The organism is Tahibacter soli (assembly GCF_025717065.2).
Classification (GTDB): Bacteria; Pseudomonadota; Gammaproteobacteria; order Xanthomonadales; family Rhodanobacteraceae; genus Tahibacter; species Tahibacter soli.
Genome location: NZ_JAOVZO020000023.1, coordinates 57,054 through 518,426 on the forward strand (window position 1 = coordinate 57,054; position 461,373 = coordinate 518,426).

286 protein-coding genes and 3 pseudogenes (2 of these 289 running past the window's edge) are annotated in these 461,373 nt (G+C 69.3%); 158 read left to right on the forward strand and 131 right to left on the reverse strand.

The features are described from left to right. The 14 genes from OD750_RS25805 to OD750_RS25870 form a co-directional block, all read left to right on the forward strand. Nucleotides 1–2,116: the 3' portion of a spermidine synthase gene (locus OD750_RS25805; RefSeq protein WP_272842167.1), read on the forward strand. The gene continues 311 nt to the left of window position 1, outside the view; only the last 2,116 of its 2,427 coding nucleotides appear in the window; its start codon lies off the left edge, out of view; it ends in the stop codon at nt 2,114–2,116. 594 nt (nt 2,117–2,710) lie between these two features. Next, entirely contained in the window at nt 2,711–3,007 is a 297-nt protein-coding gene (locus OD750_RS25810; protein WP_263543586.1) for a pilus assembly protein, read from the forward strand. A 146-nt stretch (nt 3,008–3,153) separates the two neighbouring features. Continuing rightward, nucleotides 3,154–4,623 carry a Tad domain-containing protein gene (locus tag OD750_RS25815; protein ID WP_263543587.1) on the forward strand — a complete coding sequence of 490 codons (1,470 nt, stop codon included), beginning with the start codon at nt 3,154–3,156 and terminating at the stop codon, nt 4,621–4,623. Between the two features lie 10 nt (nt 4,624–4,633). Beyond that, nucleotides 4,634–5,527, forward strand: a complete 894-nt coding sequence (locus OD750_RS25820; protein ID WP_263543588.1) for a TadE family protein — start codon at nt 4,634–4,636, stop codon at nt 5,525–5,527. Beyond that, the gene (locus tag OD750_RS25825) at nt 5,524–6,222 is read left to right on the forward strand and encodes a hypothetical protein (protein ID WP_263543589.1); all 699 of its coding nucleotides are present in this window, start codon (nt 5,524–5,526) and stop codon (nt 6,220–6,222) included. The genes OD750_RS25820 and OD750_RS25825 overlap by 4 nt, the downstream gene beginning before the upstream one ends. Continuing rightward, nucleotides 6,219–6,413: a hypothetical protein gene (locus OD750_RS25830; protein ID WP_263543590.1), complete on the forward strand. Its 195-nt coding sequence runs from the start codon at nt 6,219–6,221 to the stop codon at nt 6,411–6,413. Before OD750_RS25825 ends, OD750_RS25830 begins: the two co-directional genes overlap by 4 nt. Before the next feature lie 133 nt (nt 6,414–6,546). Further along, nucleotides 6,547–7,548, forward strand: a complete 1,002-nt coding sequence (gene cpaB / locus OD750_RS25835; RefSeq protein WP_263543591.1) for a Flp pilus assembly protein CpaB — start codon at nt 6,547–6,549, stop codon at nt 7,546–7,548. A gap of 89 nt (nt 7,549–7,637) precedes the next feature. Then, nucleotides 7,638–9,056 (forward strand): type II and III secretion system protein family protein, encoded by a 1,419-nt coding sequence (locus tag OD750_RS25840; protein WP_263543592.1) that lies wholly within the window; start codon nt 7,638–7,640, stop codon nt 9,054–9,056. Between the two features lie 11 nt (nt 9,057–9,067). Next, entirely contained in the window at nt 9,068–10,855 is a 1,788-nt protein-coding gene (locus OD750_RS25845; protein WP_263543593.1) for a TadA family conjugal transfer-associated ATPase, read from the forward strand. Beyond that, nucleotides 10,852–11,706, forward strand: a complete 855-nt coding sequence (locus OD750_RS25850) for a type II secretion system F family protein (protein WP_272842170.1) — start codon at nt 10,852–10,854, stop codon at nt 11,704–11,706. Before OD750_RS25845 ends, OD750_RS25850 begins: the two co-directional genes overlap by 4 nt. Further along, on the forward strand, nt 11,699–12,589 hold the full coding sequence (locus tag OD750_RS25855; RefSeq protein ID WP_272842172.1) for a type II secretion system F family protein: 891 nt from the start codon (nt 11,699–11,701) through the stop codon (nt 12,587–12,589). Before OD750_RS25850 ends, OD750_RS25855 begins: the two co-directional genes overlap by 8 nt. Further along, complete coding sequence (locus tag OD750_RS25860; protein ID WP_263543083.1) at nt 12,579–12,935, forward strand: DUF192 domain-containing protein; 357 nt, start codon at nt 12,579–12,581, stop codon at nt 12,933–12,935. Before OD750_RS25855 ends, OD750_RS25860 begins: the two co-directional genes overlap by 11 nt. Then, entirely contained in the window at nt 12,932–13,396 is a 465-nt protein-coding gene (locus OD750_RS25865) for a tetratricopeptide repeat protein (RefSeq protein ID WP_263543084.1), read from the forward strand. Before OD750_RS25860 ends, OD750_RS25865 begins: the two co-directional genes overlap by 4 nt. Further along, complete coding sequence (locus OD750_RS25870) at nt 13,393–14,154, forward strand: TadE/TadG family type IV pilus assembly protein (RefSeq protein WP_263543085.1); 762 nt, start codon at nt 13,393–13,395, stop codon at nt 14,152–14,154. Before OD750_RS25865 ends, OD750_RS25870 begins: the two co-directional genes overlap by 4 nt. 662 nt (nt 14,155–14,816) lie before the next feature. Here OD750_RS25870 and OD750_RS25875 read toward each other — a convergent pair. After that, entirely contained in the window at nt 14,817–15,197 is a 381-nt protein-coding gene (locus OD750_RS25875) for a RidA family protein (RefSeq protein WP_263543086.1), read from the reverse strand. Nucleotides 15,198–15,303: 106 nt separating this feature from the next. On the opposite strand from OD750_RS25875, the gene OD750_RS25880 reads away from it, so the two are divergent. Further along, nucleotides 15,304–15,504, forward strand: a complete 201-nt coding sequence (locus OD750_RS25880; protein ID WP_263543087.1) for a LysR family transcriptional regulator — start codon at nt 15,304–15,306, stop codon at nt 15,502–15,504. On the opposite strand, the gene OD750_RS25885 is transcribed toward OD750_RS25880, so the two are convergent. From OD750_RS25885 to OD750_RS25895, 3 genes are all read right to left on the reverse strand, one after another. After that, nucleotides 15,501–15,839, reverse strand: coding sequence for a YciI family protein (locus OD750_RS25885; RefSeq protein ID WP_263543088.1), 339 nt, complete (start codon nt 15,837–15,839; stop codon nt 15,501–15,503). The genes OD750_RS25880 and OD750_RS25885 overlap by 4 nt on opposite strands. An 84-nt stretch (nt 15,840–15,923) precedes the next feature. After that, entirely contained in the window at nt 15,924–16,730 is an 807-nt protein-coding gene (locus OD750_RS25890; RefSeq protein ID WP_263543089.1) for an arginase family protein, read from the reverse strand. Beyond that, a complete protein-coding gene (locus tag OD750_RS25895) occupies nt 16,727–17,335 on the reverse strand; it encodes an urea carboxylase-associated family protein (protein WP_263543090.1) in 609 nt (202 codons plus the stop codon). Before OD750_RS25895 ends, OD750_RS25890 begins: the two co-directional genes overlap by 4 nt. A gap of 92 nt (nt 17,336–17,427) precedes the next feature. Here OD750_RS25895 and OD750_RS25900 point away from each other — a divergent pair, with 92 nt between their 5' ends. Continuing rightward, nucleotides 17,428–18,318 (forward strand): LysR family transcriptional regulator, encoded by an 891-nt coding sequence (locus tag OD750_RS25900; protein ID WP_263543091.1) that lies wholly within the window; start codon nt 17,428–17,430, stop codon nt 18,316–18,318. A gap of 4 nt (nt 18,319–18,322) precedes the next feature. Here the strand turns inward: OD750_RS25900 and OD750_RS25905 are convergent, their stop codons facing one another. From OD750_RS25905 to OD750_RS25920, 4 genes are all read right to left on the reverse strand, one after another. Then, the gene (locus tag OD750_RS25905; RefSeq protein ID WP_263543092.1) at nt 18,323–19,078 is read right to left on the reverse strand and encodes a helix-turn-helix domain-containing protein; all 756 of its coding nucleotides are present in this window, start codon (nt 19,076–19,078) and stop codon (nt 18,323–18,325) included. Nucleotides 19,079–19,107: 29 nt separating this feature from the next. Beyond that, nucleotides 19,108–23,394, reverse strand: coding sequence for a DEAD/DEAH box helicase (locus OD750_RS25910; RefSeq protein ID WP_272842175.1), 4,287 nt, complete (start codon nt 23,392–23,394; stop codon nt 19,108–19,110). 535 nt (nt 23,395–23,929) lie between these two features. Next, nucleotides 23,930–24,886 (reverse strand): transposase, encoded by a 957-nt coding sequence (locus OD750_RS25915; RefSeq protein ID WP_263542993.1) that lies wholly within the window; start codon nt 24,884–24,886, stop codon nt 23,930–23,932. A gap of 303 nt (nt 24,887–25,189) precedes the next feature. Further along, nucleotides 25,190–25,588, reverse strand: a complete 399-nt coding sequence (locus OD750_RS25920) for a rhodanese-like domain-containing protein (RefSeq protein ID WP_263542994.1) — start codon at nt 25,586–25,588, stop codon at nt 25,190–25,192. Nucleotides 25,589–25,679: 91 nt separating this feature from the next. Here OD750_RS25920 and ftrA point away from each other — a divergent pair, with 91 nt between their 5' ends. Then, on the forward strand, nt 25,680–26,633 hold the full coding sequence (gene ftrA, locus OD750_RS25925; protein WP_263542995.1) for a transcriptional regulator FtrA: 954 nt from the start codon (nt 25,680–25,682) through the stop codon (nt 26,631–26,633). A 15-nt stretch (nt 26,634–26,648) separates the two neighbouring features. Here ftrA and OD750_RS25930 read toward each other — a convergent pair whose 3' ends face one another. From OD750_RS25930 to OD750_RS25950, 5 genes are all read right to left on the reverse strand, one after another. Next, nucleotides 26,649–26,837, reverse strand: coding sequence for a hypothetical protein (locus tag OD750_RS25930; RefSeq protein WP_263543048.1), 189 nt, complete (start codon nt 26,835–26,837; stop codon nt 26,649–26,651). A 243-nt stretch (nt 26,838–27,080) separates the two neighbouring features. Further along, nucleotides 27,081–32,090, reverse strand: a complete 5,010-nt coding sequence (locus tag OD750_RS25935) for a S8 family serine peptidase (protein WP_263542996.1) — start codon at nt 32,088–32,090, stop codon at nt 27,081–27,083. 219 nt (nt 32,091–32,309) lie between these two features. Next, complete coding sequence (locus OD750_RS25940) at nt 32,310–37,337, reverse strand: S8 family serine peptidase (protein WP_263542997.1); 5,028 nt, start codon at nt 37,335–37,337, stop codon at nt 32,310–32,312. Nucleotides 37,338–37,719: 382 nt separating this feature from the next. Then, nucleotides 37,720–40,110 (reverse strand): winged helix-turn-helix domain-containing protein, encoded by a 2,391-nt coding sequence (locus OD750_RS25945; RefSeq protein WP_263542998.1) that lies wholly within the window; start codon nt 40,108–40,110, stop codon nt 37,720–37,722. 209 nt (nt 40,111–40,319) lie between these two features. Next, nucleotides 40,320–42,287: an Ig-like domain-containing protein gene (locus OD750_RS25950; RefSeq protein ID WP_263542999.1), complete on the reverse strand. Its 1,968-nt coding sequence runs from the start codon at nt 42,285–42,287 to the stop codon at nt 40,320–40,322. Between the two features lie 596 nt (nt 42,288–42,883). On the opposite strand from OD750_RS25950, the gene OD750_RS25955 reads away from it, so the two are divergent. The 4 genes from OD750_RS25955 (at nt 42,884) to OD750_RS25970 (ending at nt 47,134) form a co-directional block, all read left to right on the forward strand. Continuing rightward, nucleotides 42,884–43,381: an RNA polymerase sigma factor gene (locus OD750_RS25955; RefSeq protein ID WP_263543000.1), complete on the forward strand. Its 498-nt coding sequence runs from the start codon at nt 42,884–42,886 to the stop codon at nt 43,379–43,381. Between the two features lies 1 nt (nt 43,382). Then, nucleotides 43,383–43,943, forward strand: a complete 561-nt coding sequence (locus OD750_RS25960; protein WP_263543001.1) for a hypothetical protein — start codon at nt 43,383–43,385, stop codon at nt 43,941–43,943. A 69-nt stretch (nt 43,944–44,012) separates the two neighbouring features. Next, complete coding sequence (locus OD750_RS25965; protein ID WP_272842180.1) at nt 44,013–45,989, forward strand: transglutaminase family protein; 1,977 nt, start codon at nt 44,013–44,015, stop codon at nt 45,987–45,989. A gap of 248 nt (nt 45,990–46,237) precedes the next feature. Further along, entirely contained in the window at nt 46,238–47,134 is an 897-nt protein-coding gene (locus OD750_RS25970; RefSeq protein ID WP_263543003.1) for an NAD-dependent epimerase/dehydratase family protein, read from the forward strand. On the opposite strand, the gene soxR is transcribed toward OD750_RS25970, so the two are convergent. After that, nucleotides 47,135–47,572 (reverse strand): redox-sensitive transcriptional activator SoxR, encoded by a 438-nt coding sequence (soxR, locus tag OD750_RS25975; RefSeq protein ID WP_263543004.1) that lies wholly within the window; start codon nt 47,570–47,572, stop codon nt 47,135–47,137. A gap of 61 nt (nt 47,573–47,633) precedes the next feature. Between soxR and OD750_RS25980 the strand changes: the two genes are divergently transcribed. Together OD750_RS25980 and OD750_RS25985 are read left to right on the forward strand one after the other, a co-directional pair. Further along, on the forward strand, nt 47,634–48,605 hold the full coding sequence (locus tag OD750_RS25980) for an NADP-dependent oxidoreductase (RefSeq protein ID WP_263543005.1): 972 nt from the start codon (nt 47,634–47,636) through the stop codon (nt 48,603–48,605). 62 nt (nt 48,606–48,667) lie between these two features. Next, nucleotides 48,668–49,972, forward strand: a complete 1,305-nt coding sequence (locus OD750_RS25985) for an MFS transporter (RefSeq protein WP_425508269.1) — start codon at nt 48,668–48,670, stop codon at nt 49,970–49,972. On the opposite strand, the gene qhpG is transcribed toward OD750_RS25985, so the two are convergent. From qhpG to OD750_RS26010, 5 genes are read right to left on the reverse strand one after another with little or no spacing between them, the layout of a single operon-like run. After that, nucleotides 49,969–51,405, reverse strand: a complete 1,437-nt coding sequence (gene qhpG / locus OD750_RS25990; protein WP_263543007.1) for a flavin-dependent monooxygenase QhpG — start codon at nt 51,403–51,405, stop codon at nt 49,969–49,971. The two genes, OD750_RS25985 and qhpG, sit on opposite strands and share 4 nt — an antisense overlap. Further along, on the reverse strand, nt 51,402–52,760 hold the full coding sequence (locus OD750_RS25995) for a radical SAM/SPASM domain-containing protein (protein WP_263543008.1): 1,359 nt from the start codon (nt 52,758–52,760) through the stop codon (nt 51,402–51,404). The genes qhpG and OD750_RS25995 overlap by 4 nt, the downstream gene beginning before the upstream one ends. Continuing rightward, nucleotides 52,757–53,566: a hypothetical protein gene (locus tag OD750_RS26000; RefSeq protein ID WP_263543009.1), complete on the reverse strand. Its 810-nt coding sequence runs from the start codon at nt 53,564–53,566 to the stop codon at nt 52,757–52,759. Before OD750_RS26000 ends, OD750_RS25995 begins: the two co-directional genes overlap by 4 nt. Further along, the gene (locus tag OD750_RS26005) at nt 53,563–54,987 is read right to left on the reverse strand and encodes a hypothetical protein (protein ID WP_263543010.1); all 1,425 of its coding nucleotides are present in this window, start codon (nt 54,985–54,987) and stop codon (nt 53,563–53,565) included. Before OD750_RS26005 ends, OD750_RS26000 begins: the two co-directional genes overlap by 4 nt. A gap of 10 nt (nt 54,988–54,997) precedes the next feature. Then, nucleotides 54,998–56,437, reverse strand: a complete 1,440-nt coding sequence (locus tag OD750_RS26010) for a ferritin-like protein (protein ID WP_263543011.1) — start codon at nt 56,435–56,437, stop codon at nt 54,998–55,000. Nucleotides 56,438–56,692: 255 nt separating this feature from the next. On the opposite strand from OD750_RS26010, the gene OD750_RS26015 reads away from it, so the two are divergent. Both OD750_RS26015 and OD750_RS26020 read left to right on the forward strand, forming a co-directional pair. Further along, entirely contained in the window at nt 56,693–58,462 is a 1,770-nt protein-coding gene (locus tag OD750_RS26015; protein ID WP_263543012.1) for a di-heme oxidoredictase family protein, read from the forward strand. Between the two features lie 10 nt (nt 58,463–58,472). Beyond that, the gene (locus tag OD750_RS26020; RefSeq protein ID WP_263543013.1) at nt 58,473–60,194 is read left to right on the forward strand and encodes a flavin monoamine oxidase family protein; all 1,722 of its coding nucleotides are present in this window, start codon (nt 58,473–58,475) and stop codon (nt 60,192–60,194) included. 189 nt (nt 60,195–60,383) lie between these two features. Here OD750_RS26020 and OD750_RS26025 read toward each other — a convergent pair whose 3' ends face one another. Continuing rightward, nucleotides 60,384–61,118, reverse strand: a complete 735-nt coding sequence (locus tag OD750_RS26025; protein WP_263543014.1) for a LytR/AlgR family response regulator transcription factor — start codon at nt 61,116–61,118, stop codon at nt 60,384–60,386. After that, nucleotides 61,115–62,191 carry a sensor histidine kinase gene (locus OD750_RS26030; protein WP_263543015.1) on the reverse strand — a complete coding sequence of 359 codons (1,077 nt, stop codon included), beginning with the start codon at nt 62,189–62,191 and terminating at the stop codon, nt 61,115–61,117. The genes OD750_RS26025 and OD750_RS26030 overlap by 4 nt, the downstream gene beginning before the upstream one ends. 133 nt (nt 62,192–62,324) lie before the next feature. Here OD750_RS26030 and OD750_RS26035 point away from each other — a divergent pair, with 133 nt between their 5' ends. Further along, nucleotides 62,325–63,053, forward strand: coding sequence for a hypothetical protein (locus OD750_RS26035; RefSeq protein WP_263543016.1), 729 nt, complete (start codon nt 62,325–62,327; stop codon nt 63,051–63,053). Between the two features lie 281 nt (nt 63,054–63,334). On the opposite strand, the gene OD750_RS26040 is transcribed toward OD750_RS26035, so the two are convergent. Then, entirely contained in the window at nt 63,335–65,785 is a 2,451-nt protein-coding gene (locus OD750_RS26040; RefSeq protein ID WP_263543017.1) for a hypothetical protein, read from the reverse strand. Between the two features lie 215 nt (nt 65,786–66,000). On the opposite strand from OD750_RS26040, the gene OD750_RS26045 reads away from it, so the two are divergent. Beyond that, nucleotides 66,001–66,654 (forward strand): response regulator, encoded by a 654-nt coding sequence (locus OD750_RS26045; protein ID WP_263543018.1) that lies wholly within the window; start codon nt 66,001–66,003, stop codon nt 66,652–66,654. Between the two features lie 11 nt (nt 66,655–66,665). On the opposite strand, the gene lpxO is transcribed toward OD750_RS26045, so the two are convergent. Both lpxO and OD750_RS26055 read right to left on the reverse strand, forming a co-directional pair. Then, complete coding sequence (gene lpxO / locus OD750_RS26050) at nt 66,666–67,568, reverse strand: lipid A hydroxylase LpxO (RefSeq protein WP_263543019.1); 903 nt, start codon at nt 67,566–67,568, stop codon at nt 66,666–66,668. Between the two features lie 163 nt (nt 67,569–67,731). Continuing rightward, the gene (locus OD750_RS26055; protein WP_263543020.1) at nt 67,732–68,595 is read right to left on the reverse strand and encodes a hypothetical protein; all 864 of its coding nucleotides are present in this window, start codon (nt 68,593–68,595) and stop codon (nt 67,732–67,734) included. 222 nt (nt 68,596–68,817) lie between these two features. Here OD750_RS26055 and OD750_RS26060 point away from each other — a divergent pair, with 222 nt between their 5' ends. Continuing rightward, nucleotides 68,818–69,453 carry a hypothetical protein gene (locus OD750_RS26060; RefSeq protein WP_263543021.1) on the forward strand — a complete coding sequence of 212 codons (636 nt, stop codon included), beginning with the start codon at nt 68,818–68,820 and terminating at the stop codon, nt 69,451–69,453. 12 nt (nt 69,454–69,465) lie between these two features. Here OD750_RS26060 and OD750_RS26065 read toward each other — a convergent pair whose 3' ends face one another. Further along, the gene (locus tag OD750_RS26065) at nt 69,466–72,330 is read right to left on the reverse strand and encodes a TonB-dependent receptor plug domain-containing protein (RefSeq protein ID WP_263543022.1); all 2,865 of its coding nucleotides are present in this window, start codon (nt 72,328–72,330) and stop codon (nt 69,466–69,468) included. 618 nt (nt 72,331–72,948) lie between these two features. Continuing rightward, nucleotides 72,949–74,427, reverse strand: a complete 1,479-nt coding sequence (locus tag OD750_RS26070; protein ID WP_263543023.1) for a hypothetical protein — start codon at nt 74,425–74,427, stop codon at nt 72,949–72,951. Nucleotides 74,428–74,829: 402 nt separating this feature from the next. Between OD750_RS26070 and OD750_RS26075 the strand changes: the two genes are divergently transcribed. Next, nucleotides 74,830–75,453 (forward strand): hypothetical protein, encoded by a 624-nt coding sequence (locus OD750_RS26075; protein ID WP_263543024.1) that lies wholly within the window; start codon nt 74,830–74,832, stop codon nt 75,451–75,453. Between the two features lie 6 nt (nt 75,454–75,459). Here the strand turns inward: OD750_RS26075 and OD750_RS26080 are convergent, their stop codons facing one another. From OD750_RS26080 to OD750_RS26100, 4 genes and pseudogenes are all read right to left on the reverse strand, one after another. Further along, nucleotides 75,460–76,947: a CehA/McbA family metallohydrolase gene (locus OD750_RS26080; protein WP_263543025.1), complete on the reverse strand. Its 1,488-nt coding sequence runs from the start codon at nt 76,945–76,947 to the stop codon at nt 75,460–75,462. Then, nucleotides 76,944–77,695, reverse strand: a pseudogene (locus tag OD750_RS27560) (Ca2+-dependent phosphoinositide-specific phospholipase C). Before OD750_RS27560 ends, OD750_RS26080 begins: the two are co-directional and overlap by 4 nt. Continuing rightward, nucleotides 77,671–77,826, reverse strand: coding sequence for a phosphatidylinositol-specific phospholipase C1-like protein (locus OD750_RS26095; RefSeq protein ID WP_263543028.1), 156 nt, complete (start codon nt 77,824–77,826; stop codon nt 77,671–77,673). Before OD750_RS26095 ends, OD750_RS27560 begins: the two are co-directional and overlap by 25 nt. Beyond that, nucleotides 77,826–80,372: a TonB-dependent siderophore receptor gene (locus OD750_RS26100; protein ID WP_263543029.1), complete on the reverse strand. Its 2,547-nt coding sequence runs from the start codon at nt 80,370–80,372 to the stop codon at nt 77,826–77,828. Before OD750_RS26100 ends, OD750_RS26095 begins: the two co-directional genes overlap by 1 nt. Nucleotides 80,373–80,747: 375 nt before the next feature. Between OD750_RS26100 and OD750_RS26105 the strand changes: the two genes are divergently transcribed. Next, a complete protein-coding gene (locus tag OD750_RS26105; RefSeq protein WP_263543030.1) occupies nt 80,748–81,170 on the forward strand; it encodes a hypothetical protein in 423 nt (140 codons plus the stop codon). Between the two features lie 527 nt (nt 81,171–81,697). Further along, complete coding sequence (locus tag OD750_RS26110) at nt 81,698–82,240, forward strand: hypothetical protein (protein WP_263543031.1); 543 nt, start codon at nt 81,698–81,700, stop codon at nt 82,238–82,240. A gap of 74 nt (nt 82,241–82,314) precedes the next feature. Here OD750_RS26110 and OD750_RS26115 read toward each other — a convergent pair whose 3' ends face one another. Beyond that, nucleotides 82,315–82,920 carry an FMN-dependent NADH-azoreductase gene (locus OD750_RS26115; protein ID WP_263543032.1) on the reverse strand — a complete coding sequence of 202 codons (606 nt, stop codon included), beginning with the start codon at nt 82,918–82,920 and terminating at the stop codon, nt 82,315–82,317. A gap of 128 nt (nt 82,921–83,048) precedes the next feature. Between OD750_RS26115 and OD750_RS26120 the strand changes: the two genes are divergently transcribed. Continuing rightward, nucleotides 83,049–83,978 carry a LysR substrate-binding domain-containing protein gene (locus OD750_RS26120; protein WP_263543033.1) on the forward strand — a complete coding sequence of 310 codons (930 nt, stop codon included), beginning with the start codon at nt 83,049–83,051 and terminating at the stop codon, nt 83,976–83,978. On the opposite strand, the gene OD750_RS26125 is transcribed toward OD750_RS26120, so the two are convergent. Together OD750_RS26125 and OD750_RS26130 are read right to left on the reverse strand one after the other, a co-directional pair. Continuing rightward, nucleotides 83,969–84,451, reverse strand: coding sequence for a DUF2127 domain-containing protein (locus OD750_RS26125; RefSeq protein ID WP_263543034.1), 483 nt, complete (start codon nt 84,449–84,451; stop codon nt 83,969–83,971). The genes OD750_RS26120 and OD750_RS26125 overlap by 10 nt on opposite strands. Next, on the reverse strand, nt 84,448–85,359 hold the full coding sequence (locus tag OD750_RS26130) for a LysR family transcriptional regulator (RefSeq protein ID WP_263543035.1): 912 nt from the start codon (nt 85,357–85,359) through the stop codon (nt 84,448–84,450). The genes OD750_RS26125 and OD750_RS26130 overlap by 4 nt, the downstream gene beginning before the upstream one ends. A 105-nt stretch (nt 85,360–85,464) precedes the next feature. Here OD750_RS26130 and OD750_RS26135 point away from each other — a divergent pair, with 105 nt between their 5' ends. The 4 genes from OD750_RS26135 to OD750_RS26150 all read left to right on the forward strand — a co-directional run bounded on the left by OD750_RS26135 (nt 85,465) and on the right by OD750_RS26150 (nt 88,271). After that, nucleotides 85,465–86,103 carry an NAD(P)-dependent oxidoreductase gene (locus OD750_RS26135; RefSeq protein WP_263543036.1) on the forward strand — a complete coding sequence of 213 codons (639 nt, stop codon included), beginning with the start codon at nt 85,465–85,467 and terminating at the stop codon, nt 86,101–86,103. Nucleotides 86,104–86,300: 197 nt separating this feature from the next. After that, nucleotides 86,301–86,672, forward strand: coding sequence for an MmcQ/YjbR family DNA-binding protein (locus OD750_RS26140; RefSeq protein WP_263543037.1), 372 nt, complete (start codon nt 86,301–86,303; stop codon nt 86,670–86,672). A gap of 31 nt (nt 86,673–86,703) precedes the next feature. Continuing rightward, nucleotides 86,704–87,324 carry a TetR/AcrR family transcriptional regulator gene (locus tag OD750_RS26145; protein WP_263543038.1) on the forward strand — a complete coding sequence of 207 codons (621 nt, stop codon included), beginning with the start codon at nt 86,704–86,706 and terminating at the stop codon, nt 87,322–87,324. Between the two features lie 17 nt (nt 87,325–87,341). After that, nucleotides 87,342–88,271, forward strand: coding sequence for an alpha/beta hydrolase (locus OD750_RS26150; protein ID WP_263543039.1), 930 nt, complete (start codon nt 87,342–87,344; stop codon nt 88,269–88,271). Here OD750_RS26150 and OD750_RS26155 read toward each other — a convergent pair. Continuing rightward, nucleotides 88,256–88,747: an Lrp/AsnC family transcriptional regulator gene (locus tag OD750_RS26155; protein WP_263543040.1), complete on the reverse strand. Its 492-nt coding sequence runs from the start codon at nt 88,745–88,747 to the stop codon at nt 88,256–88,258. The genes OD750_RS26150 and OD750_RS26155 overlap by 16 nt on opposite strands. A gap of 104 nt (nt 88,748–88,851) precedes the next feature. Here OD750_RS26155 and OD750_RS26160 point away from each other — a divergent pair, with 104 nt between their 5' ends. Beyond that, nucleotides 88,852–89,754 carry an SMP-30/gluconolactonase/LRE family protein gene (locus tag OD750_RS26160; RefSeq protein ID WP_263543041.1) on the forward strand — a complete coding sequence of 301 codons (903 nt, stop codon included), beginning with the start codon at nt 88,852–88,854 and terminating at the stop codon, nt 89,752–89,754. Here the strand turns inward: OD750_RS26160 and OD750_RS26165 are convergent. The 4 genes from OD750_RS26165 to OD750_RS26180 form a co-directional block, all read right to left on the reverse strand. Then, nucleotides 89,751–89,975 carry a hypothetical protein gene (locus OD750_RS26165; protein WP_263543042.1) on the reverse strand — a complete coding sequence of 75 codons (225 nt, stop codon included), beginning with the start codon at nt 89,973–89,975 and terminating at the stop codon, nt 89,751–89,753. The genes OD750_RS26160 and OD750_RS26165 overlap by 4 nt on opposite strands. A 33-nt stretch (nt 89,976–90,008) precedes the next feature. Beyond that, nucleotides 90,009–92,375 (reverse strand): DUF7402 domain-containing protein, encoded by a 2,367-nt coding sequence (locus OD750_RS26170; RefSeq protein WP_263543043.1) that lies wholly within the window; start codon nt 92,373–92,375, stop codon nt 90,009–90,011. A gap of 44 nt (nt 92,376–92,419) precedes the next feature. Beyond that, the gene (locus OD750_RS26175) at nt 92,420–98,329 is read right to left on the reverse strand and encodes a GEVED domain-containing protein (RefSeq protein ID WP_263543044.1); all 5,910 of its coding nucleotides are present in this window, start codon (nt 98,327–98,329) and stop codon (nt 92,420–92,422) included. 267 nt (nt 98,330–98,596) lie between these two features. Next, nucleotides 98,597–100,600: a hypothetical protein gene (locus OD750_RS26180; protein ID WP_263543045.1), complete on the reverse strand. Its 2,004-nt coding sequence runs from the start codon at nt 100,598–100,600 to the stop codon at nt 98,597–98,599. A gap of 248 nt (nt 100,601–100,848) precedes the next feature. Here OD750_RS26180 and OD750_RS26185 point away from each other — a divergent pair, with 248 nt between their 5' ends. The 3 genes from OD750_RS26185 to OD750_RS26195 all read left to right on the forward strand — a co-directional run bounded on the left by OD750_RS26185 (nt 100,849) and on the right by OD750_RS26195 (nt 103,476). Next, the gene (locus OD750_RS26185; RefSeq protein ID WP_263543046.1) at nt 100,849–101,643 is read left to right on the forward strand and encodes an SRPBCC family protein; all 795 of its coding nucleotides are present in this window, start codon (nt 100,849–100,851) and stop codon (nt 101,641–101,643) included. A 48-nt stretch (nt 101,644–101,691) separates the two neighbouring features. Next, a complete protein-coding gene (locus tag OD750_RS26190; protein ID WP_272842189.1) occupies nt 101,692–102,273 on the forward strand; it encodes a TetR/AcrR family transcriptional regulator in 582 nt (193 codons plus the stop codon). A gap of 201 nt (nt 102,274–102,474) precedes the next feature. Further along, nucleotides 102,475–103,476, forward strand: a complete 1,002-nt coding sequence (locus OD750_RS26195; RefSeq protein WP_263542677.1) for an NADP-dependent oxidoreductase — start codon at nt 102,475–102,477, stop codon at nt 103,474–103,476. On the opposite strand, the gene OD750_RS26200 is transcribed toward OD750_RS26195, so the two are convergent. The 5 genes from OD750_RS26200 to OD750_RS26220 form a co-directional block, all read right to left on the reverse strand. Further along, entirely contained in the window at nt 103,463–104,950 is a 1,488-nt protein-coding gene (locus tag OD750_RS26200) for an ankyrin repeat domain-containing protein (RefSeq protein WP_263542676.1), read from the reverse strand. The two genes, OD750_RS26195 and OD750_RS26200, sit on opposite strands and share 14 nt — an antisense overlap. Before the next feature lie 401 nt (nt 104,951–105,351). Further along, nucleotides 105,352–107,904: a hypothetical protein gene (locus tag OD750_RS26205; RefSeq protein WP_263542675.1), complete on the reverse strand. Its 2,553-nt coding sequence runs from the start codon at nt 107,902–107,904 to the stop codon at nt 105,352–105,354. A 137-nt stretch (nt 107,905–108,041) separates the two neighbouring features. Then, on the reverse strand, nt 108,042–108,839 hold the full coding sequence (locus tag OD750_RS26210; RefSeq protein ID WP_263542682.1) for a hypothetical protein: 798 nt from the start codon (nt 108,837–108,839) through the stop codon (nt 108,042–108,044). Nucleotides 108,840–108,849: 10 nt separating this feature from the next. Further along, complete coding sequence (locus OD750_RS26215; protein WP_263542674.1) at nt 108,850–110,988, reverse strand: xanthine dehydrogenase family protein molybdopterin-binding subunit; 2,139 nt, start codon at nt 110,986–110,988, stop codon at nt 108,850–108,852. Then, entirely contained in the window at nt 110,985–111,452 is a 468-nt protein-coding gene (locus OD750_RS26220; protein WP_263542673.1) for a (2Fe-2S)-binding protein, read from the reverse strand. Before OD750_RS26220 ends, OD750_RS26215 begins: the two co-directional genes overlap by 4 nt. Nucleotides 111,453–111,563: 111 nt before the next feature. Between OD750_RS26220 and OD750_RS26225 the strand changes: the two genes are divergently transcribed. From OD750_RS26225 to OD750_RS26235, 3 genes are all read left to right on the forward strand, one after another. Beyond that, nucleotides 111,564–112,688: a winged helix DNA-binding domain-containing protein gene (locus OD750_RS26225; RefSeq protein WP_263542672.1), complete on the forward strand. Its 1,125-nt coding sequence runs from the start codon at nt 111,564–111,566 to the stop codon at nt 112,686–112,688. 77 nt (nt 112,689–112,765) lie between these two features. Then, nucleotides 112,766–112,990, forward strand: a complete 225-nt coding sequence (locus tag OD750_RS26230) for a hypothetical protein (RefSeq protein WP_263542671.1) — start codon at nt 112,766–112,768, stop codon at nt 112,988–112,990. A gap of 338 nt (nt 112,991–113,328) precedes the next feature. Then, the gene (locus tag OD750_RS26235; RefSeq protein WP_263542670.1) at nt 113,329–114,045 is read left to right on the forward strand and encodes an SDR family NAD(P)-dependent oxidoreductase; all 717 of its coding nucleotides are present in this window, start codon (nt 113,329–113,331) and stop codon (nt 114,043–114,045) included. Here the strand turns inward: OD750_RS26235 and OD750_RS26240 are convergent. Then, nucleotides 114,042–115,046, reverse strand: coding sequence for a LacI family DNA-binding transcriptional regulator (locus OD750_RS26240; RefSeq protein ID WP_336407588.1), 1,005 nt, complete (start codon nt 115,044–115,046; stop codon nt 114,042–114,044). The two genes, OD750_RS26235 and OD750_RS26240, sit on opposite strands and share 4 nt — an antisense overlap. 191 nt (nt 115,047–115,237) lie before the next feature. Here OD750_RS26240 and pgmB point away from each other — a divergent pair, with 191 nt between their 5' ends. The 4 genes from pgmB to OD750_RS26260 all read left to right on the forward strand — a co-directional run bounded on the left by pgmB (nt 115,238) and on the right by OD750_RS26260 (nt 123,226). Further along, nucleotides 115,238–118,213 (forward strand): beta-phosphoglucomutase, encoded by a 2,976-nt coding sequence (pgmB, locus tag OD750_RS26245; RefSeq protein WP_263542669.1) that lies wholly within the window; start codon nt 115,238–115,240, stop codon nt 118,211–118,213. 66 nt (nt 118,214–118,279) lie between these two features. Further along, nucleotides 118,280–120,724 carry a TonB-dependent receptor domain-containing protein gene (locus OD750_RS26250; RefSeq protein ID WP_263542668.1) on the forward strand — a complete coding sequence of 815 codons (2,445 nt, stop codon included), beginning with the start codon at nt 118,280–118,282 and terminating at the stop codon, nt 120,722–120,724. A gap of 179 nt (nt 120,725–120,903) precedes the next feature. After that, on the forward strand, nt 120,904–122,139 hold the full coding sequence (locus tag OD750_RS26255; protein WP_263542667.1) for an MFS transporter: 1,236 nt from the start codon (nt 120,904–120,906) through the stop codon (nt 122,137–122,139). Between the two features lie 64 nt (nt 122,140–122,203). Next, complete coding sequence (locus tag OD750_RS26260; RefSeq protein ID WP_263542666.1) at nt 122,204–123,226, forward strand: 2-dehydropantoate 2-reductase; 1,023 nt, start codon at nt 122,204–122,206, stop codon at nt 123,224–123,226. Nucleotides 123,227–123,228: 2 nt separating this feature from the next. On the opposite strand, the gene pstS is transcribed toward OD750_RS26260, so the two are convergent. Beyond that, nucleotides 123,229–124,254: a phosphate ABC transporter substrate-binding protein PstS gene (pstS, locus tag OD750_RS26265; RefSeq protein ID WP_263542665.1), complete on the reverse strand. Its 1,026-nt coding sequence runs from the start codon at nt 124,252–124,254 to the stop codon at nt 123,229–123,231. Between the two features lie 166 nt (nt 124,255–124,420). Between pstS and OD750_RS26270 the strand changes: the two genes are divergently transcribed. Both OD750_RS26270 and OD750_RS26275 read left to right on the forward strand, forming a co-directional pair. Further along, on the forward strand, nt 124,421–124,852 hold the full coding sequence (locus tag OD750_RS26270; RefSeq protein WP_263542664.1) for a helix-turn-helix transcriptional regulator: 432 nt from the start codon (nt 124,421–124,423) through the stop codon (nt 124,850–124,852). A 91-nt stretch (nt 124,853–124,943) separates the two neighbouring features. Beyond that, nucleotides 124,944–125,450 (forward strand): DUF4199 domain-containing protein, encoded by a 507-nt coding sequence (locus tag OD750_RS26275; RefSeq protein WP_263542663.1) that lies wholly within the window; start codon nt 124,944–124,946, stop codon nt 125,448–125,450. A 44-nt stretch (nt 125,451–125,494) separates the two neighbouring features. Here the strand turns inward: OD750_RS26275 and OD750_RS26280 are convergent, their stop codons facing one another. The 3 genes from OD750_RS26280 to OD750_RS26290 form a co-directional block, all read right to left on the reverse strand. After that, nucleotides 125,495–128,548 (reverse strand): TonB-dependent receptor, encoded by a 3,054-nt coding sequence (locus tag OD750_RS26280; protein ID WP_263542662.1) that lies wholly within the window; start codon nt 128,546–128,548, stop codon nt 125,495–125,497. Between the two features lie 115 nt (nt 128,549–128,663). Further along, the gene (locus OD750_RS26285) at nt 128,664–129,722 is read right to left on the reverse strand and encodes a FecR family protein (RefSeq protein WP_263542661.1); all 1,059 of its coding nucleotides are present in this window, start codon (nt 129,720–129,722) and stop codon (nt 128,664–128,666) included. Further along, a complete protein-coding gene (locus OD750_RS26290; RefSeq protein WP_263542660.1) occupies nt 129,700–130,293 on the reverse strand; it encodes an RNA polymerase sigma factor in 594 nt (197 codons plus the stop codon). Before OD750_RS26290 ends, OD750_RS26285 begins: the two co-directional genes overlap by 23 nt. Before the next feature lie 464 nt (nt 130,294–130,757). On the opposite strand from OD750_RS26290, the pseudogene OD750_RS26295 reads away from it, so the two are divergent. The 5 genes and pseudogenes from OD750_RS26295 to OD750_RS26315 form a co-directional block, all read left to right on the forward strand. Next, nucleotides 130,758–131,267, forward strand: a pseudogene (locus OD750_RS26295) (cyanophycinase); the annotation flags it as partial. 246 nt (nt 131,268–131,513) lie between these two features. Continuing rightward, nucleotides 131,514–132,485: an isoaspartyl peptidase/L-asparaginase family protein gene (locus OD750_RS26300; protein ID WP_263542680.1), complete on the forward strand. Its 972-nt coding sequence runs from the start codon at nt 131,514–131,516 to the stop codon at nt 132,483–132,485. Nucleotides 132,486–132,537: 52 nt separating this feature from the next. After that, on the forward strand, nt 132,538–133,440 hold the full coding sequence (locus tag OD750_RS26305) for a LysR substrate-binding domain-containing protein (RefSeq protein ID WP_263542659.1): 903 nt from the start codon (nt 132,538–132,540) through the stop codon (nt 133,438–133,440). Between the two features lie 99 nt (nt 133,441–133,539). Then, nucleotides 133,540–134,940, forward strand: a complete 1,401-nt coding sequence (locus tag OD750_RS26310; protein WP_263542658.1) for an aspartate ammonia-lyase — start codon at nt 133,540–133,542, stop codon at nt 134,938–134,940. 203 nt (nt 134,941–135,143) lie between these two features. Continuing rightward, complete coding sequence (locus OD750_RS26315) at nt 135,144–136,136, forward strand: asparaginase (RefSeq protein ID WP_263542657.1); 993 nt, start codon at nt 135,144–135,146, stop codon at nt 136,134–136,136. A gap of 15 nt (nt 136,137–136,151) precedes the next feature. Here OD750_RS26315 and OD750_RS26320 read toward each other — a convergent pair whose 3' ends face one another. Further along, on the reverse strand, nt 136,152–136,559 hold the full coding sequence (locus OD750_RS26320) for a hypothetical protein (RefSeq protein ID WP_263542656.1): 408 nt from the start codon (nt 136,557–136,559) through the stop codon (nt 136,152–136,154). Between the two features lie 47 nt (nt 136,560–136,606). Further along, nucleotides 136,607–138,805: a delta-60 repeat domain-containing protein gene (locus tag OD750_RS26325; RefSeq protein WP_263542655.1), complete on the reverse strand. Its 2,199-nt coding sequence runs from the start codon at nt 138,803–138,805 to the stop codon at nt 136,607–136,609. Nucleotides 138,806–138,941: 136 nt separating this feature from the next. On the opposite strand from OD750_RS26325, the gene OD750_RS26330 reads away from it, so the two are divergent. The 3 genes from OD750_RS26330 to OD750_RS26340 all read left to right on the forward strand — a co-directional run bounded on the left by OD750_RS26330 (nt 138,942) and on the right by OD750_RS26340 (nt 142,259). Continuing rightward, complete coding sequence (locus OD750_RS26330; protein ID WP_263542654.1) at nt 138,942–139,865, forward strand: 2OG-Fe(II) oxygenase; 924 nt, start codon at nt 138,942–138,944, stop codon at nt 139,863–139,865. 1,102 nt (nt 139,866–140,967) lie between these two features. Then, nucleotides 140,968–141,126 carry a hypothetical protein gene (locus OD750_RS26335; protein WP_263542653.1) on the forward strand — a complete coding sequence of 53 codons (159 nt, stop codon included), beginning with the start codon at nt 140,968–140,970 and terminating at the stop codon, nt 141,124–141,126. Between the two features lie 302 nt (nt 141,127–141,428). Next, a complete protein-coding gene (locus tag OD750_RS26340; RefSeq protein ID WP_272842190.1) occupies nt 141,429–142,259 on the forward strand; it encodes a heparin lyase I family protein in 831 nt (276 codons plus the stop codon). 6 nt (nt 142,260–142,265) lie between these two features. Here OD750_RS26340 and OD750_RS26345 read toward each other — a convergent pair whose 3' ends face one another. Together OD750_RS26345 and OD750_RS26350 are read right to left on the reverse strand one after the other, a co-directional pair. After that, nucleotides 142,266–143,975 carry a cation:proton antiporter domain-containing protein gene (locus OD750_RS26345; RefSeq protein WP_263542651.1) on the reverse strand — a complete coding sequence of 570 codons (1,710 nt, stop codon included), beginning with the start codon at nt 143,973–143,975 and terminating at the stop codon, nt 142,266–142,268. A 201-nt stretch (nt 143,976–144,176) separates the two neighbouring features. After that, nucleotides 144,177–147,458, reverse strand: a complete 3,282-nt coding sequence (locus tag OD750_RS26350) for a S8 family serine peptidase (protein ID WP_263542650.1) — start codon at nt 147,456–147,458, stop codon at nt 144,177–144,179. Nucleotides 147,459–147,853: 395 nt separating this feature from the next. Here OD750_RS26350 and OD750_RS26355 point away from each other — a divergent pair, with 395 nt between their 5' ends. From OD750_RS26355 to OD750_RS26485, 27 genes are all read left to right on the forward strand, one after another. Next, complete coding sequence (locus OD750_RS26355; protein WP_263542649.1) at nt 147,854–148,381, forward strand: hypothetical protein; 528 nt, start codon at nt 147,854–147,856, stop codon at nt 148,379–148,381. 231 nt (nt 148,382–148,612) lie between these two features. Then, nucleotides 148,613–149,593 (forward strand): sigma 54-interacting transcriptional regulator, encoded by a 981-nt coding sequence (locus OD750_RS26360; RefSeq protein WP_263542648.1) that lies wholly within the window; start codon nt 148,613–148,615, stop codon nt 149,591–149,593. A gap of 207 nt (nt 149,594–149,800) precedes the next feature. Continuing rightward, nucleotides 149,801–150,070 (forward strand): hypothetical protein, encoded by a 270-nt coding sequence (locus OD750_RS26365; protein ID WP_263542647.1) that lies wholly within the window; start codon nt 149,801–149,803, stop codon nt 150,068–150,070. 31 nt (nt 150,071–150,101) lie between these two features. Further along, the gene (locus OD750_RS26370; protein ID WP_263542646.1) at nt 150,102–151,601 is read left to right on the forward strand and encodes a phage tail sheath family protein; all 1,500 of its coding nucleotides are present in this window, start codon (nt 150,102–150,104) and stop codon (nt 151,599–151,601) included. Between the two features lie 12 nt (nt 151,602–151,613). Next, nucleotides 151,614–152,129, forward strand: coding sequence for a phage tail protein (locus tag OD750_RS26375; protein WP_263542645.1), 516 nt, complete (start codon nt 151,614–151,616; stop codon nt 152,127–152,129). Nucleotides 152,130–152,136: 7 nt separating this feature from the next. Beyond that, the gene (locus tag OD750_RS26380; RefSeq protein ID WP_263542644.1) at nt 152,137–152,850 is read left to right on the forward strand and encodes a hypothetical protein; all 714 of its coding nucleotides are present in this window, start codon (nt 152,137–152,139) and stop codon (nt 152,848–152,850) included. Beyond that, nucleotides 152,847–153,614, forward strand: coding sequence for a hypothetical protein (locus OD750_RS26385; protein ID WP_263542643.1), 768 nt, complete (start codon nt 152,847–152,849; stop codon nt 153,612–153,614). The genes OD750_RS26380 and OD750_RS26385 overlap by 4 nt, the downstream gene beginning before the upstream one ends. Continuing rightward, on the forward strand, nt 153,611–154,888 hold the full coding sequence (locus tag OD750_RS26390) for a Pvc16 family protein (protein WP_263542642.1): 1,278 nt from the start codon (nt 153,611–153,613) through the stop codon (nt 154,886–154,888). The genes OD750_RS26385 and OD750_RS26390 overlap by 4 nt, the downstream gene beginning before the upstream one ends. After that, complete coding sequence (locus OD750_RS26395) at nt 154,885–156,912, forward strand: ATP-binding protein (protein WP_263542641.1); 2,028 nt, start codon at nt 154,885–154,887, stop codon at nt 156,910–156,912. The genes OD750_RS26390 and OD750_RS26395 overlap by 4 nt, the downstream gene beginning before the upstream one ends. Next, nucleotides 156,909–157,175, forward strand: a complete 267-nt coding sequence (locus OD750_RS26400) for a hypothetical protein (protein WP_263542640.1) — start codon at nt 156,909–156,911, stop codon at nt 157,173–157,175. Before OD750_RS26395 ends, OD750_RS26400 begins: the two co-directional genes overlap by 4 nt. Continuing rightward, the gene (locus OD750_RS26405; protein WP_263542639.1) at nt 157,172–158,707 is read left to right on the forward strand and encodes an eCIS core domain-containing protein; all 1,536 of its coding nucleotides are present in this window, start codon (nt 157,172–157,174) and stop codon (nt 158,705–158,707) included. Before OD750_RS26400 ends, OD750_RS26405 begins: the two co-directional genes overlap by 4 nt. Before the next feature lie 45 nt (nt 158,708–158,752). After that, the gene (locus OD750_RS26410; RefSeq protein WP_263542638.1) at nt 158,753–160,618 is read left to right on the forward strand and encodes an eCIS core domain-containing protein; all 1,866 of its coding nucleotides are present in this window, start codon (nt 158,753–158,755) and stop codon (nt 160,616–160,618) included. 125 nt (nt 160,619–160,743) lie between these two features. After that, on the forward strand, nt 160,744–162,456 hold the full coding sequence (locus OD750_RS26415) for an eCIS core domain-containing protein (RefSeq protein ID WP_263542637.1): 1,713 nt from the start codon (nt 160,744–160,746) through the stop codon (nt 162,454–162,456). Nucleotides 162,457–162,565: 109 nt separating this feature from the next. Then, nucleotides 162,566–164,305 carry an eCIS core domain-containing protein gene (locus tag OD750_RS26420; protein WP_272842193.1) on the forward strand — a complete coding sequence of 580 codons (1,740 nt, stop codon included), beginning with the start codon at nt 162,566–162,568 and terminating at the stop codon, nt 164,303–164,305. Between the two features lie 16 nt (nt 164,306–164,321). Beyond that, nucleotides 164,322–164,987, forward strand: a complete 666-nt coding sequence (locus OD750_RS26425; protein WP_263542635.1) for a hypothetical protein — start codon at nt 164,322–164,324, stop codon at nt 164,985–164,987. A gap of 10 nt (nt 164,988–164,997) precedes the next feature. Continuing rightward, the gene (locus tag OD750_RS26430; protein ID WP_263542634.1) at nt 164,998–165,315 is read left to right on the forward strand and encodes a LysM peptidoglycan-binding domain-containing protein; all 318 of its coding nucleotides are present in this window, start codon (nt 164,998–165,000) and stop codon (nt 165,313–165,315) included. After that, entirely contained in the window at nt 165,308–166,444 is a 1,137-nt protein-coding gene (locus OD750_RS26435; RefSeq protein ID WP_263542633.1) for a hypothetical protein, read from the forward strand. The genes OD750_RS26430 and OD750_RS26435 overlap by 8 nt, the downstream gene beginning before the upstream one ends. Then, nucleotides 166,441–166,977: a phage baseplate assembly protein V gene (locus OD750_RS26440; protein ID WP_263542632.1), complete on the forward strand. Its 537-nt coding sequence runs from the start codon at nt 166,441–166,443 to the stop codon at nt 166,975–166,977. The genes OD750_RS26435 and OD750_RS26440 overlap by 4 nt, the downstream gene beginning before the upstream one ends. Before the next feature lie 10 nt (nt 166,978–166,987). Next, on the forward strand, nt 166,988–167,302 hold the full coding sequence (locus OD750_RS26445) for a hypothetical protein (RefSeq protein ID WP_263542631.1): 315 nt from the start codon (nt 166,988–166,990) through the stop codon (nt 167,300–167,302). Nucleotides 167,303–167,312: 10 nt separating this feature from the next. After that, nucleotides 167,313–167,675, forward strand: coding sequence for a GPW/gp25 family protein (locus tag OD750_RS26450; RefSeq protein ID WP_263542630.1), 363 nt, complete (start codon nt 167,313–167,315; stop codon nt 167,673–167,675). Further along, on the forward strand, nt 167,672–170,155 hold the full coding sequence (locus OD750_RS26455) for a putative baseplate assembly protein (protein ID WP_263542629.1): 2,484 nt from the start codon (nt 167,672–167,674) through the stop codon (nt 170,153–170,155). The genes OD750_RS26450 and OD750_RS26455 overlap by 4 nt, the downstream gene beginning before the upstream one ends. Further along, the gene (locus tag OD750_RS26460; RefSeq protein ID WP_263542628.1) at nt 170,152–173,109 is read left to right on the forward strand and encodes a putative baseplate assembly protein; all 2,958 of its coding nucleotides are present in this window, start codon (nt 170,152–170,154) and stop codon (nt 173,107–173,109) included. Before OD750_RS26455 ends, OD750_RS26460 begins: the two co-directional genes overlap by 4 nt. Then, the gene (locus OD750_RS26465) at nt 173,106–175,697 is read left to right on the forward strand and encodes a hypothetical protein (protein WP_263542627.1); all 2,592 of its coding nucleotides are present in this window, start codon (nt 173,106–173,108) and stop codon (nt 175,695–175,697) included. The genes OD750_RS26460 and OD750_RS26465 overlap by 4 nt, the downstream gene beginning before the upstream one ends. Nucleotides 175,698–175,736: 39 nt before the next feature. After that, nucleotides 175,737–177,266, forward strand: coding sequence for a DUF6519 domain-containing protein (locus tag OD750_RS26470; RefSeq protein ID WP_263542626.1), 1,530 nt, complete (start codon nt 175,737–175,739; stop codon nt 177,264–177,266). A gap of 2 nt (nt 177,267–177,268) precedes the next feature. Then, a complete protein-coding gene (locus tag OD750_RS26475; RefSeq protein WP_263542625.1) occupies nt 177,269–179,389 on the forward strand; it encodes an eCIS core domain-containing M35 family metalloendopeptidase in 2,121 nt (706 codons plus the stop codon). 194 nt (nt 179,390–179,583) lie between these two features. Then, nucleotides 179,584–180,459, forward strand: coding sequence for a HEAT repeat domain-containing protein (locus OD750_RS26480; RefSeq protein ID WP_263542624.1), 876 nt, complete (start codon nt 179,584–179,586; stop codon nt 180,457–180,459). A gap of 159 nt (nt 180,460–180,618) precedes the next feature. After that, nucleotides 180,619–181,653 (forward strand): Ca2+-dependent phosphoinositide-specific phospholipase C, encoded by a 1,035-nt coding sequence (locus tag OD750_RS26485; RefSeq protein ID WP_263542623.1) that lies wholly within the window; start codon nt 180,619–180,621, stop codon nt 181,651–181,653. Between the two features lie 42 nt (nt 181,654–181,695). Here the strand turns inward: OD750_RS26485 and OD750_RS26490 are convergent, their stop codons facing one another. Then, entirely contained in the window at nt 181,696–182,712 is a 1,017-nt protein-coding gene (locus tag OD750_RS26490) for a DNA topoisomerase IB (RefSeq protein ID WP_263542622.1), read from the reverse strand. Then, complete coding sequence (locus tag OD750_RS26495; RefSeq protein ID WP_263542621.1) at nt 182,709–191,372, reverse strand: GH36-type glycosyl hydrolase domain-containing protein; 8,664 nt, start codon at nt 191,370–191,372, stop codon at nt 182,709–182,711. Before OD750_RS26495 ends, OD750_RS26490 begins: the two co-directional genes overlap by 4 nt. A gap of 213 nt (nt 191,373–191,585) precedes the next feature. On the opposite strand from OD750_RS26495, the gene OD750_RS26500 reads away from it, so the two are divergent. Further along, nucleotides 191,586–191,777, forward strand: a complete 192-nt coding sequence (locus OD750_RS26500) for a hypothetical protein (RefSeq protein WP_263542620.1) — start codon at nt 191,586–191,588, stop codon at nt 191,775–191,777. A gap of 71 nt (nt 191,778–191,848) precedes the next feature. On the opposite strand, the gene OD750_RS26505 is transcribed toward OD750_RS26500, so the two are convergent. Next, nucleotides 191,849–192,535, reverse strand: coding sequence for a histidine kinase (locus tag OD750_RS26505; RefSeq protein ID WP_263542619.1), 687 nt, complete (start codon nt 192,533–192,535; stop codon nt 191,849–191,851). 112 nt (nt 192,536–192,647) lie between these two features. Between OD750_RS26505 and OD750_RS26510 the strand changes: the two genes are divergently transcribed. From OD750_RS26510 to OD750_RS26520, 3 genes are all read left to right on the forward strand, one after another. Beyond that, a complete protein-coding gene (locus OD750_RS26510; RefSeq protein ID WP_263542618.1) occupies nt 192,648–198,371 on the forward strand; it encodes a HAMP domain-containing protein in 5,724 nt (1,907 codons plus the stop codon). Next, nucleotides 198,372–200,090 carry a response regulator gene (locus OD750_RS26515; RefSeq protein ID WP_263542617.1) on the forward strand — a complete coding sequence of 573 codons (1,719 nt, stop codon included), beginning with the start codon at nt 198,372–198,374 and terminating at the stop codon, nt 200,088–200,090. Nucleotides 200,091–200,241: 151 nt separating this feature from the next. Beyond that, nucleotides 200,242–200,754: a DUF4142 domain-containing protein gene (locus OD750_RS26520; protein ID WP_263542616.1), complete on the forward strand. Its 513-nt coding sequence runs from the start codon at nt 200,242–200,244 to the stop codon at nt 200,752–200,754. A 58-nt stretch (nt 200,755–200,812) separates the two neighbouring features. On the opposite strand, the gene OD750_RS26525 is transcribed toward OD750_RS26520, so the two are convergent. After that, a complete protein-coding gene (locus OD750_RS26525; protein ID WP_263542615.1) occupies nt 200,813–201,358 on the reverse strand; it encodes a DUF305 domain-containing protein in 546 nt (181 codons plus the stop codon). An 80-nt stretch (nt 201,359–201,438) separates the two neighbouring features. Further along, the gene (locus OD750_RS26530; protein WP_263542614.1) at nt 201,439–201,852 is read right to left on the reverse strand and encodes a CBS domain-containing protein; all 414 of its coding nucleotides are present in this window, start codon (nt 201,850–201,852) and stop codon (nt 201,439–201,441) included. A 406-nt stretch (nt 201,853–202,258) separates the two neighbouring features. Between OD750_RS26530 and OD750_RS26535 the strand changes: the two genes are divergently transcribed. Both OD750_RS26535 and OD750_RS26540 read left to right on the forward strand, forming a co-directional pair. After that, nucleotides 202,259–202,627, forward strand: a complete 369-nt coding sequence (locus tag OD750_RS26535) for an EF-hand domain-containing protein (RefSeq protein ID WP_263542613.1) — start codon at nt 202,259–202,261, stop codon at nt 202,625–202,627. Between the two features lie 16 nt (nt 202,628–202,643). Continuing rightward, nucleotides 202,644–203,957 (forward strand): PQQ-dependent sugar dehydrogenase, encoded by a 1,314-nt coding sequence (locus OD750_RS26540; protein WP_263542612.1) that lies wholly within the window; start codon nt 202,644–202,646, stop codon nt 203,955–203,957. Between the two features lie 10 nt (nt 203,958–203,967). Here the strand turns inward: OD750_RS26540 and OD750_RS26545 are convergent, their stop codons facing one another. The 3 genes from OD750_RS26545 to OD750_RS26555 form a co-directional block, all read right to left on the reverse strand. Further along, on the reverse strand, nt 203,968–205,062 hold the full coding sequence (locus OD750_RS26545) for a linear amide C-N hydrolase (RefSeq protein WP_336407590.1): 1,095 nt from the start codon (nt 205,060–205,062) through the stop codon (nt 203,968–203,970). Between the two features lie 63 nt (nt 205,063–205,125). After that, nucleotides 205,126–205,716, reverse strand: coding sequence for a PA14 domain-containing protein (locus OD750_RS26550; protein WP_263542611.1), 591 nt, complete (start codon nt 205,714–205,716; stop codon nt 205,126–205,128). Beyond that, on the reverse strand, nt 205,716–207,233 hold the full coding sequence (locus tag OD750_RS26555) for a phospholipid carrier-dependent glycosyltransferase (protein WP_263542610.1): 1,518 nt from the start codon (nt 207,231–207,233) through the stop codon (nt 205,716–205,718). Before OD750_RS26555 ends, OD750_RS26550 begins: the two co-directional genes overlap by 1 nt. A gap of 534 nt (nt 207,234–207,767) precedes the next feature. On the opposite strand from OD750_RS26555, the gene OD750_RS26560 reads away from it, so the two are divergent. Then, nucleotides 207,768–213,959 carry a pectinesterase family protein gene (locus tag OD750_RS26560; RefSeq protein ID WP_263542609.1) on the forward strand — a complete coding sequence of 2,064 codons (6,192 nt, stop codon included), beginning with the start codon at nt 207,768–207,770 and terminating at the stop codon, nt 213,957–213,959. Nucleotides 213,960–213,990: 31 nt separating this feature from the next. Here the strand turns inward: OD750_RS26560 and OD750_RS26565 are convergent, their stop codons facing one another. The 5 genes from OD750_RS26565 to OD750_RS26585 all read right to left on the reverse strand — a co-directional run bounded on the left by OD750_RS26565 (nt 213,991) and on the right by OD750_RS26585 (nt 219,808). Continuing rightward, nucleotides 213,991–215,964: a PAS domain-containing hybrid sensor histidine kinase/response regulator gene (locus OD750_RS26565; protein WP_263542608.1), complete on the reverse strand. Its 1,974-nt coding sequence runs from the start codon at nt 215,962–215,964 to the stop codon at nt 213,991–213,993. A 164-nt stretch (nt 215,965–216,128) separates the two neighbouring features. Continuing rightward, nucleotides 216,129–217,052 carry an ATP-binding cassette domain-containing protein gene (locus tag OD750_RS27565; protein WP_425508270.1) on the reverse strand — a complete coding sequence of 308 codons (924 nt, stop codon included), beginning with the start codon at nt 217,050–217,052 and terminating at the stop codon, nt 216,129–216,131. A gap of 1,528 nt (nt 217,053–218,580) precedes the next feature. Further along, complete coding sequence (locus tag OD750_RS26575) at nt 218,581–218,799, reverse strand: hypothetical protein (protein ID WP_263542606.1); 219 nt, start codon at nt 218,797–218,799, stop codon at nt 218,581–218,583. A 111-nt stretch (nt 218,800–218,910) separates the two neighbouring features. After that, on the reverse strand, nt 218,911–219,321 hold the full coding sequence (locus OD750_RS26580) for a VOC family protein (protein WP_263542605.1): 411 nt from the start codon (nt 219,319–219,321) through the stop codon (nt 218,911–218,913). Nucleotides 219,322–219,358: 37 nt separating this feature from the next. After that, nucleotides 219,359–219,808 carry a helix-turn-helix transcriptional regulator gene (locus OD750_RS26585; protein ID WP_263542604.1) on the reverse strand — a complete coding sequence of 150 codons (450 nt, stop codon included), beginning with the start codon at nt 219,806–219,808 and terminating at the stop codon, nt 219,359–219,361. A gap of 528 nt (nt 219,809–220,336) precedes the next feature. Between OD750_RS26585 and OD750_RS26590 the strand changes: the two genes are divergently transcribed. Then, a complete protein-coding gene (locus OD750_RS26590; protein ID WP_263542603.1) occupies nt 220,337–221,581 on the forward strand; it encodes a hypothetical protein in 1,245 nt (414 codons plus the stop codon). A gap of 63 nt (nt 221,582–221,644) precedes the next feature. Here OD750_RS26590 and OD750_RS26595 read toward each other — a convergent pair whose 3' ends face one another. Then, on the reverse strand, nt 221,645–222,451 hold the full coding sequence (locus tag OD750_RS26595) for an SRPBCC family protein (RefSeq protein WP_263542602.1): 807 nt from the start codon (nt 222,449–222,451) through the stop codon (nt 221,645–221,647). A 473-nt stretch (nt 222,452–222,924) separates the two neighbouring features. Here OD750_RS26595 and OD750_RS26600 point away from each other — a divergent pair, with 473 nt between their 5' ends. Next, nucleotides 222,925–223,914, forward strand: a complete 990-nt coding sequence (locus OD750_RS26600) for a hypothetical protein (protein WP_263542601.1) — start codon at nt 222,925–222,927, stop codon at nt 223,912–223,914. A gap of 54 nt (nt 223,915–223,968) precedes the next feature. Here the strand turns inward: OD750_RS26600 and OD750_RS26605 are convergent, their stop codons facing one another. Further along, entirely contained in the window at nt 223,969–226,917 is a 2,949-nt protein-coding gene (locus OD750_RS26605; RefSeq protein ID WP_263542600.1) for a cadherin-like domain-containing protein, read from the reverse strand. A gap of 253 nt (nt 226,918–227,170) precedes the next feature. Between OD750_RS26605 and OD750_RS26610 the strand changes: the two genes are divergently transcribed. Continuing rightward, nucleotides 227,171–228,658, forward strand: coding sequence for an FG-GAP-like repeat-containing protein (locus OD750_RS26610; RefSeq protein WP_263542599.1), 1,488 nt, complete (start codon nt 227,171–227,173; stop codon nt 228,656–228,658). Nucleotides 228,659–228,678: 20 nt separating this feature from the next. Here the strand turns inward: OD750_RS26610 and OD750_RS26615 are convergent, their stop codons facing one another. From OD750_RS26615 to OD750_RS26625, 3 genes are all read right to left on the reverse strand, one after another. Then, the gene (locus tag OD750_RS26615) at nt 228,679–229,413 is read right to left on the reverse strand and encodes an anti-sigma factor (protein ID WP_263542598.1); all 735 of its coding nucleotides are present in this window, start codon (nt 229,411–229,413) and stop codon (nt 228,679–228,681) included. After that, on the reverse strand, nt 229,410–229,985 hold the full coding sequence (locus OD750_RS26620; protein ID WP_263542597.1) for a sigma-70 family RNA polymerase sigma factor: 576 nt from the start codon (nt 229,983–229,985) through the stop codon (nt 229,410–229,412). The genes OD750_RS26615 and OD750_RS26620 overlap by 4 nt, the downstream gene beginning before the upstream one ends. Before the next feature lie 168 nt (nt 229,986–230,153). Next, nucleotides 230,154–232,343 (reverse strand): hypothetical protein, encoded by a 2,190-nt coding sequence (locus OD750_RS26625; RefSeq protein WP_263542596.1) that lies wholly within the window; start codon nt 232,341–232,343, stop codon nt 230,154–230,156. 404 nt (nt 232,344–232,747) lie between these two features. Between OD750_RS26625 and OD750_RS26630 the strand changes: the two genes are divergently transcribed. Both OD750_RS26630 and OD750_RS26635 read left to right on the forward strand, forming a co-directional pair. Next, nucleotides 232,748–234,727, forward strand: a complete 1,980-nt coding sequence (locus OD750_RS26630; RefSeq protein WP_263542595.1) for an FAD-dependent oxidoreductase — start codon at nt 232,748–232,750, stop codon at nt 234,725–234,727. A 97-nt stretch (nt 234,728–234,824) separates the two neighbouring features. Next, the gene (locus OD750_RS26635; RefSeq protein WP_263542594.1) at nt 234,825–235,709 is read left to right on the forward strand and encodes a hypothetical protein; all 885 of its coding nucleotides are present in this window, start codon (nt 234,825–234,827) and stop codon (nt 235,707–235,709) included. Nucleotides 235,710–236,300: 591 nt separating this feature from the next. Here OD750_RS26635 and OD750_RS26640 read toward each other — a convergent pair. The 11 genes from OD750_RS26640 to OD750_RS26690 form a co-directional block, all read right to left on the reverse strand. After that, on the reverse strand, nt 236,301–237,197 hold the full coding sequence (locus tag OD750_RS26640) for a Rossmann-like domain-containing protein (protein ID WP_263542593.1): 897 nt from the start codon (nt 237,195–237,197) through the stop codon (nt 236,301–236,303). Further along, nucleotides 237,194–238,627 (reverse strand): class I SAM-dependent methyltransferase, encoded by a 1,434-nt coding sequence (locus OD750_RS26645; RefSeq protein ID WP_263542592.1) that lies wholly within the window; start codon nt 238,625–238,627, stop codon nt 237,194–237,196. Before OD750_RS26645 ends, OD750_RS26640 begins: the two co-directional genes overlap by 4 nt. Next, nucleotides 238,624–239,814: a radical SAM protein gene (locus OD750_RS26650; RefSeq protein ID WP_263542591.1), complete on the reverse strand. Its 1,191-nt coding sequence runs from the start codon at nt 239,812–239,814 to the stop codon at nt 238,624–238,626. Before OD750_RS26650 ends, OD750_RS26645 begins: the two co-directional genes overlap by 4 nt. Then, nucleotides 239,811–241,727, reverse strand: coding sequence for a RiPP maturation radical SAM C-methyltransferase (locus OD750_RS26655; RefSeq protein WP_263542590.1), 1,917 nt, complete (start codon nt 241,725–241,727; stop codon nt 239,811–239,813). Before OD750_RS26655 ends, OD750_RS26650 begins: the two co-directional genes overlap by 4 nt. Nucleotides 241,728–241,734: 7 nt before the next feature. Further along, nucleotides 241,735–242,796, reverse strand: a complete 1,062-nt coding sequence (locus OD750_RS26660) for a radical SAM protein (protein ID WP_263542589.1) — start codon at nt 242,794–242,796, stop codon at nt 241,735–241,737. Nucleotides 242,797–242,977: 181 nt separating this feature from the next. Beyond that, nucleotides 242,978–243,214: a hypothetical protein gene (locus OD750_RS26665; RefSeq protein ID WP_263542588.1), complete on the reverse strand. Its 237-nt coding sequence runs from the start codon at nt 243,212–243,214 to the stop codon at nt 242,978–242,980. 258 nt (nt 243,215–243,472) lie between these two features. Then, nucleotides 243,473–246,304 carry a type 2 lanthipeptide synthetase LanM family protein gene (locus tag OD750_RS26670; RefSeq protein ID WP_263542587.1) on the reverse strand — a complete coding sequence of 944 codons (2,832 nt, stop codon included), beginning with the start codon at nt 246,302–246,304 and terminating at the stop codon, nt 243,473–243,475. Nucleotides 246,305–246,375: 71 nt separating this feature from the next. After that, nucleotides 246,376–246,567, reverse strand: coding sequence for a DUF6229 family protein (locus OD750_RS26675; RefSeq protein WP_263542586.1), 192 nt, complete (start codon nt 246,565–246,567; stop codon nt 246,376–246,378). A gap of 245 nt (nt 246,568–246,812) precedes the next feature. Then, nucleotides 246,813–248,201, reverse strand: a complete 1,389-nt coding sequence (locus OD750_RS26680; RefSeq protein ID WP_263542585.1) for a sugar porter family MFS transporter — start codon at nt 248,199–248,201, stop codon at nt 246,813–246,815. A 23-nt stretch (nt 248,202–248,224) separates the two neighbouring features. Then, a complete protein-coding gene (locus tag OD750_RS26685) occupies nt 248,225–249,697 on the reverse strand; it encodes a GH1 family beta-glucosidase (RefSeq protein ID WP_263542584.1) in 1,473 nt (490 codons plus the stop codon). A 27-nt stretch (nt 249,698–249,724) separates the two neighbouring features. Beyond that, entirely contained in the window at nt 249,725–252,118 is a 2,394-nt protein-coding gene (locus OD750_RS26690) for a TonB-dependent receptor (protein WP_263542583.1), read from the reverse strand. 294 nt (nt 252,119–252,412) lie between these two features. On the opposite strand from OD750_RS26690, the gene OD750_RS26695 reads away from it, so the two are divergent. The 3 genes from OD750_RS26695 to OD750_RS26705 all read left to right on the forward strand — a co-directional run bounded on the left by OD750_RS26695 (nt 252,413) and on the right by OD750_RS26705 (nt 256,293). Continuing rightward, nucleotides 252,413–253,441 (forward strand): LacI family DNA-binding transcriptional regulator, encoded by a 1,029-nt coding sequence (locus tag OD750_RS26695; protein WP_263542582.1) that lies wholly within the window; start codon nt 252,413–252,415, stop codon nt 253,439–253,441. Nucleotides 253,442–253,493: 52 nt separating this feature from the next. Next, nucleotides 253,494–254,957 (forward strand): MFS transporter, encoded by a 1,464-nt coding sequence (locus tag OD750_RS26700; RefSeq protein ID WP_263542581.1) that lies wholly within the window; start codon nt 253,494–253,496, stop codon nt 254,955–254,957. Between the two features lie 154 nt (nt 254,958–255,111). After that, nucleotides 255,112–256,293 carry an esterase/lipase family protein gene (locus OD750_RS26705; RefSeq protein WP_263542580.1) on the forward strand — a complete coding sequence of 394 codons (1,182 nt, stop codon included), beginning with the start codon at nt 255,112–255,114 and terminating at the stop codon, nt 256,291–256,293. A gap of 62 nt (nt 256,294–256,355) precedes the next feature. Here the strand turns inward: OD750_RS26705 and OD750_RS26710 are convergent, their stop codons facing one another. Beyond that, nucleotides 256,356–256,610 (reverse strand): hypothetical protein, encoded by a 255-nt coding sequence (locus tag OD750_RS26710; RefSeq protein WP_263542579.1) that lies wholly within the window; start codon nt 256,608–256,610, stop codon nt 256,356–256,358. Nucleotides 256,611–256,669: 59 nt separating this feature from the next. On the opposite strand from OD750_RS26710, the gene OD750_RS26715 reads away from it, so the two are divergent. Together OD750_RS26715 and OD750_RS26720 are read left to right on the forward strand one after the other, a co-directional pair. Beyond that, nucleotides 256,670–258,496: a tetratricopeptide repeat protein gene (locus OD750_RS26715; RefSeq protein ID WP_263542578.1), complete on the forward strand. Its 1,827-nt coding sequence runs from the start codon at nt 256,670–256,672 to the stop codon at nt 258,494–258,496. A gap of 73 nt (nt 258,497–258,569) precedes the next feature. After that, nucleotides 258,570–259,118 carry a YaeQ family protein gene (locus OD750_RS26720; RefSeq protein ID WP_263542577.1) on the forward strand — a complete coding sequence of 183 codons (549 nt, stop codon included), beginning with the start codon at nt 258,570–258,572 and terminating at the stop codon, nt 259,116–259,118. A gap of 49 nt (nt 259,119–259,167) precedes the next feature. Here the strand turns inward: OD750_RS26720 and OD750_RS26725 are convergent, their stop codons facing one another. Then, nucleotides 259,168–260,247: a hypothetical protein gene (locus tag OD750_RS26725; protein WP_263542576.1), complete on the reverse strand. Its 1,080-nt coding sequence runs from the start codon at nt 260,245–260,247 to the stop codon at nt 259,168–259,170. A gap of 172 nt (nt 260,248–260,419) precedes the next feature. Here OD750_RS26725 and OD750_RS26730 point away from each other — a divergent pair, with 172 nt between their 5' ends. The 4 genes from OD750_RS26730 to OD750_RS26745 all read left to right on the forward strand — a co-directional run bounded on the left by OD750_RS26730 (nt 260,420) and on the right by OD750_RS26745 (nt 265,373). Next, a complete protein-coding gene (locus OD750_RS26730; protein ID WP_336407589.1) occupies nt 260,420–261,253 on the forward strand; it encodes an aminoglycoside phosphotransferase family protein in 834 nt (277 codons plus the stop codon). Beyond that, a complete protein-coding gene (locus tag OD750_RS26735) occupies nt 261,250–262,659 on the forward strand; it encodes a sigma-54-dependent transcriptional regulator (protein WP_263542574.1) in 1,410 nt (469 codons plus the stop codon). Before OD750_RS26730 ends, OD750_RS26735 begins: the two co-directional genes overlap by 4 nt. Beyond that, nucleotides 262,640–263,998 (forward strand): sensor histidine kinase, encoded by a 1,359-nt coding sequence (locus OD750_RS26740; RefSeq protein WP_263542573.1) that lies wholly within the window; start codon nt 262,640–262,642, stop codon nt 263,996–263,998. Before OD750_RS26735 ends, OD750_RS26740 begins: the two co-directional genes overlap by 20 nt. Before the next feature lie 118 nt (nt 263,999–264,116). Beyond that, a complete protein-coding gene (locus OD750_RS26745; protein WP_263542572.1) occupies nt 264,117–265,373 on the forward strand; it encodes an efflux RND transporter periplasmic adaptor subunit in 1,257 nt (418 codons plus the stop codon). A gap of 62 nt (nt 265,374–265,435) precedes the next feature. Here OD750_RS26745 and OD750_RS26750 read toward each other — a convergent pair whose 3' ends face one another. Next, nucleotides 265,436–267,841, reverse strand: a complete 2,406-nt coding sequence (locus OD750_RS26750; RefSeq protein ID WP_263542571.1) for an ADOP family duplicated permease — start codon at nt 267,839–267,841, stop codon at nt 265,436–265,438. Nucleotides 267,842–267,904: 63 nt separating this feature from the next. Continuing rightward, nucleotides 267,905–268,672: an ABC transporter ATP-binding protein gene (locus OD750_RS26755; RefSeq protein ID WP_263542570.1), complete on the reverse strand. Its 768-nt coding sequence runs from the start codon at nt 268,670–268,672 to the stop codon at nt 267,905–267,907. A gap of 27 nt (nt 268,673–268,699) precedes the next feature. On the opposite strand from OD750_RS26755, the gene OD750_RS26760 reads away from it, so the two are divergent. The 13 genes from OD750_RS26760 (at nt 268,700) to OD750_RS26820 (ending at nt 310,182) form a co-directional block, all read left to right on the forward strand. After that, the gene (locus tag OD750_RS26760) at nt 268,700–269,029 is read left to right on the forward strand and encodes a hypothetical protein (protein WP_263542569.1); all 330 of its coding nucleotides are present in this window, start codon (nt 268,700–268,702) and stop codon (nt 269,027–269,029) included. Nucleotides 269,030–269,464: 435 nt separating this feature from the next. Beyond that, entirely contained in the window at nt 269,465–277,975 is an 8,511-nt protein-coding gene (locus OD750_RS26765) for a type I polyketide synthase (protein WP_263542678.1), read from the forward strand. A 56-nt stretch (nt 277,976–278,031) separates the two neighbouring features. Continuing rightward, entirely contained in the window at nt 278,032–279,717 is a 1,686-nt protein-coding gene (locus OD750_RS26770) for a cyclic peptide export ABC transporter (RefSeq protein WP_263542568.1), read from the forward strand. Nucleotides 279,718–279,750: 33 nt separating this feature from the next. Further along, on the forward strand, nt 279,751–280,521 hold the full coding sequence (locus OD750_RS26775) for a thioesterase II family protein (RefSeq protein ID WP_263542567.1): 771 nt from the start codon (nt 279,751–279,753) through the stop codon (nt 280,519–280,521). Further along, nucleotides 280,518–286,949: a non-ribosomal peptide synthetase gene (locus tag OD750_RS26780; protein WP_263542566.1), complete on the forward strand. Its 6,432-nt coding sequence runs from the start codon at nt 280,518–280,520 to the stop codon at nt 286,947–286,949. The genes OD750_RS26775 and OD750_RS26780 overlap by 4 nt, the downstream gene beginning before the upstream one ends. Then, nucleotides 286,946–296,701, forward strand: coding sequence for a non-ribosomal peptide synthetase (locus OD750_RS26785; protein ID WP_263542565.1), 9,756 nt, complete (start codon nt 286,946–286,948; stop codon nt 296,699–296,701). The genes OD750_RS26780 and OD750_RS26785 overlap by 4 nt, the downstream gene beginning before the upstream one ends. 12 nt (nt 296,702–296,713) lie before the next feature. Then, a complete protein-coding gene (locus OD750_RS26790; RefSeq protein ID WP_263542564.1) occupies nt 296,714–304,099 on the forward strand; it encodes a non-ribosomal peptide synthetase in 7,386 nt (2,461 codons plus the stop codon). A gap of 49 nt (nt 304,100–304,148) precedes the next feature. After that, nucleotides 304,149–304,892, forward strand: a complete 744-nt coding sequence (locus tag OD750_RS26795) for an aspartyl/asparaginyl beta-hydroxylase domain-containing protein (protein WP_263542563.1) — start codon at nt 304,149–304,151, stop codon at nt 304,890–304,892. Then, nucleotides 304,889–305,734, forward strand: a complete 846-nt coding sequence (locus tag OD750_RS26800; protein WP_263542562.1) for an aspartyl/asparaginyl beta-hydroxylase domain-containing protein — start codon at nt 304,889–304,891, stop codon at nt 305,732–305,734. The genes OD750_RS26795 and OD750_RS26800 overlap by 4 nt, the downstream gene beginning before the upstream one ends. Nucleotides 305,735–305,774: 40 nt before the next feature. Continuing rightward, on the forward strand, nt 305,775–306,620 hold the full coding sequence (locus OD750_RS26805; protein ID WP_272842195.1) for an aminoglycoside phosphotransferase family protein: 846 nt from the start codon (nt 305,775–305,777) through the stop codon (nt 306,618–306,620). 29 nt (nt 306,621–306,649) lie between these two features. Continuing rightward, nucleotides 306,650–307,411 (forward strand): aspartyl/asparaginyl beta-hydroxylase domain-containing protein, encoded by a 762-nt coding sequence (locus OD750_RS26810; protein WP_263542560.1) that lies wholly within the window; start codon nt 306,650–306,652, stop codon nt 307,409–307,411. A 16-nt stretch (nt 307,412–307,427) separates the two neighbouring features. Next, nucleotides 307,428–308,696: a cytochrome P450 gene (locus OD750_RS26815; protein ID WP_263542559.1), complete on the forward strand. Its 1,269-nt coding sequence runs from the start codon at nt 307,428–307,430 to the stop codon at nt 308,694–308,696. A gap of 7 nt (nt 308,697–308,703) precedes the next feature. Continuing rightward, nucleotides 308,704–310,182 (forward strand): polysaccharide pyruvyl transferase family protein, encoded by a 1,479-nt coding sequence (locus OD750_RS26820; RefSeq protein WP_263542558.1) that lies wholly within the window; start codon nt 308,704–308,706, stop codon nt 310,180–310,182. A 5-nt stretch (nt 310,183–310,187) separates the two neighbouring features. Here OD750_RS26820 and OD750_RS26825 read toward each other — a convergent pair whose 3' ends face one another. From OD750_RS26825 to OD750_RS26835, 3 genes are all read right to left on the reverse strand, one after another. Beyond that, nucleotides 310,188–311,033: a hypothetical protein gene (locus tag OD750_RS26825; RefSeq protein WP_263542557.1), complete on the reverse strand. Its 846-nt coding sequence runs from the start codon at nt 311,031–311,033 to the stop codon at nt 310,188–310,190. Between the two features lie 500 nt (nt 311,034–311,533). Further along, nucleotides 311,534–311,824 carry a hypothetical protein gene (locus OD750_RS26830; protein WP_263542556.1) on the reverse strand — a complete coding sequence of 97 codons (291 nt, stop codon included), beginning with the start codon at nt 311,822–311,824 and terminating at the stop codon, nt 311,534–311,536. A gap of 103 nt (nt 311,825–311,927) precedes the next feature. After that, nucleotides 311,928–312,716 carry a crotonase/enoyl-CoA hydratase family protein gene (locus OD750_RS26835; protein ID WP_263542555.1) on the reverse strand — a complete coding sequence of 263 codons (789 nt, stop codon included), beginning with the start codon at nt 312,714–312,716 and terminating at the stop codon, nt 311,928–311,930. Nucleotides 312,717–312,837: 121 nt separating this feature from the next. On the opposite strand from OD750_RS26835, the gene OD750_RS26840 reads away from it, so the two are divergent. Both OD750_RS26840 and OD750_RS26845 read left to right on the forward strand, forming a co-directional pair. Beyond that, nucleotides 312,838–313,755, forward strand: a complete 918-nt coding sequence (locus OD750_RS26840; protein ID WP_263542554.1) for a DUF2268 domain-containing protein — start codon at nt 312,838–312,840, stop codon at nt 313,753–313,755. Between the two features lie 957 nt (nt 313,756–314,712). Then, on the forward strand, nt 314,713–315,033 hold the full coding sequence (locus tag OD750_RS26845; protein WP_263542553.1) for a hypothetical protein: 321 nt from the start codon (nt 314,713–314,715) through the stop codon (nt 315,031–315,033). Between the two features lie 87 nt (nt 315,034–315,120). Here OD750_RS26845 and OD750_RS26850 read toward each other — a convergent pair whose 3' ends face one another. Continuing rightward, a complete protein-coding gene (locus OD750_RS26850; RefSeq protein WP_425508271.1) occupies nt 315,121–315,984 on the reverse strand; it encodes a LysR substrate-binding domain-containing protein in 864 nt (287 codons plus the stop codon). Here OD750_RS26850 and OD750_RS26855 point away from each other — a divergent pair. After that, a complete protein-coding gene (locus OD750_RS26855; protein ID WP_263542551.1) occupies nt 315,884–316,090 on the forward strand; it encodes a hypothetical protein in 207 nt (68 codons plus the stop codon). The genes OD750_RS26850 and OD750_RS26855 overlap by 101 nt on opposite strands. Before the next feature lie 27 nt (nt 316,091–316,117). After that, nucleotides 316,118–316,993 carry a PhzF family phenazine biosynthesis protein gene (locus tag OD750_RS26860; protein WP_263542550.1) on the forward strand — a complete coding sequence of 292 codons (876 nt, stop codon included), beginning with the start codon at nt 316,118–316,120 and terminating at the stop codon, nt 316,991–316,993. A 16-nt stretch (nt 316,994–317,009) separates the two neighbouring features. On the opposite strand, the gene gcvA is transcribed toward OD750_RS26860, so the two are convergent. Next, nucleotides 317,010–317,918 carry a transcriptional regulator GcvA gene (gene gcvA, locus OD750_RS26865; RefSeq protein WP_263542549.1) on the reverse strand — a complete coding sequence of 303 codons (909 nt, stop codon included), beginning with the start codon at nt 317,916–317,918 and terminating at the stop codon, nt 317,010–317,012. Nucleotides 317,919–318,264: 346 nt separating this feature from the next. Here gcvA and OD750_RS26870 point away from each other — a divergent pair, with 346 nt between their 5' ends. Both OD750_RS26870 and OD750_RS26875 read left to right on the forward strand, forming a co-directional pair. Then, nucleotides 318,265–319,089 carry an MBL fold metallo-hydrolase gene (locus OD750_RS26870; protein ID WP_263542548.1) on the forward strand — a complete coding sequence of 275 codons (825 nt, stop codon included), beginning with the start codon at nt 318,265–318,267 and terminating at the stop codon, nt 319,087–319,089. Beyond that, entirely contained in the window at nt 319,086–319,925 is an 840-nt protein-coding gene (locus OD750_RS26875; protein WP_263542547.1) for an MBL fold metallo-hydrolase, read from the forward strand. Before OD750_RS26870 ends, OD750_RS26875 begins: the two co-directional genes overlap by 4 nt. A 63-nt stretch (nt 319,926–319,988) precedes the next feature. On the opposite strand, the gene OD750_RS26880 is transcribed toward OD750_RS26875, so the two are convergent. After that, a complete protein-coding gene (locus OD750_RS26880; RefSeq protein WP_263542546.1) occupies nt 319,989–322,136 on the reverse strand; it encodes a membrane dipeptidase in 2,148 nt (715 codons plus the stop codon). A 257-nt stretch (nt 322,137–322,393) separates the two neighbouring features. Here OD750_RS26880 and OD750_RS26885 point away from each other — a divergent pair, with 257 nt between their 5' ends. The 4 genes from OD750_RS26885 (at nt 322,394) to OD750_RS26900 (ending at nt 328,710) form a co-directional block, all read left to right on the forward strand. After that, on the forward strand, nt 322,394–322,975 hold the full coding sequence (locus OD750_RS26885; protein ID WP_263542545.1) for an ECF-type sigma factor: 582 nt from the start codon (nt 322,394–322,396) through the stop codon (nt 322,973–322,975). 1 nt (nt 322,976) lies between these two features. After that, a complete protein-coding gene (locus OD750_RS26890; RefSeq protein ID WP_263542544.1) occupies nt 322,977–325,442 on the forward strand; it encodes a serine/threonine-protein kinase in 2,466 nt (821 codons plus the stop codon). Between the two features lie 109 nt (nt 325,443–325,551). Further along, nucleotides 325,552–326,013, forward strand: coding sequence for a hypothetical protein (locus OD750_RS26895; RefSeq protein ID WP_263542543.1), 462 nt, complete (start codon nt 325,552–325,554; stop codon nt 326,011–326,013). Nucleotides 326,014–326,430: 417 nt separating this feature from the next. Further along, the gene (locus OD750_RS26900) at nt 326,431–328,710 is read left to right on the forward strand and encodes a hypothetical protein (protein WP_263542542.1); all 2,280 of its coding nucleotides are present in this window, start codon (nt 326,431–326,433) and stop codon (nt 328,708–328,710) included. A gap of 50 nt (nt 328,711–328,760) precedes the next feature. Here OD750_RS26900 and OD750_RS26905 read toward each other — a convergent pair whose 3' ends face one another. Beyond that, nucleotides 328,761–330,929: a TonB-dependent siderophore receptor gene (locus tag OD750_RS26905; protein ID WP_263542541.1), complete on the reverse strand. Its 2,169-nt coding sequence runs from the start codon at nt 330,927–330,929 to the stop codon at nt 328,761–328,763. A gap of 1,401 nt (nt 330,930–332,330) precedes the next feature. Between OD750_RS26905 and paoA the strand changes: the two genes are divergently transcribed. From paoA to OD750_RS26925, 4 genes are all read left to right on the forward strand, one after another. Beyond that, nucleotides 332,331–332,981, forward strand: a complete 651-nt coding sequence (gene paoA / locus OD750_RS26910) for an aldehyde dehydrogenase iron-sulfur subunit PaoA (protein ID WP_263542540.1) — start codon at nt 332,331–332,333, stop codon at nt 332,979–332,981. Next, nucleotides 332,978–333,934 (forward strand): FAD binding domain-containing protein, encoded by a 957-nt coding sequence (locus tag OD750_RS26915; RefSeq protein WP_263542539.1) that lies wholly within the window; start codon nt 332,978–332,980, stop codon nt 333,932–333,934. Before paoA ends, OD750_RS26915 begins: the two co-directional genes overlap by 4 nt. Continuing rightward, nucleotides 333,931–336,123, forward strand: a complete 2,193-nt coding sequence (paoC, locus tag OD750_RS26920; protein WP_263542538.1) for an aldehyde oxidoreductase molybdenum-binding subunit PaoC — start codon at nt 333,931–333,933, stop codon at nt 336,121–336,123. The genes OD750_RS26915 and paoC overlap by 4 nt, the downstream gene beginning before the upstream one ends. An 88-nt stretch (nt 336,124–336,211) precedes the next feature. Beyond that, complete coding sequence (locus OD750_RS26925; RefSeq protein ID WP_263542537.1) at nt 336,212–337,069, forward strand: NYN domain-containing protein; 858 nt, start codon at nt 336,212–336,214, stop codon at nt 337,067–337,069. Nucleotides 337,070–337,128: 59 nt separating this feature from the next. On the opposite strand, the gene OD750_RS26930 is transcribed toward OD750_RS26925, so the two are convergent. After that, nucleotides 337,129–338,238 carry a DUF3466 family protein gene (locus OD750_RS26930; RefSeq protein WP_263542536.1) on the reverse strand — a complete coding sequence of 370 codons (1,110 nt, stop codon included), beginning with the start codon at nt 338,236–338,238 and terminating at the stop codon, nt 337,129–337,131. 137 nt (nt 338,239–338,375) lie between these two features. After that, a complete protein-coding gene (locus OD750_RS26935) occupies nt 338,376–340,760 on the reverse strand; it encodes a winged helix-turn-helix domain-containing protein (protein WP_263542535.1) in 2,385 nt (794 codons plus the stop codon). 220 nt (nt 340,761–340,980) lie between these two features. Here OD750_RS26935 and OD750_RS26940 point away from each other — a divergent pair, with 220 nt between their 5' ends. Next, nucleotides 340,981–341,706, forward strand: coding sequence for an SDR family NAD(P)-dependent oxidoreductase (locus OD750_RS26940; protein WP_263542534.1), 726 nt, complete (start codon nt 340,981–340,983; stop codon nt 341,704–341,706). Between the two features lie 14 nt (nt 341,707–341,720). After that, a complete protein-coding gene (locus OD750_RS26945; RefSeq protein ID WP_263542533.1) occupies nt 341,721–341,957 on the forward strand; it encodes a tautomerase family protein in 237 nt (78 codons plus the stop codon). Nucleotides 341,958–341,972: 15 nt separating this feature from the next. On the opposite strand, the gene OD750_RS26950 is transcribed toward OD750_RS26945, so the two are convergent. The 9 genes from OD750_RS26950 to OD750_RS26990 all read right to left on the reverse strand — a co-directional run bounded on the left by OD750_RS26950 (nt 341,973) and on the right by OD750_RS26990 (nt 384,377). After that, nucleotides 341,973–342,905 (reverse strand): LysR family transcriptional regulator, encoded by a 933-nt coding sequence (locus OD750_RS26950; RefSeq protein ID WP_263542532.1) that lies wholly within the window; start codon nt 342,903–342,905, stop codon nt 341,973–341,975. Between the two features lie 28 nt (nt 342,906–342,933). Then, nucleotides 342,934–344,613, reverse strand: coding sequence for a diguanylate cyclase (locus tag OD750_RS26955; RefSeq protein WP_263542531.1), 1,680 nt, complete (start codon nt 344,611–344,613; stop codon nt 342,934–342,936). Between the two features lie 228 nt (nt 344,614–344,841). Beyond that, nucleotides 344,842–345,069 (reverse strand): hypothetical protein, encoded by a 228-nt coding sequence (locus OD750_RS26960; RefSeq protein WP_272842198.1) that lies wholly within the window; start codon nt 345,067–345,069, stop codon nt 344,842–344,844. 2 nt (nt 345,070–345,071) lie between these two features. Then, a complete protein-coding gene (locus OD750_RS26965; RefSeq protein ID WP_272842199.1) occupies nt 345,072–346,217 on the reverse strand; it encodes a chromate transporter in 1,146 nt (381 codons plus the stop codon). A gap of 170 nt (nt 346,218–346,387) precedes the next feature. Next, a complete protein-coding gene (locus OD750_RS26970; protein ID WP_263542529.1) occupies nt 346,388–357,049 on the reverse strand; it encodes a non-ribosomal peptide synthetase in 10,662 nt (3,553 codons plus the stop codon). Beyond that, nucleotides 357,042–373,484: a non-ribosomal peptide synthetase gene (locus OD750_RS26975; protein WP_263542528.1), complete on the reverse strand. Its 16,443-nt coding sequence runs from the start codon at nt 373,482–373,484 to the stop codon at nt 357,042–357,044. The genes OD750_RS26970 and OD750_RS26975 overlap by 8 nt, the downstream gene beginning before the upstream one ends. Further along, nucleotides 373,481–381,907 carry a non-ribosomal peptide synthetase gene (locus OD750_RS26980; RefSeq protein WP_263542527.1) on the reverse strand — a complete coding sequence of 2,809 codons (8,427 nt, stop codon included), beginning with the start codon at nt 381,905–381,907 and terminating at the stop codon, nt 373,481–373,483. The genes OD750_RS26975 and OD750_RS26980 overlap by 4 nt, the downstream gene beginning before the upstream one ends. Before the next feature lie 43 nt (nt 381,908–381,950). Continuing rightward, nucleotides 381,951–382,700: a thioesterase II family protein gene (locus tag OD750_RS26985; protein ID WP_263542526.1), complete on the reverse strand. Its 750-nt coding sequence runs from the start codon at nt 382,698–382,700 to the stop codon at nt 381,951–381,953. A 9-nt stretch (nt 382,701–382,709) separates the two neighbouring features. Further along, nucleotides 382,710–384,377, reverse strand: coding sequence for a cyclic peptide export ABC transporter (locus tag OD750_RS26990; protein WP_263542525.1), 1,668 nt, complete (start codon nt 384,375–384,377; stop codon nt 382,710–382,712). A gap of 881 nt (nt 384,378–385,258) precedes the next feature. Between OD750_RS26990 and OD750_RS26995 the strand changes: the two genes are divergently transcribed. From OD750_RS26995 to OD750_RS27015, 5 genes are all read left to right on the forward strand, one after another. After that, nucleotides 385,259–385,981, forward strand: a complete 723-nt coding sequence (locus OD750_RS26995) for an Lcl C-terminal domain-containing protein (RefSeq protein ID WP_263542524.1) — start codon at nt 385,259–385,261, stop codon at nt 385,979–385,981. Then, nucleotides 385,978–389,187 carry an Lcl domain-containing protein gene (locus tag OD750_RS27000; RefSeq protein ID WP_263542523.1) on the forward strand — a complete coding sequence of 1,070 codons (3,210 nt, stop codon included), beginning with the start codon at nt 385,978–385,980 and terminating at the stop codon, nt 389,185–389,187. Before OD750_RS26995 ends, OD750_RS27000 begins: the two co-directional genes overlap by 4 nt. A gap of 172 nt (nt 389,188–389,359) precedes the next feature. Continuing rightward, nucleotides 389,360–389,782, forward strand: coding sequence for an organic hydroperoxide resistance protein (locus OD750_RS27005; RefSeq protein WP_263542522.1), 423 nt, complete (start codon nt 389,360–389,362; stop codon nt 389,780–389,782). A 53-nt stretch (nt 389,783–389,835) separates the two neighbouring features. Then, nucleotides 389,836–390,864 carry an alpha/beta fold hydrolase gene (locus OD750_RS27010; RefSeq protein WP_263542521.1) on the forward strand — a complete coding sequence of 343 codons (1,029 nt, stop codon included), beginning with the start codon at nt 389,836–389,838 and terminating at the stop codon, nt 390,862–390,864. Nucleotides 390,865–390,951: 87 nt separating this feature from the next. After that, nucleotides 390,952–391,560: a class I SAM-dependent DNA methyltransferase gene (locus OD750_RS27015; RefSeq protein WP_263542520.1), complete on the forward strand. Its 609-nt coding sequence runs from the start codon at nt 390,952–390,954 to the stop codon at nt 391,558–391,560. Nucleotides 391,561–391,582: 22 nt separating this feature from the next. On the opposite strand, the gene OD750_RS27020 is transcribed toward OD750_RS27015, so the two are convergent. The 6 genes from OD750_RS27020 to OD750_RS27045 form a co-directional block, all read right to left on the reverse strand. Further along, a complete protein-coding gene (locus tag OD750_RS27020) occupies nt 391,583–392,293 on the reverse strand; it encodes a hypothetical protein (protein WP_263542519.1) in 711 nt (236 codons plus the stop codon). A gap of 56 nt (nt 392,294–392,349) precedes the next feature. Continuing rightward, nucleotides 392,350–394,851, reverse strand: coding sequence for a PKD domain-containing protein (locus tag OD750_RS27025; protein WP_272842202.1), 2,502 nt, complete (start codon nt 394,849–394,851; stop codon nt 392,350–392,352). Nucleotides 394,852–395,334: 483 nt separating this feature from the next. Further along, nucleotides 395,335–396,888: a hypothetical protein gene (locus OD750_RS27030; RefSeq protein ID WP_263542518.1), complete on the reverse strand. Its 1,554-nt coding sequence runs from the start codon at nt 396,886–396,888 to the stop codon at nt 395,335–395,337. Next, complete coding sequence (locus OD750_RS27035; protein WP_263542517.1) at nt 396,888–397,775, reverse strand: ABC transporter ATP-binding protein; 888 nt, start codon at nt 397,773–397,775, stop codon at nt 396,888–396,890. The genes OD750_RS27030 and OD750_RS27035 overlap by 1 nt, the downstream gene beginning before the upstream one ends. A 154-nt stretch (nt 397,776–397,929) precedes the next feature. Then, nucleotides 397,930–398,643, reverse strand: a complete 714-nt coding sequence (locus tag OD750_RS27040; protein WP_263542516.1) for a LytR/AlgR family response regulator transcription factor — start codon at nt 398,641–398,643, stop codon at nt 397,930–397,932. After that, entirely contained in the window at nt 398,644–399,708 is a 1,065-nt protein-coding gene (locus OD750_RS27045; protein ID WP_272842204.1) for a sensor histidine kinase, read from the reverse strand. Between the two features lie 173 nt (nt 399,709–399,881). Here OD750_RS27045 and OD750_RS27050 point away from each other — a divergent pair, with 173 nt between their 5' ends. Further along, nucleotides 399,882–400,337, forward strand: coding sequence for a nuclear transport factor 2 family protein (locus tag OD750_RS27050; protein WP_263542443.1), 456 nt, complete (start codon nt 399,882–399,884; stop codon nt 400,335–400,337). A gap of 21 nt (nt 400,338–400,358) precedes the next feature. Here the strand turns inward: OD750_RS27050 and OD750_RS27055 are convergent, their stop codons facing one another. From OD750_RS27055 to OD750_RS27080, 6 genes are all read right to left on the reverse strand, one after another. Next, on the reverse strand, nt 400,359–400,805 hold the full coding sequence (locus OD750_RS27055; RefSeq protein ID WP_263542442.1) for an HD domain-containing protein: 447 nt from the start codon (nt 400,803–400,805) through the stop codon (nt 400,359–400,361). Next, entirely contained in the window at nt 400,802–401,200 is a 399-nt protein-coding gene (locus tag OD750_RS27060) for a VOC family protein (RefSeq protein ID WP_263542441.1), read from the reverse strand. The genes OD750_RS27055 and OD750_RS27060 overlap by 4 nt, the downstream gene beginning before the upstream one ends. A gap of 73 nt (nt 401,201–401,273) precedes the next feature. Continuing rightward, entirely contained in the window at nt 401,274–401,561 is a 288-nt protein-coding gene (locus OD750_RS27065; RefSeq protein WP_263542440.1) for a hypothetical protein, read from the reverse strand. 33 nt (nt 401,562–401,594) lie between these two features. Next, nucleotides 401,595–402,314 (reverse strand): glycosyltransferase family 2 protein, encoded by a 720-nt coding sequence (locus OD750_RS27070; protein WP_263542513.1) that lies wholly within the window; start codon nt 402,312–402,314, stop codon nt 401,595–401,597. A 14-nt stretch (nt 402,315–402,328) separates the two neighbouring features. Next, nucleotides 402,329–403,207, reverse strand: coding sequence for a UbiA family prenyltransferase (locus OD750_RS27075; RefSeq protein WP_263542512.1), 879 nt, complete (start codon nt 403,205–403,207; stop codon nt 402,329–402,331). Beyond that, a complete protein-coding gene (locus OD750_RS27080; protein WP_263542511.1) occupies nt 403,204–405,933 on the reverse strand; it encodes a hypothetical protein in 2,730 nt (909 codons plus the stop codon). Before OD750_RS27080 ends, OD750_RS27075 begins: the two co-directional genes overlap by 4 nt. A gap of 105 nt (nt 405,934–406,038) precedes the next feature. Between OD750_RS27080 and OD750_RS27085 the strand changes: the two genes are divergently transcribed. The 7 genes from OD750_RS27085 (at nt 406,039) to OD750_RS27115 (ending at nt 416,085) form a co-directional block, all read left to right on the forward strand. Then, nucleotides 406,039–406,989 (forward strand): UDP-glucuronic acid decarboxylase family protein, encoded by a 951-nt coding sequence (locus tag OD750_RS27085; protein WP_263542510.1) that lies wholly within the window; start codon nt 406,039–406,041, stop codon nt 406,987–406,989. Then, entirely contained in the window at nt 406,986–409,535 is a 2,550-nt protein-coding gene (locus OD750_RS27090; protein WP_263542509.1) for a hypothetical protein, read from the forward strand. Before OD750_RS27085 ends, OD750_RS27090 begins: the two co-directional genes overlap by 4 nt. After that, nucleotides 409,472–411,049: a glycosyltransferase gene (locus tag OD750_RS27095; protein WP_263542508.1), complete on the forward strand. Its 1,578-nt coding sequence runs from the start codon at nt 409,472–409,474 to the stop codon at nt 411,047–411,049. Before OD750_RS27090 ends, OD750_RS27095 begins: the two co-directional genes overlap by 64 nt. A 330-nt stretch (nt 411,050–411,379) precedes the next feature. After that, nucleotides 411,380–413,245 carry a hypothetical protein gene (locus OD750_RS27100; protein ID WP_263542507.1) on the forward strand — a complete coding sequence of 622 codons (1,866 nt, stop codon included), beginning with the start codon at nt 411,380–411,382 and terminating at the stop codon, nt 413,243–413,245. 101 nt (nt 413,246–413,346) lie between these two features. Continuing rightward, a complete protein-coding gene (yidD, locus tag OD750_RS27105; RefSeq protein ID WP_263542506.1) occupies nt 413,347–413,703 on the forward strand; it encodes a membrane protein insertion efficiency factor YidD in 357 nt (118 codons plus the stop codon). Then, on the forward strand, nt 413,700–414,368 hold the full coding sequence (locus OD750_RS27110; RefSeq protein ID WP_263542505.1) for a class I SAM-dependent methyltransferase: 669 nt from the start codon (nt 413,700–413,702) through the stop codon (nt 414,366–414,368). The genes yidD and OD750_RS27110 overlap by 4 nt, the downstream gene beginning before the upstream one ends. Nucleotides 414,369–414,378: 10 nt before the next feature. Continuing rightward, entirely contained in the window at nt 414,379–416,085 is a 1,707-nt protein-coding gene (locus OD750_RS27115; protein ID WP_263542504.1) for a hypothetical protein, read from the forward strand. A gap of 123 nt (nt 416,086–416,208) precedes the next feature. Here OD750_RS27115 and OD750_RS27120 read toward each other — a convergent pair whose 3' ends face one another. From OD750_RS27120 to OD750_RS27155, 8 genes are all read right to left on the reverse strand, one after another. Further along, entirely contained in the window at nt 416,209–418,608 is a 2,400-nt protein-coding gene (locus tag OD750_RS27120) for a hypothetical protein (protein WP_263542503.1), read from the reverse strand. Between the two features lie 145 nt (nt 418,609–418,753). Next, a complete protein-coding gene (locus OD750_RS27125; protein ID WP_263542502.1) occupies nt 418,754–419,251 on the reverse strand; it encodes a DinB family protein in 498 nt (165 codons plus the stop codon). Continuing rightward, nucleotides 419,248–419,427 (reverse strand): thioredoxin domain-containing protein, encoded by a 180-nt coding sequence (locus tag OD750_RS27130; protein WP_263542501.1) that lies wholly within the window; start codon nt 419,425–419,427, stop codon nt 419,248–419,250. The genes OD750_RS27125 and OD750_RS27130 overlap by 4 nt, the downstream gene beginning before the upstream one ends. After that, nucleotides 419,427–420,212, reverse strand: a complete 786-nt coding sequence (locus OD750_RS27135) for a PhzF family phenazine biosynthesis protein (protein WP_263542500.1) — start codon at nt 420,210–420,212, stop codon at nt 419,427–419,429. Before OD750_RS27135 ends, OD750_RS27130 begins: the two co-directional genes overlap by 1 nt. After that, nucleotides 420,209–421,315, reverse strand: a complete 1,107-nt coding sequence (locus OD750_RS27140) for an alpha/beta fold hydrolase (protein WP_272842206.1) — start codon at nt 421,313–421,315, stop codon at nt 420,209–420,211. The genes OD750_RS27135 and OD750_RS27140 overlap by 4 nt, the downstream gene beginning before the upstream one ends. Before the next feature lie 24 nt (nt 421,316–421,339). Then, nucleotides 421,340–422,209, reverse strand: coding sequence for an NAD(P)-dependent oxidoreductase (locus OD750_RS27145; RefSeq protein ID WP_263542499.1), 870 nt, complete (start codon nt 422,207–422,209; stop codon nt 421,340–421,342). Next, nucleotides 422,206–423,054 (reverse strand): dienelactone hydrolase family protein, encoded by an 849-nt coding sequence (locus OD750_RS27150; RefSeq protein ID WP_263542498.1) that lies wholly within the window; start codon nt 423,052–423,054, stop codon nt 422,206–422,208. The genes OD750_RS27145 and OD750_RS27150 overlap by 4 nt, the downstream gene beginning before the upstream one ends. Nucleotides 423,055–423,073: 19 nt before the next feature. Further along, nucleotides 423,074–423,709: a LysE family translocator gene (locus tag OD750_RS27155; RefSeq protein ID WP_263542497.1), complete on the reverse strand. Its 636-nt coding sequence runs from the start codon at nt 423,707–423,709 to the stop codon at nt 423,074–423,076. Nucleotides 423,710–423,803: 94 nt separating this feature from the next. Here OD750_RS27155 and OD750_RS27160 point away from each other — a divergent pair, with 94 nt between their 5' ends. Beyond that, the gene (locus OD750_RS27160; RefSeq protein ID WP_263542496.1) at nt 423,804–424,784 is read left to right on the forward strand and encodes a GlxA family transcriptional regulator; all 981 of its coding nucleotides are present in this window, start codon (nt 423,804–423,806) and stop codon (nt 424,782–424,784) included. Between the two features lie 21 nt (nt 424,785–424,805). On the opposite strand, the gene OD750_RS27165 is transcribed toward OD750_RS27160, so the two are convergent. Both OD750_RS27165 and OD750_RS27170 read right to left on the reverse strand, forming a co-directional pair. Further along, entirely contained in the window at nt 424,806–427,586 is a 2,781-nt protein-coding gene (locus OD750_RS27165) for a serine/threonine-protein kinase (protein WP_263542495.1), read from the reverse strand. Further along, nucleotides 427,583–428,107, reverse strand: a complete 525-nt coding sequence (locus OD750_RS27170; protein WP_263542494.1) for an ECF-type sigma factor — start codon at nt 428,105–428,107, stop codon at nt 427,583–427,585. The genes OD750_RS27165 and OD750_RS27170 overlap by 4 nt, the downstream gene beginning before the upstream one ends. Before the next feature lie 114 nt (nt 428,108–428,221). Between OD750_RS27170 and OD750_RS27175 the strand changes: the two genes are divergently transcribed. Both OD750_RS27175 and OD750_RS27180 read left to right on the forward strand, forming a co-directional pair. Continuing rightward, entirely contained in the window at nt 428,222–428,740 is a 519-nt protein-coding gene (locus tag OD750_RS27175; protein WP_263542493.1) for a VOC family protein, read from the forward strand. Between the two features lie 95 nt (nt 428,741–428,835). Next, nucleotides 428,836–429,993: a hypothetical protein gene (locus tag OD750_RS27180; protein WP_263542492.1), complete on the forward strand. Its 1,158-nt coding sequence runs from the start codon at nt 428,836–428,838 to the stop codon at nt 429,991–429,993. 74 nt (nt 429,994–430,067) lie between these two features. On the opposite strand, the gene OD750_RS27185 is transcribed toward OD750_RS27180, so the two are convergent. After that, nucleotides 430,068–430,799 (reverse strand): DUF7919 family protein, encoded by a 732-nt coding sequence (locus OD750_RS27185; RefSeq protein WP_263542491.1) that lies wholly within the window; start codon nt 430,797–430,799, stop codon nt 430,068–430,070. Nucleotides 430,800–432,407: 1,608 nt separating this feature from the next. Between OD750_RS27185 and OD750_RS27190 the strand changes: the two genes are divergently transcribed. After that, nucleotides 432,408–432,626, forward strand: coding sequence for a type I toxin-antitoxin system SymE family toxin (locus OD750_RS27190; protein WP_263542490.1), 219 nt, complete (start codon nt 432,408–432,410; stop codon nt 432,624–432,626). A gap of 93 nt (nt 432,627–432,719) precedes the next feature. On the opposite strand, the pseudogene OD750_RS27195 reads toward OD750_RS27190, so the two are convergent. Further along, nucleotides 432,720–433,062: pseudogene (locus tag OD750_RS27195) on the reverse strand (DDE-type integrase/transposase/recombinase); the annotation flags it as partial. Nucleotides 433,063–434,116: 1,054 nt separating this feature from the next. Between OD750_RS27195 and OD750_RS27200 the strand changes: the two are divergent. Continuing rightward, nucleotides 434,117–436,636 carry a DEAD/DEAH box helicase family protein gene (locus OD750_RS27200; RefSeq protein WP_263542489.1) on the forward strand — a complete coding sequence of 840 codons (2,520 nt, stop codon included), beginning with the start codon at nt 434,117–434,119 and terminating at the stop codon, nt 436,634–436,636. Nucleotides 436,637–436,895: 259 nt separating this feature from the next. Here the strand turns inward: OD750_RS27200 and OD750_RS27205 are convergent, their stop codons facing one another. Continuing rightward, nucleotides 436,896–437,324, reverse strand: a complete 429-nt coding sequence (locus OD750_RS27205; RefSeq protein ID WP_263542488.1) for a hypothetical protein — start codon at nt 437,322–437,324, stop codon at nt 436,896–436,898. A 235-nt stretch (nt 437,325–437,559) separates the two neighbouring features. Here OD750_RS27205 and tnpA point away from each other — a divergent pair, with 235 nt between their 5' ends. The 3 genes from tnpA to tnpC are packed head-to-tail and all read left to right on the forward strand — an operon-like array spanning nt 437,560 to nt 439,751. Further along, nucleotides 437,560–437,862 carry an IS66 family insertion sequence element accessory protein TnpA gene (tnpA, locus tag OD750_RS27210; protein WP_263542487.1) on the forward strand — a complete coding sequence of 101 codons (303 nt, stop codon included), beginning with the start codon at nt 437,560–437,562 and terminating at the stop codon, nt 437,860–437,862. Beyond that, complete coding sequence (tnpB, locus tag OD750_RS27215; protein WP_272842208.1) at nt 437,856–438,194, forward strand: IS66 family insertion sequence element accessory protein TnpB; 339 nt, start codon at nt 437,856–437,858, stop codon at nt 438,192–438,194. Before tnpA ends, tnpB begins: the two co-directional genes overlap by 7 nt. Nucleotides 438,195–438,209: 15 nt before the next feature. Further along, complete coding sequence (tnpC, locus tag OD750_RS27220; RefSeq protein ID WP_272842209.1) at nt 438,210–439,751, forward strand: IS66 family transposase; 1,542 nt, start codon at nt 438,210–438,212, stop codon at nt 439,749–439,751. A gap of 146 nt (nt 439,752–439,897) precedes the next feature. On the opposite strand, the gene OD750_RS27225 is transcribed toward tnpC, so the two are convergent. Continuing rightward, nucleotides 439,898–447,466 carry a Calx-beta domain-containing protein gene (locus tag OD750_RS27225; protein WP_263542485.1) on the reverse strand — a complete coding sequence of 2,523 codons (7,569 nt, stop codon included), beginning with the start codon at nt 447,464–447,466 and terminating at the stop codon, nt 439,898–439,900. 475 nt (nt 447,467–447,941) lie between these two features. Beyond that, nucleotides 447,942–449,405, reverse strand: a complete 1,464-nt coding sequence (locus tag OD750_RS27230) for a hypothetical protein (protein WP_263542484.1) — start codon at nt 449,403–449,405, stop codon at nt 447,942–447,944. 185 nt (nt 449,406–449,590) lie between these two features. On the opposite strand from OD750_RS27230, the gene OD750_RS27235 reads away from it, so the two are divergent. Then, nucleotides 449,591–453,172, forward strand: coding sequence for an Ig-like domain repeat protein (locus OD750_RS27235; protein WP_263542483.1), 3,582 nt, complete (start codon nt 449,591–449,593; stop codon nt 453,170–453,172). A gap of 15 nt (nt 453,173–453,187) precedes the next feature. Here the strand turns inward: OD750_RS27235 and OD750_RS27240 are convergent, their stop codons facing one another. Then, nucleotides 453,188–455,449: a hypothetical protein gene (locus OD750_RS27240; RefSeq protein ID WP_263542482.1), complete on the reverse strand. Its 2,262-nt coding sequence runs from the start codon at nt 455,447–455,449 to the stop codon at nt 453,188–453,190. Nucleotides 455,450–455,698: 249 nt separating this feature from the next. Between OD750_RS27240 and OD750_RS27245 the strand changes: the two genes are divergently transcribed. Both OD750_RS27245 and OD750_RS27250 read left to right on the forward strand, forming a co-directional pair. Next, nucleotides 455,699–460,990, forward strand: a complete 5,292-nt coding sequence (locus OD750_RS27245; protein ID WP_263542481.1) for a Kelch repeat-containing protein — start codon at nt 455,699–455,701, stop codon at nt 460,988–460,990. 136 nt (nt 460,991–461,126) lie between these two features. Further along, on the forward strand, nt 461,127–461,373 hold the 5' portion of the coding sequence (locus tag OD750_RS27250; protein ID WP_263542480.1) for an RHS repeat domain-containing protein. Its footprint extends 6,971 nt past the window's final position; the window shows 247 of its 7,218 coding nt (coding positions 1–247); the start codon lies at nt 461,127–461,129; its stop codon lies off the right edge, out of view.

Sequence of the window (461,373 nt, forward strand, 5' to 3'; positions counted from 1 at the left end):
GGTGCAGGTGCTGATGGGATGCGCGGCGCTTGCGACCTTGCCGCTGTACGACTACGCGTTCGCGTGGGTCGGCGCGATCGTCGGGGCGCTCGCGCCGAGCGCGGCGGGCTATGCGCTCTACAACGTCGCGAGCGCGGCGATCTCGATCGCGATCATGCTGCCCGCGGCGTTCTTCGCCGGCACCACGCTGCCGGCGATGACCTACGTGCTGCTGCGCAACGGGGCCGGCGAGCGCGTGATGGGGCAGGTGTACAGCGCCAACACGCTCGGTGCGATCGGCGGCGTCATGCTGATGATGCACTGGGCGCTGCCCGCGCTCGGCCTGAAATTCTCGATGGTGCTCGCCGCGGCGATCGACATCGCGGTCGGCCTCGCGGTGTTCGCGATCGCGCGGCCTCGCGGTCGCTTCGTGCCGGCGATCGCGCTGTCGGCGGTCGCGATCGTCGGCGCGCTCGTGCTGGCCGATTTCGATCCGCGCCGCATGAACGCCGGCGTGTTCCGCAGCGGCGTCGTCGAGATCGACGCCGCGCGGCAGATCCTGTTCGCGGCCGACGGCAAGACCGCTTCGGTCGCGCTGTTCGGCGTACCCGGCAAGAACGCGACGCTGTCGACGAACGGCAAGCCCGACGCGTCGATGGCGCTCGCGCCCGGCGAGCCGATGTCGCGCGACGAGCCGACGATGATCCTGATCGGCCTCCTCGGCCTCGCCTACGGCGACGAGGCGCCGGACATCGCGAACATCGGCTTCGGCTCGGGCCTGACGACGCACACGTTCGCGTCGAGCAGCGCGCCGCGCTCGATCACGACGGTCGAGATCGAGCCGGTGATGGTCAAGGCCGCGCGCGGGTTCGGCGAGCGCGTCGCGCTCGCGTTCGACGATCCGCGCTCGCGCATCGTCATCGACGACGCGCGCGCATACTTCTCCGGCCGCCACGCGCAGTACGACATCATCGCGTCGGAACCGTCGAACCCGTGGGTCAGCGGCGTCGCGCGGCTGTTCTCGACCGAGTTCTACCGTTTCGCGCAGCGGCACCTCAAGCCCGGCGGCGTGTTCGTGCAATGGGTGCAGACCTACGAGATGAGCGACGCGACGCTGTTGTCGTTGTTGCGCGCACTCGATGCGTCGTTCGCCGACTATGCGGTATACCTTTCCCATTCGGGCGACATGGTCGTGGTCGCGTCGCCCGACCGGCCGCTGGCGGCGCCGTCGGTGCGTTTTCTCGACGAGCCGCGCACGCGCGCGCTCGCGGAGAAGGCCGGCATCCGCAGCGCGGTCGATCTCGAAGATCGCCGCATCGCCGATCGTCGCGTGCTGTCGGCGCTGCTCGCGCAGGACGGCGGTCCGGCGAATTCCGATTTTCGGCCGGTGCTCGCGCACTGGGCGCCGCGCGACCGCTTCATGAAGCAGCAGCCCGCGTTCGTCACCAGCGTCTACGACTCGCCGCTCGGCGTGCTGAGCTATGCGGGCCTGTACACGCGCAACCGGCCCGACGCGTGGCGCACGCCGACGATCGCGCAGCCGGTCGTCGACGAGCGCCGCTATGCCGAGGGCGTGGCCGCCGGCCTGCGCGGCAAGCCCGCGGTCGGCGGCGGCGATGTCGACATGGTCTGGCACGGCATCGGCCTGCGCCTGCGCGAACTCGGCGCGACGTGCTTCGCCGGCGTCGATACGCCGACCGCGACGCGCCTCGTCGTGCGCGCGTTTCAGCAGAGCGCGCCGTATCTTGCCGAGCGCGATCTCGTGGCGCTGTGGAGCGCGCGCGACTGGCTTGCGTGCGACGCGAACGCGCCGGCGCCGATCGCCGACCTCTTCGGCGTGTTCGACGCGCTCGTGCGCAAGGACGGACCCGCGCTCGCCGCGCGCGCGCAGGCGTACTTCGACCGGCATCTCGACGCGCTCGAAGCCGACCGCCGCATCGACATCGTTTATGCGGGATTGTTCGCGGCCTTTTTGAACCGCGACGCTTCGGCACGCGATCAATGGCTGGCAGCCGGCGTCGCGCGCCTGAAAATTTCCGAGCGCGAGACGTTCCGCCTGAGGTTCGTGTCGCGGGTGCTCGACGGCGTAGCCGCCTCGGCCGCCAGCACGAACGACCGTGACGTGGCTCACGATTAGATCGTGGCAATTGGTGAATAAAATGAGAAATATTCAACAAGAAACGAGCGGGCGCATCCGTTCGAGCGTGAAGTCGGCCGTGACGAAGCGGTGAAATCGTTTCAAACGCATGGCGTTTGAAACGCGGGCATGTCGCACGGTGTCAATGCGCACCGGAGCACGTTTCACAAAATAAACTCTCGCGCAGTGAGCCGGTCGCTTCTGCTTTTTCGTGTAGGTCGTCCCACGCTATGAGACGCACTGCGCGCACACTTTCGTCACACGGATGCAACGTCGCGTCCGTTGAAAATCGTCAAGCGCGTATTGTGATGGAGGCAACACTTTCTATTGCAAACTGTTTTGCAATTGCAACGAAATACACAGTACGATTGAAGCCGTGTTCAGGTTGCCGCACCGGGGTCCGGCAACCGCGAGTCTCGAAGTTCGACGATCGTGAAACAGGGGCGAGGCTCGTAGCACAGGTGGGTCGCAGTGAATGTATACATGTGCAAGCGCGGCGACGCGCCAGATCCCTTCTCAACCCAGGGGAACTCTTTGGTTCACCTCCCCCGTGGAATAGGCGCGGCGAGCGCCTTCGTTAAAGGAGAGATCGTCATGCAGCACAACGTCCGTCTGCCCAAGCGCATCCGTGGTCAGGGCATGACCGAGTACATCATCATCGTCGCGTTGATCGCCATTGCCGCGATCGCCGTCACCAGTCTGTTCGGCGGCACGATCCGCAGCCAGATGGCCGGTATGGCGCAGGAAATGTCCGGTACCTCCGCGAACGCCCAGATCGGCAACGCGAAGGCCGCGGCTCAGAAGGCTGCGCAGAACGCGAACGACACCAAGGACAGCACCAACCTTGGCAACTTCGACAAGGCCGGCAGCAAGGTCGTCGGCGGCCAGTAATCGGCTCGCAGAGTCCAGATCGGGTCGCCGGACACGTCGCATGGCGCGTCCGGTGCCCTTTGAATCTTCGATGCGAAGCTAGCCGCTGACAAACAACGCGCATCGGCGCGGCTAACCCGCATCCCAAGGATTGACGGGGTGCCATCGTGAAGTTTTATAAATTTCAGCGCGGCAACGCCACGCTGCTGACGTTGTTCGTCTTCGCGGTCGCGGGACTGGCCGTGTTCGGCTTGTTCAACGTCGGCCAGCAGACCACCGGCAAGGTGCGCCTGCAAACCGTATCCGACGCCGCGGCCTACAGCGTCGGCACCGTGGTCGCTCGCGACCTCAACTTCAAGGCCTACACCAACCGCGCGATGGTCGCGAACCAGATCGCGATCGCGCAGATCGTCGGGCTCGCGTCGTGGGCGCAGATGTTCAACCGCGCCGCGACGAATCTTTCCTACGTCGCCACGGCGCTGTCGTGGATTCCGGTCGCGGGCCAGATCATCCTGACGATCTCGCGCGCGCTCGAGCGGGGATCGGCGATCGTCAACAACGCGATCGACCGCGCCGCGCCCGCGCTGGTCATGGCCGAGGAAGTGCTGATCACCGCGCTCGCCGAGGCGCAGCGCGCGTTCCACGTCGTCACCGTCGCGATGGCGAAGGACACGCTCAGCACCGTCGTCGAGCAGTCCGACAGCGACATCGACACCGGCGCGCTGTGGTCGAACGCGATCTTCTGGGGTGCGTTCGTGCGCACGTGGGAAGGACGGCAGGAACGCTACGAGGCGCAGCGCGTCGGCGACAACTCGCGCACCGGCATCGACAACCGCGAGCGCACCGCCGAGTTCCGCGACGTGACCAAGGCGAGCGGCGACCGCTTCGTCAACGGCCGCACGTACTCGTGGCTGCCGGCGATCACGATTCCGTTCCTGCTCAAGATCCGCATGGAGAAGTACGGCGGTTCCGAAATGATGCCGGGCCGCACGCCGAGCAACCGCAACAACTATCAGTGGACCGCGATGGATTCGGTTGGCATCGAGATCGGCACGTGGCGCTGCGGCTTCTCCGGCTGCGGATTCAGAAGTTATGACGAAGTGCTGCCGATCGGCTGGGGCGCCGCGCATGCGCTGGTCACCAACAGCAGCTACTTCAACTATCAGCAGTATCGCCGCGACCGCAACCTGTGGGGCCAGGGCACCTGGCGCCTGCCGATCACGAGCTCGCTCGGCGCCGCCGAAGAGGGCAACAACAACCTGCGCAAGACCGACGGCCTGCGTCCGTTCTACGACCTGAAGGACAAGGGACGCGTAGCCGACGACTACCTCAATCTGCAGGTGCTGCTGTTCAAGCGCGGCGACAAGATGCGCACGATGGCGACCGTGGCGGCGAACAATCCGAACTACGTCGTCGCGCCGGGCCTCAACGTCGAGGAGAAGGGCGGCATGGCGGGCAATACGATGGGTGCGCTCGCCAAAGCCGGCGTGTACTTCTACCGGCCGAACGAAGGCGACTTCATCCGCCCGGACCGCAAACGCGAATACGGCAACCTGTACAACCCGTACTGGCAGGTGCGCCTGATGCCGACGTCGAACGCCGAGCGCACCGCGGCGCTGGCCGTGGCGCAGTTCTAGGAGACCGCCGATGAAAATTCAGCAGGGATTTTCACGACAGGACGGCGCTACGCTGACCGAGTTCGCGATGGTCGCAAGCTTCGTGTTCGTGCCGATGATCGTGCTCACGATGCTGATGGGCAAGCAGATCCAGGCCAAGCACCACTACGAGCAGGCGCTGCGCTACGCCGCGTTCGAGCGCACGGTGTGGTTCGCGCAGCAGCCCAAGCACCGTCCGCCGGGCGTGACCGTGCCGGTCAAGAGCGACGTGGAGATCGGCCGCGAGATCCAGGCGCGCATGCTGTCGGACCGCAATGCGCTGATCAAGTCGAACCATCGCACCGGGCAGGTCGCCGAGAAGATGGACCCGATCCTGTACTGGAAGGACTACCAGTCGCAGACCTACAAGCCGCGCCTGACGAAGCTTTCGCAGGCGAACAACGCCGAGTACGTCAAGAACACCGAGAACAACGAGAAGGTGCCCGGCGTCGCCGGCAACGGCGTCGACGCGACGATCGACGTGCTCAAGGGACTCACCGGCTTCAGCGTGCAGACCAACGGCCTGTACCGCTCCAAGGTGACGATGGACCTGACCGACATCGACTGGATCAAGGAATTCAAGGGCCAGAACAACCAGGCGCTCGATCTGCGCGTCGACCGCTCGGTACAGAACAACGTGTCGAACAAGGAACGCCAGCTGATGCTGCTGGCCGACGGCTGGAACATGGGCGGCCGCGAATCGACGAAGTCGCAGGTCAAGTCGCTCGTGCTGACCTCGCTGCTCGACAACGCCGCGATCCGCACGGCGCAGTCGATCGCCGGCTGGATTCCGTTCGCCAAGGAGCTCGGTCCGAGCTATCTCGAACTCGGCAAGGTCGATCCCGACGTCGTACCGAGCCATCGACTGGGGAATTTTCCGCGATGAATACGCGCACGATGGCAAGACTGCTCGGCGCCGCGCTGGCCCTGTTCGCGTCGGTCGCCGGCGCGAAGACCACGTTTCCCGCACCTGACGACGCGGTGCTGACGTCGGTCGGCGACAACATGGAACTCAACGGCGTCACGATGTCGGCGTGGGAACTGCGCAGCGAGAACCCGCCGAACGAAGTGCTGGAGTTCTACCGGCGCTACTGGGCCAAGGGCGGTCCCGACGGCGGCAAGGCCTATGTCGAGAACAAGCTCGGCAACTGGACCATCATTACCCATGTGGAAGGCGGCAACGTGTATACCGCGCAGGTGCAGGCCGACGAAGCCGGCAAGGGCGCGGTCGGGCTGCTCGGCATCAGCAACCTGCTCAAGCGCGCCGACGTCGCTGGCAAGAAACTCGGCGAAGACTTTCCCAAGCCCGCCGGCAGCACGGTGCAGAACGATCTCGTCGCGCAGGACCAGGGCGTGCAAAGCCGCACGATCCTGTTGCAGAACCCGACGTCGGTCAAACAGAACATCCAGTTCTACATCGACTACTTCGAACGCAACGGCTGGGTGATCGAGGAAGGCGCGCGCATCGTCGACGGCGACGTCGGCGTGGTGATCGCCTCGCGCGGCTCCGATCGCTGGCAGCTGACGTTTTCGCCGTCCGAGCGGTCGACGGCGATGGTCGCGGTGCTGGAGGAACGATGAACAGGCGCACGCAGAGAGGCGCGGTGATGTTCGAGTACTACGTGCTCGCCGCGTTCGTGGTCATTGCGGTGCTGACGCCGGTGTACGACAACAAGACCGCGCCGGTGCTGCTGATGGAAGCGATCAAGGAGGTCTACGCCAGCTTCAGCTACGCGGTGAGCCTGTCGCGCCTGCCGGTGAATTTCTGGTGATGCCGTCAACGCCGCGCCCGACGGGCGCGGCGCGGGCGAGGGGGTCGTACGCGATTCTTCGGAAGGCGTCGCGTCGATGTGAAGTGCAATGCGGTGCGCGCACGAGCGCGCGCCGGAACGTGTCGAGGTCGGTATGAGCGGTTTGGTCGATAAAGTCCGCGCGGGCGCGCGCAGTTGGGGTCTTCTGGCCGGCGCGCTCGTGCTCGGCCTCATGGCGTTCGCGATGAGCGCCTGGTATCTGCAGCGGCGGCAGGTCGCGATCGAGAACGAGCTGATGGGGCAGCAGGGCGAGCGCCGCCAGGTGGTCGTCGCGCTGACCGACCTCAAGCCCGGCGTCGTCATCAGCTCGCAGAACATGGCGGTCGGCGAAGTGCCGGTCAAGCACCTGTCGGCGGCCGCGGTGACGCCCGAAGAATTCAAGATGTTCGACGGCAAGGTGCTCACCTCGGCGATGAGCGAGGGCGAAATCCTGCTCAATCATTTCGTCTCCGGCATCGGCGCCGAGCGTTTCTCCGACCTTCTGACCGAAGGCGAGCGCGCGGTCACGATCCAGGTCGACGAGGTCAAGTCGAACGAGAACATGCTGATCTTCGGCGATCGCGTCGACCTGCTGCTGTTGACCGAGCAGGCCGACGAAAACGATTCGCTGAAGAAGAACAAGGTGCTCAACCCGCTCGTCGAGAACGTGCGCGTGCTCGCGGTGGGCCGCCATGCGCTGGCGACGCGCGACGCGGACCTCGCCAGTGCGCAGAGCCTCGATGGCCTGGCCTACAGCACGCTGACGGTCGGCGTAACGGTCGACGACGCATCGCGCCTCCTGCTCGGCCGCGACCTCGGCACGATCGTCGTGATGATGCGCAATCGCGCCGACACCAAGGCGCTCGACGGCCGTCTGCTCGATCGCGCGGGCCTCCTCGCCGGCGGATCGAGCGGGCGTCGCGGCGGCTTCGAATTCTTCAGCGGCTCGCAATTGGAAAGCGGAACCCTGCGCGCGCAGATCCGCCCGTACGTGCGTGCGCGTGCGCCCGCGCCGGAGTCCGGCACGGCGCCCGCGAACGGCGAGACGAGCGGGCCGCCGGTACCGGCGCCGACCGCGGCGGTAGCGCCGCCGGCGCCGCCGACCGGCGCGCCGTAAGACAAAAACAACAACAAGTGTAAATAACGCAGCAGGGGTTTCGGATGTTTCGATCGTTGGGTGGTTGGTTGGCAGGTGCGGTAATGACGATGCTGGCGATGATCGCGACGGTACAGGCGCAGTCGGTGGAGACGCTCGATCTCCACGCCGGCGCCGTGCGCGTGATCGACACCGGCCCGATCGAGCGCGTCGCGGTCGGTCGCGACACCGTGCTCGGCACGAGTGCGCTGGAGAAGGGACAATTGCTGCTGATCGGCCTCGCGCCCGGCGAAACCGATCTGCGCGTGTGGCTCAAAGACGGCACGTCGCGCGTTTGGCAGGTGACGGTGACCGACAAGAACATTCCGGCGACGGTCGCGACGCTCTCGTCGCTGCTCGCCGAGTTTCCGAAGCTGCAGGTGCGCGCGATCAACGGCATCGTCGTCGTCGAAGGCGACGTGCCGCCCGATCGCCTGCAGTCGGTCAACGCGCTGATCGGCAAGGTGCCCGGCGTGGTGTCGCTGCTGGTGGCCAAGTCGGTGACCATCGAGACGCTGGTGAAGAACTTTCCCGGCACGCGCTGGCACGACGAAGGCGGCACGCCGGTGATCGAAGGCGAAGTGTCGGCCGAGGATTTCGAACGCTACAAGAAGGCGCTCGAGGCGTTTCCGAACGTGCTGTCGCTCGTGCGGCAGACGAACGTGAAGCTCGCGCCGATGGTGCGCGTGTCGATGCGCCTGCTCGAAGTGAACCGCGAGGCGACGCAGCGCTACGGCATCAACTGGGACGACGCGTTCGCCGGCCCGTCGGTCGGCAGCACCGGCGCGTTCCGCACGAATCCGTTCTATCGCGTCGTGCCGCAGAACCTGACCAATCGCATCGCCGACACGATTCCCGTTACCGACTACCGCTGGCACGCGTACGCGGGCTGGACGACCGAGGTGTTCTCGATCGTCGAGCTGCTGGAGCAGGAAAACAAGGCGACCGTGCTCGCCGAGCCGAACCTGTCCACGCGCAGCGGTTCTCCGGCGAAATTCCTCGCCGGCGGCGAACTGCCGTATCCGGTGATCGGCCAGTTCGGCCAGCCGGGCGTCGCCTTCAAGGAATACGGCATCAAGTTCGAGATCGCGCCGAGCGTCGACTACGACAACAACATCCAGACGCAGATTCTCGTCGACGTCTCGACGATCGACCGCGCCAACGCGATCGACAACGTGCCGGGCCTGCTGATCCGCCGCACCGAGTCGGCGATCACCGTGCGGCCGGGCGAAACGATCATCCTGTCCGGCCTCGTCAGCGCCGAGGAACTGCGCAACATCCAGGGCGTGCCGGGCCTGTCGAAGATTCCGATCCTTGGGGAATTGTTCAAATCGCGCAATTTCCAGAATCGCAAGACCGAACTGATCGTGCTGGTGACGCCCGACCTCATCAGCGAGCCGCGCGCGATCGACAAGGAGACTGCGGACGAAATCGAACGCATGCGCCATTCGATCCACCAGAAGATTCTCGACGGCGCGATCGCGGAATAGCAGGAGTACCCATGTATCACGTACACGTAACGACGACCAAGGGCACCGTCATCGCGAGCGAGATGGTCAGCGAGCTCGTCTGCCGCATCGGCAAGACGAACGACAACAACATCGTGCTGCACGGCTGGCAGATCGGCCAGCGTCACGCGCAGTTGAAGCTCGAAGGCGCCGACGTGTTCGTCGAGGACCTCGGCGCCGGCAGCGGCACGCAGGTCAACGGCAAGCGCATCGACCGCTACGGTCCGCTCTCGGCCGACGACGTGATCGAGATCCAGGGCTATCGCGTGCGCATCAAGCCGCCGACGAACCGCGCGATCGCGGCGCAGCCGAGCGCGGCCGACGTCGCGGCGAACGCCGCGCTGGTGCCGCCGGCGAAACCCGCGCCGATCGCGCCGCCCGTCGCGCCCGTCGCCGCGGCGCCGCCGGCAGCCGCACCCGTAGCCGCCGCGCCCGCCGCTGCGCCGGCGCCTGCCGCCGCGAGCGCGCATGCGGCGGCCGCGCCCGAGGAACCGGTCAACGCCGAGCTGCTGGCGCTGACGCTCGAGTGGCGCAAGCGCCTGCACAAGGCGCTGATCATGCACATGGACCTGCGCCGCATCGCCGTCAACAAGATGAGCGACGAGCAGCTGCGCCAGACGACGAGCGAGGCGCTCGACCAGATCATCGCGAACGTCAACGACTTTCCGGCCGAGCTGTCGAAAGAGGCGATCAAGAAACAGCTGCTCGACGAAGCGGTGGGCCTGGGGCCGCTCGAAGAACTGATCGCCGACTCGGACGTCAGCGAAATCATGGTCAACGCGGCCGACATGATCTTCTTCGAACGCAAGGGCCGGCTGACCAAGTCGACCATCACGTTCACCGACGACCAGGCCGTGATCGCCGCGATCGAACGCATCGTCACGCCGATCGGCCGCCGCATCGACGAAAGCTCGCCGATGGTCGACGCGCGCCTGAAGGACGGTTCGCGCGTCAACGCCGTGATCCCGCCGCTCGCGTTGCGCGGGCCGTGCATCACGATTCGTAAGTTCATGAAGGAACGCCTGAACGCGAGCCACCTCGTCGGCTTCGGGTCGATGAGCCCGCAGATGGCGACGTTCCTGCAGATCGCCGTGACCTGCAAGCGCAACGTCGTGATCTCCGGCGGTACCGGTTCGGGCAAGACGACGCTGCTCAACGTGCTGTCGGGCTTCATTCCGTTCAACGAACGCGTCGTGACGGTGGAAGACGCCGCCGAACTGCAGCTGCCGCAGCCCAACCTCGTCGCGCTCGAAGCGCGCCCGCCGAACCAGGAAGGCCGCGGCGAAGTGAAGATCCGCGACCTCGTCAAGAACTGCCTGCGTATGCGACCCGACCGCATCGTCGTCGGCGAGTGCCGCGGCGGCGAAGCGCTCGACATGCTGCAGGCGATGAACACGGGCCACGACGGTTCGCTCACGACGGCGCACTCGAACTCGCCGCGCGACTGCGTGTCGCGCCTCGAAGTGATGGTGATGATGGCCGGCATGGACCTGCCGTCGATCGCGATTCGCGAACAGATCGCGTCGGCCGTCAACATCATCGTGCAGCAGACGCGCTTCTCGTGCGGCGCGCGCAAGGTGACGTCGATCTGCGAGGTGACCGGCATCGAAGGCGGTCGCGTGCAGCTCGCGGAAATCTTCAAGTTCGTGCAGACCGGCTACAACGAGGAAGGCCGCGTGCAGGGCAAGTTCGAGCCGACCGGCCTCGTGCCCGAGTTCTACGAAAAGCTGCGCGCGCGCGGCGAACGCGTCGACCTCACGATCTTCGGGCAGGCGGCATGAACGCGGCCATCCTTATCGTCAGCCTGCTGTTCGCCGTCTGCGTCGGCTTCCTCGCGGTCGTCGCGCAGCGCATGCTCTCGCGCGCGACGCAGGACTACCACAGCCGCTTCACGGCCGAGGCGAGCGCGTCGCTCGCGGACATGTTCCTGTTCGTCGACCTCGAACGCCTGTTCCGCATGAACATCGTCATCATGCTGCTGATGGCGCTGCTGACGTGGGTGTTCACCGAAAACCTGTTCGTCGTCGGACTCGTCGCGGTCGCGGTCATGCTGATGCCGCGCTTCGTCTACGCGTTCATGCGCAACCGGCGCCAGCAGCAGTTCACGCAGGGCCTGCCCGACGCGCTGCTGTCGATGTCCGGCGCGATGAAGGCGGGTTCGAGCCTCGTGCAGGCGATGGAAACCGTCGTCGCCGAAACGAAGGGACCGATCGGCCAGGAGTTCGGCCTGCTGCTGCGCGAGCTGCGCGTCGGCGTGCTGTACGACGACGCGCTGCAGAACCTCATCACGCGCATGCCGGGCGAGGAACTGCGCCTCGTCGTCGCCGGCATGCGCATTTCGCGAGAGATCGGCGGCAACCTCGCGGAAATTCTCGAACGCCTGTCCGAAACGCTGCGCAAGAAGATCGAGATGGAAGGCAAGATCAAGGCGCTGACGTCGCAGGGCCGCCTGCAGGGCATCGTCATGACCGCGCTGCCGGGGTTCCTCGCGCTCGTGCTGTTCCAGATGGAACCGAAGTACATGCGCATGCTGTTCACCGACTACATCGGCTGGGCCTTCGTCGCGGCGATCATCATCATGGAATCGATCGGATACTTCTTCATTCGTAAAATCGTGAACATCGATGTCTAGCCTCTCGACCCTCATTCCCACGCTGCTGATCTCGGGGCTCGTCGCGTTCGCCGTCGGCGCGCTGTTCGTGTCGCTCGGCAACATCAAGAGCGAGATCCGCGAAGACGACCGCACGTACATGGACCCGCTGCCCGGTCCGCTGCGCAAGATATGGCCGCTGGTCAACCTGCTCGTGCAGCACTTCGGCGACTTCCTGCCGGTGGAGCAGGTCGAATCGGTGCGTCTGCAGCTGCGCAAGGCGGGCGTCGAATACCTGATGACGCCGGTACAGTTCATCGCGACGCGCTTCGTCGCCGCGGTGATCTTCGGGCTCGTCGGCCTTCTCGTCATGCTGATGCTCAAGGAGAAGGGCACGATCCTGATTCCGCTCGGCGCCGCGCTGCTCGGTTCGGTGTTTCCGCTGATGAAGGTCAACGACCTGCGCCGCGGCCGCGAAAAGCAGATCGTGCGCTTCCTGCCGACCTATCTCGACTTCATCACGATGGCGGTCGAGGCGGGCATGAACCTCTCGGGCGCGATCGCGCAGGGCGTCGAGAAGGGCCCGGACGGCCCGCTGCGCATGGAACTGCAGCGCGTGATGCGCGACATCAAGGCCGGCATGGGCCGCATGGACGCGATCCGCGCGATGTCCGACCGTCTCAACGTGCGCGAGATCACCTCGCTGACGTCCGCGCTCGCGCAGGCCGAGAAGAGCGGCGCGCGCCTGGGTCCCACGCTCAAGATCCAGGCCGACCAGCGCCGTTCCGAACGCTTCCAGCGCGCCGAAAAACTCGCGCTCGAAGCGCCGGTGAAGCTGATCTTTCCGCTCGTCGCTTTCATCTTTCCGACCACGTTCCTCGTGCTCGGCTTTCCGATCCTGATGAAGTTCCTGCATGAAGTCTGATCACGGCCAGGTGGTGACGCACGACGGACGCACGATCGCGAGCGCGGTGGGGCGTCCGCGCGGCTTCTTCGGCCGCGCGCGCGGCCTGCTCGGCCGCCGCGGCCTCGCCGAACACGAAGGCCTGTGGATCGACCGTTGCGACAGTATCCACATGTTCGGCATGTTGTTTTCCATCGATGTCGTGTTCCTGCGCGACGGCGCGATCGAGCGGCTGTGTCCGCGCGTGCGCCCGTTCCAGGCGCGCTGGTGCCGCCGCGCGAACGCCGCGCTCGAACTCGCCGGCGGCAGCATCGAACGGCTGCGCCTCGAACCCTCGCTCAAACTCGAATTCCGGAGTGCCGCATGACCGTCGTTCTCGCCCGTGTCACGGCCGCCGCGCTCGCGTTCTGTCTCGGCGCCTGCCAGGCCGCGTCGCGCCGCGACGGCGGCGGCAGCGAGCTGCTGTCGATCAAGCAGAAGGCCGACACCGCCTACGACGAAGGCCGCCTGCTCGACGCCGAGCAGGGCTATCAGAAGATCATCGAACAGGCGCCGTCGACGCCGCAGGCGTGGCTGCGCCTGGGCAACATCAACCTGCGGCGCGATCGTCTCGAGGCCGCGGTGCACGCGTACCGGCAGTGCCTCACGTTCGACCGCAACGAAGTGCGCTGCTGGAACAACCTGTCGGTCACGTACATCCAGATGGCGGCCTCGACGCTCGAGCAGGGCGGCGAGGAAGTCAGCGATCCGGTGAAAAAGGAACAGCTCGAAGCGATGCGTCGCCGCGTCGTCGAGAGCCTCAACCGCGAGAAATCGGAGGCCCCATGAACCGTCCGAAGTTGCGTAGTGCAGGCCGCGAACGCGGCGCCGCGTTGTTCGAGTTCGTCGTGGTGATACCGCTGTTCGGCGTGCTCGTTTTCGGGCTGTTCGAGATGGCGCTGATGTACCGCACGAAGGCGACGCTGAGCGCCGCGACGTTCGAAGCGGCGCAGGCGGGCTCGCTGTACAACGCGCAGATCGATCCGATCCGCAAGGGATTCGCGCAGGGCATGATGCCGCTGTACGTCAAGAGCCGCACGCCGGGCGCGGTGGCGACGGCGTTCGCCGAAACCTACGCGAAGCTGCGGCTCGGCCTGATCGGTTCTGTCGACATCGTCAGCCCGTCGCGCAGCGTTTTCAACCAGTTCAAAAAGCGGCAGCCCACGACGCTCGGCGGCGAGTCGACCGAGCGCAACATCGAGGTGATCCCGAACGACAATCTGATGTGGCGCAGCGCCGACGTGCGCACCGTGCGCGTGGACAACCAGAACGTGCAGATGACGGTGCAGGACGCGAACGTGCTGAAGGTCAAGACGTTCTGGTGTCATCGCCTGCTCACGCCGGTGCTCGACAAGTGGCTGTACCAGGCGATCACGGGGCTGACGGCGGTCTCCGCGGTGCAGTATCGGCGCGACGTGCCCGAGCAGGTGAAATGCGACCTGCTGCCGGGCGACGGCCTCGCCGGCGACGCGTACTACATCGCGCTGACCGACAGCGCGGTAGCCCGGATGCAGTCGGCGACGGTCGCGAACAATCTGCCGAATTGACGGATTGACCCGCGGCTTCGCCGCGGCTTTGTCAATCCGTCATCCCGGCGCAGGCCGGATCCAAGACAGATACTGCGCGCGCAGGGCGGCATCTCGACAAACCGGCCCGCGCTTCGGCGTGGCTTTGCCGGTTCGTCATCCTGGCGCAAGCTCACTGCCGTCCTGAATAAATGTTCACAGTGACGATTAGTGTATTTTTCTGCAAGAACAACGAAGACCTCGGCGTCGCCCCCTCTCCCAACCCTCTCCCCCAAGCAAGCTTGGAGGAGAGGGCTCAAGCGGCGCAACGCATGAACCTTCGACTCCTTCTCCCCCAACCACGTTGGGGGAGAAGGCTGAGATGAGGGGGTAACGATCTGGCGCGACCGGGAAAATCACCGCGAAACAACTTACAAGGGGGCGATGCGCAGGATCTCGTCGAGTCTTGGTTTTCGTCGCTACTGCCGTGAGGCCCAGTGAGGGTCGCAGGACAAGTCGCGACCCGTCGTATAGGCCGATAAATCAAACGGGACACCGGTTTTCCGCTGTCCTTCAAAAATATTCCGGACTGCAGTGGGCGAAGCCCGAGATCCAAGACAGATACCGCGCGCGCAGCGCGGCATCTCGACGAACCGGCCCGCGTTCGGCGCGGCTTTGCCGGTTCGTCGTCCCGGCGAACCGCGTCAACGCGTCCTGGCGATCAACCCGATCTCCACATTTGCCCCAAGCGGCAGGCTTGCGACACCGATCGTGGTGCGCGCCGGATACGGCGCCGCGAAGCGCGTGGCGTAAGCCTCGTTCATCGCCGTGAAATCGCGCATGTCGACGAGATACACCTGCACGTTGATCACGTCGTCAGGTCCGAGCCCGGCCGCGTCGAGCACCGCGAACAGGTTGTCGAGACACTGCTGCGTCTGCGCCTGTATCGAACCCGTGACGAGCGCGCCGGTCGAGGGATCGATCGGCGTCTGCCCCGACAGATAGAGCAGGCCGCCGCCGGCGCAGGCGTGCGAATACGGCCCGACGGTGGCGGCGCCGGCGGCGTTGAAGACTTGGCGTGACATGGCGTTCCTCGGTATGCGGATGGAACGCGCATGATGCCGCAGCGGGCTTCCGGAAAGCCGACTCGGGCGGGCGCCTGCGAAAGCGCCGCCCTATTGCTGTTTCCCTATGTCAACGATCGCCAAGCCCGCGCCCGACCTCGCCGGCCTGATCGCGTTCGTGCGCGTCGCCGAACTCGGCAGCCTCGATCTGTCGAAAGCCGCCGTCAGCAAACAGATGTCGCTGCTCGAAAAGCGCCTCGGCGCGCAGCTCTTGCACCGGACCGTAATTTCTTCAACGTACTCACGAATCACCACACCAGGCGTCTAGACCGCCGCCGTCGTCGCCGCCGCCGCGACGCCCGGCGGCGACCAGGGCCGCACTTCGAGCGCGAAGCCGTAGCGCGTGCCCGGATGCGTCGCGGCGATACGTGCCGCTTCGTCGAGGTCGCGCGCCTTGAGCAGCAGCAGCGCGGTGACGGGCGTCGCGTCGGCAATGGGCTCGCCGCAACGCGCGCTCTGCGCCGCGAGGATATGCGGCACGAGTTCGTGACCGGCGGCGTTCAACGCTTGCGCCCATGGTGCGACTTCCGCGCCGACCTGCCTGCGCTCGGCGTCGGTCGGCGCTGGCCCGGTCTTGCGAAACAGGATGACGAACGTGTTCATGGCGCGGCCCGCGGGTTGTCGATGCGCCATGTTGCCGCGTCGCCGCCGCGCCGTATTGGAAAAATTCGGCGTCGTGCGGCGGCGCTACGTCCGATGCGTGCAGACCATCATGCCGGCGATTTCCTTGAGGAGTTTCGCGGCGACGATGGCGGTCTGGTTCGAAATGTCGCAGCGCGGGTTGTACTCGACGATGTCGGCGCCGACGATCGGCCGGTCGATCGACTGCACGAGATCGAGCACCTGCCGCACCGTCAGGCCGCCCGGCTCGCGGTGCGACACGCCCGGCGCGTGCGCCGGATCGAGCGCGTCGAGGTCGAGCGACACGTAGACCGGCGTGTCGAACGCGAACCGCAGGCCGTCGCGGCAATGGCGCGCCTCGACGACCTCGACGCCGAACCGCGCGAACTGCGCGCGATGATGGTCGTTGACGGTGCGCAGGCCGACCTGGATCAGCCGGTCGGCGAGTCGTTCTTCCATGATCCGCGCGAACGGCGACGCGTGCGAGCGCGGGTTGCCCTGGTACGCGTCGTAGATGTCGGCATGCGCATCGATGTGCAGTATCGTCAGCCGCGCGTGGCGTCGTCGGAAGGCGCGCAGGATAGGGTGCGTGATCGCGTGGTCGCCGCCGAGCGCGACCAGCGGCGCATCGAAGTCGAGCGCTCGCGCAACGCCGCGCTCGATCGCGTCCCACGCGTCGGTTGCATCGTCGAAGCGCACGTCGCCGTGGTCGACGATGCGGCCCGGCGCACCGAGGTCGATGCCGGTTTCGCTCCATGCGCTGTAGGCGTCGTTGCGAAACTCGCGGCGGATCAGGTCCGGCGCCTCGGCAGCGCCGCGCGTCGCCGACGAATTCTCGTCGTTCGGTATTCCCAGAAGGGAAACGGGGATCATGCGGCGTCCCCCGTCGCCGCGCCGAGGATTTCGATCGCGAGCGGCCGCGTCGGCGCGCCGCCGTTGCAGGTCGCCGCGGGACGCGCCGACACCGCGATCACGAGATCCATCTCCGCGCGCAGCACGAGCGCGTCGCCGGCGCGCGACTGCGGCGGCCGGAACACGAGCCGGCCGTCGGCCGCGACGTCAACGCACATGAACAGATTGAACGGCGTCGGCAGCGGCTCGGGCGCGATGCCGCACTCGCGCAGCGCGGCCGACAGGTTGTCGTGGCAGTTCGCGTGACCGGCCTCGATGCCGTACTGGATCCGATACATCTCCGGCGTGCAGGCGCCGTACAGAAAATCGTGCCGGCCGACGTCGTCGGCCTCGACGGTCAACATCGGCGTGCTACGGTCCGACCACAGCACGTCGCCGGTGGACAGGTATATTTTTCCGCAATAGTCGAACGTGCGCCCGTTCGACAGGCGCTCGCGGCCGTCGGCGGAAAACGCGACGAGATCGCCGCTCTGGCCGCCGGCGGGGTCGATCACGCGCAGGCGCTCGCCGCACCGGAGCCTGAGCCCCGTGCCGCCTCCTGCGGGAATGGTCCGTCGTTCGATCATCGTCGTCTCCGCGTGGTTCGAGGCGGCTTTGTACTGCGTCGCCTTGCGCAGGTCCACTTCATTAAAGTGAAGATCATTGTTAGATTTGCTTCATGATCGATCTTGCGCGTCTGCGCCTGCTGCAGGAACTGGCCCGTCGCGGCACGATGACGTCGGTCGCCGAGGCGCTCGGCCTGACGTCGTCCGCGGTGTCGCAGCAACTGGCGACGCTGGAACGCGAAACGGGCGCGATGCTGCTCGAACGCGTCGGCCGGCGCGTGCGCCTGACCGCCGAGGGCGCGCGCCTCGTGTCGCATGCCGAGGGCATTTTCGAGGCGGTGGAGGCGGCCGAACTCGATCTGCGCGCGGGGCGCGAGCGGCCGCAGGGCACGCTCGAAGTCGCGACGTTCGCGACGTATGCGAAGGCGCATCTGCTGCCGGCGATCGTGCGCGCGCGCGACCGTTTTCCCGACCTGCGCGTGATCGTGCACGAACTGGAACCGGCCGATTCGATCGCGGCGGTGCGCGACGGCCGCTGCCACCTCGCGGTGACCTTCGCGTACAACCTCGCGCCGCGGCCGGACGCGGGCGACCTCGCGGCGCATCCGCTGCTGGAAGAACCCGTGCTGCTCGCGCTGCCGCAGCGTTGGCGCCGGCAGCGCGCGCCGATCGACCTGGCGCGTTTCGCACAGGAGGACTGGATCGTCGGCTCCCGCCAGACGGACGACCGGCTGCTGGCCGAGCGCGCGTGCGCCGCCGCGGGGTTCGCGCCGCGGATCGCGCACACGGTCGACGATTACGACTTGCTGCTGCGCATGGTCGCGGCGGGACTCGGCGTGGGCTTCGTGCCGGAACTCGGCCTGCGCTTTCCGAGTGCCGACGGCGTCGCGCGGCGCGCGGTCGGCGGCATGTCGCTGAGCCGACGCATCGGCGCGCTGACGCGGCGCGCGCTGGCCGATTCGCCGCGCGTGCGCGCGCTGCTGTCGGTCTTGGGCGGCGCGTAGCGCGTCAGCCGGCGGCGCGGTAGTACGTCTCCGGCGCGCTGCCGGTCGCGCGGCGAAAATCGTTGATGTAGTGCGACTGGTCGTAGTAGCCGGCCGCGTGCGCGATCGTCGCGGCATCGGCGCCGCTCGCGTGCAGCGCCCGCGCGTGCCGCAGGCGCGCGATCGCCGCGAACGCTTTCGGCGCAACGCCGACGACGCGCTTGAAGCGGCGTTCGAGCGCGCTTTGGCTCAAGCCCGCATCGCGTGCGAGATCGGCGATGCGCAATGCGCCATGCGTGCGTTCGAGCGTGGCGGTTGCCGCGGCGATCAGGCGATCGGGCCGCGCGTCGCGCAGCCGCTCGACGAGAAAACGTTCGACGAGCGCGATGCGCTCGCGGCGATCGGCCGCGGCGCTCAGCGCGTCGTGCAGGCGGTCGAGTTCGCCGCGACGGTCGAGCACGTCTGCCAGATCGCTCGTCGCACCCGAGAACCCGGCGAGCGGCGCGCGCAGCAACGCCGCCGCGCCGATCGGCGTGAACGCGACGAGCACGACGCCGTGGCGGTCGCGATGTTCGTGTGCGCGCACGGTACCGCGCAGCGCGGTAAACGCGGACGCCGGCGCCCAGCGCTCGCCGTCGAGCCGCACGCGGCCGCGGAACGAGAACGCGGCGGTCGCGCTCGTGTCGGGCCAGTGCGCGTCGCGCAGATCGCTTGAAAATTCTACGACGATAAAACGACGTACGAACGCGCGCAGCGCGGCCGTGGGCGCGAGAGTCGTCACCTGCGGAGGCGTTTCCCCGGCGCTTGCGATCAACCGACGCCTCCGAGCGCGCCGGGAATCGTTCCCGTGCGCGGATCGCGCAGCAGCTGCTGGCGCAGCGGCCAGGTGTCGGGCGTGTCGCCGAGCATTTCCACCTTGCCGGCGACCAGCGTCGCCACCGGTACGCCGTCGCGGTAGGCGAGGCGCGTGCCGGTCACGGCGGGTACCTTCGCGCCCGCGACGACGCCGCCGACGAGGTTCAGCGGATCGGCGCCCGACACCGTCACGACGTCGCCGGTGTCCGGGCCCTTGGCGATCTTGCGCAGCAGGCCTACCGCTTCGGGCAGCGCGAACTGCTCGCCGGTGAGTCCCGCGACGAAGCGTCCGCCGCGAATTTCGCCGCGCGCTTCGAGCCGGTGCAGCACGCGCACGATGTCGCGCCACGGCGGCAGCCACGCCGCTTCGCGTTCGATCAGCCGCCAGCACACGACGCCGTAGCGCGCGAGCAGGGTGCGCGCGACGTGTTCGATCGACTCGGGCGCGGGCTTCGCATCGGCCGCGCCGCGCCGCACGAGCGCCCAGCGGCCCGCGTCGGCGACGCCCTGCACCGGCCGGCGGCGACCGCGGAATGCCGTGACGCGCTTGGACGACGGCACGAGCAGCGCGCGCAGGCCGGCGAAGCTGTCGGCGTTGGCGAGACCCGCGGCGACCAGTTCGCCGAGCGCGTCTTCGAGTTCGGCGGGCAGCAGCCGCGCCGACGATACCAGCTCGTCGAAGAACGTCGCGCCGTGCGCGGCGAGTTCGTCGGCGACGGCTTGCGCGCGCGACGACAGCGCGGGCGCTTCGCGTCCGGCCGCGAGCGGCGTCCACAAAGACAGATTTTTACGTTGCAGCAGCACGATGGGCGTCGAGCGTACGGGACCCGCGCCGCCGTTGCCGCGCAGACGCGTCCACACGACGCGGCCGGCGCGGCACGCGTCGTCGAGCCAGTCGCTGCGGTAGTCGGCGATGCGCGCCGGCAGGATTTCCGACTCCCAGGCGCTCGCCGGCGCTTCGAAGCCTTCGAGCTGTTCGAGCACCTGCGCCAGCGACTCGGGGCCGGACAACCGCGTCGCGGCCGATACGCGCTGCCAGTCGGCGAGGAAGCGCACGAAGTCGTGCGGCTGCACGGGCTCTATCTCGCGACGCAGGCGATGTACGGTGTAGCGGTGGATGCGCGCGAGCAGGTGCCGTTCGCACCACTCCTCCTCGCCGTCGGCCACGCTGAAACGGCCGCGCATGACGTAGCCTTCGCCTTCCAGGCGCAGCAGGGCGAGACCGATCGCGCCGACATCGGCGCCGAGCGGCGCGGCGAGATCGGTCGCGCGCGCGGGGCCGAGGCCGGTCAGCCGGCCGCGCACGATCTCGACCGCGGCGTCTTCGGCGCTCCAGACGACGTCGTAGTCGGCCGGTATTGAAATCCCTTGCGGTACTTGTTCAGTTTGCAGCAACGCGCGCAGCAGCGGCAGGCGTTCGGCCGCGGTCCACACGTCGCCGCCCGGCGTCGGCATGCGCACGGCGCGGCGCGCGACGACGAGGCGCTCGAGATGATCGTTCCAACCGGGCTCGGCGTCGACTTCGGCGGCGGAAAGAAACGTCAGGCCCATCAGCGCGTCGTGCAGCTCGTCGGCGTCGCGCGCCTCGGGCCATGCCTCGAGGCGCACCGCGGCGATCGCGTCGGGATCGAGCCGGCCGAGATCGTCGACCGCGGCGGCCTCGCCGCCGTAGCGGCGCGCCATGACGGCCTGTGTGCGTCGTTCTTCGAGCGGCGCGTCGTCGAGAAACGCGTACGGCCGCGCGCTCAGCACTTCGGCCGCGAGCGGGGAAGGGCCGGTGAGATCCTTCGCGACGATGCGCGCGTCGCCGCTTTCGAGCGCCTGCAGCAATGCGACCAGGCCGTCGATGTCCATCGCCTCGTGCAGGCAGTCGCGAATCGTCTGCGCGACGAGCGGATGGTCGGGAATCTCGCGTTCGCCGGCGAGGTTTTCGGCGCAGGCCACCTGATCCGGGAATACGCTCGCGAGCAGGTCTTCCGACTTCATGCGCTGCAGCTGCGGCGCCACGCGCACGCCGCCGACGGTGCGCGGCAGCGCGAGCGCGGTCGTCGCGTTCCAGCGCCAGCGCACGCCGAACAGCGGCGCGTCGAGCAGCGCCTGGATCAGCACGTCGCGCACGCTGGTCGAATGCAGATAGCGCGCGACGTCGTCGAGCGGAAAACTGTGGCTCGTCGACAGCGACAGCACGATCGCGTCCTCGGTCGCCGCGGCCTGCAGTTCGAAATTGAACTTGCGGCAGAAGCGCTTGCGCAGCGCGAGGCCCCAGGCGCGGTTCACGCGGCTGCCGAACGGCGAATGGATGACGAGCTGCGTGCCGCCCGATTCGTCGAAGAAGCGTTCCATCACGAGCTCGTGCCGCGTCGGCAAGGTGCCGAGCGCGGCCTGCGCGGCGCCGAGATAGTCGGCGATCTGGCGCGCGCCGGAAGCATCGAGGCCGACTTCGCGCTCGAGCCACGGCAGCGCTCCGCCGCCGCGGATCGCCGCCCCGACGTCGGCGCGCAGACGCGACACCGCGACGGAGAGCTCGTCGCTGCGCCCCGGCGCTTCGCCGAGCCAGAACGGGATGTTCGGCGGCTGGCCTTTCGCGTCTTCCACGCGCAGGCGGCCGCGTTCGACGCGCAGGATGCGATACGCGTGATTGCCGAGCTGGAACACGTCGCCCTGCAGGCTTTCGACCGCGAAGTCTTCGTGCACGCTGCCGATGCGCACGGCTTCGGGCTCGAGCATCACGTCGTAGTCGGCGGTGTCGGGGATCGCGCCGCCCGACGTGACGGCGGTCAGCCGCGCGCCGCGCCGGCCGCGCAGCACGCCGTTGACGGCGTCGCGGTGCAGGTAGGCCGAGCGCGGGCCGCGCCGCGTCGTGAAACCGTCGGCGAGCATGCGTACGACCGCGTTGAATTCGTCGCGCGCGAGCGTCGAGTACGGTTGTGCGCGTGTGAACAATGTGAATAGTTCATCTTCGTTCCATTCGCGGCTCGCGACCTCGGCCGTGATCTGCTGCGCCAGCACGTCGAGCGGGGCGGGCGGCACGGCGAGGCGGTCGAGTTCGCCGCGGCGCACCGCGTCGAGCAATGCGGCGCATTCGACGAGATCGTCGCGCGACTGCGGAAACAGCCGGCCCTTCGGCGTCGCGCCGACGGCGTGGCCGGAGCGGCCGACGCGCTGCAGGAACGCGGCGATCGCGCGCGGCGAGCCGAGCTGGCAGACGAGGTCGACGTCGCCGATGTCGATGCCGAGTTCGAGCGAGGCGGTCGCGACGAGTACGCGCAGCTCGCCGTTCTTGAGGCGCCGCTCGGCGTCGAGGCGGATTTCGCGCGACAGGCTGCCGTGATGCGCGGCGACGGCTTCGATGCCGAGACGCTGCCCGAGATGCCGCGCCGCGCGTTCGGCCATGCGGCGGGTATTGACGAAGACGAGCGTCGTGCGATGCGTTTCGACGAGTTCGGTGAGACGCACGTAGACCTGTTCCCACGCGTCGCCGGACATCACCGCTTCGAGCGGCGCTTGCGGCAGTTCGAGCGCGAGATCGCGCTCGCGCGTGTAGCCGACGTCGACGATCGCGCAGTCGCGCGGGGCGGTGCGATCGTGGGCGCCGACGAGAAACGCGGCGACGTCCTCGATGGGCTTCTGCGTCGCCGACAGACCGATGCGGATCGGCGGCCTCGAACACAGCGCGTCGAGCCGCTGCAGCGACAGCGCGAGATGGCTGCCGCGCTTGTTCGGCGCGAGCGCGTGGATTTCGTCGACGATCACGCTGCGCGTGGTCGAAAGCATGCGCCGGCCCGATTCGGAGCCGAGCAGGATGTAGAGCGACTCGGGCGTCGTGACGACGATATGCGGCGGTCGCCGGCGCATGCGGTCGCGCTCGGCGGTCGGTGTATCGCCGGTGCGCACGGCGGTGGTGATGTCGACGTCGGGCAGGCCGAGACGTTCGAGCTGCGCGCGAATGCCGGCGAGCGGATTTTCCAGATTGATACGAATATCGTTCGACAGTGCCTTGAGCGGCGAGACGTAGACGACGGCGGTTTCGTCCGGCAACGGCAGTTCGACGCCGCGCCGCACGAGTTCGTCGATGGCGGCAAGAAACGCGGCGAGCGTCTTGCCCGAACCGGTAGGGGCGGCGATCAGCGCGTCGCGGCCGGACTGGATCGCCTGCCACGCTTGCAGCTGCGGCGGCGTCGGTGCCGGAAACGTCGCGGAAAACCAGGCGGCGACGGCGGGATGGAAGGCTTGCAGGGACACGGCGAGGATGTGGGCCCGAAACGCGGCGAAGGCAAGGCATCGTACGACCGGGCGGCGGTCGCGTCACGTCTTTGCGGTCAGGTTCGGTCCTGGGTGTTTGGGTGCCGGGCGGAGTGCGATCGTGGGCGGTCCTTCCTGATCGTGGACACCCCAGCTTTCCGGTCAGGGACCCCTCTGATAGCGGACGCCCTGATAGTGGACTCCCTGAAGCTGCCCCGCCTCTCCGGAGCCCAAGAAGCGATCGCCCTGATCGTGGACACCCGAACTTCCCGGTGGACTTGATCCTGATAGTGGACACCCGAACTTTCTGGTCGCGCGTGGATATGGACAGCCAAACTTTCTGATCGTGGACACCCAAGCTATCCGGTCATGGATACGCGAAGATCTCGACAAGGCCCGGAGCGTGCCGAGCCGACTGCGGCGCGCAGCACGACCGAGGTCGATGCCGGCTGGCGTGGCATCAAGAGGCAGTGGTCGGTCGGAATGAGACAGCAGATGGCCCTGCTTGGGCGGTTGCGGACGTATCCAGAGCGCGTCAGATTGCGGGATCCGACGCAGCTCGGACTTGCCTTGCAAAGACGACTCCCTGCAGCCAGCGTTGTCGCAGCTCCGTCGCCTTGTCGATAAACGATTCGAGTTGCCCAATCACTCGACGATATCGCGACTGTGTGCCTTGCACTTGGCGCAGCCACGCGTTTTCAGAGAGGCCCAGTCGCCGCGCCAGGGCGGGCAATGAGCGATCAATGGATCCGGGCTTGTCGGCGCGAATCAAACGGCCCGTTTCGTCGACCAGCTTCAAGTATTCCCATTCGCTGACGTTGCGCGAAGGGCCGTCGCCTGCGATCGGCAACAACGCGTGATCGATCGCCTTTTCGGTGCTGATCCGGTCGATGCGACGACGGAACGAGACATGGTCCGACGACTCCGGGGCCACGACGAGGCGGGCTCTGACCGGATTCAAGTCGACGTAGGTCATCGCGCTCAATATCGCCGATTCGTCGAGCAACGCTTGGCAGTAGAAACGCCCCTCCCAGAATCGCCCTTTGCATCCGTCTTCGGCGTTTGCCGCGCGCGCGATGGATTCGTTCAACGACCGCATGAACCAGCTGAGGCTGCCCAGGCGAGATCGGTATTCGGCGACGAGCGCGTCGTTGCTTGCGCAAACCGCGACGCGCTGCCGGACGACTTCTTCCGTCTCGCCTCTCCTCGGCGACACGGCGAACCAGCGGTGCAATACGGTTTCCGGCGCCCAGTGACGTGGCGCGTCGGGGTCGACCTGCACAACGAGATGGACGTGGTTGTTCATGACGGCGTACGCGTATACCGCGACCGCGTACAGAGCGGCAAGCGCAAAGATGCGTGTCTCTATCCAATGCTTGCGATGGGAGAAATCGTTGCCGGTCAACGGGTCCCGGCCGCAGAGCCACGCGCGTCGAACGCACCGTGATACGACGTGATAAGTGCCGGCGGTATCGGCGGAAACGATGTGCATGCGAGCGATCGTCATACGTATAGCTTGGTGGCGATCGGACTGTTGTGGATCAGGCGAATACTTAAATTTTCATCGGAATTTTCAGAGGTTGAGCGGAGTTTGGATGTCCGCAGAAAAGAAGAAGAGATGTGGGCGCCCGGCACGGCCCGAACCCATGTTTCCGCAGACCGCGGAGTTTGGGTGTCCAGAAGCGTGCCGCGGAGTTTGGGTGTCCAGAAGTGTGCGGGGTGTCCGGAAGCGGAAGCGTGGACCGGAGAGTTTGGGTGTCCGAAAACGAGGAAATGCCCCTGTCGCGCCGCGCCGCTACGCCCCGCTCGCCAGCGCAAACCCCTCGTCGAGCCATCCGGTCACGCCGCCCGTCATGATCTTGACCGGCCGGCCCAGCCGCGAGAGGCGGATCGCCCCGCGCAGCGCGCCGTTGCAGTGCGGCCCGGCGCAGTAGGTGACGAATACCGTCTCCAGCGGGTAGGCCGCGAGTTTCGATTCGATGATCTTGCCGTGCGGCAGAAGCTTCGCACCCGGCACATGTCCCTGCGCATACAGCGCAGGGCTGCGCACGTCGAGCAGCACGAAATCGACATTGCCCGACGCGAACGCCTGGTGCACGTCGGCGCAATCGGTTTCGAACGCGAGCAGCGCTTCGTAGTGCGCCAGCGCGCGGAACGATTCGGCGGCGGCGACGGCGGTGACGGCGGATTTCATGGCGACTCCTGCAGTGAAGGTGCCGTCATTGTCGATCGCTCGCGATCGCGAAGGTAGTGGCGTGATCGTCAGGTTTCGGTAATATCGCGCCATGCCTGCCCATCTCGTCTGCGCGCTCGCCTACGATCGTCTGTGCACGTTCGAATTCGGCTGCACGGTGGAACTGTTTTCGCTCGATCGGCCCGAACTCGACGTGCCGTGGTACCGCTTCGCTGTGTGCGCGGTCGAACCGGGGCCGCTCGCCGCCGCCGGCGGCGTCGTCGTGACCGCGCCGTACACGCTCGCGATGCTCGATCGCGCCGATACGATCGTCGTGCCGGGCTGGCGCGGCGTCGACGCGCCGCCGCCGGAGCCGCTGCTGCGCAAGCTGCGCGCCGCACACGCGCGCGGTGCGCGGCTCGCTTCGATCTGCTCGGGCGTGTTCGTTCTCGCGGCGGCCGGCGTGCTCGACGGCCGCGCGGCGACCACGCACTGGCGCTACGCCGACGCGCTCGCACGCCGCCATCCGGCGATCGCGGTGCGGCCCGACGAACTCTACGTGGAGGACGGCAACGTCGTGACGTCGGCCGGTTCGGCCGCGGGTCTGGACATGCTGCTGCATCTCGTGCGCACCGACTACGGCGCGCGCATCGCGAACCGGGTCGCGCAGCGGCTCGTGCTGGCGCCGCATCGCGAAGGCGGGCAGGCCCAGTTCGTGCCGCGGCCGGTCGCGCCGGACGAGGCCGGGCGCGTGGCGAAGCTGATCGATCGCCTGCGCGCGGCGCCCGCGCGCGAACACACGCTCGCGTCGATGGCGGCGGACGCCGCGATGAGCGTGCGCACGCTGCAGCGGCGATTTCGCGAAACCACGGGTCTTGCGCCGTACGAATGGCTGATCCGCGAACGCGTCGCGCTCGCCAAGGATCTGCTCGAAACGCCCGCGACATCGATCGGCCGCGTGGCCGAGCTCGCCGGCTTCGGTTCGGAGGAATCGCTGCGCCGGCACTTTCGCCGCGTGGCCGCGACGAGTCCCGCCGCGTACCGCCGGCGCTTCGCCGCGCGTTGAAGAATCGCCGCGGAATTAACCGGGCTTCGGGGCGCCTTCGCTGCCCGGGTGATCGCCGCCGAGCTGTTCGGCCCAGGTTTTTTCGACGCCCTTGCGGTGTCCCTTCTGCACGATCTTGAAACCCGTGGCGTCGATGGTGAGCGTGTAGGCGACGTCGCCGATGGTGATTTCGCGGCGTACCGGACGATCGAGCTTCGTGGTCATCGCAATCTCCTGGAAGCGATTTGAACGGAGCGGGCGCGGCGTGGCGCCCGGTTCAACACCTGCCTGGCTGGGATCTCGCGGCCGATGGTACATCAACCCGCCGCGGAAGGGATCGCGGCGGCAGAGCCCGCCGCCCGACGGCACGGCTCGCAGGCCCTCTCCCGTTGCGGGAGAGGGCGTGGTGCAAAGTCAACGTTTAGTGAAGTATCAATCGCAGGGTTGCGACGCGGTCACAGCATCGTCTCACTCGAACCCGTCGCGGAAGATCGCGTCGGCCGCGCCGTCGTTGACTGAGACGGGCACGACGGTCGGCTTGCCGCCGTCGGCCGCGACGCACAGCGAGCCGCGCTGCGCAGTGCCGCCCGATGCCGTGAGCGACGCCGCGACCGGCGCCGCCGCGTCGCCCGCGAGCGACCCGGATGCCGGCGACATCGACAGCCACGACGCCGCCGTCGCGCGCGGATGGCACGGGTCGCTGCCGACGACGTCGAGTTCGAGCAGCAGGGCGAACCCGCGCAAGCCCGGGAAGATCGCGCTGAACGGCGTCGGTTCGTCGCTGCCGCAGGTCGCCGCCATGAGATAGCCGTCGGCCGACTGTCCGAGCGTGTTGAAGCCCGGGAAGAAGCTGTTGCCGTCGCGGATGCCGTCGGGGGAATAGACGGCCGCGACGAGCGTCGTCTCGCGCGCGACGATCAGCGGCTCGTCGAACGTCGCCTGCACGCGCGCGAGTTGACCGTCGGCGACCGTCACCGCCTTCTCGCGCAACAGCTCGAGGTTCGCCGCGACGAAATCGTTGCCGCGCAACTTGTACACACGGGCGTAGACCGTCTGCGTTCCCGATCCGGACGTGGCGCTGCCGATCGCGAACTCGAGGCCGGTGATCGTCGCGATCTGCGCCGGGTCGTCGCGTTCGGCGAGGTCGAACACGCGCAGGAACGTGTTGTCGGTCGTGATGCCGTCGTTGTAGACGCACGCGGTGTACATGTCCTGCTCGGGGTCCGGCGCGTTCGACTGCGACAGCGGCATCGGGAATTGCGCCGCGGGATCGCCGCCGGCGCGCGCGCTCCACAGCGTCGCGGCGGCGCCGCCGTTCATCAGCGAGAACGGCAGGTTCAGCGTCTGGCCCGGCGCGACGGTCGCCGCGAGCGTCGCGGGGTCGGCGAGGAGGCACGGCAGCTGCGCGCGCAGGTCGACGTCGGCGCGTGTCTCCACGCCGGCGGCGAGGTTCGCCGCGGCCGGCGTCGACGCGACGTGATCCGGCGCGCTCGCCTCGACGGTGAACGGCCCGCTCGCGGCCGGCAGCCAGTAGCGGTACGCGCCGTCGGCGTCGGTCGTCGTCTCGAACGCGGCGCCGCTGCCGTCGCGGATGCGCACGATCGCGCCCGGCAGCGCCGTCGGGTCGGCGTCGCAGGCGCCGAGGCCGCGCACCGTGCCCGCGAACCAGCCGTAGTTCGCCGGCGCGGTCACGTGCACGGTCGCGTTGACCGTGCCGTCGAACGGCCATTCGTACGGTGTGTTCTCGGCCACGCGGATCGATTCGACGTAGGTGCCGGGCTGCGCGTAGCGCGTGCCGTCGAACGTGGCGGAAAGTTCCGTCGACGCGCCGGCCGCGAGCGTGCCGTGCTCGGGCGCGAGGTCGACGACGGGCGACATCGAGAGGCCGTTGAACACGTGGATCTGGTCGACGACGATCCAGCCCCACGGCGGCGTCTGACGGTAGCGCAGCCGCACGCGCGTGTTCGCCGAGCCCACGTAGGGCGACAGGTCGATCTCGACGAGCGTGCCGGGACCGACGCCGCTCTCGTCGTGCGTGAGCGACCACGCGGTCGTCCACGTCGCGCCGCCGTCGGTCGAGACGTCGGCGTCCAGACGCGGAAACGCGCCGGCGCCGTCGAGCAGCGAAACGAAGAAGCCCATCGAGGCGCTGTGGCTCGTCGACAGGTCGATCGCGGGCGACACGATGCTCGAATCGATCGGCAGGTCGGATTCGAAGCACTGGAACGGATAGATCGCCGCGGCGTCGCCGTCGCCGCCGGCGTAGTTGCCGATCTGCGGCGGCAGCGCGCCCCATTCGCACGGGCTGCCGCTCGCGTTGACCTGCGTCCAGCCGTCGGGCGGGAACGCGCTTTCGAAATGTTCTTCGAGCGTCGTGCCTTCGAACGCGAACGTCAGCGGCGCGGTGCCGCTGTTGCTGACGACGAATGGCACCGTCGCGTTCTGGCCCATGACGAGATTCGCGGTCGGCCCGCCCGACGGATACAGCCGCAGGCGGCCGGCCGGCAGCGCGACGTCGGTCACGGTGACTTCGGCGTTCGCGACCGAGGCGGTCGCCGTGCCGTCGGCATAGCCGGCCGGCTGCGTGCCGCGCGTGGCGGCGATCGTCGCGGCGCCCGGCGCCGCGTAGGCGACGTAGAACCCGGCGCCGACGTTCGCGTCGCGGCTCGTCGCGGTCGCGACCGCCGCGCCGCCGTTGACGCTGACCTGCGCGCCGTCGAGCGCGATGCCGCTGTTCGCGTCGCGCACGCGGCCGACGACGAGGCCGCCCTGCGTCGGCGCGACGCAGCCGGCGCGCACGGCGACGTTGTCGACGGCGAACGCGGGGCCGGTCGTCGGGAACAGCGCCGAGCCGTCGTCGATGTGGAAGCGCACGCGCGCGCCGTTCTGCGCGATCGGCGTCAGGTCGACGATCGCGGACGTCCAGACCACCGCGTAGTCGGTGCCGGCGACCGGCGCGAGCGGCGTCCAGGTCGCGCCGCCGTCGGTGCTGCCTTCGACGCGCGCGCCGCCCATGCCGCCGCCGGGATAGACGTAGTCGTAGCGCAGCACCGGTTGAACGAGGCCTGCGAGATTCAACGGCGGCAACGTGAGGTAGTCGCGGCTGCCGTCGTTCTCCTCGCCGCCGTTCGGCGCGCGTTCCTCGTTGCTCGCGGCGAAGCGGCCGTGTTCGGGGATCGCATAGTTCAGGCTGCTCGTGTCGGCGCTCGTGCCGAAGATCCAGCCGAAGCCGTTGCTCGTCGCGGTCCAGCCGGCCGGCGCCGCGCTGCCGTTGGTTTCGAACGCCTGCGACAGCGGCTGGTTCGCGTAGCGGTAGCCCGGCGCCGAGCAGGCGATCGGGTCGGCGGCGAGTGCGAAGTTCTGTTCGATCGCCGACGCGTCCGGCACGTCGCGCGAGAGCGCGCGATAGCCGGGAATGTCGGTCGTGAGGTCGAACCGGAACGCGGTGCCCTCGGGCAGGCGGATCGCGTAGAAGCCGTTCTGCGGATCGGTCCAGATCGCATCGCCCGGATAGCCCGCGATCGCGATGCGCGCGTGCAGCGGCCAGCCGGTCGCGGCATCGGTCACGCGGCCGTTGATCTTGTGCATCGCCGCGGCGGCGAGGGTCACGTCGTGGCGCGTGGTCTGATCGTCGACGACGAGCAGGCCGCTCTCGGACGACGGCAGGTAGCCGTACGCCGACACGCGCACGGTGTAGCCGCCGCTGGTGAGCTGCGGCAGGCGGCGCACGTAGCTGCCGTCGACGTCGCTCGTCACCTGTGCGACTTCGCCCACCGACGTGGAAATGTCAACGATGGCGCCGGCGACCGGACGGCCGTCCTGCGCGAGCACGCGGCCGCGCACGAAGCCTTGCGGTCCGCACGCGTCGGCGGCGGCGTTCACCGCGGCGACGGTGTCGATCTCGCCCCAGCCGGTCGCGTAGTTCGGCACGTTGCCGGGACCGGGCGTGGGCGTGCCGCCGCTGTCGTACGGCACGCCGCGCGCGGTCTGCATGAGGAGGGTGCCGAGCCGCGCGTAGTCGCCGCGCAGGCATTGTCCGGCTTCGATCATCAGCGCGAACGCGCCGGCGACGTGCGGCGCCGACATCGACGTGCCGGTCATCGTGATGTACGGATCGATGCCGACACCGACGGAGCGGATCGCGACGCCCGGCGCGACGACCTGCGGCTTCAACTGCGGCCAGCCGCGCGGATCGGGCAGGGCCGGCAGGCCCGCGCTGATGGCGCTCGTCGGGCCCCACAGCGAATGCGGCGCGTACCGGCCGTCGTGGTTGCCGGTCGAGCCGACCGTGAACGACGCGGCGAGCGAGCCGGGCGCGGCGACGGTTGAAAGGCCCGGCGTCGGCGGCAGTCCGCAGTTCGACGTGTTGCCGGTCGCGAACACCGGCACGACGCCGGCCGCGGCCCAGGCTTCGACCGCGCCCTGGTGCGTCGGATCGGCCTCGCCGTTGCAGGTGTCGCCGGTCATCCACGAGTTGTTGACGATTTCGGGGCGGCGGTCGGGATCGGGCTCGCTGCCGTCGGTGCGCGTCGGCGCGAGCATGAACTGCATGCACTCGATCATGTACTCGGGGGCGCCGAGTTCGGTGCCGAGCGCGGCGCAGGCGATCCACTTCGCGCCGGGCGCGACGCCGACGCGTTCGCGCTTCGCCGGATCGGCGTTGCGGTTGTCGCCGAGCACGATGCCCGCGACGTGGCTGCCGTGTTCGCCGGTGATGTACGGGTCGGGCGCGTGGCCTTCCGGCGCGAGCCAGTTGTAGTCGTTGTCGCGCGCGCCGCCGCGCCAGCCGCGGTACTGCTGGCGCAGCGCCTCGTGATCGGGCAGCACGCCGGTGTCGATGATGCCGACCGTCACGCCGCTGCCGGTCGTGCCCTGCGCCCACACCTGGTCGACGCCGATCTGGCGCAGATTGTCCGTGACGCCGGCAGCCGGCGTCGGACCCGCGGGCGCGCGCTGCGCGGGTTCCACGGGCAGCGCGCGCGGCAGCACGCCGATGTGCCGCACTTCGCCGAAGCCGGCGGCGCGCATGAGGCTCGCAAGATCGCCGTTCTTCACGACGATGCCGTTGGCGATCCAGTACGGCTTGAACGCGACGCCCTGCGCGGTCAGCGCGCGGCGCAGCGCGGCCTGCGTGCGGTCGGCGTGGTCGGTCAGCGCGCGGTGGACGTAGCGGCCGCGCTCGATCCAGTTCATCGCGTAGGCCGCCGACAGATCGGCCTGCGAGTCGAGCGCGATGTAGTAGTCGCGGCGTTCGCCGCGGCCGAGCGTGGCGAGCAGCGACGCGTCGGTGATCGCCGCGGCGCGCGCGGCGTTCTGCGCCGGTACCGGGTGTGCGGACGACCCGGGCGCGAGCACCCGGGCCTGCGGCGCCGGCGCGGCGGAAGCGCCGGCGGCGAAGACCGCCGCCGCGACGAGCGCGGCGACGGTCGGAAAACGGCGGCTCGGCCGTGCGGCCGGCCGTTGGCGTGTGACACCCATGACGATTCCTCGCTTGCGATAGGGAAGCTGCCGGCCTCGTGATGCTTCCCTGCGAGTCGGCACGCCGAGGCTAGGTGCCGGGCAGGGCATCGCGCATTCGTAGCCGCTGACCGGCGCCTGTCATTGAACTGTCCCGGCGTTTTCGGCGGAACTACAGGCCGCGTTCAGCGCCGCGCCAGGAAAGAGGGCCCGCCGCCGGACGGCGGCGGGCTCCCGAGTTCACTCGAACCCGTTCCTGAAGATCGCGTCGTTGCCGACGTTCAGGCGCACCGGCACCGCGACCGGCGCCTCGCCGTTCGACGTCAGGCACAGCGTGCCGCCGTGCGCGCCGTTCGCGAGGCCCGCGCCCGACAACTGCGCGGTCGCTGGTGCCGAGGCGTCGGCGGCGAGCGTGCCGCCGGCCGGCGTGAACGCGGCCCACGGCACCGGCGTCGCGCGCGCGTGGCACGGCGCCGAATCGAGCATCGTCAGTTCGACGAGCATCGCGACGCCGCCGAGGCGCGGGTCGATCTCCGCGAGCGGCGTCGGCTCGTTCGTCTCGCACTGCGGCGACGCGAGATAGCCCGGCGCGGTTTCGCCGAACGTATTGAAGCCGAGCGCGAACAGATTGCCGTCGGCCGAGCCGTCCGGCGCGTGCACCGACACGACGACGGTTTCGTCGCGTGCGAGCGTCAGCGGCGCGTCGAACGTCGCACGCACGCGGCCGTTGGTCGTGTCGGCGATCGTCAGGGTCTTTTCGCGCAGCAGTTCGAGATTCGCGAAACGCATCGCGCCGTCGCCGCGCAGCGCGTACAGCCGCGCGTGCACCGTCTGCTGTCCCGCGGGCGCGAGCGCCGTGTCGATCGCGAACTCGATGCCGGTGACGTCGACGGTCAACGCGCCGGGCGCGATGTCGCGCAGCACGTAGCGGCGCATGTAGTGGTTCTCGAGCGTCACGTCGGGGCCGGCCGAGCAGCCGGTCCACATGTTCGGCGATACGTCGAGCCGCGTCGTCTGCGCGACGGGCACCGGCACGCGTTCGGCCGGATCGCCGCCGGTGCGCGCGCTCCACAGCGTCGTGGCGGCGCCGCGATTGACCAGCGAGAACGGCACCGCCGCCGAACCGCCGGGCGCGACGTTCGCCGCGAGCGTGCCCGGATCGGCCGCGAGGCACGCGAGCCGCGCGCGCAGATCGAAATCGGCGGCGGTCGCGGTGCCGGCGGTCAGCGTCACCGTGCGCGCGCCAGCGTCGGCGTGGTCGGCCGCGCTCGCGGTCACCGTGAACGGGCCGTCGGCCGGCGACGCCCAGTACTGCCAGCGGCCGTCGGCGTCGCTCGTCGTTTCGAACGTGTCGCCGCGCGCGTTGCGCACGCGCACCGTCGCGCCGGGCAGGGTCGCGGGCGAGGCGTCGCACGCGCCCAGGCCGCGCACGACGCCGCCGACCGAGCCGTAGCTCGCCGGCGCGGTGACGACGAGCGTCGCGTTGAGCGTGCCGTCGAACGGCCATTCGTACGGCGTGTTTTCGGCGACGCGGATCGGCACCTGGTAGGTGCCGGGCTGACCGATGCGCGTCGCGTCGAGCGTCGCGGTCAGCGTCTGCGTCGCGCCCGGCGCGAGCGTGCCGCGCGCGGGCGCAAGGTCGATCCACTCGTGCATCGACACGCCGTCGAACAGGTGCAGCTGGTCGACGATGACCCAGCTGTTCGGCGGAATCGACCGGTAGCGCAGGCGCATGCGCGTGTTCGCCGAACCGACGTGCGGCGTGAGGTCGATTTCGATCAGCGTGCCGGGACCCTGCGCGCTCGCGTTGCTCGTCTGCGACCAGACGGTCGTCCACGTCGCGCCGCCGTCGCGCGACACGTCGGCGTCGAGCTGCGGCGTGTCTTCGCCGCCGATCGCGAACGACAGGAAGAAGCCGATCGACGCGCTCTGGCTCGCCGACAGGTCGAACGCCGGCGAGACGAGGCTCGTGTCGGTCGGGTCGGGCGTGCCGGGACAGTCGTAGCCGTAGACGATCGCGGCCTTGCCGTCGCCGCCCGCGTAGTTCGAGAAGCGGTTCGTGTCGAGCGCGCGCCACGTGCACGACGAGGCGCCGTCGTGCGTGACGTTCCAGCCGGCCGGCGGAAACGCGCCTTCGAAATGCTGTTCGGTCGCGACGCGTTCGAACGCGTAGGCGAGCGGCAGCGTACCGCTGTTGCTCGCCGTGAACGCGACGTTCGCGGTCGTGCCGAGCGTGAGGTTCGCCGACGGACCGCCGCCGGGGTACAGCCGCAGGCGGCCGGCCGGCAGCGTGACGTCGGCGGCCACGACCTCGTGGGCGACGACGCTCGCGCTCGCCGTGCCGTCGCCGTAGCCGGCGGGCAGGCTGCCGCGCGTCGCGGTCACGGTCGTCGCGCCCGACGCGGCATACAGCACGTAATGGCCGGCGCCGACCGCCGGGTCGGGATTCGTCGCGCTCGTCGTCGTCGCACCGCCGATCGATACGACGGCGCCGTCGAGCGCCGCGCCGGTGTTCGCATCGCGCACGCGGCCGTAGACGAGGCCGCCCTGCGTCGGGGCGACGCAGTTGCCGTTCACCGCGACGTCGTCGAGCGCGAACGCGGCGCCGAGGATTTCGGGATTTTCCGCGTCGGTGCCGTCGTCGACGTGAAATCGCACGCGCGCGTTCGCGGCGCCGGCGAGCGGCGCGAGGCTGATCGTCGCGTCGGTCCACGCCGGCCAGAATTCGTGCGTCGCGAGCGCGCCGAGCGGCTGCCACGTCGCGCCGCCGTCGGTGCTGCCCTGCACCGACGCCGTCGACAGAAATCCCGCCGGAAACGCATACGCGAAACGCAGCGTCGGTTCGATCGCGCCGGCGAGCGGCAGCGGCGGCAGCGTCAGGTACTCGGCGCTGCCGTCGTTCGTCCAGCCCATGTTGTCGCCGTGTTCCTCGTTCGTCGCGGCGAAGCGCCCGTGCGCGGGAATGCGGAAGATCGAGCCGCTGATGTCCTGCGTCGTGCCGAAGCGCCAGCCGATGCCGTTGCTCGCCGCGGTCCAGCCTTGCGGCGGCTGGCCGTTCGACGTTTCGAAGCCTTCGTCGACGAAGTGCTGCAGGTAGCGATAGCCCGGCGCCGTGCACGTCGTGCGGTCGGCGTCGAGCGTGAAGTCCTGCGTCGCGACCGCGGCGTCGGGCACCTCGCGCGACGCGGGGCCGTAGCCGCCGATCGCGCTCGTCAGATCGAAGCGGTACGCCGTGCCTTCGGGCAGGCGCACGGCGTACATGCCGGTCGCGGGATCGGTCCACACCGCGTCGCCGGGGTAGCCCGCGATCGTCACGCGCACGTGCAGCGGCCAGCCGGTCGCGCCGTCGGTCACGCGGCCGGTGATCTTGTGCAGCGGCGCCACGGCGAGCGTCACGTCGTGCCGCGTCGTGCCGCCGTCCTTGACCATCAGGCCGCTTTCCGAATCGCCGAGAAAGCCGTAGGCCGACACGCGCACGGTATAGCCGCCCGAGAGCGCTTCGGGCACGCGGCGCACGTACGTGCCGTCGACGTCGGTCGTCACCGTGTGCACCGGCGTTCCGTCATTTTTCAATATTTCAACTTTTGCATTCGCGACGGCCTGGCCGTTCGCGCCCGCGACCTTGCCGCGCAGAAAACCCTGCGGGCCGCACGCGTCGGCCGCGGCCTGCACCGCGGCGAACGCGTCGATCTCGCCCCAGCCGGTGGCGTAGTTCGGCACGTTGCCGGGACCGGGCGGGGGCGTGCCGCCGCTGTCGTACGGCACCGGTTTTGCGGTCTGCATGAGGATCGTGCCGAGTCGCGCGTAGTCGCCGCGCAGGCATTCGCCGGCCTCGATCATCAGCGCGAACGCGCCGGCGACGTGCGGCGCGGACATTGAAGTACCGGTCATCGTCGCGTAGCCGCCGCTCGCCATCGACGAGCGGATCGACACGCCCGGCGCGACCACCTGGGGCTTCAGCTGCGGATAGCCGCGCGGATCGGGCAGCGCCGGGCCGCCCGGGCTGACCGCGACGGTCGGACCCCACAGCGAATGCGACGCGTACAGGCCGTCGTGGTTGCCGGTCGAGCCGACCGCGAAGGACGCGGCGAGCGACGCGGGCGCCGCGACGGTCGAGAGGCCCGGCGGCGAGGGCAGTTCGCAGTTCGACGTGTTGCCGGCCGCGAACACCGGCAGCACGCCGGCGGCGACCCAGGCGTCGACGGCGTCGGCATAGGCCGACTCGGCCTGGCCGTTGCAGCTGCCGAACGACATCCACGAGTTGTTGACGATGTCGGGACGCTTGTCCGGATCGGGCAGCGTGCCGTCGGTGCGCGTCGGCGCGAGCATGAATTCGAGGCAGTCGAGCATGATGTGCGGCGCGCCGCTCTCGGTACCGAGCGCGAGGCAGCCGACCCATTGCGCGCCGGGCGCGACGCCGATGCGTTCGCGCAGCGCGGGATCGGCGTTCGCGTCGTCGCCGAGCACGGTACCGGCGACGTGGCTGCCGTGTTCGTCGGTCGCGCGCGGATTGCTCGAATGCACTTCGGGGTCGAGCCAGTTGTAGTCGTTGTCGAGCGCGCCGGCGCGGGCGCCGCGGTACTGGCGGCGCAGCGCCGGATGATCGGCGGCGACGCCGGTGTCGACGATGCCGACCGTCACGCCGCTGCCCGACGTGCCCTGCGCCCAGACGCGGTCGGCGCCGATGCGCGCGATGTTCTCGGCGATGCCGCCGGCGCGCTTGTTCGCCGCGGCGTCGCGGCGCACGGGTTCGATCGGGCGGATGCCCGGCAGCGTCGCGATGCGCTTGACGCCGGCCGTCGCCGCGGCGCGTTCGAGCGTCGCCAGATCGCCGTCGCGCACGACGATGCCGTTGACGATCCAGTGCGGCTTGAAACTCGCGCCGCGCGCGGCGAGATCGGCGCGCAGTTTTTGCTGGCTGCGCTCGGCCGTGTCGCGCAGCGTTCTGAAGACGTAGCGGCCGCGGTCGCGCCAGTTCATCGCGTAGGCGGGCTTGAGGTCGGCGCGTTCGTCGAACTCGACGAAGAAATCGCGCCTGGCGCCGGTTTCCAGGCGCTGCAGCAGCGTCGATTCGGTGAGCGCCGCGGCGCGCGGCGATGCGGGCCGCGACGTGCCGGTGCCGACCGGCGCGCCGGGAATGCGCAGCGAGTCGGGCGTCGGCGGCGCGGCGCCGGCGATGCCGGCGCTCGCGACGACGGCGGCCGTCAGCAGCAACAGGGTGGGAAACCGGGCGTGCCGCCGAGGCGGCGGTGGAGTTGCGACAACCATGATCGTTTCCTTTGCGGTGCGTGGTGGCCGCCCGCACGCGGCGACGGCGCCGCGGGAGGACTGGCGATCCGATGCTGGAAGCGGAATGCGAGCGGTGCATTCGATGGGGCTGATCGCGTGCTGTGCGTCGCCTGATGCGGTGGTGAAAGACTTGCGAGGGCGCCCCGGGCGTTGCCGTTGTTGCTGTCGCGGCAACGAGGATTTCGGCGTCGCCCCCTCGCCCGACCCTCTCCCCCAAGCGAGCTTGAGGGAGAGGGCTCAGGCGGCGCGGCGTTTGAATCCTCTGCTCCTTCTCCTCCAACCGTGTTGGGGGAGAAGGATGGGAAGAGGGGGCTGCGCGAACGATCGCCTCGTGCTTACGGTCGTTGCCCGACCGGCAGGTTCACGGCCTCGCGGCCGTCGCCTCCGGCGCCGCGTCGGTCGGCACGAGCGCCGGCGGCAGTTCGCGTTCGCCGGCGAGGCGGCCGGCGCGTGCGAGCGCGTTCTGCCACGGCGTGCGCTGATCGAGCGCGGCGTACAGGCGTACCTGCAGCAGCGCCGCGTCGTAGCTCGTTTCGGCCCAGCCGGCCGTGCGCGCGGCGACCGTCGTCGCGCGCGCGAGATCGCCCTGCGCGATCAGCCAGTTCGTATACGCGACCGAGACGGTCAGCACGTCGTCGGGCACGCGCGCGGCCTCGGCCTGGGCCAGCGCATCTTCGAACGCTGCACGCGCGCTGTGGTTTTCCTGTGCGGCGGCTGAACTCTCGGCCGCGACGAGGCCCGCGTACAGGCGCGCCGCGGGCGAATCGTTGCCGCGCGCCCACGCGTCGGCCGCCTTCGCGGTGGCGGCGGCGGCCTTCGCGTCGCCCGTGCCGGCCTGCGCGCGTACGAGCGTCAGCCACAGGCTCGCGTACTCGCGCGGGCTTTCGGCGTTCCACGGCGAGGCGACCACCGCCGCCGCTTCGCGCGCCGCCTCGTCGTAGCGGCCGGCCGCGAGCGCGCGCCGCGCCGCGACGACGCGCATCGATGCGAGCAGCGATTCGTCCTTGCCCGCGCGCGCGTCGGCCACGGCCTCGTCGAGTACGCGCCGCGCGTCGGCGAGACGGCCGTTCGCCGCGAGCACTTCGCTGCGCGCGAGATTGGCGTAGCGCTTCCATTGCGGATTCGGTTCGCGCTCGACGAGTTCGGCGAGGCGCCGCTCGTCGGCGAGCGCGGCGGCCGGCTGCAGCAGCAGCAGGCGGCTGCCCGCCGCGGCGACGCGCACGAACACTTCGCTGGTCAGATCGTGGAAGCTCGCCAGACCCTCGGCGGCGCGGTCGAGCACCGGCAGCGCCTCGGCGTAGCGGTCGCGGCGCGCGTCGAGGATGCCGAGGTTCGCGTCGACGCGCGCGAGGCCCAGGCGGTCGCCGACGCTTTCGAGCACGGCGCGCGCACGGGCGAAGTCCGGCAGCGCCGCGTCGAACTGCGACGCCGCGCTGCGCGCGATCGCGCGGCCGGTGTACGCGCGGCCGAGTTCGAGGCTCGGCGCGCCGTCGCCGAGCGCGGCGATCGCGGCGTCCGAACGGCTGGCCGACAGCACGTAGTCGTCGCGTCGCAGCGCGATGTTGCCGAGCGCGTTGTAGAGGCGCGCGCGAAACTGCGGCTCTTCGGTGCTCGTCTCGGCGAGCAGCGCCTGATACGCCGTTTCGGACGCGTCGAGCTTGCCCGCGCGAAAGTCGAGCCGTGCGAGGCGATAGCGCACCTCGGGCAGCGCGCGCTGGTCGGGATCGAGGCTTTCGAGCAGCGCGCGCGAAGCCGCGAGCTGGTCGGCGAGCAACGCCGCCTCCGACTGCGCGAGCACGCCGGCGAGCGCGCGCTCGCGCGGCGCCAGCTGATCGTTGCGCGGCGGCGGCGTGCGGCCGAGCTGCACCGCGAACCGGTCGGCCGCGGCGCGCGCGGCGTCCATCAGGTCCTGCGATTCGGCTTCGGCGTGCGGCGCGGGATCGCGGCCGTGCACGCCGTGCAGCGACACGCGCCAGTAGCCGGCCGTCAGCTCGCCTTTGGCGGCGATCACGAGCCCCGCGCCGGCGGCGTCGGCGAGCGCGCGCAACTGCGCGGCGTCGGGCGCGCGGCCGTCGAGCTCGCGCGCGAGCGCCACGACGTTGTCGCTCGGCACGATCGCCTGGCCCGCGGCGCGCAGGCGTTCGGCGACGAGATCCATGACGCCCAGGCGCGCCCACGCGTAGCTTTCGTCGGCGGCGATCGACAGCGGCAGCACGAGGCCGATGCCGCTCGTCGCGGCGACGCCGGCCGCCGGTTTCGGCGCGGGCCAGAAGCGCCACGCGAGCGCGGCGAGCGCCGCTGCGGCGACGAGTACAGCGACGCGCCACGGCAGGCGCGCGGCACGGCGCGGCGGTGCGGCGGGCGATGCGGGTTCCGGATCGAGGGCAGCCGGCACCGGAGCGGTTGCCGGCGCGGCATCGTCGGGCGGTGCGTCGACCACCTGCGTCGGCGCCGCCCAGGCGTAGCCGAAGCGCGGCACGGTGCGCAGCATGCGCCGCGTTTCGTCGTTGTCGCCCAGCACGCGCCGCACGCGCGTGATCGCCTGGTCGAGCAGGTTGTCGTCGATCTCGGTGCGGCCCCACACCGCGGCGATCAGCTCGTCGCGGCCGACGGCGCGCGCGCGGTGCTCGACGAGATAGGCGAGGCAGTCGAACGCCTTCGGCGGCAGGCGCAGCGCCTCGCCGGCGCGCGAGATTTCGCGCCGCGCGGGGTCGAGCAGGAAGTCGCCGAAACGCAGTTTGTCTGGACTCATGCAAATAGGATGTCGGTCGCGCCGTGCGGACGATCGCCGACCATACGCGCGGGAAGGCGGCGTGACCAGGACTCCGCACGGGCGCGCATCGTCGCACCTGGAAATAAACCGGCGCGTTCAACCGGATCGTGCGGCTCGCGTACCGGTCGCGCAAAAAAAGCGGCGCACCCGAAGATGCGCCGCCTCTTACCCTGAACTGCCGAACGTCGTTACGGCACGCAGACCGGCACGTCGCCGAAACCGTCGCGGAAGATCGTCTCGATCGGATCGATATTGCGCAGGTTGAACGCGATCGGCGGATTGCCGCTGCCGACCATCGTCGCCGTCGCGGCGTAGTCGCCCGCGTTTTCGTTCGCCGTGGCGGCGACCTCGACATAGCCGTTCGCATCCGTGAACTCGATGAAGCTCGTCGGACCGCCGCTGCCCGTCGGACCGACCAGCACCGCGGAGGCACCGGTGGACGGCGAGGCGAACGAGATGGCGACGCCTTGCCTCGGCGCACCGCCGGCCTCGGTTGCCCGAACGCGCAGCACGCACAGGAACGGCTGGGTGAGATACGCGCTCTGGTTCGACGCGCCGCTCGCGCTGGCCGGGTTGAGCGACACCGTCGAATCGGCCGAGTTGGTCAGGGCGAAGCTCGTCGGCGTGCCGACGCCCGTTGCCGTCGCGGTGATCGCGTAGTTGCCCGGATAGCCGTTCGCCGTCGCGTTCGTCGTGGCCACGCCGTTCGCATCGGTCGTCACCGTCGTCGGCGAGATCGTCGCGCTCGGGCCCGAGCCCGGCGGCGGCGCGAACGTCACCGGCACGCCGGACACCGGATTGCCGTAGGCGTCGGCGACCGTCACCTGCAGCGGGCCGGAGAACGGCTGGTAGACGTTGGCCGTCTGACCCGAACCCGAGCTCGGCAGCACTTGCGCGGCGGGGCCCGCGGCGTTGGTCATGTTGTAGGTCGCCGTGTCGGCGGTGCCGTTGACGCTCGCGGTGATCGGATACGTGCCGGCGATCGTGTTCGCCGTCGCGTTCGTCGTGGCCACGCCGTTCGCGTCGGTCGTCACCGTGGTCGGCGACAGCGATGCGCTCGGGCCGCTCGACGGCGCGGTGAACGTGACCGTCACGCCCGGCACCGGATTGCCGCCGGCATCCCTGACGATGACCGACAGCGGCGACGAGAACGGCTGCGCCACCGTTGCGCTCTGCGGCGTGCCGCCGCCCGGATCGAGCGACGCCGGTACGCCGGCGATATTGCTGAGCGGGAAGCTCGCGACGCCGCCGACGCCGGAAACGGTCGCCTGCACGGTGTACGAGCCGACGGTGCTGTTCGATGTCGCGGTGACCTGCGCGATGCCGTTCGCATCGGTCGTCGCGGTGACGCTCGACAGCGTCGCGCCGGCGCCGGTGCCGCTGACGACGGTGAACGTCACGACGGCGCCGGGCACCGGGTCGCCGTCGGGATCGAGCACCTGCACCTGCAGCGGCGCCGGGAACTGCGTGTTGATCGGCACGCCCTGCGGCGAGCTGTTGAACGGCGTGATGCTCGCCGGCACCGGATTGAGCGCGGTCGCCGACAGCGCGACGTTGTCGAAGCGCACCGTATTGGCGAGATTGACGGTCAGGAGATTCGTCGGCTCGGCCAGGAGCTGCACCGTGATCGGACCGCTCGCGGTCGGGCCGGTCGTGTAGGTCAGCGTCACGCGGAACACGGTGCCGCTGACCGGCGAGATCGTGATGAGGCTCGCGGGCGCGGTAACGGTGGACGCCACGCGCGTCGCGCCGCTCGCCAGCGCGAGACCCGCGTTGCCGGTACCGAGCAGCGACAGGCCGATCGTGCCGCCGGTATCGACGTCGGCGCTGATCAGATAGCGTTTGTTCGGCAGGAAGTTCGTCGACAGCGTCTGGCTGTAGTACGCGCCGTTGTTGAGGAGGCCCAGCACGTTGACGCCGGCGAGACCGCTGACCGACCCGCTGCCCATGCCGATCGTCAGGGTCGGCGGCGCCAGCAGCGCCAGCACGCCCGTATACGAACCCTGCCACGGGCCGGACCCGACCGGGCCGGAACCCGAGCCGCCGATCAGCCCTCCGCCGATCGCGCCGTTGTTGGCCGCCGTCGCGAAATCGGCGTTCGGCACCGTGACGGGCGCGGCCGACGCCGCGCCGCAGAGCGCGAGCGCGCAGGCCATCGCAGAAGTTCGCAAAAGATATTCAAGATTCGTCCGTTTGACGGGACGTTGGTCGTGCAGGCGGTTCATGATGGCTCCCTAAAGGTGTCGATCGCGGGATGATCGGTGTGTTCCGTCCAAGGCCGCTTCGCATCGGAACGTCGGGAGCGTCCGTTCTCCGGCGCGCCGAGTCGGCAGGCGCGACCGAGAGTAGAGCGGCATTGTACAAAATCTCTACCTGTAAAAAGATATAGGTAAGTGTCTGCGATTCGTGAACGCGCGCGCGGGTTTTGCGTGCGACGTGAAAGCCGTGTGAGTGCCGATGCGCGCGCTCGTCTTTCGACACGTGCATGCGAACGTGCGCGAAACCGTGCCCGGCGTTGGCGCGGCGCGATGCGAGGCCCAGATGTGCCGCATCGCGCGTACGTTGTCGCAAGGGCGTCGCGCGATCGCCTGCGGCGCGTGCGTGTCTTCACCCGTCGTTGACGCCGGCGTGAAATTTTTTTTGCGCGTTCGCGTCGATGGGGGAGAAAGCCGGTGAAATCCCTGTAAGGTTTTCCTTTCGCCCGACGACTAAGCTTCCGAAAGGCGCGATTGCGCCGCCCGACGGGAACCCGATGCAGCACACGCCAGCGCCGACCCTCGAAGCCGTGCTCGCGCAGTACGGCGCGTCGCTCGCGCGCGTGGCGCGCACGTACGAGGCGACCGCGGCGGGCCGCGAGGACCTGCTGCAGGATGTCGCGCTCGCGCTGCTCAAGGCGCTGCCGCGCTATCGCGGCGACAGCGCGCTCGGCACGTTCGTCTATCGCGTCGCGACGAACGTCGCGATCGACCGGCTGGCGCGGCGACCGCCCGACGCGCTCGATCTGGCGGCGATCGAAGACCGGCCCGACCCCGGGCCGACGCCCGAATCGCTGCACGCCGACGAGCATCGGCGCGAACGCCTCGCGCGCGCGTTGCGGCGCCTGCCGCTGACCCAGCGGCAGGTCATGAGCCTCGTGCTCGAAGGGTTGTCGCACGGACAGATCGCCGCCGTGCTCGGACTGACCGAGAACAACGTCGCCGTGCGCGCGAACCGTGCGCGCACGCAACTGCGGCAATGGCTGGAGGAATGACATGAACGAACGCGACGACGAACTCGAGGCCTGGCAGCGCCAGTGGCGGGACGGCGCGCCGCCGCCGCGCGTCGAGGCGCGCGCGATCGCCGACGATCGCCGCTACCGGCGCTTCGCGATCGCCGAATACGCGCTGTCGGCGCTGCTGCTCACCGCCTCGCTGGCCTACGTGCTGTACTCGGACACGATCGTCGCGCGGCTGCTGTTCGCCGGCTTCTGGGGCATCGGCGTACCGACGCTCGCCTTCGCGATATGGAACCGGCGCGGCCTGTGGCGCGCGACCGACGAGAGCGGCCGCGCGTTCGTCGCACTCGCGCTGCGGCGCTGCCGGCGCGGGCTGCGCGCGGTGCACGCAAGCTACGTCGTGCTCGCCGCCGTGGTCGCGTTCAACGTCGCGACGTTCAGCGGCGCGTTCGCGGCGATGCCGTCGGACGGCCGCGACGGCATCGCCCTGACGATCGCGGTCGCCGCGGTCTATCTCATCGTGCTGATGGCCGCGCACCGGCGCGTGCGCCGGCGCCTCGCCGCGTACGAAGCGATCGCGCGCGAACTCGACGCGTAAGGTTTCGCGGTGGGCGCCGACTAATGCAGGCACACGCGTCCGATCGTCGGACGCTTCACGGAGCCTGCCATGACCGCAAGATCGCAAACTTCCCTTCGTCGCAAAGCGCTCGCGCTGTCGCTGCATGCCGTCGCCTGCGTCGCGCTCGGCGGCGCGCTGTTCGTGCCGCCGGCCTTGCACGCGCGCGAAGCGGCGATGCCCGCGGCGCGCGAGGACTGGCTCGAGCTGCGCCTGGCCGGCGTGCCGGCCGGCTACATCCTCGAACGCGCCGACGGCGCGAAGACCCACGTCGAATCGAAGATGGTGCTCAACCGCATGGGATCGAAGGTCGAGATCTCGAGCGCGACGACGTTCGACGAAGACGCCGACGGCCGCCTGCGCAGCCTCACGACGCAGGCCAGCACGTCGCGCGACAAGAGCACGCTGACGTTGACCGTCGGCAAGGACGAGCTGACGCTCGAGTCGCAGGCCGGCGGCAAATCGTATACGACGAAGCAGCCTTTGACGGCGCCGCTCTACGGGCCGCGCGGCGCACGCGCGCTGTCGCGCGCGCGGCTCGCCGCACCGGGCGACGTTCTGAAATATTCCACTTTCGTTCCGGAAGCCGGTTCGGTCGCGCAGGTGACGCGCACGATGCTCCGGCGCGAGACGATCAAGGTCGGCGCGCGCGACGTCGATGCGCGCGTCGTCACCGAAATATCGAGTGCGATGCCGGTGCCGTCGACGCTGTGGCTCGACGCCGACGCGCGCGTCGTCAGGCAGGAGCAGCGCAGTCCGTTCGGCCTCGTGGAACTTTCGCCCGGCACCGCCGCGCTGCGCGCGGTGGTCGAAGCGGGCGCCGAACTTCCGGACGACACCTACAGCAACGCCGTCGCGCGTTCGAACGTGCGGCTGCCGCGACCGCGCGACGTCGAACGCGTCGTGCTGCGGCTGGAGCTGAAGAACCCCGAAGCCGGCCTGCCGGACCTGTCGGGCCCGAACCAGCGGGTCATCGAGAAATCGGACAGGCACGTCGTGTTCGAAGTGACGCGTCCGAATACGCCGGACGACGCGCAGTCGCCGCGCGAGGACGCGCAGTACGTCAATCCCACCGCCGTGCTGCAATCGGATCATGCCGATGTAGCCCGGCTCGCGGCGCAGCTCAAGCGCCCCGGCGCGAGCCGCTGGCAGCAGGCGCGCGTGCTGCAGGACTGGGTCAGCGAGAACATGCAGTTCGACGCGGGCGTCGCGATGGTCTCGGCGTCGGAAGTCGTGCGCGATCGCCGCGGCACGTGCGTCGCGTACGCGGTGCTGCTGACGTCGCTCGCGCGCGCGCTCGAGATTCCGTCGCGCATGGTGTTCGGCTACGTCTATGCCGCGAACATGTGGGGCGGCCACGCGTGGACCGAGATCCGCATCGGCGACGACTGGGTGCCGATCGACGCGGCGATGTACGCGCCGGGCGTCGCCGACGCGGCGCGATTCGCCATCGTGCGCCTCGCCGAGAAGCAGGGCGCCGGCACCGACCAGGCCGCGCTCGCGCAGCTGTTCGGCAACGAACGCATCCGCGTGCTGAGCTACGCGATCGACGGCCGCACGATCGACGTCGCCGACGGCGCGAAGGCGTATGCGATCGACGGCGACGTCTATCGCAACGCGCCGCTCGGCCTCGTCGTGCGCAAGAGCGCGGACGCGAGCTTCGTCAAGCTCGACGCGATGTATCCCGACACGACGGTGGTCGGCGTGCGCGATGCGCAGGGCAGGGAAACGACGCTGCACCAGGGTGCGGCGTCGGTCGTCGAACTGCGCGAGGACGGTCTGGCCGCGTACCTGAAAGAAAAGGGCTACGCCGCGCCGATGCAAGCGCTGCGCGTCGCCGGTCGACCCGCGCTGCTGGCGACGAAGGTCGACGCCGGCAAGAAAACCGCGACGACCGCGATCGCGTTCCGCGACGGCGAAGACCTGTGGCTCGTGCGCACCGACGGCGACGACGGCGAACGGCGCGTGCGCGCGGCGGCGCAGGGCGTCGAACTCGCGGCGCCGGCGGCGGCGGTCGTCGCGCGCTGAGCCGCAGACGTCCCGCGACGCAGCACCCCTGGACGGCACGATGAAGCTTCGCAGGAAACTGGCCGATGCCGCGTCCGCCTCGTCGAACATAGAATTCGGCATCCGGCGCTGCGCACCGCTCACGCCGCCGACGGTGCGGCAGTAGTCGCACGCGCCCGAACGCCGTCGCGGCAACCGGCATTGCCCGTTGCCGCGACGTATCGTCGGGACGCTAGACTCCGCGAATCGTCCTGCCGCGGAGCGTGCGCATGAAGATCGTCGTCACCGGCGCGAGCGGCCGCATCGGCCGCGCGATCCACGTGCGCCTGTCGCGCGAGCACGACGTCGTCGGCTTCGATCGCGCGCCGTCGTCGACGGCCGACGTCGTCGGCGATCTGGACGACGCCGTGCTCTTGCGCCGCGTCTGCGACGGTGCCGACGCGATCGTGCATACCGCAGCGCTGCACGCGCCGCACGTCGGCCTCGTCGCCGACGCGCAGTTCGAACGCGTCAACGTCGACGGTACGCGCCGCGTGCTCGACGCGGCCGTCGCGGCGAACGTGCCGCGCTTCGTGTTCACGAGTTCCACCGCGGTGTTCGGCGACGCCGCGACGCCGCGCGAACGCGCCGGCTGGGTCGACGAGGCGCTCGCGCCGCAACCGGTCACGATCTATCACCGCACCAAGCTCGCCGCAGAAGCACTGTTGCGCGACGCGGCCGGCGCCGGCGGGCCGGTCGTGCGCATCTTGCGCATGTCGCGCTGCTTTCCGGAACCCGCGCCGCTCATGGCGGCGTATCGCCTGCATCGCGGCATCGACGCGCGCGACGTTGCCGACGCGCACGCGCTCGCCCTCGCCGACACGGCGGGCCCGCAGGCGACGTACGTCATTTCCGGCGCGACGCCGTTCCTGCCCGATGACGCCGACGCGCTGCTGCGCGACGCGCCGTCGGTGCTGCGCGCACGCTGCCCCGAGCTCGTCGAAGAATTCGAACTGCGCGACTGGCCGCTGCCGGCGTCGATCGACCGTGTCTACGATGCGGCCCTCGCGATGCGCGAGCTGCGCTGGCGACCGCACTACGGGTTCGACGAACCGCTCGCGATGTTCGACGCGGGCTGGTCGGAAGTGCTGCCGCCCCGGCGCGGCGCATGGACGGCGAACGAATAGTCATTCGTCGGGCAGCAGCTTGCGCGGCCCCGCGCCGAACCGCGCCAGCGCGTCGCCGGGATTGCTCAGGCGGCAGCGTTTGAGCGACAGGCAGCCGCAGCCGATGCAGCCGGTCAGTTCGTCGCGCAGGCGTGACAGCGCGGCGATGCGCGCGTCGAGTTCGGCGCGCCACGACGCCGACAGGCGCTGCCAGTCGGCGCGCGTCGGCGTGCGGCCGTCGGGCAGCGCCGCGAGCGCGGCGCCGATCGCCTCGAGCGGCAAGCCCACGCGCTGCGCGACGCGGATCACCGCGATGCGGCGCAACACGTCGCGCGCGTAGCGCCGCTGGTTGCCGGCGCTGCGGCGGCTCGCGATCAGGCCCTTGCTCTCGTAGAAATGCAGCGCCGAAACCGCCACGCCGCTGCGCGAGGCGACCTCGCCGATCGACAGCTCGCTCATCGCTTGACCTCAAGTTAAGTTGAGGTTCTATCCTCGACGGCCTCTTGCCAGGAGGTCAAGCATGAAGATCGTTCGTTGGAACAGCGATACCGCCGCGGGAACGCCGGAGGCGACGGCCTGCGCCGTCGCGTTCGACGCGTTCGGCCCGCCCGAGGTCCTGCGTGCGGTGCGCGTCGCCGTGCCGCTGCCCGGCGCCGGCGAAGTGCGCGTGCGCGTCAAGGCGGCCGGCGTGCGGCCGTTCGACGCGGCGCTGCGCGCGGGCCGCGTGCCCGCACTGCCGGTGACGTTTCCGCAGTGTCCCGGCAACGAGTTTGCGGGTATCGTCGATGCCGTCGGCGAAGGCGTCGCCGGCGTCGCGCCGGGCGACGAATTGATCGGATGGAACGTGATGGGCTGTTACGCGGAACGCGTCGCGGTGAGTGCGAACCAGATCGCCGGCAAGCCGCGCGCGATGCCGTGGGACGAGGCCGGCGGCCTTTCCGCGTCGGGCCAGACCGCGCACACCGCGCTGCGCGCGCTCGGCGTCGGACTCGGCGATACGCTGCTCGTGCACGGCGCCGCCGGCGGCGTCGGCAGCCTCGCCGTGCAGCTCGCGCGGACGTGGGGCGCGCGCGTGATCGGCACCGCGAGCCCCGGCAATCACGACTATTTGCGCGAACTCGGCGCCGAGCCGGTCGCCTACGGGCCGGGGCTCGTCGAACGCGTGCGCCGGTTGGCGGCACACGACGTCAGCGCGGTGCTCGACACGCGCGGCGGCGACGCGTTCGACGCGTCGCTCAAGCTCGTCGGCGACTGGCGCCGCATCGCGACGCTGGTGGAGTTCGACCGCGCGAAAAAACTCGGCGCGCTCGCCGTGCGCAGCGAGCGCTCGGCCGCGCGCCTGGCCGAACTCGTCGCGCTGTGGGAACGCGGCGCGCTGCGCGTGCCGATTCGCGCCCGCTACGCGCTGCACAACGCGGCGCAGGCGCATCGCGACATCGAATACGGCCACGGCCGCGGCAAGGTCGTGCTGATGGTGGAGGTCGCCGCTTGAGCGTCGCCGAACACGCGCTGCCCGCGGCCGAGCCCGGCATCCTGTCGCCGCAGCGGCGGGCGATGACGATCGGGCTCGTCTCGCTCGTCTCGCTCGTCGCGTTCGAGGCGCTGGCGGTGGCCACCGCGATGCCGACCGCCGCGCAGGCGCTCGACGGACTGTCGCTGTACGCGCTCGCGTTCGGCGGCGTGATCGCCGCGAGCGTCGTCGGCCTCGTGGCCGCCGGGCGCTGGTGCGACGTGCGCGGCGCGGCCGTGCCGCTGCAGGCCGGCGTCGTCGCGTTCGTCGTCGGCCTCGCGCTCGCGGGGCTCGCGCCGAACATGCCGTTGTTCGTCGCCGGCCGCATCGCGCAGGGGTTCGGGCAGGGCCTGCTGCTCGTCGCGACGTACGTCGTCGTCGCGAAGGTGTATCCGTCGCCGCTGCGGCCGCGGTTGTTCGCCGCGTTCTCGGCCGCGTGGGTCGTGCCGTCGCTCGTGGGGCCCACGATCAGCGGCCTCGTCGTCGAGCACGCCGGCTGGCGCTGGGTGTTCCTCGCGGTTCCTTTTTTGGCATTGCCCGCATTGTGGATGTTGCGGCCGGGCCTGCGCGCGCTGCCGCCGCCGGCACCGAGCGACGCGTCGGTGGGATTCGCGCACCGGCGCATGGCCTGGTCGCTCGTCGGTGCGGCCGGCGCGTGCGCGCTGCACTACGCCGGGCAGCGTCACGACGCGGCCGGCTTCGCGCTGATCGCCGCCGCGACGGTCGCCGTCGCCGTGTGCGCGTGGCGGTTGCTGCCGGCCGGCGTGCTCGTCGCGCGGCGCGGCCTGCCGGCCGTGATCGCGCTGCGCGGCATCGCCGCGGCAGCGTTCTTCAGCACCGAAGTATTCGTGCCGCTGATGCTGTCGCGCGAACGCGGGCTGTCGCCGGTCTGGGCGGGGCTGGCGCTGACGGTCGGCGCGCTCGGCTGGTCGGCGGGCTCGTGGTACCAGGGCACGATGAGCAGAAAGGGCCCGCGCCCGAGCGTGCTGCGGCTCGGCATGACGTTGATCGGCGGCGGTGTCGCGACCGTCGCGGCAACCGCGTGGGCGCACGTGCCCGCGGCGGTCGGCATCGCCGGCTGGACGATCGCGGGGCTCGGCATGGGCCTGGCGTACCCGATCCTCGCGGCGCTCGCGCTGGACCTGTCGGCGCCGGGCGAGGAGGGCGTCAACAGCTCGGCGTTGCAGCTGTCCGAAGCGCTGACGGTGGCGACGGTGCTCGCGCTCGGCGGCTCGCTGTTCGCGACGCTGCTGGAAACGTCGCCGACGCTGGCGTTCGTCGCGAGCTATGCGGTGAGCGTGGCGTTGGCGCTGCTCGGGATGGTGGTGGCGGGGCGGTGCAGGCGCTAGCCTGCGTGAACGATGCCTTTCTGCAGCAGCCACCCCGCAATCCGCGCCGCCTCGCGACGCGGCATGCGCTGCGACCAGCGCTCGATCAGCTGCGCGAGGTTCGCCGCGTCGGCGATGCCGGCCAGCAGCGGCGCGAGTTCGACGCCCGAGAGCCACGCCAGCGGACGCGCGAGCGCCGGGTGGTCGAGCGCGGCGCGCAGCTCCACCACATCGTCGACGACGCACGGCAGTTCGACGAGTCGCGATTCGCGCGCGAGCGTGATTTTCGCGCGCAGCGCCGCATCGACGTCGGTCGGCGCGAGCGCTGCGTCCGGCACCGGTTCGCGCTCGTCGGCGGGCGGCGCTTCCGCGTCGGGCCACGCGAACGGTGCGGCCTGCGCCTGCCAGAACGCGTGTTCGCGCGCCGGCCACGCCTGCGCGTAGTAGTCGCGCGCCCAGCGGCCGTGCCGGGCGATCGATTCGACGCGGCGCGCGTCGTAGAACGTCCGCGCGAGCGCCGCGCGTTCCGGATGCCGCATCGACGTATGAAATGCCGTTACGGCCTGCAATGAAAATCGCATCGCCTTTTCGACACCGCTCGCCGACAGCGGATCGAGCGCGAACGCCGCGTCGCCGAGGCGCACCCGGCCCGGCTGCCACGCGTCGCGCACGAGACACGCGCCGGCCGCGCACCCGTTCAGTGCGGTCACGGCCGGCGCCGTCGCGAGCGCCGTCATGAGCCCGCTCGCCGCGAACGTCGTGCGCAGCCACATCTCGCGCGACCGTGCCTGCGCGTGGCGCGGCGTGTCCGGGTCGCACAGCGCCATCGCGCGATAGCGGCCGTCCGGCAGCGGCGAACCCCACAGCCAGGCGTCGGTCAGCGCTTCGATGCGTGTTTCGGCGGGTGCGAGCGCGCCGTCGTAGTCGAGCCACAGGGCAACGAGCGGCGGCGCCGTCGCGACGACGCCGTCGCGGCCGGCCGGCGGCCGGCCGCCCGCGTCGAACACCGTGTGCGCGACGATGCGCTCGTGCGCGGCGCCGGTCTGCACGACCGCGCGCCAGTGTTCGCCGTCGCGTTCGAGCACCGCCACTTGCGCCGACGCGAAGCACCGCACGCCGCGTTCGCGCGCGAGATCGAACAGCGCGCCGTCGAACGCCGCGCGGTCGACGATGGCATTGCCGCCGGCGTGGAAGACGGCGTCGCGCGACGTCCACGCGACGCGCGCGGCGAGGCCCGCGCGCCGAGGTACGCGCGCGAGCGCGTCGTTCGCGTCGAGCAGGCCGACGATGTTGCCGATGCCCGGCGTCAGCGATTCGCCGACGTTGCCGCGCGGCGCCGCGTTGCGTTCGACCACCGCCGTGCGATAGCCGAACTGCGCCAGACGCAGCGCGGCGGTGAGGCCGGCCGGCCCCGCGCCGACGATCAGCGCGTCGACCGCGAGCGCCGCGTTCACGGCGCGTCGCCGAACCAGTGCGGCGCGAGCCGCGCGAGCCGGCCGTGCGCCTGGATCGTGTAGTGCAGCCAGCCGCGGATGTAGTCACACGCGCTGCGGCCGCGCGCGAGCACTTCGTGGTGACAGCCGCCGCCGCACAGATAGCGCGCCCAGCAGCCGCCGCACGGGCTTTGCGCGTGCACGTGGCGCGCGGCGAGCCACGCGCGCTGCCGCTCGACGTCGATGCCGGTCGACACATGCCCGAACTGCGCTTTCTCGTCGCCGACGAAACGATGGCACGCGGCGAGTTCGCCGTCGGCCGACACGCCGAAATAACCCGCGCCGGCGCCGCAGGGGTAGGGCCGGTGCGTGCCGCGATGCAGCTCGCGCAGCGCGTTGATCATGTTGAGGAACGGATAGCGCCGGCCGGCGACCACGTGTTCCTCGAACGCCAGGCCGCACGCGATCATGGCTTCGAGCATCGCGTCGAGATCGTACGTCGCCATTTCGTCGCGGCCGTTCGGCGCGCGCAGCAGCGGCGAGAAGCCGACGCTGTGAAAGCCCATGTCGACGAAGAGATCGAGCGTTTCGGGCAGGTTCGCGTTCGACGGCGTGACGGTGACGCGCGCCGACACCTGCATCTTGCGCTGGCGTTCGACGAGCGGCGCGATCTGCTTGACGATGAGGTCGAACGAGCCGCGGCCGTTCTTGAGCGGGCGCAGGCGATCGTGCTGTTCGGCCGGGCCGTCGAGGCTCACCGTCACCGCGAAGCCGTGCTCTTCGAAGAAATCGGCGTCGTGCGGTTTGACGAGCGTGCCGTTCGTCGTGATCGAAAACCCGATGCGCACGCCGCGCCCGGCCGCCGCGCGCACGGCGTACTCCGTCGCCTCGCGCAGCACGTGCCGGTTCTGCAGCGGTTCGCCGCCGAGAAACGCGAGATTGACCTTCGCCCCGGGTTCCGCGCCGCCGACCAGGAGATCGATCGACTGTTTCGCGACGTCGAACGACATCTGCCGTTGCGGTCCGCCGAACGCGCCCTGCTGCGCGTAGCAATAGGTGCAGCCGAGGTTGCACTTCTGCGCGATGGCGAGCGACAGCGCGTGCGCCGGCATCGGCGCGAGCGGCGCGTCGTCGATCGCGTGCCGCGCGTCGATGCCGCTCGACGCGACCAGCCGCGCGACGGCGTCGTCGCCGCGATCGAGCGCGGCGCGAAACGCGTCGGCGACGGCGTCGGGCAGGTCGTACAGGCGGCTGCCGTCGACGACGAACAACTGCGCGCCGTGCGGCGCATTCAACAAATGCACCTGTGCACTGCGCGGCACGGCGCCGGCGCGCACCTGCGCGGTCATCGGAGCGGCGATCGCCGCGGCGCTCATGAGCTTTCCGCGTCCTTGCCGCGCACGATGAAGCTGAGCAGGCCCTGCCAGTCCTTGAACAGGTCGTCGTACGAGTACAGGCGCGTGTCGGTGCGGTTGTCCGGCACGTAGCTGCCGGTGCGCTTCTTCGCGAGCCACATGTCGCCGTGCGAGAGGCCGTCCTTCGACGGTTCGACGTTGACGTAGTCGGGCCGGCTCGCGGCCCAGTAGTAGCACGCGCATTCGCGGTAGTCGTTCTGCCACGGCGCGCACAGGCCCTGCGTGAGTTCGCCGGGCTTGAGAAGATCGTTCGCGATCGCGGCGGTGTCGCCGTCGAAGAATCGGCGCACGCGCAGCGTCACCGGCAGCGTTTCGGCGCCGGCCGCGATCACTTCGGTCGTCGCGTTCTTGTGCGTCGTGAATTCGCACACGACGTCCTGGCCCTGCTTGGCCATGATGCGCGCGAGCGAGTTCGACCACTCCATGAACGACACGGCGTTCGGGTTGGCCGTGCTGCCGAGCGTGCCGCTGTCGCCGCCGGGAAACACCGGGCCCTGCGTCAGCACGTTCGTGTCGAAGCCGTCGACGCGCAGCAGGCGGCGCGTGACGAGATCGTCGTACTTCGGATCTTCGGCGGCGACGACGTAGTTGTTGTTTTCGACCAGCACGATGCCTTCGAACGTGCGCCGCCACAGGTTGCGGAAGTCGAATTCGAGGCCGGGAAAGCAGTTGGAAATCGCCGAGCGCGGCAGCACCGACGCGGGATTGCCGGTACCGCGATAGTGCAGCTGCGCGGCGAGATTGCCGGGTTTGAGTTTCTCGGTCATGGCTTGCGCTCCCCGTGCACGACGGCGGGTGCGGCGTACGCGCCGCCGCGGAACATCGCCTGCGTCGCGGCCTTGATCACCATGTCGATGTGGCGCCGCGTCAGGCACAGGCCGCGGCCGTCGGCGCCGCGCATCAGCGCCGGCATCTTGCGCCGCGCGGTATCCGACAGGTCGCCGATCTCCTCGGGCCGGCGCAGCACGTCGGAGAACCACGGCGCGGAACCGGCCGACAGCGCGCTGAACACGCGTTCGTGCAGCGCGCGCAGCGCGAGGTTGTCGACGATCGACGGCGCCGCGAGCGGTTCGTAGTAGCGTTCGAAGTCGTTCGTGTCCTGGCGCGCCATCGTGCTCGCGACGTTCCAGCGGCCGTTCAGCGCGTTGCCGTTCATCACGGCGGTGTTCATCAGGCGCACGGTTTCGAGCGCGCGGCGCACGAGTTCCTCCGCTTCGTCGATCGGCACCGGCGCGTCGTCGTCGTACGCCGGGCCATACAGGATTTGCTCGAGTTCGTCGGAGATCACGCGCACCGGCAGCGTATCGGGCGCGAACGCGGGCGGGCCCGCGCCGATATGCGCCTGCGCGGTCAGCGTCGAACCGTCGCCGAGCGCGAGCGTCACGCGCGCGTAGCCGTCGCATTCGTCGTCGAGATAGCCCCAGCTCACCTGGTACGCGCCGTCGGCGTAGCCGGCGTAGATCTGCGCGGGATTGGTCAGGGTCGGGCCGACGCTTTCTTTATAACCGCGCCATTTTCCTTTTTTATCGTCGTACAGGATCAGCGCGTCGTCGTCGATGATCGGGTCGGGTTCGACCTGCGTCGGGCTCGTATGGCGTTCGAGCGCCGAGCCGTAGACGTGGCCGCCGGCAGGTGTGAAGCGCAGGCGAATCTGCGGGAATGCGGCGGTCGGCTTGACGAACTGCACCCAGCCGAGCGGCAGCGTGCGGTTCTCGACGAAGTTCGGACAGGTGCCGACGAGCGCGCGGCGCTTGTGGTCGGTCAGCGGGTCGACGCACGCGTGAATCTGGTCGTTCTCGTCGTTCGTGCGGCGATAGAGCTTGATGTTGCCGACCTCGACGCGCCATTGCACGGCGTCGACGCCGAGGCCTTCACGCGCGAGCAGCGCAAGGTCGAGCGGCACGAGCTCGTCCGGCGCCTCGCTCGTGCGCGCGAACACTTCGAGAAACGGCGCGACCGGCCGTATGCGGCGGTTCGCGTCCTTGAAGCGGATCGTCTCGGGCACGTAGGCGTTCGTGATCTCGCCGGTGTTTTCGTCCACGACGAGCGTCGTCTGCGGCACGATGCGGCGGTAGTCGAGCGGCTGCTCGGGATCGACGACGAGGTCGAACGCCTCGAGCGGTTCGCTCGCGGCGCCCAGCCGCCCGACCGCGAGCGGCGGCAGGATACGCAACTCGATGATGGGCATGTCGACGGTCCTAAGTGAGTGAAAGGTTCACGTCGCCGGCGAGGATGCGCAGCGCGGTCTGGCGCATCGCGCGGTCGGCTTCGTGCAGCGACAGCAGGTACGTGTGCCGTTCGGGCGGCGAGGCGACGAGCAGCGCGTCGACCAGCCGGTCGGCGGCGTCGATCAGGTCGACGTGCAGGCGCCAGCGGTTCGGCTCGCCGAGCGGCGAATCGAGCGTGTAGGGCATCTGGAACGGCGGCCCGGCGCAGACGCCGGGGCGCGAGCCGAGCGGCAGCTGCATCAGGATTTCCGAGATCGCGCGCAAATTGTACATTTCTCCGAAAGTGGCGTTGATGATCGCGCCGCGCGGCGTATACGCGCCGGCCGCGGCGAGGCCGCCGGCGAGCGTGAAGCTGTGCGTGAGATACGTCAGCAGCATGCGGTAGCGCAGATTGTGCAGTGTCGCCCACAGCCGCGATTCCGGATGCGTGATCGCGCTCGTCGTCTCGTCTTCGGCGAGACCTTCGGCCGGGTCCATCCCCGGATCGAGCGACACGTAAGGGTTGATTGCGACCGGCCGCGACGCCGACCAGCCCTGGCCGGCGCAGGCCTTCATCTCGACGTACACCTTGAGAAATCGCGCGAAGTGCGACGGCGCGTCGGGATCGGCCGACACCGGCGCTTCGCCCTGCTGCGCGATCTGCGTCATCGCGTTGACCGCGTCGTCGCGGCTGGCGAGCGGAACGACGAGCACGTCGGGCGTCGGCTTCGGGTTCGCGCCGGTCGAATTGCCGCGCGCGCCGCCGGCGTAGCCGCGGCCCCATTCGTCCCAGCTCGCCTGGAACGGATAGGTGTCGGCCTGGAACGCGGCGTCGGGTACGTAGTCCGGGTCCTGCAGCAGCGAGATCAGCAGCGTAAACAGTTCGCCGACGCGGTGCGGGTCGTCGACTTCCTGATGCACCTTCTCGCGGATCTCGTCGGCGAGCGGGCCGGTCCAGTCGGCCGGCGATTCGGCGTAGACGTATTTGGCGAGCGAGTCGAGCGTCAGCGGCTCGAGCGTGAACGGGAACGGATAGAACGGCACGTCCCACGGATAGTCTTCGCGCCCGAGGTTCAGCGGCGATCCGATCAGGCGCAGCGCGTTCTGCACGCTGATGAGATGGCCCATTTCCTCCTTGGCGATGCCGAGGATCACTTCCTGCCAGCCGCGCACCGTCGCGCGGTGCGGCGCCGGCACCTGCGGGCCGCCGAGCGAGTACGCGGCGTACAGGTACTGCACCATCAGCGCGTGTTCGATTTCGGCGTCGACGTGGAGCAGGTAGCTCACGTAGTCGCGCGGCGAGAATTCCGATTCGTAGGGGCCGGTCGCCGGCGCGGCTGCGCCGCCGACGAACAGGCGTTTGCGCGCCGCGGCGGTTTTCCCGGGCGCGAGCCCGAGCACCCCGAGGTGGCGCCTGAGCGAAGAACGCATAGTTCCCCCGGGCGAGCTGCCTTGGTCGAATGTGTATTTGTGGGCATTGCGATTTGTACGGACCGAGTATTGCAGTTGCGCGGCGGTCTGCGCCCTGTCGGATCGCGCAGGGTAGGTCGCGGCGCGTACCTGTAAAATCTTACAGGCCCACGCGGACCCGGTCGCGGCGTACCATCCGGTCGCGTTGTACATGTGTACACGTATCAAACCCACGCTAATTGCCCGGCGCGCGGCCGGTTGTAGAGGGGATGGCGAATGAACGGCAATAACCGCTCGACGGCGCGTCGCGCGCCGATGTTCTGTGCGCTCGCGCTCACGATGTCCGCGGCGCTGGCGCAGGATCCGGCGATCACGCCGGCCGTGACCATCGATCAGAACAAGATCCATGACTATCCGCTCGCGAAGATCCTCGAGTCCGGCGGCGACTTCCACACCACGCCGTTCACGCCGGAGGACGGCCACGGCGAAGGCCAGGACGGACCGCGGTCGAAGCAGCGGCAGCTGTTCTACGCGCAGGCGTTTCCGAACTTTCCGTTCCTGCGTCTGAACGGCATCGACTCGCAGAGCTGCTACGAGTGCCACAACACGATCGGCAGCTACGTGCCGCCCGACTACACGCCGGGTTCGAAGGCGCTCCTGCGCAAGCCCAGCCCCGTCGGCGGTTCGGCCGGCGTCGCGAGCAACGCGTTCATCAATCCGAATTTTCCGACCAACCTGACGCAGCTCGTGCGCAATCCGCCGCACGTGTTCGGCACGGGCTACGGCCAGTCGCTCGCCGCCGAGATGTCGACGCTGCTCGGCCTGCAGGCGGCGATCGCCACGCAGGTCGCGCAGGCCAAGGCGCAGCAGAGCGGCAAGTCGTCCACGCAGTCCTGGGCGCTGTCGGCGAAGGGCCTGTCGTTCGGCACGTACGCGGTGACCTGCATACCGCAGGGCGATTGCACGCCCGACGCGAGCAAGGTCACCGGCGTGCAGTCCGACCTCATCGTGCGTCCGTTCCAGTGGAAGGGCATCGCCTCGTCGGTGCGCCACTTCGTGCGCGACGCGATGGACTTCCATTTCAGTATGCAGGCGGTTGAGAAGGTCGGGCACTTCGACTGCGACCGCGACGGCAAGGTCGACGAAATGACGGTCGGCAACGTCACGGCGCTGGCCTCGTTCGTCGCGATGACGCGTCCGCCGTACGTCGCGATCCCGACCGACCCCGCCGGCAAGAAGAGTTTCGAGCGCGGCAAGGCGATCTTCGAAGGCACCGCGGCCGACCTCAAGGGCACGCTGTCGGGCAGCATGTGCGCCACGTGCCACGTGCCGCAGATGACGCTCGCCGCGCCGCTGCTCGTCATCGAGAATCCGCCGGTACCGAACGTGACCGATCCGTCGGGCTGTCCGACCGAGACGACGCTGATCAACGCCGTGCCGCCCGAGCAGCATGCGACGACGAAGCAGGTCAAGGCGCGCGTCGCGGCGATCCTCGCCAAGCAGGCGAGCCTGAAGTCCGCCGTGTCGGCCGAGGCGGTCGAGTCGGTCGCGGCTTCGGCGCGGTCCGACGCGGTGCTCGCGTCCGCGCCGCCCTCGAAGCTCGATCCGCTCGACCTTCTCGTCGACCTCACCAAGCCTGGCGACGCGCCCGCCTATGTGTATCCGCGCCTTCAGGCGCAGGGTGACGGCCAGGTGGTGGTGCCGATCCTGTCCGACCTGCGCCTGCACAACATGGGCTCGGGCCTCGCCGACAGCGTGTCGCAGGGCGTCGACGTGTCGACCACGCCGCCGGTGCCGCCGCCGCTGTTCCTCACGCGTCCGCTGTGGGGCGTGGCCGACACCGGTCCGTGGCTGCACGACGGCCGCGCGCGCACGTTGAAGGAAGCGATCGGCTTTCACAACAGCACGGGCAGCGAGGCGACGCCGATCATCCAGGCGTTCGACAAGCTCTCCAAGGAAGACCAGCAGGCCGTCGTGAACTTCCTGCTCGCGCAGCGCCTGCCGATCGCGCAGGACATCACGCAGGGCGCGACGGCGTCGAAGTGAGGAGCCGCTCATGACCACCACGGCATCATCCAATACCTTGGCGCTGAACCGTCCGCCGGATACGGCGGACGTCCTCATCGTCGGCGCGGGCGTTTCCGGCCTGTACTGCGCCTGGCGGCTGTTGAACCGGGATCCGAACCTCAAGATCGCCATCGTGGAGAAGATCGGCCGCATCGGCGGCCGGCTCGACACCGATCGCGTGATCATCCTCGACGACGCCGGCAAGCCGGTCGAAGTCAAGGACGAGGAAGGCGGCATGCGCTTCAACTTCGGCATGCAGGAGCTCATCGAGACCGCGCACGACCTCGGCCTCGACAAGCGCATCGTGCCGTTCGGCATGGGCAACGACAACAACCGCTACTACGTGCGCGGCCGTGCCTTCACGGTCGGCGAGTCGAAGGCCGACGGCAACGCGATCTGGAGCGAGCTGTACAACCTCGACGTGCGCGAGCAGGGCCTGTCGCCCGGCGATCTCATCGACAGCGCGTATCGCGCGATTCTCGCCGAGAACCGCTGCGACGCGCCGTCCGATCCGACGCCGCAGTTCTGGCAGACGTTCCGCAACACGTTCACCTACGACGGCATCAAGCTCAACGAGTGGGGGCTTTGGAGCCTCCTCATGCGCTTCGGCTATTCGCAGGAATGCGTCACGATGCTGTCGGACGTCGTCGGCTTCGCCGGCCCGTTCCACTCGTCGTCGAACGCGGGCGACGCGCTGCAGATCCTGCTCGATTTTCCGAACGACCCGAAGTTCCACGCGTTCGACCAGGGCTTCTCGACGCTGATCGACGCGCTCGCCGCGAAGATCAAGGGCAAGGCGACGACGACGATCGGCACGACGGTGACGTCGCTCGAAGCCGGCGAGGGCGGCGCGATCCGCGCGTGCTGGGCGTCGACGCCGGGCGTGTTCCCGGGCGACGGCGAACGCGGCACGGTCACTGCGGCCAAGGTGATCCTCGCGCTGCCGAAGAACGCGATCGAAACGCTCGCGGCGGCGTCGCCGCTCTTGACGTCGGACACCGCGCAGTACGAACGCTTCACGCGCAACCTCGGCGGTTCGGTCGGCATGGTGCTGGCGAAGATGAACCTGTACTACCACAACGCGTGGTGGCGCGACGGCAGCACGAACCGCGCGCCGATCGCCGACGGCCCGTCGTTCACCGACCTGCCGGCCGATTCGTTCTACGTGTTCGATCCGATCACGGGCGAATCGGAAACCGGCCCGGCCGCGTTGACGCTGTATTGCGATTTCAACAACGCGGACTTCTGGGAAGAGCTGCAGGAGATCGGACCGAAGTTCACCTCGCCGCTGCAGGAGCACTACAACCGGCAGTCGCCGCAGGTGCTGTTCGCGGCGTCGCAGGCGGTGGTGGACGAGATGACGCGTCAGCTCACCGACGTGTTCGCGACGTTCGCGATCCCGAAGCCCGTGCTGACGAGCTACCGGCGCTGGGGCGACAGCGAATACTTCGGCTATGCCTACCACCAGTGGGGCCGCGGCGCGAACGACATCGAGATCATTCCGGCGCTGGCGAAGCCGTATGAAAAATTGGATCTGTACACCTGCGGCGAATCGTGTTCGGACCAGCAGGGCTGGGTCAACGGCGCGCTGCGCTCGGCGGAGATCGTGTTGACGCAATACTTCGGACTGGCGCCGCTGATTCCCGATGCGGCGAACTGGGTCAATCCGCTCGACACGTCAGGGCAGCCGGAGGTTCTGGCGGTCGCTTAGTCTTGCTCCCTCTCGCCCCACGCCGTGGGGGAGAGGGCCGGGGCGGCCGCTCCAGTTTCACCTGCACCCGCGGCATTAGTACATCCGTGTATGTCAAGGGGGCGACGCATCGTACTTCGTCGACGAAGATTCCGGCGTCGCCCCCTCACCCAAACCCTCTCCCCCAAGCAAGCTTGGGGGAGAGGGCTTTCAGCGCGCCAACACCTTCCGCAACCCCTCGCTATACGTCCGGCTCACCTTCAGCACCGTCCCGTCGTGCAACCGCGCGACGGCATCGCGGTTCGTCGCCGCGCGCAGGTCGGCCACGCGATCGATGCGCACGATCGTCGAGCGGTGCACGCGCATGAACACGCGCGGGTCGAGCCGGCCTTCGAGCGCGTGCAGCGGCTCGCGCAAGAGGTGCACCTTGCTCGCCGTGTGCAGGCCGCAGTAGTCGCCGATCGCTTCGATCCAGTCGATGTCGCTCACGTGCGCGACCACGACGCGGCGGCCGACGCGCACCGCGAAGCGCGCCGGATACTCAACGCCGCCCGATTCCTTCGCCTCGAGTTCGGCGCTGCGACGCGCGGCGCGCACGCGTTCGAGCGCGCGCGCGAAGCGGTCGTCGTCGATCGGCTTCAACAGATAGTCGACCGCCTCGGCGTCGAACGCGCGCAGCGCGAAGCGGTCGTATGCGGTGAGAAAAACGACGTGCGGCCGGCGCGCCGGCGCGAGGCGTTCGAGCAGGCCGAAGCCGTCGACGCCGGGCATGCGCACGTCGAGAAACACGACGTCGGGCGACAGTTCGGCGATCGCGCGCGCGGCGTCGTCGGCGTTCGCGCATTCGCCGACGACCATGAAGTCGGCGCGGCCGGCCAGGCGCGCGACGACGCCTTCGCGCGCGAGCGGTTCGTCGTCGACCACGAGGACGCGCAGGGCCGTCATGCGTCGCGCTCCGCCGCGATCGGACGGGCCGGCAGTTCGACGCGCGCCGCGCCGCCGCCGCCGGGCGGTCGCGACAGAACGAGCCGGAAGTCGTCGTCGTACAGATGCCGCAGCCGGCCCGCGACGTTGCTGAGGCCAACGCCGTAGCGCACGGGTTCGACGAGATCGACGCCGTCGTTCGCGACGGTCAGCACGAGCCGCTCGCCGTCGCGGCGTATCGCGATGTCGAGCCGGCACGCGCGCCGGCTCGGCGCGATGCCGTGACGGATCGCGTTCTCGACGAGCGGCTGCAGAAGCAGCGGCGGCATGCCGAGATCGAGCGATGCGGGATCGACGTCCGGGCGCACGTCGAGCCGGTCGCCCAGGCGTACGCGTTCGATGTCGAGATAGCCGAGCGTCAGTTCCAGTTCCTCGGCGACGCGCACCTCGCGCGTGACGTCGGCGTCGAGCGTCAGACGCAGGAAATCGCCGAAGCGCGCGATCATGCGCGTCGCGTGCGCGGTCTGCTGGGTATACACGAGCGTCGAGATCGCGTTCAGCGTGTTGAAGATGAAATGCGGCTGGATCTGGTAGCGCAGCGCGCGCAGTTCGGCTTCGCGCGCGAGCGCGGTCGCGGCGATCAGGCGCTCGCGCGCTTCCTGCGCCGCGGTGTAGTAGCGAAATCCGAAGTACAGGCCGACGATGCCGCCGAGCAGCGCCCAGGCGCCGATCGCGCCGGAAAGACTCTCGAACCAGAGCGATTTCGCGCCCATGCCGGGCGGGTCGAGCCAGCGGTCGAACGCCTCGGAGCCGGCGGCGCACAGGTACGCGAGCACGTAGGCGAACGTCAGCGCCGCGGCGAGCGCGCGGCCGATCGCGGCGTGCGCGTACAGCCAGCGGCAGACGATGAGCAGCGGCAGGCTGCACGCGAGGCACGCGATGGTCAGCACTACGCGATACAGCACGTACGTCGGGTACGCGAAATTCGGCAGCGTGCCGAGCGCGGAAACGAGCACGCACGCGCCCCAGCTGGCGACGAGCAGCGTGGCGAAACTGCGGTCGGGGTTCTCTCGCGGTGCGGTCGGCGTGTTCACGGCGGCAGGATAGCCCGTTGCGCCGCGCTCGCGTAACGCTTCGTCGCGGGCGCGGCACGGCTCGTTGCGCGGCGCTTGAGGCGCGCACGGCGCCCGGTCGAAGCTCGCGTCCCCGATCCGTCGAGAGAACGCCATGATGATTTTTCGACCGCTGCTGGCTGCCGCGTTCGCGTTGGCCATGTTCGCCGCGCACGCCGCGAAGCCTGAGGTCTATGTGCTCGGCACGCTGTACAAGAAGCACGAGACGGTCGGCAGCTACGATCTTGCGGCGCTGTCGCGCGTGATCGAGGCGATCGCGCCGGACGTCGTCGTGCTCGACGTCAACCCGACGGAGCTGGCCGAACGCAAGGTGTTTCCCGGCAAGGTCGAATACACGCAGGTGATCTTTCCGTACGTCGACAAGCGCGGCGTCAAGGCCTACGCGGGCGAGCCGCCGGAGCCGACGTTCGGCGAAATCGTCGCGGCCGTGATCAAGGCGCGCGAGGATCTCAAGGCGCGCAATCCGGCCGGCGCCGCGGCGATGGAGGCCTACCGCAAGGCGACATACGAAGCGTTGGCGGCATTGTGGAAAGATGCGGCCGACCCGAACGGCGCGGCGAGCGAGGCGGTGATCGAAGGACTCAAGCGCTACGAGGCGCGCATGATCGGGCCGGTGGAGGCCGACTCGAACCGGCGCTGGGACACGCATGCGGCGAGCGTGACGCTCACGGCGGTCAGGGAAAATCCCGGCAAGCGCGTGCTGCAGATCGCGGGCGTCGAAAACCTGCCGCTGATCCGCGCGACGCTGCGCGCAAGCGGCGAGGTGGAGCTCGTCGACATGGAGGCGTGGATACGCGCGAACGCGTCAGCGCCGGCGCGTTGAGTCGTCGCGACCGCCGATGTGTCGACGAAGATCGTGGCGTCGCCCCCTCACCTGACGTACATGGATGTACTAATGCCGCGGGCGCTGGATGCGCACGAGCGGCCAACCCTCTCCCCCAAGCGAGCCTGGAGGAGAGGGCTAAAGCGTCGCAGCGCGGAAATCCTCGGCTCCTTCTCCCTCAACCGTGTTGGGGGAGAAGGCTGGGATGAGGGGGCGACGCCCGATACGACCTCGGTCTTGAATTCGCCGACAGTTTTTCAGTTGCGATCCGTTCGCGCGGTTCACTGAAATCCGTTCGCGAAAATAACATCTCCGCCGACGCGAAACGTGCGCACTTCGCCCGGATACAGGTCGAAGCGCAGCCGCGTCGACGCGAGCGCCGCGCCCGAGAGCAGGTCGCGCACGGCGCCCGTGCCGCCGAGCGTCACGGTCACCGCGCTCCGCGTCGTCAGTGCCGTGTTGATCGCGGCGTAATAGTTGCCCTGCGCCGTCGCGATCTCGCGCACGACGACCGCGGCGTCGCTCGCCGCGCCCGCGCGCGTCGTCGCGGCGAGCGCCGGCAGCGTCAGCAGCGCGCGGTTGTAGCGGCGCACGTACGCCGGTTCTCCGCGCGAGAAGCTCGACGATTCGAGGTAGCCGATGTTGAGCGGATTGCCGTTCGCGAGCGCGCGCGCCTCGGCCATGGTCACGTAGGGGCCCGCGCGATCGACCGCGACCGCGATGTAGCCGACGCGCCCCTGGAACGGTTCGGTCGCGCTGACCGCGTAGTGCGTCGTGCACGCGTTGTCTTCGAACGACTGGCCGTTGTCTTCGTTGAGCGGGTAGTAGTGCGTCAGCGTCTGGCCGTCCGCGTTCGAGAACTCGGCGAACAGCTGCGCATCGTCGACCGTGTACAGACTCGTGCCGACCGGCAGCGTCATCGCGACGCCGTCGGTCGTCGCATAGCGCGCGGGGTCGGGCGGCGGCGTGCCGTGCGTCTCCTCGGCGCGTTCGGTGCCGGTCGTGGCGATCGGCCAGGTCTTGAACACGCCGTTGTAGTGCTGCCGCTGCGACAGCATCTGCGCCGGCGTGAAGCCGCCCCATTGCCAGCGATACCAGTTCGCGACGTCGGGATCGGGATTGCCGTTCAGCGTCGCGGCGTAGGTGTTCCACCACGTCACGTCGTCGGTCACGAGATTCGTCAGGTTGGCCTCGCCCGGCGTCGTGTACGCCGGCGGCACCGGTTCGCCGGGATATGCGGTGAAGTGGATTTGTGCATCGTTGTCGCCGAGGCCGGCGCGCACGTAGTCGCGCAGATTGACGAGCAGATCGCGACGCTCGCCGTACCACCAGTCGTAGTAGCTCGCGCGCGACGCCTCGTCGCTGCGCAGCTGCGCGATCGTGCGCGGCTGCGCCGGCCGGTCGGCGTTGTAGCGCGCGAGCGCCGCCGGCGAAAAGCTGACCGGCAGCTTCGTCTGGCGCGTGCGCAGCCACACGCCGACGAAATCGGCGACGTCGCGGTGCGCGATCACGGTCTTGTCGACGAGGTGCTGGAGATCGACCAGCGTGTCGGGGTCGGTCACGTCGGCGGAGACGTTTTCGGTCCACCACACGCACGTGTAGTAGCTCGTATTGCCGCAGGTCGTGTAGACGCCGTCCCACAGCTTTTTCGTGCGGCGCTGCGCGCCGAGCGAGCGGTAGCCGCAGCTTGCACCGGTGCAGGCGCCGACGCTGCCGCCGTATTCGAAGTAGGGCAGCACGGAGAGGCCCGCCGCGCCGGCGCGCGCGACGATCTGCGTCCAGATGTCCACGAGCGGCGGCTGCGCGTTCCAGATCCACTGCGCGTCGCCGCCGTCGAAACCCTGGTTGTGGCCCCATTCCATGAGGTCCTTGCCGAACGTATTGAAGCCGTAGAACTTCGCCAGCGTCATCTTCGCGGCGAACCAGTCGATCGGCTGCGCGAACGCGCGCTGCGCGGCGTTGTTCGACGACACCGCCTCGTCGGCCATTTCCTCGCGCCAGAACAGATGGCGGCGCGGCAGCGGCGCCGGCGGATATTCGACCGGCGCGGGCAGCGCGGCGGCGTTCGTCACCTCGTACAGACGGATCTTGCCGATAGCCGCGCCGCTGCCGGCCGGATCGTCCCACTGCTTGTTCTGGAAGATCACGACGTCGAAGCCGTTCGCCGGCACGAGATTGCGGTTCGCGCAGACGGCGTTGCGTTCGGCCTTGAGCGTCGAGAAGCGTTCGTGCAGGACGAACAGGCTGCGATACGACGTCCACGTTTGCGACTGCGGATAGTTCAGCGATTCGAGCGTCGAACGCGTGAACTGGCGCCGCGCGTCGCCGACCGACCTGCCGGTGGCGAAGCCGCGCACGAAGTCGGCGCCGCGGTTGGCGACGAAGATCGTGCGCGGCACGTCGTCGGGATATTCGACGTCGAGCACGTAGGCGCGGCCGGCGACGAGGCCGCGCCCGGCGCCGATGCGATAGCCGAACGCCTTGGAATCCGGCGACATCGCCATGACGCGCGCGTTGCGGCCCAGGCGCGACGCGACGCCCGATGCGCCGCTCGGGCTTTCGAAGGTCGGCGCGGCGACGGCGGTGTCGATTTCGTCGACGAGCGTCAGCGCGCCGAACGGCTGGGTTTCGAGCGGCAGCGGCGCGTCGACGACGGCCTGCGCCGGCGCGTCGGTCGCGGCGAGGAGCGCCAGCGCGCAGCCGGCGAGGCACTGCACGAGATTGCGTTTCACGGTCGTCTCCGGGAGGGCGGGGAGCCGGCGTCGACGCTATCACGCCTGCACAAAGGGAAAACTGGACCGGATTCGGATTTCCTGACGGCGCCCTGACGAATGCGCGGGCTGCGAACGCGCGGTTAAGCGGGTTTAACGAGCGCCGCCGCAACGGCGACGGTCGCTACGACTTTCGTCTCATGCAAGTTGACGCCGTCCGCACGACACTCGATCGCATGAGCACGACGATCCTGATTGCCGACGACCACGCCGTCGTTCGCGAAGGCATCCGCGGCCTGTTGCGCCTCGATCCGCGCTTCGTGATCGTCGGCGAGGCCGCCGACGGCGAAACCGCGACCGACATCGCGCGCGAGCATGCGCCCGACGTGGTGCTGCTCGATCTGATGATGCCCGGCATCGGCGGCGTCGCGGCGACGCGCGCGATCAAGGCCGCGAGCCCGCGCACGCACATCATGATCCTCACGTCGTCGAACGACGACGAACTCGCGTTCGCGGCGATCGAAGCCGGCGCGCAGTCGTTCCTGCTCAAGTCGATGCGCGGCGAAAACCTGCTGCAGGCGATCCACTACGCGAGCATCGGCGAATCGACGATGCATCCGTCGATCGCGCGGCGCATCCTGTCGGCGGTGCAGCAGCGCAACCAGCCGGCGGCCGATCCGTTCGGCGAACTGACCGAGCGCGAACTCGACGTGCTGCGCCGGCTCGCCGAAGGCGGCAGCAACGCGAAGATCGCGGCGCACCTCGGCATCACCGAGAAAACGGTGAAGGCGCACCTCGGTAACGTGATGTCGAAGCTGCAGCTCTCGGACCGCACGGCGGCGGTCGCCTTCGCGTGGCGCGAGGGATTGATGGCGCGCCGCGCGAGCTGAGGTTCAGCAGGCTACGGCCAGAAAATCCACGCGAGAATGCCGCCGAAGATCGCGAACTTGAGCACGTAGTAGAGCGGCTTGTTCCATTCGCGCAGCGCCTTGGCCTTGAGGCGGATCGCGTAGAACGACGCGAACACGCGATTGAGGCCGCCGGTCTTGTCGCCTTCCTGGTTCGGCGACGCGCCCGCCGCGACGAGATGGCGCGCGATGAAGCGGTTGAGCGCGCCGGCCCAGCGCCAGCGCATCGGGCGCTCGACGTCGCAGAACAGGATGATGCGGTCGCGGTCGGTGCCGTTCTCGGCGCGGTGGATGTAGGTTTCGTCGAACATCACGGCTTCGCCGTCGCGCCAGCTGTAACGCTCGCCGTCGACTTCGATGTAGCAGCGATCGTCGCCCGGCGTGACGAGGCCGAGGTGATAGCGGATCGATCCGGCGTACGGATCGCGGTGCTTGCGCAGTTCGCTGCCGGGCGGCAGCTCGGCGAACATCGCGGCCTTGACGCTCGGAATCGTGTTGAGAATTTCCGTGGTCTTCGGGCACAGCTCCCGCGCGGACGGATGCGCGTCGTCGTACCACTTGAGATAGAAGCGCTTCCAGCCGCGGCGGAAGAACGAATTGAAACCGACGTCGTTGTACGACGAGGCCGCCTTGATCTGCTGCGCGTCGCGCAGCGCGAGCGCCTCGGCGCGGATTTCCTGCCAGCTCGCGGTCAGCGGTTTGAGATCGTCGAAGAACTCGGTCGAGACGTAAGGCTTCGTCGGCACGCGCGAACAGGCGTACATGAACACGTTGACCGGCGCCATGAACATCGAGTGGTCGGTGAGCTGGCGGAAGAATTTCAGACGCACGCGCCCGCGAAAATGCACGTACAGCGTGCTGCCGACGAAGACGGCCAGGATCACCCACTTCAACATGTGCTGCAGACTCCACCGGAACGGCCGGCGCGTACGGGCGCGCATTATCCGCCATCGGCGCGCGGCTGGCACGGGACGTTGGTCGGTGTTTCGGCGCGTGGGGGCGCGAGGCGTCTTTTGCAAGGGCGCGGGGTCGTCGATTCGACGCCCCCGCGCCGCGCGGTCACCGGTTCTGGATGTAGCAGGCGCCGTCGACGCAGACGATGCCGCCGCCGCCCAGGCCCCCTCGCATGTCGATCACCGGCACGCCGAACGATTCCGCGAGCCAGCGGAACCAGTCGATGTCGGCGGCCGGGCCGGTATCGACGCCGAAATCGAAAAACGTATTGTTGTAGAGCTGTTCCTTCTGCTCGGGAATCGGATTGTCGCGCGCGTCGCGCGACGCGTCCTTGAGACGTCTCCACCGGTTGACGTTCAGGTCGAAGAAGTAGATCGAGGTCGAACCGTCGCGAAAGCGGAACGTCACCTGGACCGGAACGCCGTTTTCGTTGAAGTGCGTGAATCGATAGTTCTGGGCGGCGAAGAACGCGATGCGCGCTTCGATGTCCTGGGCGTGCATGCGCACCATTTCCGCGACGCGCGCTTCGAGGTTCGGGTCCATCACGTTTTCGTACGCGTTGACCGGCAGGCGTTCTCCCGATGTCGTCTGCGCCGACGATTTCGATACGAGGGCCTGCTGCGCGGCCGGGGCGTCGACGACGCGCGTATTGCCGTTCGTCAGCACCGAGAGGTCGTAGATGAGGGTCGCGATTTCCGGCTCGACCGGCACGGCGATGATGTTGGGTTCGTACGGCGGCGGCTCGGGATCGTACGGATCGGGAATGTTCGCGATATTCGCGTATTTCGCGACCGTGCCGTTGGCGAGGTTGACGATGTAGCCTGGCTGCACGCCGGGCGAGTAGAGCTCGCTCCACGCGACGTCGTACATCTGCTGCGGCGTGCAGCCGTCGCAGCCGAAGATCGAAGCGAAAGCGACGGTCGGCAGGGCCAGGGCGCCCGCGACCGCGACGGCGAAAATTTTCTTCATGCAAAACTCCGGAATGGGATGTACATGGTTTCGCCGCGACCGGCGAGACGGCGCGGCGAAACCACGCTAGCGGCGAGTGACGCTGCGCGCGTTCGGACTTCGTTAGCGAAGGGACGAACCGCACGGCCATGTGGACGAGTGCGCGGCGATAGGTCTGCGGTCCGCTTTGCGCAAGCACATGGACCGAACCCCTCGTAGACCGATCACCTCACGGAGACGCCGATGACGCTGCAACTGACGCTGGTCAACAACTCGGGCAAGCCGGGCAACCTGTTCGCGTTTCAACGCTACGGCGGTCTGCGGCAGTCGCTGGCGTGGCTGTCGAAGTACGCCTATCCCGGCACGCAGGTCGATTTCTTCTGGGATCCGTCGTCGCTGTGCTTCGTGTGGTCCGGCACCGGCAAGCTCGGACCGGGCGTGGTGATCGACGTCGCGCAGTTCGTACCGGCGGCGATTTCCGGCACGAACCAGATCACGCTCTCGTACGACGCCGAACACCGCACGTTCTATTTTCACGACCAGGGGCAGGGGCCGCAGAGCGGTCAGCTGTTCATCCGCCAGGACACCACGATTCCCGCGCATTCGGCGTCGGTCGGCGTGGGCCTCGCCAACAAGGCGACGCTCGTATTCGACGTGTCGCCGAACCTCATGACCGTGATCGACACGCGCGCGACGACGCTGTGGGTCGCGTTCGGCGACTACCAGCAGGGCCAGTACATCGAAGACGTCGAAGCGCTCGGCGCGGTCGAAGTGACGTTTCCGCCGAACGTCGTGGCGATGACGGCGACGATCGACGCCGACGGCCGGTGGACGGTCGTCGAGAACGTGCTGGGCAAACGGGCGGAGGAGGCGAGCTGAGTCGACGACGCCTCAGAACGCCTGCCGATAGCTCGCGTACCAGAAGCGCCCCGGCACCTCGTAGTCGGAGAAGAACGAGTTCGCGAACGCCGCGTACGACACCGGCGGATCGCGGTCGAACGCGTTGCGCATGCCGAACGCGAAGCGGCCTTTCCACGGCGCGACCCAGCCCGCTTCGAGGTCGATGTACGTCACGCTCGGCACGCGGTTCTGCGGCGCCGGCTGCAGCACGCCCGAGCCGTCGAGGTCGGCCATGCGCGTCGGGTTCGAGCACACGTCGAGATACGAATCGTCGCCGCTGAGCGCGGCGGCGGTCTCGCCGCCGGAGCACGCCTCGTCGGTCGCCGAGAAATACCGCGCGCCGATCGTCGCGTCCCACGCGTCGCGCTGCCAATGCAGGTTCAGCGTCGAGCGGATGCGCCAGACGATGCCGTAGAAGCCATTGGGATTGCTGTAGTCGCCGACGACGTTGCCCTGCGCCGGCGAGCCGTCGGGCAGGAGCGATCCGCGACGCGGCTGGTGCAGCTCGCCCGCGTAGCTGACGTACGTGTTGTCCCAGCTCGCCGAGAAGTCGCCGACGCGCGTGGCGAGGCGGTAGTTGAGGCCGAAGTCGAACCCTTCGGTTTCGAGGCCCCCGGGCACGTTCTGCTGCGTCGCGAGCACGTGCGCGATCGTGCCGTCGGGGTTGCGGCGCACGCGCGCGCACGCGCCGGTGTCGCCGCGCTGGTAGCAGTCGTCGACCACGGCCTGTTCCGACCGGCTGCTGATCGCGTCGCGGATCTGCACGCGGAACCAGTCGACGTTCGCGGTCAGGCCGTCGATCCACGACGGCGACCACACGAGGCCGAGCGATCGCGACAGCGCGCGTTCGGGCTGCAGCTCGCGATTGCCGCCGACGGTGCTGGCGATGCCTTCGGGCTGCGCCACGTCGACCGGCACGCCGAGCGCGGCGCAGCGCGCGAGCGTCGACGACGACGGATCGTTTTCGGCCGCGCACGGATCGTAGACGAAGGCGACCTGCGTGCTCGCGCCGGCGTAGAGATCGAGCACGCTCGGCGCGCGAAATCCCTGCGCGATGTTGCTGCGCACGAGCACGTCGTCGACGGGCTTCCAGCGCAGGCCCGCCTGCGAATTGGTCGTGCCGCCGAACGCCGAATAGTCGGAATAGCGCGACGCGAGCGACACTTCGAGCTGCCGCGCGAACGCTGCGTCCCCGAGCAGCGGCACGTTGAGCTCGAGCCAGGCCTCGTCGACGGAATAGCTGCCCGAGGTCGGCCGGTACGTCGAACCCGTGCCGTTCGCGTTGCCGCTCGCGATGAGTTCGTCGGGATGGTCGTAGCCGTCTTCCTTGCGGTGCTCGTAGCCGATCGCGACGCCGAGGCCGCCCGCCGGCAGATCGAAGGCGACGCCTTCGGCGTGCGCGGCGAAGTCCTTCGACTCGGAGCGCTTGCGGTTGGTCACCGAGGCGACGACGTAGTCGAGCATCTCGGGCGTGAGCGATCCCAGCGGGCCGAACAGGTTCAGCGGCACGCAGCCGGCGATCGGCGCGTCGGGCGTGCCGCAGCGCGCGACGCCCGACGCGTCGAAGAACGACGGGCCGAGCGCGAGCGCCATTTTGGAATTGTCCGCATACGGCGTGCCGGTCGCGCGCTGCGTCGTGCGCGTCGCGGTGTAGTCGACGCCCCAGGTGAACTCGCGCGAGCCGATCCGCGCGAGCCCGTCGACGCCGACGTGCGCGCGCGTGGTCGCGGATTTCTGCTCGAATCGCCGCGGGCCGGCTTCGGCGAAGCGGCGCGTGACGCCGATCACCGGCTCGTCGAACGGGTTGTAGACGTTGTCGGGCGAGATCGAAAGCTCGCCGTCGGGGCCTTCGGAGAACGGCGAGAAGCTGACGGTCGGCTCGGCGAGCTGCTGCGCCGAGCGGCGCTCGTTGCGGAACACCTTCGCCGACAGCGCAAGATCCGGCGTGATCTCGTAGCGGCCCTGCGCGAAGATCGAGCGGCGCTCCTGCGGCGTCTGCAGGTAGTTGCGCAGCGCGTAGTTGTAGCGGTCGAACGGCGCGCCGCGCAGGAAGTCGTCCGGCGACGTGCCGTCGCGGCCGCGCCGCAGGCGTTCGTTGTAGAACGTCGACTCGCGCATGACGTTCGGATTCGTCGTGATGCTCGAACCGGTGTATTCGACGGGCAACCGATAGAACGGCACGCGCGAGATGTCGCGGTCGCGCGCGAAGATCGGATCGTCGTCGCTGTAGCCCACGCCGGCCGCGACGCTCCAGCCGTCGCCGGTGTCGCCCCACGTCGCGTCGTACGCGCGCCGGCGGCCGTCGCCGTGCGAATTCTCGCCGTAGTAGAGGCTCGCTTCGCCGCCGCGATAGTCGCGCCGCGTCACGATGTTGACGACGCCGGCGATCGCGTCCGAACCGTAGATCGCCGACGCGCCGTCCTTGAGCACTTCGACGCGCTCGACGATCGCGAGCGGGATCGACGAAAGATCGACGCCGCCGTCGAGCGCCGACACGAAGCGGTGTCCGTCGACGAGGATCAGCGTGCGCGAATCGCCGAGGCTGCGCAGGTTCAGGCGCTGCTCGCCGGTGCCGCCGTTGTTGACGTTGCGGTTGAGCGACTGGCCGCCGGCGTTGATCGTCTGCAGGATGTCGGCGATGGCGGTGAGGCCCGTGCGCAGCATTTCCTCGCGCTCGATCACCAGCACCGGATGCTGCGTTTCCATGTCGACGCGGCGGATGTGCGAGCCGATGACGCTGATCTCGCGCAGCGCGGTGCCGCGCTCTTCGGGGTCCCCGGCGCCCTGTGCGAGCGCGTTGCCGGCGGCGAGCGCGAGTAAGGAAAAAGTATACGACGATCTGCGAAGCTTCGACACGATGCCTTCCTCCCCAAGACGGAATCGTTGCGGCGCCACCGGCGTGCCGGGGGCGCGAGGCGCCGACTCTAGCTGAAGGAACTTGCATTAGGAAAGCCTTCGTACGAAACATTTGGGAGTTCGGTCGCGAAAACCCAATCTCCAGCTGTGGAAAACCGGCCCGGCGCGGGCGGCGCCGGACCGGCATGACGCACCGCGTCAGAAGCGGTATTGCGCGCCGCGAGGTTCCGCACCGCAAACGTCAGCGTCGCGTTCGACAGGCCCTAACAGCCCGGCGTGAGATCGAGTCGCGTACACACGGCGCCGCGTCGAAGCGGCCGGAGGCGGGCGATCGGTGCGGCGGCGCGGAACGCGCGGGTTCGCCGAATCGGCGGATCGGACTCAGCGCTTACAGCGACACATCGCCGTGGCGGCGACGGCGGAAAGGGCGCGGGGCCTTGCGGTCGGAAGCGTCATTGCGGCGATCGCGTCGAGCGGTCTTGCAGGCTTGCCGGAGGGCCATGCTAGCGAGCCTGCGCCTCGACGCCGGCAACGATCGGGGACAACGATACGCCCTCCGGCGAACCGGAGGGCGTTGAAACGCGGTCGCGAAACGCAATGCGACGCGAACGGATGGTGTCAGTTCGGATCGAGCTGACAGCAGTAGCCTTCGTCCTTGGTCGGCGTCACGAGCACGTCGACCGACGATGCCGGCATTTCCTTGATCGTCTGGTCGAAGCGTTCCTGCGGCTGCTCGACCGGCGACCAGTCGACCTGCCAGTCGCGCACGCACTGCGTCTTGCCGTTCGGATCGGTCTGCACCATGTAGAAGTCGAGCGGATCGCCGACGCCGTCCCAGTCGGTCTGCGTCGCGCCGAGCATCACGAAACGATCCTTCTTGTTGTCGATCGCCTGCAGGTTTTCATGGCGCGCGCTCTGCGTCGAGTAGCGGAACTGCGCGTTGATCGGACCGAGCGCGCCCGGATCGGCGTCGAGCAGGAAGCCGTCGCCGGCCGTGACCGCGCCGCTGATCGTGCCGGTCGCGCGCACGCCGATGACCACCGGCAGCGTCGTGAGGATTTCTTCGACGACGTCGTAGGCGACCGAATTGTCCTGCGGATCGCGCCACACGGACTGGCGCTGGGCCAGACAGTTGCCGGTCGCGAAGCGCGCCATGTAGACCTGTTCGCCGATCGCGCCGGTGGCGTTGACGCTCGTGGAGCCGACGAGCACGTTGTTGCCGTTGAATTGCGGCTGACGCAGCGCGGTGATGCCGTAGAAGTCTTCGTTGACCGGATCGACGCGGCCGAGCGTGTTGTTGCACACGGGCGCGCCGGCGCCGGTCGTGCGGAAGATCAGGCCGCGGCGGTCGTTCGCCCAGTTCGCGCCGGCGGCGGCGGAACCGGCGATCACGAGATCGGTGTTCGCGCCGGCCAGGTTGAGATTTTCGGTCACGGCGCGGAAGCGCAGGCCCGGCAGCGTGCCGGCGCGGATATAGGCCCGGCTCCACAACAGGCCGCCGGCGGCGTTCAGGCGCGCAATGCGGCCGTGCGTCGTGCCGATCGCGTTGGGCAGCACTTCCTCGCCGACGACGACGAGTTCCGGCGCGATGGTCGGGGACGTCGGATTGCGCGATTCGATGATGTCCCAGCCCGTCGCGCGGTTCAGCGTCGACTGGTTGCGCAGCACGGTCGCCCACAGCGGACTGCCGTCGCAGCGGATGCGCAGCACGTAGATCGACTGCGCGCCGATGCCGACCGCGCCGGTGATCGCGAATCCGCCGGCGTTGAACACCTCGACGACCGCGTTGGCCGTCGTGAACGCGTTGCCGGCGACGCGGTACGCGTTCTGCCACAGCGCGACGCCGTTGTTGTCCACGCGCGTGACCTGCGCCTCGGTGACGTTGCCGTTGCGGCGCGTGCCGACGAGGATCGAGCCGCCGGTCGGGCAGAAATTCACCGACTTGATGTCCTGGCCGGCGTCGCTCGTGGGACGTTCGCCGTAATAGCTCTCGAAATTCTGCGCCTGCGCGAGCGGCGCGGCGAGGGCCGCCGCCGCCGAGACGGCGGCGAAGCCGAGAATGCGTTTCAACGATAGTGCATAACTCAGGGATTTCATTGCACTTCTCCATGAATACTTCCGTGATTTCACACGCCCGGCGGGCGTGCGACGACCCCCTGCGTCGTTCCTGGCGAAAGCGCGCGCCAACGCGCGTCGACGCTCTCGACGAAGTCAACGTGTCCCGGACGACAATGCGAACATCCGGGCGTAGTACCGGATTGGCTTATGCGACAAAGCGTAAATGTTAAAGTTTCGTGCGATCTGGCGAGCGGCGCGGAGCACCGTGACGATTTCGTCAAAATACCATATAAGATAGAGATATCTCTATCTCAATGTGGACAAAATAGGGAATAAAAGCGACGTACGGCATGGCCGTTCACGGTCGAGCCCGCCACGGGCGTCCATGTTGCAATCGCACATGCCGGGGAGGAATATCGACGGACACGAAAGGAACGATCCATGCACCACCATGATGCGAAAGACCTGAATCCGGACGGGGCGCAGCACGTCGTCACCGCGGAATCGCCGGACGACCGCAAGGCGCGCAAGCGGATCGCCGACGAGAACGTCGACGAGGCGCTCGCGGAAACGTTTCCGGCGAGCGATCCGATCTCGCCGTTCGTGCCGGCGAAGGTGCCGCGCGAATACGGCAGTTTCGAGGAATTCTTCCAGGCGTACGCCGAGGCGTACAACCGTTCGCTGCAAGGCGAGGTCGACGAAACCGGCATCCGCTCGGCGTACGCGGCGCACTTCGTCTCGGCGACGCCGATGGGTGTCGCCGCCGGCTGCAACGACGCGACGTTCGGCGAGCAGCTGCGCAAGGCGTACGCGTTCTACGACGGGGTCGGCGCCACCGTTCTGACGCTGCGCGGGGTGGACGCGCGCCGCATCGACGACCTGCACGACATCGCACGCGTCGGCTGGCGCGGCGAATACGTGCGGCCGCGCGACGGCAAGTCCGTCACGATCGATTTCGAGGTGACGTATCTGATGCAGTCGCTACGGCCGCATCAGCCGCAGATCTTCGCGTTCGTGGCGGGGGACGAGATGGCGGCGCTGCGGGAGCATGGGTTGGTGGCGTAGGGCCGGCTACGGCTCGACGTACACCGGATTGCCGATCAACAGCAGCCTGCCGCCCGCATCGCGCACGTTCGCGCGCCGCCAGTGCCGCCGGCCGTCGCCGGGCCAGTCGAACGCGAGCGCCTGATCGTTCGACGCGATCCCGCGTTCGCCGGCGATCGACGCCGCGCGGCCATCTTCGATCAGCTCCACGCGCGCGCCGGCCGCGCCGCGCACGCGCACTGTGAACGTCGCCGCCGCGTTCGCCGGCACTTTCAGCGTATCGCCCATCGTCGCGGTCGCATCGCCGCTCGCTGCCGAGAATTCGAGCCGGCGGTCGCGCGAGCCCGCCACGTCGACGAACGCATGGCCCGCGCGCAGGGCGGCGAGGATCGCGGTTTCCGACAGCTCTTTCGCGTAGACGACCGTCGTCGGCGTGCCGACCGCGCCGGAGCCCAGGCGCGTCGCCGCGCCGGCGTCGTGATTGTCGCTGCCGCCGACCGCGATCACGCGCAGGCCGCGATCGAGCAACCCTTCCCAGAACGGCACGCCCGACAGCGGCGTGTCGGCGTCGTTGCCGTTGACGACTTCGACCATCTGCACGCGAGCGAGGTCGGCGGCCGGCGTCGGCGTCCAGCCGCAGCCCATGCACAGTTCGTTGGAGGGCCGCACCGGATGGTTGATCGAGACGAGGCCGTGTTTCGCCGCCACGTCGCGCAGCAGCGCGTCCCAGTCGGGCACGGTCGCGCTGCCGACGCGAAAGTCGATCGGCGCCGTCGTGCCGAACACGTTCGCGTGGCCCTGAAACGTCGTGATCTCGCGCGCGGGCATCAGCAGCGTGCGGTCGAAGTAAGGCTGCAGTTCGCGCAGGGCCGCGAAGTGCGACGTCGTGTTGTGATCGCTCACGGCAATGAAATCCAGGCCGCGCTCGGCCGCCGCGCTCGCGGTGAGAAACGCGGGGCACGGCGCCTTCGCGCCGCCGCGGGTCGCGCAGCCGCCGTCGCTGTGCGCGGTGTGCATGTGCAGGTCGCCGCGATACCAGCCGGGCCGCGCGTTCGCGACGACGCGCAGCGCATCGGGTAGCGCGTCGGCGGCGCCGGTTTTATCGAAGCGGATTTTGGCGACGAACGACGCGTGCGACGTCTTGCGGATGTTCGGCACGCCGAGCAGGAGCGCCCAGCGTCCGGGCCGGAGGGGACCTGCGCGGAACGACGGCGTCGCGTCGCTCGCGGCGACCGTGAACGTCGACTTGTTGCCGCCGCTCCAGCCGCGGAAACGGCGAAATCCTTGCGCAGGCTCGGCGTCGAGCAGGCCCAGATCGATCGTCGTCTTCTCGTCGCGCCCGGTGTAGCTGAACTCGACGGTGATGCGTTCCACGTCGGAAGGCACGTCGAACGGCACTTCGCGATACGTCTGATGATCGCGGCCGTCGAGCGTGCCTTCGAGCACGAGATCGGGTTCGGCCGCCGACGCGGCGAACGCGGCGGCGAGGAGCAGGGCGAACGACAGCGTTTTCATGGTTCGATCGGCGTTCCGTGGCAATGCGCCGCGCGGCGCGGATTGCAGCGCGCGGCGGCGCCGTCGGGGAGGCGCACGCGATAGTCGCTCCGGCGCGCGTCGGGTTCGAAGTAGTCGGTGGAGACGTATTGCGCGCCGCTCGCGAACGCGGCGTCGCGCCGGGCGGTGTCGTTGCGGCGCGCCTCGCGCGTGTCGGCGTCGGCGCGCGTGCGTACGACGAAGCCGGCGTCGACCGCGCGCGCGATGCGTTCGGCGTCGGCCACCGGATCGTTCAACGTGAGATACGCCGCGGCCGGCGACGCTCGTCGGCGTTGATGAACATCGCGCGGTCTTCGAGCGAGCGCCGCTCGCCGCGATGGATCGCGACCTTCGCGGGCGATTCGTCCAGCGCGAAGAACACGTTGCCGCGCGCCGCGTCGAGCGTCGGCCACGCGTTCGCGCGAACCGCGTCGCGCAGCGTCGCGTGCGTGCCCTGCACGTCGTCGGGCTCAATCAGTTTCGACGGAGAAAATACCGATCGGATTTCAGCGTCGACACGGTCGAAGGACGTCGCATCGAACGGCAGCGGCTGCGGCGAGCCGGCGCCGAGCGCGCCGTCCTTCGCGTTGATCGTGACGAGGATCGGCGCGTGGCGCGGATGCGCATCGGACCAGCGCCGCACGATCGACCGGCACGCGACGAACGTGACGCAGCTGCTGCGAAAATCGATGTCGGCCAGATGCATCACCGTGAGGCCGGGCTTGCGCATCGCCTCGGCATCGGCAGCTTGTAGCTGTTGCGCGTGCCGAGCGTCTGGATGTCGTTGAGCCGGGCGGAGCCGCCGGCCGTCGCGCTGCCGACCGGCAGCAGCGCGACGAGGATCGATGCCGCGCGCGGCATCAGAAGCGGTACATCACGGCGAAGCGGTACGAGCGGCCGAGCAGCGGACGCGCGAGGAACGTGTTCGCGCCGGCGTCGCCGCTCGACAATTCGCCCGCGCGCGGATTGCCTTCGGTCAGGCCGAGCGAGTTGTTGACGTTGTCGGCGTACGCGAACAGCGTCCAGCTGTCGTCAAGCGCGTAGCGCGCCGACAGGTTCACCGTGCGGTACTTCGGCAGACGCACGGAGTTGGCGGTGTCGACGTAGCGCTCGCCCTCGTGTTCGTACGAGGCCTGCAGGCGCAACGTGTTGTCGAGCAGGTTCACGCCCGGCACGATGCGGAAGCTCGTCTTCGGCACGCGGATCAGCTGGTTGCCGACGAAGTCGCGCAGCACCGGCGCGCCGTTGACGATCTCGGTGTAGCGCAGGCCCTTGTACTGCGGATCCTGCAGCGTCGCCGTGGCGGAGACGTCGAACCATTCGGTTGGGTAGTACGCGGCTTCGAGTTCCAGGCCGATCGTCTTCGTGTCGGCGTAGCCCTGCTGCACGGTCGACGAGCCGTTGTTCGGGTCGAACACGTAGTTCGAGAAGCCGACGTTGTCGTACTTCGTGTAGAACGCGGTGGCGAACAAGTCCACTTCTCGCGTCGAATACTTGTAGCCGGCTTCGGCGAGGTCCATCGTCTGCACGATCGGCTTCGCCGCGGCGTTGGTGATGTACGAGCCGAGATTCGGCAGGCGGAACGTGGACGTGTAGCGCGCGAACACGCCGGTTTCCGGCGTGAACTGCCAGTTGCCGCCGACGGTCCAGCCGATCTTGTCGAAGTCGTTGTCGTAGAACGCGTACTGGCCGGCGCCGGTCCAGATCTGCGACGTGGCGAGCGAACCGAGATTCACCTGCTTGCGCTTTTCGACCCAGCCCTGCGCGTTGACTTTTTCCCAGCGCGCGCCGAGATCGAGGCGGAACGCGTCGGTGATCTGCCATTCGTCGGACACGTACGCGGCGTGCGTCGTCGACGTGCCGCTCGCGTTTTCCCACTCGTAGCCGTAGCGCCAGACGCCCTTGTCCGACAGCGAGGCGACGACGTTGCCGGCCGCGTCGACGGCGACGAGGTCGAGCAGGCGCGCGTTGTCGCGCACGTCGAGCAGCACGCTCGACGAATAGCGGTCGAAATCCTGGTCGACTTTCGCGTAGTACCACCCGAACGTCACGTCGTGCGTCTGGGCGCCGAGGTCGAACTTGTGCGAGACGTGCGCGTCGTTCATGAGTTCGGTGACGGGCACCGTCACGCCGCGCAGGCCGCCGACGACGAGCAGCCCGTTGCCGTTGCCGTTCGCCGCGTCGTACACGGCGCCGCCGTTGGCGTAGCGCAGCTGCAGCGCCGTCGCTCCCGCGTAGTTCGGCAGCTGCGAGGCGTTCTGGTTGATGAACGCCTGCGCCGATAGCAGCGTGTTCGGAAACATGCCGTTGCGCTGCGTTTCGGTATCGTTGTGGCGAAAGGTATTCGTGAATTTCCAGTCGCCGTCGAACGCGTACTCGAACTTCGCGGTCGCCTGCGTGCGATCGACGTGCGTGCCTTCGCCGTTGTCGAAGAAATAGCCGCGGCCGTCGCCGGTGATCATGTTCACGCGCTCGGTTTCCGGGCCGGCGAGCGTGCCGTAGTTGCCGTCGAAGCCCGGCACGGCGCGGATCTTGCCGTCGGGGTAGGTGCGCATCGGAATGCCGAGGTACAGCGCGACGGTGTCGTCGAGGCGCTTGACGTCGAACGAGAAGCTGCCGTTGTCGAACGCGCGCGACACGCGCATGTCGACCTGGCCGCCGTCGTCGGCCTTGAAGCCGGGATCGCGCACGCCGTCGGACTCGCGCCAGTAGCCGCCGACCGACAGCTTCCACGCGCCGTCGCCGAGCGGCGTGCCGTACCAGAAGTCGGCGCGGTTGAGGCCGTAGTCGCCGACCGTGTACTTGAAGAGACCTTCCGGCGCGTCGCCGGCGACGCGCGGAATGTAGTTGACCGCGCCGGCCGGTGCGTTCGAATAGAAGATCGACGACGGACCGCCGCGGACGACTTCGATGCGCTCGACCGATTCGTCGAGGCGGAACGCCTGGTCGCCGTTGAGATAGCCGAGGGCCGGGTCGTGCTGCACCGGCATGCCGTCGTCGAGCAGCGTGATCGAGCCGAAGCCGTCGACCGGAATGCCGCGCGCACGCACGTTGCCGCTCGCTTCGCCGCCCGACGCTTCGACCCAGAAGCCGGGCACCGACTTGAGCGATTCGGTGACGCTGGTCGGTGCCTGCAGGCGCAGGCGGTCCTCGTCGATCGTGGTGATCGAGTAACTCGTTTCCTGTTTGGTGCGCGTATCGACACCGGCACGCGCGGTGACGACGACGCCGGCGAGCACGGACGGATCGTCCGCGGTGCCGCGGCGCGCGGCGGGATCGGCGGCGTCGGCGGCCGTGGTCGCGTCGGCGGTGACGGCCGTCTCGGCGGCGAACGCCGACGTGCCGAAGGCGCAGGCGCCGGCGGTGAGCGCCAAACGGATGGCGAGTGTGATCGAACGGGCTTGCATGGGGTTCCGGGCTGGCGTGGGAAAGCCGCGGAGCTTGGATCGATTCAATGACAGCGGCGGGGCGTCGACGTGACAGCGGTGTCTCGCGCGTCACGAAACGATGCGTGCGGGATTGCAACGGCTCGCCACGCGACGAAAAGCGAACGGCGTCGGAAGATCAGACATCGGATTGCAATGCGATCGAACGCTCGGACGCCGCGCTGCCTCGCCGATTCGCACGCGACGTATCGCGGCCTGTGCGGAACGGTCGCCGCGAGGCGGTTCGCGCGCGCATACGATGCGCCGGCCGCCGCTGTCGTCGGCTCAACAGGTCTTCATTCGATGTCGCAGATCGCAACGTTCAGATGCGTACCCGATGCGGTCGTCGCGCACGTCGTGTCGCTGGCGAGCGTGCCGCACAGCCGTGAGGCCGCGAAAGCCGCGTTCTGGGCGATGGAGTATCGGTTCGGTCCCGACGTGCTGGACTTCGGGTGGTCGGGCTATGCGGTACTGGTTCTCGTCGAATATCTGCGCGACGAGTGCGGGTTCGACTTCGAACGCGTCGACGGGCATCCGCTCGCGCAATTGCTGACGGCCGACGGCTACTGCGCGGTGTTCGAGCCCGACGAGGCCGCCAGAATGGCCGCGAGGATTGTCCGGACGCCGCTGGACGAGATCGAACTGCGAGCCTACGCGAACGATTTTTCGGCGACCGACGATCGCGACGCCGGCAAGGCGCTGCTCGACGGCGCGCGGGCGCTTGCTGCCGCGCTGGGATGCGTTCGGACGGATTGCGTCGGGTTGCTTCGCGTGGGTTGAACGGGCCGTTCAGTCCGGGCGCGGATCGGCATCGTCAACGTAGTCCTTCACGCTGTGAAATGTGGACAGCCACGTGTGAAATGGGGACAGCCAAGGTTTGTGAAATGAGGACAGCCAGGATTTGGACCGTGAATGAGGACAGCCGAAATTGGCGGTCGGTAACGGCCAGAATTCAGGGTGTCCAGAATTCAGGGCAGGGTGTCCAGAATTCACAACTCAGGGTGTCCAGAACTCAAGGTGTCCGGAACTCAGGGTGTCCAGAATTCAGGGTGTCCGGAACTCAGGGTGTCCAGAATTCAGGGTGTCCGGAACTCAGGGTGTCCGGAACTCAGGGTGTCCGGAACTCAGGGTGTCCAGAAAGCGGACCGAACTCAGGGTGTCCAGAAAGCGGACCGCAAGCTGGTCGGTCCAGTGCCAGCGGCAGAGCGTTAAGCGAGGTGAGGACAGTCAACGTTTGCGGGCTGTGACGGTTGGCCGCCGCGCGACAATTCCGGGTGTCCGGAATTCCAACTGCAAGTGAGAACACGATGGGCATGTTCGACGAAGAAATGGATTGTCGCGAGCTGATCTGGCGACTTCGCGGCCGCCATCAGATGTGGGCGCAGGACAGTGTCAGGCTGCTGTACGGTGTGATCCTGGGATTTGCCATGGCGAGGAAAGGCATGGATGTTGCGTACATGCGCGATCTGGCCAAGTTCGCGATGACGTATTTTGCGATCGAAGGGCCGCAGCGCACGCTCTGCGAGATCATCGAACGAAATGCCGCATCGAAGGAGAGCGAGAACGCGCTGTTCTTTGCGTTGTTCGACGCGTTCGAGCGCGTCGTTCCGGCGACGTCGATTCGTTACAGGGTTCTCGGCAGAAACCCGGCCGCGCATCCGGGCGGGCGTTACGACGTGCCGAATATTTCCGCGTTCGTTCAAATTGACGAAGTGCCGGGGCGCGGCGCCTATCTCTTCCATCTCGACGCGGATGCGCGGCGGTGTTACGAGCTTCGCTTTCCCTCTCGAGAGGAGGCCGACAAGTTCGTCCATCGGGAACTGCGTATCGAGGAACTACCTCAGGAGTAGATTGCCCGCTCGCATCGGCAAACACCGGCGATCGCCCCGGTTTGCCCCGGGGCGGTCGCCGAACCCTGCCGAACTTACGCCGCCAGCGACAACGGCTGCGCCTTGAGCGTCGTATGCGCCGCGGCCAGCGACGCCGCGCGTTGTTCCGGACCCATGCCGATGCCTTCGGCGCGGACGAACTCGACGTCGGTCAGGCCGAGGAAGCCCAGCGCCTGGCGCAGATACGCTTCCTGGAAGTCGGCTGCCGCATTCGCCGTGCCGGCATAGAAACCGCCGCGCGCCGACGCGATCAGCACCTTCTTCTTGCCCGCCAGACCTTCGGGCCCGTTCGCCGTATAGCGGAACGTACGGCCCGACACGGCCACCCGGTCGATCCACGCCTTCAACGTGCTCGGGATACCGAAGTTGTACATCGGCGCACCGATCACCAGCACGTCGGCGGCGAGAAACTCCTGCATGATCGCCTCGTTAGCGTCTGCCTGCGCTCGCAATTCCGGCGAGAGCGCGGCCGGGTCGCCGCCGATCGGCGTCCAGTGCGGCAAGGGGTCGGCGGCGAGGTCGCGATACGCCACTTCGACGCCCGGCTCGCGCTCTACGTACTGCGCGACCGCCGCCGCGGTCAGTTCGCGGGTCACCGAGTACTGACCCAGGGCGCTCGAATCGATGTGCAGCAGTTTCATGGAAGTCTCCAGTCGGGCGGCAACAGCGCCGTCGTTGGAGATATGCTCTCTCACGCACCAATCGGCCGGTAGTCGGCAAAATTCGGACGAATTGTCCTATTCATAGAACGATGAAGGGCGGAATCACGATGCGCGACCTGAACGATCTGGCTTTCTTCGTCGCCGTGATCGACCACGGCGGATTCGCCGCTGCCGGCCGCGCGCTCGGCATTCCCAAGTCGCGCCTGAGCCGCCGTATCGCGCTGCTCGAAGATCAGCTCGGCGTACGCCTGCTGCAGCGTTCGACGCGGCGTTTCGCGGTGACCGAGATCGGCCAGCGCTTCGCGCAGCACTGCCGCGCGATGCTGACCGAGGCGCAGGCGGCCGAGGAGGTCGTCGCAAGCGAACGCGTCGAACCGCGCGGTCTCGTGCGCGTGAGCTGCGCGGTCGAACCGGCGCAGACGCTGCTCGCGCCGCTCCTGCCGCTGTTTCTCGCCGCGCACCCGCTCGTGCAGGTGCAGCTGCTGGCGCACAACCGCCGCGTAGACGTGATCGGCGAGGGCGTCGATATCGCCTTGCGCGTGCGTACGCGCATCGACACCGACGCCGAACTCGTCGTGCGGCCGCTCGGCCTGAGCCGTTCGTTCTTCGTCGCGAGCCCGGCGTATCTCGATGCGCACGGTCGGCCGCGGACACCGGCCGAACTCGCCGGGCACGCGACGCTGTCGATGTTCGAACAGGACGCGGTACAACACTGGATCGCGCTCGACGACGCCGGCGAGCAAGTGCGCATCGAACACGCGCCGCGCCTGCGCTGCGGCGAATTCGCGGTGCTGCTGCGCGCGGCGATCGACGGTCAGGGCGTCGCCGATCTGCCCGAAGGCTATTGCGCCGAAGCGATCGTGCGCGGCGAACTGGAGATCGTGCTGCCGCGCTGGCGCCGGCCGGAGGGCATTTTCCACATTGTGTATCCGTCGCGCCGCGGTCTGCTGCCGTCGGTGCGCGCACTCGTCGATTTCTTCGTCGAACGCGTTCCGCCGCTCGTGGCCGCGCGGCGCGTCGTCGTCGCTCAGGAATAGCGATGCCTGCGCAGCGCGACGGCGAGATACGCGAGGATCGCGAGGTTGACGGCTAGCGCGCCGGCGCTGACCGGCGTCGGATGCGACGCGAGCGCCCACGCCTCGAACGGCACGAAGAGGCTGGTCGCGACGAGCGTCATCCAGATCGCCCAGGGCCTGCGGCGCCACAGGCCCCAGCCCTCGATCGCGTAGATCGTCGCGTAGACGAGCGCCGCGCCGGCGGCAAGGTCGATGCGGTGCGGGCTCGCGCCGTCGAGCCATTCGGCCAGCCGCTGTAGCAGGTGCGCATGCGGCGACATCGCGTTGTGGCCGAGCCAGTAGACGAAATGCTGCTGCGCTTCGGCGTGCGTCAGCGTGTGCGCGGCGAACGCGAACGCGACGAGCACGGACGCCTTGACGAGCTTGAAGCCCGCGATCCACGCGAGCGGCGTGCCGCGACCGCGATACGGTGTCGGCGTCGGCGTCGGGTTCATTCGGCGCGGCGCTCGAGCACGGCGCGATAGAAGTCGACGAACGCGCGCACGACGGCGGGCCGATGGCTGCCCGGCGGGCTGACGGCGTAGACGCCGCCGACCGGCAGCGACCAGTTGGCGAGCACGCGCACGAGCCGGCCGGCGCGCAGCGGCTCGGCCGCGCTGAACTCGTCGAGCGCTGTAAATCCGGCGTCGTTTTCGACGAGCGCGCGCAAGGTCGACGCCGAGTCGGCGCGCAGCCGCGCCTGCATGCGTACGGTGCGCGTCGTGCCGCGCGCGTCGGCGAACGTCCACGTCAGCGGTTTCGGCAACAGGTTCAGCGCGACCCACGCGTGTCCGGCGAGATCCTCGGGCCGCGCGGGGCGGCCGGCGCGCGCGAGATACGCGGGCGACGCGACCACGTACTGGCGGAACGCCCCGAGCTTGATCGCGCGCTGGGACGAATCGCGCAGCCAGCCGATGCGGAACGCAAGGTCGATGCCGTCCTTGACGAGATCGACCACGCGATCGTTCGTCAAGAGTTCGATCTGCACGGCCGGATGCCGCTCGCCGAACTGCGCGACCGCGCCGGCGAGCGACTGCGCGGCCTGGTCGACCGTCGCGCTGATGCGCAGCTTGCCGGCGAGCGGCGCGGCGTCGTCGCCGAGCCGCGTCAGCGCCGATTCGATGCGCTGCACCAGCGGCACGCAGTCCGCGTACAGCGCGCGACCGGCGTCGGTCAGCGCGACACGTCGCGTCGTGCGGTTGAACAGACGCCGGCCGAGCCGCTCTTCGAGGCGGCCGATCTCGAGACTCACTTTCGTCTTGGCGACGCCGAGCCGTTCGGCCGCGAGCGTGAAGCTCGCGCAGTCGGCGACGGCGGCGAAGATCGGCAGTGCGTTGAGGTCGATTTTTCCGGCAACGTTCATCGCGGGCGATTGTCCGGTTTTCGATGACAGTGAATTCTGATTCGGCGCGTTTATCGAATCAATGGCCACGCGCATGATGCGTTGCGTCAACCTTTGGAGAAACCCATGAACATCGCATTGATCGGCGCCAGCGGCTTCGTCGGCTCGGCGCTCCTCGCCGAGGCGCTGCGGCGAGGCCACACGGTGCGCGCGCTCGTGTCGCAGCCGCAGAAACTCACGCCCGCGGCCGGTCTGGATGCACGCAAGACCGACGTACAGGACACCGCGGCGCTGTCGGCGCAGCTGACCGGCGTCGACGCCGTCGTCAGCGCGTTCAGCGGCCACGCGCAACCCGACGTGTACGACTACTACGTGCGCGGCATGCGCTCGATCGTCGCCGCGGCGCGGCAGGCGCGCGTGCCGCGGCTGCTCGTGGTCGGCGGCGCCGGCAGCCTCTACGTCGCGCCGGGCGTGCAGCTGGTCGACACGCCCGAATTTCCGCCGCAGTGGAAGGGCTCGGCCGAAGGCGCGCGGGCGGCGCTCGATCTCCTGCGCGCCGAGAACGCGCTCGACTGGGCACTGCTCAGTCCGTCGGCTTATCTCGTGCCGGGTGAGCGCACGGGCAAGTTCCGGCTCGGCAAGGACGATCTCATCGTCGACGCGAACGGCGACAGCCGCATCTCGGTCGAGGACTACGCGGTCGCGATGATCGACGAGCTGGAAAAGCCGGCGCATTCGCGCGAACGCTTCACGGTCGGATACTGACCGCGACGCGCCCGCCCGAAGCGCGGGGCGGGCGCATGCGAAGACCGATCGGCGACAATCGCAGCCGGCGCCGCGAACGGCGCCGGCTGCGGGAATCGATCGATGGCTTCGGCATTTTTACAACTTGCGTTTGAGCAAGAATCTTCATGTATACGCGTTCGGCAGCGCGAAAGCGCATGGCGCGCGACGGGTGCGCCATGAACGTCGCCGCCGTCAAACGCTGCTGCGCGGCCAAACCCGGCGCGACGTCGCAACGCTCCGGCGAGCCGTGGAACGTGCTCGTCTACAGCGTCGGCGACAAGCGGTTCGCCTATTTCAAGACGAGCGAGCCCGAGCGCTGGCGCTTCAGCGTCAAGGTGACGCCGGATCGCTTCCTTGAACTCACCGACATGCCCGGCGTGAAGCCCGCGCGCTTCATGGGCCGCTTTCGCTGGGTCACGATCGTCGACGTCGCAGCGATGGACGCTGCCTATCTGCGCGAGCTGATCGATTGGTCGTATCGGCATGCGCTGGCGTCGTTGACCAAGGCCAGGCGCGCCCGGGCGCTCGATGCGAACGGCATGACTTGACAAAAAAGAACGACCGTACTATTTATGCGCCATGCCACTCGCCCTAGCCAGCACTCGAGGCGCGCCCCAGACCAAGGGCGAAGCCACGCGCGACCTGATCGTCGGCGCCGCCTACGACATGGCGCGCCAGGACGGCCTCGAAGGCCTGTCGATCGGCACGGTCGCGCAGGCGGTCGGCATGTCCAAAAGCGGCGTGTTCGCGCATTTCGGGTCGCGCGAGGACCTGCAGTTCGCCGTGCTCGAATCGGCGTGCGAACGCTTCGTCGGGTTCGTGATGACGCCGGCGCTCAAGGCGCGGCGCGGCTTGCCGCGTTTGCGCGTGATCATGGCGAACTGGTGCGAGTGGGCGCGCTACACGCAAGGCCATTGCGTGCTGCTCGCCGCCGTCGGCGAATTCGACGGCCGCCCCGGTCCGCTGCGCGAGCGGGTGGTGCAGTATCAGGCGCGCTGGCGTTCGGAGCTGGCGCGCGCGATCCGCATCGCGGTCGAGATCGGCGAACTCGCCGCCGATACCGAGCCCGAGCAATTCGCGTTCGAGATCTACGGCGTCCTGATGGTGCTGCACCACGACGCCGGCCTCTTCGGCTACGACACGGCGCTGGCGCGTGCCGAACGCGCGTACGAACGCCTCGTTGCCTCGTATTCGCCTTGAACTCCGGGAGTTCGATCATGTCCGCGATCACTGCACCCAAAATTAGCACGACCGTTCTAAAAAGCCTCATGCTCGCCTGGCTGCGCGTCAGCTTCGCGATCGAAGGCGCGTTCGCGCCGGAGTCGGCCGCGCGCCGCGGCGCGCGCCTGTTCTGCACGCCGTTCTCGTCGTCGCGTTCGCGCGCGCTGGCCGCGCCGCTCGCCGGCGCGACGGTCGGCGAGATCACGGTCGACGACACGCGCATCGCGACGTATGCGTGGGGCGATCCGGCGACGCAGCCCTATGTGCTTTTCGCGCACGGCTGGTCGAGCTTCGGCACGCGCTTCGCGCCGTGGGTGGAGCCGCTGCGCCGCGCCGGCTATGCGGTGGTCGCGTTCGACCAGCCGGGCCACGGCCGCAGCAGCGGCGCGCGTGCGACCTTGCCCGATTTCACGCGGCACCTGATGGCCGTCGCGCAGCACTTCGGACCGGCCGCCGCGCTGATCGGCCATTCGCTCGGCGGCGCGGCGTCGGCGCTCGCGCTCGCGCGCGGGCTCGACGCGCGGCGCGTCGTGCTGATCGCACCGGCCGCCGACCCGATCGACGCGACGCGGCGCTTCGCACGCGTCGTCGGCATCGCCGAAGACCTGCGCAAGCGGTTCTGCCGCGTGCTCGAAGAAGAGACCGCGATTAGCATCGACAGCCAGCAGGTGCACTTGAACGCGCCGTTCATCGCGCGGCCGGCGCTGATCGTGCACGACCTCGACGACGCGGACGTGCCGTGGGCCGAAGGCGAGCGCTACGCGCGCTACTGGCCCGAGTCGCGGCTGATCACGACGACGGGCCTGGGTCACAACCGCATCGCGCACGACGCGTCGACGATCGACGCCGCGCTGCGCTTTTTGGACGGCGAGACGGTCGGCGATCGCGTGGTGTCGTCGCCGAACCTGCCTTACGGCTGCGCCTGAGCGAAGTCGCTCTCGTCGAGTGCGAGCGCGCCGCCGGTCTTGACGCGATCGATCACGACGAGCGTGCGCAGGTCGCGCACGTGCGCGTTCGCGTACAGGAATTCGCGCTGGAAGCGTTCGTAGTCGGCCATGTCCTTCACGGCGACGTTGAGCACGAAGTCGGCGTCGCCGGTGACGAACCAGCCGTTGAGCACTTCCGGCGCGGCGCGGATCGCGCGCTTGATCGCATCGACGATCTGCCCGTTCTCGCGGTCCATCGTCACGAGTACGAGCATCGTAAGGCCGCGGCCGACGCGCGCGGGGGCGACGACGGCAACGTCCGCCTCGATCACGCCGTCGGCGCGCAGACGCCTGACGCGACGCTGCACCGCGGTCGGCGACAGGTTCACGGCCTGCGCGAGCACCTCGGAGCTGGCGCGGTTGTCGTGCTGCAGAAGATTGAGCAGGCGGGCGTCGGTGCGGTCGAGCGGCTTCATCGGAGCGGTCCGTGCAGGATTGCGGCGTGCGGGCGTCGAAAATGTCGGCGAAAAGGCGCGGCGACTCGCGTAGTTTACGGCCACCGAAACTGTGCGAACGACCGATGGCCGATACCGATTTCGAGATCCTCGACGAACGCTTTCGCCGCTGCGTCAAGCTCAGCGCGCGTGTCGAACGTCTGTACGGCGAGTGCCGCTGGGCCGAAGGTCCGGCGTATTTTCCGGCGCACCGCTCGCTCGTGTGGAGCGACATCCCGAACGACCGCATGCTGCGCTGGGACGAGACGAGCGGCGCCGTCGGCGTATTCCGCGCGCCGTCGAACTATTCGAACGGCAACACGATCGACCGCGAATGGCGTCTCGTCACGGCCGAGCACGGCGGCCGGCGCATCACGCGCACCGAGCACGACGGGTCGATGACCGTCATCGCCGACCGTTGGCAGGGCAAGCGCCTGAACAGCCCGAACGATCTCGTCGTCGCGGCCGACGGCGCGATCTGGTTCACCGATCCGGCCTACGGCATCGATTCGAACTACGAAGGCATACAGGCCGACAGCGAGATCGGCGCGTGCCACGTCTATCGCATCGACCCGGATGGCCGCGTCGAGATCGTCGCCGACGATTTCGTGCGGCCGAACGGCCTCGCGTTTTCGCCGGACGGGCGGCGTCTTTTCGTCGTCGACAGCGGCGCGTCGCACGTGGAAAACGGCCCGCGCCACATTCGCGCGTTCGACGTCGACGGCGCGCGCCTGACCGGCGGCGACGTTTTTGCAACCTGTACGAGTGGATCTTTTGACGGATTCCGCTTCGACGAAGCGGGCCGGCTGTGGGCCGGTGCCGCGGACGGCGTGCACTGCTACGCGCCCGACGGCGCGCTCATCGGCAAGATTCGCGTGCCCGAACGCGTCGCGAACGTGTGCTTCGGCGGCCCGAAGCGCAACCGGCTGTTCATCTGCGCGACGACGTCGCTGTATGCGGTGCTGCTGCCGGTGAACGGCGCGCGCTAGCTGCGCGAGCGTCTTCGGTCGAACCGCCAGGCCACCGGCCGCTCGCGCCGGCCGAGCCGGAGGCCGCAGCTCGAACAAGAGCCGCGCGGCGCTGTCGCCGCGGAAGGTCCGCAGATCGCGTGCGCTTCGACGGCCGCGTCGCGTTCGCGCAGCGCAAGGCGTTCGGCGTCGTCGAGATCCGCCGCGTAGCGTTCGGGCGGTCGCGGTTCGAACAAATGCACGCCGCCGAAGCGCTCGATACGCAGGCCGCTGCGCTACGGGGCTTCGAACGCGTCGCGAAAGATCGCGTCGTCGGGTTCGTTGCGGATGCCGGCGCCTTTCGCGATCGCTTCGACCTCGGCCAGCCCGACCACGGCCTGTCCGTCGAACGTGCCGGTGCCGCCGAGGATCTCCACGCGCACGCGGCGCGCCGTCACGTCGAGAAAGCCGACGTCGGTGCCGAACATCGTGATGCCGCCGGTCGTGCGCGCGTCGAGTTCGACGCCCGCGTCGTCGCGCAGGCTCACGCGCGTCGCGGTGACCGTCAGCGACGCATTCGCCTCGTCGCCGGGGCGCGGCGCGTACAGCCGCACCTTGCGTACGACCACGGGCACCGGAAAGTACAGTTCTACCCATTGTCCGGTCGTCTGGCCTGCCGCGGACGTCCAGTAGCGCCGGATCGCGCCGAGAAACACCTTGCGGTCGACGAGGCCGTCGGTGCGCGCGCCGGCGCGCGTGGAACTCGCCGTCACGGTCGCGCCGGGCGCGAGATTGCTCCACGGTGCCTGCGTGTCGTCCGGCACCGGCATCAGCGTGTGGCCCGCGTGGCAGCCGGTGCATGCGGCGACGACGCCGGCGCGGTCGTAGTTCATGCCGCCGACGTGCGCCGCGCCGTTGCGGCCCGGCGCGCCGGTGCGCGGCACCGTGTAGCGCGCGCCGGGCGCGCCGCGCAGTTGTTCGAACAGCGGCAGGAACGCCGGCGCCTGCGCCGTGACGCGGCCTTCGGGCGACACCGGTGCCTCGCCGACGAGGAGCGGCCAGTCGAGCGTGGCGAAGCTGCCGGGCGACGTGCGCTGATGATCGGCGTAGAAGCGGATCGACGCCGCGCTGCCGACCGCCGGTGCGCTCGGAATGTCGATGTCGACCGCGGCATTCGCGTACACGTTGCGCGCGTCGAACGCGAACGTGCCGTCGCGCGTCAGCGGCGTCGCGCCGGCCGGCGGCAGAAACTGCGGGTAGGGCGCCTGCGCCGGTTGATCGCGGTAGATGTCGGGCGCGAGCGGCGGCGCCGTGCGCGCCGCGAGCACACGCGGCCTCAGCTCGGCCGTGCCCGGCGCGTCGTAGACGAGCTGCGGCGTCGCGCCGGTCGCGGCGATCCACAGGCCGTAGTCCTGCGACGTGTCGTCGGCGCGCGCGAACACCACGCGGCCGTCGGCCAGCGGTTCGGCGTCGGTCGTGTACGGCCCGTTGTATAAATCGGCATTTTGCGGCGTGCCGGCCACGCGCTGCGCGGGATCGGGCCGCGTAACGCCGCTGTGCGCGGTCCACGCCGTCGCGCCGCGGCGATACGCGCGGATGCCGCCGAAGCCGGCCGCGCGCGTCGCGTCGAGGCTCGGATAGTAGTTCGCGTAGTAGACGCCGTTCGCCGCGAACGCGCCGCCGTAGGCGAAGCCGTCCGAATCCGAATCGGGTTTGCCGCCGAACAGCGTCAGCTCGGCGCCGTCGGGATTCACGCCGGCGAGCTGCCACGTATTGCGCGCGCCGCGGCCGGGCGCGGCGACGTTGTCGGCCGGCAGTGTGGAAAGACCAAGGTGCCTGATCCAGCCGAGCGCCGGTTGCGCGGCGTCGGCCGGCAGGCTGTCCATCGCGTCGCTGGGCAGCCGCACGTTGCGCCACCAGCGCGCGAAGACCACGCGGCCGCTGACCGGATCGACCTGCGGCCGGTCGGCGCCGCCGCGTTCGCTGGTGATGCGATGCAGGCGTCCGCCGTTCGCGTCGACGACCCAAAGGTTCGACGCGCGCACGTCGGCGAACTGCGCGAACGCGGGCCAGCGCGTCGAGGCGAACACGATGCGGCCGTCGGGCAGGAATGCCGGGTCGTAGTCGTCGTACGGCCACGGCGCGCTGCCGGCGCCGAACTGCGAATAGTCGGCGGCGACGTCGGTGAAGGTGAGCTGGCGCAGGTTCGCGCCGTTCGCGTCGACGACGTACAGGCGCCAGCCGCCGACGGTCTGTCGCGGCGCGCCCGGCCAGTCGCCGGCGGCGAGGCCCGCGAACACGACGCGCGCGCCGTCCCAAGACACGCTCGGCGCGTTGACGTCGATCAGCCGGAACGGCGGCGTCGCCGCGTTGCCGTCGACGAGCACGCGGATCGTGCCGTTCGACTCGCGCACGAGCAGGCGGCCCGGCGCCGCGGGACGCACGCGCGAATGCGGGCCGGCGCCGGCGAGATCGCCGGCCGGCCATGCGTCGTTGCCGTCGGCGTTGATGCGCCGCTCGACGAACACGAGCGGCGGCACGCTCTGCGCCGCCGCGTCCGGCGGCAGGCACAGGGCGAGAATGAGGGTGATGAACGCAAAAAGGTGCGGCCGGACGGCCGCACCGAACGACGCAAGAATGATTTTTTGTGGACAGTGCATCATCGCGGAGCGGTTCCGCGGCGTCGCCGCCGCGGAACCGCCGTCGGTCAGAACGCGGCGCCGCGACGGCGACGCAGCGCGAGCAGCATGAGGCCGCCGAGCATCAGCGCGAGCGCCGTGCCCGAGAGCATCGGCACGGCCTGCGAGCCGAGCGTGATCACGGTCGGATCGCCGCTCGTGCTCGGGTCGCCGTTCGGGGCCGGGTCGGTGCCGTCGTGCGACGCGTCGCCGACCGGAACGCCGCCGACGAGACCGCTGCCGGTCACCTGGTTGCTGTAGCTCGTACCCGGCTGGAACTGCACCGACAGCACGATGCGGATCGTCGTCGACGCGCCGGCCGCGAGCGTGTCGGTGCCCGCGAGCAGCGTCGTCGCGGCGCGACCGTCGAACGCCGGGTTCAGCGTCAGCGTCGGCGCCGTCACGCTCGTGACGCTCCAGTTGGCGCCCGCGCCGAACGCGGCGACGAGGTTTTCGGTCACCTGCAGTGCCGTGACGTCCTGCGTCGAGTAGTTGCGCACGAGGATGACGTACGCGAGTTCCGCGCGGCCCGTCGCGGCGCCGCCGCCGTAGCCGCCCGGTTCGGAGACCGACAGCACCTGCGCCGCCTTCGCGACGCCGAGCACCGCCGCGCCGTTGCCGACCGTGATCACGGCCGGATCGGCGTCGTCTTCGTCGCCGGCCGGATCGCCGTCGCCCGGCGTGCCGCTGCCGTTGCCGCCGGTCGCGTCGTCGGACGGCGTGTTCGGACTGCCGCCCGCGTCGTTGCCCGGATCGTTGTCCGGCGTCGAGTCGACGTCGGTCGGCGGCGTGTTCGACGGATCGGTATCGTCGTCGGCCGAACCGATTTCCGCGCGGTTGACGAGCGGCGAGGCCGCGCCGGCCTCGAGGCGCAGCACGATCGTGACGGTCGTCGACGCGCCCGCGGCGAGCGGACCTGCGATCGTGCGCGTGGCCAGGGTCGGCGACACGCTCGTCCAGTTCGTCTCGGTCGGGCTCAGCGCGAAGCCGGCCGGGATGTAGTCGTTGACGACGATGTTCGACGCCGCGATGCCGCCCTGGTTGATCACGGCGATGTCGAACGACACGTCCTGGCCCGCGATGAACGGACCGGCCTGGCCGGCGCTCACGCGCTTGGTCAGGGCGAGGTCGAAGTTGCCGAGCAGGCCGAAGTCGACGGTCTGGTTGCCGTTCGTGCCGTCGCCGTCGTTCTGCGGTTCGCCGCCGACCGTGAGCGTGACCGGGCCCGAGCGGATCGTCGTGCCGTTGCCCGTGCCGTTGTCGTTGTTGTCGACGTCGTCGTCCGGATCGCCCGCGGGTTCACACGTACCGTTTGGCGCATACGGGAAACCGCTGCACGTGCTGCCGAGCCAGCCGAACGGCGGCGTGATCTCGACGATGTACGTGTCGGGATCGAGATTGACGAACGCGTAGTTGCCGTTCGGATCGGTGCTCGTCGTGGCCACCGGCGCGCCGTCCGGCGTACCGTTGTCGTCGCTGTCGCGATACAGCACGACGGCGACGGACGGAATGCCCGGCTCGCCCGGATCGACCGTGCCGTTGTTGTTGCGGTCGTTCCACACGAGGTTGCCGAGCGAGAGCACGCCGGCGCCGAGGTTGACCGGATAGTCTTCGACTTCGCCGTCCGGCTGCGCGCCGGTCGGCGAGCAGGTACCCGACGTCTGCACGCGGAATCGCGCGTAGCTCGACGACGCGGCGGTGTTCGGCACCGCGCCGAACGCGAGCGTCACGATCTGGTTCGCGGCACCGGCGGGCAGCGAGGCCTGTGCGCTTTCGCCGGCGTCGGCGAAGTCGCCGTCGCCGTTGTAGTCGATGAAGCCGCACACCGTGGCGCCGCCCGTGCCGCCGTTCGTCGCGTTCACGCGCACGTTCGGTGCGACGCCGCGCGACAGCGCGAGGTCGGCCGTGTTGACGCCGTCCTCGTCGTCGGGCGAGCCGTTCGCATCGTCCGCGCTCGCCGCGACGGACGGCTGCCCGTCGGCTTCCGCATCGACGCCGGCGCCCATGTACAGGGTCGGCACGATCGTGTGGCGCGCGCCGTCGTCGGCTTCGAGCGTCGCGTAGTTGCCCGTGCCGACGCCCGCGCCCGTGTCGGGCAGGTCGCCGAAGTCGAGCGCCTCGCCGGCGACCGTGTAGTCCTCGACTTCGCCGTTCGGCGCAAGGCCGGTGGGCGAGCACGCGCCGGTGTCGGTCGACAGACGGAAGCGCGCGTAGCCGCTGGCGGCGACGTTCGACGGCACCGCGCCGAACGCGAGCGTGAACGTCGCGTTGTTGCTGCCGGTCGGCACCGCGATGCTTGCGGTTTCGCCGGCATCGGCGAAGTCGCCGTCGCCGTTGTAGTCGACGAATCCGCACAGCTGCGCGGCGGAGCCGGTGGTGTTCGTCGCGGCCACGCGCACGTTCGCCGGACGGCCGGCGCGGAACGCGAGGTCGGCGATCGTCACGCCGTCTTCGTCGTCCGGTGCGCCGGTCGTGTCGTCGCCGTTCGCGCCGAGGTTCGGCTGGCCGTCGCCTTCGCCGTCGACCGCGGCGCCGATGCGCAGACCCGCGACGATCGGATGGCGCGGACCGTTGTCGGCCGCGAGCGTCGCGTAGTTCTGGCTGCCGGTGCCGGCGCCCGGGTCGGGCAGGTCGCCGAAGTCCATCTGGCCGATCGCAACCGGGTAATCTTCCACTTCGCCACTGGTGGACGCGCCGGTCGGGCTGCAGGCCGCGCCGTCGGTCGACAGGCGGAAGCGCGCGTAGGTGCTCGCCGCAGCGCCGGCCGGCACGGTACCGAAGTTCAGCATGAACGTGGCCGCGTTCGATCCGTTCGGCACGGCGATCGACGCGCTTTCGCCGGCATCGGCGAAGTCGCCGTCGCCGTTGAAGTCGACGAAGCCGCAGATCTGGCCGGCGGCGCCGGTCGTGTTCGTCGCGACGACCGGCACGTTGGCCGGCGTGCCGGAAATCAGCGCGAGCGCGGCGGTGTTGACGCCGTCCTCGTCGTCCGGCGTGCCGGCGTTGTCGTCGCCGTTCGCGCCGGCGTTCGGCTGGCCGTCGGCTTCCGGATCGACCACCGCGCCCATGAACAGGCCCGGGACGATCGTGTGGCGCGCGCCGTTGTCGCTTTCGAGCGTCGCGTAGTTGCCCGGGCCCGCGCCCGCGCCCGTGTCGGGCAGGTCGCCGAAGTCGAGCGCGGCGATGCCGACCGGATAGTCCTCGACTTCGCCGTCGGTCGACGGCCCGCTCGCGCTGCACGCGGCGGTGTCGGTTGACAGGCGGAAGCGCGCGTACGTGTTCGCGGCCGAACCGGCCGGCGGCGCGCCGAACGTCAGCGTGATCGTGCCCGCGTTCGTGCCGTTCGGCACCGGCGCGCTCGTCGCTTCGCCGGCATCGGCGAAGTCGCCGTCGCCGTTGAAGTCGACGAATCCGCACAGCTGCGCGGCCGTGCCGGTGGTGTTCGTCGCGGTGGCGCGTATCGTCGCCGCGCGGCCCACGCGCAGCGAGAGGTCGGCGACGGTGATGCCGTCTTCGTCGTCGGGCGCGCCGTTCGTGTCGTCGCCGGTCGCGCCGGCGTTCGGCTGGCCGTCGGCTTCCGCGTCGACCGTCGCGCCGAGGAAAAGACCCGGCACGATGCCGTGCACCGCGCCGTTGTCGGCCGCGAGCGTCGCGTAGTTGCCCGGGCCCGTGCCCGCACCCGTGTCGGGCAGATCGCCGTAGTCGACCGTGCCGAAGCCGAAGTCGATCGTGTGGTTGCTGACGCCGGGGCCGACGAGCGTGACGCTCGCACCGACGGTCACGCCGGCGACGGCCACGGCGACGCCGTCGGAGTCGCGCAGGTCGCCGTCGGTCGGGCCGCCGTTGTCGGCGACGGTCGCGCGCATGCCCGCGAGCGGGCCGCCGGCATTGAAGTTCGCCGCGACGATGCCGACGGTGTACGTGCCGGTGGTCGCGGTCGGGCCGGTCACGGCGTTGTCGTTCGGGTTCGCGTCGGCCGCGCCTTGTGCAAACGTGAAATAGTACTCGCCGGCCGCGTTCGTCGTCGCGGTCGCGATCGACGCGCCGCCGGCGTCGTACAGGTTCACGACGACGTTCGCGATCGGCGGTTCGCCCGGATCCATCACGCCGTTGAAGTTCGAATCGCGCCAGACGAAGTTGCCGACTTCGAGCGGCGCCTGCGCGCACAGCGCGTTCATGTCGCCGAGGCCGTTCGCCTTGGAGAAGCCGACCGCGCCGGTCTGGAACACTTCGAACGCGCGCGAGGCGGCCGGATTCGCCGGATCGAGATTGGTGTACCAGCGCAGGCCGCCGGAATTGAAGCGGAACGGGTCCATGATCGTCGAGGCGATCTGCGGAAAGCCCGGGATCTGGATCAGCGCGCCCTGCGCGTTCTCGTCGTGACGGCCGTTGTAGTCGGGCGGCGTGTCGTTGATGAAGAACGGCGGGGTGGTGTTGGAATAGTGATCGAGCGGATAGAACTCGCCGCCGCGCGTATTGCCGCCCGAGGCCGGGCCGCGCGCCTGGTTCGTCGCCGTGCCGGCCGCCCCGGTGACGCCGCCGCAGCTGCCGTTCGCTTCGAGATTCCAGCCGCCCGCGCCGTTGGAGCACGCGCGCAGGATTTCGCCGCCGGTGATGCCGCGGATCGTGCCGACGTTGCCGGTGCCGGTCTGGTCGCCGTGACGGTCGCGGAAGCCGAGCACCATGTCGGCGCCGTCGAACGCGAGGTCGGACAGCATCGGTTCGGGCCAGACGGACGCGGCGTTCTGCGCCGACGTCCACGGGCGCCACATATCGTCGCCGGTCGGATCGTTGATCGCGTCGTCGTTGCCCGCCGCGCGCGGATAGTTCAGCGCGAACTCGAGCGCCGGCGTCGCACCGAACGTGCCGGCCGTGACGTCGTACGCGTAGACGTAGGCGCGCAGGTTCGCAGCGACGTTGGTCGACTGCGCCGAGCACACGCCGCCGACGTAGAGCACGCCGTTGCGATACTCGAGGCCGAACGGCCGCGCGTCGCCCGCGTCCGCGCACGGATGCGGGATCGCGATGCGCGCGATCGTCGCCGAGGTGAGCGCGCCCGACGTGGGAATCGTATACAGCTGGCGATCGGCCATGTTGACGGCGTAGAGCTGCGTGCCGAGATCGTTCAGTTCGATGTCGCCGAGCGAGCTCTTGCCGACCTGGTCCCAGGTCTGGTCGCCGCCGGCGCCGCCTTCGTAGTTGCCGCGGACCGTGTCGGTGCCGGCGGTCGCCGGGCCGAACACGGTGTTGAGATCGACGTAGACGGCCGGCGTGCCCGGCGCGCCGCTCGACACGGCGTCGATGCGGTAGATCGCGCCGGTGCCGGCCGGGCCGAAGCCCGCGTGGCGCTTGTGGAACGCGCCGACGTACAGGCGATCGGTCGCGCGATTGAACGCGAGGCCGTAGACCGTGCCGACTTCCGGGAAGCCCGCGACGCCGACCATGCCGGCCGGCTGCGGCGTGCCGGTCGAACCGGTCAGCGACGCCGCGAGGCGCATCACGGCGTCGACCGACGCGTTCTGCGGCGCCTGCGGATCGCCGAACGCCTGCGCGGCGATGCCGATCGGCGGATCGTTCTGGCAGTACTGCGCGGCCGAGGTCAGCGCGACTTCGAGATTCGTCGTGCCGTCGGGCGCGAACTGCACCGTCGAGCCGGCCTGCGTCGCGACGGTGGCGCCGGACGACGCGCGCGCGTGGAAGCTCGGCTGCAGATCGGCCGGCCAGCCGGTGAACTCGATGCGCAGCGCGCCTGCGCCGCAGCCCGTCGTCGTGAGCGAGTAGGCGCCGGTCGCGCCGGTCGTCGCGGCGACGCCGCAGGCGCCGGCCGCGTTGTAGGCGCGGACGGAGACGCCCGCCACGCCGCGGTCGGCCGCCGCCGCGGGTCCGCCCGCGTCGCGCGTGCCGTTCGCGTTGTAGTCGTGGAAAACCGTACCCGTCACGGCCGCATTCGCTGCGGGAGCGAGGCCGAATCCGAGCAACAAGAGGGTGCACGCGGCTTGTCGGCCGCGCCTTATCGGTAGCTGCATTGTCGTATCCCCTATTTCATGAAGCCGGGTACGCGCATTCCCCCCGCCGGCAACGCGGCGACCCCGGGCCTGTTGGCGAGCCGTCCGTGAAACGATCCGACCGGACGCCCGCGAGCATAGGTCGAGCGAGCGTCGACCCGTGCCGTATTTTTGTTAACTATTTATACTTTCTTTTGTCTCCTAGTTAAAAAAAGTATCAGTGTAATGTTGTGTAACGATTCGCGGCTCGTAGCCGTCGCCGAATACGCGATCGGGGTCGCGCGGACCCGGCACGAGACTGGCGAACGCGAGCGACGGCGCATCGGCCGATGCGGCGAGCAAGGCTCGCGCCGTGCCGTCGACGGGCGCCGCGTCGGCCACGAACGAGTAGCGCGCGAGCGTGCCCCAGTCGAGCGTGCGAGAGCCCGAGAGCCAGCGCGCATCGGCCGCGTCGCGAGAAACGGTCCAGTCGTCGCCGATATCGAGATTGCCGTCGTCGAATTCGGGCGACGTCGCCGCGACGTCGGCCGCGAGCGGTATCGCGAAGCCGGCGATGCCGGCGTTCGACACGACGCGCAAGTTCGGTTCCGCGCCCGCGGTCTGCGACCGCGCGAACGTGAAGTTCATCAGCGCGTAGTCGTAGCGCCACCGGCCGCCGCCGAGCGCCCGCACGCGCGTCGCCAGGCGCAGGCGGCCGAGGGCGTCGTCGACGGTCGCGACGCGCGCGAGCGGGTCGACGGCCGGGTCGGCCCAGGCGGCGAGCGCGGCGCCGCGGCGGAACGCCGTGCCGGCCGCCGGCTGCGCGGTCCAGGCGCCGTTCCAGCCCGGCACCATTTCGATAAAACCCATCGAATTATCGATGTTCACATCGTCGCGAACGAGATACCACGCCTCGAACAGCCAGCGCGAACCGGGATGCGCCGCGGCGTCGATCTGCGATTCGCGCACCGCGAGGCGATGGCTCCAGCGCGTGTTGCCGGTGGCGTCCTTGACGCCGTCGCAGCCGCCGAGGTCGGGGTTCGGCGCGACCACTTCGTCGTCGTCGATCGCGCCGCAGCGGCCCCATTGCACCGTGGCCGGCACGACTTCGCTGCGCGGCCCGAACACGTTGTTGTTGTCGTTGTTGTTGGTCGAGTAGACGTCGGCGCAGCCGCGGCCGAGCACTTGCGAGTCGGCGCAGGCGCAGTCGATGTTCAGCGCGACGAACGCGTGCTTGACGCCCGAGCGGCCGATCTGCGCGATGCGGCCGTCGGCGTCGAGGCGGTACAGGTTCCACACGAGCAGCGGGTGCTGGTCGTTGCCGTAGGGCGGCCGGTCGGGCGAAAACTTCGCGTTCCACGGCAGGTCGGCCGAACACGGATCGGCGGCGGTGCAGGGCAGGCCGCCGTTGTCGTCGTCGGCGTTCGACAGTTCGGCGCCCGGCGCGAACACGACCGCCGAGTCGATGCCGCCGGGGCCGTCGCAGGTGCACGCGGCGCCTTCACAGCCGGGTTCGCCGCAGCGCATCGCCTGCACGGAGATGCCGTCGAGCGCGAGGTCGGCGACGTACGCGCCGCCGCCGCTGCCGGGCCAGTTCGGCACGGCGCACGACGACGCGCCCGGTACGGCAGGGGGCGTCGCCCGCAGCAGCGCCTGCGCGTCGGCGATCGCGGTTCCGTCGGGCAGGCGAACGTCCATCGCGTCGATGCGCAGGGTCGCGCCGCCGTCCGGCAGTGCGGCCATCACGGCATCGGCGGTCAGCGCGACGCGGCCGTCGGCGCCGACGAAGTCGATGAGGGTGGAACCGGCGCGCGGACGCAGGCGCAGCGAAGCGAGATCGATGCGCGGAGCGCCTTGCGCGTCGACGATCCGGAAGCCGCGAGCGGCGACGAACTCGCCGTCGTGCCACGCGGCGACGCTCGCGCCGCCGACGGTGTAGCGCACGCCGGTTCGTGCGACGAGATCGGAGGACAGCGTGTCGCCGTTCAACGCGCGGCCGTCGGCGGACTGCACGGCGAGGCCGAGCTGGGCGAGAAGGTCGACGTTGAAACGCAACTGCAACGTGCCGTCGCCGGCGGTCGCGAGCGTGGCGGCATTCCATAGCGGTGTCGCCGCTGTCGCGGTCGTGGCCAAGCCCGCGAGCGCTGTGCCGAGCGCCGCGGCGCGCAATGCACGGCGTAGCCGGCACGCGTTGCTGCGAGGCGGAAGGCGGTCGACGGCCGGCATGCGGTTGGGCTCCTCACTAAGGTGCATGCAGGTCCGACACCTGACATACGGCTGCGTATTTCAGCGGAGTATAGCGAGAGAAAATGTCCCGGAGCCACGCGCAACGATCGATGACGGAAGTTAACAAGTCGCCGCAAACCGGCCCGGAGCCACGGGAAAGTTGCGGAACGTGCGGGCGGGGCGGCGCTTGCTCCGGGCAGGCGATTTGTGTTTTTCTATACTTATTGCCAGCAGACCAGGAACCCGCCATGCCCGTGGAAACCGCCGCCGACGGACGCCGCAGCGTCCACGCGCAGATCGACGTCGACGCCGCCCCGGAGGTCGCATGGGCCGCCGTTGCAACCGGCCCCGGCATTTCGGCGTGGTTCGTGCCGACCGACCTCGACGGGCGCACGGGCGGCCAGGCCGTGTCGCACTTCGTGCCGGACGGCAGCATGGATTCGATCGCGACGATCGCCGTGTGGGAACCGCCGGTGCGTTTCGTCGCGGGAACGCACGAGGAAGCCGGCGCGATCGAGACCGAGTGGCGGGTCGATGCGCTCGACGCGGGCCGCAGCTGCGTGCGCGTGACGCATACGTGGCGCGCGCCGGACGATTGCCATGACGCGCAGTTCGAAGGCTATGCGCACGGTTGGCCGTTGTTCTTCCGGATCCTCGCGCTGTACCTCAGGCATTGGCCGGGGCGGCGCTGCGCGGCGTTCCAGGCGACGGGCGTCGCCGACGAACCGGCCGAGCACGCGTGGGCGGCGTTCGCGGGGCCGCTGTGCCTGTTCGGCGTCGAGGCGGGCGATGCGGTCGAGACGCCCGACGGCGAGGCGCCGCTGGCGGGGATCGTCGAAACGGCGGGCGAGAGCGAACTCCTGGTGAGGCTCGACAAGCCGGCGCCGGGGCTGGCGCATCTCACGGCATATGCCATGAGTGGAAAGGTGTATCTGACGGCGCGGTTCTATCTGTATGGCGATGGTGCAGCATCCGCGGCGGCGAGCGCGCAGGCGGCGTGGCAGGCGTGGATCGCGGAGCGGTTCGCGGCGACGGGCGGGTAGGCCGGCGGGGTTGCGTCTTCCCGAGGACAAGAATATGATGATCGTCATATGAAAAGATCGTCTCCCGGCGCCAAGGAAGCGACGCACGACCGAATCGTCGAGGCCGCCGCGCGCGCCATCCGGCGCAGCGGCTACAACGGCACGGGCGTTGCCGACATCATGAAGGCCGCCGGGCTGACCCACGGCGGCTTCTATGCCCACTTCGAGTCGCGCGAAGCGATGCTGGCCGAAGCCGCCGACCGCGCGGGCCGGGAAAGCGTAGAACTGATGGAGCGCATCGCCGCCGTGACGCCGCCGGACCAGGCGCTGCAGCGGATGGCGCAGGCGTATCTCTCGAAGGAACACCTGGAGAGCATTGAGACCGGCTGTGCGACGGCCGCCCTTGGCTCGGAGATGCCGCGGCAGGTGCCCGCGGTGCGACGCGCCGCCACGCGCCGCATCAAGGAAATGATCGATCTCGTTTCCCGGCAGATGCCCGACTGGGGGCAACCGAGTGCGCACGAACGTGCGCTTGCGACCGTGTCCGTGATGGTCGGCGCACTCATTCTCGCGCGCGCCGTCGACGATCCGCGGCTTTCCGACGCGTTGCGCGAAGCGGCGCTGAAGCAACTGTCCGTTCCCGCGAACTGAGGTTCATCTCTACGACTTTCCCCGTTTGCCGACTGAAAATATGATGATCGTCATATGCGCGGGCACGAATGCAACCGCGATCCCACCCGGTTCATCCCGCGTTGATGCATCGCCGCACCGCACGGCCGACGCGGCCGGCACCCGAAGCGGGCGCGGCAAACGTACACACTTATATCATTTCTTAAAATGGACAATGACGCCATGAAAGCCTTCATCCTCGATCGCTACGGAAAAACCGGCAGTACACGGATCGGCGAAATGCCGGAGCCGGAACCGGGGGACGACGATGTCCTCGTCCAGGTCCACGCCGCCGGCGTCAACGCGCTGGATTCCAAGATTCGCAACGGCGAGTTCAAGCTCCTGCTGCCCTATCGCCTCCCGGCCGTCCTCGGCAACGACGTGGCGGGCGTCGTGACTCGCGTCGGATCTCGGGTGCGGCGATTCAAGCCAGGCGACGAGGTCTATGCGCGACCGGAAACGGCGCGAATGGGCGCGTTCGCCGAGCGCATCGCGATGAACGAGTCCGCGGTGGCGATCAAGCCGGCGACGCTCGACATGGAGCAGGCGGCGTCGCTCCCGCTGGTCGCGCTGACGGCCTGGCAGGCGCTGGTGGACCGGGCGAACCTGAGCAAGGGACAGAAGGTACTCGTCCATGCCGGTTCCGGGGGCGTCGGCACCGTGGCCATTCAACTGGCCAAACATCTCGGCGCGTTCGTGGCCACGACGACGAGCACGGTCAACGTCGAGTGGGTGAGAAGCCTCGGTGCGGACGTGGTCGTCGACTATCGCAAGGAAGATTTCGCGGCGTCGCTGCGCGACTACGACGTGGTGCTGAACAGCCTCGGCACGGACGTGCTCGAAAAATCGCTGCGCGTGCTCAGGCCCGGCGGAAAACTGATTTCGATCTCCGGCCCGCCCGATCCGGATTTCGCGAAGGACATCGGTGCGTCATGGATTCTGCGCCAGGTCATGCGCGTGCTGAGCCGGCGCATCCGAAAGCAGGCCATGCGCCGAGGCGTGAGCTATTCGTTTCTCTTCATGAAGGAGAATGGAGAGCAGTTGCGGAAGATCGCCGCGCTGGTCGATGCCGGGATCGTCCGGCCCGTAGTGGACCGGGTCTTCGGCCTCGATGCGGCGGGCGAGGCCATGGCCTATGTCGATCAGGGGCGCGCGAAAGGCAAGGTCGTCGTCAAGGTTCGGTAGTGCGCGTGCGTGACCGGCGCGCACCGTGCGCCTCGAACACGGCGATCGCCTCGTCGGCCTGCTGCTCGTACAGATAGTCGAGCGCGGTGCGGCCCGTGTCGTCCGACAGATTCGGATCGGCGCCGAGTTTCATCAGGCCTTCGAGGAACTCGAGATCCGTCGTGCGAAAGTCGACGCAGCGCTGCAGCAGGAAGCTGCGGCCATTTTCCACGCGGTGATTGAGATCGCCGCCGCGCGCGACGAGCCAGGGCAGGTATTCCAGTGCCTTGTCGGGACGATCCAGATCGGCGACTTGCGTGAGCACGGTATGGCCGTCGCGCGTCGAGCGATCGGGATCCGCGCCGGCGTCGAGCAATACTTTCACGATGTCGTCGTGGAAATTGGCGGCAGCCGCAACCAGCACGGGCCGGCCGTCGCGCTCGGCGTTCGGACTCGCGCCGCGTTCGAGCAAGCCGCGCACGCGAACGGGGTCGGCCTCGACGCTCTGCGCCTGCGCATACAGCGCCGCGTCGCGTTCGGCCTGCGTCATCGGCAGCGCCGGATGATCGAAACGCATGGCCGGCGTGACCGGCGGGGTGCCGGCCGCGCAGACCACGCGCCCGCGCGCGCCGCGCGCGACGAGCCATTCGGTCGCGACGGCATCCTGGCGTTCGGCGGCGTCGCACAGCGCCTGGTCGAAATCCTGCGGCAGCCACGGCAGCGTGCGCAGCGTGTTGAACGCGGGCGACGAGAAGTCGTTCGCCTTCACCCAACCTTCGAGGCCGCGCGCGAACGCCATGACGCTGATCGCGCAGAAACCCGCGAGGACGACCGCGAGACTCGCCTGTTGCAAGAGGTCGACGACGAGGCCCGTGACGCCGGGACGCGGATCGTCGCCGCTGAAGCCGGAACCGCGCGCGGACCCGAGTCGAAGCAGCATGCGATACAGCAGCGTGACGACGCCGAACACGGTGATCGCGAAGAACAATGGCGACACCAACAGCAGCATGCCGCGCGGATAGACGAAGAACGATGCGAATACCGCGACCGCGATGCCGGTGCCGATGCGCAGCGCCAACGGGCTCACGCGCCGCTTGCCGTCGGATTCGACGCGCCGCTTGCGCTCGCGCGGTCGCGTTCCGGATACCGGCACGATCGCCGCGCAGCACAGCAGCACGGCCGAGCCGAAGAACGCCACCGCGAGCGGTATCAGCCAGAAGCCGTTGAACGAGAACTCCATGGCTTCGCGCGGCGCGGCGCGCGAGAGCTTGAGCTGCGTGTCCGAGCCGACGTCGCGGTTTCTCTGCGCCGAGCTGCCGACGAAAATCTCATGACGCCGCATCTGGCCGGCATCGACCGGCCAGTCGTCCGGAACGCGATAGGTCACGAAGGCCTGCCACTGCGGTCCGCGCCGTGCCGGCCGCGCGATGCGCTCGCGATCGTACTGGCCGACCACGGTCGTGCCGTGCAGAAACGACAGACGGGTCGAGATCATGCCGGCGAGAACCCAGCCGAGCAAGATCGCGGCGGCGATCGGCAGGAGGCTGCGCAGGGCGACGGCGGCGGGGTAACGGTTGATGGCGCGGCTCCGGGACGGGTTCCGGAGCTAAACGATGGACCGCGCAAAAGTGGAACATGGCGGATCGGTGCCGGCGAGAAACGACAGGGTGGGATCGAAACGCGTCGTTTCTCCAGCGGCATCGATCGTCGAAGCCGGGAACGGGCGTTGTGCGGTTGTCGCTTTTTGATCGTCATCCCGGCGCAAGGACGAACTTTCCGCAAGAAATGGAAAAGAAGAAACCTCCAGGGCGATCACTGGGGGGCACACGATTCGTCCGGCTACGGATACGGCGAACGGCGTTGCGGAGCGAGGCTCCGCAACGCCGGCATGCGTTCCTACGGCTCGAACCCGTCCGCGAAAATCGCCTCGCGCACGCGAATGCGCCACGGCTCGCGACCGTGCAGATAGTCGTCGGCGATTACATAGATCGCGTCGCTCGTGCGGCCGAGGAATTCGATCGAAGCGCCGCGCGCCGTCTGACCGAGCGCCGCGATCGGCGCGATGTCCGTGCCTTCCCGGTCCATCGCGCAGATCATCGAGCCGGTGCTCGTCGAGCACCCGAAAATCGTCGCCGCGTCGTCGACGCTGGCGAACAACCGCGTGTCGGTCGTCGTCAAACCCGGGTGCTGCGACGATACCGCGTGCGTTCCGGCCTGCGTGCCGTCGCTGACGTAGAATCCGGCCGGGGGATAGCAACAGGTTTTGAAGTGGATGCGGTCGCCGACGATGCTCAACGCGATGCGCTCGATGCGTTCGAGCTGAATTCGCTCGGTGCCGGCGATCGTTCCGTCGCTGCGCCAGACGCCGCCGAACCAGCCGCTTGAGGTACCGAAGACGAACGCGTCGCCGAAACGTTCGAATCGTGCGTCGAAGATACCGCTCGGGTCCAGCGGCACGACCGGCGCCGTGCCGGCGATCGTGCCGTCGGTGGCATACAGCGAACAGCCGTCGGGCGCCCTGCAGCCGGCAAAGTAGAGTTTTCCCTTGTGCACGATCGACGCCGCGTGCGTCGCCGAGGTGGCCACGGTGTCGCCGGACGACAGCCGGAACGTGCCGGGCGCGGTGCCGTCGCTGCGCCAGATTTCGTTCGCGTACGGCAGAAACAGGATCGCCGCGCCGCCGACATCGCCGATCGCGGCGACGTTGTCGTCGGGCTGCGACGGATTGGCGATCGACACGCCACCGATCTCGAACGGCGCGACGGCTTGCGGCGTCAGCGCGCACAGCGTCATCGTCGCGAGCGAGCCGCCGCAGTCGAACAACGTCACGTCGCCGTGCGTGACGAACTCGCTCGTCGAGCTGTACGTGGTGCCGGCGGACGTCGCGCCGGACAGCTGCGCGTCGGTGCGATACAGGTGCGTCAGGCCGGCCGCGTCGCGCGCCTTGACCACGATGCTGCCGCCGTTTGCGGCAATGGAGTAGGGAATCGCGCCGCCCAGCGCTGCCGACGGCAGCGGCCACGTGCCCTGCGCCGTTCCGTCGGTGCGCCACAGCGTGTTGCGCGCATCGTCGAATGCGGTGTTGTAGACGAGCACGTCGCCGACGGCGACCGACCTTGCCGATGCCGCGAGCGGGCCGAAGCCGTTCGCCGTGTCGGGCCACAGCGCATGCAACGGGTGCGTGCCGGCGTCGGTGCCGTCGCTGATCCACACTTCCTCATCGTCGGTGCCGGCGCCGATCGCGTTGTCGCCGAGCGTTGCCGTGAGGGTGCGTGTCAGCGCGCCGCCGGATTGAATCGTCGCGATCGCACCGGTCGTGGCGTCGATGCGCGTCGCCAGCGGCGACGTCATGACAATCACCGTATCGCCTTGCACATACGACGCGCCGCGGATGCCGGCGTCGCCGGGCGGTGCGGTATGAATGGCGGCGAGCGTCGCGCTGCCGTTGCCGAGGTAGACCGACGACGACTGGTCGCTGTGGTCGACGAGCGCGAGCACGGCGCTGCGCGTTGCCACGAGCGACCCCGCGGTGGCCGGCACATCGAGCACCACCGACGGATTGGCAAGGTCGGTCGGCGCGTAGCGGCGAATGCGAAAGTTCGCGCCGCGCGTAGCCACGTACAGATTTCCACTCATGGCGGCGATCGACACCGGCGCTTCGTCGGCGAACCGCACGATCTCGGCCGAACCCTGCGCGGTGCCGTCGCTGGCCCACAGCGCCGAGCCGCCGCCCGGCACTTCGGCCAGGAAATGGCAACGGCCGCCGGCGGCGGCGCTCCAGGTGGCGCCGGGCAGCGTCGCGATGATCGCGCTGCCGGCGAGGGTGCCGTCGTTGCGGACCAGCGCATACGACGGGCCGGCCGTGTAGAGAGTGCCGGCGGCCGTCGCGCAGTCGACGCCCATGCGCTCGGGCAGCGTGAAGCCGTGCGCGGCGTCCTGCCGATACGTGCCTTCGGGCGTGCCGTCCGTTACCCAGACCGCCTGGCTGAAGAAAGAATCCGATGCGATCAGCAGCCGCCCGCCGACCTGGGTCATGGCGCGCCTGGGCATCAGGCCGATGTTGAAACTGTCGGGCGGCGTCAGCGCGACGGCCGTTCCGCCGGTGTAGGCCCACAGCCGGTTTTGGGCGGTGACGATCAGTCGATCGCCGAGCCGGTCGATCGCGGTGGGCGGAGGATCGACGCTCGCCCGACCCGGCACCAGGTCGAGTTCGAGCCGCAGCCCGCCGGGCGTGCCGTCCGTCGAATACAGTTCGCGGCCGGTCTGGGGTGTCCACGCGTAGAAGTACACGCGGTCGCCGATGCGCCGGAATCCGCCCGGGTTGGAGCCGTATTCGTCGGGCGCGGTGTTCGTGTCCTTGACCATCGACACTTCAAGCGGCGGCAGCGCTTGTGCGTTCGCGGCGCTGGCGCCGGCGACAAGGGCGGTGCACAGGAGAAGAAGACGCATCGGCTTTCCGTAGAGACGCGGAGTTGGCATTGCGCGGTGCCGATGGTTCCGGTGTCGGGCAACGCGCGTGGGATGAGCAATGGGTGTGACGGGGGGCGAGGCGGGTTCCCCCAAACGCGTGCGGATGGCGCGGGCGGTCAGGCAGGTACGAGTGACGCTTTGCGCGTCGTACCGGCGCGAGGTTCAAACACGCGCAGGGTTTCGCGGTTCTCTCGACGAGCGTTCCAACCAACGGCCGAACCGGCAAGACCCGGGATCGGGTCGCCTTTCCGGTGGCCCGGCACGGCGCGATCTTCCGCCGTAGCCGGGCGCTCGCTGGGGAAGTTCGTCATTTCGCCGGAACGACGAGCATCGGTCACGCCGACGGACACGGCCCCCGCATCCGCCCACACTTTGAACTTTTCGACAAATTGCGCATGCGGCACCGGCACCGGCTTGCGCTCGCCGCCGGGATTCCAGCCCCACAGCACGAGCTTGTCCTCGCTCACGTGTTTGATCAGCGCGGCGAAATCGCGGCCGTTGTTTTCCTTCGTGTCCTTGATCATCGCGCACAGCGCCGGCGCCGACAGGCCCTGCGTCACCATGCGCATCGACGGCGGCGGCAGCGCCCAGTGCGGGGCGCCCGGCGGCGCGTGCGGACCGTAGCTCGCCGGCGGGTTCGACTCGCCGTGGCACGTACCGCACGGCAGTCCCGGCGCGCCGTGGCCGTCGGGCCCGCGCACCACCGCCTGCGCGTGCGCGACGCCCGCGTCGAACTGCAGCGGCGCGTCGCCCGGGATATGGCAGTTCTGGCAGCGCGGGTGCTGGAACACTTCCTTCACCGTCGCGAAAGCGTCGACGGCCGCGGCACGCTGTTCGGCGCTCGGGCCGGCCGGGCCGCACGCGGCGAGCGCGAGCGGGGCGAGCATCGCAAGACCACGTAGTTCATGGCGCATGATCGTCTCCTCAAGCCGTCGCGAAAGGCAGTTCGCGCCGGCGCTTGCCGGTCAGCGCGAACAACGCGTTGCCGATGGCCGCCGCGACCGGCGGCACGCCGACCTCGCCGACGCCGCCCGATTTGGCGGTGCTCGGCACGATGTGCACCTCGATCGCCGGCGCCTGGTTCATGCGCACCACCCGGTAGTCGTGATAGTTCGACTCCTGCACGCGGCCGTCCTTGAGCGTCAGCCGGCCGTACAGCGCCGCGGAAATGCCGAACACGATGCCCGATTCCATTTGCGCGGCGATGGACAGCGGATTCACCGCGATGCCGCAGTCGATCGCGCAGACCACGCGGTGCACGCGGATCGCGTCGTTCTCGATCGACACCTCGGCGACCTGCGCGGCGTAGCTGCCGAACGATTCGTGCACGGCGAGGCCGCGCGCGCGGCCTTGCGGCAGCGGCGTACCCCAGCCGGCTTTTTCGGCCGCGAGATTCAGCGTGCCGAGGTGCCGCGCGTGATCCTTCAGCAGCTCGCGCCGGTACGCGAGCGGGTCTTTGCCGGCCGCGTGCGCGAGTTCGTCGATCAGGCTTTCCATGACGAATCCGGTGTGCGTATGCCCGACCGAGCGAAGCCACAGCACCGGAATGCCCGTCGACGGCGAGTGCAGGTCGACGCGGTAGTCGGCGATCTCCTTCAGATACGGCGAATCGGCGACGCCTTCGACCGACGCGGCGTCGATGCCGTTCTTGATCATCGACTGGAACGGCGTGCCGGCGAGAATCGACTGGCCCACGAGCGTGTGCTTCCACGCGACCGGCTTGCCGTCGTCGGCGAGGCCGACCGCCACGTTGTGCACGAATGCCGGGCGATAGTAGCCGCCGCGCATGTCGTCTTCGCGCGTCCACACGGTTTTCACCGGCTTGCCGGCCGCTTTCGCCACGTGCACGGCCTCGACCACGAAGTCGCTCGTCGGCGTCGCGCGGCGGCCGAAACCGCCGCCGAGAAACACGGTGTGGATCTTCACCTGTTCGGGCTTGAGGCCCGTGATCTGCGCGGTCGCCGCCTGGTCGAGCGTCTGGAACTGCGTGCCGGTCCAGACCTCGCAGCTGTCCTTCTCGATCTTCACCGTGCAGTTGAGCGGCTCCATCGCCGCGTGCGCGAGATACGGCACGGCGTATTCGGCCTCGATCCTGCGCGCGGCCTTGCCGAGCGCGGCGTTCGCGTCGCCGGCTTGCGCTGCGACCGCGCCTTCGCTCGTCGCGGTCTTTGCAAAATCGTCGCGCAGCGAACCGCTGTCGAGGTTCGCGTTCGCGCCGAGGTCCCAGTCGACGCGCAGCGCGTCGCGGCCGAGCTTGGCGGCCCAGTAGTGGTCGGCGATCACGGCGACGCCGCTCGGCACCTGCACGACGTCGCGCACGCCCGGTATCGTCTTGGCGCGCGTCGCGTCGAACCCGCGCACCGTGCCGCCGAACACCGGCGAACGCGCGACGAGCGCGGTCAAGAGGCCTTCGAAGTGCACGTCCATGCCGAAGATCGCGCGGCCGGTGATCTTCTCGGGCGTGTCCAGGCGCTTCGTCGGATGGCCGATGACTTTCCAGTCCTTCGCGTCTTTGAGCGGCACGGTTTTCGGCGGCGTCAGCTTCGAGGCCGCGTCGACGAGTTCGCCGTAGCGCGCGCGCTTGTCGCCGGCGATCACCTCGCCGTTTTCGGTGCGGCAGTCGGCCGCCTTCACGCCGAAGCGCTTCGCCGCGGCCTGCACGAGCAGCGCGCGCGCGGTGGCGCCGGCCTGGCGGTAGCGGTCGAATTCGGTCCAGGTGCTCATCGAGCCGCCGGTGAACTGGATCGGCATCGCCGTGGAGAAATACGCCGGCGCGGCCGGCGCATGTTCCACTTTTATCTTGTTCCAGTCGGCGTCGAGCTCCTCGGCGATCAGCATCGGCAGCGCGGTCCAGATGCCTTGTCCCATTTCCGAATGCGCGAGCAGCACGGTCACGCCGTCGTCGGCGCCGATGCGCAGGAACGCGTTCGGCGCGAACGTCTGCGCCACCGGCGCGGCCGACGCGGTCTGCGCGGCGCGCGCGGCGGCCGGCACGAAGAACGCGACGACGAGGCCGCCGCCGGCGAGCGCGGCGGTCTTGAGAAAATCGCGGCGGGCGTTCATCGCGTCGTCTCCTTCGCGAGCGTCGCGGCGCGATGCACCGCGGCGCGGATGCGCGGGTAGGTGCCGCAGCGGCAGATGTTGCCCGAGAGCGCCGCGTCGATGTCGGCGTCGGTCGGTTCGGGCTTGGCCTTGATGAGCGCGACGGCCGACATGATCTGGCCCGACTGGCAATAGCCGCACTGCACGACGTCGAGTTCGGCCCACGCGCGCTGCACGGGGTGCGTGCCGTCCGGCGACAGGCCTTCGATCGTCGTGATGGCCTTGCCGGCGGCGGCCCCGACCGGCGTGACGCACGCGCGCAGCGGCGCGCCGTCGAGGTGCACGGTGCAGGCGCCGCATTGCGCCAGGCCGCAGCCGAATTTCGTTCCGGTGAGGTGGGCGACGTCGCGGATGACCCAGAGCAGGGGCATGTCGTCCGGTACGTCGAAGTCCTGCGTCTTGCCGTTGATCGTCAAGCTGACCATGAGCGTCTCCCGATGCTGCCGGCGGGTGGAATCGGAGTGAGGCGAGTTTGTACCAGTTGCGCCTCGGAAGCATGCAAACTCGACAGCGCGTTTTCAATCGGTCGACAAACAATGGCGAGGAATAGGCAAGACACCGCACGGACGCTCACGGCGCGAGAACTCAACCGCGCGACCCTCGCACGGCAATGGCTGATCGGCCGCGCGAACGCGACGCCGCTGGCCGCGATCGAGCACCTGGCTGGCCTGCAGGCGCAGGCGCCGAATCCGCCGTACTACCAGCTGTGGACGCGGCTTGCCGATTTTCGCCGCGACGATCTCACGGCGCTGATCGAAGAGCGCCGCGTCGTGCGCGCCGCGTGCCAGCGCAGCACCTTGCATCTCGTCGGCGCGCGCGACTTCCTCGGCCTGCGCGGACTCGTCGACGCGGTGCTCGAACGCGGCCTGCAGGGCGGTCACGGCCGTTTTCTCACCGGGCTCGATCTGGACGAGATCGCCAAGGCCGGCGATGCGCTGCTGCGCCGCGGCGCGCTGTCGAACGCGGAGCTCGGCGCGAAGCTCGCCGAGCGCTGGACCGGCCGCGACGAGACGTCGCTGGCCGCCGTGCTGCGCTGCCGGCGCGCACTCGTCCACGTGCCGCCGGCCGGCACCTGGAATCACAACAAGTCGGCGCTGCTCGCACCCGCCGAGCGCTGGCTCGACGCGCCGCTCGACGGAAGGGCGACGATCGACGCCTGGGTGCCGCGCTATCTCGCCGCGTTCGGCCCCGCGAGCGTGAAGGACATGCAGACGTGGTCGGGCCTGACCGGCCTTGCCGCCGCGTTCGAACGGCAGCGCGACGCGCTCGTGACGTTCCGCGACGAGAACGGCGTGGAACTGTTCGACCTGCCCGACGCGCCGCGGCCCGATGCCGGCACGCCGGTACCGACGCAGTTTCTCGCCGAGTTCGACAACCTGCTGCTGTCGCACGCGGACCGCACGCGCGTGGTCGCGACCGAACATCAGAAGAAGGTGATGACGATCAACGGGCTCGTGCGCGGCGCGATCCTCGTCGACGGTTTCGTGCAAGGCATCTGGCGCATCGAACGCGGCAAGCGCGCGGCGACGCTTTCGGTCGAACCGTTCGCGACGCTCGCGAAGAAGGATCGCGATGCGCTTGCGGACGAAGGCCGGCGGCTGCTCGCGTTCGCGGCCGACGAGGTCGATGCGCACACGGTGGCCTTCGCGAAGACGGCATGAGCGCGCGAACGAAAACCTAACCCGTCGGCGAACGCGGCCGTGTAGCCTGTTCGCAGCAACGAAGGGGCGAGGCTCGCATGAGTGTCGATGTTGCGTTCGATGTGTTCGCGTTGGTTTTACTGGCAGCGGTTGCGTTCGTGATCGCGGCTGTCGCGATGGCCGCGTGGCGCCGTCGGCGGCCCGCGAGACGGCGTTCGGACGGCGGCAGCGAGGAAGGCGGCGACTGGATCGGTTCGTCGTCGCGCGATCGCGATTACGACAACGACGGCGGCGACGGCGGTGGGGACGGCGGCGGCGACTGAGCGCCGATATCGCGCGACGGATTTCGAATGACCAACCCTCTCCCCCAAGCTTGCTTGGGGGAGAGGGCAGGGTGAGGGGGAGGCGCCTCCGACCTCGATGCGTGAGATTGTCGCGGGTGGCGGACTGCAATAAGCGAATCGCGCGGTAGCCCGACGCGTCGCCCCCTCACCCCGGCCCTCTCCCCCGACGACGTCGGGGGAGAGGGTGTCCACCATCGGGGCGAGAGAATTGTAGTGCCGCTTTGTGGAAAGTGCGGCGCGCGAGACGGCGTTGACCTGTTGCCGCGGTTCCGTAGCTCCGCGACACTCGCGCGACCTTTCCGTCGATCGTCATCCGCATGCAAACCGCCCTCATCGTCGGCGCCAGCTCCGGCATCGGCCGCGAACTCGCCGTTCGGCTCGCCGCGCGCGGCTGGCGCCTCGGCCTCGCCGCGCGCCGCGAAGCGCCGCTCGCGCAACTGCGCGACGCCTTGCCGAACGAGGCGCGCAGCGCCGTCGTCGACGTGTCGCAGCCCGATGCCGCGATGCCCGCGCTCGAAGCGCTGATCGCCGAACTCGGCGGCGTCGATCTCGTCGTGATCGCCGCCGGCGTCGGCGATCTCAACGACGACCTGAGCTGGGAACCCGAACGCGACGTCGTTGCGACGAACGTGCTCGGCTTCGCCGCCGCCGCGAACGTCGCGGCGAGGCATTTCGTCGCGCGCGGCTGCGGCCATCTCGTCGGGCTGTCGTCGATCGCCGCATTGCGTGGCGGTCGCGCGGCGCCCGCGTACAACGCGTCGAAGGCGTTCGCGTCGAACTATCTCGAAGGGCTCGCGCAGAAGTTCGCGAAGTCGAAACTCCCGATCGCGGTGACCGACATCCAGGCCGGCTTCGTCGACACCGCGATGGCGAAGGGCGAGGGCAGGTTCTGGGTCGCGCCGGTCGACAAGGCCGCGCGGCAGATTCTCGCGGCGATCGACGCGCGCCGTTCCCACGCCTACGTCACGCGGCGCTGGCGCCTCGTCGCCTGGCTGCTCAAGGCGTTGCCGCGCGGGGCGTACCGGAAACTTTAGGTGCCGCGCACGACGAGCGCGCTCGCGAGCGTCTCCGACGCCGCGTCCTCACCGCGCGTGAGCGCCAGCACCTTGCGCGCGAGCAGCGCGCCGCCTTCGCGCCAGTTCTGGTGCACCGACGACAGCGGCGGAATGAACGCCGCGGCGAGCGGCGTGTCGTCGTAGCCGATCACCGAAACGTCTTCGGGCACCCGCAGGCCGTGTTCGATCAGCGCGCGCACCGCACCCATCGCCAACAGGTCGTTGCACGCGAAAATGGCGTCGAAGTGGATTTTGTCGCGAATCAGCGCCTGCACGGTCTGCATGCCCGCTTCGAGCGTCCATTCGGTGCGTCGGGCCACGCGCGGTTCGATGCGCCGCGCGGCAAGCGCCGCACGGAATCCGGCCAGTCGCTCGGCGGGTTCCGGATGGTCGGGGTCGCCGAGAAATACCGGATGGCGCCGGGCGAGCGCGAGAAAGCGTTCGGCCGCGAGCGAGCCGCCCTGGCGGTTGTCGCTGCCGACGACGACGTGCGCGGCGTCGGTCGGCGCCGCGCCCCAGACGACCATCGGCAGCTGCAGGCGATCGAACAGATGCACGGCATCCTGGTGCGCGCCCTGGCCGAGCAGGATCACGCCGTCGGCGGCCTGCACGGCCGGCGCGCCCGCGCCCTGCCGCGTCGTCAGCAGCAGGCTGTAGCCGAGCGTCGTCAGCTCCTGCGTGATGCCGCCGAGCAGCTCCAGCGGATACGGATCGGACATCGGCCGGCCGGCGCTCGGCGTCATCTCGACGATCACCGCGATCGTGTGGCTCTGGCGCAGACGCAGGTTGCGCGCGCTGATGTTGAGCTTGTAGCCGTGCTCGGCCGCGAGCGCGCGCACGCGTTCGCGCGTCGCGGCGTTGACGTACGGGCTGTCGCCGAGCGCGCGCGAGACGGTGATCTTCGACACGCCGGCGAGGCCGGCGAGGTCGGACATCGTCAGCCGGCCGCCGGACGCCTGCTCCTTGTCTTTTCGTTTCAAGCAGTTGGCTCCGAAACGTCAGAAACCGCCGCAGTGTAACCGTGGCGATCGAAAGAACGAAGACCGATCTTGGTATCGGTATCTTGATATCGATACCAATCCGGTGCAGACTCGCCCCGCAATCGATGCCGACCGGTCGAACGCCCGCACACGACGGGCCGCCGAGCGGCATCGCGGGAGAGGGGATACGCATGGCGGACGCAGCCGTCGACGCGCAATCGCGCGCCGTCGATCCATGGCGACTGACGCAGCGCGCGCTCGACGCGGCACACGCCGCGCGCGACGAAAGCCTGTTCGCGCTCGCGAACGGCACGCTCGGCGTCCGCGGCGGATTCGAAGAATCGCCGAGCGCGACGCAGGGCAGTTTTCTCGCCGGCGCGTGGGAGCGCAGCCCGATCCACTATCACGAAAAGTTCGCCGGCTTCGCCCGCGCGACCGATACGCGCGTGCCGGTCGCGGACGGCACGTCGATCCGCGTACGGCTCGGCGACGAGGCGTTCGATACGGCAACCGGCATCGTGCTCGCGTTCGAACGCGCGCTCGATCTCGCGCGCGGCCGGCTGGAACGCGTCGTGCGCTGGCGTTCGCCGCGCGGCGCGACGGTCGAGCTGCGCGCGCTGCGCGTCGTGCCGATCGATGCCGATGCGCTGTTGTGCATTCGTCTCGAATTGCACTCGGTCGACTACGCGGGGCCGGTGACGTTCGACTCGGCGCTGTCGGGCGAACGCGAAGCGCCGCCGCAGGGCGACGATCCGCGCATCGGCGCGGGCGCCGACGCGGGTTTCGCGTTCGCGGTGCTGGCGAACGACGAAGCCCGCGCGCGGGTCGCGCAGCACGCGCACCGCAGCGGCATCGCGGTGGTCGCCGAACAGCGCCACGTGCCGGGCCACGGCGTCGCGTTCGAACGCGCCTACGCCGGCGCCGCGAGCGCGCATCAGGTCTACGCCGGCACGCTCGCCCCGGGCGCGAGCCTCGTCATCGAGAAGTTCGTCGCCTACGCATGCAGCGCGTTCGAACGGCCCGAACCGGTCGACGCGCTCGCGACGCGCGCGCTGGCGACGCTGGCCGCGGCCGGTTCGTTCGACGCGCAGGCGAGCGCGCAGGAAGCCGCGTTCGCGGCGTTCTGGCGCGACGCCGACATCGCGATCGACGGCGACGCCGCGAGCGAGCAGGCGCTGCGCTTCAATCTGTTTCACGTGTTCCAGTCGGCCGGCCGCCACGGCCGCGGCAGCATCGCGGCGAAGGGCCTCACCGGCGAGGGCTACGAAGGCCACGTGTTCTGGGACGCCGAAACGTTCGTGCTGCCGGCGCTCGCGTTCACCGCGCCGCATCTCGCGCGCAGCCTGCTCGAATTCCGCCACGCGACGCTCGCCGGCGCGCGGGCGCATGCGCGCGAGATGAACCATGCGCGCGGCGCGCTGTATCCGTGGCGCACGATCGGCGGCGACGAATGCTCGGCGCACTACCCGAGCGGGTCGGCGCAGTACCACATCAACGCCGCGATCGCGTACGCGATCCGGCTGTATCTCGACGCGACCGACGACACGGCGTTTCTCGCCGATGCCGGCGCCGAGATCTTGTTCGAAACCGCGCGCATCTGGCTCGACGTCGGCCATTTCAATCCGCGTCGCGGCGGTGCGTTCTGCATTCACGAAGTGACCGGGCCCGACGAGTACTCGGCGCTCGCCGACAACAACTGGTACACGAATCTCATGGCGCGCGAACACCTGCGCCACGCCGCGAGCGTCGCGTGCCTCCTGGCCGAGGAACGGCCCGACGTCTACGCCGGACTCGCCGCGCGCATCGCGCTCGATGCCGACGAACCGGCGCAATGGCGCCGCGCCGCCGAGGCGATGTACCTGCCGTACGACGAGCGTCTCGCGATTCACGCGCAGGACGACGGGTTTCTCGACAAGCCGCGCTGGCCGGCGTCGGCGACGCAGCGACCGCTGCTCCTGCACCACCATCCGATGACGATTTTCCGGCATCAGGTGTGCAAGCAGGCCGACGTGCTGCTCGGCCTCGTACTGGCCGGCGACGGCGTCGACCGCGCAACGAAGCGGCGCGACTTCGACTACTACGAGGGCGTCACCGTCCACGATTCCACCTTGTCGGCGTCGACGTTCGCGATCGTCGCGGCGCAAGTCGGCCATGCGGACAAGGCGTGGCGCTATTTCAACGATACGCTGCGCGTGGATCTGGACGACCTGCACGGCAACGCGAGCCACGGCGCGCACATGGCCGCGATGGCCGGCAGCTGGCTCGCGCTCGCGTGGGGTTACGCGGGCCTGCGTGTCGTCGGCGGAAGCCTTGCGTTCGAGCCGGCGCTGCCCGACGCCTGGCGCGGCTACCGCGTCGGCCTCGTCTGGAAAGGCCGGCGCATCGGCGTCGACGTCGCGCGCGACGCGGTGCGCTATCGCCTCGTCGACGGCGAACCGCTCGCGTTCTCGCACATGGGCGCGAGCCGCACGCTGCGCGTCGGCGCCGACGTCGAAGCGGGGCGCTTTCCGCAGCCGTTCAAGGCGCTGGTGTTCGATCTCGACGGCGTGATCGCCGACACCGCCGTGCTGCATCACGCGGCATGGAAGCGGCTGGCCGGCGAGATCGGCCTGTCGTTCGACGAGACGATCGGCGAACGCCTGAAGGGCGTCGATCGCATGGGCTCGCTCGAGATCGTGCTCGGCGACGCGAGCGCGCGCTACACGCACGACGAGAAGCACGCGCTCGCCGAACGCAAGAACGGCTACTACGTCGCGGCGATCGCGCAGCTCGGTCCCGAAAACCTGCTGCCGGGCGCGCGCGAAGCGCTGGTCGCGGCGCGCGCGGCGGGCCTGAAAATCGCGCTCGCGTCGGCGAGCCGCAGCGCCGGCGCGCTGGTCGAACGCTTCGGGCTGGCCGATTTCTTCGACCACGTCGTCGACGCCGCGTCCATCGCGCGGCCGAAGCCCGATCCGGAAATCTTTCTCGCGGCGGCACGCGCGCTCGGCGTCGCGCCGGGCGACTGCCTCGGCATCGAAGACGCCGTGGCCGGCGTCGACGCGATTCGCGCGGCCGGCATGCGCGCGCTCGGCGTCGGCGACGGCGCGGTGCTCGCGCACGCCGATGCCGTGATCGGCGGTCTGACCGAATTCGACGTCGCGCGGTTTGTCGCGATGTCTGGAAGCTGAGCGCCATGGATGCGCATCACCACGTTCAATAAAATTACACAAAGAGCGTTTCGGGAGGGTAGTTCCATGCAACTCGACGGCATCACCCGTCTGGCGTTGAGCGTCGCGATCGCCGCGGCTCTCGCGTCCGGCGCCGCGTTCGCGCAGGACAACACGGGCAAGAACACGCAGGACCCGGCCAACTCGCTGGAGGAGGTCGTCGTCACCGGCTCGGCGAGCGCCGGCGGCGTCAAGAAGATCGACGCGAGCTATTCGATCACGACCGCGTCGCAGCAGCAGATCCTCGACGCCGCGCCGTCGAGCACGGCGGATCTCCTGAAGATCGTGCCCGGCGTCTGGGCCGAGGCGTCGGGCGGCTCCACCGGCGCGAACATCTACGTGCGCGGCTTTCCGGGCACCGGCGACGCGCCGTACGTGACGATGGAACTCGACGGCTCGCCGCTGTATCCGTCGGCCACGTTGTCGTTTCTGGAAAATTCCACGCTGTTTCGCATCGACGACACGGTGCAGCGCGTGGAAGTGCTGCGCGGCGGCCCGAGCCCCATCTTCTCGAACGGCCAGCCCGGCATCACGGTGAACTTCATCCAGAAGACCGGCATGGAGACGCCCGAAGGCGAGGGCAGCGGCAGGCTCACGGCCGGCACCGACAGCTTCTATCGCGTCGACGGCCACTACGGCGGCCAGGTCGGCGAAAACTGGTATCTCTCCGTCGGCGGCTTCTATCGCCGCGGCGACGGCGTGCACGACACGCAGTATCCGGCGAACGACGGCGGGCAGGTGTCGTTGAACCTGACCCGCGCGTTCGACGGCGGCACGTTCAGCCTGTACGGCCGCCGGCTCGACGACCGCAACGCCTTCTTCACCGCGATGCCGCTGGTCGCCAAAGGCGGCGACGAGGTCGGACGCTTTCCGGGCTTCGACGCCGGCAGCGACACGCTGTACGGCAACGACCTGCGGCACCTGAACTTCCAGGTGTCGCCGGGCGCGACGCCGGGCACGATCAGCCGCGACGTCGCCGACGGCCGCGGCACCGACATCAGCCTGTTCGGCTCGACGCTCGACCTGCGCCGCGACGGCTGGAGTTTTTCCAATCGTGCACAATTCGTCAACGGCGACACGCCGACCGTCGCGCTGTTCACGGGCACGAACCCGACCAGCCTCGGCGCGTACATCAATAGCGCCGTGGCGAGCGCGAACGGCAACGCCGCGATCGTCGGCGCGGGCGGCCAGGCGACCGGCGGCACCGCGACGTACGCGAACGGCGGCCAGGCGATCACCGACCTCGACCGCCAGGTGATCGAAGCGGGCATGTGGGTCGTCGACAAGCACATCCGCTCGTTCACCGACGAGGCGCGCTTCGGCGTGGAACTGTTCCCCGGCAACACGCTGACGGTCGGCACGTACTTCGCGTCGTACTCCGCCGAAGATCACTGGTACCTCGGCAACAATATGCTGATGACGGTGGAGAACAACGCGCGGCTGATCGACGTGGCGCTCGACAACGGCGCGATCGTGTCGCAGCGCGGCTTCTCGGGCGCGCCGTTCTTCGCGCTCAACGCCGACTGGGACGGCCGCAACACCGCGGCGTTCGTGTCCGACGAATGGGAAACGGGCGCGTGGCGCTTCGACGCCGGCGTGCGCTTCGAGCGCAAGACCGTCGACGGCACGATCGAGAACGCGTCGAACCGCGATCTCGACAACAATCCGCTGACCGTGTTCAACAACAACGCGTCGGTCGCGAACGGCACGTATCGCTACGTCGACTACGAAGACGACGACGTGTCGTGGACCGCCGGCGCGAACTACACGATCAACGACCACGCGAGCATGTTCGCGCGCGTCAATTCCGGCGTGCTGTTTCCGTCGTTCGACGACCTGCGCGACGGCAATACGCAGACGCAGACGGTCGACCAGTACGAACTCGGCTTCAAGGCCGAGGACCGGCTCTACAGCCTGTACCTGACGGCGTTCGCGAACCGCTTCGACGGCGTGCCTTACCAGCAGTTCGACCAGAACGGCAACAACATCGTCTCGATCGGCGGCGCGAAGGCGCACGGCATCGAGTTCGAGGCGGCGCTGCGGCCGGTCGACAATCTCGAACTCGCCGTCACCGGCAACTGGACCGACGCCGAGTACAAGGACTACGGGCAGTACACCGGCAACCGCGTGCAGCGCCAGCCGAAGTTCCAGTATCGCTTCACGCCGCGCTATACGATTCCGACCGGCTGGGGCGACGTGAAGCTGTTCGGCACGTATACGCACGTCGGCGACCGCGTCGGCGACCTCGCCAACGCGCAGCCGCTGCCGTCGTACTACACGATCGACGTCGGCGCGGAGGCGAACGTCGGCGAACACTGGAACTTCCGGTTCACGGGCACGAACATCACGAACCAGATCGGGCTGACCGAGGGCAACGCGCGCATCCAGGGATCGAGCGTCACCGGCAACGTATTCCTCGGACGTGCGATTTTTGCGCGGTCGTATATGTTTTCGGCGGCGTATTATTTCTAGTCGCGGTTTGCTGGTCTTTGCCTTTGCTCGTCTTTCTCCGCTCGTCATACCCGCGTAAGCTGGTATCCAGCCGTTGATTTTGATGCTTTAAAAGCTGGATCCCAGCTTCCGCTGGGATGACGAGCGAAAGAGCGACGAGCAAGAAGCGAAAGCAGAAAGCAAAATCACCAAGGCACCCCATGCACCGCCTCTCGATCACGCTCGCCCTGATCCTGACCTACATGGTCTTCGCCGTGCTGCTCAACAGCGTCGGCACCGTGATCCTCCAGTCGATCGCGACGTTCGGCGTCACCAAGCAGGGCGCGAGCGTGCTCGAAGCCTGCAAGGATCTGCCGATCGCCGTCGTGTCGTTTCTCACCGCGGCGTACCTGCCGCGCTTCGGCTATCGCCGCGCGATGATGGTCGGCCTCGCGATCGTCGGCGTCGCGTGCCTGGCGATGCCGCTGCTCGACAGCTTCGCGATGACGCGCGTGCTGTTCATCGCGATCGGCGTGTCGTTCGCGCTCGTGAAGGTCGGCGTGTATTCGTCGATCGGCCTCGTCACCGCCGACCGCCGCGCGCACGCGAGCCTCACCAACACGATCGAAGGCCTGTTCATGGTCGGCGTGCTCGGCGGCTACTGGCTGTTCGGCGCGTTCATCGACCACGACAACCCGGCCGATGCCGCGTGGATCGACGTCTACTACGTGCTCGCCGCGATCTGCGCGGCGGCGCTCGCGCTGCTGGCCGCAAGTCCGCTCGACGAGTCTGCCGCGCGCGACGAGAGCGGCGCCGCGCCGTCGTTTCTGGACATGGTCGCGTTGTTGAAAAAGCCGCTCGCCTACGTATTCCTGCTGTCGGCGTTCATGTACGTGCTGATCGAGCAGAGCCTCGGCACGTGGCTGCCGACGTTCAACCGCGAAATCCTGCAGCTGCCCGCCGCGATGAGCGTGCAGATCGCGAGCATCTACGCCGGTTCGCTCGCGCTCGGCCGGCTCGGCGCCGGCGTCGTGCTGCGGCGGTTGTCGTGGTATCCGCTGCTGAACCTGTGCGTCGTCGGCATGGGCGTGCTGGTGATCCTGACCCTGCCGCTCGCGGCGAACGTCGCGCACGACCCGGACGTCACCTGGTTCAACGCGCCGCTCGCCGCGTACGTGCTGCCGATGATCGGCCTGCTGATGGCGCCGATCTATCCCGTGCTGAACTCGGTGATGCTGAGCGCGCTGCCGCCGTCGCGGCACGCGGCGATGACCGGCCTGATCGTGATCTTCTCGGCGCTCGGCGGCACGACCGGTTCGCTGCTCACCGGCTTCGTATTCGCGCATGTCGGCGGCCAGCGCGCGTTCTACGTGTCGCTGCTGCCGATGGTCGCTATCCTCGTCGCGCTCGCGCTGTTCCGGCGCGAGACGGAGCGTGCCGCGCCGCTGGCCGTCTGAACGCTTGACGGCGCCGCGCCGGTTGTCGCTACATGCGGCTTCGACCCCGACGCCGGAGACCCGCATGAGCGCACCCGCGATCGCCGTATTCGGCGCCGGCAGCATCGGCTGCTACGTCGGCGGCCGGCTGGCCGCCAGCGGTGCGTCGGTGCGCTTCGTCGGGCGCGAGCGCATCGTGCGCGAGATCGGCGAACACGGCCTGCGCACCAGCGACTATCTCGGCTACGACGCGACGCTGACGCATGCCGCGTTCGGCACCGACCCCGACGCGGTGCGGAGCGCCGACCTCGTGCTCGTCACGGTCAAGTCCGCCGCCACGGCCGAGGCGGCGCGCGAACTCGCCGCGCGGCTCACACCCGGTGCGCTCGTCGTGAGCTTCCAGAACGGCCTCGACAACGCCGCGACGCTCGCGGCGGCATTGCCGGCGCAGCGGGTGCTGACCGGCATGGTGCCGTTCAACGTGCTGCATCGCGCGCCGGGCTGGTTTCACCAGGGCACGCAAGGGCAGCTCGACGTGCAGCGCGACGCCGCGCTCGCGCCGTTCCGCGACGCGTTCGCGCACGCCGGGCTCGCGCTCGTCGAGCACGACGACATGCGCGCGGTGCAGTGGTCGAAGCTGCTCTTGAATCTCAACAATTCGATCAACGCGCTGTCGGGGATTCCGCTCAAGCGGCAGCTCGCGCAGCGCGGCTACCGGCGCTGCCTCGTCGCGGCGCAGCGCGAGGCGTTGGCGTTGCTCGACGCCGCCGGCATCGCGCCCGCGACGATCACGGCGCTGCCGCCGCGCGCGATCGCGCGCGTGCTCGCGCTGCCGGACCTTTTGTTCCGTCTCGTCGCGCGGCGCATGCTCGCGATCGACCCCGTCGCGCGCTCGTCGATGTGGGAAGACCTCGAAGCGGGCCGGCCTACCGAGGTCGACTGGCTCAACGGCGAAGTAGTCCGGCTCGCGCAGCGGCTGGGCCGGCAGGCGCCGGTCAACGCGCGGCTGCAGAAGCTCGTGCACGACGCGGAACAGGGCGGACCGCGCGCGTGGACGGCTCAGGGTTTGTGGAACACGATAAAAGGCAGCATCGCGCCGCAGCGATGACGCTACGGCGCCGAACCGGTCGCCGCGCCGTTCGTCTTCCATGACGCCTCGATCATGCCGACGAGCGCCGGCGGAATCGGCGTGTAGCCGAGCGCGTCGGCCGCGTGGTCGCCGCGCAGCAGCGCCCAGCGCAGAAAGTCGAGGCTCGCGCGCCGGCCTTTGGGCAGCACGACCCATGTCGTCGCGGCGATCGGCCAGGTGTCGTCGCCGGGAATGCCGACGAGCAGCAGGTTGAAGTTGCGCGCGGTTCCCCACTGCGCGGATTCGACCGCGTTGCGGATCGTCGTCTGCGTCGGCGAGATCGCGCGGTTCGCGCTCGTGTAAAGGCCGACGATCTGCATTTCGTGCTGCAGCGCGTAGCCGTATTCGACGTAGCCGATCGAATTGGGCGTCGCCGTGACGAGCTGACCGAGGCCGGTGTTGCCTTCGGCGGCGAGGCCGACCGGCCACTTGACGGTCTTGCCGGTGCCGAGCGTTTCGCGCCAGCCGTCGCTCGTCTTCGACAGGTACGCGGTGAAGTTGTAGGTGATGCCCGAGCTGTCGCCGCGGTGCACGACGACGATCGGCTCGTCCGGCAGCGCGAACGCGTGGTTGAGCGCCTTGATGCGCGCGTCGTTCCAGCGCGTGATCTTGCCGGCGAACACCTGGGCGAGCGTTTCGCCGTCGAGGCGCACGCGCTTGCCGCGCGCCTGCGGGATGTTCGTCACCGGTACGATGCCGCCCGCGACGATCGGAAACTGCATGAAGCCGCCGGCGGCGAGTTCTTCGTCCTTGAGCGGCGCGTCGGTCGCGGCGAAATCGACCGAGCCGGCCTTCAGGCGCTCGATGCCGGCGCCCGAGCCGACGCCGTCGTAGGCGACGTCGACGCCGCTCTGCAGCGACCACGTCTTGGCCCATTGTTCGAGCACGGGCTGCACGAAGGTCGAACCGGCGCCGCGCAGCGACTGGGCGAGGGCGGCGGGCGCGGGGCCGGTCGCGGCGAGAACGGCGACGAGCGTCGCGGCGATGCGGCGGAAGATGCTGTCCATGTCGGCTCCGACTCCGAAGGCGCGCACGCTGCCCGGGTTGTGTTGCAGGCCGATGACGGATGCCGCGCCCGGCGTGCAACGGACAGGAACTGCGACGCGGACCGCGGTTTCGATCGATCCGGCAGCTGTGCGACCATGCGGCGCATCGTTCTCCACGGTGCGACCGATGCGCCGATCGACCTGGCTGTTGATCCTCGGCTACGGCGCGCTCGCCGCCGCGCTGCTCGTGTGCCTGCGCCTGCTGGCGTTCGCGCCGTTCGTGCTCGACTGGGGCCGCGAGCTGACGGCCGCCGCGATCGCGATCGTCGCGCTCGTGATAGGCCTGCGCCTGGCCGAGCGCCGCGCGTCGGCGCCGTCCTCGAACGACACGGCGCCCGAAACGCCGCCGGCGATCGCCGACGCCGGACCGCTGAGCGCGCGGCAGCGGCAGATCCTCGCGCTGCTCGCCGCCGGCCGCACGAACAAGGAGATCGCGCGCGAGCTCGTCGTCTCCGAGAACACGATCAAGACGCACCTCGCCAACCTGTACGCGAAACTCGGCGTCGGACGCCGCACCGAAGCGCTCGCCGAGGCGCGGCGGCAGGGCCTTTTCGGGTGAGTCACCCGTTTTTCATCCTTTCGGGCGATGGGCCGCGGGGCGCGCGAAACCTAGCATCGGCGACGTCTCCATAGCGAAGGGAGTTACCGCGATGAACGTTCTTCTGCGTTACGGCGCGATCGCCGGCGGTGTGTTGACCTTGCTGATGTTCGCGCCGTATTTCCTGTTCGGCGCCAGGCCCGAATGGATGCAGATCGCCGAGATCGTCGGCTACGCCAGCATGGTGCTGTGCCTGTCGGCCACGTATTTCGCGATGCGGCACGAGCGGGCGCGGTCGCCGGCGCGGCCGGGCTGGAGCCGCGTGTTCGGCATCGGTGTGGGCGTATCGGCGGTCGCCGCAGCGATTTTCGCGGTGGCGACGTATGCGTTCTACAGCCTCGTCGGCGATGCGCTGCCGCAGGCGCTGTACGATTTCTACGTGCACAAGATCCGCACCAGCGGTGCGCCGGCCGCGTCGGTCGCCGCGCAGCTGACCGAACTCGAAGGCATGAAATCGCTGTTCTACGACAAGCCGCTGCAGGCGGCGGTGATGTTCGCGACGGTGTTCGTCATCGGCGTCGTCGAAAGCGCGCTCGGGGCGTGGGTGGTGCGGCGGTAGGCGCAAGGCCCGCCCGGCTTGCGCCGGGCGAGCCCGCGATCGGGCTACAGCGCCTTCCCGCCGAACTTGTGCGTGTACTGAATGTAGAACTGCCGGCCGACCGCGTCGAACCACGAGATGTCGTAGTACGGGTAGGCGGTCGCCGTCGCGTCGCGCGGCGGCATCTTGTCGAACAGGTTCGTCACCGCGAACGACAGCTGCGAGTACTCGTTGAAGCGGTACTGCACTGACGCGTTGTAGCGGTACGTCGCGCCGATCCACGGACTGCCGCCGTCTTCCGGATCGTATACCTGGCTGTACGAATCGGAATTGGGCAGGCGGCCGAGCCGCTCGCCGTGCAGCGTCGCGGTCCAGCGGTTGCGTTCCCAGCTCACGCTGGCGCTCGCCTTCGTGCGCGGGATGTCGAAGCCGCTGTTGACCGCGAACTGGTCTTCGACGACGTCGCCCGCGTACTGCTGGCTCTCGTGCTTGCGCACCCAGGTGTAGTTGCCGGTGAAGCGGAACAGGCCGATCGCGGTTTCCCAGCGGTAGTGCGTCGAGAAATCGACGCCGCTCGTGCGCTCGCGCGCGATGTTGATCGGATTGACGTAGACGCCGTACAGGTTGCCGTCGGCCGTGCGGCGCACGCGCGCGAACGCGTCGACGCACGTCGGCGAGTTCGGATCGACCGGCGTGCCGTCGAGGCGGCGGCCGAGGCGGCAGCTCGCCTCGTCCTGCAGCACGCCGTCGATGCGCAGGTCCTGCACCTGGTTCTTGAGGTCGATGTCGAAGTAGTCGATCGAGAAATCGAGCTGCGGCAGCGGCGACCACACGAAGCCGACGGTGTGCGCGCGGCTCGTTTCCGGCTGCAGGCGGCGGTTGCCCTTGCGCGTGACGATCACGCCCTCGTCGCCGTACGAGCAGTCGGCGATGTCGACGTCGGGTTCCTCGGTGCGGCAGCGGTAGTAGTCGACGCCGGACGATTCGAGATTGCCTTCGCCGGAGAACACGTAGTGCAGGTCCGGCGCGCGAAACGCCGTGCCGTACGAGCCGCGTACGAGCAGCGATTCCACCGGCCGCCATTCCAGGCCCGTGCTGTAGGTGAGCTTGTCGATCGAGTTGCCGTCGTAGCGGTACTGGTCGTAGCGCGCCGCGGCGCTGACGTTGAGCGTGTCGTGCAGCGGCAGGCGCAGCTCGCCGGCGGCGGCCCAGCGGTCGCGGCTGCCCGAACCGTCGGAGTCGCGCCAGCTGTAGTAGTAGTACTGCGTCGCGAGCGGATCGGGCTTGAGGTCGTACGCCTGGTCGCCGAGTTCCAGCGTCGCGGCGAAACCGGCGTCGCCGGCCGGCAGCGAGAACAGCTCGGTGTTCGTCAGCGTGACGCTCAGCGCGTCGGTGCGCGACTTCGGGTGATACGTCGTGCGCGCGGCGATCGAATCGTATTCGGCGCGCGTGAGCGGGCGGTACAGGCGATCCGGGTCGGCGTTGAAGATCGGAAAGCCGTCCTCATCGACACCGAGCTGCGGGCCGAGAAACAGGTTGTTCGCCTTCTCCGCGACGATCTGAGGCCAGCTGATCACCGACTGGTACTGCGAATGCGACAGCGCCGCTTCCCACGACCAGGCCGCGCCGAACTGTCCTTGCAGACCCGTGGTCACGCTGAAGGTGCGCTGGCGGTTTCTGATCATGCCGTTGTCGAGGCCGCCCATCTCCTCGGGCGAAAACTGGCGCTGCCAGTATTCGACGTCGTCGGTCGCCTGATTGTAGAAATAGCCTTCTTCGTTGCCGTCCGGCGCCATGTAGCTCCACTGCGTCACGTCGCGGAACATCGCGAGCTTGTGGTAGCCGGCCTGGATGTCGGCGAACCACTTCATGCCGCTGTCGAACTCGTAGCTCAGCGACGCGTAGCTGTTGATGCCCTTGCGCTCGCTGATCATCGTGCCGTAGCCGATCGAGGAGTCGCTGCCGCAGTAGTAGCCGTCCTCGCCGTCGATGCCCCAGCCCGGACGCGACGCGCGGTACGTCGAATTGCCGTTGAGGCTCGCGAGGTTCGTGCACGCCGCGTCGCCCGGATCGAGGTATTCGTCGTACCAGTTCGTGCGCAGGAACGCGCGGCGCGCCACGCGCGTGCGCGCGGTCGGCGCGTCCTGCGTTGAATCCTGCACCTCGCGCTCATAGGCCCACAGCGGGCGCTGCGACAAAACCTCGGCGCCGAACACCGCGTTGAACTTGTCGGTCGAAAAACCCGACGACAGGCTGAAGTGATACGACTCGCCGCCGCCGCGGTCGGTGTCGCCGTAGCGGAAGTCGAGCGTCGTGCCGTCGGCCTTGTCCTTCAGGATGAAGTTGACGACGCCCGAGATCGCGTCCGATCCGTAGATCGCCGACGCGCTGCCGGTCAGGATCTCGATGCGCTCGACCATGCCGAGTGGAATATTGGAGATGTCCGTAAAGTTGCTGCGGCCCTTGAACGGCATCGGAAAGTCGGCGATGCGGCGGCCGTTGACGAGCACCAGCGTGTGGTTGGGGCCGAGGCCGCGCAGGTCGACCTGCTGCGCGCCGGGCGAGAAGTCGGCGCCGCTCGCGGACTGCTGGCTCTGCGTTTCGCCGCCGTTCTGCGTCATCGCGCGCAGCACGTCGGGCACCGTGGTGAAGCCGTTCGCCTTGATCTCCTGCGCGGTGATCACGGTGACCGGCGCCGGGCCTTCGATCTGCGCGCGCGGAATGCGCGAGCCGGTCACCTGCACGCTTTCGAGTTCCACGGTCGGCCGCAGCGAATCTTCCGCGCCGCCGTCGTCGCCCGAGGCGGCGGGGCGGTTCGGTCGTGCCGGCGCGGCGGCGGCTTCCTTGACGATGACCATCGCGCCCGAGGCGTCGCGGCGCGCGACGTAGCCGCTGCCGCGCAACAGGCGATCGAGCGCGTCGCCGGCCGTCATCGTGCCTTGCACGCCGCCGGTCGTGATGCCCTTGAGCTGATCGGCCGGATACACGAACTGCGCGCCGGACTGGCGCGCGAGCGTGTCGAGCGCGCCGACGAGATCGCCGGCCGGAATGTCGATCGTTTCGGATGCCGCGCCCTGCGCGTGCGCGGCGAGCGCCGCGCTGCAGGCCAAGGTCAACATCAATACACGCATGCCACGCCGCATTCGATTCCCCCTCGTCGTGCGCCCCGCGGCGCCATCGAGTGTTCATGACGAACGAATGCGCGGAATCCCGCCTGTCGCTGGCGCGAACGTGTTACCGGCTCGTGACGACGATGCGTTCGGCTTCGCGCGTTGCCTTCACCGGCAACGCCTGCTCGACGAGATTGACGAACACGTCGGCGTTCGACCAGCGGAAACTGCCGCCGACGCGCTGCGTGCCCGCTGCGGAATCGGCGATGACGATCGGCTTGACGTTGTAGCGGTTGAACTCCGCCGCGGCGAGGGCGAGCGGCGTGTCGCGGAACACGAGATAGCCGCGGCGCCAGTCGACGAACTGCTCGGCGTCTTCGATCGAGCCTGCGCGCACCATCACGCCGTTGCGGTTGGCCGTGGCGACGCTGCCGGCCGGCAGCAGCGTGACCGGCTGGCTGTTGCCGTCGACCGGCTGCGATTCGAGCCGCACGGTGCCTTCGGTGACGACGACGCGCACTTCGTCGCCGTCGCGGCGCACCGAAAAGCGCGTGCCGACGGCGACGATGCGCTGGCGGCCCGCTTCGACCGCGAACGGCCGCGAGGCGTCTTTGGCAACGTCGAAATAGGCTTCGCCGCGGCGCAGCGCGATGTGGCGCTCGCGCCGCGACAGCGCGACGTCGATCGCCGTGTCGCTCGAGAGCGTCGCGTCGGAGCCGTCGGCGAGTTCGAGCGTCTTCAACGTGCCGACCGTCGTGCGATACGACTCGGGTTTCACCGCGTCGTAGCGCTGCCAGCCGACGACGCCTGCGAGTGCGAGAACGGCTGCTGCGGCGAACGCACCGAACGCCCGCGCGCGACGCTGCCGTGCGCGGTACTCGCCTGCGCGGCGTTCGGCGCGACCGGGTGCTGCGAGCGACTGCGCGTCGACCGGCCGCTCGAACGGCCCGCGCGACCAGCGACCGCGTTCGGGCAGCGTGCCGGGCGCAAGGCCCGCGGCCAGCACCTTGAGGCGATCGGCCTGCGCCCACGCCGATGCCAGACGCAGGTACGCGACGCGGTGCGCCGTATCGACGTCGAGCCACGCGGCGAACGCGGCCTCGTCGGCGGTCGAAAGGCCGCCGGCGTCTCGCCGCGCGAGCCACGCGGCGGCGTCGTGTTCAATCCGGGTCGTTCCGTCCATGTCCTCTTCCTGCCTCCATCGTCGCCGCGGCCTTGGCCGTCGCGCGCGCGCCGCCCGGCGCCGCTTCGTCGTGATAGTAGTCGGCGAGCAGCCGCATGCCCTTGGCGATCTGCTTCTCGACGGCCTTCTCGGTGATGCCCAGGCGCGCCGCGACTTCTTTCTGCGGCAACTCCTCGACGCGCCGCAGCCAGACGATCTGGCGGCAGCGGTCGGGCAGGCGGTCGAACGCGTCGGCGAGTCGCCTGACGATCTGCCGCGCGCCGAACCGCCGTTCCGGCGACACCTCGTCTATCAAGACGTTCGACGCGTCGAAATCACCCGCAGGCTCGATCGACACGATGCGCCCGCGGCGCAGCCGGTCGGTCATGAGGTGCCGCGCGGTCGCGAACAGGAACGACTTGGGCTGCAGCGGCCGCGACTTGCCGGCGGCCTCGTAGACGCGCACGTAGATCTCCTGGCGCAGGTCGGAAACCTCGTCGGCATGCGGCCAGGCGTGGCGCAGGAACTGCACCAGCGCGGCTTCGTGCGCGAGGATTTCGGTGACGAACCAGGCGTCGAGGGCGGTCTCCATGCGCGGACAATAGCCGAATGCGCGGCGAATGAAAGATCCCGCGCACGAGACTTGCGACACGTAGGGATCGCGGCGCCTCGCTCGTCTTGAGTTTTCGTTGCCCGCCGGCGCGCTCGTCGGCCCGATCCACGGAAGGATCTCTCCGAGCGTCGACTGCCCGGTCGACGCTCGGTGCGGGCGAGGGCGATCGTCTTCTCCTTTCGAGCCAAACGCCGGGGACCTCCATGCGCCTGCTGCATCTCGTACTCGTCTCACTGCTGGGAATCGCCGCGCTGCCGGCCGCGGCCGAACCGCGCGACGGCTGGCGCTACTACGAGATCGGCGACGTCGCCGCGAAGGCGCCGCAGAAAACGCAGGCCGGCCTGATGCTCGTCGGCGGCGGCGAATGGCCGTACGACGCGTTCCGCTGGATGATCGAGCGCGCGGGCCACGGCCGTATCGTGATCCTGCGCGCGTCCGATTCGATGGAGAACCAGGCCGAGTTCTTCAACAACCTGGGCGGCGTCACCGGCGCGCAGACGATCGTGTTCGAAGACCGCAAGGCCGCGAGCGATCCCAAGGTGCTCGACATCGTGCGCAAGGCCGACGGCATCTTCCTCGCCGGCGGCGACCAGTCGAACTACGTGCGCTACTGGAAAGGCACGCCGCTCAACAAGCTGCTCGACGAACACGTCAAGGCCGGCAAGCCGATCGGCGGCACGAGCGCGGGCCTTGCGATTCTCGGCGCGTATTCGTACGGCGCGATGGACGGCGGCAGCCTCGTCTCCGAAGACGCATTGAAAGATCCGACCGGATCGCAACTGACGCTGGTCGACGATTTTCTGCACATGCCGCACCTGTCGCGCGTGATCACCGACAGCCACTTCGGCAAGCGCGACCGCCAGGGGCGCCTGATCGCGTTTCTCGCGAAACTCGCGCACGACACGGGCCGCAGCGATCTCGTCGGCATCGGCATCGACGAATACACGGCGCTGTGCATCGACGCGGCCGGCGTCGGCACCGTGTTCAGCGGCAGCGGCGGCCACGCGTGGGTGTTCCGCCCGCAGCGCGGCGCCGACGTGTACGAGCCCGGCAAGCCGCTGACGTTCCGCGCGGTGCCGGTGGTCGGCGTCGGCACCGACAGCGTGCTGCACCTCGACGACTTCCGCGTCGAACGACCGGCGTTTCATGCTGTGTACGACGCGACCGACGGTACGCTCGTACGGCGCGAGCGCGGCGTGCTGGCGCCCGATCCGAAGAAGACCGTGCTCGTGATCCACGGCGGCGCCGGCGTCGAACGCGCGACGATGACGCCGGACGAAGAAAAAGCCGCGCGCGCCGCGCTCGAAGCGGCCCTGCGCGCGGGCCACGCGCAGCTCGCGGCCGGCAAGCCGGCGCTCGACGCGGTGACGTCGGCGATCGCGGTGCTCGAAGACGATCCGTCGTTCAACGCGGGGCGCGGCGCGGTGTTCACGCACGACGGCAAGAACTCGCTCGACGCGGCCGTGATGGACGGCGCGAGCCTGCGCGCCGGCGCGGTGGCCGGCGTCGAACGTGTGAAGAACCCGATCGCGCTCGCGCGGGCCGTGATGGAAAAATCGAAGCACGTGATGATGGTCGGCCCCGGTGCCGAGACGTTCGCGAAAGAGCAGGGCGTGACGCTCGTCGATCCGAAATATTTCTACACCGAAAAGCGCTGGCAGCAGCTGCAGAAAGCGCTCAGGGAAGCCGCGAACGGGCAGGCGCATGCCGATATCGAGACGGCGAAGCACTTCGGCACCGTGGGCGCCGTGGCGCTCGACGCCAACGGCAAGCTCGCGGCCGGCACGTCGACCGGCGGCATGACGAACAAGCGCTACGGCCGCGTCGGCGATTCGCCGATCGTCGGCGCCGGCACGTATGCGAACGCGCAGTGCGCGGTGTCGGGCACGGGGTGGGGCGAATTCTACATCCGCGCGGTTGCGGCCTACGATATTTGTACACGCGTACAGCTCGGCGGCCTGTCGATCAAGGACGCGGCCGACGCGGTGATCAACCGCGAGATCCCGAAGGCCGGCGGCGACGGCGGCGCGATCGCGCTGGCGTCCGACGGCAGCTTCGCGCTGCCGTTCAACACCGAGGGCATGTACCGCGGCTGGATCGGCGCCGACGGCGTGCCGCATGTGGCGGTGTACAAGGAAGACAAGCTGCCGGAACCCGCGGTCGAGGAATAGTCGTGCACGCCGCGTTCCGCGATACTCGCCTCGAGCGAGCGGCGGAGCGGCGATGGAATTCAACTGGATCGAGGATTTTCTGAGCGTCGCGGAAACCGGCAGCTTCACGCGCTCGGCGCATGCGCGGCATCTGACGCAGCCGGCGCTGTCGCGGCGTATCCGCGCGCTCGAACACTGGCTCGGCGCCGACCTGATCGACCGCGGCAGCTATCCCACGCGTTTGACGCCGGCCGGGGAACTCTTTCGGGTCGAAGCGGCGGCGATTCTCGAGCGCGTGAACGCGGCGCGCGCGCTCGTGCGCCGGCACGCCGCCGCGGCGCGGCAGGCCATTCGCTTCGCGCTGCCGCATACGCTGTCGCTGAGCTTTTTCCCGCACTGGCTGACGAAGGTGCATGCGCGCTACGGCGTATTCGCCAGCCGCGTCGTCGCCGGCAACGTGCACGACGCGGTGCTGAACTTCGTCGAGGGCAACAGCGATCTGCTGCTGTGCTACTACCATCCGGCGCAGCCGATCGAACTCGACGCGAAGCGCTATCCGTTCCTGCGCCTGGGCATCGAAACCATGCGTCCGTACGCGCGCCGCGACCGCGCGCGCAAACCGCAGTTCACGCTGCCCGGCACGGCGAGCGCGCCGGTGCCGTTTCTGAACTTCAGCCCCGAGGCGTATCTGCGCCGCGTGGTCGATCGCATCCTCGAAGCGTCGCCGGTACGCCTGCACCTGTCGCCGCAGCACGAAACGGCGATGGCCGAGGGTTTGAAGAACCTCGTGCTCGAAGGCCACGGCATCGCGTTCCTGCCGCAGAGCACCGTCGCCGGCGACGTGCGCAAGGGGCGTCTCGCGGCCATCGGCGACGCGAGCCTCGCCGCCGAACTCGACATCCGCGTGTACAAGGACAGCCGGCGCGAGCACGCGGGCGTGCAGCGGCTGTGGGCGTTTCTCGAGGGCGAGGCATAGCAACTATGCCGGCCGCGCATCGCGCGATGTGCGATCGGTATTGGCGTTGCGCGCCTCGCGTCCCTAGATTGCGCGCCGACGCCACCACCGAAGATGCCGATGTCCACCCGCCGCGAACACGATCTCCTGGGCGACCGCGAGGTTCCCGCCGATGTCTACTGGGGCGTGCACACGTTGCGCGCCGTCGAGAATTTTCCGATCAGCGGCGTGCCGATCGGCGCGAACGCCGATCTCGTCGTCGCGCTCGCGACGATCAAGCAGGCCGCGGCCGAGGCGAACCGGTCGCTCGGTCTGCTCGACGCACGGCGCGCCGGCGCGATCGTGCGCGCCTGCGTCGAAATCCGCACGGGACAATGGCACGACCAGTTCGTCGTCGACGCGATCCAGGGCGGCGCCGGCACGTCGACGAACATGAATGCGAATGAGGTGATCGCGAACCGCGCGCTGGAACTGATCGGCCGCGCGCGCGGCGAGTACACCGCGCTGCATCCGAACGAACACGTCAACCTCGGCCAGAGCACGAACGACGTGTATCCGACCGCGGTGAAGCTCGCCGCATGGGCCGGCGCGCGGCGGCTCGCGGCGTCGCTCGCCGCGCTGCGCGTCGCGTTCGCGGCGAAGGCGGTCGAATTCGCCGACGTGCTCAAGATCGGCCGCACGCAGCTGCAGGACGCCGTGCCGATGACGCTCGGCCAGGAGTTCGGCGCGTACGCGACGACGCTCGCCGAGGACGAGGCACGGCTCGCCGAAGCCGTTGCGTTCCTGCGCGAAACCAACCTCGGCGCGACCGCGATCGGCACGGGCATCACGGCGCATCCGGCGTATGCCGAAGCCGTGCGTGCAAGACTCTCCACGCTCGTCGGCGTCGAATTCGTCACGGCGCCCGACCTCATCGAAGCGACGCAGGACTGCGGCGTGTTCGTGCTCGTGTCCGGCGTGCTCAAGCGCATCGCGGTGAAGCTGTCGAAGATCTGCAACGATCTTCGACTGCTGTCGTCGGGGCCGCGCGCGGGCTTCAACGAGATCAACCTGCCGGTGCGGCAGGCGGGTTCGTCGATCATGCCGGGCAAGGTCAATCCGGTGATTCCCGAAGTCGTCAACCAGATCGCGTTCGAGGTGATCGGCAACGACCTGACGATCACGCTCGCGGCCGAAGCGGGGCAGTTGCAGCTCAACGCGTTCGAGCCGATCGTCGCGCACAGCCTGCACAAGAGCATCGAGCACCTGCGCCGCGGCATCGACACGCTGACGACGCGCTGCGTCGCAGGCATCACCGCGAACCGCGAGCGGCTGGCCGACCAGGTGCGGCGGTCGGTCGGCATCGTCACGGCGCTCAATCCCTACCTGGGCTATGCGCGCGCGACGGAGCTGGCAGCCGAAGTGCTCGCGAGCGGGAGCGACGTGCGCGAGGTGGTGGCGCGGCACGGACTGCTGTCGCCGGAGCTGCTCGACCGCGTGCTGGCGCCGGAGGCGTTGACGCGACCGGTGCCGGTGGCGTAGACGTTCTTCTTCCGCTCGCTATTCTTTATTGCTCGTCATCTTTCGTTCGTCATTCCAGCGAAAGCTGGAATCCAGCTTTTGACTTTCGCGCTTGCTGTGGCTCGTCATTCCGGCCTGCGCCGGAATGACGAGCAGAGGCAAAAGCCGGACCCCGGCTTTGCAGGGATGACGAGCTTTGGAAGACAACACCATACCGCCTGTCCATGCCCGACCAGACCGAACATCACGTCCCCCGCATCGCCCTCATCGCCACCGGCGGCACCGTCGCCGGCGCCGCCGACTCATCGACGCAGCAACTCGGCTACCGTGCCGGCGCGCTCGACGTCGATGCGCTCGTCGCCTCCGTGCCCGGCCTCGATCGCCTCGCGGCGATCGAAACGCAGCAGCCGTTTGCGCTCGACAGTGCCGCGCTCGAGTTGTCGCACTGGCAAACGCTGGCGGAGCGCGTCAACGCCGCACTCGCGCGCGACGACATCGACGGCGCCGTCGTGCTGCACGGCACCGATACGTTGGAGGAAACCGCGTTTTTTCTGCACCTCGCGGTCGACAGCGACAAGCCCGTCGTGCTCACCGGCGCGATGCGGCCTGCCACGTCGTTCGGTGCCGACGGTCCGATGAACATCTACCATGCCGTCGCCGCGGCGGCGCATCCGGCGTGTCGCGGCCTCGGCACGCTCGTCGTATTCGGCGACGTGCTGCTGGCCGCGCGCGGCCTGCAGAAACGCGACAGCGTGCCCGGCGCGTTCAGCGCCGACCAGTACGGCCGCCTGGGTCTCGTGAAAGATCGCGACGTGTTCGTCTACCAGCGCCCGACGCGCGCGCGCGGCGGCTTCGCAGTGCCGCAGCGACTGCCGCGCGTGCACGTGCTGACGGCGTTTCTCGACATGCCCGCGAGCCTGATCGACGCGGCGACCGCCGATGCCGACGGCCTCGTCTTCGCCGGCGTCGGCAACGGCAACCTGCGCGGCGACTGGCTCGCCGCGCTCTCGGCCGCCGCCGCGCGCGGCGTCGCCGTCGTGCGGGCGAGCCGTGTCTCGAACGGCACCACGGTACGCAACGGCGAGATCGACGACGACGCGCACGGCTTCGTCAGCGCCGACAACCTCACGCCGCTGCAGGCGCGCGTGCTGACGATGCTTGCGCTCGCGCGTGGCGCGTCGACGCGCGAGTTGCAGCTGCTGTTCGACAGCTACTGACGCGGCACGCCGTCGCTATGCCGTCGCGTCGCGGCGAGCGACGATCGCGCCCGCGACACAGAGTACGAACGCGGCGATGGCAAGCCACGATCCATAGGTCGCCTGGCCCCAGACCATCGGCGCGCCAGTCATGTTGGCCGCGGTGAACGCGGCGCTGGCGACGGCGGCGGCGACGAACTGCCGCCGGCGGATCAGTGCGATGGTTACGACGGCGAGCACGCCGGAGCCGATCCAGAGCGCGTGCCCGAGCGCGCCGGCTGCGTAGAAGTGGCGGAACGCCGGATAGTCCGGCAGGAATCGCAGCCACAGGTCCAGGCCGGTGACGAACGGACCGATCGCGAGGAACGCGAGCAGCGCGAGCGCGATTCTTGACGTCGTCGGCAGCTCGGCTCTCGCCGGGGTACCGGTTTGCGTCTGCGGCATCGAGATTCCTCAAGGTTGCGATGCGCGAGCGTAGCACTCGTGCCGCCCTACTCGAACCCGTCGCGCAGCAGCAGATCCGCGCCGCTCACGACCGCGTTGCCGCGCCGCGGCTCGCCGCCCATCGCGACGAAGAAGCCGCCGGCGAAGATGCCGAGCGGCGACGGCGCGATCGTCTGCACGTAGCCTTGCGGCAGCGGCGCCCACGACTGCACGGCGTTCGTCGTGCGCGTGAGATCGAGCGCCGCGAGATAGCGCGCGCCGACGCCGCCGATCGATTCGAACGCGCCGCCGACGTACAGCGTCGAGCCGGCGAGCGACAGCTCGTTCGCGCCGTAGAAACCGACCGGCACATCAAGCGGCAGCACCTGTCCGTTGCGGTCGATCGCCGCGAAGCGCTGGCGCGGCTGCCCGCCCATCGTCAGGAACGCGCCGAGCGCGTAGAGGTTGCCGCGATACGTCGCGAGCGCATAGACGCCGCTGTCGGCCGTCGGATTCCACGCGGTCACCGCGCCGGTGACGCGATCGGCCGCGCCGAGGCCGTAACGCGGCGACGTGCCGAGCGAAATGAAATCGCCGCCGAGATACACGGTGTCGCCGACCGGCAGGATCGTGCGCACCTCGCGGTTCGGCCGCGGGTTCCAGTCGATGCGCGCGCCGGTCGCGGGATTCAACGCGGCCACGAAACCCTGTGCGGTGCCGCCGACGGAAAGAAAGTTGCCGCCGGCATAGACGCGGTCGCCGGCGTAGACGAGCGTGTTCGCGCCGACGTCGAGCTGCGGATCGAAGGCCGTCAGCGCGCCGGTGGTGAGGTCGAACGCCGCCGCGCCGCTGCGCGCGACGTTCTGCGCGCGTTGGAACGTGCCGCCGACGTAGAGCGTGGTCGGCGACAGCGTGAGCCCGAGCACCGCGCCGCTGACGCCGGGGCGCCACGCGTCGTCGAGCGTGCCGTCGGCGTTGAGCCGCACGAGGCCTTCGTGCGCCGATCCGTTCGCGCGCTGGAACATGCCGCCGATCACGAGGCGGCCGTTGACGTCGACGCCGCTCGCGTAGACCACCGGGCCACTCGGCGGTCCGCCGACGTAGTCGGGCAGGGCGCGCGCCTGCGCCGTCGCGGGATCGATCGCCGCGACGCCGAGATGCGGTGCGTTGCCGACGCGCGTGTAGTAGCCGCCCGCGTACACCGCGCCGTTCGCGACGGCGAGCGACAGCACTTCGTTGAAATTGCCGGGTTCTCCATAAATATCCGGATTCCACGAGGTGGCGGCGCCGGTCGTCTTGTCGATTGCCGCGACGCGCGAGCGGGCCGCGCCGCCGGTCGATGTGAAGTTGCCGCCGAGATAGACCGCGTTGCCGCTGACGGCGATCGCGCTGACCGTCGTGTTGACGCCGGGGTTCCACGCGGTCGCGAGGCCGGTCGATGCGCTGAGCGCCGCGACGCCGACGCGCTGCACGCCGCCGATGCCGAAGAACAGGCCGCCGGCGTAGACCGTCGAACCGTCGACGGCGAGCGCGTAGACGTCGCGGTTCGCGTCGGGTTTCCACGCGGTCACAACGCCTGTAGTCGCATCGATCGCCGCGATCGCGTCGCGCGGCTGACCGCCGGCCGCGCTGAATCGGCCGCCGAGATAGACGACGCCGTTGCCGGTCGCGAGCGCGAACACGTCGCCGTTCGGCGCCGGGTTCCACGACGTCGCCGTGCCGCTGCCGAGCGAGATCGCCGCAAGCCGTGCGCGCGCCGCGCCGCCGAGGTTCGCGAACGCGCCGCCGGCGTACAGCACGCCGCTGCCGGTCGCGAGCGCGTTCACCTCGCCGTCGGGCGACGGGTTCCACGACGTCGCGGCGCCGGTCGCCGCGTCGATCGCCGCGAGATTGCGCCGCGCGCTGCCCGCCACCGTGTCGAACACGCCGCCGATGTAGACGGTGCCGCCGATCACCGCGAGCGCGTTGACGCTGTCGCCGTCGACGTTCGGATTCCACGCGTCGAGCGAGCCGTCGGCGTTGAACCGCGCGAGGTTGTTGCGCGCGACGCCGTTGACGGTCTTGAACACGCCGCCGATGACGATGCGGCCGTCGGCTTGCGCGGCGATCGTTCGGACCATGCCGCTGGTCTCGAAGGCGATGTTCGGCTGCGGCCGGACGGCCTGTCCGCGCGCGGCGAATGCGAGTGCGAGAAACACGAGCGCGAGCACGACGGCGTGGCGCGCGCTCGTCGTGCGTCGCGGCGGCGGTGCGAGGTGGCGGATCACTGGCGGTTCCCCCGGTCGGTGCGATCACCGTCAGGGCGCAGGAACGCGGCGCGGTGTCGCATCGGTGCCGAACGCGCGTCTTGCCGCCTGTCGACGCCGGTCTTACAGTGCCGCGTTTGCCGTTCGCGAGCCCGCAATGCCGACCACGCCGCTGTCCCCGATCCGCGCCGCCGTGCGCGAACGCGTCGCCGCCTGGCGCGACGCGTTCGCGAGCGCGCAGCCGTTCCGCTACGTCGTGATCGACGATTTCCTGGAGCCCGACTACGCGCAGCGCCTGCTCGACGCGTTCCCGCCGTTCGAGCGCGGCAACTTCGTCGGCGACGATGGCACCGAGGGCAACAAGTCGACGCTCGCGCGGATTCGCTCGCTCGGCCCCGCGTACGCCGAACTCGACGAGATGATCCAGACGCGAGAGTTCCTCGCGTGGCTCGGCGAAGCGACCGGCATCGACGATCTGCTGTACGACCCGTACTACCTCGGCGGCGGCACGCACGAAAACCGCGACGGGCAAGGGCTGCAGACGCACATCGACTTCAACATCCATCCGAGCGAACAGTGGCACCGCCGCCTCAACCTCATCGTGTACCTCAACCGCGAATGGGACGAAGGCTGGGGCGGCAATCTCGATCTCTACCGCGATCCGTACAGCGACACGCAGCCGGCCGCGCGCATCGCGCCGGCGTTCAACCGCTGCGTGGTGTTCGAGACGACGGAACGCAGCTGGCACGGGTTCGATCCGATCGCGCTGCCGGCAGAGCGACGCGATCTGTCGCGACGTTCGGTCGCGTTGTACTTCTATACGAAGGAACGCCCGGCTGAGGAGATCGCCGGCAAGCACAGCACGCACTACGTCGATCCGCAGCTGCCGGATCGCTTCGTCGAAGGCCACACGCTGACGGCGGCCGACGCGGCGCTGCTGCGCACGTTGATCGCGCAGCGCGACGGGCAGTTGAAGCGGCTGTATGCCGAGAATGCGAGTCTGCTGCAGGCGCAGGAGCGGGGGTTCAGCGGGAAGTTGCTGTATCTCTTGAAGCGGGCTTATGTGCGGTATCGGCGGTGATTGATTTTGATCGTTGTCGCTTGTCTGCGTCGTCCCAATGCCTGGCGTTGAACGAAGCGTTTCGCTCGCTGCCACCCGCCTCTTGGCTCGTCGCCCCAGCGGACGCTGGGGTCCAGCCTTTTCTTTTCGCTTTGTAGTTTTTTGCCTGGCTTTGGACAGGGCGTTTCGCTCGCTGCCGGTCCACCTCCGGGCTCGTCACCCCAGCGAACGCTGGGGTCCAGCCTTTTCTTGTCGCTTTGTAGCTTTAGCTCGGCTTTGAACAAAGCGTTTCGCTCGCTGCCGGTCCACCTCCGGGCTCGTCACCCCAGCGAACGCTGGGGTCCAGCCTTTTCTTGTCGCTTTGTAGCTTTAGCTCGGCTTTGAACAAAGCGTTTCGCTCGCTGCCGGTCCACCTCCGGGCTCGTCACCCCAGCGAACGCTGGGGTCCAGCCTTTTCCTGTCGCTTTGTAGCTTTAGCTCGGCTTTGAACAAAGCGTTTCGCTCGCTGCCGCGAGCGAGCAGGGAGAGATTGCTTGCCCAATCCCTCCCTGCACCCTCCAAGGGCACCCCGACGGCCGCGGTCTGCGGGCATCCATGCCCTCCGACTCCGCGAGCTTGCTCCGGGGTTCGTTGATGGGCCATCCATGGCCCGTCAACGAACTGCGCGCATCCCTGCGCGCACCCGCTGCGCGGGCTTTTCCTCCGCAATCTCGCCGCGACCGACGGGGCCCCGGGTAGAGCGGGCGGCTTCCTGCCGCCAGAAGCAACTGCAACGGCAACGGCAACGGCAACTGCAATTGCAACCGCAACGGCCAAAGCGCGGCATTTCTACAAAGCCGTCATACCGGCCTTCGCCGGTATGACGAGCAAAAGAAGGAAGCCGAAGCTCGCAACGTCGAGCGCAATACAAAGCTCGCTGCGCTCGTCTCGACCTGGCACCGTGCTCGGCACGTCAAGAACTGCACAAGTTCGATAGAACCGAATCCTCAACGGCCTCCCGCGCGGTGCTCTCCGAAAGGTCGCCCACCGCCGCGCTACTCGCAGCGCGTGCGGTTCGCAGCCGGCCGCCATTGTCCTTCGCCGCATCCACTCGCTATATTCGAAATAACATAACGATGAAGCCATGCCGATGTCGCGAGTCGCCCTGAGTCTTGCCGTTGCCGCCGCCCTGGCCAGCGCCGACGACAACCGCGACGACGTGTTCGAACTCGGCGTCGGCGAACCGGCGCTGTCGCTCGTGCGCGAGCTTCGGCAGCGCTATCCCGAGCGGCCGACCGGATGACGCTCGGCGCGAAAGGCGCGAGTCATCGCTCCAGGCGAAACGCTCGTTTCGATTTCAGAAATCGACGATCGGGGCCATCCGCCCGGCCGCCGACATACGGTAGCCACTTGACGATTGATCACAGGAGAGGTCTTTGTCCGGCTCCCGATAGCCGCTAGGATGGCGCGCTTTCCGAGCCGCTCGGCGACTTCCGGCGAGCATCGAAAATCCGGATTGCGCGATTGAACAAATATTCAGCGTAATTTTCGTCGCGACGCCTCGGTCGCCGCGCGAGCGGCCGATGCCGGGCAAGAGGATCCGCCATGTACGTCCCCAAGTCGCCGTTCGTTGCCGCGCTGCTCGTTGGCGCGTGCGGCGCCTGCTTCGCGGCCGTGCAGACGCCGCTCGTCGTCGACTACGAAACGGGCACGGCGAATTCCGGTATCTCCGGCGTGATCGTGACCCACGCGACGGCGCCCGACGCCGCGTATGTCGTGGCCGATGCGCGCAGCGGCAACTACGCGATCGCCCACAAGGTCACGCTCGACGATCCGGCCTACGTGTCGAACGGTTCGCCGCGCAGCGAGAGTTCGACGAACCGCGTGTGGTCGAGCGCCGGCATCTACTACGACAATACCGAGGCGGTCTACACGTTTTCGCTGTCGCTGCGCGACTGGCAGCCGAGCACGTCGGGCGACGAGGACATCCTCTGGCAGTTCAAGCACAACCAAGGGCGGCACGATATCGCCATCGGGCTGCAGCGCAACGCGCTGATGCTGCACTGGAACGGCAACGCCAACCGGCTGGCGCTCGTGCAGAACGTCCTGGCTCCGGGCAACTCGCTGTCGAACCGGTGGATCGATTTCCGGTTCCGTATTCTCTGGAGGAGCGACGACACCGGCTGGTTCGTGATGGACATGCGCCTGCCCGGCGAAACCGACTACGGCCATACGGTGACGCGCACCGGCATTTCCACGTTCGATCCCACGCCCGGCACCGGCACGTTCGGGTATCTGAAGTGGGGCGTCTACCGCAACGACGGCAGCACGGCGAACGGCGATCCCGCGACGCGCATCGTCTATCACGACGACATCGCCGCGACGCAGATCGATACGCTGTTCGTCGACGGCTTCGAAGCCGCCGCGACGCGCTGACTCCTTTCAGGCATGCGCCGGCTCCGCCGCCGGCGCGAATCGCGTCATCACATGCCCGGCCATGCCGCGCGCGAGTTCCTCTTCGCCGAAGAACACCGTGCCGAGTCCTTCGGCGCGCAGCAGCACCGATTCGTCCTCGCTGTGCGTGCGCAGCACCACTTCGACCGCGGGATTGAGCGTGCGCGCGACGTCGACCATGCGCCGCACGCCGAGCGTGTCGGGCGTCGCGATCACGAGCATCGCCGCGTTCGCGATATGCGCCTGGATCAGCACCGCGGGGTCGGTCGCGTCGCCGACGACGGCGGCGACGCCGCTCGCGCGGAGGTCTTCGACGAGTTCGCGGTTCTGTTCGGCGACGACGAACGGGATGCTGCGCGCGGCGAGCGCATCGCCGATGCGGCGGCCCACGCGGCCGTAGCCGACGATCACCACCTGACCTTCGAGGTACTTTCGCTCGGTCGACATCGGCAGCTCGGCGTAAGGATCGCGGCGGCTTTCCAGACGCCGCGCGAGCGCCGAATGCTTCGTCGCCCAGCGGCCGAGCGGCGCGACGCCGGCGAACACGAGCGGATTGAGCGCGATCGAGATCAGCGCGCCGGCGAGCACGAGGCTCAGCGCCTCGGGTTCCATCAGGCCGAGCGTGACGCCCAGGCCGCCGAGCACGAACGAGAACTCGCCGATCTGCGCGAGGCTCGCCGCGACCGTCAGCGCGGTGTTGAGCGGATAACGGAACGCGAGCACGAGGCCCGCCGCGGCGATCGATTTGCCGACGACGATGATCGCGACGACGGCGGTCACCTTGAGCGGCTGCTGCACGACGACCATCGGGTCGAACAACATGCCGACCGAGACGAAGAACAGCACCGAGAACGCATCGCGCAGCGGCAGCGATTCCTTCGCGGCGCGATGGCTGAATTCCGACTCGCGCATGACCATGCCGGCGAAGAACGCGCCGAGCGCGAACGACACGCTGAACAGCATCGCCGCGCCGTAGGCGATGCCGATCGCGCTCGCGATCACCGCGAGCGTGAACAGTTCGCGCGAGCCGGTGCGCGCGACCTGCAGCAGCAGCCACGGCAGCAGGCGGCGTCCGACGATCAGCATCAGCGCGATGAAGCCGCCGACCTGCAGCACGGTGCCGGCGAGCGTGATCCACAAGGGCGTCGCGTCGGCCGCGGCCGGCTTGCCGGTCATGACGCCGGCGAGCGGCGGCAGCAGCACGAGCGCGAGCACGGTGGCGAGGTCTTCGACGACGAGCCAGCCCACGGCGATGCGCCCGTTCATCGTGTCGAGCACGCCGCGCGCCTCGAGCGCTTTCAACAGCACGACGGTGCTCGCGCACGACAGCGAGAAGCCGAACACGAACGCCGCGACCGGCGTCCAGCCCCACCACACGGCGACGCCGAAGCCGAGTGCGGTCGCCATCGCCATCTGCACGACGGCGCCGGGCAGGGCGATGCGCTTGACGGCCATGAGGTCGGCCAGCGAGAAGTGCAGGCCGACGCCGAACATCAGCAGCATCACGCCGATTTCCGACAGCTCCGAGGCGATCGCGACGTTGGCGACGAAACCCGGCGTGGCCGGGCCGATGACGACGCCGGCGACGAGATAGCCGACGAGCGCCGGCAGGCGCAGGCGTTCCGCGACGAAGCCCAGGACGAGCGCGAGGCCGAAGCCCGCGGCGATGGTGCTGATCAGGGAAACGCCATGGTCCATCCGGATTCCTTGCACGTCGAATCGATGCGATGGTCGATTTTGACCGGCGATCGCGGAAATTGCGAACGTCGTCGACGAGCGCGCGGATCGGGCCGCAACGATCGCGTGCGGGCGCGTTGTGCAGAACGCCGCATCGTATACGATTGCCCGGATGCGGAGGAAACGCGGCCGGGAAAGCTCCCGGCCGCGTCGTTGGACCACTTACGGCGTCACCGCCTCGAACCCGTTCTTGAAGATCGTGTCGGTGCCGGCAGCCGATGCCGGCACGAGGCACCAGCGGTTGATCCGGCCGGTATCGCTGGCGGCGCCGTCGACGAGCTTCAGGCTCCAGGTGCCCGACAGGTCCTGCCCCGCGAATGCGGCCAGCGGGTTGTCGCCCTTGTACGCGCCGCCGGCGGTATACGCCTGCGCCGCCGCCGCCGCGTTGCAGTTGCTCTCGAGCGTCTGCGTCGCGGCGTCGTCGACGATCACGTCGATGTCGTTGCCGCCGCAGGCGCTGTTGCCGGGGCGCGTCATGAGCTCGACGCTCGTCGCGCCCTTGCTCAGCGTCATCGACAGGTCGCCGACGTAGGTGTGGTCGATGTCGACCTTCAGGCGCAGGCCCGCGAGCGTGCCGGTATCGGTCACGACGAAATCGTCGGTGACGCCCTGCGGGTTGTTGTCGGGAATCGTCGTGACCGTGCTGCGGCAGATTTCCATCGCGGTCGTGAAGCGAAAGACGGCCGATGCCGCGCTCTCGCCGCACGTGTTGATGCCGAATACGCGCCAGTAGTATGTGGCGTTCGGATCGAGCGCGACGGTCGGCGCGTACGTCGTCGCCGCGACGGTCGTATCGACCATCGTCGTCGCAAAGCCCTCGTCGGTCGACAGCTGGAAGCGGTATGACGTCGCGCCGGCGAACGCGGTCCAGCTGAAGGCCGGCGTCGTCGACGCGCCGGTCGCGTTGTCGGCCGGTGCGGTCAGTGCGGCCGGCGACGGCGCGGTCGCTTCGACATCGAGATTGACGCTGGCCGTATGCGACACCGCCGGCGTCGTCGACGCAGCCTGAATGACGAGCCCGTAGCTGCCGCTCGCGACGCCGGCGGTGTTGCCGATCGTCAGCAGGCCGTTCGCGGCGGGCGAGGCCGGCGTGACCGGATTCGGCGAGAACGTGCCGGTCGATGCGCCCGGCAGTCCGGTGACGCCAAGCGTGACCGGTGCCGTGAATCCGGCGATGCCGAGGAGGCCGACGTCGTACGTGACCGGGCTGCCCGCGCAGATCGTGCGCGAGGCCGGCGAGGGCGACAGCGCGAAGTCGGGCGAGATAGTGAACTGGAAGTTGCCGTTCGCGGCGAGCGCGTACTTCTGGCGGCCCTGCGGCACGTTGATGCCGCGCACGCGAACCTGGTAGCTGCCCGTTACCGGCGCGTCGATGCGGATGCGGTGTACGTTGTTGAGGTTGTCGTAGTTCGCGGTCGTGGTGTCCTGCAGCGGATTGGCGTTGTTGACGCCGACGTTGGCCGGCAGCTTCTGCGTCCACACGTCGCCGTCGGGTGCGACCACTTCCAGGCGCAGGGCGTTGACGAGCGCCGGCGCGGCGTTCACGGCGGCGGCGACGTCGCTCCAGGTCAGCGTGACGACGAGCGGCTGGCCGGCGGTGACGTCGAGCGTGTGCGCGTCGACTTCGCCGGTGTACAGGCCGTTCGGCGCGTCGTACAGAAACAGCCGGCTCGTATCGCCGGCGAAGTACAGCGACTGATCGAGCAGGACGCGGCCCCAGCCCTGCGTCTGGTCGGGCGAGGGCGTCGCGACGTTCGCCGCCCCGTTGATCAGGATCGCCTTGACGAGCGCGCCCGACGGACTGGCGATCGCGTCGGCGGGCGTACGCTGTCCGCTCGGGAAGAAGCCGCGCGCGAGGTAGTCGCGCACGAGCGCGGCGAGGCCGGCCGCGGTGGGGGTCGCCATCGACGTGCCGCTCGACGTGCGCGTGCCGCAGGCGTTGCGGTCGGCCGACACGATGCCCGAGCCCTGCGCCGAGATATCGGGCTTGAGACGCGCGTCGGTCGTCGGTCCGCGCGACGAGAACGCGGCCATCGTATTGCCGGCCGTGCCGCGTCCGTTCGCGCCGACCGAGATCAGGTTCTTCGCGTTCGCCGGCGCGCCGACGTTGTTGCCGTTCGGGCAGACCGCGCCGTCGTTGCCGGCGGCGAACAGCACGAGCAGGTCGGCGTTGTCGCGCATCGCGTTGTCGACGTCGCGCGTGCGGTCGGTGTAGGTGACGGTGCAGTTGGCGATGCAGCGGCCGAGGAAGTTGGTGCAGCCGCCGCCCCACGAATTGCTGTGGATGCGCGCGCCGTTCGCGTACGCGGCGGTCGCGGCGTGATACGGATTGCCTCCGCTCGCGAGGTAGGCGAGGCTGGCGCCCATTTCCTGCGACACGAGCTTGGCGCCCGGCGCGGTGCCGTCGAGATCGGTATTGCCGCCTTCGCTCGTGAAGTTCGCGCAGTCGACCGCGTTGGCCGGGTTGTTGCCGGCGACCGAGCCCATCACGTGCGTGCCGTGCCCGTGATTGTCCTCCGGACCCGCGCCGGCCAGGCCCGACCACTTGTAGTGCGCGATCACCTTGCGATGGTCCGTGTTCGGCGCGGCGATGGTCGGACAGGCGGAACCATCGGTGCACGCGCTGATCGCGGGGTTCTGCGCGGCATCGTTGAACGCGCAGTTGCCGATGAAGAGGCCCGAGTCGAGCACGCCGACCACCTGGCCGCAGCCGTACAGGCCCTGTGCGAACATCGGGCGCAGCGGGGTCGGCGTGTTGACGTTGCTCTGGTGCAGCCAGCCGGCCTGCGAGTTCAGGAGGCGCTCGGGCCAGCGGAACGTGATCGACGCGACGTTCGGATCGGCCGCGAGCCGCGACACCGTCGCGCCGAGCTGCGCGCGGTCGAAGCGCGCGATGACGCGCGTGTCTTCGCCCGCGGTTTCGGTTCTGGCCTGGGTCAGTCCCGGCGTGCGCGTCACGAGGCTCGAAACGGCGTCGCGGTCGGCCTTCGCGTAGATGCCGATCGCGAGCTCCGCGATGCCGCCGTCGCGCACGAGGTTGCCGTGCTTGAACTCGTTCGCGATATTCGCGTCGACCTTGAACGCCGGCAGGAACGGCCCGGCCCATACCGCTCCGGCGATCGCGCGGGCGCGCGCATCGGTCGTCGCGGGCATGCGCACGATGTACGCGTAGTGCGGCGCGTAGCCGACGATGGTGGCGCCGAGCGCCTCGACGGCGGCGCGTGCCCGGTTGTCGATCGGACCGCCGAACTTGATCAGGCGCAGTGGCGAATCCTTGAACGCTTCGACGTCGGCGAGATCCTTCAGGCCGCTGCCGGCGGTCGACACCTTGCCGCTGCAGACGTCCTGCTGCGCGCCGGCGAACGATACCAGGCAGCGTTCGTCGGACGCGTGCGCGGAAAGCGAAAAAGCGAGGCTTATACTCAGATACAAGACGGTGCGCATGCAATGCATCCTCATGATGTCGGCGCGCGCTCGCGTTGGACGGAGGTGCGCACGGAATCGCCGGATGAGATCCGGCTGCGAATGGTTTCTCCCCGCGAAACCCTTTCAAGAATGGCATCGGCACCGGCGTCGTCGGCCGGCCGTTCCCGGAACAAACGCAACGCGTCGTGCAGCCGGCGGACGATTTCGACATCGTCGTTCAGCCCGGCCGGACGCCGCGCAAATGTCGGCGTCTCCGGCCGTCCCGGCCGTGCGTGCCGGTCGCCGACCCGCGGTTTCGCCGGGCGCAGACGAAAAAAGCGGCAAAGTATTGACCTGTACTTGACGGAATGTTATTTCGCGCCGGCTCGCATTCGTTCTTCCACAAATCTAGTTTGTATAGAAGGAGCGTGCCCATGAAACGCGCCACACGTTCGTTTTGCCTCGCCGTGACCTGTGCATTCGCCGCCGCCGCGACGGGCCAGACCCCGCCGCCGCCGACGCCCACGTTCACGCAGGAAGTGCTCGCCGCCGAACAGGAAACGGCCGCCGCCGCGGCGACCGTCGACGCCGCCGCGGCCGACATCAAGGCCGCGATGATCGCGGTGCGTCCCGGCCTCGTCGGCGCCGTGCCGGGCGGCAACGCCGCCGGCTGTCCGGTCGCCTGCGCGTCGGTCTGCGCCTATGCGGCGGCCGTCGCGACGGTAACGTGCGAAGCGCATGCGACGGCCTGGGTGACCTGTCCCGACGGCACCACCCTGTGGGCCGAGGGCTACGGCTACGCCACGGCGACCGCGGTCGGCTTCGGCCTCGCCTGCGCGACCGCGTGCACGGACGGCAGCGGCTTCGGCTTCGGCGCGGGCGGCGGCGGTGCGGGCGGCATCGGCGGCGGAGGGGGCGCCGGCGGCGTCAACCTCGGCGCGACCTGTCCCGGCGGCGGCTGAACCGCTTGCGGCCGCCGCGGTTCGCGCCGCGGCTGAAACTTCCTTGCAACGCCTCCGGTCGGAGAATGCGGGCGCGGGCCGCTGAGAGAATTTTTGCGGTTCGCGCACAGTTCTCAATGTTCGGAAGTTCCAGCGACTGTCGTTTCCTGCACGACGCATGAGCGTATCGGCGGCGGGCGCCAGGGAAGGCGCCCGCCGCCGCGGTCGAAGGAGTGACGCGGAGGTGCTGCGATGATCGTCGGCCAGTCGGTTGCGTCGCATGCGATGCTCGCGAGCTTGCGGCGCTTCGCTTCGTGCGCGGTGCCGGTGCTGCTCGAAGGCGAAACCGGTACCGGCAAGGAGCTCGCGGCGCGCGAGATACACTACGCCGGCCCGCGTGCGCAAAAGCCCTTCGTGCCGGTCAACTGCGGCGCGCTGCCCGACAGTCTCATCGAAAGCGAGCTGTTCGGTCACCGGCGCGGCGCGTTCACCGATGCCAAGAGCGAGCAGCCGGGCCTCGTCGAACTCGCGCACGGCGGTACGTTGTTTCTCGACGAAGTCGATACGCTGTCGCCGAAAGCGCAGGTGACGCTGCTGCGTTTTCTGCAGGATCGCGAGTACCGGCCGGTCGGCGGTCGCGTCGCGCGCGTCGCCGACGTGCGCATCGTCGCGGCGACGAACGCATCGCTCGAGCAGCTTTCGCTCGAACGCCGCTTTCGCCGCGACCTGTACTATCGACTCAACGCGCTGTATCTGCGCGTGCAGCCGCTGCGCGAACGCGTCGCCGACATCGCGCCGCTCGCGCAGCATTTTCTCGAGATCGCGGCGCGGCAGCTCGGGGCGGCGCCGAAACGCTGGACCGACGCCGCGTTCGCCGCGCTCGCCGCGCACGCGTGGCCCGGCAACGTGCGCGAACTCGAAAACGTCGCGCTGCGCGCGTACGTGAACGCCGACGGCGCCACGGTCGGCGTCGCGGAACTCGCGGCGGCCGATCCGGCGTTCGCCGCGGCGAGCGCCGAGCCCGCGCAGGCGGCACCGCGCGACGCGAGCTTCAGCGCGTCGAAGGCGCGCGCGATCGCGTCGTTCGAACGCACCTTTCTGACGAACCTGCTGCGCGACGCCGGCGGCAACGTCACGACCGCGGCGAAGCTCGCGGACATCGAGCGGCGCCAGCTCGGCAAGCTGCTCAAGAAGCACGGCATCGCGCGCGCCGCCTTTCGCGAACCCTCTTAGTTCCCCGTCGTCGCGGCGTTCTTCGCGCATGCGTCTGTTCCCGGGCGGGTGGATTTTGCCCCGGCATTCGGCCCGAAGCGGGTCGGCACGGCCCCGGTCGCTTCGTACGTACAAGTAAAAATAATCGCAAAGACAACATCTTGTGTTCGCGCGATCTCTGGCACGCGTGTTGCGTTGCCGTACCGGTCCGACCCGCAGGCACCCGCGATGCACGAGCCGTTCGACGCGCAGTCCGATCCTCCCGGCGAAATCGAAAGCGCCGTGATCGGCTATCTGCGCAGCCACCCCGACGCCGCCGACACGCTCGACGGCATCGTCGGCTGGTGGCTGCCGCGGCAGCGCTACGAAACGCAGCGCACGCGCATCGAGGCGGTGCTGTCGGCGCTCGTCGCGCGCGGCCTGTTGCGCGTGAGCGGCCTGCCCGGCGGGGCCGAGCTGTACGCGTTGAAAGAACCGCCGACCACGCCGCCGCCCTGAGCGCGCGCGGCCCCACGAGCAGGAGAACTCCATGCCAGTCGCACTCACTTATCCGGGCGTCTACGTCGAAGAAATTCCGAGCGGCGTGCGCACGATCACCGGCGTCGCGACGTCGATCGCCGCGTTCGTCGGATGGGCAACGAAGGGACCGACCGACGATGCGGGGCTGGTGCTCTCGTGGAGCGACTACGTGCGCAAGTACGGCGAACTCGATCCGCGCAGCTATCTGGGCTACGCCGTCAGCCAGTTTTTCGCCAACGGCGGACAGCGCGCCTACATCGTGCGCCTGGCCAAGGGCGCGCTCGCGTCGAAGGTCGAACTCAAAAGCGACGCGGCGGCGCTGGCGCTGACGGTTTCCGCACGCAGTCCCGGATCGTGGGGCGACGACTACGCGGTGACGGTCAAGGCGGTCGATCCCGACAACGGCACGAAGCGTTTTCGCCTCGTCGTGTCGAACTGGAAACTCGGCGTCGTCGTCGAGACGTTCGAGAACGTGGCGATGTCGCCGACGCACGCGCGCTTCGTCGACAACGTGCTCAAGGCCGAATCGCTGTTCGTCACGTCGGTCGCGACCGGCGCGGACCTGCCCGCGAACACTCCGAAGGGAGAAGTCCATAAACTCGGCGGCGGCAGCAACGGCGACGAGCTCAAACCGGACACGGCAGACTTCGAGACCGCGGCGCTCGCGTCGACCGGCGTGCTCGATCGCGTCGATCTGTTCAACCTCTTGTGCGTGCCGGGTGCGACGACGCCCGGCACGATCAAGTCGCTGCAGGCCTATTGCCGCAAGCGGCGCGCATTCATGATCGCCGACTGCGTGTCGACGGCGACGTCCGACTCGCTCAAGAACGGCCCTGACGGCAATCTCACGGGCACCGACTCCATCAATGCGGCGTTCTACTTCCCGTGGTTGTACGCGCCCGACCCGGCGCAAGAAAACCGGCCGCGCCTGTTTCCGCCGAGCGGCTTCATGGCCGGCATCTATGCGCGCACGGACACCCAGCGCGGCGTCTGGAAAGCGCCGGCCGGCAGCGAAGCGAGCCTGACCGGCGCCATCGACACGAAAGAGCGCGCCACCGACGACCAGAACGGCGTACTCAATCCGCTCGCGATCAACTGCATTCGCAACTTTCCGGTGTACGGCATCGTCGCGTGGGGCGCGCGCACGCTCCAAGGCAACGACGAGCGCGGCTCGGAGTGGAAATACATCCCGGTGCGGCGCACGGCGCTGTTCATCGAGGAAACGCTGTACCGCGCGACGAAGTGGGTCGTGTTCGAACCGAACGACGAACCGCTGTGGGCGCAGATCCGCCTGAACATCGGCGCGTTCATGCACGACCTGTTCCGCCAGGGCGCGTTCCAGGGCGCATCGCCCAAGGACGCGTACTTCGTCAAATGCGACAAGGAAACGACGACGCAGAGCGACATCAATCGCGGCATCGTCAACATCGTGGTCGGCTTCGCGCCGCTCAAACCCGCCGAGTTCGTGGTGATCAAGCTGCAGCAGATCGCCGGCGACATCCAGACCTGAGGACACACAGCCATGGCGCAGTTCACCGTCAACGCGCAGCGTTTCGATCCGTACAAGAACTTCAAGTTTCGCGTGAAGTGGGACGGTCGTTACGTTGCCGGCGTCAGCAAGGTCGGCGGCCTGAAGCGCACGACCGAAGTCGTGGAGCACCGCGAGGGCGGCGATCCGAGCACGTCTCGCAAATCGCCCGGCCGCACCAAGTACGAAGCGGTCACGATCGAGCGCGGCGTCACGCACGACCTCGAATTCGAGAAATGGGCGAACAAGGTGTGGAGCTTCGGCGGCGGCCTCGGTGCGGAAGCGTCGCTCAAGGACTTCCGCAAGGACATCATCATCGAGGTGTACAACGAGGCGGGGCAGCTCGCGCTCGCGTACAAGCTGTTCCGCTGCTGGGTGTCGGAGTACCAGGCGCTGCCCGATCTCGACGCGAACGCGAACGCGGTCGCGATCCAGCACATCAAGATCGAGAACGAGGGCTGGCAGCGCGACGTCGAAGTCGCCGAGCCGTCCGAACCGGTGCTGGCGTAACGCGCGCATGCGCACCTTCGACGCGAGCGCGCTGCTCGACGCGTGGGAGCACGGCTACGGCCTGCCGCCGCCGCAGCGCGCGCTCGCGCTGCTCGCGTACGGCTGGCCGCACGTGCCGCGCGACGAGCTCGCGAGCGCGCCGCTCGGCCGGCGCGACGCGTGGCTCGCGCGGTTGCGCATCGCGCTGTTCGGTCCCGAGCTCGCGTTCGTCGCGACGTGCCCGCACTGCGCGAGCGTCGTCGAATCGACGCTCGACGCCGCGCCGCTCGCGCTCGACGCGCCGCCGCCCGATCCGCGATCGATCGAGATCGACGGCGCCCGCGTGACCCTGCGCGCCGCGACGAGCGCCGATCTCGCCGACCTGCCGCGCGATGCCGACGCCGCTCGACGCCTGCTGGCGCTGCGCGTGATCGACGCGGGCGACACGACGCTCGACGCGGATGCGCTGACCGAGGCGTCGCTCGCGGCGATCGCCGACGCGCTGGCGCAGATCGACCCCGGCGCCGCGACCGATCTCGCGCTCGACTGCCCCGACTGCGGCGCGCGCTGGCACGGCGGGCTCGACATCGCGGCGTTCCTGTGGCGCGAAATCGACGCGTGGGCACGGCGCACCTTGCGCGAAGTGCATGCGCTGGCGCGCGCGTACGCGTGGCGCGAGGCCGACGTGCTCGCGCTGTCGCCGACGCGGCGCAAACTCTATCTGGAGCTGTGCGGCGCATGAAGACGACCGATACCGGTTCGCGCGGCGATTTCCTCTCGACCGTGATCGATCGCGCGCACGGCCGCGGGCGTCCCGACGCGCCGCTCGTCGCGCCGCGGCCGGCGAGCCTGTTCGAGCCGGGCGCGACGTCGATCGCCGAGGCGGTCGAATCGGCAGCGGCCGAGACGCCGTCGCCCGCGTCGCCGCGCGCGGACGCACCGATCGCGCGCGAGCCCGTGCCGCGTATCGCGCCGCCACACGCGGCCGATCCCGCGCGCGTCGCACCGGCGACCTCGCCGCCGCCCGCGATGCCGCAGATCGTGCATGCGCAACATTTCCACATCGCCGCAGAAATGCCGCCGCCGCACGTGCGGCCCGCCGCCGCTGCCCCGGCACTCGCGGTGACGGCAACGCTGCCACGCATCGCACCAGCGCATGACGACATCGCCGCGACCGCGCCGCGCGCCGTGCACGACGCGGCGCCGGAACCGCGCCGCGACAACGCCGTCGTGCCGCGCATCGACGCGCCCGGCCCGCGCGTGGCCGCACTGCTGCCGAACCGCGACGTCGTCGCCGCGTTCGCCGCGCAGACGCCGTCGCTCCCCGTGCCGTCGCGCGAAGCCGCGGCGCTCACGGCGCCGTCGCCCGGGCCGGTCGTCACGATCAGCATCGGTCGCGTCGAAGTGCGCGCGCCGGCCGCGACGCCTGCCGCGACACGCGCGACGGCGCAGCCGCGCCCGGCGGCGCTGTCCGACTATCTCGGCCGCAAGGAGCGCGCGCGATGAGCAACTCCCTCGCCATCGCCGCGACGACGCTGACGCTGCGCGCGCTGCTCGAAAAGGAAATTCCGCTGCGCGACGCGGGCCTGCCGGGCCTGAAGGTCACCACCTTGCCGCCCGATCTCGCGCGCAAGAACGCCGCCGACGTCGGCGCGCAGCTCAACGTGTTCCTGTACCAGACCGCGGTCAACGCCGCGTGGCGCAACCAGGCCGCGCCGACGCAGACGCGGCCCGGCGAAACCGGCCGGCCGCCGCTCGGGCTGAACCTGCATTACCTGCTCACCGCCTACGGCGACGACACCGACGACGAAAGCATCAGCCATCGCGTGCTCGGCGGCGCGATGGGCGTGCTGCACGATCACGCGCTGCTCGGCCGCGACGAGATCCGCGGCGCGCTCGCCGGCAACGATCTCGCCGACCAGTTCGAACGCCTGCGCGTCACGCCGCTGACGCTGCCGATGGACGAAATGTCGAAATTGTGGACGGCGCTGCAGACGAACTATCGCGTCTCGGCCGGCTACGAGGTGACGGTCGTCCTGATCGACAGCCTCGCCGCGTCGCGCGCGGCGCTGCCCGTGCTCACGCGCGGCAAGGACGATCGCGGTCCCGAAGCGACCGCGGGCCTCGCGCCGCAGATCGCCGAACTCGTCTATCCGCGCTCGCAGCAGGCGGCGCGCCTCGGCGAGCGGGTGGTGCTCAAGGGCACGCCGTTCGACCGCACGAAGACGACGCTGCGCTTCACGTCGACGCGGCTCGCCGCGCCGCTCGAGCTGCCGCCGCTCGCGGGCGGTGCGCCCGACGAAGTGGCGTTCGAGCTGCCGGCGGCGGCCGATCCCGCGGCGGCCGACTGGGTGCCGGGCTGGTATTCGCTCGCGGCCGTCGTCGGCGCGCCGGGCGGACCGAAGCTCGTCAGCAACGAGGTGGCGTTCGCGCTCGCGCCGACGATTTCGCTCGCGTCGGTCATCAGCGTCAACCCCGACGATCCCGCGCTGCGCGACGTCGCGGTGACCGTCGCCGGCGCGCCGCGCTGCATCGCCGGCCAGCGCGTGACGCTCGCGTTCGGCGACCGCCAGGCCGACGCCGTGTCGCCGCCGGTGCCGCCGCCGTGGCCCGCGCCGCCGCCGCCGTTCGATCCGAACTTCGACGTGAAGAAGGTGGCGACCGGCCAGACCTATCTCGTGCGCCTGCGCGTCGACGGCGTCGACAGCATCCCGGTGATCGTCACCGGGGCGCCGCCGCTGCCGGCGTTCGATCCGGCGCAGCAGGTGGTCGTGCCATGAGCGCGTTCGAGCGCTGGCAGGCCGCGAACAACCGCTATCTCGCGAACGAGATCGCCGGCCTGCGTGCGCGGCTCGAACGCCTCGCCGCGTCGGCCGCGAGCGACGCGGCCGAACCGTCGTGGCGCCAGCGCTGGCTCAAGCCCGCCGAAGCGTCGAGCCCCGCGGCGCCGGCCGTGGCCGTCGTCGAGGCCGGCGAAGACGCGGACGACGCGCCGACGCCGGCGCTCGTCGTGCTCGCGCGGCGCCTGCAGCTGTCGGATTTCGAGCGCGACGTGCTGCTGTTGTGCGCCGCGATGGAACTCGACACGCGCATCGCGCCGCTGTGCGCGCGGGCGCAGGCCGACGCGAACAAACCGTACCCGACGTTCGCGCTCGCGCTGGCGCTGTTCGACCGGCCCGCGTGGGATGCGCTGTCGCCCGAGCGGCCGTTGCGCTACTGGCAGATCGTCAACGTGCACCAGTCGATGACGCAGGCGCTCGTCGCGAGCGCGCTGCGCGCCGACGAACGCATCGTGAGCTATCTGAAGGGCGCCAACTACCTCGACGACCGCATCGCGCCGCTCGTCGGTGCGCTGCCCGAATACGACGGCGACGCGCCGCCGTCGCTGCAGGCGTGCGTCGACGCGATCGTCGAACGACTGCATGCCGCCGACGCGCCGATCGTCGAACTCGTCGGCAGCGATCCGGCGAGCAAGCGGCTCGTCGCCGCGCGCGTCGCCGACGCCTTGAACCTGCGCGTCTGCCGCATCGGCGCCGACGCGATTCCGCAGGCGCCGGCCGAACTCGAGGCGCTCGCGCGGCTGTGGCAGCGCGAATGCGCGCTGCTGCCGCTCGCGCTGTACGTCGACGCGTACGACGCCGATCGCGCCGGCAGCGCGGGCGCGGCGGTGCAGCGCGCGCTCGGCGCGTTCTCCGGGCTCGTGTTCTTCGACGTGCGCGAACCGTGGCCGCGCGTCGCGCGCGAAACGCTGCCGGTCGACGTCGCGAAACCGCTGCCGGCCGAACAGCGCGCGCTGTGGCTCGCCGCGCTCGGCGACGAACACGCGCCGACCGCCGCGCGCGTCGCCGTGCACTTCGATTTCGACGCCGCGACGATCGCCCGCGCCGCGGAACTGTCGCTGGCGCTCGCGAACGGCGACGCGGACCAGGTGCCCGCGCTTGCGTGGGCGCAGTGCGTCGCGCACGCGCGCCCGGTGCTCGACCAGCTCGCGCAGCCGGTCGAGGCGAAGGCGACGTGGGACGATCTGGCGCTGCCCGACGCCGAGAAGTCGCTGCTGCGCCAGATCGCCGACCAGGTGGAACATCGCGGCACGGTGTACGACGACTACGGCTTTCGCGCGCGCATGAACCGGGGTCTGGGCATCAGCGTGCTGTTCGCGGGCGAAAGCGGCACCGGCAAGACGATGGCCGCCGAAGTGATCGCGAACGCGCTCGGCCTCCTGCTGTACCGCATCGATCTTTCCGCGGTCGTGAACAAGTACATCGGCGAGACCGAAAAGAACCTGCGGCGTTTGTTCGACGCGGCCGAATGCGGCGGCGCGATCCTGCTGTTCGACGAAGCCGACGCGCTGTTCGGCAAGCGCGGCGAGGTCAAGGACAGCCACGACCGCTATTCGAACATCGAGGTCAACTATCTCCTGCAGCGCATGGAGGCGTTTCGCGGATTGGCGATCCTCGCGACGAACATGAAGAGCGCGCTCGACGGCGCGTTCGTACGGCGCCTGCGCTTCATCGTCAAGTTTCCGTTTCCGGGCCTGCCCGAACGCGAGGCGATCTGGCGCCGCGCGCTGCCGGCCGGTCTTGCGACCGGCGCGATCGACTACGCGCGCCTGGCGCGTTTCAACCTCACCGGCGCGTCCATCCATTCGATCGCGCTGAACGCCGCGTTTCTCGCGGCGCGCGCGAACGCGCCGCTGTCGATGCCGCTCTTGCTCGACGCCGCGCGCACCGAGTTCCGCAAGCTCGAGAAGCCGGTCAGCGACGGCGATTTCCGCTGGCTCGAACGCGCGGAGGGCGCCGCGTGAAGATCGACCTGCACATCGAGCGCCTGGTGATCGACGGCGCCGCGCACGACGCCGACGCGGTGCGCGCGGCGCTGACGCGGGAGCTGGCGCAGCGGTTCGCGGACGCGCCGCCCGATCTCGCGGGCTTCGCGGTGCCGAGCCTGCGCGCGATCGCGCCGGCCGCGCCGATGGGTACCGCGCAAGCGCTCGGCAGCGGCGTCGCGCAGGCGCTGTACGGCGCGCTCGCCGGCGACGGCGCGCCGCCCGCGAGAACGCCGCGATGAGCGCGTCCACGCTCGCGCGCGGCAAGGCCGGCGCCGTCGAAGCGGCGCATCCGGTCGTGCTGCGGCGCCGCTGCGCGTGCGCGGGACGCGGCGAGTGCAGCGGCTGCGCAAAACGCCCGGCGACGCTGCGGCGCCGCGCCGCCGGCACCGCGGGCCTGGCGCCGGCGAGCGTCTTCGACACGCTGGCGGCGCCCGGACGGCCGCTCGACACCGCCACGCGCGGTTTCATGCAGCAGCGCATCGGCCGGGATTTCAGCGGCGTTCGCGTGCACACGGACGCGAACGCCGCGGCGTCGGCGCACGCCGTCGGCGCGCAGGCGTACACCGTCGGTTCGAATATCGTCTTCGGCGCCGGACGCTACGCGCCGGGAACGCGCGACGGCACGCGGCTTCTCGCGCACGAGCTCGCGCACGTCGCGCAGCAGGGCGCAGGCCCGATGCCGGCGCGCGGTCGACTGCGCATCGGCGACCCGGGCGACGCCGCCGAACACGAGGCCGATCGCATTGCCGACAGCGTGCTCGGCGCATCGCCGCGAGCGGCGGCGCCAACGCCGCGGGCGCCGGTGCTGGCGCGGCAGCCATTGAATATTCCGCCGAATCCTTACACGGAGGAAGCGACGGAAAAGCCTTTCGAAGTGCCGCCGAACCCCTACGCCGAGGGCGTTCCGCCGCCGGCCGAACACGCGCTCGGCGACGTCGCGTACGGTTCGTCGGGCCGGTTCGCCGCGACGGTGCTGCGTCACGACGCGTTCGCGTCGAAGGGCGCGCGCCCGTGCAAGCTGATCGCGACCATGCGCATCAAGTTCGTCCAGACCGACCCGGCCGCGTGGCCGGCCGGCCGCTTCGCCGCATGGCTGACCGAGGCGTCGCGCGTGATCGCCGAACGCTGGAGCCTGCGCTACCTGCTGGCCGCGGACGGCGAGTGCGACAGTGCCGAGCCGTGCCGGCGCAGCATGGTCTTCGTGCGCATGCAGCCGGTCGAAAGCGGCCAGCATCACATCGTCAACGTGCGCTACGACAAGCCCGGCGGAACCCGCAGCGACGCGCTGAACTGGCACGAACCCGACGTGCGCCGGCGCGGCGACGACATGCGCGAGGCGCAGACGACGGCGAACCACGAGTTCGGCCATCTGCTCGGCCTGCCGCACGTCGCCGGCAATTCGCCCGAATGCCGGGACGCGCGCGCCGACGATCCGACGAATCCGGAGCCGCGCATCTGCTACGGACGCGGTCGCGAAGAACGTGCCGGCGTCATGGGCGCCGGCGACATCGTGCGCGTCGCCGACTACGCGCCATTCGTCGGACCGATGCGCCTGGCCACGGGCTGCGCGTGGCGCGTGGAAGGTTCGGACAGCGAGGTGTCCGGCTCGTCGGGCCTGGTGGCGGGCCTGATACTCGGCGGCCTCGCGGGCGGCGTCGGCGGTGCGGTGCTCGGCAGCCTGCTGGGCCCGGCCGGCGCGGTCATCGGCGGACTGATCGGCGCCGGCATCGGCGCGCTTATCGGCGGAGCGATCGGCGATGCGGTGGACTGATCGCCCGCATGCCGGATCCGCGCCGCGCGGCCGGAATGCGCCGCGATGAGCGCGCGTACGAAAATGCCGGCCGCGCCGGCGCCGCACGATCTCGCGCCGCCGGTCGCGCCGCAGCGCCAGGCGCGCCGCGCGACGACGACGGACGCGCTCGAAACCGAGGCCGATCGCGCCGCCGGGCAGGTGCTCGCGGGTCGACCGGCGCCGCCGCTCACGGCGCGTGCGAGCGGCACAGGCACGGCGTCGCCGGCCGCAGGTCGCGCCGGTGCCGCGCAGGCCTTGCCGGCCGGTGTCCGCGGCGAGATGGAGCGCGGCTTCGCGCGCGACTTCTCGCAGGTGCGCGTGCACACCGACGAAACCGCAGCGGCGAGCGCGCACGAACTCGACGCGAACGCCTACACGACCGGCAACGACATCGTGTTCGGCGAAGGACGCTACGCGCCGCAGACGCCGGACGGGCGCCGGCTGATCGCGCACGAACTCGCGCACGTCGCGCAGCAGGAAAGCGGCGCCGCGCGCGCCGGCAGCGTGCAGCGCGAACCGCGCGACCCGGACGAACTGGCGGCCGAGGCGAAGGAGGACGACGCGATCGTCGCGAAGGCCAAGCGCGCGCTCGCGTCCGAAAACCCGGCGATGGCCGTGCACGAAATCGTCTGGCGGCTGATCAACAACCATCACCTCGACGAACACTTCGAATTGAACGGCAGCCGCTACGACGCGGCGCGCAAGGGCATCGTCGTCGAGCTTTCGGGCAAGGGGCCGCGCACCACCGGCACGATCGTCGCCGGCAAGGAAGTGCTGCAGCGCCTCGCCGCCGGCAAGGCCGCCGACGTCGTCAAGGAAATCGAGGCGCAGATCGGCACGGTCGGCACCGCGCGCGGCACGGTCGATCTCGTGTTCATCATGGGCGCCGACGCGCCGAAGTCGAAGAACCGCTTCTATGCCGAGGCGGTCGCGTTCTTCAAGACGCAGCACCCGGGCGCGACGATGTTCGAGGACGTGCGCGATCTCGACGGCATCAACCAGCGCATCAATTCGAACGGGCAGCCCGTCGCGAACCTCATCGTCGTCTCGCACGCACATCCCGACGGCACGCTGCAGTTCTCGCTCGACCCGACCGACAAGACGCCGGGACAGGTGCAGTTCTCCGAGCTGAAAGAAGCCAACGAGGCGGGTTCGCTGACGCGGCCCGACCCCAAGCTCGTCGGGTTCTGGACGAACGTGTCGATACGCGGCTGCAACCTCGGTCGCAGCGCCGACACGATGGGCCAGCTCAAGACCGCGTTCGGCGGGCAGGCGCGCGTGATCGCGCCGACGCACGCGCAGGTCTTCGGCGGCGGCACGCAGTCGCTCGCCGGGCCGTTTCACGAGGAGAAGGGCGCGAGCAAGCTCAAGGACGAGCAGGCGTTCGAGATCATCAAGAAGAAGCCCGAGTACGCGTTCATCACCGACTGGGATCGCATGCGCCCGACGCTCAAGCGCACGAACGTCAGCGAAACCGAGAACGTCTACGACGGCGAATTTCCGGCGCCCGGCAACGAGAAGGCGCTCTTGATCGCGCGTCAGGGCAAGGGCGCCGTGAAGGACTTCACATTCAGCCGCACCGAAGTCGTCGGCGCGAAAACCATTTTTCACTTTGTCGCGAACGACAAGTTCAAGAACGGCGATCTCGCGATCGAGGCCGACACGCCGCCGACGAAGGACGAGGCGGAAGCGCTCACGCGCCTGAAGGTCGCCGAGCCCGACACCTACACGTACGACGTCAAGCGCTCGCAAGCGGGCTTGCGGCTCACCGTGGACGTCACGTTCCGCAAGACCGAGTGGGAGCTGTACCACTCCGAAATCAAGAAGAAGGGCAAGGGCTTCAACCCGCGGCAAGGTTCGAAGCCCTGGTTCGGCGACACCGGCTGGTAGGCGAGGACGACGATGACGACGACCGCGCAACGCGCAACGGCAGCGACGGCGACCGCGAAACCGGTCGCGCGGCTGCCGTTGCGTCGCGCCTGCGCGTGCGGCACGCACACGCCGCTCGGCGGCGAATGCGGCAGTTGCAAAAAGAAAAAGTGCAGGCGAAGTTCGCGGTCGGCGCGGCGAACGACGCGTTCGAGCGCGAGGCCGACGCGGTGGCCGACCGCGTGATGCGCGACGCGGCGCCGGGCACGGCGTCGCCGGCAGCGGTCGCGGTGCAACGCCAGGCCGACCGCGCGACCGACGGCGCCGACGCGCCGGCCAGCGTCGACGCGGCGCTCGCGGGCGGCGGCGCGCCGCTCGACGCGGATCTGCGTGCCGACATGGAAGCGCGCTTCGGACACGATTTCTCGCACGTGCGCACGCACACCGACCCCGCGGCCGAACGCTCGGCGCAGGAGATCGACGCGGCGGCGTACACGGCCGGGCACCATGTCGTGTTCGGGCGCGGCCGCTACGCGCCGTCGACGCCGGGCGGCCGGCGGCTGATCGCGCACGAGCTGACGCACGTGCTGCAGCAGTCGCCGTCGGGCGCGGGCGTCGTGCGGCGCAAGGGCGTGTCGATCGGCGGGTTCTTCGGCAATCTGTTCCGGTTCTGGCGCTACGGCGCCGACGCGCTGCAGGAATACCTCGCCGTGCTCGACAAGACCGGCGACATCGAAGACGACCACGACAGCGACGACAAGGCGCGTCAGATCGTGGAAGACTGGAAAAAGGGAAACAGTCCGTACGTGCTGACGCACGAGCGCAAGGCGCTCCTGATCCGCGAGATGCAGTCCGGCCCGACCGGCGACGACGACGAACTGGCGATCCTCGAACTGCTCGAACGCTCGTACACGTACGAGCTCGCGTACATCTTCGGCAAGGGCGGCGTGAACGCCGACGCGCTGATCGGCGACTTTCACGGCGAAGAAGAGGCGGTGCTGCTCGACTTCTTCGAACGCCGCTTCGTCGGCGGGCTTGCGGCCGTGCGCGCCGGAAAGATCGAACCGACCGGCACGGCGACGACGCCGGCCAAAAAGATGCCGATGTACGCGAACTACATCGAGCAGGACATCCCGGGCGGCAGCACCGCATGGGACGTGCCGTGCGTGCTCGGCATCCTGTGCTCGGAGGATCGCGCGATCGTCGATGCCCTGCGCACCGTCACGGTGCGCGTCGCCGACAAGATCGTCGAGCACTACTGGCAGTACGACGGCAAGGCGTGGATCGCCAAGACGAACGTGCGTGGCGCGGCGCACGGCGGCGACGAGGTGATTCTGATGCGCGATCACGAATGCGCGCACGTCGTGCATGACATCAAGCACGAGATGCGGCATCACGGCCAGTCCGCGAGCCTGACCAAGCGCGAGCGCGAGGTCGATGCCTACGCCAGCACCGAAGCGTGGGCCATCGACCGCGGACTGCCGGGCTGGCTGGCGTTTCGCGACCGGCCCGAGGGCGCGACGAAATCGGTCGTCGACAAGAAGAAGGTCGAGGCGCACGTCGACAAGGAATACCCCGGCCTCGTCGCGGGCAGTCCGGCCGACCACATCACCGGCCACAACGGCAACGACGTCGAGATCACGAAGGGCGACGGCTCGATCGACCATCGGCCGGCGCAAGCCGGCGACAGCCATACCGACCAGGCGAAGACCGCGCAGGGCATCGAGAAACTGCCGACGATCGCGCCCGCGCGCTGGCGCTGCCCGGAAGGCGAGGCCGACCGCGCGGCAAGGCGCAAGGCGCAGTCGCAGAAGACGAAACCCGCGGCGAAGCCGGCCGGCAAGGCGGCCAAGCCATGACGACCGTCGCACAGCGCGCGACCGCGAAAGCGACGCCGGCGGCATCGGCCGCGCGCGTACCGCTGCGCCGGGCCTGCGCGTGCGGCACGCACACGCCGATGGGCGGCGAATGCGACAGCTGCAAAAAGAAAAAGTGCAGGCGAAGTTCGCGGTCGGCGCGGCGAACGACGCGTTCGAGCGCGAGGCCGACGCGGTGGCCGATCGCGTCATGCGCGATGCGGCGACTGGGCCTGCGTCGCCGGCACCGGTGGCGGTGCAGCGCGCGGCCGACCGCGCGACTGACGGAAGCGATGCGCCGGCCAGCGTCGACGCGGTGCTCGCTCGCGGCGGCGCGCCGCTCGATGCGGGCCTGCGTGCCGATATGGAAGCGCGCTTCGGGCACGATTTCTCGCACGTGCGCACGCACACCGATGCCGCGGCCGAGCGTTCGGCGCACGAGATCGACGCCGCCGCCTACACGGCCGGGCACCACGTCGTGTTCGGGCGCGACCGCTACGCGCCGTCGACGCCGGCGGGGCGGCGTCTGATCGCGCACGAGCTGACGCACGTGCTGCAGCAGGCGCCGGGCGTGGTGCGGCGCGCGCCGGCGCCGAAGCCCGCGGCCGGCACGGCGAAGGATGCGCCGAAGCTCGATGTGCTGGCGTCGAAGAACAAGGCGCCGTGCGCGTGCCTCGTGTTCATCCATCACAGCGAGCGCAACGCGCGGCTGATCGCCAAATCGATGTACGAGTCGTGCGACTACAACCTCGCGATCGTCGAGCCGGCCGGCGACCGCGACATCAACCTGCCGGGACACGGCCTGATCGATCCGAACGAGCTGTTCCCCAGGCACGTCGCCGAGGCGTGCTGGAACGACGACAAGCCGTGTACCGACTTCATGAAGGCGAACGAGGGCAAGACTGCGGCCGCGGACGTCAAGGCCTATGCCGAGCGGCAGTTCTTTCTCGCGATCAAGAGCTGCTCGAAAGGCTTCACGCTGCCGGTCGTCGGCCTGCACAACAACACGATCGCCGACACGGCCGACTATCGCAAGCAGGTCAAGGAAGGCAAGGCCGATCTGCCGAAGATCGAGGGCAAGACCTTCGACAAATCGCTCAAGCGCGGCGACAAGGCGCCGGCCGACACGCTGCCGTTCGACGATTTCACGGACTGGATGAAAACGCGCAGCGGCGTGCTCAAGCCGAAGAAGACGAACATCTTCATCTGGTGCAACGCCAACGACAACACGAAGTGCCAGATCGGCGACCCGACGCATCCCGACAACGTCGTGTGGGTGACCAACGAGGCCGACTTCGAGAAATTGCGCGGCAAGAAAGCCAATGTCGCGCTGCAGACGAAGGTCGATCCCAAGGGCAATTCGTCGACCGACCTGTCGAGCCTGTTCGTGTTTCTCGGCGAGATCGTCGGCGCCCATCACGATGCGCTCAAGAAGCAGTACGAAGCGCTCGAAGCGGCCGACGCGAAGGTCGTCGCCGACGCGTTGAACTGGATGTTCGGCGGCCCGCAGCCCGACGCGACGGGGCTGGGCCGCGAGGCGGAACTGATGTACGCGCTGTTCGTGTTCCTGACCTTGGGTTCGCGCACGAAGCCCGACGACAAGGTGCGCAAGGACCAGCTCGAAAAGCTGCGCTTCGTGAACATCGAGGCGCCGCATTCGAGCGACGAGGCCGGCGTCGGCGAAGCCGATTTCCGCGTGCGCAGCCTCGATCGCGTGCGCTCGACGCTCGCGGCGCTCGGCCTCGACTGTTGCGACGACAAGCCGGCCGCAGGCCAGACCGAAAGCCCCGCGAAGAAGCTTGAGAACGCCGTGCGCGCGGGCGCGGCCACGGCAAAGGCGAAGACACCATGATCAGCGGAGACCTGCCATGACCGGCTTCCCCGGTTCGCCACGCATACTCAAAGCCGGCATCGTGCCGCTCGATCCCGTGACGTCGGCGGTGCTGACCTCGCGCATGATCGTGCTGCAGTACAACCCCGACACGCTCTCGCGCACCTTGCAGATCCAGGCGGTCGGCGCCGACGGGCGCGACTTCTCCGAAGCGCTGCGCCTTAAGGGCCCGCCGGTCGAGACGTTCAAGCTCGACGCCGAGATCGACGCGACCGACCAGCTCGAAAAGCCCGGCGAGAACGCGGCGACGACCGAATCTGGCATCTTTCCACAATTGGCGCTGCTCGAAACGCTCGTCTATCCGACCAGCGGCCAGCTCTTCGCCAACGACGCGCGGCAGGGCGGCGGCGAACTCGAGATCGTGCCGATGGAAGCGCCGCTGACGCTGTTCGTGTGGAGCCGCGCGCGCGTCGTGCCGGTACGCGTGACCGAGCTGTCGATCACCGAGGAGGCGTTCGACACGGCGCTCAACCCGATCCGCGCGAAGGTCAGCCTCGGCCTGCGCGTGCTGTCGGTCGACGACCTCGGTTTCGCGAACAAGGGCGGGGGCCTCTTCATGAGCTACCTGCAGCGCAAGGAACAACTCGCCGCCCGCGGCCCCGGCGGCACGCTCGGGCAGCTCGGATTGACCGGCATTCCCTGAGGATCGCGCCATGAGCCAAGTCGAACCCAACAGCCGCTACGCGCAGACGCCCGTCAAGACGTACACCTTTCCTGACGGCCGCGAAGTGAACTATTTCGCGCGGCGCTTCCTGTCGCAGCCCGATGCGCTCGCCGAGTTCGGCCGCTACGTCGTGCACGGCGGCGACCGCCTCGACACGGTCGCCGCGCGCGCGTTCGGCGACCCCGAACTGTTCTGGCGGCTCGTCGACGGCAATCGCGAACTGTTGCCGCGCAAGCTCGTCGCGGCGGTCGGGCGGCAGCTGCGCCTGACCTTGCCGGCCGGTTTCCCCGGAGCGTTCGGTGCTTAGCGGCGCCGTCAATCTCACGTTGCTGATCGGCCCGGTCGTGCCGATACCGGCGCCGCGCGCCGTGCTCGAAGCGCTGCGCGAGGTCACGGTCACGACGAGCGACGAAGGGCGCAGCGGCTTCCAGCTGACGTTCGGCATCGATACGCGCTCGCCGCTGCACACGCTGTTCCTGCTGTCGGGCGGCGCCTCGCCGCTGCCGGTGCTGCGCGTCGTGATCATCGCGACGTTGCGCGGCACGCCGCATGTGATCATGGACGGCGCGGTGACGAATACGCAGATCGTGCCGGGCGGCAAGGCGTCGACCGCGACGCTCGCGGTGACCGGCGAGGACATCTCGGTGCTGATGGACCAGCAGGACTGGAGCGGCCTGCCGTTTCCGGCGATGCCGGCCGAAGGGCGCGTGGCGCTGCTGCTCGCCAAGTACGCGATGTTCGGCATCGTGCCGATGATCATCCCGAGCGTGCTCGTCGACGTGCCGCTGCCGACGGCGAAGATCGAAGGACAGAAGGGCACCGACCTCAACTACATCCGCGGCCTGGCCGAACGCGTCGGCTACGTGTTCTACGTCGAGCCCGGCCCCGCGCCGGGCATGAACATCGGCTACTGGGGACCGCAGATCAAGATCGGCGTGCCGCAGCCGGCGCTCAACGTCGACATGGACGGCTTCACCAACGTCGAATCGCTGAGTTTCAAGTTCGACAACAACCAGAATGCGATTCCTACACTGTTCTACTACAACGAGATCACGAAGGTCTCGATCCCGATTCCGCTGCCGCCGATCACGCCGCTGAGTCCTCCGCTCGGACTGATACCGCCGATCCCGAACCGGCTCGAACCGGTCAGCGACGATCTGTCGAAGCGCTCGCTGCCGCAGGGAATCATGATCGGCCTCGCGAAGGCCGCGAAGTGGGCCGAGGCCGTGACCGGCGAAGGCTCGCTCGACGTCGTGCGCTACGGCCGCCTCCTCAAGGCGCGCGCGCTGGTCGGCGTGCGCGGCGCCGGCCCCGCGTACGACGGCCTGCACTACGTCAAGAGCGTCACCCACACGATCCGGCGCGGCGAATACAAGCAGAGCTTCACGCTGTCGCGCAACGGCCTCATCTCGACGCTGCCGAGGGTACCCGCATGAACCAGGCCGGACGCTACTACGGCAAATACCGCGGCACGGTGTTCAACAACGTCGACCCGGAAGTGCGCGGCCGCATCCAGGCGTTCGTGCCCGACGTGCTGGGCCTCATCCCGTCGACGTTCGCGCTGCCGTGCATGCCGGTCGCCGGCAAGTCGAGCGGCGCGTTCTTCGTGCCGGAAATCGGCGCCGGCGTGTGGATCGAGTTCGAACAGGGCGATCCGGACTACCCGATCTGGACCGGCTGCTTCTGGGGCATCACGGCGGAGGTGCCGCTGATGGGCGTCGCCTCGCCGCCGCCGACGCCGAACATGGTGCTTGAAACGACGGGAAAAAATTCAGTCACGGTGTTCGGCCTGCCGGCCGCCGGCGTCGCGCTGTCGGCCGGGCCGCTCGGGCCGAGTCCTTCGGTGACGGTGATGCCGACGGCGATCGTCATCAAATGCGGCGCGTCGCTGATCTCCGTGTCGCCGGCCGGCGTCGACATCGTCGGACCGAAGATCACGTTGAACGGCACCGCGCTGGTCGTGACTTGAGGAGAACGCAATGCCCGGACCGCTGTTGCACCTTGGCGCCGTCGTGACCTGCTCGCATGCGGGCGTCGCGACGCCGACCGTGCCGAATCCGCGCGTCGTCGTGTCGGGCCAGCCGACGGTGACGCAACCGTCGCCCTACGCGATCGCCGGCTGCGCGCTGACGCCGAGCGGCAGCCCGTGCGTGACCGGCACCTGGACGACCGGCACCGTGCGCGTGACGTCGAACGGCATGCCGCTCGTCATCGCGACGGGGATTTCCACCTGCGTATCGAACGGCACGCCGATGCTCGCCGTGTCGATGCAGCCGCGCGTGATCGCCACCTGAGGCCGCCGCGATGAATATCGACTTTCCGTTCCGCTTCGACCGCCGCGGCGCGACCGCGACGACCGGCCACGCCGACCACGTGCGCGACATGCTCGAACAGCTCCTGTTCACCGCGCCCGGCGAACGCATCAACCGGCCCGACTTCGGCTGCGGCCTGATGCAGCTCGTGTTCGCGCCGAACAGCCCCGAACTCGCCGCCGCCGTGCAGGCGACGATCCAGGGCGCGATCGCGCAATGGCTCGGCGACGTCGTCGACGTGCGCACGCTCGAGGTCGAGGCACGCGAGGCGACGTTGCGCGTCGAACTCGACTACGTGCTGCGCGCGACCGGCGAAGCGCAGCGCGAATCCTTCACGCGGGAGATCGCGTCATGAGCGACACGCTGACCTGTCGCGTCGAATCGCGTCGCGACGCGATCGCCGCGAACCAACGCTGGAACGGCATCGACTATCTCGAAGTCGCCGACGACCAGCGCTCGCTGTTCGTCTACTTCTTCGGCGGACGCCCGGACGGCATCGCGCCGCGCAACGTGCGCGTCGAGGGCGGACGCCGCATTACCGGCATCGTCGTCACGAGCGTGACGCCCGGCCCGGCCGACGATGCGCGCGGCGCCGACTGCCTGCGCGTCGCGCTCGATCGCTACGGCGATTTCTCGACGTATACGCTGCGCCTCGTCGCCGACGAAGGCGAGGGGCCGCCGCCGAACATCGATCCGCGCTACGCGCAGGTCGATTTCAGCTTCAAGGTCGACTGCCCGAGCGATCACGACTGCGCCGCGCCGCCCGCGTGCGCCGACGCGCCGCGCGCGGCGCCGGACGTCGACTATCTCGTCAAGGACTACGCCGGTTTCCGGCGCCTGATCTTCGATCGCCTGGCCACGACGATGCCGGACTGGCGCGAGCGCCACGTGCCGGACCTCGGCGTGACGCTCGTGGAGCTGCTCGCGCACGCGGCCGACCAGCTGTCCGCGTACCAGGACGCCGTCGCGACCGAAGCGTACCTCGACACGGCGCGCACGCGCATTTCGGTGCGGCGGCACGCGCGTCTCGTCGACTACCGCCTGCACGAAGGGTGCAACGCGCGCGCGTGGCTGACGCTTGGCTGCGACGTCGACACCGAGCTGCCGGCCGACGCGTACTTCGTCACCGCGCACGACGACATCGCGGCGGTCGCGAACGGCGCGACGTGCCGCGAGAGCGATCTGGCGTATATCCCGCCGGGCGTCTACGAGGTGTTCGAGCAGGCGCTCGCGCCGGCCGGGCCGACGCCGCTCGTCGCCGCGCACGGCAAAATCGATTTCTATACCTGGGGCGACGCCGAGTGCTGCCTGCGCAAGGGCGCGACGCGCGCGACGCTCGTCGATCCGTCGCCCGCGGCCGAGGGCGGCTACGGCGGCGAACCGCCGAACCGGCTCAAGCCCGGCGACGTGCTGATCTTCGAGGAAGTCATCGGCGCGGAAACCGGCAATCCGGCCGACGCCGACCCGTCGCATCGGCAGGCCGTGCGCCTGACGCGCGTCGAATACGCGCGAGACGCGCTGTGCGACGTCGCGATCGTCGAGATCGAATGGGCGGCGGCCGACGCGCTGCGCTTCACGCTGTGCGTATCGGCGCGGCTCGCGGCGCCCGACTGCCGGCGCGTCGACGGGATCAGCGTCGCGCGCGGCAACGTGATCCTCGTCGACCACGGTCGCTGGATCCGCGGCGAGGCGCTCGGCTGCGTCGGCAGCGTCGCGGCGAGCCTGCCGTGCGGCTGCGACGGCTCGGTGCCCGAAAGCATCGCGCGGCCCGCGCCGTTCGTACCGGCGCTGCGCGAAGCGCCGCTCGTCTACGCCGTCGCACCCCCGAGCGACGGCCCGGCGAGCGGCGCGCTCGAACAGGACCCGCGCCGCGCGCTGCCGCGCATCGCGATCGACGACGGCCGCTTTGCGTGGCAGCCGCGCGCCGATCTTCTCGACAGCGGCGGCGACGAACGCCACGTCGTCGTCGAAACCGACGACGACGGCCGCGGCGTGCTGCGCTTCGGCGACGGCAGCGCCGGACGCCCGGCGACGCCGGGCGCGTGCTTCCGCGCCGACTATCGCATCGGCGAGGCGCGCGCGGGCAACGTGGCGCGCGAGGCCATCGCCTACGTCGTGTTCCGCGCATCGGCGGTCGGCGGCGCGGGGCTCAAACCGCGCAACCCGCTGCCGGCGCTGGGCGGCACGGCGCCCGAAACGCTCGCCGCGGCGAAGCTCGCCGCGCCGCGCGCGTTCCGCTCGACGCTCGTTCGCGCGATCACGGCCGACGACTACGCGCAGCTCGCGCAGAACGATGCCGCCGTGCAGCGCGCGAACGCGCGGCTCGTGTGGACGGGCAGCTGGTACGAGGCCGACGTCGCGATCGATCCGTACGGCACGGAAGAAGCGTCGTCCGCGTTGTGCGAACGCATCGCGCGCTATCTCGAGTGCTTCCGCCGCGCCGGCCACGATCTGCACGTGCGGCCGGCGCGCTACGTGCCGCTCGCGGTCACGCTCGCGATCTGCGTCGAGCCGGGGCACCTCGCCAGCCATGTCGCCGCGGCGGTGCGCGCGGTGCTCGTCGGCCGGCGCGGCGACGGCCGGCGCGCGTTCTTCCATCCCGATGCGTTGACGTTCGGCAAGGATATTCAAGCGTCCGATCTCGTCGCCGCGGCGCACGGCGTCGAGGGCGTGCAGTCGGTCATGGTCGTCGAGCTGCGCCGCCTGGGCGAGCCGGCCGCGAACGAGGCGCCGTCGAAGGTCGATCTCGCGTCGTGGGAAATCGCGCAGCTCGACGACGATCCGAACTTTCCCGAACACGGCGTGCTGGCCTTGCAGATCGGAGGTGGCCGATGAGCTGCGAATGCGGTTGTTGCAGCGGCGTGCACGCCGCGACGCCGGCGCTGGTCGCGAACCGGCCGGGCCTGTCGCAGATCGCGCACCGGCCCGGCGACTGGGCGACGTATCTCGCCTCGATGCAGGCGAAGCTCTCGAGCGCGCGCTTTCCCGAGCTGGCCGCGCTGACGACGCGCGCGTCCGACGACGCGTCGATCGCGCTGTGCGACGCGTGGGCCGTCGCGGCCGAGGTGCTGTCGTTCTATCAGGACCGTATCGCGAACGAAGGCTATCTGCGCACGGCGACCGAACGCCGCTCGCTGATCGAACTCGGGCGCCTGACCGGCTATACGCTGCGGCCCGGCGTGTCGGCGAGCGTCTACCTGTCGTACGAACTCGACGCGAACGCGGGACGCGTGACGATTCCGCCCGGCACGCGCGCGCAGAGCGTGCCGGGCGCCGGCGAAAAAATGCAGACGTTCGAGACGACCGAAGCGCTCGACGCGCGCGCCGACTGGAGCCGCGTGACGGTGCGTCTGAGCCGGCCCGCCTGGCGTTCGAGCGAAGACGCGCACGCGCTGTACGGCGTGCTCAAACGCGGACTGACGTTCGCCGGCACGGCGACGCAGCTCAAGCCGAACGATGCGCTGCTCGTCGACTACGGCGGCACGCCGCAGCCGTATCGCATCGCGGCCGTGACGACCGACGACGTCGCGCAGACGACGCACGTGCGCGTGCGCGCCTGGAGCGCGGCGCCGTCGGCGCTCGCACAGGGCGGTCTGCCGCCGCGCCTGGGCGGCCGGGAACTCGTCAAAGGCCTCAATCGCGCATTGAACCGCCAGCCGCGCGACGCGACGCGCGTGCCGCGCAGCGTCGCGGCGACGCTGCGGCCGGGCGGTGAAATCTACTCGAAAATTTTGACGAACCGCACCGCCGCGCTGCGCGACATGCTGATCCCTGCGCTGTCGAGCTTCGACGCGGCGGGCACCGTGCTCGGCCCGATCCGGGTGTACGCGTTGCGTGCGAAAGCCGGCGTGTACGGCTCGGGGGCGCCGAATCTCGTGCTCACGACCATCGCCGGCAACACGCCGACGTACAAGAACCTCAAGCCGCGCTACGCGTGGGCCGACCTGCCGGAAGTGCGCGCGGCCGTCGACGGCGGGCACGCGCCGCCCGAGACGACGCTGACCGAGCTGCCGCTCGACGGCACGTTCGACGCGATCAAGCCGGGCGACGCGGCCGCGCCGAGCTGGGTGCTCGTCGACATGCCGGCGAGCAATACCGATCCGACCCTGTCGCCGTTCGTGTTCTCGCTCGCCGCGAACCGTTCGGCGACGATGACCGTCGGCGCCGCGATCAGCGCCAAGACGAGCGTGCTCAAGACGAACGGCGTGTGGTGCACGCTGCCGCTCGCCGCGCTCGATGCGACCGACCCCGCGTTCACGACGCTGCTGCGCCTGACGCAGGTCTACGCGCAGAGCGAACTGCTGCCGCTCGCGCGCGATCCGCTCGTCGAGCCGGTCGAACAGCTCGACGAGATCGAGCTGGACGGCTACTACGACAGCTTCGCGCCCGGCATGTGGCTGATCGCCGCGGGCGACCGCGACGACATTCCCGATCCGAAACTGAAGGTGCCGGCGGCCGAGCGCGCGATGATCGCGTCGGTGCGCCACGACGTCGTGCGCGTGCCGTCCGACGCGGGCGGCTTCGACGATTCGCCGCTGCCGGGCGACACGCTGCACACGTTCGTCAGGCTCGCCACGCCGCTCGCGTACAGCTATCGCCGCCCGACGTTCGCGCTGCACGGCAACGTCGTGCGCGCGACGCACGGCGAGACGCGCCGCGAAACGCTCGGCGGCGGCGACGCGTCGCAGCCGTTCCAGCGCTTCACGCTGAAGTCGCCGCCGCTCACCTGTATTTCGGCGCCGACGACGAGCGGCGTCGCCTCGACGCTGGCCGTACGCGTCAATCGTCTGCTATGGCACGAGACGGCCGACCTGCCGACGTCGCCGCCCGACGCGCGCGCGTACGCCACGTCGCGCGACGACGCGGAAGCCACGAGCGTGCGCTTCGGCGACGGCGTGCACGGCGCGCGGCTGCCGAGCGGGTCCGACAACGTCACCGCCGTATATCGCACCGGCCTGGGCAGCGCCGGCAACGTGCGCGCGTCGCAGATCTCGCTGCCGACCGACAAGCCGCTCGGCGTCAAGGGTGTGACGAATCCGCTGCGCGCGTCCGGCGGCGCCGAACCCGACACCTTGCGCCAGGCGCGCGAGAACGCGCCGCTCGCGGTGACCGCGCTCGACCGGCTCGTGTCGGTCAGGGACTACGAAGACTTCGCGCGCACCTACGCCGGCATCGGCAAGGCCGCGGCGACGACGCTGCGCGACGGCCGCCGCGCGGTCGTGCACGTGACGATCGCCGGCATCGACGACGAGCCGATCGACGAGACCTCGGATCTGTTCGTCAATCTGCAAACGTCGCTGCGCACGTACGGCGATCCGCACCAGCCGGTGCGCGTGCAGGTGCGCGACGCGCTGTCGCTGCTCGTCGAGGCGCGCGTCGCGATCGAACCCGACTACGAGTGGGCCGACGTGCAGCCGCGCGTGCGCGCCGCCTTGCTCGAGCGCTTCGGCTTCGCCGCGGCGCAGCTCGCGCAGCCCGTGATCGTGAGCCGCATGCTCGCGACGATCGAAGCGGTGCGCGGCGTCGATCACGTCGAGTCGCTCAAGGTGCGCGCGCTCGATGACGAGACGCTCGTCGCGGGCATCGATCCCGTCGGCGAGTCGCCGACGAACGAGAAGCCCGCCGTCGCGGGTTTCTCGACGGGCGGCATCGCGCAGAACGACGACCGGCGGCCGTGGATCGACGTCGCCGCGGCGCGCGCGCGCGGCATCGACGACTACCAGCCCGCGCAGATCGCATACCTGCCGTCGGACGTTCCCGACACCCTGATCCTGGAGCTTGCGTCATGACCGTGCCGGCCGCATCGATCGATCGTCTGTACGAATGGCTGCCGGCGGTGCATCGCCGCCGCGACGCCGAACGCGGCTATCCGCTGCGCGCGCTGCTGCGCGCGATCGGCGAGGAGGTCGACGTCGTCGAAGACGACATCTCGCAGCTCTACAGCGACTGGTTCATCGAAACCTGCGCGGACTGGGTCGTGCCGTACATCGGCGAGCTCGTGGGCTTCCGCCCGGTGCCCGAAGCCGGCGCGGCCGGCGATCCGGCGAGCGAGGCGGGGCGCAAGCTCAACGCGTGGCTGACGCCGCGGCGCGAAGTGGCCAACACGATCGCGCTGCGCCGACGCAAGGGCGCGCTGCACGTACTCGAGCATCTCGCGCGCGACGTCGCCGGCTGGCCCGCGCTCGCGACCGAGTACTACCGCACGCTCGGCTGGACGCAGAACCTCAATCACCCGCACCTCGAACGCGCGCGCACCGCGCGCATCAGCGACCGGCCCGCGCGCGGCGACGACGCCTGCGCCTGCGATCCGAGCGCGCACACCGTCGACGTGCGGCGCATCGATTCGCATCGGCGCCGCGGCAAGTACAACATTCCGAACATCGGGCTCGCGGTGTACCGCCTGCGCTCGTATCCGGTGACGGCCACGCCGGCCTGTTGCGTCGAGGACGAGGGCGCGCACTGCTTCGCGTTCAGCGTGTTCGGCAACGACGCGCCGCTCTACGCCACCGCGCCGCCGTGCGGGCCGTGCGCGCACGAGAACGACGGCGTGCCGCTGCCGCTGCGCCGCGCGCGCCTGCAGCGCGTCACCGGTGCGCATCCGCCCGTCGTCGAGACCGACGCGTTCTACTGCGGCGCGGGCCGCAGCTTTGCGATCACCGCGCCGGGCTGGCCGGCGAAGAACGCGCCGCAGCCGATACCGGCGAGCGCCATCGTCGTCGCCGATCTCACGGACTGGGCATACGTCGCGCGGCCCGGCACGGTCGCGGTCGATCCCGAGCGCGGACGCATCGCGTTTCCGCCGGGCAAGGCGCCGCGTCACGGCGTGCGCGTGGACTATCACTACGGGTTCAGCGCCGACATGGGCGGTGGCGAATACGCGCGTTCGCTCATCGAGCCGTCGCCGCGCGACGCGTCGGCGTTCGACCGCCACGACTTCGTCGACGCGCCCGCGGTGCTCAAGCGCCTCCAGCAGCATAAGCCAGACGGCGAGCCGCTCAGCATCTATCTCGCCGGACGTTTCGGCGAATCGCTGATGCAGGCGATCGACGACTGGAAGCCCGACGAGGCGCCGCCGGCGGAACTGGTTCAGCGCCTGGCCGACGCATTCGACGACGCGCTCGCCGACGCCGACCTGTACGTGCCGTCGCGCTTTCCCGGCGTCGTGCTCAGCGACGAGATGAACCGGCTGCGCGAGCGCAAGGACGATCCGGCGAGCCTCGCGCGCTTCAACCGTCTCGTGCTCGAAGCGTTCTACGGCGAGGCGATCGCGCTGCGCTTTCGCTACTACGCGATCGGCCGCGACGGCTACGAGCGCATCGGCGACGCGTTGACGCAGTGGCGCCGCGACGATCCGCGCTACGCGGTGATCGAGTTCACGCGCAGCGGCGTGTGGACCGAGCCGGTGAACATCCGCCTGCACGCGCGCCAGACGCTGCAGCTGCGCGCGGCCGAGCGCGTGCGGCCGGTGCTGCGCCTGCTCGACTACATGGCCGACCGTTCCGACGCGTTCCGCGTCGCCGGCGACGCCGGCAGCCGGCTCGTGCTCGACGGCCTCGTCGTCGGCGGCCGCGGCATCCAGGTGCGCCGGCCCGACGGCTGCGCCGAAGGCGAGGGCGACGATCTGTGCGAGCTTGCGATCCGCCATTGCACGCTCGTGCCGGGCTGGGACCTCGGCTGCGACTGCGAGCCCAAGCGCCCGAACGAACCGAGCATCGAATTCGCCGGCACGACGGCGAAGCTCACCGTCGAGCACAGCATCGTCGGCGCGATCGAGATCACGCACGAAACCGCGCGCGTCGCGCCGAACGGCGTCGCCATTGCCGACAGCATCGTCGACGCCACGCACAGCGGCCGGCTCGCGTTGCACGGCGGCGAGGGCCGGCCCGCCCACGCGAATCTCACCGTGCTGCGCTCGACCGTGCTCGGCGCGCTGACCGTGCACGCACTGATCCTGGCCGAGAATTCCCTCTTTACCGGATGCGTCGAAGTGGCGCGGCGGCAGATCGGCTGCATGCGGTTCTGCTACGCGCCGCCCGATTCGCGCACGCCGCGGCGTTTTCACTGCCAGCCCGATCTCGCGCGCGCGGCAGCGCTCGCGGCGCTCGAGCCCGACGCGACCGGCGAGACGCGGGCGCGCGCGCTCGCGAACGCGTCGCTGCGCGTCAAGCCGCGCTTCACGAGCGTGCGCTACGGGCATCCGGCGTACGCGCAGCTCGCGCAGGACGTCGCGATCGAGATCGCGCGCGGCGCCGACGACGAGTCGGAGATGGGCGCGTTCCACGATCTGTTCGGGCCGCAGCGCGCGGCGAACCTGCGCGCGCGGCTGGCCGAGTACACGCCGGCCGGCATGGAGGCGGGCATTTTCTACGCAACCTGAGCGCAGCCGGCGAGCGGCGCATCGAGAGGGAGACATCCGATGAAAGGCGATTATTCACGCATCCGCTTCGACGCGGCGAACCGCTTCAGCCGCGTGCTCGAGCAGCAGGGCCGCGTCGCGCTCGATGCGGACGCGAACGAGCGCAACGAGATCCTCCTGTACTACCTGCGCACGCTCGCGCGCGACATCTTCGGCGACTACGGCGGCCCGATCGCCGAAGGCGGCTTCGCGCTCGAACTCGTCGACGACAAGCTGATGATCGGCGAGGGGCGCTACTACGTGCACGGCATCCTGTGCGAATCCGACGGCACGCATCATTACGTCGACCAGCCCGACTACGTGCCCGCCGAACCCGATCCGAACGGCAGCGGCGGCGACGGACTGCGCGCGTTCCTGAAGTCCAAGACGCCGAACGACCAGCGCTACTGGGCGTATCTCGACGTGTGGGAGCGGCACGTCACCGCGCTCGAGGACGAGCGGCTGCGCGAGGTCGCGCTCGGCGGACCCGACACCTGCGCGCGCACGAAGGTGGTGTGGCAGGTCAAGGCGCGCGCGTTCGACGACATCGTCGAGTCGCTCGAAGCGCGCGCGGAATCGCTCAAGAAACGCATCAAGGAAATCGAGGATGCCGGCGGCGACGCGAGCGCGGAAAAAGCGCGGCTCGCGCGCGTCGAGGACGCGCTCGAGCAGTTGCGCACGAAGCCCGCGGAAGCGTGCGCCGCGCCGCTCGAGGATTTCGACGACGGCACCGGCGGCATGTCGGCGCGGCTCGAAAAGGCGCTGCAGCCGAAGACGCCGTGCATCATCGCGCCCGACGCGCGCTATCGCGGCGCCGAGAACCAGCTGTATCGCGTCGAGATCCACCGTGGCGGCGCGGCCGGCCAGGCGACGTTCAAATGGTCGCGCGACAACGGCAGCATCGCGGCGCTGTTGTTGAAAAACGACGGCGGCAGTCAACTCAAGGTGAGCGACGCGAGCGGCTTCTACGCCGGTGCGTGGGTCGAGCTGTCGGAAACCGCGCGCGAACTGCGCGGCGATCCCGGCGTGCTCGTGCGCATCGTTCGCGTGGACGACGATACGCTGATCGTCGACGCCGATTCCGTCGCGGCGGCGAAGACCGTCGTGGTCGATCCGAAGCGTTCGACGGTGCGGCTGTGGAACCAGGAGGGCGACGGCCTCGGCAACGGCGTGGCGCTGCTCGCGACGAATCCGGTCGACTGGCTCGACCTCGAAGACGGCGTGCAGGTGCGCTTCGATCCGACCGGCGACTATCGCAGCGGCGACTGCTGGCTGATTCCCGCGCGCGTCGCGGGCGGCCCGGACGGCGGCATCGAATGGCCCGACGGCGACGCGCCGCAGCCGCCGCGCCGCAGCGAGCACCACTACGCGCCGCTCGGCTGGATCGGCTGGCTACGGTCGCCGACCGGACAGTCGACCATCAAGATCGACGGCTGCCTGTGCACGCTCAAGCCCCTGACGCCGTGCCAGCAGCAGGCGGTGCGCCCGACGCGGCCGCCGGTCGACGGCACGCGCGGCGCGGCCGGCCGCGGGCGGCGCGGGAAGCCCTGACGATGTTCGCGCGGGCACGCGCCGTCGCCGCGCCGTCGCCGCCGACGTTCGCGTCCGCGCGACCGCTCGTGTCGCCGCGCGTGCAGCGCAAGGCGACGCTCGGTGCGGTCGACGACGCGTACGAGCGCGAAGCCGACGCGGTCGCCGATCGCGTGACGCGCATGAGCGACGCCGGCGCGATCGGCAGCGCACCGCCGGCGATTTCGCGTCGTTGCGCGGCGTGCGACGACGAGAAAACGGTGCGGACGAAGCGCGCGGCACGCGGCGACGCGTCCGCGCACGACGTCGACGCCGCCGCGAACGTGGCGTCGCGCGGCGGCGCGCCGCTGCCGGCCGCGGCGCGCGCGCGGTTCGAACCGCGCTTCGGGCACGATTTTTCCAACGTGCGCGTACACGCCGACGGCGAGGCGGCGAACGCCGCGCGCGGCGTGCGGGCGCACGCGTACACGTTCGGCTCGCACATCGTGTTCGGCGCCGGGCAGTACGCGCCGGGTACGCGCGCCGGCGAACACCTGTTGGCGCACGAACTCGCGCACGTCGTGCAGCAGGGCGGCGGCACGCCCGCGCGCGTGCGGCGCAAGGTGGCGCCGGAATACGTCGTCGACGAACCGGAAGTCGACCCGACGCGGCCCGGCGCGCCCGAGCGCGTCGCGTTCGCGCGCAACAGCGCGACCGTGCCGGCGAGCGAGCAGGCGAAGATCGACGGGTTCAAGTCCGGCCGCGACCGCACCGTCGACCTCGAACTGCTCGGTCTTGCGACCGGCGACGAACTGGCCCTCGATCCGACGCTGCCGAAGCGGCGCGCCGATGCGGTGGACGCCGAACTCGCCAAGCCGGAGAAAGGCGTGGTGCCGTTCGTGATGGAACACATCGGCAAGCGCAAAGTGACGGCCGGCACCGCCGCGAACACGGCCGACACGGCGAGACTGCGCTTCAATCGCGGCGTCGAGATCCTGCGGCCGACCGACGTGAGCCTGAGCCCCGCGACGCCGACGAAGGCGCCGTCGGCGTGCGACCCCGGGCTCGAGCAGAACTTCCAGGACGCCAAGACGATGGCGTTCGACTGGATCGACGTGACGCGCACGGAACTGAAGAAGGTTCCGTTGGCGGGCGGCATCGACGGCTCGCTCGACGCGTTCTTCGGCGGTCACGGCGCCGCGACGGTGACGCGCGTCGACGGCAACCTCGGCCTGATCCGCGACGAAGTCAAAAGCCTTGCCGATCCGGCCAATCACGCCTGTGCGGACCCGAAAGACCCCGGCTGCGTCGGCGCGATCGCGTCCAACTCCGGCGGCACGATGAAGATCTGCGCGAGCTACGGCGGCATGACGCCCGAGGACCGCGCGCGCAATCTCGTGCACGAAGCCGGCCACAGCACGAAGAAGCTCGCGGTGTCGACCGGCAAGTCGAAGGCCGACGGCACGAGCGATTTTTCGTATCGGCACGAACGCGGCATCGCGCGGATCGGCAAGCTCAATCCCGACCAGGCGCTGAAGAACTCCGACAGCTATTCGATGTTCCTGATGACCGAGCGCGTGCCGATGTCGATCACCAAGGGCATGCAGCCCGAAGCCGATCCCGCGCCGACGGGGTTCGCCAAGGCGGACGACGCCGAGGCGGCGCAGCGCGCGCTCGCGCTCGCCGAGCGCTGGACGCGGCTTTCGACGCAGGGCCTGAAGGACCTGCATCGCGACCTGCGATCGCTCAAGGGCAAGCCGGTGCCCGCGAGCGTCGGCAGTCCCGACCGCCTGGACAAGATCCTCGGGCAGGTGAAGAAGCGCTTCCCGCCGATCCTCGGCGGCAAGGACGTGACCGGCGACGACCTGACGATGCTCGCCGGCGTCTACGATCGCTATCTCGAGTTGAAGCGACTGTTCGACCAGCCGATCGCGATATCGTCCGGCGCGGCGACCGCGTTCACGGCGACCGCGCCGGCCGCGGCGGGCAAGAAGGGGTCGCTGTCGCTGTCGGTCGACGCGAAGTTTCTCGCCGCGAACGAGCGCGCGCGTGCGCGTCAGATCGTCGACGCGCTGATCGAACTCGTGCCGACCGGACGCATCGCGGTGAAGCAGCGCGGCGACTACGGCGCGTTCGCCGAGTTCGTGCGCGAAATGTTCCAGTAGCGGCGGTCGCCGCAAACGGCGCGAACGCTCCGCCGCCGCTGCCGGCGTATCATGCGTTCGCGGTGTGTCCGACGAAGGCGGACGGCGGCGAGCCTCGCGAGCCCCGGAATCGCCCGATTCGCGTTTCGACGTCGACACAGGCCGGCGCCATCCCGGGCGAACGGCGAAACGGGGGAGCGACGATGCGGCGTGCGATGCGTTGGGCGATCGGTCTGTGCGGGCTCGGCGCGGCCGCGGCGTTCGCCGCGAGTCCCGATCTGCGTACGCTCGTCGTCGCGCAGCTGCGCGCGATCGGCGAGCCGCTGTTCGATCGCGGCGCGGCGACCGAGCCGCGTTTCGATCCGTTCTACGCGGATATGGTCGAATCGCTGCCGCCGCAGCAAAAAGTCGAGCAGGCGCTCGAACTGGCGATCAACCGCCGCGTCGGCGCGACCGACTACATCGTCCAGAATGCGCAGCGCTGGCGAGGCACGTTCGAGCCGAGCGAGAAGCTCGCGATGCTGATCCGTCTTTCCGGCGACGCGCCGCTGATCGAAGTGCGCATGGCCGGTTTCGAGATCTATCTCGCGCAATACGGTTTCGAGAAATCGCCGGCCGAAGTCGACCGCCTGCTGCAGCGCATGCGCAACGACCCGCGAGGCGCGAGCGCCTGGGTGCTGTGGAACATCGCGGTGCTCGGCGCGCGCGGCGTCGAGCGCGAACGCGTGTTCGCCGAGCTGACCGCGGGGCTGCGCACCGACGACGAGGGCATGCGCCGATGGGCCGTCGATTCGCTCGCGAAGTTCGGCGGCGTCGAAATCGTGGAGCCCCTGCTCGCCGTCGCACGCGACGAGCCGTCGGCCGTCGTGCGCGAACGCGCGTTCTGCGCACTCGCGCAATCGGGCACGCTGCTCGTCGCCGAACGCTACCACGCGGTGCCGGGCCTGCTCTCGATCGCCGCCGACGCGAAGTCCGACCGGCAGTCGGTCGGCTGGGCGTATCAGGCGCTGCGCGAAATCACCGACACGTACGATCTGCCCGACGACGCGGATGCGTGGCGCGAGCGTTTACGGGCGGCCGGACTGCTGTAGCGCACCTGTCGGATAGCGCTGGCGAGGACCGGCGCGCGCAGCTATCAGGCGCTGCGCCGCAGCGACATCGTTGCTCGCGGGCCGACGATTTTTGTGGACGTATGGTCATCGTCCACTTATCGTTGCGCTGCGCGGGTTCATTCCAGTTTCGAGGTTCACATGCGAATTCGAATCTTCGAGGGCGCGTTCGCGCGCGTGCGTTCGTCGTTCAAGCCGTTGCTTGCGACGCTCGCCGCGAGCGCGTCGCTCGCCGTTTCGGCCGGCGCCGCCGCGCAGTCGTGCACGCAGTCGGCCGCGACCGGCGCGTCGACGTACCAGGCCGTGTTCCAGCCGACGTGCCACAACTGCTACGAGATCGGCGTCGCCAAGGCGATGGGCGCCAACACGTTCAAGCAGGTGCTCGACCAGGTGCTCAACGTCGAGATCGACATCTGGGACACGCGCGATGCCGTCACCGGCGGCGTGCCGCGCGAATGGTACGTGCGGCACAATCCCGGCACGCTGTTCCAGTCGGGCAACGACAACAACTGCACGGGCAACGGCAAGGGCACGAACGATCTCGGCGCGTGCCTCGACGACATCCGCACATGGAGCGACGCGCATCCGGGCCACTATCCGATCACGCTGTTTCTCGACAAGAAGCAGGCGTGGAGCCCCGCGAGCCAGGGCCGCCGGCCGGCCGATCTCGACCGGCTGGTCGAATCGTCGCTGGGACAAAAACTGTACAAGCCGGCGGAGTTCAAAGGTGCGCACGCGACCTTGCGCGAGGCGGCGAAGACCGGCGCATGGCCGAGCCGCGACGCGCTCAAGGGCAGGGTGCTGATCGCGCTGACGGGCGGGCAGACCGGCAAGCACAACCAGACGCAGAACGAGTACGTCCAGGACCGCCGCGACAACGCGGCGCTGTTCATGGCGGTAGACACCGACGAGACGAAGGACATCGAAGGCACGCCGCAGGGGTTCAATGCGACGACGGCGTCGTATCTCGTGTTCTACAACATCAAGGCCGGCGGCAGCCGCACGAGTCTCGGCAAGAAGACGCGCGCGAACAACTACGTATCGCGGCTATGGGACGGCGACAACGACAACCCGTGCTCGATCCTCGACGCGTGCATCAACGACAACGCGTTGAAAAAGTGGAACAAGGGCGCGTGCAACGGATTGTCGACAGGCGTGTTGACGCCGAAGCCCTAACCGGCGAGGCGAGCCCGCCGCGCCGGAGGGCGCGGCGGCGTGCTATCGAATTCGTCGGCGCAGCAGATCGAGCACGCGTGCCTCGGCGGCGGAAAGCCCGCGCCGCCGCGGCGCATCGCCGTCCGGCCATGCGCCGCTTTCGAGCGCGGCGACGACGCGCGGATCGAGATACGCGTTGCGGCACACCGTCGCGGTGTTGCCGAGCTTCGCGGCGACGCCGGCGACGCATTCGGCGAGCCGCGCGTGAGCGGTCAGCTCGGGTTTCTCTTTCAGCGACGCGAGCCAGTGTTCGACCAGCAGCGTCGTGGCGCCCCAGGTACGGAACGTGCGTGCGGTGACGTCGAGCCCGGTCAACTCGCGCAGAAACGCGTTGACGTCGTTCGAACGTACCGGCCGCACGCGGCCGTTCTCGTCGAGATACTGGAACAATCGCTGGCCCGGCAGTTCGCGGCAGCGCTTGACGATGCGCGCGAGCCGCGCGTCGGACAGCACGATGCGGTGCGCCTTGCCGGTCTTGCCGCGAAATTGGAGCGCGACGCGCGAGCCGCGGGTCTGCGCGTGGCGCGTGCGCAGCGTCGTCAGGCCGTACGAGCTGTTCGTGCGCGCGTATTCCTCGTTGCCGATGCGGATCAGCGTCGCGTCGAGCAGCGCGACGACCGCGGCGAGCACTTTTTCGCGCGACAGCGCATGCGCGCGCAGCAGCGTGACGACGCGCCGCCGCAGCGCCGGCAGCGCCGCGCCGAACTCGCGCAGGCCGTCGTATTTGCGCCGGTCTCGGAACGCGCGCCACTCGCGATGGTAGCGATACTGCTTGCGTCCGCGCGCGTCGCGCCCGGTCGCCTGCAGGTGGCCGCGCGCGTCGCGACAAATCCACACGTCCACATAGGCCGGGGGTATCGCGAGCCGGCGGATGCGTTCGAGCGTGGCGTCGTCGGCGACGCGTCGGCCGCGTGCGTCGACATAGCCGAACGCGCGTCCGCGCCGTACCCGGCGCAGGCCCGCTTCGGCGTCGCAGACGTAGCGCAGCGAGCCGGGCGTCGCGCGGCGCCGCGCGCTCATCCGTTCGCGGCGCGCGCGGCCGCCGCGCCGAGATCGACCGCGCCGAGGTCGACCTCGACGTCGTGCGCGCCCGCGTCGACGAGCGGAACGCCGGCGGCGGCGTCGATGCTGCGGCCGTCGAGGCGCAGTTCGCGTACGCCCTTGCAGACGCCGTCGCGGTTCGCCACCGCGATGCGGTACACGGCGTCGCGCCAGCGATATTCGGCGCTGTAGCCGCGCCATGCGGCGGGTACGCACGGGTCGATGTGCAGGCGTCCGTGGCGCACGCGCAGGCCGAGAATCTCCTCGATCGCCGCGACGTAGAACCACGCGGCCGCGCCGGTGTACCAGCTCCAGCCGCCGCGGCCGGTATGCGGCTCGACCGCGTAGATGTCGCCGGCGACCGCGTAGGGTTCGATGCGATAGCGCGCGGCCCCCTTGGCGTCGCCGCTGCGCGCGATCGGGTTCGCGCACTGCAGCATGCGCAGCGCCTCGTCGCCATGGCCGAGCCGCGCATGCGCGATCGCGTGCCACATCGCCGCGTGCGTGTACTGCCCGCCGTTTTCGCGCACGCCGGGCGGGTAGCCGCGGATGTAGCCGGGATGCGGTTCGGCGTGTTCGAACGGCGGTGCGAGCAGGCGCACGAGTTTCGCCTCGCGGTCGACGAGATGCGCGTCGGCCGACGCGAGCGCCTGCGCCGCGCGCGCGGGGGCGGCGCCGGACAGCACGGCCCACGCCTGCGCGATGAGGTCGATGCGGCATTCGTCGTTCGCGGCCGAGCCGAGCGGCGTGCCGTCGTCGAAATACGCGCGGCGATACCACGCGCCGTCCCACGCGTGCGCGTCGAGCGCCTGCGCGAGCTTCGTGCGATGCGCGCGCCAGCGCTGCGCGCTTTCGCCGTCGCCGCGTTCTTCGGCGAGCGGCGCGAACGCGTCGATCACGCCGATCAGGAACCAGCCCATCCACACGCTTTCGCCGGCACCGTGCAGGCCGACGCGATTCATGCCGTCGTTCCAGTCGCCCGAACCGATCGGCGGCAGCCCGTGTTCGCCGACGTCGAGCCGCGCGTCGATCGCGCGCCGGCAATGTTCGTACAGCGTGCCCCAGTCGGCGCTTTCGATCGGCGTGAAGTAGCGGTCCTCGACGCCGGGCGGCAGCATCTCGCCGTCGAGGAACGGCGTTTCGGCGTCGAGCACGGCCGCGTCGTTCGTCGCCGCGACGTAGCGCGCGGCGACGAACGGCAGCCACAACAGATCGTCGCTGATGCGCGTACGCACGCCGCGGCCCGACGGCGGATGCCACCAGTGCTGCACGTCGCCTTCGCGGAACTGCCGCGCCGCCGCACGCAGCAGCTGTTCGCGCGCGAGCGACGGCTGCACCTGCACGAGCGCGAGCACGTCCTGCAGCTGATCGCGAAAGCCGTACGCGCCGCCGAGCTGGTAGAACGCCGCACGCGACCACAGCCGGCAGGCGATCACCTGATGCAGCAGGCGCCCGTTGAGCATCAGGTCGAGGCTCGGTTCGGGCGTCGTCACGCGCAGCGCGCCGGTGAGTTCTTCCCACTGCGCGCGCACGGCGGCGAGCGCTTCGCGCGCGAAACCCGGGCCGCGCGGCGCGACGGCCGCGCGCGCGGCGCTGCGCGAGTCGGCGTCGCCGAGCGTGAAGCGCACCTCCGTCGTCGCGCCGGGCGCGAGCGCGATGTGCCGCTGCAGCGCGACGCAGGCGTCGAGCCCGCGGCCGGCGCGCGCCGACAGCGTCGCCTGTGCCTTGAGCGCGGCCGGCCGGCGCAGCTGGCCGTGCGCGCCGAGAAACGCCGCGCGGTCGCACGTCCATGCGTGCGGCGGCGGGTCGAGCGTCGCATAGGCGACGCGGCCGGCGAATTCGTCGCCGAGTTCGTTCGTCGCGAATGCGGTCGCGAGCGCGTCGTCGTAGTCGGTCGCGACGAACGCCGCGGCCGAGCGCTGCGCGCCGAGCCGCCACTGCGCGTAGAACGTCGCGTCGACGCGGCGCGGTACCGCCGAGCGGTTGGTCAGCGACAGCACCGCGTGGCGCGCGGTCGCGTCGCGTTCGACGAACACGGTCAGCGTCGAGGCGAGCGTCGGCGTCGTGCATTCGAACACGCTGTAGCCGTAGCCGTGTCGCGTCGTATACAACGCCGCCGGATGACGATGCGGCAGCGGCGTCGGGCTCCACAGCTCGTCGGTCGCGACGTCGCGCAGCCAGATTGCCTCGCCCGGCGTGTCGCAGACGGGATCGTTCGACCACGGCGTCAGCTGCCGCTCGCGGCTGTTCTGCGACCAGCTGAAGCCGGCGCCCGCGGCGGACACCTGGCAGCCGAAGCCGCGTTGCGCGATGACGTTGATCCACGGCAGCGGCGTGGTGCCGCCCGGCGGCAGGTCGATGCGGTATTCGCGGCCGTCGGCGGTGAATCCGCCCAGGCCGTTGTGCGCGAGCGGCGCGCGTTCGCGCGTGTCCTCGACTGCCGGCACGCGCGGCGCGCGGCGCGCCGTGCGCGGCGTTTCGGGTATCGCCGCGAGCGTGCCGAACAGCTCGCGCAGGCTCTTGCCGTCGGCCGCGATGGTCACGCGCGCGCAGCGCTTGAGCGAGGCGAGGCATTGCGAGTCGAGCCGGTGCGCGTGGATCACGAAGAGGTCCGACGCGACCGCGGCGGTGTCGCCGCTCGGCGTCAGCGCGTAGCTTTCGAGCATGCGGTGCAGCGGCTGGTGATACGACGGCGGCTCGTTGTGCAGCACCGCGATGTCGACGCCCAGGCCCTTGTAGCGCCAGTACTCGCGCGCCCGGGCGAGTTCGCGCACGAGGTCGAGGCCGGCGTCGGTCACGAGCTGCACGAGAATCAGCGGACGCTCGCCGGAGATGCCGAAGCGCCACAGATGGTCGCGCTCGACGAGCTGCGGTCGCAGGCGTTCGTCGCCGCGCGCGAACGTGTAGACGAGCCGCCGCGCGAGATTCTGCAGGACGTTCGCGCGGCGCGGACCGAGCGCCAGCTGGCGCAGCTGCACCTGCGAATACGTCCACGACAGCTGCGAGGCGCGTTCGATCACTTCGGGAAAACGATACTTGGCGATGATGTCGGCGATCGCGTCGCGGTCGGGCGCGACGGCGAACGCGAAGCTGCGCTCGATCGATTCGCCGGGCGCGAGCGCGATGCTCACGCGCAGCGCGGCGATCGGGTCGAGCACGCGGCCGGCGCCGCGGCCGAGCCGCGCCTGGCCGACGCAGGCGGCGGGGCGGTGGACGGTGTGCTCGCGGCCGACGAACGCCATGCGGTCGGTTTCGTAGTCGAACTCGCCGTCGTCGCCGATCGCGAAATGCGCGAGCCACGGCGACTCCTCGCCCGGCGCGCGCGAGCGGCGGCGAAACAGCAGCGCGCGCAGGTCGGGATCGGCGATCGTGGCGACGAAGAGGTTCGAGAACGCCGGGTGCGCCTCGTCGGCGGCGGGCGGCGCGAGCACGATTTCGGCGTACGTGGTCAGGTCGAGCCGCAGCGGTTCGTCGCCGCGGTTGGCGAGGCGCACGCGGCGCAGCTCGACGTCGTCCTCGGGACTGACGAACACTTCCACGCGCGTTTCGAGCGCGCCGTGGCGGCGTACGAAACGCGCGCGGTCCTCGAAGAATTCCACGACGCCGCGGCCGCGACCGCACGGCTGCGGCGTGGCCGACTGCAACGCGCCGTCGCGCGTGCGCAGATACAGATAGCAGCCGTAGTCGTCGCGCGTCGCGTCGTCGCGCCAGCGCGTCAATGCGAGCTGGCGCCAGCGCAGGCCGCCGCTGCCGGCCGCGGTGACGAGGCTGAACATGCGGCCGTTCGACAGCAGGTGCGTGATGGGTCCGAGCGCGTCGCGGCTGCCGGTGTAGCGGCGCGGTTCGAGCGGCGCGACCGCGTCGGGCGCCGCTTCGCTCGCCTGGCGCGCGTCGACCGAGCGCGGCGGCACGGCGTCGACCGCGCGTTCGTGCAGCAGCGGTTCGAGCGCGCGGATCGCGGGGTCCGCGTGAAACCAGCGCTGCGGCGCGCGATCGCACGTCGCCGCGCACAGCGCGACGAGCAGCATGCCCTGGTGATGCGCCATGTGGCTGCGCACGAGCGCGTACGTCGCGTTCTCGGGTACGCGCTCGGGCGTGAAGTCGACCGCCTCGTAGAAGCCGCCGGGCGCGAGCGCGCCGATTTTTTCGAGCGCGGCGAAGTTCGCGACGGCGGCCGACGGATCGACCATCGCGGCGAGGCCCGTCGCATACGGCGCCACCACGAGATCGTGTTCGACGCTGCGTTTGATCGCGAGCGCCGGAATGCCGAACGACAGGTACTGGAACGTCAGCTCGCGGTCGCGCGCGTTGTAGCCCGATTCGGACACGCCCCACGGCAGGCGCAGGCGCCGCGCGTAGCGGCGCTGCTCGACGACGGCGCGGCGGCACGACTGTTCGAGCAGCGAACCGCCCGGCGTGTCGAGCACGAGCGAGGGCATGAGGTATTCGAACATCGAGCCGGCCCACGAGCGCAGCACGCCTTCGCCGCCCGACGGCAGCACGTTGCGGCCGAGCCGGAACCAGTGCTTGAGCGGCACGTCGCCCTTGGCGATCGCGAAGTAGCTCGTCAGGCGCGCCTCGGACGCGAGCAGGTCGTAGCGTCCCTCGTCGAGCGCGTTGTCGTCGGCGCGGTAGCCGATCGAGAACAGCTGCGCGTCGCGGTCGTACAGGAACGAAAAATCCATCGCCAGCGCGAGGCGGTGCGCGGTGTCGGCGCACGCGTCGGCGGCGTCGAGCACGGCGACGAGCGCGGCGCGGCCGAACGCGAGCGGCGTGCGCGCCGTCTCGAAGGCGCCGGCGCCCGCCGTATCGATCGCGTTGGCGAGTGCGTCGTAGCGCGCGACCAGTGCGTGCATCGGCACGCCGTCCTGCGCCGCGAGCGCGGCGCGCGATGCGGCTTCGAGCGCGGGATGCGCGGCGCACGCGCGTGCCGCGTCGTGCAGCGGCGCGACGAAGCGCGCCCAGTCGGCGCCGCGGCTTTCGAACAGGCGCAGGTACTCGCCGGCGAGCGCGAACGCGTCGTGGCCGTCGGCGTATTTCGGCAGCGACTGCGCGCGCGCGAGCGCCGCGCGCGCCTGTGCCGTCTCCCGTGCGAGTTCGGCGCCGGCATCGCCGAGCCAGCCCGCCGCGCACGGCCGGTCGAGACGTTGCAGCGCCGCGGCGAGCTCGCTGCAGTCGGCGGGCAGGCGGCACACGGTGTCGCCGAGCAACGCGCGCTGGTCTTCGCAGTCGTCGCAGCCGGCCGCGAACAGCGGCGTCGCGCGCAGCGAGCGGCACGCGTGCGCCACGGCGAAGAGGTGGGCGGCGAGGTTGCCGCTGTCGACGCTCGACACGTAGCCCGGCGGCAGGATCGCGAGCGTGCGCGTTTCATACCAGTTGTACAGATGTCCACGATATTTCGGCAGCGACTCGATCGTCGCGAGCGTCGCGGCGAGGCGGTCGACGAGCTCGCCGGCGCCGATCCAGCCGAAGCGCTGCGCGCACGCCGCGGCGAGGAGGTACATGCCGATGTTCGTCGGCGACGTGCGCGTGGCGACGATCGGTCGCGGATCGATCTGCACGTTGTCGGGCGGCAGATGGTTCTGCGTCGCGTCGACGTGGCGGTCGAACCACAGCCACGTGCGCCGCGCGACGCGGCGCAGCGCCGCGCGTTCGGCCGGCGTCGCGGCGTTCGCGCCCGCGCGCGGCGCGCGGCTGGCCAGCCACGCCGCGAACGGCGCGACGCTCCATGCGACGAGCCACGGCAGCGCGAATCGCCATGCCGCGCCGGGTACGAAGACGACGAGCGCCGCGAGCGCCGCGACGACGATCAGCGCGTACCGGTGGGAGGCGACGAAGTACGCCGGGTCGTGCCGCGCGCGGCGTTCCGTCTGTTCGGCGGTGGCCCATTCGAGCAGATTGCGCCGGCGTGCGAGCCGCGCAAGCGTCCGCGCGATCGCGTCGAGAGAGAGCGTCGCCTCGCGCGCGAGGCGCGAAAGCCGCCACAGCGCGGCGCCCAGGTGTTCGGCCGCGTGCACCGCGGCCGTGCGCACCAGAGGCAGCCAGGCGCGCCGCGTCGGCGACGCGGCCGGCGCGGGCACGGCGTCGATGAACGCGAACGCGGCGAAAGCGGCGACGACGAACGTCGTTGCCGCGAGCGCGGCGCCGGCGCCCAGCAGCCAGCCGGTGACGAGCAGCGCGACCGCGCCCGGCGCGGCGAGACTGCGCAGGAGATTGTCGAACGCCTTCCAGCGTTCGACCGGCGGCAGCTCGAGCGCGTTCGGACCGGCGATCATCGGCAGCAGCTGCCAGTCGCCGCGCATCCAGCGATGGTGCCGCTGCGCGTCGACTTCGCTGTGCGACGGAAAATCCTCGATCAGCTCGACATCGCTGACGTATGCGCAGCGCGCCAGCGCACCTTCGACGAGATCGTGGCTGAGGAGGGTGCCGGGCTGCACGCGCCAGTCGACCGCGCGGCTGAACGCGCGCACGTCGTACAGGCCCTTGCCCCAGAACGTGCCGGACGAGGCGATGTCCTGGTAAGGGTCCGACGCGAGGCCGGCGTACGGATCGATGCCGGTCGCGCCGGCGTTCAGGCGCCGGTATGCGGTGGCGTGTTCCGGCGTCGGCAGGCTGATCGTGATGCGCGGCTGGAACACGGCGTAGCCGGCGACGACGCGGCGCGCCTCGGCGTCGAGCACCGCGGCGTTGAGCGGATGCGCGGCGGTCGCGACGAGCCGCTTCAGCGCGCGCGGCGGCAGGCGCGAATCGGCGTCGAGCGTGAGCACGTAGCGCACGCCGGTGGGAATCGCCGACAGGCCGCCGTCGAGCGCGACGAACATGCCCGACTCGGACAACAGCGCCTTGTTCAATTCTTCCAGTTTGCCGCGTTTGCGTTCCCAGCCCATCCAGCAGCCCTGCGTTTCGCACCAGCGGCGCCGGCGGTGCAGCAGCAGGAACCGCGCTTCGCCGTCGTCGCAGGCCCCGTAGCGCGCGTTGAGCGCGCCGACCAGCGCGGCCAGGTCGCCGAGCAGGCGCCGCTCGCCCGGCAGCTCGGGGCTTTGCGCGTCGGGAAAATCGGTCAGGAGCGCGAAGCGCGCGTGCGGTTCGGGGTTTGCCAGATAGTGCAGTTCGAGCTGGTTGGCGAGCGCTTCGGCGTGGCGCCGGTCGAGCAGCAGCGTCGGCACCGCGACGAGCGTCTTGCAGGCGAGCGGAATCTCGCCCTCGATGCTCGCGCGCGGCAGCCGTCGCGGCGGCCTGATCTGCGCGACGATGCGGTTCAGCGCCGTCTGCACCAGGCGCAGCGCCGGCGGCGCGGCGACGAGCGCGAGCGCCGCGGCAAGCCACGGGCCGCGGCCCTGCGCGATCCACGCGCCGGTGCCGCCGGCGAGGGCCGCGGTCGCGGTCCACAGGGAACCCAGGTACATCGCTGACGCTGCGTCGCGCAGACGGCGCCGCCAATGCCGCGGTGCGCCGAACACCGCCGTTTCGAGATCGGCGCGCGCCGCGCCTTCGAGCACGTTGCCGAGATTGGCGCAGCGCAGATCGGCGACCGGTTCGTCGGCGGCGTTCAACGTCAGCCGCACGGCGTGGTCGGCGACCTCGGGTTCGGACCGGCGCGCGCGCCGCGCGAGGTTTTCGATCGACTGGCGCCAGGCGTCGCGCGTGCGGAAGTCGGATTGCAGATAACCCGGCGCGCGCGACAGCCGCGCGTGCAGGTCGCTGTGCGCTTCGACGAATTCGCTCCAGTCGAAGCGCGCGATGTCCTTCATGCTGCGTACGGTGTTCGCGGCGATCAGCTGCGAGGTGGCCATGCGCGTCTGTTCTTCCAGCAGCGCCGCGTGCAGCTCGGCATCGGGATCGATGCCGCTTTCGATGAGGCCCGGCGTCAGGTCGCCGTCGGCCGCCTGCGTCGCGCGCAGGCGCTGCACGAACTGCGCGAGAAACGCGTCGCGCAGCAGCTTGCTGCGGAAATCGTGCAGCGCCGCCGAGAAGCCGGCGAGCCCCTGGCCGCCCTTGAGCCGCTCGTACAGCGCGTCGGCGTAGTCGCGCGCGGCCTGCACGCCGATCAGGCGTTCGACGAGGCGGCGCAGGTTTTCCAGCAGCACCGCGCGGATCGACGTCGGCAGCGCCCACAGCTCGCCGATTTCCAGCGGCGTTTCGCTCTGGTAGCCCTCGAGAAACCGCGTGAGCATGTCGCCCTGGAAGTGGCTGTCGCTGTGCGCGACGAACGCCCATGCGATTTCGAACACGCGCGGAAAGCCCGCGAACGGTCCGCTCGCGAGTTTCGGCAGCCGGCGGTAGTAGCCCGGGGGAAGGTCCTGCGGGATGCTCTTGACCTGCTCGTCGATCAAGTGGAAGTTGTCCAGTATCCACTGTGCATCCTGGCCGAGCGCGCCGCCCCGGCGCGACTGGCGCACCATCCAGCGATAGGCGTGGCGCAGCGTGCCGATGTTGCTGCGCACGCGCGGATAGAAGTTCCAGCGCAACGGGGTCTGCGCGTCCTCGCCCTCGCGCGCTTTGCGCGCGAGGCTGACGCCGTGCGTGTGGAAGCGCTCGGCGTCGAACGTCGGCGAGCGGATCGGATCGAGCAGCGCCGCTTCGGGAGCGGCGATGAGTTTGCGTAGCCGGAGCGTCAGTCGGTCGAAGAGTGCGGTCATGGCGTCGCATGCTGCGAAACGTCTGCCAAGCCGCGGCGCCCGCTGCCACAACGATTTAGGCCCGGCGGTGCCGTGCAAATCGCATGCGCGGGCGCCATCGCACGGCAAGCTGCACGGTGACGCGTGCCTATGCCGGCGCGCAATCAAACAGTTAGCCGCCGAACGCGTTGGCACGAATCTGGGAGCAACTACGAGCCCGATGAAGGAGACGCCATGTATCGCGACATCTTGAGTGGACTTGCGCGCTGTACCGAGGCGCGCACGAATCGCTGGCTCGGCAAGCTCACGTCGAACGCGGCGCTCGTGGACGAGTCGCAGCGGCGTTACGCCGATGCGCTCAAGCAGTACCGCTTCGGCTGCGTGCGCTGGCGAGCGATGCGCTACGACCGCGCGCTGCATCGCTGAGCCGCACGGCGGCCCGGCGCGAGCCGGCCGCCCGCAACACAAGTCAGGGGGAAATGAACAGACGCGCCGAGCTAGTCGGAACGCGCCGCAAGGCGCACGAGCACGCCGGGTGCGTCGCCGCCCAGTGCGACGACGTGCGCGTTGTGCCGCGCGAGGATGTCGTGCGCGGCGGCGTCCGCGAGGTGCGGCGCGGCGGGATGTTCCAGCCGCGCCACGAACGCGGCGAACGCTTCGACGGTTCCGGCTTCGGTGGCGTCGGCGACGGTCACGCGCAGCGCGGGCTGGCCGTCGCGCGGCTGCGCGTCGACGACGACGCGGCTGCCGCGGCCGGCGATCTGCGCCGCGTGCAGCACGATCTGCACGAGCAGCCGCGCGAGCGCGCGCGATTCGCCGCGCAGTGTCGCCGGTTCCGCCGGCACGCGCGCGTCGAGCGCGACCCCGGCGTCGGCGAGGCGTGCGGCCGTGCGCGCACGGACCGTATCGAACAGATGCGCGATCGAGGTCGCGGTCTTGGCCCCGTGGCGGCTCGCGACGAGATCGGAGATGTCGTCGAGCATCTGCACGAGCGTTTCGGACTGCCGCTGCATCGCCGCGAGGAGTTCGGCCTGCTGCGCGGGTTCCAGCCGCCCGCTGCGCAGCATCGTGATGCCGATGGAAACCGGCGAATAGGCGCTGCGCAGATCGTGAGCCAGCCGATCGAGCCAGGCATGGCGCACGGGCGTGCCTTCGGTGGCGCCGGTGAGGGCGGCTTCGGACATCGTCGAGATTCCCCTTCGTGCATGACCCGATGCAGCCGCCGCCGTGAAGCGCGGTGTGGCGCTCCCGACATGCTGCTATGTTCACTACGCCAACCCCCAGAAGCATAACGCCATGGCCGTACGACGCAAGCTCGATCGATCCGAAGCCGCCGTCTCGAACGGGGCGCCCGCACCCGTCTCGACGAGCGGTCCGCTGCAGGAAATTCTGCGTGTGATGCAGGCCGTTCGCGACGGCGACTTCGGCGAGCGGCTGCCGGGCGGCTGGGACGGCATCGAAGGCAAGATCGCCGACACGCTGAATGAAATTATCTTTAACAACCGGCGCCTCGCCGACGAACTCGCGCGCGTCGGCGACGTCGTCGGCAAGCGCGGACAGACCGGCCAGCGCGTCGACGGCGCGAGCCGGCGAGGGGCCTGGGGCGCGATGGAGCGTTCGGTCAATACGCTCGTCGACGATCTGTTGTGGCCGACCGAACGCATGACGCGCGCGATCTCGGCGGTGGCGCGCGGCGACCTGAGTCGCACGATCGACCTGCAGGTCGACGGCCGGCCGCTCGAAGGCGAGTTCCTGCGCTCGGCGACGATCGTCAACGCGATGATCGAGCAGATGAGCGTGTTCAGCTCGGAAGTGACGCGCGTGGCGATCGAAGTCGGCACCGCGGGCAAACTCGGCGGCCAGGCGCAGGTCAAGGGCGTGTCGGGCGTGTGGAAGGATCTCACCGAATCGGTCAACCAGATGGCGTCGAACCTGACGGCGCAGGTGCGCAACATCGCCGAGGTGACGATCGCGGTCGCGAGCGGCGACCTGTCGCGCAAGATCACAGTCGACGTGCGCGGCGAGATCCTGCAGTTGAAGGAGGCCATCAACACGATGGTCGACCAGCTGCGCGGCTTCGCCTCGGAAGTCACGCGCGTGGCGCGCGAGGTCGGCACCGACGGCAAGCTCGGCGGCCAGGCGATCGTGCCGGGCGTCGCCGGCACCTGGAAGGATCTGACCGACTCGGTCAACGCGATGGCGACGAACCTCACCTCTCAGGTGCGCAACATCGCCGAGGTGACGACGGCGGTCGCGCGCGGCGACCTGTCGCGCAAGATCACCGTCGACGTCAAGGGCGAAATTCTCGAACTCAAGGACACCATCAACACGATGGTGGACCAGTTGAACGGCTTCGCGGCCGAGGTGACGCGCGTGGCGCGCGAGGTCGGCACCGAGGGCAAGCTCGGCGGACAGGCGCAGGTCAAGGGCGTGTCGGGCGTGTGGAAGGATCTCACGGACAACGTCAACTCGATGGCGTCGAACCTGACCGACCAGGTGCGCAACATCGCCGAGGTGGCCACGGCGATCGCGAACGGCGACCTGTCGCGCAAGATCACCGTCGACGTGCGCGGCGAAATCCTCGACCTGAAGGAAACGCTGAACACGATGATCGAGCAGCTGCGCTCGTTCGCGTCGGAAGTCACGCGCGTGGCGCGCGAGGTTGGCACCGAGGGCAAGCTCGGCGGCCAGGCGCAGGTGCCGGGCGTCGCCGGCACCTGGAAGGATCTCACCGACAACGTCAATTCGATGGCGTCGAACCTGACCGGCCAGGTGCGCAACATCGCCGAGGTCACCACGGCCGTCGCGCGCGGCGACCTTTCGTTGAAAATTACGGTGGACGTTCAGGGGGAAATTCTCGAACTGAAGAACACCATCAACACGATGGTCGATCAGCTGAACGGCTTCGCGGCCGAAGTGACGCGCGTGGCGCGCGAGGTCGGCACCGAGGGCAAGCTCGGCGGCCAGGCGCAGGTGCCCGGCGTCGCGGGCACGTGGAAGGACCTCACCGATTCGGTCAACGCGATGGCGACGAACCTGACCGTGCAGGTGCGCAACATCGCCGAAGTGACCACCGCCGTCGCGCGCGGCGACCTGTCGCGCAAGATCGCGGTCAGCGTGAAGGGCGAGATCCTCGAACTCAAGAACACCATCAACACGATGGTCGACCAGTTGAACGGATTCGCCGCGGAGGTCACGCGCGTGGCGCGCGAGGTCGGTACCGAAGGCAAGCTCGGCGGACAGGCGCAGGTGCCCGGCGTCGCCGGCACGTGGAAGGATCTCACCGACAACGTCAATTCGATGGCGTCGAACCTGACCGGCCAGGTGCGCAACATCGCCGAGGTGACCACGGCGGTCGCGCGCGGCGACCTGTCGCGCAAGATCGCGGTCGACGTGCGCGGCGAAATCCTCGAACTCAAGAACACCATCAACACGATGGTCGACCAGTTGAACAGCTTCGCCGCCGAGGTCACCCGCGTGGCGCGCGAGGTCGGTACCGAAGGCAAGCTCGGCGGACAGGCGCAGGTGCCCGGCGTCGCCGGCACGTGGAAGGATCTCACCGACAACGTCAATTCGATGGCGTCGAACCTGACCGGCCAGGTGCGCAACATCGCCGAAGTGGCCACCGCCGTGGCGCGCGGCGACCTGTCGCGCAAGATCGCGGTCGACGTGAAGGGCGAGATCCTCGAACTGAAGAACACCATCAACACGATGGTCGACCAGTTGAACAGCTTCGCCGCGGAAGTCACGCGCGTGGCGCGCGAGGTCGGCACCGAGGGCAAGCTCGGCGGACAGGCCGCGGTGCCCGGCGTCGCCGGCACCTGGAAGGACCTCACCGACAACGTCAACGTCATGGCCGCCAACCTGACGAACCAGGTGCGCGGCATCGTCAAGGTCGTCACCGCGGTCGCGAACGGCGATCTGCGGCAGAAGCTCACGGTGGAAGCGAAAGGCGAGGTCGCCGCGCTCGCCGACACGATCAACAGCATGACCGACACGCTCGCGATCTTCGCCGAGCAGGTGACGACGGTCGCGCGCGAAGTGGGCGTCGAAGGGCGCCTGGGCGGTCAGGCGGCCGTGCCCGGCGCGGCCGGCACGTGGAAGGATCTCACCGCGAACGTGAACCTGCTCGCGGCGAACCTGACGACGCAGGTGCGCGCGATCGCCGAGGTGGCGACGTCCGTGACGCAGGGCAATCTCACGCGCTCGATCCAGGTCGACGCGCGCGGCGAGGTGGCCGAGCTGAAAGACAACATCAACGCGATGATCGGCAACCTGCGCGCGACGACCGAACGCAACACCGAGCAGGACTGGCTCAAGACGAACCTCGCGCGCTTCTCGGGCATGATGCAGGGCCAGCGCGACCTGCTCGCGGTCGCACGCATGCTGCTGTCGGAACTCGCGCCGCTCGTCGATGCGCACCAGGGCGTCATGTACGTCATGGAGGACGGCCTCGACGGTTCGTACCTGCAGCAGATCTACGGCTATGCCGACGGTCCCGGCGAGCGCGGTCCGCGCCGCTACCGGCTCGGCGAAAGCCTCGTCGGACAGTGCGCGGAGCTGCGCCGGCGGCTCCTGCTCACCGACATACCCGCGGCGCAGATCCGCATCGCCGGCGGGCTCGTCGAGGCCGCGCCGCGCAACGTGATCGTGATTCCGGTGCTGTTCGAAGACCAGGTCAAGGCCGTCATCGAACTGGCGAGCCTCGGCGACTTCACGCCGTCGCACCTGTCGTTCCTCGAACAGCTCACCGGTTCGATCGGCATCGTGCTCAACACGATCGAGGCGACGATGCGCACCGAAGGCCTGCTCGCGCAGTCGCAGCAGCTCGCCGGCGAGCTGCAGACGCAGCAGAAGGAGCTGCAGCAGACGAACGACGAGCTGGGCCTCAAGGCGAAACTGCTCGCGCAGCAGAACGCCGAGGTCGAGCGCAAGAACCGCGAGATCGAACAGGCGCGGCGCGCGCTCGAGGAAAAGGCGGCCGAGCTCGCGCTGACGTCGCGCTACAAGTCCGAGTTCCTCGCCAACATGTCGCACGAGCTGCGCACGCCGCTCAACAGCATCCTGATTCTCGGCCAGCAGCTCGCCGACAACGCCGAGGGCAACCTGTCGAAGAAGCAGGTCGAATTCGCCGCGACGATCCACGGCGCCGGCACCGACCTTCTGAACCTGATCAGCGACATTCTGGATCTGTCCAAGATCGAGTCGGGCACGGTCACGGTCGAGAGCGAGGAAATCGGTTTCGTGCAGCTGCGCGACACGGTCGAACGCAACTTCGCGCACGAGGCCGAGCGGCGCAAGCTCGGTTTCGTCACGCGCCTGGACCCGGCGCTCGGACCGCTGATCTCGACCGATCCCAAGCGCCTCCTGCAGGTGCTCAAGAACCTCCTGTCGAACGCGTTCAAGTTCACCGACCAGGGCGTCATCACGTTCGCGGTCGGCGTCGCGCGCGACGGCTGGTCCCCGGAGCATCCGACGCTGTCGCGCGCGCCGACCGTCGTCGGGTTCTCGGTCACCGATTCGGGCATCGGCATTCCGGCCGAGAAACAGCGCATCATCTTCGAGGCGTTCCAGCAGGCCGACGCCGGCACGTCGCGCAAATACGGCGGCACGGGCCTGGGCCTTGCGATCAGCCGCGAGCTGGCCAACCTGCTCGGCGGCGAGATCCGTCTCGCGAGCACCGTGGGCGTCGGCAGCACGTTCACGCTGTACCTGCCGCTGCGCTACGAAGGGCCGGCGACGGGCGACGAGTCGATGCGCGGCGTGCTTTCCCCGGCGTCGCTGCCTGCGCTGCCGATGCCGCGCGCCGAGGAAATCGCCGACGATCGCGCCGACATCGCGCCGGGCGAACCGGCGCTGCTGATCGTCGAGGACGATCCGCACTACGCGAAAGTGATGCTCGACCTCGCGCGCGAGCGCGGCTTCAAGGGCATCGTCGCGATGCGCGGCAGCGATGCGATCGCGCTCGCGCGCAAGCACGCGCCGACGGCGATTTCGCTCGACATCTTCCTGCCGGACATGCTCGGCTGGACCGTCCTGAGCCGCCTCAAGCAGGACTCGACGACGCGGCACATCCCGGTGCAGATCGTCACGATCGAGGACGAACGCCAGCAGGGACTCGAACGCGGCGCCTTCTCGTTCGTCAACAAGCCGGTGACCACCGAGGAACTCACGGCCGCGCTCGAAAAGATCAAGTCGTTCGCGGTCGCGCGCAGAAAGCGCCTGCTCGTGATCGAGGACAACGACGCCGAGCGCATGGGCATCGTCGAGCTCATCGCGCACGACGACGTCGAGATCGTCAGCGTCGACAACGGCGCCGCGGCGCTGGCGGCGCTGCGCGGCGCGCGCTTCGACTGCGCGGTGCTCGACCTGCGCCTGCCGGACATATCGGGCTTCGATCTTCTGACGCAGATCCACGCCGATCCGGCGCTGCGCGACGTGCCGGTCGTCGTGTTCACCGGCAAGGAGCTGACCGACGCCGAGAGCGCGCTGCTCAAGAAGGCCGCCAAGAGCGTGGTGCTCAAGGACGTGCGCTCGCCGGAACGCCTGCTCGACGAAACGGCGCTGTTCCTGCATCGCGTGATCGCCGACCTCCCGCCGGCGAAGCGGCGCATGCTCGAGCACCTGCACGATACCGACGAGGTGCTGATCGGCCGGCGCGTGCTCGTGGTCGACGACGACGTGCGCAACATCTTCGCGCTGTCGAGCGTGCTCGAACGCCACGGCATGCGGGTGGTGACGGCCTCGACCGGGCAGGAGGCGATCACGTGCCTGAAGAACACGCCGCAGATCGCGCTGGTGCTGATGGACATCATGATGCCCGAGATGGACGGCTACGAAACCACGCGCGCGATCCGCGACGACGCGCGTTTCCGCAGCCTGCCGATCGTCGCGCTGACGGCCAAGGCGATGAAGGGCGACCGCGAGAAGTGCCTGGAGGCCGGCGCGTCGGACTATCTCGCCAAGCCCGTCAACACCGACCAGCTGCTGTCGGTGCTGCGACAGTGGATGCACCGGTAGATGCCCGCCATGGAAACCAACGGCAAGGTCAATATCCTGCTCGTCGACGATCAGCCGGCGCGACTGCTCAGCTACGAGGCGGTGCTCGCCGAACTCGGCGAAACGCTCGTGTCGGCAAGGTCGGGCGAGGAGGCGCTCAAGCGCCTGATGGACGACGAGTTCGCGGTCATCCTGCTCGACGTGAGCATGCCCGGGATGGACGGCTTCGAAACCGCACAGATGATCCACCAGCATCCGCGCTTCGAGAATACGCCGATCATTTTCGTGACCGGCGTGCACGTCGACGAGCTCGACCGCCTGCACGGTTATCGCCTAGGTGCGATCGACTACGTGCAGGTGCCGGTCATACCCGACATCCTGCGCAGCAAGGTTTCGGTACTCGTGGAACTGTACCGGAAGCGGCGTTCGCTCGCCGGCGAGAACGCGACCCTGATGCAGGCGAATCTCGTGCTGCAGACCGAGCGCGCGCAGGAGTTCGAGGCGCTGTCGCGCACGCTGGCGCTGGCGAACCTGCAGCTGTCGGCGGCGAACGAGCAGCTCGAGGCGGAGGTCGCCGAACGGCGCCGCGCCGAGGCCCAGTTGCAGCAGCTGGCCGAAAAGCTGCGCGTGGCCGACCGGCGCAAGGACGAGTTCCTCGCCACGCTCGCGCACGAGCTGCGCAATCCGCTGGCACCGATCCGCAACGCGCTCGGCGTGATGCGCGCCGGCATCCAGACCGGCGACGCGCGCGCGATCGACATCATCGACCGCCAGGTGCGCCAGCTCGTGCGCCTCGTCGACGACCTGCTGGACGTCTCGCGCATCACGCACGGACGCATCGAACTCAAGCGCCAGCGCATGCCGCTCGCGCCGCTCCTGGCCGCGACGGCCGAAACGTTCGCGCCGCAGCTCGAGGCGATGGGGCATCGGCTGACGCTGGCGCTGCCGCCGGACTCGGCGGTCGTCGACGGCGATCCGCAGCGGCTTACGCAGGTGTTCGGCAACCTGTTGAACAATGCGTGCAAGTATACCGATGCGGGCGGTTCGATCCGGATGACGGCGGGCGTCGACGGCGACGCGCTCGTCGTGGCGGTGATCGACAACGGCGTCGGCATTCCGCCGTCGCGGCTCGACGACGTGTTCGACCTGTTCGTGCAGATCGACACGTCGCTCGAACGCGCGCAGGGCGGACTCGGCGTCGGGCTGACGCTGGTACGCCGGCTCGTCGAGATGCACGGCGGCAGCGTGGCGGCGAAGAGCGACGGACCGGGCCGCGGCGCGTGCTTCGAGGTGCGCCTGCCGCTGGCGAGCGCTCAGACGCCGGCACCGGCTGTCGCGGCCCCGGCCGCGGACGCGGCGATCGCGCCGCGCCGCGTACTCGTGGTCGACGACAACCGCGATGCGGCCGAAACACTGGCGCTGCTGCTCAAGCTCGGCGGCCACGAAGTGCGCGCGCTGTGCGATCCGCTGCTCGCGCTTGCGACGCTCGAGGCGTTCAGGCCGCAGATCGCGTTTCTCGACGTCGGCATGCCGAAACTCAACGGCCTGGATCTCGCCGGGAAGATCCGCGCGAGCGAAGCGGGGAGCGACGTGCTCCTCGTCGCGCTGACGGGCTGGGGCCAGGACGACGACCGCCGGCGCTCGCAGGAAGCGGGCTTCGACTATCACCTCGTCAAGCCGGCCGATCCGCTCGACATCGAGACGATCTGCCGCGAGGGCGTGCGGCGAGCGGGGGCGTAGCGCCGCCGCGGGCCGGTGCATTTCGCATCGCCGCCGTGCGGCGCGGTGCACTCTGCATGAAGAAAGCCGCGTCGCGACGCGCTGCAGGCGCGCGCACCGGTGGCATGGCGCTTGCGACGGTACGCGGGCACGCATGCCACAGGAGAACCGCATGAACACCCGCATTGCCCGCACGCTCGCGTTCGCCGCGCTCGCCGCCGCATCGTCGGCCTACGCCGGCGACCTCTCGCCGAAGGACACGCAGTTCGTCACGAAGGCCGCAGTCGCCGGTCTCTCGGAAGTCGAGCAGAGCAAGCTCGCGCTCGAACGCTCCGCGAACCCGAAGATCAAGAGCTACGCCGACAAGATGGTGACCGACCACGGCGGCGCGAACCGCAAGCTCGAAAAGCTCGCGCAGGAAAACGGCTGGATGCTGCCGAGCGCGCCCGACGCCGATGCCAAGGCGAAGATCGACGCGCTCGCGCAGACGCAGGGCGACGCGTTCGACCGCCAGTACGCGCTGAACATGAAGGCGGACCACGATGCCGCGGTCGCGCTGTTCCGCGATGCGGCCAAGAACGCGGATGCGTCCGCGCTGCGCGGCTTCGCGACCGATACGCTGCCGACGCTCGAACAGCATCGCAAGGAGTCCGGCGAATTGCCGCCGGCGGCGCGTCGCAATTAGGAAAGCCAAGGAAGGGGGCGAGGCGACTGCGCAGGCGCTGCCGGCGTAGTCGCCTTCGTCACGGCCTCGGTTTTGCGTTCGCCATCGCGTCCTCGCGCGCGAGCAGCGCGCGCATGAGTTCGATTTCCGCCTGCTGCGATTCGACGATCGACTCGCACAGCCGCTGCGCGTCGCGCGTGGCGAGCGACGCCCGCTCGCACATCAGTACCGCGCCGGCGTGGTGCGGAATCATCGATTTCAGGAACTGCCGGTCGCCGATGCCCGTCTGTTCGCGGATCGCGAACCAGAATCCGGCCGCCAGAACGATGCCGAGTACGGCGAGTGCGACGTTGAGCTTTTTGTTCGGATACATCGCGGCCATCAGTGCGAGTTCGATCACGAGCATCGGCGCCGCCATGAGACCGGCCATCCAGACCTGGTTGAGATTCGGCACCGCGTTCGCGTACCGGTCGACCATCGCGTACATCAGCACGAACATCGCGACGAACGAGAGCGCGACCATCGCCGCGAGCCGCGCGTAAGGATTCATGCCGGCGTGCCGGCTGCCGGTGTGGCGCGTCGCGGCGGCATGCGCGCCGTCGCCCGCGTGCGTTGTCGCAGTCATCGTCGTGCTCCTTTGCGGTCTGTCGTCCGGGCCATTCCGCCGATCGCGCCGCGAAGGCGCGATCGGCTTTCGGCGACCGGTCAATGCGGCTGCGCCGTACCCTGCAGGAGTTCGCCGGTGGCCCGCGTGTCGCCCGCGCTGGAGATGTTCGCGAGCGAGACGAAGCCGACGAGATTCTTGGCGCGGTCGACGACCGGCAGGCGCCGCACGCCCAGATCGGACATGTTGCGCGCGACGTCGTCGACCTCGTCGTCGTCGTAGCAGTACTTCACGCCGCTCGACATCACTTCGCGCAACGGCGTGTCGATCTGCCAGCCTTCGGCGACGGCGCGCACGACGATGTCGCGGTCGGTGACCATGCCGATCAGCTTGTCGTTCTCGCTGACCGGCACGCTGCCGATGTCTTCGCGCTGCATCATCAGCGCGGCGGCGCGCAAGGACGCGTTCGCGTCGAGAACGTGGACGTTGCGGCTCATTACGCTACGGATCTTCATGGCGCTTCTCGCTTGGCGTCGCCGCTGCGCGGCGGGGAGTGTCAGGCGGGTTTCGCGTGTCGCTTCCCGCATCGAATGCAGCTATCAGGATTCGTGCCATGCGTGCCGCGCCGAGCGCATGCGGCACGACGACCAGCGTGGCCGCGAACCGCGGGCAATGCGCACGAGGCGCGGGCCGCGATGCTCAATCTGCACGAGGAGCCGACCGTGCCGGATCGCGCTCGCATGCGCACCGCAAGCCGTGCGTCGGGATTCCGCCGTTTTAGATGTTGGTATTTTGTTAACAAGTAAACGAAGGGTGAACCCGGCGCCGGCATCTGACGGCGAAGCCGATCGGCCTCGCCGCGCGGGCATGCATCGTGCTGCACCTCAAGCGCCGACCCGGCAATCCCTGAAGGAGACGATGATGAAATCACTGCAAAGCCTGCTTGCGATCGCGCTGTTGTCGGCGGGCACCGCCGTTCTGGCACAGCAGGAAACGCCGCCGTCGGCGAAGAACCCCGCGACCAATCCGGTCGGCACTCCGACGCCGACCGATCCGCCGCGCGACGCGACCACGCCGCGCACGATGACCCCGCCGGCCGCGACGATGCCGATGAAGTCGTTCGAACAGTACGACACGAACGGCGACGGCACGATCAGCGCGGCCGAGTTCAGTCCCGCGAACGCGAAGGGCATGACGATCGCGCAGATCGACGCGAACGGCGACGGCAAGCTCTCGCGCGACGAGTGGAACGCGCACAAGAAGGCCAAGGAAGATACGCAGCGCAAGTGACGGGCCGGAGCGACTCATGAGATCGACATCGTCGCGCATCGTTGCCGCGGGCGTCGTGCTCGCCGCGCTCGCCGGTTGCGGCGATCGCGCGACGTTGTCGGCGCGGCAGGACGTCGGACCGAACCCGACGCTGCCGCCCCCGAATCCCACGCTGATTCCCACGCTGAAGATCGCGCCGGCCACCGGCTGGCCTGACGGCACGGCGCCGAGGCCCGCGGACGATCTCGCGGTGCGCGCGTTCGCGACCGGGCTCGACCATCCGCGCTGGCTCGCCGTGTTGCGCAACGGCGACGTGCTCGTCGCCGAGACGAACGCGCCGCCGCGCCCGGACGACGGCGGCGGCATCAAGGGCTGGTTCAAGGCGCGCGCGATGAAGAAGGCCGGCGCGGCGACGCCGAGCGCGAATCGCATCACGCTGCTGCGCGACGCGAACGGCGACGGCGTCGCCGAAGTGCGCGAGGCGTTCATCGAAGGCGCGAACTCGCCGTTCGGCATGGCGCTCGTCGGCGACGCGCTCTACGTCGCGGCGACCGACGCGCTGCTCAAGTTTCCGTATCGCGACGGCGACACGCGCATCGCGACGCGAGGCGAGAAGGTCGTCGATCTGCCGGGCGGCACGTTGAACCACCACTGGACCAAGAACGTCGCCGCGAGCCCCGACGGCAAGCGGCTGTACGTGACGGTCGGCTCGAACAGCAACGTCGCCGAGAACGGCATCGAGGCCGAACGCGAGCGCGCGGCGATCCTCGAAGTCGATCCGGCGGCGAAGACGTACCGCGTATTCGCGAGCGGCCTGCGCAATCCGAACGGCATCGCGTGGACGCGCGACGGCGTGCTGTGGACCGTCGTCAACGAACGCGACGAAATCGGTTCGGATCTCGTGCCGGACTATCTCACGTCGGTGCGCGACGGCGCGTTCTACGGCTGGCCGTACAGCTACTACGGACAGCACGTCGACGAGCGCGTGAAGCCGCCGCGGCCCGATCTCGTCGCGCGAGCGGTGGTTCCTGACTATGCGCTCGGCGCGCACGTCGCGGCGCTCGGCCTTGCCGCCGCGGACGGCGCGCGCCTGCCGGCACGCTACGCCGACGGCATGTTCGCCGGCCTGCACGGATCGTGGAACCGGCGTCCGCCGAGCGGGTACAAGGTGATCTTCGTACCATTCTCCAACAATAAACCGTCCGGCGAGCCGATCGACGTGCTGACCGGTTTTCTCGACGAGGCGGGCAACGCGCGCGGCCGGCCGGTCGGCGTCGCGATCGATCGCGCGGGCGCGCTGCTCGTCGCCGACGACGTCGGCAACGTCGTGTGGCGCGTGACGGCGCGATAGGCGCGAGTCGCTACGGATTGGGTTTCAGAAACGAGAACATGGCCGCTTTCCGGAACTTGTCGGATACGTCGCCGTGCAGGTCGTCGTTGCCGACGACCGTGATCCTGCGCACCTCGTCGCCGTCGAACGTCAGGCGGCGAAAGTCGATCCAGAACACCTGCGGGCTCACGACGCTGTCGAAGTAGATGAGGCCCTTGCCCGGATCGGTGACGGTGCGCCAGATCGTCGTCGATTCGTCGGCGCGATCGGGATCGTCGACGAACGGGCCGGCGACGTTGCGCATCGCGGCCATGAGATACGCGACGGCTTCGCGCTGGGTCTCGGGCCTGGGCAGGTGCTGGCGATAGTACGCGCCGCGGATGAAGCGGTCGGACGCGGTGTACGAACCGGGCAGCGACTTGCCGCCCTTGAAGTCGTACTGCTTGAGGAGTTCGAGCTGCTTGTCGTACGTCGGCTCGTTCGTCATCACGGTGTAGCGGCGGTCGTGGTAGATCTTCATCTGCCCGTCGACGACCTCGAGGATCGCCGAGTCGCCCGTGGCGTCTTCCATCGCCAGATGCACCGTGATGCGGCCGCCGGAAGGCTCGTTCGCGTCGAGCAGCTGGTAGTCGACGGTTTTCCACGCGTCGACGGCCGATGCGACCGTCGGGAAATTGTCCAGATAGTATTGCGTCCACATCGAGACGCTCAGGCCGGGCCGCTTCGTGTCGCGCGGGCCGGGCTGCATCGAACCCAGGTACAGCATGTGGACGACGAGTCCCTTTTCGTTCATGCCGTCGGCGGTCGCCATGTCGTAGGCGGTGATGGCCACGCTGCCGTATTTGCTGGTCCACGACAGCGGCTGCGTCGGCGCCAGCCCGTTGCGCGCCATGCCGCGCGGCAGCAGCCACAGATTGGTTCCCATGTCGTCGGACCAGTCCATGTTGCGGCCCACGAGCGTGCCGTAGCCGTTGTCGTTCCACAGGATGCGCGAGCAGGACAGCGCCGGCGCGGCCGTGACGAGGCCTGCGACGATCAGAATCGCCGAAAGACGAAATGCATGATGTTCCCCTTGTCGCCGTCTGGAGAAGCGGGCGTTGTGCAGATTAGCCGTCGAACTGCGCAGTCGGCGTGAAGAGGACGTCGATGCGCCCGTTTGCCGTTCGTTTTTTTCAGCGCACGGATGGCTTCACGGCGTCTGCGGCGCCGGTCCGGGCGTTTCCGGCGCGAAGCGAAAGTCGTCCGAATTTTCGCCGAACCAGTCGTTGCGGGCGCTGTCCTGCCGCCCGTACTGCACCGACAGGCCCGAGGGGCCCGAGTCCTGGAAGTAGTCGAGCGCGAGTTCGTGTTCTCCCGCGTTCAACCGGATGCCGCAGGTCTGCACCGACAGCGCGCGCGGCCGCGGATCGGCGCAGACCGGGCGGTTGTCGATGCGCAGCGAGAAACCGTCGTCGCTGCCGACGAGAAACCGGTAGTCGCCGTCGCGGGCGACGGCGAATCGTTTGCGCAGACTCAGGAAGACATGTTCGGGATAGCCGATGTCGCCGAGTTCCGGATGGCGCAGACGCCCGTCGTGCGACAGATCGAGGCGATCCACGAACACCGTTTTCGATTCGACGATCCGGCGCGCCTGGTCGAGATGGGCGATGGGGCCGGCATTGCGCTCGATCACCAGACGCAGCACCGGCTCGACGTGCGCCGGCCACATCGCGCGCACGAGCGCGGCGGCGACGATCAGCAGCAGCGCGGTCGTGATCCGGTCGCGGCGGGCCTGGTCCATCAGCGCACCGGTTCCAGGCCCCAGACGTCGAGCCACTGGCGCTGTTCCATCTGCGACGCGGTCAGCGGCATGCCGTAGGTCAGCGGCGCGAAGTAGGCGAAACCCAGCGCGACGATCGCCAGGAGCAGCAGCAGGTTGATGCGCGGATGCCGGCGTCCCGCCGCGAGGCCCTCGCCGAACAGCAGGTTCCAGACGACGGCGAGGTTGGCGACGCCGAACAGCAGCGGCACGAAGTAGTGATAGAGGTACATCACGCGTTCGATCTGCAGGATCGCGACGAAGTAGGCGAGGTACAGGCTCGTGAACAGTGCCGACCAGTAGAAGTCGCGCGACGCGGCGGCGCCGTGACCGAAGACCGTGCGTGCCAGCACCAGGCTGACCGACAGCACGATGCCGCCGAGCACGCCGAACCACACGACGGGATTGGGCACGAGGTACGTGTATTCGACATAGGCGACGCCGTCGACGACGTCGCGGTTCCAGCGGTAGTTGATGGTCTTGCCCCCGAGCGGCCATCGCGTGGCGTGGCTGCCGTTCTCGCCGGGCTTGCACACGTCCAGGCGCGGCACGCCGTCGGCGTACTCGGCCATGTAGCGCAGGTGGTCGCGCAGCCCGGCGGCGAATCCGGACGCGGTCCAGGTGGTGCCGTCGCGCAGGTGTGCAAGATACGCCGGCGATGCCTTGTAGGTCTGGCCCGGAATCACGACGGTCGACGTCGCGATGAACACGTAGAAGCTGCCGAAAAACACCAGCAGCGCCGGCACGCAGAACGCGGCGACCGCCGCCGGCAGGCGCCGCGCCGCGGCGAGCGGGCGGGACGCGGGCCAATGTTCGGCGAGAAACAGCGCGACGGGCAGGAGCAGCAGCACGGCGCTGTTGACCTTCACGGCGATCGCGAGGCCCACCAGCGTGCCGAGCCCGGCATAGTGATACCAGCGCACCCGGCGGCCGGGACGCAGGCTCGCGGCGAGCACGCAGATCGCGCCGAGCGCGAACGCGAGCTGGATGCCTTCGAGCATGCCGGCGCGCGCGTGCACGACGAGCGCGTTGTCGAGCGCGGGAAACGCGGCGAAGACGAAGGCGAGCAGCCGATGCCCGGTGATCATCGCGAGCGACGCGTACAGCAGCATCACGGCGGCGATCATCGACAGCACCGAGGCGAGCCGCACGCCCGCGAACGAATAGTCCGGCGGCAGTTGCGCCTGCTGCACGCGATCGGCGCGGAGGAGGGCGCCGGTGTCGCGCCCTTCGTTGCGGCCGAGCGCGGCTTCGCCCGCGGCGATCAGCATCTTTCCGAGCGGCGGATGCGATTCCATGAACATCACGCCGTCGATGATTTTCTGCGCCGACGCGACGTGGTAGTTCTCGTCCCAGAACAGCGACGTCGGCAGCCAGTAGCGCGTGCCGAGAGTCGCGACCGACAGCGCCAGCAGCAGCGCCGGCGCGATCCAGCCGTACCGGTTCGTTCGACTTGCCGATTCCCGCAGATTCGCGTCGCTGCCGCTCGTTGCCGTCACGCTTCACCTGATCGATGGGGACGCCTGTTTCCGGACTAGACAGGACGGTGGTCGGCGTCTTCGCTGCGCTGCAGATTGACACCGGTGCCATTAGTCGTCAACGTCGCCGCCGCCGGGAATCCAGCGCGTCTGGGCCGGAGGTTTCGTGCGGTCTGGGAGGGCTGACATGATCCAATCGCTATCCACGGGAAACGGTGGCGGCCGGCGTACCGGTGCGCTCCGGCGGATCTTGCCACCCGGTTCGCGCGCGCCGACCGAGCGACCCGCGCCGCCGTTGTCGCCGCTGCCGCACCGGGGTGCGGCGCTCGCCACCGCGCGTCATTTTTTGTCCGCGTGTGACACCGGTGTCATCACGCATACGGCGCGCCACCGATGGCGATCGCCGTGAGGCCGGATCGCCACGCGATCCTGGCCGGTAGTTCATCGATTCGATAGTCGGCCGGTCGCCTCGCGGCGATCGCGGCCCGTCACGCTCTTTCCGGGGGTCTCATGACTGTTGTGAACTCGCTGCGACGCGCCGCCCGAGCGGTCGCGATGTCGATCGCCCTGCTGGCCGCCGCGCCCTTTGCCGCATGCGCGCAGGCCAACGTCCCGTTCGCCGAAACCTTCGATTCGGCCACGACCGCCACGTTCCTGACCGCGGGCTACCGTGCGCTGCCGGGCGATCCGGCGAAGCCGATGTACGTCGCCGTCAGCGGCGGCAGCAACATCGTCGTGACGCCCGGCGGGCAACTGAGTCTGACCAACGGCCGCTTCACCGTCGGCAACACGGATACCAGCGTCTCGACGACCGCCGCCGTCGCGCCGCCCGGGATCTTCGACCTGAGCCAGCAATACACCGTGTCGTTCTGCGTGGTGTCGAGCGCGGGCGCCGGCAATTTTCAGATCTACGTCAACAACAACACCACGGGCGCCGCCAATTCGCCGCTCGGCAACGCCTCGCGCATCGCCAACCTCGCGGTAACGGGGCTGACCGCGGGAACCGTCCAGTCCGTGACCTCGACCGTCGGCACGCCGACCGCGTTCCTGCAGCTGCGCGCCGAAAGCAGCGCGCAGATCGTCATCGACAACCTGCGCATCGACTACGGCGCGACCGGCAGCGCGACCTGTCCGCCGCCGGGCCAGGCGCAGCTCACGCTCGATCCGGCGGACACGACGTGGACCGCGCTCGCCGGCGGGGCCGGCCGCGTCGTCACCGTCACCGCCGTGACGGCCGGTGGCGGGCCGGACACGTTCAGCGTGGCGTCGAGCCATCCCGCCGTCGTCGGCGCGGTCGCGAACGGCAATGCGGTGACGTTGAGTCCGATCGCGCCGGGAACGGCCACGATCACGTTCACGAGCGGCTCGGACCCGGCCGTCCAGAAAACCGTCGCGGCCACCGTGCTGGCCGAATCGACGACCGTCTACGATCTGACCGGCGTGGCATCGCCCGCGGCGCTGGCCGTCGGGATACACGCCGATACGCGCCTGCGCCTGCAGTTCGATTCGCCGCCGACCCTCGGTACCGCGGGCACCGTGCGCATCCAGCGCGTCAGCGACGGCGCGATCGTCGACACGATCCCCTTGACCGGCGACGTGGATGCGCTCGGCTATCCGGGCCAGGACCGCGTACGCGTGGTCCGCCGCGAGGCCGTCGCGGTGGCGGGCAACGTCGTGACCATCGCGCCGCACAGCCATGCGCTCGCCTACGACACCGAGTACCGCGTGCTCGTCGACAACGGCGCGATCGTCGGCGCCACGCTGCACGGCACGGCGTTCGACGGCATCGGTCCGAACGCCGACTGGCGCTTCACCACGCGCGGCGCGCCGGTCGCGTCCGCGCATCTCGTCGTCGACGACGACGGTCCGGCCGACTTCCGCACCGTGCAGGCGGCCATCGATTTCGCCGTGCAGCAGTTCCCGGGCGACGCGCCGGTCGCCATCCACATCGGCAACGGCAGCTATCGCGAGCTCTTGTACCTGCGCGGCAAGCACCGTCTGTCGCTGATCGGCGAGACGCGCAACGGCACGGTGCTGCACTACCGCAATTCCGAGGCCGTCAACGCCGGTACCGGCGCGAGCCGCGCGCCCGGACCCGGCGCGGCCAACGGCGGGCGCAGCGTCTTTCTGATCGAGAACGCCGACCTCCTGACGCTCGAAAACCTCACGCTGCGCAACACGACGCTGCGTTCCGCGGCGGCGAGCCAGGCCGAGACGCTCTACTTCAACGGCGACGGCACGCAGCGCCTGATCGCGAAATACGCGCGCTTCCAGAGCGAGCAGGACACGCTGCAGTTGAAATCGTACGCGTGGATCTACCGCAGCCTCGTCGAGGGCAACGTCGACTTCATCTGGGGCGCCAACAAGGTCAGCCTGTTCGAGGAAAGCGAAATCCGTTCGGTCGGCGACACGAACAATCCGAGCCAGGGCGGCTACGTCCTGCAGGCGCGCACGGTCGCGGCGAGCGACAAGGGCTTCGTCTTTCTCAACAGCGCGCTCACGCACGGCCCGGGGCCGGGGCCGCTCGCCGGCGACGTTCCGCCGGGCACCGCGTATCTCGCCCGCAGCGGCGGCAGCGCGGCGTATTTCGACAACGTGGTCTTCATCAACACGCGCATGGACGGCCACATCGCTCCCGTGGGCTGGGCCTCGGCCGGCGTCAACGGGCAGCCGGCGCCCAATCCGGCGGTGCCGACCGCGACCGCCGGCTGGCGCGAATACGGCAGCACCGATCTGTCGGGCAATCCGATCGACCTTGCGAGCCGCATCGGCGGCTACACCTTGCAGCCGGCCGAAGTCGCGGCGGAATTCTCCACGCGTACACAAATATTCTCCGCGTACGGCGGCGGCGCCGGATGGGATCCGCTCGACGACGGCATTCCCGACGACCGGCTGTTCGCCGACGGCTTCGATCCGCCGGCCGCGCCCGACGATCACCTGCCGTTCACCGAGAACTTCGCGAAAGCGACGGCGGGGGCGGGCAGCGGCGGCAGCATCAGCAGCTTCTGGTCGGCGGCTTACCGCGCGATTCCCGGCCAGCCGGACACGCCGATGTACACGATGACCGGCGGCGGCAGCGGTCTCTTGGTCACGCCGGAAAAGTCGCTGTCGCTGACCGGCGCGCGATTCACGATCGGCAATACCGTGCCGACGCAGACGAGCAGCGCGACCGCCGCGCCGCCGGGCGTCTTCGATCTCGCCCAGCCGTATACGATTTCCTTCTGCGTGCTGTCGCGGTCGGCCACCGGCTTCTTCTACGTCTACGTCGACAACAACACCACGACGTCGGCTAACTCGCCGCTCGGCGCGGCGTCGCGGCTCGGCGAGTTCCCGGTCGCGGACATGGTGCCGGGCACCGTGTACGCCGTGACCGGCAACGTCGGCACGGCCGCGTCGTTCCTGCAGCTGCGCACCAACAGCGGCACGACGCTGGTGCTCGACAACCTGCGCATCGACCGCGGCACGGCGGCCGGCGCCACCTGCGAGGGCGCGGGCGATCCGGGCAGTTCGTCCAGTTCCAGTTCGTCGAGCAGTTCTTCCAGCAGCAGCTCTTCGAGCAGTTCGTCGAGCAGTTCCAGTTCGTCGTCGTCCAGCAGCGGGCCGGGCACGCTCACCTGCGAGGTCGCCAACACGGTGCCGGGATTCGCGTCGCTCGGCCCGGGGACGACGGGCGGCGCCGGCGGCCGCGCCGTCACCGTCACCACGGGCGTGCAACTGGTCGACGCGCTGGCCGCCCAGGTCGGCAATCCGCAGCCGCTGACGATCTTCGTCGACGGCGTGATCGCGCCGGCCAACAGCGGCAGCGTCAGCAAGTTCGACGTCAAGGACATGGCCAACGTGTCCATCATCGGCCGGCCGGGCTCGCTGTTCGACGGCATCGGCATCAAGATCTGGCGCGCGAACAACGTGATCGTGCGCAACGTGACGATGCGCTACGTCAACATCGGCGACAAGGACCAGATCAGCATCGACGGCCCGTCGGCCAACATCTGGATCGACCACAACGAGTTCTACAACTCGCTGCTGGTCGACCAGGATTTCTACGACGAACTCGTCAGCGGCAAGGGCGACATCGACAACATCACGATTTCGTACAACTACCTGCACGACAGCTGGAAAACCTCGCTCTGGGGTTCGAGCGACACCGACAGTTTCAACCGCCGCATCAGCTTCATCGGCAATCGCTGGGACAACGTCATGTCGCGCCTGCCGCTGTTCCGCTTCGGCGAAGGCCACGTGCTCAACAACTACTACCACAACGTCCAGCGCACGGCGGTCAACTCGCGCATGGGCGCGAAGATCCGCATCGACAGCTCGCACTTCGAGGATTCCACCAACGTGGTGATCTCGCAGGACAGCAGCCAGATCGGCTACTGGGATACGAACGGCGACAATGTGTTCCAGAACGTCACCTGGACCACGCTGCCCGAGCCCAACTGCACCACCCATCCGTGCGCGTGGGGCAACACGCCGGGCACGGTGCAGAACGGCGGGCAGATCGCCTCGACCGTCAGCTACGTGCCGCCGTATTCGTATACGACGATACCCGGCGCCGACGTGCGCGCGCACGTGCTCGCCAATACCGGTACCGGCAGGATCGATGCGTGCCTGCCGCAGCCCGGCGGCGGTTCGTCGAGTTCGAGCAGTTCGTCGAGTTCCAGCAGTTCGAGCAGTTCTTCCAGTTCGAGCAGCTCGTCGAGTTCGTCGAGTTCGAGCAGTTCGGCCGGCGCGACGATTCCGTTCGCCGAGGACTTCGACGCGGCGACCACCGCGAGCTTCCGCACGGCGGCCTACCGGTCGCTGCCCGGCTTGCCCGCGGTCGAGATGTACTACGCGCTCGGCGGCGCCAGCGGCATCACGATCGCCGGCGGCAGTCTCGGTCTCGCCGGCGCGCGGTTCTCGATCGGCAGCACGCAGCCGGGCGTGCAGTCCACGACCACGACGTCGCCGCCCGGCATCTTCGACCTGAGCCGGCAGTACACGGTGTCGTTCTGCGTGCGCGCGGCTTCCGGCAGCGGCAACCTGCAGGTGATGGTCGACAACACCACGACGAGCGCGGCAACGTCGCCGCTGGGCTCGGCGTCGCGCATCTACGGCAAGGCGGTCGGCAGCCTCGTCGCGGACAGCGTGGAATCGGTGACCTCGACGACGGGCACCGCGACGTCGTACTTCCATATCCGCACCGAGAGCAGTGCCAACGTCACGCTCGACAACCTGCGCGTGGACTACGGCGCGGTCGGCAGCGCGTCGTGCGCGGGCGGCTCGGGATCGTCGTCGAGTTCCAGCAGCTCGTCGAGTTCGTCCAGTTCGTCGAGTTCGTCCAGCTCCAGCAGTTCGAGTTCGTCGAGCGGCAATCCCGTCGATGCCGCGCTGCTGCCCGTCGGCAACGTGCTGCCGCCCGCGATGGGCGTGCGCACGTACTCGGCGCCGACGACGAACCTGTCGTTCGTGGCGGTGCCGCCCGTGCCGGTACATGTGAACCATTACCAGAATCTGCCGTCCGACCCGACCGGCGGCGTGCTCGGCTTCGAGCGCGCGACCGCCCCGGCGGACGGATGGCATGCCTGGTCGGAATACGGCCCGGTGATCGTCACGGGCGGGTCGGCCGCGGCGCCGAACCGCGTCTATACCGTGTACACGAAGGAGCAGTTGATCGCGGCGCTGCAGGAGGCCGGCAACGAGCCCAAGATCGTCCGCGTCGTCGGCGTGATCGACTTCCGCTTCACCAACGGCGTGTACGAGGAGTACACGAGTTTCGCCGACCAGCACCAGGGCGGCACGGTCGTGATTCCGTCCAACACCACGCTGGTCGGCATCAACGGCAGCGACGGAACGCCCGCGCGCTTCGCCGGAACGCAGATCGCGATCGGCCGCGAATTCTCGCCGTTGCACGCGAACTCGCCGGCGAACCCCGAACCGAAATCCAACTACGAGGCCTGGGTTGCCCACGGCGGCCTGCCCGAGGAGTATCCGGGCTGGACCCGCAACGTGATCGTGCGGAATCTCGCGATCGAGAATCCGTGGGACGTGAATCCGGGCTCGGCGGATTCCGAGTTCGACGGCATCGTGGTGTCGTGGGCGCAGCAGGTGTGGATCGACCACGTCACCGTGGGACCCGGGCAGTACGACGGCACGTACACCGCGACGCGGCGCGACGGCTCGCTCGACATCGTGCGCGCGTCGAACTACGTCACCGTGGCGAACAGCCGCTTCGAGACGAGCGACAAGACCAACCTGATCGGCAACGGCGACAGCGGCCGTGCCTGGAGCGATCAGGGCCGGCTCAAGGTGACCATGACGGGCAATCACTGGTACTTCAACCAGTCGCGCATGCCGCGCGTCCGCTACGGGCGGGTGCATTTGTACAATAATTTCTACGAGGGCAGCGTGGCGTCGGTGCCGAACCGGAAGTGGGGCAGCGGCATGGCCGTGGGCACGCAGGGCGACATCCTGGCGCAGGGCAACTACTTCCACGTGCTGGGCGTGAAGATCAACGCGAGCAACGAGATCTGCGGCAAGCTGGTGCAGCACCACGGCGGCGGCGCCGGCTTCCGCGGCCAGGGTCTGTGGTTCCGCAGCGACGATGCGTCGGCGCTCGTGCCGCAGCTCGTCGACAGCTATCTCGCGGGGTGCGACGGCCTGCCGCTCGGCAGCTGGCAGCCGCCGTACGGCTACGCCGTGAGCGCCGATCCGCCGGCCTTGGGCGCAACCGTTCCGGCGGCGGCCGGCGCCGGAAAGCTGCCCTGACGGACCGGTACGACGACGGCGAAGCGCGTCGCTACGCGCTTCGCCGCGCCGCGCGCCATGCGTCGATGAGATCCTTCAGCTCGTCGATATTGACCGGCTTCGTGAGGTGCCGGTCGATGCCGGCCTCTTCGCTGCGGCGCCGGTCGTCGGCGCTGCCCAGGCCGCTGATCGCGACGATGAGCGTGTGCGCGAACCGCGGGTCTTCGCGCAGCGTGCGCGCGACGTCCCAGCCGGCGATGTCGGGCAGCGTGATGTCGAGCAGCACGATCTGCGGCTGGTGCCGATCGGCGAACGCGAGCGCGCTGCGGCCGTCGTAGGCGACGTCGATGTCGAACGCGTACAGGCCCAGCGCGAGGCGCAGCGAATCGGCCGCGTCGGCGTTGTCGTCGACGACCAGCACGCGCATCGTGTCGACGCGCTCGATCGCGCCGCCCGAGGCAGTCTCCCGCGCGTCCGGCGGCAGCGCCGGCAGGCGCACGGTGAAGCGGCTGCCGCGTCCGACCGCTTCGCTGACGGCGCGGATGCGACCGCCGTGCAGTTCGACGAGCTGTCGCGTCAACGCGAGGCCCAGCCCCATGCCGAGCCGGGCGGTCGCGCCGTGCGGGTCGATCTGCGTGAACGGCTCGAAGATGCGTTCGAGCATCGCAGGATCGATGCCGGTGCCGTCGTCGCGCACGCGCACGGCGACGACGTGCCGGTGCGCGCCGCCGTCGAGCGTGCCGGTTTCGTGCGCGACTTCGAGCCAGATATGCCCGCCGCGGTGCGAGAACTTCGCCGCGTTGCCGAGCAGGTTCGACAGGATCTGCTCCAGCCGCATCGCATCGCCGTTTATCCACACCGGGCCGTCGGGCAGCCGCAGCACGAGCTCGACGCCCTGCGCCTCGCGGCCGGCATGCGTCGCCGCCACGGCGTGCCGTATCACGTCCAGGAGGTCGATGCGTTCCTGCCGGAGCCGCACGAGGCCGTGCGTGACGCGGCTGAAGTCGACGAGGTCGTCGACGAGACGCGACATGTTCGCGGTCTGCCGCGCGAGGATCGCGCGCGCGACGCCATGGAGGTCGCCCGCGGGCTCGGGCATCGACAGGACGTGCACCGCGTTCGCGATCGCCGCCAGCGGCGTGCGCAGTTCGTGCGCGAGCACGGCGAGGAAGCGATTCTTGGTGTCGTCGGCTTCGCGCAGTACGGTCTCGGCCTGCTTGAGGTCGTCGATGTCGAACGAGCAGCCGGCGTAACCGAGGAGTTCGCCGATTTCGGTCGTGCGCGGCGTTGCCGCCGATTTCATCCAGCGATACGCGCCGTCGCGCCGCAGCAGGCGAAACTGCGTTTCGAACGCCTCGCGCCGCGCGTAGCATTCGCGGTAGAGCGCCAGATACTGGTCGCGGTCTTCCGGGTGGATGAAGTGCATCCACTCCTCGCGCGACAGCGTCGCGTCGGTCACGCCGATCCATTCGCGGTACGCGCGGTTCGCGTGACGCACTTCATGCAGATCCATCACCCAGATCAGGACCGGCGCGCTGTCGGCGAGCATGATGAAGCGCGCTTCGGTTTCCGCGAGCGCCTGCCGCGTGCGCTTGAGCGCGTCGACGTCGGTCAGCGTCAGCACGACGCTGCCGGTCGCGCCGTCGGTGCCGACGCAGGCCGTCGCGCGCAACACATGCCAGCGCTGCGCGCGATCCTGCACTTCGCATTCGAACGGCTCGGCGGTGTCGACGACGACGCGCAGCGCGGCGCCGAGATCGGGTACGGCGAACGGCAGCGCGACGTCGCCGATCGACCGGCCGGCGTCGGCGGACCCGAGTTCCAGCTGCCGCTGGGCGGCTGCCGACACGCAGCGGATGCGCAGGTGGCGATCGAGAATCAGGATCGGATTGTCGACGACGCGCAGCAGGTCGTCGAGATCGCCGGTCGACGGCGCCGAAAGCGGTTCGGGCGAGTCGGCCGAGTCCGGTTCGACGCGCGACGCCGGCGGCGCGCCGGGACGATCGGATTTCGATGGGCGCGTCATACGGCGGTTCCGACGGCGAAAGCCGCATTGTAGCGTCGATATGCCGCCGCGAACGACAAAGCGTTCGCGGCATTATTGCTCTGTTCGCTCCGCATTCATGCAATAAAAAAACTTATTCAATTATATTTTATGGGAAAAAGTTCAATGATTCCGGGGTTTCGCCTCTAGGCGCCGACATAGGCCGCCAGATGCTTGCCGGTGAGCGTCGAACGGGCCTTGACGAGATCCGCGGGCGTGCCTTCGAAGACGATCTTCCCGCCGTCGTGGCCGGCGCCGGGGCCGAGATCGACGATCCAGTCGGCATGCGCCATCACCGCCTGGTGGTGCTCGATGACGATGACCGACTTGCCCGAATCGACGAGCCGGTCGAGCAGGCCCAGCAGTTGTTCGACATCGGCCAGATGCAGGCCCGTGGTCGGCTCGTCGAGGACGTAGATGCCGCCTTTCTCCGCCATCTGCGTTGCGAGCTTGAGCCGCTGCCGTTCGCCGCCCGAGAGCGTGGTCAGCGGCTGGCCGAGACTGATGTAGCCGAGGCCCACGTCGGCGAGGCGATCGAGTATCGCGTGCGCGGCCGGCGTGCGCGCCTTGCCGTCGCCGAAGAACTGCGCGGCCTCGGCGACCGGCATCGCGAGCACTTCGCTGATGTCGCGCCCGCCGAATTTGTACTTGAGCACCGACGCCTGGAACCGCTTGCCTTCGCATTCCTCGCACGGCGCGGCGACGCTCGCCATCATGGCGAGGTCGGTGTACACGACGCCCGCGCCGTTGCAGGTGGGGCAGGCGCCTTCGGAGTTCGCGCTGAACAGTGCGGGCTTCACCCCGTTGGCTTTCGCGAACGCGTTGCGGATCGGATCGAGCAGTCCGGTATACGTCGCCGGGTTGCTGCGCCGCGAGCCGCGGATCGCGCCCTGGTCGACGGTCACGACGCCGTCGCGGCCGGATACCGAACCGTGGATCAGCGAGCTCTTGCCTGAGCCGGCCACGCCGGTGACGACGACCAGCACGCCGAGCGGAATGTCGACGTCGACGTTGCGCAGGTTGTGCGTCTTCGCGCCGCGAACCTGCAGCTTGCCGGTCGGCTTGCGCACCGATTTTTTCAGCGCCGCGCGGTCGTCGAGATGACGGCCGGTGAGCGTCTTGCTCGCGCGCAGTCCGTCGACGGTGCCCTCGAACACCACCTTGCCGCCGGCCGTGCCGGCACCGGGGCCGAGGTCGACGACGTGATCGGCGATCGCGATCGTCTCGGGCTTGTGCTCGACGACGAGCACGGTGTTGCCCTTGTCGCGCAGCCTGAGCAGCAGGTCGTTCATGCGCGCGATGTCGTGCGGATGCAGGCCGATCGTCGGTTCGTCGAAGACGTAGGTGACGTCCGTGAGCGACGAGCCGAGGTGGCGGATCATCTTGGTGCGCTGCGCCTCGCCGCCGGAAAGCGTGCCCGAGGGGCGGTCGAGCGAGAGGTAGCCCAGGCCGATCTCGACGAACGAATCGAGACTGTGCCGCAGCGCCGCCAGGAGCGGCGCGACGGAGGGTTCTTCGAGGCCGGCCACCCACTGGGCGAGATCGCTGATCTGCATCGCGCAGGCGTCGGCGATGCTGATTTTTCCGATCTTCGACGAACGCGCGCCTTCGGAGAGCCGCGTGCCGCCGCATTCGGGGCACGTCGAAAACGTCACCACGCGTTCGACGAACGCGCGGACGTGCGGTTGCATCGCGTCGACGTCTTTGGACAGGAACGACTTCTGGATCTGCGGAATCAGCCCCGTGTACGTGAGGTTGATGCCGTCGACCTTGATCTTGGTCGGTTCCTTGTGGAGGAGGTCGGCGAGTTCTTTCTTGGTGAACTTGCGAATCGGTTTGTCCGGGTCGAAGAAGCCGCAGCCGCGATAGATGCGGCCGTACCAGCCTTCCATGCTGTAGCCGGGCACCGAAATCGCGCCCTCGTTGAGCGACTTGTTCTCGTCGAAGAGCTGCGCGAGGTCGAAGTCGGTGACCGAGCCCATGCCCTCGCAGCGCGGGCACATGCCGCCGGTGCGGTTGAAGGTTTCCTTGACGGTCCTGGTCTTTTCGCCGCGTTCGACGGTGATCGCGCCGGCCGCCTTGACCGACGGCACGTTGAACGCGTACGCGCTCGGCGGCCCGATGTGCGGCTTGCCGAGCCGGCTGAAAAGAATGCGCAGCATCGCGTTGGCATCGGTCGCGGTGCCGACCGTGGAGCGCGCGTTGCCGCCCATGCGTTCCTGGTCGACGATGATCGCGGTCGTCAGTCCTTCGAGCACGTCGACGTCCGGCCGCGCGAGCGTCGGCATGAAGCCCTGCACGAACGCGCTGTAGGTCTCGTTGATCAGCCGCTGCGATTCGGCCGCGATCGTGTCGAACACGAGCGAGCTCTTGCCCGAACCCGAGACGCCGGTGAACACGGTCAGCCGGCGCTTCGGGATCTCGATGTTCACGTCCTTGAGGTTGTTCTCGCGCGCGCCGTGCACGCGGATCAGGTCGTGGCTGTCGGCATTGTGCGGCGCGGTCGGCGTGCTCTTCTTGGCCTTGCTCATCGTTTCTCCATGCACGGTGCGAAGCGGTCGCGCGTCGCGCGACCGCCGTGGCGTTCGATCGGAAAGCCTACCCGTTCGCGCCTGCGCGTTGCCGGCGCGCGACATACGGCAGCGCGAACAGATACAGGCCGGTCAGCGTCAGGAGCGCGAGCGGCGCGAGCGGCACGTACGACATCCAGACGACGGGCTCCTTCTGCGCCAGCGCGATGAACGTGGCGATGACGCTCAGCGTGAAGAGCACGGACATCCAGCGGTGAAATTGCCGAATCCACTTGTTCCAGGGCATTGCGGGCTCCTTTGACGAGGCGCGACATCAAGGACCCGGCGCAGGCGCCGGGCAGGGACAGCGATGCGGTTGCAGGCAGCTTCGAGCCGGGAATGTCGACGGAAGATTCGTTCAGCGCACCTCGTTGATGCGGATGTGGTTGCCGGCGGGATCGCGAAACGCGCAGTCGCGCACGCCGTACGGCTGGTCGGTGGGCTCCTGCACGACTTCGGCGCCGCTGGCCTGGATCTTGTCGAACGCGTCGTCGAGGTTCTTCGCCGTGAGCACGACCATGGCGTAGGTGCCCTTGGCCATCATTTCGGCGATCGTGCGGCGCTCGTCGTCGGTCACGCCGGGATTGGCGCCGGGCGGATGCAGCACGATCGAGGTGTCGGGCTGGCCGGCGGGTCCGACGGTGATCCAGCGCATGCCCTGGTAACCGACGTCCTTGCGCACTTCGAAGCCGAGCACGTCGCGATAGAACGCGAGCGAGGCTTCGGGGTCGGTGTGCGGAAGAAACGAATGGAGGATGCTGAGCTTCATGGGGTTGCGTCCGTTTGCGTGGCGAAGTCCACGGAGATCAGTCTAGTTGCGGCCCGGCGACCGGCGCTTCTTGATTCCTGATCGGTCGCGTGACCTGTTGCGCCACGCACGGGACGATGCCCGCGGTCGCGTCCGCCTCGCGTTGCCGATAGGCGCTCGGCGGCATGCCGACCAGCTCGGCGAAGCGCGTGCTGAACGTGCCGAGCGACGAGCAGCCGACCGCGAAGCACACGTCGGTGACGCTCATCTCGCCGCAGCGCAGGAGCGCCATCGCGCGCTCGATGCGCCGCGTCATGAGATACGAGTAGGGGGATTCGCCGTACGCGAGCCGGAACTGGCGGCTCAGGTGCCCGGCCGACATGCCCGCGGCGCGGGCGAGCGCCTCGACATCGAGCGGCTGGGCGTATTCGCGGTCGATCCTGTCGCGCACGCGGCGCAGGCGTGCCAGATCGCGCAGGTGCTGCGTGAGGTCGGGTCGGTTGGTCACCCGCGGGATCGTGCCATGCCGCATCGGGGGGCTCAAGCCTGCCGCCGGCTTCCCGCGCGTATTCGTACAACTAGCGCGAATCGGGGGCGGGCCCTGTCGCCGCGGAGAGAAAAAGCGCCAATAATTTTTAGTGTAATTGTCTACCTTGTTCCAGGGTGGTATAAACGTCGGGCGCTGCGGGGCGCCGTTCGGACGGTGGGGATCACCCCCCGTTCGCGCCGGATTCGACGCTCCGGATCCGACGACGGCGCGCACAGGGGCGACCGGCCGACGAGGCCGGTCATGGGGACCGGAGCGCAAGGCTCGACGCCGCAAGCCAAGGGGGAGTGCCGTCTCGCGTTCCGCGCGAACGCGCGGGCAGCCGCGCGCCGATCGCGAACGCCGGCATCGAACGCCGCCGTACCGGACCGCCGCCGGGTCCGAGGGATCGTGGAAGGCGTCAGCGCGCGGATGCCGCGCACGTAGTCCGATCGAATCAACGTCCCACGCCACGACGTATCGCACGTCGCCAGCCATCGAGGTGTCATCATGAGCAAGCGAATCGGATTGGCCGCTCTTCTTCTGTCGATCCTGTCGGGCACGCCGGTTCACGGCGCCGACCCGCCCAAAGAACCTGAGAAGGCCGCCGCGCCGGAAAAAGCCGCCGAGACCGTCAACGGCATTGCGCGCCCGGCGATCGGCAACCCCGTCAGCGAAGCGCAGTTCGTCTGGTATCTGTTCGTCGACGCCGTGCGGCCCGCCGGCGGTTCGCTGACGTTCGAGAACTGGACCGAGCAGTGCCAGCTGAATCCCAAGCTGCTGGGCTGTCCGTCGGCATCGGCCGCCGAAGGCAAGACGCGTACGCCGCACGGCAGCGCGCTCGCCGCGGCGCTGCGCGGCCGGCTCGGCAAGTCCGAGGCGACGCAGGGCGGCATCGAGTGCGGCGCGATGCAGACGAAACCGCTCAACGGCTATCCGCCGCCGACGAACCTGAGTTCGAAACCGGTGTTCTGCGAAGAGGTGTTCGTCAACGCCGACGAAGCGACGTTCATCCGCGGCAACGGCCTGACGACGCTGACCGGCCAGCAGGCGTACGGCGCGAAGAACGGCGGCGCGATCACGTTCCCGTGGACGTCGATCGAGATCAAGGCCGACTGGGTGCCGACGTCGTCGTTCGCCAATCCGACGTTCCAGTGTCCCGATCCGACGAACAAGCTGTACACCGAGACCATCAACGGCACGTGCTACGCGCTCGTCGGCATGCACATCTCGTCGAAGGCGCTGCCGGACTGGGTCTGGGCGACGTTCGAACCGGCGAGCTCGATCACGAACCCGAACCGCTGCGATCCGAAGCTGTACAACGCGTGCTTCGATCCGTGGGGCACGACGTCGAAAGTGCCGTACGGCAAGGGCACGACGGTGCCGCAGAGCCCGCAGCTGCAGCAGCTGATGGCGCAGGCGGGTTTGAACAAGGCATTCAACAACTACTACCTGACCGGCGTGCAGACGCAGTTCGTCAACGCGCAAGGCCAGGCGATTCCGCTCGGCAGCTCGTTCGTCGAGTTCAACGCGGGCGTCAACCCGGGCCAGGCCTCGTGCATCACCTGCCACAAGTACGCCTATCTCGGCGGCACGCTGCAGCAGCCGGAGCAGAACTTCGGCGGTCCGCCGGCGGGCTGGCCGGCGGTCGGCTACGCGTGCAACAAGAACCAGCAGGGCAACTGTACGCCGGTGATACCGAACTCGGTGTCGCAGGATTTCTCGTGGATTCTCGGGTTGATGCCGGTGAAGTAGGGTGAATCGCCGCGGCGACCGGCGCGATGCCCGTGCCGGTCGTTGCGAGTCGTACCGGCGCGGTTACGCGGACGGCGCCAGCGTATCGCGCAGCCAGCTTTCCCAGCGCGGCTTGATCGAAGCGGCGGTCGCGTCGGCATGGTCGCCGTACAGGAACAGGCACACGCTGGCATTCGTGCGATCGGCCATGCCGTAGGTGCCGATCAGTGCGACGCCGGGCGAGGGCGCGTCCAGGCGCATGACGAGCAGGCGCTGCTTGCCGTCCTGGCGCACGTGTTCGACGACGCCGGCCAGACCCGGCGTGTCCGCCGGCGCGGCGCGGCGGTCACCGACGTTCGCACCCTCAAGGTGCAGCGCGTTCGTCAGGCGTTGCCACACGGCCGGCTGGTCCGCCGGCACGCCGGTCATCGCCATGAACGCGGCGGCCTTGCGGCCCGCGTAGTGCGTCAGGTACAGGCGCAGCACTTCGAAGAAGCCCGGCCAGCCGCCCTCGAAACCTTCGACCTGGTCGTCCCACGCGTCGGAGGACGTGAACAGCGAATGCACCATGCGCACGACGCAACGGCCGCCCGAGCGCGCGACGATCGTGATTTCGGTCGCGACCGGCGGCGCGCCGGCGCTCCATTCGCGTTCGATGTAGCCGAAGCGCTCGGGCGGCTGCCACGTCGTGACTTCGCCGACGGAGACGCCGTAGGGCCCGAGGTCGAAGCGCAGCGTGCCGCCGACGCGCTCTTCGATGTCGGCGGGCGTGAACCAGGCGGTGTAGCCGGGGCCGGTGGCCAAGGCGCGCCATACCTCCTCGGGTGTGCCGGGCACGACGAGGTCCATTTCGACCCAGCGTTTTCCGGATTCGTCGTGTTTGATCGGCATGCGGGTTCTCCTGCGAGGCGTCGTGATGTCCGGTGGCAGTCTCGTATTGACAGATTATTTTGTCAATGCGGCCGACGAAACTGTCCTGGCGTTCGAGTTCAAAAAATTCTTCATTAAAATTAAATGGATAGGTTAAGTAGTTAAAGTCTTCTGTCGCTTGGCAGCGCATGGGCCGCGACGCGGCCCGGTGATAGGCCGGATGGCCGCGACGCGCTTGCGAGGACGAGATTCGCCGCAGGCGCAGGCGTGGACCTGCGAGCAAGCGCGCGAACGTGGACACTCAAGAAAAGCCCCGTGGACGCGAACGTGGACACCCAAAAGCCAACGTGGGACGCGAACGTGGACACCCAAAAGCCAGCGTGGGAGGCGAACGTGGACACCCAAAACCCAACGTGGACACCCAAAAGCCAGAAAAGCCCCGCGCTCGGAACCCCCAGAAACCCGGACACCCGAAGTACACAGCCGAGTAATACATGCCGACCGCGACGCCAGCGCCGCAATGCCCGGATACCCTCCCGCCGCCGACGCTCGAGCAGCAGGACGCCACGCCACACGGCGCCGCCCATCTCGCCGAAACGGCGCTGTGGCGCTACGGCCTGCGTTATCTGCACGACCTCGCGGCGTATGACGAGGCGATCGTCGCCGTCTCGTTCAATGCCGCGCCGCCGCAGGACGGGCCGGCTGCGGACGACCTGCCGCCACGCATCGACGATCGCTATCGCGTGCGGCTCGTCCGGAGCGACGACGGCGAACGCATCGAAGCGTTGCGGTTGACGCGCGAGCAGCCGGCGTCGGGGCCGGCGGATCGCTGGCCGACCATCGACCGGCGCGCGCCCGACGGCGACATCGTCGATCTCGGCAACGGTTCGGGCGACGGTATCGAGCGCACATACGCGTTCGATCCGCCGGTGTCATTGGATTACTGGCTCAACATCGGCCTGACGTGGAACGGCCTCAACGTCGGCGGCGTTCAGTGCGCTCGTGCGTCGTTGACCGCCGTGCGCCGCGAGCGCGGTGACGACGGGGTCGACGTCGAACGTCGTTCGGCGACGGCCGAAGCGGCAGGCGTCATCGCGCCGCTGAACCGCTGGCCGCAGCGCATCGACATCACCGACCTCGGCGCAACCGTCGACGCCGCGCTCGATGCGGCTTTGACCGTCTTGTTCGGCGCGTATCGCGACGCGCTGCGCGCGACGATCGGCGCGGCTTACGGCTATCGACTCGGCGCGCCGCCCGATGCGGGCGACGCACCGGCGGTATCGGTGCCGGTCGGCCTGTACCCGAACCTGCCGCCGACCGCGACGACGGCCGTGCAGATCGGCGCGGCGCTCGCCGCATGGAAAGCCGCGACCGACCCACCGTCGACCGGCGCCGAGTGGGCGTTCTCGCTCGTGCTGCATTCGTCGTTCGACGCGCGCACGCCGCTGCTCGATCTCGCCGGACTGGTCTACCGGATCGGCTGAGGTCGAACGGCCCGTCGCGCGCCGTGGCGCGACGGGCGGTTCCATCGGCTCGCCTCAGCCCTCGAACCCGCTCGCGAAAATGCCGACCGGATCGGTGTCGCTCGCACTGTTGTTCGCGGGCTGCACTTCGGTCTGGCTCGCGGCCGGCGCGACGAACGCTTGCAGCGTCACCGGCGATTCGGGCTGGGACAGCACCGTCATCGTGAACGCGAACGTCACGGTCACGCCGACCGGCACGTTGACGAATTGCTCCATCGCGCCGGTGCCGGCGGCGACCGCGCATGGCGTCGCGTCGCTGCGGCTGCAGGTCCAGACGAACGCGATGACGTTGCCCGGTTGCGCGACCGACACCCGCGCCTGATTCGCCGTGTCGGGACCGAGATTGCGCACGTCGACCGCGTACGTCGTCTCGCTGCCGCCGACGATGAACGAGCGGCCGTTGCTGACGCCGATCGCGAGATCCACGCCGGACGCCACCGTGATCGTGAACGTCCGCGCGGCCGAGGTATCGTTGCCGCCGTCGCCCGTGCCGCCGTTGTCGCGCGCACGCACGCCGATCGTTGCCGTGCCGCCGCGGCCGGTGAGCGTGTAGGAAAGGTTGCCGCTCGCGTCGATGCCGACGGTGCTCACGATGTCGTTCGGATCGCTGTCGACCGTGGTCGCGAACGCGTCGATCGACTGCCCGGCTTCGTCGGCCGGCCCCGTCGACACGCCGCCGGCGAATCCCGCGACCGACTGCGCACCGCTCGTCGCGGCGGCGTGCGTGAGGTTCGCGCCGAGCGTGAAGCTCGGCGGATCGTTCACCGGGCGCACCTGAATCTCGACGCTGCCGGTCGCGCTTTCGGCGCCGTCGCCGGCCGTGTACGCGAACGTCGCCGTGCCGTTGGCGTCGGCCGGCGGCGTGTAGTCGAACGAGCCGTCGGCGTGCAGCACGACCGTGCCGCCGATGCCGCCCGCGGCGAACGTGCCCGGCACGACGGCGAGCGTGTCGCCGTCGGCGTCGTCGTCGTTCGCGAGCACGCCGGCCGCCGAGGCGACCGTCAGGCTGCCGTCTTCGGCGAGCGAATAGCTGTCGGCCGTCGTCGTCGCAACGCGGTTCACGCGATGCGCCACGCTCGCGCCGACGGCGAGAAAGTTCGCGTCGCCCGCGTAGCTCGCGGCGATCGTGCGAGCCCCGGCCGTCGTCAGCGTCAGCGCGCAGTGCGTCGCGGGCGGTGCGATCGTGCAGCTGTCCACGCCGTCGCCGACCGTGATGTCGCCGGTGGTCGTGCCCGCGCCGGGCGCCACGATGCCGAAGTCGACGCTCGCATCGAACGCCTCGCCGGGGCGCGACAGGCCCGGCGTCGCCACGGTCAGTCGCGTCGTCGCTTTGTTCACGACGTGCGTCGTCGCGTTCGCGCTGCTCGCGAACAGCGCCGGCGCGTCGGACGAGAACGTCGCGGTCACCGTCTTGCCGCCGGCCGTCGCGTTCGCGAGCGTGCAGGCGCCGTCGCCGTTCGCGAGCGCGATGCCGCAGCTGTGGCCGTCGCCGTCGCTCACGAGCACGCTGCCGGCCGGAAAGCCGACCTTGCCGCGCACCGACACGTTCACCGCGTACGGCTCGCCGGTCACGCTCGGGGCGATGCCGATCCTCGGCGACGTGGCCTGCACGCCGTCGACGATGAACAAGGTGGTGCGGCGATCGTTGCCCGTGCTGCCTTGCGAATAGCCTTCGGTGCCCGCGACCACGACGACGCCGTCGTTGCGCACCGCGACCGCGCCGGCCTCGTCGGTGAGGGTGCCGGGCGGACCGTTGAAGAGCTGCGTCCACAGCTGGGTTCCGGCGTCGTCGTACTTCACCACGCCGTAGTCGAATCCGTCGAAGCCGGTCGCGCGGCCGGCCGAGACGACGCCGCCGGTCGGATCGAGCGCGACCGCATAGGCGATGTTCGATCCGGTGATGCCCGAGTAAGGCAGATAGTTGCGCAGCCACTGCTGCGTTCCGGCGGCGTCGAACTTGGCCGTCGTGAGGCCGTTGCCCGGATTCCAGGCTGCGCCTGCGAGGTAGACGTTGCCCTGGCCGTCGCGCACGAGGGCGCTGCCGTAGTTGTTGTGCGGCCCCGTCACGGTCGCCGTCCATTGCTGGACGCCGGTCGCGCGATCGTAGCCGACGGTGATCGCGTCGTAGTGGTCGCCGGTGTTCGAGATGCCCGTGACGACGACGCTGTCGCCGTTCACGACGACGGCGTTGGCCTGGTCGCCGTGCCTGCCGTTGCCGTAGCGCGACGCCCATTGCTGCACGCCGGATGCGTCGTATTTGACGGTGGCGTAGTCGTTGCGGCCGCCCGCACCCTTCGATCCGCCGGTGACGTAGACGTTGCCGTCGGGGTCGAGGGCAAGGGCCAGCACTTCGTCCTGCAGTCCGTCCGGGCCGTTGTAGCGCGCGGTCCACAGCTCGTTGCCGTCGGTGTCGTATTTCACCGTGCCGTAGTCGAACTGATCGATGCCCGCGCCGCCCGCCTGCGAGCGGCCGGTGACGTACACGTTGCCGGCGGCGTCGACCGCCATCGCGCGCGGCTGCTGGTACACGCCGCCCGGGAACGAATAGCGCCGCAGCCACTGCTGCGTGCCGGCGCTGTCGTACTTGATCGTGACGAACTGGACGTAGTTGGTGCCGGTCACGTAGACGTTGCCGGCCGCGTCCACACCGACGCCGTAGGGGAATTGACCGGGATTTTCGGTTTCGGGCGGCTGCATCGCGTTCCAGGCCACCGAGCCGTCGGGCGCGTATTTGGTGGTGCGATAGCGCCAGTCCGTGCCGTTCCAGCGCGAGCCGACGACGTAGGTATTGCCGGCGGCATCGACCGCGAGCGTATGCCGGCCGCGGTCGGCGACGCCGTCGGCAAGGCGTTCCGGCGCACCGGGGTCGCCGCTGCGGGCGGTGACGACGATGGCGGGAGCGGCGAGCGCGGACGTGCCGAAGAGGACGGCTGCGATGCAGCCGGCGAGGGCGAGAATCTTCATAGGAGGCCTGTGCGAGTCAGGACGGCTCAATCGCCCCGCGCGGTTGCCGGCGTCCTGTCGTTGCTAGCGCGGTTGCGGGGCGCCGGCTATCGCGGGCGGGCGGCCGGCGTGTTTTCATCGTTTCGAGCGAAATCTCGTATGGTACAAGTGTAAAATGAGGCATGCGCCGGTCGTTTGCGAGAGCCCGCCATGTTCGGTCCGCGAGCGGCGCCACGTTCAGTCGCCCAACGGGGTCCGTCACGAGAGAGTCGTCATGTCGCGTCTTGTCGCCTGCGCCGCGCTGTCGTTGTTGCCCGCCGGTGCCGCGTTGGCCGAGTACGCGCTCGGGCCGACCGGCAATACGATCCTGAAGAATCCGATCGCCGGCGCGAGTCAGTTCGGCTACGGCACGACCACCGGCGACGTCGACGGCGACGGCACCGACGACCTGATCGTTTCGCCGAACGGCGGCAACGCGCTGCGCATCCTGCGCGGCCAGGCCTGGGACGTCGGTACGACCGGCACTCCGATCAAGTTTTTCGGATCGACGTTCGAGCCCGGCGTCAGCTTTCGCGCGAACACGCCGATCACCGGCGACTTCGACGGCGACGGCCGCGACGAGATCGCGTTCGGCAATCCGTCGTACAGCGCGTCGTTTCCGTCCGGCGGTCGTGCCTATGTCGCGCGCCGCGACAACGCCGGCGTCTGGGACGTCGTCACGACGATCCAGCAGGGCAATAACGGCTACCCCGGCGTGCACGAGGCCGGCGACAGCTTCGGCAACGCGCTCGCCAGCGGCGATTTCGACAACGACGGCTACGACGATCTCGCGATCGGCGCGCTCGGCGAGGCCGTCGGCACGGTCGACGAGGCCGGCGCGGTGATGATCGAATACGGCACGGCCGCCGGCATCACGTCGGCGCGCGGCACGCTCGTCACGCGCAACAGCGACGGACTCACGTTCGATCCGCTCGAAGGCGACCGCTTCGGCTACGCGCTCGCGAGCGGCGATTTCGACGCGGACGGCTACGACGATCTGGCGATCGGCGCGACCGGCGCGCGCTGCCCCGACGGCACGACGAAGAGCGGCGCGGTCATCGTCATGTACGGCAGCGCGAGCGGCATCGTGACGACGCGCTCGCGCATCTTCCGGCCCGGCGTCGGCGCAATGCTCGGCACGTGCACGGGCGGAACGCTGTTCGGCATCGATCTGCAAGCCGCGCCGTTCGACAGCGGGCTGACGTCGGATCTGGCGATCGGCACCTACGCCGATGCGGTGCACGTCGTCTACGCGGGCGACACCGGCGGTCTTGCGACCGCCGGCAACCAGCGCTTCACCCCGGCCGACGTGCCGGGCGCGTCGACGGGCGGGCGCTTCGGCTCGAAGCTCGCGTCGGGCCGTCTGCGCCGCACCACGACCGGCCTCATCTTCGGCCGCACGAGCCTCGTCGTCGGCGCGCCGGGCGAAGCGGCGAACGGGCTCGACGAGTCCGGTTCGGTCGCGATCTTCCATGCGAACGCCGGCGGGTTGACCGCGAGCGGCGTCGAACGCTGGACGCGCAGCGCGCAGCGCAACATCGGCGCGCCGGCGATCGACGATCGCTACGGCAGCGCGCTGACCACCGGCGACTACAACGACGACGGCGCCCCGGACCTCGCGATCGGCGTGCCGTACTACGACGACGGCGCCACGGCGGACGACGGCGCGGTCGAAGTGCTGTACGGCAGCGAGTTCATTTTTCGCGACGGCTTCGAACCGTAGCGCCGCCGCTGCCGGCGGCGTCAGATATCGAGGATTTCGCCCTTCGCGACGATCGGTCCCGCCGGCGCCGCATGCGGAACGCCTTGCCGGTCTTCGAGCGTGACCGCCAGCACCGCGCCCGCGGCGAGCCGCGCGCGCAGCGCCTCGGCAATGTCGACCGTATGCGCCTTGCGGTCGGACACGGCGCCGAGCGAAATAGGCGCGCCGCCGGAGGGAATGATCCACAATTCGCAAATGCGCTCGCCCGGGCTGACCGTACCCGGCACCGGCACCACGAACACCTTGCCCTGCGTCGCATCGACGGTGACGAGCCACGCGGCGCGGCCGTCGTCGTGCGCAAGCGTCGTGACCGGCCGCGCCGCCGCGGTTTCGGTCGGCGGTACGACGGCCGGGCGCAGCAGCACGACCGCGAGCGCGACGCCCGCCGCGACGGCCGTCGCGCAGCGCCATAGCAGCAGGCTGCCCCACAGCGGCGCTCGCGCGCGTTGCGGCGGCGCCTCCCAGCCCAGATCGCGGCGGATGCGCGGCCACAGCGCGGCGCTCGGCGCAACGGGTTCGACGCGCACGAGCCACGGCGCGAAACGCTGATCCCAGCCGTCGACCAGGCGCGCGAACGCCGGATCGGTTTCGGCACGCGCGGCGGCGCGGCGGCGCTCGTCCGGTTCGAGGAGGCCGAGCATCAGCTCGGCTGCGAGCAGGTCGTCGCCGGGGGGCGAGCGATCGGAGGTGTCGATGTCGTCGGTCGGCGAGTTCATTGTTCGAGACACGCTCGCAGTTGCAGGAGGCTGCGCCGGATCCAGCTTTTGACGGTGCCGAGCGGCGATCCGCAGCGCGCGGCGAGTTCCGAGTACGTCGCGCCTTCGACGAACGCGGCGCGGATCAGGCGCTGCCGCTGCGGCTCGAGCTGGCTCATGCAGCCGTCGAGACGGGCGGCCGATTGCGCGTCGTCCGGCGACGGCGCCGCGCGGCCTTCGTCGGCGGCATGCTGCTCGATGACGTCGAGCGCGACCCACGTCGCCGACGATCCCGCGCCGCGCCGGCGATCGATCGCGCGATGCCGGGCGATCGAACCGAGCCAGGTGATCGCCGTCGCGCGAGAGCGGTCGAACTGCGCGGCCTTGTGCCAGATGGCGACGTAGGCCTCCTGCAGCGCGTCCTCGGCCTCGGCGCGGTCGCGCAGCACCGACAGGCAGATGCCGAAGAGCAGCGCGCTCGTTTCCCGGTACAACGCCTGGAACGCGTCGCGGTCGCCGGCGGCGACGCGGGACAGCAGCAGTTCCGGGCCGCGTGCGTCGACGACCGGCTGCGGAGCGTTCGTTTGCGTCATGCGTCGTCCTTTCGCTGCGTGTACAAGGATAGTAGTCAACACGGCCCCCGTTCGGATAGCCGGATCGTTACGCACCTTACGTCGGCAGTATGCGCCGCGGATGCACGCGCGCACCCTCGAACGCAAAGAGCGCCTCGCGGCGCTCCGGCTACCCCATGTTCGGGGCGCCTACTCGAATCCGTCGCCGAACAGTCCGCGAGGGTCCGGCCCGTCGCTCGCGGTGTCGTTGGACGCGTCGGTGTCGCGCCACGCGACCGGCACGGTCACCGTCACGCTCTCGCTCAGCGGCGTTTCCGGCAGTGGCGGGGCATGCACGGTCAGCGTGATGCGGATGCTCGCGCCGGCCGGGATGTCGGCGAAGAGGTCGATCGCGCCGCTGCCGCTCGCGGGGCACTGCGCGCCACCGGTCGCGCTGCAGGTCCAGTGCGGCGATTCGACGTCGGCGCCGAGCGCGTCGGCGACGTGCGCGCCGACGACGCCGTTCGCGCCGAGATTGCTCACGTCGATCGTATAGACGACGTCGCTGCCGCCTTGCACGTAGCCGGTGCCGTTGTCGACGCCGACCGCGAGATCGACGGTCGGTCGCGGCGGCACCGCGACGCCGTTCGACGCCGCGCCGGTGCCGACCGCGTTGATCGCGCTGACGCTGCAGTCGTACGCCGTATCCTCGTCGAGGCCGGTCACGACGATCGGCGACTGCATGCCGGTCGCTTCGAGCGCGCCGGGACCGCATGCCGCGACGTAGCCGCTGACGGCGTCGCCGCCGTCGTCGGCCGGCGCGTCGAACGCGAGGCTCACGCCGCCGACGCCACGGGTCGCCGACACGAGCGTCGGCGCGCCCGGTACGGTCATCGGCGTGACCGATGCCGACGGCGCGGAAGCCGGACCGGTACCGATGACGCTGATCGCGCTCACCGTGCACGTCACCGGCGTGCCGTTCGACAGGCCCGTCACGAGGATCGTCGGCACCGAACCGTGCACGCTCGCGCTGCCGCACGTCGCGACATAGCCCGAAATCGCCGCGCCGCCGTCGCTCCCCGGCGGCGTAAAGCTCACTTCGACGCTCGCGTTGCCGGCGACGACGCCGGTGATCGCCGGCGCGCCGGGCAGGTTGGCCGGTGTCACGGCGGCCGGCGCGGACGGCGCGCCGTTGCCGCGCGCGTTCGTCGCGTAGACGGTGCACGCGACGGTGACGCCGTTCGCGAGCATGTCGACGACGATCGGCGACGCGCCGCCGACGCGCGTCTGCGTGCCGCACGTCGCGGTGTACGCGCTGATCGGCTGGCCGCCGTCCGAAAACGGCGCGATGAACGACACGGTGGCCCTGTTGACGCCCGGTGCCGCGGAGACGCCGGTGGGGATGCCGGGCGGCGTATACGGCGACACGTAGTTGCCGACCGAGCCGGAATAGACCGCCGTCGGTATCGTCGCGAGCACGACGTTGGCGAGGCCGTCGACGATGCTGATCGTTCCGGGCGTCACCGGGTCGCCCGCGTTCAGGACGTACACCGTGCGGCCGTCCGGATGCACGCTCACGCCGAACGGGCGGTGACCGACCGGCAGGTTGTTGAGCACGATCCCGCCGGTGGTGTCGACGATCGACAGCGTGTCCGATGCGCTGTTGGCGACGTACAGGCGCGCGCCGTCGCCGGCGAGCGCCACGCCGACCGGCGAGTTGCCGACGTTCCAGCGCGTGATCACCGTGTTCGTCGCGGTGTCGATCACGCTGACGTTCGCACCGGAGAAGTTCGACACGAACGCGCGCGTGCCGTCGGCGCTGAACACCGCGGCCCAGGGACTGGTGCCGGCGTTCGCGATCGTCGCGACGATCGTGTCGGTCGCGGTGTCGATCACGGCGATCGCATTGCTGCCGCCGATCGTGACGTAGGCGCGCGTGCCCTGCGGGTTGACCGCGACGCCGCCGAGCGCGGTGCCGACGGGGATCGTCTTGACGACCGTGTTGGTCGTCAGGTCGATGACCGTGACGTCGGCGCTCGCGTAGTTCGCGACGTAGGCGCGCGTGCCGTCGGGCTTGATCGCGATGCCGTACGGATTCTGGCCGACGCCGAGCGTCGCGACGACGGTGTGGCCCCCGGTCTCGACGATGCTGACGGTGTTGCTGCCGCTGTTGCCGACGAGCATGCGCGAGCCGTCGGCGCTGATCGCGATCGGAAACGGGCGCGCGCCGACCGGCACGGTCGCCACGAGCTGCCGCGTGACCGTATCGAACACCGATACGTCGCCGGTGTAGTAGTTGCCCGTGTAGACGAACGGCGCCGCGGACGCCGGCGACGCGGCGATGCCGAGCACGGCGGCGCAGAACGCGCGCGGCAGGCGATGCAGTGGGGAGTGGCGCATACGTGGACCCTCGACGATGGATGGCGTCCGCGCGCATCCGGGGTCGGCCGGACGCCGCGCGCAGGGCGCCTGATTCGTCTATCGGTTTTTCGGCGGCGCGACTGTCAGTTCGCGGTCCGGTTTCGCGCGACATGGGCGCGACGCGGGAAACGAACCGGGTGACGACGGTCGAGCGCATCGGCGCAGGCCGGTGAACCCGACCGGCGCCGCCGCCCGATAGCTCTATGCGGCTGCCGGCGTCAACTGCAAGAGTTGACAGCTGTCTCGTCGCGGTCGCGACCGATAAAAGTCCACCATTACAATTTGCGCGATGCCTCGCGCGGCCCCGATTCCGCAACACGCGGAGCGGCAGTCGCGCCGTCGCACCGGGCATCGAACCGTCCGCCCCCGACGAGGATCCCACCGTGACAGCCAAGACCTATTCCATCTTCGGTGCCGGCGCCGCCGGTCTGTACACCGCATGGCGCCTGCTCGACGGCGAGGCGAAGAATGCCGCCGGCCGCAGGAAGCTCCTCGGCAAGGGCGACACGCTGGAGCTGTACGACTGGGGCCAGTACGACTTTTCCAAGCGCCATCCCGGCACGCGCGCGGCCGGCGCGCGCGTGTGCACGTGGCACTACGAGAACGATCCGAAGAATTCGTATCTCGAACTCGGCGGCATGCGCTATTCCGAGTGGGACGGCACGCCCGAAGGGCAGGGGCACCGGCTCGTCACGACGGTGATCGGAAAACTCGGGCTCGACAAGGACTCGGTACCGTTCAACGAATCCACCAATCCGCTTTTCTTCCTGCGCGCGAAGAACCTGTTCCTGAACGACATCTCGTCGTCGAATCCCGCGCCGTACGACGTCGACCACTACGGCGCCGCGGCGCAGCCCGACAACGGCTTCGCGGTCGTGGAAAACCTCGCGGTCACCAGTACGAGCGGTCCTCAGACGCGACGGCAGTGGTGCCAGTTCTTCCAGGACGGACGCATCGCCGCCGATACCGGCGACACGTCGGTGTTCCAGAAAGGCGACCGCCTGAGCGACATCGGCTACTGGAACCTGATGTTCGACCAGCTCGGCGGCGAGGGCTTCAACTACACGGCCGACGGCAACGGCTACACGTCGAACGTGATCAACTGGAACGCCGCGGTGGCGATGAACGCGAACAACGAGTTCACGCCGGGCAACGAATATCGCACGCTGACGCACGGCTATTCGAGCATGTTCAACGCATTGTTCGACGCGATCGAAAAGCTCGCGAAGACGAAGGGCGTGCGCCTCGTCTACCAGCCGAACACGCGACTGCATTCGATCCTGCAGATCGAAGGAAAAGTGCACTACACGCTCGCCACGCGCGCGCAGCCGAACAAGGCCAGCGACCGGCGCACGACCGACGCGGCGTGGATGGCGATGCCGCCCGCGGCGCTCGACCTCGTCGCGCAGGCCACGCGCTACGTCGAGCACGCGGGCCTCGACGTGCTCAATCATGAAAAAGTGCAGTTGTTCCTCGAATCGGCCGTGCTGCAGCCCTCGTACAAGGTCGGCATGTTCTTCGACGAGCCGTGGTGGCTCACGCAGGCGACGTACGCCCCGCAGATCACCGGCTACGAAATCACCGACGACGTGTTGAAGACGCTCGCGAAGGACAAATTCCCGCCCGCGTGGATCAAACGGATCAAGGACAGCAAGAAGGTCATGGAACAGCCGTTCGCCAGCGCGCCGTCGTTCGTGCAGGCAGTCGAGCAGTGCGTCGAGGAGCGGCTGAGCGTGGTGCGGGAGCGGCAGCTGCTCAAGGCCGCGGAGCGCAACACCATCGGCCCGAGCGTGACCGACCTGCCGATACGCCAGGTCGTGTACTTCGGTCACAACGCGCCCGACCCGAAGGCGAAGAAGGTCTACGGCATCCTCGCGAGCTACGACGACGAGACGTTCACGAGCTTCTGGCACGAACTGGAGATCGGCGTCGACGGCGAGCGCCGCGTACCGGATTCGGCAAATCTGCAGACGCTGGTCGGCCCGCGCAAGGCGCCGCAGGTGATGGTGAAGATGCTGCGCAAGCAGCTGGCCGCGGTGCATTTCGGCCCGCAGTCGGACTACACCGCGGTGCCCGAACCGCTCGAAACGGCGTACATGGACTGGTCGCTGCCGCCGTTCAACGCGGGCTACCACGCATGGGCCGCGCACTACAACGTGTGCGAGGTGCAGCAGAAGATCCGCAAGCCGTCGCAGCTGATCGACGGCGCGGACGCGAACATCTTCATCGTCGGCGAAGCGTTCTCGAACGACCAGGCGTGGGTGGAAGGCGCGTACTGCACGGCCGAATCGGTGCTCGACGACTTCTTCGACATGAAACCGATCATCGACGACAAGGACTATCCGTTCATTTGCCCGTGTTAGCCGGCCGCAAGAGCGCTTCGGTGCCGCAGTGACTTCCGTCACTTACTGGTGTTGTAGTTCACCAGCACACTAAAGCTCCCAACGAGAGGAGCGGCACATGAAGACGAAATGGTTGTCCCTGGCCCTGACGGCGGCGCTCGCGGCCGGTTCGGCGTCGGCCGTACCGGCACAGGGCGTGCCGTCGAACCCGAACGCGGCCAGCGCCGTCGGCGCGCCGGACCCTGCCGCCGAAATCGGCCAGCTGGCGCGCTTGTTCCGTGCCGGCGACCTGGCCGGCCTCGCGCAGGCGCTGACGCCGCGCTCGAAGTGGGAGACGGCGCGCGCGGCGTTCGAGGTCAAGCGCCGCAAGCCGACGACGGAAAGCGAGCGCGCGCGTTTCGCCGAGAAGATCAACGAACTGACGTCGCCCGACGCCGTCGACCGGATGATGGCGAAGATCGAGCCGGAGCTGGGCAAGGCCCGCCCGCAGCTGCCGGGCATGCTGCTGATGGCGTTCGGCGGAATACAGGTGGCGTTGAAGTCGCCCGACAGCAAACTGACCGACGCGCAGCGCAAGGCGATCGAAAGCGCGCTGCCGGGGTTCCAGCGCTGGGCGACGAGTACCGACTTCCTCAGCAGCGAATCGATGCGCAGCGCGCTGACGCGGCTCACGGAAGCGGCTCGCGGCACCGGCATCACCGATATCGACCAGCTCAAGTCGCTGCCGCTCGAAGGCGTGCTGGAACGCGCGAGCCCGATGCTCGCGGCGGCCAAGGACGCGGCGCGCACGTACGGCATCGACCTCGACGCGATCGCCGATTCGCTCAAGGTCGACGTGCTCGACCGGAACGGCGACAAGGCCCGCGTGCGTACGACGGTCACCGTGTTCGGCGCCCCGGTGTGGGCCGAATACGACCTCGTGCTGGTCGAGGGGCACTGGTACGGCGAGCATGTCGTCGCGGAATTGCGCGGCATGCACGACCTGGACGACCTGGACGGCTGAGGCGTCACGGCGCTGCGCCACTCGGCGCCGGTCGGTGGACCGGCGCCGAAGTGTCGATTCGGGACACCCACGAAACAAACCGCGATTCGGGACACCCAAAAAACGTAGCCCGATTGGGGACACCCAAAAACCGGGAGATCCGATTCCGGGACATACACGAACCCAAGGCAATTCGGGACACCCACGATTCGGGCGCGCCCCCGAATCGCGCAGCGACACTGTGATTCTGGACACCCAAGATTCGACCAGGTGGCCGGGCCGATTCTGGACACCCAAGATTCGACCCGGCCGATTCTGGACACCCGATCGATTCTGGACACCCAAGATTTCGATGCGGCCGTTCAAGGACACCTGCGGCCGATTCTGGATACCCACGATTCCGGCCGATTCTGGACACCCAAGATTCGGCTGATTCAGGCCGATTCTGGACACCCAAGATTCGCGGCCGATCGATTCTGGACACCCAAGATTTCGATTCGGCCGTTCAAAGACACCTGCAATTCAAGGACACCCGCGAGTCGGGCAGCCGACGCCGTTCGCCCAAGTGCGGAAGTCGTCGCGCCGCCCTGACACGTACCGCCGCGCATCGCGCTATTCGACGACGCCTGCCTCGATCCGCACCCGTTCGTCCGGCCGGCTGTCGCCATCGGCCGGCAGCAGGCACAGGCGCGCGTTGCCGCCTTCGAACCACGGCCGCAGCGTCACGCCGCTGCGGTCGGCGCGCGCCAGCGCGGCGAGCTGCGGCGGCTTGCGCGTGGTCATGACCGCCGCGACGCCGCGCTCGAACAGCGCGCGCGGATGCAGCGCGACGCTCTGGCCCTGCACGATGACGGTCTGGCCGGGCCCGGTCGCCGCGATCAGCGCGTCGAGCGTGTCGTTGCACAGCGCCGAGCCGGTGATCGCCAGCGTGTCGCAGCGGTCGAACACGGCCCGCCAGTCGCCGCCGTCGGACAGCCGCACGGCGACGTCCGGCCGCGCCATCCGCATCGCCGCGGTCACGCTCTCCATTTCCCTGCGCCGTTCCGGCAAGGTCAGATCGAGCACGCACAGCGAGCGCAGCGCGGGCACGCCGAGCATCCGCCACATCAGCCCGCCGAATCCGACCACCGCCGCGTTTCGCGTACCGACAAGACAGTACGCCGGCAGGTCGGGTTGGACGTGCAGGCCGTACGAGGCCGGTGCGGCGAGGGCCGGTTCCGACAGCGCGGCGAGCAGCGCCGTGCGCAGACAGGCGGTGTCCGGCTCGCCCGGCACCGTGCCGAACAGCGCGTCGCGCAGGAGCGGATCGCGCGACGTCCGCGACAGCCACGACGCCTCGCGCCGTTCGAGGCCGTCCACGGCCACGGCATAGTTCAGCGCCCAGCCCGCCGCACCGGTATCGAGAACGACGCCCGCGTACCCGTGCGTCAGAACGATGTCGGCGACGCGCCGGCCGCGCGAGAGCCCGGCGCCGTCGAGGTACCGCAGCGTATCGGCGGCGATGCTCATCCGGCGCGGTACGCGGCGACGGAAATATCCGCCGCGGCCGGTACGGTCTCCGCGACGAGTCCGGCGGCGGCGAGCAGCTGCGCCAGCGATCCGTGGCGCCGCAGCGCACGGTCGCTGGCGTAGGCGATCACGCAGCGCGCGGCGGCGAATATCGAATCCAGCAGCGCAGCGCGTTCGGTTGCAGCAAGATCCACGACGTCTTCGGGTCGCAGCAACGCGACGTCGACCGGCACCGGGCAGCCCGCCAGACCGTCGCGCAGCCGCGTCGGACCGCCGACGGCGAGGGCGTCCGCGCGATGCGGCAGGCGCCGTCGAGCGCGGACGACCTGATCCTGCCGCGTATCGAGGCCGAAGACCTGCAGACGCCGCGTTTCGGCTTCGGCCAGCTGCAGCAGGTAGCCGTCGCCGCACGCGAGATCGAGCAGCGAACCGCCCGCGGCGCGCAGCCGCCGCGACTGCTCCCACACGACTTCGGCCTGGCGCGTGCGCCACGCGTGGACGCTGTCGAAGCCGTAGTCCGCCGCGGCGGGATTGTCGAACTCGCCGTCGAGCGAGGTTTCGACGACGGCGGTTTCGACGTGTGCGACGCCGCCGCCGGACGCACGCGGCGTTGCTGAAGACGACGCGTAGTCGAGCCTCGGCTGCCGCGCGCCCGCGTCGGCGAGCAGGCGCAGCACGGGCGTGTGCAGTTCGGCGATGCCGTTGCGGCGCGAATAGCGCATCGGCCAGGCCAGCACCTCGGTCAGCCAGCCGATCGCGGCGTCGTGTCCGGCGGCGCGCCCGCGCGCCAGCCGCGCGGCGCCGAGCGCACGCGACGCGTCGCAGCGGTCGCTGCAGGCGATATGCGGCACGGCCGCAAGGCCCAGCGACTGCAGCAGGCCGCCGGCTTCCCACGCACGGGAACCTGCGGATGTCCGCGCCGAACCGGCCGCGTGGATCGCGAGCGGCAGCCGTTCGCCGTCAGCCAGCGCCGTCGTCAGCGCGGTGCCGCAGCAGTCCGGATAGCCGGCCAGTCGCAGCGACGCGGCGAGGTCGCCGGACGCCAGCGCGTCGACGAGCGCGTCGATGCCGTCGCGCCGGGTCAACGCCAGACGGTAGTGCGGCACCGGCGTGTCGTCCGTCGCCGGCCCGGTTTCGACGCGTGCGCCAAGCGGTATCGCCGCGAGGTCCAGCGATCGCAGCCGTGCGGTCAGCGGCGCGATCTGCGCCGGCGCGCATTCGAGCGCGGTGGCCGCGATACGGCCCGCGGCGACGTCGTCGAGTTCGATGTCGAGCAGCGCGGCGCGGATCGCCGCCAGGCGCGGCGCCCAGAGCCTGCGCTGCGATTCGCCGGCCCAGGCCTGGCGCGGCGCGGAGAAATCCAGGCGCTGCGCGTCCGCCTCGACGGGCAGCGGCAGGCGCAGCAGGCGCGGCGCGTCGTCGAGGCTCATGCAGCATGCCCGGCCGTTGCCGGCGCGACACCGACGCCGAGCCGCGCAGTCAGCGACTGCAGGCTTTCGTCCAGGCCTTCGCGCCACAGGGCGACGAGTTCGGCCTCGCATTCGGCGCGCCGCGGCGATTGCGACAGCGGCGCTTCGCCTTCGGCCAGCAACGTTCGCTCGATGTCCTCGAACAGGCCGAACCACGTCGCGCAGTGTTCGCTGCGCAGACGCCAGTCGCCCTCGAGCGCCGTGCCCGGGCAATTGCCCTTGCACATCAGAAAGAAGCGGCATCCCCGACAACCGCCGTCGGCGTGCGGCGTTTCGTGCAACGACAGCTGGCGCTCGTAGCCGCGCCGCTCCGTGGCGAGCCAGGCGATGCCGTCCTTGTGGGTGCGGCCGCAGTTGCTGCGGTCGCCGCCGCCCTCGACGCCGCGCACGCCGCGCGTCGCGTACGGGTCGCACGCCTGCCAGATGCACGAGCTGACCGCGTCGCGCGCCAGCAGCATCCGGCGCATCTCGTCGAACAGGTCGAAGCGCAGGCCCGGCAGGGTCGGTTCGAGCGCGCGCAGGCGCCGCAGCACGCGCAGGTTCTGCGCATCGGAAAGCCGCAGGCCGCGCGACGCGTTGTGCTGGTCGACTTCCAGGAGGTGCAGGCGCATGCGGCGCACGCCGAGCGCGTGCAGGTGCGCGATCCAGTCGCACAGCACGCCCAACCGCGCGCCGCGGGTGTTGCCGCCGTGCAGCGTGACGATGGCGCTCGGCGCCAGGCCCTCGCGGCACAGCCGCGCCAGCGCCGCCTCGGCGCGCGCACTGGCGCGCAGGGTGCGGCCGGCCGAACCGGCCCAGCGCATGTCGTTGAGCGAGCCGGGTCCGTCGAGCGAAATGCCGACCCGCACGTTGTAGCGGCGGAACAGGGCGATGTGGTGCGGCTCGATCAGCGCGCCGTTCGTCTGTATCGCGTTGACGCCGTGGCGCTCGAGGCCGTACGCGAACAGGCGCTCGAGGTCGGCGTCGCGTACGAGCAGCGCCTCGCCGCCGAACAGCACGAACGGCTCGCCGAGTTCGTCGAGCGTGGCCAGCATCTGCGGCAGCGAATAACGCGGCGGCGCGGTGGCCGCCGCGCGCGTGCCTTCCTGATAGCAGTAGCGGCACTGGATGTTGCAGCGATCGCCGAGCGGGCGCAGTTCGACGCTCATGACGGCAGCTCCACGGCGGCGGCCGGGCGATCGGCCGGATGCGGTATCGGATCGGGCGCGGGAAGCCAGTAGCCCCACGGATAGTCGGCGCGCTCGGCGGCGCCGATCACCGCGCCGGCACCGTCGATCGGCAGCGACAACGCGGCGTTGCCGTCGACCAGCACGAGCCGCAGCGCCACGAGTTCCGAGAAGCGCGCGGCGGCGTCGCCGGGCCAGTCCGCGGCATGCTGCGCCAGCATGCGCGCGACCGGCGTCGGATCGCCGCAGGCGTCGAGCAGCGCGACCTGGGCCGGTTCCAGCAGGTGCAGCGGCTGGACCGCGCAGCCGCGCGTGTCCTTGAGCAGCGTCACCGGCCCGAGGCGCTCCAGGCGCAGTTCGGGCGCGGCGTCGCCGCCGTACCAGGCCGCTCGCCAGCGCGCGACGGCGGCGCGCAGCGCGTCGACGTAGTCGAACCGCTCGCCCTGCGGCGGCCGTCCGTCGAAGAAATACGCCACGCGCGCGAGCCATTGCGCGTCGCCGCCGTACAGCGCGGCGTACGCGGGCGCCGGCGCCACGTCGTCGAAACCCATCGCGGCCGCCTGCTCGTAGTTCGGGCTGAAGCGGTCGATGCGGATGCGCGAGCAGCTCGTCGGCGGGCGCAGGTGTTCGAGCAGCGGCAGCCGGTGCGTCATGCGTGCGTAGGCGTCCGGCGGTTCGTCCGGAAAGCCGTACAGGATGTTCCACGCCGCGCCCATGCCGAGCTCGGTGCAGTTGCGCAGGAGACGCACGTTCGCCAGCGCCGTCACGCCCTTGCGCATGATGCGCAGCACGTCGTCGTCGAGGCTTTCGATGCCCGGCTGCACCCACGTGACGCCCGCGCGCGCCAGCGTGCGCAGGCGCGCCTCGGAGAGATTGGCCTTGATCTCGTAGAAGAACCGCCAGCCGGTCGCGTCGGCGGCGAGCGGCGCGAACACGGCCTCGATGTGGTCGAGCGCGAGGATGTTGTCGGCCGCGCAAAAGCGCGTCACGCCGTAGCGCCGCGCCTGGGCGTCGAGTTCGGCGCGCACGCGCGGCGCCGACTTCACCTTGAAGGCCATGCTGTCGGAATTGAGGCCGCAGAACGTGCAATGGTGCTTCTGGCCCCACCAGCAGCCGCGCGACGATTCGTACGTCACGGCCGGACGCAGCTGCGCGGCGAACGGCCGCCCGGCGAGCTGTTCGAAGTATTCGCCGTGGTCGGGTATCGGCAGGCTGTCGAGCGGCGGCGACGGCGGCGGCAGCGTGCACGGCGCGTGGTCGCGCAGCACCATGCCGGGCAGGGCGCGCGCACGGCCCGCCAGGAGCGCCTGCGCGAATTCGGTGAAGACGCCGTCGGCGTTGCCGGTGAACACGCTGTCGATCTGTGCGTAGCGCTCGAGCAGCGCGGGGCCCATCGGTCCGTGGCAGTTCGCGCCGCCGAAGCAGACGTGCGTGGCGGGCGCGAGCTGCTTGAGCCGCGCCGCGAGCGCGAGCGACGCGCCCGTCTGCTGGAACACGGTCGAGAAGCCGACCAGCGGCGCCGCGCGCGCCGCGATGCGTCGCGCCGCGGCTTCGACGAAGTCGCCGCAGCGCGCGCGCAGGCGCGCAAGGTCGCGCCAGCGCCGCGGGCCGACCTGTTCGGCGAGGCGTTCGGCGTGCGCGCGTGCCGCGGGCGCCGCGTCCGGCGCGAGCAGGTGCGCGAACAGCCAGTCGCCGGCCAGCAGATGCGTGGGGATGTCCTCGGCCAGCCACTCGTTGTCGGCGAGGCCGCAGTATTCGGCGAAATCGAGATTGAGATAGACGACTTCGGCCGCGATGCCGGCCGCGGCGAGGCCTGCCTTGAGCGTCGCGGGTCCGAGCGCCGGACGCAGCGCCGACAGCACCGGCGCGACGCAGATCAGCACCTGCGGCGTCATGCGAGGCTCAACCGGCCAGGGCCGGCGATACGGCCGGCGCTTGGGCGTCCGCGGCGCCCGCCGCGGGATCGTCGCCCGGCGCGCGCCACAGGCCGAGCGCGCGCAGCACCTCGACATGCGCGTCGAGGTGGGCGCGCTTGTCCTGCACCGCCGACCGGGCCGCATCGAGCAGACCGGGCGTCGTGAACAGCCGCTCGCAGGCCGAGCAGATTCCGTCGAAATCGCCTTCCGCGAGCGGCTGCGCGCTATCGGCGGTGGATTGCACGAGCACCTGCACCGGACCTTCGAGCGCGATCCAGGTCCACAGCGGATCGGCGTACGCCGCCGCGAGGGCCGTATCGACGCGGTCGCCCCGCGCGAGGTCGCCGATGGCCATGGCGTCGTTGTGCGGCAGCACGCCGCAGCACGGCAGCAGCTTGCCGGTATGCGTGACCTGGATGTTCTGCAGCACCGAGTGGCAGGCGCCGCGATAGACGCGCGCGTCGCGGCGCCGCGCCGCTTCGTTCGCGGCGGCATCGTCGCCGTCGGCCGCGCGGCCGGTGCCGTTGACGACGACTTCGTAGACCTTCTCGCGCGGATCGTCCGGCGCGACGCGCAGCAACTCGCGCAGATAGGCCGCGTCGATGCGCGGCTGCGCGTCCACGGTGACGGCGACGTACAGGCGCAGCGAAAACGCGCGCGCCGCGGCCACCGCGTTCTCGACGTTGCGCAGCGGCACGAACGCCGCGTGCGCATCGTCGTAGCTGACCACGAGCTCGGCGAGGCCGGCCTCGACGAGCGGTTTCAGGATCGCCTGCGCGCGTGCCGGAGAGCGCGCCCAGAACGCGCTCGTCGTCGCCGCGCCGTGCATGCCGTGGCCGCCGGCATGCAGCAGCGCCTTGCGCATGATGTCGGGGACGAGAAACGGATCGCCGCCGACGAAATGCACCTGGTTCAGGCCGTCCAGGCGCGCCGCGTCGTCGATCGCGCGGCAGGCGTCGGCGACGTCGAGGCAGCCGTGCCGGCCCATGTCGGAGCGATAGCAGCAGTGCGCGCAGCGCAGCGGACATTGCAGGGTCAGGTTCAGCACCAGGCTGCGCGGCGCGACGCAGTTGCCCGGGGAGCGCGTTTCGCGGGTCGGCTCTCGTTGTGCATGTTCCGGCTCGCGGGAAGACGGAAGGTGGGGGCGGGCGGCGGCGCGCCGCCGTCCTGCGCGATCCGTCCGTGGATCGCGCCGGCGTCCGCCGGATGGCGACGCCGATTCGGGCGGCTCAGACGTCGATGTGCACGACCGAGGCCGGTGCCGGCGCGGCATCGCCGCGCGTCGACACGCGTTGCTGGATGGCCTTGGCCGTGGCGTCGTCGACGCTGACGCCGAAGCGCGCGAGGAAGGTCTTGGCGTCGGCCTCGAGCGAGCCGAGGATGTCTTTTTCGCTCTTCAGCGCGACGGCGGCGGCGTGCAGCTTGCTGCTGTCGAGCGCGACGTTCGTGACAGTTGCGATACCCATGACGTGACTCCCAGGTAGGTTTGCGGGACGAGGCTCGGGCGCCTCGTTGCAATTACTGCACACGTATACTTAAAAGTAAACAAAAATATGCTTTTCAATATTTAAAATATAAAATTGATTAATATCAATAAGATATTGAAGGATTCTGGAATCGGCCGAAGCCGGCATTGCCGCTTGCGCGGTTTGCCGTCGGTTGTCCCGGACGACAGCTGGCCGGCGGGCCGGAAAGCGAGGGCTGGTTCGGTCGGCGCGACGGCGTCAAGCCGCCTGCGCGCGGCGCTCCTGGAGCAGCGGCGAGGGCAGCCGGCAGTCCGGATGCATGCGGTTGAAGCCGTGCACGGCGCCGGCGAGGCCGGTCATGAGGCCCGGCGTGAACGCCGCATGCGTCGTCGAGACGATCACGCCGCGATGTTCCTCGACCGCCGAGATCACGCGCGCGGTCGACGCGTCGCGATCGACGGCGCACCCTTCGGGGTCGAGCGCGGCGGCGCGCACGAGGAATTCCCACAGCGAGAAATCGCCGTGGCACAGCGTGTGGCTCGCGCCCCAGGTGTCGCGCGACGCCGCCGCCGCGCGGCGCAGCATCCGCAGATGGCCCGGATCGCGCGTTCGCGCGTACAGGTCGCCGGCCGCGAGGCCGATGCCGACGCTGCCGTTGCACCAGGTGTGGAACGTTTCGTCGCGCGTCCACTGGCGCCGGTCGAGCCAGTTGCCGAGCGCGGCGTCGTAGAGCGAATCCTGGAACGCGAACGCGGCATCCGACAGCGCGCGCCAGCGCGCGCGATCGGCGGCGTCGCCGGCATCGGACAGCGCCAGCCGCGCGAGCGCCCAGGCGGTGCCGGCGGCGCCGTGCGCGAATCCGCCGACCGGTTCGTCGCTGACCGTCGACGGCCAGCGCGCGCCCTGCGCGTCGACGATCGCGGTGGCTTCGAGATAGCGCCCGGCGCGCGCCGCGAGCGCGAGCCAGCGCGCGTCGCCGGTCGCGCCGGCGAGTTCGACGAGCGGCACGATCACGCCGGCGGAACCGTCGAGGATGTCGTAGCGCCGGTCGTCGTCGAAGCCCGTGCGTTCGAGCGCCTCGGCGCGTGCGGCGGCCTGCGCGACGAGTCCGGGCCGGTCGAGCAGGTCGTGCAGCGCGAGCCACGTCCAGATCTGTCCGCCGTGGCCGTTGAAGCCGCCGATCACGCGCGGCGGTTCGCCCGCGTCGAGCGCCTTGAGAATCCGGAGCGCGCCGTCGATCGCCGCGTCGAGTCCGGCGACGGCGTCGGCGCGGCCGCGTGCGGCTTCGGCGCGATAGCCGGCCAGCGCGACGACGACGCCGCCGAGGCCGAAATAGATGTCGTGCTGCACCGGCTGCACGAGCCAGCCGGCGTGCGTCGTTTCCGGCGTGATCCACGTGACCGAACCGTCGCCGCCGCGCACGGCGAGGCGCAGCAGCTGCGCGACGGCGTCGGCCGCGAGCTTGCGGCGGCGCGCCTCGAGGCGCTCGGCATGCGGGTGGCGCGCGTAGTACAGCCGCAGGCGGTTGCGCTCGTCGGGCACGTCGAGGTTGCGATTGAGTTCGGTCGCGACGAGCGCGCTGCGGATCGTGAGTTCTTCGAGGTCGATGCGCATCGCGCGCCAGTCGGCGAACGTCGCGGCGATGCGCCCCTGCGTCAGCGGCGCGACGAAGATCGGAATGTCGCCGTGGCGCAGATCGTCGATCTCCGCCGCGATCTCGCTCGCCGACGACGGCGCCACCGGCACGACCGCGGCGTTGCGCACGAACAGGTCGCGCGCGCGTTCGATGGCCGCGGCCTCGTCGTGCAGCGACGCCGGGTGCCACAGCATGCGGCCGATTTCGGCGTAGGCCTGCGTCGGCCGGCGGATATCGCGGATGCGGCAGCCCGCGAACGCGGCGAGCCGCTGTTCGAGTTCGCCGTTCGCGTCGAGGTCCTTCAGGCGCCGCGACGCGTCGATGAAGCCGTCGCTGATGCGATCCCAGTGCGCCGCGACGTTCGGTTGCGCGCTCGGATGGTTCTGCGCCGCGTTGCGGTCGACGTCGATGATCGCCACGCGCGCCCGCGTCGTGCCGGGATCGGCGATCACCGGCATGTGCACCTGCGGCTGCTGGCCCGGCAGCGCGCCGGCCGCGGATACGTCGACGCCGTGGAAACCGAGCGCCGGCGCGCGATACGGCACGATGCCGGTACGCAGCACCGAGCTTCTGATCAGCGCCTGCGCGGCGTCGTACGCGTCGCCGTAGGTCGAAACCGGGCTCGGCGGGATCACCGAGAACAGGCTTTCGACGTCGATCACGACCGGCACCGGACCGGCCGCGATCAGGTTTTCGTGATGGATGTCGGTGCCGCCGAGCAGGCGCAGCACGGCGAGCCAGTGGCCGAGGCCGCGATAGAACCGGTCGAATTCGGCCTCGCCGTCGCAGTAGCGGTGCGCGACGAACGCGGCCCAGCCGTAGGCGCCGCGGTCGATCACGGCCGGCGCGCGAATGCGTTCGGCGTCGCCGGCGAACACGTGCGCGAGAAACGCGTCGAGCGCCGCGTCGATGCGCAGCGAACGCGGCTTGTACATCACGTCGCCGCCTTCGAACGTCACGCGCGCGACGGTCTGGCCGCCGTCGTGCAGGTCGCCCTGGCCGAGACCGAGCGCCGTCAGACGGCCGGCGGGGCGGTGCAGCAGCGCCGACAGCGCATCGCGATCGGCGACGAGGCGATCGAGCAATGCGTCGAGCGATGCGCGTTGCCGGTCGAGCGCGCAGTGCAGGCGTTCGCGCAGCGGCGGATAGCGGCGGTCCAGGTGCGCGGCGAATTCCGGGGCCGCGGCGCGTGCGACGAACTGTGCGAACTGCGCCGCGTCGTCTCCGTCCGTCAGCTCGCCGGCACGTTTGGCGGCATGCAGTTCGAGCAGCAGCAAGCGGCTGATCTTGAGCCGCGCGTTGGCGTTCAGCGCCTCGTCGCCGGCGGCGCGGACGATCTGCGCTTCGGCGGCGTCGAGCGCGCAGGCGCCGAGGCGGGCGGCGAACGCGGCGCGCGCCTGCAGGGTGAAACCTTCGACGATGGGCGCGAAAGCGTCGTGCGTCGGTTCGGTCATCGGCGCTCTGGATTCCGGCGAAGGGATTCAACAGCGCGCAACACAGGGTTCGTTGCGCGCTGCGGTATCGCTCAGCAGCAGGCGCAGCTGCTCGGGCGGCACGAGCCGGTCGTCTGGCCGAGCGTCGTCACCATGTTGGCGGCGGCGCTGGCGCGGGTCAGGGCTTCTTCGGTGGCCACGGCGCCCTCGATGAACAGCGGGCCCGCCGGGCTGTCTTCCGAACCGCTGAGCCAGCCGGATACGACTTCGTCGGTGTGTTGCATGGGCTTACTCTCCTGAGCTTCGTATGGGATGTCGACGGCTTGCGCCGTCGCCGAATACGCGTACGACGTATGCGCCGCTCCGCCCCGCGACCGACCGCGAGCGCATCGTCCGCTCGTGCGGAAACGTCGCGGCGATACGTTGTGCTCATAAGGTAATAACTGTCAACTGTAACTTCGCGCCAAACAAATAAACTGAACATTTACAATGTGTTCGTGTTTTGGCGTTTTGCAACAATCCATGAAGATCAGCGGCCGATGTCGCGCAACCGCACGCCCTGCATCAGTTTGCGTTCGATCTGTTCGAGCGTGACGCCCCGGGTTTCCGGCACGAACGCCCAGGTGAACGCGATGAACAGCGCATTGAGCGCCGCGTACAGCCAGAACGTCGCGGCGGCGCCGATGCTGTTGAGCAGCGTCAGGAACGTCGCGCCGACCACCATGTTCGCGATCCAGTTCGTGAACGTCGAACAGCCGACGCCGAAATCCCGGCCCTTGAGCGGCTGCACCTCGGAGCACAGCGTCCAGATCAGCGGGCCGGCGGACATCGCGAAGCCGACGATGAAGACGAGCAGCATCGATACCGCGACCGCCTGCTCGCCGCGCGTCGTCGTGCCGAAGTACATCATCGTGCCGACGACGCCGAGGCCGACCGCCATCACGGCGAAACCCGTGTACAGGATCGGCTTGCGGCCCCAGCGGTCGACCAGGCCGATCGCGATGAACGTCGCCAGCACGTTGGTCAGCCCGACGGCGGCCGTGAACCACATCTGCGACGCCGTGTCGTAGCCCATGCCCTGGAAGATGCGCGGCGCGTAGTACATCACGACGTTCATGCCGGTGAACTGCTGCACCAGCTGCAGCATCACGCCGAGCGCCACGGACCGGCGAAAATCCGCATTTTCCAGAAAGAGACTCCAGCCGTGCTGCGGCGTGCGCAGCTGCTCCTCGATGTCGGCCGCTTCGCGCGCGACGACGGCCTCGTCGCCGCGCAACTGTCGCAGCACGGCGAGGGCCTCGTTCCTGCGTCCGCGCATCAGCAGCCAGCGCGGGCTGTCCGGCAGCACGAACAGGCCGAACAGGAACAGCACGCCGGGAATCGCGATGACGCCGAGCATCCAGCGCCAGCTGCCGGAATAGCTGAACGCCGTGTCGGACAGGAACGCGACGAAGATGCCGATCGTGATCATCAGCTGATACAGCGAGATCATCGCGCCGCGGCTGCCTTCCGACGCCACCTCGGCGAGGTACAGCGGCGCCGTGAACGCCGACAGGCCGATCGCGAGACCCAGCGCGAAGCGCGCGCCGATCAGGCTTTCCGGCGACCACGCCGCGCCGCACAGCAGCGAGCCCGCGACGAACAGCACGGCGCCGAGCAGCAGCGTGCGCTTGCGGCCGAGCGCGGCCGACATCCAGCCCGCGCCGGCGGCGCCGACCGCCGCGCCGAACATCATCGCGCTGACGATCCATTCGATCGTGCGGTCCGGCACGCCGAACTCGGCCTGGATGAACGTCGTCGCACCCGAAATCACGCCGATGTCGAGGCCGAACATCAGGCCGGCGAGCGCGGCGAGCACGCAGACGAAAAACGCGGACGCGCGGGGCGCGGCGGACAGGTCGGCGGCGACGGCGTTCATGGGTTTCTCCTCGATCTCGTTGTTCATACGACGCGATTGGCCGCGACGACCTTCGCGTACCACTCGCCGGAGTCCTTCACGATGCGCTTGTCGCCGCGGTCGAAGTCGACGTACACGAGGCCGAAGCGCTGCGTATAGCCTTCGGCCCACTCGAAGTTGTCGAGCAGGCTCCAGCAGTGATACGCGCGTACCGGCACGCCGTCGCGGATCGCGCGCGACAGCGCGTTGAGATGCTGCCGCAGCCAGTCGATGCGCCGGGCGTCGCGCACGCGTCCCTGCGCGTCGGGGCCTTCGTTGTACGCCGCGCCGTTCTCGGCGATCTCGAGCGGCCGGCCGCCGGTGTGCGCGGCCATGTCCTTCAGGATCGCGTAGAAGCCTTGCGCGTCGATCGCCCAGCCGTTGTCGGCCTTCGCGCCGCCGCCCGCGGCCCAGTCGGCCTGCGTGTCGAGGCCCGGTACGCCGTTGCCTTCGGGCGCGTGGCGCACGATCCACGGCGAGTAGTAGTTGAGGCCGACGAAATCGAGATCAGCGCGCACGATGTCGGCGTCGCCGTCGCGCCAGCCGAGCAGCGACGCCTGCTGCGCGGACGGCAGCACGCCGTCGGGATACGCGCCCCGGAGCGCGGGGTATAGAAACCACAGATTGAGAAAACGATACCAGCGCTCGGCCGCGGCGCGGTCGGCGGCCGAATCGGTCGCCGGATTCATCGGCGCGACGTCGATCACGCCGCCGACCTTGAGCGACGCCTTGGACGCCTTCAGCGCGCGGTATGCGAGACCCTGCGCGAGATTGACCGTATGCGTCGCGCGCAGCATCGCGAGCGGGTCCTTGCGGCCCGGCGCGTGCGTGCCCTGCCAGTAGCCCACGTGCGTGAACGTCTTGGGCTCGTTGAAGATCGCGCATTGCCCGATGCGGTCGCCGAGCGCGTCGGCGACGAGCCGGACGTAGTCGGCGAACCGCTGTGCGGTGTCGCGGTTCGGCCAGCCGCCGGCGTCTTCGAGCGGTTGCGGCAGGTCCCAGTGGTACAGCGTCGGAAACGGACGGATGCCCGCTTCGAGCGTGGCGTCGGTCAGGCGCTTGTAGTAGTCGAGGCCCTTCGCGTTCGCCGCGCCCTTGCCGCCCGGCTGCACGCGCGGCCAGGCGATCGAGTAGCGGTACGACTTCACGCCGAGGCGCTTGAGGAGCGCAATGTCTTCGCGATAGCGATGGTAGCTGTCGCACGCGACGTCGCCGTTCGCGTCGCGCTTGATCTTGCCCGGCGTGTGCGCGAAGCGGTCCCAGATCGATTCGCCGCGGCCGTCGATGTTCCATGCGCCTTCGACCTGGTACGCGGCCGTCGCCGCGCCCCAGAGGAATCCGGCCGGGAACGCGCCCTCGGCGAGGGGCGCGTCCGGCGCCTTCGCGGCGAGCGCGTCGGCGAGGCCGTCCGCGTGGCGTACCAGCATCGAGCCGCCGGCCAGCATGAGACTTGCGCGCAAGAAGTCGCGACGCTCCATGGTTTCTTTCTCCAGTAGTGCCGACGCTTAGAAATCGACGCCGAAGTTCACACCGAACGTGCGCGGCGCCTGGTATTGCGAGACGTAGAGGAACGCGCCGTTGCCGATCGCCGTACGGCCGGCGTTCGTGCGCACCTTCTCGTCGCTGACGTTGTTGACGTACAGGCCGCACCACCAGCGCGCTTCGGCGGGCGAGTAGCGCAGCGAGAAATCGCCGCGGGCGTACGCGTCCTGCTTGTCGCCGTCGCCGAGGTTGAAGGGCGACAGCCAGCTTTCCGATTCGTAGTGCGCGCTGATGCGCGGCGTCAACGTGCCGCCGCCCGACAGGCGGAACAGGTGTTCGTAGACGAGCGTGAGCGACACGTCCGGCGCGTGCGCCAGATCGTTGCCGGAGACGTCGAGGCAGTTGCCGATGCCCGACTCGGGCGGGCAGGGCGGCAGGCCGCCGTAGTCGTTGCTGCCGGCGTAGCGCAGCGTGCCGAGCTTTTTCTGGAACAGCGTCGAAAACACGAGCGACACGCGGTCGGCATCGCCGAGGTTCGCGGTCAGCTCCGATTCGAAGCCGCTGACCTTCGTGCTGCCCTGCACGTTCGAGAAGCCGAGGCCGCGGCTGCCGTCGACGAACGTGATCGGCGCCGCGAGCTGGAAGTTCTTGAAGTCCTCGTAGTACAGCGCGTTGTTCCAGGTCAGGCGGCGGTCGAGAAAAGTGAACTTTGCGCCGACTTCGTAGTTCGTCAGCGTCTCGCCCTTGTACGGCACGCCGCCGTCCTGCAGGCCGCCGGATTTATAGCCGGTCGACACGCTCGCGTAGACGAACGCCTTCTCGCTCAGGTCGCCGTCGAAGCGCAGCAGCCACGTCGGCTTGTTCGCGCTGTAGCGGCCGTCGTTGATGCCCGCGGCGCCGAGGCCGAAGCCGTTCTCCGGTCCGGGCTGCACGCCCGGCGTGATCGGTATCTGCGGCACGTCCGGGTTGTACGCCCAGCCCCAGCCGCGGCCGCCGATGTTTTCCTTCCTGTCGCGCGTGTAGCGCGCGCCGGCCGTCAGTCGCCACGCGTCGGAAAGATGCCACGTCGCCTGGCCGAAGCCGGCGTACGAGTCGACGGTCTGCTTGGGCTGGATGAACGAGCCCTGCCACGCGACGGTGCCTTGCGACGTGCCGTTGAACAGCGGGATGTCGAAGCGGATCTTGTTGTCTTCGCCGGCGTAGTACAGGCCCACGATCCAGTCGACGGCGTTCTCGCCGGTCGAGCGCAGGTTCAGTTCGTGGCTCTGGCTTTCGTAGTTCGAATAGTTCGTGCGGTCGTTCTGGTAGGTCGCGCCGGTCGCAAAGCTCGTCGGCACGAGCACGCCGCTGTCCTGGTCGTAGTCCGACCTGCCGTCGAATTTGCTCGCGCCGGCGATGTAGCTGAGCATGACGCCGTCGTTGACGACGTAGTCCATGCGGCTGCGCAATGCGTACGCGTTGCGGTCGAGGTACGGCGCGGTGTCGACCAGCGACGACCAGAATTCCTGGCCGGCGCGCGGCTGCTGCATCAGGTTCGCGTTCGGCGTGCCGCGGTCGCGGAAGTATTCGAACGAGAGGTTCCAGGTGAAGTTCTCGTTCGGCGTCCACAGCGAGCTGATGCGCGCGGCCGACTGGTCCTGCGCGTTATATTTTTCGCCGCGCGTGACGAACAGGCCCACGTCGATCGGCTTGAACGTCGCAAGCGTGCCGCCGGAGGCGAGATAGGCCGCCTGCTGCGCCTCGAGCGACGGCAGCTGGCCGTCGGGCGACTGGAAGTCGACGTAGCCGTCGTGCTGTTCCTGCGCCAGCGCCACGCGGAACGCGAACGTCTCGCTGACCGGCACGTTGATCGCGGCGCGCGCGCCGATGTGCGCGTAGTTGCCGAATTCCAGCTTGGCATAACCGTACAAGTTGCCGAGTTCCGGTTTCGCGGTCTGGAAATTGACCGCGCCGACCGTCGAATTGCGGCCCCACAGCGTGCCCTGCGGGCCGCGCAGCACTTCGGCCGACTCGAGGTCGAGCAGGAGGCCCGCGGCGGCCTCGGCGCGCGGCGTATAGACGCCGTCGACGAACAGCGCGACTTCGGGGTCGGCGTATTCGGTCTTCGCGCTGTCGTTGCCGATGCCGCGCATCGACAGCGTGATGACGCCGTGGTCGCCCTGCGTCGTCGCCGAGAAGCCCGGCACCAGCGTCGTGATGTCGGCGACGGTCATGACGCGCTGCTTGTCGAGCGTATCGGCGCTGATCGCGCTGATCGCGACCGGCGTCTTCTGCAGCGGCGTTTCGCGCTTCGTGGCGGTGACGTTGATCGTGTCGAGCGCCTGCGACGGTTCTGCATCGGCGTCCGCGGCCGACGCCGGGCCCGAGACGAGCACGGCGACGATCGCGCAGTAGAGCGCGGAATGACTGTACTTCATGAGACCCCTCCCAGGATCGGTGTGGTCGCGCCGCGGCTTCTTCGCGAGCCGTCGTGCGCGTGGTGGAGGCAACAAATACTGCGAATTGGCAGCGCTGTCAATTGCGAAATGGCAGCGCTGTCATTTTGTCGCTTCCGGCGGTCGCGAACCCGGGCGGCGAACGTTCGTGTAGCATCGTGCGCGGCCGAAACCGGAACGGCGCGCCGACGAACGGAGCGTCTAACGGATCGGGAGCGTGCCGCCCGAAAGGCCGGCGCGCGAGCGATGTGGAAAACGCGAAGAAAGCGAGGAAAGATGCGAGCCAGAATCGAGGACGTCGCCGAGAAAGCGGGCGTCTCCATGAAAACCGTGTCGCGCGTGTTCAACCACGAACCGAACGTGCGCGAAAAGACGCGCCTGCGCGTCGAGAGGGCGGCGCAGGCGCTCAACTACCGGCCGAACCCGTCGGCGCGCAGTCTCGCCGGCAACCGCTCGTACCTCGTCTCGCTCGTGTACGACGATCCGTTCGCGGGGTCGGCGTACATCATGGAGATCATCGTCGGCATGCTGCAGGCGTGCGAGAGCATGCGCTACAGCGCGATGCTGCGGCCGCTCGAATTCTCGAGCGCCGACCACGTCGCGTCGGTGGAGAACTCCATCGCGCAGTACCGGCCGGACGGCCTGATCCTCGTGCCGCCGTTCGCCGACGATGCGAAGCTGCTGCATCGCCTCGACGAACTCGGCGCGCGCTACGCGACGATCTCGGCCAAGTCGAAGGATGCGCGTGTCGGCACGAGCCTGGACGAGCGCAAGGCGGCGGGCGAGGTCGTCGATCACCTGGCCGCGCTCGGCCATCGCCGCATCGCGCACGTCGCCGGCCCCGCGCCGCACGGCGGACGCGTGTGGCGCCTTTCGGGCTATCGCGACGGCCTGCGGCGCGCCGGCATCGCGTACGACGATAGCCTCGTCGTCGACGGCGGCTTCTCGTTCGAAGCGGGCATCGCGGGCGCCAAGCAATTGCTCGACCTCGACGATCCGCCGACGGCGATCTTCGCGGCAAACGACGACAGCGCCTGCGGCGTCATGCACGAAGCGTTCGAACGCGGCCTGCGCATTCCGCAGGATCTCTCGGTCGTCGGCTTCGACGACACGCCGACGTCGCGGCAGGTCTGGCCGAGCCTCACCACGGTGCGCCAGCCGTGCCGCGAGATGGGGCGGATCGCGGCCGAACAGCTGCTGGCGTCGATCCGCGACGCCGGCGCCGGCAGTCTCGTGCGCGTGCCGTACGAACTGATGGTGCGGCAGTCGACCGGACCCGCGCCGGCGCGGACGAAACGGCGCTGAACGCGCGCCGGCGTCGTGCCGGCGCGTCACTGATCCCGCGGCGAGCGCTTCGATGACGACCAGACCGCGTTTGAGCTTTGTCCAGATCTGGAATATGTGTTTCGGCTTCATCGGCATCCAGTTCGGTTTCGCGCTGCAGAACTCGAACGCGAGCCGGATCTTCCAGACGCTCGGTGCCGGCATCGACGACATCCCGATGCTGTGGATCGCCGCGCCGCTGACCGGGCTGCTCGTGCAACCGATCGTCGGCCACTATTCCGACCGCACGTGGGGCGCGCTCGGCCGGCGCCGGCCGTTCTTTCTCGCCGGCGCGATCTTCGCGGCGCTCGCGCTCGTCGCCATGCCGTACGCGCCGATGCTGTGGATCGCCGCGTGCCTCCTGTGGCTGCTCGATGCGTCGATCAACGTCTCGCTCGGCCCGCTGCGCGCGCTCGCCGGCGACCTCCTGCCGTCGTCGCAGCGCGCGAGCGGCTACGCCATGCAGACGTTCTTCATCGGCGCCGGCGCGGTGATCGCGAGCGCGCTGCCGTGGGCGCTCGCGCAATGCGGCGTCGACAACGTCGCGTCGGAGGGACGGCTGCCCGACACGGTGAAGTTCGCGTTCGGCATCGGCGCGGTCGTGCTGTTCGGCGCGATTGGCTGGACGGTGTACGCGTCGCGCGAATACCCGCCGGACGCGCTCGCCGCGTTCGACGACGCGATCCCGCAGGCGCATGCGCCGCTCGAACCGTCGCGCGCGCGTCGGGCCGGTTCGGCATGGCTCGTCGCGGGTATTGCGGGACTGCTTCTCGTGTACGCGACCGGCGTCGACCGGCAGCTGTACGTGCTCGCGTGCGGCCTGCTGCTGTACGGCGCCACGCTGCTCGCCGCCGCGCACGGGCGGCGCGACGGCGTGCTCGCGCAGATCGTCGCGGACGCGCAGGGGATGCCGCCGGTCATGCGCCGCCTCGCGACCGTGCAGCTGTTTTCGTGGTTCGCGCTGTTCGCAATGTGGATCTACACGACCGCGGCGGTCACGCAGACGCACTTCGGCGCGACCGACACGCATTCGACGATCTACAACGAAGGCGCGAACTGGGTCGGCGTGCTGTTCGCCGCGTACAACGGATTCGCGGCGCTCGCGGCGATCGGCTTTCCGTGGATGACGCGCCGGATCGGCCTGCGCAGCGCGCATGCCATCAATCTCGCGCTGGGCGGCGCGGGCCTCTTGTCGTTCCTCGTCGTGCGCGACCCGCACTGGCTGCTGCTGTCGATGGTCGGTGTCGGGTTCGCGTGGGCGTCGATTCTGTCGCTGCCTTACGCGCTGCTGTCCGACAGCGTGCCGGCGCGCAAGATGGGCGTCTACATGGGCGTGTTCAATCTGTTCGTCGTCATTCCGCAGCTCGTCGCCGCGAGCGTGCTGGGCTTCCTGCTCAAGACGTTCTTCGGCAACGCGCCGATCGACGCGCTGGCGATCGGCGGCGTCAGCCTCGCGATCGCCGCGCTGTTCACGCTGCGCCTGAGATCGGACCGATAGCAGGTTGTCGAGAAACAGCCTGTCGGAGAGGGTGCGCAAGCTCCGCTTGCGCCGCTCGATTGAGAAACGGGCAGGAGCCCGTTTCTCAACGGCGGGGTAGAGCCTTTGCTCGCCGGATGCGGCGCCATACTCGGCAAACGCAGCGGAGAACGACATGGCGGGCTCACCGTGGATCAAGGTCGCCGATGTGCGCGGCGCGGCGCGTCTTGCCGTCGACGCGACGCTCGGCGTGACCGACCTCGTCGAGGCCGTGCATCACGGCATCGCGCGCACGACGCTCGGTTCGACGCCGACCGAGACGCGGCGCGCCGGCGGCGTCGCCGGCTTCGTGTATCGCGGCGTGCGCGGCGTCACGCGGCTCGTCGGCGGCGGCCTCGGGCTCGCGGGGGCCGCACTGGAATCGATGCTCGGCAGCAGTCCGGAATCTTCGCCCGCGCGCGACGCGGTGCTCGCCGCGCTCAACGGCGTGATCGGCGATCACCTCGACGCGACCGGCAATCCGCTCGCGCTGCCGATGCAATGGCGCGTCGACGGCCGCGCGCTGGCGCCTGACGCGACGGCAATCGCGACGGCATTCGGCACCCCGAGACGGCGGCTGTTCGTGTTCGTGCACGGCCTGTGCCTGGACGATCGCTCGTGGCTGCGCGGCGGGCACGATCGCGGCCAGGCGCTCGCCCGCGATCTCGACGGTTCGGCCGTCCATCTGCGCTACAACACCGGCCGCGCGATCGGGCGCAACGGCGCCGAGCTTGCGGCATCGCTCGAAGCGCTGGTCGACGCCTGGCCGGTCGCGCTCGACGACGTCTGCATCGTCGCGCACAGCATGGGCGGCCTCGTCGTGCGCAGCGCGCTGCACCACGCGCTGGCGCGCGGGCTGCGCTGGCCGGCGCTGATACGCGACGTCGTGTCTCTCGGCACGCCGCATCACGGCGCGCCGCTCGAACGCGGCGGCCACGCGATCGACCGGCTGCTCGAGGCGCACCCGCTCGTCGCGCCGTTCGCGCGCATCGGCCGGCTGCGCAGCCGCGGCATCGCCGACCTGCGCCACGGCCGCGTGCTCGAGGACGACGCGGACGCCGCGGCACACGTGCCGCTGCCGCCGGACGTCGCGTTCCACGCGATCGCCGCGAGCATCGGCGGCGCGGACGGCACGCTCGTCGACGCGGTGGTCGGCGACGGCCTCGTGCCGGTCGACAGCGCGTTGGGCGTTCACGGCGATCCGTCGCGCGACCTGCGCATTCCGGAGGAACGTCGGCACCTCGTGCGCGGCGTCGGCCACATCGATCTGCTCGGTGACGCCGGCGTCTACGCGCGGCTTGCGGCGATCCTGGGCTAGGCAAAGTCGGGAGTCTCCCGGCTCTGCCGCAGGCGGCAGAAGTTGACGAATCCACAAGTCTGTCAGCCAGATTCCGCGCGCGAGCCGCCAAGCTCGCGAACGGAGAAACACTGACGGAGGTTCGTTGCAGAGTCGGAGAGCGGCTGACGGCTTCGACGCAAAGCGCCTGCGACTGGCAGCGGCTGCGCCACCCGCAGCCGGCCGATGTTCTTCGCCCATCCCTTGAACCTTGTCTTCGTATAGCCGAACTGCGCCCCCGGCCGGTCGATCGCGATCGATTCGACATCGCGCGCGTCGGCGACGTCGACGCGGTGCATCCGTGCGGCACGCCGACGGCGCTTCGCCTCGCTTGCGCATTTTCCGCTTCGTATCGATGATGACGGGGGCAGCACCCGAGCGACGCCGCGCGCGCAGCCAAGGAAACAGGAGACATGGCGCAGCCCCCCGTTTCGAATCGTTCAAATCGGCCTGGCAGGCGGCCGACTATGCGCTGGCGCTCGCACACATCGACGCCGTCCTCGCCGAACATCCGCAAGTCGCGTCGCTGCACTGGTATCGCGCGAACTGCCTGCGAAAACTCGAGCGCCATCCCGAAGCGCTGGACGCCGTGAACCGCGTGCTGGCGCTCGAGCCCGATCACGCGCCGGCGCTGGTCCTGCAGGTGCAGCTCGACGGCGCGGACGATGCGTCAGCCGGCGAATACGACGAAGACCGTCAGCCGACGCCGGCGCAGTTCGATGCGCTGATGCGCGGCGCCGCCGAACGGCGGCAGCGCCATATCGCGCAGCTGCGGCGCGCGATGGCGATCGACCCGACGCTCGCCGACGCCTGTTTCGTGCTGGCGCAGGCACTGCAGTACGACGATTCGGTCGATCTGCTGTCGGGAGGGCGCGCCATCGACGAAACCGCGTTCCGGCACGACGAGGCGCGCACGTTGTTCGAACGCGCCATTGCGCTCGCGCCCGAGCGTGCCGAGTTTCGTCGCGCCGCCGCCGAGCTGTACCGCCTGCGCGCCTTGCAGGTGCCCGACGGCACGCCCGACGACGCCTGCGTGGTCGCGTTCAACGGCATGAAATACCTGCTCGCCGAACTCGAGGCCGCGCTACGCGAATACGAGATCTGCGCGCGGCTCGATCCCGACCCGCGCCACTTCCTGCGCATGGGATCGATCCTGCACGATCTGCACCGCTTCGACGAAGCGCTCGCGAGCTACGATCGCGCGCTGCAGCTGATGCCGGCCGACGCGCCGCAGCGCGAGCACGTGCTGCAGATGCGCGCGCGGTCGGAAAACGACGGCGCCGGCGAACGCGACGACATGGCGAACCTGCTCGAAAGCCTGATCGCACAGGGCGACCGCAACCTCGCCGACGACAATATGGCCACGGCGCTGCTGGGCGCCGCGCGCGCCGTGCGCCAGGGGAAAAATCTCCAGACCGCCGTCGCGGCGCGAATGCCCGAATCGCCGGACGACTTCGTGGCCGCGAACATCGCCGAACAGCTACTCAATGTCGCGTACGAGAATCCGCCGGAGCTCGTCGCCGTCGACAGCGCCGAGTACCCCGCGTACCAGCGCAAGTACGTCGCGCGGCAGCGCAAGGCACTTGAGGCGGCCGGCATGCGCCATGCCGCCGACGCCGAAGCCGCCGGCATGACGCGCACGCTCGGGCAGCGCGTGCTGCTCGGTCTTCATGCCGACGCAAGCGGCGGCACCGGCGTCGGCGTCTACGCGCTGGCGCCGAAGTGGCCCGGTCTGATCGGTTTTCTGCGGCTCTTCGTCACCGGCAAGTGGAAGACGCAGCGCATGACCGAATGCATCACGTACTTCGACGACGGCGGATACCTGATCACGCAGTACGAGAACATCTCGCCGTTCACCTACGGCGACGCGATCGACATCGAACGGCTGCCGCGCGGCACGAGCGTCGCCGCGCTCGTCGCGCGTCATGCGCAGCGCGTCGACGCGTACGCCCGGGCGCATCCGCGCGCGCGCCCGGTGCCGACGACCGATCTCGCCGCCGCCGAGGCGAACTGGCGCCGCGGCCAGGCGATCAAGCGCGCGTACCGGCGTTCGATCGGCTACGTGTCGGACGCCGAACTGCGCACCCTGCTCGGCGCGCACTACGATCGTTTCGCCGACAAGGTGCGGGGCAAGCTGCTGGAACTGGCGGCCGATCGCGAAGAGAGAGCGCTCGACGACGCGTGATTCGAGAAGACGACCGCGCGCGCCGTACGAGCCCGCCCCATACAATGGCGCCCCCTCGACCGCGGACGCCGGCATGGCTCTCAAGGCAACGATCTACAAGGCGCAGTTGCAGATCAGCGACATGGATCGGCACTACTACGCGACGCACGACCTGACGCTCGCGCAGCATCCGTCGGAAACCGACGAGCGTCTGATGGCGCGCCTCGTCGCGTTCGCCGTGCATGCGGACGAACGCCTGGAATTCGGCCGCGGCCTGTCGAGCGACGACGAACCCGACCTGTGGCGGCGCGAGCGCGACGGCACGATCGCGCAGTGGATCGAACTCGGACAGCCCGACGAATCGCGCCTGCGCCGCGCGAGCGGCCGTGCCGGCGAGGTCGTCGTGTTCAACTACGGCGGCCGCGCGTCCGACCTGTGGTGGGAGAAGAACGCCGCGGGGCTGGCACGCCTGGCGAACCTGTCGGTGCTGCACATCGGCGCCGACGAGACCGCCGCGCTCGCCGGCCTCCTGTCGCGCACCATGCGTCTGCAATGCCTGATCCAGGACGGCGAGATGCAGCTGCTCGGCGAGACCGCGACGGCGACGGTGCATCCGCGGCGGCGGGGGACAGCGGCCGGTTGATGCGGCTGCCGGTCGAGGGCGCGCGCGCCACAGGCCTCGGCCGTCCGGTTCAGCGCAGCACCACCCGCCAGCGCCGCGTCTTGCCGTCGCTGCGGCCGGATGCGTCGCGCAGCGCCTCGACGCTGTCGACGGCCGGTTCGGCGCGCAGCCACTTTTCGGTGCGGGCGAGGAAGTACGCATCGCCGCCGGCGATCTCGACGTCGACGACGGCGAACGGACAACGGCCGTCGGCGTCGCTCTGGCGCACCGGATTCAACGTGAAGCGCGTGACCTGCGCCTTCGGCGGCAACAGGGCGTTCAGCCGTTGCGAAAACGCGTTCGCGTGCTCGGGTACGTCCGCGCACGCCATGCGCGGGCGCTCGACGGTCGCCGGATCGGGCGGCAGGTCGGCGGCCGTCAACGGCGCCGCGCTTTCCGGATCGGCCTGCGCGACGCGCTCGTAGGCGGTGTCTCGCGACGTGCGGATGTACTGCGTCGCCGGCGCCCAGATCGAATAACTCTTGAGCGCGTACGTGACGTATCGTGCGAGCAGCGCGCCGGCCGCGTCGCGCGCGAGCCAGATTTCGCGCTCGACGTCGCGCGGCGTGCCGTTGTTTCCTTCGGCCGTTTCGTGCTCGGAATACACGAGCATCCAGTGGTCGCGGCATCCGCGAGGGACGATCATCGCGTACGTCGGGCCCGGCGGACCGACTTCGGCCACGGCGGCGAGGTAGGCGTCGAAGTTCTGCCGCAGGTTTTCGGGCAGATGTTCCTTGAGCACGAGTTCGCGCCAGCGCGCATACCGCTTGGGCGCGTCCTTGCTTTCGTCTTTGGCGAACGCGGCAAGGCGCTCGCGCGGCACGACCCACCAGCCTTCGATGTGCGACGGCCCCGGCGCGAACGTCAGCACGACCGGCAATCCGTGCGTCTGCGGCGGCTTGCGTCCGGCGATCGTCGCGCCGAGCGACGTGCCGGCGAGATCGAACGTGCCGGTGAGGTCGGGGCACGTGCCGGCCGACGATCCCGCCGCCGGGATCGCCGTGAAACCGTCGGGCGGCGTGTCGCGACCGCAGGCGGCGGCCAGCGCCGCGACGCAGGCGATGCCCGCATGGCGCATCCGGGTCGCGAAAAAACGCAGGTCGAATTTCACAGGTCGAATTTCAAACGGGCTCGCGCGGTTCGCCGCAGACGTCGTCGAAGGCGCAGTCTAGAACATCCGCGTGCGTGTGCGACATTGTCGCGAGTGGCGGCACAGTCGCACGCCGGAACGTTTCTCGCTACATTCGACGCTCGACACGCGCCCGAGGGGGTGGCCGGCTCCGATGCAGATTATCCGTAGCGCGCAGTTGCGCGAGAAAGTGGGCGAATCGAAAAACTGCGAGGTCTATGCGTTTGGCAAAACGCAAGTCGTGAAGTTGTATCGCCGCGGCTTCGATCCCGACGAGATCGAGCTGCAGGCCGGCATCGCCGCCATCGTGCAGCGCTCCGGCCTGCCGATGCCGCAGATACAGCCCGGCCTCGTGAAGAACGCCGAGGACGGCCGTCTGGGCGTGGTGTACGAACGGGCGAGCGGCCCGACGCTCGCGCAAGCGCTGAAACGGCAGCCGCTGCGCCTGTTCAACTGCGCCCGCATTCTGGCCGGTCAGCATCGCCTGATTCTCGACAGTCCGTCGATCGAAGGCCTGCGCGCGCAGAAACCATGGCTGCGCGAAAAGATCGACGAGGAGCCCGCGTTCGACGACGCGCAGCGTGCCGCCCTCGGGCGGCTGCTCGACGCACTGCCGGACGGCGATCGCATCTGTCATGGCGACTTCGGTGTCGACAACGTCATTCTCGGCGCCGAACGCCCGATGCTGATCGACTGGGCGAACGCCACGCGCGGCAGCGGGTTGTGCGATATCGCGCGCAGCTGGACGATGCTGCGCTTCAATCAGTTTCTGTCGAAGCCGCTGCGTCTGTACTGCGCGGTGCTGGCGGCGCTGTACGTGCGGTACGCCCTGCGCGGGCATCGCTACGATTCCGGCGAATTCGAACGCTGGCGCCTCGTCAACGTCGCGGTGCGTCTGCACGATCTGCGCGCCGACGCCGAGCGCGCGCCGGTTCTGGCCTATCTGCGACCGCGTCTGGCGCGGCTCGTGGCCGGGGCGGCGCCATGAACGACGACGTTCCACGAGACGGCGTCAACACGCTGCTGGTCGTCGACGACCAGGCGGACGTGCGCGAAGCGCTGCGCCTGCTGCTCAAGTCGGAGGGCCTCGCCTGCGTCGGCGCCGAAAGTCCCGCCGCCGCGATCGCCGCGGCGCGCAAGCGCGAGTTCGACTGCGCGCTGATCGATCTGAACTACATGCGCGACACGACCTCGGGCGAGGAAGGCCTGCGCCTGCTCGAGCAACTGCGGCAGGAGTTCGCCGACCTGCCGGTCGTCGTGATGACCGCGTGGGGCAACGTGCCGCTCGCGGTGCAGGCGATCCGCCGCGGTGCCGCCGACTTCGTCGAAAAGCCATGGGACAACGCGCGCCTGCTCGCGATCGTGCGCAACCAGGTGCAGCTGTGCGAGGCGCTGCGCGCGCAGCGCCGGCTCAAGGCCGAGAACGCGCTGCTGCGCGATGCCGGCAGCGACGACCTGATCGCGCAGTCGCCGGCGATGCAGCGCGTGATGGCGCTCCTGGCGCGCATCGCGCCGAGCGATGCGAACGTGCTCGTGCTCGGCGAGAACGGCACCGGCAAGGGGCTCGTCGCGCAGTACCTGCATGCCAATTCGCATCGCGCGTCGCGATCGTTCGTCAAGGTCAACATGGGCGGCATCGCCGAGAGCGTGTTCGAATCGGAGATGTTCGGCCACGTGCGCGGCGCGTACACCGACGCCAAGAGCGAACGCATCGGCCGCTTCGAACTCGCCGACGGCGGCACGCTGTTTCTCGACGAGGTCGGCAACGTGCCCGCGGCGCAACAGCCGAAGCTTCTGCGCGTGATCGAGGACGGCGAGTTCGAGCGCCTGGGCTCGTCGCGCACGCAGCGCGTCGACACGCGGCTCGTCGCCGCGACGAATGCCGATCTCGCGGCCGAAGTCGCGGCCGGACGCTTCCGGCGCGATCTTCTGTACCGACTCAACACGCTGGAGGTCGTACTGCCGCCGCTGCGCGAGCGCGAGGGCGACATCCTGCTGCTCGCGCGCCGCTTCCTGCAGCGCAACGCGCAGCGCTACGGCCGCGCGAACGTGCAGCTGGCGCCGTCGGCCGAGCGCGCGCTCCTCGCGTATTCGTGGCCCGGCAACGTACGCGAGCTCGAACACATGATGGAGCGGGCGGTACTCCTCACCGACCACGACCAGATCGGCGCCGGCGCGCTCGCGTTCGGCACCAACGCGTCCGTCGCCGACGATCTCGACCAGATGACGCTCGACCAGGTCGAGGTATGGCTCGTGCGGCGCGCGATCGGACGCTTCGGCAACAATCTGCAGCGCGCGGCCGACGCGCTCGGCATCACCCGGCAGGCGCTGTACCGCCGGCTCGAAAAATACGGCCTGCGCGGCGAGATCTCCGATGTCGGCGAAGGCGACTGACGCCCGGCGAGGCGCATCGCCCGTCTCGCAGCTCGACTTTTTCGAGCGGCGCATCTACCTCGGCACGCTCGCCGTCGTCGTGCCCGCGGGCACGGCGCTCGTCGTGCTGCTCGTCGCGTCGCCGTTCGCGCGCGAGCCGGCCGCGTGGATCGCGCTGGCGCTCCTCGCGGCGGCCACGCTCGCGCTCGTGCGCTGGCAGTTCCGGCGCGTCGTGTATCCGCTGTATTCGCTCGCCGCGCTGCTCGAAGCGCTGCGCGAGGGCGACTACAGTCTGCGCGCGCGCCGCGACGGCGTGTTCGGCAGCATCATCTACGACGTCAACGCGCTGGCCGAAGAGCTGCAGCGCGAGCGGCATCGCATCGAAGAGACCTCGCGCATGCTCGCCAAGACGCTCGAGGCGCTCGACTGCGCGGTGTTCGTCTTCGACGCGGACGATCGCCTGCGCCTGCGCAACTCGGCCGCGCAGCGATTGTTCGCCGAGGACCGCGAACGCCTGTTCGGCCGGCGCGCCGACGAGCTCGGGCTCGCCGCGCTGTTCGACGGGCCGAGCGGGCGCCTGGTCGCGCACACGTTTCCGACCGGCGCCGGGCGCTACGAAGTGAGTCACTCGGCGTTGCGCCATGACGGCCGCCAGGGCCGGCTGCTCGTCGTCAACGACGTCGCGCGCGTGCTGCGCGACGAGGAGCGCCTGGCTTGGCAGCGCCTTTTGCGCGTGCTGGGTCACGAAGTGAACAATTCGCTCGCGCCGATCCGTTCGCTCGCCGAGACGCTCGCGAGCCTCGTGGAGATCGACCCGCCACCGGTCGACCTCGCCGACGACCTGCGCGCCGGACTCGAGGTGATCGGCAGTCGCGCCGGCGCGCTGGCGCGGTTCCTGTCCGGCTATTCGCGGCTCGCGCGCCTGCCGGCACCGCAGCGGCGCGCGGCCGACCTGCCGCAAATCGTGGAAAAAGTCGCCCGGCTCGAACAGCGCCTCTGCGTGCTCGTCGAGCAGGGCCCGCCGGTCGCGATCGACGCCGACGCCGACCAGATCGAGCAGGCGCTGATCAACCTCGTGCGCAACGCGGTCGAAGCGGCGCCGACGAGCGGCGCGGTGCGTCTGCGCTGGCGCCTCGACGGCGAGTACGCGCAGATCGATGTCGAGGACGACGGCCCCGGCCCGCCGAACAGCGAAAACATGTTCGTGCCGTTCTTCACGACGAAGCCGGGCGGGTCGGGCATCGGTCTTGCGCTGACCAAGCAGATCGCCGACGCGCACGACGGCTCGATCGAGCTCGTGGCGCGCCACGCGCCGGGCGGCACGATCGCGCGGCTGCGCATTCCGCTGCCGCGGGCCTGATCGCGTCGTACGAAAGCGGACGCGGCGTCCGTTAACGGACATCGCGTGCCGCCCGGGCGCGCGGGAAGCTTGCTGCGGCAGCCCTTGATCCATGGCACGGCGGTTGCAAAATGCGCTTATGGACATTGCAAACCCTGAACTGAAGCAGCGCCTGAAGCGTCGGCGCATCATGGCCGCGGGCGGCGTGGGCGCGCTCGCCGTCGCCGTCGCCGTCGGCATCGCCGGCATGAGCCGCGGGATTCCCACGGCCGATCGCGATGACGTCTGGGTCGACACCGCCGCCGTCGCCGACGTCGTGCGCGAGGCGCGCGCGCCGGGCAAGCTCGTGCCGCGCGATTTTCGCTGGCTCGCCGCCGAAAGCACCGGGCAGGTGCAGCGCATCGAAGTGCTGCCGGGCACGCGCGTGACCGCCGACACGGTGCTCATGCGGCTGGCCAATCCCGAGGTCGAAGACAATCTGCGCGCGGCGCAGTCGCAGGTGGCGGCAGCCGAGGCGCAGGTGGGCGCCAAGCGCACCGACCTGCGCTCGCAGCTCCTCACCGCGCGCTCGGCGTTCGCGCAGGCGCAGGCCGACTACGCCGCGGCGAAGGTTCGCGCCGAAGCCGACAGCAAGGCGGTCGAAAAGAACATCATCCCGCGCGTGCAGTACCAGCAGAGCATGATCGCGCTGGAGCAGTACCAGTATCGCGTCACGGTCGAGCGCGAGCGCGTGGCGCAGTTCGAATCGGGCATGAAGTCGCAGATGGACGGCGTCGAGGCGGCGCTCGCGCAGCAGCGCAGCACGTTGATCCTGCGCCAGCGCCAGTTCGACGGATTGCAGGTGCGTGCCGGCATCGACGGCGTGCTGCAGGAAGTGCCGGTCCAGGAAGGCCAGCAGGTGGCCGCCGGCGCGAACCTCGCGCGCGTGGCGCGCCCCGACGTGCTGATCGCGCGCCTCCTGGTGCCCGAGACGCAGGCCAAGGACGTCGCGCTCGGCATGGAGGCGACGATCGACACCTACAACGGCGTGGCGCAGGGGAAGGTGTCGCGCATCGATCCGGCCGTGGCCGACGGCGCGGTGCGCGTCGACGTCGAACTCGTCGGCGACCTGCCGCCGGGGGCGCGGCCCGATCTCGCGGTCGACGGCCGCATCCGCATCGCGACGATGCGCAACGTGCTGTCGATACGCCGTCCAGCCAAGGCGCTGGCCGACGCGTCGAACAGTCTGTTCGTGATCGCGGTCGACGCCGGCGACGTCGCGCGGCGCGTTCCAGTGCGCCTGGGCGCGCTGTCGGTCGAACGCGCGCAGGTGCTCGAAGGGCTCAAGGCCGGCGACAAGGCGATCGTTTCCGACGCGAGCCAGTGGGACAAATACGATCGGATACGCGTGCGCTGACCGTCGGCCGGTGGCGAACGCGAAGGGCGCGGCGCGCAGGCGCCGCGCCCTTCTTTTGCGGATCACTCGTAGCGCAGCGCCACGACCGGGTCGACGCGCAGCGCGCGGTACAGCGGCAAGAGGGCCGACAGGAAAGCGACCACCACGACCACCGCGATGACGACGAAGAACACGCCGCCCTCATGGCCGCGCGTCTGCAGTTTCGGATCGGCGAGCACGTTCGACCACGGCAGCGACAGGCCGATGCCGATGGTGAGGCCGATGACGACCTGCCACAACAGCTGGCGCGCGACGCAGGCGGTGATCGCGCCCGCGCCCGCGCCGACGGCGCGCCGGATGCCGAACTCGCGCGTGCGCTGCGCGACCGAGAACGAGAGCATGCCGTACAGCCCCGCGGCGGCGAGCAGCAGCGCGACGAGCCCGACGAACGTGAACACCTGCGTCAGCACGACCGCGCTGATGCGGCTCATCTCGATCGCGCGCGCCTGCGTGAACGTGGCGTAGACCGGCGTCTGCGCGTCGACGCCCGCGACGAGCGATTCCAGGCGCGGCACGAACGCCGTCGCGGATGCGCGCGTGCGCACGGCGATCGTCGCCGAGCGCAGCGGAAACTGCCGCGTCGACACGAGCATGCTCGGCAGCGACGCCTGCATCGCGCCGTCGAGCTGCATGCTCGCGATCACGCCGATGACGTTGAGCGTGCGCGGTTTCTCCGCTTGCGGATGCAGCACGAGCTGCTGGCCGAGCGGATCGCGGCCGGGCCACAGGAGATCGGCGAGCGTCTTTTCGACGACGACGACATCGGCGCCGTCGAACAGGTCGCGCGCGTCGAAGAAGCGGCCGGCCGTCAGAGGCAGGCCGTACGTCGATGCGAAGTGGTCGTCGACGGTGCCCATCTGCGCGATCGCGTAACCGTTCGGCGGTCGCGGCTGGCCGAGCGCCGCGACGAACTCGTGGCTGCCCAGGCGCGCGCCCGGAATCGTGTTGCCGATCGTCGCCGCCTCGACGTCGGCTTCGGCGCGCAGCCGCTGGCCGAGACCGTCGACGAGCCGCGCCTGGCTTTCCGCGTCGGGATACTGGCTGGGAAACAGCGTGATGCTGGCGGTGAGGATGTGCGATGCGTCGGCCTGCGAGCCGACGTTCGTCGCGAGCATGCGGTTGAGGCCCCGGATGAACGTGCCGGCGCCGATCAGGAGGATCACGGTCAGCACGATTTCGACGACGACGACGCCCTTGGCGAGCCGCGCGAACGCACCGCCGCGCGAGCCTTTCGCACCGTCGCGCAGGTCGTCGTGCACGTCGGTGCGCGACGCGCGCCACGCGGGCGCCATGCCGACCAGCGCGGTGCTCGATACCGCCGCGACGAGCGCGAACAGGAACAGGCGCCAGTCGAGGCCCAGATGCACGAAGTAGGGCGGCGCCTTGCCGTTCGCGGCGAACACGTCGCGGATCCAGCTCGCGCCGAGCTGCTGTATCGCGAGCGCGACGACCGTCGCGCCGAGCGCCAGCAGCAGGCTTTCGAGCAGTTGCTCGCGCAACAGGCGGCCGCGGCTCGCGCCGAGCGCGCTGCGCACGGCGAGCTCGCGCTGGCGATCGAGCGTCTGGCCGAGCTGCAGGTTCGCGACGTTGGAACAGGCGAGGAGGAGCACCAGCACGCCGGCGGCGAACATCAGCCAGACGTAGCTGCGCGTGCGCTCGTTGACGAAGATCAGCGACAGCGGCTTCATCGTCAGTTCGCGGCCGGCACGCTGCCCCGCAAGATCGTTGCCGAGCGATTCGGCGAGGTTGTCGAGCGCCGCGCGCGCCTGCGACAGCGTCGCGCCCGGCGCCAGCCGCGCGACGACGTCGACGTCGAACGCATCGCCGGTGCGCAGCCGCGTCGGCAGCCACACCTGGCTGTCGGACGGAAACGCGAAGTCGCCGGGCAGCACGCCGACGACGCTCGCCGGCTCGCCGTTCACGCGTATCGCGCGTCCCACCACGTCTTGCGACGCGCCGAACACGTCGCGCCAGAGCCGCTCGCCGATGAGCACCGACAGCGCCGCGCCGGCGCGCATGTCCTCGGCGGAAAAATTGCGGCCGAGCAGCGGCTGCACGCCCAGGAGCGGCAGCATGTTCTGCGAGATCTCGCAGCCCGGATAGTGGCGCGCGCCGCGGTCGCTGACGAGATCGACGCCGGTTTCGTTGTAGATGCCGGTGAGTTCGAGCGTATCGAGCCGGCCGTCGATCGCCGCGTACTCGTCGCTGCTCATGTTGTCGACGCCGACGTTCTTGGGCTGCGCATAGCCGATCGCGACAAGTCGGTCGGCATGCGGAAACGGCATCGGCTCCAGGACCAGGCCGTTGACGAGTCCGAACAGGAACAGCACGGCGCCAAGCCCGACGCCGAGCACGGCGATCGAAAGCAGGCTGTAGCCGGGCTTGCGCGCAAGCCGGCGCCAGGTGTTTCGCAGTTCAAGCGGAAGCATTGCGGGAATCTCCGTCGGCGTGGCGGCTGCTGCGCGGGCGTTGTCGGCGTGCGCTCGGGCCGTTCATGCGCTCAGGCGCACGAGCTGGCCGGCTTCGCGCTCCTTTTCTTCCTCGCGCAATCGTTCGAGCGTTTCCTCGTCGACCACGCGGCCGTCGAACATGAAGACGCAGCGCTGCGCGAACTTCGCGTAGCGGGCGTCGTGCGTGACCATGCAGATCGTCGAACCGGCGCGATGCAGGTCGTTCAGGAGGCTGATCACCGCCTCGCCGTTGCGCGAATCGAGGTTGCCCGTCGGTTCGTCGGCGAGGAGGATCGACGGCTTGCCGACGAGCGCGCGCGCCACGGCGACGCGCTGCTGCTGGCCGCCCGACAACTGTGCGGGATAGTGCTTGAGCCGGTGCGCCATGCCGACCTGCTCGAGCACCTCGAGCACGCGCTCGCGCCGCTGCGTGCGACTCATCACGTGATCGCCGCCGCGGTAGGTGAGCGGCAGCTCGACGTTGTCGAAGACGGTGAGATCGCCGATCAGGTTGAACGCCTGGAACACGAAGCCGATCTCGCGGTTGCGTATGCGCGTGCGCTCGGTCGCGCCGAGATCGTGCACCTTGTGGCCGTTCAGGACGTACGTGCCGCCGGTGGGCGTGTCGAGGAGGCCCAGGATCGCGAGCAGCGTCGACTTGCCGCAGCCGGACGGCCCGGAGATCGACACGTACTCGCCCTTGTTGATATCGACGTGCACGCCCTCGAGCGCATGGGTTTCGATCTCCTCGGTGTAGAACACCTTGGAGATCGCATCGAGCCGAATCAGCGGTTGCGCGATATTGCTCATGAACGCGTGCTCCGTGGACGCTGCAGGGTGGACGAATCGACGCATCGCACGCGCCGCGACGGCGCGCGCGCGATGCCGTGGATCGACGTCGCGCGCGGTTGCGCGCCGAACGCGACGGCGGCGGTGCCGCCGGTCGGAAATTTTTGCGTTGTGGTCATCGCGCCGTTCATAGCAAACATTGTGCCTCAAGCCCAGGCCCGTAACGGCGGGTTGCGGACGTCCGGAACGCCGCCGTGGCGTCCGTTTCCGTACGAACGGCGTCCGCTTCCGAACGACCCTTCGCGACGAAGCGAGCAGCGGCGCGAGATGCGGCGTCCGATTAACTGTCCGATTTTGTCGCGACGCCCGTTCGATTAATTTTCTTTGTATCGAAATAAATGCCGGACCGCCTTGCCGCCCCGGCGCGCATGGTGACGCAGCCTGCGCGACGAAGGTGTGTATCGGTTGCCAATAATCAAGAAATCACCCATTGACAATTGATGCGAAGTGGAAGCAAATAAATATGCGTTCTTCGCGACGCCCTTCGCGCAGCAGGCGAGCGGGGTCGGGCACGCAGGCAACAAACGCAAGTCGAACGCAGTGGCTGCCGGGGGGCGGGCACCTGCCTGACATCAACGATCCGTCGTACTCCGCCGCGCGGCGCACCGAATTTTTCGGCGCCTCGGCCTGGAGAAGTGTTGCCCGCGCCGGGCGACGCCGCGACGGTGAACAGCAGGGGGCTGGCAATGCACTCGAACTACCGCCGCGATTTCATCGATCTCGTTCGTCTCGTCGACGCCAGCGCCGCCGCGGATCCCGCGCGCATCGCGTTCACCTGGCTCGACTTTCCGACGCGCAACGGTCCGCGCGTCGAAGAAACTCTCGATCGGCGACGTGCGCGAACGCGCCGCCGCGCTCGCGTCGCGACTGCGCGGCGCGCAGGGCGAACGCATGCTGCTGACGTTGCGGCCCGGCCTCGACTTCGTCGTCGCGTTTCTCGCGTGCCTGGAAGCCGGCGTCGTCGCGGTGCCGGTGCCCGTGCCGCGCCAGGGCCTGGGCGTCGAGCGCGTCGAGGCGATCCTGCGCGACAGCGGTGCGCGCTACGCGCTGTCCACGCGCGCCGCGATTGACACGATCTCGGCGCAGATCGGCGCGCCGGACCTGACGTGGATCGCGCTCGACGCCGACCCCGATGCCGAACCGCGGCCGCGCCTTCCGCCGCGCGCGTACGGCCGCGACGATCTGGCGCTCCTGCAGTACAGCTCGGGCTCCACCGGCGCGCCGAAGGGCGTGATGATCAGCCACGGCAACCTCCTGCACCAGGCCGACCTCCTGTTCGACGAAACCGGCGCGCGTCCCGGCGACGTCTGGGCCGCGTGGCTGCCGACGTACCACGACATGGGCCTCATCTCCGCCGTGGTCGCGCCGCTCGCCAAAGACCTGCATAGCGTCATGCTCGCGCCGGAGGCGTTCATCCTGCGTCCGTCGCGCTGGCTGCGCGCGCTCGGCGAATTCGGCGCGTCGTGCTGCGCGTCGCCGAACTTCGCGTACGAGCTGTGCGCGCGCAAGGTGGGCGACGACGAACTCGACGACGTCGACCTGTCGAGGCTGCGCTACGCGGTCAGCGGCGCCGAACCGGTGCGCGCCGCGACGATCGACCGCTTCGCGCAGCGCTTCGCGCGCTGGGGTTTCGCGCGCGACGCGTTCTATCCCGCCTATGGTCTCGCCGAGGCGACGCTGCTCGTCACGGGCCGCGGCGCCGACGTCGCCGTCGGCCACTACGACGGCGACACGCTCGCCGGCGGCTGCGTCGTCGTGCCGGTCGACGCGGCGCACGAACGTGCGACGGCGCTCGTCTCGTCCGGCGCGCCGCGCGGCGGCAACCGCGTGCGCATCGTCGATCCCGATACGCTAGCGGCGCTGCCGGAGCGGCAGATCGGCGAAATCTGGGTCGCCGGCGACGGCGTCGGCCTCGGCTACTGGGGCGCCGATGCCGAGCGCGCCGCCGCATTCGGCGCGCGCATCGACGGCGACGACGACGCGTACCTGCGTACCGGCGATCTCGGCTTTCTGCACGGCGGCGAGCTGTACGTGCGCGGCCGGTTGAAAGATCTCATCGTCATTCACGGCGCGAATCACTACGCGCCCGACATCGAACAGACCGTCGAGGCGAGCCACCCGTCGCTCGCGCCGTCGGGCGGCGCGGCGTTCGGCGTCGACATCGACGACGAAGAGCGCCTCGTCGTGGTCCACGAACTCGAGCGCGGACACGCAACGCCGGACGATGCCGAACTCGCGGCGCTCGCGGCGTCGATCCGCCACAACGTGACGCAGCGCCACCAGGTGTCGCCGTATGCCGTGGTGCTGCTCGCGGGCGGCCTGCCGAAAACGTCGAGCGGCAAGGTGCGCCGGGCCGAATGCCGAGCGCGCTGGCTCGCCGGCGCGTTCAAGCCGCTCGCGACGCTGCTGCAGACCGACGCGTCCGCGCCGGCGCCGGCCGACGACGATCCGGCCAGCCGCGCGATGCGCCGCCGCCTCGACTGCGAGCTGTGGCTGACGCGCCGCATCGCCGCGCGCCTGGGCATCGGCGAGGAGAGGCTCGGCCTCGACGATTCGCTGCGGCCGCTCACGCTCGACGGCGAGGCGACGACCGCGGTGCTGCAGGAGATCAAGGCCGAATACGGCCTGCTCGTGCCGTTCACCGTGTTCATGAACTATCCGACGATACGCGCGCTCGCCGAGCTCATCGACGAATCGATCGAACCCGAACGCGCCGACGCGCCGCTGCATGGCGGGCGCCTGAGCGCCGAAGAACTCGCGAACGTCAATGACGCGGCGCCGGCCGCCAACGACGAGCCGATCGCGATCATCGGCATGGCGTGCCGCTTCCCGGCTGCGGACGGGCCGCGCGAATTCTGGAAAAACCTGTGCGAAGGCGTCGACGCGGTCGACGACGTGCCGGCCGAACGCTGGGACGGCGACGCGCTGTACGATCCCAATCCGCTGGCGCTCGGCAAGATGAACACCAAGCGCGGCGGATTCCTGAAAAATGTAGAAATGTTCGATAATCGCTTTTTCGGCATCGTGGCGCGCGAAGCCGTGCGCATGGACCCCGCGCACCGGTTGCTGCTGGAGCTGAGCTGGGAAGTGTTCGAAGACGCCGGCATCCTGCCGCCGACGCTGTCCGGCGCGAATGTCGGCGTGTACATCGGCATTTCCGGCAGCGACTACGCGCAGCTGCAGTTCGGCGACGATACGTTGTCCGATCCGTATGCCGGCGTCGGCTGCGCGCTGACGAATTCGGCCAGCCGCATCTCGCACTTCCACAACCTGCGCGGTCCGGCGCTGGCGATCGATACGGCGTGCTCGTCGTCGCTGAGCGCCGTGCACCTCGGCTGCTCGGCGCTCAAGTCGGGCGAATGCGAACTCGTGATCGCCGGCGGCGTGAACATCATCCTCGCGCCGAACGTCACGATGTCGCTGAGCAAGGCCGGCATGATGGCGCCGGACGGCCGCTGCAAGACGTTCGACAAGAGCGCCGACGGCTACGTGCGCTCCGAAGGCGCCGGGCTCGTGCTGCTCAAGCCACTGGCGAAGGCGCTCGCCGACGGCGATCCGGTGTACGCCGTGATCCGCGGCTCTGCCTCGAACCAGGACGGCCGCAGCAGCGCGATTTCCGCCCCGAACGGCGAGGCGCAGCAGCGCGTGGTGCTCGCCGCGTGCACGCGCGCCGGCGTCCAGCCCGCGCAGCTCGACTACGTCGAAGCGCACGGCACCGGCACGGCGCTCGGCGATCCGATCGAGGTCAACGCGCTCGGCGAGGTGTTGAAAATCGGCGGCGACGATCAAAGCCGCTGCGCGATCGGCTCGGTCAAGACCAACATCGGCCACTGCGAATCGGCGGCCGGCACCGCGAGCCTGATCAAGGCCGCGCTCGTGCTGTCGCACAAGCAGATTCCGCCGAGCCTCAACTTCGAGGAAGCCAACCCGCTGATTCCGTTCCACGACTACGGCGTCTACGTGCAGCGCGAACTGGCGCCGCTGCCGGCGCGCGACCGCGCGCGGCTCGCCGGGGTCAACAGCTTCGGCATCGGCGGCACGAACGTGCACATCGTGCTCGAGGAGTTCGACGCAAACGCCGCGCCCGCGCCGCAAGCCGCGCCGCGTCTGCACACGCTGGTGCTGAGCGGCAAGAACGAAAAAGCGCTGAAGGCGAACGCGAAGGCGCTGGCCGACTATCTCACCGCGAACGTCGATACGGTGAATCTCACGGACGTCGCGCATACGCTCGCACGCCATCGCATGCACTTCGACTACCGCCTCGCCGCGGTCGGCGAGAGCGCGGCCGAAATCGCCGCGGCGATCGAATCGCACCTGCTCGTGACCTACCACGCCGACGTCGCGTCGGGCTTCCACGTGCCGCAGCCCGAAGAACCGATCGAAGCCGCGTTCGTGTTCGCGGGCCAAGGCTCGCAGTGGTGGGCGATGGGCCGCCAGCTGTACGAGACCGAACCCGTCTACCGCGCCGAAGTCGAGCGCTGCGACGCGGCCATGCGCCGGCATACCGGCTGGTCGCTGATCGACGTGCTGCTCGCCGACGAAGCCGATTCGCTGCTCGGCGAAACCGAATACGCGCAGCCCGCGTTCTTCGCGCTGCAGTGCGGCGTCGCGGCGATGCTCGCGTCGTGGGGCGTCAAGCCGCGCGCCGCGGTCGGCCACAGCTTCGGCGAGGTCGCAGCGGCGTACGTCGCCGGCGCGCTCGAATTCGAGGACGCGTGCCGCCTGATCGCGATCCGCGCGCGCCTGATGCAGCGCGCGAAGGGCAACGGGCGCATGGTCAGCGTCGAGATGCCGCGCGCGGCGCTCGCCGCCGAAATCGCGCCCTACGGCGACGCGCTGTCGATCGCGGCTTCCAACAGCCCCGGCACGACCGTCGTGTCGGGCACGCACGAGGCGCTCGACAAGCTGCTGTTCGACATCAAGCAGCGCGGCGTGTCGACGGTCGAACTCGGCCTCGACTACGCGTTCCACAGCGTGCAGATGGAACAGTCGGCGCTCGATCTCCAGGCCGCGCTGTCCGACCTCGTCGCGCGCGAGCCGCGCATCGCGCTGGCCTCGACCGTCAAGGGCGACTGGACGGAAGCGGGCGAGACGCTCGGCGCCGCCTACTGGGCCGACAACATCCGCAACGAAGTGCGCTTCGCCAGCGCGATCGAAGCGATGGGGCGCCGCGGCATTCGTCTGTTCGTCGAAATCGGCGCGAACCCGGTGCTGTCCGGGGCGATGTCGCGTACGCTCAAGGGCATCAGCGTCAAGGGCACGGTGCTGCCGTCGCTCGTGCGCGACGTCGACGATGCGCGCGCGCTGCGCCGCTGCGCCGGCGCGCTGCACGCGGCCGGCAGCCGCGTCGATTTCGACGCGCTCGCGCCGCGCGGCCGCTTCGTGCGCAACCTGCCCAAGTACGCGTGGGATCGCCAGCGCTACTGGCTCGACGCGCCGCATCACGAATCGCGCAAGCGCGTCAGCACGCATCCGCTCGTGACCATCCGCATGCCGGTCGCGCAGCCGACGTGGGTGTCGCGTCTCGACATCACGACCAATCCGTTCCTCGCGGCGCTGCGCGCCCGCGGACAGACGCGCCTCGGCAACGGCCTGTTCGTCGAACTCGCGTTCGAGGCGGTGGCCGGCGTCGCCGGCACCGGCGCGTTCGGGCGGCGCGAACTGTTCGGGCTGACGTTCGGCGCGCCGCTGCGCGACGTCGACGAAAACAACCTGCCGGCGCTGCAGACGAACGTCGCGACCGAGGGCGGCCGGCGCCGCGTGCGCGTGCTCGCCCAGGCCGACGAATCGCAGGGCCGTGCCGAATCGTGGCAGCCCGTGCTCGACGTCGTCGCGCTGACCGCCGGCGTCGCGCGCCGGCCCGAAAGCCCGCCGCTCGCCACGTTGCGCGCGCGCTTCGCGCAGACGTGGGGCGGGGCCGAAATCTACCGCAAGCTCGGCGAGGTCGGCATCGAGTACAACACGGCCGCGCAGGTCGCGACCGATGTGTCGATCGCCGACGGCGCGTGTCTTCTCGCCTTGCGCGTCGCCGACATGCTGCGCGCTGACGCCGGCCGCTACCACCTGCATCCGCTCGTGTTCGAAGCGATGGAGCAGGCGTGCCGCCTCGCCGCCGGCAGCGGCGCGGCGCACGCGGTGCTGCGCTGCGTGCGCCGCCTGCGCGTGTTCGGCCTCGCCGGCGACGCGGCCTACGCCTACGCGGTGCTGCGCGATGCCGACGCCGGCGATGTCGCGCGCGCCGACGTGTGGATCCTCGACGCCGAAGGCGAGGCGGTCGCGGTCGGCGAGGGCCTGTGCTTTGCCGACGCGCAAACCGAACAAAGCGACGAATACAGTATTCCGACCGACATCGACCGCTGGCGCTACGACGTCGAATGGGTGCCGTCGGCGCTGCCCGAGACGGCCGCGTCGAGCGAGGCGGGCCGCTGGCTCGTGTTCGCCGACGGCCGCGGCGCCGGCGACGCGCTCGCGCGCTTCCTCGGCGAGCAGGGCCACGAATGCGTCGTCGCGCGCGCCGGCGATGCGTATCGCCGCAGCGGGCTCGCGGCCGAACTGTCGCCGCAGGCCGGCCACGAGGACATCGAACGCCTGCTGCGCGAAACGTTCGTCGAACCGGGCATCGCGTGCCGCGGCGTCGTGCACCTTTGGAGCCTCGACGCGACGCCGATGCACGCGACCACGGCGGCGACGATCGCCGACGGCTACGCGGCCGGCGTCGTCAGCGCGATCGCGACGGTGCGGGCGCTCTCGTCGGTCGACCTTGCGAAGGCGCCGCGCCTGTGGCTCGTCACGGCCGGCGCGCAGCCGGTCGAAGACGACGGCGCGCCGCTCGAAGTCGCGCAGTCGCTCGTGTGGGGCTGCGCCAAGAGCGTCGTGCTCGAACACGCCGAACTGCGCTGCTGCCGCATCGACCTCGGCGCGCTCGCGAGCGTCGACGAAGTCGCCGCGCTGTGCCGCGAGGTGGCGGCCGACGCGCTCGACGACCAGATCGGCCTGCGCGGCGATCGCCGCTACATCGCGCGCCTGCGCTATCAGCTCGATCCCGCCCGCGACGGTTCCGCCGTCGCCGCCGCATCGCGCGCGCTGCGCTACGAATTCGCCGGCGAGCCGGCGTCGCTCGTCGCGATCGACCGCCGCCGCCGCGGCCCGGCCGCGGGCGAAGTCGAGATTCGCATCGATGTGGCCGCGCTGCCGGCGCTCGCCGTCCGTGAGCCGCGTACCGCGCAATGCGTCGGCCGCGTGCTGCGCGTGGGCGCCGACGTCGAAGGCATCGACGTCGGCCGGCGCGTGATCTGTCTCGACGCGGGCCCGCTCGACACGCATCGCGTGGTCGCCGCGGCGTCCGTCGCCGTGCTGCCCGACGCGCTCGCGCCGGAAGTCGCCGCGGCGTCGGCGCGCGCCTATCTCGAAGCCGTGTTCGCGCTGCGCGACATGGCCCACGTCGCCCATGGCGATCGCGTACTGCTGCGCCTCGGCGACGATCCCGCGCAGCTTGCGGCGGTGCGCGTCGCACGGTGGCTCGGCGCGCGCGTGTTCGTCGCGGCGCCGGCGTCGCTGCACGCGTCGCTCGCCGCGCTCAAGATCGCGCACGCGTTCGACGAAGCCGATCCGTCGGCATGGCTCGACGTGGCGAGCCTCACCGAAGGCCGCGGCGTCGATGCGCTCGTCAACTACGCGGGCGAGTTCGATACGTCGGCCTGCGCGAGCCTGCTGCGCGCGTTCGGCCGGTGCGTCGATCTTGCCGCCGCGGCCGATCCGGCCGAGCGCGGGCTGCGCGCGCCGCTGCCCGGCAACGCCTCGTACCTCGCACCGGACGTCGCGTGCTTCCTGCGCGAGCGGCCGGAGGAGGCCCGCGCGCTGCTCGACGAAGTCGCGACACGCCTGGCCGACGGTACGTTCGCGCCGGTCGAGCGCGAGACGGTCGATCTCGACGGCTACGCCGATGCCGCCTACGGCAGCGGCGCCGACGTCGTGCTGCGGTTCGCGGCCGATGCCCACGACGGCGCGGCGAGCGGTCCGTATCGCGACGATGCGACGTATCTGATCACCGGCGGCCTCGGCGGCCTGGGCCTGTACATCGCGCGCCGCCTCGTGCGCGACGGCGCGAAGCATCTGGTGCTGGTCGGCCGGCGCGCGCCGGGCCTCGCCGCGCTCGATACGATCGCCGAGATCTCGCAAGGCGGCGCGAACTGCGTCGTCAAGTCGGTCGACATGGCCGACGCCGACGCCGTGCGGCAGATGCTGGCCGACATCCGCGCGACGATGCCGCCGCTCGCCGGCGTCATCCACGCCGCGGGCATCCTCGACAACGGACTGATCGTGCAGATGGACGCGCGCCAGACGACGTCGGTGATGCCGGCGAAGGTCGACGGCGCGTGGAACCTGCACACGCACACCGTCGACGACGCGCTCGATTTCTTCGTGATGTTCTCCTCGCTCGCGTCGTTCATCGGTTCGCCCGGACAGTCGAACTACGCCGCGGCGAACGCGTTTCTCGAAGCGCTCGCCGAGCATCGCCGCCGCAGCGGCCAGCCGGGTCTCGCGATCGCGTGGGGGCCGTGGGCCGAAGCGGGCATGGCGGCCGACGTGCACAACCTGCAGCGCCTCGCGCAGCACGGCATGGGCATGATCCTGCCCGAGCCGGGCCTCGACCTGCTCGAAGACCTCGTCGCCGGCCGCGTCGGCGGTGCGGTCGGCGCGCTGCCGATGAACTGGGCGGCGTGGGGCAAGACGCGCGGCTACGCGGGACAAACGCCGTATTTCGCCGGTCTCGTGCCGCAGCAGTCGCTGCACGCGGGCGGCGGCGGCAAGATCACCGCGGCGTCGCTCGCCGGAAAACCGGTGCAGGCAAGCCTCGACCTTCTGCACGGCGCGATCCTGCGCGCGGTGTGCCAGTCGCTGATGCTCGATGCCGACGGCGTCGATCTCGACGTGCCGCTGACCGCGATCGGCCTCGACTCGATCGTATCGCTCGAACTGAAGGACCGCATCGAGTCGACGATCGACGTCGTCGTGCGCACGAACGCGCTCGTCGCCGGCAAGAGCATCCGCAGCCTCGCGCAGCAGTTCTTCGACGACCTCACGGCGAACGCGGCGGCCGCCGCGGCACCGCCGGCGGCCGTGGCGCAAGCGCCGGGCGCGGAACTCCTCGAACGGCTCGACGACCTGTCGCAAGCCGAGATCGAGGCCATGCTCGCCGAACTCTCCGACGGCGCGCCGGCGAATGCCGCAACGGCCGACGAGCGCGAGCCGCGTCCGACCTGATGCACGAACGGCGGCCCTTCGCGGCCGCCGCCTCCGACCGATTCGAGGATGCGCCCATGCGCCTGATCTTGCTGTTGATGAGAAAGTCCGCGTTGCTGCTGCTGCTGTCCATTTTCGCCGGCGTCGCCGCGGGCGCGGCGGGTTCGGCCGTGCTTGCGCTCGTGAACGAGGCGCTGCGCACGATCGACAAGCCCGATCCGCGCATCGGCTGGATCTTCCTCGCGCTCGCCGGCACCGCGATGGTGTGCAAGCTCGCGGCCAAGCTGATGCTGGTGCGCGCGTCCACGCGCACCGTGCGCGACATGCGCCTGACGCTGTGCCGGCAGATACTCGAAGCGCCGCTGCGCAACGTCGAGAAGAAAGGGTCGGGCGGCCTCATGGGCGCGCTGACCGAAGACGTGCACCGCGTCGCCGAGGCGTTGATCGCGCTGCCCGAGCAGTGCGCCAACGCGACGATCGCGCTCGCGTGCTTCGGCTATCTGTTCTGGCTGTCGTGGCCGCTCGCGCTCGTCTACGTCGGCATCTTCGCGGTCGGCATCGTCGTCTACAAGCTCGTCGCGCGCCACGCCAAGCCGTCGATGAACGCCGCGCGCCAGACATGGGACCAGCTGATCGAGCACTACACGGGGCTCGTCAACGGCAACAAGGAGCTCAAGCTGCACCGCCGCCGCCGCGACGCGTTCACGCGCATCGAACTCGAGCCCACGGCGAACGCGATGATGAACCACTCGTGGCGCTGGAACTGGATCCTCGCGGTCGCCAACGCGCATACGCAGATGATCTTCTTCGCGCTGCTCGGCATGGCGCTGTTCATCGCGCCGAACTTCGCCGCGATCGACAAGCACGTGCTGTCGGGATTCATCCTGATGTCGCTGTACATGGGCGGGCCGATCTCGAGCCTCGTCGGCGCGATACCGCAGTTCAACCTGGCCGAGGTGTCGCTCAAGAAGCTCAAGTCGCTCGGCCTGTCGCTGGCCGAAGCCGCGCGGCGCGACGTGAAACCGTACGACGCCGACGTCGAAACGCGTCGTCCCGCGTTTCGCGACCTCGAGCTGCGCGCGCTCGAATACGCGTACGACGACGCCGGTGGGTCGACGTTCCGGCTCGGTCCGGTCGATCTCAAACTGCGCGCCGGCGAACTGACGTACGTGATCGGCGGCAACGGCAGCGGCAAGAGCAGCTTCGCGCGCGTCGTCACCGGCCTCTATCCGCAGGACGCCGGCGCGCTGCTCTTCAACGGCGTGGAAATCGACGATGCGAACCGCGACGACTACCGCCAGAACTTTTCGGTTATTTTTTCCGATTACCACTTGTTCCGAACGCTGTACGGCATGACGTCGGCCGAATTCGTCACGCACGCGGGCCGGATCCTCGGCCAGCTCGGGCTGTCCGAGAAGGTGGGCGTGGAGGACGGCAAGCTGTCGACGGTCGATCTGTCGGCGGGCCAGCGCAAGCGCCTGGCGCTGCTGACCGCATTTCTCGAAAACCGCGAGATCTATCTCTTCGACGAATGGGCCGCCGACCAGGACCCGTCGTTCAAGCGCGTGTTCTATCACGAGATCGTTCCGCAGCTCAAAGCGCGCGGCAAGACCGTGATCGTCATCAGCCACGACAACCACTACTTCGAACTGGCCGACCGCATCGTGCGCTTCGAAGACGGCAAGGTGGTTGAAGATCGTTACGTCAATTCACCGTCGTCCGTCCGGCTGCCGGCCGAAGCGGCGGAACCGGTCGCGGTGTAACGCCCGCAGCGCGGGGCAACGGGGGAGGGGAAGATGCAGTCGATCCATCGGCAAGGGCGCGCGCTGCGCGTGATCCGTCGCGCTCCCGGCGCGCGCGTGCGGCTGTTCTGCTTTCCGTACGCGGGTTCGGGGCCGTCGATCTTCAACGACTGGCCGGCGCTGATGTCCGACGCGGTCGAGCTCGTCGGCGTCGTCTATCCCGGCCGCGAGTGCCGGGCCGGCGAGCCGCTCTCGCGCGACCTGGGCGAACTCGCGCAGACGCTCGTCGACGAGATCGCCGAACGCGACGACCTGCCGTTCGCGTTCTTCGGACACAGCATGGGCGCGTACGTCGGCTTCGAAGTGGCGCGCCGCCTGGCGCCGCGCGCGCAGCGACCGCAGCATCTGTTTCTGTCGGCGGCCGGCGCGCCGCACCTGCCCGAGCCGTGCCGCATCCACGATCTGCCGAGCCGCGAATTCTTCAAGGCGCTGGTGCGCCTCAACGGGTTTCCGGCCGAGGTGCTCAAGGAGACCGAACTCGTGCGCTACGCGCTGCCGATCCTGCGCGCCGACTTCACCGCGTGCGAAACCTATCGCTTTCGCGCCGACGCACCGAGCCGCTGCCCGATGACCGTGTTCGGCGGCAGCCACGACATCCGCGTCGACCGCCATCGCCTGGAAGCGTGGCGGCAGCTCGCGTCGCTGTCGTTCTCGCTGCGCGTTTTCGACGGCGGGCATTTCTACCTGCGCGAGCGCAAGGCCGAGCTCATCGGCTGCATGCGGCCGGAACTTGCGCGCCTGGGCCAGGGACGCGAGGTCGCATGAACGCACGCAGGACGCTCGAAGGCCTGTCCGAAGACGCCCGGCGCGAGCTCATCGCCGGGCTGCTCAAGGCGCGCGAACGCAAGTCGGGATCGTGGCCGCTGTCGCCCGCGCAGATCGGCATGTGGCTGCAGCAGAACCTCGCGCCCGACAACACCGCCTACAACATGCCGCTCGCGTTCTGCCTGCACGGCCGGCTGCCCGACGCGCGCGCGCTGATCGCGCGTATGCTCGCCGACGTCGTCGCGCGCCATCCGGCGCTGCGCACGGTGTTCGAGGCCGGCGACGCCGAACCGGCGCAGCGCGTGCTCGATGCCGTCGACGTCGATCTGCCGATGCACGACATCGGCGAGGCCGGCGCAAACTGGCAGGCCGTCGCGCTCGCGCGCTGCGGCGAGCAGGCGTCGCGCGCGTTCGATCTCGCCGCGGGGCCGCTGTTTCGCTTCAGCCTGCTGCGCGTCTCGGACGAGCTGCACGTGCTGGTCGCGACGTTCCACCACATCGTCATGGACGGCTGGTCGATCGGCGTGTTCCTCAAGGATTTCGCGAAGTCGTTCGTCGTGCACGGCCGCGGTCGCACGGTCGACTTCGACCCGCTGCCCGTCACCTACCGCGACTACGTCGAGCGCATGCGCACGCCCGCGGCGCGCGCCGCGGCGGCCGGTCACGTCGACTACTGGAAGCGCCGCCTCGAGGGCGCGCCGGCCGCGTTGAACCTGCCGGTGCAGTTCAGGCGCACGGCGAATGCCGCGTTTCGCGGCGCGCTGCACGGCTTTCGGATTCCGCTGGAGGTGTCGCGGCGCCTGACCGCGCTCGGCAACCTGCACGGCGCGACCGGCTTCATGACGATGCTCGCGACGTTCTACGCGCTGCTCGCGCGGATCTGCGACGCCTCGGACATCGTGCTCGGCGTCAGCACGTCCAATCGCGACGACAAGGACTACCGCAACATGCTGGGGCTGTTCTCCGACGTGCTGCCGATGCGCGCGCGATGCGATCGCGGCGGCAGCTTCGTCGACCTCCTGCGGCACGTGCGCGAAAACTGCCTGGCCGACTACGAGCATTCCGCGACGTCGCTGACGACGATCATCGAACACGTACGTCCCGCGCGCGGCAGCGATCGGGGCCTGCCGTTCCAGGCCGGCTTCGATTTCCAGAACACGCCGTGGCCGGCGCTGGTACTCGACCTCGTGACGCTGCTGCCCGGCGACGCGGGCTCGGCCAAGCTCGACCTCAACTTCAACCTCAGCAAGGAACAGGACCGCCTCGTCGGTTCGTTCGAATACGACACCGATCTGTTTTCCGAAGGCGCGATCAGGAACATCGAGGCGCGCTACCAGATGCTGCTCAAGCGCATCGTCGAGCGGCCGGCGCAGGCGCTCGACACGCTCGATCTGCTCGACGCCGACGAGAAACATCGCATCGTCCACGAGTGGAATGTGCCGGCCGTCGCGGTCGAGGGCGCCGGTGCGAGCGCGAGCGTGCTCGATCTGATCGACGCGCGCAGTCGCAGCCATCCCGGGCACTGCGCGCTCGACGACGCGGGCGAACGCGTCGACTACGCGACGCTCGCGCGGCGTACCGACGCGCTGGCGCGGCGGCTCGCCGCGCGCGGCATCGGCCGCGGCGACCGCGTGGGCCTGTACTTTTCGCGCGGGGCGGCGTACGTCGTCGCGCTGATCGGCGTGATGAAGGCCGGCGCGACCTACGTGCCGCTCGATCCCGCGCTCAACGACGCGCGCCTCGACGACATGGTCGACGCGGCGTCGGTCGCCACGGTGCTGACGACACGCTCGCTCGCATCGCGCTGGCCGGTCGCGCGGCCCGTTTCGCTCGTCGCGATCGAAGACGCGCTCGCCGAAGCGACCGACGGCGCGATGCCGCCGGCACCGCGCGCCGGCGACGTCGCCTACATCGTCTACACATCGGGCACGTCGGGTCGGCCCAAGGGCGTGCTGATCAGCCACGGCGCGCTGCTCGCGTTCGTCCGCGGCGCATCGACCGTGTTCAACCTGCGCAGCAACGATCGCGTGCTGCAGTTCGCATCGATCGGTTTCGACACGAGCGCCGAGGAAATCTTTCCGGCGCTCGCGAGCGGCGCGTGCCTCGCGTTCGCCGACGCGAACGCCGCGGGATCCGCGCAGCGCTTTCTCGAAGAGGCCGAACGGCGCGACATCAGCGTGCTGAACCTGCCGACCGCGCTGTGGCACGAGGTGGTCGACGCGCTGCAGCCGCCCGTCGCGGCACGGCTGCCGACCGCGGCGCGCCTCGTGGTCATCGGCGGCGAGGCGGCGCTGCCGTCGGCGCTCGCGCGCTGGCACGAGGCCGCGGGCGACGCGGTACGCCTCGTCAACACGTACGGCCCGACCGAAACCACGGTCAGCGTGACCGCCGCCGAACTCGAGCGGCTGCCCGATCCGCAGCGGCGCCTGTCGCTGCCGATCGGCCGTCCGTATCCCGGCGTGCGCGCGTACGTGCTCGACGCGCACGGGCAGCCGGTCGCGCCGGGTCTGTACGGCGAACTCTTCATCGGCGGCCCGAGCGTCGCGCTCGGCTACGACGGCGCGCCCGAACTCACCGCGCAGCGCTTCGTCGCCGATCCGTTCGACGGCCGGCCCGACGCGCGCATGTATCGCACCGGCGACTTCGTACGCTGGCTCGACGACGGCTCGCTCGAATTCGCCGGCCGTCGCGACGGGCAGGTGAAGCTCGCGGGCCACCGCATCGAACTGGCGGAAATCGAAGGCGCGCTGCTGCGCCATGCCGACGTCGCTCAGGCAGCCGTCGTCGTGCAGGGCGACGAAACGACGCGCCGGCTCGCCGCGTTCGTCGTCGCCCGCCCGGTCGCGTCGCTCGATGCCGCCGCGGTGCGAGAGTGGCTGCGCACGCGCCTGCCGGCACCGATGCAGCCGTCGGTCGTCGCGCTGCTGCCGCACTTGCCGGTGACGGTGAACGGCAAGATCGACCGCGCCGCGCTCGCCGCGCGCGACGACGGCGCCGCGTCGTCGTCGGCCGCCCCGCTCGATCCGGAGCAGGCGCTGCTCGCGGCCGTGTGGGCGCAGGTGCTCGGCGTGCCGAACGTCGGCGCGCACGACAATTTCTTCGATCTGGGCGGCCACTCGCTGCTCTTGATCCGCCTGCTGTCGCGCGTGCGGCGCGTGTTCGGCGTCGACGTCACGCTCGCGCAGGCGTTCGACGCGCCGACGGTCGCGCGTCTTGCGCGCACGATCGCGTCGATCCGCGACGCCGACGGCGGCGTGCACGCCGAGCCGATCGCCGCGCAACCGCGGCCGGCCGGCGCCGACGCGCGCTTCCCGCTGTCGTTCGAGCAGGAGCGGCTGTGGTTTCTGTATCGGCTCGACCCGGCGTCGTCGGCGTACAACAGCCCGAGCGCGCTGCGCATCGCCGGTGCGTTCGATCTCGACGCGCTGCAGGCGAGCATCGACGCGCTCGTCGCGCGCCACGAGATTCTGCGCACGGCGTTCGTCGACGACGACGGCGAACCGCAGCAGATCGTGTGCGCGCAGCGGCCGGTGCGCGTCGTCGCGCACGATCTGCGCGAACTCGATCACGCGCGGCGCGAGGAACGACTGCACGTACTGATCGCGCACGACGCCGCGCAGCCGTTCGACCTGCGCCATGGCCCCGTGCTGCGCGTCGGCGCCGTGCGCTGTGCCGATGACGACACCGTGCTGCTGTTCAACTGGCACCACATCGTGACCGACGCGTGGTCGTTGACGGTGCTCGTGCGCGAGCTGTCGGCGGGCTACGCCGCGTTCGCCGCCGGCCGCGAACCGGCACCGGCGCCGCTGCCGATCCAGTTCGGCGACTACGCGCACTGGCAGCGCCGGCAGGCAGCCGGGGCCGCGTACGAGAACTCGGTGGCCTACTGGCGCGAGCGGCTGCGCGACGCGCCCGAACCGATCGAGTTCGCGCCGCGGCGCCACGGCGCACGTACCGGTACGGCGCGCGCCGGCCGTGTCGAGCGCCGCTACGACGCGGCGCTGCGCGACGGCCTCGTGCGCGTGGCGCGCGGTCGCGACGCGACGCTGTTCATCGTCTGTCTCGCCGCGTTCCAGTGGCTCCTCGCGCGCTGCGGCGGCCGTACCGACATCGCGGTCGGCACGCCGATTTCGGGCCGCTCGCACGAAGCGCTCGAACCGTTGATCGGCTTCTTCGTCAACACCGTGGTCGTGCGCTGCGAGCTCGCCGGTGCCGTGCGCTTCGCCGACGCGCTCGAGATCGTGCGCACCGCGGCGCTCGGCGCCTACGCGCACCGCCACGTGCCGTTCGACCGCGTCGTGCGCGACCTGCGCGACGGCGGCGCCGGACCGTCGGCGTTCGACGTCAGCTTCGTGCTCGAAAACGCCGACGAGCTGCCGGCCGCGTTTCCGGGCGCGCGTGTCGACGCGCTGCCGCGCGGCGCGCAGGACGCGAAGTTCCGCCTGTCGCTGAGCCTGCGCGAAGACGCCGGCGGCATCGCCTGCGAATGGGAGTACCCCGCCGATGAATACGACGCGGACGCGATCGAGCGACTCGCCGACCGGTATGCCGTGCTGCTGCGCGGCGTCGCGCACGACGCCGACGCGGTGCCGTCGATGACGAGCGCCGAAGAGCAAAAGACCATTGTGGACGAGTGGAGCGACGGCGGCGCCGCGCCGATCGAGCCGATCTGCCTGCACGCGCGCGTCGAACGGCAGGCGCGCTTGACGCCCGACGCGCCGGCGCTCGTCTGCGAGAGCACGGTGCTGACCTACGCACAGCTCGATGCGCGCGCCGAACGGCTCGCGCGGCACCTGCATCGCGGCGGCGTGGGTCCGGACGTGCTGGTCGGCGTCTGCGCGGCGCGGTCGGCCGATCTCGCGGTCGCGCTGCTCGCGGTGTGGAAGGCGGGCGGCGCGTACGTCGCGCTCGATCCGGTGCAGCCGCCCGCACGGCTTGCGCAGTTGCTCGACGATGCCGGCGCGCCGTGGCTGATCGGCGATCGCGTATCGATCGAATCGTTCGCCGGCGACGCGCGGACGTTCGCGCTCGAAGACCTCGACGCGCTGCCGGACGGCGAGGCGTTCGCCGAGACCGTGACGCCGTCGAACCTCGCCTACGTGATCTTCACGTCGGGTTCGACCGGCCGGCCGAAAGGCGTGCTGATCGAACACCGCCACGCGGTGAATCTCGCGCAGGATCTGCGCGCGCGGCTGGCCGATCTCGGCGTGCCGCCCGACGGCCGCTGGGCGTGGAATGCCTCGTTCGCGTTCGACGCGTCGCTGCAGGCGCTGCTCGCGTGGGGCGACGGCGCGTGCCTGCACCTGCTGTCGGCGGACACGCGGCGCGATCCGGCGCTGCTGCTCGATTACCTCAAGACTCACCGCATCGACGTGCTCGATGCGACGCCGCTGCAGATCGAGAGTCTGCTGCAACGCGCCGGCGACGACACCGATCTGCCGGTGCTCGTGATCGGCGGCGAGGCGATCGGCGTGGATCTGTGGCAGCGCATCGCGGCATTGCCGCGCGGTGCACTGAACGTCTACGGCCCGACCGAGACGACGGTGGACGCGACCTGCGCGCGCATCGAAGGCACACGCCCGACGATCGGCCGGCCGCTCGCGAACGTGCGCTGCTACGTGCTCGACGCGCACGGCGCGGTGCAGCCCGAAGGCGTGCCGGGCGAGCTGTGCATCGCCGGTGCCGGCGTCGCGCGCGGGTATTTGAACCGGCCCGAACTCACGGCCGAGCGCTTCGTCGAGATCGACGTGGCCGGCCGCACCGAACGCGTCTACCGCACCGGCGACATCGCGCGCTGGATCGACGGGCAGCTCGACTATCTCGGCCGCCGCGACGGGCAGGTGAAGATTCGCGGCTACCGCATCGAAGTGGAAGAAGTCGCGCAGCAGCTGCGGCGCCTGCACGGCGTGGCGGCCGCCGTCGTCACGATGCGCAACGACAGCCTCGTGGGCTACGTCGTCGCGCTGACGGTCGCGTCGGACGAATGGCTCGACGCGCTCGGCGCGCAGCTGCGCACCGTGCTGCCCGAGTACATGGTGCCCTCGCACCTCGTGGCGCTCGACGCGCTGCCGACCACCGCGAACGGCAAGCTCGATCATGCCGCGCTGCCGGCGCCCGATACGAGCGACACGCGGCGGCCGTACGTCGCGCCGGCGAGCGACACCGAAAAGGCGCTCGCCGCGATCTGGGCCGAACTTTTCCACATCGACGCATCGAGCGTGAGCGCCGCGGCGAACTTCTTCGCGCTCGGCGGCCATTCGCTGCTGCTGATGCGCATGATCAGCGCGATCCGCCACGCGCTCGACGTCGACGTGCCGCTCAAGGCGCTGTTCGACGCGGCCGACCTGCGCGCCTGCGCCGATGTCGTCGACGCGATGCGCCGCGAATCGGCGCTCGCCGACGAATCGCTCGAGGAGATGCAGTGGTGAGTACCGAGGCCATCGCCGCCACGCTGCGCGCCGCGGCCGACCGCGGCATCCGCTTCCACGTCGAGGACGGTGCGCTGCGCACGCGCGCGCCGAAGGGCGCGATCGACGCCGAACTCGCCGCGTTCATCGGCGCGAACAAGGCCGGCATCGTCGCGCTGCTCGCGCAGACCGCGGCAGCCGGCCACCGCCGCGGTCCGACGCCGCGCGCGCGCGGCGCGGCCGGCGATCCGCTGTCGCTCGCGCAGGAGCGTTTCTGGTTCATCGACCGGCTGACCGGCGACGGCGCGCAGTACAACATGCCGATCGCGCTGCGAATCCGGGGCGACTTCAAGGCCGATGTCGCCGAACAGGCGCTGCAGCGCATCGTCGAGCGGCACGGCCCGCTGCACAGCGTCATCGTCGACGACCCGGCGCTGGGCCTGCTGCAGCGCGCGCGCGACGACGTGCGCTTCGCGCTCGAGCGCGTCGACGTCGCCGATCTGGCGCCCGACGCGCAGGAGGCGCGCATCCGCGAATGCATGCTCGCGAACGCGCACCGCGCGTTCGACCTCGCGCGCGACCTGATGTTGCGCGGCACGTTCATCCGCGTCGGTGACCGCGACAGCGTGCTGCTGCTGTGCACGCCGCACATCGCGTCCGACGGCTGGTCGTTTCTCGTCATGGAGAAGGAATTCGTCGCGTGGTACGGCGCGATCGAACACGGCCGGCCCGCGCCGTTCGGGCCGCTCGCGGTCACCTACGCCGACTACGCGCAATGGCAGCGCGAGCGCCTGCGCGAACCGTCGGTCGAGCGCCAGCTCGCCTGGTGGGAAGACCGGCTGCGCGACGCGCCGGCCGCGCACGGCCTGCCGCTCGACCGGCCGCGCGCCGCCGATCTGCCGCATCGCGCCGGCTGGCACGACTTCCGCGTCGAACGCGCGCTGTACGCGGACCTCAAGCGCCTCGCGCTCGAGCGCGGCAGCACGCTGTTCATGGTGCTGCACGCGGCGTTCGCGCTGCTGCTGTCGCGGCATTCGGGCAGCGACGACATCGTCGTCGGCACGCCGGTGCTCAACCGGCTCGAACGCGAACTCGAACCGCTGATCGGCTGCTTCGTCAACACGCTGGCGCTGCGCGTCGACTGCGACGCGGCGCAGACGTTCACCGAGCTGCTGCAACAGGTGAAGGCCGTCAATCTCGACGCGCAGGCGAACCAGGAAATCACGTTCGGCCAGGTGGTCGAGCGCGTGCGCCCGGCGCGCAGCCTGCTGCACACGCCGGTGTTCCAGATCATGTTCAGCATGGGCATGCCGAAGGAGGCGGCCCATCGCAAGGCCGACGGCCCGCAGCTCACGCCGCTCAAGTACGAAGGCGCGACGGCGAAGTTCGAGATCAGCTTCTACGCGCAGGAACACGAAGGCGACCTGCAGTTCGGCGTGGAATACGACGCCGATCTTTTCGACGCCGCGACGATCGTGCGCATGTTCGCGCAGTGGCAGCGCCTCTTGCGCGCGATCGCCGCGGACCCCGTACGGCCGCTGTCGCACTATGCGCTGCTCGACGCCGCCGAACAGAAATCCGTCGTGGACGCGTGGTGCGACGGCGGTACGGCGCCGGTCGAGGCGATCTGCCTCGGCGCGCGCTTCGAGCGCCAGGCGCGATTGACGCCCGACGCGCCGGCGTTCGTCTGCGACGGCACGGTGCTGACCTATGCGCAACTCGACGCGCGCGCCGAGCGGCTCGCGCGGCACCTGCATCGCGGCGGCGTGGGGCCGGACGTGCCCGTCGGCCTTTGCGCCGAACGCTCGATCGGCCTCGGCGTCGCGATACTCGCGGTGTGGAAGGCCGGCGGCGCTTACGTCGCGCTCGATCCGGCGCAGCCGCCGGCGCGCCTCGCGCAGTTGCTCGACGATGCCGGCGCCCCGTGGCTGATCGGCGATCGCGCGGCGATCGAATCGTTCGCCGGCGACGCGCGGACGTTCGCGCTCGAAGACCTCGACGCGCTGCCGGACGGCGAGGCGTTCACCGCGACGGTGACGCCGTCGAACCTCGCGTACGTGATCTTCACGTCGGGTTCGACCGGCCGGCCGAAAGGCGTGCTGATCGAACATCGCCACGCGGTGAATCTCGCGCAGAACCTGCGCACGCTGCTGGCCGGCAGCGGCGTGCCCGGCGACTGCCGCTGGGCGTGGAACGCCTCGTTCGCATTCGACGCGTCGCTCAAGGCGTTGCTCGCCTGGGGCGACGGCGCGTGCCTGCACCTGCTGTCGGCCGACACGCGGCGCGATCCGACGCTGCTGCTCGACTACCTCAAGACTCACCGCATCGACGTGCTCGATGCGACGCCGCTGCAGATCGAGAGTCTGCTGCAACGCGCCGGCGACGACACCGATCTGCCGGTGCTCGTGATCGGCGGCGAGGCGATCGGCGTCGATCTGTGGCAGCGCATCGCGGCGCTGCCGCGGGTTTCGCTCAACGTCTACGGTCCGACCGAGGCGACGGTCGATGCGACGTGCGCGCGCATCGAGGGCACGCGCCCGACGATCGGCCGGCCGCTCGTGAACGTGCGCTGCTACGTGCTCGACGCGCACGGCGCGGTGCAGCCCGAGGGCGTGCCGGGCGAGCTGTGCATCGCCGGCGCCGGCGTCGGACGCGGCTATCTCAACCGGCCCGAACTCACGGCCGAGCGGTTCGTCGAGATCGACGTGGCCGGCCGTACCGAACGCGTCTACCGCACCGGCGACATCGCGCGCTGGATCGGCGGGCAGCTCGACTATCTCGGCCGTCGCGACGGGCAGGTGAAGATTCGCGGGTTCCGCATCGAAACCGAAGAAGTGGCGCACCCGCTGCGCGGCATGAGCGGCGTCGCCGCCGCGGTCGTCGTCGCGCGCAACGAGCGCCTGGTCGGCTACGTCGTGCCGGACGCGCCGGCGACGGCGGCGCCGCCGTGGCTCGATCGGCTGAGCGCGCAATTGCGCACGCTGCTGCCCGAATACATGGTGCCGTCGCAGCTCGTCGCGCTCGATGCGCTGCCGGTCACCGCGAACGGCAAGCTCGACCACGCCGCGCTGCCGGCCCCGGACACGACCGACGCGCGCTGCCCGTACGTCGCGCCGGCGAGCGATACCGAAAAGGCGCTCGCCGCGATCTGGGCCGAACTTTTCCACATCGACGCATCGAGCGTGAGCGCCGCGGCGAACTTCTTCGCGCTCGGCGGCCATTCGCTGCTGCTGATGCGCATGATCAGCGCGATACGCCACGCGCTCGGGGTCGACGTGCCGGTGAAGTCGCTGTTCGACGCGGCCGACCTGCGCGCGAGCGCCGCGGTCGTCGATCGGATCGGCGCCGCGTCGACGCCGCGCGCAAGGCTCGTCGCGCGGACGCGCGAGCGACCCGAGTGCGCGCTGTCGCTCGCGCAGGAACGCTTCTGGTTCGTCGACCGCCTGACCGGCGACGGCGCGCAGTACAACATTCCGACCGCGCTGCGGGTCGCCGGCGATTTCGATGCCGACATCGCCGAGCGCGCGCTGCAGCGCATCGTCGAGCGGCATGCGCCGCTGCATAGCGTCGTCGTCGACGATCCCGCACGCGGACTGGTGCAGCGTCCGCGCGGCGACACGCGCTTCGCGCTCGCGCGCGAGGATCTTGCCGATCTGCCGGACGACGCGCGGCACGCGCGCGTGCAGGCGGCGCTGCGTGCGAACGCCGACGCGCCGTTCGATCTTGCGAGCGACCTGATGCTGCGCGGCACATGGCTGCGCCTGTCGGCGCGCGACGGCGTGCTGCTCCTGTGCACGCCGCACATCGCCGCCGACGGCTGGTCGCTGCGCGTGATGCAGCACGAGTTCGCCGCGGCGTATCAGGCGATGCGCCGCGGCGCGCCCGATCCGCTCGCGCCGCTGCGCGTCGTCTACGCCGACTATGTCGACTGGCAGCGCGAGCGGCAGCGCGAACCCGACGCGCAGGGCCGGCTCGACAAGTGGGTCCGCCGGTTGAGCGGCCTGCCGGCCGTGCATGGCCTGCCGCTCGACCGTCCGCGCGCCCAGGGCGGCGCGCACCGCGCCGGCTGGCACGAGTTCGGCGCCGACCGCGCGCTGTACGCCGATCTGAGGCGCCTCGCGCTCGAGCACGGCTGCACGTTGTTCATGGTGCTGCACGCCGCGTTCGCGTGGCTGCTGTCGCGGCATTCGGGCAGCGACGACATCGTCGTCGGCACGCCGGTGATGAACCGTCTGGAGCGCGAGCTCGAACCGCTGATCGGCTGCTTCGTCAACACGCTGGCGCTGCGCGTCGACTGCGGCGCGGCGCAGACGTTCGCCGAGCTGCTGGGCCAGGTGAAGGCGGTCAATCTCGACGCGCAGGCGAACCAGGAAACCCCGTTCGAACAGATCGTCGAACGCCTGCGGCCCGAGCGCAACGTGCTGCACGCGCCGCTGTTCCAGATCATGTTCAGCATGGGTCTGACGTCGCGGCCGGCCGATGCGTGGCGTCCCGACGGCCTCGAGTTTTCGCCGATCGATCATCCGAACGCGCGCGCGAAGTTCGAACTGAGCCTGTTCGCGCAGGAGTCCGGCGACGATCTGCGGTTCGGTGTCGAATACGACGCCGACCTCTTCGATGCCGGGACGATCGCGCGGATGTTCGCGCAGTGGCAGCGGCTCTTGCATGCGATCGCCGCGGATGCCGCGCGGCCGCTGTCGCGCTACGCGCTGCTCGATGCGAATGAGCAGCAGCGCATCGTGGACGAGTGGAGCGACGGCGGCGCCGCGCCGATCGAGCCGATCTGCCTGCACGCGCGCGTCGAACGGCAGGCGCGCTTGACGCCCGACGCGCCGGCGCTCGTCTGCGAGGGCACGGTGCTGACCTACGCGCAGCTCGACGCACGGGCCGAACGGCTCGCGCGGCACCTGCATCGCGGCGGCGTGGGTCCGGACGTGCTGGTCGGCGTCTGCGCGGCGCGGTCGGCCGATCTCGCGGTCGCGCTGCTCGCGGTGTGGAAGGCCGGCGGCGCGTACGTCGCGCTCGATCCGGCGCAGCCGCCGGCGCGGCTCGCGCAGTTGCTCGACGATGCCGGCGCGCCGTGGCTGATCGGCGATCGCGTATCGATCGAATCGTTCGCGGGCGACGCGCGGACGTTCGCGCTCGAAGACCTCGACGCGCTGCCGGACGGCGAGGCGTTCGTCGCGACGGTGACGCCGTCGAACCTCGCGTACGTGATCTTCACGTCGGGTTCGACGGGCCGCCCGAAAGGCGTGCTGATCGAACACCGCCACGCGGTGAACCTCGCGCAGGACCTGCGCGCGCGGCTGGCCGATCTCGGCGTGCCGCCCGACGGCCGCTGGGCGTGGAATGCCTCGTTCGCGTTCGACGCGTCGCTGCAGGCGCTGCTCGCGTGGGGCGACGGCGCGTGCCTGCACCTGCTGTCGGCGGACACGCGGCGCGATCCGGCGCTGCTGCTCGATTACCTCAAGACTCACCGCATCGACGTGCTCGATGCGACGCCGCTGCAGATCGAGAGTCTGCTGCAACGCGCCGGCGACGACACCGATATGCCGGTGCTCGTGATCGGCGGCGAGGCGATCGGCGTGGATCTGTGGCAGCGCATCGCGGCATTGCCGCGCGGTGCACTGAACGTCTACGGCCCGACCGAGACGACGGTGGACGCGACCTGCGCGCGCATCGAAGGCACACGCCCGACGATCGGCCGGCCGCTCGCGAACGTGCGCTGCTACGTGCTCGACGCGCACGGCGCGGTGCAGCCCGAAGGCGTGCCGGGCGAGCTGTACATCGCCGGTGCCGGCGTCGCGCGCGGGTATTTGAACCGGCCCGAACTCACGGCCGAGCGCTTCGTCGAGATCGATGTGGCCGGCCGTACCGAACGCGTCTACCGCACCGGCGACATCGCGCGCTGGATCGACGGGCAGCTCGACTATCTCGGCCGCCGCGACGGGCAGGTGAAGATTCGCGGCTACCGCATCGAAGTGGAAGAAGTCGCGCAGCAGCTGCGGCGCCTGCACGGCGTGGCGGCCGCCGTCGTCACGGTGCGCAACGACAGCCTCGTGGGCTACGTCGTCGCGCTGACGGTCGCGTCGGACGAATGGCTCGACGCGCTCGGCGCGCAGCTGCGCACCGTGCTGCCCGAGTACATGGTGCCCTCGCATCTCGTGGCGCTCGACGCGCTGCCGGTCACCGCGAACGGCAAGCTCGATCATGCCGCGCTGCCGGCGCCCGATACGAGCGACACGCGGCGGCCGTACGTCGCGCCGGCGAGCGACACCGAAAAGGCGCTCGCCGCGATCTGGGCCGAACTTTTCCACATCGACGCATCGAGCGTGAGCGCCGCGGCGAACTTCTTCGCGCTCGGCGGCCATTCGCTGCTGCTGATGCGCATGATCAGCGCGATCCGCCACGCGCTCGACGTCGACGTGCCGCTCAAGGCGCTGTTCGACGCGGCCGATCTGCGCGCCTGCGCCGGAATCGTCGATGCGGCGGAACAGGGCAGGCGCCTGAAACTCGCGCCGCGCGGCGATACGGCGGCGACGCCGCTGTCGCTCGCGCAGGAGCGCTTCTGGTTCATCGACCGGCTGACCGGCGACGGCGCGCAGTACAACATGCCCGTCGCGTTGCGGATCGGCGGCGACTTCGATGCGGATGTCGCCGAGCGCGCGCTGCAGCGCATCGTCGAGCGTCACGCGCCGCTGCACAGCGTCGTCGTTGCCGATGCCGGCGTCGTGACGCTGCGCCCGCTCGGCGACGTGCGCTTCGCGCTCGCGCGCGTCGATCTTGCCGATCTGCCGGCCGATGCGCAGCGCGAACGCGTGAGCGAGGCCATGCGCGCCCACGCGGGCGCGTCGTTCGACCTCGCGTCCGACCTGATGCTGCGCGGCGCGTGGCTGCGGCTGTCGGCGCGCGACGGCGTGCTGCTGCTGTGCCTGCCGCATTTCGCGGCCGACGGATGGTCGCTGCGCGTGATGGCCGACGAGTTCGGCGCGTCGTACGAGGCGCTGCGCGCCGGCCGGACCGATCCGCTCGCGCCGCTTGCGATCACGTACGGCGACTACGCGCACTGGCAGCGCGAACGCGCGCGCGAGCCGGCGGCCGAACGCCAGCTCGCATACTGGGAAAATCAGCTGCGCGACGCGCCGGCCGTGCACGGCCTGCCGCTCGACCGGCCGCGCATCGAGCGCCTGCGCCGCCGCGCCGGCCGCTGCGACGTCGTCGTCGGCGCGGACGTGCACGCGGGCCTCGCGCACCTGGCGCGTGCGCACAATGCGACGATGTTCATGGTGCTGCACGCCGCGTTCGCGTGGCTGCTGTCGCGGCATTCGGGCAGCGACGACATCGTCGTCGGCACGCCGGTGATGAACCGTCTGGAGCGCGAGCTCGAACCGCTGATCGGCTGCTTCGTCAACACGCTGGCGCTGCGCGTCGATTGCGGCTCGGCGCAGACGTTCGCCGAGCTGCTGGGCCAAGTGAAGGCGGTCAATCTCGACGCGCAGGCGAACCAGGAAACGACGTTCGAACAAGTGGTCGAGCGCGTACGTCCGTCGCGCAGCCTGCTGCACACGCCGCTGTTCCAGATCATGTTCGCGATGGGTATGCCGGCTGACGCGACGCCGCGGCGCCTGACCGAACTGACGCTGACGCCGCTCGATCATGCGGGCGCGACTTCGAAGTTCGAACTGAGTCTGTTCGCACAGGAACACGCGGACGGACTGGCGTTCGCCGTCGTGTACGACGCCGACCTCTTCGATGCCGGGACGATCGCGCGGATGTTCGCGCAGTGGCAGCGGCTCTTGCATGCGATCGCCGCGGATGCCGCGCGGCCGCTGTCGCGCTACGCGCTGCTCGATGCTGGCGAGACGAAGCGCATTGTGGAATCGTGGAGCGACGGCGGCGCCGCGCCGGTCGAGGCGATCTGCCTGCACGCACGCGTCGAACGGCAGGCGCGCTTGACGCCCGACGCGCCGGCGCTCGTCTGCGAGGGCACGGTGCTGACCTACGCACAACTCGACGCACGTGCCGAACGGCTCGCGCGGCACCTGCACCGCGGCGGCGTGGGTCCGGACGTGCTGGTCGGCGTCTGCGCGGCGCGGTCGGCCGATCTCGCGGTCGCGCTGCTCGCGGTATGGAAGGCGGGCGGCGCGTACGTCGCGCTTGATCCGGCGCAGCCGCCGGCACGGCTCGCGCAGTTGCTCGACGACGCCGGCGCGCCGTGGCTGATCGGCGATCGCGTATCGATCGAATCGTTCGCCGGCGACGCGCGGACGTTCGCGCTCGAGGACCTCGACGCGCTGCCGGACGGCGAGGCGTTCGTCGCGACGGTGACGCCGTCGAACCTCGCGTACGTGATCTTCACGTCGGGTTCGACCGGCCGCCCGAAAGGCGTGCTGATCGAACACCGCCACGCGGTGAACCTCGCGCAGGATCTGCGCGCGCGGCTGGCCGATCTCGGCGTGCCGCACGACGGCCGCTGGGCGTGGAACGCGTCGTTCGCGTTCGACGCGTCGCTGCAGGCGCTGCTCGCGTGGGGTGACGGCGCGTGCCTGCACCTGCTGTCGGCCGACACGCGTCGCGATCCGGCGCTGCTGCTCGATTACCTCAAGACTCACCGCATCGACGTGCTCGATGCGACGCCGCTGCAGATCGAGAGTCTGCTGCAACGCGCCGGCGACGACACCGATCTGCCGGTGCTCGTGATCGGCGGCGAGGCGATCGGCGTGGATCTGTGGCAGCGCATCGCGGCGCTGCCGCGCGGTGCATTGAACGTCTACGGCCCGACCGAGACGACGGTGGATGCGACCTGCGCGCGCATCGAGGGCACGCGCCCGACGATCGGCCGGCCGCTCGCGAACGTGCGCTGCTACGTGCTCGACGCGCACGGCGCGGTGCAGCCCGAGGGCGTGCCGGGCGAGCTGTGCATCGCCGGTGCCGGCGTCGCGCGCGGGTACTTGAACCGGCCCGAACTCACGGCCGAGCGCTTCGTCGAGATCGACGTGGCCGGCCGCACCGAACGCGTCTACCGCACCGGCGACATCGCGCGCTGGATCGACGGGCAGCTCGACTATCTCGGCCGCCGCGACGGGCAGGTGAAGATTCGCGGCTACCGCATCGAAGTGGAAGAAGTCGCGCAGCAGCTGCGGCGCCTGCACGGCGTGGCGGCCGCCGTCGTCACGGTGCGCAACGACAGCCTCGTGGGCTACGTCGTCGCGCTGACGGTCGCGTCGGACGAATGGCTCGACGCGCTCGGCGCGCAGCTGCGCACCGTGCTGCCCGAGTACATGGTGCCCTCGCACCTCGTGGCGCTCGACGCGCTGCCGGTCACCGCGAACGGCAAGCTCGATCATGCCGCGCTGCCGGCGCCGCAACGCCGGTACGCGCCGCGCCGCGCCCCGGTGCGCGCGGCCGAGCGCTACGTCGCGCAGGTGTGGCAGGACCAGCTCGGCGTCGACGGCGTCGGTCTCGACGACGACTTCTTCGCGCTCGGCGGCCAGTCGCTACTCGCCGTGCGCGTCGCGTCGCGGCTCGAATCGGCGTTTCGCGTGCCGCTGCCGCTGCGCGCGTTCTTCGCGCATCCGAACGTCGCGGGGCTCGTCGCGCTCCTCGACCGCGCGGCCGGGCCCGCGACCTGCGACGCCGTCGCGCAGGCGTATCTCGACGTCGCGGCGCTCGACGCCGACACCGTGCAGGCGCTGCTCGCCGAAGAAGACACCGGCTCCCGCAACACCGACCACGTCCGCGCTGGCGCGTCCAGCGATTCTTTCGAACTCTAGGGAAATACGCACATGCGCAACCAAGGTCTGACCCCGGAACAGGAACGGCTGATCGCGCTGACGCTGGCCAAGCAGGGCATCGCGCGCGACGCGCAGGATGCGATCGCGCCGCGGCCGGCGGGCGAGGCGGCGGCCGTGTCGCATGCGCAGCAGCGGCTGTGGTTTCTCGAGCGCCTGCATCCCGGGTCGCCCGCGTACAACGTACCGGTCGCGCTGCGTACGCGCGGCGCCGTCGATGCGGCGGTGCTCGCGCGCGCGCTGAACGCGATCGTCGCGCGACACGAGGCGCTGCGCACGACGTTCGTCGAGCGCGACGGCGAGCCGTGCGCGATCGTGCACGAGACGCTGAACCTCGACGTGCCGCGCATCGATATTTCAACGCTCGACGCGACGGCGCGCGCCGCCGAAATCGCGCGCCTCGCCGCCGCCGACGCGACCGGCCTGTTCGATCTCGCGCGCGGACCGCTGCTGCGCCTTTGCATCGTCGATGCCGGCGACGACGGCGCCATCGTCCTTTTCTGCATTCACCACATCGTGGCCGACGCGCGGTCGCTGCGCGTGTTCCTGCACGAGCTCAAAACGCTGTATCGCGCGTTCGCCGACGACCGCGAATCGCCGCTCGCGCCGCTGTCGATCCAATACGCCGACTATGCGGCGTGGCAGCGCCGCCGCCTCGACGGCGAGCTTTACGCGCGGCAGGCCGACTACTGGAAGGACAAGCTCGCCGACGCCCCGGCCGCGACGGCACTGCCGTACGACCGTTCGCGCCGGCCCGCCGCCGGCGCGAACGGCGCGCACGCGAGCATCGCGCTGCCGGCGCGCGTGCGCGAGGGCATCGGCCGCCTCGCCGCCGACACCGGGTCGACCGCGTTCATGGTCTGCCTCGCCGGCTTCAAGGTGCTGCTCGCGCGCTACGGCGACGCGAGCGACATCATCGTCGGCACGCCGGTCGAAAACCGCGGACGCGAACAGCTCGAACCGCTGATCGGCTTCTTCGTCAACACGCTCGCGCTGCGCACCGACCTCTCGGGCGACCCGAGCTTCCGCGACATCGTCGCCGCCGTGCGCGCGAGCGCGCTCGACGCGTTCGACCATCAGGATCTGCCGTTCGAAAAAGTCGTCGAGGAGGTCGGCGTCGCGCGCGAATTCGGCGAAACGCCGCTGATCCGCTGCATGTTCTCGTTCGCGAGCGAATCGGGCGCGGCCGACGACGGCCCGCGCTTTCTCGAAACCGCGACCGAAACGCCGACCGTCGCGAAGTTCGACCTGACCGTCGTCGCGGTCGAGCACGACAACGGCCTGCGGCTCGACCTGCAGTACCGCAGCGATCTCTTCGACCGCGCCACGATCGACCGGCTGGTCGGCCACTACGCGCGCTTGCTCGAAGGCGCGCTCGACAAGCCCGATACCGTGCTGTCGGCGCTGCCGCTTGCCTCGGACGCCGAACGCGAGACGGTGCTGCGCTGGGGCGAGGGCGCGCCGGCGCCGCGCGCGCGCGACGTCTGCGCGCGCTTCGAGGCGCACGCGGCGCGCGATCCGCACGCGATCGCGCTCGTCGACGGCGCACGCCGCGTCAGCTACGGCGAACTCGATCACGCGGCCAATCGCGTCGCGCACGCGCTGCGCCGCCAGGGCGTCGGGCGCGGCGCGCTCGTCGCGCTCGCGATGGAGCGGTCGGTCGACATGGCGATCGGCATGCTCGCGGCGCTAAAGGCCGGCGGCGCATATCTGCCGCTCGATACCGCGAGCCCGCCGCAGCGCCTCGCATTCGTGCTCGACGACGCGAAGGCCGCGTTCGTGCTCACGCGCGCGGCCGACGAGGTCGATCTCGACGGCACGATCGTGCCGCGCATCGCGCTCGACACGCTCGACGCCGACCTGCCGACGAGCGCGCCGGAGCGCGACGTCGCGCCGGAGGACACCGTTTACGTGATCTACACCTCGGGTTCGACCGGCCGGCCCAAGGGCGTGGAAGTGCCGCAGCGCGCGCTCGCCAACGTCGTCGACTGGCACGTGCGCACGCTCGCCGTCGCCGCGGGCGACGCGTGTTCGCAGCTCGCGGGTGCCGCGTTCGATGCCGCGCAGCTCGAATGGTGGGGCGCGCTCGCCGCGGGCGCCACTTTGCACATTGTGGACGATGCGACGCGCGCCTCGCCGCGCGCGCTGATCGCGTGGCTCGCCACGCACGGCATCGCCGTCGCGTTCATGCCGACGCCGCTCGCGCATGCCGCGCTCGACGAACGCTGGCCCGCCGCGACGCGGCTGCGCGCGCTGTTCGTCGGCGGCGACGCGCTGCACCGCACGCCGTCGGCCGCGCTGCCGTTCACGCTGTACAACGACTACGGTCCGACCGAAGCCGCGGTCGTTACGACGTGCGCGGCGTTCGCGCCGTCGGACGCCGCGGCCGACATCACGATCGGCCGGCCGATCGACGGCGCCGTCGTGCGCGTGCTCGACACCGCCGGCAACCCCGCGCCGATCGGCGTGATCGGCGAGTTGTGCATCGGCGGCGCCGGCGTCGCGCGCGGCTATCGCAATCATCCCGAACTGACCGCTGCGCGCTTCGGCATCGATCCGTTCGATGCGGCGGGCGCCGCGCGGCTGTATCGCACCGGCGACCGCGCGCGCTGGCGCGGCGACGGCACGCTCGACTTCGCCGGCCGCAGCGACGATCAGGTGAAGATTCGCGGCTATCGCATCGAGCTCGGCGAAGTGCAGGCCGCGCTGCTCGCGCAGCCGGGCGTGCGCCAGGCCGCGGTCGTCGCGCGCGGCGAGGGCATCGAGCGGCGCCTCGACGCATACGTCGCGGCGGCGCCCGGCGCGAGCCTCGATCACGAGCAGGTGCTCGCCGGCGCGCGCCGCGTGCTGCCGTCGTACATGGTGCCGGCGGCGCTGCGCGTGCTCGACCAGCTGCCGTATACGCGCAACGGCAAGCTCGATCTTGCCGCGCTGCGCGCGACACAGCCGTCGTTCGACGCCGAGCCGTACGTGGAACCGGCGACGCCGACGCAGCGGCTCGTCGCGCAGACGTGGGCCGACGTGCTCGGCGACGCGCTCGGCGGCCGCGCGGTCGGCGCGAACGACAATTTCTTCCGGCTCGGCGGCCATTCGCTGCTCGCCACGCGCGTGGTGTCGCGGCTGTCGGCCGCGCTCGGCGCCGAGCTGCCGCTGCAGGCGCTGTTCGAAGCCGGCAGCGTCGCCGCGCTCGCCGACGGCATCGACGCGCGGCGCTGGAACGATCAGATGTCGGTCGCGCCGCCGGTGCTGCCGCAGCTGCGCAGCGGCGACGACACCGACACGTTCGTGCAGTCGCACGCGCAGCAGCGCCTGTGGTTTCTGCAGCAGCTCGACCCGGCGTCGGCCGCGTACAACGTGCACTCGCTGCACGCGCTGCGCGGCGCGCTCGATCCGGCCGCGCTGCAGCGCAGCCTCGACGCGATGGTCGAGCGCCACGAGATTCTGCGTACGCGTTTCGCGATGGAGCCGAACGGACGCCTCGTGCAGATCGTCGACCGCCGCCGCACGATCGGCATCGCGCTGACGAATCTCGAATCGCTGCCGGCCGACGTCGCGCGCGAGAAGGCGCGCGCGCTCGTCGACGCCGATATGGACCTGCCGTTCGACCTGCAGCAGGGGCCGCTCGTGCGCGTCCATCTGCTGCGCTTCGGCCCGCACCAGCATGCGCTCGTCGTCGGCATGCACCACATCGTCACCGACGCGTGGTCGATGGAGGTGTTCCTGCGCGAGTTCTCGCAGCTCTACACCGGCTTCGCGCGCGGCGTGCCGGCCGCGCTCGATCCGCTGCCGGTGCAGTACGCCGACTTCGCCGCGTGGCAGGAAGACTGGATGAACTTCGGCGTGCTCGAGGAGCTGCTGTTCTACTGGCAGGAACGCCTGCGCGACGCGCCGCCGGAACTCGCGCTCGTGACCGACCGGCCGAAGAACCTCAAGCAGACCCCGTCCGGCGGCGTCGTGACGTTCGGTCTCGACGCATCGACGCTCGCCGCGGTCAAGGCGTTCGCGCACCGCGCCGGCGCCACGCCGTTCATGGTGCTGCTCGCGGGCTTCAAGGCGCTCCTGTCGCGCTACAGCGACCAGCACGACATCGTGCTCGGCGTGCCGGTGGCCAACCGCACGCGGCAGGAGCTCGAGCCGCTCGTCGGCTTCTTCGTCAACACGCTGGTGATGCGTACCGACCTTTCGGGCGACCCGTCGTTCGACGAGGCCGTGGGGCGCGTGCGCGACACCGCGATCGGCGCGTTCGCGCACCAGAACCTGCCGCTCGAGCGCCTGATCGAACGGCTCGGCCACGAGCGCCGCTGGCAGCGCTCGCCGCTGTTCCGGTCGATGTTCGTGCTGCAGAACGCGCCGCATTCGCCGCTGCGCCTGGACGGCATCGACATCGAACCGATGGCGCTGACGCCGAAGGCGTCGAAGTTCGACCTGAGCCTGTTCCTGCAGGAACAGCAGGACCGCCTGCTCGGCCTCTTCGAATACAGCACCGATCTCTTCGATCGCGCGACGATCGAGCGCATGGTCGAGCACTACCGCCTGCTGCTCGACGCGGCGCTGCTGTCGCCGCGGACGCGCCTGTCGGCGCTGCCGCTCGTGACGGTCGACGAGCGCGAGCAACTGATCGCCTGGGGTCGCGGCGCGATGCCGGCGGCGGAGGCCGACGACGTGGTCGGCCGCTTCCGCGCGCATGCCGCGCGCGCGCCGCAGGCGCTCGCGATCGCCGACGGCGCGCGCAGCCTGACGTACGCCGAACTCGACGCGCGTACCGACGGTCTCGCGCACGCACTCGCTCGGCAGGGACTGCAGCCGGGCCAGGTGGCGGCGCTCGCGCTGCCGCGCTCGATCGAAACGGCCGTGGCGGCGCTCGCGGTGCTCAAGGCGGGCGGCGCGTTCCTGCCGCTCGACATCGCCAATCCGCCAGAGCGCCTCGCCTACATTCTCGGCGACGCGCAGGTGTCGATGGTGCTCGTGCGCGAGGGCGACACGGTCGATCTCGGCGATGCCGCGTCGCGCGTCGCGCGCGTCGCCGTCGACGCGGCGCACGAAGCTGCGCCGGGCGCCGTGCCGGCGCACCGCATCGCCGCGAACGATCTCGCGTATGTCATCTACACGTCGGGTTCGACCGGAAGGCCCAAGGGCGTGGAGGTCGAGCACGGCGCGCTCGCCAACCTCGTGGCGTGGCAGACGGCGACCTTCGACATCGACGCGGCCGACCGCTGCTCGCAGCTCGCGGGCGCCGCGTTCGACGCGACGCAGCTCGAATGGTGGGCGGCGCTCGCGAACGGCGGCAGCCTGCACATCGCGGACGATGCGACGCGCGCGTCGCCGACCGCGCTGGTCGCATGGCTCGCGGCCTCGCGCATCACGCTCGCGTTCATGCCGACGCCGCTCGCCGAAGCGACGTTCGACGAGGCGTGGCCGGCCGACACGGCGCTGCGCGCGCTCCTGACCGGCGGCGACGTGCTGTACCGCGCGCCGCCCGCGGGCCTGCCGTTCGCGCTGTACAACGCCTACGGCCCGACCGAGGCGACCGTCGTCACGACGTGCGCGCCGATCGCGCCGGCCGGCGACAACGACGCCCGACCGACCATCGGACGTCCGATCGACGGCATGCTCGTGCGCGTGCTCGACGACGCCGGACAGCCGGTGCCGGTCGGCATCGTCGGCGAGCTGTACGTCGGCGGCGCGGGCATCGCGCGCGGCTATCGCAACCAGCCGGCGCTGACCGCCGAACGCTTCGTCGCCGATCCGGTCGACACGCACGCGCGCACGCGGCTGTACCGCACCGGCGATCGCGTGCGCTATCGCCAGGACGGCAGCCTCGACTTCGTCGGCCGCGCCGACGACCAGGTCAAGATTCGCGGCTTCCGCATCGAACTGGGCGAGGTGGAATCGGCGCTGCGCCGTCTCGACGGCGTCAGGCAGGCCGCGGTCGTCGCACGCGAGGACGTGCCGGGCGACAAGCGCCTCGTCGGCTACGTCGTCGTCGACGCCGATGCCGGCGCGATCGACGGCGATACGCTCGCCGCGTCGCTGCGCACGCAGCTGCCGGACTACATGGTGCCGGCCGCGATCGTGACGCTCGACGAGCTGCCGCTCGCGCCGAGCGGCAAGATCGACCGGCGCGCGCTGCCGAAGCCGGCGATCGAGCGCTATGTCGACACCGACGATCTCGTGCCGCCGCGCGACGACGTCGAGCGCGAACTCGTCGCGATGTGGGAGGCGCTGCTCGACTACAAGCCGGCCGGCATCAACCACAACTTCTTCCGCTACGGCGGCCACTCGCTCAACGCGCTGTCGCTGCGTTCGCGCATCGAGGCGATGTGGGGCGTGCGCATCGACCTCGTCGCGCTGTTCGAAGACGGCACGGTCGCGCACCTCGCGCGGCACGTGCGCGCGCTGCGCGACGCGGCCGGCACGGCCGACGCGCCGGCCGCCGCGGCGGCGCCGCCGGCGAGCGGGCCGAGCTGGTTCGCGCGCCTCATGCAGCGGCTCGGTATTTTCCGCAACGTGGCGCGCGCGCCGCGCTTCAAGCCCGAGGAAATCGCGCGCACCGTCAGCGTCATCGAACCGGGCGGCACGGGGCCGGCGCTGTTCCTCGCGCATTCGCCCGGCGGCGGCGTGCTGTGCTACGCCGAGCTCGCCCGGCAGCTCAAGGGGCAGATGCCGCTGTACGGCCTGCGCGCGGCCGACGCGGCGCGCGCGCCCGGCACGGTCGAGGCGCTCGCGGGGCTGTACGTGCAGGCGATGCGCAGCGTGCAGCCGCAGGGGCCGTACGCGCTGTGCGGCTGGTCGCTCGGCGGCGTCGTGGCGTTCGAGATGGCGCGGCAGCTGCGAGAGGCCGGCGAGGACGTCGCGGGCGTCACGCTGCTCGACAGCTATCCGTTCGATCCGCGGCTCGATTCGGCCGACCTCGACGACAACCAGGTGCTCGACGCGTTCGTGCGCGATCTCGTGCTGTCGAGCGGCGGCAAGCTCGCGCCCGACTGGTTCCTCGATGCCGACACCGGCACCGACGCCGATCCGCGCATGCAGGCGCTCGCGGCGCTCCAGTCGCTGGGCGTGCTGCCGGCCGACTTCTCGCGCGAGGAGTTCGCCGCGCGCATCGCCGCGTACAGGGCCGCGTACAAGGCGTGGACGCGCTACGCGCCGAAGCCGTACGCGGGCCGCGTCGATCTGGCGATGGCGATGGATTCGCTCGATCTGCTCAAGCGCAATCCGACGCAGGCGTGGGGCGCCTACGCGGCCGGCGGCATGGCGATCGACGTGGTGCCGGGCGATCACTATTCGATTCTGCGCACGCCGGCGGCGCGCCAGATCGGCGACGGGCTCGCAGCGTCGCATCGCGCGCGCGCAACGCCGCGCGCCGCGGCGGCCGAGTGACGAAACGATGAATCATTGTGAACAAGCTGCCACATAGGGGAGACGAGCGATGAGCGCGGTCAGCAAGCCCTGGTTCGCCGAAGACGGCACGCCGTTCAACGGCACCGAACCGTTCTATTTCAACACCGACGACTTCGCGTGGGTGAAGGAGGTCGAGTCGCAGTGGGAAACGATTCGCGACGAGCTGTACGCGCTCGTCGAGGACGACACCGCGCTGACGCCGTACGCCAACCGCATGATGACGTCGCGGCCGAACCAGTGGAAAACGTTCGGCCTGATGTTCTGGAGCGTCAAGCACGAGGCGAACTGCCGCCGCGCGCCCAAGACGTGGGCGATCCTGAAGAACGTGCCGAACATCTGCGCGATCTCGTTCAATCTGCTGGAGCCAAACACCACGATCAAGCCGCACAACGGCGACACCAACGCGATCATCCGCTGCCACATGGGCCTTGAAGTGCCGGCAGCGGCGCCACGCTGCGCGTTTCGCGTCGGCAGCGAGATCCGCAGCTGGGAAGACGGCAAGTTTCTGATGTTCTGCGACGCGCACGAGCACACCGCCTGGAACAACACCGAGCGGCGGCGCTACATCCTCGTCGTCGACGTGATGCGTCCGGAATACGTCGCGCTCAAGCGCCGCGTATCGAGCCGCGTGCTTGCGTCCATTTCGCTACAAATCTACTACCAGCGTTTCGCCTGGCTCAAGCGCTACGCGAGCGGCCGTTTCGGCAAGGCCGCCGTGACCGGGCTCCTGCGAGCCCTGAGCTATCTGCCGCTGTCGAGGAGCGCCGCATGAACCGCATCGTCGAAACCGCGTCCGCCTCGTCGGTGGCGCCCGCCGCATCCGCATCGTCGCCGTCGTGGGGCGAGCGCTTCAAGTCGCTGTTCCGGCGCCGGCCGCGCCCGTGGCTGTCCGACAGCTCGGTGCCGTATCCGGCCGGCATGCCGTTCCTGTACGACCCGAGCCAGTATTCGTTCGTGCCGCACGTGGAGGCGAACTGGCGGACGATCCGCGCCGAGCTCCTGGCCGCGCTGAACATCGCCGACAGCGGCCTCGAGCCCTACAAGGACATCGCCAAGACCGACAAGAAGGCCGCGTGGCGCACCGCGGGCCTCATGTACTGGACGATGAAGTCGAAAGAGAACATCGCGCGCTTTCCGAAAACCTGGGAAATCTTCAAGGACATCCCGAACCTCACGTCGTGCTCGATCCATCTTCTCGAACCGCACTCGACGATCAAGCCGCACATCGGCGACACCGACGCGATGCTGCGCTGTCACATGGGCCTCGTCGTGCCCGCGCCGCTGCCGCGCTGCGGCTTTCGCGTGGGCAACGAGATGACGTCGTGGGAGGAGGGCAAGGTATTCATCTTCAACGACGCGCGCGAGCACACCGCGTGGAACAACACCGACCAGAACCGCTACGTGATCTCGTTCGACGTGATCCTGCCGCAGTACGCCGGAATCCGGCATTGGATCGCGGCCCAGGTGCTCGGCAAGATCTACGTCGAGGTGATGTACCAGCACAAGGCGTGGCTGCGACCGTATGCCAAGGTTAAGTGGATCAATACCTTGTTGCACAAAGTGTCTAAGCTGATCTGGTACGGCAAGGTGCGCCTGCGCGCGCGGCTGCCGTGAGCCCGTCCGTCGCAATGCCATCGGGTCGCAAGGGGGCGCAATGTACGACGAACGACTGACGCCGGACGGCGAGACGATCGCCAGCAAGAAGGACTACGAGCTGTTCCCGATCGAAGGCAACGGCCTCGTGAAGCTCTTTCGAGCACACGTGCCGATCGAGCGGATCGAACGCGAGGCGCAGACGTCGCGGCTCGTGCATGCCGGGGGGCTGCCGAGCCTGCGCGTCGACCGCGCGCCGGTGCGCCGGCGCGACGGCCGCGTCGGCATCGTGTTCGAACGCGTGCCGGGCGAGCGGCTCTCGGCGCTGTACAGCCGGCATCCGGGCCGCCTGTTCGGGCTGACCGACCGCATCGCGCAGCTGCACCGCCACATCCACGAAACGCCGGCCGTAGAAGGCTTGCCATCGCAGAAAATGCGGCTCGGCGAGGACGTGCTGTCGGCCGGACGATTGTCGCTCGATGCGCGCCGCACGCTCTATCGCACGCTCGAAGCGCTGCCGGACGGCGAGCGCGTGTGCCACGGCAATCTGCATCCGAGCCACGTCCTCGTCGACGGCGACACGACGATCGCGACGGAGTGGGGCGACGCCGTCAACGGCAATCCGCTCGCCGACGTCGCGCGCACTGCGATCATCCTGCGCTATCCGGTCGCGCAGTCGGCCGACTACGGCTCGCGCGCCGCGCGCATCTACTGCCTGCTGCGCAGCGCCGTGTACGTGCGGCGCTACTTCGCGGGCGACCGTTCGCGTCTGCCGGAGCTGCGCCGCTGGCTCGTCGTATGCGCTGCGGCGAGGCTCAGGGAAGAACTGCCGCCCGAATCCTCGCGCCGCATCGCAAGGCTCATCGCCGTCGCACTGCCGCGCCTGCGCGGCGCGCTGCCGGCCTGACCGTCGTATCCACAACCCAGGTGCCCGACATGTCCAGCGTTCGATCCGAAATGTGGTTCGCCGACGACCCCGTGCCGTTTCGCGGCAGCGAGCCGTTCTTCTACGACACCGCGCAGTTCGCGTGGGTGCGCGAGGTGGAGGCGCAATGGACCGTGATTCGCGACGAGGTGCTCGCGGTGCTCGCGGCGCAGGAGGCGCAGCTCACGCCGTACATGAACGAGAAGATGACGTCGCGGCCGAACCAGTGGAAGACGCTCGGCCTCATGTTCTGGACGCAGCGTTCCGTTGAAAATTGCGCGCTGTTTCCGAAATCGTGGGAGATCATCCGGAAGATTCCGCACCTGACCGCGGCGTCGTTCAACCTGCTCGAGGGCGATACGACGATCAAACCGCACATGGGCAACACGAATGCGATCATCCGGTGCCACATGGGGCTCGTCGTGCCCGCGCCGGCACCGCGCTGCGCGTTTCGCGTCGGCACCGAAACGCGCAGCTGGGACGAGGGCAGGTTCCTGATGTTCTGCGACGCGCACCAGCACACCGCGTGGAACAACACCGATGCCAAGCGCTACATCCTCGTCGTCGACGTGATGCGCCCCGAGTTCGCGCACGCGACGGTCGCGACGTCCAGCCGCGTGCTCGCCGCGATCTACCACGAAACGGCGTATCAGCGTAAACCGTGGCTCAAGCGCTGGTTCGGCGGCGCGCGCGGGCAGGCGTTCACGCTCGCGCTGTATCGCCTGGCGTATCGCTACGCGCTCGGGCGCGACCGCCTGTTCGGCCGCGCGTGACCCACGGAGCCAGTCGATGAACGCGCTCGCCCACACCGCGATACCCGCCGACGGCCGCTACGCCGACGTCGCGTCGATGCCGATCGAGGCGATCGATCTCACTTGTCCGCGCTTGTTCCACGACGACAATCACGAAGCGGTGTTCGACCGTCTTCGCGCCGAAGATCCGGTGCATCTGCAGCACGGCAGCGATAGCGGCGCGTTCTGGAGCGTTACGCGCTACGACGACGCGATGGCGGTCGACACGAACCACAAGGTGTTCTCGTCCCGCGACATCTCGCTCGTCGAAGACATGCCCGAGGGGTTCGACATCTCGATGTTCCTCGCGATGGACCCGCCGCGGCACACCGCGTATCGCGAGGCGCTCAAACCGCTGTTTTCGGCGATCCACGTCGCGACGCTCGAGGACGGCATCCGTGCCCGCACCCGGGCGATCCTCGACGAACTGCCGGTGGGCGAGACGTTCGACTGGGTCGAGCGCGTGTCGATCGAGCTGACGTCGTTCGTGCTGTCGACGCTGTTCGACTTTCCGTTCGAGGAGCGGCACCGCCTGATCGAATGGTCGGACCGCGCGGTGCTCAAGAACGCGCGCGAGGACGGCGCGAGCCTGCGCTGGGAAGACCGCCAGGCCGACCTCATGGAGTGCCTGCGCGAGTTCACGCGCATCAAGGACGAACGCGCCGGCGGCGACCGCTCCGATCTCGTCTCGGTGCTCGCGCACGGGCACGGGCAGAAGTTTCTGCGGCCGAGCGAATTTCTCGGCAATATTCTTCTCATGATCGTCGCGGGCAACGACACGACGCGCAATTCGATCACCGGCGGCGTGGTGGCGCTCAACCGCTTCCCCGACGAATACCGCCGCCTGCGCGACGATCGCAGCCTGCTCGCGGGCGCCGTCGCCGAAACGTTCCGCTGGCAGTCGCCGGTGGCGTACATGCGGCGCACCGCGGCGTTCGACACGCAGCTCGGCGGCAAGCGCATCCGCGCGGGCGAGAAAGTGCTGATCTGGTACGCGTCGGGCAATCGTGACGCGTCGGTGTTCGACGATCCGCACGCGTTTCGCATCGACCGCAAGAACGTGGCGAAGCACCTGTCGTTCGGCTTCGGCGTGCATCGCTGCATCGGCCTGCGCCTGGCCGATCTGCAGCTGCGCGTGCTGTGGGAGGAACTGCTCGACCGCTTCGATGCGGTCGAAACGGTCGGCGAGCCCACGTATACGCCGTCGACGTTCATCAAGGGCTATTCGCACCTGCCGGTGCGTCTGCACCGCAGGACGAAACGATAGGGTCGTTATGACGCAAAATGCACAAAGCGCATCCGAGCGCCAGTTCGCCGCCGCGGCCGATCCCGACGGCGTGTTCATCCGGCAGATGGACGCGCTGCTCGCGCGCGCGTCGACAGCGCCGCGCGCGCGTCGCGACTGGCGCGCGCAGCCGCTGCGACCGCTGCTGCTCGGCTACACCGGCAAAGGCAACGTCGGCGCCGACATCCGGGTGCGCGAAATGGTGCGCCAGATGCAGACGGTGTTCGGCCACGCCGGCTTCGATCCGCGCATCGTCGTGATGGGCAAGGTGCCGCTCGATCCGGTGCTCGATGCGCTCGCCAAGACGCCGTTCGACGGCTACTTTCCCGATTTCATCGCCCCGCGACTGGCCGGCCTCGACGGCGTGATCGCCTGCGAAGGGTCGATGTTCACGTCGAAATTCAGCGATATTCTCAGCGCGACCTTCGCCGGCGCGATCGGCCTTTCGGCGCGGCAGGGCCGCCTCGCGGTCGCCTACGGCGCCGAATCGGGGCGCATGAGCGAGCGCCTGCAGGCCTTCGTCGCGCGCGCGTGCGACCGCGGCCTGATCGTCGCGCGCAGCCGCACCACGCACGATCAGCTGCGTGCGCTCGGCGTGCCGTCGCGGCTCGGCGCCGACACGGCGTGGACGTTCGATCCCGGCGACGACGCGCTCGCCGGCGCGCGCGACACGCTGCGCGCGCAAGGCTGGGACGGTCGCAAGCCGCTCGCCGTCGTCTGCCCGATGAATCCGTTCTGCTGGCCGATCCGCGTCGACTTCGCCAAGGCGCGCGAACTGGCCGAAGCGGGCCTGCACGCCGATCTGCACTACGACGGCGTGCTGTTCCACACGACGTCCGAGGCCGCCGACGCCGCGTTTGCCGGCTATCTCGACACGCTGGCCGCGACGATCGCGCATCTGCGCGCGACCGGCCGGTTTCCGGTGCTCGTCGCGATGGAAAAACTCGACGGGCGCACCTGCGCGCGCCTCAACGCGATCGTGCGCGAACCGCTGCCGGCGTTCGTCAGCGGCGAGTGGCCGGCCGCGTCGATCGTCGCGCTGCTGCACAACGCGTCGCTCGTGGTCACGTCGCGTTTCCACGCCGCGGTGCTGTCGCTGAACGCCGGCGTGACGACCATCGGCATCGCGCTCGACGAGCGTATCCGCAATCTCTTCACCGAGAACGGACTGCGCGACTGGTTCTTCGCGTGCGACGACGCGCGGCTGACCGACGCGCTGATCGGCGCGGTGGACGCGTCGGCCGGCGCCGACCTGCGCGCGGCGTGCGACGGTCTCGTCGCACGGCAGATCCAGGCCATGGGTTCGATGGGGCTGCGGCTGCACGACGAAGTGGTGCGGGTGTTCCCGGACTTTCCGCCGTCGCCGCTGCCGCGGCAGTGGCGGGCGTTTCTGCCGCCGCTCTCGGCGCGGCTGCAACGCGTGCTCGACGAGGCCGACGCGCGCGCGGCGGGCGAGCGCGCGGCCTGAGACGGCTACTGCGCGGCGCCGCCCGACCCCGGCGCATAGCCCGCCGACCAGACGTTGCCGCCGCCGAGGTCGCAGGCGGCGTCGGCCTGGCCGACCTGAAACGGCCCGGTATAGATCGGACAGCGGCACGTCGCGAATCCGGTCGACTTGCCTTTCGCGTCGCGCTCGAACGTGCACGACGCCGTCATGCAGCCGGCATACGGCGCGGGCGTGCTCGTGCAACTCGTCTGCGCGAGTCCGTAGCTCTTGACGCGCGCGAAGCTGAAGGTCGACACCAGCTCGGCATCGGGCGCCATCGGCGCCTTGCCGCCCGCATCGGCCTCGAGATAGCCGCAGACCGGCGCGGTCGGCAGGGCCGTCGGCGTTCCGCCCGTCACCGACGAAACCTTGTCGGGCAGCTCGCTCGAGAGCAGGTTGGCGCACTTCGCGCCGTCCAGCCCGCAGACGCGAACGGTCTCGATATAGGCCTCGGTGTTGCGGATCGCATGGATGTCGACGTACGACGTACCCGACTCGGCGTAGCAGCCGCAGTTCGCGATGCCCTCATCGTCGTTCGACACGCGGCAGGGCAATGCCGGCAGCGCAGGGGAGCCGCGCTTTTTCTTCGGCGCGGTATTCGGGCCGGAGTAGAAGCACAGGGCGTACGACGTCGACGAGCAGGCGAGGAAATTGGTGGGCGACAGCACGATATTGGCGGACGCAGTACCGTATTGCGTCGTCCAGAACGCGTTGGGAACGTAGGGCGCGGGGCAGTTCTGCGTGCAGGTGGACGGGTTTTGCGCCGAGGCGGCGCCGAGCAGGAAGAAAATCGGCACGAGCGACATCAGCAGGCGGCGTACTGCGGCTTTCATGGCGTACTCCTTGCGGCGCGGCGATGCGCGCAAGTTTTACGCGTTCTATTGGAATATACAAATGTCGGGCGGCGCGGAGCGTCGGCGGCCGGCATCCGCTGGCCGGGGATTGCTCCCGCCCGTCGCGCCGTCGCGTGGCTGATCGGCTTTCGCGGGGACACCGCGCCGACGTGGGTCGTCCCGTGCACGAACGGGTGGAAAGTGCACGCCCCTTACAGCCGCCTCGACAGCCTGACACCCGTCATCTACGTGGCGACGGGCGGAAGACAATGGTGAAGACCGATGGTCGCTGTCGGCACTGCGCCGGAAGGTTCGCCGTGCGCCGCAAGAACTTCAAAAAGCCACAATGCCGACATTGGGACGTATTGTGCACACCTCTTGTGCAGGTCCCGTGTACGGCGCGACGGTCGGCGCGGGGTTTTCGGGCGCAGGCGTCGCGCAGCGCGGGCGTCGTTCGTGCCCGTGCGGCGCGAGAAGGATGTTCGCCGACCCGTGCGGGCTCAGTCGCTCGCGGACTTGTACGGGCACTTCCTGGCTTCGTTCTCGGCATGCGCCAGACAGCCGTCGGACCACAGCTGCTTCTGCTTCTGGTCGCGGTCGCATTCGTTCGCGCTGGAAAGCGGCGGGGGATTCGTGCAGGACGATTTGCCTTCGTTGCTCTTGAAGGCGTCGTAGCCGTCGTACCAGCAGTCGCAGCGGCTGCTGTCTTCCTTCGCCTGAACGGGGTTCGACGGCGCAAAAGCCAACGCGAGCAACCCCACGGCGATACGAGCAAGTGCGATCGTTTTCACGGGACACCTGACGTTGTGGATTGGACCACTTGGATACTACACCCGCTATTTTCGAATGTCGCCGGTAACGTTTGGCAGGTTTTCGTCGCGTGAAGAAGGCCTCTCAGTCGTATTCCCGCGGCACGAACGGCGTGTCCGGCGCCGACGCGCGCTTGCGCGCCACGGCGGCGTTGCGGCCTCGCAGCAGGCGCAGTTGCCAGCGTTTTTCCAGCCGCAACGCACGCTGGGGCCGGTGCCGCATCGCGTCGAGCACGCGCTTGGCCGCGAGCACCGCGTCCGGCGAGCGCGCCGCGATTTCTTCGGCCAGCGCGAGCGCCGCGGCGAGCGGATCGTCGACGACGTGCGTGACGAGTCCGAGCGGCTGCGCTTCGTCGCCGCGCACGATGCGCGCGGTGAACGTCAGCTCCTTGACCACGTCGGGGCGCACGAGCCCGGCAAGGCTGCGCGTCAGCCCCATGTCGGGCACGAGGCCCCAGCGCGCTTCCATGACGGAGAGCCGGCTGTCGGGCGCGGCGAAGCGGATGTCGGCCGCGAGCGCGAGCTGCAGGCCCGCGCCGTAGCAATGGCCGTGCACCGCGGCGAGCACGGGCACCGGCAGTTCGTGCCAGACGAGAAACGCCTGCTGGAACAGGCTGCGTCCCGGCTTGATCAGCTGCCACGCCGCCCACAGCCGATGGCGCGGCTCGGCGAGGTCCGCAAGGTCGATGCCGGACGAAAACGCCTCGCCCGCGCCGCACAGCACGACGGCGCGCAGCGCGCGGTCGCGCCGCAGCGCGCGCGCCGCCGCGTCGAGGTCGCGCAGCATCCGGAAGCTCACGGCGTTGCGCTTGTCCGGCCGGTTCAGGCGCACGACGGCGACGTCGCCGTGGCGTTCGATCTGCAGGGTCGTCATGCGTGCAAACGTATCACGGCGATCGCGCAATGCGCGTTTGAACGACGTTCGACAACGGGCTTTACACTCTCGGCGGCGACCGTGCGTCGGTGCTTTCCGCTTCCCTCATTCAAGGCGTTCCATGAAACTTGCGATTCGCGTCGTCTGCGCGGTGTCGTTCCTGCTCCCCGCGATGGCGGCATCGGCGCAGCCCGCGCCGGAAATCCGCGTCGACGACGTCGACCGCTTCTATGCGATCTACGACGCGGCCGGCGGCAAGCCGACGCAGGAACAACTGCAGCGCGACTATCTGGACAAGGGCAGCACCGGCCTCGCCGAGTTCGCCCGATTGCGCCGGATCACCGGCGAGCGGATCGCCGCCGCGATCGCCGAAAAACCCGCGCTGTACACCGAGGCCCGACGCTGCGTCGCGGTGCTGCCCGCGGTCAGGGTGCGGCTCGGCCAGGCGTTGAACAAGCTCGCCGGGCTCTATCCGAAAGCGGCCTTTCCGCCGGTCACGCTCGCGATCGGGCGGGGCAAGCCGGTCGGCACGGCCAACGCGTCCGGCGTCATGATCGGCCTCGAAGCGCTGTGCGCCGTGGACTTTCTCAATCCCGACCCGGAAGCGCGTTTCGTGCACGTCATCGCACACGAATACGGCCATGTGCTGCAACCGGGCGCACAAGTGGAAAATGACGACGAAACGGTGCTCAAGGCGTCGCTGCTCGAAGGCGGCGCCGAGTTCATCGCCGAGCTGACGTCGGGCGCGGTCGGCTACGGGCATCTGCAGGCCGCGACGAAGGGGCGCGAGGCGGAAGTGGAGAAAGCGTTCGTCGCCGATCGGGACAAGAAGGCCATGGGCTCGATCTGGCTGTACAACGGACGCGGTACGCGCGAATGGCCCGGCGACCTCGGCTACTGGGTCGGCTATCGCATCGCGAAGGCCTATTACCGCCACGCGCCGGACAAGCAGGCGGCCGTTCTCGACATCCTCGAGGTGAGCGACGCGAAGGCGTTTCTCGACAAGAGCGGCTGGCGTCCGGGGATCGCGCTCGACTGACGCGCGAACCGCGGACCTGGTGGCCCGCAACAGACAAATCGAAAGCAGCTCGCTGGTTCCGGCCGCGCAGCACCTGCTGCTCACTCGGCCAATAGCGGATGCCATCGGCCTCGCTCCGCGGGGGCATCCCGCACGACCCGTTCTTCGCGATCCCCCTGAAAGGGCGCGGCGTCCATGGACGCGAGTCCTTCCGCCGCGGCGCGAAGACGCGCGGCGGCGGGCTGGTCGAGTATTCGTGTTCCTCGATGACGGGCGCGCGGACTCTTCGCCGAACGTGTTGACGTTGAATTCCCGCGGCAGGTTGCGGTCGGTGCAGTAGAACTGCAGGCCGAGTCCGGACTCGATCGTCAGGCCCGCGCTCCGACGGAAATGCACGTCGTTAAGCCGCTTGTTCGGGTAGAGCTGCCTTTCGTCGATGAAACCGAAGCCGTTCACGGGGCAGTAGACGACGTACAGCTCGGCCCAGTCTTCGTCCGGCAGCTTTCCGCCGGTCGACGTGAAGGTCGTGAAGCAGACGTAGCCATCCACGCCGCTGTTCATGCACAGGCTGCCGGCGCCGCGCCCATTCGGTCTTGCGGTGAAAAATTAAGTGAATACGCAACGAGGGTCGTCGAGCGGGTGGGGCGTCGTGCGGTAGATCGTCACCTGGCGAAAGGTGGGGCGGGGCGCTCGCGACGCCGCGACGCGATCGCCGCGGCCGCGTCGCGCGACATCTTCCAATAACAACGATTGTGGACGACAGGTCCGAAGCGGCGGCTTGCTCCGTGCGTCGCGTCATGCCCGCGGCGCGCGAACTCCCACGTTCTGGAACGGGATTCGAGCGGGAAACGACGGTCCGTGAACGCGTGATAGTTCCGGGCTGCCGCCTGCGCTTGATTGTTGGCCGCCGGTCGGCGCATGCGCCGCATGCGCGTGACCGGCCGCGAACGGCACTACACCAAACAGGGGGATACATTCATGCGCAAGACCATGCTCGCCGCCGCCGCGGCGCTCGTCATGTTTTCGTCGGCCGCGAGCGCGCGCGACGTCTCGTTCTCGGTCGTCAACAAGACCGGCAGCACGATGAAGAAGTTGTACGGCGGGCCGTCGTCGACCAACAACTGGGGCGACAACATCCTGCAGGGCTCCATTCCGTCGGGCTCGACGCTCGAAGTGACGATCAGCGGCACGTCGACCTGCAAGTACGACTTCCGCTACGAAGTCGACGGCAGCGAGCCGCTCGAAGAATACGGCATCGACATCTGCGCGATCGACGGCGAGGAATTCGTGATCGAGTAACGCCCGGTCGCGCATGCGTTTGCGGACGCCCCGGTCATGCCGGGGCGTTTTCGTTTCCGGGAATGCTTGCCGACGACGTCGTCGGGTTTATTTTTTCATCGAATTTTCAAGGAATGCCCGCAAGGCGAGCACGTCGCGATGCGCTTCCAGACCAGGCGCGCAGACGAAGTGATAGGTCTCGCCGGGAAGCACCGGCGCGAACGGCGCCACGAGCAGGCCCGCGGCCAGCGCGTCGGCCACCAGCACCAGACTGACGATCGCCACGCCCTGGCCGGCGATCGCGGCCTGTACCGCCAGCATGCTGTCCGGAAATCGCGCGCCGGAGCGCGTATCGAGGTCGGCCAGCTCCGCTTTCGCACACCAGCGCGGCCAGTCCGGCGGCGGTTCGGGTATGCGCCGGCCGTCGATGTGGATCAACGCGGCGCGGCGCAGATCGTCGAGCGCCGTCACGCCCAGCCGCGGACTGCAGACCGGCGCGAATACGTCGTCCCGCAGCGGATGCGCGGCGACCCCGGCGAACGGACCCTTGCCGTAGCGCACGGCCACGTCCACGTCGCCCGCGCGCAACGCGACGATCTCGTTCGAGGCATGCAGGCGCAGGTCGACGTCCGGCAGCAGCCGGCGCAGCTCGCCCAGCCGCTGCACCATCCAGTGGCTCAGGAAAGCCGTGGTCGAGGTCAGCGTCAGCGTGGCCGGCGCCTGCCGCCGGCGCAGCGTCTCCAGCGCACCGGCGATTTCCGCGAAGCCCGACGCGACGGCGTCGTAGAGCACGCGGCCTTCGTCCGTCAGGCGGACCGAGCGCGGCGAACGCTCGAGCACGCGAACGCCCACGTGCGTTTCGAGCTGGCGAATGTGGTGGCTGATCGCCGTGGGCGTGACGAACAGTTCCTCGGCCGCGGCCTTGAAACTCGATCGCCGCGCCGTCGCCTCGAAGGCGCGCAGCGATGCCAGCGGGGGAAGACGTTGCGTGCCGATGATGAATTGTCCTCATCTTCAAGGTGAAAAATGCGCGTTTGAGCATGACGAGTCGGCGGTCTACGCTGATCGCACTTCATGATAGTCGCATGCGCCACGGAGAAGAGGAATGCGGAAATTCACTGCGGGACTGATCGACGTCTTTGCCGACGAGCCGTTCGGCGGCAATCCCCTGGCGGTGGTCGAAGATGCCGACGGGCTGTCGGACGCGCAGATGCGACGCATCGCCGGCGAGTTCAATCAGGCCGAAACCACCTTTCTGATGCGCAGCGACCGGGCCGACCGCGCGCTGCGCTCGTTCACCGCCAACGGCTCGGAAGTGTTCGGCGCGGGCCACAATGCCCTGGGCGCCTGGCTGTGGCTCGGCGAGCACGGTTTGCTGGGGCCGCTCGATACGCCACGGACGTTCCGGCAGCAGATCGGCACGGACGTTCTGCCGATCACGCTCGTCAACGCGGACGGAAGGGTTCATGGCCGCATGAAACAGGCACCGTTGCGCCTGTCGCCGCCGCTCGACGCGACCGACGCGCTGGCCGACGCGCTCGGGCTGGCGCGCGCCGACGTCATGCCCTTTCCGGCGCCGCGAGCGGCCGATACCGGGGCGGCGCATCTCATGGTGCGTCTGCGCGATGCCGCTGCCGTCGACAGCGCCGCGCCTTCGGCGACGGCGCTCCTGTCGGTTCTGCGCGCCGCCGGCGCGGAAGGCTGCTACGTCTACGCCTTCGATCCGGACTCGCCGGACACGGCCTACGCGCGATTCTTCAACCCGACGGTCGGATTGTGGGAAGACGCCGCCACCGGCACGGCCGCGGGTCCGCTGTGCGCCTTGCTGGGCGCGGAAGGGCTGCTGAACGCCGAGCGGACGCTCGTCGTCGAGCAGGGCGTGAAGATGGGACGGCGCAGCTGCCTGCACGTGCGGCTGACGCCGGAACCCGAGCTGTCGGGAACCGGCATCGTGGTGTTGCGCGGGATTCTGGCGTTCTGAACGAAGCTCAGGAATTTCAACCGGACGTCGCTTCCCGGCGCAACCACCGGCAGAACGCGTCGACGGCCGGATTCGCGTCGGCGCCGCGCGGGCGGACGATCCAGAAGGCATAGGCATTGGCCACGGCGCGATCGAACGGCCTGACCAGACGGCCGTGGCGCAGATCTTCCTCGACGAGCGGCGCGACGCCCAGCGCGACGCCATGTCCCGCGACGGCCGCTTCCTGGGCGAGATAGATGCTCGCAAAGACCGGACCGCGGGTGGCGTCGACGTCTGCCGCGCCGGCGGCGGCGAGCCACGCCGGCCAGTCCGGTACGCCGGGTCGGCCGGCAGCGCTTTCGTCGTGGAGCAGCGTGTGGTGCCGCAGATCGTCGGGTTGCACGAGCGGCCGCGGTCCGCCGGTCGCGAGCGACGGCGCGCAGACGGGAAACACCGGCGCTTCCATCAGCCGCTCGGCGGTAACGCCGGCGTAGCCGCCGCGACCGTAACGGACCGCCACGTCGACGCCGCCGCGGCCGAAATCGGCGGGCTCGTTGCCGGTCTCGATGCGCGTCTTCAGATCGGGACAGTCGCGATGGAACCGATGCAGCCGGGGCGCGAGCCACTTCGCGGCGAACGATTCCACCGTGCTGACGCGCAGGTTTGCGGCAGCGGGCGCCGTCGCGCGGTCCAGCGCCAGGTCGAGCTGTCCGAACAATTCGCTCAGCGACGCGGCTAGCGCCTCGCCCTCGACCGTCAGTGCGATCGAGCGATGGCCGCGATGGAACAGCTTCACCCCGAGGTAGGCCTCCAGGTGCTTCACCTGATGGCTGACCGCCGCCGGCGTGACAAACAGTTGCCCGGCGGCCGCCTGGAAACTGAGGTGCCGCGCGACCGCTTCGAAGGCGCGCAGGGCGTTGAGCGGGGCGGGGTGGCGCGGCTTCACGGGCGATTCGGGGTCATGGGTGTCCAGGTCCTGGGTACCGGATGGGCGCCTTGAAATCTTGGGTGTCCAGATCTTGCGCTTAGGTGTCCGGATCTCGCAGGCGTCTTGAATTCTTGGGTGTCCAGATCTTGTGCTTGGGTGTCCAGATCTTGTGAATTCTTGGGTGTCCAGATCTTGGATCTCGCAGGCGTCTTGAATTCTTGGGTGTCCAGATCTTGCGGATCCCGGATCCTGGGTGTCCGCATCCTATCAAGTTAGTTTTGCTAATGCGTACGGCAAAACATCTCGTTTGTCGCGACCTCGCGCGTTCGCAACCATGCAGCCTCCAGAACGGCCGGAGATCACCTTGAGATTCGAAGCGCTGCACCCCGACGTGCTGATGTTCGTCGGCGACGACGACGAGTCGGTCGCCACCGCGTTCCTCGACGGCGACGACGCGCTGCTCGTCGATTCGCTCGGCAGCATCGAAGACGCGAACCGGTTGCGCGGCGTCCTGTGCGACGACATGGGCAAGACGGTGCGCGTCGTCGCCGCGACGCACTACATGAGCGACCACATCGCCGGCATGTCGGTGTTCCCCGACGCGCTGACGATCGCGCACCGGCACTATCGCCATGCGTTTCTTTCGCAGAATCGGCGCGTCGACGCGCTGTTTCGCGAACCGCGGGTCGTGTTCGACAGCGCGATGACCCTGCGCTGGGGACGGCATACGCTCTGCCTCGTGCACAATCCCGGCAAGACCATGGACCACGTCAGTGTCGACGTGCCCACGGCCGACCTCGTCTGCGCCGGCGACAACATCGTCGGCAACATCGTCTACCTTTCCAAGGCCGATCCCGCGCTGATGCGCGGCGCGATCGGCCGCATGCGGCAGTTCGGCAGAAGCACCGTCGTCGGCGGTCACATGGGACGTTTCCCCGCCGCCGCGCTCGACAACGCGATCCACTATCTGGACCGGCTGCGCGACGCCGTCGTCGAGATCCGCCGCGAGGCGTCGCCGCAGGAAGCCGACGCCCGCATCGCCGCGATCCGCATCGAAGCGTGCCTCGCGCCACGGGTGGAACCCGTGGCTTTCGAGCGCGTGTGGCACCGGCACAATCTGGACGTCATCGTCGCGCAGTCGACGTTCGCGCTCGATACCGCGCTCATGGCGCAGGCGGGCCGCGCATGAACCTCTCGCGCAGACGATTCCTGCTCGCCAGCGGCAGCCTGTCGATGGCGACGCTGCTGCCGGGCACGCGCACGTTCGCCGCCGCGGACGCGGACGGCTTGCGCATCCGGCGGCTCGCCTGGGCGGGCGTCCGCCTGCAACTGCCGCAGGCGACGCTGTTCGTCGACCCGCTGATCAATCCCGATGCGTGGGGAGCCGCGCTCAAGGACACGCTGATCCCCGTCGACGACGCGTCGGGCGACACCTCGGTTCTCGTAACCCATGCGCATCCCGACCACTACGACGCGAAGGCCGTGGCCGACGCGCTGGCGCGCGGCGGAACGCTGGTGCATCCGGCGGGAACGAACGCATTGACGGCGCCGCCGGGCGCGCGGGTACGACCCGCCGCCTTGTGGGAACCGCACCTGCTCGGTGACTTCACCGCAACCCCGGTGCCCGCCTCGGACGGCTACGGCGATCCGCAGGTGTCGTGGGTCGTGTCGGCGGGTGGCCGTCGCATCTTCCACGGCGGCGATACGCTCTGGCACGGCTACTGGTGGCGCATCGGCCGTCAGTACGGTCCGTTCGACGCGGCATTCCTGCCGGTCAACGGCGCGCGTTTCGGGTGGCGCAAGCCGGTCAGCGGCCAGCCCGGGGTGCTGACGCCCGAGCAGGCGGTGGCGGCCGCGACCATCCTGGGCGCGCGCCGCCTGATTCCGATTCACTACGGCGTAACCGGCTTGGCGGAATACGTCGAGGTCGACGATCCGATCGGCCGGTTGCGCAAGGCGGCGCGCGACACGCCGGTCGACGTCCGGGCGCTGGCGCCCGGAGAGTGGGTCGACTGGGCGACCTGAAGCGACGCCGCGAAAGACCGACGGCGCACCGGCGACGATCGCCGGTGCGCCGTGCCGCACGGCCTACTGCACGTTGATGCGCGCGCGTTCGGCGTTCTCCCACATCGTCGCGAAGTCGTCGGCCGAGCGCTGGAAGTTGCCGCTCTGTTCCGGCGTCATCAACTGCGAGAAGCTCGTGACGAAATCGCCGATCAGGCCGTAGTGCGCGACGCCGTGGGAATCGTAGTTCCACGTCCTGAAGCCGAACGTGTACGGCGACGGGCCGATCTTCGCGCTCGCGCTCGTCGGAGGACCGGGCAGCGGCCACAGGCCGTTGACGTCGGTGCCGAGGCCGATGCCGATGCGGTCCGGATCGATCACTTTGAGTTTCATCGCGTCGAGTACCTTGGCGTACATCTGCTGGAACGACGTCGCCGAACCCGTGTGCCCGAGGCCGATCATGCCGCCGACATCGACGATGCGCTTGTAGACGTCGATCGAGCGGTCGTTCTCGCTCGCTTGCGCGCCCTCGCGCAGACCGTTGTGGCCGGAGTTGACCGGATAGCCGAACGTTTCGGCGAGGTCGAGCACGTCGTCGACGGCGAAGGCCGACATGTGGTCGACGTCGATCAGCATGCCGAACTTCATCATGTCCTTCACCGCGAACTCGCCGAGCGTCGACAGGTCCTTCGCGTTGCGATGACCGACGCCGCTGGCGCACACCGGCGGCGCCGGCGGCTCGTCGAACGGATCGATGCCGAGCTTCACGGCGCGCGCGGCGGCGAGCGCCGCGTCGAAGCCGTTCTTCACGAAGCGGTGCTTGATGTCGGTGCCGGCGCAGACGAGATCCCACCATGTGCCGTTGATGTGGAAATTGGAAAGGTTGAAAAAGTCTTCATACAGCGCCGTGCCGCCGAACTTGTTGTCGATCAGATGGATCGGAAACTGGTAGCGCACGCCCTTGTCCCACAGGCGCTGCAGCTCGGCGTGCACCTTCGTTTCGGACGCCGTGCCCCCGGTCTTCACGATCGTGCCGTCGTCGTGGAAGTTGCCGATGTTGTCGACCTCCATGCCGAGCACCACCGCGAGCTTGCCCGACCGCACGATGTCGCGCAGCTGCGCCGGCGTGTAGGCGATCTGCATGAAGTCGCCGTGGCGCAGCGCCATGTCTTTCATTTCCTGGATCTGCACGTCGGCCGATTTCTTGTCGTCGCCGTTGATGTCGCCCGGGCCCATCACCGCGGCCGCCAGCGTCTCGTTGTTCACGGCCAGCGCGACCATCACCTTGAGGCCGCCTTCGTGCGCGCGGCGGATCCAGTCGATCCACATCGTCTGGTGCGTGATGTCGTTGTACGCCGGCCAGCCGACGAACCAGGGATACCCTCTCGCGCCGTCGGAATGGTGGTGGTGCGCGGCGCCGAGTTCGTTCTCGAGCTCGCCGACGATGATTTCGCGCAGCGAGTCGCCGCAGAGGTTGTCGATGCCGACGCCGCCGTGCGTCGGATTGTCGGTCGACAGCGCGTCGTCGACGACCCACGGCCGGTCGTATTTGACGCAGTCGTTGCCGCTCTTGAACGCCGGCATCAGCGTCTGGATGTCCGGCGCGCCGTGTATCAGCTTGCCGCCGAACGCGAGGTGCGACATCGGATGCGTATGCATGTCGACGAAGCCCGCCAGCGGAAAGCCGGTGCCGGCGGATTCGAACACCCATTCCTGTTCGGGCGGCTGGTCGGTGCGGCGACCGCCGTCGGCCATCGCCGTCGGCGTGCCCGAGGCGGTCGCCCCGCCCAGCGCCGAGAGGAAAGTGCCGACGTGCGAACGCACGGTCCAGCGGGGACCGGCGGCCTCGTATTCGATCGCCCACCGCTGGCGATCGTCGCCCGTGAAGTCCGCGAGCTGCGTGCGCGTGCCGACGGCGGCGCTGCCGCCCTTCACCTCGAGATAGCGGCCGAGTTCGGACTTGATGTAGAACCAGCCGCCGCCGGCCGGCACGACTTCCCAGACTTCGCGCGACATGTTGAGCTTGCCGCGCAGGTTCGTCAGCGTGCCGGCGGCCGACGCGCCGTTGACGGGGTCGATGTAGATGCTGGCAAGGCCGCTCTTGATGAAGTACTTGCCCGGGGCGAACGTAAACGATCCGCCGTTCGCCTGAGCGGCGAGCGGCAGCGATGCGAGCACCGCGAGGGCGAGGCACGCGAGGCGCGGGGCGCGTTGGATTCCCTGTGTTTTCATGTCGTCTTCCTCGATGTTCGTGGATGACGCCGCGGCTTGCGCGGCGGAACGGCAATGGCCGGTTCGAGGGGGAAGTACGACGTTTGCGTTCGCGGTCCGCCAACGACGCGCCGGGAGAAGCGCGATTCGTCGAAACGATTTCTCATGTGCGCTTTGCGGGCGTCGCGACGTTGAGGTTGCAGACGACGCGGAGCGAGGGCACAGCACCCGGCGCTCCGGCCGCAGACATTCCATTTCCGGATGTATACGTTATGACAATGCTGCGCTACAGCGCCGACGCGGCGCTCGAACCTCGCGGGTTCACCCGACTGCTCGATGCATCGCGCTGCGGCGACGAAGAAGCCTGGTCGCAACTGGTGCGGCAGGTCTACGGCGACCTCGTGCGCCTGGCGCATCGGCAGCGATCCGAATACGCCGTGCCGGCGACGCTCGGCACGACAGGACTCGTGCACGAGTGCTATCTGCGGATCGCGGGCGGCGCGCGCGAGCGCATCGAGAACCGCCGGCACTTCTTCAGTCTCGCCAGCCGCGTGATGCGCCAGGTGCTTTGCGACTACGCGCGCACGTCGCTGCGCGTCAAGCGCGGCGGATTGCAGCAGCGCGAGGATCTCGACGCGTGGGACGCCGAAGCGCGCAGCGAAGCGGAGGATCTCGTCTACATCGACGAGCTCCTGACCCAGCTCGAAGCGCAGAACGAAGCCTGGGCGCGCGTCGTCGAGTGCCGCTACTTCGCCGGACTCGGCGACGAGGAAACGGCGGAAACGCTCGGCATCGCGCTGCGCACCGCGCAGCGGCACTGGAGCGACGCGCGCGCGTGGCTCGCCGAGCGCATGCGCTGACATGGCGTTGCGCCTGCTCGAGCCCGGCGGCGCGCTCAAGGGAAGACTGTTCCCGGCGCTGGTCGGCGCCTCCTGCGATACGCCGCTGGCGCCGGGGACGGTCGTCGGCCGGTACCGCGTCACCGGCGAGCTCGGTCGCGGCGGCTGCGGCGTCGTCTATCGCGCGGAGCGCTGCGACGGCGTGTTCGCGCATGCGGTGGCGCTCAAGCTCGGACGCCCGCGCAAGCGCGAGCTCGTGCAGCGCGAGCGCGAGAGCCTGAGCCGGCTCGAGCACCCCGGCATCGCGCGGATCATCGACGGCGGAGAAACCGACGACGGACATTCGTGGCTCGCGATGGAGCTCGTCGACGGCGAGCCGGTCGATCGCTGGTGCGAGCGCACGCGGCCTTCGTGGCGGCGGCGCGCGGAGCTGCTGGTCGACATTTGCTCGGTTGTTCACTATGCGCACGGCAAGCTCGTCGTGCACCGCGACCTCAAGCCCGCCAATATTTTCGTCGACGCGGCCGGCAAGCCGCGGCTGCTCGACTTCGGCGTGGCGCTGCTTCTCGACGCCGAGCGCGATACCGCCGCCGTCGGCATGTCGCCCGGCTACTGCAGCCCCGAGCAATGCGCCGGCGAGTCGACCGACACGGCGACGGACGTCTATTCGCTCGGCGTGATCGCCGCCGAGCTGCTGTCGCCGGACGACCGCCTGGCGCGCGCCAATCTCGCGGCGATCGTGCGCCGCGCGACGTCGACCGATCGCGCGCGGCGCTACGACTCCGTCGCCGCGCTGAGCGCGGATCTCGTGCGGCTGCTCGACTGTCGCCCGGTGCCGGCGCGGCAGTGGTCGCCGCCGGCGCACGCGCTGTTCTTCGCGCGCCGGCGCCGGCTGCCGCTGGTCGTGACGGCGCTGGTCGCGTCGGTGCTGGCGGCCGTGGCCGTCGTGTCGACGCAGCGCATCACGCGCGAACACGATGTCGCGATGCGCGAGGCGCAGACGACGCGCGAGGTCAGCACGTTCCTGATCGAGTTGTTCGAAGGCGCGCGGACCGACGCGGGCACCGGGAATTCGGTGCTGGAAATGCTCGAGCGCGGCCGCCGCCTCGCCGAACAGGACGGCGAGGCCGCACCGGCGACGACCGGCGCGCTGCTGCAGGCGCTCGGCGCCGCGTACGCCAAGCTCGGTCGCCTGGCCGACGCACAGGCGCTCGTGTCCCAAGCCGTGACGCTGCGGCGCCGGTCGGACGCTGCGGGCGGGCTGCGTCTCGCCGAGTCGCTGACCGAACTGTCGCGGCTGCGCTATTTCCTCGGCGACTCGCGCGGTTCGTACGCCGCCGCGGACGAAGCGCAGGCGCTCCTGGCGCGCGACCGGAGCGCCTCGGTGCAGCAGCGCTATCACGCGCTCGTCGGTCTCGCCGACGCGTACGATCGCACCGGCCGCTACGCCGAAGCCGAGCCGGTGGTGAACGAGGCGATGGACGCGGCGATACGCGCGTTCGGCCGGCACAGTCGCGAACACGTGCACGCGATGCGCGTGCGCGCGCATTGGCTCGCCGACCGGCAACAGGAATCCGCCGCGCTCCCCGACGCGCGATTCGTCGTCGAGCGGTTGGCCGCGACGGCCGGCGGCGACGACCCTGCAGTCGTCTTCGAGCAGATTTTCTTCGCTCATCTGCAGGCGGCGAACGGCAACCCGCGCGAGGCGGAGCGGTATTTTCGCGCGCTGTACGCACGCAACGCATCGCTCGCCGGCGACGTCGCCTGGCGCCGGCACGCGGCGCGGTATCACCTCGGATTCGCGCTCGAATACCAGGGCCGCTACGACGAAGCCGCGACGGCGTTCGAGCAGTCGCTCGACGACGTGCCGGCCGTCGAAGGCCACGCGTTCGGCCCGCACCGCGCGGCCGATTCGGTCCATCTCGCCGACCTGTACCGGCGGCAGGGAGACGCGGTGCGCGCCGAAGCGCTGCTGCGGCGGGCCATGGACGTGGTGACGAAAACGTTCCCCGCGGACGGACCCGTCGTCGTCGGCGCCCAAACGCTGCTCGCGCAGTTGCTGACGCAGCGCGGCGACCTCGACGAGGCGCAGTCGCTGCTGCAGCGTACCGTGCCGGCGTCGGTGCGGATTTTCGGCGACGCGAGCTATGCGGCGGCACGCGCGCATGCGGCGCTCGGCGAAGTGCGCCGGCGGCGAGGGGACGCCCACGGCGCGCTAGCGGCGTTCGCGGCGGCGCGCCGGATGACGGCCAGCGGATCGTATTTCGAGCAGGCCGAACTCCTCGCCGACGTCGCGTGGTCGCAGGCGCAGCTCGCGGCGGCGCAGGGCGACATCGGCCGGGCCGTGGAGATCCAGGCGGCGAGCGTCGAGGCGACCGCCGGCGCCGTCGGCGCGGACCACCCGCTGGCCGCTGCGGCCGGACTGCGGCTCGCCGTGCTGCGCGATCTTGCGGCCCTGGTCGCGACGAAGCCGACGCTGCTGCGCTGATGTGAACAAGGCAACAAGTGCCGGCGGCACGGCTTGCATTGCCGGACGATCGTGCGAATATCGGTCGCGGCCGGCGCGCATCGCGTCGCTCGCGAAGAGGGAGATCACCGTGGACAATCCGACCGGCACTCGCGCCGTCGACGCCGCGCGGCTCGCGTTCTGGTGGCGCTGGCTGTTCGGCGTCACGGTACTGACGATCGCCTTCGGCGCGTTCCTGATGCTCGCGACCGACTGGACGCGCCAGGGCTTTTCGCTGCTGTTCTACGGCGTCCCCGGCCAGTTCGACGCGTTCGGTCCGGATGCCGCGCGCTACGTGAACTTCATCCACGCGGCGCTGGGTGCCGCGATCGCCGGCTGGGGCGTCATCCTGATGCTCGTCACGCTGTGGCTGTTCCGCCGCGGCAAGCGCGAAGGGTGGATCGCGATCGCCGCGTCGCTCATCGTGTGGTTCGTACCCGACGTCGCCGTGTCGCTGTGGTTCGGGTTCTGGCAGAACGTCGCGCTCGACGGCGTGTTCGCGTTTCTGTACGCCGCGCCGCTCGTCGCGATGCGCGAGTTGCGGCGGGCGTAGCCGGGCGCGATCGGCCGACCGCGATTCCCTCGAACGTGTCGGCGAACGCCGTGCCGTGCCGCAGGCCGGCGATGGTCTGCATGCGGCGGCGGCGACGATGTCGCCGTCGGCGGTCGTCGCCACCTTCCGGCTCGGGTCGCGGTCGCCGCCGCTCCGGCGCCAGGACCGTGGCGAAGCGAACTCTGCTGCTGGGCCGATCGTCCGCCGCGGCGGACGGCGGCGGGTTGCGGCCGGCGCGTGCCCGGGCCGCGGTCGCGCAGGATTTGTCCACAGCGGCTCATTCATTCGCTATGAAATTTTTTGATCACTCAATAAATTCTTTTGTTGCAAAAATGTATTGAAAAGTATTTGGGAATATTTCGTATTGTCCCAATCGGGCGTATCGTGCGCGGGCCGATCACCCACGGGAGAATCTCCATGCAGGCCGGATCGCAGTCGCAGTGGTTGCGCACGTTGCTCGTCGCCGGATGTCTCGGCGTCTGCGGTGCGTTGTTTGCAGGGCCGGCGCGCGCCGGCGGCGAGGAGCCGATCGCGTATATCGGCCATGGCGGGTTTTTCGAGGCGAGCGGCCGGCAGGTCATGCCGACGCAGGCGTTCGTCGCCGACGCGCAGGCGTGGTATCGCGCCGATCTGTCGTCGCGCCTGAACGAGCGCAAGTCGTTCGAGTTCGCGCAGTTCGAACGCGAACTGTTCGACGGCGTGCCGACGCATGGCCAGACGCGCCTCGTGTTCGAGCAACGCGCGCTCGAATGGCTGTACGTCAATTCCACGCGGCAGAAAAACGACGATCGCACGCTCGGCAAGCTGCGCGCGCTCGACTACGCGCTGACGTTCGAGATGCGCGAAAGCCCCGAGTCGAAGGATGTCGCGCAGGGCGTGCCTTTCGTGCTCGTACCGCCGCTCGCCAAGAAGCTCGCTGCGGTGCGCGCGCAGCAGGCGCAGGGCGACGGGGGCGTCAAGACCGCGACGGTCAACTCGGGCGTCAACTACACCAACGAATGCATCGCCGCCGGCGTGCCGATCCCGCCGTCGATCGGCGTGATGGACCCGGCAGGCCTCGCGGGCTGGAAGTCGCAGGGCTTCATTCCGCAGGCGCTGCAATTCATCGTCAACACACCGGCCGAACTGCGCACGTACCGCAGCATGTCGCCGCTCGGCATGTGCTACGCGCTGCCGCGCTATTCCAACAATCTGATGACGACCGTCGCGCTCGACGGCGTGATCTGCATCAGCGAGGTGACGTCGAAGGTGTGCATCTGGGACAACCAGATGTCCGGCACGACGTTCTCGTTCGCGGCCGGCGCGCAGATACCGATCGGCGCACCGAACCTGATGGTCGATCCGCTCGGCCGCTACCAGGCCGGCGGCAACGAACTGCTCGGCGGCCAGGGCGGCGTCTGCACCGACTGCCATGCCGGCGAGAATCCGTACATCACGCATCCGAAGGCGAACCTCGGCGCGTACCTGTGGGAGAACCTGTGGCAGGTGCAGAACCTGCCGACGTTCGCGCCGAACCGCTACGATCCGCTCGTGCCGGCGGCCTGGCCGCAGAACCAGTTCTCGCAGACGTTCGCGACGGTGCCGGCCGTGTGCAGCGGCTGCCACGTCAAGTTCAGCGCGGGCCGCTTCCCGCACCTGTCGAACCAGCTGCCGGGCTATTGCGGCACGATCCTGCCGGGCGGATACAACACGACGATGCCGCCGGGCGTGCCGGGTACGCAGGTTCCCGCCGCATCCGCTTTCCGCAACGCGTACTGCTTCGCGCCGCCGAACAACACGACGGCCGACGCGGGCGACCCGCACATCACGACGACGAACGGCGTCAGCTACGACTTCCAGGCCGCCGGCGAATTCGTCGTGCTGACCAACGACGACACCGGCTTCGAAGTGCAGAGCCGCCAGTCGCCGGTGCAGACGACGTTCACGCCGCCGCCGAATCCGTACACGGGCCTTGCGAGCTGCGTCGCGCTGAACACCGCGGTCGCCGCGCGCGTCAACGAGCATCGGGTGACGTATCAGCCGATCCGCACGTCCTCGAACAAGGAAGAAATGCAGATGCGCATCGACGGTCGCGTGACGGCGCTCACCGCGACGCCGATTCCGCTCGGCGGCGGCGCGTACGTCGCGCTCGCCGCGGCCGGCGGCGGCATGCACATCGTGTTCTCCGACGGCAGCGACCTCGTCGCGACGCCGCGCTTCTGGACGTCGCAGGGCTACTGGTACATCGACATCGACATCACGAACACGCCGGCGCGTGAAGGCATCGCGGGTCACGTGCTCGCCGGCGACTGGCTGCCGCGCGCGCCCGACGGTTCGTCGTTCGGACCGATCCCGGGACCGCTCGCGACGCGTCACGTCGTGCTCAACCAGACGTTCGCCGACGCGTGGCGCGTCACGTCGTCGACGAGCCTGTTCGACTACGCGGCCGGCACGTCGACCGCGAACTTCACCGACCGCAACTGGCCTTCGCCGCCGGGACAGCCGTGCCGCAGCACGATGCCGCCGGTGCGCGAACCGCTGACGCGGATGCAGCCGGCGCTCGCGCAGCAGGTGTGCGCGGTCGTCGATCATGAGGTCAAGCGGGCGCACTGCGTGTTCGACGTCACCGTGACCGGCGACGCGGAATTCGTGCGCGGCTATCTGCCGGCGGCGACCGGCGGCGGTGGTGCCGCGGGCGGCCCGGCGAAGGAAAAATAGTCGCGGGAAGATCGAGCGCCGGCCGGCCACCGCCGGTCGGCGCTCGCGCCTCAGAACTGGCCGCGCAGACTCAGCGTGTAGTTCGCCGGCGTGCCGTAATACGTGTTGTCGTACTGGTCGAGCACGAAGTAGTTCTTGTCGAGCGCGTTGTCGGCGTTGAACTGCACCGACCACACCGGCGAGAGCGCGTAGCGCGCCATCAGTTGCAGGCGTGCGAAACCGCCCTGGCCGAGGATCGTGCCGCCGTCCGGCGAGCTGACGAAGGTTGCGCTGCGGCCCTGCCAGTCGATGCCGCCGCCGAGCGTGAGACCGTCCGCCCACTGCTTCGGCGTCCACGTCACGAAGCCGCGCACGAGCGTGCCCGGGATGAACGTGCGCACCGGCCGTCCTTCGCCGTCGTGCATGACGTAGCGCGACCAGCCGAGCGAACCCTGCCAGTTTTCGCTGAAGCGTCCGCTGATTTCGGCTTCGAAGCCGCGCGTGCGCGTGCCGTCGATCGGCGCCGACGCCTGCGTGCCGTCCGGCAGCAGCACCGGTTCGCCGGTTTCCGGATCGAACACCGGTGCGGCGACGTTGTCTTGGCGCGTTTCAAAGACGGTCAGCGACGTGTTGAGACGGCCGTCCCGATGTTCGCCCTTGATGCCGATCTCGGCGCTGCGGCCGTCCATCGGGTCGAGGAAGCGCCCGGAGAGATCGCGGCCGTTCTGCGGCTTGAAGATGCCGGTGAAGCTCGCGAACAGCGAAAACTCGCGGCTCACGTCGTAGACGAGGCCGGTGTACGGAATCGTCTCGTCGTAGTCGTAGTGCGAGGTGACCGTCGCGTCGTAGAGGTAGAACGAATCGATCTCCCAGCGCGCGCGGCGCGCGCCGACGATCCACTTGAGCGGGTCGGCGAGCGAGAAGCGCGCGGCGGCGTACAGGCCGTCCTGGTCGGTGTCGATGTCGGTGAGCGGCGTCGCCGGGCCGAATACGGGTCGCGGATACGAGCCGTCCCAGTGGAAGAAATTGCCGGTGCCGGCGAGATCGCCAATGGCCATTTCAGTGCCGGTATTCGCCGAGCGCGAGGCCGAAAAACCCGCGACGAGTTCGTGCTCGCGGCCGAACAGCGAGAACGGGCCGGACGCGTAAAGATCGACCGAGCGATCGATGATCCTGGCCCTGTTGCGATACGCGTACGGCTCGAGACCTTCCCCGGTGACCGGATCGGGAAAGCCCGACACGTAGAACAGCGCGACGTCTTCTTCGTAGCGGCGCCAGTTCGCCGTCGCCTGCAAACGCCAGTCGTTGGCGAAGCCGTGGCGCAGTTCGGCGAACGCGCTGTCCGTGCGGCGGTTCCAGAAGCTCCAGTCGGTGGCGGTGGTCACCGAGCGGTTCCAGCCGGCCCATCGTCCGTCGGCGAGGAACAGCGGGAACGAGCCCCAGGTGTTGCCGGTCGGCTTGTTGTTCTGGTGGTCGATGCCGAACGACAGGCGCGTCGATTCGCCGAGATCGGCGTCGACGATGCCGTACAGGACACTCGTATCCTTGTGGTAAAGCGCCTGGAACGAATCGCGCTCCTCGTACACGGCGACGCCGCGCGCGCGGATCGACGCGTCGGCGTTGAGCGGCACGCTGCCGTCGATCTGCGTGCGGTAGTCGCTCCACGAACCTGCCGAAAGGTCGATCGCCAGCGTCGGCGTGCGGCTGTCGGCGTGCTTGCGCACGAGGTTGATCGACGCCGCGGGATTGCCGGCGCCGCTCATGAGGCCGGTGGCGCCGCGTACGACTTCGATGCGGTCGTATATCGCGGGATCGATGGTTTCGTCGACCGAACCGGTATTGAAGTTCGGCAGGGCGGGCACGCCGTCGAACAGCAGCGTGTCGACGAGGAAGCCGCGCGCGTAGAACAGCACGCGCTCGGTGTCGTAGGCGTCGGAATAGACGCCCGGCGTGTTGTCGAGCACGTCGCGCAGCGATGTGAGGTTCTGGTCCTCGATGCGCTCGCGCGTGATCACGGTGATCGACTGCGGCGTTTCGCGCGGCGACAGGTTGAGTTTCGTCGCGGCGCTGGTGCTGTCGACGGTATAGGTGTCTTCTTTGGCGATGGTCAGCACTTCGTCGAGTTTCACGGTGTCGCGACCGTCGGGCGTTTCGGCCGCGGTCGCGGCGCAGGGCGCCGAAAGCAGTACCGCAACGGCGAAGGCGAGGCGGCGAGGGCGAGGCAGGGCGAAGTGGGTCATCGGAAATCGTGACGATGTGGCGAAGCGGGCGATGTTAAAAAGGCGGCAGCGATTTGTAAATGCGAATCGTTCTTGTATGCAATTTCGATGAGAGCGATTCGGCCGGAGGGCGGAGGCGAAGGCGCGCGAGGCTGAGCGGAGGGGCGCCTGACGGGTGGTGGCGCTGTGCAGCGCCCATCGGGCGCGTCGTCCTTTCGCTCGTCATCCCGGCGCACGCTGAGATTCATTTTGACGTTGTTGTCGTCGTTGACGATCGCTTCGTCGCACTTGCCTCGCGTTGAACAAAGCATTTCGCCCGCCTGCCGGCGGGCGAGTCACTTTCTTCGACTGGCCGAAGAAAGTAACCAAAGAAGGCCACCCCAACAGCCGCGCCCCTCCGGGCATCCTGCCCTGCGGGGACCGCAAGCGCCCGGCGGGGTCCGCCGATGGTCCATCCTGGACCGCGGCGGACGACGCACGTCCGTGTGCGTCCCCTGCGGGCCTGATCACCGGGCACTTGCTCGCGGCAGATGGGGCCCCGGGTGAAGCGGGCGGCTTCCTGCCGCCAGAAGCAACGGCAACTGCAAATGCAACGGCAACGGCAACGGCAACGGCAACGGCCGGAGCGCGGCGTTTCTACAAAGCCGTCATACCGGCGCAGGCCGGTATCCAGCTTTTCGATATCCGAGAAAACCGGATCTAGAAGCTGGATACCAGCCTTCGCTGGTATGACGAGCAAAGAAACGGCGAAGCGAAAGCTGGAATGACGAGCCAAGAAATTGCCGCGCTTGGGCTGTCGCTTCTGGCGGCAGGAAGCCGCCTGCTTCACCCGGGGCCCCGTCGGCCGCGGCGAGATTGCGGAGGATCAGCCCGCGCAGCGGGTGCGCGCAGGGATGCGCGCAGTTCGTTGACGGGCCATGGATGGCCCATCAACGAACCCCGGAGCGATCTCGCGGAGTTTGCGGGCACGGATGCCCGCAAACCGCGGCCGTCGGGGTGCCCTTGGAGGGTGCAGGGAGGGGTTGGGCAAGCAACCTCTCCTTGCCCGCTCGCGGCAGCGAGCGGAACGCTTTGTTCAACGCCAGGCAAAAACTACAAAGCGACAATCAAGAGCTGGATCCCGGCATTCGCTGGATAACGAGCGGGACGCACGCCAGCGAGCGAAACCCCTTGTTCAACGCTCAAGCGTCAACGACAAAACAAAAACATCAAAAGCCGGAACGCCGAGCGGACTCGCAACAGCGGAAGAAACGCTCCGTTCAACCGAAATAATTTGTGAAAAAAGTGATAAAAATCAAAACACCAATGCGCACCGCAGAGCCCGCAAAAAAGAACGAAACACACCCCAACCATTCATACAAAAACCCCCAAGATAAGAAAGCCCCAGCCCATCAAGCGACCTCGAGCGCCAGGAGCGGCGACATGAAAAACGCCAACGACGGAATCGACGCGGCACGCCGCGACGTGCTGATCCTCGGTCGCGATCTGATGATCGTCGCGCCCGCCACCGCCATGGCTGCACCCGCCGCGCTCGCCGCACCGGAACTGCCGAAGCCGCCGGTGCGATCGAAGGTCTCGTTCACGGTGAACGAAAAAGCGCACACGCTCGAGCTCGACACGCGTACGACGCTGCTCGACGCGCTGCGCGAGCACCTGCGTCTGACCGGCACGAAGAAAGGCTGCGATCACGGCCAGTGCGGCGCGTGCACCGTGATCGTCGACGGCCGCCGCATCAATTCTTGCCTCACGCTCGCGGTGATGCACGAAGGTTCGAACGTCACGACGATCGAAGGCCTCGGCGCGCCGGGCCGGCTGCATCCGATGCAGGCCGCGTTCGTCCGGCACGACGGCTATCAATGCGGCTACTGCACGCCGGGTCAGATCTGCTCGGCCGTCGCGATGCTCGAGGAGGTGCGACAGGGCATACCGAGCCACGTCAGCGTCGAACTGACGGCGCAGCCGCAACTGACCGCCGACGAACTGCGCGAACGCATGAGCGGCAACCTGTGCCGCTGCGGCGCGTACTCGAACATCGCAGAAGCAATCACCGAAGCTGCCGGGAGCCGCGTATGAAAGCCTTCACGTACGAACGCGCGCGCACACCCGCCGAAGCCGCGGCCGGCGCCGCCGGCAATGCCGGCGCGAAGTTCATCGCGGGCGGCACGAACCTCCTCGATCTCATGAAGCTCGAGATCGAAACGCCCACGCACCTCATCGACGTCAACGGCCTCGCGCTCGACAAGATCGAGGCGACGCCCGACGGCGGCTTGCGCATCGGTGCGCTCGTGCGCAATACCGATCTTGCCGCCGATACGCGTATCCGGCGCGACTACGCGCTGTTGTCGCGCGCGCTGCTCGCCGGTGCGTCGGGACAGCTGCGCAATCGCGCGACGACCGCGGGCAATCTCCTGCAGCGCACACGCTGTCCGTATTTCTACGACACCGACCAGCCGTGCAACAAACGCCTGCCGGGCAGCGGCTGCGCGGCGATCGGCGGCTACAGCCGGCCGCACGCGATCGTCGGCGTCAGCGACGCGTGCATCGCGGCGCATCCGAGCGACATGGCCGTCGCCATGCGCGCGCTCGACGCCACGATCGAAACGGTGCGTCCGGACGGATCGACGCGCCGCATCGCGATCGGCGAGTTCTACCGGCTGCCCGGCAAGACGCCGCACGTCGAAAACGTGCTCGTGCGCGGCGAGCTGATCACGGCGGTGACGCTGCCGCCGCCGCCGGGCGGCACGCACGTGTATACGAAGGTGCGCGACCGCGCGTCGTACGCGTTCGCGCTGGTTGCGGTCGGCGCGATCGTGCAGCGCGACGGTACCGGGCGCGTCGCGCTCGGCGGCGTCGCGCCGCAACCGTGGCGCGTCGAGGCGGCCGACGCCGAGCTCGCGAACGGCGCCGCGGCGGCGACGCGGCGCCTCCTCGCCGACGCGAAGACCACGCGCGACAACGCGTTCAAGGCGACGCTGGTTCAGCGCGCGCTCGACGCGGCACTCGCGCAGGCAAGGAGCGCGTCATGAAGTTCGACCAGCCCGCTACCACGAACCCGATCGATCGTCTCGCCGTGGTCGGCCATCCGGTCGACCGCATCGACGGTCCGCTCAAGACGACCGGTACCGCGCCATATGCGTACGAACGCCACGACGTCGCGCCGAACCAGGCCTACGGCTATGTCATTGGCGCTGCGATCGCGAAAGGCCGCATCGCGTCGATCGACACGAGTGCGGCGAAGCGCGCGCCCGGCGTGCTCGCGATCGTCACAGCGGCGAACGCCGGCAAGCTCGGCAAGGGCAAGCGCAACACCGCGCCGCTGATCGGCGGTCCGGCGATCGCGCACTATCACCAGGCCGTCGCGCTCGTCGTCGCCGAGACGTTCGAGCAGGCGCGCGCGGCGGCGAAGCTCGTGCGCGTCGACTACGTGCGCGCCGGCGGCGCGTACGACCTCGCCGCCGCGCAATCGTCGGCGGTCAAGCCGAAGGAAGAAAAGCCCGATACGGCGGTCGGCGATTTCGCCGGCGCGTTCGCCGCGGCGCCGGTACGGATTGACGCCACGTATACGACGCCCGACCAGTCGCACGCGATGATGGAGCCGCACGCGTCGATCGCCGCGTGGGACGGCGACAAGCTCACGCTGTGGACGTCGAACCAGATGATCGACTGGGGCCGCGGCGATCTCGCCGCGACGCTCGGCATACCGAAGGACAACGTGCGCATCGTTTCGTCGTACGTCGGCGGCGGCTTCGGCGGCAAGCTGTTCGTCCGCGCCGACGCGCTGCTCGCCGCCCTCGGCGCGCGCGCGGCGGGGCGGCCGGTCAAGGTCGCGCTGACGCGGCCGCTGATGTTCAACAACACGACGCACCGGCCCGCGACGATCCAGCGCATCCGCATCGGCGCCGACCGCGACGGCAGGATCGTCGCGATCGGCCACGAAAGCTGGTCGGGCGACCTGCCGGGCGGCGGTCCCGAGGTCGCGGTGCAGCAGACGCGGCTCTTGTACGGCGGCGCGAACCGCATGACCGCGATGCGTCTTGCGACGCTCGACCTGCCCGAGGGCAACGCGATGCGCGCGCCGGGCGAGGCGCCGGGCCTGATGGCGCTGGAGATCGCCGTCGACGAGATGGCCGAAAAGCTCGGCCTCGATCCGGTCGAGTTCCGCATTCGCAACGACACGCAGGTCGATCCGGAAAAGCCGTCGCGGCCGTTCTCGCAGCGCCGCTTCGTCGAATGCCTGCGCACCGGTGCCGAACGCTTCGGCTGGAGCGCGCGCAAGAAGCCCGGACAGATGCGCGACGGGCGCTGGCTCGTGGGCCTCGGCGTCGCCGCCGCGTTTCGCAACAACCTGCTGACGAAGTCGGCGGCGCGCGTGCGGCTCGATCCGCAAGGTGTCGTGACCGTCGAAACCGACATGACCGACATCGGCACCGGCAGCTACACGATCATCGCGCAGACGGCCGCCGAAATGCTCGGCGTGCCGCTCGCGAACGTCGTCGTGCGGCTCGGCGATTCGGCGTTTCCGGTGTCGTGCGGTTCGGGCGGCCAATGGGGCGCGAACAACGCGACGTCGGGCGTCTACGCCGCATGCATCAAGCTGCGCGAGGCGATCGCGGCCGCGCTCGGCATGAGCGCCGACGCGGAGTTCTCCGGCGGCCACGTGAGTGCCGGCGATCGCAGCGTCCCGCTCTCGCAGGCGGCGGGCGAGCAGGGGCTCGTCGCCGAGGACGCGATCGAATACGGCGATCTCGACAAGCGCTTCCAGCAGTCGACGTTCGGCGCGCATTTCGTCGAAGTGGGCGTCGACGCGGCGACCGGCGAGGTGCGCGTGCGCCGCATGCTCGCGGTCTGCGCGGCCGGGCGCATCCTCAATCCGAAATCGGCGCGCAGCCAGGTGATCGGCGCGATGACGATGGGCGTCGGCGCGGCGCTGATGGAAAACCTCGCGGTCGACGTGCGCCGCGGCTTCTTCGTCAATCACGATCTCGCCGGCTACGAGGTGCCGGTGCACGCCGACATTCCGCACCAGGAGGTCGTCTTCCTCGACGAGACCGATCCGGTCTCGTCGCCGATGAAGGCGAAGGGCGTCGGCGAGCTCGGTATCTGCGGCGTCGGCGCGGCCGTCGCGAACGCGATCTGCAACGCCACCGGCGTACGCGTGCGCGACTATCCGATCACGCTCGACAAGCTGCTGGCGAAACTGCCGGCGGCGGTGTGATGCCAAGGGGCCGGCGCTCGCCGGTGGAACGGGCATCGAAACGCCGCTACGCTCCGGTCATTCCAGCCGCGATACGAGCGAGCCCGCCATGGACGAACAACGTCGCCTTGCCGTACTGGTGGATGCCGACAACGCGCAGCCGAGCGTGATCGGCGCGCTGCTCGAGGAGGTGGCCAAGTACGGCACCGCGAGCGTCAAGCGCATCTACGGCGACTTCACCAGCACGCGCATGAACCAGTGGAAGCAGGCGCTGCTGCGCTTCTCGATCAATCCGGTGCAGCAGTTCGCGTATACGAGCGGCAAGAACGCGACCGACAGCGCGCTGATCATCGACGCGATGGACCTGCTCTACACGCGGCGCTTCGACGGCTTCTGCCTCGTCACGAGCGACAGCGATTTCACGCGCCTCGCGCAGCGCCTGCGCGAGGAGGGGCTCACGGTCTACGGATTCGGCGAGAAGAAGACGCCGGATGCGTTCATCCAGGCCTGCGACAAATTCATCTATACCGAACTGCTGCGCGACGGCAGCGAGGCCGAAGCGCCACCCGTCGACGCGAAGAAACCGGCGAAGAAGCCGAAGCCGCCGGCGAAACCCCCGACGGCGAGCGCGCCCGCCGACGCGGCGACGCCCGCGTCGCCGGCAAAGACGCCGGCGCCGCAGCCGGGCGAGGCATCGGCGATCCCGCTGCCGCAGGACGCGCCGCTCGCGCTGATCCGGCGCGCGGTCGAAGAGGCGTCCGACGAGCGCGGCTGGGCGAATCTCGCGGCCGTCGGCGCCTATCTGACCAAGGTCCGTCCGGACTTCGATCCGCGGCTCTACGGCCATCGCAAGCTCAGCGACCTGCTCCGGTCGCTGGACCGGTTCTTCGCGATGGAAGATCGCGGCAGCGGCCCCGCGAAGACGATCTACGTACGCGCGGCAGGGCGCCCGGAAGGCGTTGAATAATTCGTAATTTGCGCAGCGCGTCCGGCCGGATCGCGAGGATCCGGCCGGCGCGGACGCCGCTAGGGAATCGCCTGCTCGAACCCGTTCGCGAAGATCGCGTCGGGCGCCGGTTCCGGCACCGCGATGAAGCTGCCGACGTTGAACTCGCCGACGCGGCCGAGGCCGGCGATCGCGCCGTGGTTGTTCACGGCCGCGCCCTTGAGCAGGTACGGAAACGTCTTGCCGCCGTCCGACTGCGCGAGGATGTCGTAGGCCGTGCCGTCGACGTAGACGAACGCCTTGAAGCTCAGCGTCAGGAAATTCTGCGCGCGGCCGACGATCGTGCCCGTGTCGTTGATGCCGAACGCCGCGCCGGTCGAAAGCCCGAGCAGCGCGCCGGGAATCGCCGTGGCGGTGCCGCCGGCGAACGTGACCGGCACCGACTTGCCGTTGCCTTCCACGTCCATCTCGCCGACCGCGACGCCGGTCTCGTTGACGTTGTGCGCCATGCTCGGCACGTCGTCGACGCCGTCGGCGATCGGCGCGAAACCGGGCATGCCCGCCTGCGCCGTCATCGCGTGCGTCGCGCCGAAGATCAGGTTCCAGCCGCCGACGAGCTTTCCGGCATTGCTGACGGCCGACCAGTAGGCCTGCGTCCCTTCGCCGTGATCGGGCACGCCGTCGGCGAGGCCGCCGGCCTGGGTCCACGTGAACGCGCGGAACGCGCCGTCGTGCGAGGCGAGGCCCACGACCGTGCCGTTGTCGTTGATGTCGGCCGGATTGAGCTTGACGGCCTGGTCGTCGCCGATGACGGTGTAGTTCGCGAGGTTCGCGGCGTTCCACAGCATCGCGGTCGTCTGCGCGCCGTCGTCGGTGATCGTCGAGGCGTAGCCGACGATCTGCCCGATCTCGTTGATCGCCGTCGCCTGCGCTTCGGCGCGATCGGCCGGACGCGGCAGCGTGGTCGCCTGCGTGCCGTCGAACAGGAACGCCTGGGTGGCGCCGTCTTCGGCCGAGATGTAGTAGCCGACGGCGAGGCCCGCGTCGTTGATGTCGGCCACATAGACGTCCGACGCGCCGGGAATCTCGATCGGAACCAGATGGTAGTGCGGCGCCTGGCCGGCGGCGGCGGTGCCGGCCGCGAGCGCGGCGAGAACGGCGACGGACAGGCAGCGGGAACGAACGTGCATGGATCGGAAGCCTCGTGCGATGGAAGGGACGGCGCCAACGCGGACGCGTCCTGCGAGGGTGTGCAACGCGTACGTCGGCGCCATTCGGATCGCGCTCGAATGCCGCTCGAATCGCGTGGCGCGATCGTGACGAGGCGTTACGGGGCCCGTACCTGCGCCGTTTTCGGCGGCGCGACGAGCTCGCGCGGTATCGCGCGTTCGCCGGCGAGGCGGCGCGTGGTCGCGAGCGCCGCCTGCCACGCGTCGCGGCGTCCCTGCGCATGGGCGACGCGCAGGCCGGTCAGCGCCGCGTCGTAGTCCTCTTCGGCCCACAACGCCACCTGGCTCGCAATCGCCGCGGCATCGGCCACGCGCTGCCGCTCGATCAGGAATGCGACATAGTCGTCGGCGACGCGCAGCAGCGTCAGCGGCACGCCCTGCGCCTGCGCGAGCGCGAACGCCGCCTCGAACTGGCGTGCGGCATCGTCGTGGCGGCCGGCGGTCCAGGCGCGATTCGCGGCGGCGGTCTGGCGCAGCGGCGTGCGCGCGTTCGGCGACGGGCCGCCGGCCACGGCATTGCCGGCCGCGCTGTCCGGTGCGGCGTCGGCGACGGCGAGGTCGCGCGCGATGCGCGATCGCAGGAGTTCGATGTCGGCGCGGATCAGATCGCTGTCGGCCGACGCGAGCGGTGCGAACGGCGTCGGCGCGAGCGCGGCGAGCGCCGCGGCGCCATGGCCGCGGCGCCAGTCGAGTTCCGCGCGCAGCAGGCGGATGCGTTCGACCTCGGAGACGTCGGCCGGGCGCGCGTCGTTGCCGGGGTCGTCGAGCAGTTCGGCCGCTTCGTTGTGGCGGCCCTGCTGCAGCAGCTGCTCGGTCCGGTACAGCCGCAGCGACAGCCGCGAATACGGGCTCGGCACGCGCGCGCGCTGCGTCCACGACGCGTCCATCGCTTCCCACGCCGCGGCGTTCTTGAGCTGCGCGCGCCGCGACACGGACAGCAGCTGCAGCTGGCCGATGCGCTCCTGCACGAGGCCGAGCGCTTCGAACCGCGCGATGGCCGCGGCGAGGTACGGCTCGGCCTGGGCCGGATGCGCGCGCAGGAGTTCCATCGCGCCGATGTTGCCGTCGACGCGCGCGACGCCGCCTTCGTCGCCCGCGCGCGCGAAGCGGTCCCGCGCGATGCCGTAGTCGAGCAGGGCGCCGGCGTAGTCTTCGAGCGAGGTGCGGCTGACGGCACGGCCGTTGTGCAGGCGGCCGGCCAGCTGATCGTCGCCGTGCGCATCGCCGGCCTCGTCCAGCGACGCGATGCCGTCGCCGAAGAAGCGGCCGGCCTGCGCGTACTGGCCCGAGCGCACCGCGATCATGCCGCGCGGCGCGAGGAGCCGCGCGCGAAACACGCGGTCGTCGCCGGCGCGCGCGAGCAGTTCGTCGAGCGCCGTGCGCGCGTCGTCGAGGCGGCCGGCCCTGATGTCGACCTCGGCGAGCTGCAGACGCAGGCGCGGTTCGTCGCGCGCGAGCTGCGCGTCGGCGCGCAGGATCTCGCGCGCGGCGTCGGGTTCGTTCGCGAGCAGCGCGGCCTGCGCGCGCTGCAGGGTTTCGGCGACGCTTTCGGTATCCGCCGCCGGCGGCGGCACGCGGCCGAGCGCCGCCGCCAGGCGGTCGGCCGCGCCGCGCAGCGCGCCGGTCGGCGTGGCGTCGTCGAACGCGACGCGTACGCGCGGCCCCGCGGCCGTCCCCGCGCCGGCGGTCGCGTACCAGCGCGCGCCGCGCGGTTCGATCGCGCCTTCGATCACGAGCGTGTCCGGCATGGCCTCGCGCAGCGCCGCGCCGTCTTCGCGTTTCGCCCCATGTTCTTCGTCCAGCCGGCGCAGCAGGCCCAGGGTCTGCTCGCTCGGCTGCACGACGAGGCCGCTGCGCCGCAGGCGGTCGGCGACGAGATCCATGCCGCCGAGGCGCAGCCAGCGCTCGTCGGTGTTCTGCGCCGCCAGCGGCAGCACGATCGCACGCCCGGAGAGCGGCGCCGGGGCGGCGGTTTCGCGGTTCATGAGCAACGACGCGAGCACGGCGACGGCCGTGACGGCGAGGACGGCGGCAAGCCTGCCGGTGCGGCGCGTTCGAATGGGCGCCGGTGTCGTTTCGACGGTCGCTGCCGCAGCGGCGTTCGGCGGATTCGCAGCGGCGTCGATCGGGTTCGCGGGGGCGGCTTCGACGCGCGCGTCGCCGTCGTCGACGCTCGTCGCCGCGACCCAGTGATAGCCGAAACCCGGCACCGTGCGGATCGCCCATTGCGACTGGCCGTCGTCGTCGAGCGCGCGGCGGCATTGCACGATCAGCTGGCCGAGCTGGACGTCGGACGCGGCGCCGTGATGCCACAGCGCGCGAATCAGCTCGTCGCGCCCGAGCGCGCGCTCGCGCGCCTCCACCAGAAGCAGCAGGCACGCAAAGGCGCGCGGCGGCAGCGGCACGCGCTCGCCGCCCTTGTGCAGCTCGCGGGCCGATGCGTTGAGTCGGTATCCGTTGAAACGATAGACGAGCGATTTCATCGAGCGGCAGTTTCGCGGGCCTTGCACCCGTGCCCGCGGCCGATTCTACGCGACGCGGCGCCGGCCGCCGCAGGCACCGTTGTGCCGCACATCGCGCTTTTATTGTTCCGATTGTCGAAAGGCTGACTGCCGAATCGCGTGGATTCTGCCGAAAGCCGGTAGAGCCTAGATTGACGGCACGCGGCAGGCATCCGCCGCCGCATCCAACTACGAGGCCATCATGGACACCCAGAAAGTTGTGGACACCCAGAAAGTCGCCGTCGTCACCGGCGCGTCGCAGGGCATCGGCGCGGCGCTGGTACAGGCGTTTCGCGAGCGCGGCTATCGCATCGTCGCGACGTCGCGGTCGATCCGCCCGAGCGGCGATCCGGACATCGCGACGGTCGCGGGCGACATCGCCGATCCCGCGACGGCCGAGCGCGTCGTCGCCGAGGCGCTGTCGCGCTTCGGCCGTATCGACACGCTGGTCAACAACGCAGGCATCTTCATCGCCAAGCCGTTCGCCGAGTACACCGCCGACGACTTTGCCGCGAAGATCGCGACGAACCTCGCCGGCTTCTTCCACGTCACGCAGCGCGCCGCGACGCAGATGCTCGCGCAGGGCTCGGGCCACATCGTGAGCATCACGACCAGCCTGACCGATCACGCCATCGCCGGCGTGCCGACGGCGCTCGCGAACCTGACCAAGGGCGGCATCAATTCGGCGACCAAGGCGCTCGCGATCGAATACGCCGCGAGCGGCATCCGCGTGAACGCGGTTTCGCCGGGCATCATCGCAACGCCGATGCACGCGCCGGAAACCCACGCGTTCCTGGCGGGCCTGCATCCGGTCAAGCGGATGGGCGAGATCCGCGATGTCGTCGACGGCGTGCTGTATCTCGAATCCGCCGCGTTCGTGACCGGCGAGATCCTGCACATCGACGGCGGCCAGAGCGCCGGGCACTGAAGAAGGAGAGCGACATGCCGATCGTCAATATCCAGGTGACGCGCGAGGGCACGAGCCCCGAGCGCGACGCGATCACCGCCGAGGAAAAGGCCGCCGTGATCGAAGGCGTGAGCCGGGTGCTGCTCGACGTCCTCAACAAGCCGCTCGATTCCACCTTCGTCGTCATTGAAGAAGTGGATCTCGACAACTGGGGCTGGGGCGGACTGCCGGCGCTCGAGTTTCGCCGACGGCGCGCCGCCGCGGGAAAATGACCGTAGCGAGCGAGTTCAGTCGAGCTCGTCCGCTTCGGCGGAGAGCCGCGCGAACGCCGTGCGCAGCCGCGGGGCCGCGAAGTCGACGAATGCGCGAACCTTCGGCACGGCCAGCCGGCCCTGCGGCATGACGAGATGCACGGGGAGCGGCGGCGGCTCGGCGTCGCGCAGCACGACCGCGAGCGATCCGTCGCGGACGCGCTCGGCGACGTGATAGCTGTACAGGCGCGTCACGCCGGTGCCGTCGACCGCCGAGGCGAGCGCCGCGCGAACGCTGTTGACCACGAGCCGCGCGCGAAAATGCACCGTGCGCGGCACCGTGCCGCCCGGCAACGGCGGAAAGATCCAGGTGTCGTGGCCGAAATGCGTCGTCGTGACGATGCGGTGCGCCGCGAGGTCGGCCGGTTCTACGATCGGCGGGCTGCCGGCGAGATAGCGCGGCGATGCCGCGACGACGCGCCGCACGTCGCCGCCCACGCGCACGGCGACGAGCGACGAGTCGGGCAGTTGCGCCACGCGCAGCGCGACGTCGAAGCCCTCCTCGACCAGGTTGGCGTGGCGGTCGAGCAGCACGAGGTTGGCCGACACCGCGGGAAACGCTTCGAGATACGCATCGACGATCGGACGCAGGATTTCCTCGCCGCTGATCGGCGGCGCGCAGATCGTCAATGTTCCTCGCGGCGCGACGCGTGCGTTCGCGATCGACAGGTCGGCTTCCTCCAGGTCGGTCAGCACGCGCCGGCACGCGGCGGCATAGCGTTCGCCGACTTCGCTCAGCCGCAGCGTGCGCGTCGTGCGATGCAGCAGTTCCGCGCCGACGTGGTGCTCGAGAAACGCGATCGCGCGGCTCACGGCCGCGGGCGAACGGCCAAGCTTTCGTCCGGCCGCGGCGAGGCTGCCCTCGTCCAGCGCGGCGACGAACACTTTCATCGCTTCGATTCGGTCCATTGCGGGCTTCCGGCGAAGTGTTCGTTTGTCAGTCGGAGACGATGCGGTTGCGCCCCTGCTGTTTCGCGTTGTAAAGCGCGGCGTCGGCGCGGCGCAGCAGTTCGGCCGCCTCGCGCGAACTCTCGGGGAACGTGGCGACGCCGATCGAGGCGGTCACGGCGCCGAGCTTTTCGCGGCGATGGTAGACGTCCAGCGTCTCGACGGCGCCCCGGATCTGTTCGGCGCGCGCGCGTGCGCGCTCGGCGTCGACTTCCGGCAGGATCATCGTGAATTCCTCGCCGCCGTAGCGGCACGCGATGTCTTCGGCGCGGCAATGCGCCTGCAGCAGGCGACCCGCGTGCGTCAGCAGCGCATCGCCGCCGTCGTGACCGTGGGTGTCGTTGAACCGCTTGAAGTGATCGAGATCGATCATGAGCACCGACAGCGCCTTGCCGACGCGGTCGCAGCGCGCGAGTTCGCGCGTCAGCGACTCTTCGAGATAGCGGCGGTTGTACAGGCCGGTCAGCGGATCGCGGATCGACTGCGTGCGCAGCGAATCCTGCAGACGCAGGTTCGACAGCGCGAGCGAAAGCTGTTCGACCGCGGCCACCATGACGTCGCGCTGCGACGCCGCCGGTGCGCGACCGCACGAAAAGTTCGCCAGCCCGAGTATTTCGCCGTGCGCCACGAGCGGTATGCAAATCGACCACGCGCTCGCGTCGTCGATCGCGCTCACGTGCGCGCAGCGTACGCCGTGCCCGACGTCTTCGGACTCGAACGGCTGGCCGCGCCGCAGCGCCCAGCAGTCCTGCGGCGGAAACAACGCGGCGGTGGACGCCGCGGGACGTCCCCAGGTGCCGATGGATTCGGCGAGGTCCTGAGATGCGCGGATCAGGTACACCGCGCTGCCGCAGTCCGGCAGCAGGCGGTCGATCGCCTGGCGCGAGACGTCGATCGCCTCGCCGACGCTGCGGCAGCTCTGCAGCATGCCGGCATAGCGGCTGAGCTGTCGCGTGTGGTCTTCGCGCAGCGCGAGCTCGTGCACGCTCTTCGTCAGTTCGGCGTTGGCGCCGGCAGTCAGCGCTTCGGCGCGCCGGCGCTCGCGCACTTCGACCAGGAGACGCCGCGCGACGAGCCAGAACAGGATCAGCCCCACGCCGAGCCCGGCAACGGTCGACAGCTCGAGCGTGCGCGCGTTCGTTTCCGACAGCGTCACGCGCCGGCTCAACAGATCGCGCTCCTGCGCCGCCATCGTCTTGTGCAGCTCGCGAATCCGGCCCATGAGGTCGATGCCGGCACCGGCCGCGACCATCGAGCGCGCCTGATCGAAGCCGGACGTCTTGTAGGTCGTATAGGTTTCGAGCGACGCCTGCAGGCGCTTTTCGACGAGATCCTGAAGCTGCGTCGCGCGAGCGGCCTGCTCGGGATTGTCGGCGACGAGCCGCGCGACGTTCGCCGCGGCCGTGCGCGCGGCGGGCAGGTTGGCGAGGTATTCCTGTTCGAGCTCGACGCGGCCGGTCAGCAGAAAGCCGCGCTGGTCGGCCTCGACGTCCTTGACCGTCGCGTAGACGTGTTCGAGCGCGGTGATCACATCGTGCGTGTGCTCGACCCACGTGCTGCTCGACACGAACTGGCGCGCGCCGCGAATCACGAAGATGCCGACCGACAGCAGCAGCGCGGCGGTCAGCAGCAATCCCGCCATCACGCGGTTGCGCAGGTTCCGGTTCACTCGCGATTCTCCGTCATGACCCTCGCGGTATTGTTTTGGATTCGTGCCGCCGGCGGAATACGGCAGGCCCGTTTCACGGGTCGAGGGTATCAAGTACCTCGACCGGCGGGGCGGCCCGAAGAAGGGCTGGCGGTACGCATATCGGCGAGTAGACATGCGGACCGACGCACGGTGTTGCGCCGCGCGCATCAATCCGTGGTCAAGGGCCGGTGTCGCGGGGCAGCGCTCTCAGCGGACCGCCAGCGTCCAAGCCGCGCCGATCGACGCCGTCGCCGCCAGCGTCCACGCCATGCCCCGGCGCAGAACGAACATGGCCATCAACGCGAACAGCACGAGGACGCCGGCGAACGGATCGAACGTCGTGATCTCGGGGATGTCCGCGTGCAGCCATCCCCAGCTGACGGCCGTCGTCCGGCGAAACACCGTGTGCAAGGCGAACCAGATGCCGAGGTTCATGATCACGCCGACGACTGCCGCCGTGACGGTCGACAGCGCGGCCTGCAGACCGCGATGGTGCCGCAGCGCTTCGATCCACGGGGCACCGAGAAAATCCACAAAAAGCACGGCACGAACGTGACCCACACCGTGACGAAGGATCCGAGAACGCCGGCCGCCAGCGGCGACAGGCCGATCTGGTGCTGATAGGCGGCCTGGAACGCGACGAACTGCACGACGAGGATGAGCGGACCCGGCGTGGTCTCGGCCAGGCCCAGGCCGTCGAGCATCTGGCCGGGCGTCAACCAATGGAAATCTTCCACAACGCGCTGGGCCACGTAGGCCAGCACGGCATAGGCGCCGCCGAACGTCACCATCGCGGCCTGGCTGAAGAAGACGCTCTGCCGGGCAATCACCGCGTCTGCGCCGAGCCAGGCCGTCAGGCCGAGAACGGGCGCGATCCAGAGTATCGACGCGACCGCGACGACGACGCACGCACGGCGCACCGACGGTTGCGTGTGCGTCAGTTCGCCGCGCGCCAGGGCCGCGTCGACGACGTGATCGGTATCCGGTCCGGCCCGGATCTCGGCAGGGATCGGAAACGCGGCGGGCGCGAGATGCCGGCCGACGACGCCGACGCAGGCCGCCGCCAGCACGATCGCCGGGAACGGGACGGCAAACGCGTAGATCGCGACGAACGCCGCGACGGCGACCAGCACCATCGTGCGGTTCCGCAACGCGCGGCGTCCGATTCGCAAAACCGCTTCGACGACGATGGCGAGTACGGCCGCCTTGAGACCGAAGAAGAGCGCCGCGATCAACGGAACGTCGCCCGCCGTCGCGTAGAGCACGCTCAACGACAGCATGACGAGGCAGCCGGGCACGATGAAGAACAGCCCGGCGGCGAGGCCGCCCGCGGTTCGATGCATCAGCCAGCCGATGTAGGTCGCCAGCTGCTGCGCTTCGGGTCCGGGCAGCAGCATGCAGTAGTTCAGTGCGTGCAGGAATCGCGACTCGCTGATCCAGCGACGCCGCTCGACGAGTTCCCGGTGCATCAGCGCGATCTGCCCGGCCGGGCCGCCGAAGCTCAGGCAGCCGATGCGTGCCCAGACGAGGAGCGCGTCCCGGAAGCTCACGCTCGCCGGGACGGGGTTGGCTTGGTCGTTCACGGCAACGATTCTCCCGAGGCTTCGCGATCGCGCCCGGCCGCCGGCATTGTCGCATCGGCGTTCGGTATCGCGACCGTCCCGGCAGAGAAGTCGATCGAGAAACGAGGCCGGTCCTGCGCATGGGCGAACCCACCCCGAACCTCGCCGGCGTGCCGCTACTCGACGGCCCGCTAGGCCGGCGACGCGACGCGGCGCGCCGCCGCGCAGACCGCCGCCGCCACCTCGTCCGCCTGATCGCCGATGAAGTAATGGTGGCCGCCCTCGATCACGGTCAGTTGCACGGCATCGGAAATCTCGTTCCAGCGCAGGTAGTCGCGCGCGTAGTCGGGCGTCAGCTTGTCGGCCGATCCGACGATGCTGTGGATCGGCGCGGCGATCTTCCAGCGCTTGCGAGTGCGCTCGTAGTCGTACGCCATCTTCGAGTCTTTCCGGAAGTTGCCGATCATGAACGCGAGCACCGCGTCGTCGACCGGATCGGCCGAGCCGCCCCACGAGCGGATCAGCGCGTGCAGGTCGGCGTCGCTCTTGCCGGCCCACAGATCCTTGATCGGAAACAGCCGGCCGAGCAGCGACGCGCGCGGCGACGGAAACGCGCCGCCGGCCGCGAAAAACCGCACGTCGCGTCCGGCCAGCTCCAGCCGGTGCACGATTTCGAGCGCGAGATAGCTGCCGACGCAATGGCCGTAGACCGCGATCTCGCCCGGAACATTCGCCTGGATGTACGCGACGCAGTCGGCGGCGATGCGCTCGACGCTCTGCAGCGCGGGCGCTTCGATGCCCACTTCGTTGCCTTCGATCGCGACGGCGTAGACGTCGATGTCCGGCGCCCGCGCGTTCAACGCGCGGGCGAGCGGATGGAACACGGTCGGCGCGGCGCCGGCATACGGACAGCAGATCAGCGACAACGTGCGCTCGCCGCGGCTGTCGCCGAGCTTTTGCAGTATGCGATGCCGCCGCGGTTCGACAGCGCTCGTCAGGCGCGCCATCGCTTCGATCGTCGGGTTGGCATAGAAATCCACCAGCGTGATCGGCCGGCATCCCGGCGTATTGCCCAGCTTGAACATCAACGACGCCGCCTTGAGCGAATGGCCGCCGAGGTCGAAGAAACTGTCGCGCACGCCCACCGTGTCGAGATTGAGTATCTCTTTCCACAACTGCGCCAATGCGGCTTCCGCGTCGGTTCGCGGCGCGACGAAGTCGGCCGACGCGTTCGCGCTCGCGTCCCAGCGCGGCAGCGCGGCGCGGTCGAGCTTGCCGTTGGCGGACAGCGGAAACGCGTCGAGCACGACGAACGCGGCGGGCACCATGTATTCGGGCAGTCCGGACGCCAGCTCGGCGCGCACGGCCGCGACGGAAATCTCGCGGTTCGCGCGCGCGACGAGATAGGCGACCAGCCGCTTGTCGCCGGCGCCGTCGTCGGCCGCGACCACCACCGCTTCGCGCACGTCGGCGCACGCCGCGAGCTTCGCTTCGATCTCGCCGAGTTCGATGCGGAAGCCGCGGATCTTCACCTGGAAGTCGTTGCGTCCGAGGTATTCGATCGCGCCGTCCGGCAGCCAGCGGCCGAGATCGCCGGTTTTATACAAGCGCGCGCCGTCGTGCGCGCGGAACGGATCGGCGACGAAACGTTCGGCCGTCAGTTCCGGCCGGTTGAGGTAGCCGCGAGCGACGCCGGCGCCGCCGATGTACAGCTCGCCGACCGCGCCGAGCGGCACCGGCCGCCGGCGCGCGTCGAGCAGGTACATCTGCGTGTTCGCGATCGGCCGGCCGATCGGCACCTTGCCCGCATGCAGCCGGCCGTCGCAGCGCCAGTAGGTCACGTCGATGGCCGCTTCGGTCGGGCCGTAGAGATTGTGCAGTCCTGCGCGCGGCAACGTGCGGTGGAATTTTTCCTGCAGGCCGTACGGCAAGGCCTCGCCGCTGCACAGCACGCTGCGCAGGCTGCCGCACAGGTCGGCCGGCGCCTGGTCGAGGAACACCTGCAGCATCGACGGCACGAAATGCAGCACCGTGATCGACGCGTCGGCGATCGTGCGCGCGAGGTACTGCGGGTCCTGGTGACCGCCGGGCCGCGCGAGCACCAGCGTCGCGCCGGCGAGCAGCGGCAGGAAGAACTCCCACACCGAGACGTCGAAACTGAAAGGCGTTTTCTGCAGCACGCGATCGTCGGCGGTCAGCCGGTACTCGTCCTGCGCCCACAGCAGGCGATTGACGACGCCGTCGTGCTGGTTCATCGCGCCCTTGGGCTTGCCGGTCGAACCCGAGGTGTAGATGACGTAGGCGAGATGCTGCGGCGTGAGGCCGAGCGTTTGCGGGTCGGGATCGTGCTCGGGCTGTTCGGCCAGTTCCGTGCGAACGATCGGATCGTCGAGTACGAGCGTCGGCGCGTGCGCGGGATCGCGTTCGCGCAATCGGTTCTGCAGCGAGGCCTGCGTGAGCACGGCGACCGGCGCGCTGTCGGCGAGCAGGTACGCGAGACGCTCGTCGGGGTAGGCCGGATCGATCGGCACGTAGGCGGCGCCGGCCTTCAAGATGCCGAGGAGGCCCACGACCATGTCGAGGCTGCGCTCGATGCAGATCGCGACGCGGTCGTCGGGTTGGATGCCGAGAGCGATCAGGCGGTGCGCCAGTCGGTTCGCGCGGCGATTGAGTTCGGCGTAGCCGAGCGTTTCCTGTGCGAACACCACGGCGGTCGCATCCGGTTGCTGCCGCGCCTGCCGTTCGACGAGCTGGTGGATCAGCAGGTCGGTCGGATAGTCGACCCGGGTGTCGTTGAAGCCGTCGAGCAGCAGCGCGCGTTCGTCGTCGGGCAGGATGTCGAGCGTGTGCGCCGGACGATCCGGCGCGTCGGTCAGCGCCGCGACGAGGCCGTCGAGCGCGCGGGTCAGATACGCGGCGATGCGCCCGGCATCCATGCCGGCGATGCACTGCACGCTGAGGCCGAAGCCGTCGCCGAGATCGTTGATCGAGACGGTCAGCGGATAGTTCGTGCGTTCCTCGCCGCCGATCAGGCGGATGCCGTCCCACGGCGCGGTGCCGTGCAAGCGGGTGTGACGATAATTGAGCAGCGCGGTGAACAGCGGCATCGGCGCGGACACGCCGCTTGCGCGCTGCGCGAGCGCGAGCGAGGCCTGTTCGTGCACGAGCAGTTCGCCGAGGCGCCGATACGTCGCGGTGACGAGCTGCTGCGCGGTGCACGCGCCGACGTCGAGCCGCATCGGCAAGGTGTTGATGAACATGCCGAGCACGCGATCGGCGCCGGCGGAGCCTTGCAGGCGGCCCGACAGCGTGGTGCCGAACACGACCGCGTCGCGGCCGGTGCAGACGGCGAGCACCTGCGCCCACGCGGCATGGAACAGCACGGCCGCGCTGACGCCTTGCCGGCGTGCGACCTGGCGCACGCGTTCGGCGAGGGCGGGGTCGAGACTCACGTCGGCTTCGCGGATCGCCGTGTCGTGCGCCGGTGCCTGCAGCAGGCCGAACGGCGCGGTCGGCGCGTCGATGTCGGCGAGCTGCGTGCGGAAGTAGGCCTCGTGTTCGTCGGCCGGCACCGAGCGCGCCTGCGCGATGAAGTTGCGATAGGGCAGCGACGGCGGCAGCGGCGCGTTCGCATCGACGAGCAGCTGGTGCACTTCGCCGAGCATCAGCTGCAGCGAGTAGTTGTCTTCGATGATGTGGTGGCTTTGCAGCGCGAGCAGCCATTGCGAGCCCGAGGCGATGCAGGTCGCGGCCATCAGCGGCGCCCGGGTCAGGTCCATGCGCGCGTGCGCCGGGCTGGTGTGCGCGAGCAGCTGCGTCATCGCGTCGCTCGTGTCCGCGGTCAGTGTCGCGACCGGCAGCGGCGCGTGGCGATGCACGACCTGCACCGGCTGCGGCAATCCGGTCCAGCGCATCGCGCTGCGCAGGATGTCGTGGCGGTCGATCACGCGCTGCAGCGCGACGAGGAATGCGTCGAGCCGGTCGCGGCGGTCGAACGACACGATCGAGCGCAAGAGGTACGCATCGCCCTGCGGCTGCAGCAGGTGGTGAAAGAGAATGCCTTCCTGCAACGGCGCGAGCGGATAGATGTCCTGGATGTTGGCGACGCCGTGCGGCACGCTCGCGACGATCGCGTCGATCTGCGCCTGCGTGAGATCCACGAGCGGCAGCAGGTCCGGCGTGATCGCCGCGCAGTCCGGTGCGATGCGGTTCGGCGGCACGACGAACGCGCTACCGGCGTCGTTGCCGATACTCGCCGCGAGGGCGGCGAGCGTCGGCGCGGTGAACACCTGGCGCACGCTGGCCGACAGGCCGGCCTGACGCAGCCGTTCGATCAGACTCACGACCAGCAGCGAATGGCCGCCGAGTTCGAAGAAGTGGTCGTCGCGGCCGATGCGGTCGAGGCCGAGCAGGTCCTGCCAGATCGCGGCGACGGCTTCTTCGGTGCGGCCGACCGGCGGTTCGTACGCACGCGTGACGACGGCCGTCTGATCCGGCGCCGGCAGTGCCTTGCGATCGAGCTTGCCGTTGGCGGTGAGCGGCAACGCGTCGAGCGTGACGAACGCGCTCGGCAGCATGTAGTCGGGCAGCGACTGCGCCAGTTCGTGGCGCAGGTCGGCCAGCGACAGCCCGGTCTGCGCGATCAGATACGCGACGAGGCGCTTGTCGCCCGGCACGTCTTCGCGCGCGATCACGACCGCTTCGCGCACGCCGTCGCAGGCGGCGAGCTTGGCCTCGATCTCGCCCAGTTCGATGCGGAAGCCGCGGATCTTGACCTGGAAATCGTTGCGGCCGAGGTATTCGAGCGTGCCGTCGGGCAGCCGGTGGCCGAGGTCGCCGGTCTTGTATAGTTTTCCGTTCGGTCGGAACGGATCGGCGATGAAGCGCTCGGCGGTCAGTGCGGGCCGGTTGAGATAGCCGCGCGCGACGCCGGCGCCGCCGACGTACAGCTCGCCGGTCACGCCGGTCGGCACCGGTTGCCGATTCGCGTCGAGCACGTAGATCGCAAGATCGCCGAGCGGCGCGCCGATCACGCTGCCGAGGCCGGCCTGCACGTCGGCCGGACCGATCGCGCGGAACGTCGCGTGCACCGTGATCTCGGTGATGCCGTACATATTGACCAGTTGTGTACGTTGCGCATCGTTCCTGGCGAACCACGGCGCGAGCGTATGCAGCTCCAGCGCCTCGCCGCCGAACACCACGCAGCGCAGCGTGTGTTCCGCCGGTTGCGCGGCCTGCGCGGCGATCAGCTGGCGGAACGCACTCGGCGTCTGGTTCAGCACGGTCACGCGTTCGCGGCACAGCAAGGTATAAAAATCCGGCGCCGAGCGCGCGACGTCGCCCGGCACGATCAGGAGGCGACCGCCGTGGAACAGCGCGCCCCAGATCTCCCACACCGAGAAGTCGAACGCGAACGAGTGGAACAGCGTCCACACGTCGGTGTCGTCGAAGTAGAACTCGCCCTGCGTGACGGCGAAGAGACGCGTCACGTGGCCGTGTTCGACCATCACGCCCTTGGGCTGGCCGGTCGAACCGGAGGTGTAGATGACGTAGGCGAGGTGATCGGCGCGCAGGTCCGCAACGTCGGGATCGTGTTCGGGCTGCGCCGCGAGTTGCCGCTGCGTGTCGGCATCGTCGAGCACGAGTACCGGCGCCGAGGGCAGGCCGCCGTCGAACAACTGCGCCTGCAGCGCCGACTCGACCAGCACCGCGACCGGCTTGCAATCGTCGAGCACGAACGCGAGGCGATCGGACGGATAGACCGGATCGAGCGGCACGTAGGCCGCGCCGGCCTTGAGGATGCCGAGAATGCCGACGAGCATGCCGAAGCCGCGTTCGACGCAGATCGCGACGCGGTCGTCGGGCCGCACGCCGAGCGCGATCAGGCGATGCGCGAGCCGGTTCGCGCGGCGATTGAGTTCGCCGTAGCTGAGCGTCGCATCGCCGAACGTCAGCGCGATCGCATCGGGCCGAATCGCGGCCTGCTGCTCGAACAGGCGATGGATCAGCGCCGGTTCGCCGGTTGTCTGCGCATCGGCGGAACCGCCCGCGAGCAGGCGCGCACGTTCGTCCGCCGGCAGGATGTTCAGGGCGCGCACCGGCGACGTGGGCGAGTGCGACAAGGCGTCGACGAGCGATTCCAGCGCCGTCGACAGATACGCGCTCACCGCCGCCGCGTCGATGCCGTCGATGCACTGCGTCACGAGATCGACGCTGTCGCCGAGATCTTCCACCGATACCGTGATCGGATAATTCGTGCGCTCCTCGACGCGCATCAGCCGCACGCCGCGCCAGACGGAACCCGTCGTCGCGTCGCCGTCGCGCGCCGCGGTGTCGAGCAGCACGTGGTGGTAGTTGAACAGCGCCGTGAACAGCGGCAGCGGCGCGGCGACGCCGCTGCAGCGCTGCGCGAGCGCAAGCGACGCCTGCTCGTGCGGCAGCAGCGCGCCGAGGCGCCGGTGCGTTTGTGCGACCGCCTCGCGCACGCTGCGACCGCCGAGCGCCAGGCGCACTGGCAGCGTGTTGATGAACATGCCGAGCGCGCGCGTCGCGCCGTCGGCGCCGTGCAGGCGCCCCGACAGCGTCGTGCCGAACACGACGTCGTCGCGCCCGGTGCACTGCGCCAGCACCTGCGCCCACGCGACGTGGAACAGCACGGCGGCGCTGACACCGTTCGCGCGCGCGGCGGCGCGCACCGCGTCGACGAGCGCGGCGTCGAGCGGCTGCCGCAGTTCGGTAACCTGTCCGCCATCGCCCCGCACGTCGAGCTGCCCGAACGGCGCGGTCGGCGCGTCGATGTCGCCGAGCTGCTCACGGAAGTACGCCTCGTGTTCGGCGGTGCCGAGCGCGCGGGTGCGCGCGACGAATTCGCGGTACGGCACGGACGGCGGCAGCGCGTCGCCGCGGCCTTCGAGGATCGCCTGGATCTCGTGCATCGTCAGTTCGACCGTGACGTGGTCGGTGACGATGTGATGCTGCAGCAGCGACAGCAGCCATTGCCCAGACTGCGCGCCGGCGTCGACGTCGTGGATCACCGTGGCGCTCATCACCGGCGCGCGCGACAGGTCCAGGCGCGTGCAGCGCGGATCGGTGTATTCGAGCAGCCGGTCGAGCGCGCGGCCGGCGCCGGCCAGCGCGAGTTCCTCGACCGGCAGGCGCGCCTGGCGATACACCACCTGCACCGGCTGCGGCAGCCCGTTCCAGCACACGGCGGTGCGCAGCACGTCGTGACGGTCGATCACCTGCTGCAGCGCGGCGAGGCAGGCGTCGAGCGCGGCGCGCGTGTCGAACGCGGTGATCGAGCGCAGCAGATAGGCGTCGCCCTGCACGTCGAGCAGGTGATGAAAAAGAATGCCTTCCTGCAACGGTGCGAGCGGGTAGATGTCCTGCACGTTGGCCGCACCTTGCGGCACGCCGGCGACGATCGCGTCGATCTGCGCCCGGGTGAGGTCCACGAGCGGCAGCAGGTCCGGCGTGATCGCCGTGCAGCCGGCAGGAATGCGATTGGGCGGCACCGCGAACGCATCGCCGGCGCCGGCGTTTCCGATGTTCGCCGCGAGCGCGCAGAGCGTCGGCGTCGCGAACACCTGCCGCACGCTGGCCGACAGCCCGGCCTGACGCAGCCGTTCGATCAGGCTCACGACGAGCAGCGAATGCCCGCCGAGTTCGAAGAAGTGGTCGTCGCGGCCGACGCGTTCGAGGCCGAGCAGGTCCTGCCAGATCGCGGCGACGGCGCGTTCGACCGGGCCGCTCGGCGCCTCGTACGCGCGCGCCACGCGCGACGACGCGTCCGGCACCGGCAGCGCCTTGCGGTCGAGTTTGCCGTTGGCCGTCAGCGGCAGCGCGTCGAGCGTGACGAACGCACTCGGCAGCATATATTCGGGCAGCGACTGCGCGAGGGTGTCGCGCAGCACGGCGATCGACAGTTCGGCGCTCGGCCCGGCGATCAGATACGCGACGAGGCGCTTGTCGCCCGGCACGTCCTCGCGCGCGATCACGACCGCTTCGCGCACGCCGTCGCACGCGGCGAGCTTCGCCTCGATCTCGCCGAGCTCGATGCGGAAGCCGCGGATCTTCACCTGGAAATCGTTGCGGCCGAGATATTCGAGCGTACCGTCGGGCAGCCAGCGGCCCAGGTCGCCGGTGCGGTACAGGCGTCCGCCGGCGCGGAACGGATCGGGCAGAAACCGTTCGGCCGTCAGTTCGGGACGATCGAGATAGCCGCGCGCGACGCCCGCACCGCCGATGTACAGCTCGCCCGCGACGCCGACCGGCACCGGCTGCCGGTTCGCATCGAGCACGTACATCTGCGCGTTGGCGAACGGCCGGCCGATCGGAATCGCGTACGGCGGCAGCGGCGTCGTGCGATCGAACGCCAGCGCGGCCGAATTGACGGCCGCCTCGGTCGGACCGTAGGTATTGATCCAGCGCGTTTCGGCGAGGCCCGGCGCGTCGAACCAGCCGCGCAGATGCCGCAGCTCGGCTTTTTCGCCGCCGGCCAGCACCACGCGCAGGCCGGGCGCGGGCAGGCTGCGTCCGGCTTGCACTTCCTGCGCCCACGCATGCCAGAACGCGGTCGGCAGATCGGTCGCAGTGATTGCATTGGCCGACAAAAATTCAACGAATGCCGCATCCGGAATCATCAGGTCGGCCGCGCGCAGCACCACCGTCGCGCCGACCGACAGCGCCGGAAACAGCTCGACGACCGAATTGTCGAAACTGATCGACGCGAACTGCAGCACGCGATCGGCCGACGTATAGCCGCACAGGTCGATCTGCGCGTGCACGAGATTGACGACCTGCGCGTGCTCGAGCATCGCGCCCTTGGGCAAGCCGGTCGAACCGGACGTGTAGATGACGTAGGCGAGATGGCGCGGCGTCAGGCCGATCGCGTCGGCCGCGGGGTCCGACGCGGGCAGCGCCGCGAGCGTTGCGCGCGTGTCGGCGTCGTCGAGCACGAGCACCGGCAGGCCGGACGGTATCGCTTCGCCGCGCTCGAGAGGCGCCAGCGCGCTGGCCTGCGCGATCAGCGCCACGGGCTTGCTGTCGGCCAGCATGAACGCGAGGCGGTCGACGGGATAGACCGGATCGAGCGGCACGTAGGCGGCGCCGCTCTTGAGCACGGCGAGGAGGCCGACGACCATGTCGAGGCTGCGCTCGAGGCAGATCGCCACGCGATCGTCCGGCCGCACGCCGAGCGCGCGCAGACGATGCGCGAGCTGGTTGGCGCGGCGATTCAACGCGGCGTAGGTCAGCGATTCGTCGCCGGACACCGCGGCGGTCGCGTCGGGCCGCTGCGCGGCCTGCGTCTCGAAGCGCTGGTGCAGCAACAGGTCGGTCGGATAGTCGGCGGCGGTCGCGTTGAAATCGACGAGCAGCCGCGTCTTCTCGGCATCGTCGATCAGCGGCAGCCGGCTGACCGGCACGGCTTCGTGCGCGACCATGCCGGCGAGCAGCGTGACGAACTGCGAGGCGAGGCGTTCGATCGTCGCGCGCTCGAACAGATTCGTGGAAAATTCCAGATTGCCGGTAATGGCGCCGCCGGTATCCGTGAGAAACAACGACAGATCGTAGTACGACGTCGCGCGCGGCAGCATCACCGTGTCCAGCGTCAGGCCGGGCAGGGCCAGGCTGCCGCCGGGCGTGTTGTCGAGCGCGAGCATCACCTGGAAGATCGGGCTGTGGCTCATGCTGCGCACCGGCTGCAGCACTTCGAACACGTGCTCGAACGGCAGATCCTGGTGCGCGTAGGCGTCGAGCAGCGTGGCCTTCACCTGTGCGAGCAGCTGCGCGACGGTCGGATCGTCGTCGAGACGCACGCGCACCGCGAGCGCGTTGACGAACATGCCGATCAGCGCTTCGGTTTCGCGGTTCTGGCGGTTGGCGAACGGCGTGCCGACCACGACGTCGTCCTGGCCGCTGAGCCGCGCGAGCAGCGCCGACCAGCCGGCCATCAGCGTCATGAACAGCGTAACGCCGTGGCGCCGGGCGAGATCGCGCAGCGCGACGGTCAGCTCGGCGGGCAGCGTAAGCGCCACGAGATCGCCCTCGTGACCCTGCACCGGCGGTCGCGGATGATCGGTCGGCAGTTCGAGCAGGGCCGGCGCGCCGGCGAGATGCCGGGTCCAGAAGTCGACCTGTCGCGCGAGCACGTCGCCTTGCAGGTGCTGCCGCTGCCACGCCGCGAAATCGGCGTACTGGATCGCGAGCGGCGGCAGCGGATCGGGCCGGCCCTCGCAGAACGCGGCGTAGAGCGCGGTCACTTCGGCCACGAGCACGCCGATCGACCAGCCGTCGGAAACGATGTGGTGCTTGGTGACGACGAGGATGTGCTCGTCGTCCGCAAGCTGCAGCAGCAATCCGCGGATCAGCGGACCGGCCGCGAGGTCGAACGGCGCGCGCGCTTCGGTTTCGATGCGTTGCATCGCGGTCCGTTCGATGTCGGCACGACTGTCGCCCGGCTGTCGCAGATCGCACTCGTCGAGCCGAAAGCCGATGTCCGGCGGCGCGATCACCTGATGCGGCGTGCCGTCGTGGCACGCGAACGTCGTGCGCAGGTTTTCGTGGCGCGCCACCACGCGGTCGAGCGTCGCGCGCAGCGCGTCGCGGTCGAGCCGGCCGGTCAGGCGCAGCGCCGCCGGCATGTGGTAGGCCACGCCCGAGGCGGGATCGAACTGGTCGAGAAACCACAGGCGCTGCTGCGCCCACGACAGCGGCAGCGGCCGATTGCGGTCGGCGATGCCGATCGCCGTCGACGGCGCGGGGTCGGCGACGCGGCGTGCGCCGTCGCGCTGTTGCAGGCGTTGCAGGAGCAGGGCGCGCTTGAGCTGCGCCAGATCGTTCGCGTCAGACATGATCCAGGGTTCCATGGAGTTGTGCGAGGAGGTCCGCTTCGGAAAGCGCATCGAGTTCGCTTTCCATCCGCCGGATGTCCTCTTCCGAAAAGGCGTCCAGTTGCGCGGCGACCGCGACGTCGGCCAGTTGCGACAGCACCGGGCTGTCGAACAGGGATTTCAGTGACAGTTCGACGCCCATGCTCTCGCGCAGCCGCACCGTCATCTGGATCGCCAGCAGCGAATGGCCGCCGAGCGCGAAGAAATCGTCGTGCCGGCCGACGCGCGGCAGGGCGAGCAGGTCCTGCCAGATCTGCGCGATCGCGACTTCGACGTCGCCGACCGGCGCTTCGTAGACCCGCGTCGCCACCGACGTCTCGTCGGGCGCCGGCAGGCGCACGCGGTCGAGCTTGCCGTTCGGCGCGATCGGCAGCGCGGCCAGCGCGACGAACGCGCCGGGCACCATGTAGTCGGGCAGTCGCGCAGCGAGCGCATCGCGCAACGCGGCGACGGAGAAATCGGCGCCGTCGTGCATGACCGCGTAGGCCACCAGGCGCTTGCCGCCGGCGCCGTCGTCGCGCGCCGCAACAGCGGCTTCGCGCACGCCGTCGCAGTCCGCGAGCCGCGCTTCGATCTCGCCGAGTTCGATGCGGAAGCCGCGGATCTTCACCTGGAAGTCGTTGCGGCCGAGGTATTCGATCGTGCCGTCCGGCAGCCAGCGGCCGAGGTCGCCGGTTTTGTACAAGTGCGATTGTGCATCTTGCGGATCGGCGACGAAGCGTTCCGCCGTCAGTTCCGGGCGATGCAGATAGCCGCGTGCGAGACCGGTGCCGCCGATATGGATTTCGCCGGCGACGCCGATCGGAACGGGCTGACGGTGCGCATCGAGAATGCGGATGCGGTTGTTGGCGATCGGGCGGCCGATCGGCGGCAGCTCCGGCCAGTCCGCGCGCGGATCGACGAGCGTCTGCGCCGTGACGACATGGCTTTCCGTCGGGCCGTACTGGTTGTGCAGACGGCAGCCGGGCGCGCGATCGAACAACTGCCGGATCGCGGGACCGACACGCAGCTGCTCGCCCGCGGTGATGACCGTCGCCAGCGCGGGCAGCGGCAGCGTGGAGCGCACAGCGGCTTCGGCGAACGCCTGCAGCGCGATGAACGGCAGGAACAGCCGCGCGACGTTCTGCGCGCGCACGAGGCGGACCAGTTCGGCCGGGTCCTGGCGCGTCGCCTCGTCGATGAGCACGAGACAGCCGCCCGATGTCAGCGTCGCGAAGATTTCCTGGAACGCGACGTCGAAGCCGAGCGCCGCGAACTGCAGCGTGCGCGCGCCGTCTGGCAGATCGTCCTGCCGCTGCTGCCAGTGCAGCAGGTTGACGAGGCCCGCCTGCGGCATCGCCACGCCCTTGGGCTTGCCGGTCGAGCCCGAGGTGTAGATGACGTAGGCGAGATGCTGCGGCGTGAGGCCGAGCGTTTGCGGGTCGGGATCGTGGTCGGGCTGTTCGGCCAGTTCCGTGCGAACGATCGGATCGTCGAGCACGAGCATCGACGAGTGCGCGGGATCGCGTTCGCGCACTCGGTTCTGCAGCGAGGCCTGCGTGAGCACGGCGACCGGCGCGCTGTCGGCGAGCAGGTACGCGAGACGCTCGTCGGGATACGCCGGATCGATCGGCACGTAGGCGGCGCCGGCCTTCAAGATGCCCAGGAGGCCCACGACCATGTCGAGGCTGCGTTCGATACAGATCGCGACGCGGTCGTCGGGTTGGATGCCGAGGGCGATCAGGCGGTGTGCCAGCCGGTTCGCGCGGCGATTGAGTTCGGCGTAGCCGAGCGTTTCCTGTGCGAACACCACGGCGGTCGCATCCGGTTGCTGCCGCGCCTGCCGTTCGACGAGCTGGTGGATCAGGAGGCCGGTCGGATAGTCGACCCGGGTGTCGTTGAAGCCGTCGAGCAGCAGCGCGCGTTCGTCGTCGGGCAGGATGTCGAGCGTGTGCGCCGGACGATCCGGCGCGTCGGTCAGCGCCGCGACGAGGCCGTCGAGCGCGCGGGTCAGATACGCGGCGATGCGCCCGGCATCCATGCCGGCGATGCACTGCACGCTGAGGCCGAAGCCGTCGCCGAGATCGTTGATCGAGACGGTCAGCGGATAGTTCGTGCGTTCCTCGCCGCCGATCAGGCGGATGCCGTCCCACGGCGCGGTGCCGTGCAAGCGGGTGTGACGATAATTGAGCAGCGCGGTGAACAGCGGCATCGGCGCGGACACGCCGCTTGCGCGCTGCGCGAGCGCGAGCGAGGCCTGTTCGTGCACGAGCAGTTCGCCGAGGCGCCGATACGTCGCGGTGACGAGCTGCTGCGCGGTGCACGCGCCGACGTCGAGCCGCATCGGCAAGGTGTTGATGAACATGCCGAGCACGCGATCGGCACCGGCCGAGCCTTGCAGGCGGCCCGACAGCGTGGTGCCGAACACGACCGCGTCGCGGCCGGTGCAGACGGCGAGCACCTGCGCCCACGCGGCATGGAACAGCACGGCCGCGCTGACGCCTTGCCGGCGCGCGACGTGGCGCACGCGTTCGGCGAGGGCGGGGTCGAGACTGACATCGGCTTCGCGGATCGCGGTGTCGTGCGCCGGTGCCTGCAGCAGCCCGAACGGCGCGGTCGGCGCGTCGATGTCGGCGAGCTGCGTGCGGAAGTAGGCCTCGTGTTCGTCGGCCGGCACCGAGCGCGCCTGCGCGATGAAGTTGCGATAGGGCAGCGACGGCGGCAGCGGCGCGTTCGCATCGACGAGCAGCTGGTGCACTTCGCCGAGCATCAGCTGCAGCGAGTAGTTATCTTCGATGATGTGGTGGCTTTGCAGCGCGAGCAGCCATTGCGAGCCCGAGGCGATACAGGTCGCGGCCATCAGCGGCGCCCGGGTCAGGTCCATGCGCGCGTGCGCCGGGCTGGTGTGCGCGAGCAGTTGCGCCATCGCGTCGCTCGTGTCCGCCGTCAGTGTCGCGACCGGCAGCGGCGCGTGGCGATGCACGACCTGCACCGGCTGCGGCAATCCGGTCCAGCGCATCGCGCTGCGCAGGATGTCGTGGCGGTCGATCACGCGCTGCAGCGCGACGAGAAACGCGTCGAGCCGTTCGCGTCGGTCGAACGACACGATCGAGCGCAAGAGGTACGCGTCGCCCTGCGGCTGCAGCAGGTGGTGAAAGAGAATGCCTTCCTGCAACGGCGCGAGCGGATAGATGTCCTGGATGTTCGCAACGCCCTGGGGGACGCTCGCGACGATCGCGTCGATCTGCGCCTGCGTGAGATCCACGAGCGGCAGCAGGTCCGGCGTGATCGCCGTGCAGTCCGCGGCGATGCGGTTCGGCGGCACGACGAACGCGCTGCCCGTGTCGTTGCCGATAGCCGCCGCGAGGGCGGCGAGCGTCGGCGCGGTGAACACCTGACGCACGCTGGCCGACAGGCCGGCCTGACGCAGCCGCTCGATCAGACTCACGACGAGCAGCGAATGGCCGCCGAGTTCGAAGAAGTGATCGTCGCGACCGATGCGGTCGAGGCCGAGCAGGTCCTGCCAGATCGCGGCGATGGCTTCTTCGGTGCGGCCGACCGGCGCGTGATAGACGCGCGTGACGACCGCCGTCTGATCCGGTGCCGGCAATGCCTTGCGATCGAGTTTGCCGTTGGCGGTGAGCGGCAACGCGTCGAGCGTGACGAACGCGCTCGGCAGCATGTAGTCGGGCAGCGACTGCGCCAGTTCGTGGCGCAAGTCGGCCAGCGACAGTTCTGCCTGTGCGACGAGATACGCGACGAGGCGCTTGTCCCCCGGCACGTCTTCGCGCGCGATCACGACCGCTTCGCGCACGCCGTCGCAGGCGGCGAGCTTGGCCTCGATCTCGCCCAGTTCGATGCGGAAGCCGCGGATCTTGACCTGGAAATCGTTGCGGCCGAGGTATTCGAGCGTGCCGTCGGGCAGCCGGCGGCCGAGGTCGCCGGTCTTGTACAGTTTTCCGTTCGGTCGGAACGGATCGGCGATGAAGCGCTCGGCGGTCAGTGCGGGTCGATTGAGATAGCCGCGCGCGACGCCGGCGCCGCCGACGTACAGCTCGCCGCTCACGCCGGTCGGCACCGGTTGCCGATTCGCGTCGAGCACGTAGATCGCAAGATCGCCGAGCGGCGCGCCGATCACGCTGCCGAGGCCGGCCTGCACGTCGGCCGGACCGATCGCGCGGAACGTCGCGTGCACCGTGATCTCGGTGATGCCGTACATATTGACCAGCTGCGTGCGCTGCGCATCGTTCCTGGCGAACCACGGCGCGAGCGTATGCAGCTCCAGCGCCTCGCCGCCGAACACCACGCAGCGCAGCGTGTGTTCCGCCGGTTGCGCGGCCTGCGCGGCGATCAGCTGGCGGAACGCGCTCGGCGTCTGGTTCAGCACGGTCACGCGTTCGCGGCACAGCAAGGTATAAAAATCCGGTGCCGAGCGCGCGACGTCGCCCGGCACGATCACGAGGCGACCGCCATGGAACAGCGCGCCCCAGATCTCCCACACCGAGAAGTCGAACGCGAACGAGTGGAACAGCGTCCACACGTCGGTGTCGTCGAAGTAGAACTCGCCCTGCGTGACGGCGAAGAGACGCGTCACGTGGCCGTGTTCGACCATCACGCCCTTGGGCTGGCCGGTCGAACCGGAGGTGTAGATCACGTAGGCGAGGTGATCGGCGCGCAGGTCCGCAACGTCGGGATCGTGTTCGGGCTGCGCCGCGAGTTGCCGCTGCGTATCGGCATCGTCGAGCACGAGTACCGGCGCCGAGGGCAGGCCGCCGTCGAACAACTGCGCCTGCAGCGCCGACTCGACCAGCACCGCGACCGGCTTGCAATCGTCGAGCACGAACGCGAGGCGATCGGACGGATAGATCGGATCGAGCGGCACGTAGGCCGCACCGGCCTTCAAGATGCCGAGCACGCCGACGAGCATGCCGAAGCCGCGTTCGACGCAGATCGCGACGCGGTCGTCGGGCCGCACGCCGAGCGCGATCAGGCGATGCGCGAGCCGGTTCGCGCGGAGATTGAGTTCGCCGTAGCTGAGCGTCGCATCGCCGAACGTCAGTGCGATCGCGTCGGGCCGAATCGCGGCCTGCTGCTCGAACAGACGATGGATCAGCGCCGGTTCGCCGGTTGTCTGCGCATCGGCGGAACCGCCCGCGAGCAGGCGCGCACGCTCGTCCGCCGGCAGGATGTTCAGGGCGCGCACCGGCGACGTGGGCGAGTGCGACAAGGCGTCGACGAGCGATGCCAGCGCGGTCGACAGATACGCGCTGACCGCGACCGGATCGATATCGCCGACGCACTGCGTCGTGAATTCGAAGCCGGTCGTCTGGTCGTCGACCGACAGCGTGATCGGATAGTTGGTGCGATCCTCGCCGCGGATGAAGTGCATGCCGGGCCACCTGGCCGCCGCGTCGGCGGTCGCGGTGCTGTGGCGATAGTTCAGCAGGCTGTTGAACAGCGGCGTCGGCGCGGCGACGCCGCTGCAGCGCTGCGCGAGCGCGAGCGACGCCTGTTCGTGCACGAGCAGTTCCGTCAGACGCCGATAGGTTTCGGTCACCGCGTCGTGCACGCTGCGTCCGCCGAGCGCCACGCGCACCGGCAGCGTGTTGATGAACATGCCGAGCACGCGGTCCGCGCCTTCGGAACCTTGCAACCGCCCCGACAGCACGGTGCCGAACACGACGTCGTCGCGGCCGGTGCACTGCGCGAGCACCTGCGCCCACGCGACATGGAACAGCACGGCGGCGCTGACGCCCGCCTGCCGCGCCGTCGTGCGGATGCGCGCCGCGAGCGCGCCGTCGAGCGGCACCTGGACTTCGCGAATCGCCAGACCGTCGCCCTGCACGTCGAGCCGGTCGAACAGCGCGGTCGGCGCGTCGATGTCGCCGAGCTGCTCGCGGAAATACGCTTCGTGTCCGCTCGTCGGAACGGAACGGGTCTGCGCGATGAAATTGCGGTACGGCAGCGGCGCCGGCAGCGCCGCCGGATCGCCGTGCAGGATCGTCCGCACCTCGTCCATGATCAGGTCGATCGTGTAGTGGTCGATCACGACGTGATGGCAGAGCAGGGCGAGCATCCATTGCCCCGAGCGCGCGTCGGCGACGATCGACGCCGACAGCAGCGGCGCGCGCGACAGGTCGATGCGGATGCCGCGCGGATCGGTACGCGCGAGCAGCACGTCGAGCGCGTCGTTCGCCGGTTCGAATTCGTCGATCGCGAGCGGCGCATGCCGCAGCACGACCTGCGCCGGCTGCGACAGGCCGGCCCACGCAATGGCGCTGCGCAGAATGTCGTGGCGGTCGATCACGGTCTGCAGCGCCGCGAGAAACGCGTCGAGGCCCGGGCGCGTATCGAACGCCAGCACCCAGCGCAGCAGATACGCGTCGCCGGCGGTTTCCAGCAGGTGATGAAAAAGTATGCCTTCCTGCAACGGCGACAGCGGATAGATGTCCTGTACGTTCGCCGCGCCGCCGGCGACGCGCGCCGTGATCGCGTCGATCTCGTCCTGTCCGAGCGCGATCAGCGGCAGCATCCGCGGCTCGATCGCCGTGCATCCCGCGGGGATCGCGTTCGCCGGAACCGCATCGGCCGGCACGTCGGCGTTGTCGGAGAGCGCGGCGGCGAGATCCGCCAGTACCGGCGCATTGAAAACGCTGCGCACGCTCGCGGCGATGCCTTGCTGCCGCAGCCGTTCGATCAGGCCGATCACGAGCAGCGAATGGCCGCCGAGTTCGAAGAAGTGATCGCGACGGCCGACGCGATCGAGACCGAGCAGGTCTTGCCAGATCGTCGCGAGCGTCGTTTCGACGCCGTCGAGCGGCGCTTCGTACGCGCGGCTCGCGACCGCCGTCGCATCGGGTTCCGGCAGCGCGTTGCGATCGAGCTTGCCGTTCGCCGTCAACGGATAGCGCTCGAGCTGCACGAACGCGCCCGGCACCATGTGCTCGGGCAGCGCGGCCGCGATCTCGGCGCGCAGGTCGGCGACCGACACCGTGGCCGCGTCGTGCGCGATGAAATACGCGACCAGGCGATGGCCGCCGGCGCCGTCCTCGCGCGCGAGCACCGTCGCTTCGCGCACGCCGCGGCACTGGCCGAGACGGCTTTCGATGTCGCCGGGTTCGACGCGGAAGCCGCGGATCTTGACCTGGAAGTCGTTGCGCCCCTGGAATTCGATCGTGCCGTCCGGCAGCCAGCGGCCGACGTCGCCGGTCTTGTACATCCGCGCGTCGCCGCCGGCATGCGGATCGGCGACGAAGCGCTCGGCGGTCAGTTCGGGCCGGTTGAGATAGCCGCGCGCGACCGCGTCCCCGCCGATGTAGATCTCGCCGGTCGCACCGAGCGGCACCGGCTGCCGCGCGCGATCGAGGATGTACAGCTTCGCGTTCGCGACCGGCCGGCCGATCGGCGGCAGCGCGGGCCAGCCGCTCGCGTCGGCCGCCAGCGTGTGCGCGGTCACGACGTGGGTTTCGGTCGGGCCGTAGTGGTTGTGCAATCGCAGGTGCGGCGACTGCCGGAACAGTTGCGCGATCGTCGCGCCGATCCGCAGTTGTTCGCCGGCCGTCACGACGTGCTTGAGGTACGGCAACCCGGCCTGGAGTCGCGCTGCCGCATCGGCGAAGTTCTGCAGGGCGATGAACGGCAGGAACACCTTCCGGATTCGTTCGGCCTGCACGAAGCGGACGAGTTCGGCCGGGTCCTGCCGCAGTGCCTCGTCGACCAGCACGAGGCATTCGCCGCTGCACAGCGTCGAGAAGATTTCCTGGAACGCGACGTCGAAGCCGAGCGCGGCGAACTGCAGCGTTCTGGCGTCCGCGTCGCCGTGCAGTCCGCTGCCGCGCTGCCACTGCAACAGGTTCATCAGGCCGCGCTGCGGCATGGCCACGCCCTTGGGCGTTCCGGTCGAGCCCGACGTGTAGATGACGTAGGCGAGACGATCGGCGTCGCGTCCGGCGACGATCGGGTTCGCGTCGTCCGACGAGGAACCGTCGCAAGCGCCGTCCGCATCGAGCAGCAGCACCGGCGTCGCCGATGCCGGCACCGGCAGGCGCGCGGGCATGTCGGCCTGCGTGAGCCACGCGGCCGGCGCGCTGTCGCCGAGCATGTGCGCCAGGCGTTCGGCGGGATAGGCCGGATCGAGCGGCACATAGGCCGCGCCGGCCTTGAGGATGCCGAGCAGCGCGACGACCATCGCGATGCCGCGATCGAAGCAGACGGCGACGCGATCGTCCGGCTTGACGCCGAGCGCCAGCAGCCGATGCGCGACCCGGTTCGCGCGTGCGTTGAGTTCGGCGTAGCTCAGCGAGGCATCGCGATGCCGCACGGCGACCGCGCCGGGCCGTTCCTGCGCCTGCGCTTCCACCTGCTGATGGATCAGGCGCGCATCGTCCGGTTGCGTCTGCGCGTTGAAATCCTCCAGCACGGTTCGACGCTCGGCGGCGGGCAGGATGTCGATGTCGCCGAGCTTGCGCCGCGGCTGTCCGACCAGATCGCGCACCAGCGCTTCGAGCGTCGTCGCGACGTAGCCGATCATGCGATGCGGATCGATGCCCGGCAGGCAATGCGCCGACATCATGAAACGCCGGCCGAGATCGTCGACGGAGAAGGTCAGCGGATAGTTCGTGCGTTCCTCGCTGAACAGCACGCGCATGCCCGGCCAGACCGGCGCGCCGGTCGCTTCGCCGTGCGCGATGTCGTCGTGGCTGTGCCGGTAGTTGAACAAGGTGGTGAACAGCGGCAGCGGCGCGGCGACGCCGCTGCAGCGCTGCGCCAGCGCCAGCGGCGCCTGTTCGTGCGCGACGAGGTCGCCGAGCCGGCGCCACGTTTCCGACAGCGCCGCGTCGAGGTCGAGATCGGCGAGATCGATGCGCACCGGCAGCGTGTTGATGAACATGCCGAGCACGCGATCGGCGCCCGCCGACCCCTGCAGGCGGCCCGACAGCACGGTGCCGAACACCACGTCGTCGCGACCGCTGCAGCGCGCGAGCACGTGCGCCCACGCGAGATGGAACAACACCGCGGCGCTGACGCCGCGCCTCCGCGCGACGTCGCGCACGCGCGCGGCCAGATCGTCGTCGAGCGGCACGCGCGCCTCGGCGATGTCGTTGCCGTCGCCCTGCACGTCGAGTACGCCGAACGGCGCGGTCGGTTCGGATACGTCGCCGAGCCGGTCGCGGAAATACGTCTCGTGCCGCGCCATCGGCACCGACGCCGTCTGCGCGATGAAATCGCGATACGGCAGCGACGTCGGCAGGCTGTCGGCGCGGTCGTCGAGCAGCGCGCGCACTTCGGCGAGCATCAGCTCGAGCGTGACGTGGTCGCAGACCACGTGGTGATGGACGAGCGACAGCAGCCATTCGCCGCTCGCCGCGTCGAACGCGACGCTCGCGGCCATCAGCGGCGCGCGCGTCAGATCCAGCGCGACCTTGCGCGGATCGGTGCGCGCCAGCAGCGCGTCGAGTACGCCGCCTTCGGGCGCGTCGAGTTCGACGAGGGGCAGCGATGCCGCGCGATGCACGACCTGCACCGGCTGCGCGAGGCCGACCCAGCGCAGCGAGCTGCGCAGGATGTCGTGCCGGTCGATCACGGTCTGCACGGCGCGCAGGAAACGGTCGAGGCGCGCGCGACTGTCGAACGCGACGACCGAGCGCAGCAGGTACGCGTCGCCTTCGTTCTCGATCAGGTGATGAAAAAGGATGCCTTCCTGCAACGGCGACAGCGGATAGACGTCCTGGATGCTCGCCGCGCCGCCGTCGGTCGCGGCGACGATCGCGTCGATTTCGGTCTGGCTCAGGTTCGCGAGCGGCAGCAGGTCGGGCGTCAGCGCGGTGCAACCGGGCGGGATCCGGTTCGGCGGCACGTCGACGGCGGTCGCGGCATCGCCGTCGGCGATCGCCGCGGCCAGTCCCGACAGCGTCGGTGCGGCGAACACCGAACGCACGGCGGCGGCAATGTTTTCGAGGCGCAGGCGTTCGATCAGACTCACCACGAGCAGCGAATGGCCGCCGAGCTCGAAGAAGTGATCGTGGCGGCCGACGCGCGGCAGGCCGAGCAGGTCCTGCCAGATCCGTGCGAGCGTGGATTCGAGGCCGGGCAGCGGCGCCGCGTAGTCGCGCGCGACGATCGCCGACGCGTCCGGCGCGGGCAGCGCGCGGCGGTCGACCTTGCCGTTCGGCGTCAGCGGCAGCGACGCGAGGCGCACGAACGCGCTCGGAAGCATGTAGTCGGGCAGCGCCGCCGACAACGCGGCGCGCAGGTCGGCGATCGACGTATCGCGCCCGTCGTGGTCGACGAAGTACGCGACGAGGCGCCGGTCGCCGGGGCTGTCCTCGCGCAGCACGACCGCCGCGTCGCGCACGCCGGCGTCGTCGGTCAGCCGCGCTTCGATCTCTCCGGTTTCGATGCGGAAGCCGCGCAGCTTGATCTGGCCGTCGTTGCGGCCGACGAACCGGAGGTTGCCGTCCGGCAGCCGGCACACGAGATCGCCGGTGCGATACAAGCGCTCCTCGCCGTCGTCGGCGAACGGGTTCGCGACGAAGCGTTCGGCGGTGAGTTGCGGCCGGTTGAAATAGCCGCGGGCGAGTCCCGGGCCGCCGACGTACAACTCGCCGGTCACGCCGATCGGCACCGGCTGCCCGATCTCGTCGAGTACGCAGGTGCGCGTCCACGCCATCGACGTGCCGATCGGCAGCACGGCGCCGGCATCGAACGTCGCGGCGTCGATTTCGAAGCGCGTGCTGAACGTGGTGTTCTCGGTCGGCCCGTAGTAGTTGAACAGGCGCCGCGGCATGCCGTGGCGGACGATCCGTTCCACCGCCGCGAGCGAAGCGGCTTCACCGCCGAAGCCCACGACGTCGAGCGCGGCCAGGCAGTCGGGCGCTTGTGCGGCGATCCGGTTGAACACGGCCGTCGTCACCCAGAACACGCCGATGCCGTCGGCGCGCAGTTGCGTGGCGAGGCGCACGGGATCGATCAGACAGTCCTTGTCGACGTGCACGAGCCGGCCGCCCTTGAGCAGCGTTCCCCAGATTTCGTACGTCGCGGCATCGAACGAGGCGTTCGACACCTGCGCGACGACGCTCGACGCGTCGAGGTCGTCGAATTCCCGGCACAGCGCGAGGCGAACCACGTTGCGATGCTCGACCATGACGCCCTTGGGCTGTCCGGTGGAGCCGGAGGTGTAGATCAGATAGGCGAGGTGGCGCTCGTGCAGGCCGGGCGTGTCGGGATTGCCGTCGTCGCCTTCATGCGGGTCGACCGCATCGAGCACGAGCGTCGGCCGCACGGTGTTACCGAGGCGTTCCTGCAGATCGCGCTGCGTCACGATCGCGACCGGCGCGCTGTCGTCGAGCATGTAGTTCAGGCGCTCGGCGGGATAGGTCGGATCAAGCGGCACGTACGCGCCGCCGGCCTTGAGGATGCCGAGCAGGCCCACGACCATGTCGAGACCGCGTTCGACGCAGATCGCGACGCGATCGTCGGGCTGCAGGCCTTGCGCGAGCAGCCGGTGCGCCACGCGGTTGGCACGGCGGTTCAACGCGTCGTAGCTCAACGCCGCGTCGCCATGTACGAGCGCGATCGCGTCGGGCCGCGCCGCCGCCTGTGCTTCGAACAGCCGATGGATCAGTTGGCCTTGCGGATAGTCGACCGCGGTGTCGTTGAAATCGACGAGCAGTTGTCGACGCTGCACGTCGGTCAGCAGCGGCAGCCGGCTGACCGGCTGCGCATCGTCCGCGAACAGGCCGTCGAGCAGCGTGAGGAAATGCCCGGCGTGTCGTTCGATCGTCGCATCGTCGAAGAGGTCGCTCGCATATTCGAGATAGCCGGCGATCGTCTCGCCGGCGTCGGTCAGGGACAGCGACAGGTCGAACTGCGTGGTGTCGCGCGGCGTCGGCAACGGCGTCAGGGTCAGGCCGGGCAGGTCGAGCGCGCTCGCCGGCGTGTTGTCGAGCGAGAGCATGACCTGGAAGATCGGGCTGTGGCCGAGGCTGCGCGCGGGCTTCAACGCTTCGACCACTTGCTCGAACGGCAGGTCCTGATGCGCCTGCGCGGCGAGCATCGTCGTCTTGATCTGCGCGAGGAGCTGCGCGACGGTCGGGTCGTCGTCGAGCCGCACCCGCAAGGCGAGCGTGTTGACGAACAGGCCGATCAGCGGCTCGACTTCGGCGCGCAGGCGATTGGCGACCGGCGTGCCGATCACGAGATCGCGCTGGCCGGAAAGACGCGACAGCAGCGCCGACCACGCGCCGAGCAGCACCATGAACGGCGTGACGCCGTGGCGCCGCGCGAGCGCGCGCAGGCCGTTCGTGCGCGCGGCATCGAGCGCGAGCGGCAGACGCCGGCCGCGGTAGCTCTGCACGGCGGGACGCGGATGATCGGCAGGCAGCTCGAGCAGCGCCGGCGCGCCGGCCAGGTGCGCGCGCCAGAAATCGGTCTGCGTGTGCAGAACGTCGCCCTGCAGCCATTGGCGCTGCCACGCCGCGTAGTCGGCGTACTGGATCGAAAGTGGCGGCAGCGGATCGTCGCGGCCTTCGCAGAACGCGGCGTACAGCGCGCTCAGTTCGCGCACGAGCACCGCGATCGACCAGCCGTCCGAGACGATGTGATGCTGCGTGACCAGCAGCACGTGGTCGTCGTCGGCGAGCCGCAGCAACTGGCCGCGGATCAGCGGACCGGCAGACAGATCGAACGGCGCGATCGCCTCGGCGCGCGTCACGCGCACGACTTCAGCGTCGCGTTCGGGCGCGTCGAGCGTCGACAGATCGACGTCGCGCAGCGCGAAGCCGCACGACGCCGGATCGATCACCTGCGCGGGCTGGCCGTCGACGCTGACGAAGCGCGTGCGCAGGCTTTCGTGCCGCGCCACGAGCGCATCGAGCGTGCGCCGCAGCGCCGCGCGATCGAGCCGGCCCTTGAGGCGAAGCCCGGCCGGAATGTGATACGCGACGCTCGCGGCGCGGTCGAGCTGGTCGAGAAACCACAGGCGCTGCTGCGAAAACGACAGCGCCTTCGTCGCGGCGTCATCGACGGGAATCGCCGACAACGTGCTGTTCGCCGCGTCCGCCACGGCTTGCGCGAAACCCGCCAGCGTCGGATGCGAGAACAGATCGCGCAGCGCGACTTCGATGCCGAGTTCGGCACGCAGGCGCGACGCCAGCTGCACGGCGAGCAGCGAGTGGCCGCCGAGCGCGAAGAAATCGTCGAGCCGTCCGACGCGTTCGAGGCCGAGCAGTTCGGCCCAGACGCGCGCGACCGCGGTTTCGGTCGCTCCGGCGGGCGCCTCGTAGTCGCGGCTGACGACGGCCGAGCGGTCCGGCGCCGGCAGCGCGCGGCGGTCGATCTTGCCGCTGACGGTGACGGGAAACGTGGACAGCTGCACGAATGCACTCGGCAGCATGTGGTCGGGCAGCGACGCGGCCAGTTGCGCGCGCACGTCGGCGAGCGAAACCGGCGAGTCGGCGTCGCAGCGCAGATAGGCGACGAGGCGGTTTTCGCCGGGCACGTCCTGTCGCGCGAGCACGACCGCTTCGCGTACGCCGGCGCAGTCGAGCAACCGCGCTTCGATCTCGCCCGGTTCGATGCGGTAGCCGCGGATTTTCACCTGCGCGTCGTTGCGTCCGAGGTATTCGATCGTGCCGTCCGGCAGCCGGCGGCCGAGGTCGCCGGTGCGGTAAAGGCGTGCGCCGGCCGTGTCGTCGAACGGATTCGCCGCGAAACGCTCGGCGGTGAGCGCCGCGCGATCGAGATAGCCGCGGGCGAGGCCGACGCCGCCGATATGGATTTCGCCGGCTACGCCGATCGGCACGAGCGCGCCGTGCGCATCGCAAATGTGGATCTGCACATTCGCGATCGGGCGGCCGATCGGAATCTCGTATGCGGGCAGCGCGTCGCCGGCGGCATAGGCCATCGCCGTTGCCTGGACGGTCGCCTCGGTCGGTCCGTAGACGTTGAGCCAGCGGCTCGACGCGGGCGCGTGATCGGCGAACCACGCCTCGAGCGTGCGCCGCTCGGCCTTTTCGCCGCCGACGACGACCAGGCGCAGATCGCCGATCCGCACACGCGTCGCGGGTTGCGCGGCCCATTGCTGCCAGAACGCGGTCGGCACGTCGGCGACGGTGATGCGCTGCGCCGCAAGGAACGCGAGGAACGCGGCGTCCGGCGCGCGCAGGTTTTCCGGTCGCAGCACGAGACATGCGCCCGTTGAAAGTGTCGTGAAGATTTCCGCGACGGACGCGTCGAACGAGAACGACGCGAACTGCAGCACGCGGTCGTCGGCCGTGAATTCGCAGGTGTCGGCGTGCGTGCGGATCAGGTTGACCGCGTTGCGATGCTCGACCATGACGCCCTTGGGCTGTCCGGTGGAGCCGGAGGTGTAGATCAGATAGGCGAGGTGGCGCTCGTGCAGGTCGGGCGTGTCGGGATTGCCGTCGTCGCTTTCATGCGGATCGATCGCATCGAGCACGAGCGTCGGCCGCACGGTGTTACCGAGGCGTTCCTGCAGACCGCGCTGCGTCACGATCGCGACCGGCGCGCTGTCGTCGAGCATGTAGTTCAGGCGTTCGGCGGGATAGGTCGGATCGAGCGGCACGTACGCGCCGCCGGCCTTGAGGATGCCGAGTAGGCCGACGACCATGTCGAGGCCGCGTTCGACGCAGATCGCGACGCGATCGTCGGGCTGCAGGCCTTGCGCGAGCAGCCGGTGCGCCACGCGGTTCGCGCGGCGGTTGAGCGCGTCGTAGCTCAGCGTCGCGTCGCCGTGCACGAGCGCGATCGCGTCGGGACGGATCGCTGCCTGTGCCTCGAACAACTGGTGGATCAGCTGGCCTTGCGGATAGTCGACCGCGGTGTCGTTGAAATCGACGAGCAGTTGTCGACGCTGCGCATCGGTCAGCAGCGGCAGCCGGCTGACCGGCTGCGCATCGTCCGCGAACAGGCCGTCGAGCAGCGTGAGGAAATGCCCGGCGTGTCGTTCGATCGTCGCATCGTCGAACAGGTCGCTCGCATATTCGAGATAGCCGGCGATCGTCTCGCCGGCGTCGGTCAAGGACAGCGACAGGTCGAACTGCGTCGTGTCGCGTGGCGTCGGCAGCGGCGTCAGCGTCAGGCCGGGCAGGTCGAGCGCGCTCGCCGGCGTGTTGTCGAGCGAGAGCATGACCTGGAAGATCGGGCTGTGGCCGAGGCTGCGCGCGGGCTTCAACGCTTCGACCACCTGCTCGAACGGCAGGTCCTGATGCGCCTGCGCGGCGAGCATCGTCGTCTTGATCTGCGCGAGGAGCTGCGCGACGGTCGGGTCGTCGTCGAGCCGCACCCGCAAGGCGAGCGTGTTGACGAAAAGGCCGATCAGCGGCTCGACTTCGGCGCGCAGGCGATTGGCGACCGGCGTGCCGATCACGAGATCGCGCTGGCCGGAAAGACGCGACAGCAGCGCCGACCACGCGCCGAGCAGCACCATGAACGGCGTGACGCCGTGGCGCCGCGCGAGCGCGCGCAGGCCGTTCGTGCGCGCGGCATCGAGCGCGAGCGGCAGACGCCGGCCGCGGTAGCTCTGCACGGCGGGACGCGGATGATCGGCAGGCAGTTCGAGCAGCGCGGGCGCGCCGGCCAGGTGCGCGCGCCAGAAATCGGTCTGTGTGTGCAGAACGTCGCCCTGCAGCCATTGGCGCTGCCACGCCGCGTAGTCGGCGTACTGGATCGAAAGTGGCGGCAGCGGATCGTCGCGGCCTTCGCAGAACGCGGCGTACAGCGCGCTCAGTTCGCGCACGAGCACCGCGATCGACCAGCCGTCCGAGACGATGTGATGCTGCGTGACCAGCAGCACGTGGTCGTCGTCGGCGAGCCGCAGCAACTGGCCGCGGATCAGCGGACCGGCAGACAGATCGAACGGCGCGATCGCTTCGGCGCGCGTCACGCGCGTCACTGCTTCGTCGCGTTGCGACGCGTCGAGCGTCGACAGATCGACGTCGCGCAGCGCGAAGCCGCACGACGCCGGATCGATCACCTGCGCGGGCTGGCCGTCGACGCTGACGAAGCGCGTGCGCAGGCTTTCGTGCCGCGCCACGAGCGCATCGAGCGTGCGCCGCAGCGCCGCGCGGTCGAGCCGGCCCTTGAGCCGAAGCCCGGCCGGAATGTGATACGCGACGCTCGCGGCGCGGTCGAGCTGGTCGAGAAACCACAGGCGCTGCTGCGCGAAGGTCGTCGCGCACGGACCGTCGGCGGCCTTGCGCGCGACGACGCGACGACCCTGGTCGTCGTGCGCGCCCTGTTCGAGCGCGGCGACGAGTTCGTCCTTTCGGCGCCGGATGTGTTCGAGGACCGCGTCGGTCAAAACGCCCTTCGGCCCCTTGAATTTCAGGTTGCCGTCGACGACGCGCGCCTGGATCGCGTTGGCGGTCAGGAACGCCAGAATCTCTTGGGTATTCACAGTTCGATCTCTTCGAGGTCGGCCAGCTCACGATCGATCGCCGCGCTCAACGCGGCGACGGTGGGTATCTCGAACAGCGCGCGCAGCGGCAGGTCGATTTCGAACCGGCTCCTGATCCGCGCGATGACTTGCGTGCCCAGCAGCGAATGCCCGCCGAGCGCGAAGAAGTCGTCGAGGACGCCGACGCGCTCGCGCCTGAGCAGATCGGCCCAGATCGCGGCGACGGCGTGTTCGGTCGGCGTGCTCGCCGGCACATGGGCGGCGCCGCGCCAGTCGCCGTCGGGCAGCGGCAGCGCGCGCCGGTCGATCTTGCCGTTCGGCGTCAGCGGCAGCGCGTCGAGGAACACGTAGGCCGACGGCTGCATGTAGTCGGGCAGGCGCGCCGACAGCCAGCCGCGCAGCGCGGCCGGTTCGGGACGGCGCTCGCGCACGGTCACGTAGGCGGCGAGGAAGCGACCGCGCACGTCGTCCTCGCGCGCCATGACGACGGCGGCGCGAACGTCCGGATGTTCGCCGAGCAGCGCTTCGACGTGGCCGGGCTCGATACGAAAACCGCGCAGCTTCACCTGGGTGTCGGCGCGGCCGACGCATTCGACGTTGCCGTCGGGCAGGTACCGGCCGAGATCGCCGGTGCGGTACATGCGGTCGCCGGCGTCGCCCGTGAACGGATTGACGAGAAAACGCTCGCGCGTCAGCGCCGGATCGTCGAGATAGCCGCGCGCCAGGTGATGGCTGCGGATGTGGATTTCGCCAAGCTCGCCGACGCCCGCGCGGCGGCCCGCGGCGTTGAGCACGACGAGCTGCACGCCCGGCATGCCGCGGCCGAGCGGTACGACCTGACGCAGACGCTGCGCGGCCGATTCGCGGTCGAGGTCGTAGTAGCTCAGCGCGCGCTGCGTTTCCGTCGCGCCGTACGTGTTGACGATCTGCGCGTCGGGCGCGTGCGACTGCAGACGCACGACGTCGCGCCGCGTCAGCACGTCGCCGATCAGGAACGCGTGGCGCAGCGCCGGCAGCCGCATCGATTCCGGCGCGTCGCACAGCACCTGCGTTATCGCGGGCGTGAGATGCGACACCGTCACGCCGCTCTCGATCATCCACTGCGCGAGACGGCCCGGCACGATCGTGTCGGGCGCCGGCACGTGCAGGCTCGCGCCGAGGTACAGCGCGTTGAAGATGTCGCGCTGCAGCGGATCGTGCGCGAGACCCGAGAGCAGCGAGAAGCGATCGTCGGCACGCAGATCGAAGTGCTCGCGCAGCCACGGATAGAACCGCGTCAGCGGCCCGTGCCGGCTCTGCACGGCCTTGGGCTTGCCGGTGGACCCCGACGTGAACGCGATGAGCGCGATGTCGTCGGCGCCGATAGCCACCGGCCGTGCGCGCCGGCCGTCGAATCGCTGCAGTTCGGCGCTGCCGTCGATGTCGCGCAGGTCGAGACAGGCCGTGCCCGGCGCGACGACGTCGCGCGGATCGGCGGCGGATGCATCGGCGATCTGCAGCCACGCGGCGGCGGGCGCGACTTCGAGGCACGCGCGCAGATGCCCGGCCGGATACGCCGGGTCGAGGATCATGAATGCCGCGCCCGTCTTGAGGACGCCGAGTATCGCCGCGACCAGCGTCGCGTTGCGCTGCGCGTGGATCGCGACCACCGCACCGGGCGTCACGTCGCGATCCTGCAGCCAGCATGCGATGCGCTCGGACGCGGCGTCGAGTTCGCGATAACTCCAGCGACGCTCGTGCGATACCACGGCCGGCGCGTCGGGCGTCGCCGCGCAGCGCTCGGCGAACAGCTGCGGCACGGAGCCGACGAAGTCGCGATCGAGCGCGATCGACGGATCGGGCAGCACTGACGCTGCGTGCGCGGTCAGGAGGCCGTAGTCGTCGATCGTGCGATCGGGCGCCGCAACGATCTGTTCGAGCAGGTGTTCGTACTGGCGCAGCAGCTCCTGCATGCGGGCGGCGTCGAACAAGGCGCTGTTGTACACAAGGTGCAATTTCAGCCCCGCCGCCGTCTGCTCGGCATAGACCGTCAGGTCGAACTTCGCGTCGAACTGCGCGCCGTCCATCAGCGCGACGTCCAGTTCCTCGGCGCGGTACGCGAGCTCGGGCAGGTCGAGCATGTTGAAGAACACCTGGAACAGCGGATTGCGGCTCAGGTCGCGCTTGAGCGGCAGCGCATCGACGATGCGCTCGAACGGCACGTCGCTGTTGGAATAGGCGTCGAGCGCGGTCTGCCGCGTGCGCGCGAGCAGCTCGCGGAACGTCGGCCGGCCCGAAAGATCGGCGCGCAGCACGAGGTTGCCGAGAAACAGGCCGATCAGGTTCTCGAGCTCCTCGCGATGGCGGTTGACCACGGGCGTTCCGATCAGCAGATCGGTCTCGCCGCTGTAGCGCGACAGCAGCAGTGCGAACGCCGACACGAGCGTCATGAACACGCTGGCGCCCGCCTCGTGACCGAGCTTCGCCACGCGCTGCGAGAGCGCCGTGTCGATCGTGCGCGTTTCCGAACCGCTGTCGAATCGCTGCACGGCCGGGCGCGGCCGGTCGGTCGGCAGGTTCGTCAGTTCCGGCGCGCCGGCGAGCTGCCGCGTCCAGTAGGCGAGCTGCGCGTCGAGCCGCTCGGCTTCGAGCGTCTCGCGCTGCCAGTGCGCGTAGTCGGCGTACTGCAGCGCCGGCGGCGGCAGCGGCGACGGCCGCGACTGCCGCAGCGCGTCGTACAGCGCCAGCCATTCGCCGACGAGGATGCGCATCGACCAGCCGTCGCAGACGATGTGGTGCACGTTGACGAGCAGCACGTGCTCGCCGGCGTCGAGGCGCAGGAGTTTTGCGATCAGCAATGGGCCTGCGGCGAGATCGAACACGTGATCGGCGTGCGCGCGCTCGTGCGCGGCGACCTGCGACGGGGCGAGGTCGACGACGTCGATCGGCACGTCGAGGCTCGGCGCCACCTGCACGCGAACCTCGCCGTCTTCCGCGACGAAGCGGCTGCGCAGCACTTCGTGTCGCGCGACGAGCGCCTGCAGGGCCGCGCGGAACGCGTCGACGTCGAGGCGGCCGGCGAGGCGCAGGCTCACCGGCATGTTGTACGTCGTGCTGTCGCCTTCCATCGCCTGCACGAACCACAGTCGCTGCTGGGCGAACGACAGCGGCAGCGGCCGGCTGCGGTCGGCGACGACGATGGTGCCACCGGCGACGACGCCTGCCGCCGGTACGCGCCGGGCGAGCTGCGCGACCGTCGGCGCCTCGAACAGCGCGCGCAGCGGCAGCGCGACGCCCAGGCGCGACTGGATGCGGCTCGACGCCTGGATCGCGAGCAGCGAATGGCCGCCGAGTTCGAAGAAGTTGTCGTCGCGTCCGATCTGCGGCACGCCGAGCAGGGCCTGCCAGATCCGCGCGATCTCGCGCTCCGTCGTGCCGACCGGCTCCGCGTAGGCGCGCGTGACGACCGCGTCGAGGTCCGGCGCCGGCAGCGCCTTGCGATCGAGCTTGCCGTTGGCGGTCAGCGGCCACGCGTCGAGCGCGACGAACGCGCCGGGCACCATGTATTCGGGCAGGGTTTCGGCGAGCGCGGCGCGCAGATCGGCGACCGATGGCGCGGGCTGTGCCGGTATCACGTACGCGACGAGCTGCTTGCCGCCGGCCGCGTCGTCGCGCGCGACGACCACCGCTTCGCGCACGCCGAGCAGCGCGGCGAGCCGCGATTCGATCTCGCCCGGCTCGATGCGAAAACCGCGCACTTTCACCTGGAAATCGTTGCGGCCGAGGTATTCGAGCGTGCCGTTGGGCAGCCAGCGCCCGAGATCGCCGGTCCGGTACAGCCGCGCGTCTGCGTGCGTCGAGAACGGGTCTGGCGCGAAGCGTTCGGCCGTCAGTTCCGGCCGATGGAGATAGCCGCGCGCGACGTTCGCGCCGCCGATATGGATTTCGCCGGCGACGCCGATCGGCACCGGCTGCCCGTGCGCGTCGAGCACGTACAACCGCGTGTTGGCGATCGGCCGGCCCATCGGCACCTTGCCGTCGTGCAGCGACGCGTCGCACCGCCAGAACGTGACGTGCACGGCGGCTTCGGTCGGGCCGTAGAGATTGTGCAGCTCGACGTGCGGCAGCAGGCGATGAAACTGTTCCTGCAGCGACGGCGGCAGCGCCTCGCCGATGCACAGCACGCGGCGCAGGCTCGCGCACCGCGCTAGATCGGCGTGATCGAGGAAGATCTGCAGCATCGACGGCACGAAGTGCAGCAGCGTAATTTTTTCGTCGCCGACGATATCGCCGAGATAGCGCGGGTCCTGGTGGCCGTCCGGACGCGCGATCACGAGGCGCGCGCCGCTCGTCAGCGTCACGAAGAATTCCCACACCGAGACGTCGAAGCTGAAAGGCGTCTTCTGCAGTACGTGCTCGCTCGCGTCGAGCCGGTACTCGCCGCGGTTCCAATGCAGAAAATTCAGCACGCCGTCGTGCTGGTTCATCACGCCCTTGGGCCGGCCGGTCGAGCCGGAGGTGTAGATCACGTAGGCGAGGTTTCCGGCATGCAATCCGAGCGCGCGCGGATCGGGATCGTCGTCGCGCTGTCGCGCGAGCAGCGAGACGGTGTCGGGTGCATCGAGCACGAGCGTCGCGGCGGCGCCGTCGAGTTCGCGCAGGCGGGCATGCAGCGACTGCTGCGTCAGCACCGCGACCGGCGCGCTGTCGCCGAGCATGTACGCAAGCCGGTCGGACGGGTAGGCCGGGTCCAGCGGCACGTAGGCGCCGCCGGCCTTGAGTACGCCGAGCAGGCCCGCGACCATGTCCATGCCGCGTTCGAGGCACAGCGCGACGCGATCGTCGGGACGGATGCCGAGGTCGATCAGCCGGTGGGCAAGCCGGTTCGCGCGCCGGTTCAGCGCGTCGTACGTGAGCGATTCGCCGTCGAAGACGAGCGCGACGGCATCCGGCGTCGCGGCGGCCTGCGCTTCGAACAGTTCATGGACCAGCGCGCCTTCCGGATAGTCGACGGCGGTGTCGTTGAAATCGATCAGCAGCTTTCTCTGCTCGTCGCCGGTGAGCAGCGGCAGCCGGTCGACGCTTTCCGCGTCCTGGTCGACCATGGCGGCCAGCAGCGTGTTGAAGTGGCCGGCATAGCGGGCCGCGGTCGCGGCGTCGAAGAGGTCGGTCGCGTATTCGAGGTATCCGTCCAGCGACTCGCCGCCGTCGGCGAGAAACAGCGACAGGTCGAACGGCGTGGTGCCGCGGTCGATTTCCGTCGCGGTCGCCGACAGGCCGTGCCACGCCGACGCGCCGGTGCCGGGCGTGTTGTCGAGCGTCAGCATGGCCTGGAAGATCGGGCTGTAGCGCAGATCGCGGACCGGGTTCAGCGCCTCGACTAAGCGCTCGAACGGCAGGTCCTGATGCGCGTACGCGGACAGCGTCGTGGCCTTGATCTGCGCCAGGAGCTGCGCCACGGTCGTGTCGGGATCGAGCCGCACGCGCAAGGCGAGCGTGTTGACGAAGAAGCCGATCAGCGGTTCGAACTCGCCGCGCGGACGATTGGCCGCCGGCGTGCCGATCACGAGGTCGCTCTGGCCGGCGAGGCGCGACAGCAGCGCCGACCAGGCGCCGAGCAGCACCATGAACGGCGTGACGCCGTGCCGCCGCGCCAGCGCCCGCACGCCGGCCGTCAGTCGTGCGTCCACCGCGAGCGCCAGGCGGTCGCCGCGGTGGCTGCGCACGGCGGGACGCGTGCGGTCGCACGGCAGTTCCAGCAGTGCGGGCGCGCCTTGCAGCTGCGCGCGCCAGAAGTCGGTCTGCGTCCGCTGCACGTCGTCGCGCAGGCCTTCGCGCTGCCAGGCGGCATAGTCGGCGTACTGGATCGCGAGCGGCGCCAGCGGATCGGCACGGCCTTGCGCGAACGCGCCGTACAGCGCGCGCAGATCGCGCAGCAGCACGCCGATCGACCAGCCGTCGGTGACGATATGGTGCTGGGTGACGAGCAGCACGTGCTCGGCGTCCGACAGCCGCAGCAGCCGTGCGCGGATCAGCGGTCCGGTGCCGAGATCGAACGGCGCGACGGCTTCCTCGCGGCCGATGCGCGTCACGGCTTCGTGCTGCTGTGTGGGCGTCATCGCGCGCAGATCGTGCTCGGTCAGCGGCAGTATCGCGTCCGCGGCGATCGACTGCATCGGCTGGCCGTCGACGGTGACGACGTGCGTGCGCAGGCTCTCGTGCCGCGCGACGACGGCGTCGAGCGCCGCCTGCAACGCGGTGCGATCCAGCGGACCGCGCAAGCGCACACTGATCGGCAGGTGATAAGCGAGGCTCGCGGCCGGATCGAGCCGGTCGAGAAACCACAGGCGCTGCTGCGCGAACGACAGGGGCAGGGCGGCGGTGCGCGGCACCGGGGCGATCGCGGCGACGGGCGCGCGTTCGCCGTTGCGCGCGATCGTCTCGGCCATCGCGGCGATCGTCGGCGCTTCGAACAACGTCGCGAGCGACAGCTCGACGCCGAACCGTGTCCGCACGCGAGAGATCAACTGCGCGGCGAGCAGCGAGTGGCCGCCGAGCGAAAAGAAACCGTCGCGCGGCGAAATCCGCTCGACGCCGAGCAGTTCGCGCCAGATGCCAACGAGCTGCCGCTCCGTCTCGCTGCCCGAGTCGTCGTCGCTTCCCGCGTCGCCGTCGCCCGGCGACGCGACCGGGTTGTGCCACGCGTCGATCGCGGCCAGTTCGCCGGCCTCGAACAGCTGCCTGCACAGGCTGCGCTGCAGCTTGCCGCTCGACGTGCGCGGCACCTTGCCGGCCTTGACCAGCAGCATCGCCGCGATGTCGAAGATCTCGTGCTGCTCGGCGATCTGCGCGGCCAGCCGCGGCATCACCGGGGCCAGCACGACCTTCTGCCGCGCTTCGAGCTCCTGCACGATGACGAGGCGCGTACGCGCGCCGTCCTGCACCGAGAACACCGCGCATCCGTTGGCGCGGAACGCCGGGTCGACCGCTTCGATCGTCCGCTCCACGTCCTGCGGATAGACGTTGCGGCCGTTGAAGATCATCAGGTCCTTGATGCGGCCAGAAATATACAATTCTTCGTCGTGGATGAAGCCGAGATCGCCGGTGCGCAGATAGCACGTCGATTCGCCGGCGATCGTCGCGCCGAAGGTGCGCATCGTTTCTTCGGGCCGGTTCCAGTAGCCCTTGGCGATCGAAGGGCCGTGCGCCCAGATCTCGCCGACGCGGTCGTCCGCGAGCGCTTCGCACGTGACGGGATCGACGATCCGCACGTGGTGGCCGTTGAGCGCCGCAAGACCCGTCGACACCGTCTCGATGCATTCGCCGTCGACGTCGTGCCGCACGATCCGGCCCGCCGCGAGTTCGTCCTTGCTCACCGGCAGCAGCGGCGGACGTCCGGGCAGGCGGCTGCAGCCGCTGCTGGAAATCATCAGCGTCGCCTCGGCCATGCCGTAGCCCGGCGTCATCGCGTCGGGGCGCAGGCCGCACGGCGCGAAGCGCTCGGCGAAGCGGCGCAGCGTTTCGGGCCGCACCGGCTCGGCGCCGTTCAGGAACGTCGTGAGCGAACGCAGGTCGAGCGCGCGCATCTGCTCGTCGGTGACACGGTCGATGCACTGGTCGTAGGCGAAATTCGGCGCCGCGGTGAACACCGCGCGGTAGTCCGAAATCGCCTTGAGCCATCGGTACGGACGCATCAGGAACGCGGACGGCGCGAACTGCACGCAGTGGCCGGCCGCGTAGACCGCGTACAGGATCATCCCGATCAGGCCCATGTCGTGGTGCGGCGGCAGCCACGACACCATCGCCTCGCCGGGCGCGACCGGGTGCGCGGCGTGCATCTGTCCGAGATTCGCGAAGAGGTTGCGGTGGCTGACCATCACCCCCTTCGGCGTGCCAGTGGAACCGGAGGTGTATTGCAGGAACAGCGTGTCGGTCGACCGCAGATACGGACGGCGCCACGGCTCGGAGGCTTCGCCGAGTTCGGTCGCGCACAGCCACGTGAGTCCGTCGAGCAGCGCGTCGCCGTCGCGGAGTTCGGCGTCCTGCTGCATCTGCCGCATCTGTCCGACGATGGCCGCGGGCGCCAGCGCGATGCTCGCCCTCGCGTCGCGCGCGATGCCCTGCAGACGCGGGAACGTGCGCGACGTGGTCGGCGGCAGCGCCGGCACCGCGATCAGCCCGGCGTATGCACAGGCGAAGAACGCGACGACGTAGTCGAGGCCCGACGGATAGACGAGCAGCACGCGGTCCTGCGCCTGCGTCAGCGACTGCAGGTGCGCGGCGAGCGCGCGCGCCTTGCCGTCGAGCTGCGCGAACGTGAGCGTGCCGCCCGCGTTGTCGCCGTCGTCGAGATGCGTGAACGCGAGATCGTCCGGCAGGCTCGCCGCGCGCTCGCGCAGAAGGTCGACCAGCGTGTCGGGGTGTGAATGCGTCGATCGGTCCATGACGTCTTGCTTCCTCGGGTGTTCTATGGCGCCGGCAGGTTCGTCAGGCGCACTCGCGCTCGACGAGGCCGGCGCCGATGCAGTCGAGCACGGCCTGCTGCTCGGGCAGGATGAAAAAGTGATCGCCGTCGAACCAATGCACGTGGCAATCGGAAAGGGTTTCCCGGCGCCAGCCTTCCACCTGTTCGGCGGTGCGGTTTTCGCGCCGGCCGGCCAGCACGGTGATCGGCATCGTCAGTGGCAGGCCCGGCCGGTACACGTAGTCGTCGACCAGCGCGAAGTCGGCGCGGATCGTCGGCAGCAGGAGGTCCATCAGTTCGCGATGCGCCAGGACGTCGGGCGGCGTGCCGTTGAAGTCCTTCAGCACGTCGATCAGTTCGGGATCGGGCAGCGCGTGCAGGCGCCGCGACGGTGCGCGGAACTGCGGCGCGTCGCAGCCGGAGACGAACAGGTGTTCGGGCATCCGCATGTAATGCAGCTTCTGATAGCGCGCGAGTTCGAACGCGATCAGGCCGCCGAGGCTGTGGCCGAAGAACGCGAACGGCAGGCCGTCCTGGCGGCCGATGACCGGCGCCAGCGCCCTGATCAGTTCGGGCAGCGACGTGAACGGCCGCTCGGCCATGCGGGTGCCGCGGCCGGGCAGCTGCACCGCGCACACTTCGATCGCGGGGTCGAGCCGCGCCTGCCACGGCGCATACACGCTCGCGCTGCCGCCGGCGTAGCAGAAGCAGTACAGGCGCAGGCGCCGCTTCGCGTTCTTCGGATCGCGCACGAGCCAGGGTGACGTGTGCATCGCGCGGCCTCAGACGGTTTCGGCGACGACGCGCGGTTCGACCGCGCCCGTATCCGCCGCCGCGTGCGGCGCGGCCGGCCGCAGGTGGCCGTCTTCGAGCCGGATCACGCGATCGGCGCAGTGGAAGTACGCATCGTCGTGGGTGATGACGACGACGGTCTTGCCGCGCTGCGCGAGGTCCGGCAGCAGTTCGGTGTAGAACACGCGCTTGAACGCGGGGTCCTGGTCGGACGCCCATTCGTCGAACACGCAGATCTGCCGGTCTTCGAGGTACGCCGACACCAGGGCCAGGCGCTTGCGCTGTCCGGTGGACAAGTTGACAGTGGAAAATTTTCCGTTGTCGACGGTGACCTTGTGCGCCATCTCGAGCTTGCGGATGTAGTGCGTGGCGCGCTGTTCCACCGCTTCGCGGTCGGTGCCGAGCAGCTGCTCGAACAGGTGGAAGTCGGCGTACACCGCGGAGAAATACCGGCGGTAGGCGTCGAGGTTTTCGGCCGTCACCGGCACGCCGTTGAGCCGGATCGCGCCGCTCTCGGGTTCGTAGAAACCGAGAAGGATCATCGCGAGCGTCGTCTTGCCGCTGCCGTTGCCGCCGGCGATGAACAGGATTTCGCCCTGGCGGACGGTCAGGTCCATCGGTCCGAGCATGAAGGGCGCGTCTTCGGTCAGGCCCGGGTAGTGGTGGCAGACGCCGCGCAGTTCGAGTTGCAGCGGCGACGCGCTCGCGAACGGGTCCGGTCCGGCCGCGGCCTCGGTCGGCGTCGCCAGCGCGTCTTCGAGCTGCCGGATCTTGTCGAGCGACACGTTCGCCTGGCGCAGCACCGGCAGGCAGAACACGAGGTCGCTGATCGGCCGCACGAGAAACAGCAGGATCAGCGTGAACGTCGTCAGCACGTTCGCGCGCTGCGGCAGCAGCGCCGGAATGACGAACAGCAGGACGCCGATGATCGCGTAGAACAGCACCAGCCCGACGTTGGAAATCCACGTGTACGTCGTCATCGTGCCGAGAAAGAAGCGGCGGAAGTCGCGCGCGTCCGGCGCGATGACGTCGTCGACGAAGACGCGCCCGCGATCGGCGTTGAGCTGCAGCTCCTTGCTGCCTTCGATCAGGCCGGTGAAATGCACGTACAGGTTGTCGAGCTTCGCGCGCAGTTTCACCATCTGGCGCAGCGGGTAGCGCTCGGCGCGCAGATACCCGAACAGCGACGCCGTGATGATGCCGGCGAACAGGAGGAACAACGGCCACGACAGCCATGCCATGTAGGCGAAGCAGGTCAGGAGGATCACGCCGTTGCCGAGCGCCGCGGGCAGCGCCTGGAACGCCTGCACGAAAGCGCTGATGTCGTTCGTCATGATCGCCATCAGCTCGGCCTTGCCGATCGCCTGCTGCTTCTTGAGCGGCGTCGCCAGCAGCTTGCGGCTGAGCTCCACGCGCAGCCGCAGGATCGCCGACTGCACGAGGTGCATCAGCGACAGTTCCGAGATCGATTTCGCCGCGAGATAGGCCAGGCACAGGCCGAAGAACAGCCATGCGTGGGAGGCGCGCCCTTCGCCGAGGATCGCGTCGCTGATGACCTTGGCGAGGCTCGCGCCGGCAAGGCCGCTCGCGACGCCCGCCACGACGGCGAACAGCACCAGCTTCCACGACTCACGAACGAGATAGGAAACGATATTCATGCGCGGCGTTACTTTGAAGTGGCGAAAGGGATCGAACGACAGGTCCGTGTCGCGCGGCGCCTCGCGGGGCCGCGTCAATCCGGTAACGACCGCCGGCTCGGAAGTGTGAAAGGCTAACGGTGAAAACGGGTACTTTTTCCAGCGAATACCATTGACTTTCGTTGCGCATCTGCCGCGAGTTGCAACCGTCGCATCGGCCGATGCGACCGCCTTCTTTCCGCGGCACGCGTTGGAAACGTTGCCGGAACGACAGACCGAACATGCGGCCGATAGTTCGCGGCGGGCCACCGGATACTTCGCGAAATCGCTACGTATTCCGGTTGTATCGATTTCCGCCTCCAGGCGGACCGGTCGACGCCGCGCCGAACCGCAGCGCGATCGTGCGCAGGCGTCGTCTCAAAATCGGCGACTGCGCGGTTCGCGCGATCGACCCCGTCGCAGCCCCCGACATTAGGTGACCACACGAGCGAATACCTCTCAGCGCCGGCGTCGCGACTGCGGCGAACGCGTGTCGTCGCGTTCGAAGCGCCCACGTTTAAATTTTGTTATCCGATTCAAAGTCCGGTGCGAACGTGCGACGCGAACGCGCACAGATCCGCGCCCGACCGCGGACGCGGAGCCTCGCGAGCCCCATCGAATCCACAACAACGCAAAAAGGCACTCGGGAACAACATCGGACCGCGAACTTGCCGTGCGGCGCGTTCCCGTCGGTTACCTGACGCAGGCGCGGGCGATTTGCCGTCACCGTTTTCTCATTCGCGCAACGACGGCAACGTCGGCGGCGCGCCGAAGCGGTCGGAACCGCCGGCCGGCGCCCGGGGGCGGCCGATAGCTTTGCCGCCAATCCGCGCTTAGCTCGAACGATGCCCCCGGAGCGCGTCATGAACGTGATCGGCTTGCCCGCGGCCCTTTGCGGCGCGATTCTGCTGGCTTGTGCGATCCCGCTGCCGGCCTGCGCCGGCAGGCTCAACGACACCGGCCAGGTCAATTGCTTCAGCGCCAGCGCGCAGACGGGCACGGTCGGCGTCGCCAGCCCGAACGGGGCGCTTCCCGACCCGCGGTACGAACGGCAGGACTGCACGCGCGGCCTCGCCGCGGCCGATGCGATGGGCCGGATGGCCAAGGTCGGCGCCTCGGGCACCGAAGGACGCGACTACACCAAGGTCGCCAACGACGGTACGTCGCTCGCCGCCGCGGCGGCCCTCGGCAACGGCGCCGAGGACTGGGCCTGCACCCGGGACAACGTCACGGGCCTGGTCTGGGAAGTCAAAACCGCCGACGGCGGCGTGCGCGATCGCAACAAGACCTACCCGTGGGCGAACGCCGGCACGTATCCCGGCACGGTCAACGGCCTGGCCCTGTGCGGCTACACCGACTGGCGCCTGCCGACGGTGGACGAACTGCTGTCGCTGATCGACGCCGACGCGGTCAATCCCGCCATCGACGGCACGTATTTCCCGAATACGACGAACGGCCTCTACTGGAGCGGCATGACGCACGCCGCCGACGCGACGTTTGCCTGGTACGTCCGTTTCAGCGACGGCTTCATCGGCTCCAATCGCGGCAACGCGCTCGCGGTTCGGGTCGTGCGGGGCGGGCAGTGAACGGGCGTCCCTTCGTTCTCGCCCTCGTCCTCGTCGCGCTGCTGGCACCGGCCGACCCGCTGCGCGCGGCCTGTCCGTCGCTCACGAACTACACGGCGAGCACGCCCGACGCGGCCGGTCATCCGAACGACACGGTGGTCGTCGACAACGCCACCGGTCTGATGTGGAAGCAGTGCCCCGAGGGCGTGACGAGTTCGAACGCCGCGACGGGCGCAGTGTGCGACCAGGGCGCGATTACGAAGATGAGCTGGGCCGGCGGGCTCGCCGCGGCGCTCGCGTCGTCCCATGCCGGCTACGCCGACTGGCGCGTGCCGAACATGATCGAGCTGCACAGCCTGACCGACATGTTCTGCTACGAGCCGGCGATCAACACGGCGTTCTTTCCCGGCAGCGGAACGGACTTCTACTGGTCGTCGACCTCGTCCGTCGCGAATGTGCTGACCGCCCGGGCCGTCTACTTCCTCAACGGTCAGATCAACAGCGTGGGCAAGGGCGTCGGCTACGGCATCCGGCTCGTGCGCGGCGGGCAGGGGCTCGACGCGTTCGCGTCCAACGCGCCACGCGTAACGGCGGTGTCGCCCGACAGCGGCCCGAGTGCGGGCGGCACGACCGCGGGCGGCCCCGGCGGCACCGTCACGCTGACGGGCCTGCTGTTCGCCGGCGCGACGAAAGTGACGTTCGGCGCGACGGATGCGACGACGTTCACCGTCGCCAACGACACGACCCTCACGGCCGTTCCGCCCGCGCACGCGGCGGGCACGGTCGACGTCCGCGTGACGAACGCGAACGGCACGAGCGAGGCGAGTGCGCCGAGCCGGTACACGTATGTCGCGGCGCCGACGGTGACCGGCGTTTCGCCGGACGTCGGCACGTCGGCGGGCGGCACGAGCGTCGTCATCGCCGGCACGGGCTTTGCGAGCGGCGCGACGGTGCGATTCGGGGCGAGCGCGGCGGCGAACGTGACCGTCGCGAGCGCGACGCAGATCACCGCGACGACGCCCGCGCACGCCGACGGCACGGTCGACGTGACCGTGACCACGTCGGGCGGTACGAGCGCGACGAGCGCGGCCGGCGGGTTCACGTATTTCACGGCATCGCCGATCGTCGATTCGCTCGCCGACGGCGTGCCCGCCGCGCCGCTGAACTGCGCGGCGGGACATGCCGGCACGTGCCGCCTGCGCGATGCGATCGCCGCCGCGCAGGCGGGGGAAGCGATCGGCTTCGCCGTCGACGGCACGATTGCGCTGGCGGGCGCGCCGCTCGTACTGGACCGCAGCGTCGGTCTCGATGCCGGCCAACATGCCGTGACGATCGACGGCGGCGGCAGCGTGACGGCGTTCAAGATCGACGCCGGCGTGACGGCGCGGATCGAACGACTCACGATCCGAAACGGCAACGCGAGCCAGGCCTGCGCGACCGGCCGCCGCTGCGGCGGCGGTATCCACAACGACGGCGATCTGACGCTTTCCGGCGTCACGGTGTCCGGCAACGTCGCCGAATACGCCGGCGCCGGCATCTACAGCCGGGGCGCGCTGCGGCTCGTCAACAGCACCGTGTCGGGCAACGCGGTCGGCGCCGCGGACGGTTCGGGCGGCGGAATCTACAACGCTGGAACCGTCCAACTTTCCAATAGTACCGTGTGGGAAAACGCCGCGGCCTCGGGCGGCGGCTTGCGCAACGCCGGCGGCAGCGGCGATGCGTCCCTCGTCAACACGATCGTCGGCGGAACGTCCGGCGGCTCCGCGTGTGCGGGCGCTGCGGCGGATCTCGGCGGCAATCTGGACGACGACGGCAGCTGCGGGTTTCTCGCCGTCAACGGTTCGGCGTCCGGCGCCGCGATCGATCTGGGGCCGTTGCGGAACAACGGCGGTCCGACGCCGACGGCGCTGCCCGCACCGGACAGCGTCGCGATCGGCTTCGGCCGCGACGACGCCTGCGCCGACGCATCGAACACGAACGGCGTCGACCAGCGCGGCCGCGTTCGTCCGCAAGGCGCGCACTGCGACGCCGGCGCGACGGAAGTGGGCCTGCATACGCTTTCGGTGAGCGTGATCACGCCGAACGGCGCGGCGGCGAGCACGAACGGCACCGTCGCCGGCTGCAGGAACGGCGGGGGCGACTGTTCGGGCGAATATGCCGCCGAAGGCGAGGGCGTGCCGGTGCTCGCGGCGCTGACCGCCTTGCCGGACCCGCACTATCACCTGGCCACCTGGGGCGGCGACTGCGCCGCCGACGGCACGGTCGCGATGAACGCCGACAAGACCTGCACGGTCGCGTTCGCGATCGATACGCACACCGTCGGCGGCAGCGCCGAAGGCCTCGCCGGCAGCGGCCTCGAAGTGCGATTGAACGGCGGCGACGCGCAAGCCGTGTCGGCCGCGGCTCCGGCGTTCGTCTTCGCGCCGCTGCCCGATCTCAGCGCGTGGACGGTCGCGGTGACCGCGCAGCCGGTCTCGCCGTGGCAGACCTGCACGGTCGATGCGGCCACCGCGAGCGGAACGCTCGATGGCGCGGACGTCGCCGATGTCGCGGTTCGTTGCGCGACGAACGCGTACACGATCGGCGGTACCGTCGCCGGCTTCGCCAACACCGGCTCGAATCTCGCGTTGCGACTCGACGCCGGCGGCGAACAGAACGCGAGCGTCACGCCTGGCCAGTCGGGCTTCGCGTTCGCGGCGCCGGTCGCGAGCGGTACCGCGTACGCCGTATCGGTCGCGCATCAGCCGCAAGGCCAGTCGTGCACGGTCGTCGCGGGCGCCACGGGCACGGTGGGAGGCACGAACATCTCGGACGTGCGCGTCGCCTGCCTGCGCCCGCCGCGGATCGTGATGGCCGTCGGCGACGGCAGCGACTACGCGTCGTACGGCGGCGTGGCGGAATACGTCGTCCTGCTGACCAACACCGGCGGCGCCGCCGACGGGGTCGCCGTCGCCGCGACGCTGTCGCCCGCGTTCGATGCCGCCGCCGCGACGTGGATCTGCGACGACCGGATCATCGGCACCGTCTGCGCGCCGTCCGGCACCGGTCCGCTCGCGGACACCGTCCGCCTGCCGCCCGACAGCAGTCTGACCTTTCTCGTCAGCGCGCCGCTGCGTTCGGACACGCCCGAAACGACGGCGACGATACAGGTCGGCGCGACCGGCGCCGCGACCGCTACCGACGTCGACACGCTGGTGATTTTCCGGGACGGGTTCGAGATGCCGTGACCCGCCGCCGCCGGCCGGCGGCGACCGTGTATCGCAATGTATCCGCCCGTCGCGAAGACGCGCGCGCATACAAATCGCCGGGTCGGCCGATGCATCGGGGATACGTGCGGGCGCTCAAATGCCGCCACGCAAGACGCACCACCCCACGATCCATCCACCCAGGAGACAACGCATGAACGCCAATACCGAAACCAAGGTTCTCTACACCGCCCGCAACCACACGACCGGCGGCCGCGACGGCGGCACGTCGCGCAGCGACGACGGGCGCCTCGACATCAAGCTTTCCACGCCCGGCACGGGTACCGGCACCAACCCGGAGCAGCTGCTCGCGGCGGGCTGGTCGGCCTGCTTCATCGGCGCGATGCGCCTGGCCGCCGGCAAGCTGAAAGTGCGCATTCCGAACGACGTCGCGGTGGACGCGGAAGTCGACCTGATCCAGCGCGGCGACGCCTACTTCCTGCAGGCGCGCCTCAACGTCAGCCTGCCGGGCCTCGAGCGCGACGTCGCGCGGACGCTGGCCGACACCGCGCATCAGACCTGTCCGTACTCCAAGGCGCTGACGGGCAACATCGACATCGCCATCAATATCCTCTGAACCACGACGCGCGGCTTGCCGGCCCACGGCAAGCCGCGTGCGGGAGAACCTTCATGTCCGACGATATCCGGCAAGACCGCCGCCGCTTTCTGGGAATGACCGCCATGACGCTTGCCGCCACGCAACTGGGCCTTTCGATGTCGACGCCGGCGCAGGCTGCCGCATCCGCCGCGGGCCCGCTCGCATCGTTCGGCGCTTTGCGGCGGATCGAGGCCGGCGTGCTCTCGACGAGCTACGCGGAAGCGGGGCCCGCGGACGGTCCCGCCGTCATCCTTCTGCACGGCTGGCCGTACGACATCCACACCTACGTCGACGTCGCGCCGATTCTCGCGGCGGCCGGCTATCGCGTGATCGTGCCTTCGCTGCGCGGCTACGGGCAGACGCGCTTCCTGTCCGCCGACACGCCGCGCAACGGACAGCAGGCGGCACTGGCCGCCGATATCCTTTCGTTGATGGATGCATTGAAAATTCAGCAGGCGATCGTTGCCGGCTGCGACTGGGGCGCGCGCACGGCGTGCAACGTGGCGGCGCTGTGGCCCGAACGCGTCAAGGCGCTGGTATCGGTGAGCGGCTATCTCGTCGCCAACGTCGAGGCCAACAAGAACCCGCTGCCGCCCGCGGCGGAGCACGACTGGTGGTACCAGTTCTATTTCGCCACCGAGCGCGGCCGGGCAGGGTACGAGAAGTACCGCCGCGATTTCGCGAAGTTCATCTGGGGCACCGCATCGCCGCAGTGGCGCTTCGACGACGCGACCTTCGACCGCAGCGCACCGGCGTTCGACAATCCGGATCACGTCGACATCGTGATCCACAACTATCGCTGGCGTCAGGGCCTGGCCGAAGGCGAGCCGCGGTACGCCGAACTGGAGCGGCGCCTCGCGCGGAGCCCGGTCATCGGCGTGCCCGCGATCACGCTCGAAGGCGACGCCAACGGCGCGCCGCACCCGCAGCCGGCCGCCTACCGCGCCAAGTTTTCGGGCAAGTACGAGCACCGCACGCTGACCGGCGGCATCGGCCACAACCTGCCGCAGGAGGCGCCGCGCGAATTCGCGCAGGCGATCATCGACGTCGACAAATTCTGATGGCGATCGGGCTCGAGCGACGGGCCGGGCAGATCGGGGCGAACAGGTCATACTTGGCCGGGCAGCCTTGGCAGAGCGAGAGCCTGAATGAACATTTCGAAAAAATCGCTGGAGAGCAGCCGCCGGACCGTCGCGGCGTACGAGGACTATGCCGTTCGCTACGACGAGATCGTCGCCACCGCGCCGTGGCCGAACGAACGACTGGCGCTGCGGCAGCTGATGGCCGCCGTCGAGTCGGGCGGCCGGATCCTGGAAGTCGGTTCCGGCGCCGGCCGCGATGCCGATTTCATCGAATCGCTGGGCGCGCAAGTTCGGCGGACCGATGTGACGGAGGCCTTTCTCGACATCCAGCGGCAGCGCGGAAAGCAGGCGTACAAGCTGGATTTGCTGACGGACGAACTCGGCGGACCGTACGACGGCATTCTCGCCCTGTGCGTGCTGATCCACATCGATCGCGACTGCACGGACGGCGTGCTGCAAAAGGTGGCCGCGGCGCTGCGCAACGGCGGCGCCTTCCTCGTCTCCCTGCGCGAAGGCGCGGGCGAGACCGACGACGACGACGGTCACATGACGTACTGGAGCCGTGACGATTTCGCCGCGCGGCTCGACGCGGCCGGCCTGACGATCGACTGGGAGAACGCGCACGTCGGCGGTGTGGACAAGCGCTGGCTGACGTTTCTGGCGCGCAAGCCGTAATGACCCGGCGCCCGTCCGGACTTCACGGATTCGCCAAGGTGTCGGTCGCCACCCAGTTGGTTTCCCACGTCGCGCCCGCATCGCCCGAATAGGCTTGCTCGAAGCGTGCCGTGGTTTTCGTCGGGCGCGTGATGACGAACCGAACGAGAATGGCCTTTCCGCCTAGCGTGTCGTCGCCGGTGAACGTCCCTTTGCCGGCGGCGTCGAAGCCGCCGAACACCGGCGCGGTGAGCAGGCCGTTGCGCAGGCTGGCGTAGTTCAGGCTCCACTGGCGGGTCTGCGGATTGTACAAACGCAGCGAACCGCCCTCGATCTTGCCCGCCGATCCCGCGATCGACAGTTCCACGAAGTTGGCGCGGCCGTCGAGCAGCGGTTTGACGAGGCTTTCGCCGCGATACTCGGCCCATTGCGGAGGCTCGCCCGACAGCGGATTGCGCAGGACGCGGACGTCGCTCGTCCAGCGCCCGATCTCCCAGTCGAAATCGCGCTGGCCGTCGCGCGTCTGCGCGGCCGTTCCGACCGGCACGGCGGCGGCAATCGCGATCATTGTGCACATGTGGCTGAATTTCATCGTGTCGCTCGCTCTCGCACTGCGGCCTCGGCCTTGCGTCGATGAATCTGCGCGCTGCGACGACAATGGAACAGAACCAGTTTCGATGCGGTCGGCGATACCGGTTCGCCGGGGCGAACCATCGGGGGCGTCGGGCGTTCGCGCGCCGATCGAATCGGGCACGACGAAAGCGGGGCTGCGACGCGTTGCGCGCTTCGCAGCCCCGCGACTCGCCGACCTTACGGCGAGGTGTAGCTGCCCTGCAGCGAGACACCCGAGAACGTCGAGAACGCGCGCAGCACGACGTAGTAGGTGCCGGCCTGCGGGTTCGCGATGTTGCACGTCTCGGCGTTGCCGCCGATGTACGGACGGCAGTCGTAGCTCGACGTCGTCGGCGCCGAGCCGAACTTGACGTAGAGGTCGGCGTCGCCGGTGCCGCCGGACGTGACGAACGCAAGATTCGTCGCGCCCGCCGGAACGACGAGCGTATAGGTCGACGTCGTCAGGCCCGAGCCGGCCGAAAGGCCGGTCACGGCGACGCCGTTGCACAGGATCGTGCCGCCGCAGCCGCCCGAGTAGACCGCGACCGACGCGGTCTTCGTCTGCGACGCGCCGCCGTTGTCCGTCACGGTCAGCGACACGGTGTACGTGCCGGGCGCGACGTAGGTCTTCGCCGGATTCGTCGCGGTCGAGGTCGTGCCGTCGCCGAAGTTCCAGCTGCGCGAGGCGATCGTGCCGTCGACGTCGGTGGAGGTATCGGCGAACGTCGCCGTCAGTCCGCTCGTCGCGAACGTGAAGTTCGCCGTGGGAACGATGTTCGAACCGCCCGTCGTGTAGCTGCCGGTCAGCGAAACGCCGGAGAACGCCGAGTACGCGCGCAGCACCACGTAGTACGTGCCGGCCTGCGCGGTCGCGATGTTGCACGTCTCGGCATTGCCGCCGACGTAGGGGCGGCAGTCGTAGCTCGACGTCGTCGGCGCCGAGCCGAACTTGACGTAGAGGTCGGCGTCGCCCGTGCCGCCCGCGGTGACGAACTGGAGGTTCGTCGCGCCCGCGGGAACGACGAGCGTGTACGTCGCGGTCGTTCCGCCCGCGGCGGCCGCAAGGCCGGTCGCGGCAACGCCGTTGCACAGCACCGTGCCGCCGCAGCCGCTCGAGACGACCGTCACCGACGACGTCTTCGTCTGCGTCGCGCCGCCGTTGTCCGTGACCGTGAGCGACACCGTGTACGTGCCGGCCGCGGCGTAGGTCTTGGCCGGATTCGTCGCGGTCGACGTCGTGCCGTCGCCGAAGTTCCAGGCGCGCGACACGATCGTGCCGTCGCTGTCGCTCGATCCGTCCGTGAAGGTGGCCGCGAGCCCGTTCGTCACGTAGCTGAAGTTCGCGGTCGGCGCGGCGTTCGGCGGCGTGCCGACGGTGAGCGATTTCGTGATCGCGTTCGTCGCGCCGGCATTGTCCGTGACGCTCAGCGTGACGTTGTACGTGCCGCCGGCCGCGTAGGTCTTTACCGGGCTCGCCGCCGTCGACGTCGTGCCGTCGCCGAAATTCCAGCTGCGCGAGGCGATCGTGCCGTCGGCGTCGGCCGACGCGTCGGCGAACGTCACGGTCAGGTTCGACGCGGTGTGCGAGAAGTTCGCGACCGGCGGCACGTTGCCGCTGCCGGCCGCGTAGATCTCGGCCGTCGCGAGCGGCCCCGAGCCGCCGGCAAACAGCACGTTTCCATTGTTCAACAAAGTGGCCGTGAACATGCGCGTGCGCGAAGCGGCCAGCGAACCGGCGTCCGCCCAGGTGCCGGTGGCCGGGTACCAGCGTTCCAGGCTGCTCGTGACGGACGCGTTCGTGTAGCCGCCTGCGACGAGCACGCTGCCGTCGGTCAGCGCGACGGCCGTGTGTCCCGCGCGCGCCGTCAGGAGCGCGCCGGTCGACGAGAAGGTTTGCGTCGCGGGGTCGAACACCTCGGCGCCGGCCTGCTTGCTCGAACCGTTGCTGCCGCCGGCGATCAGGATGCGGCCGTCGGCCAGGCGCGTCGCGGTCGCGGAGTGGCGTGCCGTCGCCATCGCGCCGGTGGCGCTCCAGGTGTTCGTCGCCGGGTCCCAGATGTCGGCGGTCGTCAGGACGACGTTCGCGTTGTTCTGGCCGCCCGCCAGCAGCACGCGGCCGTCCGGCAGCAGCGCGGCGGCGCCGCGGCTGCGCGTCGTGTTCATCGCGATGGCGACGGTGAACACGCCGGTGGCCGGATCGAACACCTGCGAGTTCGTGCCGTCGATGACGAGCACCTTGCCGTCCTGCAAGGTGACGGTGGTGGGGTAGGTCGTGACCGTGTTGCCGGTCAGCGAGCCCGGCGTGACGCTCCAGCTCGCGCTGACCGGATCGTAGATTTCGGCGCTGCGCAGGAACTCGCCGCCCGACGCGGTCTGGCGGACGCCGCCCACGATGAGGATGCGCCCGTCGCCGAGCGTGGCGACGCCGGCTTCGCCGCGCGACACGACGAGCGGCGGCGCCGCGGCGAACGCGCCGGTGGCGGCGTCGTAGAACTCGGCGCTCGCGGTGCTCGGACCGCCGGTCGAGTACCCGCCCATGACGAGGACGCGGCCGTCGGGCAGCCTTGCCGCCGAGTGGTCGGCGCGGGGGACGGACATCGATCCGGTCGGATCGGCCGCAACCGCGACCTGAGCGACGGTCGGCATCAGAATCAACGCCGAAAGCAGCGGCGTCAGAAACGTTCGTGTGGTTCGGAGCATGGTTGTTGTCACCTGGTGTGTGTTGTTGAACGGAACTGCGGAAGGGCAACGTACGGATCGAGGCTGTCGCAGATGTTGCAGAGCGATGCCCGCAATCGGCCCAGAAGCGGGTAAACGGATGACCGCCGACGAGCGGGGCCGATCCGTCGCGCGGGCGAAGCACCTCCTGATTGCGGATAAGGACAGGTCAGTCGAACGGTTGCGTTTCGCTTCGGGGTTGCGCGCGATCGGCGCCGTTTCACGGCAGACCGCGGCAACGACCGGAAGCATCTCGCAGCGGCGTCTCAGACTCTGCGAGCGGCGAGGCAGGGCTCGAACGGGAGGCGACCGGACGAGGTCGAAGGGCTGTCGCAGCGGATGAGACGGCGGGCCTTCAGGAGTGCGCCTGCCTTTTACGAACTGTGGAATATGGCGTGTTGTAAATAAAGATACTATTGGAATATCGGCAACCGGAGCGGCATGCAGCCGCATGCCGCTTCGCCCTCAATGACGCGCCAGCCGCGGCCAAGCCCAGGCCAGCGCCAGCCATGCCGGCAGCAACGCCAGCGCGTGCCAGAACATCGTCAGCTGCGGACGGATTTCCAGATCGAACAGCGGCACGCCCTGCAGCCCGAGATAGGCCGCGACGATCAGCACCAGTTCGAACGGCCGGGCATGGCGACAGAGCGCGCCCAGGCACAGCCCCCAGCTGACGATCGAGGCGCTGACCGCGATCGCCGCCAGCGCCGCGATCGGCGCCGTCGCGAGGAGGCGCAGCACGCCGGGCAAGGTCAGCACCAGAAGCAGCGCAAACCCGACCGCGAAGCGCGCGGCCAGCAGGCGGCGCAGGATGTCGGGTGCGGCGAACACGAGTCCGCCGGTGCCGTATTCCTTCTCCTGCAGAACGCTGCGCGCCAGGATATCCAGCGGCAATACCCACGCCAGCAGCATGCCGGTCTGCATCGCCATGCCATTGCCGAATGCCTGCAGACCGAACGCGACCAGCGCCGCCAGCCACCACCAGACGCGGCGCCTGCGCAGCGCGGATTTCAGTTCCGCCACCGCGAGTATGCCGACCCGGCCGCGGGCGAAACGATCGAGCAGCCGGTCGAGCCAGCGCAGCCTGGCACCGGCCAGGGATCGGGCCTTGGCGGACCCGGCGCCGCGCGCCGCGGCCCAGTCGAGCCACGGCGCGGCCGCGAGCACGCCGGCCAGCGCGAACAGCAGCCACAGCCCGCGGCCGAATACATCCATTGCCCGCACCGGCCACGATTTCCACTCGAATCGCACCGGCGCCTTTTTGATCCCCGCGTGGCCGACGGTATAACCGAACGCTTGCGGCGCGCCGGTCTGTTGCTCGCGTACCCGATGGAAATCGCGCCCGACCATGATCATGCCGTTGGGGTCGCTGACCCAGCCGTCGCGAACGACGCGGCTGTCGGGATTGTCGAGCTGCGCCACGGATACCGACGTGATGGCGATCCACACGATGAAGAACAGCACGTTGCCCGCCGTGCGCCGCAGCCACGGCAGCAGATCGAACCAGATCGCGAGCATCGACGTGATCGCCAGCCCCGGCAGGTTCAGGAGCAGCACCGGCTTGACCAGTTCGAGCACGTCGATCGAACGGTCTTCCGCGCGGATCCATTGCGCGACCAGGGCCACGCCGAGCCCGACGGCGACGATGATGCCGAAGATCACCATGTGGCTGGCCCATTTCGCCAGCAGGTAGCCGCCGCGCGTCATCGGCGTGGCCACCAGGAGTTGCCAGACGCGGGTATCGATGTCGCGCACCAGCGTGCCGCGCACCAGATAGAACCCGCCCAGGCTGAACAAGGTATTGAACAGCATGGCCACGACCATGCCGACCCAGGCGCTGGAGTAGTAGCCGCGTTCGCCGCCTTGCAGCGCGACGATGAGGTAATGGGCATCCACCGGCGGAAAGCACTGGCTGATGGCCAGGATCATCCCGACCAGGATCACCCAGAAGCGCGCGCTGCGCGTGCGTTCGCGCAGATCGGCCAGCAGGATGGCGAGGAAACGCTGCAGGGCGGCCATCAGTGGCGCTCTGCGCCGGTGCCGAGCAGCCGGGTATAGGCATCTTCCAGCGTGGGCGCAACCGCCTGCGCTTCGGCGTGCGGCGGCTCGGCGCTGACCACGCGCACGCGGATGCCGTCCGGTCGGCGCAACGAAGCGCAGACGACGAATTGCTGACGCACGTGCGCCAGCTGTTCCGGCGCCAGCGTCCACTCCCACACGTGGCCATCGGCCTGAGCGAGCAGTTGCTCGGGCGTGCCGTGGAAACGCAGGCGCCCGCCCGACATCACCGCCAGCGCCGTTGCGCTGGCCTCCACGTCCGAGACGATGTGGGTGGAAAGAATCACCAGGCGCCGGCCGGCGAGGTCGGTCAGCAAATGCCGGAAGCGCATGCGCTCTTCCGGATCCAGCCCGACGGTCGGTTCGTCCACGATCAGGAGTGCAGGGTCGTTCAGGAGCGCCTGTGCGATGCCGACCCGCTGGCGCATGCCGCCGGAAAACTCGCCCAGGCGGCGATCCGCCGCGTCGTTGAGGCCGACCAGACTCAGACAGTCGTCGACGCGCTCGCGCGCCGCGGCGCCGGCCAGCCCCTTGACCGCCGCGAGGAAGGCGAGGAATTCCCGTGCGCTGAGCGCCGCATAGACGCCGAAGTCCTGCGGCAGATAGCCCAGCGCGGCACGCAGCGGGTTCGGGTCGGCGGCGATATCGGCGCCGTTCCACGTGACCTTGCCCGACGTCGGGCGCGCCAGCGTCGCCAGTATTCGCATCAGCGTGGACTTGCCGGCACCGTTGGGGCCGAGCAGGCCGAGGATGCCCGGCCCCAGCTTCAGGCTGAGATCCGACACCGCGACATGCCCGCCGGAATAGCGGTAACCCACGGATTCTACGAAAAGTTCGCACTGCGACATGCCACGCCCCCTTGGAGAAGGGCGCTCGGCAATGTGCTGAATCCGTCCCTTGTGCTGGTAGTGTAGTTACCTATAACACCAGATCACATAGGCCGTAAGACATGCGGCCCCGTTCGCCTTCGTCGTTCGACGCATCTCGAAGGGAGTGCTCGACTCACATCCGATCCTGAAACTGCCGGCGAAAGCGGCGGCTCAACGGCAGTCGGACCCGGGAATGCAGCACGACCTCGTACTCGCCGCTGCCGTGCAGCTCGAGTCCGCGGACCTTGTCGACATTGACGATGATCGAGCGGTGGATGCGGACGAACGTCCTTTCGTCGAGCGCTTTCTCGAGCGCCTGAAGGCTGCGGCGCAGGATGTGCGTCGCGCCGCCGACATGCAGGCAGGCGTAGTAATTCGCCGCTTCTATCCAGTCCACATCCGAGGCATTGACGAACAGCGTCTGGCCCCGGCTCTTGACGACGAGCCGGTCGATCCGGCGCCGGCCTTGCGTCGGTTCGAGGGCGAGCCTGGCTTTGGCCCGCTGCAACGCGCGCTCGAACCGCGCGTTGTCGAACGGCTTGAGCAGATAGTCGAGCGCCCCGGCATCGAACGCGCGCAGCGCGTATTCGTCGTAGGCCGTCACGAAGATGACGGCCGCCGGCATGTCGGGCCCCATCAGCTCGAGCACGTCAAAGCCGTCGCATTCCGGCATTTGAACGTCGAGAAAGAGGATGTCCGCCTTCGTGCGTCTCATCTCGTCGATGGCGGCCTGACCGGACTCGCATTCGACGATGGCGCCGATATCCGAGGCGCGGCGCAGCAGGACGACGAGGTTGCGCCGCGCGATGGCCTCGTCGTCGACGACGAGAACGCGCAGCGGCGTCATTCACGCCACCTGCAGCGGCAGCGTCACCACGACGTCCACGCCGTCGGCGCCGGCGTGTTTCAGCACGAGGTCGGACGCATCGCCGTGCAGGATCCGCAAACGCGTACGCAGATTACCGAGACCGACGCCCGTGTGCGTCGCATCGAGATCTTCCTGCGTGCACGGACCGTCGTTCGACACGCTCAGCCGGAGCGTATTCCCGCTGGCCGTGCCGGCGATCCGGATTTTGCCGCCGGACACCCGTTTCGAAATCCCGTGCTTGATCGCGTTCTCGACGAGCGGCTGCAGCAGCAGGTTCGGCACCTTCGCGTGCAGCAGTTCGTCCGGGATGTCGAGGTTCACGCGCAGGCGATCGCCGAAGCGCAGCGTCTGGATGTCGAGGTAGCGCTGCAGGTATTCCACTTCCTCGGCCAGCGTCACCTGCGCCCGGTGCGAATCTTCGGTCGCGCGGCGCAGGAATTCGCTCAGCCCGACGATCATGTTGACGGCGGCCTGATTGCGCTCGTCGCGCACGAGGCCGGCGATCGTGTTGAGCGTGTTGTACATGAAGTGCGGTTCGAGCTGCCTGCGCAACGCGGTGAGCTGCGCTTTCGACAGTTCTTCGTTCAGACGCGCCGCTTCCGTCATCTGACGGGCGATGCGGTCTCGCGCGTCCACGAGATACGTCACCGTCAGTATCAGCAGGTAGGCGATGGAAAATGTAAACAACTGGAAGACGAGCGACGTCGTCCACGTATTCACGAACGTGGGCCAGCGGTTGTTCGCCCAGGGATTGAACGACACCTGCAGCGACGCGGACCACGATTCGACGATCGCGCTGATGACGGCGAACGCGGCCAGATGCACGACGACCGCTCGAACGCTGGTGTCGCGAACGAGCGGGTAGCGCCGCGCCAACCCGATGATGACCGGCGTCGCCAGTGCCCACGGCAGCCACAGCGCCAGCTCGGTCGCGAAGAGCGGCAGCCAGGAGTGCTGTCGGCCCTCGACCACGCGCATCACGAGCACGGTCTGGCTGGCGTCGAACAGTGCGCCGGCCCCCAGGCTGCGGCGATCCAGAGCCAACGGGTGCGGCCCGCGGAGGTTCGAAGGTCGGTCATGGCGGCACGATACCGCAAGCCCGAATCGGCCCGTACACGTTATGCAGTGAGCGGCGGTCGACACGCAGCGAGCGGTCTGGTTCCGGGCGAGCGCGACGCCTACGCTGGCTTCGCCCCATCGACGAGGAGACACCGCAGATGAAACGACTGATCGCTTCGGTTCTATTGGCTTCCGCATTCGCCGCTTCGGCCTGGGCCGACGCCTCGCGGGGGGCGTTCGGGGACGCGTCCGCCGTCGCCGCCGTCAGGCAGGTCGGGCAGGACATGGGCGATGCGATGGTCGCGCTCGATGTCGACAAGGTCGACCGGATCTTCGGCGACGACTGGGTGACGATCGGATTGTCCGGCAAGGTCTTCACGAAAGAGGCGCTGCTGAGCGACATCAGGACCGGCAAGAAGCGGCTCACGTGGTTCGAACTGCGGCCCATCGACGTCCAGGTCTTCGGCGATGTCGCCATCGCGCAAGGCAACGTCGCCGAAAAAAGGATCATTGACGGAAAGGAAACTTATATCGAACTCGTCTATGCGGACATTTTGAACAAGCGCGACGGTCGCTGGGTCGTCGTGCGCAGCATGGGCGCGAAGGTGAAGTGATCGGAGCGATGGACCGGACGATTACGTCGGACCCCGATCCGCCTCCTGCGCCGCGAGCAGGATGGCCTTCACCTGCGCGTACTGCTGCAGCCGCGCGCGGTCCTTGTCCGTCGGCGCGGCGATGCGCGAGAGGTCCATGTTGTCGGCGACGTCGGCGAGCTTGACCGCGCGCGCGACCGGATCGGCCGCGGCGCGGTGCGCCGCGGCGATGCGGTCTTCGCCGGGCAGCTTGGTCAGTGCGCGCACCGCGGCGATCACCTCGGCCGGAAAGCCTTCGCGCGCGAGATCGTCGAACGTCAGCGACGTATCTTCGACCACGTCGTGCAGCACGGCGGCCATGCGTTCGTGCGTGCCGCGCTGCGCGAGCATCAGGCGCAGCGGATGCAGGATGTACGGCGCGCCGGCCTTGTCGGTCTGTCCGGCGTGGGCGCGCGCGGCGATTTCGATCGCGCGCTCGAGCGTGCTCACGGCGCGCTCGCGTCGGCGTTGCCGGGAACGATCTCGTGCGCGACGCGCCAGAGCACGCCGGTCGGATCGCCGAGCGTGAAGTCGCGCAGTCCCCACGGACGGTCCTCCGGCGGCTGCGCGTGCACGCCGTAGCGCGCGGCGAGATCCTGCTCGACGACGCGGCCCCACCACGCGTCGGCGTTCTCGACCATCAGGTGCATCATGAAATTCTCGGCGTGCTCGCGCACGTAGAAACGCTGCAGCAGAAAGCTGCAACGACCGACGTAGAGGTATGCCATGTCGTCGGACATCACCTCGGCGGTGAAGCCGAGGTCGCGATAGAACGCGAGCGAGCGTTCGAAGTCGCGGGCGGGGACGAAGGCCTTGATTTCCAGGCAGCGCAGGGAGGTGTTCATCGGCGTCGCGGTCTCGTACGGTCAGGCGCGAGGAGTGTTTGCGTTGTCTCGTTGTGAACGTCCGCGGCCGCGATCACGACCCGGTAGCGCGTTCGAGTTCGTCCGCGCAGTCGGACAGATGACTGACGACCGGATCGTCTTCGAATTCGGCGTCGACGGCCGCCGCCATTTCTCTGAGCGCATTCGAACGTTCTTCGTCCGACAGGCGGTGCAGCTGCGTTTCCAGATCCGACAGCTGCGCGACGAGCTTGTCGAGAAACCGCCGTCGCGCATCGTCGCGGCTGTCCGCGCGTTCGTCCTCGACGTATTCCACGAGCAGCGAGAACAAGGCCTCGGGGTCGGACCAATCAATGAACGACATGTGCGATTCCGGATCGATGGGGATTCTTCCACTTTAACCGATTCGCGCGCGCCGCCGTTCGCGCAACGACGGACCGTAGCGCACGATGCACCACAGCGCGCGCACGCCGTCCCTCCAGCCGATCTTCTTGCCTTCGGCATGGCTGCGGCCGCGGTACGCGATCGCGACTTCTTCGATGCGGCAGCCGGTTCGCGCGATCTTCGCGGTGACCTCCGGTTCGAAGCCGAAACGGTCTTCCTCGATCCGGATGCCCTGGACGATCTCGCGGCGGAATACTTTGTAGCAGGTTTCCATATCCGTCAGCCGCAGGCCGGTGAACGCGTTCGACAGCCGCGTGAGCACCCGGTTGCCGATCCAGTGCGCAAGGCGCATGCCGGGCGGTCGGCCGTCGCGCAAGCGCGAACCGAACACGACGTCGGCGCGGTCCGCGACGATCGGTTCCACCAGCCGCGGATAGTCGTTCGGATCGTATTCGAGATCGGCGTCCTGGACGATCACGATGTCGCCGGTCGCCGCGCGGATGCCGGTGCGCAGCGCCGCGCCCTTGCCGCGGTTGACGTCGTGATAGAGCACCTGCTGCACGAGCGGCGCGATTTCCGTTTCGAGGATCGCGCGCGTGCCGTCGCGCGAGCAGTCGTCGACGACGATGATTTCCCGGGTCGCGTACGGCGATGCGCGCACCGCGTCAACGAGGGCGCGGATCGTGCGCGCCTCGTTGTAGCAGGGAATCACGACCGACAGTTTTATCGGCATCCGGGCATCGGTATTCATCCGGTAAGCATCACGAGTCCGACCAGCGCGAACAGCCATCGATAGCGCCGCTGCATCCACTCCGCGGTCGCGAAATCGAGGCCGCGCCGCAGCGCCTGCACGGACCACGCGAGGTGCACGAGCCAGGCGAGAGGGCTCCACAGCAGCAGCCGGGGCAGAACGCCGGCCGCGGCCAATGCGGCGAGCATCGCATAGGCGGCCGTGAACGTGACGAGGCTCGCGACGAACGCAGTCCTGCGGCCGAACGCGACGGCGTTCGTGCGTATGCCGTTGACCCGGTCGCCGTCGTAGTCGCGCACTTCCTGGTTGAGATGGCCCGCGGCGAAGACGAGGCCGAAGAACAGGCCGATGCCGACGCCGCGCGCGTCGAGCGCGTGAGCGAGCGTGTAGCCGAGCAGGAAGTGCAGCGTGCCGCCGACGAGATGATTGAGCGACGACGCGACCGGCGTGTTCTTGCCGAGCACCGGCGAGGCCGAGTACAGAAAACCGAGCGCGGCGATCGCGGTGCCGAACAGCAGCGCCGGCACGCCGACGGCCGCGAACGCGACGAACGCGAGGACGAGCAGCAGCAACGCGGCTCCCGCGACCTCGCGCCGGCTGATGCCCCGGCCGCTGAAGACGTGCGGCGCGCGCAGCGGATCGCGCAGGTCGCCGGCGTGGCCGGCCCAGTCGTTGAAGACGAAGATATGCGCCGTCAGCGCGCAGCTGCCGAAGGCCAGCAGGGCGGGCGCGACGAGGCCGTCGCGTTCCAGGCGCCATCCGCCGAGGAAGACGCCGAGGGCCGGCGATGCCTGCAGCGCGAGCACTTCCACCGCCCGCGTCGACGCGAAATGCCGGGCGATGCGCCCATATTGCCGGATCGTCGCCGTGTTCATGGCGCGGATGGCGGTGCGGCGTCGACGCCGGCGGCTTCGTGGAGCCGCAGCCACAGCGCGTAGCCGACGTCCTCCGACCAGTAATACCGGCGCACCGTGGCGCTCAGATCGTTGTGGTACAGCAGCGGCGGCGCCGCGCGCAGCAACGCGAAATCGTCGGCGCCGAGCTGCGCGAGCACGCGGCGCGCCGTCTGCCGCGCCTCGACGTTCCCGGGCGACGCCGCGATCTCGACGAGCGCGTGCACGGCCTCGCTCCAGATCGCCTGTCCCGCGACGGGCAGCGCGAGCCGCTCGACCGGCAGCGGCAGCGCGCAGCCGCGCTGCGCGAGTTCGGCCACGCGCAGATAGGGGAGAAGTGCAGACTTTGCGTAGTACACCCAGATGTCTTCGTCGCGAAACGCGCGCCGCAGCGCGCCGCACAGCGTCTCGCCCGACGGCGGGTCGCGCTCGCGCAGCATCAGGTACACGTGCAGCTGGATCGCGATGTCGGTCGGGTTCGGATCGCTGCCGGGATCGAGGCAGCGATAGTCTTTGCGCTGCGCGAGCCACGTGCGGTAGAAGCCGCGCGCGTCGCGATAGCGAGCGAGCACGTCGAGCATCGGTTGCCGCCGCGGATCGGCCGCGCCGGGGCCCGCGATGCGCCACGCGAGGGCCGTGTCGTCGGCATCGGGCGTGATCGCGCAGCCGAGCGTGCCGATCGCCGGACCGTCCGGCAGTCCGTGATAGCGCACGAGACCGTCGCTTTCGATCTGCGCGGCGAGGTGCGCGCGTGCGCGTTCCAGCGCGGCGTCGAGGTCCTGCCGGCGCGCGAGCGGGGAGAGGAGATCGACCAGCGTCGCCGTCAGAAACGTATTGAGTTCCGGCTGCGGCGCTTCGTAGCGCGGTGCCTTCGTATGCGCGGTGAGCCAGGCGCCGTATTCGGTCTGGTGTTCGCGCAAGAGCGCCGTCGCGCGCGCGGCCATCGCATCGCGCGCTGCCGCCGGCAACGGCTGCGGCGGTTCCGCGGCGGCTGTCGCGGGCGGTTGCGCGCGCACGATCACGCGCTGCTCGCGCACGATGCGGAAATCGCTGCGTGGTTCGACGCGCACCGCGAGCTGCAACACCTGCTCGCCCGGCGCGACGCCCCACAGGTTCGCCGCGATGCGCCAGCCCGACGGCGCGCTGGTGCGCATGGCCGCGTCGACGTCCGCGCGCGGCAGGAACTGCGTCGTCGCGCCGACGACGACGCCGTTGACGAGCAGCAGCAGCTGCGCCGGCGAACGCGCGCAGGCGAGCGCCCACCCTTCGAGCACGGCGCCGGGTTCGAGCAAGGGGGCTTCCGCCGCGGGCAATCGCGCATCGCCGATCCGGTCGATCGTGCCCATCGCGTCGCACAGCAGCTCGCCCGGCGCAGGCGGATGACGCAGCTCGGCGACGAACGGGAGGTTTCCCCACTGCCAGGCGCCGCGCATCGAGGCGGGATCGCCCGCGAAAATCGCCTCGTCGCTCGTCTTCGTGTACCAGAACGCGCCGATCGCCTGCACGCCGATCGATGCGGCGATCGCCGCGACGAAGACGCCGCGCGCCGCGGGACGCAGCACGAGCGGCGCTGGCGCCAGCATCCACACGAGGATCGGCAGGATATCGGTCAGCCAGCGCGGCCCCCACGACGTGCCGGCGCGCCAGTCGCCCTGCGCGTAGAGCAGCAGTTGGCCGATCACGGCGAGACCGAGCGCCACGGCGAGCGCCCGCGTGTCGGGCGAGCGCAGGCGCCGGATCCACCCCACGACGACGAACGCGAGAAACGGCGAAAAGACGAGCAGCCCGCGCGCCGGACTGACCAGCAACCCGGCGAGTCCCGACCAGTCGCCCTGGAAAAAATTGACCGGCGGCTTCACCACGCCGTAGCCGCCGGCGAGATGGCCCATGAAGCCGACGTTGTAGCGGAGCAGCGCCGCGATCGGGACGACGGCGCCGGCGATCAGCCACGGCGTGCTGCGCCAGTCGCGCCACACGACGACGGCGCCGATCGCCGCGGCCACCAGCGCGTCCGGCGGGCGGTTGGCCGTCATCAGCACGCAGACGGCGCCGAGCAGCGCGAGTCGCACGGCCCGCGCGGGACCGGCGACGAGCAGCAGCGCCAGCGCGATCAGCAGCTCGCCGGTGCCGTGCTGCCACAGCGCCTGGCTCGAAATCATCCAGGTGTTCGTGCCGAAGGCGAACGCGACCGCGAGCGGCATGGCCCACCGGTTGCCCTCGCGGCGCAGCAGCAGGAAGACGATCACGCCGGCGAGCGCGGCGAGGATCGATGCCGCGAGCTTTTCCATCCACTCGGCCACGCGGTCGACGTGCGGCTGCTCCCAGCCGCGCGCGTCGAGCCACGAGGCCGCGGGCGCGTACAGCGGCGCGACGAGGAGCGGCGTCACCACCGGATAGAACGAAGCGAGTTCGTGCTCGCGCGTGCGGATCAGCCAATAGGCCGTCGGTTCGAACCAGACGACCTTGCCGTCGTCGTTCGCCGGGCGATATCTCGGCAGCGCCGTCGGATGACCGTGCGCGTACAGACGCGCCTGCTTGCCGGCCTCGAGCGTGCCGTCGTGCCAGAGCATCAGCGGCAGATAGCGGGCGGGGACGGTATCCCCGGCGCCGATCTGCCGCAGGTTCGCGTTGTAGACCGCGAGGCACGCGAAAAACAGGATCAGCGGCGCGACGAGAGATCGCAGGCGATGTCGCACGGCGGCGGTCATGGGAGGTGAGGGCGCATGGGCGCGCAAGCTTAGCGGATCGACAGCGTCCGGTGGCCTTGGTATGTTGCTTGCTTCATTTCGAAGATTTACGGGTTGGCACACTAGATGCGGGCGAGCGGGCGCAGAACACTGGTGACGGGCGGTGCCGGTTTTCTCGGGTCCCACTTGTGCGATGCGCTGATCCGGCGCGGCGACGACGTGCTGTGCGTCGACAATTTCCACACCGGTACGCGCGACAACATCGCATCGCTCGTCGGCCATCCGCGCTTCGAACTGCTCGATCACGACGTGACGGTGCCGCTCGACGTCGACGTCGACCGCATCTTCAATCTCGCCTGTCCGGCGTCGCCGGTACACTACCAGCACGATCCGGTGCGCACGATACGAACCTGCGTGCACGGCGCGATGAACATGCTCGCGCTCGCGCAGCGCCGGCGCGCGCGCATCCTGCAGGCGTCGACGAGCGAGGTCTACGGCGACCCGGAAGTGCATCCGCAGCCCGAAAGCTATTGGGGCAGGGTGAACCCGATCGGTCCGCGCAGCTGCTACAACGAAGGCAAGCGCTGCGCCGAAACGCTGTTTTTCGACTATCGCCGGCAATACGGTCTCGAGACGAAAGTCGTGCGGATCTTCAATACCTACGGTCCGCGCATGTACGTCGACGACGGCCGCGTCGTCAGCAATTTCATCGTGCAGGCGCTGCGCGGCGACGACGTCACGCTGTACGGCGACGGCAGTCAGACGCGCTCGTTCTGCTACGTCGACGATCTGGTCGAGGCACTGCTGGCCGCGATGGAATCGCCGGCCGCGTTCACCGGCCCGGTCAACGTCGGCAACCCCGCCGAACTGAGCATGCGCGAGCTCGCCGAACACGTGCTGCGGGCGAGCGGCAGCCGGTCGCGGATCGTCCATCACCCGCTGCCGCCGGACGATCCGAAAGTGCGCCGGCCGGACATCGATCTCGCCCGGCGCGCGCTGGGCTGGGAACCCAAGGTGCCGCTCGACGAAGGGCTCATGAAAACGATCGCCTATTTTCGCGCGCACCTCGCCGCATGACGGCGCGCGCGCAACGAACGGCGATCATCGTCGCGGGCATGCATCGCAGCGGCACGTCGGCGACGACGCGCATCGCCAACCTGCTGGGCGCCGATCTCGCGCACGACCTGATTCCCGCCGACATCGGCAACGAGCGCGGTCATTGGGAATCGCGCGCGGTGCAGGATCTGCACAACCGTCTGCTCGACGAGATCGGCTCCGATCTGTATTCGCCGGTGAATTTTCCGGCCGGGTGGTTCGGCGGCGCCGACGCGCGGCCGTGGGTCGATCGCATCGGCGAACTTCTGGCCGGCGAATACCCGACGTCGACGCTGTTCGTACTGAAAGACCCGCGCATCGCGCTGTTTTTGCCGCTGTGGTCGCAGGCGCTGCGACGCGCGTCGATCGCGGCGCGATTCGTGCTGCCGTTCCGGCACCCCGATGCGGTCGCGGCGTCGCTGGAATCGCGCGAGCGCCGACTCGGCAGCGGCAACGCGCTGCCGCATGCGCAGGGTGTCGCCGTGTGGCTGCGCTACGTGCTCGCGGCGGAAAAATTCACGCGCGGCGAGACCCGCGCGTTCGTCGCGTTCGACGCGGTGCTCGCCGACTGGCGCGCGGAATTTTCGCGCATGGGCCGGCAGCTGCGCATCGACTGGCCGAACTGGCAGCATGCCGACGCAGCGATCGACGACTTCCTCGACGGCACGCGCGAACCGGCGACGGACGATCTCGCGAGCGGCGCGGGGATCAGCCGCAACGTCTACGCAGCCCTGACGCAGGCGGTCGAGGTGCCGGACGCGACGTTCCCTGCATTCGATGCCGCGGCGCAGACCCTGGCCGCGGCCGAAAGCCTGCTCGGCCCGCACATCGTCGCGCGCGAACGCGTCTTCGGCGACCTGCGCGATCGCGCCGACGCCGCCGCTCAGGCGCACGACGCCGAACGCGCGGCCATGCACGGCCGGTTCGCCGCCGAAATCGAGGCGCGCGATGCGCGTATCGCGGAGGCGACCGAGCACGCCCGGCGACTCGAAACGACGGTCGCATCGCTGGAGCGCGAACGCGACGACGCGCTCGACCAGGCCCGCGTCCTCGAGCGCGAACGCGACAATGCGGTCGACTATGCCAAGACGCTCGAGCGCGAACGCGACAGCGCGATCGACTACGCGAAAACGCTGGAGCACGACCGCGACCGCGCCGTCGAAGACGCGGCGACGCGAGCGCAGGAAAGCGCGGACATGCACGCGCGGTTCGCCGCCGAGATCGACGCGCGCGACGCGCGCATCGCGGAAGCCGCCGACCACGTCCGGCGGATGGGCGACACCGTCGATCTCCTCACGCGCGAGCACCGCAATGCCGCCGACTACGCGCAGGCGCTGGCGCGCGACCGCGATCAGGCCGCCGAATACGCGCAATCGCTCAAACGCAGCCGCGACGAAGCGCTGGCCTACGCGCAGACGCTCGAACAGGCGCGCGACGAGGCGACGCGCGAACGGCGATCGGCGCTGATCGCGCGCACCGGCCTGCCGGTGTTCTTCACGATCGCGTCGCGCAACTATCTCGCCTACGCCACGACGCTGATGCAGTCGGTCGCGGCGCAGTATCCCGATGCGCCGCGATACCTGATTCTCGCCGACCGCGGCGAAGACGACGCCGCGCTCGCCGATGCCCCTTTCGCGACGATTGCCGCCGAAGCGCTCGCGCTGCCGGATTTCGACGCGTTCGCGTTTCGCTACACCATCATGGAATTCAATACGGCGATCAAGCCGTATGCGTTCGCCGAACTGCGTCGGCGGCATCCCGGCGACGGCATCGTCTACCTCGATCCCGACATCTTCGTGGTCGAACCGCTGACCGAGGTCGAAGCCGCGCTCGCGGACGGCGCGCTCGCGGTGCTGACGCCGCATCTGCTCGCGCCCGTCGACGACGATCTGCAGCCCGGCGAGCGCGAGATCCTCGCGAGCGGCACGTACAACTGCGGCTTCGTCGCGATCGGCGCGCACGAAGACGCCGATCGTCTGATCGCCTGGTGGGCCGATCGCCTCGAATTCGGCGCGCTCAGCGACGTCGCCGCGGGCCTGTTCACCGACCAGAAGTGGGTCGACCTCGTGCCGGGCCTGTTTCCGGACGTGCTCGTGCTGCGCGACGAAGGGTACAACGTCGCCTACTGGAATCTGTCGCAACGTCCCGTGTCGCGGCAAGGGGCGCACTGGTACGCCGGAAAGCGGCGGATCGCGTTCGTCCATTTCAGCGGCGTCGATCTCGATCGCCCGGCGCAGTTCTCCAAGCACCAGAATCGCCATACCCGGGCGACGATCGGCAAGCTGCGAGAGCTGTACGCGGAGTATCTCGACCGCCTGGCCGCGAACGGCCATGCCGAACACCGCACCAAGCCCTACGCGTTCGGCCGGTTCGCCGACGGCGAGCCGATCTGCGACCCCGTGCGCGCCGTCTACCGGCGCTACTTCGACAAGGGGCGGCGCAGCCGCAGCGCGACCCGTTCTCGATGGACCGGCAGCTGTACGACCTGCCGTGCGACGAGGTGTCCGCGCGCGACGACGCGCCGATGACGCGCGTGATGTACGCGACGTGGAAAACTCGCGCCGATCTTCAAAAGGCGTTCGACCTCGGGCGGCCGGAAGGCCGGCGCGGATTCATCCGCTGGTTCGCCCGCGCTGCGCAGCGCGAGATGGGCGTTCCGGAGCGGCATCTGGAACCCGCGCGCGGCGCGTTGACGGCGCTCAGCGCCTACGACGCGCGGGACGCCGCCGAAGAACAATGGGGTTCGGCGGCGGGACCGGTGCGTCGCGCGGCCGCCCTGTGCCTCGATGCCATCAACTGGAGCTGCCGGTTTCGCCTGGCGCTGCGCGTCTACGCGTGGGTGCCGGAGGCGACGCGAACGCGCGTTCGCCGCCGGCTCGAACGCATCGCCGGCAGACCCGAGGCGATTCCGGCGTCGAGTCCGCACGGCGGGGCGGGCATCAACCTCGTGGGCTACGCGCACGGCGAGTTCGGCGTCGCCGAGGTGCTGCGCCGGTTCGCGCATGCGCTGCGCGGTGGCGGCGTGCCGTTCGTCGTGCGCAACTTCGACACCGGCAGCGCGAGCCGCCTGGGCGATCGCAGCATGCAGCGCTTCCTGTCGGCCGACTGCCGTTACGACGTGAATCTGTTCTGCATCAACGCGGACATGATGCCGATCGCGCGACGGCAACTCGGCGATGCGGTCTTCGCCGGGCGCTACAACATCGGCTGCTGGTTCTGGGAACTCGAAAAGTTTCCCGCGCAGTGGCACGGCGCGCTCGACACCGTCGACGAAATCTGGGCGGCGTCGCCGTTCGTGCGCGACGCGATCGCCGCGTGCACCGACAAGCCCGTGCACCTCGTGCCGATCGCGCTGGACGCGCAACTGCCCGAGCGCTGGTCGCGCGGCGAGTTCGGCCTGGCCGAGGGCGTGTTCCTCTGCCTCTACAGCTTCGATTTCAATTCGTTCGTCGTGCGCAAGAACGCGCAAGGCGCGATCGCCGCGTTCCGCCGCGCGTTCGACGACGGCCGCCGCGACGTACGGCTCGTGATCAAGACCACTAACGGCGAACGCTTCCCCGATGCGTTGCACGGGCTGATGGAAGCCGCCGCCGGCGACGATCGCATCGAGATACGCGACGGCTATCTCGACCGCCGCCGCATGTGGGCGCTGCAGGCGTGCTGCGACTGCTACGTGTCGCTGCACCGCGCCGAAGGCCTGGGGCTCGGCATGGCCGAATGCATGCTGCTCGGCAAGCCGGTGGTCGCGACCGCGTATTCCGGCAACCTCGCGTTCATGGACGCGGACAACAGCTGCCTCGTCGACTACACGCTGATCCCGGTGAAGGAGGGCGAGTATCCGGCCTGGGAGGGCCAGCACTGGGCCGAGCCGGATATCGACCAGGCCGCCGCGTACCTGCGGCGGCTCGCCGACGATCCGATCTATGCGCGGCAGGTCGGCGACAACGCGAAGGCGAGCGTGAGCCGCACGCTGTCGGCCGCGGCGAGCGTCGCGGCGATGACGAAGCGGCTCGCGGAGATCCGCTCGCAACGGCATCGTTGATCGGGCGAGGTAGTTCGTGTTACCGGCGTTCTGCCCGTGTGACCCCCGGGGCGACGAATCGTCGACCTGCCCGGCGTGGCGCGACCGCCACGCTCGAATGCGCGGGCCGGCCCGACATATCGCTTTTCTGCACAAATTCGTACATTCCGGTGAGAGGTGTTCGCCTTTCGAGACAGTGCCGGCAATCGTACGCGGCGATCTCGCCTGCGCGACGTTTGCGCGTCTCATGTCCGGTCGCGGCAACGTCGCCCATGACCGAATGCCGCGATGTCGCAGATTGGCAAAGTCCATTCGTTATCAAGTCTGGGGACCGATCGATGGAGGAAGGCGATGCGCAGTGCGGCAGTCATCCGGTTTTCGCTGTTCGCGTTCATTCTTGGCATGCCGTTGTCGCTGCCGGCATCGGCGCAGTTGATGGGGGCATCGGCCCAATCGCCGTCGGTGGCGGTCAGCGACGAGCGCACCGAGCTCAGCGCGCTGATTCTCTACGACCTGGAATTCGTCCTGCTTACCTGGAAAGCCGCCGGTCCGCGCGACAAGCTGATGGAGATCTGGCTGTCGGCGACCCAAACGCGACTGAACAATCTCAAAGCCATTGCGCGCGACGCCACGCTTGAGCAGAACGTAGTCGGCGCGATCGAGGTGGTGCAGCAGATACTCGACGACTACAAGAGTCTTGTCGGCAGTTTGAAGTCGACGGATTTCACCATCGACGCGGGCAAGGTCGACGCAGATCGCGAGGGGCCCGGAGTCGGCTTCTTCATGGACAACGTCGGCTTGGCCGACAGTCTGGAGGCGAGCGCAGGAGCGGCCGTGGGAGCGGTAGTGGGTGCACCCGCGGCCGTGGTCGCGGGTGTCGTTCTGGCGATTCGCGCCGCGGTCGACGAATACGAGTATCAGACTGATCGTGCGTCGCGATTTGCGAAGCTCGACCAGCTCAAGGATGCACATGTCAAAGAACTGGTCGAGAGCAATCGGCGGAAGTTCGAGGATCGGCAAAGCAATCTGATGTCGCTCGGCACACTGCTTGGCGAGCGGTTGGGGGTTCGAGTACCCGACTATTCGCTGAGCGGCCGAGCGCGCGAACAGAATCCCTCGCCGTTCGGACAGGTGTTGCGCGCCTACGATCAGGTCAACGCGCGAGACTGGGCCGCCGCCGCCGCCGCGTTCGTCCGCGCAGCGCAGATGTTCCCCGTGCGCAGCGGGGGGATCGAGCAGATCTACGCCACGCACTACCGGGCGCCGTACTACCTTCTGGCGGGACATCTGTCGGAGTTCCAGGCGCTGCACGGTCCGGGTGGGATCGACCGCGCAGCGGCACGGCGCGCACTCGACAGCTACGCTGCGGCGGCGCAGCACTCGCATGGCGACGCATTTCCGTACGCGTATCGCGTATCGCACGGACGCGCGCTGGCGATACTTGGGCAAGCCGATGCCGCCGCGCAGATAGCGCGCGAGATTGCTGCGCAAACAGGCCCCACTTCCGCCGACCATGCGGCGCGGCTGTACGACGCGGCCGGCATCTACGCCCTCGCCGGTGAGGTCGAACCGGCGATGCAGGCGCTGCGTCACTCGTTCAGCACGTTTCCGCGCCGCGATCGTTATGCCTACAAGGATCCGCAGTTTGCGCAACTGCGGCAGTCGCACGACCAGGCGTTGAAGGAGCTGACGGACCATCCGCTGGCAGGCGGCCGGTGGATACTGACGACCGATAGTCGCCGGATGTTCAAGTTCGGTCCGAACGGTTCGTTTCAACAAGTGCGGCTCGAACCGAGCCAGACGATCGCCTACCTTGACGGACATTGGCAAACCGGGCCGGAAGGCGCCTTGCAGCTCACCGGTCGCATCGATCGCGACACCTCCGCAACAAGGCCAGACGTTTCTTTGCGATACAAGCTCGATTCCGAAGCCCGTCAACTGGTGCTTTTTTCCCCAGCCGACGGGCAGACGCTGACGTTCCAGCGCCATGACGACAACTATCCGCCGTCGGATCTGAAGTTCGCCGACCGCGAGTTGTCGGCCGATGGCTTATGGCGTTGGCGCGGAACGGTAGCCGCCAATGCCTCTTCGCCCCCGGATCTCTTCGATGCGCGCTTTGCCACCGCAATGGATCCGGCGGAAAAAAAGCGCGTGATCTGGTACGTCCGGAACGATCCGTTACTCGGCCGCAAGCTCGAACTGTGGAAGGAGAAGTGAACGTGCGCTCGAATTCGTGGAGGCGAACCGCATTGCAACGACTGCGCGTACCCGTCAAGTGGGCGGCCCACGCAGTTGGTCGAATCAGCAGCAGATTTCCTTTGCTGGACCGCTGGCTGTCGTTGCCGGCGCGAGGTGCCATGCACGTCTATCGGTCAGTGGTTTCACCCGCGAAGGGCTTCCGTTGCGCGCATGCCGTAGTGACCGGCGGCCCGAGTTGCTCGGATGTCGCGCTGCAGGCGTTTCGCGAGCGGCCTTTCGCAGCGGCGATCGGCGAAATCGATGCGCAGTTCGCGCGTTGCCAAGCTTCGCTTGTGCGATTCGACTCGGACCTGATCGGCCAGGCGATAGCCAGCCTCCCCACGTTTGCGGCTGAGGCACAATGTTGCGACCAAGACGGCGACGGAGTGATCAACTGCTGCGATCCCAGGAACGACAACGAGGGTCACGACTGGTGAAATCGCCTCCTCGCGAGGGCGAACTTGGCGACATCCGCGCTTACTTCAATCGCTTCGGCAAACTGTTGCTGATTCCCAATGTGATGGATGCGTTTCTGTATACGCGTCTCGCGGCGGCAGCGCGCCTGCGCGATGCACGACGCATTCTCGACATGGGTGCGGGCCGGGGCGTGCTCGCGCGGCGGATACTGAAGGACTCGCCGCCGCGGTTGCAGCAACTGGTGCTGACCGAAGCCAGCGATCGTCTCGCTGCAGCGCTGCGCCGGCGCTTCGCGCACGAGCCGCGGGTGACCGTGACCGTCGTGGACGACGACCGGCCCTTGCCGTTCCCCGACGCGTCCCTCGACCGGTTCGTCTGTTGCTTCGTCCTGGAAATTCTCAGTGAAGAAATGCGCCACGCCGCGCTGGACGACGCATTTCGGCTACTCGGCGAGGGCGGATTGTTTTGTGCGTTGGCGGTTACCGACGCGCACGACACGATCGCGCGCATGGTCGGCGGCGGCGTTCGACTGCTGCAGCGCATCGATCCATGGCTCGCACTGGGTGCTCGGTCGGTCGATCTGGCCGGACGCCTGGAAGCAGATGCGCGCTGGCGGATCGTCACCTGCGAAACGCCACGCAGCACGGGTTGCAATACCCAGGTGATCGTCGCGTGTCGCCGCTGAAGGACCGCGCATGACGACCGCCGGCGCATTGCCGTCGCCTGCATTGGCCGGCCGCACGCTGGCCGACCTCGATTACGCCGAGCTCTCCGCGATCGCGCTCGCGTGGTTTGCGCGTATCGACACGGTCGCCGGCGCGCCGGTGCCGCTCGCTCACGTGCGTCCGAGGTTGAACGCGCTGCGGTTGTCGTCGCTTGAGCGCCTGCTGCGACCGAGGACGGCCGTCGAACGCGCCTTGTACGAGCTGTTCGCGATGGCGCGGGTTCGGCGCAGCGTACTGTGCTATCTGAGTCTGCAGGAAGGTCGCGACTGGGATGGCGCAGGCGGCGAATTCGCGCACCACGCGCTATTGCTGCGACAGATCCTGCAACAGGTTGGCCGGCGCGCGGTCGTTTCCGTCGGCGTTTCGCTGTTCGGGCGGCGCTTGCGTTTGCGGCTCGACCCGCTGCGCCACGTCCGTGCGCTCTACCTCGACTGCCTGACGTACGGCGAGCGAGCGAATCGGCCGTTCGCGCGCACCCGGCAGCGATTTCTGTTCCGCGCGCAGGCGTGGTTGCTGCACGCGGGTTTTCGCAACCTGGTGTCGTACAGGCTCCGCCTCGGCCGGCGCGCCGCGATCGACGAACTGCTGCGGTCGCGCTCGGTACGCCGCAACGCGGCGTTGTTTCTGCTGATCCTGTTTCCGAGCGCAAGAACGCTCGACGGCGAGCAGTGGTCGCTGCTGCTGGATCGCCTCGCCGAGTACTTCGCGCCTCGACTGCACGCCTTGCGCGAGCTGCTGCCGGTCGATTCCTTGTTGAATCATGGAATCGCGAAATTGTTGAAGATTCTCTTCGGTGTCGTCGTGTCGAGGATCGCCGCACGGCCCGCGGCAGATACCGACGAGATCACGTTCGTCGTCGATACGTTGCGGCTCGCGTATTGCTGGGGAACCACCTATCCCCTCGTCGACAATGTTCTGGATGATGCCGCGACGCCGGCCGACGTGCGCGGTGCGCTGGTCACGGGCTTGACCCGGTTGTTCTCCGGCGACGCGGGCGACGCCGAACCGGGTACACCGCCGCTGGCCTTGGAAGCGATCGCGCGTCTGCGCGAAGTGCTGACGTTGTGTCCCGCGCCCCGACTCCCGGCGATACGGCAAACGCTGGCGATGCTGCTGGAAAGCCACAGGCGCGATTCCGAGCGCCGGCTATCACACTTGCCGACCGTGACGGACGCTGGCCTGATCGACGCCGTGTGGTCCGACAGCGTGCTCAAGGCCGCGCTCATCCGCATCGCGACCATGGAGATTTGCGGCACGCCGGTTACCGCGGAGCGATTGTCCGCTCAGTTGTCCGCCGCCCTCATCAACCAATGGGGCGACGACCTGTGGGACATCGGCGAGGATTGCGCGGGCGATCGGGTCACGCCGTTCACGCTGTACGTGCGTGATCCGCGCGTACGCAACCCGTTCGTGTTTTTCGTCGAGTACTGCCGTCGTCGTGTCGCGGCAGAATCGCCGGACCGGCAACGCGCGATGTATCTGGGCGTTCTGGAGACGTGCCGCTGTCTGATCGACGCGCCTCCGAGCGATCCCGCCGTCGCGTTGCTGGCGACCGGCGCCATGGAATCGGCCCTGGCCGGCGCCGGCTGGGTCGAAGACGGCGAGCGCCTGAAAGATGTTCCACATGTGGATCCCGATGCGGTGACGTTCGGGATCGAGCACGCGTTTCTGCGGTAGGCGTCGTCAGAAGGCGATTGCCGCGCGATGCGAGAACGCGTGTGCGGATCGACTGGAACCCCCGGCGATTCCGCTTGCGTGGTCGGCTTCGACTCGCATCCTGGAAATACGCCGAACCCGTCCTCAGTCGGCGCGTTCGGCCGCGCGGATCGTGACGTCGCGCAACCAAGCCCAGTCGCAGTCGGCGTTGTTCGCCGGTCCGGGCGTCACGTCCAGGCGCAGCACGCCGTCGGGACCGACATCGACCGGGCCGAGTTCGAAACGGCGCGCGGGGCGCAGCGCGGCGTCGGCGAACGGGTCGTAGCGATACGTCAGCATGGCGCCCGCGCCGTTCGAAACCTTCACGTCCACGCCGTCGCCGCCGCCGCAACCGTCGCTCGCGAACGCGTTGGGCACGATGCCGATTTCGCCGGTCACGACGTACGTGCCGGCACCGGGCGCGAAGGTCAGCTGCCACGGGCTGTGCATGAACAGCACGCGGCGTCCCTGTACGTCGATGGTGTGCGCACCGTCGGTCACGCTTTGCGGCCGGTGCGAGAAGCCGGGATAGAACGCGTCGCGCATCGCCGGCGTCAGCTCGCTCCGCGGCCGGCGCGGCAGCTGCGTCGCGTTCCATTGCACGCCGTCGGCGAACAGCGTGCGCATCGCCTCGCTTTGCGGCAAGAGGCGAAAACGCCGCACGACGGGCAGGTCGGCGCCGACGAACAGGCGCACGTAGTCGTCGAGCGACTGCACCAGCGGCGATACCAGAAACCCGCCCGGCGTCGCGCCGCGGACGAGCCGGAAGCGCCGCGTCGAACCGTCGGCGAGTTCCAGTTCGATCTGCTGTCCCGGTTCGCGCAGCAGGGTCGCCACGACTTTGCCGGGGACGGAAAGCGCGGAACGCAGCGCGAGCACCGTGACCGTTTCGGGCGTCGTCGGCAAGTCGATCCATTCGCCCCACGTCGCGTCGCGCCAGCCGTCTTCCGAAGGCGATTGCGGCGGCACGGACTCGGCGTCCTTCTCGAGCAGCAGATACGATTTTTCCACGAGTACCGGATGGTAATTCCGGTACAACGTCGTGAACGCGAGTGCGTTTTCGCCCGTCGGCAGATTGCCGTCGATCGGCGAATACGCCAGCAGCACGAAATCGGTGCGGTCCGGGCCGCTGTACGCGTCGGCGTTCAAACGCTGCAGGCGCGGCGTGTACGCGCCGTAGCCCTGGAACACGGGCGCCGGCCGGTACGCGAGGCCGTTGAACATCACGACGCCCTGCTGCGTGCCGACGAGGTCGACGCTGCGCCTGCCGACGGCGGCGCGCGTCTGCGGCAGGTCGAGCCGGAGGCGCTCGCGGTCCAGGGTCGCAACGAGCAGCGGCCGGTAGGTGAGCGGACGCGCGAGCAGGTCGACGTTGCTGCGCAGCGTGCGCAGGCTCGCGACCGGCAGTTCGCCGCGCCGGTGACCCGTGCCGGGATTGAACGCGCGATCGGCGATCGGCGCGGCCGCGATCGCCAGGGCCAGAGCCGCCGCGCGCAGCCACGGCGTCGCTGCCGGCGTCAGCGACGGCAGCAGCGGCAGCACGAGCCAGGCCGTGAGCACGAAGATGACGACGTGCGTGTCGGCGCGCGTGAAGCCGGCGCGCCACGCGACGAAGACCGTGAGGCCGCACAGCGCGATGCACGCGAGGCGCGCCACGTCGAGGCGCGCGCGCCATGCGGCCCACAGTCCGACGAGGCCGCTGCCGCCGACGACGGTCAGGCCGTAGCCGTCGTAGAACGGCGGCGGAAAACTGCCCATTGCCGCGGTGTAGCCGCGCGAGATTTCGAACACGACGGAAACGAACGCGGGCAGGTCGCCCGGGCGCTGGCCGCTCGCGATCCACAGCGCGAGCGAGCAGACCGGAACGAGCACCAGCCAGGCGACCGCGTGACGCCGCAGGCGCGCGCGCAGCAGCACGACGATGCCCGCGAGCCAGCAGGTCACGACGAGCAGCAGCGTGCTCATCTTGATCAGCAGGATGGTCGACAGGTACGGCGCCGCGACGGCGAGCAGCAGCCACAGCGCGCGCCGGCGCCCGGCGGCGGCGTGCGCGTACATGCCGACGAGCGCGACGGCCGGCATGGACAACCACACCGGATCTGCGGCGAGCATCGGCGCGGCGAAGACGACGGCCGTCGCAAGAACGATGCGCTCGGGCCAACGCTGCGCGAACCACGCGTTCGCGAACAGAAACGCCGCCGCGCCGGCGAGTGCGATCTGCGCCGCGACGAACGCGCCGTAGAAACCCGGGTCGCACGCGTTGTACGGCGAGAGATAACCGAGCGGGCCGTAGGTGAATACGATGTCGCTGCCCCAGCGCAGGCCGTGCATGCTCGCCCAGCGCAGCACCATCGTCCACGACGGGTCGAGCTCGTCGCCGGCCACCGAGCCGCCGAAGCGCACGCTGGCGATGAGGAACAGCACGCTGGCGAGCGCGGCCGCGGTCACGTGCGCGGCCATGGCGATGCGGGCGGAATGGCGGGGTTTCGTATCGTCGACGGTCACGCGGATTTCCTCGGCTCACGCCGCATCGTCGCAGGAGACGCTGTCGCCAGGGAAGCCCGGCCGTTTCGGTAGCGGTTTTTTTTTATAATTAAAGCAAAATGAAAAGATGAATCGAATGTCGTATCGTTGTCTTCGTTGCGATTGCTCAGCCGATGCCGGGCGAGCGCAGGAATACCGGCAGGTCGGTCGCGGGCGGAAACACGCCGAGGTGGTAGAGGATGTCCGCGGCCTGGCCGCGGTGGTAGGTCGTGTGGTTGACGACGTGCAGCACGATGGCGCCGCGCGTCATCGCGCCGCGTCCGCCGCCGATGAATTCGAACTCGACGACCTCGTCGAGCGCGGCCGGCGACAGCGATGCGGCATGGTCGACGTACCACGCGTCGATGCGCCGCTGCGCCTCGACGAGCTCGCCGATCGGCGGGTGTTCGACCGGATTGCGCGTCGAGAACCCGTGCGGCCGGCCGAGCAGATGGCACCGCCACACGACATCCATGCAGTAGGAATGGTTGAGCGTGCGGATGAGGCTGCCGAAGCCGATCGGGCGCGGCGCGACGAGCTCGCGTTCCGGCAGCGTGGCGACGACCGACAGGAATACCGCGTCGGCCCAGGCCTTGTAGCGCGTCATCAGGCGTTCGGCGCTCATGGCCCGGCGTCCCGGCCGTGCGTGCGGAAGCCCGTGATCGCCAGGAACGCGGGGTCGGACGTCGGCCGCGCCGCGCCGCCCCGGTCCTCGCGGTCGTAGCCCGGTCCGAGTTCGTCGCACGCCCGCGGCACCTTGCGCACGTCGATCGACGCGGTATAGCCGAGAATCCGCGGCATCACAGGCTCGCGCTCCCTTCGAGATAGAACACGCAGCGGCCGCGCAGCTCGACGCGCGCGTCCGACACGCGGCAGCCGATCTCGCCGCCGCGGCGCGACGCCTGGAACGCGCGCAGCTCGCGCCTGCCGAGCCGGTTCGCCCAGTACGGCGCGAGCGCGCAGTGCGCGCTGCCGGTGACCGGATCTTCGGGAATGCCGATCGGCGACGCGAAATAGCGGCTGACGAAATCCCAGCCGTCGTCGCCGGCCGCGGTCACGATCACGCCGTTGCGATCGAGCCGCGCGATCGCCGCGAGGTCCGGATCGAGCGAACGCACGATGCCGGCGTCGTCAAGCCGCACGAGATAGCTCGTGCGGTCGGCGAGCACGTCGCGCGGCACGGCGCCGAGCGCGTCGGCGAGCCACGGCGGCGGCGACGTCGGCGTCATCGCGCGCGCCGGGAAGTCCATCGCGTAGCCGTCGCCCGCGCGCTCGACCGCGAGCGCGCCGCTCAGCGTGTGGAACACGACGCGTGCGCCGGCCGGCCGCAGCCGCGTCAGCACGACCGCGGCGCTCGCGAGCGTCGCGTGGCCACACAGCGCCACCTCGACGGTCGGCGTGAACCAGCGCAGCCGATAGTCGTCGCCGTGGGGCACGAGGAACGCCGTCTCCGACAGGTTGTTTTCCGCGGCGATCGTCTGCAGCACGTCGTCGCCGGGATAGCTTTCGAGCACCATCACGGCGGCCGGGTTGCCGGCGAAGCGGCGGCTCGCAAACGCATCGACCTGGTAGAACGGCACATTCATCGGCTATCTCCGGTTGGGGCCTCGATATCGGCGGCCGGCGCGGCGCGCGCCATCGTCAGCACGTCGAGCACCGCATCGACGACCGCGCCGGGACTGTCGATCTGCAGGTTGTGCATCGAGTTCGGCACCATGCGCTGACGGCCGCGCGTGGACAGCGCGGCGGTTTGCGCATGCGCCATCCGCCACGACCGATAATGCACCTCGCCGTTGTCTTCCGACATGTCGTAGAAGCCGTGGGTGAGCACGATGAGCGGCAGATCGCCGAACGGCGCCCTGCGGTCGAACAGCCGCGCGTAGCGCGCGTCGGCCTGCGCGTCGGCGACGTACATCGACCCCGCGATCTCGGCGGCCTGCGCCTCGAGATACTCGGGCCGCGGCTGCAGGCGGCGGCGTTCGGCGAGGATGATCTCGCCGAGCGGCCGGCGCACCGGATCGGTGCAGGCCGTGTAGCGCGCATCGGTCAGCTCGCCGTCGCGCGCCTGGCGCGCGCATTGGCGAAAGTGCGCGATCGCCGCGGCCATGCCTTCGTCGTCCTCGCGCGCCGCGCCGCGCACGAGCGCCCGGTCGAAGCGCCGTACGAGCGCCGGCGACACGCGCCGCCACAGACGATCCTCGGCCGGGTCGACGAGCACGAGGCCGGCCACGCGCCGCGGATACGTCGCGGCGAACAGCTTCGCGTGGAACCCGCCGAGCGAATGCCCGACCAGCACGACGCGGCCGTCGATGCCCGCGCCGTCGAGCAGTTTCGCCAGATCCGCGACGGCCATCGACGGCGTGCGCCGACCGGGCGCCGGATCGCTGTAGCCCATGCCCGGACGATCGTACGAACACGCGCGCGTCTTCGTGCCGACCGCGGGCTGGATCAGCGCCCAGGTGCTCGACCAGTCGCTCAGGCCCGCGTCGAACACGACGACCGGACTGCCGCTGCCGATGCAGTACAGGTTCATGCGGCGGCCGCCGCCGACGTCGATGCGATCGTGCGGCCTGACGTAGTCGGCGGCGACGTCGGCGACGGGGATCAAGTCCGCGGCCTGGGCCGTCATCGTCGTGGCGAGCAGCAAGGCGATACGCGCGAACGCGCCGCGGATTGCGGATGAGGTCATTGCATGGGGCCCGAGAGAGGAAGATCAGGATTCGTCGCGCGCGAACGCGCGGATCACCGCGGCCATGTCGGCGTCGCCGTGGCCCGATTGCGCCGCGCGGCGGAACAGCGCCGCGCTGCGACGGATCAGCGGCGTGTCGCCGCCGCCGCGTTCGCATTCGGCGAGCACGAGTTCGGCGATGGTCGCGACGTCGCGAATCGCGGCCTGCGGGCTGAAGTCGCCGCGCACGAGCTTGTCGAGTTTCGTGCGCGACACGGCGCTCGCCATCGGTCCGGCGTCGAGCACGTCGCGCAGCAGCGCAAGATCGATGCCGGCGCACGACGCCGCGTGCACCGTTTCGGCGAGCACCGCCACCGTTCCGACGAGGTAGTGATTGGCCGCGAGCTTCATGCGCAGCGCGCCCGGCACCGCGCCGCACTCGAAGACGCGCGTACACAGCGGGCGCAGCAGCGGTCGGATCGCATCGAACGTGTCGGCGTCGCCGGCCAGCATGCCGACGAGTTCGCCGCGTTCGGCCGGAACGCGCGAGCCCGATACCGGCGCTTCCGCGTAGCGGCCGCCGGCCTCGGCGATCTCACGGCCGAGCGCCTGCGAATACGCCGGCGACGTGGTGCCGAGATTGACCACGGTTCGGCCGGCCACGCGGCGCGCGAACGCCGGCGTGCCGCGGCCGAGCACGGCGTCGATCGCGGCGCTGTCGATCAGCATCAGCATCGCGATGTCGCATTGTGCAAAAAGCGCGTCGACTGACGGCGCGACCGTCGCGCCGAGCGCCGCGAGCGCGTCGCACCTGCCCGGCGTGCGATTCCAGACCGTGAGCGCGATGCCGCCGCGCAACAGATTGGCGGCCATGGGTTCGCCCATGTGGCCGATGCCGATGAAGCCGGGATTCACAGGATGGTCTCCGCGTCGAACAGCGGCGCGGCGAACAACCGCTGCCGCAGGAAGGCGATCACCTCGTCGCGCGCGTGCGCGGTCGGTTCGCCGTCGGCGTCGACGAGATGCGCGGTCAGCACGCTGTGCGGACTCCCGACGACGTGCCGGAAGAACGGCGGCGGGTCGGGATTCGCCGCCGCGTCGGGCAGCACCTTGCCGACGAAGCGTTCGCCGAGCGCGGCACGGTACGCGGCGAAGCGTTCGGCGCGGCAGTGGCGGTCGCCGTCGAAGCGATAGGCGAGGACGGTCAGGTCGTCGCGTTCGAGGCGCTGCCTGACGGCCGCGAGTTCCTCGGTATCGCTTTCGACCGCGGCGGGATCGTCGAGCGGCAGCGACGGCTGCGCGAGCACCGGCGCGAGCATCGCGGGCTCCAGCATCATCGACAGCGCGAAGTTGCCGGTGAAGCACATGCCGACCGCGCCGACGCCGAGGCCGCCGCATTCGCTCAACGCCTTGCGCGCGAGCGCACGCAGCCAGCCGGCGACCGGGCTCGCGCCGCGGCCGGCCAGCGCATGGAATTCGGCGCTGACGCACGCGCGGCGCAGCACCGCGAGACCTTCCTCGGCGCGCGGCCACGCGCCGTCGACGCCGAACAGCGACGGCAGGTACACGCTGAAGCCGGCGCGGCGTACCCAACGCGCGAATCGCGCGACGTGCGGGCTGATGCCGGGCATTTCGGCCAGCACGATCACGGCCGGGCCGATGCCCGAGACGTGGACGCGCTTGTCGACGCCGTCGAAGGTATAGCTGCGTGCGTGGAAGTCGGCGAGATCGTCGTCGAGCGATTCGGATGGCGGGTTCATCGGCCTCTCGAGGGAAGGGTCAGGCTTGCAACGGACGCTGGAGCAGCACCAGGCGCAGCGCGAGGCCGAGCAGCACGGCGGCCTGCACGCGGTCGAGCCAGCGCAGCCGGTGCGCGCGCGTGCGCAGCGCCGCCACGACGCGCCCGGCGCAGACGCCGAGCAGCGCGTGAAAGACGAACGCGAGCGCCGACAGCACGAGTCCCAGTATCAACAACTGCACCGTGACGCCGCCGCGGCGCGGATCCGCGAACTGCGGCAGGAACACGAGAAAGAACAGCAGCGCTTTCGGATTGAGCAAGCTCACGATGACGGCGCTGCGCAGCGCGCGCCAGGACGAATCCTGCGCGGGCGCCGCATTCGGCGCGGCGTCGCGGCGGCGCAGCGTTTTCCACGCGAGCCCTACGAGATACGCGGCGCCGGCCCAGCGCAGCACGTCGAACGACGGCGGCCAGGCCGCGGCCGCCGCGGCGATGCCGGCGCAGACGAGCAGGGTGAGGATCAGATCGGCCACGAAGATGCCGGCCGCCGACGCGACGCCGCCGCGCGCGCCGAGCGAGAGGCTTTGCGACACGACCATCGCCATGTTCGGCCCCGGCGACACGAGGAGGCCCAGCACGGCGATCGAGAACAGAACGAGTGTCGACGCGGTGGGCATCGCGGGCGGTCGGTAGCGGCGGATGCGACGATTACACCCTCGACAGCCCGATCGGCACAGTGTCCAATGTGACGTCTTTCGGGCCGGAGCGGACATGCGCGATTTCGAGGTGCTGGTGTTCCGCGGCGCGTATCCGAGCAGCGTCGCGATGAGCCGCGACATCCTCGACGCCGCGGCGCAGGTGGCGGCGAAGCAGGGCGTCGCGATACCGACGTGGGGCATCTATTCGCTCGAAGGCGGCCGGCTGCCGCTGCGCGACGGCATCAGCATCGAGACGCGGCGCCTGCCGGCGCGCAAGCCCGGCACGCGTTCGGTCTGCGTGATCCCGGGCCTCGGCGCCGATCCCGACGCGCTGCTCGCGCAGATGCGCACGCCCGAGGGGCTGGCGATCGCGCGGCGGCTGGCGCGGCACGTCGCCTGCGGCGGGCAGGTCGCGGCGTCGTGCTCCGCGGTGTTCGTGCTGCAGGCCGCGGGCCTGCTCGCCGGCCGCCGCGCGACGACGACGTGGTGGCTCGCGCCGGCGCTCGCGCGGCAATCGCCCGACTGCACCGTCGACGCCGATCGCATGGTCTGCGCCGACGGCCCGGTGATCACGGCCGGCGCCGCGTTCGCGCACGCCGATCTCATGCTGCACCTGCTGCGCGAACGCTTCGGGCCCGCGCTCAGCGAAGCGGTGTCGCGACTGCTGCTGCTGGAGCATCGCCATTCGCAGACGCCGTTCATGGTGCCCGAAGTGCTGGCGAGCGGGCACGCGCTCGTCGCGCAGCTGACCGCGCGCCTGGAGACGTCGCTGCCGCGCGTGCCGCCGATCTCGCAGCTCGCGCGCGAGCTGTGCGTGTCCGAGCGCACGCTGTCGCGGCACGTGCGCAAGGCCACCGGCAAGAGCACGAGCGGGCTCGTGCGCAGCGTGAAGCTGCGGCGCGCGCGCACGCTGCTCGAAAACAGCCGCATGACGATCGACCAGATCGCCGTGGCCGTGGGCTACCAGGACGCCACCGCGCTGCGCCGGCTCGTGCGCAAGACCACCGGCGCGAGTCCGTCGCGGTTTCGCGCGGCGGCAACGGTCAGCCGCTGAGCGGAGCAGCGGTCGGCCGAGTCATCGCGCGGATTTCGCCAGCGCGTCGATCCGCGCGAGCAGCGCCGGCTCGATCCGCGTGCGGTCGCCGATCAGCGCGAGCGCGCGGCGCGCCGTGTCGCGCGCGGCCGGCGCGTCGTCGAGGCTGGCCTCGATCGACGCCTGCGCGCCGAGCAGTTCGACCTCGCGCAGCGTGCCCGCGGGCGCGAGGCGGCGCCACATCGCGAGCGCCTGGCCGGCATCGGCGAGCGCCTCGGCGGAACGCCCGAGCGCCTGCAGCGCGTCGGCGCGGCGCGCGAGCACGGCCTGCGTGACCATGCCGTCCGACGCGCCGAGGCGCGCGAGCAGCGCAAGCGCCCGATCGCACAGCGCGAGCGCGCCGGGCGCATCGTTGCGCCGCAGCAGCAATTCGGCACGCAGCTGCCACAGCCGCGCGGTGCGGCGATTGCCGTCGCGAAAGAGTTCCTCGGCCATCGCCAGCGCGCGCGCGCTGCTCGCATCCGCGGCGTCGAGATCGCCGGTCGCGAGCGCGAGACCGGCCCGGGCCGCGTACATCTCGATGCACGAGCGCGTCGCGTGCAGGTCGGGGCGCTCGCACCAGCGTATCGCGCTGCGCACATGCTCGGCGGCGGCGTCGAAATGGCGCCGGCGCAGCTCGAGCTCGCCGAGGCTCGCGAGCGTATTGGACACGCGCAGGTGATCGTCGCCGTAGATCGTGCGCATCATCGCGAGCGCGCGCGTCAGAAACGGCAGCGCTTCGTCGAGACGGTCCTGCAGGCGCAGCACGTCGCCGAGGTTCAGCAGCGCCAGCGCGAGGCGGTCGTGCGGCCCGGCGTACATCTTCTCGGCCGTCGCCACCGCTTCGCGCAGCAGCGCTTCGGCTTCGTCGTTCCTGCCTTGAGCGCCGCGCACGCGCGACAGGTCGGTGAGGCCTTGCAGAAAATCGTCGGTCGGCGCGCGTTCGCTTTCGCGCCAGGTTTTCAATGCGGCTTCCAGGAGCGGCGCCGCGTCGGCGTTGCGACCGCCGCCGATGAGCTGGTTCGCGCGCGTCAGATCCGCGTGCACCGCGCCCTTCGATGCCGGGGCATACAACGCGGCGGCGCGGCGTGCGGCCTCGGCGGAAATCGCCAGCGCCGCGTCGGTGCGCGCCGAATACATCAGCGCGCTCGCGTAGTTCTGCAGACCCTCGACGCTCGCGGCATCGTTGCCGCGGCGCATCTGCGGCAGCAGCGCCTCGTACGCGCGACTCGCGTCCGCGTAGCGCGACTGCAGAATCAGCAGGCGCGCCTGCAGCAGACGGATCTGCGTCAGCGCCGGATCGTCGTCGGCGTCGTTCGCGAGCGCGAGCGCCTGGCGGTACAGCGCGTCGGCCTGCGCGTAGTCGCTCGCGCCCGCGCTGACTTCGCCGAGCGTGCGCAGCATTTCGATGCGCGTGGCCGGCGACAGGTCGGTATGCGTCGTCAGGCGCGTGCTCGCGCGCTGCACGAGCTGTTCGAGCGTCGGGCGCCGGTCCGGCAACTGTCCCGCGCGCGACGCGTCGAACAGCTCGATCAGAAAATCGCGCACCGCCGTGGCGCGCTGCGCCTGCTCGCCGGCGACGTGCGCCTGCCACACGGTCAGCGACACGCCGACGGCGAGCGCGAGCGACGCGAATGCCACGGCGCCCGCGGCGGCGCGATGGCGCTGCATCGCCTTGCGCAGGCGATACCACGCCGACGGCGTGCGCGCGACGACCGGTTCGTTGCGCAGCCAGCGCTCGAGATCGTCGGCGAGCAGCGCCGCCGACAGATAGCGCCGCTGCGGATCGGGCGCTCGCGCGGTGTTGCAGATCGCGTCGAGGTCGCCGCGCAGGACGCGCGCGAGCGCCGCGCCGGACGGCAGGCCGGGCAGGGCCGGCCGGTCGGCGAACAGGTGGGCGCGCGACAGGTTCACGCGCGTCTGCCCGGCCGGCAGCAGCTGCCCCGTCAGCAGCTCGCCCATGAGGATGCCGAGCGCGTAGATGTCGCTCGCCGTGGTCACCATGCCCGGCAGATACTGTTCCGGCGCCGCATAGCCCGGCGTCAGCGCGATCGCGCTCGTCTGCGTCGCGCCGGGCGCATCGTCGCCGAGCAGCCGCGCGATGCCGAAGTCCAGCACCTTGATGTCGCCGTCGCCGTCGACGAGCACGTTCGACGGCTTGAGGTCGCAATGCACGACCAGCGCGCGATGCGCCGCGTCGATCGCGCGGCACACCGTCACGAGCAGCGCGATGCGCGCGCGCAGATCCAGCGCATGGACGTCGGCGTAGCGCGTGATCGGCAGGCCGTCGACGAACTCCATCGCGATGTAGGGAATGCCCGCATCGCTGATGCCGCCTTCGATGAGGCTCGCGATGTGCCGGTGCGACAGCTGCGCGAGCACGCCCTGCTCGCGGCGGAAGCGCCGCTGGCCGTCGGCGGAAAACAGGCCCGTGCGCAAAAGCTTCAGCGCGACCGTCTGCGTGCCGTTGCCGCTCGCGCGCTGCGCGCGGAACACCACGGACGTGCCGCCGTGTCCGAGCACGTCGACGAGCCGATACGGCCCGATGCGGCTGCCGACGAGACCGTGCCCTTCGTCGTCGTGCGGCGTGTACTGGCGCACGAGCGCGGCGGCCGGCGCGTCGAGCAGCGGCACGTCGCGGGCGTCGGACGCGAGCATGGCCGTGAGTTCCTGCCGCAGCGCCGGATCGAGCGCGTGCGCGGCGAGCCACGCGTCGCGTTGCGCGGGCGAAAGATCCACGAGCCGATCGAAACACTCGCGCAGGCTCGGCGCCGTGTCGCTCAAGACAGGCGCGCCTTGAGGAACGCGGAAGCGAAACGCCAGTCGCGCGCCGCGGTGCGCGGCGCGATGTCCAGCAGCTCGGCGACCTGCGACAGGCCCAGGCCCGCGAAGAAATGCAGGTTCACGACTTCCGCGGCGCGTTCGTCCCGCAGCAGCAGTTGATCGAGCGCGGCGTCGAGTTCCAGCGCGAGGGCGGGGTCGACCGTGATCGACTCGACGTCCGGATCGGTCAATGCGACGCGCAGGAGCGGGTTCTCGCGTTTCAGGCGCATCTGCAGCTTGGCGCGATCGAGCAGCAAGTGCCGCATGGCCTGCGCCGCGTACGAAAAGAACTGCCGCGGCTCGCCGAAGCGCAGGCGCTCGGCGTCGGCCAGCTTCAGGTACAGCTCGTTCACCAGCGCGGTGGTGTGCAAAGTATCGGGCGTGCCGCCGCGGCGGCGCACGCTGCGCGCCAGCGCGCGCAACTCCAGATACAACTGGTCGATCAGCGTATCGACATCGCTGGAACCTGCGGCCTGACTCATGAGACGGGACTCCGGCGTCGGAGCCGGCACGGTACGGATCGGGTCGCCATTCTGCCACGGGATCGCGGCCGTTCCTGTGACGAGGGCGACCGTCGGACGGTTCGGACCGCTCGCGTGCCGCACCCGGTTCCGCTACCGTGCTGCAGCCGAATCATCGCCAGGAATACGATCGCTGCCATGAGCAAGAGCAAATTGCTACGAATGGACAATATCGGCATCGTCGTCGAATCGCTCGACGATGCCGTCGCTTTCTTCACCGAACTCGGCCTGACCTTCGAGGGGCGGGCGATGATCGAAGGCGAGTGGGCCGGGCGCGTCACCGGACTTCCCAGCCAGCGCGTCGAGATCGCGATGATGGCGACACCCGACGGCCACAGCCGGCTCGAACTCTCGCGCTTTCTCGACCCGCCCGTCGCCGCCGACCACCGCAACGCGCCGGTGAACGCGCTCGGCTACCTGCGCGCGATGTTCGCGGTGAGCGACATCGACGACACGCTCGAGAGACTGCGTAAGCACGGCGCGCAGCTCGTCGGCGAAGTGGTGCGGTACGAGAACGCGTACCGGCTCTGCTACATCCGCGGCCCCGAAGGACTGCTCGTCGGACTGGCGGAACCGCTCGACGGTCATCGGTGATCGTCGGCGTCGCCCGCCCGCGAATCGCCACGCGGATGCGCTAGGCTTTCGCGGCGGCATGGTGCCGCATCGATCGGGGGGCGACGCGGATGGGCATGGCGTTTTCATGGTTGTCGACGACCTCGCTGTCGTCGGCGGACGTACTCGCGGCATTGCATCTGGAAGACACCGGCGCCGCCGTGCGCGCGGGCGAATGCGAGATCGCCGGCGCGGCCTTGCCGCGAGGCGGCTATGTGATCGTGGCGAACGGGTTCTGGCATGCCGCGATCCACCCGCCGAAGCTCGCGGCCCTGTCGCGCGAAGCCAGCGTGGTCGGCTACACCGAAAGCGAGAGCGTCAACGCGTCGACCGCGTTTGCCTGGCGCAACGGCGAGCAGATCTGGCAAGTCATGCATCTGCTGGACGAAGGCGCCGAGCATCTCGCCATCGACGGCGACGCGCCCGCGGAAACGGCGGCATTGCTCAAACAGGCGGTCGCGCGCCATCGCGCGGAGGGTCACGATGCCGTGTACGGCGTTCCCGCGGCCGTCGCGCATTCGCTCACCGGCTTCCGCTACGGCGACGATCGCGGGTTGCGTTTCACGCGGCTGGCGCCTCGCACGGCCACGGTGAACGTGAGCGGCACGCCGATCACCTTCGAGTGGCCGAACGAGCGGGGTGACCTGACCGCCACGCTGAATCGCGCATTGGAAGCGATACTGGTTCCACTCGGCTTCGACGTGCGGCGCGACCCGCGCGGCGACGAATTCTTCAGAACCCGCGGCGACACGACGCTGACGATCTTCGGCGTCGGTTACGACGACGATCCTTTCTATACCTGTGACATTTTCATTTCCGTACGCCAGAACACCGTCGAGCGGCTGATCGCGAGCATCATTCCGCATCACAGCAGCTCGTCGACGTGCAATCTGCGATTGGCGAAGATCGAGGGCCACGACGGTTTCGACATCAAGTCGCTGCGGCACATCGAGGCGTTCGTCAAGTTCCTCGGCAAGAAGGTGCCGGCGCTGGTCGAACGCTGCGGCGACGTCCGCGAGCTGGACCGCATCGTGAACGCGGACCGCACGCGCATCGACGGCATCGACTTCCTGACCGCCGAAGGGCCGATCGTGCTGGCGTGGCTCGCCGGCAATCCGAACTTCGACAGCATGGTGGCGTACGCCGATTCGCGCTACGACCGACGCGAGATCGAGGGCGATACACCGATCGTGCGACTGGCGGAGCATCTGCGGCGGAATGTGCCGGTGGGGTAGGCGGGCGGGCTCGGGCCACCGATGGCGCAGTTCGAATGGCACGCCCTCGATGACTGTTCGGAACTCGCCCGAGACTATTGCCGGGATCGCGATCCGACCTTGAAGCCCGCACGAAGCCACTCCGCCTGCATCGCTTCTTTCCTGGCTTGCCAATACGCCCTGCGGTCCTCCGCGCTTTCAATCGGAGGGCGATCTCCGTTGTTCACCGTCCGCAGGCTGTCGAAGTAGGCGGGCGAGCCGTAGTCGGTACAGCGCATGACGGCCTCGACGAACGTCGACGGCGGAAGGTACGAATGCACATGGATGTAATGGCGGATGCCCGACGGTGCGATGTACACGACGCCCTGTCCGGGAACGAACAGGTTGACGTGAGAACGCTCGAGAGACCCGCTGTCGACGTTCGCCGCGTCGCAGTGCGAGCAGCGATGCAGGCCGCGGAAGTTGTAGCTGCGTTGCGACTCGTGCGCCGCAGCGACCAGTTCGTCGAGCTTGTCGACGAGACCCGGCGGCGTCTCGCCGCGCACGTAGTCGTGGGGATGCTCGAGCCAGCCGACGGCCAGCAGCGGCACGCGCCAGTTGTTCGCGTCGTACGGGCCGTTGTGGTAGCGGCAGCACATCAGGTCGTCGAAGTGCATGGCGTCATCGGGCCGACTTGGGAATTCGGCGGATCGTAGTGCATCCGATCGTGAATGGGTCGCGTCATGCGCGGTGCGGCGAACGCCGCCCGCGTGCGACAGCGCACCGCACCAGTCACCTTCGCTCCCCGCGGCTCCGCCGCTTCTGGCAAAGGCAGTTACACAGTTCAAATTACACTCCCCCGGGCGGGGGACGGTCGACTGAATTTCACTCGGTCGCCATTGAAAATGGCCCAACATTGACCAGTTTCCAGACGACTACGCATGGAAATGACGGGCCGGTCACTGTAGATCATCCGGCGATGACTGATCGATACGCATCGACGGGTGATTTTTACCGACCGCCTGGATGCGCGTCAGCCGGCGATGACTGCGGCGCAGTGGGCCGTGAGTGATCGGCAGTCACGCGTGACTGGCAATCACCCTGCGTCGGGTAAAAATCATGCAGCGGTGGCGTGTTGCGACGCACCCCTCGGGTGCCGATCACTCGCTCGTGACTGCGCGGCAGGCGCGCGCGAGTGTCCGGCAGTCGACGGTCCCTGATTTTTACTCGACGGATGATGGTGGATAGGCATCGATGACTGCCCGGAACTCGCGGGCGACCAGTGATCGGGCATTCGTCCCGAACGACGGGGCAATGGGCCGGCTGCGATGAAGTCCGGGGCAGGGCAGGTGCGAAGCCGTGGCGGACTCACGGTGACGCAAGGCGCGCCGGCAGATTCCGTACGCCCGCCACCGCTCTGTGGCGCGTCCCGGGCGGCCAACACGGGCGAGCCGTTCGAGAGCGTTGCGTGCGTCGCAGACTGTGCCGCCGGAAGTCGACGGAGCGGCTTCCGCCCGGGACGTTCCGCAGCCGCGGCCGAACGGACCTTTTTTCGTCGCTCGGCAAGTGTTTTCGCGTCGAAAAAGTGCGCTGACTGATCAACAGTCATCGACGCGCGATTTTCACTTTGCGTTGAATGGCGCATCACCCGGCCGTGAGCGCGGCGCAGTGGCGCGCGAGCAGTCGGGCAATGACGCGTGAGTGAAAGTTACCCGGCCCTGGGCAAAAACTGGCCGACGCTTGATGAAGCAATCCGCAACGATCTATGGGCTATTGCCCGCGAGTGACTGAAAACCAGCCGAGCGTGAGTGGTCGACCGGTCGACGATCGCTGATTTTCACGCAACGGAAACTGACAGCCACCCAAGGCTGGTTTTTGGCGGCGAAACGCGTCCAGATACTGCGGCGTTCGGGGTCGTCGCGCGCGACGCGGACGCGAAGGCGGCGTGAGCCGTCCGTAGCGCCGTGGCGACGCGGCTCGACCCGGGCACGTTTAGTGGCGAAAATAATTTCCGCGATTCAACGATGCCATCCGAGATTGTCGTTGGATTCGATTCCGCAGCGCACGATGCGAGCGACGATGAGCTGCTGGCCTGCGCATACGCGCGACAACGCCAATATCGATCGCCGTACAGTTGCGAATTGTTATACTTATACCTTATATTCTTTCTCACTCCCAGCCCCCAACGAGAGCAGCAAGTCGTAGAAAGAAGCGCGGACCACAGGTGCTACCAACACCCATGGCCCGCTAACCACAAACCATTAACACGAGATGGCTTATGGCTACCACCAAGCATACGACACCCGCGCGTCGCCAATCCCCCGACGCCGCCGTACACGAAGGCAATCGTGCCATTCAACGCGCGATCTCGATTCTCGAAAGAAGCACCCGCGCCCCGAGCATGCTTGCCGACCTCGGCGCAGCAGCAAGCCGAAATGCACGGCAAGGAGCGCGTCATGGCTAAGACCAAGCATCGCGCACCGCCGCGCCCCAAGCGGATCACCGTCAGCACCGCGTTCTATCCGCCGGTCGAACCGTACCGGTACAGCAGACCCTTCCAGCAGGTTCCCTACATCCGCCTGAAAGGCCATTGGCTCACGCGCGGCGGCTTCGTGCCGGGCACGAAGTTCGATGTGCGGTTTGTCGATGGGTGCATCGTTTTGGTGCCGGTGTAGGGCGCCGCAGTACAAAGCCCCCGCTTAGCGGGGGCTTTTGCTAGAAATGAACGATGTCACGTCGTCTGAGTGGCCGCGTTGAGGCTGCGGACAGGTCTTGAAGCTCCGTCGACCGAACAACTCGCACTCCAGGCTCGCGAAGTCGCCTTCGGCCATCTCGAAGTCATAGGCATCTCCAACGCTTCCCATTGCAACTCCTCGATCTGAGATGTTGCAACGACCTGTTGAATCAGCCCGGGTTGCCTTGATCGCGATGGTGGATCACGTGCCGCGGACGCCTTTGCTCTAGCGACATATTCAAAGCGGGCAGCACGAGATTTGTCGTCATCACTTTTCCCATCGCCCTGCCGATCACACGGCTGCTCTGCATGTCGATCACCACCGCCAGGTACAGGAACCCCGCCCAGGTCGGCACGTAGGTCACGTCCATCACCCACGATCGTTGTTGACAGGTGTCGTTGTGGGATCGCGCTTGTAACGTTAGTGAAGCACAAGCTTCTGCTGCGACGCAGCACCTTCAGCTGGGAGGATGCGGTGTTTGATGGCAGTAGGGGACGCGAGTGGGGAGGCCTATCGGGCTACCTAGCCCGACGAGTGGCTCGACCGCTGTTGGGTCTAGATGGCGACGCGAACTCACTGTGCGGCACTCGTTCAAGGACGCGGTAGGCCAGGCGGCCGAAACGGCCGTCGCGGTCATCTCAGCACGTGCACAGGCCATCGAAGACATGCTGTCAGCATCTGAGTACAGCCAAGTGCCTGACATGGATCTGGCTGGGCCGTACCGCATCCCCTCGAGTTGCGCCCATTTCTGTTGGAAAAGCCGTGATAGAGCTCGCGGAGGAGCAACAAGAAAATGATACGTAGCTACGGAGTTCACTGGCACATCGACCGCGTTTTCTGGGGAAGGCCAAATAACGCAGGGACACTGCTCGGTGCTGCAAGCCGAAGTCCTCGAGCTATACCAGTCGATTTTCGCGAACAGCGTGGCATCTATGCTTTGTACGCCGATTATGATTTGGTGTATGTTGGCCAAACGGGAGCCGGCAACGATCGGCTATTCCATCGCCTTAAATGCCACAGATCGGATCACCTCTCTGAAAGGTGGAATCGCTTCTCATGGTTCGGTACACAGTGGGTTACGCAACGTCATGAACTATCCACAGATACAGCCGCTGTACACCAAACTGTAGAGGCTGCGCTGAATATGCTGGAAGCAGTTTCGGTCGCGATCTCAGAGCCACGATTGAACTTGCAACGTGGCAGATGGGGGGACACGACGCAGTATTTCCAGTGGTGGGAGCGTCTGGCGAGCGAACAAGGAGAGGACGATGTATAGATTCTTACGGGTCGAGAATGGTCGTGGAACTCTTTGTCAAAAAGGGGCGGTCGAGACTTCGAAGGTTCGTCAATAACGCGATTCCGTTGAGCAGTAGCCTTCCAGTTACCAGCTCAATGAGATGTCATCGTTAATATTTGCCAGGGGAAAGGCCATGGTGGATTTCAAAATAATAAATCCCGGTCCCGTCGGCGGTAAACCGATCGACCCAATTCAGCTGTATGATACGCTAGATAGGTCCGTCGAAAAGGGGCCGCTGAGACCTGCACAAGATGCTGTGCTTCGAGAGTGGTATGATTCTCGACGCAACGAGAAAGATGTTCTTATTAAACTGCACACGGGCCAAGGTAAGACCCTGGTGGGGCTGCTTATTTTGCAGGTGCAGCTTAATAAGAATGAAGGTCCTGCTGTATACCTGTGCCCTGACAATCAACTTATTGACCAAACTTGTGATCAGGCGCGACAGTTCGGAATTAAGACGTGTCGAACCGACGGAGATCTGCCGGATTCCTTCCTCGATTCTAAAACCATTCTTGTTACGTCCATTCAAAAGCTTTTCAATGGTTTGACGAGGTTTGGCCTCAAGCGCAACTCTATTAGGGTAGGGGCGCTCTTGATGGATGACGCGCACGCATGTTCCGACGCCATACGAGAAGCATGTAAGATTCGAATTTCTAGCAACGAGCCTGCTTATGCAGTATTGCGGGAGCTATTTGCCACTGACTTGGAACAGCAGGGTGTTGGTACTTTTGCGGACCTGATAAATGGCTCCAGAGATGCGGTCCTGCCAGTGCCATACTGGTCTTGGAACGCTCATGTTTCTGATGTAGCACGCATCCTGTCGGATCACTCAGACAAGAAGTCTATCAAGTTTGCATGGCCACTGTTGCGTGACAGGCTAAGGTCGTGTCAGTGCGTGTTCTCAGGAGTGGCCGCCGAAATAGAGCCTTTCATCGCACCGCTGGAGGACTTTGGAAGTTATGCAAATGCCGAACATCGTATATTCATGTCGGCCACAGTCACCGATGATGCTTTTCTTGTAAAAGGGCTGAAACTAGATCCATCCACGATCACCAAGCCCATCTCGTACTCAAAAGAGCGATGGTCTGGCGAAAAGATGGTTCTCCTGCCTGCTTTGATTAGCGATGCGCTCGATAGAGCAACTATTGTGAGAACGTTTGGTCGAATGGTTGCCAATAGAACGTCTGGCGTTGTTGTTCTGGTGCCGGGATTTGACTGGACGCACGATTGGGAGAAGTACGGAGCGCGCGTTGCCAAGAAGGAAACCGTCACGCAAGAGCTTGAGCGACTGAAGAGAGGGAGCTACGCTGAGACAGTTGTTCTCGCTAATCGTTACAACGGAATTGATTTGCCGGACGATACTTGTCGCGTCTTGATTTTTGATGGTAAGCCTTTCTCTGAGAATCTGATTGACCGAAACGAAGAAAGTTGTCGCCCGACTAGTGTGACGACGCTGATGCGGGCCATAAGAACCGTTGAGCAAGGTATGGGGCGTAGCGTAAGGGGTGAGAAGGACTACTCAGTTATCGTTGTAACTGGCGCCGAAGTAACGCGGTTGCTAAGAGAAAAGGTCTCTCGTAGCTTCCTTTCGTCGCAAATGGCGATGCAAATTGAAATCGGTCTAGACATCGCCTCAATGGCACAGCAAGAGATCGTGTCCGGCAAAGAGCCGTTCGAGAGTTTTATGGGATTGATCATGCAGTCCCTGAGGAGGGATGATGGGTGGAAGAACTATTACGCATCGCGGATGGCAAATGTCCTTCCACGCGGGCCGAACGAGACGGTGCTAAAAATTTACACCGTTGAGCTTCAAGCCGAGCGGGGATTTTCGCAGGGTGACTATGGAGTGGCCACCAAACTCATCCAAGAATTGCTCGATACTGTTGATGGATCGACGGAGGACAAGGGATGGTATTTGCAGATGATGGCACGCTTCAACTATGAGACGAATCGTCCTGAATCCGAGCGCCTCCAGTTGGCGGCGCATAAGTGCAATCGGTCACTTCTGAAGCCTGCTCATGGAATAACGGTCACGAAGTTAAACGTTATTAGTCAGGGGCGAGTTGAAAGAATTATTGCCTGGGTTCGCCGATTCAATGCTTACGACCAACTCAATGTCGCCATTACTGATATCTTATCGAATTTGCGGTTCGGGGTGGCGTCAGATCGTTTTGAGAACGCTTTGAATGAGCTAAGTTCTGCGCTCGGTTTTGGCGGCGAACGCCCCGACAAGGAGTGGAAAGAGGGGCCCGATAATCTGTGGGCACTTGACGATAACCACTATGTCATCTGGGAATGCAAGAATGAAGTTGAATTGACGCGCAGTGAAATTAATAAGCGCGAAGCCGAACAAATGAATAGGTCAATGGCGTGGTTTATAAAGCACTACCCAGGAGTGCAGTCTAGAAAGTTGATAGTGCATCCATCTTACAAAGAGGGTAGCGCGGCGTCTTTTCTTCACGAAGTTGAGGCGGTTAGATCGGCGGAACTATCGAGCTTGACTGCGGCGATTTCCGGGTTCTTCAAATCGTTCGAAGGCGTTGACTTAGCTGACCTTTCTCCGGCGCATGTACAAAGTCTGCTCGACTCTCACAAGCTTACTGTAGGGGATTTTCTGTCTAGATTTGGCAAGAAGATTAAGCGACTGGTTTAATAGCGCTGACTTGAAAGAGCACCGTTTTGTGCAGATTCTTTTGTCCGAATCCAAATTCGATTTTGCAGGCTGTTGAGAAGCCCTGATTTCTAGCGACAATGATGGAGCCAGCCTATCTCGAGACCGTTCGGTGCGCGGTGGGCATTTGCAAGAATTGGGAAGTTTTCGTTGTGTTGGTGGAATCGAGGATCCCGGCTGATCTATTCCTTCATTGTTGAGGGCTTCCACCCTTGGCGCTCCGCCAGTTGTGCCAGCGCACTTACTCAAGCCCGTCCATACGCAAGAAGTTCACCCCAAAATCAATCACCAGATCCAGATTCAACACCGCATTCGGGTACCCCGATTCGATATTCAACGTCGAGAACCGCACTGCGTTGTCGCCGTTGACGAGTTCCGCGAGCGGAACGTCGATCGCATGGCTATAGCCGCCGGTCTGCCCGGGCGTATCGATCATCGCCGTCTCGCCCGGTGTGAACGGGCGCACGTGGATCGGCGCGTCGTTGAGCTGGTAGCGCAGCCTCCCGGTGCCGAGCCGGATGCCGTTCGTGCCGCAGCCCTGGTAGTAACCGTTGAACACGAGCCGCGCGCGCGTCGCGTTCGCGAGCGAGACGTTGCGGAACGTCAGCGGCGCGCTCAGCGTCGAGGCGCTGTTCGGGATCACGTAGCCGAGGCTCAGCCCGTTGTGCACCGTCGTGTGGAACGTGCCCGGCGGATATTCGTCGGTCGTCGTGCGCGTCGACGGAACCTCGGCACCGGGGATCTCGTATTCGCGCGTCCCCGTGATCGCCGGTCCGGCGAAGCCGATGCTGTCCCAGGACAGATTTCACGACCGCAGCGGTCGCGGGTAAGCGTCCGGCGCCGCCACATTCTCGAACCCGATCATCAGAGCAATGCTTGTCGCTCACCTTCTCAGAGCGCCAAACGTGCAAGCATCGAAGACCGAAGCATTCTGGCGTCGTCACGTTGAGGCGTGGCGATCAAGCGGCCTGACGCAGAAGCAATATGGCGCCAAGCTTGGTATCAATGCGTTGACGTTGGCGCATTGGAGCTACCTGCTCAAGCGCAAGTCGAGCACGCCTGGGCAGGCTCTGGTGCCGGTCCGCGTGGTCGGCAACACACTGCCGGCGACCATCGAGTTGCAGCATGGCGCCTGGCGTATCGCCGTGCCGGTCGGAACGGATCCACGCTGGCTCGCTGCATTGATCCGCGAGACCTCGGCATGTTGAGCCCGACGTCGTGGTGGATCGCGGTGGAGCCGATCGATCTGCGTCGTGGCATGGATGGCTTGTTGACGGCGATTGCGATGCAGTTCGGTCACGACGGACTCGCCGGTGGCGCGTACGTGTTCCGCAATCGCAGCGCCACGCGGATCAAGGTGATCTGCGCCGACGGCAGCGGCGTGTGGATGTGCGTGCGGCGCTTGCGCGAAGGCCGCTTCGTCTGGCCGCGCAGCAGCGATCGCGTCTGCGAGATCGACGCGCAATCGTTCGCGTGGTTGTGCACCGGCGTGGACTGGCATCGGTTGTGCGCAAAACCGCTGGTCGGCGCGCTGGTATAACTTTACAATCGGCGCATGAGTGTTGATGTATCGACCAACGACGATCTGCAAACGCGGTTGCGCGAAGCGCTGGCTGCGTTGGCTGACCGCGATGCCCTCATTGCTCAGCGCGATGCACAGATTACCGAGATGGCAGCGGTCGGCGCTTACCGCGCCGCGCGCATCAAGGTTCTCGAAGCACAGATGGCGGCGATGAACCGCGCCCTGTACGGCCGCCGTTCCGAACAACTCGACCCGGCCCAGCGGCAGCTGTTCGAGGAGTCGCTCGAAGAAGACATCGTCGCGATACAGACGGAGCTGGAGACGCTCAAGGAATCGCCGTCTGCACAGCGTCGCCAACCCAAGCGCCTGCCGTTGCCGGAACACCTGCCGCGCGAGGAGGTTCGTCACGAGCCCGCCTCGTGCACGTGCACGCAGTGCGGCAACGCGCTGACGCCGATGGGCGAAGACGTCACCGAGCAGCTCGACTGCAAGCCGGCCGAGTTCTTCGTGCGCCGTCACGTCTATCCGAAGTACGCGTGTCGCGCGTGCGAGACGGTGACGGCCGCTCCGAGCCAGGCGAGTGTGATCGAACGTGGCCGACCGGCGCCGGGCCTTCTGGCACACGTGCTGGTCGGCAAATACGCCGATCACCTGCCGTTGTATCGTCAGCAGCAGATCTACCAGCGCAGCGGCGTGGAACTGGCCCGTTCGACCCTGGCCGACTGGACCGGCGCCGCCGGCGTCGCGCTGATGCCGCTGGTGTCTGCGATGAAGGCCGATCTGTTGCAGCGCCCGGTGATCCACGCGGACGAAACGCCGGTTGCGCTGCTCGATCCGGGCGCGGGCAAGACAGCACGTGCGTATCTGTTTGCCTACTGCGCCACGGACGGACCGCCGATCACGATCTTCGACTTCTGCACCAGTCGCAGCGGCGAGCATGCCAAGAACTTCCTCGGCGCCTTCCGTGGCCATCTCGTCGTGGACGACTACGCCGGCTACAAAGCCCTTTTTGCAGAAAACATCACCGAAGTGGGCTGCTGGGCGCATATTCGCCGCCTGTTCTTCGAGTTGCATGCGGCGAAGGCCAGCGCGCACGCTGAACCGGCATTGCGCCAGATCGCCGAGCTGTACCGGATCGAAGCCGAGATCAAAGGTCTGGATCCGCCCGAACGGCTTGCCCGACGACAACGCGATGCGCAACCGGTGCTCGATGCGTTCGAGCAATGGATCGACAACCTGTTGTCTGCCGCTTCACCCAACAGCGGCCTCGCCAAAGCGCTCGCGCATACCCGCAAGCGCTGGCCGGCGCTCGTGCGCTACGTCGACGACGCTTCGCTGCCCATCGACAACAACCCGGTCGAACGTTCGATCCGGCCCATCGCCGTGGGTCGCAAGAACTGGCTGTTCGCAGGCTCCAAAGCCGCCGGCGAGCGTGCCGCCGCGATCATGAGCCTGATCGCCACCGCCAGGCAGAACGGCCATGAGCCTTACGCGTATCTCAAGGATGTGCTGACCCGCCTGCCGACACATCCCGATCGGCGCATCGCCGAACTTCTGCCGCACCGCTGGGGCTGACTATCGCGGCTGATGTGGTTGTGGGGAAGGTGGTGAGGCCGAGCGCTTACGGTCGCGGCAGGCACGCCGAACGTGAGCCGACGATCGGGCGACCCACGTCCCCGCAGGAGACGTGGGCAGCCGTGTCACGACTGCGTGCGGTCGCGCTATGCCGCCGCGCGCCGCCGCCGCATCATCGCCGGCGCGCCCAGCCCGGCCAGGCCCAGCGCCAACATCAGCACCAGCAATGTCCACGGGCCGGACAGCGGCACGGCCACCGGCGTGGCGGTGCCGGCCGGCGTGAAGAAGAACACGGTCGCATCCGCGCCCGGCGTGGTCGGGTCGTCCGATAGCGCGGCGGTGTCGTTGCTGCCGTCGCCGTCGCTGTCGTAGTTCGCCAGCGCGCGGTTGCTGATGGCGCCGGCCGTCGTGGCGACGACGGTGGCGCGGATCTCGACGGTGGCCGACGCGCCGGCCGCCAGCGCGCCGTTCCAGCGCACGGTGTTGGTTGCCGTGTCGGCGACGACGGTACCGCTCGTTGCGCTGGCGGACTGCAGGGCGAGGGCGGCGGGTAGCGTGTCGACGAGTTCGTCGCCGTCGGCGTCTGGCTGTGGGCCGGTGCCGGTGTTGCGCAGTTCGATGGCGTAGATCACCGGCTGCGTCGGCGTGCCGGGTTGCGTCACGACCTTGGCCGCCGCGAGCTGCGCGGTCGCGTCGTCGTCGGTGATGCGGCCCACGCCCTCGGCACGCGACAGCACGACCACGGCCGGATCAGCGCCGGACAGCACCACGCGGAACTGTTCGTCGCCTTCGAACACGGCATCGCCGCTGACGGGCACGCTGATGGCCTGCGTTTCGCCGTCGGTGCCGGCGAAGCTCAGCACGCCGGTGGTCGCGGTGTAGTCGCCCGGCGCCTGCGCGGTGCCGTCGGCCATCGCATAGTTCACTTGTACGCCGCCGGCGACGGTGCCGGTCAGGGTCACGGTGAATACGAACGCGGTGCTGCCGGCATCGCCCTCGGCCAGGGTCACGTCGTCGATGCGCAGCGAGGCGCCGTCGTCGTCGTCGCGGTTGCTGACGGCGACATCCGCCGCATCGACGCCGGCATAGCCCGCGTCGGTGCTGGTCGCGGGCGCGGTGATCACGGTGTAGGCCACGTCGCCGTCGACGACGGCGTCGTCCACGCCGGTCACGGTCACGCTCTGCGCGACGTTCCAGTTGGCGGCGGTGAAGGTGAGGGCGGCCGGCGACACCGTGCCCTCGGTCGTGTCGCTGCTGGATAGCGCGATGCCGACGTCGGCGGTCGGCTGGCTGGCCAGCACGACGGTGAACGCCGCGCTGCCGCCGGCTTCGGTGGTGATCAGGCCCGATGTCGGCGTGACAACGATGCCGGTCGAGTCGTTGTCGGTGATCGTGACGGTGACGCTGGCCGCGGTGACGCTGCCGTAGTCGGCGCCGCTCACGGCATGGGTGATCGTGCCCGTGTGCGTGCCTTCGGCCAGCGTGTCGTCGACGGCGGTGACGCTGACGGTCTGCGGGACGTTCCAGTTTGCCGCCGTGAACACGCGCGTCGCCGGTGTCGCAGTGACCTGGCTGTCGGCGCTCACGGTCACGGTCACGCTGCCGCCGACGGGTTCGCTGTCCAGCACCAGGGTATAGCTCGCGCCGGTGCCGCCTTCGGTGGCCGTGAGCGCGGTCGGCGCCACGCGCACGCCGGCCACGTCGTTGTCGGCATTGGTCGCGCCGACATCCGGCGGATCCACGTCGTTGAACGCGGGATCGCTGCTGATGGCCGCACCGAGCACGATGGTGTAGGCGACGCTGCCGTCGACGATGGCGTCGTCGACACCCGTCACCGTCACGGTCTGCGGCGTGGCCCAGTTGGCATAGGTAAACGTCAGTGTGGCCGGCGACACGCTACCTTCGCCGGTGTTGCTGCTCGACAGCGGCAGCGATACCGTCGCGACGGGCTGCGCCGCGAGCGCGACGGTGAACGTCGCGCTGCCGCCGGCTTCGGTGGTCTGCACCGCGCCGGGCGTGACGACGAAGCCGGGCGCGGTGTCGTCGTTGCGGATGGTGCCGGTCGCCGTGCCCGGCATGCCGACGGCCGCGTTGGAAGCGCCGCTCAGGGCGACCGTCAGCGTCTCGTCGGGTTCGAAGCGGAGGTCGCCGTTGACGGTCACGGTGAAGGTCTGCGTTTCGCCGGATGTGCCGGCGAAGGTCAGCGTGCCGCTTGCGGCGATGTAGTCGTTGTCGGCTGTCGTCGCCGTGCCGTTCGCGGTCGCGTAGTTCGCGGTGAAGCCGCCGGCGACGGCGTTGCCGAGCGTCGCGGTGAACGTCATCGCGGTGGTGCCGGTGTTGCCTTCGGCGATGCTGACATCGGCAATGGTCACCGCGGCCGTGTCGTCGTTGGTGATCGTGCCGGTCGCGGTATCGGTGATGGTCACGGCGGCGTTGGATACCGTGTTCATCGATACGCTGAAGATTTCGTCGGCCTCTACGCGCGTGTCGCCGTTGACGGTCACCGTGAAGGTCTGCGTCTCGCCGGGCGTACCGGCGAACGTCAGCGTGCCGTTCGCGGCGACGTAGTCGTTGTCGGTCGTGGTCGCGGTGCCGTTGGCGGTGGCGTAGTTCACCGTGAAGCCGCCGGCGACGGCGTTGTCCAGCGTCGCGGTAAACGTCATCGTGGACGTGCCCGCGTTGCCTTCGGCCATGCTCACATCGGCGATGCTCACCGCTGCCGAGTCGTCGTTGTCGATCGTGCCGGTCGCGGTGTCGGTGATGGTCACGGCCGCGTTGGAGACCGTGTTCATCGCTACGGTGAAGGTCTCGTTCGGCTCTACGCGGGTATCGCCGTTGACGGTCACCGTGAACGTCTGCGTCTCGCCGGGCGTACCGGCGAACGTCAGCGTGCCGTTCGCGGCGACGTAGTCGTTGTCGCCCGTGGTCGCGGTGCCGTTGGCCGTGGCGTAGGTCACGGTGAAGCCCCCGGCGACGGCGTTGTCCAGCGTCGCGGTGAACGTCATCGTCGACGTGCCGGTGTTGCCTTCGGCGATGCTGGCGTTGGCGATGGTGACGGCGGCAGCATCGTCGTTGGTGATCGTGCCGGTCGCGGTATCGGTGATGGTCACGGCGGGGTTGGACACCGTGTTCATCGCTACGGTGAACGTCTCGTCGGACTCCACGCGCGTGTCGCCGTTGACGGTCACGGTGAAGGTCCGCGTCTCGCCCGCGCTGCCGGCGAAGGTCAGCGTGCCGCTCGCCGCGACGTAGTCGTTGTCGGCGGTGGTCGCCGTGCCGTTGGCGGTGGCGTAGTTCACCGTGAAGCCGCCGGCAACGGGGTTGTTCAGCGTCGCGGTGAACGTCATCGCGGACGTGCCGGTGTTGCCTTCGGCCATCGAGACATTGGCAATGGTGACGGCCGCCGAGTCGTCGTTCTCGATCGTGCCGGTGGCGGTATCCGTGATGTTCACGTTCGGGTTGGAGCTGTTGTCCATCGATACCGTGAAGGTCTCATCGGCCTCGAGCTTCGTGTCGCCGTTGACGACGACGACGAAGGTGTGCGTCTCGCCGGGGAGGCCCATGAAGTCCAGGTTGCCGGTGGTGGCGACATAGTCGTTGTCGGCGGTCGTGGCAGTGCCGTCCGCCGTCGCGTAGTTGAAGTTGAAGGAGCCGCCCGGGGCCTGGTCCAGCCTTGCCGTGAACGTGAGGTTGCGCGTGCCGGCATTGCCTTCGGTCACGCTGACGCTGTCGATGGTCACCGTGGCGTTGTCGTCGTTGTTGATCGTGCCAGTCGCGGTATCGGTGATGGTCACGGCGGCGTTGGAGACCGTGTTCATCGCAACGGTGAAGGTCTCGTTCGGCTCCACGCGGGTGTCGCCGTTGATGGTCACGGCGAAGGTCCGCGTCTCGCCCGCGCTGCCGGCGAAGGTCAGCGTGCCGGTGGCGGCGACGTAGTCGTTGTCAGCGGTGGTCGCCGTGCCGTCGGCGGTGGCGTAGTTGACGGTGAAGCCGCCTTGCACCGCGTTGTTCAACGCGGCGGTGAAGGTCATCGTCGTGGTGCCGCTGTTGCCTTCGGTCACGCTGGCAGGACCGATGGTGACGGCCGCGGTATCGTCGTTGTTGATGGTGCCGGTGGCCGTGTCGCCGATGTCCACGGCGGTATTCGAGACGTTGCTCAGCGCGACGGTGAAGGTCTCGTCGGCCTCGAGCTTGGCGTCGCCGTTGACGGTGACGATGAAGGTGCGCGTCTGGCCGGCCGCGCCGGTGAAGGTCAGCGTGCCGGTGGCGGCGGCGTAGTCGTTGTCGGCCGTCGTGGCCGTGCCGTCCGCGGTCGCGTAGCTGACGGTGAAGCCGCCGCTCACCGCGTTGTCCAGCGCTGCCGTGAAGATCAGGTTGCGGGTGCCGGTATTGCCTTCGGTCACGCTGACATTGGCGATGGTGAGCGTGGCGGTGTCGTCGTTGGTGATCGTGCCGGTGGCGGTATCCGTGATGGTCACGGCCGCGTTGGAGACCGTGTTCATCGCCACGCCGAAGGTTTCGTCCGCCTCTACGTGCGTGTCGCCGTTGACGGTCACGGTGAAGGTCTGCGTTTCGCCGGGCGTGCCGGCAAACGTCAGCGTGCCGGTGGCGGCCACGTAGTCGTTGTCGGCCGTGGTCGCGGTGCCGTTGGCGGTGGCGTAGTTGACGGTGAAGCCGCCGGCGACGGCGTTGTCCAGCGTCGCGGTGAACGTCATCGCTACCGTGCCGGCATCGCCTTCGGCCGTGCTGGCGTTGGCGATGGTGACGGCGGCCGCGTCGTCGTTGGCGATCGTGCCGATGGCGGTATCGGTGATGATCAGCGAGCCCGGTGCCATCGTGCCCAGGGCAGACGGCATGGACACCTGGAAGGTCTCGTTCGCCTCCACCCGGGTGTCGCCGTTGATGGTGACGGTGAACGTCTGCGTCTCGCCCGATACGCCGGCAAACGCGAGTGTTCCGGATGCGGCGACGAAATCATTGTCGGCCGTGGTGGCCGTCAGGCTGGTGGTGGTGTAGTCGACCGCGAAGCCGCCCTGGACCGGGTTGTCCAGTGCGATCGTGAAGCTCATCGCACTGGTGCCGGCATTGCCTTCGGGCTGGCTGACGTTGGCAATGGTCAACGTGGCCGTGTCGTCGTTGCCGATGGTGTGGGTGGTCGTGGCCTGCGTGCCGAGCACCGCGCCGGCGGGGGCCGACAGCGTCAGCTGCAAGGTCTCGTCGGGTTCGACCATGCCGTCGTTGGCGACGGTGATGGCGCTGGCAACCGATACCAGCGCGTTGTGCGGCGTGCCTGCGGGAATCGTCAGTGTGCCGGTCCGCGTGTAGTCGGACGCGGTGGCCGAGCCGCCGGTCACGTTGACGGTGGCCGTGATCGCGGCCTGCGTGACCGCGCCATCGCTGGTGGTGACGCGAACGATATTGCCGAAGCCCGCGGCTTCGGCGGCGCTGCTCGTGGCAGCGGCAAACGCGACGGTGGATTGCTGTGCGGCGAACGGCGACTCGACGCTGCCCAGGTCCACGGCGGATTGCTGCACGCGCGCATTGCCGGGCTGATCGACCGTGGCGCCGTCGATGCTGGCCGAGTCGCCGGCATCGACGGCCGGACTCGTCGCCGACGACAGCGCATAGAAAGCCGGCGAGCCGGCCGGCGCGCCGAGCTGCGGATCGGCCGCGATCAGGTGCGTGCCGGCGACGCCGCACGGCACGGCCGCCGGCTGCGTCTCGACGATATTGCTGGTGCCGGCGCTGAAGGCGATGGCGCCGGCCGGGCGGGCGCAGTCGTACGGCGTGTTGTTCGCGAGGATGCTGTTGTACAGCTGCGTGTCGCCGCTGCTGGCGAGTCCGGCCGAGGCGGTGGTCGAGGTGTTGCTGTTGTCCACGATCGTGCTGTTGACGATGCGCAGCTGGCTGCCGGCGGCACCGGTGACCGCGCTGATGGCCGCGGTGCTGCTGTTGCCGGCGACCGTGCTGTTGGACAGCACCAGGCGGCCATCGGTGTAGGCGGCGCTGGCGCCACTGGTGGCGATGTTGTTGGACAGGGTGCTGCGCGCGACGGTGGCATTCGCGCCGGCACCGTTGTGCAATGCGCCGGCACTGTAGGCCGTGTTGTCGGACAGCGTGCTTTGCTGGATCGTCAGCGTGCCGAGGTTGTACACGGCACCGCCGCGCGACGAGCCCGCCACATTGCCGGCATTGCCGTTGCGCAGCGTCATGCCCGACAGCGTCAGCTGGCCGCCGGCGGCATTGGCCAGCAGACGGAAATTCGGCGTGCCGCCGGCCGTCGATCGCGCGATCTGGCCATTGCGCAGCGTCATCGTCGAAGTGATCTGCGGCAGCGCCGTCGGCGTGCCGTCGATGGTTGCGAAGGGTGCGTCGTAGGTGAGGGTCTGACCGGCGAGGTCGATAGTGTCGTCGCTGGCGTTGAGATTGGCGCAGCGCACGGCGTCGCGCAGGTTCAGGCGGCGCGTGGCGGCGGCGGCGGAACCGCTCAAGGTATACGGATAGCTGAAGCTGGCGCAGCTGCCGGACTGGCGCTCGTACGCGCCCAGGTCCGCCAGCGGCGCGGTGCCCGTGCCCGTGTCGCTCACGTTCGTGTCGTTGGCGCGGCGCGGGCTGGCGTCGAGATCGAGCGTCGACGTGGTGCTGCTGTTGCTGCCCGCATCGATCGCAGGCGCAAACGGCCGCAGGTGCCAGTCGTACAGCGTCGGGTTGTAGTTCAGACCCGTGCTGGCCGTCCCGGGGGTGGCCAGCGGAGCGACGAAGAAATCGTGGACGGTGTAGCCGGTGTTGATGGTCGCGCCTGCGTAGCCTTCGGCGGCGGTATACAACATCACCATCGGCGCGCCCATGAAGCTGCCGCCGCTATTGCCCCAGATCAGGCTGTTGGTAAAGGTGGTGTTCGGGCTGCCACCCAGTTCCACCGCGCTGCCGAGATTGCCGGCCATGGTCGTGCCGGTCACGACGACGACGCCCGTCGCCTGGTACAGCGCCGCGCCGGCGGCGGCGTTGCCGGCGAACAGGCTGTCGTTGATCTGCAGCATCGAAAACCCGGTCACGCCGAGCGCGCCGCCGCGAGTGCCGGCGACATTGCCGAGAAACCGCGAGCGGTTGACACCCACGTCGCCCGAGTCGGCGGTGATCGCGACGGCGCCGCCGGGATCACCGGCCTGGTTGCCCTGAAACAGCGTGTCGGTGAACTGTGCCGTGCCCGGGCCGTCGATCAGTACCGCGCCACCGCCATTGTCGGCGGTGTTGTACAGGAAGCTGACGCCGGCGGTGATCAGCGAGCCGCCGCCGACCCGGATCGCCCCGCCGCCGGAGGTGCTGCGGCCCGAGGACAGCGTGATGTTGTTCAGCGCGAGCGAACTGCCGCTGTTGACCAGCAGAAAGCGGAAGGTGGCCGCGGCGCTGCGGCTGACGGTACCGTTGGTCAGCGTGATCGGCGACGTGACCGGCGGCAGCGCCAGTCCCGTGCCGGCATCGCTGAAGCCCGCCGACGTGAAGGTGATGGTATTGCCGCCGAGATCGATGGTGTCCGCACCGGGACAATTGCCGCTCTGCGCCTGGTTGATTGCGGTGACGAGGTTGGCCGGCGTGGTGATCGTCGCCGGAATGAAGCCGGGACAGCTGCTGGCCGCCTGCGCGGACGTGAGCGGCAACAGCGACGCCGCGAGCAGCGGCAAGAGGGCAAGCGCGGTACGCAACGGGCAATTCATCAGCGGGTACTTCTCGTCATGAAAGCAAACGGCGTTGCCGGCCCGGCGGCGTAGCCAGGGGCGGCAGTGGTTGGTGGCACTCGCGGTGCGGCGATCCGAAAAAAGTCGAACGGCGATGTCGCATTTCGTCGCCAAACGTCGTTGCGGCGAAATCGTGTTCAATGCTTGCCGTATCAGCACACTCGCGGAGATCGTTCGTAGCGCAAAACGGTGCATTCACGCCTCATCGCACGAGGCATGACGCCGATGTCCCACGACACGCGGCGCAGCCGGCAAGCTTAGTCGACGACTGCGTGCGCGCAAGATTGACGTTGGTCGAGGTGCGGGGCGTTGCGATGCGCGAGCATCGCGCAGAGCACGAGTCGCGCACTATTTGACTTTGATAAAAAGAAACACGATCGCGCAAGGCGGCGCGGGCGGCGGCTTGGGATTCCCCGCCTCGACGGTCGGCGAAAGCGGGGCAGGACGACGCGCTTTACTCGAACCCGTCCGCAAACACCCGATCCGGATTCGCGTCGATCACGAGATCGAGATTCAACACCGCATTCGGATACCCCGACTCGATGTTCAACGTCGAAAACCGCACCACGTTGTCCCCGTCGACGAGTTCCGCGAGCGGCACGTCGATCGCATGGTTGTAGCCACCGGTCTGTCCCGGCGTGTCGATCATCGCCGTCTCGCCCGGCGTGAACGCGCGCACGTGGATCGGCCCGTCGTTGAGCTGGTAGCGCAGCCTGCCGGTGCCGAGCCGGATGCCGTCGGTGCCGTAGCCCTGGTAGTACCCGTTGAACACGAGCCGGGCGCGCGTCGCGTTCGCAAGCGAGACGTTGCGGAACGTCAGCGGCGCGCTCATCGTCGACGCGCTGTTCGGGATCACGTAGCCGAGGCTCATGCCGTTGTGCACCGTCGTGTGGAACGTGCCCGGCGGATACTCGTCGGTCGTCGTACGCGTCGACGGAACCTCGGCGCCGGGGATCTCGTACTCGCGCGTCCACGTGATCGCCGGTCCGTCGAAACCGATGTTGTCCCAGTACAGGTTCCACGACCGCAACGGCCGCGGCAGTCCGCCGAACGTGATGCCGTATTTCCACGTCGCGTGGTTGTGGCCGATCAGGTGCACGTAGCCGCGCGAGAACGCCAGCGGCTGCGCGAAGTTCACCACGCGACGGCTGACGAGCGGCGCGAAGTTCACGCCGTCGTCCGACGGCGGTGAGGTGAGCACTTCCAACTGCGTCGTCGACAGCCGCAGTTCCACGCGGCTCATGCGGCCTTTCTGCGCCGGGATCGTCGTCGCCGTGCCTGCGATCGTCGTCAGCGCGTAGTCGCGCACGTCGTACACTTCCACATTGTTGCTGACGAACACGAGCATCAGTCCGTTGCGCGGGTTCGGACCGCGGCCGTTGAGATCCCACGTCGGCGTCGGCGACGGATCTTCGCTGATCACGATGCTCATGTAGCCGAGCAGGAAGTTCGTCGTCAGGTCGGTGTCGAACACGATGCGTCCGGTGCGGCCGGCGAAATCGAACGGCTGGCGGATGCGGTACACGTTGCTGCCGTAATTCTGCGAACCCACCGCGGTCATGAGATACCGGCTGCCGATATGCGCCGACGGTTCGCAGATCAGCGTGTCGCGCGTCGCCGGCAGAAACCCGACGACGTCGCTGCGGCACGGCGGCGGTTCGTCGGGCACCAGGCCGAATTCCGATTCCCACACCCAGAACGTCACGCCGTCCCCGGTCGACAGCGACGGCGCGTAGCGCGTCGCGCTGAAGCGCGTGCGACTCAGCTCGTTGCCGCGCCCGCGATCGGCGAGCGGCGCCGGTCCGCTTTCGAATGTTTCGCAGAACGCCGGGGCGGGCAGGCCGCACGCGTCGGCGAAGGCGGCGGCCGGTGCCGCGGCGGCGAGCAGCAGCGCGAAAAGCGGCGGAGCGATGCGCATGACGGCGGTTTCCTGCAGCGATCGGCATGGCCGCGATCTTGGTCCGCCGTCGAGGCCGGTTCTTCGACGGTGCGCACATTAACGGCGTTGACAGTCGGGTGGTGCGAATTCCGATAGCCGTCGTATCAGGGGAATAGTGGAGAACCGGCATGCGCGCGCTCACGCGATCGGCCGTCGGCTTTGGCATGTCCTGCCTTCTGGCAACGCTGTGCACGACCGCATCGGCGGCATCGTTTCGCCGCGGACCCGACCTCGTCGCGGCGCACGCCGGCCAGGCCGCGGCCCTGTTGAACGACGGCCGCGTGATGCTCGCGGGCAGCACCAATGCATCGGCGGCGCAGGCGGTGGATCTGTACGATCCCGCGCGCAACCGCTGGCAGGCCGGGCCGCCGCTCTCGCGCGCGGAAGCCGGCGCCACGCTCACGACGCTGCCCAACGGCAAGGTGCTGCTGGTGGGGCAGGGCCGGCAGGTGTTCGACCCGGTGGCCAACACCTGGGCGACGGTGGCGCCGGGTACCACGGTCTCGCTGCGCCGGCATACCGCAACGCTGCTCGCGACGGGCCAGGTGATGATTGCCGGCGGCGAACGGCAGTTCGGCGAAACGTTCGGCCTGGAGCTGTACGACCCCGTTGCCAACACCTGGATGCCCTGGGGCCATCTCGACTACGAACGCCAGCGGCACGCCGCCGTGCAGTTGGCGTCGGGCAAGGTGCTGTTCGCCGGCGGGCGCCGCAGCGGGGCGGCGATGTCCAATGTGGAATTGTACGATCCGCAGTTCGGCGCCGTCGATTCGAGCGGCAGCATGCTGGTCGCGCGCAGCGGCCTTACGCTCACGCTGCTGCCGGGCGGGAAGGTGCTCGCGGCGGGCGGCGACGACGGCGGCGTGAGCCTCGCGAGCTGCGAAATCTACGACCCCGCCACCGGCGGCTGGCAGTTCGCGGCGGCGATGAACGCGCCGCGCACCGGCCATGCGGCGACGGTGCTGCCGGACGGCCGCGTGCTGGTCAGCGGCGGCGAATCGGCGCCGGGCACGGCGGTGCCGGCGGCGGAAATCTACGACCCCGCCGGCAACGGCTGGATCGCCGCCGGCAATCTCGCGGTGACGCGGGCCGGCCATTCGGCCGTGCCGATGCCGAACGGTTCGGTGCTGCTCGCGGGCGGCACCGGCGACGCGTCGGCATCGTCAAGTTCGGAATGGTTCGATCCCGCGACGGCCAGCAGCGTGTTCGACCGCACGCTGCCGAGCCTGCGCACCGGCGCGACGGCCACCTGGCTGCCGCCGGGCAAGGTGCTGGTCGTCGGCGGCGGCTTCGACGCGGACTACGACGCCTTCGCGGACGTGTTCGACGTCGCCACGGCGACGTGGTCGAGCCTGGGTCTCGCGGCACGGCACACGCGGCACACGCAGACCGTGCTGCGCAACGGCCGGGTACTGCTGGCCGGCGGACTCTCCGGCGGCACGCCGATTCCGTATGCCGAGACGGTCAACGGCACGACGATGACGTCCAGTGGCGTGGCGTCGATGTCCGTGCCGCGCTACCTGCACGCGGCGACGCTGATGCCCGACGGCACGACGCTCGTCACCGGCGGATATACGAGCGGCGGCGTGGCGGTGGCGTCGGCCGAGCTGTACCGGCCGGGCGTCGACACATGGACGCCGCGCGCGCCGATGAACGCGCCGCGCGGCGAACACGCGGCCACCTTGCTCGACGACGGGCGGGTTCTGGTCAGCGGCGGCCGCGATGCGGCGGGGCAGGCGCTCGACAGCGCGGAGGTCTACGATCCGGCGGCCGACCGCTGGACGACGCTCGCCGCGCCCGGCATCGCGCGCTACGCCGCGTCGGCGACGCTGCTGCGCAACGGATCGGTGCTGGTCGCGGGCGGCCTCGACAACGCCGGCACGCCGCTGGCGCGCGCCGATGTGTTCGATCCGCGCCAGCCGGCGTGGAGCCGCGCGCCGGACATGGCGCTGCCGCGCGCGCAGCACACCACGACGCTGCTGCCGTCCGGGCAGGTGATGCTGGCCGGCGGCCGTTCGGGCGCGAGCGGCGGAACGCGCGGTGTGGAAATATATACGCCGGAAGTCGATCGCTGGTCGCCGGCAGCCGACCTTGCATTCGCGCGCAACTCGCATTCGGCGGTGCTGCTGCCGTCGGGTCATATGCTCGTCGTCTACGGCTATGCGGCCAACTGGGTGCCGTTCGCCGAATACTACGACCCCGGCCTTGCGCCCGATCCGGCGCGCCAGCCGCGCCTGTACTCGGCCGACCTGCTGAGCGCCGGCCATGGCACGTTGCGCGCGAGCGGCAACGGTTTTCAGCCGGCCTTCGGCGGCAACAGCAGCGGCGCCGGTGCCGGCAGCAATTTCCCCTTGTTGCAAGTGCAGCGTATCGACAACGGCCAGATGCGGTTCGTCCGCGCCGACGCCGACCTGCCGTTCAGCGGCATGCAGTTCAGCGGCAGGCCGCTGGAACTGGCCGATTTTCCGGCCGGGCCGGTGCAGGTGCGTGCCTGGGTCAACGGCGTTCCGAGCGCGGCGGTGAATGCCACCGTGGCGAGCGTGCCGGCGCCGGTCGCGGCACCGACGGCGACGGGCGGCGTGCTGCGCGCGACGGTCGCTTTTGCGCCGCCGGGCGACGACGGCGGCACGGCCGTCACCGGCTATCGCGTGACCGCCGCGCCCGGCGGCGCGCAGCAAAGCTGCCTGGCGCCTTGTAATAATGTGGAATTTGCATCGCTGCCGCCCGGCGTCTACGCATTCGCCGCGAGCGCCGTGAACGCGGCCGGCACGGCCGCCGCATCGCCGCCGAGCAACAGCGTGGTGGTGCAGGCGCGCAGCAGCGTGACGCTCGCGAGCGGCGTCAATCCCAGCCGCTACGGCGACACCGTCACGTTCACCGCGACGGCGAGCGGCCTCGCGCCCGGCGGCACGATGACGTTCCGCGCGGACGGCAATGCGCTGTGCACCGGCGTCGCGCTGACCGCGGGCGTCGCGCAATGCAACACGCAGACGCTCGCCGGCGGCCTGCATGCGATCACGGCGAGCTATTCCGGCGACGCGGGCAATACCGCGTCGCAATCGGCGACGCTGCAACAGCAGGTGAACACCGTCGATTCGAACGCGGCGCTGGTCAGTTCGGTGAACCCGTCGACCTATGGCGACACCGTCGTGCTGACGGCCACTATCACCACCGAGCTGCTCGGCGGCCACGTCGGCTTCTACGACGGCGCGACGCCGCTGTGCGCGAACGTGAATCTCGTCGGCGGCACCGCGAGCTGCACGGTGACCGATTTCGCCGTCGGCACCCACGCGATCACCGCGCGCTACGGCGGCGACGACGATACCGGCGCTTCGGTGTCGTTCGCCCTCGCGCAACAGGTGCTCGCGCTGCCGACGACCACCAGCGTGGAAACGGCGTGCGCGCGCGCCTTCACCGCGAACCAGCCGTTCACGCTGCGCGCGTCGATCGCGACGGCGAGCCTCGGCGGCGTTCCGGCCGGCAGCGTCGACTTCGTCGCCGATACCGGTGCGACGCTGTGCCACGCGGTCGCGCTGACGGACGGTACGGCCAGCTGCACGACCACGGACATCGCCGCGCCGGCCGGGCAAGGCCAGGGCACTGTCGCGATCCGCGCGCGCTACAGCGGCGACGCGATCAACGCCGGCGGCAGCTCGCCGGATCTGACGGTGACCGTGTTCGATCCGGCCGACGTGCTGCTGCGCAACGGTTTCGAGGCGGCGACGCCGGGGTGCCCTGTGCGATAGCGCTCACGACGCCGATCAGTTCTGGATGCGAATCGGTATCGGGTAGTAGGCCCCCGACAGCGCGGCCGCATCGAACACGTGCACCTCGTCGCCGTAGCTCGGCACGCTTTTCAGACCCGACGGCGTCGTCGCCTGTACGAACAGGTCGTAGTCGCCGTTCGGGAACGCGGCCGAGTCGAACTGCAGGCCGTAGCGTCCTTGCGGCGCCGGCACGTGGCGCGCGGTCTCGATCAGCGCGAGGCGCGTGCCCGGCGCGACCCCGCCGGTCGGACGGATGAACACCTCGACCGTCGCGATGCCCGCCGTGCCGCCCGCGCTCCACACCTCGCCGCTGACCACCGGCATGTGCATCAGCTGCGGCGCCCAGCCGGCCCAGCTCGCGTTGCCGACCTCGACGTTGAGCGGCACCGTGCCGCCGACGGTGATGCGCGTCGGCGGATTCGCCGACAGGTGCTGCGGCTCGCCGACGTCGGTGTCGCCGATGCGCTGCAGCCGCGCGGGCGGACCGATCCGCGGCAGTTCGGCGTGCAGCGGGAAGTGGTGCAGCGCCGACGGCGGCGTGTAGGCCGGCGCGCTGCCGGGCGGGTAGAGCACTTCGACGTGCGCGTTCAGGAGGCCCGCGTTGTCGACGAAGAACTGGAACGTGTTGTTGCCGACGAGCAGCGGCGAACCGCCGCCCTGCACGAGATTGCCGAGCTTGATGCGCGCCGTGTGCGGCATGCCCCACTGCACGAGCGACGCGGTGTACGGCACGCTGTTGTTCACGGGCTGCGGCAGCGGGAACTGGCCCGCGCCGTTCACCTTGACGTAGTCGGTCGGCAGCACGTTCAAGCCGGAATAATCGCCCATTTGATACGTGTATACCAGCCACGCCTCGGCCGTCGCATTCGCGGTCACCGGGCGCAGGTCGTCGGGGATGTTGATGCGGAACGTCGGAAACGTGTTGTTCCAGCGTTGCGACTTCTGATAGTCGGTGCCTTCGATGCGCGTGACGTAGTTGTGCACCGTGCGCGCATCGACCGTAGGTCCGTCGAAGCCGAAGTTGTCCCAGTGCACGAGGTAGTAGGGCACGGCGTCCTTCGGCGTGTTGTAGCCGAAGCCGACCCATAGCAGTTCGTAGTCGCCGGTCGCGAACGCGCCGGGCGCGAACGGCGCGTCGATGAGGCTCTTGCCGTCGACGAAGATCTGCACGCCGTCGGTGCCCACGCGCATGTCGAAGAACCGCCGCACGTTCGTGACCACCTGCCGCCCGGCGTTTTCCATGTCGACCGTCGCAACCTGGTGCGACGCGCCCTGCATGTCGATCAGGCTCACGCTCAGCGTCTGGAACTGCGCGCGCACGCGCAGCACGCCGGCCGGCAGTCCGGCCGCGCCGTCCTCGTCGAAGAAGCTCGCGTGCGCGGTGGTGTCGGTGCTCACGGGATTGAGATCGAGGTACCACACCGAGCGCGGGCTCAACGGGCCGTCCATGTCGAACACGACGCGGCGTCGCACGCCCGATTCCACGCGCATCTTCTTGCGGAAGCGCTGCGAGGTCTGCGACTTGTCGCCGGTGTTGTCCACGCGCGTGCCGTTCAACGTGTGCGCGTGGAACTGGTCGTTGATGAAGAACAGGTTGAAGCGCGGATCGGTCGACGTCACCGTCGCGTTGTTCCAGAGCTTCTCGTCGGCCGCGCCGAGCGGCAGGTTGAAGTCGTCGAAATACGTGAGGCTCGAACGCAGCGCATCGACGCGCGCGGGATCGCCGCCGTTGAAGTTGATCTGCGTCGGCAGACTCGTCACCTCTCCGAGCGCGTTCACGCGCTGCACGCGCACGACGTACGCGGCGTTGTTCGCCAGCGGCTGCAGCTGCACGCGGCGGTTGGCGGTGACCAGCCATTTGTAGCCGGGCGGCAGATCCGACGGAATCGGCGCGAGCTTCGGGGCGATCAGGTGATCGGGGTTCAGGCACATCCCGCCGCTGTCGTTACCGGACATCGCACGCGCGGCGTCGAGCGCGTTCGCGGTCTGCGGCCACCAGCTCACGAGAAACCCGGCGTCGTCTTTGGGCGACCCGCTCATGGTCCAGAACTGGCCCCAGGGGTTGTCGGCGTTGTAGTCCATCTCGATCGTCGCCACGCGATCGTCGCGCAGCACGCGCACGACCGGCGCGGGGCCGGCGTCGAAGCCGTCGACGAACAGGAATTCGGCGCGCGCGAGCGCCGGGGCGGCGAGCAGGCAGGCGCACAGCAACCACCGCGCGGACAGGCGCCGCGCGCCGACGAGAACTGCGTTCATGACCGATCCTCCCTCCGACGGGGGGCGATGCTGTGCCTGAACGCGCGGCGGTTCTTCGAACCCGTCCACAATTTGCCGGTGACGGCGACCGGGTTCGTCGTCGATGAGGGGGGAAACCACGATTCCGCGCTAGTGGTCGGGAAGACCCGCGGGGGATTCTCGATGATCAGCACTACCTCTGGCCCGGCGTCGCACAACGCCGGCCGCGTATCGCCGTCGTCGCGACGCGTCGCGCGGATGGCCGTCTGGATGTCCGTTCTGTTAGCGATCCTGGCCGCCGGCAACGCGTTCGCGTCGGGATTCCTTCCGGCTGCGACGCCGGCCGCGGCACGCACCGGTCATACGACCACGCTGCTGCCGACGGGCAAGGTGCTCGTCGCCGGCGGCACCGGCGCGGGCGGCGCGGTGCTCGGCAGCACCGAGCTGTACGATGCCGTGACGAACACCTGGAGCGCGGGTCCCGCGATGCCCGCGGCGCGCGCCAACCACACCGCGACGCGGCTGCGCTCGGGCAAGGTGCTCGTCGTCGGCGGCTTCGACGGCACCGCGATCGTCGGCACCGCGCTGTTGTACGACCCGGTCGCGAACGCCTGGAGCGCCGCCGCCGCGCCGTCGGGTGCGCGCGCGAACCACACCGCCACGCTGCTGTCGTCGGGCAAGGTGCTCGTCGTCGGCGGCAACAACGAAAGCGTGCTCAATACGGCCGAAATCTACGATCCGGCGAGCGACAGCTGGACCGCCGCCCGGCCGCTCGCCGTCGCGCGCACGAATCACACTGCAACGTTGATGCCGTCGGGCCGCGTGCTCGTCGTCGGCGGCTTTCGCATCGGCGCGCTCGACAGCGCCGTGCTGTACGACCCGCCGACCGATACCTGGATCGGCGCGCTGACGCTCGCGACGCCGCGCAGCGCGCACACGGCCACGCTGATGCCGAACGGCAAGGTGCTGGTGGCCGGTGGACTCAACGGCAGCAACGCGATCGCGAGCGCGGAAATCTTCGACGCGACGACCGGCTGGAGCGCTGCGGCGCCCATGGGTGCCGCGCGCCAGGCGCACGCCGCGACGGTGCTGTCGACCGGCGAAGTGCTCGTCGTGGGCGGCGCGGCCGGCAACGCCGCGGGCAGCGCGAGACTCGGCGCGGCGGAAAGGTACGACCCCGCGACGAACCGCTGGACGCACGCCGACAACCTCGTCGTCGCGCGCAGCCAGGCCACGCTGACGTCGCTGCCGAACGGCCAGTTGCTGCTCGCCGGCGGTGCCGATGCGTCGGGCCCGCTCGCGAGCGCGGAACTCTACGACCGCACGACGCCGTACTACGCGACCTGGATTCCGGGCGGCACGCTCGCGGCCGGACGCATGAATCACACGACGACGGCGCTGCCGTCGGGCAAGGCGCTCGTCGTCGGCGGCGGGCTCGCGAGCGACGGCAACAGCGCGCTGACGAGCGTCGAGCTGTACGACCCGGCGGCGAACGCGTTCACCGCGGCGGCGCCGCTCGCGGTCGCGCGCCGCTACCACAGCGCGACGCTGATGCCGTCGGGCAAGGTGCTCGTGGTCGGCGGCTACAACGGCACGAACATGCTCAATACCGCCGTGCTGTACGACCCGGCCAACAATACCTGGAGCGGCGCCGGCACCATGGGCAAGAGCCGCTCGCTGCACACGGCTACGTTGCTGGCATCCGGCAAGGTGCTGATCGTCGGCGGCACCGAGGACGGCGGCGGCATGCCCAATACGGCCGAGGTCTACGATCCCGCGACGAACGGCTGGACGCCCGCCGGGACGATCACGACCGTGCGCTTTCATCACGTCGCCGGCCTGCTCGGCTCGGGCAAGGTGCTGATCGCCGGCGGCGACAACGGTCCGTCCGCGTTCGACAGCGTCGAGATCTACGATCCCGCGACGAACGCATGGAGCCCCGGTCCGCGCACGTCGAGCGCGCGCCAGGAAGCCGTGGGCATGATGCTGCCGTCAGGCAGGTTCCTCGTGATCGGCGGCGTCAACGCGGCCGGTACCGTCCTGAGCAGCGCGGAGCAATACGATCCGACGACCAACAGCTGGTCCGACGTCGCGTGGATGTCGACGCAACGGCGCTGGCACACCGCGGCGCTGCTGCCGTCGGGCAAGGTGCTCGTCGCCGGCGGTGTCGACGCGTATTTCAACTACAACATTCACGACTGGGCCGAACTGTACGACCCGGCCCTGAACCTGTGGACCACCGTCGGCACGTTCGGCACGCCGCGGTACGGCCATACGCTGACGACGCTGCTCTCGGGCCGGGCGATCATCGTCGGCGGTACCGACGGCACCACGTCGCACGCCGTCGCGATGCTGTACCAGCCGCAGTCGACCACGCTGTCGAACGCCGCCGCGGCGCCGTCGGCACGCGGCGGGCACACGGCCACGATGCTCTCGACCGGCCGGCTGCTGCTCGCGGGCGGTGCAGATGTATCGGGCCCGATCGGCACCGCGCAGCGCTACGACGCGTCGACGGACGCCTGGAGCGCCGCGGCCGGATTCACGACGGCGCGGCGCGCGCACACCGCGACGACGCTGCCCGACGGCCGCGTGCTCGCGATCGGCGGGCTCGGCAGCGCCGGCGTGCTCGCGAGCGTCGAACGCTACGACCCGCCGGGCAACGCGTGGAGCGCCGCAAGCCCGCTCGCGACGGCACGCCGCGCGCACACGGCCACGCTGCTCGCGAACGGGCAGGTGCTCGTCGCCGGCGGCTTCGGCAGCGCCGCGCTGAACGGCGCCGAACGCTACGATCCGGCGACCAACGCGTGGACCGGTGCCGGCACGATGACCACGGCGCGCTACCAGCACGCGGCCACGCTGCTGCCGTCGGGCAAGGTGCTGGTGAGCGGCGGGAGCGACGCCTCCGGGGCGCTCAATTCGGCCGAACTGTACGATCCGGCGACCGGCAGCTGGACCCCGGCAGGCACATTCTCGCAAACTCGCGAATTGCACACGTCCACCTTGCTGCCCTCGGGCAAGGTGCTGCTGATCGGCGGACGCAGCGGTACGAGCCCCCGCGGCGCATTGGTGGTCTACGACCCGGCGGCGAACACCTGGACGCGACTCGACAGCGGCCTGTTCACGTTGACCTTCTCGCACACGGCGACGCTGTTGCCGTCGGGCCGCGTGCTGATCGCCGGCGGCGACCGCGGCGACGGCGGTGGCCAGCGCCGCGTCGCCATCTTCGATCCGGTCACCGAAGTGCTCACCGCCTTCCTGCCGCTCGCGGTGCCGCGCTACGGCCACACGGCGACGCTGCTGCCGACCGGAAAGGTGCTGATTGCCGGCGGCTTCAACGCCGGCGGTGCCGTCACGAGCACCGAGCTGTACGACCCCGATCTCGCGCCGGTCGCGGCGCGGCGTCCCGACGTCGCGTCGGCCGGCAGTTTCGCGACGCCCACGACGGCGCTCACCGCGAACGCACTCGGCACCACTTACAGCGGCGGCGCCGTACAGACGACGGGTTTCGCGTCGCCGGTCGACGGCAGCAGCGGCAACGGCACGGCGAGCTCGGCGACGGGCTCGCCCGTGATCCAGGTGCAGCGTCTCGACAACGAGCAGCAGCGCTACGTCGACGGCGGCGCGACCGACACATTGTTCACCGGCCGCGCCGCGGCGCTGGCCGGTTTCGCGGCGGGTCCGGTGCTCGTGCGCGCGTGGGTGAACGGCGTGCCCGGCGCGGCGACCTATACGACGATCGCGGCGACGGCCGGCCAGCCGACATCGGTGTCCGCGACCGCCGGCACGATGCAGGCGACCGTGACGTTCGCGGCGTCGACGAACGCCAACGGCGGCGCGCCGATCACCGGCTACGTCGCCACCGCCACCGGCGGGGCGACGGCGGCGTGTACCGCGCCGTGCACGAGCATCGTGTTCGATCCGCTGCCCGGCGGCGCGTATACGTTCACCGTCGCCGCGGTGAACGCGGCCGGCACGGGCACGCCGTCGGCCGCGAGCAACGGCATCGTCGTGCGCGCGGCGCCGACGCTGAGTCTGTCGAGCGGCACGAATCCGGCGACCGTCGGCGACGACGTCACGTTCACGGCGACGCTGACGCAGGCGTTCGCGCCGACCGGCAATGTGCAGTTCTGCGCCAATTCCACGATTACCACGTCCGGCTGCATCGGCGGCACGGTGCTGTGCACGGTGCCGGCGAACGCCTCGCCGATCGCGTGCACGAGTGCGGCGCTGCCGGCCGGCACGCATGCGGTCGCGGCGTGGTATCCCGGCGACGCGAACAACGCGTTCGCGGTGACGCAATCGCTGAGCCAGGTCGTCGACAAACGCCTGCCGAGCCTCGGCTGGGCCGAACCCGCGCCGATCACGTACGGCACGGCGCTCGGCGCGGCGCAGTTGAACGCGACGGCCACCTGGAACGGCAATCCGGTCGCCGGCACGTTCACGTACTTCCCGCCGGCCGGCACCATGCTCGACGCCGGTGCGGGCCAACTGTTGTCGGCGACGTTCGTGCCGGCCGACACGGCGACTTACGCGACGTCGGGCGCGGTCATGACGACGACGCTGATCGTCAACGCCGTTTCGACCACGGTCGCGATCGGCAGCGTCGCCGGCGCGCGCGTCGGCGTTGCGCTGAGTGTGCCGTACACGGTATCCGGTGCCGCCGGCGCGCCGGCCGTGCCGGGCGGCAGCGGCGTCGTCGTCACGGCCACGCCCGGCGGCGCAACGTGCACCGCGAGCGTCGCGGCGGGGCAGTGCGCGATCACGTTCGCCACGGCGGGAAACTACGCGCTGACGGCGCAGTACGAGGGCAGCGCGAATTTCCTGCCGTCGGCTACCGGCGCCGCGACTGCCGTGACGGTCGGCACGAACACGACGGCGACGACGCTGAGCGCGGCGCCGAATCCGTCGGTGCTCGGACAGCCGGTGACGGCGTCCGTGTCCGTCGCCGACACCACCGGCGGCCCCGTGCCCACCGGCAGCGTCAACGTCAATGCCGATTCCGGCGAATCGTGCACGGCGACGCTGGCAAACGGCGCCGGGCAGTGCACGCTGACGCTGACGCACCTGGGCCCACGCACGCTGACGGCGAGCTATGCCGGCGACGCCGCCAATGCCGTGAGTGCCGGCACGGCGACGCAGAGCGTCAACCGAGCGACCGTTGCCGTCACGATCGACGATCACCACGGCTATACGCGCTACGACGCGGTGCCGAGCTATGTCGTCACGCTGGCCAACGCAAGCCCGGTGACCACGCATCCGGTGTTGAGCGCGAGTTCGCCGGGCACCGGCATCAACCTCGCGGGTGCGCAGTGGTTCTGCACGAGCAACGGAGGCGGCAGCGGCTGCGTCGACGGCACGGGCGTGTTCGCGGCGAACGCGACACTGCCCGCGAACGCCAGCATGACCTGGACGCTGCTCGTGCCGCTGGTGCCGGCCAGCAACGATCCGACGATCGAACTGCGCATCGACGTCGCCGGCGACGTGAACCCCGCGAGTGCGAGCGACGTCAACACGCTGGTGATCTTCCGCGACGGACTGCAGGTTCCCGGCGATACGCAGTGAGCACGGGGCGGCCGTGGCGCATTCGCGGCCGCCGCTTCGTTGTACGTCTCCACATCAACGGCGTGGAGCGTACATGTATCGAATATTCCCTCGTACCGTCTGCAGGGCCGCCCTCGCGGCAGGCGGATTGCTCGGCGTGTCGACGGCACCGGCGCAACTCGCGCCGGTGTCCGGTTCGCACTACGCGGCGCGACCGACGGATACCGGCTTCGCCGGCGCGGTGACGGCCGGTGGCGACTACGCCGTCGACGTGCCGCTCGACTTTTCGCCGGCCGACCCGGCGTTGCCGATTCCCGTCGGCGTGGTGCACGGCGGCCGCAACGTCGGCGCGGCCGGCCTCGGCTGGGACGTGCCGCTGTCCTTCGTCGTCCGCGAAACGACGA

Excerpts from the sequence above, each read along its gene's own strand:
- OD750_RS25985 (WP_425508269.1), top strand. The coding sequence starts at position 48,668 with ATGACGATCGGGCTCGTCTCGCTCGTCTCGCTCGTCGCGTTCGAGGCG.
- OD750_RS26045 (WP_263543018.1), top strand. The coding sequence starts at position 66,001 with ATGAGCACGACGATCCTGATTGCCGACGACCACGCCGTCGTTCGCGAA.
- OD750_RS26960 (WP_272842198.1), bottom strand. The coding sequence starts at position 345,069 with ATGAACCTCGGCATCTGGTTCGCCTTGCACACGGTGTTTCGCCGGACG.
- OD750_RS26190 (WP_272842189.1), top strand. The coding sequence starts at position 101,692 with ATGAAAAGATCGTCTCCCGGCGCCAAGGAAGCGACGCACGACCGAATC.
- OD750_RS26470 (WP_263542626.1), top strand. The coding sequence starts at position 175,737 with ATGAAAGGCGATTATTCACGCATCCGCTTCGACGCGGCGAACCGCTTC.
- OD750_RS26020 (WP_263543013.1), top strand. The coding sequence starts at position 58,473 with ATGACCACCACGGCATCATCCAATACCTTGGCGCTGAACCGTCCGCCG.
- OD750_RS26500 (WP_263542620.1), top strand. The coding sequence starts at position 191,586 with ATGTATCGCGACATCTTGAGTGGACTTGCGCGCTGTACCGAGGCGCGC.
- OD750_RS26250 (WP_263542668.1), top strand. The coding sequence starts at position 118,280 with ATGCAACTCGACGGCATCACCCGTCTGGCGTTGAGCGTCGCGATCGCC.
- OD750_RS26350 (WP_263542650.1), bottom strand. The coding sequence starts at position 147,458 with ATGCGCACCGTCTTGTATCTGAGTATAAGCCTCGCTTTTTCGCTTTCC.
- OD750_RS26235 (WP_263542670.1), top strand. The coding sequence starts at position 113,329 with ATGCAAACCGCCCTCATCGTCGGCGCCAGCTCCGGCATCGGCCGCGAA.
- OD750_RS26595 (WP_263542602.1), bottom strand. The coding sequence starts at position 222,451 with ATGCCGATCAAACACGACGAATCCGGAAAACGCTGGGTCGAAATGGAC.
- OD750_RS26455 (WP_263542629.1), top strand. The coding sequence starts at position 167,672 with ATGAGCGACACGCTGACCTGTCGCGTCGAATCGCGTCGCGACGCGATC.
- OD750_RS27030 (WP_263542518.1), bottom strand. The coding sequence starts at position 396,888 with ATGGCCGCCCTGCAGCGTTTCCTCGCCATCCTGCTGGCCGATCTGCGC.
- paoC (WP_263542538.1), top strand. The coding sequence starts at position 333,931 with ATGAAGTTCGACCAGCCCGCTACCACGAACCCGATCGATCGTCTCGCC.
- OD750_RS26575 (WP_263542606.1), bottom strand. The coding sequence starts at position 218,799 with ATGCCCTGGAACAAGTGGATTCGGCAATTTCACCGCTGGATGTCCGTG.
- OD750_RS26840 (WP_263542554.1), top strand. The coding sequence starts at position 312,838 with ATGAAACTTGCGATTCGCGTCGTCTGCGCGGTGTCGTTCCTGCTCCCC.
- OD750_RS27080 (WP_263542511.1), bottom strand. The coding sequence starts at position 405,933 with ATGACCGCCGCCGTGCGACATCGCCTGCGATCTCTCGTCGCGCCGCTG.
- OD750_RS26610 (WP_263542599.1), top strand. The coding sequence starts at position 227,171 with ATGTCGCGTCTTGTCGCCTGCGCCGCGCTGTCGTTGTTGCCCGCCGGT.
- OD750_RS26565 (WP_263542608.1), bottom strand. The coding sequence starts at position 215,964 with ATGACGCGCCCATCGAAATCCGATCGTCCCGGCGCGCCGCCGGCGTCG.
- OD750_RS25915 (WP_263542993.1), bottom strand. The coding sequence starts at position 24,886 with ATGCACATCGTTTCCGCCGATACCGCCGGCACTTATCACGTCGTATCA.
- OD750_RS26320 (WP_263542656.1), bottom strand. The coding sequence starts at position 136,559 with ATGCCGCAGACGCAAACCGGTACCCCGGCGAGAGCCGAGCTGCCGACG.
- OD750_RS26395 (WP_263542641.1), top strand. The coding sequence starts at position 154,885 with ATGAGCGCGTTCGAGCGCTGGCAGGCCGCGAACAACCGCTATCTCGCG.
- OD750_RS26890 (WP_263542544.1), top strand. The coding sequence starts at position 322,977 with ATGGCGTTGCGCCTGCTCGAGCCCGGCGGCGCGCTCAAGGGAAGACTG.
- OD750_RS26705 (WP_263542580.1), top strand. The coding sequence starts at position 255,112 with ATGGCGGGCTCACCGTGGATCAAGGTCGCCGATGTGCGCGGCGCGGCG.
- OD750_RS27095 (WP_263542508.1), top strand. The coding sequence starts at position 409,472 with ATGGACCGGCAGCTGTACGACCTGCCGTGCGACGAGGTGTCCGCGCGC.
- OD750_RS27050 (WP_263542443.1), top strand. The coding sequence starts at position 399,882 with ATGAAACGACTGATCGCTTCGGTTCTATTGGCTTCCGCATTCGCCGCT.
- OD750_RS26715 (WP_263542578.1), top strand. The coding sequence starts at position 256,670 with ATGACGGGGGCAGCACCCGAGCGACGCCGCGCGCGCAGCCAAGGAAAC.
- OD750_RS26110 (WP_263543031.1), top strand. The coding sequence starts at position 81,698 with ATGGGCATGTTCGACGAAGAAATGGATTGTCGCGAGCTGATCTGGCGA.
- OD750_RS25870 (WP_263543085.1), top strand. The coding sequence starts at position 13,393 with ATGAACCGTCCGAAGTTGCGTAGTGCAGGCCGCGAACGCGGCGCCGCG.
- OD750_RS26940 (WP_263542534.1), top strand. The coding sequence starts at position 340,981 with ATGGACACCCAGAAAGTTGTGGACACCCAGAAAGTCGCCGTCGTCACC.
- OD750_RS26010 (WP_263543011.1), bottom strand. The coding sequence starts at position 56,437 with ATGCGTTCTTCGCTCAGGCGCCACCTCGGGGTGCTCGGGCTCGCGCCC.
- OD750_RS26645 (WP_263542592.1), bottom strand. The coding sequence starts at position 238,627 with ATGAGCCTCGACGACGCGCCGCGCCTGCTGCGCCTGCCGCTGCCCGTC.
- OD750_RS26525 (WP_263542615.1), bottom strand. The coding sequence starts at position 201,358 with ATGACTGCGACAACGCACGCGGGCGACGGCGCGCATGCCGCCGCGACG.
- OD750_RS26985 (WP_263542526.1), bottom strand. The coding sequence starts at position 382,700 with ATGCACACGTCACCCTGGCTCGTGCGCGATCCGAAGAACGCGAAGCGG.
- OD750_RS26930 (WP_263542536.1), bottom strand. The coding sequence starts at position 338,238 with ATGCACGTTCGTTCCCGCTGCCTGTCCGTCGCCGTTCTCGCCGCGCTC.
- OD750_RS25940 (WP_263542997.1), bottom strand. The coding sequence starts at position 37,337 with ATGGTTGTCGCAACTCCACCGCCGCCTCGGCGGCACGCCCGGTTTCCC.
- OD750_RS27160 (WP_263542496.1), top strand. The coding sequence starts at position 423,804 with ATGCGCGATTTCGAGGTGCTGGTGTTCCGCGGCGCGTATCCGAGCAGC.
- OD750_RS26140 (WP_263543037.1), top strand. The coding sequence starts at position 86,301 with ATGAACGTCGCCGCCGTCAAACGCTGCTGCGCGGCCAAACCCGGCGCG.
- OD750_RS26530 (WP_263542614.1), bottom strand. The coding sequence starts at position 201,852 with ATGAAGATCCGTAGCGTAATGAGCCGCAACGTCCACGTTCTCGACGCG.
- OD750_RS26485 (WP_263542623.1), top strand. The coding sequence starts at position 180,619 with ATGCGAATTCGAATCTTCGAGGGCGCGTTCGCGCGCGTGCGTTCGTCG.
- OD750_RS26365 (WP_263542647.1), top strand. The coding sequence starts at position 149,801 with ATGCACGAGCCGTTCGACGCGCAGTCCGATCCTCCCGGCGAAATCGAA.
- pstS (WP_263542665.1), bottom strand. The coding sequence starts at position 124,254 with ATGGACAGCATCTTCCGCCGCATCGCCGCGACGCTCGTCGCCGTTCTC.
- OD750_RS26560 (WP_263542609.1), top strand. The coding sequence starts at position 207,768 with ATGTCGATCGCCCTGCTGGCCGCCGCGCCCTTTGCCGCATGCGCGCAG.
- OD750_RS26745 (WP_263542572.1), top strand. The coding sequence starts at position 264,117 with ATGGACATTGCAAACCCTGAACTGAAGCAGCGCCTGAAGCGTCGGCGC.
- OD750_RS26285 (WP_263542661.1), bottom strand. The coding sequence starts at position 129,722 with ATGGACGGAACGACCCGGATTGAACACGACGCCGCCGCGTGGCTCGCG.
- cpaB (WP_263543591.1), top strand. The coding sequence starts at position 6,547 with ATGAGCGGTTTGGTCGATAAAGTCCGCGCGGGCGCGCGCAGTTGGGGT.
- OD750_RS26905 (WP_263542541.1), bottom strand. The coding sequence starts at position 330,929 with ATGACCCACTTCGCCCTGCCTCGCCCTCGCCGCCTCGCCTTCGCCGTT.
- OD750_RS26655 (WP_263542590.1), bottom strand. The coding sequence starts at position 241,727 with ATGACGCCGCAGGTGCTGATCTGCGTCGCGCCGGTGCTGTCGGCGCTG.
- OD750_RS26025 (WP_263543014.1), bottom strand. The coding sequence starts at position 61,118 with ATGACGGCCCTGCGCGTCCTCGTGGTCGACGACGAACCGCTCGCGCGC.
- OD750_RS26310 (WP_263542658.1), top strand. The coding sequence starts at position 133,540 with ATGTCCACCCGCCGCGAACACGATCTCCTGGGCGACCGCGAGGTTCCC.
- OD750_RS26520 (WP_263542616.1), top strand. The coding sequence starts at position 200,242 with ATGAACACCCGCATTGCCCGCACGCTCGCGTTCGCCGCGCTCGCCGCC.
- OD750_RS26995 (WP_263542524.1), top strand. The coding sequence starts at position 385,259 with ATGAACGTGATCGGCTTGCCCGCGGCCCTTTGCGGCGCGATTCTGCTG.
- OD750_RS26220 (WP_263542673.1), bottom strand. The coding sequence starts at position 111,452 with ATGGTCAGCTTGACGATCAACGGCAAGACGCAGGACTTCGACGTACCG.
- OD750_RS26685 (WP_263542584.1), bottom strand. The coding sequence starts at position 249,697 with ATGGAGCGTCGCGACTTCTTGCGCGCAAGTCTCATGCTGGCCGGCGGC.
- OD750_RS26125 (WP_263543034.1), bottom strand. The coding sequence starts at position 84,451 with ATGAACCCGACGCCGACGCCGACACCGTATCGCGGTCGCGGCACGCCG.
- OD750_RS27115 (WP_263542504.1), top strand. The coding sequence starts at position 414,379 with ATGACGACCGCCGGCGCATTGCCGTCGCCTGCATTGGCCGGCCGCACG.
- OD750_RS26205 (WP_263542675.1), bottom strand. The coding sequence starts at position 107,904 with ATGCGTCTTCTTCTCCTGTGCACCGCCCTTGTCGCCGGCGCCAGCGCC.
- ftrA (WP_263542995.1), top strand. The coding sequence starts at position 25,680 with ATGCCTGCCCATCTCGTCTGCGCGCTCGCCTACGATCGTCTGTGCACG.
- OD750_RS25945 (WP_263542998.1), bottom strand. The coding sequence starts at position 40,110 with ATGAGTCCAGACAAACTGCGTTTCGGCGACTTCCTGCTCGACCCCGCG.
- OD750_RS26665 (WP_263542588.1), bottom strand. The coding sequence starts at position 243,214 with ATGGGTATCGCAACTGTCACGAACGTCGCGCTCGACAGCAGCAAGCTG.
- OD750_RS27170 (WP_263542494.1), bottom strand. The coding sequence starts at position 428,107 with ATGAGTCAGGCCGCAGGTTCCAGCGATGTCGATACGCTGATCGACCAG.
- OD750_RS25970 (WP_263543003.1), top strand. The coding sequence starts at position 46,238 with ATGAAGATCGTCGTCACCGGCGCGAGCGGCCGCATCGGCCGCGCGATC.
- OD750_RS26730 (WP_336407589.1), top strand. The coding sequence starts at position 260,420 with ATGCAGATTATCCGTAGCGCGCAGTTGCGCGAGAAAGTGGGCGAATCG.
- OD750_RS26270 (WP_263542664.1), top strand. The coding sequence starts at position 124,421 with ATGCGCCGATCGACCTGGCTGTTGATCCTCGGCTACGGCGCGCTCGCC.
- OD750_RS26425 (WP_263542635.1), top strand. The coding sequence starts at position 164,322 with ATGACCGGCTTCCCCGGTTCGCCACGCATACTCAAAGCCGGCATCGTG.
- OD750_RS27090 (WP_263542509.1), top strand. The coding sequence starts at position 406,986 with ATGACGGCGCGCGCGCAACGAACGGCGATCATCGTCGCGGGCATGCAT.
- OD750_RS26880 (WP_263542546.1), bottom strand. The coding sequence starts at position 322,136 with ATGAAAACACAGGGAATCCAACGCGCCCCGCGCCTCGCGTGCCTCGCC.
- OD750_RS26070 (WP_263543023.1), bottom strand. The coding sequence starts at position 74,427 with ATGAAATCCCTGAGTTATGCACTATCGTTGAAACGCATTCTCGGCTTC.
- OD750_RS25840 (WP_263543592.1), top strand. The coding sequence starts at position 7,638 with ATGCTGGCGATGATCGCGACGGTACAGGCGCAGTCGGTGGAGACGCTC.
- OD750_RS26695 (WP_263542582.1), top strand. The coding sequence starts at position 252,413 with ATGCGAGCCAGAATCGAGGACGTCGCCGAGAAAGCGGGCGTCTCCATG.
- OD750_RS27245 (WP_263542481.1), top strand. The coding sequence starts at position 455,699 with ATGTCCGTTCTGTTAGCGATCCTGGCCGCCGGCAACGCGTTCGCGTCG.
- OD750_RS25810 (WP_263543586.1), top strand. The coding sequence starts at position 2,711 with ATGCAGCACAACGTCCGTCTGCCCAAGCGCATCCGTGGTCAGGGCATG.
- OD750_RS26370 (WP_263542646.1), top strand. The coding sequence starts at position 150,102 with ATGCCAGTCGCACTCACTTATCCGGGCGTCTACGTCGAAGAAATTCCG.
- OD750_RS25890 (WP_263543089.1), bottom strand. The coding sequence starts at position 16,730 with ATGATCCCCGTTTCCCTTCTGGGAATACCGAACGACGAGAATTCGTCG.
- OD750_RS26275 (WP_263542663.1), top strand. The coding sequence starts at position 124,944 with ATGAACGTTCTTCTGCGTTACGGCGCGATCGCCGGCGGTGTGTTGACC.
- OD750_RS26810 (WP_263542560.1), top strand. The coding sequence starts at position 306,650 with ATGTCCAGCGTTCGATCCGAAATGTGGTTCGCCGACGACCCCGTGCCG.
- OD750_RS26600 (WP_263542601.1), top strand. The coding sequence starts at position 222,925 with ATGCCGACCGCGACGCCAGCGCCGCAATGCCCGGATACCCTCCCGCCG.
- OD750_RS26015 (WP_263543012.1), top strand. The coding sequence starts at position 56,693 with ATGAACGGCAATAACCGCTCGACGGCGCGTCGCGCGCCGATGTTCTGT.
- OD750_RS26185 (WP_263543046.1), top strand. The coding sequence starts at position 100,849 with ATGCCCGTGGAAACCGCCGCCGACGGACGCCGCAGCGTCCACGCGCAG.
- OD750_RS26375 (WP_263542645.1), top strand. The coding sequence starts at position 151,614 with ATGGCGCAGTTCACCGTCAACGCGCAGCGTTTCGATCCGTACAAGAAC.
- OD750_RS26875 (WP_263542547.1), top strand. The coding sequence starts at position 319,086 with ATGAACCTCTCGCGCAGACGATTCCTGCTCGCCAGCGGCAGCCTGTCG.
- OD750_RS26410 (WP_263542638.1), top strand. The coding sequence starts at position 158,753 with ATGAGCGCGCGTACGAAAATGCCGGCCGCGCCGGCGCCGCACGATCTC.
- OD750_RS27225 (WP_263542485.1), bottom strand. The coding sequence starts at position 447,466 with ATGAATTGCCCGTTGCGTACCGCGCTTGCCCTCTTGCCGCTGCTCGCG.
- OD750_RS25860 (WP_263543083.1), top strand. The coding sequence starts at position 12,579 with ATGAAGTCTGATCACGGCCAGGTGGTGACGCACGACGGACGCACGATC.
- OD750_RS27135 (WP_263542500.1), bottom strand. The coding sequence starts at position 420,212 with ATGAATGTGCCGTTCTACCAGGTCGATGCGTTTGCGAGCCGCCGCTTC.
- OD750_RS27085 (WP_263542510.1), top strand. The coding sequence starts at position 406,039 with ATGCGGGCGAGCGGGCGCAGAACACTGGTGACGGGCGGTGCCGGTTTT.
- OD750_RS27025 (WP_272842202.1), bottom strand. The coding sequence starts at position 394,851 with ATGCTCCGAACCACACGAACGTTTCTGACGCCGCTGCTTTCGGCGTTG.
- OD750_RS26465 (WP_263542627.1), top strand. The coding sequence starts at position 173,106 with ATGACCGTGCCGGCCGCATCGATCGATCGTCTGTACGAATGGCTGCCG.
- OD750_RS26005 (WP_263543010.1), bottom strand. The coding sequence starts at position 54,987 with ATGCCCATCATCGAGTTGCGTATCCTGCCGCCGCTCGCGGTCGGGCGG.
- OD750_RS26100 (WP_263543029.1), bottom strand. The coding sequence starts at position 80,372 with ATGCAAGCCCGTTCGATCACACTCGCCATCCGTTTGGCGCTCACCGCC.
- OD750_RS25895 (WP_263543090.1), bottom strand. The coding sequence starts at position 17,335 with ATGATCGAACGACGGACCATTCCCGCAGGAGGCGGCACGGGGCTCAGG.
- OD750_RS27230 (WP_263542484.1), bottom strand. The coding sequence starts at position 449,405 with ATGCGCATCGCTCCGCCGCTTTTCGCGCTGCTGCTCGCCGCCGCGGCA.
- OD750_RS26780 (WP_263542566.1), top strand. The coding sequence starts at position 280,518 with ATGAACGCACGCAGGACGCTCGAAGGCCTGTCCGAAGACGCCCGGCGC.
- OD750_RS26075 (WP_263543024.1), top strand. The coding sequence starts at position 74,830 with ATGCACCACCATGATGCGAAAGACCTGAATCCGGACGGGGCGCAGCAC.
- OD750_RS26885 (WP_263542545.1), top strand. The coding sequence starts at position 322,394 with ATGCTGCGCTACAGCGCCGACGCGGCGCTCGAACCTCGCGGGTTCACC.
- OD750_RS26605 (WP_263542600.1), bottom strand. The coding sequence starts at position 226,917 with ATGAAGATTCTCGCCCTCGCCGGCTGCATCGCAGCCGTCCTCTTCGGC.
- OD750_RS26460 (WP_263542628.1), top strand. The coding sequence starts at position 170,152 with ATGAGCTGCGAATGCGGTTGTTGCAGCGGCGTGCACGCCGCGACGCCG.
- OD750_RS27015 (WP_263542520.1), top strand. The coding sequence starts at position 390,952 with ATGAACATTTCGAAAAAATCGCTGGAGAGCAGCCGCCGGACCGTCGCG.
- OD750_RS26200 (WP_263542676.1), bottom strand. The coding sequence starts at position 104,950 with ATGATCTCGACCCGTCTGTCGTTTCTGCACGGCACGACCGTGGTCGGC.
- OD750_RS26755 (WP_263542570.1), bottom strand. The coding sequence starts at position 268,672 with ATGAGCAATATCGCGCAACCGCTGATTCGGCTCGATGCGATCTCCAAG.
- OD750_RS25900 (WP_263543091.1), top strand. The coding sequence starts at position 17,428 with ATGATCGATCTTGCGCGTCTGCGCCTGCTGCAGGAACTGGCCCGTCGC.
- OD750_RS25875 (WP_263543086.1), bottom strand. The coding sequence starts at position 15,197 with ATGTCACGCCAAGTCTTCAACGCCGCCGGCGCCGCCACCGTCGGGCCG.
- OD750_RS26305 (WP_263542659.1), top strand. The coding sequence starts at position 132,538 with ATGGAATTCAACTGGATCGAGGATTTTCTGAGCGTCGCGGAAACCGGC.
- OD750_RS27075 (WP_263542512.1), bottom strand. The coding sequence starts at position 403,207 with ATGAACACGGCGACGATCCGGCAATATGGGCGCATCGCCCGGCATTTC.
- OD750_RS26120 (WP_263543033.1), top strand. The coding sequence starts at position 83,049 with ATGCGCGACCTGAACGATCTGGCTTTCTTCGTCGCCGTGATCGACCAC.
- OD750_RS26915 (WP_263542539.1), top strand. The coding sequence starts at position 332,978 with ATGAAAGCCTTCACGTACGAACGCGCGCGCACACCCGCCGAAGCCGCG.
- OD750_RS25865 (WP_263543084.1), top strand. The coding sequence starts at position 12,932 with ATGACCGTCGTTCTCGCCCGTGTCACGGCCGCCGCGCTCGCGTTCTGT.
- OD750_RS25965 (WP_272842180.1), top strand. The coding sequence starts at position 44,013 with ATGACCGCAAGATCGCAAACTTCCCTTCGTCGCAAAGCGCTCGCGCTG.
- tnpB (WP_272842208.1), top strand. The coding sequence starts at position 437,856 with ATGTTGAGCCCGACGTCGTGGTGGATCGCGGTGGAGCCGATCGATCTG.
- OD750_RS26415 (WP_263542637.1), top strand. The coding sequence starts at position 160,744 with ATGCGGCAGTTGCAAAAAGAAAAAGTGCAGGCGAAGTTCGCGGTCGGC.
- OD750_RS26800 (WP_263542562.1), top strand. The coding sequence starts at position 304,889 with ATGAACCGCATCGTCGAAACCGCGTCCGCCTCGTCGGTGGCGCCCGCC.
- OD750_RS25930 (WP_263543048.1), bottom strand. The coding sequence starts at position 26,837 with ATGACCACGAAGCTCGATCGTCCGGTACGCCGCGAAATCACCATCGGC.
- OD750_RS25995 (WP_263543008.1), bottom strand. The coding sequence starts at position 52,760 with ATGAGCGCCGCGGCGATCGCCGCTCCGATGACCGCGCAGGTGCGCGCC.
- OD750_RS26335 (WP_263542653.1), top strand. The coding sequence starts at position 140,968 with ATGCCGATGTCGCGAGTCGCCCTGAGTCTTGCCGTTGCCGCCGCCCTG.
- OD750_RS26580 (WP_263542605.1), bottom strand. The coding sequence starts at position 219,321 with ATGAAGCTCAGCATCCTCCATTCGTTTCTTCCGCACACCGACCCCGAA.
- tnpC (WP_272842209.1), top strand. The coding sequence starts at position 438,210 with ATGAGTGTTGATGTATCGACCAACGACGATCTGCAAACGCGGTTGCGC.
- OD750_RS26380 (WP_263542644.1), top strand. The coding sequence starts at position 152,137 with ATGCGCACCTTCGACGCGAGCGCGCTGCTCGACGCGTGGGAGCACGGC.
- OD750_RS26155 (WP_263543040.1), bottom strand. The coding sequence starts at position 88,747 with ATGAAGCCGCTCGACCGCACCGACGCCCGCCTGCTCAATCTTCTGCAG.
- OD750_RS26215 (WP_263542674.1), bottom strand. The coding sequence starts at position 110,988 with ATGAACGCCCGCCGCGATTTTCTCAAGACCGCCGCGCTCGCCGGCGGC.
- OD750_RS26990 (WP_263542525.1), bottom strand. The coding sequence starts at position 384,377 with ATGAATATCGTTTCCTATCTCGTTCGTGAGTCGTGGAAGCTGGTGCTG.
- OD750_RS26445 (WP_263542631.1), top strand. The coding sequence starts at position 166,988 with ATGCCCGGACCGCTGTTGCACCTTGGCGCCGTCGTGACCTGCTCGCAT.
- OD750_RS26925 (WP_263542537.1), top strand. The coding sequence starts at position 336,212 with ATGGACGAACAACGTCGCCTTGCCGTACTGGTGGATGCCGACAACGCG.
- OD750_RS26475 (WP_263542625.1), top strand. The coding sequence starts at position 177,269 with ATGTTCGCGCGGGCACGCGCCGTCGCCGCGCCGTCGCCGCCGACGTTC.
- OD750_RS26795 (WP_263542563.1), top strand. The coding sequence starts at position 304,149 with ATGAGCGCGGTCAGCAAGCCCTGGTTCGCCGAAGACGGCACGCCGTTC.
- OD750_RS27125 (WP_263542502.1), bottom strand. The coding sequence starts at position 419,251 with ATGAGCGCCGAACGCCTGATGACGCGCTACAAGGCCTGGGCCGACGCG.
- OD750_RS25955 (WP_263543000.1), top strand. The coding sequence starts at position 42,884 with ATGCAGCACACGCCAGCGCCGACCCTCGAAGCCGTGCTCGCGCAGTAC.
- OD750_RS25980 (WP_263543005.1), top strand. The coding sequence starts at position 47,634 with ATGAAGATCGTTCGTTGGAACAGCGATACCGCCGCGGGAACGCCGGAG.
- OD750_RS25820 (WP_263543588.1), top strand. The coding sequence starts at position 4,634 with ATGAAAATTCAGCAGGGATTTTCACGACAGGACGGCGCTACGCTGACC.
- OD750_RS26535 (WP_263542613.1), top strand. The coding sequence starts at position 202,259 with ATGAAATCACTGCAAAGCCTGCTTGCGATCGCGCTGTTGTCGGCGGGC.
- OD750_RS25880 (WP_263543087.1), top strand. The coding sequence starts at position 15,304 with ATGTCAACGATCGCCAAGCCCGCGCCCGACCTCGCCGGCCTGATCGCG.
- OD750_RS26420 (WP_272842193.1), top strand. The coding sequence starts at position 162,566 with ATGCGACAGCTGCAAAAAGAAAAAGTGCAGGCGAAGTTCGCGGTCGGC.
- OD750_RS26160 (WP_263543041.1), top strand. The coding sequence starts at position 88,852 with ATGGCCGATACCGATTTCGAGATCCTCGACGAACGCTTTCGCCGCTGC.
- OD750_RS25920 (WP_263542994.1), bottom strand. The coding sequence starts at position 25,588 with ATGAAATCCGCCGTCACCGCCGTCGCCGCCGCCGAATCGTTCCGCGCG.
- OD750_RS26115 (WP_263543032.1), bottom strand. The coding sequence starts at position 82,920 with ATGAAACTGCTGCACATCGATTCGAGCGCCCTGGGTCAGTACTCGGTG.
- OD750_RS26195 (WP_263542677.1), top strand. The coding sequence starts at position 102,475 with ATGAAAGCCTTCATCCTCGATCGCTACGGAAAAACCGGCAGTACACGG.
- OD750_RS26330 (WP_263542654.1), top strand. The coding sequence starts at position 138,942 with ATGCCGACCACGCCGCTGTCCCCGATCCGCGCCGCCGTGCGCGAACGC.
- OD750_RS25885 (WP_263543088.1), bottom strand. The coding sequence starts at position 15,839 with ATGAACACGTTCGTCATCCTGTTTCGCAAGACCGGGCCAGCGCCGACC.
- OD750_RS26060 (WP_263543021.1), top strand. The coding sequence starts at position 68,818 with ATGACGCTGCAACTGACGCTGGTCAACAACTCGGGCAAGCCGGGCAAC.
- OD750_RS26405 (WP_263542639.1), top strand. The coding sequence starts at position 157,172 with ATGAGCGCGTCCACGCTCGCGCGCGGCAAGGCCGGCGCCGTCGAAGCG.
- paoA (WP_263542540.1), top strand. The coding sequence starts at position 332,331 with ATGAAAAACGCCAACGACGGAATCGACGCGGCACGCCGCGACGTGCTG.
- lpxO (WP_263543019.1), bottom strand. The coding sequence starts at position 67,568 with ATGTTGAAGTGGGTGATCCTGGCCGTCTTCGTCGGCAGCACGCTGTAC.
- OD750_RS26815 (WP_263542559.1), top strand. The coding sequence starts at position 307,428 with ATGAACGCGCTCGCCCACACCGCGATACCCGCCGACGGCCGCTACGCC.
- OD750_RS27180 (WP_263542492.1), top strand. The coding sequence starts at position 428,836 with ATGGCGTTTTCATGGTTGTCGACGACCTCGCTGTCGTCGGCGGACGTA.
- OD750_RS26510 (WP_263542618.1), top strand. The coding sequence starts at position 192,648 with ATGGCCGTACGACGCAAGCTCGATCGATCCGAAGCCGCCGTCTCGAAC.
- OD750_RS27065 (WP_263542440.1), bottom strand. The coding sequence starts at position 401,561 with ATGTCGTTCATTGATTGGTCCGACCCCGAGGCCTTGTTCTCGCTGCTC.
- OD750_RS26950 (WP_263542532.1), bottom strand. The coding sequence starts at position 342,905 with ATGGACCGAATCGAAGCGATGAAAGTGTTCGTCGCCGCGCTGGACGAG.
- OD750_RS26355 (WP_263542649.1), top strand. The coding sequence starts at position 147,854 with ATGAAACGCGCCACACGTTCGTTTTGCCTCGCCGTGACCTGTGCATTC.
- OD750_RS26230 (WP_263542671.1), top strand. The coding sequence starts at position 112,766 with ATGAGTGTCGATGTTGCGTTCGATGTGTTCGCGTTGGTTTTACTGGCA.
- OD750_RS26280 (WP_263542662.1), bottom strand. The coding sequence starts at position 128,548 with ATGTTGACCTTGGCCTGCAGCGCGGCGCTCGCCGCGCACGCGCAGGGC.
- OD750_RS26080 (WP_263543025.1), bottom strand. The coding sequence starts at position 76,947 with ATGAAAACGCTGTCGTTCGCCCTGCTCCTCGCCGCCGCGTTCGCCGCG.
- OD750_RS26805 (WP_272842195.1), top strand. The coding sequence starts at position 305,775 with ATGTACGACGAACGACTGACGCCGGACGGCGAGACGATCGCCAGCAAG.
- OD750_RS26845 (WP_263542553.1), top strand. The coding sequence starts at position 314,713 with ATGCGCAAGACCATGCTCGCCGCCGCCGCGGCGCTCGTCATGTTTTCG.
- OD750_RS25845 (WP_263543593.1), top strand. The coding sequence starts at position 9,068 with ATGTATCACGTACACGTAACGACGACCAAGGGCACCGTCATCGCGAGC.
- OD750_RS26315 (WP_263542657.1), top strand. The coding sequence starts at position 135,144 with ATGCCCGACCAGACCGAACATCACGTCCCCCGCATCGCCCTCATCGCC.
- OD750_RS26860 (WP_263542550.1), top strand. The coding sequence starts at position 316,118 with ATGCGGAAATTCACTGCGGGACTGATCGACGTCTTTGCCGACGAGCCG.
- OD750_RS26625 (WP_263542596.1), bottom strand. The coding sequence starts at position 232,343 with ATGCGCCACTCCCCACTGCATCGCCTGCCGCGCGCGTTCTGCGCCGCC.
- OD750_RS27155 (WP_263542497.1), bottom strand. The coding sequence starts at position 423,709 with ATGCCCACCGCGTCGACACTCGTTCTGTTCTCGATCGCCGTGCTGGGC.
- OD750_RS27060 (WP_263542441.1), bottom strand. The coding sequence starts at position 401,200 with ATGAACACCTCCCTGCGCTGCCTGGAAATCAAGGCCTTCGTCCCCGCC.
- OD750_RS25960 (WP_263543001.1), top strand. The coding sequence starts at position 43,383 with ATGAACGAACGCGACGACGAACTCGAGGCCTGGCAGCGCCAGTGGCGG.
- OD750_RS27040 (WP_263542516.1), bottom strand. The coding sequence starts at position 398,643 with ATGACGCCGCTGCGCGTTCTCGTCGTCGACGACGAGGCCATCGCGCGG.
- OD750_RS27235 (WP_263542483.1), top strand. The coding sequence starts at position 449,591 with ATGTCCTGCCTTCTGGCAACGCTGTGCACGACCGCATCGGCGGCATCG.
- OD750_RS26550 (WP_263542611.1), bottom strand. The coding sequence starts at position 205,716 with ATGGACCAGGCCCGCCGCGACCGGATCACGACCGCGCTGCTGCTGATC.
- OD750_RS26690 (WP_263542583.1), bottom strand. The coding sequence starts at position 252,118 with ATGAAGTACAGTCATTCCGCGCTCTACTGCGCGATCGTCGCCGTGCTC.
- OD750_RS26770 (WP_263542568.1), top strand. The coding sequence starts at position 278,032 with ATGCGCCTGATCTTGCTGTTGATGAGAAAGTCCGCGTTGCTGCTGCTG.
- OD750_RS26635 (WP_263542594.1), top strand. The coding sequence starts at position 234,825 with ATGAAGACGAAATGGTTGTCCCTGGCCCTGACGGCGGCGCTCGCGGCC.
- OD750_RS26130 (WP_263543035.1), bottom strand. The coding sequence starts at position 85,359 with ATGAACGTTGCCGGAAAAATCGACCTCAACGCACTGCCGATCTTCGCC.
- OD750_RS25825 (WP_263543589.1), top strand. The coding sequence starts at position 5,524 with ATGAATACGCGCACGATGGCAAGACTGCTCGGCGCCGCGCTGGCCCTG.
- OD750_RS26680 (WP_263542585.1), bottom strand. The coding sequence starts at position 248,201 with ATGAACGCCGTCGCCGCCGACCTGTCCGCCGCGCCCCGCGCGTCCGCG.
- OD750_RS26430 (WP_263542634.1), top strand. The coding sequence starts at position 164,998 with ATGAGCCAAGTCGAACCCAACAGCCGCTACGCGCAGACGCCCGTCAAG.
- OD750_RS26590 (WP_263542603.1), top strand. The coding sequence starts at position 220,337 with ATGAGCAAGCGAATCGGATTGGCCGCTCTTCTTCTGTCGATCCTGTCG.
- OD750_RS26150 (WP_263543039.1), top strand. The coding sequence starts at position 87,342 with ATGTCCGCGATCACTGCACCCAAAATTAGCACGACCGTTCTAAAAAGC.
- OD750_RS26480 (WP_263542624.1), top strand. The coding sequence starts at position 179,584 with ATGCGTTGGGCGATCGGTCTGTGCGGGCTCGGCGCGGCCGCGGCGTTC.
- OD750_RS26825 (WP_263542557.1), bottom strand. The coding sequence starts at position 311,033 with ATGAAAGCCGCAGTACGCCGCCTGCTGATGTCGCTCGTGCCGATTTTC.
- OD750_RS26390 (WP_263542642.1), top strand. The coding sequence starts at position 153,611 with ATGAGCAACTCCCTCGCCATCGCCGCGACGACGCTGACGCTGCGCGCG.
- OD750_RS27070 (WP_263542513.1), bottom strand. The coding sequence starts at position 402,314 with ATGCCGATAAAACTGTCGGTCGTGATTCCCTGCTACAACGAGGCGCGC.
- OD750_RS26855 (WP_263542551.1), top strand. The coding sequence starts at position 315,884 with ATGTGGTGGCTGATCGCCGTGGGCGTGACGAACAGTTCCTCGGCCGCG.
- OD750_RS26820 (WP_263542558.1), top strand. The coding sequence starts at position 308,704 with ATGACGCAAAATGCACAAAGCGCATCCGAGCGCCAGTTCGCCGCCGCG.
- OD750_RS26615 (WP_263542598.1), bottom strand. The coding sequence starts at position 229,413 with ATGAACTCGCCGACCGACGACATCGACACCTCCGATCGCTCGCCCCCC.
- OD750_RS26980 (WP_263542527.1), bottom strand. The coding sequence starts at position 381,907 with ATGGACCGATCGACGCATTCACACCCCGACACGCTGGTCGACCTTCTG.
- soxR (WP_263543004.1), bottom strand. The coding sequence starts at position 47,572 with ATGAGCGAGCTGTCGATCGGCGAGGTCGCCTCGCGCAGCGGCGTGGCG.
- OD750_RS27130 (WP_263542501.1), bottom strand. The coding sequence starts at position 419,427 with ATGCCGCGGATTCTCGGCTATACCGCGTCGATCGACGTGCGCAAGGTG.
- OD750_RS26515 (WP_263542617.1), top strand. The coding sequence starts at position 198,372 with ATGCCCGCCATGGAAACCAACGGCAAGGTCAATATCCTGCTCGTCGAC.
- OD750_RS26260 (WP_263542666.1), top strand. The coding sequence starts at position 122,204 with ATGAGCGCACCCGCGATCGCCGTATTCGGCGCCGGCAGCATCGGCTGC.
- OD750_RS26440 (WP_263542632.1), top strand. The coding sequence starts at position 166,441 with ATGAACCAGGCCGGACGCTACTACGGCAAATACCGCGGCACGGTGTTC.
- OD750_RS26775 (WP_263542567.1), top strand. The coding sequence starts at position 279,751 with ATGCAGTCGATCCATCGGCAAGGGCGCGCGCTGCGCGTGATCCGTCGC.
- OD750_RS26735 (WP_263542574.1), top strand. The coding sequence starts at position 261,250 with ATGAACGACGACGTTCCACGAGACGGCGTCAACACGCTGCTGGTCGTC.
- OD750_RS26640 (WP_263542593.1), bottom strand. The coding sequence starts at position 237,197 with ATGAGCATCGCCGCCGATACGCTGCGGTACCTCGACGGCGCCGGGCTC.
- OD750_RS26900 (WP_263542542.1), top strand. The coding sequence starts at position 326,431 with ATGCAGGCCGGATCGCAGTCGCAGTGGTTGCGCACGTTGCTCGTCGCC.
- OD750_RS26675 (WP_263542586.1), bottom strand. The coding sequence starts at position 246,567 with ATGCAACACACCGACGAAGTCGTATCCGGCTGGCTCAGCGGTTCGGAA.
- OD750_RS26700 (WP_263542581.1), top strand. The coding sequence starts at position 253,494 with ATGACGACCAGACCGCGTTTGAGCTTTGTCCAGATCTGGAATATGTGT.
- OD750_RS26720 (WP_263542577.1), top strand. The coding sequence starts at position 258,570 with ATGGCTCTCAAGGCAACGATCTACAAGGCGCAGTTGCAGATCAGCGAC.
- OD750_RS25855 (WP_272842172.1), top strand. The coding sequence starts at position 11,699 with ATGTCTAGCCTCTCGACCCTCATTCCCACGCTGCTGATCTCGGGGCTC.
- OD750_RS26710 (WP_263542579.1), bottom strand. The coding sequence starts at position 256,610 with ATGCACCGCGTCGACGTCGCCGACGCGCGCGATGTCGAATCGATCGCG.
- OD750_RS26210 (WP_263542682.1), bottom strand. The coding sequence starts at position 108,839 with ATGCGCCATGAACTACGTGGTCTTGCGATGCTCGCCCCGCTCGCGCTC.
- OD750_RS26750 (WP_263542571.1), bottom strand. The coding sequence starts at position 267,841 with ATGCTTCCGCTTGAACTGCGAAACACCTGGCGCCGGCTTGCGCGCAAG.
- OD750_RS26340 (WP_272842190.1), top strand. The coding sequence starts at position 141,429 with ATGTACGTCCCCAAGTCGCCGTTCGTTGCCGCGCTGCTCGTTGGCGCG.
- OD750_RS27150 (WP_263542498.1), bottom strand. The coding sequence starts at position 423,054 with ATGAACCCGCCATCCGAATCGCTCGACGACGATCTCGCCGACTTCCAC.
- OD750_RS26790 (WP_263542564.1), top strand. The coding sequence starts at position 296,714 with ATGCGCAACCAAGGTCTGACCCCGGAACAGGAACGGCTGATCGCGCTG.
- pgmB (WP_263542669.1), top strand. The coding sequence starts at position 115,238 with ATGGCGGACGCAGCCGTCGACGCGCAATCGCGCGCCGTCGATCCATGG.
- OD750_RS26540 (WP_263542612.1), top strand. The coding sequence starts at position 202,644 with ATGAGATCGACATCGTCGCGCATCGTTGCCGCGGGCGTCGTGCTCGCC.
- OD750_RS25935 (WP_263542996.1), bottom strand. The coding sequence starts at position 32,090 with ATGGGTGTCACACGCCAACGGCCGGCCGCACGGCCGAGCCGCCGTTTT.
- OD750_RS27240 (WP_263542482.1), bottom strand. The coding sequence starts at position 455,449 with ATGAACGCAGTTCTCGTCGGCGCGCGGCGCCTGTCCGCGCGGTGGTTG.
- OD750_RS26170 (WP_263543043.1), bottom strand. The coding sequence starts at position 92,375 with ATGATGCACTGTCCACAAAAAATCATTCTTGCGTCGTTCGGTGCGGCC.
- OD750_RS26345 (WP_263542651.1), bottom strand. The coding sequence starts at position 143,975 with ATGGACCATGGCGTTTCCCTGATCAGCACCATCGCCGCGGGCTTCGGC.
- OD750_RS26740 (WP_263542573.1), top strand. The coding sequence starts at position 262,640 with ATGTCGGCGAAGGCGACTGACGCCCGGCGAGGCGCATCGCCCGTCTCG.
- OD750_RS27200 (WP_263542489.1), top strand. The coding sequence starts at position 434,117 with ATGGTGGATTTCAAAATAATAAATCCCGGTCCCGTCGGCGGTAAACCG.
- OD750_RS26450 (WP_263542630.1), top strand. The coding sequence starts at position 167,313 with ATGAATATCGACTTTCCGTTCCGCTTCGACCGCCGCGGCGCGACCGCG.
- OD750_RS27100 (WP_263542507.1), top strand. The coding sequence starts at position 411,380 with ATGCGCAGTGCGGCAGTCATCCGGTTTTCGCTGTTCGCGTTCATTCTT.
- OD750_RS26180 (WP_263543045.1), bottom strand. The coding sequence starts at position 100,600 with ATGCCGGCCGTCGACCGCCTTCCGCCTCGCAGCAACGCGTGCCGGCTA.
- OD750_RS25830 (WP_263543590.1), top strand. The coding sequence starts at position 6,219 with ATGAACAGGCGCACGCAGAGAGGCGCGGTGATGTTCGAGTACTACGTG.
- OD750_RS26360 (WP_263542648.1), top strand. The coding sequence starts at position 148,613 with ATGATCGTCGGCCAGTCGGTTGCGTCGCATGCGATGCTCGCGAGCTTG.
- OD750_RS27010 (WP_263542521.1), top strand. The coding sequence starts at position 389,836 with ATGTCCGACGATATCCGGCAAGACCGCCGCCGCTTTCTGGGAATGACC.
- OD750_RS26095 (WP_263543028.1), bottom strand. The coding sequence starts at position 77,826 with ATGCCGCGCGCGGCATCGATCCTCGTCGCGCTGCTGCCGGTCGGCAGC.
- OD750_RS26135 (WP_263543036.1), top strand. The coding sequence starts at position 85,465 with ATGAACATCGCATTGATCGGCGCCAGCGGCTTCGTCGGCTCGGCGCTC.
- OD750_RS25850 (WP_272842170.1), top strand. The coding sequence starts at position 10,852 with ATGAACGCGGCCATCCTTATCGTCAGCCTGCTGTTCGCCGTCTGCGTC.
- OD750_RS26505 (WP_263542619.1), bottom strand. The coding sequence starts at position 192,535 with ATGTCCGAAGCCGCCCTCACCGGCGCCACCGAAGGCACGCCCGTGCGC.
- OD750_RS26255 (WP_263542667.1), top strand. The coding sequence starts at position 120,904 with ATGCACCGCCTCTCGATCACGCTCGCCCTGATCCTGACCTACATGGTC.
- OD750_RS25950 (WP_263542999.1), bottom strand. The coding sequence starts at position 42,287 with ATGGCCTGCGCGCTCGCGCTCTGCGGCGCGGCGTCGGCCGCGCCCGTC.
- OD750_RS26495 (WP_263542621.1), bottom strand. The coding sequence starts at position 191,372 with ATGACCGCACTCTTCGACCGACTGACGCTCCGGCTACGCAAACTCATC.
- OD750_RS27035 (WP_263542517.1), bottom strand. The coding sequence starts at position 397,775 with ATGTCGCAGTGCGAACTTTTCGTAGAATCCGTGGGTTACCGCTATTCC.
- OD750_RS26290 (WP_263542660.1), bottom strand. The coding sequence starts at position 130,293 with ATGGAGACCGCCCTCGACGCCTGGTTCGTCACCGAAATCCTCGCGCAC.
- OD750_RS26935 (WP_263542535.1), bottom strand. The coding sequence starts at position 340,760 with ATGAAATCGCTCGTCTATCGTTTCAACGGATACCGACTCAACGCATCG.
- OD750_RS26670 (WP_263542587.1), bottom strand. The coding sequence starts at position 246,304 with ATGACCGAACCGACGCACGACGCTTTCGCGCCCATCGTCGAAGGTTTC.
- OD750_RS27140 (WP_272842206.1), bottom strand. The coding sequence starts at position 421,315 with ATGACCTCATCCGCAATCCGCGGCGCGTTCGCGCGTATCGCCTTGCTG.
- OD750_RS26000 (WP_263543009.1), bottom strand. The coding sequence starts at position 53,566 with ATGACCGAGAAACTCAAACCCGGCAATCTCGCCGCGCAGCTGCACTAT.
- OD750_RS26945 (WP_263542533.1), top strand. The coding sequence starts at position 341,721 with ATGCCGATCGTCAATATCCAGGTGACGCGCGAGGGCACGAGCCCCGAG.
- OD750_RS26055 (WP_263543020.1), bottom strand. The coding sequence starts at position 68,595 with ATGAAGAAAATTTTCGCCGTCGCGGTCGCGGGCGCCCTGGCCCTGCCG.
- OD750_RS26970 (WP_263542529.1), bottom strand. The coding sequence starts at position 357,049 with ATGTCTGACGCGAACGATCTGGCGCAGCTCAAGCGCGCCCTGCTCCTG.
- OD750_RS26490 (WP_263542622.1), bottom strand. The coding sequence starts at position 182,712 with ATGAGCGCGCGGCGCCGCGCGACGCCCGGCTCGCTGCGCTACGTCTGC.
- OD750_RS26835 (WP_263542555.1), bottom strand. The coding sequence starts at position 312,716 with ATGACGACCCTGCAGATCGAACGCCACGGCGACGTCGCCGTCGTGCGC.
- OD750_RS26620 (WP_263542597.1), bottom strand. The coding sequence starts at position 229,985 with ATGACGCAAACGAACGCTCCGCAGCCGGTCGTCGACGCACGCGGCCCG.
- OD750_RS26035 (WP_263543016.1), top strand. The coding sequence starts at position 62,325 with ATGATGATTTTTCGACCGCTGCTGGCTGCCGCGTTCGCGTTGGCCATG.
- OD750_RS26385 (WP_263542643.1), top strand. The coding sequence starts at position 152,847 with ATGAAGACGACCGATACCGGTTCGCGCGGCGATTTCCTCTCGACCGTG.
- OD750_RS27005 (WP_263542522.1), top strand. The coding sequence starts at position 389,360 with ATGAACGCCAATACCGAAACCAAGGTTCTCTACACCGCCCGCAACCAC.
- OD750_RS26145 (WP_263543038.1), top strand. The coding sequence starts at position 86,704 with ATGCCACTCGCCCTAGCCAGCACTCGAGGCGCGCCCCAGACCAAGGGC.
- OD750_RS26650 (WP_263542591.1), bottom strand. The coding sequence starts at position 239,814 with ATGAGCGTCGAACTGCGCCCGCTCGGCGATCGCTGCAACATCCAGTGC.
- OD750_RS26225 (WP_263542672.1), top strand. The coding sequence starts at position 111,564 with ATGGCGAGGAATAGGCAAGACACCGCACGGACGCTCACGGCGCGAGAA.
- OD750_RS27190 (WP_263542490.1), top strand. The coding sequence starts at position 432,408 with ATGGCTAAGACCAAGCATCGCGCACCGCCGCGCCCCAAGCGGATCACC.